At 65.4% G+C, this 461373-nt stretch carries 403 protein-coding genes and 21 pseudogenes (2 of these 424 running past the window's edge); 244 read left to right on the top strand and 180 right to left on the bottom strand.

Annotated elements, in window-relative coordinates:
• A pseudogene (locus JYG32_RS33275) lies at window positions 1–309 on the top strand (LysR substrate-binding domain-containing protein) (it extends 570 nt beyond the left edge of the window).
• 886 nt (window positions 310–1195) lie between these two features.
• Here JYG32_RS33275 and JYG32_RS33280 read toward each other — a convergent pair.
• Window positions 1196–2005 (bottom strand): hypothetical protein, encoded by an 810-nt coding sequence (locus JYG32_RS33280; protein ID WP_213267935.1) that lies wholly within the window; start codon window positions 2003–2005, stop codon window positions 1196–1198.
• Between the two features lie 499 nt (window positions 2006–2504).
• Between JYG32_RS33280 and JYG32_RS33285 the strand changes: the two genes are divergently transcribed.
• From JYG32_RS33285 to JYG32_RS39260, 7 genes and pseudogenes are all read left to right on the top strand, one after another.
• Window positions 2505–4409 (top strand): ShlB/FhaC/HecB family hemolysin secretion/activation protein, encoded by a 1905-nt coding sequence (locus tag JYG32_RS33285; RefSeq protein ID WP_213267936.1) that lies wholly within the window; start codon window positions 2505–2507, stop codon window positions 4407–4409.
• A gap of 35 nt (window positions 4410–4444) precedes the next feature.
• Window positions 4445–5260 (top strand): SapC family protein, encoded by an 816-nt coding sequence (locus JYG32_RS33290; RefSeq protein WP_213267937.1) that lies wholly within the window; start codon window positions 4445–4447, stop codon window positions 5258–5260.
• Between the two features lie 55 nt (window positions 5261–5315).
• Window positions 5316–17888: a filamentous hemagglutinin N-terminal domain-containing protein gene (locus JYG32_RS33295; RefSeq protein ID WP_213267938.1), complete on the top strand. Its 12573-nt coding sequence runs from the start codon at window positions 5316–5318 to the stop codon at window positions 17886–17888.
• Window positions 17889–18312: 424 nt separating this feature from the next.
• Window positions 18313–18711: pseudogene (locus tag JYG32_RS33300) on the top strand (IS6 family transposase); the annotation flags it as partial.
• Between the two features lie 1238 nt (window positions 18712–19949).
• Window positions 19950–26078: an ESPR-type extended signal peptide-containing protein gene (locus JYG32_RS33305; protein ID WP_213267939.1), complete on the top strand. Its 6129-nt coding sequence runs from the start codon at window positions 19950–19952 to the stop codon at window positions 26076–26078.
• A 98-nt stretch (window positions 26079–26176) separates the two neighbouring features.
• A complete protein-coding gene (locus JYG32_RS33310) occupies window positions 26177–27022 on the top strand; it encodes a peptidylprolyl isomerase (RefSeq protein WP_174379029.1) in 846 nt (281 codons plus the stop codon).
• Between the two features lie 189 nt (window positions 27023–27211).
• Window positions 27212–27412, top strand: a pseudogene (locus JYG32_RS39260) (ShlB/FhaC/HecB family hemolysin secretion/activation protein); the annotation flags it as partial.
• Between the two features lie 75 nt (window positions 27413–27487).
• Here the strand turns inward: JYG32_RS39260 and JYG32_RS33315 are convergent.
• Window positions 27488–29317, bottom strand: a complete 1830-nt coding sequence (locus JYG32_RS33315) for a tetratricopeptide repeat protein (RefSeq protein WP_213267940.1) — start codon at window positions 29315–29317, stop codon at window positions 27488–27490.
• Between the two features lie 562 nt (window positions 29318–29879).
• Here JYG32_RS33315 and JYG32_RS33320 point away from each other — a divergent pair.
• On the top strand, window positions 29880–30671 hold the full coding sequence (locus JYG32_RS33320) for an OmpA family protein (RefSeq protein WP_213267941.1): 792 nt from the start codon (window positions 29880–29882) through the stop codon (window positions 30669–30671).
• A gap of 247 nt (window positions 30672–30918) precedes the next feature.
• Window positions 30919–31560, top strand: a complete 642-nt coding sequence (gene ompA / locus JYG32_RS33325; protein ID WP_213267942.1) for an outer membrane protein OmpA — start codon at window positions 30919–30921, stop codon at window positions 31558–31560.
• A 226-nt stretch (window positions 31561–31786) separates the two neighbouring features.
• On the opposite strand, the gene JYG32_RS39780 is transcribed toward ompA, so the two are convergent.
• Window positions 31787–32545: a transposase gene (locus tag JYG32_RS39780; protein ID WP_213267943.1), complete on the bottom strand. Its 759-nt coding sequence runs from the start codon at window positions 32543–32545 to the stop codon at window positions 31787–31789.
• On the opposite strand from JYG32_RS39780, the gene JYG32_RS33335 reads away from it, so the two are divergent.
• From JYG32_RS33335 to JYG32_RS33380, 10 genes are all read left to right on the top strand, one after another.
• Window positions 32538–33302, top strand: a complete 765-nt coding sequence (locus JYG32_RS33335) for a response regulator transcription factor (RefSeq protein ID WP_213267944.1) — start codon at window positions 32538–32540, stop codon at window positions 33300–33302. The genes JYG32_RS39780 and JYG32_RS33335 overlap by 8 nt on opposite strands.
• A 214-nt stretch (window positions 33303–33516) precedes the next feature.
• A complete protein-coding gene (locus JYG32_RS33340) occupies window positions 33517–33975 on the top strand; it encodes a hypothetical protein (protein ID WP_249744948.1) in 459 nt (152 codons plus the stop codon).
• Window positions 33976–34107: 132 nt separating this feature from the next.
• Window positions 34108–34446: a hypothetical protein gene (locus JYG32_RS33345; protein ID WP_213267945.1), complete on the top strand. Its 339-nt coding sequence runs from the start codon at window positions 34108–34110 to the stop codon at window positions 34444–34446.
• Between the two features lie 241 nt (window positions 34447–34687).
• Window positions 34688–36781: a hypothetical protein gene (locus tag JYG32_RS33350; RefSeq protein WP_213268276.1), complete on the top strand. Its 2094-nt coding sequence runs from the start codon at window positions 34688–34690 to the stop codon at window positions 36779–36781.
• Window positions 36782–36788: 7 nt separating this feature from the next.
• Entirely contained in the window at window positions 36789–37496 is a 708-nt protein-coding gene (locus JYG32_RS33355; protein WP_213267946.1) for a DUF3142 domain-containing protein, read from the top strand.
• Window positions 37497–37565: 69 nt separating this feature from the next.
• Entirely contained in the window at window positions 37566–38219 is a 654-nt protein-coding gene (locus JYG32_RS33360; protein WP_213267947.1) for a hypothetical protein, read from the top strand.
• Window positions 38220–38478: 259 nt separating this feature from the next.
• Complete coding sequence (locus tag JYG32_RS33365) at window positions 38479–40842, top strand: LamG-like jellyroll fold domain-containing protein (protein ID WP_213267948.1); 2364 nt, start codon at window positions 38479–38481, stop codon at window positions 40840–40842.
• Window positions 40843–41150: 308 nt separating this feature from the next.
• Entirely contained in the window at window positions 41151–41729 is a 579-nt protein-coding gene (locus tag JYG32_RS33370; RefSeq protein ID WP_174379022.1) for a hypothetical protein, read from the top strand.
• A gap of 1 nt (window position 41730) precedes the next feature.
• Window positions 41731–43047, top strand: a complete 1317-nt coding sequence (locus JYG32_RS33375) for a TPM domain-containing protein (protein WP_249744985.1) — start codon at window positions 41731–41733, stop codon at window positions 43045–43047.
• 7 nt (window positions 43048–43054) lie between these two features.
• Window positions 43055–43735, top strand: a complete 681-nt coding sequence (locus JYG32_RS33380; RefSeq protein WP_433960882.1) for a LemA family protein — start codon at window positions 43055–43057, stop codon at window positions 43733–43735.
• 261 nt (window positions 43736–43996) lie between these two features.
• Here JYG32_RS33380 and JYG32_RS33385 read toward each other — a convergent pair whose 3' ends face one another.
• Window positions 43997–44629: a hypothetical protein gene (locus JYG32_RS33385; RefSeq protein WP_213267950.1), complete on the bottom strand. Its 633-nt coding sequence runs from the start codon at window positions 44627–44629 to the stop codon at window positions 43997–43999.
• A gap of 628 nt (window positions 44630–45257) precedes the next feature.
• Between JYG32_RS33385 and JYG32_RS33390 the strand changes: the two genes are divergently transcribed.
• Both JYG32_RS33390 and JYG32_RS33395 read left to right on the top strand, forming a co-directional pair.
• Window positions 45258–46118 (top strand): OmpA family protein, encoded by an 861-nt coding sequence (locus JYG32_RS33390; protein WP_433960883.1) that lies wholly within the window; start codon window positions 45258–45260, stop codon window positions 46116–46118.
• Between the two features lie 44 nt (window positions 46119–46162).
• Window positions 46163–47092, top strand: a complete 930-nt coding sequence (locus JYG32_RS33395; RefSeq protein ID WP_213267952.1) for a response regulator transcription factor — start codon at window positions 46163–46165, stop codon at window positions 47090–47092.
• Window positions 47093–47148: 56 nt separating this feature from the next.
• Here the strand turns inward: JYG32_RS33395 and JYG32_RS33400 are convergent, their stop codons facing one another.
• From JYG32_RS33400 to JYG32_RS33410, 3 genes are read right to left on the bottom strand one after another with little or no spacing between them, the layout of a single operon-like run.
• The gene (locus JYG32_RS33400) at window positions 47149–49569 is read right to left on the bottom strand and encodes a CHASE2 domain-containing protein (RefSeq protein WP_213267953.1); all 2421 of its coding nucleotides are present in this window, start codon (window positions 49567–49569) and stop codon (window positions 47149–47151) included.
• A 29-nt stretch (window positions 49570–49598) separates the two neighbouring features.
• A complete protein-coding gene (locus tag JYG32_RS33405) occupies window positions 49599–50957 on the bottom strand; it encodes a FecR domain-containing protein (protein ID WP_213267954.1) in 1359 nt (452 codons plus the stop codon).
• Window positions 50954–51652: a response regulator transcription factor gene (locus tag JYG32_RS33410; protein ID WP_213268278.1), complete on the bottom strand. Its 699-nt coding sequence runs from the start codon at window positions 51650–51652 to the stop codon at window positions 50954–50956. The genes JYG32_RS33405 and JYG32_RS33410 overlap by 4 nt, the downstream gene beginning before the upstream one ends.
• A 615-nt stretch (window positions 51653–52267) precedes the next feature.
• On the opposite strand from JYG32_RS33410, the gene JYG32_RS33415 reads away from it, so the two are divergent.
• Window positions 52268–54940 (top strand): putative bifunctional diguanylate cyclase/phosphodiesterase, encoded by a 2673-nt coding sequence (locus tag JYG32_RS33415; protein ID WP_213267955.1) that lies wholly within the window; start codon window positions 52268–52270, stop codon window positions 54938–54940.
• Window positions 54941–55047: 107 nt separating this feature from the next.
• Window positions 55048–55914, top strand: a complete 867-nt coding sequence (locus JYG32_RS33420) for a proteasome-type protease (protein ID WP_174379014.1) — start codon at window positions 55048–55050, stop codon at window positions 55912–55914.
• A 124-nt stretch (window positions 55915–56038) separates the two neighbouring features.
• Here the strand turns inward: JYG32_RS33420 and JYG32_RS33425 are convergent, their stop codons facing one another.
• A complete protein-coding gene (locus tag JYG32_RS33425) occupies window positions 56039–56278 on the bottom strand; it encodes a hypothetical protein (RefSeq protein ID WP_213267956.1) in 240 nt (79 codons plus the stop codon).
• A gap of 136 nt (window positions 56279–56414) precedes the next feature.
• On the opposite strand from JYG32_RS33425, the gene JYG32_RS33430 reads away from it, so the two are divergent.
• Window positions 56415–56699, top strand: a complete 285-nt coding sequence (locus tag JYG32_RS33430) for a hypothetical protein (RefSeq protein WP_213267957.1) — start codon at window positions 56415–56417, stop codon at window positions 56697–56699.
• A gap of 289 nt (window positions 56700–56988) precedes the next feature.
• On the opposite strand, the pseudogene JYG32_RS33435 reads toward JYG32_RS33430, so the two are convergent.
• A pseudogene (locus JYG32_RS33435) lies at window positions 56989–57201 on the bottom strand (transposase); the annotation flags it as partial.
• Here JYG32_RS33435 and JYG32_RS33440 point away from each other — a divergent pair.
• Window positions 57155–58177 carry a hypothetical protein gene (locus JYG32_RS33440; protein ID WP_249744949.1) on the top strand — a complete coding sequence of 341 codons (1023 nt, stop codon included), beginning with the start codon at window positions 57155–57157 and terminating at the stop codon, window positions 58175–58177. The pseudogene JYG32_RS33435 and the gene JYG32_RS33440 overlap by 47 nt on opposite strands.
• A 548-nt stretch (window positions 58178–58725) precedes the next feature.
• Here JYG32_RS33440 and JYG32_RS33445 read toward each other — a convergent pair.
• From JYG32_RS33445 to JYG32_RS33455, 3 genes and pseudogenes are all read right to left on the bottom strand, one after another.
• Window positions 58726–58884 (bottom strand): annotated as a pseudogene (locus JYG32_RS33445) (integrase core domain-containing protein); the annotation flags it as partial.
• Window positions 58885–58991: 107 nt separating this feature from the next.
• On the bottom strand, window positions 58992–59246 hold the full coding sequence (locus JYG32_RS33450; protein WP_174379012.1) for a hypothetical protein: 255 nt from the start codon (window positions 59244–59246) through the stop codon (window positions 58992–58994).
• 17 nt (window positions 59247–59263) lie between these two features.
• Window positions 59264–59527, bottom strand: a complete 264-nt coding sequence (locus tag JYG32_RS33455) for a hypothetical protein (RefSeq protein WP_213267958.1) — start codon at window positions 59525–59527, stop codon at window positions 59264–59266.
• Window positions 59528–59778: 251 nt separating this feature from the next.
• Between JYG32_RS33455 and JYG32_RS33460 the strand changes: the two genes are divergently transcribed.
• The 3 genes from JYG32_RS33460 (at window position 59779) to JYG32_RS33470 (ending at window position 62034) form a co-directional block, all read left to right on the top strand.
• Window positions 59779–60045 carry a hypothetical protein gene (locus JYG32_RS33460; RefSeq protein ID WP_174379010.1) on the top strand — a complete coding sequence of 89 codons (267 nt, stop codon included), beginning with the start codon at window positions 59779–59781 and terminating at the stop codon, window positions 60043–60045.
• Window positions 60046–60284: 239 nt separating this feature from the next.
• Window positions 60285–60872, top strand: a complete 588-nt coding sequence (locus JYG32_RS33465; RefSeq protein WP_174379009.1) for a phosphatase PAP2 family protein — start codon at window positions 60285–60287, stop codon at window positions 60870–60872.
• Window positions 60873–61515: 643 nt separating this feature from the next.
• The gene (locus tag JYG32_RS33470) at window positions 61516–62034 is read left to right on the top strand and encodes a M23 family metallopeptidase (protein ID WP_174379008.1); all 519 of its coding nucleotides are present in this window, start codon (window positions 61516–61518) and stop codon (window positions 62032–62034) included.
• Window positions 62035–62399: 365 nt separating this feature from the next.
• Here JYG32_RS33470 and JYG32_RS33475 read toward each other — a convergent pair whose 3' ends face one another.
• Window positions 62400–63299, bottom strand: coding sequence for a hypothetical protein (locus tag JYG32_RS33475; protein WP_213267959.1), 900 nt, complete (start codon window positions 63297–63299; stop codon window positions 62400–62402).
• A 245-nt stretch (window positions 63300–63544) separates the two neighbouring features.
• A complete protein-coding gene (locus JYG32_RS33480; RefSeq protein WP_213267960.1) occupies window positions 63545–63844 on the bottom strand; it encodes a hypothetical protein in 300 nt (99 codons plus the stop codon).
• An 883-nt stretch (window positions 63845–64727) separates the two neighbouring features.
• Here JYG32_RS33480 and JYG32_RS33485 point away from each other — a divergent pair.
• The 10 genes from JYG32_RS33485 to JYG32_RS33530 all read left to right on the top strand — a co-directional run bounded on the left by JYG32_RS33485 (window position 64728) and on the right by JYG32_RS33530 (window position 72791).
• Complete coding sequence (locus JYG32_RS33485; protein WP_249744986.1) at window positions 64728–65393, top strand: N-acetylmuramoyl-L-alanine amidase family protein; 666 nt, start codon at window positions 64728–64730, stop codon at window positions 65391–65393.
• A gap of 72 nt (window positions 65394–65465) precedes the next feature.
• Window positions 65466–66098 (top strand): CDP-alcohol phosphatidyltransferase family protein, encoded by a 633-nt coding sequence (locus tag JYG32_RS33490; RefSeq protein WP_213267961.1) that lies wholly within the window; start codon window positions 65466–65468, stop codon window positions 66096–66098.
• A 6-nt stretch (window positions 66099–66104) separates the two neighbouring features.
• A complete protein-coding gene (locus JYG32_RS33495; protein ID WP_213267962.1) occupies window positions 66105–67883 on the top strand; it encodes a bifunctional alpha/beta hydrolase/class I SAM-dependent methyltransferase in 1779 nt (592 codons plus the stop codon).
• 41 nt (window positions 67884–67924) lie between these two features.
• Window positions 67925–68239, top strand: a complete 315-nt coding sequence (locus JYG32_RS33500; protein WP_213267963.1) for a hypothetical protein — start codon at window positions 67925–67927, stop codon at window positions 68237–68239.
• The gene (locus JYG32_RS33505) at window positions 68229–68699 is read left to right on the top strand and encodes a hypothetical protein (RefSeq protein WP_174379002.1); all 471 of its coding nucleotides are present in this window, start codon (window positions 68229–68231) and stop codon (window positions 68697–68699) included. The genes JYG32_RS33500 and JYG32_RS33505 overlap by 11 nt, the downstream gene beginning before the upstream one ends.
• A gap of 2 nt (window positions 68700–68701) precedes the next feature.
• Window positions 68702–69349, top strand: coding sequence for a lysophospholipid acyltransferase family protein (locus tag JYG32_RS33510; RefSeq protein ID WP_213267964.1), 648 nt, complete (start codon window positions 68702–68704; stop codon window positions 69347–69349).
• Entirely contained in the window at window positions 69346–70302 is a 957-nt protein-coding gene (locus JYG32_RS33515) for a phosphatidate cytidylyltransferase (RefSeq protein WP_213268281.1), read from the top strand. Before JYG32_RS33510 ends, JYG32_RS33515 begins: the two co-directional genes overlap by 4 nt.
• 144 nt (window positions 70303–70446) lie before the next feature.
• On the top strand, window positions 70447–70983 hold the full coding sequence (locus JYG32_RS33520; RefSeq protein WP_174379000.1) for a hypothetical protein: 537 nt from the start codon (window positions 70447–70449) through the stop codon (window positions 70981–70983).
• 497 nt (window positions 70984–71480) lie between these two features.
• The gene (locus JYG32_RS33525) at window positions 71481–72503 is read left to right on the top strand and encodes a hypothetical protein (RefSeq protein WP_213267965.1); all 1023 of its coding nucleotides are present in this window, start codon (window positions 71481–71483) and stop codon (window positions 72501–72503) included.
• A 42-nt stretch (window positions 72504–72545) separates the two neighbouring features.
• Window positions 72546–72791 (top strand): PAAR domain-containing protein, encoded by a 246-nt coding sequence (locus JYG32_RS33530; protein ID WP_249744950.1) that lies wholly within the window; start codon window positions 72546–72548, stop codon window positions 72789–72791.
• 172 nt (window positions 72792–72963) lie between these two features.
• Here the strand turns inward: JYG32_RS33530 and JYG32_RS33535 are convergent, their stop codons facing one another.
• The 8 genes from JYG32_RS33535 to JYG32_RS33570 form a co-directional block, all read right to left on the bottom strand.
• Window positions 72964–73209, bottom strand: a complete 246-nt coding sequence (locus JYG32_RS33535) for a hypothetical protein (RefSeq protein ID WP_174378998.1) — start codon at window positions 73207–73209, stop codon at window positions 72964–72966.
• Between the two features lie 55 nt (window positions 73210–73264).
• Entirely contained in the window at window positions 73265–73546 is a 282-nt protein-coding gene (locus JYG32_RS33540; RefSeq protein WP_174378997.1) for an H-NS histone family protein, read from the bottom strand.
• 44 nt (window positions 73547–73590) lie between these two features.
• Window positions 73591–74685, bottom strand: a complete 1095-nt coding sequence (gene tssA, locus JYG32_RS33545) for a type VI secretion system protein TssA (protein WP_213268283.1) — start codon at window positions 74683–74685, stop codon at window positions 73591–73593.
• A 5-nt stretch (window positions 74686–74690) separates the two neighbouring features.
• Entirely contained in the window at window positions 74691–75662 is a 972-nt protein-coding gene (gene tssG / locus JYG32_RS33550; protein ID WP_213268284.1) for a type VI secretion system baseplate subunit TssG, read from the bottom strand.
• 83 nt (window positions 75663–75745) lie between these two features.
• The gene (tssF, locus tag JYG32_RS33555; RefSeq protein ID WP_174378996.1) at window positions 75746–77626 is read right to left on the bottom strand and encodes a type VI secretion system baseplate subunit TssF; all 1881 of its coding nucleotides are present in this window, start codon (window positions 77624–77626) and stop codon (window positions 75746–75748) included.
• A 5-nt stretch (window positions 77627–77631) separates the two neighbouring features.
• A complete protein-coding gene (tssE, locus tag JYG32_RS33560) occupies window positions 77632–78186 on the bottom strand; it encodes a type VI secretion system baseplate subunit TssE (RefSeq protein WP_213267966.1) in 555 nt (184 codons plus the stop codon).
• Complete coding sequence (locus tag JYG32_RS33565) at window positions 78146–79015, bottom strand: type VI secretion system accessory protein TagJ (RefSeq protein WP_249744951.1); 870 nt, start codon at window positions 79013–79015, stop codon at window positions 78146–78148. Before JYG32_RS33565 ends, tssE begins: the two co-directional genes overlap by 41 nt.
• The gene (locus tag JYG32_RS33570; RefSeq protein WP_213267967.1) at window positions 79012–80001 is read right to left on the bottom strand and encodes a TagK domain-containing protein; all 990 of its coding nucleotides are present in this window, start codon (window positions 79999–80001) and stop codon (window positions 79012–79014) included. Before JYG32_RS33570 ends, JYG32_RS33565 begins: the two co-directional genes overlap by 4 nt.
• Before the next feature lie 187 nt (window positions 80002–80188).
• Here JYG32_RS33570 and tssH point away from each other — a divergent pair, with 187 nt between their 5' ends.
• From tssH to JYG32_RS33625, 11 genes are all read left to right on the top strand, one after another.
• Window positions 80189–82861: a type VI secretion system ATPase TssH gene (tssH, locus tag JYG32_RS33575; protein ID WP_213267968.1), complete on the top strand. Its 2673-nt coding sequence runs from the start codon at window positions 80189–80191 to the stop codon at window positions 82859–82861.
• 86 nt (window positions 82862–82947) lie between these two features.
• Window positions 82948–83490, top strand: coding sequence for a type VI secretion system contractile sheath small subunit (tssB, locus tag JYG32_RS33580; protein ID WP_174378992.1), 543 nt, complete (start codon window positions 82948–82950; stop codon window positions 83488–83490).
• A gap of 60 nt (window positions 83491–83550) precedes the next feature.
• Window positions 83551–85044, top strand: coding sequence for a type VI secretion system contractile sheath large subunit (gene tssC, locus JYG32_RS33585; RefSeq protein ID WP_213267969.1), 1494 nt, complete (start codon window positions 83551–83553; stop codon window positions 85042–85044).
• Between the two features lie 121 nt (window positions 85045–85165).
• The gene (locus JYG32_RS33590; protein ID WP_174378990.1) at window positions 85166–85651 is read left to right on the top strand and encodes an Hcp family type VI secretion system effector; all 486 of its coding nucleotides are present in this window, start codon (window positions 85166–85168) and stop codon (window positions 85649–85651) included.
• Between the two features lie 114 nt (window positions 85652–85765).
• Window positions 85766–86293: a type VI secretion system lipoprotein TssJ gene (tssJ, locus tag JYG32_RS33595; RefSeq protein WP_249744987.1), complete on the top strand. Its 528-nt coding sequence runs from the start codon at window positions 85766–85768 to the stop codon at window positions 86291–86293.
• Between the two features lies 1 nt (window position 86294).
• Window positions 86295–87641, top strand: a complete 1347-nt coding sequence (gene tssK / locus JYG32_RS33600; protein ID WP_174378988.1) for a type VI secretion system baseplate subunit TssK — start codon at window positions 86295–86297, stop codon at window positions 87639–87641.
• Window positions 87642–87727: 86 nt separating this feature from the next.
• A complete protein-coding gene (gene tssL / locus JYG32_RS33605) occupies window positions 87728–88900 on the top strand; it encodes a type VI secretion system protein TssL, long form (protein ID WP_249744952.1) in 1173 nt (390 codons plus the stop codon).
• A 37-nt stretch (window positions 88901–88937) separates the two neighbouring features.
• A complete protein-coding gene (tssM, locus tag JYG32_RS33610; protein WP_249744953.1) occupies window positions 88938–92777 on the top strand; it encodes a type VI secretion system membrane subunit TssM in 3840 nt (1279 codons plus the stop codon).
• On the top strand, window positions 92774–93529 hold the full coding sequence (locus JYG32_RS33615) for a TagF domain-containing protein (RefSeq protein WP_174378986.1): 756 nt from the start codon (window positions 92774–92776) through the stop codon (window positions 93527–93529). The genes tssM and JYG32_RS33615 overlap by 4 nt, the downstream gene beginning before the upstream one ends.
• A gap of 185 nt (window positions 93530–93714) precedes the next feature.
• Window positions 93715–94059: a hypothetical protein gene (locus JYG32_RS33620; protein ID WP_174378985.1), complete on the top strand. Its 345-nt coding sequence runs from the start codon at window positions 93715–93717 to the stop codon at window positions 94057–94059.
• Window positions 94060–94178: 119 nt separating this feature from the next.
• The gene (locus tag JYG32_RS33625; protein WP_174379044.1) at window positions 94179–94811 is read left to right on the top strand and encodes a response regulator; all 633 of its coding nucleotides are present in this window, start codon (window positions 94179–94181) and stop codon (window positions 94809–94811) included.
• Window positions 94812–95182: 371 nt separating this feature from the next.
• Here JYG32_RS33625 and JYG32_RS33630 read toward each other — a convergent pair whose 3' ends face one another.
• Window positions 95183–95431 (bottom strand): hypothetical protein, encoded by a 249-nt coding sequence (locus JYG32_RS33630; protein ID WP_213267971.1) that lies wholly within the window; start codon window positions 95429–95431, stop codon window positions 95183–95185.
• 241 nt (window positions 95432–95672) lie between these two features.
• Here JYG32_RS33630 and JYG32_RS33635 point away from each other — a divergent pair, with 241 nt between their 5' ends.
• From JYG32_RS33635 to JYG32_RS33650, 4 genes are read left to right on the top strand one after another with little or no spacing between them, the layout of a single operon-like run.
• Window positions 95673–95924, top strand: coding sequence for a PAAR domain-containing protein (locus JYG32_RS33635; RefSeq protein WP_174378983.1), 252 nt, complete (start codon window positions 95673–95675; stop codon window positions 95922–95924).
• A gap of 11 nt (window positions 95925–95935) precedes the next feature.
• A complete protein-coding gene (locus JYG32_RS33640) occupies window positions 95936–98710 on the top strand; it encodes a type VI secretion system Vgr family protein (RefSeq protein ID WP_213267972.1) in 2775 nt (924 codons plus the stop codon).
• Window positions 98711–98730: 20 nt separating this feature from the next.
• On the top strand, window positions 98731–103326 hold the full coding sequence (locus JYG32_RS33645; RefSeq protein ID WP_213267973.1) for an RHS repeat-associated core domain-containing protein: 4596 nt from the start codon (window positions 98731–98733) through the stop codon (window positions 103324–103326).
• The gene (locus tag JYG32_RS33650) at window positions 103323–103820 is read left to right on the top strand and encodes an Imm21 family immunity protein (RefSeq protein WP_213267974.1); all 498 of its coding nucleotides are present in this window, start codon (window positions 103323–103325) and stop codon (window positions 103818–103820) included. Before JYG32_RS33645 ends, JYG32_RS33650 begins: the two co-directional genes overlap by 4 nt.
• Before the next feature lie 210 nt (window positions 103821–104030).
• On the opposite strand, the gene JYG32_RS33655 is transcribed toward JYG32_RS33650, so the two are convergent.
• The 6 genes from JYG32_RS33655 to JYG32_RS33680 form a co-directional block, all read right to left on the bottom strand.
• Entirely contained in the window at window positions 104031–104570 is a 540-nt protein-coding gene (locus JYG32_RS33655) for a ParB-like protein (protein ID WP_249744954.1), read from the bottom strand.
• Window positions 104571–104701: 131 nt separating this feature from the next.
• The gene (locus tag JYG32_RS33660; RefSeq protein WP_213267976.1) at window positions 104702–105262 is read right to left on the bottom strand and encodes an MgtC/SapB family protein; all 561 of its coding nucleotides are present in this window, start codon (window positions 105260–105262) and stop codon (window positions 104702–104704) included.
• 295 nt (window positions 105263–105557) lie between these two features.
• On the bottom strand, window positions 105558–106397 hold the full coding sequence (locus tag JYG32_RS33665; protein WP_213267977.1) for a heavy metal-binding domain-containing protein: 840 nt from the start codon (window positions 106395–106397) through the stop codon (window positions 105558–105560).
• Window positions 106398–106421: 24 nt separating this feature from the next.
• A complete protein-coding gene (locus tag JYG32_RS33670; RefSeq protein ID WP_213267978.1) occupies window positions 106422–107306 on the bottom strand; it encodes a heavy metal-binding domain-containing protein in 885 nt (294 codons plus the stop codon).
• Between the two features lie 29 nt (window positions 107307–107335).
• On the bottom strand, window positions 107336–107758 hold the full coding sequence (locus JYG32_RS33675) for a hypothetical protein (RefSeq protein WP_213267979.1): 423 nt from the start codon (window positions 107756–107758) through the stop codon (window positions 107336–107338).
• Window position 107759: 1 nt separating this feature from the next.
• Window positions 107760–108995 carry a toxic anion resistance protein gene (locus JYG32_RS33680; RefSeq protein ID WP_213267980.1) on the bottom strand — a complete coding sequence of 412 codons (1236 nt, stop codon included), beginning with the start codon at window positions 108993–108995 and terminating at the stop codon, window positions 107760–107762.
• A 660-nt stretch (window positions 108996–109655) separates the two neighbouring features.
• Between JYG32_RS33680 and JYG32_RS33685 the strand changes: the two genes are divergently transcribed.
• Window positions 109656–110471, top strand: coding sequence for a GNAT family N-acetyltransferase (locus JYG32_RS33685; RefSeq protein ID WP_213267981.1), 816 nt, complete (start codon window positions 109656–109658; stop codon window positions 110469–110471).
• 323 nt (window positions 110472–110794) lie between these two features.
• Here the strand turns inward: JYG32_RS33685 and JYG32_RS33690 are convergent.
• Window positions 110795–110899: pseudogene (locus tag JYG32_RS33690) on the bottom strand (3-oxoacyl-ACP reductase); the annotation flags it as partial.
• A 304-nt stretch (window positions 110900–111203) separates the two neighbouring features.
• Between JYG32_RS33690 and JYG32_RS33695 the strand changes: the two are divergent.
• Entirely contained in the window at window positions 111204–111584 is a 381-nt protein-coding gene (locus JYG32_RS33695; RefSeq protein WP_213267982.1) for a hypothetical protein, read from the top strand.
• Between the two features lie 137 nt (window positions 111585–111721).
• Here the strand turns inward: JYG32_RS33695 and deoC are convergent, their stop codons facing one another.
• Window positions 111722–112402 carry a deoxyribose-phosphate aldolase gene (gene deoC / locus JYG32_RS33700; protein ID WP_213267983.1) on the bottom strand — a complete coding sequence of 227 codons (681 nt, stop codon included), beginning with the start codon at window positions 112400–112402 and terminating at the stop codon, window positions 111722–111724.
• 146 nt (window positions 112403–112548) lie between these two features.
• Here deoC and deoR point away from each other — a divergent pair, with 146 nt between their 5' ends.
• A complete protein-coding gene (gene deoR, locus JYG32_RS33705; protein WP_213267984.1) occupies window positions 112549–113319 on the top strand; it encodes a DNA-binding transcriptional repressor DeoR in 771 nt (256 codons plus the stop codon).
• A 22-nt stretch (window positions 113320–113341) separates the two neighbouring features.
• Here the strand turns inward: deoR and JYG32_RS33710 are convergent, their stop codons facing one another.
• From JYG32_RS33710 to JYG32_RS33735, 6 genes are all read right to left on the bottom strand, one after another.
• Window positions 113342–114394 carry an aldose 1-epimerase family protein gene (locus JYG32_RS33710; RefSeq protein ID WP_213267985.1) on the bottom strand — a complete coding sequence of 351 codons (1053 nt, stop codon included), beginning with the start codon at window positions 114392–114394 and terminating at the stop codon, window positions 113342–113344.
• 2 nt (window positions 114395–114396) lie between these two features.
• Window positions 114397–115770 carry an L-fucose:H+ symporter permease gene (fucP, locus tag JYG32_RS33715; protein WP_213267986.1) on the bottom strand — a complete coding sequence of 458 codons (1374 nt, stop codon included), beginning with the start codon at window positions 115768–115770 and terminating at the stop codon, window positions 114397–114399.
• Window positions 115771–115812: 42 nt separating this feature from the next.
• Complete coding sequence (gene rbsK / locus JYG32_RS33720; RefSeq protein WP_213267987.1) at window positions 115813–116739, bottom strand: ribokinase; 927 nt, start codon at window positions 116737–116739, stop codon at window positions 115813–115815.
• A gap of 340 nt (window positions 116740–117079) precedes the next feature.
• Window positions 117080–117757, bottom strand: coding sequence for a hypothetical protein (locus JYG32_RS33725; protein ID WP_213267988.1), 678 nt, complete (start codon window positions 117755–117757; stop codon window positions 117080–117082).
• Between the two features lie 63 nt (window positions 117758–117820).
• On the bottom strand, window positions 117821–118681 hold the full coding sequence (locus JYG32_RS33730; RefSeq protein ID WP_213267989.1) for a PhzF family phenazine biosynthesis protein: 861 nt from the start codon (window positions 118679–118681) through the stop codon (window positions 117821–117823).
• A 123-nt stretch (window positions 118682–118804) separates the two neighbouring features.
• On the bottom strand, window positions 118805–119623 hold the full coding sequence (locus JYG32_RS33735) for a TrmB family transcriptional regulator (RefSeq protein ID WP_213267990.1): 819 nt from the start codon (window positions 119621–119623) through the stop codon (window positions 118805–118807).
• A 133-nt stretch (window positions 119624–119756) separates the two neighbouring features.
• Here JYG32_RS33735 and JYG32_RS33740 point away from each other — a divergent pair, with 133 nt between their 5' ends.
• From JYG32_RS33740 to JYG32_RS33750, 3 genes are all read left to right on the top strand, one after another.
• A complete protein-coding gene (locus tag JYG32_RS33740) occupies window positions 119757–120122 on the top strand; it encodes a RidA family protein (RefSeq protein WP_174379043.1) in 366 nt (121 codons plus the stop codon).
• Window positions 120119–121324, top strand: coding sequence for an MFS transporter (locus tag JYG32_RS33745; RefSeq protein WP_213267991.1), 1206 nt, complete (start codon window positions 120119–120121; stop codon window positions 121322–121324). The genes JYG32_RS33740 and JYG32_RS33745 overlap by 4 nt, the downstream gene beginning before the upstream one ends.
• 284 nt (window positions 121325–121608) lie before the next feature.
• Window positions 121609–122274 (top strand): NUDIX hydrolase, encoded by a 666-nt coding sequence (locus JYG32_RS33750; protein ID WP_213267992.1) that lies wholly within the window; start codon window positions 121609–121611, stop codon window positions 122272–122274.
• Between the two features lie 35 nt (window positions 122275–122309).
• On the opposite strand, the gene JYG32_RS33755 is transcribed toward JYG32_RS33750, so the two are convergent.
• Window positions 122310–123281 (bottom strand): AraC family transcriptional regulator, encoded by a 972-nt coding sequence (locus tag JYG32_RS33755; protein WP_213267993.1) that lies wholly within the window; start codon window positions 123279–123281, stop codon window positions 122310–122312.
• A gap of 94 nt (window positions 123282–123375) precedes the next feature.
• Between JYG32_RS33755 and JYG32_RS33760 the strand changes: the two genes are divergently transcribed.
• Together JYG32_RS33760 and JYG32_RS33765 are read left to right on the top strand one after the other, a co-directional pair.
• Complete coding sequence (locus tag JYG32_RS33760; protein WP_213267994.1) at window positions 123376–124209, top strand: oxidoreductase; 834 nt, start codon at window positions 123376–123378, stop codon at window positions 124207–124209.
• A gap of 160 nt (window positions 124210–124369) precedes the next feature.
• Window positions 124370–125206, top strand: a complete 837-nt coding sequence (locus JYG32_RS33765; RefSeq protein ID WP_213267995.1) for an alpha/beta fold hydrolase — start codon at window positions 124370–124372, stop codon at window positions 125204–125206.
• Between the two features lie 477 nt (window positions 125207–125683).
• Here JYG32_RS33765 and JYG32_RS33770 read toward each other — a convergent pair whose 3' ends face one another.
• Window positions 125684–125956, bottom strand: coding sequence for a hypothetical protein (locus JYG32_RS33770; protein WP_174378959.1), 273 nt, complete (start codon window positions 125954–125956; stop codon window positions 125684–125686).
• Between the two features lie 369 nt (window positions 125957–126325).
• On the opposite strand from JYG32_RS33770, the gene JYG32_RS33775 reads away from it, so the two are divergent.
• Entirely contained in the window at window positions 126326–126853 is a 528-nt protein-coding gene (locus tag JYG32_RS33775) for a hypothetical protein (RefSeq protein ID WP_213267996.1), read from the top strand.
• An 86-nt stretch (window positions 126854–126939) separates the two neighbouring features.
• Here JYG32_RS33775 and JYG32_RS33780 read toward each other — a convergent pair whose 3' ends face one another.
• The 11 genes from JYG32_RS33780 to JYG32_RS33830 form a co-directional block, all read right to left on the bottom strand.
• Window positions 126940–127647: a YitT family protein gene (locus JYG32_RS33780; RefSeq protein ID WP_249744955.1), complete on the bottom strand. Its 708-nt coding sequence runs from the start codon at window positions 127645–127647 to the stop codon at window positions 126940–126942.
• 289 nt (window positions 127648–127936) lie between these two features.
• On the bottom strand, window positions 127937–128941 hold the full coding sequence (gene rfbB, locus JYG32_RS33785) for a dTDP-glucose 4,6-dehydratase (protein ID WP_213267997.1): 1005 nt from the start codon (window positions 128939–128941) through the stop codon (window positions 127937–127939).
• Window positions 128938–129822 (bottom strand): dTDP-4-dehydrorhamnose reductase, encoded by an 885-nt coding sequence (gene rfbD, locus JYG32_RS33790; RefSeq protein WP_213267998.1) that lies wholly within the window; start codon window positions 129820–129822, stop codon window positions 128938–128940. The genes rfbB and rfbD overlap by 4 nt, the downstream gene beginning before the upstream one ends.
• Window positions 129819–130391 (bottom strand): dTDP-4-dehydrorhamnose 3,5-epimerase, encoded by a 573-nt coding sequence (rfbC, locus tag JYG32_RS33795; protein ID WP_213267999.1) that lies wholly within the window; start codon window positions 130389–130391, stop codon window positions 129819–129821. Before rfbC ends, rfbD begins: the two co-directional genes overlap by 4 nt.
• The gene (gene rfbA, locus JYG32_RS33800) at window positions 130388–131284 is read right to left on the bottom strand and encodes a glucose-1-phosphate thymidylyltransferase RfbA (RefSeq protein WP_213268000.1); all 897 of its coding nucleotides are present in this window, start codon (window positions 131282–131284) and stop codon (window positions 130388–130390) included. Before rfbA ends, rfbC begins: the two co-directional genes overlap by 4 nt.
• A 41-nt stretch (window positions 131285–131325) precedes the next feature.
• The gene (locus tag JYG32_RS33805; protein WP_249744956.1) at window positions 131326–132705 is read right to left on the bottom strand and encodes an MFS transporter; all 1380 of its coding nucleotides are present in this window, start codon (window positions 132703–132705) and stop codon (window positions 131326–131328) included.
• Complete coding sequence (locus tag JYG32_RS33810; RefSeq protein ID WP_213268001.1) at window positions 132702–133421, bottom strand: ABC transporter ATP-binding protein; 720 nt, start codon at window positions 133419–133421, stop codon at window positions 132702–132704. The genes JYG32_RS33805 and JYG32_RS33810 overlap by 4 nt, the downstream gene beginning before the upstream one ends.
• Entirely contained in the window at window positions 133418–134200 is a 783-nt protein-coding gene (locus JYG32_RS33815) for an ABC transporter ATP-binding protein (protein WP_174378953.1), read from the bottom strand. The genes JYG32_RS33810 and JYG32_RS33815 overlap by 4 nt, the downstream gene beginning before the upstream one ends.
• Window positions 134197–135084: a branched-chain amino acid ABC transporter permease gene (locus JYG32_RS33820; RefSeq protein ID WP_174378952.1), complete on the bottom strand. Its 888-nt coding sequence runs from the start codon at window positions 135082–135084 to the stop codon at window positions 134197–134199. Before JYG32_RS33820 ends, JYG32_RS33815 begins: the two co-directional genes overlap by 4 nt.
• Entirely contained in the window at window positions 135077–135970 is an 894-nt protein-coding gene (locus JYG32_RS33825; RefSeq protein ID WP_213268002.1) for a branched-chain amino acid ABC transporter permease, read from the bottom strand. Before JYG32_RS33825 ends, JYG32_RS33820 begins: the two co-directional genes overlap by 8 nt.
• A 17-nt stretch (window positions 135971–135987) precedes the next feature.
• Window positions 135988–137082 carry an ABC transporter substrate-binding protein gene (locus JYG32_RS33830; RefSeq protein ID WP_213268003.1) on the bottom strand — a complete coding sequence of 365 codons (1095 nt, stop codon included), beginning with the start codon at window positions 137080–137082 and terminating at the stop codon, window positions 135988–135990.
• Window positions 137083–137389: 307 nt separating this feature from the next.
• On the opposite strand from JYG32_RS33830, the gene JYG32_RS33835 reads away from it, so the two are divergent.
• The 10 genes from JYG32_RS33835 (at window position 137390) to JYG32_RS33880 (ending at window position 145830) form a co-directional block, all read left to right on the top strand.
• Window positions 137390–137737: a RidA family protein gene (locus JYG32_RS33835; RefSeq protein WP_174378949.1), complete on the top strand. Its 348-nt coding sequence runs from the start codon at window positions 137390–137392 to the stop codon at window positions 137735–137737.
• A gap of 12 nt (window positions 137738–137749) precedes the next feature.
• The gene (locus tag JYG32_RS33840; RefSeq protein ID WP_213268004.1) at window positions 137750–138994 is read left to right on the top strand and encodes a D-amino acid dehydrogenase; all 1245 of its coding nucleotides are present in this window, start codon (window positions 137750–137752) and stop codon (window positions 138992–138994) included.
• Window positions 138991–139782 (top strand): maleate cis-trans isomerase family protein, encoded by a 792-nt coding sequence (locus tag JYG32_RS33845; protein ID WP_213268005.1) that lies wholly within the window; start codon window positions 138991–138993, stop codon window positions 139780–139782. The genes JYG32_RS33840 and JYG32_RS33845 overlap by 4 nt, the downstream gene beginning before the upstream one ends.
• Before the next feature lie 80 nt (window positions 139783–139862).
• Window positions 139863–140567, top strand: a complete 705-nt coding sequence (locus JYG32_RS33850; RefSeq protein ID WP_174383135.1) for a GntR family transcriptional regulator — start codon at window positions 139863–139865, stop codon at window positions 140565–140567.
• A gap of 122 nt (window positions 140568–140689) precedes the next feature.
• Entirely contained in the window at window positions 140690–141574 is an 885-nt protein-coding gene (locus tag JYG32_RS33855) for a glycosyltransferase family 2 protein (protein WP_213268006.1), read from the top strand.
• A 70-nt stretch (window positions 141575–141644) separates the two neighbouring features.
• Window positions 141645–142580, top strand: a complete 936-nt coding sequence (locus JYG32_RS33860; RefSeq protein ID WP_213268007.1) for a dihydrodipicolinate synthase family protein — start codon at window positions 141645–141647, stop codon at window positions 142578–142580.
• 41 nt (window positions 142581–142621) lie between these two features.
• Window positions 142622–143800 carry an L-rhamnonate dehydratase gene (rhmD, locus tag JYG32_RS33865; RefSeq protein ID WP_213268008.1) on the top strand — a complete coding sequence of 393 codons (1179 nt, stop codon included), beginning with the start codon at window positions 142622–142624 and terminating at the stop codon, window positions 143798–143800.
• 9 nt (window positions 143801–143809) lie between these two features.
• Entirely contained in the window at window positions 143810–144595 is a 786-nt protein-coding gene (locus JYG32_RS33870) for an SDR family NAD(P)-dependent oxidoreductase (protein ID WP_174383138.1), read from the top strand.
• Window positions 144596–144606: 11 nt separating this feature from the next.
• Window positions 144607–144921, top strand: coding sequence for an L-rhamnose mutarotase (gene rhaM, locus JYG32_RS33875; protein ID WP_174383139.1), 315 nt, complete (start codon window positions 144607–144609; stop codon window positions 144919–144921).
• A gap of 15 nt (window positions 144922–144936) precedes the next feature.
• Window positions 144937–145830, top strand: coding sequence for an amidohydrolase family protein (locus tag JYG32_RS33880; RefSeq protein WP_174383140.1), 894 nt, complete (start codon window positions 144937–144939; stop codon window positions 145828–145830).
• Window positions 145831–145989: 159 nt separating this feature from the next.
• On the opposite strand, the gene JYG32_RS33885 is transcribed toward JYG32_RS33880, so the two are convergent.
• Both JYG32_RS33885 and JYG32_RS33890 read right to left on the bottom strand, forming a co-directional pair.
• The gene (locus JYG32_RS33885; protein ID WP_213268009.1) at window positions 145990–146697 is read right to left on the bottom strand and encodes a DUF3142 domain-containing protein; all 708 of its coding nucleotides are present in this window, start codon (window positions 146695–146697) and stop codon (window positions 145990–145992) included.
• Window positions 146698–146704: 7 nt separating this feature from the next.
• Window positions 146705–148873, bottom strand: coding sequence for a hypothetical protein (locus JYG32_RS33890; RefSeq protein WP_213268010.1), 2169 nt, complete (start codon window positions 148871–148873; stop codon window positions 146705–146707).
• 452 nt (window positions 148874–149325) lie between these two features.
• Between JYG32_RS33890 and JYG32_RS33895 the strand changes: the two genes are divergently transcribed.
• The 3 genes from JYG32_RS33895 to JYG32_RS33905 all read left to right on the top strand — a co-directional run bounded on the left by JYG32_RS33895 (window position 149326) and on the right by JYG32_RS33905 (window position 152382).
• Window positions 149326–150831 carry a hypothetical protein gene (locus tag JYG32_RS33895; RefSeq protein WP_213268011.1) on the top strand — a complete coding sequence of 502 codons (1506 nt, stop codon included), beginning with the start codon at window positions 149326–149328 and terminating at the stop codon, window positions 150829–150831.
• 32 nt (window positions 150832–150863) lie between these two features.
• Window positions 150864–151190 (top strand): hypothetical protein, encoded by a 327-nt coding sequence (locus JYG32_RS33900; protein WP_213268012.1) that lies wholly within the window; start codon window positions 150864–150866, stop codon window positions 151188–151190.
• 139 nt (window positions 151191–151329) lie between these two features.
• Entirely contained in the window at window positions 151330–152382 is a 1053-nt protein-coding gene (locus JYG32_RS33905; RefSeq protein ID WP_213268013.1) for a helix-turn-helix domain-containing protein, read from the top strand.
• Between the two features lie 42 nt (window positions 152383–152424).
• Here JYG32_RS33905 and JYG32_RS33910 read toward each other — a convergent pair whose 3' ends face one another.
• Window positions 152425–153837, bottom strand: a complete 1413-nt coding sequence (locus JYG32_RS33910) for a 3-deoxy-D-arabino-heptulosonate 7-phosphate synthase (RefSeq protein ID WP_213268014.1) — start codon at window positions 153835–153837, stop codon at window positions 152425–152427.
• Between the two features lie 67 nt (window positions 153838–153904).
• The gene (locus tag JYG32_RS33915; protein ID WP_213268015.1) at window positions 153905–154666 is read right to left on the bottom strand and encodes a 2-keto-4-pentenoate hydratase; all 762 of its coding nucleotides are present in this window, start codon (window positions 154664–154666) and stop codon (window positions 153905–153907) included.
• Between the two features lie 380 nt (window positions 154667–155046).
• Here JYG32_RS33915 and JYG32_RS33920 point away from each other — a divergent pair, with 380 nt between their 5' ends.
• Window positions 155047–155523 carry a universal stress protein gene (locus JYG32_RS33920; RefSeq protein WP_174383145.1) on the top strand — a complete coding sequence of 159 codons (477 nt, stop codon included), beginning with the start codon at window positions 155047–155049 and terminating at the stop codon, window positions 155521–155523.
• Window positions 155524–155536: 13 nt separating this feature from the next.
• Complete coding sequence (locus JYG32_RS33925; RefSeq protein WP_213268016.1) at window positions 155537–155728, top strand: DUF2964 family protein; 192 nt, start codon at window positions 155537–155539, stop codon at window positions 155726–155728.
• A 126-nt stretch (window positions 155729–155854) separates the two neighbouring features.
• Here JYG32_RS33925 and JYG32_RS33930 read toward each other — a convergent pair whose 3' ends face one another.
• Window positions 155855–157048 (bottom strand): tetratricopeptide repeat protein, encoded by a 1194-nt coding sequence (locus JYG32_RS33930; RefSeq protein WP_213268017.1) that lies wholly within the window; start codon window positions 157046–157048, stop codon window positions 155855–155857.
• Between the two features lie 305 nt (window positions 157049–157353).
• On the opposite strand from JYG32_RS33930, the gene JYG32_RS33935 reads away from it, so the two are divergent.
• The 3 genes from JYG32_RS33935 (at window position 157354) to JYG32_RS33945 (ending at window position 160662) form a co-directional block, all read left to right on the top strand.
• Window positions 157354–159075 carry a site-specific integrase gene (locus tag JYG32_RS33935; protein ID WP_213268018.1) on the top strand — a complete coding sequence of 574 codons (1722 nt, stop codon included), beginning with the start codon at window positions 157354–157356 and terminating at the stop codon, window positions 159073–159075.
• A 241-nt stretch (window positions 159076–159316) separates the two neighbouring features.
• Window positions 159317–159640 (top strand): TfoX/Sxy family protein, encoded by a 324-nt coding sequence (locus tag JYG32_RS33940; protein ID WP_174383149.1) that lies wholly within the window; start codon window positions 159317–159319, stop codon window positions 159638–159640.
• A gap of 101 nt (window positions 159641–159741) precedes the next feature.
• The gene (locus tag JYG32_RS33945) at window positions 159742–160662 is read left to right on the top strand and encodes a hypothetical protein (RefSeq protein ID WP_213268019.1); all 921 of its coding nucleotides are present in this window, start codon (window positions 159742–159744) and stop codon (window positions 160660–160662) included.
• Window positions 160663–160687: 25 nt separating this feature from the next.
• Here the strand turns inward: JYG32_RS33945 and JYG32_RS33950 are convergent, their stop codons facing one another.
• Complete coding sequence (locus JYG32_RS33950; RefSeq protein WP_174383151.1) at window positions 160688–161839, bottom strand: branched-chain amino acid ABC transporter substrate-binding protein; 1152 nt, start codon at window positions 161837–161839, stop codon at window positions 160688–160690.
• Complete coding sequence (locus JYG32_RS33955; protein ID WP_213268020.1) at window positions 161836–163107, bottom strand: NAD(P)/FAD-dependent oxidoreductase; 1272 nt, start codon at window positions 163105–163107, stop codon at window positions 161836–161838. The genes JYG32_RS33950 and JYG32_RS33955 overlap by 4 nt, the downstream gene beginning before the upstream one ends.
• Before the next feature lie 231 nt (window positions 163108–163338).
• Here JYG32_RS33955 and JYG32_RS33960 point away from each other — a divergent pair, with 231 nt between their 5' ends.
• On the top strand, window positions 163339–164751 hold the full coding sequence (locus tag JYG32_RS33960; RefSeq protein WP_174380842.1) for a PLP-dependent aminotransferase family protein: 1413 nt from the start codon (window positions 163339–163341) through the stop codon (window positions 164749–164751).
• A gap of 10 nt (window positions 164752–164761) precedes the next feature.
• Here the strand turns inward: JYG32_RS33960 and JYG32_RS33965 are convergent, their stop codons facing one another.
• Complete coding sequence (locus tag JYG32_RS33965) at window positions 164762–166936, bottom strand: DUF4132 domain-containing protein (RefSeq protein WP_213268021.1); 2175 nt, start codon at window positions 166934–166936, stop codon at window positions 164762–164764.
• Window positions 166929–167243, bottom strand: a complete 315-nt coding sequence (locus JYG32_RS33970) for a helix-turn-helix domain-containing protein (RefSeq protein WP_213268022.1) — start codon at window positions 167241–167243, stop codon at window positions 166929–166931. Before JYG32_RS33970 ends, JYG32_RS33965 begins: the two co-directional genes overlap by 8 nt.
• Before the next feature lie 446 nt (window positions 167244–167689).
• Between JYG32_RS33970 and JYG32_RS33975 the strand changes: the two genes are divergently transcribed.
• Together JYG32_RS33975 and JYG32_RS33980 are read left to right on the top strand one after the other, a co-directional pair.
• Entirely contained in the window at window positions 167690–169114 is a 1425-nt protein-coding gene (locus tag JYG32_RS33975) for a PLP-dependent aminotransferase family protein (protein ID WP_213268023.1), read from the top strand.
• A gap of 219 nt (window positions 169115–169333) precedes the next feature.
• The gene (locus JYG32_RS33980) at window positions 169334–170737 is read left to right on the top strand and encodes a hypothetical protein (protein ID WP_213268024.1); all 1404 of its coding nucleotides are present in this window, start codon (window positions 169334–169336) and stop codon (window positions 170735–170737) included.
• Window positions 170738–170941: 204 nt separating this feature from the next.
• On the opposite strand, the gene JYG32_RS33985 is transcribed toward JYG32_RS33980, so the two are convergent.
• Entirely contained in the window at window positions 170942–171955 is a 1014-nt protein-coding gene (locus tag JYG32_RS33985) for a LysR family transcriptional regulator (protein ID WP_213268025.1), read from the bottom strand.
• A gap of 105 nt (window positions 171956–172060) precedes the next feature.
• Between JYG32_RS33985 and JYG32_RS33990 the strand changes: the two genes are divergently transcribed.
• Genes JYG32_RS33990 through JYG32_RS34000 form a run of 3 tightly spaced genes read left to right on the top strand, consistent with a single transcriptional unit; the run spans window position 172061 to window position 174199 of the window.
• Window positions 172061–172795, top strand: a complete 735-nt coding sequence (locus JYG32_RS33990) for an SDR family NAD(P)-dependent oxidoreductase (protein WP_213268026.1) — start codon at window positions 172061–172063, stop codon at window positions 172793–172795.
• Window positions 172796–172807: 12 nt separating this feature from the next.
• Window positions 172808–173575, top strand: coding sequence for an SDR family NAD(P)-dependent oxidoreductase (locus tag JYG32_RS33995; protein WP_072437794.1), 768 nt, complete (start codon window positions 172808–172810; stop codon window positions 173573–173575).
• 27 nt (window positions 173576–173602) lie between these two features.
• Window positions 173603–174199 (top strand): NADPH-dependent F420 reductase, encoded by a 597-nt coding sequence (locus JYG32_RS34000; RefSeq protein ID WP_213268027.1) that lies wholly within the window; start codon window positions 173603–173605, stop codon window positions 174197–174199.
• 251 nt (window positions 174200–174450) lie between these two features.
• Here the strand turns inward: JYG32_RS34000 and moaD are convergent, their stop codons facing one another.
• The 5 genes from moaD to fdhD form a co-directional block, all read right to left on the bottom strand.
• A complete protein-coding gene (moaD, locus tag JYG32_RS34005; protein ID WP_131947243.1) occupies window positions 174451–174708 on the bottom strand; it encodes a molybdopterin converting factor subunit 1 in 258 nt (85 codons plus the stop codon).
• 50 nt (window positions 174709–174758) lie between these two features.
• Window positions 174759–175331 carry a molybdenum cofactor biosynthesis protein MoaE gene (locus JYG32_RS34010; RefSeq protein ID WP_213268028.1) on the bottom strand — a complete coding sequence of 191 codons (573 nt, stop codon included), beginning with the start codon at window positions 175329–175331 and terminating at the stop codon, window positions 174759–174761.
• 46 nt (window positions 175332–175377) lie between these two features.
• Window positions 175378–176502: a GTP 3',8-cyclase MoaA gene (gene moaA / locus JYG32_RS34015; RefSeq protein WP_213268029.1), complete on the bottom strand. Its 1125-nt coding sequence runs from the start codon at window positions 176500–176502 to the stop codon at window positions 175378–175380.
• Between the two features lie 199 nt (window positions 176503–176701).
• A complete protein-coding gene (locus JYG32_RS34020) occupies window positions 176702–177916 on the bottom strand; it encodes a molybdopterin molybdotransferase MoeA (RefSeq protein ID WP_213268030.1) in 1215 nt (404 codons plus the stop codon).
• A complete protein-coding gene (gene fdhD, locus JYG32_RS34025) occupies window positions 177913–178785 on the bottom strand; it encodes a formate dehydrogenase accessory sulfurtransferase FdhD (protein WP_213268031.1) in 873 nt (290 codons plus the stop codon). Before fdhD ends, JYG32_RS34020 begins: the two co-directional genes overlap by 4 nt.
• Window positions 178786–179189: 404 nt before the next feature.
• On the opposite strand from fdhD, the gene JYG32_RS34030 reads away from it, so the two are divergent.
• The 5 genes from JYG32_RS34030 (at window position 179190) to JYG32_RS34050 (ending at window position 183850) form a co-directional block, all read left to right on the top strand.
• Window positions 179190–180590, top strand: coding sequence for a cytochrome ubiquinol oxidase subunit I (locus JYG32_RS34030; protein ID WP_213268032.1), 1401 nt, complete (start codon window positions 179190–179192; stop codon window positions 180588–180590).
• A 2-nt stretch (window positions 180591–180592) separates the two neighbouring features.
• Window positions 180593–181600 carry a cytochrome d ubiquinol oxidase subunit II gene (gene cydB / locus JYG32_RS34035; RefSeq protein ID WP_213268033.1) on the top strand — a complete coding sequence of 336 codons (1008 nt, stop codon included), beginning with the start codon at window positions 180593–180595 and terminating at the stop codon, window positions 181598–181600.
• Window positions 181601–181765: 165 nt separating this feature from the next.
• Window positions 181766–182686, top strand: a complete 921-nt coding sequence (locus tag JYG32_RS34040; protein WP_213268034.1) for a bestrophin family protein — start codon at window positions 181766–181768, stop codon at window positions 182684–182686.
• Between the two features lie 102 nt (window positions 182687–182788).
• The gene (locus JYG32_RS34045) at window positions 182789–183382 is read left to right on the top strand and encodes an SMI1/KNR4 family protein (protein WP_213268035.1); all 594 of its coding nucleotides are present in this window, start codon (window positions 182789–182791) and stop codon (window positions 183380–183382) included.
• A gap of 81 nt (window positions 183383–183463) precedes the next feature.
• Window positions 183464–183850: a VOC family protein gene (locus tag JYG32_RS34050; RefSeq protein WP_213268036.1), complete on the top strand. Its 387-nt coding sequence runs from the start codon at window positions 183464–183466 to the stop codon at window positions 183848–183850.
• A 17-nt stretch (window positions 183851–183867) separates the two neighbouring features.
• On the opposite strand, the gene JYG32_RS34055 is transcribed toward JYG32_RS34050, so the two are convergent.
• The gene (locus JYG32_RS34055; RefSeq protein ID WP_213268037.1) at window positions 183868–184308 is read right to left on the bottom strand and encodes a nuclear transport factor 2 family protein; all 441 of its coding nucleotides are present in this window, start codon (window positions 184306–184308) and stop codon (window positions 183868–183870) included.
• Window positions 184309–184491: 183 nt separating this feature from the next.
• On the opposite strand from JYG32_RS34055, the gene JYG32_RS34060 reads away from it, so the two are divergent.
• On the top strand, window positions 184492–184905 hold the full coding sequence (locus tag JYG32_RS34060; protein WP_213268038.1) for a VOC family protein: 414 nt from the start codon (window positions 184492–184494) through the stop codon (window positions 184903–184905).
• 115 nt (window positions 184906–185020) lie between these two features.
• On the opposite strand, the gene trpS is transcribed toward JYG32_RS34060, so the two are convergent.
• From trpS to JYG32_RS39785, 3 genes and pseudogenes are all read right to left on the bottom strand, one after another.
• Window positions 185021–186034, bottom strand: a complete 1014-nt coding sequence (gene trpS / locus JYG32_RS34065) for a tryptophan--tRNA ligase (RefSeq protein WP_213268039.1) — start codon at window positions 186032–186034, stop codon at window positions 185021–185023.
• 216 nt (window positions 186035–186250) lie between these two features.
• Window positions 186251–186406: a hypothetical protein gene (locus JYG32_RS34070; RefSeq protein WP_174380821.1), complete on the bottom strand. Its 156-nt coding sequence runs from the start codon at window positions 186404–186406 to the stop codon at window positions 186251–186253.
• A 281-nt stretch (window positions 186407–186687) separates the two neighbouring features.
• Window positions 186688–186828 (bottom strand): annotated as a pseudogene (locus JYG32_RS39785) (HipA domain-containing protein); the annotation flags it as partial.
• Between the two features lie 218 nt (window positions 186829–187046).
• Between JYG32_RS39785 and JYG32_RS34080 the strand changes: the two are divergent.
• The 4 genes from JYG32_RS34080 (at window position 187047) to JYG32_RS34095 (ending at window position 189209) form a co-directional block, all read left to right on the top strand.
• Window positions 187047–187697, top strand: coding sequence for a hypothetical protein (locus JYG32_RS34080; RefSeq protein WP_213268040.1), 651 nt, complete (start codon window positions 187047–187049; stop codon window positions 187695–187697).
• 94 nt (window positions 187698–187791) lie between these two features.
• Window positions 187792–188124, top strand: coding sequence for a RebB family R body protein (locus JYG32_RS34085; protein WP_174380819.1), 333 nt, complete (start codon window positions 187792–187794; stop codon window positions 188122–188124).
• A 185-nt stretch (window positions 188125–188309) separates the two neighbouring features.
• A complete protein-coding gene (locus tag JYG32_RS34090) occupies window positions 188310–188696 on the top strand; it encodes a RebB family R body protein (protein WP_249744957.1) in 387 nt (128 codons plus the stop codon).
• 189 nt (window positions 188697–188885) lie between these two features.
• A complete protein-coding gene (locus tag JYG32_RS34095) occupies window positions 188886–189209 on the top strand; it encodes a RebB family R body protein (RefSeq protein WP_072437809.1) in 324 nt (107 codons plus the stop codon).
• A gap of 79 nt (window positions 189210–189288) precedes the next feature.
• On the opposite strand, the gene JYG32_RS34100 is transcribed toward JYG32_RS34095, so the two are convergent.
• Complete coding sequence (locus tag JYG32_RS34100) at window positions 189289–190149, bottom strand: Crp/Fnr family transcriptional regulator (RefSeq protein WP_249744958.1); 861 nt, start codon at window positions 190147–190149, stop codon at window positions 189289–189291.
• A 221-nt stretch (window positions 190150–190370) separates the two neighbouring features.
• On the opposite strand from JYG32_RS34100, the gene JYG32_RS34105 reads away from it, so the two are divergent.
• From JYG32_RS34105 to argE, 8 genes are all read left to right on the top strand, one after another.
• A complete protein-coding gene (locus JYG32_RS34105) occupies window positions 190371–190928 on the top strand; it encodes an RNA polymerase sigma factor (RefSeq protein ID WP_174380817.1) in 558 nt (185 codons plus the stop codon).
• A 113-nt stretch (window positions 190929–191041) separates the two neighbouring features.
• The gene (locus JYG32_RS34110; RefSeq protein WP_174380816.1) at window positions 191042–191335 is read left to right on the top strand and encodes a RebB family R body protein; all 294 of its coding nucleotides are present in this window, start codon (window positions 191042–191044) and stop codon (window positions 191333–191335) included.
• Between the two features lie 29 nt (window positions 191336–191364).
• On the top strand, window positions 191365–191985 hold the full coding sequence (locus tag JYG32_RS34115) for a hypothetical protein (RefSeq protein WP_213268041.1): 621 nt from the start codon (window positions 191365–191367) through the stop codon (window positions 191983–191985).
• A gap of 411 nt (window positions 191986–192396) precedes the next feature.
• The gene (locus JYG32_RS34120; RefSeq protein ID WP_174380814.1) at window positions 192397–192843 is read left to right on the top strand and encodes a hypothetical protein; all 447 of its coding nucleotides are present in this window, start codon (window positions 192397–192399) and stop codon (window positions 192841–192843) included.
• Between the two features lie 338 nt (window positions 192844–193181).
• Window positions 193182–194504, top strand: a complete 1323-nt coding sequence (locus JYG32_RS34125; RefSeq protein WP_213268042.1) for a flavin-containing monooxygenase — start codon at window positions 193182–193184, stop codon at window positions 194502–194504.
• Window positions 194505–194580: 76 nt separating this feature from the next.
• Window positions 194581–195030 carry a RidA family protein gene (locus tag JYG32_RS34130; RefSeq protein WP_213268043.1) on the top strand — a complete coding sequence of 150 codons (450 nt, stop codon included), beginning with the start codon at window positions 194581–194583 and terminating at the stop codon, window positions 195028–195030.
• Window positions 195027–195704: a DUF1028 domain-containing protein gene (locus JYG32_RS34135; RefSeq protein ID WP_213268044.1), complete on the top strand. Its 678-nt coding sequence runs from the start codon at window positions 195027–195029 to the stop codon at window positions 195702–195704. The genes JYG32_RS34130 and JYG32_RS34135 overlap by 4 nt, the downstream gene beginning before the upstream one ends.
• Window positions 195697–196860, top strand: a complete 1164-nt coding sequence (gene argE / locus JYG32_RS34140; RefSeq protein WP_213268045.1) for an acetylornithine deacetylase — start codon at window positions 195697–195699, stop codon at window positions 196858–196860. Before JYG32_RS34135 ends, argE begins: the two co-directional genes overlap by 8 nt.
• 61 nt (window positions 196861–196921) lie before the next feature.
• Here the strand turns inward: argE and JYG32_RS34145 are convergent, their stop codons facing one another.
• Complete coding sequence (locus JYG32_RS34145; protein WP_174380809.1) at window positions 196922–197845, bottom strand: LysR substrate-binding domain-containing protein; 924 nt, start codon at window positions 197843–197845, stop codon at window positions 196922–196924.
• A 389-nt stretch (window positions 197846–198234) separates the two neighbouring features.
• On the opposite strand from JYG32_RS34145, the gene JYG32_RS34150 reads away from it, so the two are divergent.
• On the top strand, window positions 198235–199656 hold the full coding sequence (locus tag JYG32_RS34150; RefSeq protein ID WP_213268046.1) for a purine-cytosine permease family protein: 1422 nt from the start codon (window positions 198235–198237) through the stop codon (window positions 199654–199656).
• Window positions 199657–199786: 130 nt separating this feature from the next.
• Here the strand turns inward: JYG32_RS34150 and JYG32_RS34155 are convergent, their stop codons facing one another.
• The 5 genes from JYG32_RS34155 to JYG32_RS34175 all read right to left on the bottom strand — a co-directional run bounded on the left by JYG32_RS34155 (window position 199787) and on the right by JYG32_RS34175 (window position 207884).
• Complete coding sequence (locus JYG32_RS34155; protein WP_213268047.1) at window positions 199787–202066, bottom strand: FdhF/YdeP family oxidoreductase; 2280 nt, start codon at window positions 202064–202066, stop codon at window positions 199787–199789.
• A 124-nt stretch (window positions 202067–202190) separates the two neighbouring features.
• Window positions 202191–205025: an ATP-dependent Clp protease ATP-binding subunit gene (locus tag JYG32_RS34160; protein ID WP_213268048.1), complete on the bottom strand. Its 2835-nt coding sequence runs from the start codon at window positions 205023–205025 to the stop codon at window positions 202191–202193.
• A gap of 621 nt (window positions 205026–205646) precedes the next feature.
• Complete coding sequence (locus JYG32_RS34165) at window positions 205647–205916, bottom strand: hypothetical protein (RefSeq protein WP_213268049.1); 270 nt, start codon at window positions 205914–205916, stop codon at window positions 205647–205649.
• A 92-nt stretch (window positions 205917–206008) separates the two neighbouring features.
• Window positions 206009–206824, bottom strand: coding sequence for a family 1 encapsulin nanocompartment shell protein (locus JYG32_RS34170; RefSeq protein ID WP_174380804.1), 816 nt, complete (start codon window positions 206822–206824; stop codon window positions 206009–206011).
• Window positions 206817–207884, bottom strand: coding sequence for a Dyp-type peroxidase (locus JYG32_RS34175; protein ID WP_213268050.1), 1068 nt, complete (start codon window positions 207882–207884; stop codon window positions 206817–206819). The genes JYG32_RS34170 and JYG32_RS34175 overlap by 8 nt, the downstream gene beginning before the upstream one ends.
• A gap of 471 nt (window positions 207885–208355) precedes the next feature.
• On the opposite strand from JYG32_RS34175, the gene JYG32_RS34185 reads away from it, so the two are divergent.
• The 5 genes from JYG32_RS34185 (at window position 208356) to JYG32_RS34205 (ending at window position 211690) form a co-directional block, all read left to right on the top strand.
• A complete protein-coding gene (locus JYG32_RS34185) occupies window positions 208356–208805 on the top strand; it encodes a phosphate-starvation-inducible protein PsiE (RefSeq protein ID WP_174380802.1) in 450 nt (149 codons plus the stop codon).
• 53 nt (window positions 208806–208858) lie between these two features.
• Complete coding sequence (locus JYG32_RS34190; protein WP_174380801.1) at window positions 208859–209056, top strand: hypothetical protein; 198 nt, start codon at window positions 208859–208861, stop codon at window positions 209054–209056.
• Window positions 209057–209161: 105 nt separating this feature from the next.
• Entirely contained in the window at window positions 209162–209617 is a 456-nt protein-coding gene (locus JYG32_RS34195; RefSeq protein ID WP_213268051.1) for a DUF1269 domain-containing protein, read from the top strand.
• Window positions 209618–209651: 34 nt separating this feature from the next.
• Entirely contained in the window at window positions 209652–209900 is a 249-nt protein-coding gene (locus JYG32_RS34200) for a hypothetical protein (RefSeq protein ID WP_213268052.1), read from the top strand.
• Window positions 209901–210265: 365 nt separating this feature from the next.
• The gene (locus tag JYG32_RS34205; protein WP_213268053.1) at window positions 210266–211690 is read left to right on the top strand and encodes a PLP-dependent aminotransferase family protein; all 1425 of its coding nucleotides are present in this window, start codon (window positions 210266–210268) and stop codon (window positions 211688–211690) included.
• A 17-nt stretch (window positions 211691–211707) separates the two neighbouring features.
• Here JYG32_RS34205 and JYG32_RS34210 read toward each other — a convergent pair whose 3' ends face one another.
• Window positions 211708–212868, bottom strand: coding sequence for an NAD-dependent formate dehydrogenase (locus JYG32_RS34210; protein WP_213268054.1), 1161 nt, complete (start codon window positions 212866–212868; stop codon window positions 211708–211710).
• Between the two features lie 252 nt (window positions 212869–213120).
• On the opposite strand from JYG32_RS34210, the gene JYG32_RS34215 reads away from it, so the two are divergent.
• Window positions 213121–214653: an FAD-dependent oxidoreductase gene (locus tag JYG32_RS34215; protein WP_213268055.1), complete on the top strand. Its 1533-nt coding sequence runs from the start codon at window positions 213121–213123 to the stop codon at window positions 214651–214653.
• Window positions 214654–214690: 37 nt separating this feature from the next.
• On the top strand, window positions 214691–215068 hold the full coding sequence (locus JYG32_RS34220) for a DUF5594 family protein (protein WP_213268056.1): 378 nt from the start codon (window positions 214691–214693) through the stop codon (window positions 215066–215068).
• Window positions 215069–215182: 114 nt separating this feature from the next.
• Here the strand turns inward: JYG32_RS34220 and JYG32_RS34225 are convergent, their stop codons facing one another.
• Window positions 215183–216250: a sigma-54 interaction domain-containing protein gene (locus JYG32_RS34225; protein ID WP_174380794.1), complete on the bottom strand. Its 1068-nt coding sequence runs from the start codon at window positions 216248–216250 to the stop codon at window positions 215183–215185.
• Between the two features lie 347 nt (window positions 216251–216597).
• Here JYG32_RS34225 and JYG32_RS34230 point away from each other — a divergent pair, with 347 nt between their 5' ends.
• Both JYG32_RS34230 and JYG32_RS34235 read left to right on the top strand, forming a co-directional pair.
• The gene (locus JYG32_RS34230) at window positions 216598–217965 is read left to right on the top strand and encodes a sigma-54-dependent transcriptional regulator (protein ID WP_174380793.1); all 1368 of its coding nucleotides are present in this window, start codon (window positions 216598–216600) and stop codon (window positions 217963–217965) included.
• 238 nt (window positions 217966–218203) lie between these two features.
• A complete protein-coding gene (locus JYG32_RS34235; RefSeq protein ID WP_213268057.1) occupies window positions 218204–220513 on the top strand; it encodes an ATP-binding protein in 2310 nt (769 codons plus the stop codon).
• Between the two features lie 22 nt (window positions 220514–220535).
• Here the strand turns inward: JYG32_RS34235 and JYG32_RS39790 are convergent, their stop codons facing one another.
• The 3 genes and pseudogenes from JYG32_RS39790 to JYG32_RS39520 form a co-directional block, all read right to left on the bottom strand.
• Window positions 220536–220796, bottom strand: a complete 261-nt coding sequence (locus tag JYG32_RS39790; RefSeq protein WP_249744996.1) for a hypothetical protein — start codon at window positions 220794–220796, stop codon at window positions 220536–220538.
• Window positions 220797–220942: 146 nt separating this feature from the next.
• Window positions 220943–221167, bottom strand: a pseudogene (locus tag JYG32_RS34245) (uracil-DNA glycosylase family protein); the annotation flags it as partial.
• Window positions 221098–221307 (bottom strand): hypothetical protein, encoded by a 210-nt coding sequence (locus JYG32_RS39520; protein ID WP_213268358.1) that lies wholly within the window; start codon window positions 221305–221307, stop codon window positions 221098–221100. The pseudogene JYG32_RS34245 and the gene JYG32_RS39520, both read right to left, overlap by 70 nt.
• On the opposite strand from JYG32_RS39520, the pseudogene JYG32_RS34255 reads away from it, so the two are divergent.
• The 3 genes and pseudogenes from JYG32_RS34255 to dctA all read left to right on the top strand — a co-directional run.
• Window positions 221269–221631: pseudogene (locus JYG32_RS34255) on the top strand (LysR substrate-binding domain-containing protein); the annotation flags it as partial. The gene JYG32_RS39520 and the pseudogene JYG32_RS34255 sit on opposite strands and share 39 nt — an antisense overlap.
• A gap of 89 nt (window positions 221632–221720) precedes the next feature.
• Window positions 221721–222644, top strand: a complete 924-nt coding sequence (locus JYG32_RS34260) for a LysR family transcriptional regulator (RefSeq protein WP_213268058.1) — start codon at window positions 221721–221723, stop codon at window positions 222642–222644.
• 43 nt (window positions 222645–222687) lie between these two features.
• Complete coding sequence (gene dctA, locus JYG32_RS34265; protein ID WP_213268059.1) at window positions 222688–224010, top strand: C4-dicarboxylate transporter DctA; 1323 nt, start codon at window positions 222688–222690, stop codon at window positions 224008–224010.
• Window positions 224011–224034: 24 nt separating this feature from the next.
• Here the strand turns inward: dctA and JYG32_RS34270 are convergent, their stop codons facing one another.
• The 5 genes and pseudogenes from JYG32_RS34270 to JYG32_RS39635 form a co-directional block, all read right to left on the bottom strand.
• Complete coding sequence (locus JYG32_RS34270; protein WP_213268060.1) at window positions 224035–224817, bottom strand: substrate-binding domain-containing protein; 783 nt, start codon at window positions 224815–224817, stop codon at window positions 224035–224037.
• Window positions 224818–224862: 45 nt separating this feature from the next.
• The gene (locus JYG32_RS34275; RefSeq protein WP_174384128.1) at window positions 224863–226158 is read right to left on the bottom strand and encodes an MFS transporter; all 1296 of its coding nucleotides are present in this window, start codon (window positions 226156–226158) and stop codon (window positions 224863–224865) included.
• Between the two features lie 204 nt (window positions 226159–226362).
• Window positions 226363–226845: a PRC-barrel domain-containing protein gene (locus tag JYG32_RS34280; RefSeq protein WP_213268061.1), complete on the bottom strand. Its 483-nt coding sequence runs from the start codon at window positions 226843–226845 to the stop codon at window positions 226363–226365.
• Window positions 226846–226934: 89 nt separating this feature from the next.
• Window positions 226935–227366 (bottom strand): CBS domain-containing protein, encoded by a 432-nt coding sequence (locus tag JYG32_RS34285; RefSeq protein ID WP_174384131.1) that lies wholly within the window; start codon window positions 227364–227366, stop codon window positions 226935–226937.
• A gap of 69 nt (window positions 227367–227435) precedes the next feature.
• Window positions 227436–227681: pseudogene (locus JYG32_RS39635) on the bottom strand (hypothetical protein); the annotation flags it as partial.
• Between the two features lie 139 nt (window positions 227682–227820).
• Here JYG32_RS39635 and JYG32_RS34295 point away from each other — a divergent pair.
• The 8 genes and pseudogenes from JYG32_RS34295 to JYG32_RS34330 form a co-directional block, all read left to right on the top strand.
• Window positions 227821–228120: pseudogene (locus JYG32_RS34295) on the top strand (hypothetical protein); the annotation flags it as partial.
• A 152-nt stretch (window positions 228121–228272) separates the two neighbouring features.
• Complete coding sequence (locus tag JYG32_RS34300; protein WP_213268062.1) at window positions 228273–228509, top strand: hypothetical protein; 237 nt, start codon at window positions 228273–228275, stop codon at window positions 228507–228509.
• Window positions 228506–228817, top strand: a complete 312-nt coding sequence (locus JYG32_RS34305; protein WP_213268063.1) for a hypothetical protein — start codon at window positions 228506–228508, stop codon at window positions 228815–228817. The genes JYG32_RS34300 and JYG32_RS34305 overlap by 4 nt, the downstream gene beginning before the upstream one ends.
• Before the next feature lie 49 nt (window positions 228818–228866).
• The gene (locus tag JYG32_RS34310) at window positions 228867–229055 is read left to right on the top strand and encodes a hypothetical protein (protein ID WP_213268064.1); all 189 of its coding nucleotides are present in this window, start codon (window positions 228867–228869) and stop codon (window positions 229053–229055) included.
• A gap of 293 nt (window positions 229056–229348) precedes the next feature.
• On the top strand, window positions 229349–230779 hold the full coding sequence (locus tag JYG32_RS34315) for an RNA polymerase factor sigma-54 (protein WP_213268065.1): 1431 nt from the start codon (window positions 229349–229351) through the stop codon (window positions 230777–230779).
• A gap of 64 nt (window positions 230780–230843) precedes the next feature.
• Window positions 230844–231032, top strand: coding sequence for a DUF3008 family protein (locus tag JYG32_RS34320; RefSeq protein WP_174384183.1), 189 nt, complete (start codon window positions 230844–230846; stop codon window positions 231030–231032).
• A gap of 49 nt (window positions 231033–231081) precedes the next feature.
• Window positions 231082–231243, top strand: coding sequence for a DUF1328 family protein (locus tag JYG32_RS34325; protein WP_174384184.1), 162 nt, complete (start codon window positions 231082–231084; stop codon window positions 231241–231243).
• Window positions 231240–231626 (top strand): DUF3022 domain-containing protein, encoded by a 387-nt coding sequence (locus JYG32_RS34330; RefSeq protein WP_213268292.1) that lies wholly within the window; start codon window positions 231240–231242, stop codon window positions 231624–231626. Before JYG32_RS34325 ends, JYG32_RS34330 begins: the two co-directional genes overlap by 4 nt.
• 120 nt (window positions 231627–231746) lie before the next feature.
• Here JYG32_RS34330 and JYG32_RS34335 read toward each other — a convergent pair.
• The 3 genes and pseudogenes from JYG32_RS34335 to JYG32_RS34345 form a co-directional block, all read right to left on the bottom strand.
• Window positions 231747–232772, bottom strand: a pseudogene (locus tag JYG32_RS34335) (VTT domain-containing protein); the annotation flags it as partial.
• Window positions 232769–233107, bottom strand: a complete 339-nt coding sequence (locus tag JYG32_RS34340; protein WP_213268066.1) for a hypothetical protein — start codon at window positions 233105–233107, stop codon at window positions 232769–232771. The gene JYG32_RS34340 and the pseudogene JYG32_RS34335, both read right to left, overlap by 4 nt.
• Window positions 233104–233365 (bottom strand): annotated as a pseudogene (locus JYG32_RS34345) (MgtC/SapB family protein); the annotation flags it as partial. The gene JYG32_RS34340 and the pseudogene JYG32_RS34345, both read right to left, overlap by 4 nt.
• Window positions 233366–233628: 263 nt before the next feature.
• Between JYG32_RS34345 and JYG32_RS34350 the strand changes: the two are divergent.
• Window positions 233629–233871: a DUF6566 family protein gene (locus JYG32_RS34350; RefSeq protein ID WP_174382503.1), complete on the top strand. Its 243-nt coding sequence runs from the start codon at window positions 233629–233631 to the stop codon at window positions 233869–233871.
• Between the two features lie 220 nt (window positions 233872–234091).
• Here JYG32_RS34350 and JYG32_RS34355 read toward each other — a convergent pair whose 3' ends face one another.
• Window positions 234092–234766, bottom strand: a complete 675-nt coding sequence (locus JYG32_RS34355; RefSeq protein WP_213268067.1) for an HAD family hydrolase — start codon at window positions 234764–234766, stop codon at window positions 234092–234094.
• Between the two features lie 209 nt (window positions 234767–234975).
• On the opposite strand from JYG32_RS34355, the gene JYG32_RS34360 reads away from it, so the two are divergent.
• A complete protein-coding gene (locus tag JYG32_RS34360; protein WP_213268068.1) occupies window positions 234976–236187 on the top strand; it encodes a sugar transporter in 1212 nt (403 codons plus the stop codon).
• 122 nt (window positions 236188–236309) lie between these two features.
• Here the strand turns inward: JYG32_RS34360 and JYG32_RS34365 are convergent, their stop codons facing one another.
• On the bottom strand, window positions 236310–237086 hold the full coding sequence (locus tag JYG32_RS34365) for an SDR family NAD(P)-dependent oxidoreductase (protein ID WP_213268069.1): 777 nt from the start codon (window positions 237084–237086) through the stop codon (window positions 236310–236312).
• Between the two features lie 182 nt (window positions 237087–237268).
• Between JYG32_RS34365 and JYG32_RS34370 the strand changes: the two genes are divergently transcribed.
• From JYG32_RS34370 to JYG32_RS34410, 9 genes are all read left to right on the top strand, one after another.
• A complete protein-coding gene (locus JYG32_RS34370) occupies window positions 237269–238171 on the top strand; it encodes a LysR family transcriptional regulator (protein ID WP_213268070.1) in 903 nt (300 codons plus the stop codon).
• Window positions 238172–238287: 116 nt separating this feature from the next.
• Window positions 238288–238797 (top strand): hypothetical protein, encoded by a 510-nt coding sequence (locus JYG32_RS34375; protein ID WP_213268071.1) that lies wholly within the window; start codon window positions 238288–238290, stop codon window positions 238795–238797.
• Window positions 238798–239164: 367 nt separating this feature from the next.
• A complete protein-coding gene (locus JYG32_RS34380; RefSeq protein ID WP_213268072.1) occupies window positions 239165–240301 on the top strand; it encodes a muconate/chloromuconate family cycloisomerase in 1137 nt (378 codons plus the stop codon).
• Between the two features lie 51 nt (window positions 240302–240352).
• A complete protein-coding gene (gene catA / locus JYG32_RS34385) occupies window positions 240353–241288 on the top strand; it encodes a catechol 1,2-dioxygenase (protein ID WP_213268073.1) in 936 nt (311 codons plus the stop codon).
• A gap of 114 nt (window positions 241289–241402) precedes the next feature.
• A complete protein-coding gene (locus JYG32_RS34390) occupies window positions 241403–242761 on the top strand; it encodes a Rieske 2Fe-2S domain-containing protein (RefSeq protein ID WP_213268074.1) in 1359 nt (452 codons plus the stop codon).
• A complete protein-coding gene (gene benB / locus JYG32_RS34395) occupies window positions 242758–243246 on the top strand; it encodes a benzoate 1,2-dioxygenase small subunit (protein ID WP_174382512.1) in 489 nt (162 codons plus the stop codon). The genes JYG32_RS34390 and benB overlap by 4 nt, the downstream gene beginning before the upstream one ends.
• Window positions 243247–243285: 39 nt before the next feature.
• A complete protein-coding gene (gene benC, locus JYG32_RS34400) occupies window positions 243286–244308 on the top strand; it encodes a benzoate 1,2-dioxygenase electron transfer component BenC (RefSeq protein WP_213268075.1) in 1023 nt (340 codons plus the stop codon).
• Window positions 244305–245081, top strand: coding sequence for a benzoate diol dehydrogenase BenD (gene benD, locus JYG32_RS34405; protein WP_174382514.1), 777 nt, complete (start codon window positions 244305–244307; stop codon window positions 245079–245081). The genes benC and benD overlap by 4 nt, the downstream gene beginning before the upstream one ends.
• Window positions 245082–245153: 72 nt before the next feature.
• Entirely contained in the window at window positions 245154–245552 is a 399-nt protein-coding gene (locus JYG32_RS34410; protein WP_174382515.1) for a RidA family protein, read from the top strand.
• A 23-nt stretch (window positions 245553–245575) separates the two neighbouring features.
• On the opposite strand, the gene JYG32_RS34415 is transcribed toward JYG32_RS34410, so the two are convergent.
• Window positions 245576–246322: a hypothetical protein gene (locus JYG32_RS34415; RefSeq protein WP_213268076.1), complete on the bottom strand. Its 747-nt coding sequence runs from the start codon at window positions 246320–246322 to the stop codon at window positions 245576–245578.
• A gap of 5 nt (window positions 246323–246327) precedes the next feature.
• On the opposite strand from JYG32_RS34415, the gene JYG32_RS34420 reads away from it, so the two are divergent.
• The gene (locus JYG32_RS34420) at window positions 246328–246684 is read left to right on the top strand and encodes a hypothetical protein (protein ID WP_213268077.1); all 357 of its coding nucleotides are present in this window, start codon (window positions 246328–246330) and stop codon (window positions 246682–246684) included.
• Here JYG32_RS34420 and JYG32_RS34425 read toward each other — a convergent pair.
• Window positions 246662–247372: a response regulator gene (locus JYG32_RS34425; protein ID WP_213268293.1), complete on the bottom strand. Its 711-nt coding sequence runs from the start codon at window positions 247370–247372 to the stop codon at window positions 246662–246664. The genes JYG32_RS34420 and JYG32_RS34425 overlap by 23 nt on opposite strands.
• A 624-nt stretch (window positions 247373–247996) precedes the next feature.
• On the opposite strand from JYG32_RS34425, the gene JYG32_RS34430 reads away from it, so the two are divergent.
• The 3 genes from JYG32_RS34430 (at window position 247997) to JYG32_RS34440 (ending at window position 251530) form a co-directional block, all read left to right on the top strand.
• On the top strand, window positions 247997–248344 hold the full coding sequence (locus JYG32_RS34430) for a hypothetical protein (RefSeq protein ID WP_213268078.1): 348 nt from the start codon (window positions 247997–247999) through the stop codon (window positions 248342–248344).
• Between the two features lie 596 nt (window positions 248345–248940).
• Entirely contained in the window at window positions 248941–249702 is a 762-nt protein-coding gene (locus JYG32_RS34435) for a polysaccharide deacetylase family protein (protein WP_213268079.1), read from the top strand.
• Between the two features lie 115 nt (window positions 249703–249817).
• Window positions 249818–251530, top strand: a complete 1713-nt coding sequence (locus JYG32_RS34440) for a methyl-accepting chemotaxis protein (protein WP_213268080.1) — start codon at window positions 249818–249820, stop codon at window positions 251528–251530.
• Between the two features lie 297 nt (window positions 251531–251827).
• On the opposite strand, the gene JYG32_RS34445 is transcribed toward JYG32_RS34440, so the two are convergent.
• Complete coding sequence (locus JYG32_RS34445; protein WP_213268081.1) at window positions 251828–253036, bottom strand: ROK family transcriptional regulator; 1209 nt, start codon at window positions 253034–253036, stop codon at window positions 251828–251830.
• Window positions 253037–253277: 241 nt separating this feature from the next.
• On the opposite strand from JYG32_RS34445, the gene JYG32_RS34450 reads away from it, so the two are divergent.
• Entirely contained in the window at window positions 253278–254723 is a 1446-nt protein-coding gene (locus JYG32_RS34450; RefSeq protein ID WP_213268082.1) for an APC family permease, read from the top strand.
• A 42-nt stretch (window positions 254724–254765) separates the two neighbouring features.
• Complete coding sequence (locus JYG32_RS34455; RefSeq protein ID WP_213268083.1) at window positions 254766–255743, top strand: ROK family protein; 978 nt, start codon at window positions 254766–254768, stop codon at window positions 255741–255743.
• Window positions 255744–255910: 167 nt separating this feature from the next.
• On the opposite strand, the gene JYG32_RS34460 is transcribed toward JYG32_RS34455, so the two are convergent.
• Window positions 255911–257059 (bottom strand): porin, encoded by a 1149-nt coding sequence (locus JYG32_RS34460; RefSeq protein WP_213268084.1) that lies wholly within the window; start codon window positions 257057–257059, stop codon window positions 255911–255913.
• Between the two features lie 756 nt (window positions 257060–257815).
• Between JYG32_RS34460 and JYG32_RS34465 the strand changes: the two genes are divergently transcribed.
• The 8 genes from JYG32_RS34465 (at window position 257816) to JYG32_RS34500 (ending at window position 266140) form a co-directional block, all read left to right on the top strand.
• Entirely contained in the window at window positions 257816–259081 is a 1266-nt protein-coding gene (locus JYG32_RS34465) for an extracellular solute-binding protein (RefSeq protein ID WP_213268085.1), read from the top strand.
• A gap of 23 nt (window positions 259082–259104) precedes the next feature.
• A complete protein-coding gene (locus JYG32_RS34470; protein ID WP_213268086.1) occupies window positions 259105–260034 on the top strand; it encodes a carbohydrate ABC transporter permease in 930 nt (309 codons plus the stop codon).
• On the top strand, window positions 260034–260900 hold the full coding sequence (locus JYG32_RS34475) for a carbohydrate ABC transporter permease (RefSeq protein WP_213268087.1): 867 nt from the start codon (window positions 260034–260036) through the stop codon (window positions 260898–260900). The genes JYG32_RS34470 and JYG32_RS34475 overlap by 1 nt, the downstream gene beginning before the upstream one ends.
• Before the next feature lie 27 nt (window positions 260901–260927).
• Complete coding sequence (locus JYG32_RS34480) at window positions 260928–261878, top strand: SIS domain-containing protein (RefSeq protein ID WP_213268088.1); 951 nt, start codon at window positions 260928–260930, stop codon at window positions 261876–261878.
• Window positions 261879–261947: 69 nt separating this feature from the next.
• Window positions 261948–263042 carry an ABC transporter ATP-binding protein gene (locus tag JYG32_RS34485; protein WP_213268089.1) on the top strand — a complete coding sequence of 365 codons (1095 nt, stop codon included), beginning with the start codon at window positions 261948–261950 and terminating at the stop codon, window positions 263040–263042.
• Complete coding sequence (locus tag JYG32_RS34490; RefSeq protein ID WP_249744960.1) at window positions 263039–264316, top strand: D-tagatose-bisphosphate aldolase, class II, non-catalytic subunit; 1278 nt, start codon at window positions 263039–263041, stop codon at window positions 264314–264316. Before JYG32_RS34485 ends, JYG32_RS34490 begins: the two co-directional genes overlap by 4 nt.
• Before the next feature lie 79 nt (window positions 264317–264395).
• Window positions 264396–265199 carry a DeoR/GlpR family DNA-binding transcription regulator gene (locus JYG32_RS34495; protein ID WP_213268090.1) on the top strand — a complete coding sequence of 268 codons (804 nt, stop codon included), beginning with the start codon at window positions 264396–264398 and terminating at the stop codon, window positions 265197–265199.
• Window positions 265196–266140, top strand: a complete 945-nt coding sequence (locus JYG32_RS34500; protein ID WP_213268091.1) for an N-acetylglucosamine kinase — start codon at window positions 265196–265198, stop codon at window positions 266138–266140. Before JYG32_RS34495 ends, JYG32_RS34500 begins: the two co-directional genes overlap by 4 nt.
• Before the next feature lie 75 nt (window positions 266141–266215).
• Here the strand turns inward: JYG32_RS34500 and JYG32_RS34505 are convergent.
• Window positions 266216–266642, bottom strand: a pseudogene (locus JYG32_RS34505) (IS110 family transposase); the annotation flags it as partial.
• Here JYG32_RS34505 and JYG32_RS39285 point away from each other — a divergent pair.
• From JYG32_RS39285 to JYG32_RS34530, 5 genes are all read left to right on the top strand, one after another.
• The gene (locus JYG32_RS39285) at window positions 266589–267005 is read left to right on the top strand and encodes a transposase (protein WP_249744961.1); all 417 of its coding nucleotides are present in this window, start codon (window positions 266589–266591) and stop codon (window positions 267003–267005) included. The pseudogene JYG32_RS34505 and the gene JYG32_RS39285 overlap by 54 nt on opposite strands.
• Window positions 267006–267439: 434 nt before the next feature.
• Window positions 267440–268744: an RICIN domain-containing protein gene (locus JYG32_RS34515; RefSeq protein ID WP_213268092.1), complete on the top strand. Its 1305-nt coding sequence runs from the start codon at window positions 267440–267442 to the stop codon at window positions 268742–268744.
• 355 nt (window positions 268745–269099) lie between these two features.
• Complete coding sequence (locus tag JYG32_RS34520; RefSeq protein WP_213268093.1) at window positions 269100–269693, top strand: hypothetical protein; 594 nt, start codon at window positions 269100–269102, stop codon at window positions 269691–269693.
• A gap of 8 nt (window positions 269694–269701) precedes the next feature.
• Window positions 269702–271525 carry a M66 family metalloprotease gene (locus tag JYG32_RS34525; RefSeq protein WP_213268094.1) on the top strand — a complete coding sequence of 608 codons (1824 nt, stop codon included), beginning with the start codon at window positions 269702–269704 and terminating at the stop codon, window positions 271523–271525.
• A gap of 373 nt (window positions 271526–271898) precedes the next feature.
• Window positions 271899–273992, top strand: coding sequence for a glycoside hydrolase family 35 protein (locus JYG32_RS34530; RefSeq protein ID WP_213268095.1), 2094 nt, complete (start codon window positions 271899–271901; stop codon window positions 273990–273992).
• A gap of 39 nt (window positions 273993–274031) precedes the next feature.
• Here the strand turns inward: JYG32_RS34530 and JYG32_RS39795 are convergent.
• Window positions 274032–274291 (bottom strand): annotated as a pseudogene (locus tag JYG32_RS39795) (carboxymuconolactone decarboxylase family protein); the annotation flags it as partial.
• A 140-nt stretch (window positions 274292–274431) separates the two neighbouring features.
• Window positions 274432–274761: a hypothetical protein gene (locus JYG32_RS34535; RefSeq protein ID WP_213268096.1), complete on the bottom strand. Its 330-nt coding sequence runs from the start codon at window positions 274759–274761 to the stop codon at window positions 274432–274434.
• 299 nt (window positions 274762–275060) lie between these two features.
• Here JYG32_RS34535 and JYG32_RS34540 point away from each other — a divergent pair, with 299 nt between their 5' ends.
• Together JYG32_RS34540 and JYG32_RS34545 are read left to right on the top strand one after the other, a co-directional pair.
• Complete coding sequence (locus tag JYG32_RS34540) at window positions 275061–275408, top strand: hypothetical protein (protein ID WP_249744962.1); 348 nt, start codon at window positions 275061–275063, stop codon at window positions 275406–275408.
• An 86-nt stretch (window positions 275409–275494) separates the two neighbouring features.
• Entirely contained in the window at window positions 275495–275716 is a 222-nt protein-coding gene (locus tag JYG32_RS34545) for a hypothetical protein (RefSeq protein WP_213268097.1), read from the top strand.
• Window positions 275717–275783: 67 nt separating this feature from the next.
• Here JYG32_RS34545 and JYG32_RS34550 read toward each other — a convergent pair whose 3' ends face one another.
• From JYG32_RS34550 to JYG32_RS34560, 3 genes are all read right to left on the bottom strand, one after another.
• Window positions 275784–276323, bottom strand: coding sequence for a GNAT family N-acetyltransferase (locus tag JYG32_RS34550; RefSeq protein ID WP_213268098.1), 540 nt, complete (start codon window positions 276321–276323; stop codon window positions 275784–275786).
• Window positions 276324–276358: 35 nt separating this feature from the next.
• On the bottom strand, window positions 276359–276676 hold the full coding sequence (locus JYG32_RS39290; RefSeq protein ID WP_249744963.1) for a hypothetical protein: 318 nt from the start codon (window positions 276674–276676) through the stop codon (window positions 276359–276361).
• Between the two features lie 84 nt (window positions 276677–276760).
• The gene (locus tag JYG32_RS34560; protein WP_213268099.1) at window positions 276761–277879 is read right to left on the bottom strand and encodes an alkene reductase; all 1119 of its coding nucleotides are present in this window, start codon (window positions 277877–277879) and stop codon (window positions 276761–276763) included.
• A gap of 226 nt (window positions 277880–278105) precedes the next feature.
• Here JYG32_RS34560 and JYG32_RS34565 point away from each other — a divergent pair, with 226 nt between their 5' ends.
• A complete protein-coding gene (locus tag JYG32_RS34565; protein WP_213268100.1) occupies window positions 278106–279107 on the top strand; it encodes a cupin domain-containing protein in 1002 nt (333 codons plus the stop codon).
• 36 nt (window positions 279108–279143) lie between these two features.
• Here the strand turns inward: JYG32_RS34565 and JYG32_RS34570 are convergent, their stop codons facing one another.
• A complete protein-coding gene (locus JYG32_RS34570; protein WP_213268101.1) occupies window positions 279144–279893 on the bottom strand; it encodes an SDR family NAD(P)-dependent oxidoreductase in 750 nt (249 codons plus the stop codon).
• Between the two features lie 254 nt (window positions 279894–280147).
• On the opposite strand from JYG32_RS34570, the gene JYG32_RS34575 reads away from it, so the two are divergent.
• The gene (locus JYG32_RS34575; protein WP_213268102.1) at window positions 280148–281053 is read left to right on the top strand and encodes a LysR family transcriptional regulator; all 906 of its coding nucleotides are present in this window, start codon (window positions 280148–280150) and stop codon (window positions 281051–281053) included.
• Between the two features lie 46 nt (window positions 281054–281099).
• Here the strand turns inward: JYG32_RS34575 and JYG32_RS34580 are convergent, their stop codons facing one another.
• The 5 genes from JYG32_RS34580 to JYG32_RS34600 form a co-directional block, all read right to left on the bottom strand.
• Complete coding sequence (locus JYG32_RS34580; RefSeq protein ID WP_213268103.1) at window positions 281100–281816, bottom strand: SDR family oxidoreductase; 717 nt, start codon at window positions 281814–281816, stop codon at window positions 281100–281102.
• Between the two features lie 71 nt (window positions 281817–281887).
• Window positions 281888–282556 (bottom strand): peroxiredoxin-like family protein, encoded by a 669-nt coding sequence (locus JYG32_RS34585; RefSeq protein WP_213268104.1) that lies wholly within the window; start codon window positions 282554–282556, stop codon window positions 281888–281890.
• A 269-nt stretch (window positions 282557–282825) separates the two neighbouring features.
• Window positions 282826–283368, bottom strand: a complete 543-nt coding sequence (locus JYG32_RS34590; RefSeq protein WP_213268105.1) for a carboxymuconolactone decarboxylase family protein — start codon at window positions 283366–283368, stop codon at window positions 282826–282828.
• Window positions 283369–283571: 203 nt separating this feature from the next.
• On the bottom strand, window positions 283572–283793 hold the full coding sequence (locus JYG32_RS34595) for a hypothetical protein (protein WP_213268106.1): 222 nt from the start codon (window positions 283791–283793) through the stop codon (window positions 283572–283574).
• A gap of 65 nt (window positions 283794–283858) precedes the next feature.
• Window positions 283859–284122: an HPr family phosphocarrier protein gene (locus JYG32_RS34600; RefSeq protein WP_249744964.1), complete on the bottom strand. Its 264-nt coding sequence runs from the start codon at window positions 284120–284122 to the stop codon at window positions 283859–283861.
• Between the two features lie 416 nt (window positions 284123–284538).
• On the opposite strand from JYG32_RS34600, the gene JYG32_RS34605 reads away from it, so the two are divergent.
• Window positions 284539–284883, top strand: coding sequence for a zinc ribbon domain-containing protein YjdM (locus tag JYG32_RS34605; protein WP_031401187.1), 345 nt, complete (start codon window positions 284539–284541; stop codon window positions 284881–284883).
• A gap of 41 nt (window positions 284884–284924) precedes the next feature.
• The gene (locus JYG32_RS34610) at window positions 284925–285761 is read left to right on the top strand and encodes a spermidine synthase (RefSeq protein ID WP_213268107.1); all 837 of its coding nucleotides are present in this window, start codon (window positions 284925–284927) and stop codon (window positions 285759–285761) included.
• A 44-nt stretch (window positions 285762–285805) separates the two neighbouring features.
• On the opposite strand, the gene JYG32_RS34615 is transcribed toward JYG32_RS34610, so the two are convergent.
• Both JYG32_RS34615 and JYG32_RS34620 read right to left on the bottom strand, forming a co-directional pair.
• Window positions 285806–285991, bottom strand: coding sequence for a ribbon-helix-helix protein, CopG family (locus JYG32_RS34615; protein ID WP_021158209.1), 186 nt, complete (start codon window positions 285989–285991; stop codon window positions 285806–285808).
• An 87-nt stretch (window positions 285992–286078) separates the two neighbouring features.
• Window positions 286079–286840, bottom strand: coding sequence for a YoaK family protein (locus JYG32_RS34620; RefSeq protein ID WP_213268108.1), 762 nt, complete (start codon window positions 286838–286840; stop codon window positions 286079–286081).
• Window positions 286841–287082: 242 nt separating this feature from the next.
• On the opposite strand from JYG32_RS34620, the gene JYG32_RS34625 reads away from it, so the two are divergent.
• On the top strand, window positions 287083–287433 hold the full coding sequence (locus JYG32_RS34625) for a hypothetical protein (RefSeq protein WP_174382297.1): 351 nt from the start codon (window positions 287083–287085) through the stop codon (window positions 287431–287433).
• Window positions 287430–287642 (top strand): twin transmembrane helix small protein, encoded by a 213-nt coding sequence (locus tag JYG32_RS34630; RefSeq protein WP_174382277.1) that lies wholly within the window; start codon window positions 287430–287432, stop codon window positions 287640–287642. The genes JYG32_RS34625 and JYG32_RS34630 overlap by 4 nt, the downstream gene beginning before the upstream one ends.
• A 245-nt stretch (window positions 287643–287887) precedes the next feature.
• On the opposite strand, the gene JYG32_RS34635 is transcribed toward JYG32_RS34630, so the two are convergent.
• On the bottom strand, window positions 287888–288547 hold the full coding sequence (locus JYG32_RS34635) for a response regulator (RefSeq protein ID WP_213268109.1): 660 nt from the start codon (window positions 288545–288547) through the stop codon (window positions 287888–287890).
• Between JYG32_RS34635 and JYG32_RS34640 the strand changes: the two genes are divergently transcribed.
• The 6 genes from JYG32_RS34640 to JYG32_RS34665 all read left to right on the top strand — a co-directional run bounded on the left by JYG32_RS34640 (window position 288518) and on the right by JYG32_RS34665 (window position 296032).
• Window positions 288518–290458 (top strand): ATP-binding response regulator, encoded by a 1941-nt coding sequence (locus JYG32_RS34640; protein ID WP_249744965.1) that lies wholly within the window; start codon window positions 288518–288520, stop codon window positions 290456–290458. The two genes, JYG32_RS34635 and JYG32_RS34640, sit on opposite strands and share 30 nt — an antisense overlap.
• 480 nt (window positions 290459–290938) lie before the next feature.
• Window positions 290939–291820 (top strand): sterol desaturase family protein, encoded by an 882-nt coding sequence (locus JYG32_RS34645; protein ID WP_174382279.1) that lies wholly within the window; start codon window positions 290939–290941, stop codon window positions 291818–291820.
• Window positions 291821–291943: 123 nt separating this feature from the next.
• On the top strand, window positions 291944–293863 hold the full coding sequence (locus JYG32_RS34650; protein ID WP_213268110.1) for a serine hydrolase domain-containing protein: 1920 nt from the start codon (window positions 291944–291946) through the stop codon (window positions 293861–293863).
• Between the two features lie 309 nt (window positions 293864–294172).
• Window positions 294173–294724 carry a hypothetical protein gene (locus JYG32_RS34655; RefSeq protein WP_213268111.1) on the top strand — a complete coding sequence of 184 codons (552 nt, stop codon included), beginning with the start codon at window positions 294173–294175 and terminating at the stop codon, window positions 294722–294724.
• Window positions 294607–295209 carry a hypothetical protein gene (locus JYG32_RS34660; protein ID WP_213268112.1) on the top strand — a complete coding sequence of 201 codons (603 nt, stop codon included), beginning with the start codon at window positions 294607–294609 and terminating at the stop codon, window positions 295207–295209. The genes JYG32_RS34655 and JYG32_RS34660 overlap by 118 nt, the downstream gene beginning before the upstream one ends.
• Before the next feature lie 349 nt (window positions 295210–295558).
• Window positions 295559–296032: an AraC family transcriptional regulator gene (locus JYG32_RS34665; protein ID WP_213268113.1), complete on the top strand. Its 474-nt coding sequence runs from the start codon at window positions 295559–295561 to the stop codon at window positions 296030–296032.
• 184 nt (window positions 296033–296216) lie between these two features.
• On the opposite strand, the gene JYG32_RS34670 is transcribed toward JYG32_RS34665, so the two are convergent.
• Together JYG32_RS34670 and JYG32_RS34675 are read right to left on the bottom strand one after the other, a co-directional pair.
• The gene (locus tag JYG32_RS34670; protein WP_213268114.1) at window positions 296217–297521 is read right to left on the bottom strand and encodes a HipA domain-containing protein; all 1305 of its coding nucleotides are present in this window, start codon (window positions 297519–297521) and stop codon (window positions 296217–296219) included.
• The gene (locus JYG32_RS34675) at window positions 297511–297795 is read right to left on the bottom strand and encodes a helix-turn-helix domain-containing protein (RefSeq protein WP_213268115.1); all 285 of its coding nucleotides are present in this window, start codon (window positions 297793–297795) and stop codon (window positions 297511–297513) included. The genes JYG32_RS34670 and JYG32_RS34675 overlap by 11 nt, the downstream gene beginning before the upstream one ends.
• Window positions 297796–298118: 323 nt before the next feature.
• On the opposite strand from JYG32_RS34675, the gene JYG32_RS34680 reads away from it, so the two are divergent.
• From JYG32_RS34680 to JYG32_RS34710, 7 genes and pseudogenes are all read left to right on the top strand, one after another.
• Window positions 298119–299354 (top strand): DKNYY domain-containing protein, encoded by a 1236-nt coding sequence (locus JYG32_RS34680; RefSeq protein WP_213268116.1) that lies wholly within the window; start codon window positions 298119–298121, stop codon window positions 299352–299354.
• Between the two features lie 167 nt (window positions 299355–299521).
• Window positions 299522–300451, top strand: a complete 930-nt coding sequence (locus tag JYG32_RS34685; protein WP_213268117.1) for a TauD/TfdA dioxygenase family protein — start codon at window positions 299522–299524, stop codon at window positions 300449–300451.
• A 46-nt stretch (window positions 300452–300497) separates the two neighbouring features.
• On the top strand, window positions 300498–301529 hold the full coding sequence (locus JYG32_RS34690; RefSeq protein WP_213268118.1) for an ABC transporter substrate-binding protein: 1032 nt from the start codon (window positions 300498–300500) through the stop codon (window positions 301527–301529).
• Window positions 301530–301596: 67 nt separating this feature from the next.
• Window positions 301597–302574 carry an ABC transporter ATP-binding protein gene (locus JYG32_RS34695; protein WP_174382290.1) on the top strand — a complete coding sequence of 326 codons (978 nt, stop codon included), beginning with the start codon at window positions 301597–301599 and terminating at the stop codon, window positions 302572–302574.
• The gene (locus JYG32_RS34700; RefSeq protein WP_213268119.1) at window positions 302571–303458 is read left to right on the top strand and encodes an ABC transporter permease; all 888 of its coding nucleotides are present in this window, start codon (window positions 302571–302573) and stop codon (window positions 303456–303458) included. Before JYG32_RS34695 ends, JYG32_RS34700 begins: the two co-directional genes overlap by 4 nt.
• A gap of 172 nt (window positions 303459–303630) precedes the next feature.
• A complete protein-coding gene (locus JYG32_RS34705; protein WP_213268120.1) occupies window positions 303631–304848 on the top strand; it encodes an acyl-CoA dehydrogenase family protein in 1218 nt (405 codons plus the stop codon).
• Window positions 304849–304886: 38 nt separating this feature from the next.
• Window positions 304887–305012: pseudogene (locus JYG32_RS34710) on the top strand (xenobiotic (desulfurization)monooxygenase subunit A, NtaA/SnaA/SoxA/DszA family protein); the annotation flags it as partial.
• 2 nt (window positions 305013–305014) lie between these two features.
• On the opposite strand, the gene JYG32_RS34715 reads toward JYG32_RS34710, so the two are convergent.
• The 4 genes from JYG32_RS34715 to JYG32_RS34730 all read right to left on the bottom strand — a co-directional run bounded on the left by JYG32_RS34715 (window position 305015) and on the right by JYG32_RS34730 (window position 309411).
• Window positions 305015–306202, bottom strand: coding sequence for an LLM class flavin-dependent oxidoreductase (locus tag JYG32_RS34715; protein WP_174382293.1), 1188 nt, complete (start codon window positions 306200–306202; stop codon window positions 305015–305017).
• 109 nt (window positions 306203–306311) lie between these two features.
• On the bottom strand, window positions 306312–306836 hold the full coding sequence (locus tag JYG32_RS34720; protein ID WP_213268121.1) for a c-type cytochrome: 525 nt from the start codon (window positions 306834–306836) through the stop codon (window positions 306312–306314).
• Window positions 306829–308094: a sulfite dehydrogenase gene (gene soxC, locus JYG32_RS34725; RefSeq protein WP_213268122.1), complete on the bottom strand. Its 1266-nt coding sequence runs from the start codon at window positions 308092–308094 to the stop codon at window positions 306829–306831. The genes JYG32_RS34720 and soxC overlap by 8 nt, the downstream gene beginning before the upstream one ends.
• A gap of 132 nt (window positions 308095–308226) precedes the next feature.
• The gene (locus JYG32_RS34730; RefSeq protein ID WP_213268123.1) at window positions 308227–309411 is read right to left on the bottom strand and encodes a porin; all 1185 of its coding nucleotides are present in this window, start codon (window positions 309409–309411) and stop codon (window positions 308227–308229) included.
• 487 nt (window positions 309412–309898) lie between these two features.
• Between JYG32_RS34730 and JYG32_RS34735 the strand changes: the two genes are divergently transcribed.
• Together JYG32_RS34735 and JYG32_RS34740 are read left to right on the top strand one after the other, a co-directional pair.
• A complete protein-coding gene (locus tag JYG32_RS34735) occupies window positions 309899–310243 on the top strand; it encodes a DUF3088 domain-containing protein (protein WP_174379248.1) in 345 nt (114 codons plus the stop codon).
• Between the two features lie 42 nt (window positions 310244–310285).
• Entirely contained in the window at window positions 310286–311284 is a 999-nt protein-coding gene (locus JYG32_RS34740; RefSeq protein ID WP_213268124.1) for an ABC transporter substrate-binding protein, read from the top strand.
• A gap of 83 nt (window positions 311285–311367) precedes the next feature.
• Here the strand turns inward: JYG32_RS34740 and JYG32_RS34745 are convergent, their stop codons facing one another.
• Both JYG32_RS34745 and JYG32_RS34750 read right to left on the bottom strand, forming a co-directional pair.
• A complete protein-coding gene (locus JYG32_RS34745; protein ID WP_249744966.1) occupies window positions 311368–311751 on the bottom strand; it encodes a hypothetical protein in 384 nt (127 codons plus the stop codon).
• A gap of 705 nt (window positions 311752–312456) precedes the next feature.
• The gene (locus JYG32_RS34750) at window positions 312457–313299 is read right to left on the bottom strand and encodes a hypothetical protein (RefSeq protein WP_174379246.1); all 843 of its coding nucleotides are present in this window, start codon (window positions 313297–313299) and stop codon (window positions 312457–312459) included.
• Between the two features lie 589 nt (window positions 313300–313888).
• On the opposite strand from JYG32_RS34750, the pseudogene JYG32_RS39300 reads away from it, so the two are divergent.
• The 10 genes and pseudogenes from JYG32_RS39300 to JYG32_RS34795 form a co-directional block, all read left to right on the top strand.
• A pseudogene (locus tag JYG32_RS39300) lies at window positions 313889–314704 on the top strand (tetratricopeptide repeat protein); the annotation flags it as partial.
• Window positions 314705–314719: 15 nt separating this feature from the next.
• Window positions 314720–315811: a glycosyltransferase family 9 protein gene (locus JYG32_RS39305; RefSeq protein ID WP_249744989.1), complete on the top strand. Its 1092-nt coding sequence runs from the start codon at window positions 314720–314722 to the stop codon at window positions 315809–315811.
• A 766-nt stretch (window positions 315812–316577) separates the two neighbouring features.
• Entirely contained in the window at window positions 316578–317042 is a 465-nt protein-coding gene (locus JYG32_RS34760; protein ID WP_174379244.1) for a DUF2846 domain-containing protein, read from the top strand.
• A gap of 392 nt (window positions 317043–317434) precedes the next feature.
• Window positions 317435–319024: a tetratricopeptide repeat protein gene (locus JYG32_RS34765; protein WP_213268126.1), complete on the top strand. Its 1590-nt coding sequence runs from the start codon at window positions 317435–317437 to the stop codon at window positions 319022–319024.
• Between the two features lie 277 nt (window positions 319025–319301).
• Window positions 319302–320576, top strand: coding sequence for a hypothetical protein (locus tag JYG32_RS34770; RefSeq protein ID WP_174379242.1), 1275 nt, complete (start codon window positions 319302–319304; stop codon window positions 320574–320576).
• 379 nt (window positions 320577–320955) lie between these two features.
• Window positions 320956–335580: a LysM peptidoglycan-binding domain-containing protein gene (locus JYG32_RS34775; protein WP_213268127.1), complete on the top strand. Its 14625-nt coding sequence runs from the start codon at window positions 320956–320958 to the stop codon at window positions 335578–335580.
• Between the two features lie 9 nt (window positions 335581–335589).
• Window positions 335590–335892 carry a hypothetical protein gene (locus JYG32_RS34780; RefSeq protein WP_213268128.1) on the top strand — a complete coding sequence of 101 codons (303 nt, stop codon included), beginning with the start codon at window positions 335590–335592 and terminating at the stop codon, window positions 335890–335892.
• Between the two features lie 12 nt (window positions 335893–335904).
• Window positions 335905–336369 (top strand): DUF2846 domain-containing protein, encoded by a 465-nt coding sequence (locus JYG32_RS34785; RefSeq protein WP_213268129.1) that lies wholly within the window; start codon window positions 335905–335907, stop codon window positions 336367–336369.
• Window positions 336370–336483: 114 nt separating this feature from the next.
• Window positions 336484–336600, top strand: coding sequence for a type II toxin-antitoxin system RelE/ParE family toxin (locus JYG32_RS39310; protein WP_249744967.1), 117 nt, complete (start codon window positions 336484–336486; stop codon window positions 336598–336600).
• A gap of 224 nt (window positions 336601–336824) precedes the next feature.
• The gene (locus JYG32_RS34795) at window positions 336825–337325 is read left to right on the top strand and encodes a hypothetical protein (RefSeq protein ID WP_213268130.1); all 501 of its coding nucleotides are present in this window, start codon (window positions 336825–336827) and stop codon (window positions 337323–337325) included.
• Window positions 337326–337842: 517 nt separating this feature from the next.
• On the opposite strand, the gene JYG32_RS34800 is transcribed toward JYG32_RS34795, so the two are convergent.
• The 12 genes from JYG32_RS34800 to JYG32_RS34855 form a co-directional block, all read right to left on the bottom strand.
• Window positions 337843–337983: a hypothetical protein gene (locus JYG32_RS34800; RefSeq protein WP_174379237.1), complete on the bottom strand. Its 141-nt coding sequence runs from the start codon at window positions 337981–337983 to the stop codon at window positions 337843–337845.
• A 181-nt stretch (window positions 337984–338164) separates the two neighbouring features.
• On the bottom strand, window positions 338165–339553 hold the full coding sequence (locus JYG32_RS34805) for a tetratricopeptide repeat protein (protein ID WP_213268131.1): 1389 nt from the start codon (window positions 339551–339553) through the stop codon (window positions 338165–338167).
• A gap of 39 nt (window positions 339554–339592) precedes the next feature.
• Window positions 339593–339955: a hypothetical protein gene (locus JYG32_RS34810; protein WP_213268132.1), complete on the bottom strand. Its 363-nt coding sequence runs from the start codon at window positions 339953–339955 to the stop codon at window positions 339593–339595.
• A gap of 17 nt (window positions 339956–339972) precedes the next feature.
• The gene (locus JYG32_RS34815) at window positions 339973–340545 is read right to left on the bottom strand and encodes a tetratricopeptide repeat protein (protein ID WP_213268133.1); all 573 of its coding nucleotides are present in this window, start codon (window positions 340543–340545) and stop codon (window positions 339973–339975) included.
• 6 nt (window positions 340546–340551) lie between these two features.
• Window positions 340552–341316: a sigma-70 family RNA polymerase sigma factor gene (locus JYG32_RS34820; protein WP_249744968.1), complete on the bottom strand. Its 765-nt coding sequence runs from the start codon at window positions 341314–341316 to the stop codon at window positions 340552–340554.
• Window positions 341313–342086: a flagellar type III secretion system pore protein FliP gene (gene fliP / locus JYG32_RS34825; RefSeq protein WP_213268134.1), complete on the bottom strand. Its 774-nt coding sequence runs from the start codon at window positions 342084–342086 to the stop codon at window positions 341313–341315. The genes JYG32_RS34820 and fliP overlap by 4 nt, the downstream gene beginning before the upstream one ends.
• Window position 342087: 1 nt before the next feature.
• Window positions 342088–342435, bottom strand: a complete 348-nt coding sequence (locus JYG32_RS34830; RefSeq protein ID WP_213268135.1) for a flagellar biosynthetic protein FliO — start codon at window positions 342433–342435, stop codon at window positions 342088–342090.
• Window positions 342432–342764, bottom strand: coding sequence for a flagellar motor switch protein FliN (fliN, locus tag JYG32_RS34835; protein WP_065504295.1), 333 nt, complete (start codon window positions 342762–342764; stop codon window positions 342432–342434). Before fliN ends, JYG32_RS34830 begins: the two co-directional genes overlap by 4 nt.
• Window positions 342761–343585 (bottom strand): FliM/FliN family flagellar motor C-terminal domain-containing protein, encoded by an 825-nt coding sequence (locus tag JYG32_RS34840; protein WP_213268136.1) that lies wholly within the window; start codon window positions 343583–343585, stop codon window positions 342761–342763. Before JYG32_RS34840 ends, fliN begins: the two co-directional genes overlap by 4 nt.
• Window positions 343582–344775 (bottom strand): flagellar hook protein FlgE, encoded by a 1194-nt coding sequence (locus JYG32_RS34845; protein WP_213268137.1) that lies wholly within the window; start codon window positions 344773–344775, stop codon window positions 343582–343584. Before JYG32_RS34845 ends, JYG32_RS34840 begins: the two co-directional genes overlap by 4 nt.
• 22 nt (window positions 344776–344797) lie before the next feature.
• Window positions 344798–345205: a flagellar hook capping FlgD N-terminal domain-containing protein gene (locus tag JYG32_RS34850; RefSeq protein ID WP_249744969.1), complete on the bottom strand. Its 408-nt coding sequence runs from the start codon at window positions 345203–345205 to the stop codon at window positions 344798–344800.
• Window positions 345195–345908 carry a hypothetical protein gene (locus tag JYG32_RS34855; RefSeq protein ID WP_213268359.1) on the bottom strand — a complete coding sequence of 238 codons (714 nt, stop codon included), beginning with the start codon at window positions 345906–345908 and terminating at the stop codon, window positions 345195–345197. Before JYG32_RS34855 ends, JYG32_RS34850 begins: the two co-directional genes overlap by 11 nt.
• A gap of 68 nt (window positions 345909–345976) precedes the next feature.
• Between JYG32_RS34855 and JYG32_RS34860 the strand changes: the two genes are divergently transcribed.
• Window positions 345977–346342 carry a hypothetical protein gene (locus tag JYG32_RS34860; RefSeq protein ID WP_213268139.1) on the top strand — a complete coding sequence of 122 codons (366 nt, stop codon included), beginning with the start codon at window positions 345977–345979 and terminating at the stop codon, window positions 346340–346342.
• Between the two features lie 8 nt (window positions 346343–346350).
• Here the strand turns inward: JYG32_RS34860 and JYG32_RS34865 are convergent, their stop codons facing one another.
• The 21 genes and pseudogenes from JYG32_RS34865 to JYG32_RS34965 form a co-directional block, all read right to left on the bottom strand.
• A complete protein-coding gene (locus JYG32_RS34865; RefSeq protein ID WP_213268140.1) occupies window positions 346351–347673 on the bottom strand; it encodes a FliI/YscN family ATPase in 1323 nt (440 codons plus the stop codon).
• The gene (locus tag JYG32_RS34870) at window positions 347666–348376 is read right to left on the bottom strand and encodes a hypothetical protein (RefSeq protein ID WP_213268141.1); all 711 of its coding nucleotides are present in this window, start codon (window positions 348374–348376) and stop codon (window positions 347666–347668) included. Before JYG32_RS34870 ends, JYG32_RS34865 begins: the two co-directional genes overlap by 8 nt.
• Complete coding sequence (locus JYG32_RS34875; protein WP_213268142.1) at window positions 348373–348903, bottom strand: hypothetical protein; 531 nt, start codon at window positions 348901–348903, stop codon at window positions 348373–348375. Before JYG32_RS34875 ends, JYG32_RS34870 begins: the two co-directional genes overlap by 4 nt.
• Window positions 348893–350371 (bottom strand): flagellar basal-body MS-ring/collar protein FliF, encoded by a 1479-nt coding sequence (gene fliF / locus JYG32_RS34880; RefSeq protein WP_213268143.1) that lies wholly within the window; start codon window positions 350369–350371, stop codon window positions 348893–348895. Before fliF ends, JYG32_RS34875 begins: the two co-directional genes overlap by 11 nt.
• Window positions 350372–350374: 3 nt before the next feature.
• A complete protein-coding gene (gene fliE, locus JYG32_RS34885) occupies window positions 350375–350680 on the bottom strand; it encodes a flagellar hook-basal body complex protein FliE (RefSeq protein ID WP_213268144.1) in 306 nt (101 codons plus the stop codon).
• On the bottom strand, window positions 350677–351123 hold the full coding sequence (flgC, locus tag JYG32_RS34890) for a flagellar basal body rod protein FlgC (protein WP_174379223.1): 447 nt from the start codon (window positions 351121–351123) through the stop codon (window positions 350677–350679). The genes fliE and flgC overlap by 4 nt, the downstream gene beginning before the upstream one ends.
• A gap of 3 nt (window positions 351124–351126) precedes the next feature.
• A complete protein-coding gene (locus JYG32_RS34895; protein WP_213268145.1) occupies window positions 351127–351492 on the bottom strand; it encodes a flagellar basal body rod protein FlgB in 366 nt (121 codons plus the stop codon).
• A gap of 12 nt (window positions 351493–351504) precedes the next feature.
• Window positions 351505–352626, bottom strand: coding sequence for a flagellar basal body P-ring protein FlgI (locus JYG32_RS34900; protein ID WP_213268146.1), 1122 nt, complete (start codon window positions 352624–352626; stop codon window positions 351505–351507).
• Window positions 352620–353210: a flagellar basal body L-ring protein FlgH gene (locus tag JYG32_RS34905; protein ID WP_213268147.1), complete on the bottom strand. Its 591-nt coding sequence runs from the start codon at window positions 353208–353210 to the stop codon at window positions 352620–352622. Before JYG32_RS34905 ends, JYG32_RS34900 begins: the two co-directional genes overlap by 7 nt.
• 1 nt (window position 353211) lies before the next feature.
• A complete protein-coding gene (locus JYG32_RS34910) occupies window positions 353212–353970 on the bottom strand; it encodes a hypothetical protein (RefSeq protein WP_213268148.1) in 759 nt (252 codons plus the stop codon).
• Window positions 353967–354740: a flagellar hook-basal body protein gene (locus JYG32_RS34915; RefSeq protein WP_213268149.1), complete on the bottom strand. Its 774-nt coding sequence runs from the start codon at window positions 354738–354740 to the stop codon at window positions 353967–353969. The genes JYG32_RS34910 and JYG32_RS34915 overlap by 4 nt, the downstream gene beginning before the upstream one ends.
• Before the next feature lie 2 nt (window positions 354741–354742).
• The gene (locus JYG32_RS34920; protein ID WP_249744970.1) at window positions 354743–355447 is read right to left on the bottom strand and encodes a flagellar hook-basal body protein; all 705 of its coding nucleotides are present in this window, start codon (window positions 355445–355447) and stop codon (window positions 354743–354745) included.
• A 47-nt stretch (window positions 355448–355494) separates the two neighbouring features.
• Entirely contained in the window at window positions 355495–357558 is a 2064-nt protein-coding gene (locus tag JYG32_RS34925; RefSeq protein ID WP_213268151.1) for a flagellar biosynthesis protein FlhA, read from the bottom strand.
• Window positions 357555–358622 (bottom strand): EscU/YscU/HrcU family type III secretion system export apparatus switch protein, encoded by a 1068-nt coding sequence (locus JYG32_RS34930; protein ID WP_213268152.1) that lies wholly within the window; start codon window positions 358620–358622, stop codon window positions 357555–357557. Before JYG32_RS34930 ends, JYG32_RS34925 begins: the two co-directional genes overlap by 4 nt.
• Window positions 358615–359376, bottom strand: coding sequence for a flagellar biosynthetic protein FliR (locus JYG32_RS34935; protein WP_213268153.1), 762 nt, complete (start codon window positions 359374–359376; stop codon window positions 358615–358617). The genes JYG32_RS34930 and JYG32_RS34935 overlap by 8 nt, the downstream gene beginning before the upstream one ends.
• 2 nt (window positions 359377–359378) lie before the next feature.
• Window positions 359379–359645 carry a flagellar biosynthesis protein FliQ gene (gene fliQ / locus JYG32_RS34940; protein WP_174379214.1) on the bottom strand — a complete coding sequence of 89 codons (267 nt, stop codon included), beginning with the start codon at window positions 359643–359645 and terminating at the stop codon, window positions 359379–359381.
• Between the two features lie 369 nt (window positions 359646–360014).
• Window positions 360015–361160: a tetratricopeptide repeat protein gene (locus JYG32_RS34945; protein WP_213268154.1), complete on the bottom strand. Its 1146-nt coding sequence runs from the start codon at window positions 361158–361160 to the stop codon at window positions 360015–360017.
• A gap of 44 nt (window positions 361161–361204) precedes the next feature.
• Window positions 361205–361381, bottom strand: a complete 177-nt coding sequence (locus JYG32_RS34950; RefSeq protein ID WP_174379212.1) for a hypothetical protein — start codon at window positions 361379–361381, stop codon at window positions 361205–361207.
• Between the two features lie 170 nt (window positions 361382–361551).
• On the bottom strand, window positions 361552–362694 hold the full coding sequence (locus JYG32_RS34955; protein ID WP_213268155.1) for an FAD binding domain-containing protein: 1143 nt from the start codon (window positions 362692–362694) through the stop codon (window positions 361552–361554).
• A 37-nt stretch (window positions 362695–362731) separates the two neighbouring features.
• A pseudogene (locus tag JYG32_RS34960) lies at window positions 362732–362854 on the bottom strand (alpha/beta fold hydrolase); the annotation flags it as partial.
• 374 nt (window positions 362855–363228) lie between these two features.
• Window positions 363229–363948, bottom strand: a complete 720-nt coding sequence (locus tag JYG32_RS34965) for a TetR/AcrR family transcriptional regulator (RefSeq protein ID WP_213268156.1) — start codon at window positions 363946–363948, stop codon at window positions 363229–363231.
• Window positions 363949–364309: 361 nt separating this feature from the next.
• Here JYG32_RS34965 and JYG32_RS34970 point away from each other — a divergent pair, with 361 nt between their 5' ends.
• Genes JYG32_RS34970 through JYG32_RS34980 form a run of 3 tightly spaced genes read left to right on the top strand, consistent with a single transcriptional unit; the run spans window position 364310 to window position 367500 of the window.
• Window positions 364310–365047 carry a YoaK family protein gene (locus JYG32_RS34970; RefSeq protein ID WP_213268157.1) on the top strand — a complete coding sequence of 246 codons (738 nt, stop codon included), beginning with the start codon at window positions 364310–364312 and terminating at the stop codon, window positions 365045–365047.
• A 48-nt stretch (window positions 365048–365095) separates the two neighbouring features.
• Window positions 365096–366037: a glyoxalase gene (locus JYG32_RS34975; RefSeq protein ID WP_213268158.1), complete on the top strand. Its 942-nt coding sequence runs from the start codon at window positions 365096–365098 to the stop codon at window positions 366035–366037.
• Window positions 366037–367500, top strand: coding sequence for an alginate export family protein (locus JYG32_RS34980; RefSeq protein WP_213268159.1), 1464 nt, complete (start codon window positions 366037–366039; stop codon window positions 367498–367500). Before JYG32_RS34975 ends, JYG32_RS34980 begins: the two co-directional genes overlap by 1 nt.
• Window positions 367501–367518: 18 nt before the next feature.
• Here the strand turns inward: JYG32_RS34980 and JYG32_RS34985 are convergent, their stop codons facing one another.
• On the bottom strand, window positions 367519–368424 hold the full coding sequence (locus JYG32_RS34985; protein WP_213268160.1) for a LysR family transcriptional regulator: 906 nt from the start codon (window positions 368422–368424) through the stop codon (window positions 367519–367521).
• 125 nt (window positions 368425–368549) lie between these two features.
• On the opposite strand from JYG32_RS34985, the gene JYG32_RS34990 reads away from it, so the two are divergent.
• Entirely contained in the window at window positions 368550–369200 is a 651-nt protein-coding gene (locus JYG32_RS34990; RefSeq protein WP_213268161.1) for a DsbA family oxidoreductase, read from the top strand.
• Between the two features lie 243 nt (window positions 369201–369443).
• On the opposite strand, the gene JYG32_RS34995 is transcribed toward JYG32_RS34990, so the two are convergent.
• Complete coding sequence (locus JYG32_RS34995; RefSeq protein ID WP_174379204.1) at window positions 369444–370349, bottom strand: helix-turn-helix domain-containing protein; 906 nt, start codon at window positions 370347–370349, stop codon at window positions 369444–369446.
• Window positions 370350–370749: 400 nt separating this feature from the next.
• Between JYG32_RS34995 and JYG32_RS35000 the strand changes: the two genes are divergently transcribed.
• From JYG32_RS35000 to JYG32_RS35010, 3 genes are all read left to right on the top strand, one after another.
• Entirely contained in the window at window positions 370750–373641 is a 2892-nt protein-coding gene (locus JYG32_RS35000) for an ATP-binding protein (protein WP_213268162.1), read from the top strand.
• A gap of 150 nt (window positions 373642–373791) precedes the next feature.
• The gene (locus JYG32_RS35005) at window positions 373792–375678 is read left to right on the top strand and encodes an amidohydrolase (protein WP_213268163.1); all 1887 of its coding nucleotides are present in this window, start codon (window positions 373792–373794) and stop codon (window positions 375676–375678) included.
• Between the two features lie 98 nt (window positions 375679–375776).
• Window positions 375777–376448 carry a phosphohydrolase gene (locus tag JYG32_RS35010; protein ID WP_213268164.1) on the top strand — a complete coding sequence of 224 codons (672 nt, stop codon included), beginning with the start codon at window positions 375777–375779 and terminating at the stop codon, window positions 376446–376448.
• 87 nt (window positions 376449–376535) lie between these two features.
• Here JYG32_RS35010 and JYG32_RS35015 read toward each other — a convergent pair whose 3' ends face one another.
• From JYG32_RS35015 to JYG32_RS35080, 14 genes are all read right to left on the bottom strand, one after another.
• A complete protein-coding gene (locus JYG32_RS35015) occupies window positions 376536–377648 on the bottom strand; it encodes an alkene reductase (protein ID WP_213268165.1) in 1113 nt (370 codons plus the stop codon).
• A gap of 153 nt (window positions 377649–377801) precedes the next feature.
• Window positions 377802–379019 (bottom strand): MFS transporter, encoded by a 1218-nt coding sequence (locus JYG32_RS35020; RefSeq protein WP_174379199.1) that lies wholly within the window; start codon window positions 379017–379019, stop codon window positions 377802–377804.
• Window positions 379020–379203: 184 nt separating this feature from the next.
• A complete protein-coding gene (locus JYG32_RS35025; protein ID WP_213268166.1) occupies window positions 379204–379506 on the bottom strand; it encodes a hypothetical protein in 303 nt (100 codons plus the stop codon).
• Window positions 379507–379670: 164 nt separating this feature from the next.
• The gene (locus JYG32_RS35030; protein WP_174379197.1) at window positions 379671–380588 is read right to left on the bottom strand and encodes a LysR family transcriptional regulator; all 918 of its coding nucleotides are present in this window, start codon (window positions 380586–380588) and stop codon (window positions 379671–379673) included.
• A gap of 76 nt (window positions 380589–380664) precedes the next feature.
• The gene (locus tag JYG32_RS35035; RefSeq protein WP_213268167.1) at window positions 380665–382926 is read right to left on the bottom strand and encodes a xanthine dehydrogenase family protein molybdopterin-binding subunit; all 2262 of its coding nucleotides are present in this window, start codon (window positions 382924–382926) and stop codon (window positions 380665–380667) included.
• Entirely contained in the window at window positions 382926–383426 is a 501-nt protein-coding gene (locus JYG32_RS35040; RefSeq protein ID WP_174379195.1) for a (2Fe-2S)-binding protein, read from the bottom strand. The genes JYG32_RS35035 and JYG32_RS35040 overlap by 1 nt, the downstream gene beginning before the upstream one ends.
• Entirely contained in the window at window positions 383423–384703 is a 1281-nt protein-coding gene (locus JYG32_RS35045) for a c-type cytochrome (RefSeq protein ID WP_213268168.1), read from the bottom strand. The genes JYG32_RS35040 and JYG32_RS35045 overlap by 4 nt, the downstream gene beginning before the upstream one ends.
• 415 nt (window positions 384704–385118) lie before the next feature.
• Window positions 385119–386243 (bottom strand): FAD binding domain-containing protein, encoded by a 1125-nt coding sequence (locus JYG32_RS35050; protein WP_213268169.1) that lies wholly within the window; start codon window positions 386241–386243, stop codon window positions 385119–385121.
• A 170-nt stretch (window positions 386244–386413) separates the two neighbouring features.
• Window positions 386414–387547 (bottom strand): amidohydrolase family protein, encoded by a 1134-nt coding sequence (locus JYG32_RS35055; protein WP_213268170.1) that lies wholly within the window; start codon window positions 387545–387547, stop codon window positions 386414–386416.
• A 40-nt stretch (window positions 387548–387587) separates the two neighbouring features.
• Window positions 387588–389240 carry a cation acetate symporter gene (locus tag JYG32_RS35060; protein ID WP_213268171.1) on the bottom strand — a complete coding sequence of 551 codons (1653 nt, stop codon included), beginning with the start codon at window positions 389238–389240 and terminating at the stop codon, window positions 387588–387590.
• Window positions 389237–389596, bottom strand: a complete 360-nt coding sequence (locus JYG32_RS35065; RefSeq protein WP_213268172.1) for a DUF485 domain-containing protein — start codon at window positions 389594–389596, stop codon at window positions 389237–389239. The genes JYG32_RS35060 and JYG32_RS35065 overlap by 4 nt, the downstream gene beginning before the upstream one ends.
• Window positions 389597–389672: 76 nt before the next feature.
• The gene (locus JYG32_RS35070) at window positions 389673–390899 is read right to left on the bottom strand and encodes an FAD binding domain-containing protein (protein ID WP_213268173.1); all 1227 of its coding nucleotides are present in this window, start codon (window positions 390897–390899) and stop codon (window positions 389673–389675) included.
• A gap of 1 nt (window position 390900) precedes the next feature.
• On the bottom strand, window positions 390901–391380 hold the full coding sequence (locus tag JYG32_RS35075) for a VOC family protein (RefSeq protein ID WP_213268174.1): 480 nt from the start codon (window positions 391378–391380) through the stop codon (window positions 390901–390903).
• 133 nt (window positions 391381–391513) lie between these two features.
• On the bottom strand, window positions 391514–391786 hold the full coding sequence (locus JYG32_RS35080; protein WP_047904224.1) for a ubiquitin carboxyl-terminal hydrolase 14: 273 nt from the start codon (window positions 391784–391786) through the stop codon (window positions 391514–391516).
• 218 nt (window positions 391787–392004) lie between these two features.
• Here JYG32_RS35080 and JYG32_RS35085 point away from each other — a divergent pair, with 218 nt between their 5' ends.
• Window positions 392005–393276, top strand: coding sequence for an NAD(P)/FAD-dependent oxidoreductase (locus JYG32_RS35085; protein WP_213268175.1), 1272 nt, complete (start codon window positions 392005–392007; stop codon window positions 393274–393276).
• Window positions 393277–393319: 43 nt separating this feature from the next.
• On the opposite strand, the gene JYG32_RS35090 is transcribed toward JYG32_RS35085, so the two are convergent.
• Window positions 393320–398443: a trifunctional serine/threonine-protein kinase/ATP-binding protein/sensor histidine kinase gene (locus JYG32_RS35090; RefSeq protein WP_213268176.1), complete on the bottom strand. Its 5124-nt coding sequence runs from the start codon at window positions 398441–398443 to the stop codon at window positions 393320–393322.
• A gap of 320 nt (window positions 398444–398763) precedes the next feature.
• Here JYG32_RS35090 and JYG32_RS35095 point away from each other — a divergent pair, with 320 nt between their 5' ends.
• From JYG32_RS35095 to JYG32_RS35105, 3 genes are all read left to right on the top strand, one after another.
• Complete coding sequence (locus JYG32_RS35095; protein WP_213268177.1) at window positions 398764–400248, top strand: winged helix-turn-helix domain-containing protein; 1485 nt, start codon at window positions 398764–398766, stop codon at window positions 400246–400248.
• Between the two features lie 103 nt (window positions 400249–400351).
• Window positions 400352–400723, top strand: a complete 372-nt coding sequence (locus tag JYG32_RS35100) for a response regulator transcription factor (RefSeq protein WP_213268178.1) — start codon at window positions 400352–400354, stop codon at window positions 400721–400723.
• Between the two features lie 106 nt (window positions 400724–400829).
• Window positions 400830–401504, top strand: a complete 675-nt coding sequence (locus JYG32_RS35105; protein ID WP_213268179.1) for a response regulator transcription factor — start codon at window positions 400830–400832, stop codon at window positions 401502–401504.
• Window positions 401505–401660: 156 nt separating this feature from the next.
• On the opposite strand, the gene JYG32_RS35110 is transcribed toward JYG32_RS35105, so the two are convergent.
• The 4 genes from JYG32_RS35110 to JYG32_RS35125 form a co-directional block, all read right to left on the bottom strand.
• Window positions 401661–402398 carry a hypothetical protein gene (locus tag JYG32_RS35110; protein ID WP_249744972.1) on the bottom strand — a complete coding sequence of 246 codons (738 nt, stop codon included), beginning with the start codon at window positions 402396–402398 and terminating at the stop codon, window positions 401661–401663.
• Between the two features lie 37 nt (window positions 402399–402435).
• Window positions 402436–402717, bottom strand: coding sequence for a DUF3303 domain-containing protein (locus JYG32_RS35115; protein WP_174379181.1), 282 nt, complete (start codon window positions 402715–402717; stop codon window positions 402436–402438).
• Window positions 402718–403183: 466 nt separating this feature from the next.
• The gene (locus JYG32_RS35120; protein WP_213268180.1) at window positions 403184–404596 is read right to left on the bottom strand and encodes an efflux transporter outer membrane subunit; all 1413 of its coding nucleotides are present in this window, start codon (window positions 404594–404596) and stop codon (window positions 403184–403186) included.
• Entirely contained in the window at window positions 404593–405621 is a 1029-nt protein-coding gene (locus JYG32_RS35125) for an HlyD family secretion protein (protein WP_213268181.1), read from the bottom strand. The genes JYG32_RS35120 and JYG32_RS35125 overlap by 4 nt, the downstream gene beginning before the upstream one ends.
• 83 nt (window positions 405622–405704) lie before the next feature.
• Here JYG32_RS35125 and JYG32_RS35130 point away from each other — a divergent pair, with 83 nt between their 5' ends.
• The gene (locus tag JYG32_RS35130) at window positions 405705–407285 is read left to right on the top strand and encodes an MFS transporter (RefSeq protein ID WP_213268182.1); all 1581 of its coding nucleotides are present in this window, start codon (window positions 405705–405707) and stop codon (window positions 407283–407285) included.
• A gap of 145 nt (window positions 407286–407430) precedes the next feature.
• Here JYG32_RS35130 and JYG32_RS35135 read toward each other — a convergent pair whose 3' ends face one another.
• Window positions 407431–408252, bottom strand: a complete 822-nt coding sequence (locus JYG32_RS35135; protein ID WP_174379177.1) for an alpha/beta fold hydrolase — start codon at window positions 408250–408252, stop codon at window positions 407431–407433.
• Between the two features lie 553 nt (window positions 408253–408805).
• On the opposite strand from JYG32_RS35135, the gene JYG32_RS35140 reads away from it, so the two are divergent.
• Both JYG32_RS35140 and JYG32_RS35145 read left to right on the top strand, forming a co-directional pair.
• Window positions 408806–409231 (top strand): DUF3331 domain-containing protein, encoded by a 426-nt coding sequence (locus tag JYG32_RS35140; RefSeq protein ID WP_213268183.1) that lies wholly within the window; start codon window positions 408806–408808, stop codon window positions 409229–409231.
• 70 nt (window positions 409232–409301) lie between these two features.
• Window positions 409302–410123, top strand: coding sequence for an alpha/beta fold hydrolase (locus tag JYG32_RS35145; RefSeq protein WP_213268184.1), 822 nt, complete (start codon window positions 409302–409304; stop codon window positions 410121–410123).
• 52 nt (window positions 410124–410175) lie between these two features.
• On the opposite strand, the gene JYG32_RS35150 is transcribed toward JYG32_RS35145, so the two are convergent.
• On the bottom strand, window positions 410176–410817 hold the full coding sequence (locus tag JYG32_RS35150; RefSeq protein WP_213268185.1) for an HD domain-containing protein: 642 nt from the start codon (window positions 410815–410817) through the stop codon (window positions 410176–410178).
• A gap of 508 nt (window positions 410818–411325) precedes the next feature.
• Here JYG32_RS35150 and JYG32_RS35155 point away from each other — a divergent pair.
• Entirely contained in the window at window positions 411326–413119 is a 1794-nt protein-coding gene (locus JYG32_RS35155) for a winged helix-turn-helix domain-containing protein (RefSeq protein ID WP_213268186.1), read from the top strand.
• A gap of 365 nt (window positions 413120–413484) precedes the next feature.
• Complete coding sequence (locus JYG32_RS35160) at window positions 413485–414948, top strand: mechanosensitive ion channel family protein (protein WP_213268187.1); 1464 nt, start codon at window positions 413485–413487, stop codon at window positions 414946–414948.
• Between the two features lie 72 nt (window positions 414949–415020).
• Here the strand turns inward: JYG32_RS35160 and JYG32_RS35165 are convergent, their stop codons facing one another.
• Together JYG32_RS35165 and JYG32_RS35170 are read right to left on the bottom strand one after the other, a co-directional pair.
• Window positions 415021–415929, bottom strand: a complete 909-nt coding sequence (locus tag JYG32_RS35165) for a LysR family transcriptional regulator (RefSeq protein WP_174379171.1) — start codon at window positions 415927–415929, stop codon at window positions 415021–415023.
• 314 nt (window positions 415930–416243) lie between these two features.
• Complete coding sequence (locus JYG32_RS35170; RefSeq protein ID WP_174379170.1) at window positions 416244–416525, bottom strand: XapX domain-containing protein; 282 nt, start codon at window positions 416523–416525, stop codon at window positions 416244–416246.
• Between the two features lie 309 nt (window positions 416526–416834).
• Here JYG32_RS35170 and JYG32_RS35175 point away from each other — a divergent pair, with 309 nt between their 5' ends.
• The 11 genes and pseudogenes from JYG32_RS35175 to hutC all read left to right on the top strand — a co-directional run bounded on the left by JYG32_RS35175 (window position 416835) and on the right by hutC (window position 426589).
• Window positions 416835–417521 (top strand): hydrolase, encoded by a 687-nt coding sequence (locus JYG32_RS35175; protein WP_174379169.1) that lies wholly within the window; start codon window positions 416835–416837, stop codon window positions 417519–417521.
• Between the two features lie 170 nt (window positions 417522–417691).
• Window positions 417692–417859, top strand: a complete 168-nt coding sequence (locus tag JYG32_RS35180) for a DUF1427 family protein (protein WP_009692709.1) — start codon at window positions 417692–417694, stop codon at window positions 417857–417859.
• A 19-nt stretch (window positions 417860–417878) separates the two neighbouring features.
• Window positions 417879–419768, top strand: coding sequence for an amidohydrolase (locus tag JYG32_RS35185; RefSeq protein ID WP_213268188.1), 1890 nt, complete (start codon window positions 417879–417881; stop codon window positions 419766–419768).
• 1 nt (window position 419769) lies between these two features.
• Entirely contained in the window at window positions 419770–420216 is a 447-nt protein-coding gene (locus tag JYG32_RS35190; protein WP_213268189.1) for a DoxX family protein, read from the top strand.
• A 26-nt stretch (window positions 420217–420242) separates the two neighbouring features.
• Window positions 420243–420613, top strand: a pseudogene (locus JYG32_RS39315) (glyoxalase); the annotation flags it as partial.
• Between the two features lie 350 nt (window positions 420614–420963).
• Window positions 420964–421854, top strand: coding sequence for a transporter substrate-binding domain-containing protein (locus JYG32_RS35195; protein ID WP_433960889.1), 891 nt, complete (start codon window positions 420964–420966; stop codon window positions 421852–421854).
• 107 nt (window positions 421855–421961) lie between these two features.
• Window positions 421962–422684, top strand: a complete 723-nt coding sequence (locus tag JYG32_RS35200; protein ID WP_174379165.1) for an ABC transporter permease — start codon at window positions 421962–421964, stop codon at window positions 422682–422684.
• A 12-nt stretch (window positions 422685–422696) separates the two neighbouring features.
• Window positions 422697–423443, top strand: coding sequence for an ABC transporter permease (locus JYG32_RS35205; protein ID WP_174379164.1), 747 nt, complete (start codon window positions 422697–422699; stop codon window positions 423441–423443).
• A gap of 27 nt (window positions 423444–423470) precedes the next feature.
• Window positions 423471–424262: an ABC transporter ATP-binding protein gene (locus tag JYG32_RS35210; RefSeq protein WP_213268190.1), complete on the top strand. Its 792-nt coding sequence runs from the start codon at window positions 423471–423473 to the stop codon at window positions 424260–424262.
• Window positions 424263–424269: 7 nt separating this feature from the next.
• Entirely contained in the window at window positions 424270–425763 is a 1494-nt protein-coding gene (locus JYG32_RS35215) for an HAL/PAL/TAL family ammonia-lyase (protein ID WP_213268191.1), read from the top strand.
• A gap of 70 nt (window positions 425764–425833) precedes the next feature.
• Complete coding sequence (gene hutC, locus JYG32_RS35220; RefSeq protein ID WP_174379161.1) at window positions 425834–426589, top strand: histidine utilization repressor; 756 nt, start codon at window positions 425834–425836, stop codon at window positions 426587–426589.
• Between the two features lie 129 nt (window positions 426590–426718).
• Here the strand turns inward: hutC and JYG32_RS39325 are convergent.
• A pseudogene (locus tag JYG32_RS39325) lies at window positions 426719–426814 on the bottom strand (transposase); the annotation flags it as partial.
• Window positions 426815–427206: 392 nt separating this feature from the next.
• On the opposite strand from JYG32_RS39325, the gene JYG32_RS35230 reads away from it, so the two are divergent.
• The 10 genes from JYG32_RS35230 (at window position 427207) to JYG32_RS35275 (ending at window position 439159) form a co-directional block, all read left to right on the top strand.
• Window positions 427207–428298, top strand: a complete 1092-nt coding sequence (locus tag JYG32_RS35230) for a triacylglycerol lipase (RefSeq protein WP_213268193.1) — start codon at window positions 427207–427209, stop codon at window positions 428296–428298.
• A gap of 3 nt (window positions 428299–428301) precedes the next feature.
• On the top strand, window positions 428302–429345 hold the full coding sequence (locus tag JYG32_RS35235) for a lipase secretion chaperone (RefSeq protein ID WP_174379159.1): 1044 nt from the start codon (window positions 428302–428304) through the stop codon (window positions 429343–429345).
• Between the two features lie 574 nt (window positions 429346–429919).
• Window positions 429920–431422 carry an MFS transporter gene (locus JYG32_RS35240; protein WP_213268194.1) on the top strand — a complete coding sequence of 501 codons (1503 nt, stop codon included), beginning with the start codon at window positions 429920–429922 and terminating at the stop codon, window positions 431420–431422.
• Window positions 431423–431431: 9 nt separating this feature from the next.
• Window positions 431432–432019: a hydrolase gene (locus JYG32_RS35245; RefSeq protein ID WP_047904249.1), complete on the top strand. Its 588-nt coding sequence runs from the start codon at window positions 431432–431434 to the stop codon at window positions 432017–432019.
• Between the two features lie 58 nt (window positions 432020–432077).
• A complete protein-coding gene (locus JYG32_RS35250) occupies window positions 432078–433241 on the top strand; it encodes a quinone oxidoreductase family protein (protein ID WP_174379156.1) in 1164 nt (387 codons plus the stop codon).
• A 102-nt stretch (window positions 433242–433343) separates the two neighbouring features.
• Window positions 433344–434582, top strand: a complete 1239-nt coding sequence (locus JYG32_RS35255; RefSeq protein ID WP_213268195.1) for a CaiB/BaiF CoA transferase family protein — start codon at window positions 433344–433346, stop codon at window positions 434580–434582.
• Window positions 434579–435451: an HpcH/HpaI aldolase/citrate lyase family protein gene (locus JYG32_RS35260; RefSeq protein WP_174379154.1), complete on the top strand. Its 873-nt coding sequence runs from the start codon at window positions 434579–434581 to the stop codon at window positions 435449–435451. The genes JYG32_RS35255 and JYG32_RS35260 overlap by 4 nt, the downstream gene beginning before the upstream one ends.
• The gene (locus JYG32_RS35265) at window positions 435448–436929 is read left to right on the top strand and encodes an MmgE/PrpD family protein (RefSeq protein WP_213268196.1); all 1482 of its coding nucleotides are present in this window, start codon (window positions 435448–435450) and stop codon (window positions 436927–436929) included. The genes JYG32_RS35260 and JYG32_RS35265 overlap by 4 nt, the downstream gene beginning before the upstream one ends.
• Window positions 436926–437945, top strand: coding sequence for a cyclase family protein (locus JYG32_RS35270; protein ID WP_174384395.1), 1020 nt, complete (start codon window positions 436926–436928; stop codon window positions 437943–437945). Before JYG32_RS35265 ends, JYG32_RS35270 begins: the two co-directional genes overlap by 4 nt.
• Before the next feature lie 284 nt (window positions 437946–438229).
• On the top strand, window positions 438230–439159 hold the full coding sequence (locus JYG32_RS35275) for a LysR family transcriptional regulator (RefSeq protein WP_213268197.1): 930 nt from the start codon (window positions 438230–438232) through the stop codon (window positions 439157–439159).
• Window positions 439160–439173: 14 nt separating this feature from the next.
• Here the strand turns inward: JYG32_RS35275 and JYG32_RS35280 are convergent, their stop codons facing one another.
• From JYG32_RS35280 to JYG32_RS35290, 3 genes are all read right to left on the bottom strand, one after another.
• Window positions 439174–440637: an MmgE/PrpD family protein gene (locus JYG32_RS35280; protein ID WP_213268198.1), complete on the bottom strand. Its 1464-nt coding sequence runs from the start codon at window positions 440635–440637 to the stop codon at window positions 439174–439176.
• 46 nt (window positions 440638–440683) lie between these two features.
• A complete protein-coding gene (locus JYG32_RS35285; protein ID WP_213268199.1) occupies window positions 440684–441766 on the bottom strand; it encodes a porin in 1083 nt (360 codons plus the stop codon).
• A 193-nt stretch (window positions 441767–441959) separates the two neighbouring features.
• Window positions 441960–442862 (bottom strand): HpcH/HpaI aldolase/citrate lyase family protein, encoded by a 903-nt coding sequence (locus JYG32_RS35290; protein ID WP_213268200.1) that lies wholly within the window; start codon window positions 442860–442862, stop codon window positions 441960–441962.
• 231 nt (window positions 442863–443093) lie between these two features.
• Between JYG32_RS35290 and JYG32_RS35295 the strand changes: the two genes are divergently transcribed.
• From JYG32_RS35295 to JYG32_RS35375, 17 genes and pseudogenes are all read left to right on the top strand, one after another.
• On the top strand, window positions 443094–443858 hold the full coding sequence (locus JYG32_RS35295; RefSeq protein ID WP_174379059.1) for an IclR family transcriptional regulator: 765 nt from the start codon (window positions 443094–443096) through the stop codon (window positions 443856–443858).
• Window positions 443859–443928: 70 nt separating this feature from the next.
• The gene (locus JYG32_RS35300; protein WP_213268201.1) at window positions 443929–445209 is read left to right on the top strand and encodes a CaiB/BaiF CoA transferase family protein; all 1281 of its coding nucleotides are present in this window, start codon (window positions 443929–443931) and stop codon (window positions 445207–445209) included.
• Between the two features lie 86 nt (window positions 445210–445295).
• Window positions 445296–446315 carry a cyclase family protein gene (locus JYG32_RS35305; protein WP_174379061.1) on the top strand — a complete coding sequence of 340 codons (1020 nt, stop codon included), beginning with the start codon at window positions 445296–445298 and terminating at the stop codon, window positions 446313–446315.
• An 83-nt stretch (window positions 446316–446398) separates the two neighbouring features.
• On the top strand, window positions 446399–447886 hold the full coding sequence (locus JYG32_RS35310) for an MFS transporter (protein ID WP_213268202.1): 1488 nt from the start codon (window positions 446399–446401) through the stop codon (window positions 447884–447886).
• 882 nt (window positions 447887–448768) lie between these two features.
• A pseudogene (locus JYG32_RS35315) lies at window positions 448769–448867 on the top strand (IS5/IS1182 family transposase); the annotation flags it as partial.
• Window positions 448868–449256: 389 nt separating this feature from the next.
• Window positions 449257–450519 carry an MFS transporter gene (locus JYG32_RS35320; RefSeq protein ID WP_174379063.1) on the top strand — a complete coding sequence of 421 codons (1263 nt, stop codon included), beginning with the start codon at window positions 449257–449259 and terminating at the stop codon, window positions 450517–450519.
• Window positions 450520–450658: 139 nt separating this feature from the next.
• Window positions 450659–452338 (top strand): flavin-containing monooxygenase, encoded by a 1680-nt coding sequence (locus tag JYG32_RS35325; protein WP_174379064.1) that lies wholly within the window; start codon window positions 450659–450661, stop codon window positions 452336–452338.
• Between the two features lie 82 nt (window positions 452339–452420).
• Entirely contained in the window at window positions 452421–453125 is a 705-nt protein-coding gene (locus tag JYG32_RS35330; RefSeq protein ID WP_213268203.1) for a CoA transferase subunit A, read from the top strand.
• 1 nt (window position 453126) lies between these two features.
• Window positions 453127–453768 carry a CoA transferase subunit B gene (locus JYG32_RS35335; RefSeq protein WP_213268204.1) on the top strand — a complete coding sequence of 214 codons (642 nt, stop codon included), beginning with the start codon at window positions 453127–453129 and terminating at the stop codon, window positions 453766–453768.
• 151 nt (window positions 453769–453919) lie between these two features.
• Window positions 453920–455317, top strand: a complete 1398-nt coding sequence (locus JYG32_RS35340) for a KamA family radical SAM protein (RefSeq protein ID WP_213268205.1) — start codon at window positions 453920–453922, stop codon at window positions 455315–455317.
• Window positions 455314–456222, top strand: a complete 909-nt coding sequence (locus JYG32_RS35345; RefSeq protein WP_174379068.1) for an N-acyl homoserine lactonase family protein — start codon at window positions 455314–455316, stop codon at window positions 456220–456222. Before JYG32_RS35340 ends, JYG32_RS35345 begins: the two co-directional genes overlap by 4 nt.
• Complete coding sequence (locus JYG32_RS35350) at window positions 456219–458156, top strand: FAD/NAD(P)-binding protein (RefSeq protein WP_213268206.1); 1938 nt, start codon at window positions 456219–456221, stop codon at window positions 458154–458156. The genes JYG32_RS35345 and JYG32_RS35350 overlap by 4 nt, the downstream gene beginning before the upstream one ends.
• Window positions 458157–458161: 5 nt before the next feature.
• Window positions 458162–458815, top strand: a complete 654-nt coding sequence (gene maiA / locus JYG32_RS35355; protein ID WP_213268300.1) for a maleylacetoacetate isomerase — start codon at window positions 458162–458164, stop codon at window positions 458813–458815.
• 2 nt (window positions 458816–458817) lie between these two features.
• A complete protein-coding gene (locus JYG32_RS35360; protein ID WP_174379071.1) occupies window positions 458818–459336 on the top strand; it encodes a cupin domain-containing protein in 519 nt (172 codons plus the stop codon).
• Between the two features lie 61 nt (window positions 459337–459397).
• Window positions 459398–460219: an acetoacetate decarboxylase family protein gene (locus JYG32_RS35365; RefSeq protein ID WP_213268207.1), complete on the top strand. Its 822-nt coding sequence runs from the start codon at window positions 459398–459400 to the stop codon at window positions 460217–460219.
• Between the two features lie 136 nt (window positions 460220–460355).
• Window positions 460356–460793 (top strand): acyl-CoA thioesterase, encoded by a 438-nt coding sequence (locus JYG32_RS35370; protein WP_174379073.1) that lies wholly within the window; start codon window positions 460356–460358, stop codon window positions 460791–460793.
• Between the two features lie 400 nt (window positions 460794–461193).
• Window positions 461194–461373, top strand: partial view of an MFS transporter gene (locus tag JYG32_RS35375; RefSeq protein WP_213268208.1) — the 5' portion only. Its footprint extends 1125 nt past the window's final position; the window shows 180 of its 1305 coding nt (coding positions 1–180); its start codon is at window positions 461194–461196; its stop codon lies beyond the right edge, outside the window.

The following is a 461373-nucleotide window of genomic DNA, read 5'->3' on the forward strand; positions in this document are numbered from 1 at the left end:
GGCTTTCCCAAAGCGGGAAAGTGGACGCTCCAGCGAGGTGAGGAAACCGTTGAGGTCGAGGTCGGAGGGAGGTTTCAGGTAAACAGCGTTGGCATGTTTCGACGATTGGCGACGCTGGACCTGGGCGTGGCCCTGCTGCCGGTGGAGATGGCCGAGGAAGATTTGGCAGCCGGCCGCCTGCGGAGAATTTTGCCCGAATGGCAGGCGAGAGCGACCCCGGTCTATGCGCTGACCGAAACCCGTTTGCTACCTGCGAAAACCCAGCGGTTTATCGAGTTTCTGCGAGAGCGGCTAGGTAAGGGAAATTGAGCATTGGTGTGTTTTGGACGCATTCGCCTCGAGGACACGGATAGGGTACAAGCCGTGCAAATTATCGGGTTTCGGCTGGCATGGAGAAAATCGCGTGGATCAAGGTCCGTTGTCATGCGGATGGCGGACATTACCGCCGGTCCCCTAGAGGACCGCTTCGGGTCGGTTTGAGCCGGTCGCGGGCCGCCGGGATCGCAGCTGGCCGAGTCCGGCTGTAAGTCGGTCAATCAAGATGAACGTATAGAGATAATGGCCTGTTCCTACGATGCTCCTTGGGTCAACCCGCTGTCCTCAATATGGCGAGAGTGCGTAATCATCGTCAGGATAGCGTGTCTCCTCAGCCGGAGTCGGCGCCATGTCGGAGGGACCGGGCATGTCTGCGATGACATGCGCGCCTGTTAGCTCAGCCTGTTGGCTCAAGTTCGTGACGTGCGGAGAGGGTACCGCGCAGCCGAACAGTGCAAGCGATGTAGCTGCGATCACTACCAGTCGGAACCGGCTGTAGCATTTTTCGTCTTTCATATCGAAAGCTATCGGTTTTTGGTGGGGCCTTAATGTATGACATCAACCAATATTTTTCGATCGATTCCTGGCTGATTACGCCTGTGGCGGAGAGTTTGTCAGAGTACTCGCGATAGACCAGCTCCGATGTCAGAAAATGCAAAAAACTGTTCCCTCGGCATTTTCTTTCCTCGGATCGATTGTTGACGTTCTAGGCACGGAGATCGAGTGTCCCTTACTGGCCGAGCCCGGTCGGCGGCCATTGGGGGAGGCGGCCGACCGGCGGAAGCAACCCGTTTCGGCCAGTGAGTTTTCTCAGAAGCGGCCGTTCATATACCAAAATCGTTGGCCACCACCCTGCGATGACTGTTGTTGTGCCAACTCGTTAGAACGGAGTTAAAAAATCATCTTTGCACACGTTATTTGCGTCTGTTTGAAGATTTTCTACGGCAGAGCCTTTTTCATATCTTTTGATTATCTCCTGTTGCCTGTCTTCTGGTAGGTTGACTCCGGGGACGTCCCGAGCCCCCTTGCGCGCGAGCCTAAAGAAGAGAAGATCCGTTGCCTCAAAGTCCCCCCCTTCCGATGCATCAAGAAGCAGTTGAGTGGTTGTGGGGTTCAGCATCGTCTGATCCTTGGGGGACGCGTTCCAGTAATCGTACTCTGCCAGCAAATACTGGGCGTGCGGCTCACCCAGTGCGGCCGCCTGTTTCAGCGCGGCCAGATCAGCCGCTGTCTTGGGTTGCCCCCGGTTGCTCTCCAGCGCGCCCCCGCGACAAACTGAGTAAGTCAGGGCGGGCGGATAGCCAGCAGCAATGGCCTTGTTCAAATATTCATTCGATTTATCCAGAACCGGCCGCGCGTTTGCCTGTACTTCCTCGTCGTAATTTGGCCTGAAGGGCGGTTCCTTGAAGGCATTGTCATTGATATGGAGTTCGTATTGTTGATGCCAAACACGCGCCATATTAAGCTGGGTGGAAGGATCGCCCGCCAAAGCTTGGGGGTCATATCTCTCAATCATCCGGCGCAGGAGCACAGCATTGCGTTCTCTTTCGGCTTTCCAGGCTAATTTTTCTTCCTTTGTGGCGTGAGGTGGCCCCCCGGCCATCAGCATCGACGGCGAGCAGCCATTCAAAAACAGAACAGAAATCACTAAAGAGAAAGTGATCGCAGAACTTAATAAAAAAGCACGCATCCGGATTCCACCGCTAAAAAATTTAAAGACACCAATACGCCTCGTCAGGTTAAGTAAACGATAGATTGTCAGCTATCTAGTTCACGATTTCGAATGTCCGCAACTGGCCGAGGCTGTGTGAAAACGCATGCTGAATGCGACGTTATAAAAAATCAACCTGTCAGATCGCCTCCATCGCTGCATCGCCTGCGCGGCGGACGCATTGATTGGTGTTCCTCACATTCCAAGGTGTTCCGGATTCAGGCGAGCGTGCATTTTCACACATTCATCTGATGTTTAATCGATACCCAGACTTTCAGAACGGACCTGACATGTCCTGACAATTTTTTGAGGGTTATTCCGCTACCTTCCGGTTTTGTACACGCAACGAATACGCGACCCCACGAGAGGACTTCGCCGTTGCACGTGACAAGGGGAGGTCGGCAAGGTGTGATCCGGTCGGCATGAGTAAATAACAGTCGCATCAGGCTTTCGCCTGCATGTGAGGGGAAGGTACGTCATGAAGAATCGTTGGAATCTGATCGAGCCGAACAGGCAGTTTCCGGCCGCGCGTACGCGGGACGCCGTGGAGAAGGATCGGCGCAGCGCGGGATCGGCCGCGCCGTTCACGCTGCTCGCCATGGCGGTCGCCGTCGCGTTGACCGCCCGCCCGCATGTCGCGCACGCGGCGGAACCGGGCGAGTGGCCGGTCCAGGAGGCCAGGGCGCCGGCGCTGAAGGGGCTCATCGTCGTGTCCCGCGATCTCACGAAGGCCACGTCAGCCGCTGCCGATATGCCGCCGCCCGCAAGCGCCACCGGCGATGCTTGCGCGGGTGCGAGCGCATCGCCGGCGCCTGCCGCAGACCCGGCCCAGCCGAAGGAGCTCGATGGCGCCACGCTGCGCGAGGACCTGAAGCGCACCGGGCCGATCTCGATCGGCCCCGGCGTGCCGGTCGACGATCAGGCGGAACTCAAGGCGTTGCTCGAGCCGACCCTCGGCACGACGATCGGCCCGGACCTCGTGAAGTCGATCACGCAGAAGACCGTGGCCTACCTGAACCAGCATTCCGGCACGCTGGTCGACGTGTATTTCCCGCCGCAGAACTCGCCCGACGGCTACCTCGTGCTGGTCGTCGCGCCGGCGCGGCTGGGAAAGGTGGTCGCGAAGGGGCAGCAGCACACCGACGGCCAGGATCTTGCGTGCCACATCCAGCTGCGGCGCGGCGACCTCGTCAATACGAAGGTCATCGCGGACGATCTCGCATTCCTGAACCGTAATCCGTGGCGCCGCACCGATGTGGCGTTCGCGCCGGGCAGCGCCCCGGGCGAGACGGACGTCGTGCTGACCACGGCGGACCAGCGTCCGGTACGTGTCTACGCGGGGCTGAGCAATGCCGGCACGCGGCTGACCGGGCTCGGCCGCTATACGGTCGGTTTCAACTGGGGCAGCCCGTTCGGCCTGTTCGACCACCAGTTCGACTTCAGCTATACGCAGGCAGATAGCGCGCGTCGTTTCAATCAGGAGTCCGTCGGTTATACGTTGCCACTGGCCAATCACGACACGATCGCGTTGCGCGGCAGCCTGTCGCACACCGACGTGCCGCTCGAGGATGGGCAGTTCGAATCGCGCGGCCGCAACGCGATCCTGAGTGTGGAATGGTCTCATCCGCTCGGGATCAACCCGCTCGATCCGTTCGGCACGTATCCGGAGCTCTATGCGGGCCTCGAGTACAAGCGCATCGGCAACACGCTGGCGTTCGGCGAGGTGCCGATCTCGAACGCGGTGCCGGAGGTGTTCCAGGGCTATGTAGGCTATCGCGGCGGCTGGTCGGATCGGTGGGGCCACAACGATATCGACGGGCGCTTCACGTATTCGCCGGGCAATCTGTTCGGCTGGAACAACGACGAGACGTTCGACGCGTCGCGGCCGGGCTCACGCTCGCGCTACGCGCGCGCGAACCTCACCTACGACCGCTACATCGGATTGCCGCGCCAGTGGCAGTTCCATGCGCGCGTGGCCGGCCAGTTCACCAACCAGCCGTTGATCGCGAGCGAACAGTTCGACGTGTCGGGTTCGTCGGCGGTGCGCGGCTATTACGAAGACACGCTGGTGACCGACCGTGGCGTGGTGCTGAACCTCGAGGTGCAGACGCCATACGTTCGCGTGCCGCTCGGCACGACGGAAGGCATCGCGCAGGGCGTGGTGTTCGCCGACCTGGGCCGCGGCTGGCACAAGAGCGAAATGACCGACGCCGATCTGCGCAAGATCGGCACGACCTTCAATCTGGCGAGCGTCGGCGTCGGCGCGCGCTTCAACGTGAACCCGTACGTGACGCTGCGCGCGGACGTCGGCTGGCGGCTGAGCGCGCTGGACGGCTCGCGCGGCGGCGCGATGGCCCATGTGTCGGCCGTCATTGCCTACTGAGGCTACCGAGCCTACCGAGAACAAGGAAATCCATCATGCTGACCATTCAACCCCCGTTCGGGTACCACTCGCTCAAGCCGCTGAATCGTGCGGATCATGTCCGGCTGCTGCAGCCGGGCGAATTGCCGCCGTTCGCGCGCGAGTCGCAGATCGTGCCGCTGAGCTTCAGCGAAGTCGTGGCGGCCGCGTGGCATTACCCGATCGTGTTCCTGCACGATGCGCAGACGGGCGGGCATACGCTGGCTGCGCTGCTGGGGCTCGCGCAGAACCACAACGCGTTCGGCGGCGACGCCGGCTGGGAGGCGGGGGCATACGTGCCGGCCTACGTCCGGCGCTATCCGTTCTGCATGGCGAGCGTGAACGTCGACGGCAAGGCCGATCCCGATCTGCTGGTGTGCGTCGAGGCCGATCGTGCATCGGCCGAGGGGGTCGACGGCGCCGAGCAGTTGTTCGATGCGGAGGGTCAGCCCGGTCCGCGATGGGCGGCGATCGAGGCGTTCCTGAAGGAATACGAAGCGGACCTGGCGGCAAGCCGCGCGTTCACGCAGCGCCTCGCGGAACTCGATCTGCTCGAGCCGTTCACCGCGAATATCGTGCGGCCGGGGGACGCGGGCCAGTGCACCGTCGGCGGTATGGTGCGTGTCAACGAGGCGCGCCTTGCGGCGCTCGACGCGGAGACTGTCGCGTCGCTGCACCGGAGCGGCCATCTGAGCCGCATCTATATCCATCTCTTCTCGCTGCAGCGCTTTTACCGCCTTATCGAGCGTGAGGCCGAACAGGGTATCTACGCGGCCTCGACGCCGGCTGAAGAGGCGAAAGACGTGGAGTCCGCCGCGGCCCCCACCTGCTGAGCACACCGCTTCCACGTCACAGCAGCAACGCCAGAAAAAAACCAAGGAATACGCCATGAACAACCGTCAGAGCAGCCGTGATACCGCACGCCCCCCTCAGGCCGAGTCGAGCCGTCGCGGCGCCACATCGCCGCGCTATGGGCGCCGGACCATTCGCAGTGGCTTCACGCCGCTCGTGCGTGAGCTGTCCGTCGCATTCGTGCTGACGTTCGGCGTGGGCGCGCCGTTCGCGTGGGCGGCGCCGCAGGGCGGGCAGGTGGTGGCGGGGGCGGCGGGCATCGCGCGCAACGGCCCGCTGACGACGATCCAGCAGCAGTCGCAGCGGGCGATCGTGAACTGGCAGTCGTTCGGCGTGAACGCGGGCGAGACGGTGCGCTTCGCGCAGCCGGCGACGAACGCGGCGATCCTGAACCGCGTGACAGGTGCGTTGCCGTCGAACATCAACGGGCTGGTTCAAGGCAACGGCAAGGTATTCCTGGTGAACCCGAACGGCATCGTGGTCGGCGCCAATGGCGTGATCAACGTGCAGGGCGGATTCGTTGCGTCGACGCAGAATCTGTCGGACACGGCGTTCATGCAGGGCGGGGCGCTGACGCTGTCGGGCGGCACCGACGGATCGATCCAGATTCTCGGCAAGATCAGCGCACCGGACGGCGACATCACGATCGTCGCGCCGAAGGTGGCGGTAGGCAGCGGCGCGGCACTGGAAGCGGGGCGCGCGGTGCAACTGATCGCGGCGAGCACGGTGACGCTGAGCAATGGCCAGTTCACGGTGATCCCGCAGGCGGGGGACGCGGGCGAGCTGACGGTGGACGGGGTGGTGAGCGCGGCCAATGCGCAACTGGCGGCGGCGAACAACAACCTCGGGGCGCTGGCGATCAACACGAGCGGCACGGTCCGCGCGACGGGCACCCAGACGAACCCGGACGGCAGCGTGAGCATCGTCGCGCAGGGCGCGGGCGGCAACGTGAAGGTGGGCGGCACGGTCGCGGCGCGCCATGCGGACGGGACGGGCGGGAGCATTGTGGTGAGCGGTGCGAACGTCAGCGCGACGGGCGCGACGCTCGACGCCAGCGGTACGCAGGGCGGAACGGTCTCGATCGCGGCCGACACAGCACAGGGCACGGCGCTGGTCACGGACAGCCGTATCAGCGCGACGGGCGACAGCGCGGCAGGCGGCCTGATCGGCATCACCGGCTGGCACACGGGCCTGATGGGCCAGACGACGGTCGACGCGAGCGGCGCAAGCGCCGGCGGGACGGTGCTCGTCGGCGGCGGGATGCATGGTCAGGACAGCCGTATCGCGAACGCGACGGCAACGACGATCGGCAGCAACGTCGTGCTGCGCGCGGACGGCACGCAGGGCAATGCGTCGGGCGGCGAAGTGGTCGCGTGGTCCAACGACACGACGCGATTTGCCGGAACCATCGGTGCGACGGGCAGCGGTACGGGCCATGGCGGCAATGCGGAAGTGTCGGGCGCGGGCACGCTCGACTATCGCGGCTTCGCGGATCTTGCCGGCGGTGCGCTGGGCGGTGCGTTCGGCACGCTGCTGCTCGATCCGACCGATGTCACGATTCAGGCTGCGGGGCCGGATAGCGGCGCGACGTGGAGCAGCGGGACGGCGGACTTCTCGTCGTCTGGTGGAACGTCAGTGATCACGACGGCGACCTTGCAGTCGCAACTCGCAGCGGCGAGCGTCACGATCGACAGCCACAGTGGCACGGGCGGGAACGGCGACATCACGGTCAATGACGCGATCGTGATTCCGAATGCGCGCAGCCTGACGCTGAACGCAGCGCGCGACATCAACCTGAATGCGGACGTCACGACGAACAGCACGGGCTCGCTGTCGGCCTTCGCGGCCTATGCGGCGCGCGACATCAACGTCAATACGGCGAACATCGGCGGCACGTCCGGCGTGTCGAACGTCGTGCTGATGAGCGGACAGACGAGCGCGCCGACGACGGCGACGCCGACGGTTGCGTTCGGTACCGTCGCGCCGGGCGCCGGGCAGGTCAATTTCAATTTCGCGGGCGGGACCAACCTGCAAGCGACACAAAACGTGATCGTCGTGACCGGCTGCTCGACGGCGTGCTCGCTGTCGAGCACTGACACGGCGCTCACGACATCCGGCACGTCGACATATCTGTCGAGTGCACCGGATCTGTCGATCAACGGCGGCGCCGGCGCGAATCACGTGAACGTGAGCGGCGGCGGGGCGATGTATTTCGGCGGCTTCCGCGACATCAGCGTGGATGGCGCAGTGTCGGGTTTCGTTGCCAGCGGGAATGCAGGGGGTATCACCGGCGGCACGTCCATGGCGTCCAGTCTGGTACCTGGCGCCCTCTTTTGGGACGGCATCGGGCTTTACGCGCTGCGCGACCTGACCGTCAATGCACCGATCACGCCGGGCGATTTTTTCGAATCGGTGCAACTCAAGAGTGAGCGCGATATCAACCTCAACGCCGATATCACGTCGACCTATGTGCTTGCTGCCAATGCGGCACGCAACATCAACGTGACCGCGAGCACACTTGAAGGCGGCGCGGGCTATACGCTCGGGAAAACGTTGCCGGCGGGCGTCTACCTGCTTGCAGGACAGCGGGCCTTGACCTCGACTGACAATGCGCTTGCCGCCACCGTGAACGATGGCTATGGCGGCTACTCGAGTAATATCGGCTCAATCTACTTCAACCGGACAAGCAGCCCTACGCTCCTCAAGAGCGATACCGACCTGGTCGCAATCTCGGGCTGCACGACGACCACGAATTGCGTGCCTTCACAGCGGACCGACTTTCTGCCGGCCAATGTGTTGCTGGAATCCAGTGCGGGAACGAGCGGGCCAGTCGCCGGAAGCATTTATGTCGGCGGATTTCATAACATGACGCCGGAACGATGGGATCCGGTTGCTGGCGCCATCGCCGGCACGCTTTCGGCAAGCGGCGATATTTCATTTAATGCGTTCGGCAATCTGACGCTTAACGAAACGACGCTGACGGCGGGCAACTCGCTGCAGTTGCTGGCTGCAGGCGGGAATTATGACGACCCGACACCGATCTCCGGCTCGACGCTGGCCGATTACGCCGGCATTGTCTACTTTACGCAGCCGAACATCCTGCTCACCGCGACGGACTACGTCGACATCCGGTCGGGAACGGATGGAACCGGCACGTCGCTCGGTGCGACCGGCGGCACGATGCCGGGTGGCGGCGCGTACACGACCGGGCGAACGAACCAGGCGCGACCGTATTTCAACTCCGTATCGAATCCCAATCAGGTTGTGATTCGTTACGGCTCGTCGGCAAATGCGCTGAACGGCGCTTTGACTATCGATGGCTTCCTGAATACCGTTCTTACGCTGCAGAACAATGACGGTTCGGCTGCGACGAACCTGACCACCAACGGGATCAACATCGTTTCCTACGGTGACGTCGTCATCCCGCAGCACTATATTCGCGCGTTGAATGGAGCGTGGGTGGACATTGAGGCGGGCGGCAATGGCGCCAATGGCAACTTTAGCCGCGGGCTCGTCGGTCAGGTGAAACTGACTGATGCAAGCCCGGTTGTGCAGGGCGGTGCAGTTTTTCTGGAATCCAGTTCTGATGCGACGGGGCGGCATCTCGATTTTGCAGGCGGAACGGGATCGCTAACGAGCGGGTATGGTACCGGTGGCCCGATCCTTCTCCAATACGACCCGGGTTTGACGAGCTTTGCGCTTTTGGAGGTTACTGGTTTCAAGAATACGCCGATCTACGTGTTCAGCGGTTCAGCAACCCCCACATTAGCCGGTTTCGATCCGAATGTGTCGTTGTCGTTCGACAGCGGGCGAGGTAATTTTTGGTCGAACGTCACGGCTTTCGGGAACGTGACCTTCGAAAATAACAAGCTCACCGGTATGGGTAACGGCACCGGCGGGGTATTTGACTACGTGAGCCTGAACGTTGTGGCCGGCCAGGGTGGCGCCGCCGATTCTGGCGGCGTGTTGCAATTTGCCCAGCCGACCACGATTTCTGGAGGCTTCAATCGCCTGATATTGAGCAATAATGCCGCCGGACTGTCGACCGTCGCCGGCCAGGACCTCACGAATGTGACGTTCGGACCGATCGGCATTATCCCGACGTCGCCGTTGACCGCCTCGATCGACGGGACGACCACGACGCTTGGCGTGCCGGTCACCGACACGGTCGACGGAATCAATGTATTCGGCCAAGGGTTTGCCTTGCTCGGCTTCCGCAACGTCGACCTGAACTCGACGGGCAACGCACCGCTCAGTTTCCGGAACTTGACCATCGCTCCGAACGGCAACTCGCAACAGGGCGACATCAACATCAATGAGGACATCTACGTCAGGGGGGCGCTGACCCTGTACGGAAGCAGCATCAATACCGGAAGCAACATCATCGGCAGTCTTGCGCCGGCTGGGGAGAGCTATTCGCCGAGCTTCACCGCGACCGGTCTCGCGACCGCGTGGGGCGGTACCGCGAAAAACAGCACCATCAATACGTCGAGCAAGGACAATGTCTTTTCGACCGGGATGCAACTGAGCAACGTCGCCGCCGGCACCACGATGACGATCAATGATCGCGACACCGTCATCATCAGCAGCTTCGGCGCGTCGACCGATCAGGGCAACATCGTCGTCAACGCGCAGGGCGACATCGGCATCAACGGCAGCATCGCCCGTACCGGCGCAACCAATCCGGCCAGTTTTACGTTCAACGCCGGCAAGGATTTGAGCAGCATCTTCAGCGGTTATGACGCGTACAACCAGGGCACGGTGAGCTCGCTGGTTCAGGAGGAGAATCTCGACGGCGGCAAAGGCGCCGGAGTGACGTTCTTCCTCGCGCCGGTCGAGCGCGTGGTGCCGATCTATACGCCGGTCGGCGTGTTGAGCCTCCAATCGACCAACCCGGGCGGCACCGACTATGTCGCACCGAGCGATCCCGGCTGGAACGCAACGCATACGCAGTACACGATCAGCAGCAGTTCGCCATCCGATCTGCTCAAGTTCTTCGCTGTCGGGACGGTCGTCACGCCGGGGCAGGTCGTGGTCAGCAATGCGGTCTGGTTTTTCGACCAGGCGTACGTCAAATCCACGCTGAACAACGGTGCACAGGTCTACGTTGTGACGGGCTACACAACGTCGACGGCTCCGCAGACGCAGTTCACGTCGCTCGGCTTTGGCGTCAATACGCTGTCGAACACTGTAAACAACGGTGGGACCGGTGGCACGGTCACGACGACGCTCAATCGCACGTCGTTTGCGGTATCCGGCGACAACCCGGTCGTCGATGCATTGGTGACGCCCGCCGGCGATCCGGTGGCGGGCACCTATGCGCTCGGTCTGGGCCAGCAGTTCTACGTCGCGGCAGGCGGCAACGCGACCTATCCGGATGCGTCATGGGACGTGCGCGTGACAGGTCCTGTCACCGTGCAGACGCAGCTCGGCAACATCATCATCAAGTCCGGTTCGACTTATGCGGATACCTATCAGGGTTTCCACACCATGGGCGACACGGCGGACGTGCATTTGTCGTCCAATGTGCCGCCAGCGGGCCAGGGCCTCGGCCATCCGGCGAACCTGCAAGAAAACCTGGTCACGCAAACCGTCAACGGCAACATCCTGATCGGCGGCTATCGCGACATCGTGGTGCAGAACGCGGGCACCGTGCAGCCCACCGGCACCGGCTCGATCAGCCTGATCGCGGGTCGCGACCTGCTGCTCAATGACAATATCGGCGCGACTGGCGCGACCGGCACGCTGACGCTGGGCGCCGGCAACATGATCGAGCAGGCGGCTGGCAAGACCATCACCGCCAACAACCTGGTGCTGGTGACCGGCCGCGGCACCGACAACCTGAACACCGACGTCAACAACCTGGCCGGCTATCTGCAGATGCCGAGCGCGGCGTATACCGGCGCGTTGGCGGGCGGCACGACGGCGACCGGCACGATCGAGGTGACCAACGACAAGGCGCTCAACATCGTGTCGAACATTCCGGTCAATCCGGTGACCGGCGCGGTGACGTTTACGACCAACGGGCCGGTGTTCGCCGATCCGACGGTGACGCCGCTTCAACCGGTCGGCTTGACCACGTCGACGCTCGGCGGACCGATTGCGGGTTCGGTCGAGCTGACCACGACGTCGGGCGACATCAACGTCGCGGCGCCGGTGACGACCACCAACACCGGCGGCGAAATCAACATCCGCTCCGATGCGGGCAACGTCGCGCTCGGCGCGAATGTCACGACCACCGGCAATGCGTTCATCGAGGCCAACCAGGCGATCACCGATACCGCCGGCACGCTGACAGCAAACGCGGCCGTGCTGACAGCGGGGACGACGATCGGCACTGCGGCGAACCCGGTCAATACCGCGGTGAACACGCTGGCGCTGGTTGCCGGGGGCAACGTCTACGACACCAATGCCGGGGCGCTGACGGTGGCCGGACAGACGACGAACAACGGCAGCCTCAACGTGCAGAGCACGGGCGGCACGATGACGGTCGGCTCGGTGTCGCTCGCGCCGACGATTCTGAACAACGCGCCCGGCGCGACGATCACCGGCATCAACGCCAGCGGCAGCGGCGCGGTGAACCTGACGGCTACCGGTACGACGAGCGATATCGTGTTCGACGCAACCGCACGCAGCGGCACGGGCACGGTTACGGCCACGGCGGGCGAGAACATCGTCAACGGGATGGCGGCGCTCGTGCCTGGCGCCAATGGCAGCGGCAGTTCGAACCTCGATGTGGCGACGGCGGGCAACGTCGTGCTGAACGCCGGCAACACGATCGGCGGCGACGGGGCATCGACGATCGATCCGGTCTCGGTGTGGAGCGGCGGCAATATCAGCGCGACATCGGCAGGGACAACGGGCGCGGCCGGCACCTATCTCGCGGTCCTCGATACGACCGGTGCGGTTAACGTCGGCGGCTCTTCGGTCAGCATCAATTCCGGCAAGAACATCGACGTGACCGCGGTGACGAGCACGACGGCAGGGACCGGCAACCTGGCCGTTACCGGGCCGGTCGCCGCGCAGAACGCGGGCTACGTACGACTGGCGGCGGACCGGAACGTCGCGGTGCAGAGCGCGGTGTCGACTACGGGCACCGGCGACGTGGTGGTCACGGCCGGTCTGGGCGGCACCGGCAGCGTCACGCAGACGGCCGGCGGCACGCTGTCGACCGGCACGGGCGAGATCAACGTGAAGGCCGCGAACGGCATTACGTTCGGCGCGAACGCGACGACGGGCGGCAACATTGTGGTGCAGGCGGGCGATGCGATCGCGCAGGCGGGCGGCACGCTGGCGGCGAGCGGCGTCGCGCTGGAGGCCGGCACGACGATCGGCATGGCGGCCAACCGGATCAACACGGCCACCAACACGCTGGCGATGACGTCGACGGGCAGCGAATACGTATCGAACACGGGCGACCTGACATTGGGCGCGAAGACGACCGGCAACGGGACGATCGATGTCACCAACGCGGGTGTGCTCACGGTCGGCTCGGCGTCGGTGCTGACCGGCATCGCGGTGCCGGGCCTGACCGGCGGCATCACGACGGTCGCACCGGGCGTCGCCGTCACCGGCGTGACAGCCAACGGCAGCGGCAACGTGAACCTGGCGGCGACCGGCGCGACGGGCGACATCGTCACGACGCAACCGGTTAGCTCGGGCACGGGCAACATCGCGATGACGGCCGCGCGCAACGTGACCGACACCGCAACGGGCTCGGTGTCGACGGGCGGCAGCGGCACGATCGGCGTGACCGCTCAGACAGGCAGCATCACGATGGCCGATGGCGCGTCGTACACGACGGCAGGCGGCAACATCACGGCCACCGCGGCGACCAACATCGCGCTTGCGCAAGCGACGACCGGCAGCAACACGGTCGGCACCGTGACGCTGACGGCGGCCAATGGCGCGATCAGCAATAACCGTACGGCGGGCGCGAACAACGTGACGACCGGCACGCTGAACGCGACGGCAGCGACCGGCATTGGCTCGGGCACGCTGGACAGTTCGACGGCGCTGACGACCGACATCGCGACGCTGGGCACCAAGGTGACGGGCGCCGGCGACGTGGTGATCGACAACACCAATGCATCGCTGCTGACGCTGGGTAACGGCACGCTGACCAACAGCGCGGCCAACGGCAATGTGCGCGTGGCGACGGCGGGCGCGGTCACGACGGGCAACAGCGTGTCGGCGAGCAACACGGTGCAACTGGTCGCGGGCGACGTGAAGGGTACGCTCGCGAACGACGTCGGCGCGGTGACGCTCGCCAACAACGTGACGGCGAACACGCTCGACGTCAATGCGGGCGGGCTGGTGCAGCAGACTGGCGGCACGCTGAACGCGGCCACGACGCTGGTCGACGCGACGCGCTATACCAGCGGGTCGGACGCGACGCTTACCAACGGCAGCGGCACGCTGACGGAGAACGGCTCGTCGGTGACCGGCAACTACACGATCACCACCGCCGGCACGCTGAACCAGACGGGCAACACGACGGTCGGCGGCAACCTGACCGAGAGCGGCTATACCGGCGGCACGGTGTCGGGCACGGTGACGGTGGGCGGCAACTACAACGGCGTCAACACGTTCTCGGGCAGCGGCAGCGTGACGACGGGCGGCAGCAACAGCACGATCAACGCGAACAGTGCGACGACGGGCGTGGTGGTGGCGAGCGGTGCGGGTCCGAACTTCGACCTGTCGAGCGCGAACCTGGGCAACAGCACGAACATCACGGTGGACCTGCGCGGCCAGAGCGCGACGGTGACGGGCAACACGCCGTCGATCCTGCTGAACGGCGCGACGGGCGGCAGCAACAGCCTGGGCACGGTGACGGTCAAGACCGCGAAGCCGGTGACGGTGGCGGTGACGCAGCAGGACTACAACCTGACGCAAAGCGCGGCGATCGACATCGGCGCGCACACGCTGACGGTCAATGCGGTGGCGGGCAGCGCGAGCAGCGCATCGCTGCAGGCGAGCCCGGGCACGCTGACGCTGCCGGGCCAGTCGACGCCGATCGACTACAACGCGGCGAACAACACGCTCAACGGCGGCAACGGCAGCCGGATCGTGCTGAACAACACGGGCAATGCGATCGGCGGCCTGACGATCCTGAACGGCGAATCGGCGAACGTCGTGACGAGCGGCAATCTTGCGCTCGGCAACGTGACGGTGAACAACGGGCTGTCGGCGACGTCGACGACGGGCGCGATCACGCAGACGGCGGGGACGTCGGTGGTGGCACGCACGCTGGCGCTCAATGCCGTGAATGGCATCGGCACGGCGGCGACGCCGATCGCGTTCAACACGGTCGCCGCGACGGCGGCGGGTGTGACGCCGGTGCTGGCGACTAGCGATGGCTCGGGCAGCACGTCGGTCGCGACCACCGGCCAGGTGCAGCTGGGTGGTCAGGTGTACCAACCGACCGATACGTCGAGCACGACGGCCGCGACGCTGACGAGCGCAGCCAACGGCACCACCGGCGGCGATCTGACGGTGCTGGCGGCAGGGCCGGTCACCACCGGTGCGACGGTGACCACCGGCGGCAACGGTGCCATCGACGTCGGCACGACTGCCGGCTCCATCACGCTGTCGAACATGGTGACGGCGGGGGGCAGTGGTTCGATCGAGCTGACGGCGGCGACCGGCATCGCGGTGAATGCGGCGGTGAGTTCGACGAGCGGCGAGATCAATGCGCTCGCGCAAGGTGGCGACGTGGCGCTGGGCGCCAATGTGAGCACGACCGGCAACGCATTCGTGCAGGCAAGCGGCGCGATCACGCAGAGCGCGGGGACGTTAACGGCCGACGGCGCGGTGCTGGCCGCGGGCACGACGATCGGCTCGAGCGCGAACGCGATCGACACCAGCGTGAACACGCTGGCGCTGGTGAGCGCGGGCGATGCATACGCCAGCAACGACAAGGCGTTGACGGCGGCCGCACAGACGAGCGCCAACGGTAACGTTGGCATCACGACGACGAGTGGCGACCTGACGGCGGGCAGCGTGAGCCTGACGCCGGGTGTCGTCAACAACGCGGTGGGGGCGAACCTGTCGGGCGTGTCGGCGAACGGCACGGGCAACGTGACGCTGACGGCGGCCGGCACGGGCAGCAACGTGGTGCTGGACCAGAGCGTGACGAGCGGCAGCGGCACGGTAACGGCGAGCGCGACGCAGGACATCGTGTTCGAGAACGCCGCGCAGATCGTAACGACGGGCGCGGCAGTCCTGGCCGCGGGCGACAACATCACGAACGCGACCGACAACACGGCGGTGCAGATCCAGGCGGCGAGCGCGACGCTGACGGCCGGCACGAACATCGGCAGCGGCGTGATCGACAACGGCATCACCGGCTCGACCAACGCGAGCGAACTGCATCTGAACGTGGCGAGCCTGCAGGCGAACGCAGGCGGCGACGCGACGTTGTGGAACCAGGGCGCGACGCTGCTGCAGACGTCCGGCGCGGGCGGTTACTTCGGACTGAACGGCGGCGGCCCGATCGCGCAGGCGAGCGGCGCGACGCTGTCGGCGGGCTCGGCGGAGTTCGATACGACGCGCGATACGTCGGTCGGTCAGGTGTCGCTGCAGAACCAGGGCGATCTGTCGATTGCCGCCGCCAACTATGTAGGCGGCGACTACACGGCGACGTCGCAGAGCGGCAACGTCACCCTCGCGAGCGGCGCCGCACTGAACGTGAACGGCAACGTGACGCTGTCGAGCGGGGCGGGCAAGACGGTGAGCGCCGATCCGACGCACATCGCGAGTTCGGGCAACGTGGTGCAGAACGGCACGACGACGAACGTCGGCGGGGCGATGACGCCGCTGGTGACGATCGACCCGGTGACGAAGACGGCGCTGGTCAGCGCGCAGGGCGCGGGGGCGGACTTCGTGCTGACGCCGGCGCTGGTCGCACAGCTGAACGCGGCGGGCGTGACGACGGTGACGGTCGACCTGGGCAACACGGTGACGAGCTACTCGGTGGCGTCGTTGGCGGGGGGGGCGATCACGGTGGCGAACGCGAACAACGCGGTGACGGGCGGCTGGACGGTGCGCACGGGCCCGTCGGCGATCGCGACGCCGACGCAGCAGCAGCGGGACTACAACCTGACGGACACGGCGGGCCCGGTGGATTTGGGCACGGCGAATCTGATCGTGAACGCGGCGCGCGGCACGGACTTCGCGTCGGGGAGCACGCCGAGCACCGTGGCAGCGGTGAACGACGCGGCGAATACGGCGGCGGGGTTCAACGCGGCGCAGGGCAGCAATGTGACGCTGACGCAGACCCGTACGGCGAGCGTGGACGTGCGCGATGCGTACAACGTGTCGGTGACGTCGCCGGGGAACCTGAACGTGTCGTACGTGAAGGCGAACAACAATGCATCCCTACTCGCCGGGACGGCCAGCAGCGGCAACCTGAATATCAACGGCCCGGTCAACGTAGGCGCCGACCTGATCGGTGTGGGCGGCAAGGACGTGACGATCGCGAGTGGCGCGGCGGTCGCGGCGAACGGCAAGGTGACGCTGGTAGCGGACGAGACGGCGGGGACGTCGAGCGGGCCGGGGTGGTTCATCAACCGCGGGAGCATCGCGTCGGGCTCGCGTCAGGTAGCGATCTATGGGGTGTCTGGAGTGGCGCCGGACGGTTATACGGCGCCGGCAAGCCAGGTGATTCTCGGGAACATCGATGGCCTGTCGGCGGGCACGTCCGTGGACAACTGGGCCACGGCGTACGACAACACCAGCAACGGCGCGCTGTATGCGGCGGGCACGGGCAAGTTCAACGGCGTGCAGGTTTGGTACAAGGCGCCGCTGACAAAGGTGGCTGCGGCCAAGCCTGACGCGGGGCCGGCGGTGCCGCAGACGACGGATACCGTCTCGAACACGGAGCGCGACTGGCATGTGCGCGACGCGGAGCCGCCGATCATCTCGGCGGGCTTCTCGGCGCGAGCCGATTGCGGTCGCGGGACCTATGCGGGGGGCGGCAAGTTCACGCAGGCGGGCGGCGTGGAATACGACATCGGCGTGCCGACCTTCATGAACACGGCGACGCGTCAGTTCGGCGTGGTGCGCGGCGCGCGCCGGAGCGAAGCGGCGGCTGGCGCGATGAACGGCGATTGCGCGGAAGGGATGGTGACGGCGGCGCTGCACCCGGAGCGCTTCACGATCAGTGCGGATGCGCTGTTCGCGTTCGACAAGTCGTCGACATCCGACATGCTGGCGGCCGGGCGTGCGGCACTCGAACGGTTCGCGGCGGGGCTGCGCGATGCGTACGAGAGCGTGACGTCGATCACGGTCACCGGCTACACCGACCGTCTGGGTTCGGATAGCTACAACCAGCGGCTGTCGGAAGCGCGGGCGGAGACGGTGCGCGCGTATCTGGCGGCACATGGCGTGCAGGCGGGCAAGATGAAGGTGCTGGGTCTCGGCAGGCGGGAACCGGTGACGCACGACTGCCCGGCGGGCCACACGCCGGAGGTGATCGCCTGTCTGCAGCCGGATCGCCGCGTGACGATCGACGTGGTGGGGCAGAAGCGCGGCGCGGGGCAGGCGCCCGTGCTCAAGGCATCCGAGCCGGCCGGCGGGCGCGATCTCGAACTGAGTTCGCTCGACTGAGCGCGAGCGCATCGTCGAGGCGGCCTCGCGGCCGCCTCGGTGAGCCGGAGATGCTTCAGGAGGGCACAAGAATCGGCGTAAGCGTTTCGCGGGAGGACTGCCTGTGAAGCCTGGAGCGAAGCGGGGATTGTGGATGGTTGATAAACGGATCGCATAACAGGGAACATTGCATACCCGCGGTCGTGGAAACCGTAGAAGACGCCCACGCGAAAGGGCAACGCCAGGTGATGGCGAAAAAGTTGCGCGGGAGACGATTGGTTGGCGATTCGCGCGTTGAAGATGAACTCCACAAACCGCTTCCTCCTTGAAACACACGCTGGGCCATACGAGTCCTGGCCGTGCCGCTCCCGAGTCGGTTCTGTTGCAATAAGGTGGTCAGCTATGAGGTGCGGAACAAGATGAACGACTGAAAGCTTGATGAAGAATCAAGGTCAATGGCCAATGGAAATACCGGTATCGCGCCGTCGACAAGGCCGGCAACACCATCGACTTTCTGTTGCGAGCCCATCGGGATAAGACTGCGGCGCGGCGGTATTTCAAAAAATGGATCGCCCGGAATGGCGAACCCGCGACCGTGACGATCGACAAAAGCGGTGACAATATGGCTGCGCTGGAAGCCATCAACGCCGAGCGCGAAACGCCCATCAAGATCCTGCAGACGAAGTACTTGAACAATATCGTCGAACAAGACCACCGCGCGATCGAGCGGCGTACCCGCCCCATGCTCGGGTTCAAGAATTTCCGGTGCGCACGCATTCCACTCGGTGGCATCGAGGTGGCTCACATGTTCGCCGCGGGGCAGATGAAAGACCACGGCGCCTGACAAGCTTTCGCCGACCAATTCTATTCGTCCACTGCATAAGTAGTCCTAGTCATATCAGGCTTTGCTCAACTTGAAATCGTTATCACGATAAAACCGCATCGGGCGCGGAACGGCAGATCACCAACGCGGCAGCCGGCGTGAACGATACCGAGAACAGCCGCTGGTCGGCGCGGGTTTCCGGTTCTGCCGATACACGCGGCAGTTATGGCGTTGGTGTCTCCGTCGGACATGCATGGAACCAGGCAAGGTTGTCCTCCAGTGGCCATTGCGCCGCTGCGGATCGCTGCGCGGTTTGTGGCGGGCGGGTCGAACCCAGGCGCGAGCGCATCGGGTTCCCGGTTTCGCACGCATGGCCCGGATTCGAAGCGTCGGCCAGGACAGCAGGGCTCGGGATACCAGCGCCCGGGACTGCATCGCTCCGCTGCCGTTGCCGTGTCGTCAAAGCCGATGCGTAAGGGCTCGAAGCACACGGGAAGTCCCCTGACGCCACGGCCACCATTTCCAGCAGTCGCGCGTGCACCCGGCAGAACTGACAAATTGCCTGGCGCAGAAGCGGCATCACCGAAGTGCGATCGCGTTGGCAAGGCTTCGCCGCATACGCTAGCCGCCTCGCCAAGACCCCATGAGTTTCCACGCGGTTGCCCTGAACCTTGCGGCGGCAACACAGCTCACCCGAACTTGATTCTTGCGCGCACGAAAGGGCCAGAACGGTGCCTCAGCTGGAATTTACGCAGTAGGACGAGCGCGCGTCGTCAGGGCACCCGGAGTCCGTTCATTCGATTGCTTCTGCTGCATTGATAAGACGTTTGCTGTGAGCATTTCATTGATCTGATGGCGGAGCGCAGTCGCGTTGTGGCGTCGATCCAGAGACGGGAATTCACGCCCTCGGTGATTTGGGAATCACGGAAAACAAACGACGGCGTTCGGATCCTGACGTGCATCGGCGAAACCACAACATTGTCAGAGAGTGTCGGGTCAGCGGTTGCATCGTTCGCGGTGGTTCGAGCCCTTGGGTGACGAACCACCCACGCTTGCGCGGTGGACCCGGCGTGCCTGGTCTATGAACTGACGTAGCTCGTGCATTCACTTTGGGACGAGTCCTGACATGCTCTGACAGTTCCTCCCAAGCCAATTGGATACCCTTTTGCCTCAAGCGTGAATGGCTGTGCGTTGGCGCGATGCGAACGCGGCCGGTCGTCGAGGTTTCCCGAAGTCTGGGCAATGGATCGAGGTGGAAAATGAACAGAATTTACCGCACCGTGTGGAACGACGCATCGGGCTGCTGGAACGTGGCCGCGGAAAATGCACGAGGACGTCGCAAGGGGACTTTGAGCACACGCTCCACACGCTTTGTCGCGGGTCCGATTGCTGCATCAATCTTCGCGCTCGGTGCAACCGTCATGGTCCCGGACGTTTACGCCCAATCATACTGTGTCAGCTCGTCTGGCTCTGCGCAGATTCCAAGCGGGACGCAGGGTGCCGGTTCCATTAACTGCGGCACGACGGCGGAGGCTTACGGAAATAACGCGATTGCGATCGGCGCATATGCTGTCGCAGGTGTTTCGGGCACAGCAACGATTCAGAACGGCGTCGCAATTGGGGACGGGGCGACGGCGTCCGGGCAAGCCAGCATGGCGCTGGGTTACACGTCAACCGCGTCAGGAGACTACTCCATGGCGCTGGGTTATGGGGCCCTTGCAACCAACGGCGAGGCTGTTTCTTTCGGTTATTTCGCGACCGCGTCGGGTAGTTCTGCGACGGCAGTCGGCGCGGTGGCGACGGCGAGCGGAAAAGCCAGTTCCGCGTTCGGCAACGCCGCGCGCGCCATTGCCGATCAAACCACGGCGATCGGTTATACCGCGATGGCATCGGGCGGAAGTGCCACCGCAGTGGGCACGGCAGCGCTTGCCAGTGGTGTCAGCAGTACGGCGCTTGGGGAGGGGGCGACGGCATCTGGCGATGAAGGAAACGCGCTGGGCTACCATTCGATCGCTTCCGGCGGCGCCTCGACTGCTATTGGCGTCATTGCCACTGCAAGTTCATCACGAGCCACGGCCATCGGCTTTGGCGCAGTGGCAGCAGGTGCCCAGAGCACCGCAGTGGGAAACTTTGCCAACGCTACCAGCAGTACTGATGTTGCCATCGGATATGGAGCGACGGCATCCGGGGGAGCAACACTGGCGGCAGGGTATTTGGCGGTGGCATCCGCCGGTTACACGACGGCCCTCGGCCGTCAGAGTACCGCTTCGGCCGGTGGTGCAACTGCGGTAGGTGCGGTCGACACGGCCTCTGGCGTGAACGCGGCTGCATTCGGGACAGTATCCACCGCGTCAGGCACGGCTTCGCTTGCTATGGGATACGGAGCTCAAGCGTATGGCAATAGCAGCATTGCGGAGGGTATCAGTGCAGTAGCTGGTGTGTCGGGTTCTGCATCATCGGTGATTGGCGATGTGGCAATTGGTGCTTCGGCCACTGCGTCCGGCGGTTCATCAACCGCAGTCGGCAGAATCAGCAAGGCGTCAGGCGCGCTGAGCTCCACGTACGGCGTGGCCAGTACCGCCACGGGGACCGCAAGTACCGCGGTTGGTTACACGTCGAAAGCGCTAGCAGACAATACTGTCGCAGTGGGAGAGAATGCGGTCGCCTATGGTACTTCCAGCGTTGCTCTCGGCCAGAATTCAATTTCGGGTGTTTCCGGTTCGAGCTCGAGCGTCCAGAACACGATTGCCATTGGCAATTTTGCACATGCGACGGGGAACATCTCGACGTCGATCGGCAATGGCTCGACGGCGAGCGCGACCGATTCAATCGCAATGGGCAACACGTCCGTGGCCACTGCGACGGACGCCGTGGCATTGGGCAGTACCAGCCTGGCATCAGGAACCGACAGCACTGCGACGGGCTTTGCAAGCACGGCGTCAGGGGCGTCGAGTGCGGCCTACGGGACGAACAGCAAGGCGTACGGAAACAGCAGCATCGCCGAGGGCAACGGTGCGGTTGCGGGTGTTTCGGGCTCTCCTTCCAGCGTCGTGAGTGATATTGCCATCGGCACCGGCGCAAGTGCCACGGGCGGCACCTCGATTGCCATGGGCACCACCGCGACTGCCAATTCGGCCAATGCGGTAGCCATCGGCACGAGTGCTTATGCGACTGGCGGCAACGCTGTGTCGATCGGCGATGCGAACACCGCGTCGGGCAACGGCGCAGTGGCCATCGGCGATCCGAACGTCGCGAGCGGAACCGGCGCGGTCGCCCTCGGTGCGAACAATACGGCGAGCGCCCAAGGCGCCGTGGCGATCGGTAACCTCAACAGCGCCACGGGACAAGGTGCGGTAGCGCTGGGAAATTCCTCCAGCGCAACAGCAGCAAGCGCGCTCGCGTTCGGCGATTCGGCCATCGCAAACCAGTCGCAGTCGATCGCATTGGGCGCCAGCGCGACCGCGGGCGCACAGGCGGGGGATGTGGCCCTGGGGAGCGGGTCGGTTACCTCGACAGTGGTCAACACCACCAGCGCGACGCTTAACGGGGTGACGTACTCCGGCTTCGCCGGTACGAATGCGGCCAGCACGGTGAGCGTGGGGGCGTCGGGCAGCCCGCGCACCGTCACCAACGTGGCGGCTGGCCGGATCAGCTCGACCAGCACGGATGCGGTGAACGGCAGCGAGCTGTATGCCGTGGCCCTGGCTGACCAGACGCACGACTACAGCGTGAACAGCACGTCGACCGGAACGGATACGAACTACAACAACGCCGGTGCGACGGGTTCGAACGCGCTGGCATCGGGTGTCAGTGCGACCGCCGCGGGCGCGGCTGCGACGGCGGTAGGCAATGGCAGCAATGCCAGCGGTGCGGACAGTGTGGCACTGGGCAACGCGAGCACGGCCAGCATCGGATCGGGCGTGGCAATCGGCAGCGGTGCCATTGCCAGTGCGAACACGGGCGACGTGGCGCTGGGGGCGGGCTCGACGACATCGACGGTGGTGAACACCACGAGCGCGACGATTAACGGGGTGACGTACTCCGGCTTCGCCGGCACGAATGCGACCAGCACGGTGAGCGTGGGTGCGTCGGGCAGCCCGCGCACGGTCACCAACGTGGCGGCCGGCCAGATCAGCTCGACCAGCACGGATGCGGTGAATGGTTCCGAGTTGTACAGCGTGGCTAACACGCTGACCAGCGATATCGCAGCGGCGCAGACGCACGATTACAGCGTGAACAGCACGTCGACCGGAACGGACACGAACTACAACAACGCCGGTGCGACGGGTTCCAATGCGCTGGCATCGGGTGTCAGTGCGACCGCCGCGGGCGCGGCTGCGACGGCGGTAGGCAATGGCAGCAATGCCAGCGGTGCGGACAGTGTGGCACTGGGCAACGCGAGCACGGCCAGCATCGGATCGGGCGTGGCAATCGGCAGCGGTGCCATTGCCAGTGCGAACACGGGCGACGTGGCGCTGGGGGCGGGCTCGACGACATCGACGGTGGTGAACACCACGAGCGCGACGATTAACGGGGTGACGTACTCCGGCTTCGCCGGCACGAATGCGACCAGCACGGTGAGCGTGGGTGCGTCGGGCAGCCCGCGCACGGTCACCAACGTGGCGGCCGGCCAGATCAGCTCGACCAGCACGGATGCGGTGAATGGTTCCGAGTTGTACAGCGTGGCTAACACGCTGACCAGCGATATCGCAGCGGCGCAGACGCACGATTACAGCGTGAACAGCACGTCGACCGGAACGGACACGAACTACAACAACGCCGGTGCGACGGGTTCGAACGCGCTGGCATCGGGTGTCAGTGCGACCGCCGCGGGCGCGGCTGCGACGGCGGTAGGCAATGGCAGCAATGCCAGCGGTGCGAGCAGTGTGGCACTGGGCAACGCGAGCACGGCCAGTATCGGATCGGGCGTGGCAATCGGCAGCGGTGCCATTGCCAGTGCGAACACGGGCGACGTGGCGCTGGGGGCGGGCTCGACGACATCGACGGTGGTGAACACCACGAGCGCGACGATTAACGGCGTGACGTACTCCGGCTTCGCCGGCACGAATGCGACCAGCACGGTGAGCGTGGGGGCATCGGGCAGCCCGCGCACGGTCACCAACGTGGCGGCCGGCCAGATCAGCTCGACCAGCACGGATGCGGTGAATGGTTCCGAGTTGTACAGCGTGGCTAACACGCTGACCAGCGATATCGCAGCGGCCCAGACGCACGATTACAGCGTGAACAGCACGTCGACCGGAACGGACACGAACTACAACAACGCCGGCGCGACGGGTTCCAATGCGCTGGCATCGGGTGTCAGTGCGACCGCCGCGGGCGCAGCTGCGACGGCGGTAGGCAATGGCAGCAATGCCAGCGGTGCGGGCAGTGTGGCACTGGGCAACGCGAGCACGGCCAGTATCGGATCGGGTGTGGCAATCGGCAGCGGTGCCATTGCCAGTGCGAACACGGGCGACGTGGCGCTGGGGGCGGGCTCGACGACATCGACGGTGGTGAACACCACGAGCGCGACGATTAACGGCGTGACGTACTCCGGCTTCGCCGGCACGAATGCGACCAGCACGGTGAGCGTGGGGGCATCGGGCAGCCCGCGCACGGTCACCAACGTGGCGGCCGGCCAGATCAGCTCGACCAGCACGGATGCGGTGAATGGTTCCGAGTTGTACAGCGTGGCTAACACGCTGACCAGCGATATCGCAGCGGCGCAGACGCACGATTACAGCGTGAACAGCACGTCGACCGGAACGGACACGAACTACAACAACGCCGGCGCGACGGGTTCCAATGCGCTGGCATCGGGTGTCAGTGCGACCGCCGCGGGCGCAGCTGCGACGGCGGTAGGCAATGGCAGCAATGCCAGCGGTGCGGGCAGTGTGGCACTGGGCAACGCGAGCACGGCCAGTATCGGATCGGGTGTGGCAATCGGCAGCGGCGCCATTGCCAGTGCGAACACGGGCGACGTGGCGCTGGGGGCGGGCTCTACCACGTCTGCGGTGGTGAATACCACGAGCGCGACGATTAACGGCGTGACGTACTCCGGCTTCGCCGGCACGAATGCGACCAGCACGGTGAGCGTGGGGGCATCGGGCAGCCCGCGCACGGTCACCAACGTGGCGGCCGGCCAGATCAGCTCGACCAGCACGGATGCGGTGAATGGTTCCGAGTTGTACAGCGTGGCTAACACGCTGACCAGCGATATCGCAGCGGCCCAGACGCACGACTACAGCGTGAACAGCACGTCGACCGGAACGGACACGAACTACAACAACGCCGGTGCGACGGGTTCCAATGCGCTGGCATCGGGTGTCAGTGCGACCGCCGCGGGCGTGGCTGCGACGGCGGTAGGCAATGGCAGCAATGCCAGCGGTGCGGACAGTGTGGCACTGGGCAGTGCCGCATCCGCAACGACAAGCGGCGGCGTTGCACTCGGTGCGGGGTCGGTGGCCGATCGCGCGGCTGGCACGTACACGGATCCGATTACGCACAACAGTTTCACGACCGCTATGGGAGCGGTGTCGGTAGGCGCTTCGGGATCGTTGCGGCAGATCACCAACGTGGCGCCGGGCACGCAGTCTACGGATGCGGTGAACCTGAGCCAGCTGGAGGCGGCAGTGAGCTCGCTCACGGGCTCGATCGAGTCGGTGGCGTCCACGGCGTCGGGTAGTTCCAGCTCTGGCAGTACGAGCTCGGGCAGTACGAGTTCGACGAGCACGGATCCGTACGTGACGGCGAACGTCTCGAGCTACACGGCACCAAGCTCGACGGGTTCCGATGCGCTTGCGGTGGGCAATAGCGCGGTGGCCTCGGGCAGCAGCAGCACGGCAGTGGGTAACGGCAGTTCGGCGACGGGCAGCAGCAGTACGGCAGTGGGCAACGGCAGTTCGGCGACGGGCAGCAGCAGCACGGCACTGGGCAACGGCGCGGTGGCGACGGCCGCGAATTCGGTGGCGCTGGGCGCCGGCTCGGTGGCGAGCGAAGCGAACACGGTGTCCGTGGGCTCGGTGGGCGATGAGCGACGCATTACCAACGTGGCCCCTGGCATTAACGGCACAGATGCGGTCAACGTCAACCAGCTCAAGGCCGGTTTGGGCAATCTGGAAAACCAGATCTCGGGCAACCTGAACAAGGCCTATGCGGGAACGGCAGCGGCGATGGCTGCGGCAGGACTGCGCTTTGACGATCGCCCCGGAAAATACTCTGCCGCGGCAGCCACGGGCTATTACCACGGACAGATGGGCGTGGCCGTCGGGATGGGTGGCACGTCCGAGAATGGTCGCTGGCGCGTGAACGGGGGCATCTCGATTTCACCGACGCTCAGCAAGCCAGACTTTGGTGCGGTCGTGGGCGTTTCGCACACCTTCAATTGAACGCACGGCGGCGTCAGATGAAACATTGCATGGCAGCATTCGCGATGCTCGGTCTCGCGACCGCCTCGATACATGAACGAGTCTGAAAGGAGAATCACATGGAAAACCGGATGTCGAAAAAATGGAGCGGGGTACTGGCGGCGCTGCTGGTGGCTGGCGTACCTGTCGCGGGATCGTGCGCGGAAGCGAATGCGGGCGGGCAGGCGGTGATTGCGCGGGTGAACGGCGCGCCGCTGACGAAAGCGCAACTCGATCTCGCGATGCGGCTCTCCGGCCTGCCGGACAACGATGCGGCTCGCGCGGCGCTGAAGAAGGATCTGATCGCCGGTGAAGTGGTTCGGCAGGTGGCCGACAAGGCGCAATACGGCAAGCGCGCCGAAGTCGTCGAGGCGGCGAAGAGTGCGACGGCGCGCGCGGAAAGCGAGCTGTATCTGCGCGACAACGTGCATCCGGCGGCGGTGACCGATGCGCAGGTCAAGGCGCGCTACGACGCGATCGTCGCGAGCCTGGGCGAGAAGGAGTTCAAGACGCGCATCATCAGCGTGAAGGACGATGCGACGGCCAGTGTCGTGCTGGACAAGCTCAAGAGTGGTGCAGGGTTCGAGAACCTGGCGCGGCAATACAGCGAGGCGTCCAACAAAAACGCGGGCGGCGACCTCGGTTGGGTCAGCTTCAAGACGCCGGTGCAGGAGGGCAAGACGGCCGGGTTGCCGCTGGATCTCGCGCGTGCGATCGCCGATCTGCCGGCCGGCGGGACGACCAAGGCGCCGGTGATCGTCGACGGTAGCCGGATCATCGTGCGAGTCGAGGAAGCGCGTCCGACGCAGGTGCCGGCGTATGAACAGGCCAAGGGCCCGATCCGGCAACAGCTCGAGGCGGTGGAGCGGAAGCAGGCGACCGACGCGCTGGTTTCGAAACTGGTGGGGCAGGCCAACGTTCAGTAACCCCGCAAATTGCCCGCGCGACGCCTTCCAGAATCGCGGTCGATTACCGCGCTGCACGAGCATCTCCTGCGACCGATTCAAGTTGTCGGAGCATTGGTCATTCTGGTCGGGGTCTGGCTGGTCACCCGTTCCGCATAAACAAAGCGAAAAACGTGCTTCCGCATCGATGGATTCGTGCTCACGCCAGCCCCCGGCGTGGTCCGTCTCATTCGTTTCTCCTACGAGAAGCTTCGCGGTATCCGGAAGGCCGCATTCCCGACACACGACGGTGAATGAACAAGGCCACGAGCAAATGGAGCATGTCACGAGCCAGGACGTATCGATGCAGATCGTCCCGGCCGACGTCCCGGCGAAAGCGACGTCGTGCTCGACATCAAGCGCGACAAGCCGATCGGCGGCCGCTACACGGTACGCGGGTTCGACCGCGAGAGGATGCGTGCAGCGGCGCGCGATTTCTACCGGATGCTACATGTGGCCAGACGGATGCGTATCGATGAGCGCCCGGCCGCGCTTGCTCAACACGGTGAGATCGGCACGCAGCCGGTCGAGCACCGATCGCCACTCTCCGTAGCGGGCCTGGCGATAGAGCCGCGTGGTTGGATACCACGGGCTGTCGTTGCGTTCGAGCATCCAGACCCAGTGCGGATTCACGTCCAGCAACAACCACGTCGGTATGCCGAGTGCGCCGGATAGGTGCGCGACAGATGTACATACCGTGATCACGAGATCGAGATTGCACACGAGCGCAGCCGTGTCGTCGAACGTTTGCAGCGCGTCTGCGTGATCGACGAGCGCGAGTCCCGCTTCGCGCGCTTGCATGACTTCGGCGTGAGCGTCCAGTTGCAGGTTGTGGAACTCGATGTTCGGCAGTGCGGCGAAGGCATCCGCGTACGCGACGCTGCTCACCGAGCGCAGCGGGTTTCGCTGATGCGTGCGGTTGCCGGTCCAGACCAGGCCGACCTTGAGCGTGCCGGTGTGTGACAGGCGCTCGCGCCAGTGCGCGACGCGTTCCGTGTCTGCCGTCAGATACGGAACGCGCCGAGGCAGCGTTTCCAGCGTGATCCCGAGCATGAGCGGCAGGCTGCACAGCGGCAGGTGATAGTCGAACGGCGGCAGTGGGCGCATGTCGTGCGGAACGATGTGATCTGCACAGGCGGCGAGGCTGCGCGAGAACAGCGGCAGCAGGTCGGCGAAGCAGCAGTAGACGAGCCGGCCGCCTTCCCGCCTGACGCGTTCGGCGATCATCGGCACGAACCGGACGAACTGCAGCGCGTCGCCGAAGCCCTGTTCACCCCAGACGAACAGCGTCTTGCCGGCGAGAGGCTGGCCTTGCCACTGCGGCCGGTCGATGCGGTGATGCCTGCCGCGCAACTCGGGCGCTCCGGCCCATCTAGCCTCGTGATTGATCCAGCCGTTGTGGTAGTCGCCGTGGACGAGCTGCATCATCGCCAGCGACCAGGCGGTGCCGGGCCGGTCCGGCGCACCGCGCGCCGCGTGTTCAGTCACTGCTCGCGCCTCGTTCCAGCACTGCAGTTCCTTCAATGCGTTCGCCCGTGCTTGCAGGGCGTTCGAAAAATCAGGTGCGAGCGCGCACGCGCGTTCGGCCGCGATCAGGCTGGCCTCGGGGGCGCGGCATTTCAGATGCAGGTTGGCCAGGTTCGTCCACGCGAATGCATGATTCGGCTCTCGCGAGATCACGTCCTCGAGCATCGGCCTGGCCGTGTCGTACCCGCCGAGATCGACGTGGGCGGCCGCCAGATTGTTTGCCAGCATGGGCAGCAGGGGATCGAGCGCCATCGCGCGGCGATACGCTTCGACTGCCGCGGCGTGCGCGCCTTGCTGCTGATGTGCGAGCCCGAGCTTGAACCAGTTGTCGGCGCGATCGGGGGCGCACTCGCACAAGCGTGCGGCAACGAAGGATGCCTGCCCGATATGCCCGCATCGAAGGAGCACATCGAACCATTCGTCGAGCCAGTCGATCGCGTTGGGACGTGCTTGCCAAGCCCGGTTGTACCAGGGCAGAGCGGCGGGCGCGCCCGCCGTCGCATTCGCGAGCCGCGCCATTTCCACGAGCGGGAGTTCGGCTTCCGGCGACGCATCGAGCGCCCGGTCGAGCGCTTCGCGCGCATCGGCGTGGCGACCCCGCAGACGCAGCAGATGCGCGAGGCACGCGAGCGCGTCGTGATCGTCGGGCATCGCGGCGCGCCATGCGTCGATTGCGCATGCCGCGGCGATCAGATCGCAACGGCGGAAAAGGGACTGCACGTGCAACAGAGTGAGGAGGTTTTCCGTCATGAGTGCTTCGCGGGACTAGGGGCGACGTCAGATCGATCGGGCGCGAGCCTGGTATGACGAATCGTGCTCGACGAGCGGCCGCGTGAAATTCGGCCGTGAGTCTTGCCGATGATATGCGCGGATGTCGACCGTGTTCACCGTAAGAATGTCAGGCGTTGTCAGGCCGGCTCCATACGTTCGAACTTTTTCCTTAGACTCTGCCGACGCGCTCATGCGGGGTGCAGCAGTCGGCGAGCGAGAATCTGGCGAGATGGCCATCGACTGAACTGCCTGAGTCGCCAGACGGCGCATGCGGAACGATATGCGATAGCCAGCGGAATGCCTGACACGTCCTGACAGTTGTTCAGGCTGGCGTGGCGCTCGGGCTCGGAGGAGCGTCGGAAAACGGCCGGCGCGTCAACGGCGGCGTTACCGTCTCGCCGACACTCGGCAAGCCGGATTTTGGCGCCGCGGTGGGTGTATCTCATACGTTCAACTGACTATGCAGAGGCTGCAAATGACAGATCCGATCCGATTTCTGACCGGTGTGCCGATTGCGAAAGTCGGCCGCGCGAGACGGGCCATGCAGGTGCTCGCCGTGACGATTGCAGCGCTGGCCGGCTCGGTGTCCGCGCATGCGGACGACGCTGGCGTGACGTTTCCGGAGCGCGACGAAGCGTGGCTGAAGGAAGGGACGTTTCCGAACGTCGACAATCTGCGGCAGATGATGCCCGGGCTGTCAAAGGACCAGGTCTATGCGCTGCTGCAGGAGCCGCACTTCTCGGAAGGCTTCTTCGGCGTGCGCAAGTGGAACTACATTTTCAACTTCCGAACGGGTAAGGGCAACGAGTACATCACGTGCCAGTACCAGATCGTCTACGACGGCAACGCTCAGGTGAAGAGCACGCACTGGAAGGAGCACGAGTGTGATGCGTTGGTGGCTCAGGCATCGGCGGCGCCGGCGGCTGCCGCGCCCACGGTGTCGGAGCATTTCGCGGTGAACGACGACGTGCTGTTCGCGTTCGACCGTTCGTCGCTGAATGATTTGCTGCCTGGCGGACAAACGGCGCTGGACGATATCGCGGAACGGCTGAACGGCGGCTATCGGAACCTGAAGTCGGTGACGATCATCGGGCATGCGGACCGGATCGGGCCGGATGCGCATAACCAGGAACTGTCGCTGGCGCGGGCGCAGACGGTGCGCGATTACCTCGTGGCGAAGGGCTTGCCGCGCAATCCGGTGGTGGTAGCGGGGGCGGGCAGCACGACCCCGGTGACGAACGGGTGCCCGGCGGGCAAGACGGTCGAGGCGATTCGGTGCTTGCAGCCGGACCGTCGGGTGACGATCGATGTCGCCGGGGAAAAGCGCGATTGACACCGATACCAATGCGGGGACGTCGGGGCGCGATCGCTGCTGCCTCCGCTATTGCTGCCCGATCATCCTCAGACATCCCATGCCTCGGGCTCCAGGATCGGCAGCCTTGCGTTCCACGGTTGTTCACTGATGCCTGGCGAGGCCGCCCGCCAAGTACTGGCAGTCGACTGGCGGGATGCCAAGTGCAGCGCCGCAATAGAAGCGCGAGAAGTCAAAGCCGTCGCAATCTTTTTTGAACCGCCCTCTTATGAACAGATTGACGAGATTGACTCTTGTTGCATCGGTTGCTGCTCTGACTACAGCCGCGCAGGCGCAACCCGCATCATCAACCCGGCAGCCAACTCCCGATAACTGGGCAGATGGCACTGGCACAGGTGTCTGGATGAACGGGACAAATGAGCTGTGCTGGCGCGATGCATCATGGACCCCCGCAACTGCGGACGCGCGGTGCGATGGAGCGCTGGATGCGCCACAGCGGCGCTCGGAAGGCCCGCCGCCTATGACGACGGATGCTGACCATCCATCGATTCAGGCCGACGCACTGTTCGACTTCGATAAATCCGCGCTGAAGCCCCATGGGAAGGAAAAGCTGGACGAGCTGGCTGGCAGGCTCTCAACGGTGAATCTGGAGGTCGTTGTTGTAACTGGCTACACCGACCGCACGGGCGCAGTAGCATACAACGACGGCTTGTCGTTACGTCGCGCGCTGGCCGTCAAGGCGTACCTGGTGAGCAAGGGGGTACCTGCGGGACGAATTTATGCGGAGGGAAAAGGTTCGCGAAATCCGATTACGGCGGGCTGCAACGACAAGAGCCACATGAAGCTTATTGCGTGCCTTGCCCCGGATCGTCGGGTGGAAGTCGAAGTCGTTGGCACGATCAGGCGGTAGGCGCAACTGCGCTGATCACGCTCGGTCGCGCAGGAGTGTTTGCGACGAATGCTAGTGGTTAGCGGTTCTCTTCACCAACAAGACCATGCGTCGCATCAGCTTCCGTCGGATCCGATCGCGGCATTTGCCAACAGTGACCGTGGCGTGCGTGAGCAGCAACAATATCAAACAGCTTCAAGCCGCCCCCGTAAGGCGAAGGTCGTTCGGCAGAAAGTGAAAGGCCAGTTCAAAAAGGCCGCTCAGTCCGGCTGAAGCTGTTCCAGCAGACGAGTGAACAGGCTAGTTTTAGGAATGCTTCGTGAATGTCGGATCGGCGTTCGAAGCGAATGCGAAGCCGGCGGAAGCCATGGAGCCACGAGTGAGTCCGTTCGACGCCCCGCGGAATTTGCCCAGGCCGCTGTCGTGTTCGGTGCGGTGCCTGGCGATGACCGGTCCGATGTCGCGCTCGCGAAGTCGGCCGCGATGCGAGTCGGAATCGTAGCCACGATCGGCGTAGATGACCTTGGGCTCGCGAAGCGGTCGGCACGCGCGTGCCGCGAATCGACGGAATCGCGTCGACCAGCGACAGCAGTTGCGCGACATCGTTGCGGTTCGCGCCGGTCAGGATCGCGCTGACAGGAACGCCGTTCACCTCTACGAGGACGTGGTGTTTGGACCCTGGCCGTGCGCGATCGGTGGGGTTCGTTGGAAAGTAAACAGCCCTTCCGGGCTCTTTTTTGAACTGACCTTTTAGGAGAAGACGGCAGCGATCGAACGCGACGCTTGTGCGATTCGTGTCGCCGATCGGCACCGAATCGCGGGACGGGATAGTGCATCGGATTCCGAGCATCGGCGCGGCATCGCGACCTGACACGTTCTGACAGACATTCGTCGCTGCCAGTCCTAGACTGGGCACTTCATCATCGACTGCTTTCCCGATTGGGCATGCTCTTTCGTGCACCCGATTCCGGGGGCGCAGCCGGATACCCTCGTTTGCCATGAACATTGCAATCCTCGAGACCGAGGTCGGCGTGCTCGATCGCGCGCTGGCCGACCTGTCGTTCGCCGGGCACTTCTGTCTGGGCGTGTCAGACGATCATGGCCTCAAATTCCTGCTCGACGACGTATCTATCGACGTTGTGATCCTGAACTGGGAGGCGCCGGATATCGTCCGATACGACACGTTGCGTTGGTTGTCTCGTGCGTATCCGGCGATCCGCGTCGTGCTGTGCGTCACGCAACAGACGGCCGAGTGCGACATCGTGCGCGGCCTCGATAGCGGTGCCGACGTCTACATCGAAAAGCCGCCAGGCAACGCGGAATCGCTGGCACGGATCACTGCTTTGGGCCGTCACATCAAGCCGTATCCGGACGGCGACACGGAGCAGGTCGTCTTCGGCGAGTACCGCTTCGACAAGCATAACCGCAGCGTGCAGGTGCGCGGTCGGCCGGTGACATTGACGCCGAAGGAGTTCGACCTCGCGCTCCTGCTCTTCAGGAACCTCTCCGAGACAATCAGCCGGCATCGCATTGCGACAGCCGTCTGGCATAACGACGCCATGACGAAATCGCGATCCGTCGGCACGCATGTTTGCGCGCTTCGCAAGAAGCTCGGCTTGCATCCGGAGAACGGCTATCGCGTGACATCGCTCCCTCGTTGGGGCTATCGGCTGGATCCCGTCGACCGGAAGCAAGGTCGCCCAGCCTGCTGGAGCCTCGAAGCGATGACCCGGACTACCGTCGACATCGCGGACAGCCGATGACCTCGACCCGGAATGGCCTCCGAGCCCCGCTATCTTCAAGTCTTCGGGGCATTTTTGCGCGGCGGCGTATGCAGCCGTGCCTTTTTTCCATTTCCCGACGCGACCATGCAAGCGACCCTCACTCGAATGCTCGACGCTACCGTGGCATGGCAATGAGCAAGACCGGGAGTCCGGCGTGCAGACCGGGCACGAAACAGATGCGAGTCGACTCGAAATGACCCGGAAGAACAAACCCCGCGCGCCGCGCACCCGGGAAATGCTGTTGCCGTTGGCGGCGATCGTCGTGCGCGATGTCTCCCTGGAGAACCATCTGTCGCTGGCGGCCATGCGGGCCGGGCACGGCACGCTCGAGACAGTGATCGCGCTGCTGCGCATCATTTACATGACGTATTTCCTGCTCGAGAACGCACGCACCGAGAACGACCTTGCGTTGTTTATCGAGGTCGAGGCAGCGCTCGAACGCAGCATCCGGGCGGCGGAGCAGGGGCAGGAATGGCAATTGTCTGCCGAGGGGCTGTCGGGACTCGAGCGAATTCTTTTGAGTTGCGACGAAATGATCGGCAGCCTGCCGAAATATCGCTACGTCGATGCATGGAACAAGCTACAACGGTTTGTTCAATCGCCACGTCGATCGCCGTTGCCGGGCAGCCTGCTCGAAGAAGTATGGGTGTGATCGAAGTCCGTCGGCGGGAGCGCGTTGCCGACGACATCGGGACGCAATTTGGAAGCGTATTGGCGGCTGAAAGAATGGAAGAAGAGGTAACACGCGCGCTCATCACGTGGTTGCCTATCGAAATCAGGATTGGTGCAAAAACATATCGTCAGCTATAGCCATATTACTGATCCGGATGCGACGACCTGCAATCTTTTCGACGGCAAGCCTTCGGAATTCAACGATCAGGAAAATCGCCTGTTCGAGCATGTAGGCGACGCCTTGGACGACACTGGTATCGATGTGAAAATTGCCAATGTCGAATACGATAAACATGGCGATGTAGCTGCTGCGGAGTTTTCATTGGCGACATGTTTTTGGTGTCGGGATAGCTACTATTGTGCGAAAAACCGATCGAATATTCCGGATCGGAGTGAGGTGGAAGGGATTTCAGGTGATTGGTATTACGCCGAGGAGAAGGGCGGGTTTTGAATGTCTGGCCGCTCCGTCATGCTATCGGGTAAATCGTAAAACCATTGGAGAAGTGTTTGAGCAGGTCAATGGATTATAAAACCGCGGTCGTGACGGTTTATCGATTGGTTTGGTATCCCCATTCCAGCTGATGCAAGCCTGGAGCAGGCTGACTACCTGACCCCGGACGCCACCTGAACTACTAAAACCGGCCTACCCCACAACACGGAGAATCATATTGCTGCACAAATCCCTGACCGCCATGCTCGTGGCGAGCCTGCTCCCCGTTTCGGCCGCCTACGCGAGTTCGGACGGGGCGTGCGAACCGACTGCCACGCTCAGGCCGAGCGGTTTTTCATGCGGGGGCATCCCGATTCTGAGTCCCGGCAACGACAGTCGGATCAACGCGATGCTGCTGATGGCCGATGGCGGAAGGCTCGCGCAGGTTTTCCCGGACCCTGGAACCATTCCGCCCGCGGTCAGAACGAGCCGGCTCGTCGTACCGTTTTCGTACGACTTCTCCGGATGGATCGATATCGGTCAGAAGCAGCCTGACACGGCGGACGGTGCTCGAGCGGAGGCCTACGCCGACGGCGAAGGCAACATCTGCCGGAGCATGGCGTCCGGCAACAAGGCGTTCGACGACGCGCTGACCGCGGCGAAGGATCTTCCCGGCGGCGACGCCGCGCGGCTGCGCACGGCGCGCGCGGACATCGCAAAGACCTGCGCGGCAGGCGGAGCCGGCACCACGTGGGCGAAGCCGGCGGGCATCAAGTCTGCGCTTGGCCAGCAGTTCGCGACGTACCTCGACGGCGCACATGCGTTCTACCGGAACGACTTCGTGTCCGCCACGAAGTCGTTTGCCAGCGCGTCGTCCAGCACCGATCCGTGGCTGAAGGACGCCGGGCTCTACATGACCGGCCGCGCGCAGTTGAACGTCGCGCAGGCCGGGGCGTTTAATACGGACGGCTCGGGCGCGATGAATCCTGCCAACGTAAACAAGATCGCGCTCGGCGCCGCCGATACGGTCTTCCGTGTCTATTTGAACGCCTATCCGCACGGCCGCTACGCGACATCCGCAGTTGGCTTGCAACGGCGCATCGCATGGCTTGGCGGCAATGCCGCGCGCCAGGCCGAGCTCTATGACAGGGCATTCACGGACTGGTCGGAGCAAACGTCGAATGTGCAACTCGGGCAACTGGCGAACGAACTCGACAGCAAACTGCTGCAGACACCGGGCCTCGACTCGGGTCAGCTCCGATCGCCATCGCTGCTCGCAATCGTCGACCTGATGCGGATGAGCACGCCTGACGTCGATGGTCCGACGGGGCGAAAGCCGATGTCGCTGAACGAGTTACTTGCGCAGAAGCCGCGTTTTGCCGGCGCGCCGGCACTGCACGACTATTTGGTCGCGACCTATCACGTGTTCGTCGACCATAAACCCGACGACGCACTTGCATTGCTGCCGCAGGCTCCCGGCGTATCGCTCGACTACCTGGGCCTGAGCCAGCAGATGTTGCGCGGGTTCGCGCTCGAGGACAGCGGCCGGGCGAACAAGGCCCGGCAACTCTGGGCGCAATTGATCCCGCTCGCGAAGTATCGATTGCAGCGCGAGGCGCTGGAGCTTGCGCTCGCGATCAACCTCGAGCAGGCCGGCCTGGTGGATCGGGTGTTCGCGGACGATTCGCCGATTCAGAATGCCGGCATCCGCGCGGCCCTGCTGCAACACACGGCCGGTGCGGACCTGTTGCGAGCACAGGCGCAGAACGAGGCAACTGGCGGTGCGCTGCGTGACATCGCACTGTACTCGCTGCTGTACAAGGAACTGACGCGCGCGCAGTATCCGGCCTTCATCGCGGACCTTGCGCTGATTTCGGGCAAGCCGTCCGATCCGCTCAAGCCGTTTGCGCTGGCCGGGATCGACGGCGACGCCGGCTACGCGTGCCCGTCGCCGCGCGATGTCGCGGCCGCGCTTCAGCAGAACCCGGCCGACCCGAAGGGGCTGAACTGCCTGGCCGAATTCGTCCGGCGCAATCCGCCTGCGTATCCACTGGTCGGCGAGCCGGCTACGACCAGGCCCATGCGCCCGGCGACCCTCGGCAGCATGCCATCGCAATTCCCGGGCAAGGTTTTCGAGCGAATCGGCAATTATCTGACGGTGATCGGCAACGCGCAGGCGCCGGCGGACGACCGCGCCTATGCGCTATATCGCGCGATCCACTGCTTCGCGCCAGCGGGCTACAGCGACTGCGGCGGCAACGACATTCCGCGCGGCACGCGCAAGAAGTGGTTTGACATGCTGAAGTCCGCCTACCCGCGCAGCAAGTGGGCGCAGTCGCAGAAGTATTACTGGTGACCGCCTGATGAAGCGACTCATCTGCGTCGGCTTGCTGCTGTGTGCGCGAATCGCACTGGCCGGCACAGTCGACGCAGCCCGGTACGACGCCTTCTGGTTGTGGGCCGGGGTGAAGCCGCAGCCGGTATTGCACGACGCACGCGCCGTCTACGTGCTGCAAGGGCAGATCGAAGCGTCGCCACAGGACGACGCACAGGTGCGTTTCATCGCGCAGCGCGCGTCGCTGCCGCCGTTGCCGCGCGCGGACGTCTGGCTGGTATATCGCGCGCACACGCTGCGTTGGACGCCGCGCGTCGAGCGCATCATGCTGGCCCAACTCTCGCGCTGGCGTGCGTCGGGTCGTGCGATCGCGGGAATCCAGATCGATTTCGATGCGCGCACACGTCATCTTCAGGACTATCTCGAGTTTCTGCGGAACCTGCGCGAGCGGTTGCCCGGCGATTGCCGCTTGAGCATCACCGGGCTCCTCGACTGGAGCAGCCGCATCGACGCCGACCAGGTCAACCAACTGAAGCGGATCATCGATGAAGTCGTCGTGCAGACCTATCAGGGCCGCCGCACGATTGCCGATTACGACACGTATCTACCACGCGTCGGGCGGTTGCAATTGCCGTTCCGGATCGGGCTGATCCAGGGCGGAGAGTGGGACCCGCCCCGGTATCTCGCCGGGAATCCGTGGTTCCGGGGCTATGTCGTGTTTCTGCGCAATGAATGACGCGATAGCGCGATGTCCACATCGACCGCAGAGTGTCGGATGCCCGCCCAATGAGGGGGGTGTTCTGCTGTGCACCATCAAATCGAACGGTACGCCAACATGATGCGCTGTGTCGATATGTCTGGAATTCAATATGCACCGTTGCTGATGTCTGTTCTTCTGGCGGTGTCGGCCCCGGACGCCGATGCCAGGCAAGTGCTCGAACTATTTCGCGCATCCACGGGCGGGGACGTGAACAATGCGTGGAATTTTCCCGAGCTGCGCCGCGACTCGGCTCATCCAGACGCTCGAGATCCTTGCAAGCGCAGCCGCATCGATCGAGTGAGTGAATTGGAGTCGCCATGGCGTTCCGTCGTCAAACGGATCACATGGCGCTGCACAATTGAGCCGGGTACGGGTGTCAATGGGGACGCCCTCGCGTCGTTCACGGAAATACACGCCGTGCTGCGACCTGGAATGGTCACCTTTGGCGGTGTTCCAGTCGCCGAGGTGGTGAGGTTCGACAGTGAGTCGGGGGCCGACTACGAGTATGTTCTGCAGCAATCGTACGCAACATCCAGCAAGTCACTTCGCGCGATGATCGAGAAGCGGGTGGGGGCTTCCATGGATCTGTCGGCGCAGGAAGGGGGCAAGAATGAAGGTCTGGTAGTGAACGATATATGGCTGCATCCCGACGCCAAGAACGTCCGTCGTACCGTATTTTCAGTGTCATGGTCGGAGTAGTCTCGGCCCACCAGCCGATGTTGCAGAACTGCCCGACTTGACTGGAAAGAGAAGCATCACATGCTTGAATCGATGAGTGGGATGAATTCATCGCCCGTACTTCGATCGGCAATGGTGCGGTCAGCTTCGCGACGAACCTGACACTGTCTGACGTTGTTTTCCCGGGGTGACTGTTATCTTCGTCGGCAGCGCTGAGCAATTCCCGTCGATAAGGCGCTTGACGTGGAGTGTGGCGGGCGCAGAAATTTTCGGAACGGTCATGGACACTACGAACAAGAGCGGAGACGGCCCCGCAATCTCACGCCGTAGCTTTTTGTTCAGCTTGAGCGCGCTTGCGCTGTCGGCTTGCGGCGGCGGGGGAAGCGCATCCGCTGCATCGCAGGATGGTGCTGCGGCGAGCCCGGTCGTCGGGGCGGGAGCGGCGGGAGGCGCGGCCCCCGCTTCGACGCCGGTGGGTGCGAGTCTGGCCGATGGCATTGTGCCGGCGTCCGCGTCTGCCGTGGCGACCACCGTCGATGGCGGCACATCGGACGCGGCCGCGACGCCATCGAGCGATGTCTCGAATCCGGCCGCGACCAGCAACGCTCCGGCGACAACGACAGGCACATTCATTCACCCGGGCCTGCTTCATACGCAAGCCGATTTCGATCGCATCGCTCTGAAAGTGGCGACTCGGCAGCAGCCGTGGCAGTCCGCCTGGAGCGTGCTGATCGCCAACCACCATGCGAGCCTGTCGTGGACGCCGCGACCGCAAGCGGAGGTGGACCGTGGCGGCACGGGCCCCCAGAACTACACGCTGCTGTACAACGATATCGCCGCCGCCTACGCGTGCGCATTGCGCTGGAAAGTCACCGGCGAAACCGCGTACGCGGACAAGTCGGTCCAGATCATGAACGCATGGTCGTCCACGCTGAAGCGCCTCGGCGGCGACACGAACGTCGACCTCGCGGCCGGCATCTACGGCTACGAGTTCGCGAATGCCGGCGAGATCATTCGCACCTATTCCGGCTGGGCGGCGGCCGACTTCGCCGCGTTCCAGTCGATGATGCGCAACGTGTTCTATCCGATCAATCACGATTTCCTGAATCGCCATAACAACACGGACATCACGCATTACTGGGCGAACTGGGACCTGTGCAACATCGCGTCCGTGATGGCGATCGGCGTGCTGTGCGACGATCGCGCGTTGTTCGACGAGGCAGTGAACTATTTCCGGAGCGGCGCCGGCAACGGAGCGATCGCGCAAGCCGTCTATTACCTGCATCCGGGCCATCTCGGGCAATGGCAGGAGACCGGGCGCGACCAGGGGCACAACACGCTCGGCATCGCGCTCGGCGGCGCGATCTGCGAGATGGCGTGGAACCAGGGCATCGACCTGTACGGCCACGACAACAACCGTTTCCTCGCCGGCGCCGAATACGTGGCGAAGGCGAACCTGCTGCAACCCGATGGGGCGATCTATTACACGGTTCCCTATGTCACCTACTCCAATGTGGACGTCACGCAGACGCAGTTCTCGACGTCCGCGCGAGGCTTGATCCGGCCATGCTGGGCGCTCGTCTACAACCACTACGTCAATCGCAAGGGGCTGGCAGCGCCGTGGTCGAAGCAATTCGCGCTGAAGATCCAGCCGGAGGGCGGCGGCGGCAACTACGGCCCGAACAGCGGCGGCTATGACCAGCTCGGCTACGGCACGCTGACCTGCACGCGCGATGCGTTCACGGGAACCCGCGCGCCGAGCGGGCTCGCGGCATGGGTCAGCGCGTCGCTTGTCGTGCTGTCGTGGTGGGGCGTCGCGAGCGGCACGAGCTATACGGTCAAGCGCGCGTCGCGCCCGGGCGGACCGTACACGATCGTCGCGACCGGCATCGCGGATCCGCTCACGTACACCGACAGCCCGGCTGCCGGAACATGGTATTACGTGGTCAGTGCGCGCACGCCGACAGGCGAAACGGGCGACTCGAACGAGGCGGTCGCGGTGACCGAGATGCGCTTGCATACCAGATTGCCGTTCGATGAGACCAGCGGATCCGCTGTGGCCGATGCGAGCGGCAACGGTCATGGGGGCACGCTGATGGGCGGGGCCACGCGCGCGGCCGGGAGGACCGGTAAAGCGCTGTCGCTGGACGGCGTGGGTAGCTATGTGAGCTTGCCGGACAATCTGGTAGCCGACTTATCGGACTTCACGATCGCGGCCTGGGTGAACTGGAACGGCAACGGCGGCAAACGGTGGGCGCGCGTATTCGACTTCGGTTCGGGCACTGCCCGCTACATGATGCTGACGCCGATGGGGGGAACGGGCGTCGTGCGTTTCGCGATCAGCACCAACGGCTCGCATGGCGAGCGCCGTGTCGACGGCAAGGCGTCGCTGCCCACCGGGCAGTGGGCGCACGTCGCGGTCACGCTGTCCGGCACGACGGCGACGCTGTACGTGAACGGCAGCGTCGTGGGCAGTGCCGACGACGTGATCTTCGCGCCGTTCCGGCTCGGGCCAACCGCACGGAACTGGATCGGCCGCTCTCAGTTCGCGGCCGATCCGTACTTCGGCGGGCTGATCGACGAGTTTCGGCTGTATCGCAACGCGCTCGACGCCGAGCAGATCGCCGCGTTGGCACAGGGCTGACGCAGGCCAGGGCCGTCGCCATTGCGGCGCGCCGATGCGAGGCGCCGTCGCGGGATGTCGCGCCGTGCTCGATCAGTTTGGCTCGCTGCGCAAGGACATGTACGGCGGGACCTCAGCAGCGATGGCGATCCGCAATCGTACAAAGCCGGGCAGTCGGGCTGGGCGGTGGCCGGAGGCGTGTACCGCGATGCCAGCGAGCTGGGCGTCGGTATGTCGGCCATTTCGGAGAGCGGTCGATGAGTCACGAAAATATCGGGCTCCGCTGACAGCCGCGGCGGCTTCGGCTTATCGGCAGGGGGCTTTCATCCGTGGAACTGAAGACAGCGGCTCACGCGGAACCGGCATATTGCCGTGACCGCCGAAAAGACATTATCGATTTCATGCAACCCAAAAAAACACTGATCACATCCATCGTCGTTCTGGCTGCGTCTCTTGCCTTTTCCTGTTCGATCGCCCGAGCCGCCGGCCCGGATACGTATACGCTGAATCCGGTTGCGGGCAAGGCCATTTGTGCGAGCGCCAACATTTCCGCCCGCATCGGGCGGTCCGCCGCGCTATGCGTGACGAAGGGAGCCTATTCGCATGATCTGTACGAGGTCCGGATCGACGGCGTCACAGTGGTAAAGGGTACCGACGACGAAACGACCGGCGGAATCGCCGCAACATACCGCGGCCGGCTTTTCGACCTCGTCTGTACCTCGGTCCTGTCGGCGTCCCACAACGTCACCGACGCGCAGGTCGAATCGATTCGCGCCATGGCGCCCGATACGCCCCGGGAACAGTTGAAACAGCTGTCCACCCTGTTCAATATGGTCGAGACGGGGCGTCGTTGCGTGGTCGGCGCGCAATCGGCACAGTTGTTCATGGTCGAAGTTCGCTTTGAATGACGTGTCGCCGATGCATCACACATTGACTCCCGGCGAAGGCGCATCGCGGCCCACCCGGCTGCGCGTGAGGCTTTCGCGAGGCTGGTCTCTGCTGGCGGGGCTGCTGATTTGCGGTGCGGTTCATGCCGTCGAGGCCCCTGTCGCTTCGGCATCCGATGCGGCAGCCGATACCGGGGCGCCGAATATCGCCGCATGCACGCATGGCGCGCCGGTCACGACGTTTCCCGAGCCGAAAGACACGAATGCCGTTCCGCGGCTGCAAGGTCGCATCACCGACACCACGGGTGCGCTGACGGATGCATGTCGAACGGATCTGAACGCTCGGCTGGCTGAGCTCGAACGGCGTACGGGTGTTCAACTCGCCGTGCTGCTCGTTGCGACGAGCGGGCAGGCAACGATCGAGCAGTTCGCCACTGCCGTCTTCGAGAAATGGAAGCTCGGGCATGCAAAGACCGACAACGGTCTTCTTCTGGTGGCGGCGCTGAACGATCATCATGTGCGCATCGAAGTCGGCTACGGGCTGGAAGGCGCCGTGCCGGATATCGCCGCTGCCGAGATCATCCGGCAGCAGATCGTGCCGGCGTTCCGTGCCCGCAATTTCGAAGCCGGCCTGAGCGGAGCAGTCGACGCGCTGGTCGAGCGATTGCAGCCGCGTGCGCTGGAAACGGCCGCCAGCGAAGCGAAACCGGCCGTTACCGCAAGCGAGTCGGAGCGCCCGCGCGATGTCGCTCGCGCGCCGGAGCAGAAGATCGATGTCGGCATGTGGGTGCTGCTCGTACTGGCGAACGTCGTGTTCGGCATCGCAGCCATGTGGCGAAAAGCCCGATGGTACGTCTATGTCGGAGGCAGCTATATCGGGACGGCTGTCGCACTCATCGCGAGGTTGCCTGCCGGATTGATCGATACGGGCGTCCCGGCGATCAATCTGCTGGGCGCGCTTGTACTTCCCGCATTCCTCGGCTTGCCGGCATGCCTGCTCGGCATGGGCCTGTTTCGCTCCGCTTCCGTGCGCAAATTTATGGCGATCGTTGTCGGCGTCCTGCTGGCATTGATCGCGGCCGGGCACGCGATGGGGTTTTCGGCCGGACAGGTCCTGATGACAGTCGGGCTCGCTCTGCTCGTGGTGCTGGGTGTGGCCGCCACGCTGGCGGATTTCTTCAACGACTGGGAAAGCAGTCCTTCGTCGGGCAGCAGCGCTTGGGGATCGTCAGGGAACTCCGATTCAGGCTCATCATGGAGCGCCGATTCGAGCTCGTCGGATTCGTTTTCAGGGGACGGCGGTTCGAGCGGGGGAGGCGGCGCGTCGGACAGCTGGTGATACACGCATGTGTCGATACCGTTCGGTATTCACGGTTCGCGATCGACGGAAATCTTCAATTGGAACAATCAAGATGAAATGGCTTCGCCTGTTTTTTGCGCTTTGTATCGTGCTTCCGTTTGCCGGTTGCGGATATAACGCGATCCAGACATCGGACGAGGATGTCAATGCCGCGTGGTCCGAGGTGCTGAACCAGTATCAGCGTCGCGCCGATCTGGTGCCCAATCTCGTCGCGGCGGTCAAGGGATATGCGTCCCACGAAGAGCGCGTGCTCACGGAGGTGTCCGAAGCGCGCGCACGCGTCGGCAGCATTCAACTGACGCCTGAACTGGCGAAAGACTCCGGCGCGCTCGCGGCGTTCGACAAGCAGCAGGGCGGTCTGTCGAATGCGCTGAGCCGCCTGATGGTCGTCGCCGAGAAGTATCCGGATCTGAAGGCCAGCACGCAGTTTCGCGATCTCTCGGTTGAACTCGAAGGTACCGAGAACCGCATCGCGGTCGCGCGCGGGCGCTACATCAGGACCGTGCAGAACTACAACCTGACGGTCCGGCGCTTCCCTGGCGTGATCGTGGCGAAGATCTTCGGTTACGAGACACGGCCGAATTTCAGCGTGGCGAATGAATCGTCGATATCGGCTGCGCCGAAAGTCGACTTTTCGGCGCCGAAGGCTGCTAGTGGGGTGCAGTAATCGTGCTTGTCCGGAGGGTTTTTTCCACGCAGGCGCGGTCTGTCGACGCCTGTCACGCTCGCTGCGGACGGTATGCTCGTTATCGGTGCAATCGTGCTGGCGCCATTTCTCATTCCGATCTTTATCGGCGGAACGGGCATAGGCGTGGGGCCTTGAGCGAATCGACGATCTCACGCACGGGTGAGGGCGTGGGGGCCCGACGCGGGTTTTCCTGGTCGTCCCCGTGACGACGAAGGGGCGGGATCGAGCGTACGACCCGATTCAATCAACAATGACACGCGGATCGGTCGAATCGAGGCAGATCGTCAATTGGTTGCCCTCCTTGTCGAACGCGCAATACGGCAGCGGTTTGTGCAGCATCGCAACCAAAGGAAAGCCGACGCAGACCCAGGCGAGCAGCACGGCCAGCGGTAGCCGGGCCACGAGCCCAATACGCGAGACCGACTCGGGACCGGCGAGGCGCGCGCCCCTGACACGCGCGAATATGCCGACGATCAGGAAGATCGTGCCTGCCAGCATGGCCTCGGCGATCTCCTGTCGTTGCGGGCAATAGATCAATTCGACGTTGGACTCGTCCGGATAGTGGACTAGCCACCACGCGCCGATGCACTCGATCAGGCATCCGACCAGGAACCAGGCCACGTGATATCCCGGCAGGCGCAGCAGCAGTGCGACGAGCAGCACGGCTGTGGCCACGAGCAGGCTGAGGGTGTAGGCGACAAGACCCATTCCGCCGCCGAACAAAGTGCCGCTCGTTTCGACCGGCCTGAGTATCTCCATGATGAAATAGCCGGCATATACGACGGTTCCCAGCAACGCGATCCAGCTGACCGCACGATACAGCCACAACCATCCCCGGCCAACTGGCCGATTCATGACGACACTGCGAGACATGACGAAACCTTATGTTGATGCGGAGTGGCAAATCCGCCTGTGATCGATTGCCCGAGCATGGGAGGCTAGCAGCGGGTGGCCGGCGGTTGTGTCAGAGACCGTCAGGCGTATTGTCAGTTGCCCGCGGCAAACCCGACCCGGGGTGTACGCAGCGCAGGTCGATCGCATCGATCTTTCGCTGCGTAAGAATGCCAGGATTGGTCGGACCGACTTTTGACGCACGGAATTTCTCCTTGGACTTGGCTCCTGCTGCGTTGGCGGTAAAGCGGACGCTGACCGGAGCGTTCCGCATCTCGTCGGTGTACGTTTCGTCTGCGCCGTCGCGCGTCGCTGGTCGAAGATGCGCTACACCACTGCGCCGACAATCCATATCGAGCCTGACAAGTCCTGACAGTCACCCGCGACGGGCTGCCATAGACTCCGTTTTGAGGGCAGACGGACGTGAGCGGAGTGCCGCCGAGATGGGTGCCGGACGGCATCGCCTCGATCACGCGTGAGAGTCCGTTTTCATCTTCATGCCATCTTTCCATGAGACGAACAGCATTGATTCAATCAGGTATACGAATCGAATTTTCGTCAAGCGGTGCTGGCGCGACCGCATCTCAACTGACTGATTGCAGGGGTTCAGATGAAAGAAACGACCGTTTCCGCGGCGTATGTGCCGATTGCGAAAGTCGGCCGCGCGAGACGGGCCGTGCAAGTGCTCGCCGTGACGATTGCAGCGCTGGCCGGCCCGGTGTCCGCGCATGCGGACGACGCTGGCGTGACGTTTCCGGAGCGCGACGAAGCGTGGCTGAAGGAAGGGACGTTTCCGAACGTCGACAATCTGCGGCAGATGATGCCCGGGCTGTCAAAGGACCAGGTCTACGCGCTGCTGCAGGAGCCGCACTTCTCGGAAGGCTTCTTCGGCGTGCGCAAGTGGAACTACATTTTCAACTTCCGAACGGGCAAGGGCAACGAGTACGTCACGTGCCAGTACCAGATCGTCTACGACGGCAACGCTCAGGTGAAGAGCACGCACTGGAAGGAGCACGAGTGTGATGCGTTGGTGGCTCAGGCATCGGCGGCGCCGGCGGCTGCCGCGCCCACGGTGTCGGAGCATTTCGCGGTGAACGACGACGTGCTGTTCGCGTTCGACCGTTCGTCGCTGAATGATTTGCTGCCTGGCGGACGAACGGCGCTGGACGATATCGCAGAACGGCTGAACGGCGGCTATCGGAACCTGAAGTCGGTGACGATCATCGGGCATGCGGACCGGATCGGGCCGGATGCGCATAACCAGGAACTGTCGCTGGCGCGGGCGCAGACGGTGCGCGACTACCTCGTGGCGAAGGGCTTGCCGCGCAATCCGGTGGTGGTAGCGGGGGCGGGCAGCACGACCCCGGTAACGAACGGGTGCCCGGCGGGCAAGACGGTCGAGGCGATTCGGTGCTTGCAGCCGGACCGTCGGGTGACGATCGATGTCGCCGGGGAAAAGCGCGGGCAATAGCAGGCCGACGCTCGCGAGCATTGCCGACAGCCACGAGTACTGACATGAAAACAACCATTCCTGAACCTGAGATCCCTCAACCCGAAAACGAAGCATCAGGCGCCGACGCCGGCGCGCCGGGAGGCCGCCGCGGGCAGAGGCGGCGCCTGCACGCTACCGCCTCCGCACCGAAGAAGCCGCGCTTCATGTCATTCCAGCTGAATCGCGTCGTTCGCGATCGCTCTTACGATACGGTACGTATGTCCACGCAATCTTGCGCTCTGAACATCGCCTTTCTCGAGCCCGTGCAGGGCTCGCTCGACGAAATTGCCGGCGTGCTGGCGTCACGAGGGTACGTCTGTCACCGAGTACCGACTTGTTCCGCATTCGAATATCTGCTGGAAGACGTACCGATCCGGCTGGCAATCCTCGACTGGGAGGCGCCCGATATTGGCCGGTACGAACTGCTGGCATCGAGCCGTCGTCGCTATCCGACATTGCCGTTCGTCCTCGGCGCGACGCAGGAAGCGCGAGAGGAGGATCTGGTATCCGGACTCGAAGCCGGCGCCGATGCCTACGTCGACCGGCAGCTCGGCAGCGTCGAGTTGCTCGCGCGCATCGACGCATTGATGCGGCGAGTCTATCCGCATCTGTTCGTGAGCGACGAAATACTGGCGTTCGGCGCCTATCGCTTCAATCCGCGAACGCTGTCCGTCGAATTCCGCACGCGCCAAGCGATGCTGACGCGCAAGGAGTTCGATGTCGCGCTCCTGTTGTTCAGAAACATGTGTCGCCCGGTGACGCGGCGCGAGATCGCTGCGGCGATGTGGGGGCAGTTCTCGAAAGAGCGATCGCGCAGCATTGACACGCACGTGTCGTCGATTCGCAAGAAGCTTATGCTGAACGCGCGAAACGGCTATCGACTGACGTCGATTCACCGGTTCGGATATCAGCTCGACAACATGCGCTCGCACGAGCCGGTGTCGGTCGGTTGAACGTTTGCGGCCGCTTCGCCGCTCTGGATCCGGGGGCACGCGGGGCGGCTGCGCCGTCACACGGCCTCGTCGATCCGGGCGGCCGCTGCCAGCGCAACGACCGGAAGATGGAGCGTCATCGTGGTGCCGTGCCCCGGCGCGCTGTCGCAATCGATCGTTCCGCCGTGTCGCGTAATGACCGTCCGGACGAATGCCAATCCGAGTCCGACGCCTTCGCTGTCAGGCTGACCGGGAACCCGAAAGCGCTGGAATCGTTTGAACAGACGCAGCCTCTGCTCGTGCGAGATGCCATACCCCTGATCGCGGATCACGCAGCGCAATCGTGCCGGCGTTTCACCGGTGAGAGATAGCGCGCAGTCGATGCGCGTATGCGGCGGACTGTACTTGACCGCATTGTTCAGCAGATTCACGAGCCCGCGGGCGATCATCGAGCGATCCGTACGTACCGGAAATTCGCCGTCCGGCGTGTCGTATGCGAGCGTAATGTGCTTCGCATTGGCGAGTGGCCAGACCTCGTCGACCGCGCTGTTCAGCAGATCGGAGAAGTTGGCGACCTCGAGCGCGTAGTCGCAGGTCTCGGCAGCGGCGAGCTGCACGAAGCTGTCCGCCAGCGCCAGGGTGCGGCGCGCGTATCGCTCGATGCGATCGTAGGTGAGCCGCTGGCCGGTTACGACCGCCTTCGGACGCTCGATGTCGATCAATGCGATGATCGACGATTGCGGCGAGCGCATGTCGTGGGACAGCAGATGCAGCATCTCGTCGCGCTGGCTCTGCGCGGCATGGAGTGCCGTCACGTCGTTGAGACTCGCGATCCAGCCGATCAGCTCGCCGGCCGAACTCGTACAGCGCGCGTATCGCAGCACGAAATGGTGTCCGCTGGCATCGGCGACCTCTACGCCGCGTTCCAGCGCATCGAGGTTGCCGGCGTGGGTCGGAGAGAGCAGCGCGGGCCACGGGCGGCCGCGCGCCGCTGATGGCGCGCCATCGATCAGCCGCACGAACGAAAGCGTGCTCAGGATTTCCTGCAGCGTGCAGCCTTCGAGTGCTTTTCCCACGGGCGGCGTGAGGCATGCCCGGGCCGGATCGTTGGCGAGCCGGATATAGCCCGCGCTGTCCGATACCAGCACCGGGTCGGGCAAGCTGTTCAGGCTGTCCCACACGAAGCGTTTCAGGTCGCGCACCTGTCGCGCGGCCTGACGCATCAGCGCGATGTTGTGTTCCAGTGCATGCCCGACGAAGGCGAAGGTCGCGATGCGCTGATCCTGAACGAGCTGCGGCTCGTTCGCCAGCTGCTCGAGCTCGGCGCTGATGAATGACATCGCCACTTCGAGCCGCCGCCAGCTCCACGTCGGATAGACGACGAGCAGTGCGAGCGCGGCGGGCACTGGACTGATCCAGACCGACGCCTTCAGAAGCAGCGTGCCGCTGCCGAATACCGCGGCACCGATCAGCGTCGGCAGCAGCACAATGGTCTGCCGTGGCGTCAGGTACAGGAATGCGAGCAGCAGCAGCGCGAGCGGCGACGCGGAATAGAGGACAACCTCCCAGATGTCGGCCGTGGCGATGTATCGTCCGGATAGCAGCGCATCCAGAATGTTGGCGTGGATCTCGACGCCGCTCATCGAGCCGTTTTGCCCGGACACGGGCGTCGTCAGATGTTCGAGCAGACCGTCGGCCGTTGCGCCAACGAGCACGAACTTGTCGCGAAACATCGCCGGATTTACGTTGCCGTCCAGCACGTCGACGAACGCCACCTGAGCGTAGCGTATGCCGTCGCCCGAGAACGGAATCAGCATCTTCCCGGAGCGGAACACGGGATCGACAATCGGTTTCGAATCCGAAACCCTTGAGGCAGGCGGGCCGGGCAGCGGCGCGTTGCGGCCGCGTGCCCCGCGGTAGGCCGGAATCACGAACTGCGGCCACAGCTGACTGCGGTTCCCTTCGAACAGAGAGACATTGCGGACGATGCCGTCCTGTTCGGTTTCGAGATTGATATGTCCGATTCCGGCCGCGGCCGCGCGCAGCGGCTCGACGGGCAGCAATGCGTTCCCGGCTTCGGGATTGGTCGGGCCGCTTTCGATGACGAGCGGCAGATAGACTGGCGCATGCGACATCGCGTCGGCGAGCGCGACATCCTGCGCGCCGGGCTCCGTGAACAGCACGTCGTACAGGACGGCTCGCGGCGAGCCCGCTGCGATGCGCAGCAGCGCATCGGCATGGACCTGACGGGACCACGGCCACCGGCCGAGCTTGTTGATGCTGCGGTCGTCGATAGCGACGATCACGACGTCCGTGCTGGCCGGCACCGACCGGTGCCGGAACCACCAGTCGTAGAGGATGCGATCGGCCGGGCGGGTCAGATGACACGCAACCAGCAATACGATGAAGGTGACGCCGACGGCGCCGAGCAGCAGCCATTCGCGCAGAAAACGCTTCTCTTCGGCGCGAAGGAATGAAGGGGGAAGCCTGATGAACATGAGAACCGCCGCGCGATGCGCGCAAACACCTATCGACCTACCGTAAACGACTGCACCGGCGTCGACTGCTCGTCGATCCCGCCGTCGGCGGCGCGCCGTGCAGCCGCCACGCGCCAGAAATACTTGCCCGGCTTCAGATCCGACAGTATGAGCCGGGTGCCGGTCAGGCCCGCCTGATCGACGAGGGGATCGTGCAGCTGTGGATCTGCCGCGAGCACGAAGTGCGACGTGTGCAACGGACCGGCGTCCATGTCGTCCGTCCAGCGGAATTCGTAATGCGTGGCTGCCTGTCGCGGGGCGACATCCGTCGCAGCGGTTCGGGTGCGGCGAAAACTGTAGATGCGCGTCAGTCCTTCCAGCCCGTGCGCATCGACGGCAGACAACCGGACGAAATAGTTGCCGTCCGGCAAATCTGCGAACACGGCGCGCGGACCGTCCGCACGCACGCTGTCCAGCATGTCCAGAAAACCTGCATCGCTGGCGATCGTCACGCGATACGCGCGTGCGTTCGTCACCGGCACGATGTCGAATGCGATTGGCGAGCCGGCCTGCACATCGTCCGGATGCGCCAGCGCGGGCGCGGCCGGCAACTGGACCGGTGCGTCGACGTGACCGGCCGGATCGGCAACGACGCCGAACTGCATCGGCACGAGCGCCTGTGACGCGTCCTTGCCATCGACGGCGACCTTGCCCGCCAGCACTTCGACGATGCTCTCGCCGTCGTCGTACCCGACGCCGAATTCCGTGCCGCGCACGCCGGCGATGACCGACGGCGTGCTGATGTTGAACTGGTCCCTCGGTTTCAGCGGCGTCACGGTGGCGCGCACCTCGCCTTTTTCGAGGCCGAATTTGCGGTCGGCACCGCCCGTCGTCGGCGATGTGCGAAGCCGCCGGATGTCGACCGAGGTGTTGGGCATCAACGTCACGTGCGATCCGTCCGACAGCTCGATTGTCGCGAACGATCGGGCTTGCGTGCGGACGACATCGCCTTCGGCGAGCGTGGTGTCGACCGTCAGCGGCCCGTACGGACCGCGATAGGACGCACGCTCGGCGAGGCCGCGCACGGCAATCGTCTTCGCCCCCGGTTGCGACCGCTTGAGCAGCGTCGCCGGAATGTGCAGCGTCGAGCCAGGCTGCAGGCGTTTCGGGTCGGCGACGCGGTTGATGCGCTGAAGCACCGTCCAGTTTTGCGGATCAGCCAGATAAGTCGCGGCGAGGTCGTACAGCGTGTCGTTCTGGCGCACCGAATACGCGATGGTGTCCTGCGTCTCGCCGAACGGCATCTGTGCTTGCGCGCACGGCACTCCGCTGGCGAGGAACGCCAGTACGCCGGCCGCGATCGCCGCGCGTATCGAAACGTCAGTCGACGGACGCTTGCACCTGTTCACGAGCCGTTCGCTCCGAGCTTCTCGAGCCGGTAGCCGTAGCCGTAGATCGGAACGATGCAGTAGCCGTTCTGTGGCTTCAGGTCGAGCTTGACCCGAACCGCCGACACATGCGTATCGAGCGTGCGGGTAGGGATGTCGGGCGAGTGTTTCCATACCGTTTCGATGATGTGTGCGCGCGACAGCGGTCTGGCCAGGTTGCGGAAGAACAGCAGCGCGACCTGGAATTCCTTCTGCGATAGCGCGACCGGTGTGCCACGGTAGAGAACCCGGCCTTCCTGCAGGTCGAACGTGTAGTCGTCGAACTGCTGGCTGGTCGCCACGGAATCCTGCCGGTAGGTCCGGCGCAGCAGCGTCGTCACGCGCGCCAGCAGCACCGGAGCGGCGACCGGTTTGATCACGTAGTCGTCGGCGCCGGCATTCAGCGCCGAGACGATGTCGGCTTCGTGCGCGCGGCTCGTCATGAACAGCACCGGCAGGTTCGCGTCGCAGTTCTGCCGGATCCATGCGAGCACCGCGTCGCCTTGCATGTCGACGACGTTCCAGTCGAGGCTGACCAGATCGAACGTCTCACGCTGCAATCGGTGGATGAGTGCGCGTCCCTCGGTGAAGACATAGCAACTGTGACCGGCCGGCGTGAGTGCCTCCGTGATGAATTGCAATTGGCTGGGATCGTCGTCGAGAATGGCGATGCGCATGTGATTCCGTGTTGCTCGGGCTGATTCGATAAAGGCAACGGAATCGCACGATCGAGCGCTCCAGATGGCGCGCTCGGGTGCGGATGTCACGTTGCGGCGGTTTTCAGTTGGGTGTTCACTGTCCAGTCCAATTTACATCGCCTCCGGATTACAAACGTCAGAGAATGACAGGTCGCGCTTTCGTCCGGTCAGGCGGAGAAAGCGGATGCAATCGATAGTCGGGGCGCATTGTTCACCGGGTATCCCTGGATGGCTGTGCCGTGCCGACGGCGAGCAACGTGCCATCGATGGCGAGCGGGATACGGGAAAGATTGGACCGTGCCGGCACTGGCACGCCGTGCTCGAGATGGCGCGGTGGGTCTCTCAGGACGGTCGAATCTTCTCGCAAAGCCGCGACCCAGGCAATCAGGCAAAGCTGATCGGCTTGTAGTCAAATCCTTACAATCCGGTCGCGAACCACGTTGGGCAACGCGTCGCGTCCCGAGCGCGGGCGTATGCATGTGCATCGGGGCTCGCCGGCCATGCTCCCGAATCGTCCTGACCTTGTCTGACAGTGGCTGTACCGACGATCGACTAGTCTTGTGACTGAAAGCAACGTAGTGTGAGGATGTCACGATGACGTGGATTACCTGGGCCGTGCCGACGGCCTTGGTCGTGGCCGGGATGATGGCGGCCGGTTTGGTCGGCTACCTGCTTACGGGCAGAAGGGCGTCTGATCCGGGCACGGTATCGCGGGAAGAGCTGAACGCCGAAGCGCCCGATGCGGGCGCTTCGCCTCACCCAAGCGGCTTCGATCGCGCGTGTCTTGCGGATGCGGGCCCGAAACACGCAACCCCCGACCATGCAAGCGAACATTGGATGGATCTGGCGTCGTCCAATGAAGCAGACGTCGAAAGCATCTGCATCGTCGACATCCACGAGTCTGGCGCCTTCGACATCGTGCATCCGTCGCCAGCCGATGATGGATCGAACGATTCGCGCGCACCGCATCTGGTGCGCGGTCTTCTTGGCGCGTTGCTGGTACCTGCATTCGTTCAACGGCTGGTGGCCGGACGATACGCGAGTGCAGCGGCACACAGGTCGGGAAACTGGTACGGAATGGTGGAAACCGCGTCCGGTCCGCACTGTATCCGGGCGGCATGGTCGTCTTTGCCCGTTACCCAGTCGGCCGCAGCCAGAGTGATCATGGCCCTGCGGGATACCACGGAAGCGATGCGTGTTCATCAGTTTGGCCGCGATCGCGAGCGCGATCTCCGCACCCTGGTCGAGAATTGTCCGGATCCGATCGTCCGTTACGATCGACAAGGAAAGCGCATTTTCACGAATCCCGCCCATGCGCGCGTAACCGGCATCCCGTTGATGGCCGGCCTCGGCAAAACGCCACGCGAGCTCGGCGTATTCGACGAGCCGTCGGCAGACGCGTACGAACAAGTGCTTCACCGCGTGCTGCGCACGGGGCAGGCCGAAGACACCGTCGTGCAGGTCGGTGCACATGCGTTTTCCGTTCGGATCGTCCCTGAGCGGGACGCGAACGGCAGTACGGCGACTGCGCTTGCGATCGCCAGCGAAATTGCCGACCCGGAGCGCACGCAACAGCGGCTGAGCCGGCTGGAACAGCGCTATCGCATGATGATCGACCATTCGTCGGACGCCATCGCGCGTCACGATGCCAGTTTCGACTGCGTGTACGCGAATCCCGTGTTGCTGCGCCGCTTCGGTCATGCAATGGCGGCCCGGCGAGACGGAATGGTATGGCACGACGCATTCGTCGATCCGACGGTCATTCTCGACGGCATCGCCCGGGCGTTCGGGCAGGACGCGCGCGTCGAAATCGACGCGATGTATCGAACCGTCGAAGGAAGTGTGCGGCGCGCACTCGTCAAGTTCGAACCCGATTGCGATGCCGGTGGAAAGACGACTCACGTACTGGTCATCGTGCGGGAATCAGCTGATGCCGGCGAATCTCACGGCCCGGCGCGTCAGTCGCCGGCTTTTGACCCGATGGCGAACGACGAGGGCGGTTCTTCGTTCGATGCGCGGATCGGGCAAGCTATCGATGTAGCGCGTCGTGAGGGTTCTGGCGTCGGCCTCGTGCTGCTTTCGGTCGAGCCGTTCGCCGAAGCGCATGCGTCGTCGGACAAGATAGCGCGCGACAGGCTTCGACGCGCCATCCTGGCGCATCTCGGCACGCTCGTCGCGCCCGACTGCACAGCCGAGCATCTCGGTGGCGACACATTCGCGATCCTGATTCACGACATGCATTCGCGGAGCGATGTCTATGCGCTGGCTTCGCACGTACAGGACGAGCTATGCGCGCCGCTGCATGTCGACGGAACCGTGATTGACCTGTCGACAAGCGCCGGATTTGCCAGCTATCCGTGGGATGCGGACCGCGTGTCGGGTCTGTTCGCATCTGCACATGCGGCGCTATGCGCGGCGATTCGCCGCGATACCGACGCGCGGCGTACCAGCAACGAATGGGGTAACGCGCAAGGCGACCGCCGATACGCATTGGCCCGCGAACTGCGCGGCGCACGCGAGCGCGGCGAATTCGAGCTGTACTACCAGCCCGTCGTAATGCTCGCCACCGAGCAGACGGTGGGCGCGGAGGCGCTGCTGCGCTGGAATCATCCGGAGTTCGGCATGGTCATGCCGGACGAATTCATCGCGATCGCGGAGCGGCAGGGGCATCTCGACATGCTCGGCGACTGGATTCTGGAGACAGCCTGTTCTGCGGTGGCCGAATGGAACCGCGCCCGCGAGAGCTCGCTGCGCATGTCCGTGAATCTGTCGTGCCGGCAGTTCTCTGCGCGGGATCTGGCGGCTTCGGTCGAGCGCGTGCTTGCCTCGACTGGCTGCAGGGCAGAGTGGTTGATGCTCGAAATGACGGAAAGCACGCTGCTCGACGATGTCGCGCAGGTACATGCGACGCTTGCCCGATTGCGCGCCCTCGGCGTTGCGATCGCGATCGACGACTTCGGAACGGGCTACTCCGCGATGAACTACCTGCATCGATTTTCGGTCGACGTCGTGAAGATCGATCGCTCGTTCGTCCGCGACTTTCAGACTGAGCGGCCGCTATTGTCGATGGTGAGGGCCATTGCGACGCTGGCTGACGCGCTCGGGTTGAGCGTCGTCGTGGAGGGCGTCGAGACGGCCCGGCAGGCGGATCGCCTGATTGAAATCGGCTGCCGGACCGCGCAGGGCTATCTGTTCGGCAGACCCATGAGCAAAAGCCGGTTCGAAGCCTATCTCGAGCGCCGGCAGGTTGTTAGCCGATTCCGCTGATAGGTGCGCCGCGCTCCTGGATCGGGATCACCGCCGCGAAATCGCGGCGAAAGAAGCAATTGATAGGTGCGCCGTGCGGACAGGCGCCAATCGGGGAGAATCAGAAAGTGACCTACTGTATCGCGATGCGGGTGAACGAGGGCATGGTCTTTCTGTCGGACACGCGAACCAATGCGGGCGTCGACCAGATCAGCACCCACCGGAAAATGACGGTCTTCGAACAGCCCGGCGAACGCATGCTCGTGTTGCTTTGCGCCGGCAATCTGGCCATCACACAGGCGGTGACCCATTTGTTGACCGAACTCGCGCCCGCCGACGGCGCGACGTTATGGAACGCGGCGAACATGGTCGAAGCCGCCCGCACGGTCGGTCTGGCGGTCCGCGAAGTTCACCGGACGTATGCGAAATCGCTGCAGGATTTCAACGTCGATTTCAATTGCAGCTTCATTCTCGGCGGGCAGATTCAGGGGCAGCCGATGCGCCTGTTCCAGATCTATGCCGCCGGCAATTTCATCGAGGCATCGTCCGTCAACCCATACCTGCAGATCGGCGAATCGAAGTACGGCAAACCGATCGTTGACCGTGTACTGCGCGCGCATACGTCGCTCGACGAGGCGGCAAAGTGCGCACTGATTTCGATGGACTCGACATTGCGATCGAACATATCGGTCGGGCTTCCGCTCGACCTGCTCGTCTACGAGAAGGACAGTCTGTGCCTGACCCGTTTCGCCGCGCTCGATCAGGACAGCGAGTATTACCGGATGCTTCACGCCACGTGGGGTGCCCGGCTGCGCCAGATTTTCAGCGAGATACCGGATCCGCAATGGACCGCACCCGACACGAGCCACCGGGCCACCGAAGCAGGCACAGGGCACCCACAACGCGCGCGACCGGGCTTCGTCCAGCACGCCGACGAGCGGGCGACGCCGACGCAGGTACTCGCCTACGCATTGGCATCCGGAGCACCCGAGTAACGAAGACGCCCTATATCGGGTTCGATACTCGGGCGCGGAATTTTGCGCGTCCGCAGTACTGCGATGCAATGTCAGGGAATGTCAGGACACGGATGTCGGCGATTTTTCCGGTCAACGCTGCCAGTCACGCATTCGTTATCCAGTACCGAGTAATCGGATCGAATGAATTTGCGATTCTTATCAGATAAACGAGATGAAAAAAATCGTTGCTGCCGCAACCCTGGTTAGCCTTTTTTCGATCGGCGCGTTTGCGCGGACGCCGGCATTCTGTCAGGTACGAGGGGGCCGGCCGGTCGCGGAATCGGCGAAGGCCGGTCATGCGGTTCGCCATCACCACCAGCGGCATCTGAAGCATCGCAACCATCACGAGCTCGAACCCCGCATCGTGACGTATACGCCGAATGTGACGTGAGTCGCGATCGAGCGGCCGAGGAGGCCGCGTCGAAAACGGGTGACCTCATGCCATGCGTTGGCGTCGCCCAAAACCAGGAGAGAGGAAGATGAAGCAACTCGCGAAATATCTCGTGGCAGCTGGTCTTGCGGCCAGCCTGTCGACCGTGGCGCTTGCCGCTGGCATCGATGTGAATATCGGAGCGCCGGCGCTCGTTACGCCCGCGCCGGTGGTCGTTACGTCCGCGACCGGTTGGCATGGTGATCGCTATTGGGACGGTCACCGGTACTGGGAGCGCACCGAATGGGAGCGGCACGAACATCGCGGCGATGGGCGCCACCATGGCGAACGCGGGCACTGCCCGCCCGGTCTCGCGAAGAAGGGGGCTTGCTGACGATGTCTCGATGTGGCGGTAGCTCAGTTAGTGTATGAAGCGGCTTTCGAACTGCTTTGGACCGAGCACCGCGAACACCTGTATCGATGCTGCGAGCGTTCCGTACTTGCTGCCGCCACATCCCGAAGCCAACCCATGGCAATGGACTGCTTCGGCGTTAATCCATGCAAGGTTCGCGAGAGCCTTCAAATAGTGAATTGCTTGCGAAGGTCAGGGCGCGCAATCAGGCCAACGCGGCGCTCGAGTTGATGCGTAACGATCCCGGGGCGATCCGCGGCGGACTGCGGATTCAACCAGTCGATGCAACGGCTTGATGGAATCGTTCAGCCGGGGTATCGAAGTTTGGTGTGTTTCGCGGGCGTTCGTTGAGCCGCCCAGCGATGGCGTTGAGCTTGGCTTGCGAATAGGCGGAGAGATTGGTTCCTTTCGGGAGGTACTGTCGCAAGAGCCCGTTCGTGTTTTCGTTCGTGCCACGCATTGCCGGTCGGCACGGCGTGTCACAATTGCGCCACTTCCAATCCCGACTGCTCTCCATGCTCTGTCCTGCACTGCGGCTCGCGGCCCTGCTTCTGTCCTGGATGACAGCTGCCACGGCGCTGGCTGACCCTCAGTACTTCCACAAGACCTTTGCGGGTCGCATCGGCAGTCGCTATGCGTTCACGATGGATATCAAGAATGTCGACGGAAGACTGACGGGAAGCTATCGCTACGCCGGCAAGCGCAATGATATCTACCTCGGCGGCAAGATCGACCCATCAGGTACCTTTACGATGGACGAGATCGAGGGCACGGGCAAACACACCGGCACCTTCATCGGCAAGGTGGCCGGCAACACGCTCGATGGCACTTGGGTATCGGCCTTTGGCGACCAGCGCTTGCCTGTTGACGCGCATCAGACCTCGGAAATTATCATCGGCTCGAAGCGAACGATTCTCACGCAGGCGATCGGCACTTATGCGCTCGATAGCATCAGCGGCACCGGGGGCGCCAACGGCATGTGGGAATCGTGGCGGGAAAAAGGCCGGTGGAAATCGAATGTCTCGTCCATCGAGATGGGGCACCGCGAGTTCTCGGACGTGAGTCTGACACGTGAGGACCGGCACCGGCTCGACAGCATGACGGTTACAGTGGATCCCTCGCTCACCACGCGCCTGGGCGTCGATGGCAAGGTGCTGCTGTCAATCCCGTACCGTGACGCGGGCATGCAGTACGAGATCCGCCAGTCCCACGACAGCGTAGTGGAGGATGACCTGAAGACGCTATCGCCCGCCACTACCGTTCGTGACGAGCATCTGTACCTGCTCGCCCGTGATGCAATCGATTTCGTGCCGGAGATGTCGGGCAACTATCTGCCCAACGACGGCGTGGATATCGTGACGGTCACCTACGCCGTCGTCGACAAGACCTTCGAAGTCTACCTGCGGGACGGCAACTGTTGCGGCGGCACCGTGTTCAGCTTCAGGCGCAAGACCCGCTGATCCAACGTTGATTACCTCCGACGCGGCACGGTGCCGAAGATCGTGGAATCGGACTTCAGGATGGCGGGCTTTGGTGCGCGCCTTGTTCCATTCGTCCGTCAATTTCCACGACGGGATGGTGAACGTCACGCGGCACGCGATCACGGTGATTCGAGGGTGGATCGGAATGAGTGGGCGGCGCCCGTTTTTCGTGCGGCCAGGCGAGAACCCGCCCGTGGTCGGGACGGCGCGCAAAATCTCGCCCATGCGCATGCCCGAATAGTATGCAGTGCAGATTGCGGCCGGGCTTGTTGGTTCGTGGACTGTTCGCGATTTCCAGCAACGTCGCGCACGATCTGTGGCTTGATTTCGCTGATATATCCGCACGAAAAAAAAGCGCGCCGTACGAGGAGCACGGCGCGCGAAATAAGCTGGATGAGAGACCAGCCTACAGGCGTGACCGACCGAGGGGGTCGGTCGCCGTCGATAATAAGCGCGCGCCGCATGAAACATTGTCAGGGTTTGTCAGGGGTAATTCCCCCGGTTCCCACAGGGTTCGGAAGTAGAAACTAAGCGGCCATGGTCAATCGCTGTTTTGGCGTAAATCCGCCCAAGGCCATGTTCGGGCGGTCGTGATTGTAAGTCCACATCCCGTCGGTCGCGAAACGCTGCACGTGGTCCAGGTCCTCTCAGCGGTACTGCGACAGCCATTCTTGGTTGAAAGCGCGCTCCGAGGCGTAAGCAGAGACGACGCAGCGAGTTTGCTTGGCCCTTTTCTCCGGCGTTGTTCGTTTGGACACGCCGGATTTTTGTTCGGTCGAAACGGAACCGAATATCACGCGCCGCTGCCGAGGCGCAGCCGACCCAGCAGTGCGTTTGCTTCGGTGGCCGACGAAGCTTCGTTTTCGGCGTTGAGCCGCAGCAAAAGTACGGCGACGTTGAGCAGGGCGCCGTAATGGCGTTGATCGAGCGTTCCCCAGATTTCGGACAAGACTTCAGTCATTCTCGACAGCAGATCGCCGATCGTTAGCCGGGCACCGTATTCGCTGTTGAGAACGTGCAAGACTGCGATGATTTCCTTGGGTTCCATGAAATTTTATCGTTGCTTTACGCGGAGGCCCGATGCTTGCCGGCCTGGCAAGCCTGGCCGGGTTCGGTACACGGCTCGTAGAGATTGACGAATACGAAGTTGTTCATCGGATACGAAATCCCCTCTGCGTCTGTCAGGATCCAGTCGCCGGTGCTTACGCTGCGCCATCCGTCCGGTGTCATGATGCCCTGGCCGGTTTCGCCGGACTCGACCGCAGGATGATCCCCGGCGGCGAACCATTGAATCGCGTCGACCAGGAAGTTTCGCTTCTGGTACAGCATGGCCGGTCCTCCTATCGAATGAAATGTCGGGTGCGTAGTGCGCACACAGACTAGGGCAACGCCGAACGGCTTAGTGTCAGAGATGGTCAGGCCACGCGGTCGCTGCGTTGATTGCGCAAGATGGCGTGATAGCCTCGCCGTGAACGACTTGAATTCCTTGCGGATTCAACCCGCGCTTGCGACCTTGGTCATTCCTGCACGGCGAAAGCTTCCGCATGCCCGGCCGAGACTGAGCCATTTCGAAAAATATAGTGAACATCATGCCTGGGAAACGTGTTCGACCGCATTGGTGGGGCGGTCAGATGCCGGCGCGAGCCGGGTCGTTCTGGCTGGACAGCCGTCAACGCGCGTGGCTACAGCAGTTGCGCGAAATATGGGACGACGACGTGGTGATCCAGATCTACGGCGGCGCGGTGCGGTTGCGAGGCGGCGACGTGGACCGGTGGTTTGCCAGCAAGGCCGAACTGCGATTGGAAACACTGCGTCGCCAGCGCAAAAGTCATTCGGCAACGTATTGAGAACGGATTGCAATCCGCAACGGAATCTGAATTTGCTATCCGGCGTGGCAGCAACACTCACGGCCGCGCCTTCGTGCCCAGGTTATTCCGGGGATGGTGCTGACATGTTCTGACGTTCGAGCGAACGGGTCTTGGATACGATCCGGGACGCGATACTTTGAATCGATGCCGCAACCGGTATCAGCAAGCGTCGATCGGGGAGTACCCGGTACTCGAACAAAATCCTCAGCACGGCAACCATGCGCCCATTCGACTATTTCATCAATCTGACTTTAAGTGCCATTCTGATCGTCGGCGCATATCAATTCTACTTTTGGTGCCAACGCAACCCGCTGCGTCCTGTCCGGAGCTTCCAGTGGAAAATCGACGAAGCGATTCCATACGTTCCGCATTGGGCCTGGATCTACAGCTTTCTCTACTATCCTGCGATTCTGTACCTGAATCTGCTGGTACCCAACACGGCGGCGTTCACGCACATCGCGTTCAGCTTCATCGTGCTGCTGCTGATGCAGATGGGCTTCTTCGTATTTTTCCCGGTCGAGACGCCCCCGCACTGGCGAGCGCTGACCGACGGCTCGAGCGCCAGCGAAAGATTCCTGCTGTATGTCAGAAAATTCGACGCCGCGTCGAATTGTTTTCCCAGTATGCATACGTCTGTCGCGATGCTCACCGCGATGCATGCGCTTCCGACCGTCGGTCCGATCGCGTTCCTGTTTCCGGTCCTGATCGGACTGAGCTGCTTGTTTACCAAACAACACTACCTGCTCGACCTGCCGTCCGGCGCACTTTTGGGCTGGCTCGCGTTCAAAGTGTTCGTCTGGTTGTGACGACGTCCGCTCGTGCGGATCCGAACCTCATCGGTCTCCGGTCTCGCGTTTGTCGACGACGATTCCCCCGCACGACGGATTTCGATCGTTGACCGGTACGCCTGGAAATCCGATATTGCATTGCATCGGGAGAGGCGCCGGCGTGCATGTGAAACAGCTCGTGCGCGTATCGCAACAAGCAGGCGGTTCATCTGGATCCAGGCATTTCTTCCCGATATGTCGCCGTCAGTCGTGTCGCAACGATTTCGGGATACGGTACACGGTACCGCTGTAGTTGAGCGTGAAGGTCGTGCGCTTCGGCGCGTATCTTTAGCTACGCAATCGTCGTTCACCTGCTTGTTAACGGTATCGATCATCGTTGTGGCGATGCGCAGTGTCGCATAAGCCGATGCATTCGGTGCACCGACTGCGATCGTGCGGGCCTATTCGAGAAACTGCCTGTCAAGGTCAGGGAACGTCAGGCCGACGCAACGGGGCGGGAAAGTCGCGCGACACATATTCCAGTCGTGGCAGAATCCCGGCTCGCGGTTTGCGCTTGTCTTCGACGTCCGCGCGGCCATTCCGAATCGAACCGTTTTTCCGGTATATCACGCCCGCCGATACAGCATCTCCCGCGCGGCAGAAGCCGGATTGGTACGTCTCCATGCAATCTCTGAAGAAGCTCCTCGGTCTGCTGTCCATGCTGCTCGTCGCTGGATTTCTTGTGCCCGAGCATCCTCGTATTCCGGTCCAGGGTGCTTCGTCACGGGACTGGAATCCGCATTCATTCTGGGCCGAGCCCTGGGGCAAATCCGGTGTGCACAAGGGAATCGATATATTCGCTCGCAAAGGCACGCCCGTACGCGCTTCGGTGCCCGGTGTGGTCCTGTACCGTGGGCAATTCGGGATAGGGGGCAACGTCATCGCGATTCTCGGCCCGAAATGGCGAATTCATTACTATGCGCACCTCGAGGAATCGCACGCGGGAATGCTGGTCGCGAAAGGGCAGGCCATTGGCGCCGTGGGTACGACAGGCGATGCATTGGGGAAACCTCCCCATCTGCACTACTCGGTCATTTCCCTGATTCCGTTGCCCTGGCGTATGACGGGCGGGCCCCAAGGCTGGAAGAAGATGTTCTTTCTCGATCCGGGAGACTTGCTGGAGCCCGCGGGCAAGACCTAAGGCGACACGAAACACCTGCCGATGCCCGACTCCGGGCCGAAATGATTTTCGACATTCGGCGGTTGCAAGGCGGCTGGGACGGCCCCGGAAATTTTCATCGACGCATTCTTTCCATGGCTGGGTGATGCACTGGGTCATCGCCCGGCGATCGTTTACGGATTTATCCGAAGCGATATCCTGCCGGATTCCGCGTACTCCGCAATCACGAGACGATAGACGAAGGCATCTCCGCATATCCGAAGCAGCCTGCATGAACAGAGGCGAACATGAGTCCGTCGCGCCCTTTTTCATGCAGGCTCACTACGCGTCAGCGAGTCCCGAGAGATCGCTCCACGCCCAGGCAGTTGGTAGCGGCGCAGGCGGCGTCAACGGGCGGCGTCGTCATTCAGCACCGCGAACAATGCGTCGTACTCGGTGGGCGAAATCAGCAGGCGCTCGACCATGACCTTGGATGTTGACTTGCGCTTTCCCTTCGAGCTCCAGCGATTGTTCATTTCCACGACGGAGAGAACGCGCATTTCAGGATCGTCGGGTTCGGCAAGCAGTTCGATCTCGAGGCTCTTCCATTCCGATTCGGAGCGGTGGTCAGCCTCGTCGACACGGGCAAGCTGCTTGAGCGCGGAGAAATCGCCGCGCTCAAGTGCCGCACGCAGCGCGTCGGATGCGATACGAGGGTCCGCGCGTTCTGTCTTGAGCGTGGTCTCTGCCCACTTCTGCGTCAATTCGGAGAAGGGGCGTGACCCGCTGGAGAGCCGCGCGGCGACAAGCGCGAGGCCGACGATCGCGATCGCTTCCAGTGCCCAAATCAGAGATATTTCATTGGTCGACGCCTCGGCCTTTTGCGCACCAAGCCAGCGGCTGACGGAGAGGTGATAGTGCTCGACCAGCCATCCCAGAAAATTCCGCCATCCTTCGAGACCCGATGTGGCAAGTTGCCCGGCGATCGTGACACCGCTATCGAGTTCCAACATCACCCAAATGAGCCAATGCAGCCATAAGGCGAACGACGCAAGTGCCAGCGCCGCCAGCAAATTGAAGGATCTGGACCGTGAGCGGCCCGATTCTGCTGTCATAACGGCAAGCGTGCCGACTGCCATACCAAAGAAAACAGTGGCAATGAACGAGACGTAAACAAACGGATTGTAGCGAATCACGACGGCGTATATCGCTGCGAGCAAGGCCGCCCCGAAGCCACCAAACAGAAATACGCGCAGAGGAGCCTCGGAGCCGACTCGTCCAGAGAAAACATAATAGCGGGGAATCATCTTCGTCCTGTAATCAAATCGACTGAATGGTGGCCGCACCGACTTCGCGCATCCTGCTCGACAAAGGGCGGATATACCAGGATGCGTGGGCCGAGCGCATCACGGTTCGTCAACCGTTGTGGTCGGGCGGTACGGCCGATGAATTCGGGAAAGGGGCAGGAGGCAAAGGCGGCAGTCGGTCCTCGCTGCGATCATGCATTCGGGTACGGCGAGTTGACGGCGTCGTGACGCACTTCCCGGGTGAGTCACAGGGCGTCGGATCCGTAACCCGGCATACGGTGGCCGCAGGAGGCGTTTCCGTCGAGCAGTTTTCTGGATGCAACTGTCAGAAATATAATTGCCGACGAGATCAAAAATAATATCGGAATTTGAATGTAAATGGCGAACCCTAAATCCTCAATGAATAGCGGGTTGTTGACGCCGGAGCTGCCGGAATTTCTGTAGCATTCGAGAAGCTCCGAAAAAATGTGATAGAGAAAAATTATGGGAAACGAGATGCCAATCGCTAGCGTCCCCCAATGGATGGCTGAGATGAACCATTTCATTCGGAATGCTCCATCGCGAGTACGTCTCGCGCGTCAGGTTCTATCGGATCCATGCGAGATTATCTATTCAACGTGCCCCGTGAATTGTCAGGCGTTGTCAGGGTGATGCGATGCTCCCGGGGCCATCGCACGAAACGTCAGGACTGTTAAGCGCAGCCGGTGCGTCTCACGGAGGCCTTTACCAGCCAAGGAGTTGAGCGCGATTGCCGTGGCTGTTTTACACGCTATGTGCGTGAGCAGCGGCTGTCGCGGGTGATGTTGATTAGCCGGTCCTATTGTCTCGCCCGAGCACGGCTCGCTTTCGGCTGAACGGGTGCCACTGCCATCTACGGCGCGTTTCCGCGATCGTTTCACGTTCATGACGTGTATTTGAGCCTGAGAGAAGTGCCCGCTACGCTGTGTACTACTACGTCCGGCTCTCGCTCGATCCCGAAGCGACGCCGATCTCGTTACGGCCGATCGGGTATTTGTCGAATCGGCTTTCAGCATTTCTCCGACGCGGTGCTGCAGGTGAGCAGGTCCCGCCGGCGCGTTTCCGATAACGCTACAGCCTGCAACGGTGCAGGCGACAGACCTGACATTCTCTGACACGCGGGATCGCTCACGCGATTTAGACTCGTCGTTCAATAAATCTCGTCGTCGGCTCACATGGCACGTGGCGGCAAATCCCGAACGGCAACCAGGCAATCCGCAGACTACCGCGCACATCTCCGTTGATCCAGCCGGGTCACTGCAAGGCAGCGATCTGCCGACGAAAATGGATTGCCGTTCGTACGGCAGTTCCAGGAAGCTGAATTTGACGCCCCATTCACCGATACAAACCTTGATCGATTCGATACTCCTGCTCGACCGTGTACGCAGGTATCGCCACGCGTCTCCGTGCATTGTCGCGGCGCTCGCGTTTTGCGTGGCGTTGCCGTGCCAATCCGCCTACATCGTCGTGGACACCGGGCATACGCCGCAGCATCCCGGAGCGACGTCGGCGACGAGCCGCACCGAATATTCGTACAACCTCGAGCTGAGCACCGCAATCGTCCGGGATCTGCAGGCCGGTGGCGACAAGGTGCTGCGCACCTCGGCCGACGGCAGGGAGATCGAACTGACAGCCCGTTCGAACGTTGCGCCGGAGGCCGATCTTTTCGTCTCGATTCACCACGACTCGATACAGCAGGAATGGATCGACGCGGGGCGCCGGCGGGAATTTCGCGGTTATTCGATCTTCGTGTCCGCGCGTAATCCGCAGTACCAACGGAGCCTGCGGTGCGCGGAGGCGATCGGTGAGCGGCTGAAGGAGGCGGGGGAGCAGCCATCTCTGTATCACGCGACGCCGATTCGCGGCGAGAATCGGCCGCTCATCGACGCGCGGCTCGGCATTCATCGCTTCGATGATCTTGTCGTGCTGAAAACCGCAACGATTCCGGCCGTGCTGGTCGAGGCTGGTGTTATCGCCAATCCGGACGAAGAAGTGCGTCTCGAGAATCGGGAGACGGTCGCCCGGATATCGAAAGCCATCGCAGACGGCATCGACGCGTGTCAGCCGAAGCAGTGAGTTGCTATATGTCACTCCATGCTCGGTTCTGAGCGCCCGAATAGAAAATTTCATGAAAAAAGCGGGGAAGCGATGACGCTATACCAGATCAAACCCAGATTTCAGGCGCTGCTCAGGCCCTTCGTGCACCTGCTTGCCGACGTGGGGGGCAGCGCGAATCAGGTGACCCTGACGGCGGCAGTCGGATCGATCGGCATCGGTGCGTTCACGGCCGCGTTCGGCCCGTTGATACATGCGGTGTTCCTGCTGATGCCCGTCTGGCTCTTCGTACGCATGGCGCTGAATGCCATCGACGGCATGCTCGCTCGAGAGCATGGCCAGCAGAGCACGTTCGGCGCATACCTGAACGAATTGGGCGACATCGTTTCCGATCTGGCGTTGCTGCTCCCGTTCGCTTGCGTGGCGTCATGCGGCAGTGGCGAAGTCGTCGCTTGCGCCGCGTTTGCGGTCATCAGCGAATGCGCGGGGTTGATCGGCCCGCTCGTCGGCGCGACTCGTCGCTACGACGGACCGTTCGGCAAGAGCGACCGCGCATTGGCGCTCGGCGCGCTCGCGCTATGGATTGGCGCCGGCCTGCCCACGAGCCGGCACGGTCACTTGCTGTGGGTGGTGTTCTCGATTGCGTCGATCGCAACGACCGTCAATCGTGTACGGCGCGGTGTGGCGGAAGCACGAGCGGCGGGCGCTTTGACAACCCAAATATAACGAGATATGCAACGCATTCCATTCGAGTCGCGGTTCAACACGCATGACGGTCAGGCGCTCTTCTATCGTCACTGGCCCGCGATCGACGCTCACCCGCAGGGTGCCGTGCTGCTGTTTCACCGCGGTCACGAGCATTCGGGACGCGTCTCGCACCTTGTCGACGAACTGAATCTGCCGGGCTTTGCATTCTTTGCGTGGGACGCACGCGGCCACGGGCGTTCGGATGGCGAGCGCGGCTATAGTCCGAATGTCGCGACGTCGGTGCGCGACATTCAGACATTCGTCGATCACATCGCCGCCAACCACGGCATTCCGGTCGACCGTATCGCGGTGATCGCGCAGAGTGTCGGTGCGGTGCTTGCAACCACATGGGTACACGATTACGCGCCGCCGATTCGCTGTCTCGTGGCGGCGTCTCCGGCGTTCAAGGTCAAGCTCTATGTGCCGTTTGCCCGTCAGGGCCTGAAATGGTTGCACAAGCTGCGGGGCAAGTTCTTCGTCGACAGCTATGTGAAGGCCAGGTTTCTGACGCGCGATCCGCAGCGCATCGAGAGCTACAACCGCGACCCGTTTATCACGCGACCGATCGCAGCCAACATGCTGCTCGATCTCCACGATACCGCCAAACGGATCGTGGCCGACGCGGCCGCCATCACCGTGCCGACGCAATTGCTGATCTCGGGCGCCGATTGGGTCGTGCACCGGGCGCCGCAGCACACGTTTTTTGAGCGTCTTGGCTCGACGACGAAAGAGCGGATCGTTCTCGACGACTTTTATCACGACACGCTGGGCGAGCGCGATCGCGCGGCTGCCGTGGCTGCCGTGCGGCGCTTTGTCGTCCGTGAATTTGTCGCGCCTTCTCCGTCGGCCTCGCTGGTACAAGCCGATCGGGTGGGGCCGTTCAAGGAGGAAGCCGACCGGTTGGCACGTCCGTTGCGGGTGGTCAGCGCCGCTCGCCTGTACTGGATGTTGACTCGGGCTGGCCTGAAGATCGGCGGAGTGTTTTCGAACGGTATCCGGCTTGGCCACGATACTGGCTTCGATTCCGGGTCGACGCTCGACTACGTGTATCGGAACGTCGCGGGGGGGCGTCTCGGCATCGGAAAACTGCTCGATCGTCGGTATCTGAACGCAATCGGCTGGCGCGGTATTCGGGCACGCAAACGTCACATCGAAGAGTTGATCGGCGACGCAAGCACCCGGTTGCGCGCGAACGGAACGGCGGTGCGCATCGTCGACATCGCGGCGGGCCATGGACGCTATGTGCTCGATGCGCTGGCCAGACTGCGTGAGCGAACCGCGCCGAACGGCGCGCAGGCGCCGATCGAAAGCATCTTGATGCGCGATTACAGCGACCTCAACGTGAAACTCGGAAGCCTTCTGATCAAGGCGAAGGGGCTCTCCGACATCGCCCGGTTCGAGGCGGGCGACGCATTCGACGCCGAAAGCCTCGCGGATCTTCGTCCGTTTTCGACGCTGGCGATTGTTTCGGGCCTATACGAGCTCTTCGGGGACAACGCGATGGTTGAGCGGTCGCTCGCGGGACTGGCGCAGGCCGTGCCTGAAAACGGTTACCTCATCTATACCGGCCAGCCGTGGCATCCGCAGCTCGAGTTCATCGCGCGCGCGCTGACCAGCCATCGCGCCGGCGCGGCGTGGGTCATGCGGCGGCGCTCGCAGGCCGAGCTGGACGAACTCGTCCGCCGTGCCGGGTTCGAGAAGGTCGCGCAGCGAATCGATCCCTGGGGGATCTTTACGGTCAGCATGGCACGCCGGGTCCACTGATGTCGAGCCGGATTCTTGCCGCGGCGCACGAGGTGTCGCCCATGGCCGGCGAAGCCCGCCGGCCATGGGCGCTGGCTGATCTGACTGCCGAGATGCCCGCAGGTCGGACAGGCTCCGCGCGATATTGCTGCGTGCCCATGCTCGATTCGGTCGCTCCGACTGTTGTCGCGTGGCTATCCGATCACTTCTCGTTGCAGCCGGACGATGCGCTGGCGATGCTTCGCATGCAGCGGCCCGCCGTGATCGCAGGCGCGCACGAGGCGGTGATGCTTGCGGCTTACGCCGAGCGGCACCGGGAAGGCCGGATAGCCGCGCACCGTGCGCAACGCGCCGAAGGAACTGTCGATGCACATTGATCCCGTTGACGATACGCTCTTGAGCGACAGTGATCGATGGGTCGCGACGACCGTTGCTGGAGCGATGGACGCCGCCCGTCATCTGGGGCAGGCCGGTCTCGGACTTGGACTGGTCAATCTGCTGCTTGTCGCCACGGCTGCGGCATCTGCGGGACCGGCGGCTGCCGGTGCCGGTCTGATCGTGAGCGCGGTGTTGATGTCGCAGCTGTGGCTGGGCGTGCGAATCGCAATCGACCGCCGATTGTTCGACGGACTGGCGTTGTCTTGCTGCATGCGCGATCTGAAGGCGCTCGACGCGGCGCTTGCCCGACTCGGCTGGCTCCGTTCGGAACACGGCGATCGACCGCTTGTGCCGCGCGCGAGAAGTGCGATGCGCTTTCTGACATGGGCGGGCGGGTTGACGATCCTGCAGTTGGCCGCGACGGTGCTGTTCTTGCTGTATCCCCTCACGCAATGGTGACAATGAGATTGCCGATCCGGGCCGTGGCAGCGGCCATCGTTGCATTCGCCCGCTTGCTTACGGGCGTGCAGGCTCGCTGGACCGGCTGCGCGCCAACGGACGTTCCGCGAATCTATTTCGCCAACCACGGCAGTCATGGTGATTTCGTGCTGATCTGGGGCTGCCTTCCCGCGAGACTGCGCGCCATCACGCGGTCGGTAGCAGGTGCCGATTACTGGAACCGTTCGCCGGTGCGCCGCTTCATTGGCGGCGAGGTATTTCGGGCACTGCTGATCGACCGCCAGGGCGGCGACGCGGTCGCGCCGGCTGAAAATCCCGTCTCCCGAATGTCGGCCTCGGTGCAGAACGGTGATTCGTTGATCGTGTTCCCCGAGGGCACTCGTAATACGAGCGACCAACGGCTGTTGCCATTCAAGAGCGGCATCTATCGGCTCGCATGCTCCAGTCCCGCCCTCGAATTCGTGCCGACCTGGATCGAGAATCTCAATCGGGTCTTGCCGAAAGGCAAGTTCGTGCCGGTGCCGCTTCTGTGCACGGTCACGTTTGGCGAACCTGTTCGCCTCGCGCCGGACGAGAGCAAGGAAGCGTTTCTCGAGCGGTGCCGGCAGCGTTTGCTTTCGCTGGCACCCGACGTGGAGGCGTCCCGATGACCCATTCGACGGTAAGGCATGAAACGTGGTTGCTGTTTGGTGCGGTGATCGCGGTACTGGTCCTGGCATCGGTCGTCACGATGGTCCTGCGCTGGCGGGTAGCCGGCGGACGCCCGCATGCGGTCATCGACAATCTCGCCGCGCGCGTGTCGGCGTGGTGGTGGATGGTCGGGGTGCTGGGCGTTGCGTTTGCGGCGGGACAGGCCGCCGTCGTCGCGCTGTTCTGCCTGTTGTCGTTGTTCGCGCTGCGCGAATTCATCACGATCACGACGACCCGGCGCGGGGACCACCGGGCGATCGTCGCGGCGTTCTTCGTCTTTCTCCCGCTGCAGTATGCGTTGGTTTACATCGAGTGGTACGGGCTTTTCGCGATCTGTATTCCCGTCTATGCATTTCTGATACTTCCGATTCTATCGGCCTTGTCGTCCGAGACCACGCGTTTCCTCGAACGCTGCGCGGAAACGCAATGGGCGGTCATGGTCTGCGTATTCTGCATTTCGCACGTCCCCGCCCTGATGATTCTGCCGATTCCCGGATTCGAAGGCCGGAACCTGCTTCTCATCGCGTTTCTCGTGATCGTCGTGCAGGGCAGCGACGTGCTGCAGTATGTGTGGGGCAAGCTCGTCGGGAAGAGAAAAATCGCACCGCTGCTGTCGCCGTCGAAGACGATCGAAGGTTTCGTCGGCGGCGTCGCCAGCGCGAGTCTGCTGGGTGCGTCGCTGTGGCGTATCACGCCATACGGGTCGCCCTGGAAGGCGGGCGTCGTCGCGCTCGTGATCGCGTTGATGGGTTTTCTCGGCGGGCTCGTGATGTCGGCGATCAAACGCGATCGGGGAATCAAGGACTGGGGGCACATGATTCAGGGGCACGGCGGCATTCTCGACCGACTCGACTCGATCGTCTTCGCGGCGCCGATCTTCTTTCACATCACCCGGTATTGGTGGGTGCCGTGAGGGATCGGACGCAGACATTCAGCATGGTCTTTTCTCGCGTCGTGCGCAACATGGCGCGACGACACGCGGTTTCGTTCGCGGTGAAGGCGGATGAAATCGCATTGATTTTCCTTGGATCCAGTTTGTAACTTGGGGAGCAGATAGATGAACGATATTAATGAATTGATCGATGTGCTTGCGCTTTGCGTCCCGCAACTCGACCCTGCGCCTCTGCGCGCCGAGCTGCCGGCAAGCACGGAGCAGGACGACGTGTTGGACTGGTTCGCCGATCATCTGGAAGCGCAACAGCTCCTCGTGTATGAGGAGTGGAAGGAATACTTCGGCCACGTCCCCGAGCTTCGCCCTCTGTCCGGCATTGATCTTTCGCAATTCGACGACGGCTTCGTGGTCGGTCTTGTTAGCGATATCGATTGGGAAAGCGTAGACCCCATGGTCGTGGATTCGGTGCCGTACGAACTGCCCTATCTGGAGTACATTAATTCGGCCCTTCATCCTCATGGCTTGCGTTTGGTCGATTTGCTTCCGTTCGAGAATGCATACATCTTTTGCGTCAAAGACGACGATGCGCAGTTGGATCGGCTTAGAGAATGCCTGAAGAAATTCGACATGGATATCGTTGACCGGCGTGCACTCGACCGGGAAGGGGCGAAGGCGCGTCTTGACGCAATTCTGGCGGCTTGACGAAGGTCCGGGGCAGGTCACGCCAGCATGGCACGGAGTTGATGGGCTACGAACAGGGGCCGGACTTCGGGAACATGGGCGGCAGCAACTACGGCGGCTCGGGTTGCGAAAGGCCGGGCGAACCTGATTTGATGCAGATTCCACCCACGCCGGCCGCACGCGCAGGCGCAGCGCTATCAGGCCGATATGTGACGCCGGACGAAAGGCGCCGGCGAGAGCGTTCCCCTGCGTGCAGGCATGGAGGCACGTAACGCGCAGTGTGCGCGAACACAGGCGGCGTGTGTTCGCGATCGCCGCGGTTGCGGCTGCTGCTGCCGTGAGCATGGGTGTTTGGTGGTTGCGCAGACGTCGGTTGTATCGTGCAGGGCAGGCTGGTGACGCTCGATATGATGAAACGTGGGAATAGTCGGGCACGGAATGCCTGACATTCCCTGACAGCGAACATGATGGACCCTGGATAACCTTGCAGCGCTTTGGTGATCTGAGGAAACAGACTGATGCAGTCCGATAGCAACTTGCCACCCCTTCCCGATAGCGCCGTAAGCGAGCCACAGCTCGAGACGGCTAACAACGCGCGTCGATCGCGGTGGCGTTATGCACTTTACCTGCTGGCACTGTTGGGAGGGCTTGCCCTGACGCTCGTTGGCTGGGGCGTTGTCGAGCACGTTCATGCGAAGCGGAAGACGATCGACGAAGACGCTACGATTAGCCAGGTCATGACGCAACAATACGGGAAGTATTCCGAGGAGCGCAAAGGTTGGTTCTATGTCGACGAGGAAGGTCAAACGTATCTGATGCGCGTCATTCAACATGCGAATGTGGACGAGGGGCTCTATTTCGTTGCGGCTGGCGTACCGATCAATAGCGAACAGGGGAATTCCCGATATGGCGTGTTCAGGGCCGCATATAAGCCGGACGCCAAAGACGATAGTCTCTTTCTCACATCCTCTCAGTTCGTCGAGCCTGGCTTTATTCCGTTGACACCGGAAAGGGTACGCTTCGAAGCGTTGAGCGAGCATGTATGGGGCTGGGTCGTGAAGGAGCAGTTCGGTATTGATCCCGGACACGGAAGCGGTCCGGTGACCGCCCGGAACGTTGTGATCGCGCCTCATGGCGATGACATGGCTGTGCTCGCCGAGTTCATGGCATCCGAACAGAACGATCCCGGCATGGATTGCGATGAGGCGAACCGGCGTTATGACGCGTTCGTTCGTTCGCAATCGGCGCCCGACGCTCAGGCAAGTTCCGCCGATGCATCGGCAAACACGGTCGACACTGGTGCGACAAATTCCAACGTCGATCCGGGTGATGCGCCGGGACGCTGCAGCGATGCACATTGGACATATCAGGTCTCGCCGGCTGGCGGCGATGTTCCGGCGCCAATCTATGTTTCCGGCAAGGGAATGCGCAACGGCAAGAAACTGGACGGTAGCACGCGAAAGCTCATGTTCGACAGCAAGAGCTATTCGTATATCGTTCCGGAGGAACTGGATGCAAGCTCGGTTGGAGCTTATGACTAGCGCTGCTGGAGGATTGCGCGCTTACGGCATCGGTGCATCGACGTGCGTTTGCACGTCGACAACACACATGGCGGCAAAGTGATCCATGTTTCATGTGCCTATGAAATCATGAGCAGACAAGTCGCCCGAAAGGGCGATCGCGTATCGCGTCCTGAGCATGGCGAGAACGAAATCATCGAAGGCGATGACATGCTCGTGATCGATGGCATTTCGGTCGCCTTGCACGGCCACCGGTGCGCGTGTGGCTGTACGCTTATATCGAGTCTTCCCGACTACGGCAAGGACTGAACGAAGCGCGAACGTCTGTCGGATCGTTGTTGACGCCGAACCGGCGGGCATTCATTCCATTAGTTGCGGCGGGGAACGGTATCGCCCCAATCGCGGGTCGATGTTGTAGTCCCGCAAATTCCGGCGGTATACAGGGACCGCTACGTTGCCCGTATGACCGCCGCCCCCACCGTCACCTCCCGCCCTTCAACGCCACCAACGCGCCCTGAATCTCATCCCGCCGCAGCGGCGGCTCGCCTTCACGCTCGAGCCGCGAAACGAACCGCCCATAAACCCCGTCATCCCCTATGACGGCCGAAAGCCGCTGGTCGCCGAAGCGGAGCTTGACATACATCCATGCCGGCACCACCCGTGCACGGGAAATAGTGCTCAGCGGGCGGGCGGCGCGCTGCCGATACGACGTTCGCAGTGCGAGCATTCCTGCTCCTTCTGTTTTCGGTTTCGCCACGAATGAACTCATCTGCCGGGACTCATCAAGCGATCTTGTATAACGTCCAATCCTGACCGACGATCCAGCCCGGCGGCCGTCCTCGGCCGCTCCAGGTGGCGCCGGTCGCCGGATTGCGATACTTCGGTTGAGGGGCCGGGCGATGCTTGCGGCCGCGTTGCGGATCGATATCGCGAAACGTAATGCCGTAATCGACCATCTTTTGCCTGATGTCGTCGATCACGGTGCCAAGTTCTTCGGCCCGCGCGGCTTCGATTCGCGCAGCCAGTCGCTCGCGTTCGTCGAGCAGTTCCTTGTAGGTCATCATGCTGGTTTCCTCTTGCTGAAAATGATCGGGTAGGGCGGCTACGCTCACGCTTGCTCGGCCCATTTCTGCAACAGGTCGATCGGAACCGACTGTGCGACTTCGCTGAATCGTTTGCCGACGAGCTTTTCCGCCTGCCGCAACAGGTCCGCGACCGGGCTGCTGGGTTCGTGCGTTTCGAACCAGTTGCGCGTCTGCCGGATCGTGTCGAGGGCATCCGCCCGGTCTCGTATGCGGCCGCCCGGGCCAGCGGAAAACGACGCGCCGGCATCGGCAATGCTGTTTGCCGGCGTGTCTCCTGAACACGATTCGCTGCCGTCGACGGATTCCGGATTCGCGAAATCTGCCGCAGTGCCGGTGGGTGCCGGCTCCAGCGTTGGCGCCCGATGCAACGCCTCGCCCACCACAGCAAAGTGCGCGACGAGTCGCACGAGCGCTCCGATATCCGGCGCGTCATGGCCGAGCGATGCGTCGCTCAATACGCGGATGTGTTCGACGCGCGGCCTGACGGCAGCCAGAGCGAGCAACTCGGGCGAGCGTTGCATGCGCAGGTCCTCGAGCTGTCGCCTGACGGATTCGGGCGACAGCGCATCGGCCGGGGTGGGTATCGAGAATGCCCGCTCGACGTCGCGCACCTGCAGGCGGCGAGCAGTTGCACCGCCCAGACTGATCTCTCGGATGTCGCCAAGCAGCCCCTCCGGATCGGCAAGCGCCGCAAGCGCATTCGCGCGCACACCGGGATCTCGCTCCCCGTCGACGACAAGTTGCGGATGAACATGATCGGGATACCGATCGAGCAAAGCGGTCAAACCGGTCAGATTCTCGAGTAGCGCTTGCGCGGCGCCAAGCCGAACGCGCGCGCGCAGCAGCAGGATCGCGATGCGCAAATCACGCGTGCGCGTCAGCAGTTGCCTGCACTCCCGTTCGACGTCGGTCCAGTTGATCGCCTCGGGTGTGCCGATGAAATCGCCGTATTGCGCTTCCGTGCGCGGCGCGGTCTTGGCCATCAGCACGACGAACTCGGGATCGTATTCGAGGTCGGGCCCGCACGGGGCGTCGTCCGAAAGCGGCGCGAGCCATTCGGCAAACCATTCGTCGCGAGACTCGGGCGAGTCGGCGGAGCGGTTTTTTTTCGATGTCATGGGTCTCAATGATTCAGATACTGCTCGGGTTCGAATACCATGCCGGTCACCGGCGCGTCGTGCTGTGCGTCGCCGAGCCAGGTCGACCAGCCGAGGCGCTCGGGGGCGCCAATACGGGCAGGCGGCGCTGAACGCGGCTGCACCTGCAGTTCCAGTTCCCACACGAACTCGTGGCCGACGAACGCGCGCACCCAATCCACCAGCACTGGCAGATCCTTGCCGCCGGGCGTCAGGCGGATGTACTGATCGAGGCTGAGCGGCCCTACCCGGAGCCTGAACTTGTGCTGGCGATCGGGGACCATCTCGCCGAGCAGCGCGCCTTCGCCCATGACCGACGGCATGCCGGCCACGCCCAGGCGGCTGTGTTCGTCCGGCGTGACCGCAATCCAGTGCAGCACGTATTCGTCGACGTGCACCGGCACGCCGAAAAACTGTGACAACGTAGCCGCAAGACCCGCCGGATTTCTGGCCTCGCGAACGAGATGCGCCGACGCGGCAAGGCGCGCATGCGATGGCAGCGCGCCGTGCAATGCTTCGTCCGGGTCGTTGCCGGCGAGACTCGCGACATACAGGGAGAACGTTTCATCCGCGGCCCGGTCGAGGCCGGCCGCCGCCTGAGCCTGCGCCCACGCCCGGTAGAACAACGTCAGGTAACGGTGGTGAAAGAGATCCAGAAAATCCACCAGTGTGGAGTCCTGCCGTCCGTCCTTGCGATCGCGCGCGATCTCGGTGACATGGATCGGCATCGGGCCGTTCGGCCCGAGCATGCCGAGGCCGAACAGGCGAATGCGCAGCTTGTCGTCGTGCCGCGCGATTTCCGCGATCTCGCGCGGCGCGAATGCAAGCGACGGCTGCTGGCCGAGCCGGTACGGTTCGGCCTGCGGCCGGGACGCCGTCCCGACGCGTGGCGACGCTGGCTCGCGCGCGGCTATCCGGCGCAGCAGCGACAGAAAGCCGAAATTCCAGGGGGCCGCCATCGCGGCGCGAAAGGGCTCCGTCGTGTATCCGTCCGGAGATCCCGACGGCCCGGTGCCCTCGTCAAAGGCTTGCGACATGATCGTTACACCGTATTGCGTTTGCCGATGCGGACCGGCCAGCGCTTGATGAGCCCGCGCTGCATCGACAGCAGCTCAGTCTCCGTAAACGAATTGATCGACACGTGGCGTGCGAGGTAGTGTTCGAGGATCACGCCGAACAGATAGGGACTGATGCCCGAGAATCCCGCTTCGTCGACCGTGAGTTGACATCGCACGCCGCGGCCGTAAACGAGTGGACCGTCGCCTGGCAAGCGTCGCGTGACGGGCTCGACGCGCGAGCCGACGAGGCCCTGAATCTGGCGCGCCTGCTCGGCGTCGTCGGTCGTTACAAAGAGGCGCAGCAGATCGCGCAGCCCCTGGCCGCCGGCACGGTGATCCAGATCCACCAGCGGCATGTAGTTGAAGCCGAGCTGGCGGATCAGCCGCCACGCCAGTTCGCGCTCGGCGAACGGCGGCCGGGGTGCCGTCGGCGGCCGGATCAGGCCGACGCTCGCGGCGGGAATCGAATCGTGCACGATCAGATCGTCGACGCCGTCGCGCGGTACGAGGGTCGCCAGATCGCGATTCGTGACCCACGCCTTCACGGACAGGTAGCGGAGGTCCTCTGTATAGGGTGCTTCCTGCTGATCGACGAGCGACAGGAATACCTCGGTGCCGATGTACTGCGTGCGCGTACCGTACTTGCGCATGCTGTCGGAAATCAGCCGCTTTTCGCGGCGCATCGAGAAATAGCGGCCGTAGTTGCCTTCATCATTGTTCAACGTCTGGTAGAGCGGCCGGAACACGAGCTCCGGCGACATCGAACTGAGCTGCCCGATGACTTCGTCGACCGCGAACACCTCGTAGTCCAGCGGGCGCGTGCGATCGGCGACGAGATGGAACTCGGTGAGCCGCGAATTGATTTCGACGCGCTCGGTCCGGCGCGGAAACAGGTTGACGACCGGCGTGCAGAAGAGCGCGAGCTGCCGCCCGTCGACCTGGTTCGCGAGCGCGCCGGGGGCGCGGTCGAGTAGCACGACAATTTCGGCTTCGTGTCCGTCGATACGCGACAGGCCAGGCGCCAGTCCGTCGAGCGCAAAGAAATAGAAGCGGCTCGGACAGGCGAAGTACTCGTGTAGCAGGTTGTGCCCATGAAACGTATTCCACGGAAGCGGCAACAGGCTTTGTTCGGGCGCGAGACCTTCGTGTGCGACCGCGCCCCGCGTGACGACATGTGGACGCTGCGCGAGCTCTCCGGGCGTGCCGGTCAGTGTCGCGACGCCGCTCGCATGCACCAGTTCGAACAGGTGCGACGCGATCAGCTCGTCACCGCACAGGTAGAACGGCAGCCGGTCCAGGCCCTTGATCGCGGAAAACGGATGCTCGCTGCGCATCCGAAGACGAATCCGCAGCGCGCCATGCACCTGGACATGAGGCGGCAGGTAGCGATCGAGCGCGGGGATGTCCGGCGGCACGCCGGTCAGACGCACGTCCGCCAGTTCGATCGGCCATAGCGTCACGTCCTGGCTACTGCGAAACTCGCAGCTCGTGGTTTCACCCGCCGGCGGCCGCGCGTTGAACGCGGTATCGCGCGGTACCACGAAGCCACGTTCGAGCGAGCCCTTCGTCATCGTCGGTGTCAGTTGCGCGACGGCCATCGACGGCGTCGGCGCGACATAGTTCGGATAGACAACCTCGAGCAGGCGCTGCGTGAAGCGCGGGAATTCGGCGTCGAGCTTGATCTGTATCCGCGCGGACTGAAAGCAGAACGCTTCGATCAAACGTTCGACATACGGATCAGCCACCTCGATGCCATGCATGCCGAGGCGCCTCGCGATCTTCGGGTGTTGGCGCGCGAACTCGCCGGCCATCTCCCGCATGTACACGAGTTCCTTGTTGTAATAGTCGAGCAGCTGCGGATCCATCGGGCTTAACGGGGAGAGAGGGACGAGAGGCTCATCCGGTTGGTTTCGAGATCGATCGAACTCTGTACGAGGAATTCGAGCGGGTAGGGTGTCATGTGCACGCGCCCGCGAATTTCGAACGACAGTACGTTGTATGGACGATCGCCGCCGTCGGGAATTAACGGCTCGACCTGCAGCGAGCCGGGCAGGATCCGCGGCTCGAAATCGAGAATCGCCTGCCGGATCACGGCCTGGATATCGGGCCACTTGTGCCCCGACAGGTAGCTGCCTGCGATTGCCGGCACACCGAAATTCACCACCGACGAGGCTGCAGCCGGATGCGTGGCGCGATCGATCTCGCTCGCCTGATTGGTGGTGTTCAGCAGGTACGCGAGATCGCGCTGGATGATGTCGCGCATTTGCGCGCGCGTCAGCGTATGATCCTGCGCCGCTTCGGCCTGACGAAACGGCGCGTCGTCCTTCAGGCGATCGAGCAACGTCGGGAGCAGCGTATTGTTCGCGCGACGCGGCGCGGCTCGGTCACGCGTCGTCACGATTCGGGCTCCCGTTCCCGCCGGCATTGCCGAACCGGTATGTGCGCGCATCGAGCAAGCCGATGTCGCACTGGTCGGTTCCCCAGGTCTTTTGCCCGTGCCCGATCACGCCCGTTCGTCCGGCTTCGGTCCAGCGAGTCGTGCGCGCAAGGCGTTCGGCGTCGCTGCCGTGCTCGGCACCCGGGTAGCGCGCCATCAGATAGGCGCGCAATTCGGTACCGTCGCAAAGCGTCATGTGTGCCGGACACCAGACCAGATCGACGAGCCGCTCCGGCCCGCTGATGTCGAGCGACGCGATCTGGCAGAACGGAAGCCATCGATAGTGACCGGCCGCGACCATCTCGCAGACCGGCCCGAGCCGGGTGTCGGAATCGCTGATCCATTGGAATGAAGCGCGGTCGTTCGTGCCGGCGCTCAGCGGTGCGTCGTTCAAACTCGCTTCGCGCGCGGCGTCGGCCTCGGTGGGCTTGCCGTCCTGCTCGAGCGCGAGCGCGGCGACGAGGCCAGCCGTCCAGAGCGGGGGCTCGACGATGAATCCGGGGCGACGCTTGCCGGCGAATACATCGGCGCGAAAGCACTCTGCCCGGATCAGATCGCGATAGACGTGCGCTGTCGGCACCATGCTGTCGTCCAGCGTCGCACAGACCTGCAACTGCTTGAGTGCGCGGGGCCAGTCGCCAAGCACGCACAGCAGCTCGAATAACAGCCAGCGGTGAGTCGGGGTTCGCGGCGCGCGCTTGATGTCGGCTTCGACGCGCGACAGCGCCTCGGCGAGCGTGAGGCCGGCGAACAGCCGGCCGAAAGTTGACGGCGTCTGCGTGGGAGGCGGCGCCATCTCGGGAAGGGGACGCGTCATGATGGGTCCGATGGAGAAAGAGGTTCTGCGGCAGTCATCCTGTAGTGACTGTCCGCCCTGACCGAATGGTGATCCCGCCGCACCAGCGCGGGCGTCGGTCGGCGCACCGGCCGTGCGCCTGCGGGAACGAAGGCGCGCAGCACTTCCGGGGTTTCGTCGGAGAAAAAAAGCGCGGTCTCACCGAGGTCGTCGAGTTGCGCGATCACGTCGTCGATCCGCAGCGGCCCGAGCACCACGTCGTGTAGAGATGCGTGGGCGTCGCCTGCGCCAACTTCGTGCGACGCGGCATCACGCTCGCTGGCGCGGTCGGGAATCGCAGCGAAACCCGACCAGTTCATTGTCGACAGCGGTTCGTCCAGCGCCCGGTCGCATTCGGCTCGCAACTGGTCGATGATGTCGACGGCCGGCGCGTGCTCGTGCGATTCCGCTGCGTCGCTCGTTGCTTGCCGGCCAGGCGCGGGCTCGACCAATGCGAACGGGTCGTCGTCGTGCCCGAACGGGACGCCGAAATGCCCGGTGCCGCCCAGTTCGCGGAGCGCCAGTGCGGATGCCTGTGCGGACACCGCGTCATCGGGAATCGACAGCTCGCCGACCGGTTCGATGCGGGCCGCAGGCGCGACCGGAACGTCGGCACGATCCGACAGGTCTGCATGGTCCGCGCGCCCCGCGCCGGCGGTTTCCACCGCAAAGCGCGACAACCCGGCTTCCAATACGTCGCCGACCGTCGCGCGAAGCCGGTCACCGGGGCCGATTTTCATCCGGTTGAGTGAACAGACGAGCGAGTGCGAACGATTGACGATCCACCAGCCGCCGCCGTGCCGCTCGAGCGAAAAATCCTTCAGTTCGCGAGACGGCGTCGCTTCGTCGGCGTGCGCGTCCTCGCACAAAAGATCGGCGAGGCAGGCACCGTTACCGGATACGGGCAACACGCCGTCTGTCGCCAGTCCACGCTGACGCAAAAGGCGAAGCTGGATGGAGTCGTCCATTGAGATCGATTGTCTTTTCGAGGAAGCCGAGATGCAAGCCCGGATTAGGTGAGCGCATGATACGGTCACTCGCGGGATTCATTGCACGCCCAACCGTCAGAGACTGTCAGGCCTTGCGGCGATTGACGATTTCCGGTGATAGCCTAAAAAAACAGAAAAACATGCAGGCATATTCGGGGATTTTCGGATGGGTGTTTCAAGGCAGGCTTTATTCGGCAAGCTCAACGTGACGCTATTCAAGGGAATTGAAAGCGCCACCGCTTTTTGCAAGTTGCGCGGCAATCCGTATGTGGAAGTTGTGCACTGGCTTCATCAGATCCTGCAGCTGACCGACAGCGATTTGCATCGCGTGATCCGTCATTGCGATATCGATCCGGCCGTGGTTGAACGCGACGTCGAGCGCGCACTGGCATCGCTGCCTTCCGGCGCAAGCTCGATCAGCGATTTTTCGCACCACATCGAAAACTCGATCGAACGCGCGTGGCTCTACGCGACGCTCGTATTCGGCGAGCAGCGCGTGCGCGGCGCATGGTGGCTCGCGGCGCTCGTGACGACGCCCGAACTCCGCCGCATCCTGATCGACATCTCGCCGCAGTTCCAGAAGATTCGCCCGGACGGCCTGTTCGACATGCTGCCGGCGATCATCGCCGATTCGCCCGAAAAAAATGCCGCGGTGTACGACGGCAGCGATCTCGCGCCGGCAACGCCCGGCGAAGCGAGCGGCGCGCTGGTCGGCACGTCGGCTGGCGGATCCGCGCTCGGCCGCTATTGCGCGGACCTGACGCAGCAGGCGCGGGACGGCCGCATCGATCCGGTCGTCGGTCGCGAACATGAAATCCGGACGATGATCGACATCCTGTTGCGGCGCCGGCAGAACAATCCGTTGCTGACCGGCGAGGCGGGTGTCGGCAAGACTGCCGTCGTCGAAGGGCTTGCCGTTGCGATCGCGAACGGCAATGTGCCACCGAGCCTGAGCGGCGTTCGGCTGTTGAGCCTCGACGTCGGCGCGCTGCTCGCCGGCGCCAGCATGAAGGGCGAGTTCGAGTCGCGCCTGAAGGCGGTGCTCGAAGAGGCGACGCAGTCGCCGCAGCCGGTCATTCTGTTCGTCGACGAGGTCCACACGCTCGTCGGCGCCGGCGGTCAGGCCGGAACGGGCGATGCGGCCAACCTGCTGAAGCCGGCGCTCGCGCGCGGCACGTTGCGCACGATCGGCGCGACCACCTGGAGCGAGTACAAGCGCCATATCGAAAAGGATCCGGCGCTCACGCGACGCTTCCAGGTGCTGCAGGTCATGGAGCCGGAGGAGGCCGCGGCGGTCGACATGGTGCGCGGATTGGTGGAGACATTCGGCGCGCACCATGACGTGACGATTCTCGACGAGGCCGTGCGTGCCGCGGTCCGGCTGTCGCACCGCTACATTCCGGCGCGCCAGTTGCCCGACAAGGCGATCAGCTTGCTCGACACGGCCTGTGCGCGGGTCGCGCTGTCCCAGCACGCGCCACCCGGACGCGTCGCGCATCTGCGCGAGCGCCTTGCGTGCCTGCAGACCGAGCGCGCGCTGCTCGTAAAGGAGGCGGCTATCGGCGAGGACCGCCGTGCACGTCTCGGCGAAGTCGATGTGCAGCTTGCCCGCTGCTCGGACGAACTGCTGTCGGCCGAGAACCGCTGGCAGGACGAGCGGCGCTTGACCGATCATCTGCTGGCGCTGCGCCTCGCGATGGTCGACCGGGAAGCGAAGACGGAAGTGGGCGAGCCGGTCAGCGATGCGGCAAGCACGCTCGATGAAATTCGCGCGCTGGAGATCGAGCTGCGCGAGCTCCAGCAGGATGCACCGCTCGTGCGGGCGCAGGTGGACGAGGCGGCGGTTGCCGGCATCGTTTCCGACTGGACCGGTATTCCGGTCGGGAGAATGGTCGGAGACGAGATCGGCGCGGTACTGGGGCTCGCTGACCAGCTCGCGGCGCGCGTGATCGGCCAGCAGCATGCGCTCGTGCAGATCGCCGACCGTATTCATACCGCGCGGGCGCAGTTGACGGACCCGAACAAGCCGATCGGCGTGTTCATGCTGGTCGGCCCGTCGGGCGTCGGCAAGACCGAAACGGCGCTGTCGCTGGCGGACGCGCTGTACGGCGGCGAGCACAACCTGATCACGATCAACATGAGCGAGTATCAGGAAGCCCATACGGTGTCGTCGCTCAAGGGCGCGCCGCCCGGTTATGTCGGCTACGGCGAAGGCGGCGTGCTGACCGAGGCGGTGCGTCGTCGCCCTTACAGCGTGGTGCTGCTCGACGAAATCGAGAAGGCGCATCCGGACGTGCATGAAGTCTTCTATCAGGTGTTCGACAAGGGCTGGATGGAAGACGGAGAAGGGCGTCAGATCGACTTCAGGAACACGACGTTGCTGCTCACGAGCAACGTCGGCTCCGAGCTGATCGCGCAACTTTGCGACGACCCGGCCCTGGCGCCCGAGCCTGCCGTTCTGCGCGACGCGCTGCTGCCTGAGCTGCGCAAGGTGTTTCCGGCTGCGTTCGTCGGCCGTCTGGCGATCGTGCCGTACCTGCCGCTGGGCCCCGACATCCTGCGCTCGCTCGTCGGAATGCAGTTCGAACGGGTGCGCGAACGGATGCGCGAACAGCACGGCATCGCGTTGCACTACGAGGACGCGGTCGTTTCTCACGTGATCGAGCGTTGCCCTGTCGCGGAAACGGGCGCCCGCCTGTTGATCGCGTTCATCGAACAGCACGTGCTGCCGGTGTTGAGCCGCCTGTGGCTCGCAGCGCTCGCGGACAAGAAAAAGCTCGACAGCATCAGGCTCGAGCTGGAGAACGGCGAGATCGCCTACCGCGCGCACTACGCATAACGATTCTTCGCAGTCTTTCTTCTTCTGGCCCGCGGCTCGCGCCACGGGCCGGGGGCGAACTCAACCCTCGATTAACGGGAGCAGGCATGGCATCCGCCAACAATTCGCAGAAATTCATCGGGCGCAATCGCGGCCCACGTGTGCAAATCGAATACGACGTCGAAGTCTACGGCTCGGAAAAGAAGGTCGAACTGCCGTTCGTGATGGGCGTGCTGGCCGATTTGTCCGGCAAGCCGGTCGAGCCGCTGCCGCCGGTCGGCGACCGCAAGTTCCTCGATATCGATATCGACAATTTCGACGAGCGGATGAAGGCGATGAAGCCGCGCGTCGCGTTCGCGGTGCCGAACACGCTGACGGGCCAAGGCCAGATGCTGGTGGACATCACGTTCGAGAGCATGGACGACTTCTCGCCGGCGGCGATCGCGCGCAACGTCGAGCCGCTGAGGCAACTGCTCGATGCTCGCACGCAGCTCGCGAACCTGCAGACGTACATGGATGGCAAGTCCGGCGCGGAAGGGCTGATCAACCAACTGCTGCAGGATCCCGCGCTTCTGAAGGCACTCGCCAAGGCGCCGCGGCCGCAGGTTGCGCCGCAGGACGACGCTGGCGACGCAAAAGCGGCGAAATGAGCGACGACCTGACGCCGGCCGATTTCCGACATTAACCGAATGAACCTGAACGAGGGATTCATGGCACAAGCCCAAGCCCAAGCTCGCCGCTCGAACGACGAGGCGACCCATTCCGAATTCGCCGGTCTGCTGACGCGCGAATTCAAACCGAAAACCGAACAGGCGCGCGAAGCCGTCGAGCTCGCCGTCAAGACGCTGGCCGAGCAGGCGCTCGTGTCGTCGCTCACCGTCAGCGACGACGCCTATCGGAGCATCGAAGCGATCGTCGCGGAGATCGACCGCAAGCTGTCCGAGCAGATCAACCACATCCTTCACCACGAGGAGCTGCAGAAGCTCGAATCCGCGTGGCGCGGCCTGCATCATCTGGTGTCGAACTCGGAAACCGACGAGAAGCTGAAGATCCGCTTCATGGACGTGTCGAAGGACGAGCTGCGCCGCACGCTCAAGCGCTACAAGGGCGTCGGCTGGGACCAGAGTCCGCTCTTCAAGCGCGTCTACGAGGAAGAGTACGGCCAGCTGGGCGGCGAGCCGTACGGCTGTCTCGTCGCCGACTATTACTTCGATCACACGGCGCCCGACGTCGAGCTGCTGAGCGCGATCGCGAAGATCTCGGCTGCATCGCACGCGCCGTTCATCACCGGCGCGTCGCCGTCCGTGATGCAGATGGACTCCTGGCAGGAGCTCGCGAATCCGCGCGATCTGTCGAAGATCTTCCAGAACCTCGAATATGCCCCGTGGAACACGCTGCGCCAGTCGGAAGACGCGCGCTATATCGGCCTCGCGATGCCGCGCTTCCTGTCGCGGCTGCCGTACGGCGTCAACACGAACCCGGTCGACGAATTCAACTTCGAGGAAGACACGGGCGGCGCGGACCACCAGAAATACGGCTGGTCGAATGCCGCGTATGCGATGGCGGCCAACATCAATCGCTCGTTCAAGGAGTATGGCTGGTGCACGCTGATTCGCGGCGTGGAGAGCGGCGGCGTGGTCGAGAACCTGCCGTGCCACACGTTCCCGACCGACGACGGCGGCGTGGACATGAAGTGTCCGACCGAGATCGCGATCTCGGACCGCCGGGAAGCGGAGCTGTCGAAGAACGGCTTCATTCCGCTCGTACACCGCAAGAACACCGACTACGCGGCATTCATCGGAGCGCAGTCGCTGCAGCGGCCGGCCGAATACCACGATCCGGATGCCACCGCGAACGCCAATCTGTCGGCACGCCTGCCGTATCTGTTCGCGTGCTCGCGGTTCGCGCACTACCTGAAGTGCATCGTGCGCGACAAGATCGGTGCGTTCAAGGAGCGCGAGGACATGCAGCGCTGGCTCAACGAATGGATCATGCATTACGTCGATGCCGACCCGGGCAACTCGTCGCAGGATACCAAGGCGACGCGACCGCTCGCGGCCGCCGAGGTGGTCGTCGAGGACGTCGAGGGCAATCCGGGCTACTACAGCGCGAAGTTCTTCCTGCGCCCGCACTTCCAGCTCGAAGGACTGACCGTGTCGCTGCGCCTCGTCGCGAAGCTGCCGTCGATCAAGGAAGCCTCGTAACCGGGTGCGCGCGTATTGGTCTTGCGCCGGCGCACGTGCGCGAGACCGTAGCAGACGGGGCGCCGTGGCCGGTCCGGTTCGGCAACCCACTTTCAACCCTCGTTAACCAAGGAAACGAGACATGTCGCAGGATATCTTTCTGAAAATCAACGCAATCGACGGCGAATCGCTCGATTCGGCGCACAAGAACGAAATCGAAGTGCTGAGTTGGGGCTGGAAGATCTCGCAAGAATCGTCGATGCACGCGGGCAGCGGCGGCGGTGCCGGCAAGGCGACGGTGGACGATCTGGAGTTCGAACATTTCGTCGACCGTTCGAGCCCGAACCTGATGAAGTACTGCCTGACCGGCAAGCATATCGACCAGGCGGTTCTCGTCGTGCGCAAGGCCGGCGGCAATCCGCTCGAATACCTGAAGCTCACGATGAGCGACGTGATCGTCACGACCGTGCAGCCGTTCGGCAACAACACCGACGAAATCCGCATGCGCGAGAAGGTGCGCCTGTCGTTCTCGAAGGTCAAGCAGGAGTACACCGTGCAGAACGCGCAAGGCGGTAGCGGCGGCGCGGTGACGGCCGGCTACGACATCAAGGGCAACAAGGAAGCGTAAGGCCCGCTGCGGCGGCGACGTTCGACAGGGCGTCGCCGCTGCCCATGCCCGCACACTATGACTCACACCGTCAACCTCCGACCGCCTGCCCGGGGCCGCGCTTGCCGTTCGAGGCTGCGCCCGATCCGGGCCGTATCGATCGCCGCGTGCGCCGCCGCGCTGCTCGCCGGCCTGCTGACCGGATGCGCGACGTCGTCCAGCGATCCGTTGAAAGAGCCGACCCGCGTCGATCTCGTGATCCATGCCCAGTCGGCGGTCAATCCGAACGAGGAAGGGCGCGCGGCGCCGATCGTGGTGCGGGTCTACGAACTGAAATCCGACACGGCATTCAATGCGGCGGACTTCTTCGGCCTGCAAGGCAACGAGAAGATCGTGCTCGCAGACGATCTCGTCAAGCGCGACGAGTTCCTGATGCGTCCGGGCGACACACAGAAAATCAAGCGGCTGGCGAAGCCGGATACCGTCGCGATCGGCGTGCTCGCCGCGTATCGCGATCTGGGGAAATCCGTGTGGCGCACCGTCTACAAGTTGCCGACCGCGCCCGATGCGGCGTGGTACCGGAGCGTCATGCCGTCGAACAAGGTCAAGCTGCAAATCGAACTCGAGGAGCATGCGATCAAGATGACCGAACGGGAAAAATAAAATGGGTTGGTACAGTAAAGTCGTCTGGAGCGAAGGGCTGTTCCTGCGCCCGCAGCTTTTTCAGCAGCAGGAGCGCTATCTCGAACACTATGCACACAAGCGCTGTGCGGCGCTGACGCCGTTCTTCTGGGGGTTCAGCCACTTCGAGATCGACGCCGAAGCGCAATCGCTCGGCAAGCTCGTCGTCAAGAGCGCGGCAGGTGTGTTCGCCGACGGCACGCCGTTCGATGCGCCCGGTCACACGCCATCGCCGGCGCCGTTGACGATCCGGAGCGAGCATCTCGAACAGACGATCTATCTGGCCGCGCCGATCCGCGTGCCCAACGGCGAGGAGACAGTGTTCGCGGACAGCGCGGATTCGCTCGCACGCTACCAGGCATTCGATCACGAACTGCGTGACGCAAACTCGATAGGCCAGGGGCCAAAGCTCGTGCAGCTGTCGGGCCTGCGCATGCGTCTGCTGCCGGAAAAGGAACTGACGCAATCGTGGATCGGCCTCGCTGTCGCGCGCGTGACCGAGATCCGCGGCGACGGCAGCATCCGCATCGATCCGAACCATACGCCACCCGTCACCGGCTACGGCGCTTCGGACCTGTTGCGCAACTGGCTGACGCAGATTCATGGCCTCACGCATCTGCGCGCCGACGCGCTCGCGCAGCGGCTGTCGGGAAGCGACGGCCGGGGCGGCGAGGCCGCCGACGTATCGGACTATCTGCTGCTGCAACTGCTCAATCGCTACGAACCGCTGCTGCAGCATCGCCTGCGCGTGAGCGAGACTTCTCCGGAAACCGTCTACGCGGAACTGACGAGTTTCGCGGGCGAGCTGTCGACCTTCGTGCGCAGCAAGACGCGCCGCCCGCTCGACTATCCCGCGTACCGCCATGAAAACCCGTACGGCTGCATCAAGCCGGTCGTCGACGATCTTCAGCTGTTGCTCAACGAGGTGCTGATCCGCAGCGCTCAGCGCATCGAGCTTGAGGAGCGCGCGCATGGTATTCGTCTTGCCGTCGTCAATCCGAGCGAGCTTGAGCGCTTCGCGTCGGTGGTGCTGGGTGTCTCGGCGCAGTTGCCGGCCGACGTGCTGCAGCAGCAATTCGCCGCGCAAACCAAGGTCGGGCCGTCCGAGCGGCTGCCGGAACTGCTGCGCTCGCACCTGCCGGGCGTCGTGCTGCAGGCGCTGCCGGTGCCGCCGCGGCAGATCCCGTTCAACGCGGGATACGTGTACTACGAGTTGACGAAAACGGGGCCGCTGTGGGAGCAGGTCGCGAAGCACGGCGGTCTCGCGATGCATATCGCCGGCGAGTTCCCGGGGCTGCGCATGGAACTGTGGGGAGTACGTGACAAATGACAACGAGCGCTTCACTCACGCAGGATTTCGGTATCCAGCCTGAGCCTTTTGGAGCGGGCGGCAGTCCGGGCACGCTTTCCGATGACATGTCCGAGCCGGTCGACCAGACGCAGCTGCGCCTCGCGCGCATTCAGGGAGCCGCCAATCCACTGCTCGAAGCGGCGCGGCCGCAGCTGCGCGCGCTTGCCGAGATGCCGCAGTCAGTCGGCTCGCTGGAGGAAGTCGGGCACTGGCGGGAACTGCTCGTGCGTGAAGTCCGGCAGTTCCAGTCCCTGTGCGACCAGGCGAATCTGCGGCGCGAGCATGTGCTGGCGGTGCGCTACTGCCTGTGCACCGCGCTCGACGAGGCGGCGAACAAGGCGGAATGGGGCGGCAACGGCGTCTGGGCGCAACACAGCCTGCTGGTCACGTTTCACAACGAGGCTTACGGCGGCGAAAAGTTCTTCCTGCTGATCGGACGTCTCGCGTCGAATCCACAGGAGCACCTCGACGTGCTCGAAGTGATGTATCGGATCCTCGGGCTCGGTTTCGAGGGGCGCTACAGCGTGGCCGCCGACGGCAGGCGTCAGCTCGAAACCATCCGTCACCGGCTGCTCACGCTGATCACCGGCAATCACGAGGCGGTGCCGCGCGAATTGTCTCCGCACTGGCATGGCGAGGCGGCCGGCCGGCTGCGCCTGTTGAGGAGCGTCCCGGTCTGGGTGACGGCGAGCGTGCTGGGCCTGGCGATCTTCGGCATCTTCGCGTGGGACAAATACCAATTGCTGACCGAAAGCCGCGATGTCGAGCGCAGGATCGTCGCGATCGGCCGCCTCACGCCGCCGTCGGTATCGCCGCTGCGGCTCGCGCAACTGCTCAAGGACGAGATCGCGCGCGGCGTGGTCAGTGTCAGCGAGGATTCGGCGAAAAGCACGGTGACGTTCAGGGGCGACGCGATGTTCACCGCGGGGCAGCCGACGGTCAATGCGGCGATGACACCGGTACTCGACAAGGTCGCGAGCGAGATCAACAAGGTGAGCGGTCATGTGACCGTGATCGGACACTCGGACAATCAACCGATTCATTCGGCGCGGTTCGCGTCGAATCAGGCGCTCTCCGAAGCGCGGGCGACCGTCGTTTCGCAATACCTGCAAGCGAAAGGCGTCAGCGCCGGTCGCATCGCAGCCGTCGGAAAGGGCGACAGTCAGCCGATGACGAGCAATGCGACGTCGGCAGGGCGGGCGCAGAACCGGCGCGTCGAAATTGTCGTCGCCAATTGAAAGAGCCGACCGCACGGACCACAGAGTCATCCAACCTATGAAACGCTTTCTTTCCGCTTTCTTTTCGTGGCAGACGCTGGCCTTCGCCGGACTGCTGCTGCTTGCCGCGGCGGTCTGGTTCGTCGGGCCGCTCGTCGCGTTCGGCGGCGCGCGGCCGCTCGAACCGGCCGGCGCGCGCGTCACGATTATCGTGCTGTTGCTCGTATCGCTGCTGTTCGTGCTGCTGCGCTGGCCGGTCAGCGTGATCGGCGTCACGGCGCTATGCCTGTTGATCTGGCATGCAGGCCCGCTCGTCGAGATCGGCAGCACGGCACCGCTCGGCCCGGCATGGGTTCGCGCGCTGGCGATTGCCGTCATCGTGCTCGGCTACGGCATCTACGGTCTCTATCGCCTGTGGCAGGCGCTGCGCGCCGACGAGCATTTGCTGAAGAAGATTCTTCATCCGTCCCGCGGCAGCGCGAAGGTGGTCGCCAAGGACGAGATTCACGCGCTGGGCAACGTCGTCCAGCGTGCGATGCGGCAGTTGAAGCAGATGCGCACGGGCGCGACGGGCTTCTCGAAACTGTTCGAGGGCAAGCGCTATATCTACGAACTGCCCTGGTACATGATCGTCGGCATGCCGGGTGCTGGCAAGACGACCGCGCTGCTGAATTCCGGGCTGAAGTTTCCGCTCGCCGAGCAGATGGGTGCCGCGTCGCTCAGGGGGGCGGCAGGCACCGCGAATTGCGACTGGTGGTTTACGAACGATGCGGTCCTGATCGACACCGCGGGCCGCTACACGACGCAAGACGAACAGCAGGACGCCGACAAGGCGGCCGTCAATGCCGCCGAATGGAAGGGCTTTCTCGGGCTGCTGCGCAAGCACCGTCCGCGCGCGCCGATCAACGGGGCCTTGCTGACCATCAGCGTCGCGGATCTGCTCGGGCAATCGGAACAGGCGCGAATCGCCACGGCCGCCGCGTATCGCGCGCGTCTCGCCGAGCTCCGCAGCGAGTTGGGAATTCGTTTTCCGGTCTACGTGATGGTCACGAAGATGGATCTGCTGGGCGGCTTCGAAGCGTATTTTCAGTCGCTGACGGGAGAAGGCCGCCTGCAGGTGTGGGGCTTCACGTTGCCGTACGCGAACGAAACCGCCGCCTTGCACCGCGACGGTATCCGCAATACTTGCGCGAACGAGCTCAGATTGCTTGGCGATCGGCTCGAAGCCGGGCTGACGAACCGGTTGCATGAAGAGTACGACGGCGAGCGTCGCCGCAAGCTGTATGTGTTGCCGCAGGAATTTGGCGGCCTGGCCGCCATGCTTGCACAATTCATCGAGCAGGTATTCCTCGATTCAAAATTCGACGACACGCAGCTGTTTACGACGCTGCGCGGCGTGTACTTCACCAGTGCGGCGCAAGCCAATGCAAACGTCGTTGCCGATTCGGGCACGCTGCTGCAGCGGCTGCGCGGCAAGTTCGCGCCGGCTGTCGGCATGCCGGGTGCCAATGCCGCCGCCGCAAAGGTGCTGCCGAGCGGTAACCGCAGCTATTTCGTGCACGACATGCTGCACCGGCTTGTGATTCCCGAATCGCATCTCGTGCGCCCGAACCTGCGGTGGGAAACCCGCTTCCGGCTGCTGCGCGCGATCGGCCACGTACTCGCGGTCACGCTGTTCGTGTGGCTCGCCTGGTCGTTGCGCACCAGCTTCGAGAACAACGGCGACTACCTCGCGGCGGTTCGCAGGAAAGCCGACGATCTGACGGCCCGCGTCACCCAACTGTACAAGGAACCGAAGCCGGAAGTGGTCCCGGATGTTCTCACCGATGCACGCTATCTGCCGACGTTCCCTGGCCTGAATCTCAACGATCCGGCGGCGGGATTCCTGTACGGGCTGTACACCGCGCCGCGCGTCGTCGACGCGTCGGGTCAGACGTATCGGCTGCTGCAGGATCATCTGCTGCTGCCGCACGTCGTGCGGCGCATCGAAACCGTGCTGACGGACGCCGTCGCAGCAAAGGACGAAAAGGCCGCATACGAGGCGCTGCGCGTCTACCTGCAACTGCATGACCCGGACCGGTTCAACGCGGGCGACGTCAAGGCGTGGGTCCTGAGGGACTGGGAGCGAGCAGACAGCGCGGCGGCGTTTGGTGGACGCGCGTCGATGATCAGTCACGTCGAGCAACTGTTCTCGGGCAATCGCGTCGTGCAATCGCCGTTCGTCAAGAACGAGGATTTGATCCGCACGGCCCGTGCGTTCCTCGATGGACGCACGTCGACCGACCGTCTGTACGAGCGGGCGAAGGCGGCGATGCAGCAGCAGGCGCCCGAGGAATTCACGCTGACGCGGGCGGTCGGTCCGGACGTCGGCACGACGTTCACGCGCGCGAGCGGGCAGCCGGTCGATCGCGGGATTCCAGGGTTGTTCACGTATGCGGGCTATCACGAAGTCTTCAACAAGCATCTGGCGGAATTCGTCGCCGAAGCGCAGGGCGACGACGCGTGGGTAATGGGCCGCAATGTGTCGACGGCTCAAAAAAAAACACTTGATGCCATCGCGAATCGCGGCGACGACCCGCTTACGCGGGCGATCCGCCAGCTTTACCTGAACGAGTACGCACAGCGCTGGGACGCGTTTCTCGGCGATATTCGCGTCGTGATCGGTCCGAACCTGACGTTCAACCTTCAGGTACTGCGTGCGCTGGCGGCGCCGGATTCGCCGCTGGCCCGGCTCGCGAAGGCCGCAGCCACGGAAACCACGCTGTCGCATACCGTGGACGTAGGCGAGAAGTCGCTCGCGAAGAAGGCGCTGTCGGCCGTCAACGGCAACGCCGCGGACGCGATCGAAAGCGGCATCGGCATCCGGCCGGAGGAGCGTTATGAGCGGCAGTTCGTCGACAACCGTTTTGCCGCGTTGCGCGAGATCGTGACAGGCAGTGCGGATCCTGCCGGCGGAACCGGGGGAGCGACCGCCGACGGCGCCCAGTTGGCCGGCCTGAGCGCGCTCATCAACGAGTACTATACGGCGCTCACCATCGCCGACACGGCACTTGCCAGCAACAGCGCACCGCCGGCCGGTACCGTCGGCGACAAGCTGAAGCTGACGGCGGCAACGCTGCCGGCGCCGTTCAAGCAGTTGCTGACCGATCTCGTGATCCAGAACACGCGCACGCTGAACCAGGGCGTCGGCGAATTGCTCGCGCGGCAGATGAATGCCGCGATCGGCAATGAATGCAGGCGCGCGATCGAAGGGAAGTATCCGTTCGCGTCCAGCAGCCAGGAAGTGGATCCCGAGGATTTCGCCCGCGTATTCGCGTCGGGCGGCCTGCTGGACGAGTTCTTCCAGAAGACGCTGGCGCCGTACGTCGACACCGCGGCCAACCCGTGGCGATACAAGCTCGATTCCCCCGATACGCCGCCGGTTGCAGGCCCCAGCCTCGAGCCGTTCCAGCGAGCCGCGGCGATTCGTGAAGTCTTCTTCCGGGAGCCGGGCGCGAAGAAGCTCGCGTGGAAAATGCAGGCGAAAGTCGTGACGCTGGATCCCGAGATTACGCAGCTCACCATCGATATCGACGGGCAGAACCAGCTCTATTCGCACGGCCCAGTGACGCCGCTCGCGGTGACATGGCCGGGCCCGCGCGGCGGCTCGATGGCGCAACTGACCGCGGAGCCGCGCGTGCGTCCCGATACGTCGACGCTGGAGGTAACTGGGCCGTGGGCGCTGTTTCACCTGCTCGAACGAGGCAAGACGATCGGCACGGTGAGCGCCGACCGGCTGGACGAGGAGTTCCGCTTCGACGGCCGCAAGGCCGTGCTCCAACTGTCGACGGGCAGCTTGCCGAATCCGCTGACGACCCATCTGCTGAAGGACTTCAAGTGTCCGGGAGGTGCGGGATGATCACGGCGCCGTCGGTCTGGGGGAAATTGCCGGCGTTCGGCGATTTCGTCAGACATCGCGCGACGAGTGACGGAATCGACGCGTGGCAGGCATGGTTCGGGCAGCTCGTGCCGCGCATGCCCGCGGCGGCACCGCGTGAGCAGGTCGCCGGGGAGCGGGGCTGGGTACATCTGGCACCGCCGACGCTCGCAATCGACCCGCCGTTTCATCCGCTGCCGTGGAGTTTCGTGCTCGCTCCCGGCACCGTGCGAATCGGCGGCGCGCACTATGTTGTCGGTTCGCTGGGTAGCTCGACCGACAAGGTCGGGCGCAGGCATCCGTTCGTCGTGTATCAGGTGGCGAGCCGGCGCTGGCTCGAACGGCACCTCGAGGATCCTCGTGGCTGGCTGTTCTGGCTGGCCCGTTTGTCGGCACGGCACATCCACGATTCGGCGCCGGCCGTCGGGTTCACCGAGCAGCTCGAACAGCTCTGGCTGCTGCATCGGCCGGACTGGCGCGAGCGGCTCGGTTTTTCGGCGAGAACGCCGGACGCGCGGGCCTGTCGCGCCATCGTGGAATCGGCGGACGGCTATGATCCGTCTGCGGGGCTCGACGGGGTCGCCCATCTGCCCTGGAATCGCTGGCCGCGGTGCGTCGGGAATGGCGAACTCCGCATGGCCTTCTGGAAGCAGGATGCCGCGGGCCGATATGTCGATGCGACGGCGCAGCTGCCGCGGGAATTTCAAGGCGTGCAGCATTTCGAATTCGTCTGACCGTTACCCGCCGGACATATGAATGGGCAGCAGCGCCTGCGTTGCAATGGCCGGGCGCGCTTGCCGGCTCGCGCGGAGGGTTTCGCGCGGTACGCGCGTATCAGGATTTGCTGACACGCCGTGTGGGGCAAGCCTTACCGTAAATCCGGTTCCACCGACGGACAACGCATCCCGGCGCGTTTACCATGGACGGGTTCAAGTACATTGATGGCCCGGTCGCTTTCATGATTCCCCCTTTACCCGCGCATGAAGCCGCAGTGGAGTCCGTCAACGACATCTGCATGCGCCTGTTCGAATCGTGGTGCGAAACCAGAGCCATCGTCCCGCTTGCCTATCTGATGCATTGCTGGCCGTTGCTCGACATCTGCGAGGCATCGATTCGGCGACTGGCCGAGACGCTCGAGGAACTGGAGAAATTCCACCCGGAAACGTTGGGAGAAGGCGAGGTTCAACTTCTCCGACGGCTGGGTTCGCACGCCGGCGGCATCGCTTTTCATCCGGCCGGGGACGCCGTCGCGCCGCTCGGGTAAGCGATCGCGGGTTGTGTCAGACGGAGGAGGGCGCCGCCCAGGCTTCTTTGTATAATCGCGGCAAAGATCAGCTCCAACGTATCGACTCCTGATGCCGCCCGTCGAGGGTGGCTCCACCCATGATCCAAACACTGATTGCCGATGATCACGCGATCGTCCGCAGCGGCCTGAAGCAGATCATTGCGACGACCACCGACATCGTCGTCGTCGACGAGGCTGCGCGCGGCACCGAAGTGATCGACAAGCTGCGCGCCCGCCGCGTCGATCTGCTGCTGCTCGACATGACGATGCCGGGCATCAACGGTGTCGCGTTGATTCGCCGGGTGCGTATCGAGTATCCCGCGTTGCCGATCCTCGTGCTGAGCATCCACAACGAGGCTCAGGTCGTGTCGCGCGCGTTGCGCGCCGGCGCGACGGGCTACGTGACCAAGGACAGCGATCCCGACATCCTGCTCGCAGCCATGCGCAAGCTTGCTGCTGGCGGCCGATTCATCGATCCGACGCTCGTGGATGCCGTCGTTTTCGAGACACACGCCGAAGGCGCCCCGCCGCATGAAATCCTGTCAAACCGGGAGTTTCAGGTCTTGCAGATGCTTGCGGCGGGGCAGAGCATCAACGAGATCGCGGAATCGTTCTCGCTCAGCGCGAAAACCATCAGCACGCACAAGATGCGACTGATGCAGAAGCTCAATCTGAACAACAACGCGGAATTGATCCGCTATGCGATCAAGCACGGGATTGTCGGGGAGTGAATGGGTATGTCGGCATGCCTTGCCGTCGATCCTTTCCGACGACTCGATTCTTCCGGTTGCTGCACGCAATCGTCATGATGGCTGGTGTGAGGCCATGCTCTCTCCGAGATCTGCCGCCGCATAACCGTCGTGGCAGCCTGCTCGCGATGAAAGGTTAATTGCGCACGCAACGACTTCGAACGAACCGTTGACGGCTCGCACGCAGTTGGAGCATTCGTCGAGCCGACTCGGTGCGAAATTGGCCCGCACCCTGATGCAGGGCGATTGCATGAAACGTCGGGAATTATGAAGGACTGCTCACGCATCGTTTGGGGGCCCTTGCCGGCGCGTCCCGATGCGGTCGTGCTCTTTTTCGACTTCGCGATGGTCGATCATGTAGTCGTAGCCCCTGAAGCCTGCGGATCACGTGCAAAGCCATCGAGTGACTGTCGCAGGTGTGCGAGCAGTGTGGGCTGATTTTCCTTGACCGCGAGAACATCGTTCGCCCCGGCCGCCACGATGCGTCTGGCGATCTCGTCCGGCACCATCGGCATTTCGGTCAGATCGTGCGCTGGCGCGCGGCTGTGTGGGTCTTTCAAATCACCGAAGGCTTCTTCAATACTCGGGACGTCGTCGCGCATCGTTTCGCCGTGCAAAAGACGATAGTTAACGAGCTTCCGCGCTTGGTTACAAGCCTCTCCTGCAAGTGCTTGATTGTTATCCCCGCTTCATGCAATCGCCCTGCTCGTGCCGCAAAGGGCCTGACACTCTCTGACAACTCATCAGGCAAATACCGGTTAGTTTCCCACGCAACGATTGATGAACGAAGCGGCATCGATCCCGAGAATTCGTTCGGATCGAACCGCCTGTGGGAGCGCACGCATGAGAGACGAGCAGGGCCGCGACATGGCCCGTCTGGGTGATACGACCGATCACGGCGGCAAGGTGATCGAAGCGGCAACGGATCTGACCCACATGGGTATCCGCGTCGCGTTGGACGGCCACCTCGTCGAGTGCCCGAAGTGCGGCGGAGTCTATCCGATCCTCGCCACCGGCAAGTTCACCCATCGTGACACACGGGTCGCCTATCACGGCGACAAGACCACCTGCGGCGCGACGCTGCTGCCTGCCTGACCGGTTCCACTATGTTCAATCCCTTGCAAGCGCGCACGCTTGCCGTGTCGGGCGCGGCGCTGCCCGCCTATGGCGTCGACGGCACGCCAATCCTGCAGCCGGTGCGCCTGTCCGGCACTGAGGCGATCGGCGAACTGTTCGAGTACACGGTCGAACTCAAGACCCCCGACGCCCTCGCATTCGCCCCAAGCGTGGCCGCCAATGTCGACCTCGACCGCATCGTCGGCACCGAGGTAACCGTCTCGATCGAACTGGAAGGGATCGGCCGACCTGTTCCGGGGCTGCCGGGGGCGGCCAACATTGGCGCCGGCACGCGCGAGATCACCGGGCTCGTGACCGCCGCGCGGATCGTGCGCGAGGATGGCCGCTCGATCGTCTACGCGCTTACGCTGCGTCCGTGGCTGTGGCTCGCGACGAAGAACCAGGACTGCCGCGTGTTCCAGAACATGACCGTGGTGGAGATCACCGACGCGGTGCTGTCGGCGTACACGTTCCCGGTCGAGAAGCGTCTGTATGGGCCCGCGCCGCAGACGCCGTATCCGGCCCGCGACACCCAGCGACAGCACTGGCAGAGCGACTTCGAGTTCATCGCGATGCTGTGGCAGGAGTGGGGCCTCTACTGGTGGTTCGAGCACTCGGACGGCAAGCAGCGGCTGGTGCTGACCGATGCGATGGCCGCGCACCAGCCGCACGGCGACGCGTATCGGACGATCCGCTACGAAGCGCCGACGGGTAAGCGCATGGATGAAGAGCATATCCACGCGCTGTCGCTCACGAGCGAACTGACGACCGGTGCGGTGACGGTGGTCGACTACGACTACCTGCAGCCCGGCGCTCGTCTGACCGCGCGGCAGCAGGATCCGCGCGACACCGGACATGCTGAGCAGGAAGAATACGCGTGGGGCGATTATGCGCAGCCGCAGGCCGGCACGGCCGCGGCCAACCGGCCGCGGGACGAAGCGGCGCATCTGGCCCGCGTGCGGCTGGAAGCGTTGCGCTGCCAGGGCAAGCGCGCCCGCGGCGCGGGCAAGTTGCGCGGCCTGCAGGCGGGACGCACGTTCACCCTTACGCACTACCCGCAGCAGGCCGGCAACCGCGAATACCTCGTTGTCTCGAGCCGGCTCGTGATCGAGGAAGTGGGCGAGGCCAGCGGCGCCGGCCAGCAGTACCACTGCGAAGCCAACTTCGAACTGCAGCCGACCAACGAACCGTTCCGCCTGCTGCGCACGATTGCGCGGCCGCGCGTGCATGGGCCGGAATACGCGATCGTCACCGGCCCGAAGGATCAGGAGATCTGGACCGACGCCCAGGGCCGCATCAAGCTCCAGTTCCTCTGGGATCGCCTGGGCAAGAAGGACGAGCGCTCCAGCTGCTGGGTGCGGGTGTCGTCGCCATGGCAGGGCAACCAGTTCGGCGCGATGCACCTGCCGCGCATCGGCCAGGAGGTGATTGTCGATTTCATCAACGGCGATCCGGATCTGCCGATCGTGATGGGCCGGGTCGTCAATGCGCACAACGAAGCCGGCTGGAAGCTGCCCGACAATCACGCGCTGTCCGGATTCCGCAGCCGCGAAATCGGCGGCGCACGCGCCAACCATTTCCTGCAGGACGACACGAAAGGGCAGATCCAGACGCAGCTCGCGAGCGACCATGGTGCGTCACAACTGAGCCTGGGCCACATCACGCGGGTGGAAGGCAACACCGGCCGCCGCGAGGCGCGTGGCGAAGGCCTCGAGCTGCGCACCGACCGCGATGGCGTGGTGCGTGCCGCGCGCGGCCTGCTGGTGACGACCGAAGCCCGGCCTAACGCGCGATCGCACGCGAAGGACATGGGCGAGACCGTGGCACGCCTCACGCAAGCGCGCGAGCTGCAGGAAAGCATGGCGGGGCTCGCGCAGCAACACGAGGCCCAAGGCTCGAACGACAGCCAACGCGAAATCGCGAAGGCGATCAAGGCGCAGAACGACGCGATCCGCGGCGGCACGAAGACCGGCGACAACCCGTTCCCCGAGTTCGCCGAGCCGCACCTGACGCTGTCGAGCCCCGCCGGCATCCAGTTGACGACGGCCGGCAGCACGCATCTGGCGAGCGACGAGCACTTGGCGGTCAGCACGGGTGGAGATGTCGGTTTCGCGACCGGCAAATCGTTTTTCGCGAGTATCGCGAATGCGTTCTCGCTGTTCGTGCACAAGCTCGGCATTCGTCTCGTGGCGGCTTCGGGCAAGGTGCGCATCCAGGCGCAGCAGGACGAGGTCGAGATCATCGCGAAGAAGGTCGTCGAGCTGATGAGCACGACTGACTGGATCAACGTGACCGGCAAGCAGGGCATCCGTCTGAGCGGCGGGGGGAGCGCACTGGAAATCAGCGCGGCGGGCATTGTGGGGTTCACGCATGGCAAGTTCCTCGTGCACGCGGGAAGCCACGGGACGGACGGTCCGCAGGGCAAGGGCGCGGGCTTCCCGCCGTCGCCGCAGTCCGGCCCGGGGCAACTGGAATTGCTGCGTCACTACGCGGGCGGCCAGCCGGTCAAGCACAGCGAGTGGACGGTGACGGACAGCCTGGGCGCCGTGCATCGCGGCACGCTGGATGCGGCCGGCCGTGCGATCGCGAGCGGTCTGGCGCCCGGTGCCGTGCGTGTGCATTTCGGCCGGGACCCGCACGATCCGTGGGCGGCCGACAGCTATCTGAAGCCGCCGAGCTGGCGGCCGTCCGATGCGGCCGGCACGACCCCAACGGGTGCCACAGCCTCGAACGACGCGCTGCCCGCCGTCGTGCCTTTCGTCTAAGAACCCGATTCCTCACGTAGATGGCAACCCACTCCCAGTCTGTCCAATCCGCGGTCGACACCGCGGTCGTTCCGCTCGATCAGGTGCTGGTCGCCGATGTGGCGACCGGCGCCCACCGCTTCGATGCGTGGCTGCAATCCTTCAGCCACGGCTATGTGACGCTGCACGGCGTCAAGGAAGTTGCGGAGGCCCTGCCGGTGCTTGGCAACATCCTGGCGGCGGTCGACGTATGCGGCGATATCGCGACGCTGATCGAGGCCCACCGCAAGGGGCCCGGCAAGGAGCCGGGCACGATCGAGGAATTGCTGCAGTGGGCGAGCCTGGCGATCAACCTGATCGGCGTGCTGCCGGTGCCGCCGGGCACCGCGGCGGCCCGCATGTCGCTGCGCCCGACGCTGGGCATCGTGCGGCAGCAGGTCAAGGCCGGCGTCAAGGACCTGGGCATGGCGATCGTCGGGGTGATCGAAGGGCACTTCACGGCCACGCTGATGGGGGAGCTGGAGCCCTTCGTCACCAAAGCCCAGGCGCACCTGCCGGAACTGCTGAAGGACTGCGGCAACGAGGCCGGGAAGTTCCTCAACACGCTCGCCCAGGCGCTGGATCAGCTGGCGGCCGGGCACCTGACCGACCCCAACGCGGACCTGCAGGCCGCGAGCCGGCGACTGTCCAAGGTCTCCGCCCATGCTGTGGTGCACGATCCGCTCAAGACGCTGGACAACGTGTTCGGGGCGGTCTGGGAGGTCGGCAAGGCGGGCGTCAAGGTCGAGGCCAACGCTACCGGCGCGGTGGTGGCGGCCGTCGTGCCCACGGCGGCGATCCACCAGATGGCCGCCGAGCTGCGCGCCTTCATTCCGGTGGTGAAGCGTCAGCTGGCGCGTCTGTCCAGCCAGGACGTCGGCACGGTCATGCACCTGCTCACCGTGCTGGCGAGCGCGATCCAGATGTACAAACAGAAGCGGCCGCCTGTCGTCGGCGCCGTCAAGCCGCACGAGCCCACCCAGGCGAAGAAGCAGCACGCGGGCGACCAGGTGCAGCCGCGCCATGACGAAGTGCCCCCGCGCAAACCCGGCGTCGGGGCCTGTAAGGCCTGCCAACTGGGCCAGCCGGCCGCGGGCACCGTGGACTCGATCGGCTTCGCGCTGGGCGAGGAATCGATCAGCCACGCCGATTTCGAACTGCCGGGGGTGTTGCCGCTCGACTGGACCCGCACCTACCGCTCGAACTTCGGTGGACACGAGACGGACGGCCCGCTGGGCCCGCGCTGGACCACGCCGTTCCACGCCAGCTTCGAAGTGCGCGGCGAGACGCTGGTCTACCACGATGCGTCGGGGCGCAGTCTCGACTACCCGTTGTTCGCGCTCGGCCACGCCCATTACGACGCGATCGAGCAGCACACGGTCACGCGCGAATCCGAATCAAGCATTCGTATTGCGCGCGGTGCCGACCTCACCGAGCGTTACGAGCGTCAGGGCAGCCGCTTCCGGCTGACGGCGATCGCGGATCGCCAGGGCAACGCAATCTCGCTCGCCTACGCCGACGGGCGGCTGGCGACCCTCACCAGCAGCGCCGGCGCGGTGGCGGCCGTCACCCACGACGCGCAGGGGCGCGTTGAACACATCGAACTGCTGGACGAAGCCGGCCAGCCCATCCGCACGCTGGCCCGCTACCGCTACGACGACGCGGGCGACCTGGTCGCCGCCGCCGACGAGCATGGCGCGGCGCGTAGTTATGCGTATGCGCACCACCTGCTCACCCGCTACACGGACCGCACCGGGCGCGGCATGAACCTGCAGTGGGACGGCACGCACCTGGACGCCAAGGCGATCCGCGAGTGGGCCGACGACGGCACCTTCGATACGCGCCTCGAATGGCACGAGCGGCTGCGCCTGACCTTCGTCACCGACGCGTATGGCCAGGTGACGCAGCACTACTACGACGTCGACGGTTACCCGTACCGGGTCGTGCATCCGGACCGCACCGAGGAGTGGTTCTTCCGCGACGCGGCCAAGAACGTGACGCGTCGCGTGCATGCCGACGGCGCCGAGGAGCACTTCACGTGGGATGCGCGCGGCAACCTGACTGCGCACACCGCGCGCGATGGCCGCACCGGGTACTTCGTGCATGACGACCAGGACAACCTGACCGGCATCCAGGACCCCGAAGGCTATCGCTGGGAACGCTACTACGACAGCAAGGGGCGGGTGACCGAAGCGATCGATCCGCTCGGGCGCGTGACGCAGTATGCGTACAACGGTGCCGGCATGCCGGTGGCGATCACCGATCCGAAGGGCGGCGTCAAGTCGCTGCAGTGGGGCGCGGACGGACAGCTTGCGAGCTACACCGACTGCTCGGGCAAGACCGCGACGTGGCAGTACGACGAACGCGGCCAGCTGGTGGCCGCGAAGAACGCCGCGGGCGAGACGACCCGATACGAATACGCGGCCGGGCAGCTTGCGGCGGTGATTCGGCCGGACGGCAGCCGCGAGAGCTTCGAGCGCGATGCCGAGGGGCGGCTGCTCGCGCATACCGACGCGCTGCGGCGCCAGACACGCTACCGCTATACGCCCGCCGGGCTGATCGCGGGGCGCGCCGACGCGCGTGGCGGCGAACTGGCCTACCTGTGGGATCGGCTCGGCCGGCTCACCGGGCTGCGCAACGAGAACGGCCGGGAATACCGTTTCGACTACGATGCGGCGGGCCGACCGGTTGCCGAGACGGACTTCGATGGCAAGGTGACGCAGTATGTGCGCGACCCGGCCAGCGGGCGGGTCACGCACCAGCTTGCCGGCGACGGGGTGCAGGCCTTCGAGTTCGACGCGATGGGACGCCTGGCGCGGCGTCGCGGCTGGCAGACACCGTACGCCAGCCAGGGACGTGAGCGCCTGGTGCCGCCAGCAGGCGCGCAGGTCGACGAGGAAGCGTTCGCCTACGACGGCCTGGGCCGGCTGCTGCAGGCGGCCAACGGCGCGAGCCGGGTGCAGCGCGTCTACGACGCGGTGGGCAACCTGCAGCGCGAGCAACTGGCGATGCGGGTGGGCGCTGATGAGCATCATGCCGTGTGGCGGCACGAATACAACGAGCTGGACGTGCGCACGGCCACGGTCCGCCCGGACGGCCACCGGCTGGACTGGCTGACCTATGGGTCGGGCCACGTGCATGGGCTGCTGCTCGACGGGCAAGGTGTGGTCGACTTCGAGCGCGACGACGGGCACCGGGAGACGAGCCGCGCGCTCGGCAACGGGCTGAAGCAAGCGAGCGCCTACGATGCGGCGGGGCGCCTGGCGCACCAGTTGCTGCAGGGCACGGGCGGGCGGCTGGCCGAGCGGCGCTACGGCTACGACGCGGCCGGGCAGCTGGAGCGGATCGCCGACCTGCGGCGCGGCACGCTCAGCTATGCGTACGATCCGGTGGGGCGGCTCACACGCGCGCAGTCGTCGCTGGGCGTCGAGACGTTTGCGTTCGACCCGGCCGGCAACCTGCTGAAGACCACCGAGCGGGACGACCATGGCCTGGATGCGGGCAACCGGCAGCCGGCGCTGCTCGACAACCTGCTGAAGGACTACGCGGGCACGCATTACGCGTACGACGAGCAAGGTAACCTGCGCGAGCGCACCACCCACGGCACGAAGACGGTGTTCGGTTGGGACAGCTTCAACCGGATGGTGTCGGCGCGTACTCAGGAGATGGACGCGCGGTACGTGTACGACGCGCTGGGGCGGCGGATCGCGAAGGTGACCGAGCCGCAGCTGCACGCGCATCCGATGGCGGGCAGCAGCTATGCGCAGATGGAGCGCCAGCGGCTGAAGCAGGCGCACGGCTATGGGCTGACGCTGTACGGGTGGGACGGCGACACGCTGGCGTACGAGACGGCGTGGGAACAGCGCACGACCACGCACTACGTGTACGAGCCGGGCAGCTTTACGCCGCTGCTGCAGGCGAGCGGGCCGATGGCGGACGGAGATAACGGGCCACCGCGGCTGGCCTCGGTGGCGTACTATCATTGCGATCAGATCGGCACGCCGCAGGAACTGAGCGACGGCACGGGCGCGCTGGCGTGGAGCGCGCATTACCGGGCGTGGGGCGAGGCGAAGGAGGCGATCAGCGAGGCGGCGAGGAAGGCGGGGATTCGGAATCCGATCCGCTTCGCGGGCCAGTACTTCGATGCCGAGACGGGGCTGCACTATAACCGGCATCGGTACTACGATCCGACGTCGGGACGGTTCATTAGCAAGGACCCGATCGGGCTGGCCGGGGGCATCAACGTTTATGCGTATGCGCCTAATCCCATAGCTTGGACTGACCCATTAGGTCTCGCAGGCGACGAAACGTTGATGCCAGGCCCCTTTGCCAAGGAATCCATACCAGCACGCGGGCCGGAACGTGACTTTACTTTAGAGGAAAGGCAGAAAATCAACACGATCGGGTATCAGGATGGTTGCCATACGTGTGGCTCGACAGACCCCGGAACCAAGAGCGGCGATTTTATTCCCGACCACCAAACGCCGAACGCGCTGAACGAGCAAGGGAAGCCCCAACGCCTTTATCCTCATTGCAGGCGGTGTAGTCTCAAACAGGGTGGCCAGGTCACGCAAGCAAAGAGAAGGAATGGCCAATGAATAGGTATGCAATTTCAGACTGGATCAACAGCTCCGGCGGACCATTTGTAGCGGTCGAGGAAACAACGGCACCGTTATGGACCGGCACAAGCGGGAGCCCTTCTGATTACGATTTGGCCTGCCAATCCGTCGACTATGCCAGCAAGTTGAAACTGCATGGTGCCGATGTACTTGTCTTGGGCGACGAGCCGTTGCAAACAGCGGTCGCTATATCCGACAGCCGGCAGCTAATTGTTCGCTGGAAATGGGCAGATAGCGACGCGGACGTACGTGACGCAATCGAAAAAATCGACTTCGACATGATAGACGTCATCGAGAGATTGACCGTCAATTGGGTAAATCAGCCGCTGGTTGTGTTCGATGCTGCTGATGTATTTGACCCTACCCAATGTCTGAGACTCGCAACACGTCATGGTACCAACGAAGTGACAACGTTTATTTATCAACCTACGCCACGGACATCCCTGCTAGTGCATTCTATCGTCGCCGTATAGAAGTAGACGTGACCCTGACCCAAGAAATAGTCCGATTCAAAAGTAAAGAAATTCTGCAGTGCAGAACAGCTCCCATGATGAGCAAGCTGGATCCTGGGAACTCCGAACCCTGCCATAACACGTGCAGTCGGACACCCGAACAGCCTGTTCTTAACCAACCAACATGACCAGAGATGTGGCTTACACCGGCCATACCCCGGGCGGCTGCCATTACGCGTTGCCGATAAAGCCGGGCAGATGTGCGGCTTCGCCGGTCTGCGCGAGTCGAACCGCTTCCTTAACTGCCTGACCAAACCCGTGATGATTGGTCAGGCGAAGGATGCGCTCACGAAAGAAATCGGCCCACAGAAACTCCGAGAACGGCTGCGTATTCTTGTGATACCCGCCCTGGTTGCGAACGTAGGCGGCAAGGCTACGGTAAGGATCATCGACCAGATGATCCACGTGATGCGGCAACTGGTCGACCGGGCGGCGTACGCCACTTTCGTCAAACGGATGTACCCATCGTGATGCGTCCATCTCCGCCCAGAAGTCGCTGGGGGAGAGATCCGAGAGATCCTCGATCACCTCCAGAAGCACGTCTGCGATCTTCGATTCGGACAGCGCACGGCCGAGATGGTGGTGGTCGATCAGGTAATGCCTGGCGTCCGGTCCGAGCACTGCAGGGATTGGATGAGTCTCAATGAACTCGCGCCGCGCCTGTTCTGACAGCGACTCGATGTGCTTGCGCTTGTCATGCACCTCGCGCATACCGACTGTCATTTGCGTCGGCCGAAGTTTATGTACGTGGATGAAATGGTGGTGTTTTGCCATTGCCGTCGGAAACAGGAAGGTCGCTGTATGTCGCACCTCGGATCACGATTACCGCTACCGGGGTGGCTTCAGGAGAGATTTCTGGTGACTACCGGGACAGGCCGGTCCAGCCGCGTGGTCGCGGATGGAATCGGGTTATGTGGGGGGGCATCGGACGGAATCGAACCGTGAGGATCCTCGTCACCGCCGCGAGACCACGGAAGCGCGTGATCAGCCCAATGTAGTACAACGTTAGCGAACACAATCAGCAGCGTGCTAAAGGCCGCCACAGCGGTCATGCCCGTAGCGGAGAGCGCCCCGACCGCTGCGGCCGCCCAGACTGTCGCTGCTGTGTTCAGTCCGCGCAGCCGGAATCCATCCCGCAGGATCAGCCCGCCGCCGAGAAAGCCGATCCCGGACGCGATCTGCCCAACGATACGCAGCGTGTCTGCAGCGGAGTTTGCCGAGCAACCGGCGGCGACGAAGACAGCCGAGCCGAGACACACGAGCGCATTGGTATGCAGGCCTGCCGCATGTCCGCGCCAGCGACGCTCAAGCCCGATGAGCGACCCGAACACGAATGCGGTCGCAAGGTTCAGCAGCAAGGCGTGGGGCAATTGTCCCAGCGCACCGTTAGAGGATGGTCCCATTTACTTTTTTGCCTTCGGTTCACAGCTATCCTTGACGGCATCGAGCTGTTGCGTCCGGAAACGCTGCCGTCCATGCCCTTGTGGCGTCGATTAGCGCCGCGGTTGCGTCGATCGGTTCGGGCTCGCACTTGGTGAACCGATTCATCCTGGTAGCGCTGCGCGTTAGCGCAGATACAGCGACGCACGATGCATTTCTCAACAACACCAATCAAGCAACCCCGATATCCCCATCTGATGTCGTAAGCGGGCCATCGTGCTGGCCGCTGAAGTCCACCTGGTATAGCCAGTCGCTGGATCAGTCGTTTACTGACAACACCAGCGTCGGTGCCGGAATATCCTTGGCCGCGATTTCGACATTCAGCGGTGCCACCGCCGTGCCGATCGCGAAGAATTCAATCACGTGGCTTTCCCAGCGGTACGACTTTTCGTGGATCATCGTGCCGATCACGCCTTCGGCCTTGGCGGTCTGCGCTTCGACCTGCATACGCTCGATGGCTAGTTCGCGCGCGCTGTAAATCGCCTGGGTGAACTGCTCCAGTTCGACGTTGCGGCCCGCCTGACTGAAGGCCTTCAACATGCCGCGGTGCGCGACGTGGTATACGCAACTGCCCATTACCAGTTCGATGGGCCGGTAGCCCGAATTCAGCAGCGTGTAGAAATCCTGGCCCGACAAGTCCGAGGTGAAAGGGCCGCCGTCGTGCGCCCTGAAGCCCTTGGTGTCGTGGTTATGGACCACCCCCGTGCCGATGGCAACGAACTCGAGAATGTCCGCATCCCATTCGACATGCTTGATCTCGAGGCGCACGCCCACAATGCCGTCCGCACCCATGCCGCGCGCTTCCTCGCGCATGCGAGACATCGCCAGTTCGCGGGCGTGATACATCGCCTGAGACAGCACGTCGAGTTCCTGGTTCTTGTTCCAGGAGCCGTACTGAATGCCGACGTGGTAGATACTGCTGCCCACGCACAGGCCGATTGGTTCAAAGCCGGCCTTGCGGACCAGCAGGAACTCGTTGACCGACAGGTCGGAGGTGAACACCGAGGTCGGGTGAGCTGCGCTGCGCAGCCCCTGAAGACGCGCTTTGGCGTTCGCGGGGAGCTGGGCGGTGACGTCTTGCATGGTGGTTTCAGCCATATTTGTCCCTGGGTAGAAGACGGTTCAGATACCGTCGCTGTATGCGTTGTGATGTTCGGAGGTAGCGCGCAGGTTGTCCGGCTTGTCGCTCAGATCGAGCACGAACTCGACGTTGTGAGGCACCGCGACGCCGCGCGGGCAATCGACCACCGTGCCCATGACGATGTGCCGCCCAAGCAGCTGCGAGTCGTCGTTCTCCCCTCCGCTGCGGATCAGTTGGCTGAATTGCAACTGAGCGAGCACGCCCGAACCCTGACGGGCCGCATCGGCGCGCAGGTCGGCGTGGGCCCGCCGGCGGATCCGTTCCCAAAACGCCGTACTCTGCGGTAAAGCCTGGTTGCCGCGCCAACCCAAGCCGATATCGAGCGGGCCTTTGCTCCACTCGAATCGCGCGCCGATCGCCAGTCCCACCGGAATGATCCTGGCCTCCAGCAACTGAATGAACTCCAGCGCCGGCACGGTCGAGATGATTGGCGCCGGGGACGGCGGCAAGCCTTCGATGCGCACCGCCGTGCCGACCAGCGAGTAGTCCATGCTGTCTTCGAGGTAGAGGTCGACGGTCACCATCCTGACGTCGATCACGGCATTTGCGCCTAAGGCGATCGCCTCAGCTTCGAGGCGCTTCAGGGCCGTGCGCCAACCCTGCGCATGCCCTTCAGTCCACGAAAAGCCATAGTGCATCCAGCAGGTTGCCGCGATCGGCGCGATCATCTTCAGACCGTGACTGCGCGCCAGAGCCATCTCCGGTGCGGTGAGCGTGGAGACCCACGGCAGCGTGCCGCTCTTCGAATCCGCGAGGCGTTGATGCACCATATTCGGCACGCCTCGCGCGTCGAAGAACTCCGGCACAGGGCCACTCGGCGTATTCGGCCCATTTTTGCTTTTAAACAGCGAACTCAACCATCCCATCGGCATCTCCTGCGAAATTGTTGTGTTGGTTACAGCCCGGCCAGCAACTCGGCCATCGCGCGCGCCTTCTGGGTTCGTTCGTGGACATGCGTCATCAGGCCGACCATCCAGGTGTGGGGGTCGACTTCACGAGTTGACAGGACCACCCCTTTCACCTTTTTTTCGACTTCGGTGGCAAGGTGCCGTCCGTCTTTGAGGCGCATCGCGTAGGTCTCGTTGTCGAAAGCAACGCAGACGCCGACAATTTCATCTGTCTTCCGAAACAAGCCGCGCCGTACCCGTTGAATCTGGGCGTGATTCGGCAAGGCTTCCGCCGCGATCAACGCGAAGCGTGAGAGAAAGGCAGCACGATCGCCTTCGGCATGGCGCAACCATGCGGCGGCAAGGTCGAAGCTCAACGGTGCGGCAGCCCCAGCGAGGCCGCCATCAGGGTCATGTGTGGGTTCGGACACGTCACGCTCCCGGCGGTGCGGCGAGTGCCTGGGCCTGGACCCCGCGCATGCCTTCCACCAGCTTGTTGCGGACTTCGATCAGCTTTTGCTCGCGCTCGCGATCCTGCGCGAGAACCTGCTGTTCGATGGCGAGCACTTCTTTCATCGTTTCGATCGACTGGGTCGCCGCTGCCGCCAACGCTTCCAGATTGCGCGGATCGCCGCCCAGGCTGTGCGCCGCGTCGACAGCTGCGTCATGGGCACCCTGCACGGCCAGCGCGGTGATGCGGCGGGCCGCCTCGTCGAGCTTTTCGCTCTCTTCGCCGGCGCGGCGCGTATCGGCTTGCACCACGGCCTGTGCCGCCACGGCCATCAGGCGCGGAATCGTCACCATGATGCCGGTCGTGAGCTTGCTCACACGCGTCTCGGCCGCCTTGCGATTGGACGCAATCAGCGGGATCAGTGTCGCGGCGGAAATCATCGCTTCCCGAAGATCCGCGATCCTGCCGCGGAAATTCCCAAGCGTGTTGCGGTAGTCCATCGCAATGGCCGCGTCGCCCGCGGTGTTGGTGCGAATGGCCACCTGACGCAACAGTTCTGCTTCGCCAACGCCACGCTCGAGCGCCAATTGCATCGCGGCGATGCCGATCGACAAGCCGCTCACGCCTTCACGCACAGCCTTCGACTGCTCGTCGAGCTGCTGGATGGTGATCATCAGATCGGCCTTGGTGCGCCGTGCCCGCGCCTCCTCGGCGTCCATCAGGCCAAGAAAGGCCTTGCGATTCTCCTGGAACGACTTGGCCGCGCCATGTGCGACCTTACCAAGACGGCTCAGCTTGCTGAGAAAGCCGGTGACCTTCGGCGCGGCTTCACGGGCTTGTTCCTGAAGCTCTTCGATCCGCAGAATCTTGATGCCATCGATCACGGCCGCAGCAATGCGCCCGATCTCGCCCGCTTCACCCACGGTAGTGTCGGCGAGCAGCCGGCGGGACGCGAACGCGAGCGGCTGCAGCGCGTTGTCGACGAAGTTCAGCGTGGTGGTGACGTCGTCGAAGCGGATGCTGTCCGCCAGCTTCTGCGCCACTGCACGCTGTTCTGGCGCAAGCGAACCGAGATCGACCAGCCGCTCCGCAGGCGGCATTGGTGTCAACACCTCGGCGGGCAGGTTCGAAACAGCCACGGCCGACTCGGGCGCGACCTGCAGCGCTTCGGTTTCAGCAGGTTCGCTAGCGGCATTCAGGAAGGCCGCCAGATCCAACGGCGACTCGGCATCAGTGGAAGATTTTTCTGAGAGGGGGGGGCTCATGGGAGGCTAGGAGGCAGTCTGGAGGAATCGTCAAAGGGCAAGCTCATCTCACACCCTGAACAGACCCTGGGCCCACGTCGGTAATACGGGAATGCTTGAAGCGACGTTCGAATCATTCCATACGTCCCAAATTGGTGGGTCGAATCGATGCATCACCGGACAGCCGTCCATGACCGGTGGGTGTACGTAAGCCTGGGCGAAGCACCATTCTTGAAACCAGTGAGCTTTCGCCGCGTACGTCGGGTGCATATCAAAGTGCAGAGATTCTAGATGCGGCACGCCCATGGGTCTGTCAGAGAGTGTCAGGCTCCAGCGTACTAACCAGGGCCATCGCATGAAGCGTCAGGACCGGTTTGTAGTGGCCTGATGAACCCGGACACCGGATCTTCAAAGGCCGGAAACGGAGACCTGCCGATCCGGCCATTCGTAAAATTTCCGGCTGTCATTTTCTGCATGCTTGGACTCATCGGCAGCTTGCTGCTCGGATGGATGATGCAAAACGCCTGCCTTTGAGAAGCATCGTCAATAATGGGGCTGACCTGTCCTGACAATCCAATCGTCCGCCTTCCGTTATGTTTTAGCGATTCTTAGCGCTACACAAGGAAGGTGCCGATGCGGGACGATCCGACGTCCAATACTGCCATGCCCAACGATGCGCTCGAGAGCGGGCGCGGTCAGCGCATGGCGCCGAGCAATCGGAGACGTGTTCTCAGCGTCGCATGGGCGCGCCATCAAGACGAAGTCGAACAGGCCCAGCGCTTGCGATACAGGGTCTTTGCAGAAGAGATGGGCGCGAGCCTTACGTCCGGTACGCCAGGAATCGACGCCGACCGGTTCGATCCTTACTGCGATCACCTGATCGTACGCGACGAGGACAGTCAAGAAATCGTCGGAACCTACCGCGTGTTGCTGCCGCATCGCGCAAGGGAGATTGGTGCGCTGTATGCGGAGTCCGAGTTCGATCTGCGCCGGCTCGCGCACCTCAAGCCGCGCATGCTGGAACTGGGACGCTCGTGCGTGCACCGGAATTACCGGTCCGGCAGCACGATCATGGCGCTGTGGAGCGGCCTGGGCGACTACAGCCACCGGTGGGGCATCGAAACCATGCTGGGATGCGCGAGCGTGCCCATGAAAGACGGCGGGCATTACGCGGCGAGCCTATATCGGGAATTCACACGGTATGCCGAAGCGAGGGGCGGATATGAGGCATCTCCGATTCTGCCTCTGCAAGTCGGGAAACTCGATCAGTGCCGGCCAGCCGACCCGCCGGCACTTCTGAAGGGCTACCTTCGGCTGGGGGCACGCGTCTGCAGTGCCCCGGCATGGGATCCGGCGTTCAACGTGGCGGACTTCCTGACACTGCTGCACATGTCCGAGATGAGCCCGCGCTATGCACGGCATTTTCTCGGACCGAAATCAGGCAACTGATGCGCGGCGCGGCTTGTCTGGCGGTTCACTGCGGCCGCCCCCGGTTGAATCCGCAGTCCTTGTGGAGCACTTGTCACGCCCCGACGCGTTTGCGCAACTGTTCGACGTCCACTTGCTCGAGGTAGGGAGACGAACACGGCAAGCGTAAATTTCTTTCATAAACCTTTTGATTATAAGAAGGACCTGGCTTATTACTATTTGAAACGGTAACGTCTGATTTTTCTTGCGCTAACCTGTGCGGCCCGCTGCGATCCTGAGGATTCGCATGGCTAGCATCGAACGCACTGCCAATCCGCTCTTTCCCGAGGTCTTGGCGCCCCGGGGATGCGGCCGCCTTGCGGGGTTTGGCGCTTCATTTGGCGCCAAGCTGCGCGTGAGCAAAGGAATACGCCTGTCAGATTGGTCGCGACCGCATCGTTCCAGAATTCGATTGTGTATTGCCGTTTCGGCACTGACCTTTCTGACATGCAAACCTCGGTACCAGCAGGAAATTAACAAAATTCCTGCTGTACGCGAATTCGAGGCACAGTCACGTGCTTCGTGCTTCGTGCTTCGTGCTTCGGACATCGACATCGACATCGACATCGACATCGACATCGAAGGGCCGCGGATCGCGACACGCATTCAACGATAAATACTTTTCGACGCAGGGAGGCGAACATGAACGATTTGACGCAGCAATCCGGGCCCGAGTTGATCGTGCGCGGCAGCCGTTTTGCGTTGCCGACGCTGGTGTTCGCGCTGGTCGCGATCGGCGGCGGTTTGGTCTGGGCCGCCAACTCGGATCCGTTTTTCAGCTTCACGTCGTTCATCATGCCGTTCATCGGGGCGCTGGGCGGCCTCGGTCACATGTTCATCATGACGCGCGCCGTGTTCTTCGACGACACCTTCAAGGTGCAACGGATCTTCGTGCCTTATCGCGACGTTGTCGAAGTGACGCGCGGCACTTTCTCGCTGGTCGTGCGTTATCGCGTCGCGACGCGGTCGGGCGACACCAGGATGCGCAAGGTCAGGCTGCCGTTTGTCGAAATGCGCATCGACGACCGGAAAAAATGCCTCGAGATTTTGCGCAGGCACGCGCCTGACGCGTTCAAGACGGATATCGCCGCCTGAACGGCGCGCCGGGGCCGGGCGCGTATTGCGACGCCCGATCCACGGTGCATGTTCCGCCGGCGGTGCGTTGTTGTCCGAGCGCTGGTTCGCACAACCGGCCTTCGCTTGCCGCGCGCGCGAAAGCCGGCCTTCGCGCGTCAGTACCCCGCGTCGCTGCCGCCCTGATCGGTGACGATCGCCACCCCCGAGCTCGTGCCGAGCCGCGTCGCGCCGGCGTCGAGCATCGCGAGCGCGGCCGCACGGTCGCGCACGCCGCCTGACGCCTTCACGCCGAGATCCGGGCCGACCGTGCGGCGCATCAGCGCGACATCCGCGAGCGTCGCGCCGCCGTGGCCGAACCCCGTCGACGTCTTCACGAATGCGACGCGGAGATCGCGGCACATCTCGCACACGCGCATCTTCTCGTCGTCGCTCAGCAGCCCGGTTTCGAGGATCACCTTCAGCGGCACCGCGCCGCACGCGTGGTGCACGGCTTCGACGTCGGCCTTCACGTCGTCGGCGCGGCCGCTCTTCAGCGCGCCGAGGTTGATCACCATGTCGATCTCGCCGGCGCCCGCCGCGATCGCGGCCGACGCCTCGAATGCCTTCGCGGCCGACAGCCCCGCGCCGAGCGGAAAGCCGACCACCGCGCACACGAGCACGCCGGTATCGGCCAGCTCGCGTGCGGCGAGCGGCACGTTCGCCGAATTCACGCAGACCGAGTAAAAGCGATGCTCGGCCGCCTGGCGGCAGAGTTCGCGGATCTGCGCGTCGTTCGCGTCAGGCGCGAGCAGCGTGTGATCGATGGTTCGAGCGAGTTGGGCGTTGGAAAGCGGCATGTGTCAGGGCTCCACGGAGCGTGTGCCGAAAGGGCACACGGAAAGTTGATGTTTTCACATCGGTTTGTTACAAATACGACATTCCGGCCGGGCCTGCGCGCCCGGCACGACACGCGACGAGCGCGAATGGCAGGCAGGATACAGGCATGGAAACGAAGAAGGGCGAACGGATCAAGACGCTGATGAACGTGCTGCAAGGGCAGAACGCGATTCATCTGAGGGAAGTCGCCGAGCTGTTCGGCGTGTCCGAGATGACGATCCGCCGCGATCTGGCGGACAACCCGCACGGCCTCAGCCTGATCGGCGGTTATGTGACGCGCCATTTCGCCGCGCAGCGCAGCGATATCGGCGAATACCTGATCAGCGCCGAGAACAACCGGCAGACCGAGGAAAAGCGCCGCATCGGCAAGCTGGCCGCGCAGTTCGTGACGACCGGCGACACGATCTTCGTCGACTGCGGTTCGACCACGCCGTTCATCGTCGACTTCATTCCGGACGACCTCGAATTCACGGCCGTCTGCAATTCGCTGAACGTATTCGCGAAGCTGCAGCAAAAGCCGCACTGCAGCGTGATCCTGTGCGGCGGCGCGTACCACCGCAAGAACATGGTGTTCGAGTCGGTCGCCGAAACCGGCATCCTCGACACGGTGCGCGTGTCGAAGGCGTTCATCTCGGCGGCCGGCGTGAGCGACCGCTGCGGCGTCACGTGCTTCAACTTCCACGAAGTCGACGTGAAGAAGAAGGTGATGGAGCGCGCGCAGAACCGTTTCCTGCTGGTCGACCACACGAAGTTCGACGAAGTGCGCGCGGCCTATTTCGCCGAACTGACCGACTTCAACTACGTGATCTCCGACGGGCAACTGAGCCGCCGCTACGAAACGACGATCCGCGAACACGGAATCGCGCTCGTGACCTGATGCAACGCGGCTGCGCATCGCGTTATGCATCGCGCGCTTCCTCCGCGCTCAGGTAGCCGGTGACCACGTCGAAGCGGCGCGTCGCGCCCGGCGCGAGTGCCGCGACATGGCCCTTGCGGCGCTCGGCTTCATAACCCTCCGGCTCGCAGGTCGACGGCAGCGCGAACGCGGCCACCTGCTGGTCCGCGTTGTGCAGGATCCAGCGCGTCGCATGCGGGAACTGTTCGGGGCGGAACGCGGTGTGGAATGCGCCGCCGTCCGGATGCGCGAGCAGGAAATGCGCGACGCCGTCTGCGTCCGTTTCCGCACCGTTCATGAAGAACACGATCTCGGGGTCGTACAGCGCGGGTGCATCGAGCGTCGCGAGCCGTTCCGGCTCGCGTGCGAGCGTGGCCGAGTAGTCGCGCCACGCGGCGGTCGGCTTCACGTGCGCGGGCACGCTGTCGCGCAACCGCAATCCGCCGCGTGATAACGACTGCACGAAGCGGCCGCCCGGCACGTACGCATAGTTCAGGTGCGCCATGTACATCAGGTCCATCGGCGCGCCGCCGAGGTTCGTCACGTCCATCGCGATCGTCATCTGCGCATCGTGCTCCGCGACGCGTACCGACGGACGCGCGACATAGTGGCTGCCGAAGCCCTGCACGTATTCGTATTCGCCGGTCACTTCGACCGTTGCGCCGTGCGCATCCGAGCCGACGACCAGGCTCGCGCGATCCATCGGCGCGCACGGCATCTCGCCGTGCAGCGCATGCGTGTCGTCCGGCCCCGGGCAGCCGTTGCGCAGCAGCCCGCTGTGGAACATGAAGCAGCCGTAGGTATCGATGATCGACGCCGCGCGCTTCGGTTGCCGGAACATGTGCTTCATCGTCAGGTCATGGCCGTCGAACGCGGCGGCCCAGATCATCTGGCCGAGATACGGCAGCACGACGACGTGGCCGCGGCGGTTCGCGAGCTTCAGCGCCTCGACGCCGGACGGATACGCGAACGCGGTGACGGTGATGCCGTCGGTGCGGTACAGCGTGCGCGGCGTGTCGCGGAAGTCGTTGCGCCGCAGTTCGAACTCGCCTCGCATGGTCACGCTCCCGACGGGTTGCGCGTGTCGGCGTAGCGCGCTGGCGTGCCGGCGCCAGCCGCCGCATCGGGCGTCGCGGCCGGCAGGTGGCGCAGGCAGTAGAAGCCGTAGTAGACGATCACGACGAAGCACGCGAGCGGCACGACGAACGCGAGCTGCATGTTGCCGCCGGTGCGATCGGAGATCAGCCCCTGGATCAGCGGCACGACCGCGCCGCCGACGATGCTCATCACGAGGATCGAGCCGCCGTATTCGGTGTCCTTGCCGAGGCCGTCGATCGTGAGGCCGTAGATCGTCGGCCAGCACGGGCCGAGGAACACGCTCACGCACACGGCCGCATAGACGGCGGTGATGTTGTGTACGCCGATCGTGTACGCGAGCAGCGCGATGCACAGGATGCCGTAGACGATCAGCACCTTGGCCGGGCCGACGCGCTTCATCACGAGCGTCGCGACCAGCTTGCCGACGAAGAACGCGAAGAACGTCGCGAGCAGGTAGCGCGATGCGCCGCGCTCGGTGAGGCCGCCGATCTGCATCGCGAGCCGGATCGTGAAGCTCCACACGCCGACCTGCGCGCCGACATACAGGAACTGCGCGACGACGCCCGCGACGAAGCGCCGGTTGCCGAACAGCCGCGCGAGCGTGCCGCGCGCGTCGATCCTGTGCGTGGTCGCGCCCGGGCCGTTGCCCTTGCAGGCCGGGTACGGTGTGAGCGCAAACACGATGAACACGGCGACGAGCACGACGATCAGCCACTTGTACGGTTCGAGTGTGGCCTGGATCATCGCGAGCTGATGCACGTGCGCGTCGGCGGCCGACATCGCCGCGAGCTGCGCATGCGACGCGTCGCCTTCCTTGAAGATCAGGAAGCTGCCCATGTAGACGCCGGCCATCGCGCCGAACGGATAGAACGTCTGCGAGATGTTCAGCCGCCGCGTGCTGGTGTCGCGCGGGCCCATCAGCGTCGAATACGAGTTCGACGCCGTCTCGAGGAACGACAGGCCCGCGGCGATCACGAACAGCGCGACGAGGAACATCCCGTACTTCGCCATCGACGCGGCCGGGAAGAACAGCAGGCAGCCGGTCGTGTAGAGCAGCAGGCCGACGAGGATCGTCGTCTTGTAGCTGAACTTCTTCACGACGGTCGCGGCCGGAATCGCGAGGAAGAAGTAGCCGAGATAGAACGCGGACTGTACGAACGCCGATTCGAAATCGGACAGGAAGAACGATTTCTTGAACTGCGCGATCAGCACGTCGTTCAGGTTCGCGGCGGTGCCCCACAGCGCGAACAGGCAGCACAGCAGCGTGAATGCGAAAAGCGGCGTGCGGTTCAGGTAATAGCCGTCGGGTGTGTGTTCGATTCTGGCTCGGCTCACGGGTGTCTCCTTCCCAGGTTGTCTCGTCGATGAAGGCGCCGTTCAGAGGCCGGCGTCGCGGAGGAAGCGTTCGAACGTCGCGGCGTCGGCGTACGACTTCTGCGTGCCGAGGCCCGTGACCGAATGCGCGGCGTACGCGGATGCGTAGCGCATCGCGTCGATCGCGTCGCGTGACGCGGCGTAGCAGCGCGCGAAGCAGCCGATATACGCGTCGCCGGCGCCTGTCGTATCGCGCGCGTCGACGGGTACGCCCGGCACGTGCTGCACGCCGTCGCGCGACACGAGCAGCGAACCCTTGTCGCCGAGCGTGACGAGCACGTGTTTCAGCCCGCGCGCGACCAGCGCTTCGGCGGCGCGCGCCGCGGTGTCGCGCGAATCGACTGGCATGCCCGACACGATCGCGAGCTCGGTTTCGTTCGGCACGAAGAATTCGACGGAGCGGATTCGCTCGAAATCGAGATCGGCCACCGCGGGCGCGGGGTTCAGCAAAACCGGGATGCCGTGCCGCGCGCCGAACGCGATCGCGTGATAGACGGTGTCGAGTTCGATCTCGAGCTGCAGCACGATCAGCGCGCATTCGACGAGTGTCGGCGCGGCCGCGTCGATGTCGGCCGGCTTCAGGTGGCGGTTCGCGCCCTTGACGATCAGGATGCTGTTGCTCGAATCGGGTTCGACGAAGATCGGCGCGACGCCGCTCGGCACGCCGGCGACCTTGCGCACGTGCGTGATGTCGATCCCCTCGCGCTCGAAGTTGCGGATCGTGTTGTCGGCGAACACGTCGTCGCCGACCTTCGTCACCATCACGACGCGCGCGCCGAGGCGTGCGGCCGCGACCGCCTGGTTCGCGCCCTTGCCGCCGCAGCCGAGCTCGAAGTTCGGTGCTTCGAGCGTTTCGCCCCGGGCGGGCATGCGCGCGACATAGGTCACGAGGTCGACCATGTTGCTGCCGATCACGGCGATTGTCTCCATCTGCGTCTCTTCCTTGGTATGGGTGCGCCGCGTGCGTGGTCGGCGGCGGCCTGCAACAGATGATAATAAAATCACATTAAATGTGAGAATGCAATCTTGTTATGTTGCTTTGGTCACGATTTGAAGGAGGGATTTGTGGGCGGATCTGGCATGGGCAGGCGGCGGCGGGGCTGCGGGACGGCCGGGGCAGGGGCGCGACCGGGCAGCGTGCCGGACGCGGAATCGGCGGGCGAACGGCCGGTCTTCTATCGCTGAAGTAGCGGCGTATTTCGGCGGCCGGGTGGCCGGGACGGATCGATGTCGCCAGGTCGGGCGCCCGTTACGGCGGCGTCCGTGCGTATCACGCGTATTGGAGAGTCAGTGCATCGAGGTTGCGATACGCGGCGGGCGTCAGGTGGGCGAACGCATCGGACCGGAACAGCGGATGCTGCGCGCGCAGATGTTCGAGTGCCTGCTTTCGGCCGGCACGGAAGGCCGTCGACGGCGCGTCCGGATCCTGCGCCCACTCCCGCGCGATCGCGCGGTCGTATTCGCGCAGCCGGTCGGGCGCGGCGGCAAGGATCGCGAGATCGGCGTCGAGAAAAATCCACCCGGCGCGCTGCAGGTCCGGATCGGACGCGAACGTATCGGGCAGCCGGTGCGACTTTGTCGCGAGCACGAGATCGTGTGCAACGGACACATGCGATGCGTGCGCATGCAACCAGGATTCGGTGCAGCGTTCGTTCGTGACTTGCACGAGCCATTGCGCGCTGCGCGCTTCGTTGTCCGCATAGTCCGGCAACGTCGTCGCGTAGACGAAGTCGTGCGCCCATACGGCGAGCTCGATAATTGGCCACCGCGGTTCCGCGCGGTACGGCGCGAGGTGTGCAAACAGTTCCGCTAGGTGCGCGAGCGTGTGGTAGAAGCGCTGCGGCTCGCTGTAGGCACGCTCGACCAGCGGCCAGACAGCGGCCGTGCCGAAGCAGGCGTCGCAGGATGCGCGCAGCGTGCGGGCGAGGTCGGGGGCGAGGTCGTTCATGTCGGCGATCGGGTCGGACAGGCGATGCGCGCAGCATAGCAAACGCGGCGGCGTGCGCTGCTTCTACACGTTGATGACGCCGCGCCCGAGTTCCATCACGCGGCCCCCGACGCCGATTTCGCCGTTTGCGCTGACCGACAGCCGCAGCAGACAAGGCCGGCCAACGGCTTCGCCCTGTTCGACCCGAAAGGCGACAGGCAGGGCATGGTTGCCCGCAAGCAGCCAGCCGCCCAGATTCGCACAGGCCGACCCGGTGCCCGGGTCCTCCGAAATGCCGCCGCCGTGCTTGACGAAGAAGTAGCGGGAGACCACCGTCCCCGGGCGGTCGGCGTCGAACGCGAACACATAGGCGGTCTTGCGGCCGAGACTGCTTTTCGGCCAGATGTCGAGACACGCGCTGTCGGGCTGCGCGCGGCGCACGGCTGCGGTGTCCTTGAGTGCGACCAGTAGTTGGTCGGCACCGGTATCGACCCAGATCGGCGGCGCGAGCAGATCGTCCGGTGTGAGCCCGAGCAGCGCCGCCGTTTGGGCATCGGACAACTCGCACGCTGCCGTCTTCGGCATGCCCGCGTGCGGCGCGACGAACGTCCACACGTCGTCGCGTGCATTGACGTTGACCACCCCGGCCTTGAATTCGAGTGCGAGAGCGTCGCCAGCCTCGAGCAGGTCGCGCACGACATGTGCGGTGCCGAGCGTGGGATGGCCCGCAAAGGCCATCTCATAGCCCGGCGTGAAGATGCGGACCCGCGCATGCGCGCGCTCCGATGGCAACACGAAGGTCGTTTCGGACAGGTTGAACTGCACGGCCAGTGCCTGCATGGTCGCGTCGTCCATGCCGCGCGCATCTTCGAACACGCAAAGCGGGTTGCCGCCAAACGTCGATTCGGCGAATACATTCAGCAGGCGGAAGGCATACGTGGTCATTTGAATCTCGCGCGGGTGTGGCGATAACCGTACCTGGGTGGCATGGATGCGGACTGTACGCGTCGGCGAGCAGCCTATCGCGCGCTCCGTTCAGCGCGTCGGCGCCACGCGGAGTCGCGTCGGTCAGCCCAGCTTGTCGAGCGGTGCAAGCATCGCCAGCATGTCGGGATGCTTCAGGACTTTCTTGTACTCCGCCGGACTCATTGCGTCGATCAATACGCGGCCGCTCACGTCCGCCTTGATGTACTCGACCGCGAGCAGCGCAATGACGGGATTGGTCGTCAGCGTCGCCTGGTCGGGCGAATGATCGCCGAACTCTGCCGCCACCGCCTCGGTGTTGTCCGCGACCGCGACGGCGAGCCGGCGTCCGGAAAGCCTGAGCCGCGCGCTGGCGCCGCATTTGGCCATATCGTAATGGCGCGGCCCGTTGAGCGTGCGATTGCCGTATATCGCCACATGCGTATCGACGCCCCGAGCCGCGGCGGCTTCGAGCAGCGGCCCCAGTTCGTCGATTTCCTCGTCCCAGACGCCCGCAAATATCTGCGTCTTCGCATTGACGATGACGCGTGCGAACGCGCTGGCGATCGCTTCCCGCCCGCTCAACGACCAGACCAGCCCCGGCTCCTGCTGCACCGGCAGCCGATCGAGCGCGCCCGCGGCCAGTTCAAGATCGGCATTGAAGCGCGTGCGCAATTCTTCGAGCAACGACCGGTGCGGCACGGCCGCATAGCGGACGGGTTCGGACCGGTTGACGAGCACCGCCCCGCGCGCTTCCAGACGCGTCAAGGTTTCATAGATCTTGGAGGGCGGCATGCCGGCGCGCCGGCCGACTTCCGCACCCGTCAGCGCCGCTTGCCCGACGAGGGCCGCGTATGCCTGCGCCTCGTATTGGGTAAATCCAAGCCGGATCAACGACGTGATCAGCTCCGTGTTCTCGCTCATGTGTATTCGCTCCGGCACCCACGACGATCTTCATGGGATTCCTTGATTAACTACCAGAGTAGTATACAATCGCTTTCACTTACTACCCAAGTAGTAGGTGACATTCCTGAACCTTATCGGAGGGATCTTCAAGATGCGTCAACGGATCAGCACCGGCTCCCCGTGGGAGCCCAAGGTTGGTTACTCGCGTGCAGTGGTCGTCGACAACACCATCTACATTTCGGGGACGGCCGGCAAAGGAGCAGACGTGTACGCGCAGACACGCGACGCGCTGGCGACGATCGAAAAAGTGCTGGCGGACAGCGGGTTCTCGTTGTCGGACGTCGTCCAGAGCCGCCTGGTGGTCGCCGACTTCGACAATTGGGAAGCCGCGGCACGCGCGCATGGCGAGATCTACGGTGATATCCGGCCGGCGTTTTCGCTCGTGCATTCGCTTCCGTTCGTCGATCCGGAGATTCGGGTCGAGGTCGAGGCGATTGCGGTCAGGACCGGCGCATGACCGTCGCGGGCGAGCGCGTGGCGCTGTCGCGCGCCGCGACTGCGGCGCTTGCACTGGCGGCGGGCGTGGCGATCGCCAACGGCTATGCGTTGCAGCCGTCGCTGTCCGTCATCGCGAGCGGGTTCGGTGTACCCGCGTCGCGAATGGCGGCCCTCGCCTCTGTGACGATGCTCGGTTATCTGGTCGGCCTGGCGTTGCTGGTTCCGCTGGTCGACCGGCTCAGTCCGCGCACGCTCATTCCGGCGCAAATGGGCGCACTCGCGTTGTTGCTTGCATGCGCGTCGTGGTCGTCCGGGCCGCTCGTGCTCGACGCCGGCTTCTTTCTGGTGGGGGCGGCCACGACGGTCGCGGCGCAATGCAGCGCCGTCGCCGGAAAACATGCGGATCCGCACCGGCGCGGCGGGGCCATGGGCGTCGTGTCCGCGGGGATTTCCGCCGGTATCCTGCTGAGTCGCTTCGTGGGCGGCCTGTTGTCGCAATGGTGCGGGTGGCGCGGCGCATTGCTCGCGCTGGCCGGATGCGTTGTGCTGGCTGCCATCTGCAGCGGCGTGCTGTTGCCCGGCGGCCGACCGGAACGGCGACCCGGCCATGCGACCACGATCGGCGCCATTCCGCGGTTGTTGCGCGGCAGCGTGCAACTGAGGCGCCGTACCTGCGCCGGCATGCTGTGGTTCTTCGCGTTCAATCTGGTCTGGGTCGGGCTCGCGCTGCGTCTGGCCGGGCCGCCCTACGGCATGAGTGCCGCGGCGATCGGTGCGTACAGTCTCGCGGGCGTGCTCGGCCTTGGCGTGACGCGCGTTGCCGGAAAATTCACCGATCGATTCGGCGATCGTGCCGTCATCCGCTGCGGGCTCGTTGTGGCGGCCCTGTCGGCCTTGCTGCTGGGCGTTGCGCTCGGTCGTCCCGGCTGGCTGGGCGTCGGGCTGGCCCTGTTCGATGCCGGTTGTTTTGCTGCACAGGTTGCGAACCAGGCGCGTGTCGTCGCGATTCAGCCGGCTCGGGCCGGCGTATTGAGTGCCGCGTACCTGACGCTTTACTACGCGGCCGGCGCCGGCGGTGCCGTGGCGGCGGGGGTGCTCAACGAACGGGTCGGGTGGGGCGCGATGATGCTCGTCGCGGCTGCGGCAATCATGGCGGCCGGGTGGGTCGGCACCGTACCCGCGACGACCGATGCGCGAGGCGAGCCGACGTCCGCCGGTTGAGTGCGAAAGGGGCGTGCTCTCGCGGTCGAACGGAATTTCGTTTTTCATGCATGATCGGGGTTCTCCGATGGGTCGACTGCGATCTGCTCCGGGCACTCAAATTCCCGCAACACCGGCGGATATTTTTACGCCGGAGCAGACAGTCGCGCGTGAGCGCGCGCCATTTGCGATCGCAGGCGAACACGGGTTCACCCGGGGGCACGACAACGACGCCGTGCCCATGCAACACGTGTCGGGTTCAGTGTCGCTCAGCGCGTGCAGATTGACGCATGCAGGAGGAAGACATGGAATCCGACAGAAGCGCCCCGAATACCGACGGCGGGCTTGCCAACACATCCGCGAATGCCGACTCGCCGCAGGCCGTCCTGGAAACGATCGTACGCGGCGTGGAAGGCTTCCGGATTCCTGCCGAAACGGATTGGTCCACGGCGAAGCAATACCTCGCGGACAACGACGGACAGTGGAAATTCTCGGCTGTCCTGGTCGCGATCGTCGCGCGGCGCGAGCCGACGATCCTGCTGACCAAGCGTTCGTCGGGGCTCAGCGAATACTCGTCGCACGTGAGTTTCCCCGGCGGACGTCCGGCCGAGTCCGACAGCAATATCGGCGCGACTGCACTGCGCGAAGCGTTCGAGGAAATCCGCCTCGAGTCCGGTGCGATCCGGGTGGTCGGGTGCTTGCCGATTCATAAAACCAGAAAGCGCCATCACGCGATCTTTCCCGTGATTGGCATCGTGCCGGAAACGGCCGAATGGGAAGCGGCGCCGGCCGAAGTCGAGGCGATCTTCGAGTTTCCGTTCTCCGCGCTGCTGAATCCGGATCTGCCGCGGCAATACAGCGACGGCGAACGCGCGGGCGCGTGGTACTGGGCGGACCAGACGCAGGACATCTGGGGGGTGACCGCGTTCATCCTGAAGTCGCTTGCAAGTCTGGTTCTCGACGCTGCGTGACGAAAGCGTGCGCTGCGGTCAGGCTCTGACGCACTTCAATGCGAGGACACATAAATCGCATCGTCGAATGCGTCCGGAATCGCGAAGCTCTCGCGCATGCGTTGCGTTTCCTTCGCCGGCGTCAGGCCGAACAGACGCTTGAATTCCCGGCTGAACTGCGACGGGCTCGTATAACCCACCGCGTAGCCGGCCGCCTCGGCCGTCAGGTCCTGGCGCACCATCAGCAGCCGCGCCTGATGCAGGCGCGTCGACTTCAGGTACTGCATCGGCGACACCTGCGTGATCGCCTTGAAGTGGCTGTGAAAGCTCGGCACGCTCATGCCGGCTTCGTCGGCCAGTTGCGACACGTCGAGCGGCTGCGCGTAATCGGCATGGATCACGCGCAGCGATCGGCCGATCCGGCCGAACTGTCCGCGCATCGCCAGCGCGCTTCTCATCGCGCTTCCCTGCGCGCCGGTGAGCACGCGGAAATACAGCTCGCGAAGCAGCGCCGGGCCGAGCACCGCGGCTTCGAGCGGCCGCTGCATCGCCTCGACGAAACGCAGCACCGACGCGTGCATCGCTTCATCCATCGGCGTCGACATCATGCTCCTGGGCGCCTGCACGTGTTCCGCCACGCCTGCACGGTCGATCTGTGCCGCGAGCTCGGCGGCCATCGTGAAATCGAGGTGCAGATACAGCGCGAGCAGCGGGCGCTCGGGGGTCGCGTCGGTTTCCATGCTGAACGGCACGGGCACCGACACAGCCAGGTAGTGGTGCTCGTCGTACAGATAGCGCTCGCCGCCGAAGTAGCCGCGCTTGCACCCCTGGCACACGATCACGATGCCGGGGTCGTACAGCACCGGCGTGCGCGACAGCGCGCGGTTCGAACGCAGGATGCGCACGCTCGGCAGCGCCGTCAGGTTGTAGCCTTCGTCGGGCGCCAGTGCGCGCAGCAGCGTAACGAGGCGCTTCCGGTCGCGCGGCGACAGCGATGGCGATCGGGCGGAGGTGGGTGCGGCGCTCATAGTTTTGTGCAAGAAAATCAGCGAAATCTGGCTTATTCGACGTGGTTCGTCAGACTAGTATGCACGCTTCAATCGACATTCGGGAGAAGCGAAAATGGCATCCGGCAACATCATGCTCATCACCGGCGTCAGCAGCGGCCTCGGCCGCGCGCTCGCACAGGAGGCGCTCGCGGCGGGCCACACGGTGATCGGTACCGTGAGAAGCGCGCAGGCGGCGCGGGAATTCGAAGCGCTGTCCGCGCATGCGGCTTTCGCGCGTGTGCTCGACGTGACCGACTTCGATTGCATCGACGGCGTGGTCGCGGAAATCGAGGCGAACGTCGGGCCCGTCGACGTGCTGGTGAACAACGCCGGCTACGGGCACGAAGGCATCATGGAAGAAGCGCCGCTTGCGGAGATGCGTCGGCAGTTCGACGTGAACGTATTTGGCGCGGTCGCGATGATGAAGGCCGTCGTGCCGTTCATGCGCGCGCGCCGGCGCGGCCGCATCCTGAACATCACGTCGATGGGCGGTCACATCACGATGCCGGGAATTGCTTACTACTGCGGCAGCAAATTCGCGCTGGAAGGCGTTTCCGAAACCCTCGGCAAGGAGCTCGAGCCTTTCGGCATTGCCGTAACGGCCGTGGCGCCGGGCTCGTTCCGCACCGACTGGGCCGGTCGCTCGATGGCACGCACGCCGCGCTCGATCGCGGACTACGACGCGATCTTCGACCCGATCCGCAACGCGCGCGAGGAGAAGAGCGGCAAGCAGTTGGGGGATCCAGCGAAAGCTGCGCGGGCGATGCTCGCCGTCATCGCGGCGGAACATCCGCCCGCGCACCTGTTGCTCGGCAGCGATGCGCTGCGGCTGGTGCGGACCAAATTGTCGGCGCTGGAAGCAGAAATCCGTGCGTGGGAGGCCGTGACGGTGTCGACGGACGGTTGACGATCGGCGCACCAGCATCGCTCGCATCCCAGGCGTTTATTTCCCGTCAGTAGATGATCGGCAGTCGCGGCGCACCGTGGCATCACGGTTTCACAATAAAGGCAGATAATGGCTGCCGGCCGGTACGCCGAGTTCGTCCACCTCACAGGAGTCAATCGCGATGCCATACGTCACAACGAAGGATAACGTCGAGATCTTCTACAAGGACTGGGGCCCGAAGGACGCACAGCCCATCGTCTTCCATCATGGCTGGCCGTTGTCTTCCGACGACTGGGACGCGCAGATGCTCTTCTTCGTTCAGAAGGGCTATCGCGTGATTGCGCACGACCGGCGCGGCCACGGCCGGTCGGCGCAGGTGTCCGACGGCCATGACATGGATCACTACGCAGCGGACGCGTTCGCGGTCGTCGAAGCGCTCGACCTGCGCAATGCAGTGCATATCGGTCATTCGACCGGCGGCGGCGAAGTGGCCCGCTACGTTGCGAAGCACGGCCAGCCGGCCGGTCGCGTCGCGAAGGCGGTGCTGGTCAGCGCGGTGCCGCCGCTGATGCTGAAAACCGAATCGAACCCCGAAGGCTTGCCGATCGAGGTGTTCGACGGCTTCCGGAAAGCGCTCGCCGACAATCGCGCGCAGTTCTTCCTCGACGTGCCGAGCGGCCCGTTCTACGGTTTCAACCGGGCCGGCGCGACGGTGCATCAGGGCGTCATCCGGAACTGGTGGCGGCAGGGGATGGAAGGCAGCGCGAAGGCGCACTACGAAGGCATCAAGGCGTTTTCGGAAACGGATCAGACCGAGGACCTGAAGTCGATTACCGTCCCGACGCTCGTGCTGCATGGCGAAGACGATCAGATCGTGCCGATCGCGGATGCCGCGCTGAAGTCGATCAAGCTGCTGCAGAACGGCACGCTCAAAACGTATCCGGGTTATTCGCACGGCATGCTGACGGTCAATGCGGACGTGCTCAACGCCGACCTGCTGGCGTTCGTGCAGGCGTAACGGTGTCGGCAGGCGATCCGGCAGCGCCGTTGGAAACGGCTGCCGGGTCGCCTGCCGCATCTACCCGTGCTAACCGCGTTGAAGCGGATGCCCGGATACGTGACCTGAGACGGAATTTTGTGACCGATCAGGCAGTGAGTCTCGCGTCGATATTGTCGGAATCCGGCCAGGCCCGACGGGCCGTGGCCGGAGGTTGACATGCCGTTGAAGCGCTCGACGGCCCCGTTTTGCCGCGGACTGCCGGGCGCATTGCGATAGTCCCCGTGGAGTCCGTTCTCCGATTCCAGCTCCCTGAGCCGGCGGGCGTCGGCCACATCAATGCCGCCGACCTTGTCAATCGAAAGAAGCGCCGCGTTGCGGGCGTGAGCGTGTCATGCGTCACCGTTTTTGGAACTGCAATAAACGATGGGGCTGGATTGAAAAATTGAAATCCAGCCCCCCGGCGCCGCATGTCGGTAGTTTCCGGATGTTTAAAGTTTATCGAATGGCAAATCGGGTAGCCGGTGAGCCATTCGCGCAATTATTGCCGTAGATAAACAGATTTCTATTTTCGGAATATGCCGAGTAAATCAGGGGGTAAACTTCCTTGGCGCTGAAAGAATAGGCGCCATCGCCAATGGTCACCAGCAGGTTGCCGGTCGTGTCGGTTTCGATCTTGTCGATCTTGCCGGCCTTGCAAAGTGCCTGTGCGGAGGCGTACGAGGAGGCGAACATCAGGGCTGAGAAAAGCACGGTCGCAATCTTGTTCATGTTTTTTCCTAGGGTAGTAATGAGTGGAGTAACGCGGTTTGGTGTCGCATGGCCATGCCCGGAACTACATGCCTGTTTTTCCGGGTCGCTGATTCTCGAATGTCGAGAAGTCCGCGATGGCCTGGTCAAGCAAAAAACTCGTGAGAATTGGTGTTAAAAATAATATCTCGGCACCTCCGTTATCTCGTTGATTTGGAATCACGATGTTGCGGTGCGGAACACAGGCTATTGATTTGATTCGATGGATTCCAATCGAATTAACTTATCGGATTCCTGGCTCGATAATTTTTAGAATTAACTCTGTTTTCGTAAATTTTCGGTGAGGCTGTTTTTGTTTATTGATTGCTGTTGGAATTTGAATAATCGGCGATGAATATTGATTCGATGGTTGATGGTGTCGTGAGCGGGCAGGCGAGGCGCACGGGATCGACGCCGGAAATGTCGACGATCAAGTGGAGCGGTGCGGGCCGGACTTCATGTCTTGCCGTGCACCGGGGAGTCCTCGACGACATTCGGCGTCGTCTTTTCGGTCGCGAACTTCGAGCGCGATCTTCGGAGCTACGGGTGAATTGCACGGTAAACGGCCGCCGGATCGCCGGCCACGCGTTTCAGGGCAATCCGTTGGAGCGCATGCCCGGATACGTCAGCCGCGGCATCCGGCTTTCGAGGAATGCGTGCAGTTCGCGCACCTGCGATCAGCTATTCGTCGAACAGCTTCACGCAGTGCGTGTTCTCGCCGAACTTGCTTGCGCCGAGCAGGATCGCGCAATCGCAGGATTCGCTGAAAAGTCGACGGTATCGACATCCATCCACGTGCTCGCGATCTGCGCCTCGAAGGCGGGCCGCGTCTCGCGAAACGCGGCGAGCGCATCAACTGCACCGGGGACTTGCGTTTGATATGTTCAATGGCTTTCCCTTGCTTCCGTCAGCATGAGGCTGCCAATGCCGGCTGGACGCGATGTGCCGGTATGTCGACCGGGCGCTCAGGGCGCGGTACCGGTATAGCGGCCCGGGCGATGCCATGCGACGACCATCGCGCTCATGGCGACGGCGCTGATCGCCGACCAGCCGACGCGATCGGCCTGAATGACCAGCGTGGACGTCAGCAGGATCATCGCGTCGATACACACTTGCGTAATGCCGGCGTTTATGCCTCGCACGCGCTGCAGCCACAATGTGACGACACCGGTACCGCCGACGCCCGCGCCATGCCGCGCGAGCGCAAGAATGCCCATGCCGCACAGCGTGCCGCCCACCAATGCCGCGAACAGCGGGTTCACGAAGGCAATTTTCAGCGTCCGGGGCATCGCCGCGAGGGCGAATGTGATGCCGCAGCTCGCGATCGTCGATTTGATTGCGAAACGTGGTCCCATCACGAAGTGCGCGAAGATGAAGAATGGCAGGTTGACCAGCGTGAAGATCGTACCCACCGATAATGGACAGACGTACGAGACGAGCAGCGCAATTCCGGCGATCCCGCCGGTGACAAGTCCGGCCGACTTGAGTAGGACGAGCCCAATAACCACAAAGGCCATGCCGACTATCATCCCGTAGATGTCTTCGAGCACGGAGTGCGGCGTTGCGCTTGTGTCGCGTGTCGGAATGGCGCCGGATACGGCGCTTGATTCGTGCTTCATGATGTCTGCAGCCACATCGGGACGGCGGATCGAATCCTCCCAGGTCGATCGCACCGCGGGTTCCTGGTACGTGCCGGTGTCTCCTGGCGGCGCGCGTCAGGCAGCTTACTCAGGCAATATTATTTGGGCAAATAGCTCAAGCGACGTCATGGACCCGCGGCAACCTTGCCGCGCCGTATGCTGGCCGAGACCGCCTTCTGCGGCGCGCGCCTATGCGCACGCCGACACGCCGGAGTGCATCGCGACAAAGGCATGCCTGGAGGCGCCGATTCCCCCGATACCGTGCGACGGCACCCGATCCGCATGACGGACGCGATGGGCATGTCGACGGACGTCGGGATGCCTACAGGTACCAGTCGAGCGTCTTCAGGATGCCCGTCTCGAAGGTTTCCGTCGGCTTCCATCGCAATTCGCGCTCGAGCTTGCCTGCGTCGATCGCATAGCGTCGATCGTGACCGGGGCGATCGGCGACGAAGTGCTTGAGGTGCGCGTGCGGCGCGCCCTGCGGCCGGCGCACGTCCAGCAGCGAGCAGATCAGGTCGACGATGTCGGCGTTGCGCCACTCGTTGCATCCTCCGACGTTGTACGTCTCGCCGACCGTGCCGCGCCGGATCACGGCATCGATCGCCCGGCAATGATCGTCGACGTATAACCAGTCGCGGACGTTCGCGCCGTCGCCGTAGAGCGGGATGGGTACGCCGTTGACGCAACTGCGGATCACCGTCGGGATGAACTTCTCGTCGTGCTGGCGCGGGCCGTAGTTGTTCGAGCAGTGGGTCGTCGTGACCGGTAGCCCGTACGTGTGGAAGTACGCGCGCACGAGATGGTCGGAGCCGGCTTTGCTGGCGGAGTACGGCGAATTCGGCGCGTACGGCGTGGTCTCCGAGAACGGTGGATCGTCCGGGGCGAGCGATCCGTACACCTCGTCGGTGCCGATGTGATGGAAGCGGCGCTGCGCGCGCACGTCGGCGCCCCGCCCCGTCATCCAGACCGTGCGCGCCGCGTCGAGGAGGGTCCAGGTGCCGACGACGTTCGCGCGGACGAATTCGCCCGGGCCGGTGATCGAGCGGTCGACGTGGCTCTCGGCGGCAAAGTGGACGATCGTGTCGATCGCGTGGTCGTGCAGCAGGCTTTCGACGAGCGGACGGTCGCAGATGTCGCCGAGCACGAACCGGTGGCGGCCGGTGCCTTCCGAGCCCGCGAGATGGTCGAGGCTGCCGGCATACGTGAGCAGGTCGAGATTGATGATCCGGACCTGCGGATCCGTCGCGAGCAGGTAATGGACAAAGTTGGCGCCGATAAACCCGGCACCGCCGGTGACGAGGACATGCTTCGGTCGATGGCTCATGAGGTTCGTTTCCAGGTATCGAGCACGTCGGCGAGCGCCGGGATCCAGCACGGCGCCTCGATGCCGAAATGCTCGCGAATGCGGCTGCAGTCGAGTGCGGAATTCACCGGCCGTGGCGCCGGCAGCGGATAAGCGGCCGTGCGGATCGGGCGCACGAGCGGGATGCGATCGATGAGGCCGGCGCGCCGTGCCTGGCCGAAGATCGTCTCGGCGAAACCGTGCCAGGTCGTGACGGGCGTGCCGCACAGGTGGTAGGTGCCCCAGCGCGTCTTGGCACCCGTGCGGTGGCGATCCGCGATCGCAAGCAGCGCGTCGGCGACCGCGCCGGCGTGCGTCGGGCCTCCGTACTGGTCGGCGACGACCGCGAGTTCGTCGCGCTCGCGGCCGACCCGCAGCATCGTGCGCACGAAATTGCCGCCGTGCGTGCCGAACACCCACGCGATCCGGAGGATCAGGTGCGCGTCCGGCAGCCGCTGGCGGACCGCTTCCTCGCCTGCCCATTTGGTGTGTCCGTAGACACCGAGCGGCGCGACGCCCGCCGCTTCGTCGTACGCGCCTTGCGCGCGGCCGTCGAACACGTAGTCGGTCGACAGGTGCAGCAACGGAATGCCGGCCGCGGCGCATGCGTCGGCGAGCGTCGCCGGGCCGGCGCAATTGGCGCGCCATGCGGCGTCGGGTTCGGTTTCCGCGCGATCGACGGCCGTCCACGCGGCCGCATTGATCACGAGCGTCGCGCGGTGCGTGGCGAGCGCATCGCGGACGGCCCGCGGATCGGCGATGTCGAGCTGCGCGCGGGATAGCCCGATCGCCGGGCGCGTACCCGCGCGCAGCAGGAGTTCACGACCGACCTGGCCGAGCGCGCCGGTCACGACGAGCGTCATCGCCGGGCTCCGTGAAGGCCGGGCGACGCCTGCGCCCGGTCGCGCAGGCGCGGCTGTCGGCGATCCTTGTCGGACAGCTCGAACGGCACGTCGAGCGCGGGCCATTCGATGCCGATGTCGGGGTCGTTCCAGAGCACGCCCGCGTCCGACGACGGGTCGTAGTACGCGGTGCACTTGTACGCGAAGTCGGCCTCGTCGGACAGCACGCAGAAGCCGTGCGCGAAGCCCGGCGGAATCCACAGCTGGCGATGCGACACATCGTCGAGCACAGTGCCGAACCAGCGCCCGAGATGCGGCGAACCGGGCCGGATGTCGACCGCGACGTCGTACACGGCGCCGCGCGACACACGCACGAGCTTGCCCTGCGGATGCTGGAACTGGTAGTGCAGGCCGCGCAGTACGCCGCGCCGGGAGCGCGAGTGGTTGTCCTGCACGAAGCCCGCGTCGACGCCCGCGTCGCGCAGCCAGGACTCGCGATAGCTTTCGACGAAGAAGCCGCGCGCGTCGCCGAAGCTCGCCGGTTCGATCAGCAGCACACCCGGCAGCGTCGTCTCGATGACGGACGTCATGCGGCGACCTCCTTGTTCAGGACGTCGAGCAGGTAACGGCCATAACCGCTTTTCGACAGGGCGTGCGCGAGCGCTTCGAGCCGTTGCGAGTCGATCCAGCCGAGCCGGTACGCGATCTCCTCGGGGCAGGCGATCTGCAGCCCCTGGCGTGCCTGCATTACCTGGATGAAATTCGCAGCATCGAGCAGCGACTCGTGCGTGCCGGTGTCGAGCCACGCGTAGCCGCGGCCGAGGATCTCGACGTTCAGCTTGCCGTTCTCCAGATATGCGCGGTTCAGGTCCGTGATCTCCAGCTCGCCGCGCGCGGACGGGCGCACCTCCTTCGCGAGCGAGACGACGTCGTTGTCGTAGAAGTAGAGACCCGTCACCGCGTAGTGCGATTTCGGTTCGCGAGGCTTCTCTTCGAGATCGATCGCCCGCCCGTGCTCGTCGAACGATACGACGCCGTAGCGCTCCGGGTCGCGCACGTAATAGCCGAACACCGTTGCGCCCGTCGTGCGCGCGGCGACGCGCTGCAGCAGCGGCGACAGTGCCGGACCGTGATAGATGTTGTCGCCGAGCACGAGCGTCGCCGCGTCGTGTCCGATGAACGACGCGCCGATCACGAACGCCTGCGCGAGTCCGTCCGGGCTCGGCTGCACCGCGTACGAGAAATTCATGCCCCACTGTTCGCCGTCGCCGAGCAGTTGCCGGAACGCATCGAGATCGCGCGGCGTCGAGATGATCAGGACGTCGCGGATGCCGGCCAGCATGATCGTGCTAAGCGGGTAGTAGATCATCGGCTTGTCGTACACCGGCATCAGCTGCTTCGATACCGAATGCGTGAGCGGATGGAGCCGGGTGCCGGATCCGCCCGCCAGAATCAGTCCCTTACGGCCAGTCGCTGTGTGCATGATGTCCTCGCTGTGATGAAGAAGGGCGGGCCGCGTGCGCGTCAGCCCGGGTCGATGCGTCGGAACACGATCGCGAAGCCGGCCAGATAGACGGCCGCGATCACCGCGAAACCGGCGGCGGTCGCGCGGTCCGGGTCGGCGATCGCGTGCAGCACGACCGACGCGATCGCGACGCCGACCAGCGAGCCGATCTGCCGGCTCGCGTTCAGCGATGCGGCGGCGAGATTCGCGTCCGCGGGGCCGGCCGACTGCATGACGACGAGATTCATCGCGGGGATCGCCTGGCCCGCGCCGAAGTTCGCGATGCCGACCGCGATCGCGAGCGCCGTGTAGGGCAGCGCCTCGATGCCGATCAGCGCGGCGCTGCCGAGCGTGGCGAGCGCGAGGCCCGCGAGCAGCGTGCCGCGCGGGCCGAGCCGTGCGCTCACGCGGGCGGACGCGAGATTGCCGATGCCGAACATCGCCATCAGCGGAAACAGTTCGAAGCCGGTGCGCAGCGCGCTCGCGCCGCGCGTCTGCTGCAGGTAAAGGCTCAGCAGGAAGATTTCCGCGAGGATGCCGAAATTGATCGCGAGCCCGAGCAGGCCACCCGCGACGAAGCGCGGGTTGCGCAGCAGCGCGGGCGACAGGATCCGGTGGCGGGCACGGCGTTCGCGCCACACGAATGCGGCGCCGGCAGCGAGCGTCGCGGCTGCGCCGGCGACGATGGCGGGCGAGCGCCAGCCGGCGCCCGGCCCCTCGATCAGCGTATAGCTGAGCGCCGCGAGCGCGAGCACGCCGAGCAGATGGCCGAACGTGTTCAGCGGGCCGGGATGGCGCGGCGAATGCCCGACGTGGCGGCGCGTGAGCCATAGTCCGGCGAGACCGACGGGCAGGTTGACCCAGAAGATCCCGCGCCAGCCGATCGCGTCGACGAGCACGCCGCCGACGCACGGCCCGATCGCCATCGCCGCCGATACCAGTGCGCCCCAGATGCCGATCATCCGCGTGCGCAGCGGCCCGGCCGGAAACGCCAGCGTGAGCAGGCTGAGCGAGCTCGGCATGAAGAGCGCGGCACCGACGCCCTGCAGCAGCCGCGCGGCGACGAGCATGCCGCTCGTCGGCGCGGCCGCGCACAGCACCGACGCGGCGACGAACAGCGCGAGCCCGACGACATAAATCGTACGCGGCCCGTAACGGTTCGCGAGCGCGCCGCCGAACAGCAGCAGCGCGGCGAAGCTGAGCGTATAGGCATCGACCACCCAGACGAGTGCCGTCAGCGACATGTCGAGACTCGCCTGCATCGCCTTCAGCGCGACATTCACGATGGTCACGTCGAGCATCGCCATCACGAAGCCGCAGGCAAGCGCGATCATCACGCGCGCGGGTTGTTTGGCGGTCGCGCCGGTCGCGCCGGCAGCGGGGGCGGCGTTCGTGCTCATGCGGCGCGTCCGCCGAGATACAGGCGCCGCATCTCGTCGCTGTCGAGCAGTTCGGCCGAGGTGCCCGTCAGTGCAACGCGGCCCATCGTCAGCACCACGCCGCGATCGGCGATGCGCAGCGCCTCGAGCGCATTCTGTTCGACCATCAGCACTGCGATGTGTTCGGTGTCGCGCATCCTGACGATCGCGTCGAACACCTCGTCGACCATCTTCGGCGACAGGCCGGCCGACGGCTCGTCGAGCAGCAGCAGCACGGGGCGGGGCATCAGCGCGCGTGCGAGCGACACGATCTGCCGCTCGCCGCCCGACAGTGCGCCCGCGGGCGACCGGTAGCGGCGCCGCAGCACCGGGTATTGCTCGCACAGCTCCTCGATCCGTGCTTCGCGCGGGAACGCGGACATCGCGTGGCCGCCGAGCATCAGGTTCTCGCGAACCGTCAGCGCGCCGAACACGTTGTCGGTCTGCGGAACGAAGCCGATGTCGTGCTCGCGGATCTTGCGGTGTACCGGCACGCGCGAGATGTCACGGCCGTGCATCGTGACCGCGCCGGCGCGCGGCAGCACGAAGCCGGCGATGGCCTTGAGGAGCGTCGACTTTCCGCAGCCGTTCGGGCCGAGGATCGTGACGATGTCGACCGGCCCGACGGATAGCGATACCCCGTGGAGGATGTCGATGTCGGGTGTGTAGCCGGCGATCAGATCGCGGACGTCGATCATGACACCCCCAGCGGACGGCGCGCATGCGCGCGGCCCAGGTAGGCATCGAGCACGCGCCGGTTGCTTTCGAGTTCGGCGGGACGGCAGTCGGCGATCGCGGCGCCGCGATCGAGCACGATGCAGCGGTCGCACAGCTCGCGGATGAAGTGCATGTCGTGCTCGATCACGACGAGCGTGACGCCCTGTCCGCAAATGCGGCGCAGTTCGGCGACCAGCTCGCCGCGCAGATTGGGGTGAACGCCCGCGGTCGGTTCGTCGAGCAGCAGCAGCTTCGGCTCGGTCATCATCGCGCACGCGATGCCGAGCAGTTTCTTCTGGCCGCCCGAGATCGCCGCGGCGCTGAGCTGTGCGACGTGCGCGAGCTTCAGCTCCTCGAGCAGCGCGGCGGCGCGTGCGCGCGTTCCGGCTTCCAGCGTGCGCGTTGCACGACTGCGCAGCAACGCCGCGACAGGGCCGTGACGGGCCGACGACGCGGCCATCGCCAGCTCCAGCACCGACATGCGCGCGGGCATCGACGGCAACTGGAACGTCCGGCGGATGCCGAGCCGCGCGATCCGGTGCGGCGCAAGCGTGTCGATGCGGCGCCCGGCGAAGCGGATCGCGCCTGCCGCGACGGGAGCGAAGCCGGTGATCGCGTTGAGCGCCGTACTCTTGCCCGAACCGTTCGGACCGAGCAGCCCGACGATCTCGCCGTCGCCGACGGACAGCGTGAGGCCGGACAGCACCGTGTTGTCGCCGTAGCGTATCGTGACGCCTTCAAGGTCGAGCAGGGCGCTCATGGGTGAACCTCCAGTCGTTCCGGCACAAGGCCGCGCGGGCGCCACAGCACGCACGCGAGCAGCATCAGGCCGACGAGGCCGAGGCGCACCGCGCCCGCAAGGTCGCTGCCGACGCCGAGCCAGTCCTTCAGAAACGGTGCGACCGCGTAGATCGCCTGCACGATGAGCGCGCCGGCCAGCACGCCCGCGTGGCTGCCGAGCCCGCCGACCATGACGATGGTCCACAGCGCGAAGGTTTCGGATGCCACCATCGTGTCCGGGCCGACGTAGCTGATGTACCAGGTGAGGAGCGCGCCCGCGAACGCCGCGGGCAGCGCCCCCGCGACGCTCGCCCAGGTCTTCAGCGCGACCGGGTCGTAGCCGAAGCAGACGGCGAGCGCGGGCTCCTCGCGCATCACCTTCAGCGCGCGGCCGAAGCGGCCGGTGGTGAGCAGCCGGCATGCGGCGTATGCGACGGCGAGGCCGCCGGCCGCGACCGCGAGGAACGCGAGGTCGGCCCGCGGCGCACGCAGCCCGGGAAAGAGCGGCGCGATGCCGCCGATGCCTTGGGCGCCGCCCGTCAGCCAGCCTTCGTTCAACGCGAACGTGCGCAGGATCTCGGCGATCGCGAGCGTCGCGATGCCCCAGTAATCGGCCGACAGATGGCGGCCGAGCCGCGCGATCGCGACGGCCAGCACGCTCGCCGCGCCGGCCGCGAGCGCGAGCGCGGCCGGCAGCGGCCAGCCGAGCTGCGACGCGATGCCGGCGGCGTAGGCGCCGAGCCCGGCGAACGCGACGAAGCCGAAATTGACAAGTCCTGCGTAGCCGGCCTGCAGGTTCAGGCCGAGCGCCATCGTCGCGTACAGGCACGCGACGGTCAGCAGATGGACGATGAAACTAGACACGACGCACCTCCCTGTCGAAGATCCCGTATGGCCGGAACACGAGTGCGACGAGCAGGATCGCGAACGACACCGCGCCGACGTATTCGACCGGAAAGAACACGAGCGGCCGGCCGACCAGCCCGCCGACGTCGACGTCGAGCGCGGTCGTTTCGGCGAACGCGATCAGGAGCGCGCCGGCCGCCGCGCCGAGCGGATTGCCGAGGCCGCCGAGGATGGCGGCGGAAAACACCGGGATCAGCAGCCCGTAGCCGAGGTTGACGTGCACGCTTTCGGTCGCGCCGAGCATCGTGCCGCCGAGCGCCGCGAGCACGCCGCTTGCGAACGTGATCACGTTGGTCACGCGCTGCGCGTCGATGCCCGTCGCGAGCGCGAGCGCGCGATTCGACGCGAGCGCGCGCATCGCGCGGCCGAGGCGGGTGCGGTACAGCAGCAGTGCGAACACGGCGAGCGCGACGGCGCCGCACGCGATCGAACCCGCCTGCGCGGACGACATCGCGACGCCGCCGACCATCAGCGGCGGACGCACCGCCTGCGCATACTGCAGCGGCCGCGAGCCGGCGGCGCCGAGCATCAGCGCGACGGCGAGCAGCGACACGGCGAGCGAACCGATCATCGCGACCGCGCTGCCCGAGCGCAGCAGCCGCGTGAACACGAACAGGTTGAGCAGCGTCGCGGCAAGGCCGACCAGCATGCACGACACGGCGGTCGCGAGCGCGAACGGCAGGCCGGCGCGCTCGAACCCGAGGGTCGCGAACGCACCGATCATCGCGTACTGGACGTGCGCGATGTTCGGGAAGCGAATCAGAGAATACAGCGTCGACAGGCCGACCGACACGAGCAGCAGGTCGGACGTGCGCATCAGGACATCGATCAGGAATTGCAGCATCGCGTTGCTCCCGGTGGCTACCGCGCGACGACGGATTGCCGGTACGCGACCTTCTCGTACGGCTGCACCGTACGCTGGCCGTCGGCGTCGAAGGCGATCGTGCCGGTCACGCCCGTATACGGCTGGCTGGCCGCGAGCGCCGCGCGCACCTTCGCCGGATCGGCCGATTGGGCACGATTGATCGCGGCGGCGGACAGCATCGTCGCGTCGTACGCGTAGCTGCCGAACGCCGAGCGCGGCGCCTCGTGGTAGGCGGCGCGATAGTCGGCCGCGTACGCGGCGGCACTTCCGCCGAGCGCCGCGACCTCCAGGCCGATCTGCCCCTGCGCGATCCGGGCGGGCGTGTCGCTCGTGCACATCGTCAGGTAGATCCCGTACCACGGCCGCTGGTTGAGGCGCATCTCGAACGCCTGCCGGTTCAGCGTCGCGGCTTCCTGTCCGTACGCGCTGTACACGTAGCCGTCGGGTTGCGCGCGCGATGCCTGTTCCAGCTCGCGCCGGTAGGTCGACTGGCCCTCGGTGTAGAGCACCGTCGAGACGATCGTGCCGCCGAGCGCCTCGAAGCGCTTCCTGAACTCGGCCGCGATGCCCTGGCCATAGCCGTTGTTCGGCGCGATCAGCGCGACGCGCCGCAGTTTGCGGTCGTACACATCCTGCGCGGCGAAGCGTGCGGACAGGTCGTCGAGCCCGATTGCGCTGAACGAGCCCGCGCCGATCTTGCGGACCTGCTGGCTCGATGAACCGATGTTGATGTGCACGTCGCCCTGACGCACGAGGAACTGCCCGACCGGAATCGTCACCGACGAAGAGAATTCGCCGAGCACGAGCGGCACGCGCTCGACCGTCGTCAGCTTGCGCGCGGCGTCGAGCGCCGTGTTCGCCGTGCCGCCCGAATCCTCGATTCGCACCTGCAGCTTCTGCCCGAGCACGCCGCCTTGCGCGTTGATCTTCGCGACCGCCAGCTCGATCCCGCGCCGCTGGTCCTCGCCGATCGACGCGCTTGCGCCTGTCAGCGGCAACACGGCGCCGACGCTGACGTCGGCGCGCGCAGGGAATGTCGCCCACGCGCCGAGCGCGACGCAGATCCCGAGACTCCAGCAACCCAGCTTCATTTTTGTTCTCCTGAATGCGTGTTGAATTGCGTTTGAAATACAGAAGTGTCGACAGAATCACAGAACAAAAATCGCTGGCAAACATTTTTTGAAGGGATGTTGCGACGTCCGTAAAATGCACCGATTTGTGCAAGGAAATGCCTTGTTTTAAAGCGTTAAATGCACAAACTCCGCGACGGTAAACACCAGCGTCGGGCATATGCGCCAGATTGGCGCGGCATCGAATATTTTTGAAAAAAGTGTATACAGTTATGAATATGGATGCTTAGAATTCAACCCACTCGATACGGAAAACGGAGGCGGTGCGATGGAGATCAAGCGATATGGCGCAGGCGAACGGATGAGCCAGCTCGTGGTCGCTGGCGGCTTCGCGTTCATTGCCGGACAGGTTGCCGACGACACCGCACTCGACGTCGCCGGCCAGACCCGCGAGATCCTCGACAAGATCGACCGGCTGCTCGACGGCGCGGGGCTCGACAAGCGCCGGATCGTGTCCGCGAACATCTGGCTTGCCGATCACCGGAGCTTTGCCGACATGAACCGGGTCTGGGACGCATGGGTGCCGCAGGGCGACGCGCCGGCGCGCGCATGCGTGGAGTCGGCGCTCGCGTTTCCCGAGTACACGGTTGAAATCGCGGCGATCGCCGCGTTCTAGCGGAGGCGAGCGATGAGGACGGTCGTGCTCGGAGGCGGCATCGTCGGTGTGACGACCGCATACTTTCTCGCGAAGGCGGGCGACGAGGTGGTAGTAGTCGACCGGCGCGACGGCGTCGCGCTCGAGACGAGCTTCGCGAACGCGGGGCTGATCGCGCCGGGGCATTCCTATACGTGGGCGTCGCCGCGCGCGCCGAAGATCCTGCTCAAGTCGCTGTTCTCGGACGGGCAGGCGCTGCGCCTCAAGTGGTCGCCGGACTGGCGGATGTGGGCGTGGTGCCGGCAGTTCCTGCAGAACTGCACGGCGGAGCGGTCGCGCCGGAACACGTCGATCAAGGTGCGGCTGTGCCGCTACGCGCAGCAGCAGCTTCAGTTCGCGACCCGCGACGAGGGGCTCGCGTACGACCGGATCAGCGGCGGGCTGCTGTACCTGTACCGGGATTCCGCGTCGTTCGAGCGCGGCATCGCGAACATGCGGATCCTGTCCGACAACGGCTTGCCGCTCGAGACGCTTGATCCGCGCGCGGTGATCGAGCGCGAGCCCGCGCTCGCCGGCGCGGCGGGCGAGATCGCGGGCGCGATCTACTGCCCGTCCGACGAGAGCGGCGACGCGCATCTGTTTACCCGCGCGCTCGCCGAGCGCTGCCGCGCGCTCGGCGTCGAGTTCCGCTTCGGCGCGACGATCGACGGCGTGCGCGCGGACGCGGACGCGGTGGACTACGTGCAGACGTCGCAGGGCCGCGTGAGCGGCGACCGCTACGTGCTCGCGCTCGGCGCGTACTCGCCGTTCGTCGCGCGCCGGCTCGGCTACCGGTTGCCGATCTATCCGGTGAAAGGCTACTCGGTCACGCTGCCGATCGACACGCGCCACGAGCCGCCGACGCTCGGCGGCGTCGAGGAAAACCAACTCGTCGCGTGGGCACGGTTCGGCGAGCGGCTGCGCCTGACCGCGACGGCCGAATTCGGCGGCTACGACACGACCCACACGCCCGCGGACTTCGCGCACATGCTGGCGACCGCGAAGGCGCTGTTTCCGAACGGCGCCGACTATACGAAACCGTCGTACTGGGCCGGGTTGCGGCCGATGACGCCGGAAGGCACGCCGATCATCGGCGCGACCCGGCATCGCAACCTGTTTCTCAATACCGGGCACGGCCACATGGGCTGGACGATGTCGTGCGGTACCGCGAAGATCGTCGCCGACCTGATCCACGGCCGGCACCCCGACATCGACATTACCGGGATGACACTCCAGTGAGCGAACTTCTTTCGACCCCCGTGCAGCACGGTGCCGGTTCGTACGCGCGCTTCGGCTTTTCGCTCGATGCGGGCATCGCGCGCCGCGCGGCGATCGGGCTCGTCGTGCTCGCGACCGACCATACGATCGAATACGAATGGCGGCGCGTGCTCGCGCTCGACGGCGTCGCGTTCTACGAGAGCCGGATCGCGAACTCCGCCGACATCACCGCGGAGACGCTCGCGCAGATGGACGGCGGGATCGCGGCGGCCGTCGAGCTGATCCGCCCCGGCGAGCGGCTCGACGTGGTTGCGTTCGGCTGCACGTCCGCGTCGATGGTGCTCGGCGAGGAGCGCGTGTTCGAGCGGATCCGCGAGGCGCGGCCGGGCGTCGCGTGCACGACGCCGATCACCGCGGCGCGGGTCGCGCTCGGCGCGCTGGGCGCGCGCGGCGTCGCGCTTCTCACGCCGTACCAGCGCTCGATCAACGAAGCGATGGCGGCCTACCTGCGCGCGCGCGGCGTCGACGTCGTGCGCGCGGGCTCGTTCGAGCACCGCGACGACAACGAGGTGGCGCGGATCGACCGCGCATCGATCGAGCGCGCGGTGCTCGCGCTGGCCGCCGATCCGGCGGTGGACGCGGTGTTCGTGTCGTGCACGAGCCTTCGGCTCGTCGACGCGCTCACGGAGATCGAGGCGCGCGCCGGCAAGCCGGTGTTGTCGAGCAATCACGCGCTCGCGTGGCATGCGCTGCGGCTCGCCGGCGTCGACGATCCGGTGCCGGGCTTCGGGCGCCTGCTGATGCGATGACCGATAGCCGCACGAGAGGCGTCCGCAGGCCGGTCCATGGCCGATAATGACGGTCGCCGACAGACGAAGGAGGAGGCGAGATGGTAGCGAATTCCGTGCTTGGCGGCCGCGACGCGCTGGCGCCCAGGCGCGCGGGCCTCACGGTCAACGAGATTTACGAGCAACTGAAGCAGATGGCCGTGCTGTATACGATCCGGCCGGGCGAGCGGGTCAACGAGCTTGAACTGGCGGAACGGTTCGACGTCAGCCGCACGCCGATCCGGGAGGCGCTGAACCGTCTCGTCGCAGAGAACCTGCTGGTCTTCGTGCCGAATCGCGGATTCTTCATCCGCCAACTGGAAGGGAAAGACGTGTTCGATCTCTTTGAGCTGAGGCGTTCGATCGAGTCGACCGCGGTGATGCTCGCGTGCGAGCGGGCGTCCGACAACGATATCAAGACACTGCGCCGCTTCTGGCGGCAGGTGATGAAGAGCGCGCCGCGGATGCCGTCGTCGGAGCTCGTCCTGAAGGACGAACTGTTTCACCTGGAGCTTGCCGCGCTGTCGGGCAATGCGGAGATCGGGCGCGTACTGCAGGGAATCAACGCGCGGATTCACTACGTGCGATGGGTCGACGTCGACCAGCGGCGCGACGCGGCCTTCACCGAGCATCTGGAGATCCTCGACGCGCTCGCCGCGCGGGACACCGAACGATGCGTCGCGTTGACCGACACGCACATCCGCTGGCGGATGGAGGAAATCACGCGCGTCGTGGCGGCGAGCGTCGTCAAGCTGTACGCGAAATAACGGGCGGTCCGCGGCGCACGCGCGCCCGGCGAGACCGCGCCGACGAGACGCAAGGCAAAGGAGGACGGGCCGCCCGCCTGCCGGTGCGGCACATCGCCACGCTTTCGTTACGAGGTGCCGTCATGAAACATGGCACGCTGGTCACGCTGTACAAGCCGTCCGCGGCGCAGATCGAACATCTGCTGGGCCTGCCCGCGCACAGTCCGGCCGTCGTCGCGGTCGATAACTCGCCCGTCGTCGATCGCGAGCTGCACGCGCGGCTCGCCGCGCACGGCGTCGACGTGGTCGCGAACCACAACCGCGGCGGGATCGCAGGCGCGTTCAACGCCGGTATGGAGTTTCTCATTCGCCGCGGCTGCGACGTGTTCTTCATCTTCGACCAGGATTCGACCGTGCCCGCCGATTACTTCGAGCGGATGCTCACGGGATGCGCGACGGTCGGGGATACGCGCTTCCTGGTCGGGCCGCGCATCTTCAACCGCAACTTCCGGCGCAACCTGCCGCTCTTCACCGTGCGCCGCTGGTCTGCGCGGATCACGCCGATCGGCGACGGCGCGCGCGGCTTGCTGCCGTGCTCGGTGATCATCTCGTCCGGCACCGCGATCTCGCTCGGCGCGTATCGCGCGCTCGGCCGGTTTCGCGAGGATTTCTTCATCGATCATGTCGACGCCGAGTACTGCATGCGCGCGCAGGCGAACGGCGTGCCGGTGTGCGTGAATGCGGACGTGTCGCTGCCGCACGAACTCGGCAGTCCGTCGGCCCGGCAGCACTGGCCGCGCGTCGAGATCTTCGATCAGAGCGCGCTGCGCCATTACTACGCAGCCCGCAACTGCATCCTGGTCGCACGCGACTACTGGCGCCGCTATCCGGCCATGCTGCTGATCAACCTGATCACGCTGAAGCACGTCGCGTTCATCCTGCTGCATGCGCGCGACAAGCGAACCAAGCTGCACGCGATTCTGTGCGGCGTGACGGACGGGCTGCGCGGCCGGTACGGCCGGGTCTGACCGACTCGCGACGACGTGCGGAATCGCGTTTCATCATTTTTGCACTCCTAAATGAAGTGAGGCCGACAAGATGATTCATGACACGCAGGCAGCTCGCCGCTATACGGGCGCGTTTTCCGTCGCGCCGACCATTTTCACCGAATCGGGCGAACTGGACCTGGAAGGACAGATGCGTTGCGTCGACTTCATCATCGACGCGGGCGCAGACGGGATGTGCATCCTCGCGAACTACTCGGAGCAGTTCTCGCTGTCCGACGACGAGCGCGAGCGGCTCACCGGGATGATCCTCGAGCACGTCGCGGGCCGGGTGCCCGTGATCGTGACGACGACCCATTTCAATCCGGTGATCTGCGCGGCACGCAGCCGGGCCGCACAGGCAGCCGGCGCGGCGATGGTGATGATCATGCCGCCGTATCACGGCGCGACGATACGCTGCGGCGAGGCGGCGATCGGCGCGTTCTTCTCGGAGGTCTCCGATGCGATCGACATCCCGATCATGTACCAGGACGCGCCGATGAGCGGCACACAGGTATCGGCGGCGTTCCTCGCGCGGCTCGCGCGCACGATTCCGAACCTGCGCTATTTCAAGATCGAGGTGCCGCAGTCGGCGGCGAAGCTGCGCGAGCTGATCGCGCTCGGTGGCGACGCGATCGAGGGGCCGTGGGACGGCGAGGAAGCGATCACGCTGCTCGCCGATCTCGACGCGGGCGCAACGGGCAGCATCCTCGGCGGCGGCTACCCGGACGGGCTGCAGCCGATTCTGGCCGCCTATCGAGCGGGCCGGCGCGACGAGGCGATGGCCCGCTACGAGAAGTGGCTGCCGCTCATCAACTTCGAAAACCGGCAGGCCGGATTGCTCGCCTGCAAGGCGCTGATGAAGGAGGGCGGCGTGATCGCGTCGGACGCGCCACGGCGCCCGCTGATGCCGCTGCACCCGGAGACGCGCGCGGGCCTCGTCGAGATCGCGCGGCGGCTCGACGCGCTCGTGCTGCGCTGGGCGCGCTGACACGCGCGTATTTTTCTTCTTTCCGATCGAGGAACGTCCCGATGAGCATGCCCACGATACGACACATCCGCGCACTGACGGTGCGCGGCGGCGGCGCCGACTACCACGACCAGGGCGCGGATCACTGGATCGACGATCACATCGCGACGCCGATGGCGCGTTACCCGGAATACCGGCAGAGCCGGCAGTCGTTCGGCATCAACGTGCTCGGCACACTCGTGATCGAGATCGAGGCGAGCGACGGCACGGTCGGTTTCGCGGTGACGACGGGCGGCGAGATCGGCGCGTTCGTCGTCGAGCGTCATCTGGCGCGCTTCATCGAAGGGCAGCGCGTGACCGACATCGAGAAGATGTGGGATCAGATGTTCTACGCAACGCTCTATTACGGGCGCAAGGGCGTGGTGCTGAACGCGATCTCCGGCGTCGATCTCGCGTTGTGGGACCTGCTCGGCAAGGTGCGCGGCGAGCCGGTACACCAGTTGCTCGGCGGCAAGGTGCGCGACGAACTGCAGTTCTATGCGACGGGGGCGCGGCCGGATCTCGCGAAGGAAATGGGGTTCATCGGCGGCAAGCTGCCGCTGCATCATGGCCCGGCGGAGGGCGACGACGGCTTGCGCCGCAACCTCGACGCGCTGGCGACGATGCGCGATCGCGTCGGCGCGGATTTCTGGCTGATGCTCGACTGCTGGATGAGCCTCGACGTGCGCTATGCAACCCGGCTCGCGCACGAGGCGCGCGCTTACGGGCTCAAGTGGATCGAGGAGTGCCTGCCGCCCGACGACTACTGGGGCTACGCGCAGTTGCGCCGCGCGGCGCCGCCCGATCTGCTCGTGACGACGGGCGAGCACGAGGCGACCCGCTGGGGCTTCCGGATGCTGCTCGAGATGGGCTGCTGCGACATCATCCAGCCCGACGTCGGCTGGTGCGGCGGCCTGACCGAACTCGTCCGCATTTCGGCGCTCGCCGACGCGTACGGCGTGCTCGTCGTGCCGCACGGCTCGTCGGTCTACAGCTATCACTTCGTGACGACGCGGCACAACAGCCCGTTCGCGGAATTCCTGATGATGGCGCCGCAGGCGGATCGCGTCGTGCCGATGTTCGATCCGCTGCTGCTCGACGAACCGGTGCCGACGGGCGGACGGATGAAGGTGCCGGATACGCCCGGCTTCGGCGTGCGGCTCAATCCGGCCGTGCGCACCGAACGGCCCTACACGCACTGAGCCGCCGCGATGAAACTGCTCGAGAACAAGGTCGTCGTCGTCACCGGCGGCTCGCGCGGCATCGGCCGGGCGATCGCGCTCGCGTGTGCGCGGCATGGCGCCGACGTCGTCGTCAATTACTGGGCCAACCCGTTGCTGCCGGCGCAGTCGGATCACGCGCTCGACGCGCTGATCGACGACATCAGCGCGACCGGCCGGCGCGCGCTCGCCGTGCCGGGCGACATCGCGCGGCCGGACACCGCAGACGAGCTGGTCGCGCGGGCCGTCGATGTGTTCGGCCGGATCGACGTGCTGGCGAGCAATGCGGGGATCTGTCCGTTCCATGCATTCCTCGATCTGCCCGCCGACCTGCTGCGACGCACGATGGAGGTCAACCTGCACGGCGCGTTTCACGTGACCCAGGCGGTCGCGCGCCGAATGGCCGCGCAGGGCGACGGCGGCGCGATCGTCGCGACGAGTTCGATCAGCGCGCTCGTCGGTGGCGGCATGCAGACGCACTACACGCCGACGAAGGCCGGCGTGCACGCGCTGATGCAGTCGTGCGCGGTCGCGCTCGGCCCGCACCGGATCCGCTGCAATTCCGTGCTGCCGGGCACGATCCGCACCGAGATCAACGAAGCGGATCTCGCGGCGCCCGGCAAGGCCGAGTACTTCGAGCAGCGAATTCCGCTCGGCCGCCTCGGCGAGCCTGACGACGTCGCGGACTGCGTGGTGTTCCTCGCGTCGGACCTGGCGCGCTACGTCAACGGCGCGGCACTTCTCGTCGACGGCGGCCTCTACGTGAACCTGCAATGACGGGGACGGACATGGAAACGATCGCTTTCCGGATGCGGCTGCATCCCGGGCAGAAGGACGAGTACCGGCGGCGCCACGATGCGATATGGCCGGAGCTGGCCGACGCGCTGCGCGCGGCCGGCATGGCCGATTACTGGATCTTTCTCGACGACGAAACGGATTGCCTGTTCGCCGTCTTGAAACGCCCGGCCGGGCACCGGATGGCCGAACTCGCGCGGGCCGACGTGATGCGCCGGTGGTGGGCGTACATGGCCGACCTGATGGCAACGGACGGGGACGGGCGGCCGCTCGAAAAACATCTGGAACCGATGTTCCATCTGGCGTGATCGCAGGGAGGCGCAATGCAGGTCGTCGATCCACATGTGCATTTCTGGGATGCCGATGCGTTGAGCTACGGCTGGCTCGACCGCGCGCAACCGGCGTTTTCCGGGCCGGTGGCGGCGCTGCCGCGCGCATACGGTCCGGCCGACCTGCGCGCGGACGCTGGCGGGATCGACATCCTGAAAGTCGTGCACGTCGAAGCGATCCATGACGCGTGGACAACGCCGAGCGAGGTCGAATGGCTGCAGGCGCTAGCCGACACGCCGGCGAGCGACGGCATGCCCGAGGGCATTGTCGCGGGCGTCGACCTGTCGCGTGCCGACGCGCCTGCGAGGCTCGAGGCGGCCGCCGCCTGCGCGAACGTGCGCGGCATTCGCCAGGTACTGAATCGCCACGCGAACCCCTGGTACAACTATGTCGATCGCGACTATCTCGACGATCCGGGCTGGCGCGACCATTTCGGGTGGCTCGCACGGCTCGGGCTGTCGTTCGACCTCCAGCTCTATCCGTCCCAGGTCGGGGCCGCGCTGGCGCTGGTCGACGCGCATCCGGACACGGTCTTCATCGTCAATCACGCGGGCATGTTCGTCGACCGCGACAGCGTGCACGGCTACCGCGCGTGGCGCGCCGGGCTGCACGGGCTCGCCACGCGCGAGAACGTCGTGCTCAAGCTGAGCGGGCTTGCGATGTTCGATCACCGGTGGACGGTCGAGAGCTTTCGGCCATATGTGCTCGAGGGAATCGACGCGTTCGGCGCCGCGCGATGCATGTTCGCGTCGAATTTTCCGATCGACCGGCTGCATGCCGGGTATCCGGCGCTCTGGCGAGCGTATTCGGAAATCATCGCAGGGGCGAGCGATGTGGAGAGGCAGGCGCTGTTTGTTGGCAATGCAGAGCGGATTTATCGCATCTGATACGCCTGCACGCGGACGACTACGAAGTCGACGCGTATCGCCGCGATCGCGTCGTACTCGAGTCAGGTGTCGCGGCGTGGGTTTGCGTAGACGCCGGTTCGCTGCGCCCGGGCTGAATCCGGTGCGCGGGCGGGATCCACGATGCCGCGTTTGCGCCCGCTAGTCGTTGCGCAGGAACACGACGTAGCCGCGGAACCACGGATTCGCCGCGAGGTAGGGCGGTGCATCCCACTCGCCGCCCTGGATCACGCCGATGCGAAACGGCAGTTGCAGCCGCGCGACGCGCGGCAGGTAGGCCGCGTAGTCTGGGATCGTGTTGCGTCCCTGGTAGGTCTGCACGACCACTTCGTCGACGATGCCCCTGAGCTGGTTGACCTGGTCGGTATCGATGCGGCTGCTCCAGTCGAGCAGCCCCGTGATGCTCAGCCGGCAATCGGCGGGCAGGGTTTCGCGCAGCGTGCGCAGGAATTCGAGGTAATCCTGCAGATGGCGCGTCCGCGCATCGAAGTCGATCTGGATGCCCGTGATCGCTCGGCCCGACGCGCGCCAGCGCTGGAGCTGCGCCAGCATGATCTGCGTGACGCGCGGCGTCCAGCGCAGCGTATGCGCACGATAGACGAGCCAGACGCGTGCGTCGGGCGCGGGCGGCAGCGCGACACCCTGCGCGATGACGCGTACCTGTGATTCGTCGCGCGGCGACGCTTCGATCTGCCCTTGCAGCACGTAGACGGCGCGCGCGCCGCGTACGACCGCCTGCGGCTTCACGCCGGCCCACAGCCAGAACGCGTCGTACTGCGCGGCATCGACGGTGCCGGCCAGCGCGACGCGTCCGGCCAGCAGCAGCGCGATACACGCGATACGCCTCATTCGGCGCTTACCAGTAGTAGCGGAGTTTCTGCGCCCACGGGCTGCCCGGATAGGTGGCCTTCAGCGTGTCGAACCAGCGCTTGCGCGTGTTCTTCGGCACGTCCTTGCCGCCGCATTCGTTATAGCCGCCCGGCGCATAGCACTTGATCGCGCGGTAGAACGCGTATGCGCGGTCGTTCGGGTTTGCTTGCGCATCGGCCATCACGGTCACGTAGCTCGACATCCGCTCGTACGGCTTGCCCGCGAACTGCGATGGCGAGGCGCCGAGCGTCGGCGGTATGCGCGTTGCGCTTGCCGCCGACGCGTTGCGCATCCACGGCGGCGCCGGATCGCCTTCGAGCCCGAGCGCGGGCGGATGCAGGCGCACGAAATCGGCGAGGCAGTTCAGCCCTTTCGCATCGCCGGGATTCTGCTGGAGCGCCGCGGCGATGTCGCGCGCGGACAGGCATGCATAGCCTTCTTCGTTCTTCGCACCGGCCGCGGTGAACGGCTTCAACGGATCGGCAGGCGTGCCGGACACCAGCGCGGCGTCGGCGATGAAGTCCGCGTAGTGCGAGCGCGTGAGCTCCTTGTACAGCAGCGTGTACAGCGCGGTGTCGCGCAGCGCGCTGCCGGTCGCCTGGTTCTGCGCCTGCGCGCGCAGCAGGTCGGCATTGGCCGTGCGCTGCAGCAAGATCGCCCGGATCGCGGCGTTCTGCACGGGCGAATCGTCGGCGAACACGTCGTTGACGAGCCCGGCCTGTTCCAGGTTGATCGCGAGCGCGAGTTCCAGCGCCTCGCGCTGGAAGCGGAGCTTCGCGAGCGGGATCAGGTCGCGCCACAGCTGGCGGGCCTTGTCGGTCTGGCCGCTGTCCTCCAGCGCGAACGCGCGCAGCGCCTGCTGGCTCAGGCCGAAGTAGTCGAGCGGCACGGCGGGCGTCTGCGGCAGCAATTCGAGGGCGGCATCCGGCTTGTGCCCGATCTGGACATACCAGGTCGCGAGCAGGTAGTCGTAGAGCGCGGGCGCGTTCGCGAAGCGCGGCTTCTGCGCCTGCAGGTCGTCCAGCGTCAGCGGCTTGCCGCGGCTCGAATTGCTGCTGTCCGACGTACGCATGCGCAGCAGGTCGACGGTTGCGAGCACGGTCGGCGACTGGATCTGGCGCGCGTCGAGTTCCGACCCGAACAGCAGCTTGCTGTCGAGTTCGTTCGCCAGTTGCATCAGCGGCACGTTCGACGCCTTCGGCGACCAGCGCGCGAGCGCGTTGCCGTACAGGTCGGCCTGCTGCGTGACGTTCCCGCCGAGCCACGCAACCCGCCGCAACAGCCCGGACGCGGACACCGCGTAGCGTCCCTGCGGATACACCTTCAGGTAGGTGCGGAACACCGTATTCGCGGCGTCGAGCGAGACCTTCGTCACGCGTGCGCGCGACGGGGTCGGGCTGTCGTTGTCGAACACGTTGGCCTGCGCGGCGTTCAGCTGCGCGCGCCCGACCATGTAGAGCCCGGTCTCCTTCAGCCACGGGTTCGCGCTGTGCGATGCGTTCGCGAACGCCTTGGTCGCGGTGAGGAAGTCGGCGCGGTAGAACGCGTTCGTGCCGTCGAGGTAGGCCGCGAGCTGCTGGCCGAGCGGCGATTTGACCGGCGGCTTCGTCCACGCGGCGTTCGCGCCGCCCGCGGCACAGGTATTCTGCGCGATGTCGGTGCGCGCTGCGCGCAGGCGTGCGGCTTCGTCGGCGGGGACGCCCGCGCCGTTCAGTGCGTCGTTGAACGCATCGGCGCCGGCGTTCATGCTGCGGCAGATGCTGCCTTCGCCGTCGGCATACCGATTCGACGGCGCATCGGCATCCGCCGCGCCGCCGGTCTTGTCGGGCTGCTTCTGGCCGATGTCGATCCACCCGGAAAAGTCGAGCGGGAACGGCACGATGATCTGGTTGATCCGGTCCTTCGCCGGGATGGTCTTCGGGTCCGGAAACACCTGCGCGACCTTGGCGCTGTCGACCATCATCAGCATCGCGTTGATGCGCGTGTCGTTGGCGGGGCTCAGCATCGGCACGTTGCTGCACGAGTACGTATTCTGCCGGAGCGTGGCCGGCGCGTAGCAAGTGTCGTCCGAGCTGGCATGAGCGCCGGGGATCCAGAGCAGGCTGGCCGCCAGCGCGGCGAACAGGTTTCGTTGCAGCAATGGGTTTCTTGGCATTTTTCTTGTGCTGGGGTGGGGCCGCGACGGCCGGGTCTCTCAGGGGGCGTCGTGCCCCGGCGCGTATCGTACCTCATGGGCGGGACGGATGGCGCCGCCGCACGCGTGCCGGCCAGTCGCGGCGATTGCCGGGCCGGCGAAATGGAAGTCCACTCAGTGTAGACGCAACGCCACCTTGAATCCGGATCGTCTGAATTAAGATTCAGCCGGCAGTGACGGACATCCGGCGATAGACGGTGCATCGTCGTCATCGCTGTCCGATGGGGCGGTCTGCCGAAAGCGGCGTTCGCGTCGACCCGCACGCCGGAATCGAGCATGACGGAGAGGCGAACCGGTGCCGCTTTTCATGCCTGTTAAATAGTATTGCTTATCAATAACAACGCCGATGCGAAGCGTCGTTCCGGCGAACGGCAGACGAGCATGCGCCGGCAAACGAAAACAAGAGGATTCCGATGAAACCCATTACATGGATGGTCATGGCAGCCGTTCTCGCGCTGACCGCGTGCGGCGGCGACGACGTCGCCACGAACGGCGGCGCGTCGTTGTCGACGCCGAACAATCCCGGTTCGCCTTCCGGTCCGACCTCGCCCGGCGGCGGTTCGAATGGCGGCCCGACGGGGGGCGGGACCGCGCAGCCGCAGGCCGGCTGGTCGCCGGCCGCTGCGGTGGACGGCAAGGGGCCGGAGGGCGAGCCCAGCGTGACGATCGACGCGAGCGGCAACGCGCTTGCCACCTGGATGACCAATGGCCCGGCCGGCGCGAACGGCAACGAGATGTGGGGCGCGCGCTATGTCCCGGGTTCGGGCTGGGCAAGTGCGACGCGGCTCGACACGGGCGACGGTTCGCATTCGATGAACGGGCTGAGCGGGGTTCAGCCGCAACTGGTCGGTAACGCGAGCGGACAGGCGGTCGCGTTCTGGACCGAATGGATGCCGGGCCCCAACACGTACGCGCTGTGGGCGCGCCCGTACAGCCCGAGTACCGGATGGGGCGCGGCGTTCGAACTGGCGCCGGATATGGCGGGCTCGTCCTATACGGCCGGGATCGACAGCCAGGGCAACGCGCTCGTCGCATGGACGCAGTCGATCAGCGTGCTCGATACGCGTATCGCGTGGACGCGCTATACGCAGGCCGGACAGTGGTCGCCGACGGCGCTGATTCAGATGCCGGTGCAGACTGGCCCGGGCGCCGTGACCGGCGATACCGACAACGTGCGGCCGATGATTTCGGTCCTGTCGTCCGGCCGGGCGGTGCTGGCGTGGAGGCAGACCAACCATACGAAGTCGGCGCTCTGGACCGCGACATACGACGCAGCCAACGGCTGGGCCGACGTCAATCAGGCCGTGTCGAACACGAGCCTGTTCACGACGATCATTTCGCCGGTGGCCGGCATGGACGCGAAGGGCAACATCACGCTGGTCTGGGGGCAAATCGACGTGACGGGCGGCAAGATCTTCACCGCCACGATGGCGCAACGCTATGTGCCCGGAACCGGGTGGCAGCCCGCGCAGCCCGTGGCGCCCGCGCTTGCGGAGCCGACGGGTTTCGTCGCGACGCCGATGCTGACCGTCAACGAAAACGGCGTGGCTGCCGCGATGTGGGCGGAAGGGGGCGCGGTCCTGCAGGCGAGCGTGTCCGATGCCGGCGGAAACTGGGGGCCGCTGCAGCGACTGACGGAACACCTGAACGGGGCGGCAGCGCAGTACCCGCCGCTGGTGATCGACGCGGCCGGCAACGTGACGGCCGCGTGGCAGGACACGGGCATGCCGGGCGCGTCGGCAGTCGTTGCGGCCAGCTACCGGAACGGCGCGTGGAGTGCGTCGACGCTGGCGGCGCAGAGTGCGTCGTGGCCGGCGCTCGCCGTCAACGCGACGGGGGCGATGGCGCTCGTCTGGCAATCGTATGTCGCGAGTGTCGGCAGCCAGCTGCAGGCCAGTTTTTATACCCCGGGCTCGTAACCGTTTCGCGTCGGGAAATCGAAGGAGAAGTCATGAAGAAGACCTTGCATTGCACCGTCAGGACCACGCTGGGCATCGCGGTCGCCGGCCTCGTGTTGGCCGCGTGCGGCACGACGCAGATGAACATGATCGACGTCCAGACGTCGACCGCGAAGACGCTGGGGCTGGCGTCGTCGGACGAGATCGCCGTCGCCAACGTGCAGTACGGGAAGAAGGACGGGCTGGGCGGCCAGAAGGTGAGTTACGACGCGACGACCGGCAAGGGGCGGCGTTTCGGCTGTACGGTGTTCAGGATTCCGGGGCTCACGCCGATCGATCGGCCGACGTACAACAACTGGGAATGCCATCCGCAGCGCTGATGGCCGCGACGACGACGCCCGACGCCGGGCGTCCGCTTGGATGGACGGTATGCCGCGTCGGCCTTGCGCTGGCGCAATTTGGTCCGAATAATCGACGAACCGATTCATCCTTTCCCGTCGGCTCGATAAAAAAACTGTCATGGATCAAGCGGCATTCGTCCCTGTTTTCAAGTTTCGCACGATCGACTACCCCGAACCGGACCGGTTCCACGTCTGGGTCAAGGACATGCTGTGCGACTACCGGCTCGATGACGACGGCGGCCACGGCGCGTTCGACGCGGAAGCGAGCGGCGCGGCGCTCGGCCCGTTGATCCTGTCGGGGCGGCACTGGCGCTCGCGCGCGCCGATCTATACGGTCCACCGCACCACGCGGCGGATCCGGCTCGACGGACAGGATTCGATCCGCTTCACGCTGCTGCTCGGCGGACGAGTCGCGAGCCGCATCGGCGGGCCCGAACTGGTCAAGGGCGCCGGCGACCTGTTCGTCTACGACGTCGCACAGATCAACGATTGCAAGGTCGACGCCGGCGACGTGATCAGCCTGGTCGTACCGAGATACCTGCTGCCGAGTCACGCGGCGCAGTGGCACGGCCAGACGCTGACGAGCGGCGTGGGCCGCCTGCTCGGCGACCAGATGCTGTCGCTGTTCCGGAACTTGCCGAACCTGCGCCTCCACGAGGTGCCGAGCATCGTGCAGTCGATGTTGCTGCTGCTGGCCGCGGCGGTGTCGCCGACCGCGCAGGCGCTGCACGACGCGCGCGGCCCGATCGACACCGCGCTGGTCGAGCGGGTCCGGCGCTATATCGACACGCATCTGCTGGAGCCCGACCTCACGCCCGACCGGATTTGCCGCGACATCGGCGTGTCGCGAGCGCGGCTTTATCAGTTGTTCAAGGAAGAGGGCGGCGTGATGCGGCAGATCACGCGCAGGCGGCTGCGTCACGCGTACCACGTGCTGGGCGATCCGCAGCGCAGGCATCAGCGCATCGCGGAAATTGCGTGGGCGCACGGCTTTCCCGACGAGAAATATTTCCACCGGCTGTTCAAGGCGGAGTTCGGCCATACGCCGAAGGAAACGCTCGAGTGTTCGGCCGCGCCGGTTCTGCTGCCTTGCGACGCGGCCGACGGTCGATGGGCCGACGGCAGCCGGCTGGCGGGGTGGACGCTACCGTTCGGCGTGCTCACCAACTGAGCGGGCGATGCAGTGCCGTTGCGCGATGGCCCGGCTCGCGCATCACGCGTATACGCTGCTTGCGACGCCATCGCCGGCGACATCGTCGATCGCGGCCCGCAAGTCGTCGATCGCGACCATCAGTTCGCGGACCTGCCGCAACGACGGGTATTGATTCAACACGGCATGCCATTGCGGCAGTGTCAGCAGCGCGTGCCAGATGACGCCGAGACCGCCCCGATCGGCATCCGGCTGCCGCGCGAGCACGCTGGCGTATTCGAGGCTCGCCTGCGCCGACAGCAGCTGCATCCGGCTCGCCGCGCCCAGCAGGCGCGGTGTCGCGTCCGCGGACGCATCGCAGCAATAGAGCACTTCCGTTTGCAGCGCTGCCGCGTCGGTCGTCAACGCGCGGAGCGACGCGCCGTGCACGCGCACCGTGCCCTGGTGCGTCTCGAACGCGTAGATCGTGTCGGGGTCGGCCTGCGCGAGCAGGTTCAGGCCGCGCAGCAGCCGCGGCAAATCGGTTGTCGCCGCATCGGCCGATGCCTTCGCTTCGACGAGGAAGCGAACGTTCCATGCCGGCGCCGATTCATCGCTGCGCGTGCGTTCGAGCAGGATCGCATCCCATTCGGTTTTCGCGCGGTCGTGCCGGCCCGGTATCGATGACGGCACGCGCATCGATGTGACCACACGATATGTGCGCCGCTCGTCCACGGCTTCGAGCCTGCCGGCCAATGTGTCGAGCACTTGTGCTGCCAGCGCCTCGACGGCCGCGCCGCGCTGCTGCGACGCGGCGCCCTGTGCAACCGCGATCGAGCTGCCTTCGAGCGGGCCCTGGCGCACCCACAGCGCGCGGTATCGACGCACATGCTCATCCGACGCCAGCGCATCGAGACGCAGCAGGCGTTCGAGCGCCGCACCCTCCTTCAGCTTGACGATGTCCTGTTCGAAAACGGCGTCGGTCGCCATGTCGGGTAGTGCGAGCAGATGCTGCAGCGTGGCATGGAGATCGGCCCACGACGCGGACGTTGCGGCCGCGTGCAGCCGCGCGAGCCCGTCGCGTTGCCACGCCTGTGCGCTGCGCTCGAGCTTGGCCGGGTGCGCGATCGCGTTGACGGCCGAATGCAGCGCGCGCCGGTCCTGCTCGGCATGCGCGTGCAACGACGCATATTCGCGCACGCTCGGCGCATCGTGCCGCAGCACCGCGGCCTGAAAGGCCGGGTCGCCGGATTGCGTATCCATCGCGTCGCGGATCATCCGTGCGAGCGCATCGACGAAGCGCTGCTGCAGTTCCGCGCCGGGAGCGCGTCCGTCGCTCCGCAACCGGCGCGCTTCCTCGATCGCGATTGCAAGGGTGGCGGCCGGGTTCGCGGCTTCGGCCGGTGACGATGCGCTGTCGAGCGGCGGCAGCCGGTAACGGCGAGCGACGGTACGCAGGACTTCGTCGAGCAGGGCGGGAAGCGGTGTCAGCGACATGGCAGGTATCGGGGTGGAAGCGGTTCGCGTGACCGGGGTTCGGGCCTGCCCGCACGCCGTGTGCAGATCACGCCGTCAACGTCACCGACAAACTGCCGAGCTCGCCGAAGCGGACCGTCAGCGCATCGCCGAGCGGCACGTCGATCGCGCCCGCGTACGAGCCGGTCGTCACGATCTGGCCGGCACGCACCGCATCGCCGCGCGATGCGAGGAAATTGACGAGCCACACCAGCGGCTTCAGCGGATCGCCGTCCGGATGGCGGCCGTCGATCGTGCGGTTCAGCGCACCTTCGAACGACAGCGCCAGCGTCGCGAGCGGCACGCTCAGCCCGTCGTGCACGACGGGGCCGACGCACAGCCCCTGGTTGAATTGCCCGTCGGCCAGCAGCTCGAACTTCGACGCGCGCGCCGGCTCCGCATAGCGGCAGCCGAGCACCTCGAGCACGATGCGCACTTCGCGGATCGCGTTGCGCACGTCGTTCTCGTCGTACGGCTCGCCGCGCGCGGGCAGGTCGCGATCGAGCACGAACGCGATTTCCGGTTCGATCCGCACGATCGGCCCGCCGACGACGCGGTACGGCGCATCGGCTTCGCGGATCGTCGACGCGAAGATCGGCGCGAGGATCACGCGGTCGGGCGGCGGCAGCGCGCATTTCCATCCGCCGACGGGTTCGCCGAGCAGGTCGGCGACGCGCTGCTGGATCGCCAGCGCGGTGTCGACATCCTCGGGACGCAGCGCATCGGGCAGCAGCGGGCCGGGCGAGCCGGCATGGCGGGCGGCGACGAGATGCTGGGCGGCGCCGTCCACGCGTTCGGTAGTCGTTGTCATGTCGGTTGAGCGAGTTGAAAGTGAACCGGCAAAAAGGGCCGGACGAAGGTCGAAGCCTTGATGATAGCGCCTTCGGCGCGATGATCGCTCGATCCAGCCGCGTATTGGCGGCCCTCGGGATATCCGCCGGCGGCTCGACTCATTCCGGCGCGTGCGAGTCGGGCACGTTGTGCGACGCAATAGGGCAAGCGCTTTCCCGCGTGAATCGAACGACGGGAACCGAGCGGGGCTTTCCCGGGCGGCGGCGCCCGCGTCGCCGGGTCGCAGGTCGGATGCCGCGCGGCTTGATCGCCGTCAACGACCGAACCTGTCGTCGGCCGATGATGGCGACATGGCCGCGTGCGATACGGTGCGCGGCAGTTCACCCCAGCGAGGTTCGCATGTACGAGAAGATCATGGTGGCCGTCGACGGCAGCGCTTCGTCGAAACAGGCGCTTGCCGAGGCAGTGAAGATGGCACTGGCGGGCGACGCGCACGTCAGCGTCGTGTATGTGGTCGACAAGTCGGTGCTGTTCACTTACGCGGGACGCTTCGACCCGCATGCGCTCGTCGAGGAAATCCGCGACGACGGGCGCAAGGTGCTGCGCGAAGCCGAACAGATCGTCGCGCTCGCCGGTGCGAAGGGCGAGGCCGAACTGGTCGAGACCGAAAGCATCGGCGAGGACATCGCGGAACGCCTGCAGCGTTACGTGAAGGAGCGCGGCATCGATCTCGCGGTGGTCGGTACGCACGGGCGGCGCGGCATTCGGCGCGTGCTGCTCGGCAGCGTCGCCGAGCGCTTCGTGCGCGGCTCGAAATGCCCGGTGCTGCTGATTCGCGGCGACGATGCCGACGTGTCGGCCGCCGCTGCGGCGTAACGCGGCGCGCGCGATGATACGCCGCCAGTACCGGATCGTCGTCGCGGCGATTGCCGTGTTCGTATCGCTCGCGGGGATGATGGCGGTCGTGACCGGGCTGCTGTTCGACGAAGCGATGGCGTTGCGCGGCGGCGCCATCGCGTTGATTGTCGGCGTGGCCGGCTTCGTCGTGATGCTCAATCCGGGCGCGAAAGGCGAGGAGTGACGCGGGCGTGCCTGGCCGGCTTCTTCCGGTCGACAGCGCCGGACAAATCCGGCAACCGTTTCACGAAAGACCGGCGATAGCGGCTGCCGCGCCGGCCTCGTTGCTTCGCGCCGCCGTACCGCGCCGTTACTCGGTTGACTCCTTTGCGGTAACCGGCGCCTTCGTGCCGTCCTGCCCGACCTGGATCTCCAGCCGCTTCAGCGTTTCCGCCAGCTCCGCGTTCTTCGGCTGAATCTTCCGCGCCTGCGCGAACGCATCGCGCGCGTCATCCTGGCGGCCCAGTTTCCAGAGCACTTCGCCCTTGTGCGTCAGGCCGGTCGCATAGGCTTCGCGCGCGTCGCTGTCGTCGCCGCCGTCCTTCGCGAAGATCGCGATCGACCGGTCGAACCACGTGAGCGCTTCGTCGTTGCGGTCGAGGCGATACAGCGCCCAGCCCTTGCTGTCGAGCGCATACGCGTCGTCCGGTGACTTCGCGAGATGCGCGTCGATCATCGCGAGCCCGCGATCGACTGCGATGCCCGCGTCGGCGAGCCGATAGCCGATGTCGTTCAGGCGGTCGTCGGGGATATCGCCGAGATCGAGCACGGCGGCGACGCGGCCCGCGTCGTGCCCGGCGATCGCGAGCGACAGCAGCTTGGTGACGATCTGTTGCCGCAATTCGGTGCCGATCCGGCTGCCGTTGGCCACCAGGCTGCCGAGGTATTGCGTGTACAGGTCCGGTGTGCCGGGGGCGTTCGCGCTGTTCGCGATGGCCGCGCCCGGGCCCGCGCACCAGTCGGTGTCGGCGGATCCGGCCAGCATCCCGGTGTAGAGATTGATGGTCCGCGGCGTGCGCGATTGCGCGTAGTAGGTATAGCCGTTCGCATCCGAATAGCCGCACGCCAGATATTCGTTTTCCACGTCCAGTACATACGGGAAGTGGCCGAGCGGCTCCTTGCCGGATGGATCGACCAGCCGGAACGATTCGCCCATGTCGCCTTCGCCGACGATCGCGTTGAACACCCACTGCTTCTGCGGATGAGACTTCGGCAGCCGGATCCTGACGGTGTGCCCGGCAGCGTCGGTCGTGCCGAAGATCACGCTGTCGTGCTGGTCCGGCTTGGCGGGCAGGCCCGCGATGACCTGGCCGGGCAGGAACAGCCGGTACCGTGCATTCGGCAGCGGCTGGTGCGTGACGGGGTCGCGCAACACGAACTGGTGGACATAAGCCCCTTTCCCCAACGACGCCGTCGGCGCGATGTAGGTGCGCGCGTGGGCGGCGGGCAGGGCGGTGCAGCTCAAGGCCGCGGCAACGAGCGCGGCGAGAAGGCGTGATGTCATGAATGTGCGGTTCTTGTATGTAAGGTTGTTGTTGACCGACGGCCGGACAGGCACTGAACAACCTGCGCAAGCTTCGATAAACAACGGGCCGCGGCCCGCGAATCCCGATGCCGATTGCCGGATCGTCCAGCGCAATTCAATGCGGATTCCGCCCGCCGCGACGTGACGCGTGGAAGCGGCGGACGGGTGACACGCGAATGCAGCGAGCAGCATAACAGGCGCGTGCCGCGCACTCGTGCCGATCGACACGCCGGACGCCGCGCGCCGCATATCCGGCCGCGCGTGCTTCTGTCAAACTGGCGCCCATGAAACCGCGCCTCGCTTTACCGCCTTCCTCCGATTCCGCGCCTGCGCCCGCAGGCTTTCCCGACGCCGACGAACTGGCCGCGCTGCGTGCGTGGTACGCGGGCATGACCGTGCGCCAGGCCGTCGAGCGCTACCTGCCCGATCGTCTCGGCGATGGGCGGTCGGCGCGCGGCGTGATCGGCGGCATTCGCCGTCGCCTCGTGCGCGTCGCGCGGCAGGCCGGCCGGCCCGATCTCGCTGAACGGCTCGGTCATCCCGACGGTGAGCGTGTGCGGGAGGCGAAGGCCGCAACCGAAGCGATCGGCCTGCTGCGCCATGCGCGCGTGCCGGTCCCGCAGATCAGCGACGACGTCGGCCTGTGGCTGCCCGCACGCGCGGTCGCTGCGCTGCGCGCGCGCGGGATCGCGACGCTGGCCGATCTGACCGTGCGGATTCCGCGCCGGCGCCAGTGGTGGAGCGCGATTCCGGGCCTCGGCGTGGCCGGCGCGCGGCGCATCGAGGCGTTCTTCGCCGCGCATCCGGACCTGACCGAACGGGCGCGCGCGCTGATCGCCGCGACGCCGCGCGGCAGCATCGTGCCGTGGGAGCAGTTGAAGCTGCCGCACGAGGTCGACGGCTCGGCCGGCACGTTCCGCGCGCCGCGCGCGACCAGCACGCTCGACGCGGACAACGATTACGCGGCCGTGCACGCATGGCTGTCGCTGCACGAATCGGCCGCGACGCGGCGCGCGTACCGCAAGGAGGCCGAGCGGCTGATCCTGTGGGCGATCGTCGAGCGCGGCCGCGCGCTGTCGTCGCTGACGACCGAGGATGCGGTCGCGTATCGCGCGTTCGTGCGGCGCCCGACGCCGCACGAACGCTGGGTCGGGCCCGTACGGCCACGCGGCGCGCCCGACTGGCGGCCGTTCTCGGGCGGGCTGTCCGCGCGCTCGGCGGCGTACACGCTGTCGGTGCTCGGCGCGCTGTTCCGCTGGCTGATCGAGCAGCGCTACCTGCTCGCGAATCCGTTCGCGGGCGTCAAGGTGCGCGACACGCGCGGCGTGAACGCACTCGACACGTCGCATGCGTTCACCGAAGGCGAGTGGCTGCTGGTCCGCACGATCGCCGACGGGCTCGAGTTCCGCAAGGAGGCGTCGTCCGGCTGGACGCCGGCCGCCGCGCAACGGCTGCGCTTCATCCTCGATTTCGGCTATGCGACCGGGCTGCGCGCGAGCGAACTGGTCGGCGCGACGCTCGGCGACATCGAAACGGATGCGCACGGCGACGCGTGGCTGAAGGTGATCGGCAAGGGGCGCAAGGCCGCGCGCGTCGCACTGCCGCCGCTGGCGCGCACGGCGCTCGATCGCCACCTGGTCGCGCGCCGGTTGCCGGTTACGCCGATGCGCTGGCGGCCCGATACACCGCTGATTCCGAGCCTCGCGGAAGACGACGGGGCCGCGATCACGAGCGTGCGGCTGTGGAAGGTGATGCAGCGCTTCTTCGCGCAGACGGCCGATGTCGTCGACGCCGATAACCCGGCGCTCGCGCAGAAGCTGCGGCAGGCGAGCCCGCACTGGATGCGTCACACGCATGCGACGCACGCGCTGGCGCGCGGGGCGGAGTTGACGACGGTGCGCGACAACCTGCGGCATGCGTCGATCTCGACGACGTCGATTTATCTGCATGGCGACGATGTGAAGCGGGCGCGGCAGATGTCGAGTGCGTTTGCAGCCGACAAGTAGGCGGAATGCGTGGGGGCGTCGCGTTTGCGCCAGTTTTTTGTGAAGCGCTAATGGACGATTCACCGGGCCGCAACGTAACTGTCAGGTGTGTCAGGAGATTGTTGGCCGGGAAGGCACGCCCGCCCGTGCGCGAATGCGCGATCGGTCGACGGATGGATGACGCGCCGCAGCGTATCTGCGGACAAGACGGAACGGTCCGTCGCAAACGACGGTCATAAACTTTTTCACCGGGAGCAGCGAGATGGCATCGAGCCAGGGTACGGTCGATTTCATCGTCGAGCAGATGGCGGCGGCCGGCACGGTATCGGCCCGCAAGATGTTCGGCGAATACGGCGTCTATTGCGACGGCAAGATGGTCGCGCTGGTTTGCGACGACCGGCTGTTCGTCAAGCCGACCCCCGAAGGCCGCGCGTATCTCGGCACCTGCGACGAAGGCCCGCCGTATCCGGGCGCGAAGCCGCACCTCGTCATCGCCGGCGATCGCTGGGACGACCGCGAATGGCTGTCGGCGCTGATCCGGATCACCGCCGCGCAATTGCCGGTGCCGGTGAAGCGAAGCCGATAGCGGCGGTGCGCCACGCGTAACCACGCGTAACGCCGTGCAGCGCGCAGGCGTATTCTGTGACACATGCGTGCGACCAGCGCGCGCCCGGCGGGAGCACAAGAATGGAGACATCCAAACATCCGCGCGGCACGTGGCTTGCCCGTCGCGCCTGGCACGCGCTCGTCGCGGTCCTTTGTGTCGGCTGGAGCGCGCTGTCGTTCGGCGCGGAAGGTCTAGGCGGCGCGGCGGCGCTGCTCGACCGATACCACAGCCTCGGCGCGCAACTGAAGGACAACGCGTTTCACCGGCCGCTGACCCTCGAATCGTCGGAGGCGTCGTCGTCGCTGAAGGGCGACATCTACGCGGTGGTCGACTATCCGTTCGCGGTCGTGAACGGCCAGCTCAACGATTCCGCGCAAGGCCCGGCGAACTGGTGTGCGGTGCTGATCCTGCACCTGAACACGAAGTACTGTCGCGCATCGAGCGACGGCAACGGCCCGGTGCTCGACGTCAACGTCGGCCGCAAGATCCAGCAGAAGCTGTCGGATACCTATCGCTTGCAGTTCCGCTATCGCGTGGCGGCCGCGACACCCGACTATTTCCAGGTCGACCTGACCGCGGACAGCGGCCCGATGGGCACGAAGGATTACCGGATTGCGCTGGAGGCCGTGCCGGTCGGCGCGTCGCGCACGTTCCTGCACCTCACGTATTCGTACGGCTTTGGCACGGTCGGCCGGATGGCGATGAAGACCTACCTCGCGACGGTCGGCAGCGACAAGGTCGGGTTCACGGCCGTCGGCGACGCATCGGCCGCGCGGCCGCAATACATCGGCGGCGTGCGCGGGCTGCTGGAGCGCAATACGATGCGCTACTACCTCGCGATCGACACCTATCTCGCGACGCTCGACAAGCCGCTCGACCAGCGCCTCGCGCGCTGGTTCGACGCGACCGAGCAGTATCCGCAGCAACTGCACGAAGTGGAGAAGAGCGCGTATCTGCAGATGAAAGCGCAGGAGGTGCAGCGGCAGCAGGCGGCGCGGTAGGCGGCGCCTGCTGCCGGGTTGCCGCTCAGTTCGACGCGCCGCCGACCGTGCGGATGCTGTGCCACTGCCCCTGTTCGACGCGGAACAGCGTGTAGGGCGGCTTGATCAGGTCGCCGCGCTCGTCGAACGAGATCTTCCCGGTCACGCCGGTGACCGACACGCCCGGCAGGCTCGCGACGATCTTGCCGCGATCGACCGAATCGGCCTTGCGGATCGCCGCGATCATCGCGAGCGCCGCGTCGTACGCGAACGGCGCATACAGCTCGACGTCCTGGTTGAAGCGCGCCTTGTAGCGCTGCGCGAACGCGACGGCGGACGGCAGCTTGTCGAGTGCGGGGCCCGGTTCGAGATCCTGCGTGCCTTCGCCCGAGTTGCCGGCGATCTTCAGGAATGCGTTGCTTTTCAGCGCGCCGGCGCCGAACAGCTGCGCGCGGATGCCGAGCGAGCGCATCTGCTTGACGAGCATCGCACCCTGTTCGTCGAGCCCGCCGAAGAACAGCAGGTCGACGTTATTGCTCTTCATCGTCGTCAGGATGCCGCGGAAATCGACAGCCTTGTCGTTCGTGTATTCGCGGTCGACGACGCTGCCGTGCGCGTCCTTCACGCCTTTCTCGAACGCGTCGGCAAGCCCCTGGCCGAACGCGGTGCGATCGTCGATGATGCCGATCCGCTTCGCCTTCAACTGCTCGACCGCGAAGCGTCCGGCCACCACGCCGCCGACACCGTCGTGCCCCATCGTGCGGAACACGTTCTTGAAGCCCTGCATCGTCAGTTGCGGATTGGTCGAGCCGGGCGTGATCATTGCAACGTTCGCCTGCCGGTAGACGGCCGACGCGGGAATGCTGCAGCCCGAGTTGTAGTGGCCGATCACGCCGACCACGCCGTCGTCGACGAGCTTCTGCGCGACCTGGATCGCAATGCGCGGATCGGCCTGGTCGTCCTGCACGTCGAGCGCGAAGCGCACCGGCTTGCCGCCGATGGTCGGATGCTTCGCGTTCTCCTCGTCGAGCGCGAGCTGCGCACCGTATTGCAGATCCTTGCCGACGCGCGCGACGGGCCCCGTCAGCGGGCCGGCGAAGCCGATCTTGATGGTTTCCGGGTCCGCGGCCTGCGCGGACGCCGTGACCGTGCCGATCGAGCAGACGGCCAGCCAAACCAGCCAGTTACGACGATTCATGATGCCTCTCCTTGCAGTGGTTGAAGTCGCGGCGCGCGTCGGAATCGCGCGGCCCGGTATGGCGTGAGGTCCAGCGGCGGTGCGCGCTGGGCGACGAGGTCGGCGACGATCCGCCCGGTGATGCCGGCGAGTGTCACGCCGAGATGCTGATGACCGAACGCGTGGATCACGCGCGCGCTGGCGCGCGCGCGGCCGATGACGGGCACGCCGTCCGGCAGCGTCGGCCGGAAGCCGAGCCAGCTGTGCGTCGGCGCGCCGAGCGACGGCACGGCTTCGCGTGCGGAACGCGTGAGCAGCGCGACGAGCGAGCGGTTCATCGGGGCGTCGAAGCCGCCGAGTTCGACGGTGCCGGCCGCGCGCAACCCTTCGTCGAGCGGCGTCATGTAGAAGCCGCGCTCGGCCCAGCCGACCGGCCGCGTGACGATCCGCTCATGCGCGGCGAACTGCACGTGATAGCCGCGCTCGGTATCGAGCGGCACCGCGTCGCCGCACGCGGCGGCGAATTCACGCGAGCGGGCGCCCGCGGCAATGACGACGTGATCGAAGGCGCGCACCAGGCCGCCTGCATGCACGTTCACGCCGTCGCCGACGGGCTCGATCCGCTCGACGCGCGCGTGTTCGAGCGTCGCGCCGCCGGTGGCCAGATGCGCGAACAGTTCGCCGAGAAACCCGTGCGGATCGGAGAAAAACCAGCTTCCGACGAACAGCACGCCGCGCGCGAAGATCGGCGCGAGCGCGGGCTCGAGCCGGCGGATCGCGTTCGCGTCGAGTAGCTCGAACGGCACACCGAGCCGGTGCCGCAGCGCGAGCGACGGCTGCGCGGCGTCGAACGACGCCTGCCGCGCGTACAGGTACAGGCATTCGCGCGGCCGCACGAACGCCGCGAGCCGCGGCGGGGCGAGCAGCGGCGCATAGCCGTCGGCGGCGCGCGACAGCAGCGCGGCCAGCGCGCTCGCGCTGCGTGCGTGGCGCGCGGGCGTCGAGGCGAGCAGGAACCGCGCGAGCCACGGCGCGCCGTGCAGCAGGTACGGCCAGCGGATGCGCAGCGGGCTGTCGGCGGAAAACAGGAAGTGCGGGATGTTGCGGAACACGGACGGGCCGTTCACCGGCACGCAGCCGTACGGCGCGAACGTCGCGGCGTTGCCGAACGACGCGCCGTGGCCGACGCCGGCCGGATCGAACAGCGTCACGCGATGCCCGTCGCGTTGCAGCCATGCCGCGGCGCCGAGCCCGATGAAGCCTGCACCCACGATGGCGACGTTCGCCATGACGCATTCCCTCCGGCACACATGGTTCACACAAAGTTGCGATTAAGAATCACACAGTAATTTTTTGTGTGCAATCAAAATGCGATTGTGTGGCGCCAGTGTTTACCCGATTCCAACTGGCTGATTCGACAGACTTTTCCGATGAAGTTTGACGGAGAGGGGATGTCATATACAATCGCTGGGCAGGTCAAAATGACAGACAAACGCTTTTTGTGTGGTCACGGGCGATAAATGGCATCAGACAAACTTTCCGGCGAGCGCGACGGCGGCGCGCCGGTGCAGGCGAAGCGGCCGACTTATGTCGAGGTATCGAGCTCGATCGAGGAGGAAATCCGCAACGGCACGTATCCGCCGGGCAGCCGCCTGCCGCCGCAGCGCCAGCTCGCGACCGAACTCGGCATCAACGTGTCGACCGTGTCCCGTGCCTATAAGGAACTGCAACTGCGCGGGCTCGTGATCGGCAGCAAGCGCCGCGGTTCGCTCGTCACCGGCGGCGCGATGCCGAGCATCGCGCCGGCCCGTGCGTCGCTCGCGGCGGGCAACGGCGTGATCGACCTGACCGTGAACCGCCCGGCGACCGGCGAATTTCTCGCGAGCCTCGCGCAGACGTTCGGCACGCTGCCGAACGACCCGCGTTTCGCCGCGTTGCAGGAATACCAGCCGCCGCAGGGGCCCGACTGGGCACGCGCGGCCGGCGCGCGGTGGCTTGCCGCGCCCGGCTTCGCGCCGTCGCGCGACCAGGTGGTCGTCACGAGCGGCGCGCAGCACGGGCTGTATGCGGTGCTGAACAGCCTGATCGGCACCGACGGCGTGATCGTGGCCGATCGCCTCACGTATTACGGGCTCAAGGCGCTCGCGCCGGTGTTCCAGTTCGAGATCGTCAGCGCGCCGGCCGACGACGACGGCCTGCTGCCCGACGAGATCGAACGGATCTGCCAGCGCATGCCGGTCAAGGCGATCTTCGTCGTGCCGAACCTGCAGAACCCGACCGTGACGACGATGAGCCTCGCGCGCCGGATGGCGCTCGTCGACATCGCGCGGCGCCATCACGTGACGATCATCGAGGACGATGTATACGGCCCGCTCGTGCGTGACCGGCTGCCGGCGATCGCGGGGCTGTGCCCCGAGCTGACGTTCCATATCGGCGCGACGTCGAAGATCCTCGCGCCGGGGCTGCGCCTCGGCTACCTGAGCTGCCCGCGCGACAGCGTCGCGCTGTGCGCGGAAGCGGTGCGCACGACCGCGTGGATGCCCGCGCCGATCTCGATGCTGATCGCGACGGTATGGATCGAGGACGGCACCGCCGAGCGGATCATGGCCGCGCAACTCGCGGAGATTCGCGCGCGCGTCGATCTCGCGCGGGAACTGCTGCCGGCCGGGCAGTTGAAGTCCGACCCTGCGTGCATGTTCGTATGGCTGCGGCTGCCGCCGCCATGGCGTGCCGACGACTTCGCCGCGAACGCGAAGGCGCGCGGCGTGATCGTGATGCCGTCGTCGACGTTCGCGGTCGATCGCGCGGAAATCGAGCACGGCGTGCGCATCAACCTCGCGTGCCCGGCCACGCGCGACGAGCTCGTCAACGGGCTGCGGATTCTGTCCGGCACGCTGAAGGACCGGCCGCGCGCGCTGTTCGGCTCGATCTGACGGCGGAGGCTCAGTCGAGCAAGCCCGCGACGACGTCGACGATCCGCTGCAGCAGCGCTTCGTCGTAAGGCAGCCACGGCACCGCGCGCAGCGGCGACGGCGGCGGCTCGGTCGCGGTATCGACGGGTTCGCCGTCGCGCGTCACGCGCCCGGTCGCGCAATGCACCGACCACGCGCCGACGCGCACATGGCGTTCGTCGATCGTCATCCTTCCTTGCGCAATCGCGTCGGCGAACACGAGCGACAGCACGTGCTTGCGATGGCGCGCCATCACGCCCAGCGGCAAATCCGACAACCGGTTCAGGCGCTGCCGGCGTTCCGCGTCGAGGTCGCGCTGGCGAACCGGGTCGACCGCGAGCGCGGCGGCCGCTGCGCGCGTCGCGTCGTCGTCGAGCGCGAACGCGGACACGCTGACGAGCAGGTCGACCGCGCGCGCCACTTCCGAGAACACGACGCGATCGATCTCGCCGATCGGCAGCGGCACCCAGCGCCGTTCGTGCCGGCGTTCGAAGTGCAGCCGGCGCGACGTGCCGTGGCTTTCCGAGCCGGGATAGAGCCGCGCATCGACGAGGAAGGTTGCGCGCACGTCGCCGAATTCGCGGACGAGCCCGTCGTCGTACGCGCGGATCGACCAGCCTTCGCGGCGCGCGACGCCGAGCAGCGGCCGGCTCGACAGCACGTGACCTTCGAACATCGCGGAATCGCTGGCCGCGGCATCGCCGTCGGCCGGCACGTAGTACTCGCGGAATGCCTGCCTGACCGGCTGCCGCAGCGCCCGGCCGACGATGGCTTGCTGCCACGCGAGCCGCTCGTCCGCATCGGCCAGCAGCGGGTGCCATAACCGGATGTCGCTGTCTTCGGCGATGTCGCACGCGTGCCCGGCCGCGTCGCGCAGCACAACCTTGCCCTTCGCGATGTCAGGCATGAACGACTGTATCGATCCATCGCTGCCGCGCGCTTGCCAGATCATGCGCACCGAGAACGCGGCGCCGGCCGGCGCATCGACGAGCCGCTCGCGCCATTCGGCATGGCCGAGCGTCATCGGCTGCCAGAAGCCCGCTTCCATGCACGCGGCGAGCATCGCGAGCTGCTTCTTGTCGGGCTTCGCGTCGAGCGTCATGCGCAGCGCGGTATGCGGCCGTTCGCCGAGCGCGCGTTCGGCCGGCTTCAGGTTGCGCGTGAGCTTCTTGTGCACGCCGGCATGACGCACGGCGGCCAGCGCGTCGCGCAGCGCGCGCACGCTCTCGGGTGTCGGGATCGTCTCGACCGCGTGACCGAGCGCGATCGCGAGCGACTGCGACGGCGCCGTCTTCGCGGCGGTCGGCGCGACGCACACGCCGGTCAGCAGCGGCCCGATCAGCGGGCGCAGCCACGCTTCGTCGCGATAGGCGGCCACGCGGGCCGCGCGTGCGACGACCTGCGCGTCGTCGGTCGTGAACGCGCGATCGGCCTCGTACGGAACGGTGCCGGCATGCAGCGCCGCGACCTGTCGCGCGGCCTCGGTCAGCGCGTCGCGCGCGAATTCGACGTATGCGGCGTCTTCCGCGAGCGTGACGGCCGGATCGCTGAAGTCGAGCCACAGCCGCTTCGGCGCGAAATAGCCGTCGTTCGTCGCGGCCAGCGCGAGCAGCGCGGCCGGCCCGAGTTCGGGCAGCACGTCGAGTTCGCGCACGCGAAACGGCGAATCCGCCAGCACTTGCGCATACGCGTCGCGTCGCGCCGAGAAGTCACGGCGGCCGGCGAACCAGTCGAGCGCATACGCGCCATACGCGGACGCGGCCCGCAGGCCGCCTTCCTCCGGTTCGCCCGCGATGCGCGCAAGCTCGGCCTGCAGCGCGGGCGACGGCAGCGTGTCGAGGCAGGGCAACTCCTCCAGCGCGCGCTGCCACGCGCCGGGCGGGATCTCGCGGAACAGTTCGAGCGCGGCACCGGCGTCGACGAGCGGCACGACACCGAGCGCATCGATCTGCCCGCGCAGCCAGCGCGCGAATTCGGCGCGCGGATCGTCGTACGCGAAGTCGCGCTGCATGATCTCGCGCTCGGCACGACGCAGCGCCGGCCAGACCGTGCCGAGCGTGTGCGGGTCGAGCGTCGACAGGTCGATCGGCGTGTTGGACGACGGCGCATGGCCGGCGGTGCCGGTCAGCCGCGCGACGAGCAGCGCGGCGAGGGCGCGGTCAGTCATGCGTGGCCTCCTTGCCGGCGGCGCGCGATGCGCGGACATCGGCGCGGTGGCTCGCGCGTGCCGATTCACGTTCGAGCAGTTCGCCGCTCGCATCGGGGAAGTCGACGACGATCCGCACGCCGAGCCCCTGCAGGATCCGGAACACCTTGCCCCACTGGACGGTGTCCGCGCCGCGCTCGGCCTTGACCATGAACGACTCGCTGACGCCGAGGCGGCCGGCCGCGTCGTTCTGGCGCCATTTCTGTACTTTCCGGGCCGCGCGGATCACGCCGCCGAGGTCGGATGCCTGTTCGATCGTGTGCTGCATGGTCTGACTCCGCCAATGAAAACCGTGCGATCGCACAGTATCGCACCCCAATTGCGACAGTCGGACGAAAGGCCGTGCGGCCGGCGCTTCGGGCCGGCCCGGCGGCGCCGCGCAAGGCTTCCGGCCGCCCGGCCATTTCATAAGACGTACAGTTATCCGGTCATACGCGATTCGTGCCGAACTGTACTCTTGTTCGCACGATCGATGTGTGTACTCGTCGCCGACTGTTCTGCTTTTAAGATTCCATCATCAAGTGCACAGTGCCGCGGATCCAGTCGTACCGGAACCCTGCCGGCGCATCTTCAAGAGAGAGCCAGTGCGATGGAAAAGGCAAAACCGGAGGGAAAGATCAGGAATCACGACGGCCCGGTCGGCGGGCGGAACACGCGCGTGTCGGACGCGCACGGCAAGGCGGCGCGCCGGCGCATGCCGGCGGGGGGCGCGCGATGAAACTCTATGAAAAACTCGCGGACGATATCGAGCGCCTGATCCGCCAGGGCGTGTACCGGCACGGCGACCGGATTCCGTCGGTGCGGCAGGCGAGCCAGCAGCACCGGATCAGCATCACGACCGTGCTGCATGCGTACCTGCTGCTCGAAAGCCGCGGGCTGCTGGAAAGCCGGCCGCAGTCGGGCTATTTCGTGAACCTGCGCCGCGACGACAGTCATGCGCCGGTGCGCGAGTTGCGGCCGTCGAAGCCGATCGCGATCTCGTCGTCGGTCGATGTGAGCCGGCTCGTGCTGTCGACGTTGCGCTCGATCGGCACCGACGACGCGGTGCCGCTCGGCTCGCCGTACCCGGACCCGAGCCTGTTTCCGTTCGAGAAGCTGAACCGCTACGCGTATGCGGCCGGCCGCGACAAGTCGCTGTCGGGCGTGACGGATGGGCTGCCGCCCGGCCATCCGCGGCTGATCCGGCAGATTGCGCGCCGCTACCTGGAAAACGGGATGTCGGTGGACCCGAACGAGATCATCGTGACGGTCGGCGCGACGGAGGCGATCAACCTGTGCCTGCAGGCGGTCGCGAAGCCGGGCGACACGATCGCGGTGGAATCGCCGACGTTCTACGCGATGCTGCACGCGATCGAGCGGATGGGGATGAAGGCGATCGAGGTCGCGACGCATCCGGAATACGGGATCGACATCGCCGCACTGGCGGCGATTGCGAAGTCGCAGCCGATCGCCGCGTGCATGGTGATGCCGAACTTCCAGAACCCGCTCGGCTTTCAGATGCCCGACGAGCGCAAGCGGGAACTGGTTGAGTTTGCAACGAAAGCGGACATGCCGATTATCGAGAACGGCGTGTATAACGAACTGTATTTCGGCGATACGCATCCGAGCTCGCTGAAGTCCTATGACCGCAGCGGCATCGTGCTGCATTGCTCGTCGTTCTCGAAGAGCCTGACGGCCGCGTACCGGATCGGCTGGGCGTTGCCGGGCCGCTATCGCGATCAGGTCGAGAAGCTGAAATTCCTGAACACGCTTGCGACGCCGTCGTTGCCGCAGCTCGCGATCGCGGAGTTTCTGGAACGCGACGGCTACGAGCATCACCTGCGGCGCTTGCGCAAGGCGTATGCGCAGCAGGCGAACCTGATGCGCGCGATGGTGTCGCGGTTCTTTCCGGAGGGTACGCGCATTTCGAGCCCGGCGGGCGGGTACGTGCTGTGGGTCGAACTGCCCGCGCAGGTCGATGCGATGCGGCTGTATCAGCTTGCGCTGGAGCAGGGGATCACGATCGGGCCCGGCTACATGTTTTCGATCACGGACAGCTACCGGAACTTCATCCGGCTGAACTACAGCAGCCCGTGGTCGCCGGAGATCGAGCAGGCGGTGATCGCGGTCGGGAAGCTGGCCGCGGCGTGCATGCGGTGAAGGGGCGTGTGTTGTCTCTTGTGCTTCGACGACGAAGCCGGCCTGGTGCCGGCTTTTTCTTGGGTCTTCGTGGATTCCCGTGGATGTCGCTTGCCGACCCGAAGCGGACAGACAGGTTTCTCCAAAGCGGTCGTTCAAAATCGGGCATCATTCACATTCAATTTCTTCAAAACCAGCAGAAGCCGCGATCCTCAACCGAGCCAGACTAGATAACGATCAATGAACCTCGTCGCAAAGATTTTCGGGACCCGCTCACGTCTGACAGTGCCTGCGCAGACGGTCTATCTATCGCCCGGTGAATCGATGTCCCTTGGTGCCGCGCTTGAGCTCATCGCCTCCAGCACCGACCACGATTTCGTTACGCGGTGTATGTCACACTATTCTGGCTATGTCAGGGAGACGGCTATTGGTCGGGCGGTCGAGCTTGGCGGCAGTTCGTCACTGGAGTCGATAACCGAACGCGTGAACGATTGGGTACCCGAAGTGCGGCGGGCCGCGACGAACGCGCTGCTTACGCTTCTCGCAACCGTTCCCGCGGAGCACTTCGTGACGCTTATTCCACGACTGCGCGGTCTCATGTTGGCCACGCGCACGGACCACAGGTCTTGGTTGTTCGAGTTTGAGCGGCGTCTGGTGGAAGCTGGTGGAACTGAAGCGATAGTCGCGGCATTGACTGGCACAGACTTTCGGCTAAGGCGCGCCGCATTCCTCGTGGCGGTCGAGCATCAACTTCTATCGCTTACAGAAACGATAGAGCTTGGTCTGAACTCGGGCGACATAGTGCTTGCGCGATCCGCGGTTACCCTGCTTGACGGCGTACCGGTCTCAGATAGAGCCAAATACATCGCTTCTGCCACCGCATCTCCGTTCGCGCCCGTACGCCTTGCGGCGTTCAAGCTTATTTCAAGCGACAAGAGCAGTTCCGATTACGAACCCCTTCTGTGGCGTGCGACACTGGACTTACAGAGCAGCCTGCGGTCGGCGGCGGTTCGATTGCTCATCGAGCGCGGTCGGGATGTGATTGGGCACTGCAGCGCACAACTAGACGCGGGTGAATTGACAGCCAGACAGGTCCGTGCAGGTTTATCCCTTCTCGCGGAACTGCATGCACCGGATATTGTCTCCACACTTGCGAGGTATGCCAGCGACGCACGGGCAGAAATTCGAGCCCACACCGTCACCCTACAGGCCAAGCTCTTTCCGTCGCTCAAGGACGAGATTGCGTCGCGTGCGCTTCTCGATCCATCTAGGCAGGTCCGGAAAGTCGGGGTCCGCCTGTGCACTTGCGGAGCGTTTGTCCCGCTAGGTCTAATCAAAGCGATGCTACTTCAACATGGAGACCGTCGCGCAGCATTAGCAGTTTGCGCAAGAGACAAGTGGGATAGCCTCGTATGCATAGCGCTCATCTCAGAATTCGATGCACCGACCGAAAATGATCCCCTGGACATAAAGGCGGCGTTGAGACGTTGGATCGAAGACCCGACTTCGTCGTGGACGAAGCCGAGTGGAGCGCACCGCCTGCTTTTGTCAAATCCTGAAGCCGGATCACGTCTCTTCGATCTAGCCGACGACCGGCAGCCGCAATTGTGTGCACGGCTGCGGGAAGGAGGTATAGAACTTTAGGTCTGTTCGAGCGCCCCCTGCTGGGTAGGGCCAGATTGTCAACGATTCCGAGACGAAGTCGAATGACCGTCCCTGGCCGACCGCCGCCCGATGCAGTCGGCCGAAGCCGACGGCGGATTCAACCGGTTGATTCTCAAGGATCCGGCTGGATCGATTCCGAGCATTGCTGCCATCGAAGATTCCAGAAAGCGGACCTCCGGCCATCTACTTTGCGGACGTCCGCCGAGGAGCGACAGGCCGTACAGGTTGCTCCTCAGGCTTGGCGGGCTTTCTGGCTTTTTCAGTTTTGTGTAAGACCGAGCTCTGGATAGCATCCTTCGGGCAGCTCTGGCGATCGCCTAGACGCTCAACGAGTCGTGCCTCGCATTCGGAAATGGAGTACCCGCGCCGCAGCGAGATCATGAAGGTGAGAGGACGCATGTGCCATGCGCGCCGCTGGAGTTCGACAAGTATTCCCTTCGCGAGGTCTTCATCGACCATATGGCGCGGCATGTGGCCCCAGCACAAGCCTCCCCTGAGCAGATCGTGCTTCGCGCCGAGGTCATTCACCCACCACTGGCGTTCACTGGCGACCCCCTGTTGTGTCTTTTCCGCATCGGGCTGATTGTCCGTTACAACAAGCTGGATGTGCCGGCCAAATTCCTCCCGCGGAATTGGCCCCGCGATTGCGGCCAGCGGATGCGATGGCGCACAGACGGTCACCATTTGCGTGTCACATAGATGCTGCCTTTCTATGGTGCCGGGGCTCAGCTCCGGTACGTCCGTGATCGTCACCGCCAATGCGCACGTGCCTTCGAGAACCAAACGCTCGCCGCCCTGCATGGTTGTCATGCGCAGATTGATTGCAACCGTCGGAAAGTCCGCCTGCAAGGTGCGCAGGCATTCGATCAGGTGCGCACGTGGGAAATAGGTATCCACGGCAACCGAGACCTGTGGGACTCCGGCTTCGGCAATCGCAACCGCACGCATCTTCATTTCCTCGGTGCGTGAGATTACCCCACGCGCGTCAGGCAGGAGGCTGCGGCCTGCAGCCGTCAGCGTCGCTTTGCGAGTGTTGCGCTCGAACAGCACCACATCAAAGGCGCTCTCGAGTGCGCTGATCGCATGACTGATCGCGGACTGTGCACGCCTGAGCTGCCGTGCCGCTCCGGAAAAGCTTCCCTGGTCACACACGGCGACGAATGCCCGAAGTTGATTGATGGTGACGTTGTCCAACATATTTATCTAGAAAGTAGATGGTATTTATAGATATTCAGTCAATTGGCTTTATGAATCAAGGGCCCCAGAATCGGTTTGTCGCTTTTGTTTCGAAGGATGCAGGACATGAACAGACTGAATGGAAAGACCGCGGTGATCACCGGTGGCGCTACCGGCATCGGCCGCGCCGCGGCAAAGCGTTTCATAGAGGAGGGCGCCTTCGTCTTCATCTTCGGCCGCCGGCAGGAAGCACTCGACGCCGCCGTGGCCGACCTCGGGCCCAATGCCCGCGCAGTGAATGGCTCGGTCTCCGACCTGGCCGACCTCGACCGGCTCTACGCGGCGGTGAAGGCCGAGCGCGGAACCGTTGACGTCGTCTTCGCCAATGCCGGGGCGGGAAGCCAGCTGCCACTCGGCCGGATTACCGCCGGGCACATCGACGAAATCTTCGACACCAACGTGAAGGGTTCGATCTTCACGGTCCAGAAGGCGCTACCTCTGATGGGCCAGGGCGGTTCGATCATCCTGACCGGATCGAGCGCCGGCACCACGGGCGCCCCGGCATTCAGCGCCTACAGCGCGAGCAAGGCGGCCGTGCGCAACCTCGCACGGACCTGGGCAGAGGACCTGAAGGGCACCGGTATCCGGGTGAACGTGCTGTCCCCTGGGCCGACTGCGACCGAACTCGCGAAGGAAGCGCTAGGCGAGGAAGGCATGAAGGTCTTCGCTTCGCTCAATCCGCTCCAGCGTATGGCCGATCCGGCGGAGATCGGGGCGGTGGCCGCCTTTCTTGCGTCGTCGGACAGCAGCTTCATGACCGCCAGCGAGATCGCCGTTGACGGTGGCCTCGCACAACTCTGAGGAAAAAGACAAATGACACAATCTCTAAAGGGCAAAACAGCTCTCGTTACCGGGGCATCGCGGGGCATTGGCCGCGCCATCGCCGAACGTCTTGCAAAGGACGGTGCGATGGTCGCGCTAACCTACAATGCCAGCAAATCCGGCGCAGACGAGGCGGTCGCGGCCATCGAGAAAGCGGGCGGCACCGCGTTCGCGATCCATGCGGATCTCGTCGACCCGGCGACCGTCCCGGCCTTGTTCGAGAGACTCGACGACGAGTTCACCAGGCGGAACGGAAGCAAGGCCCTCGACATTCTGGTCAACAACGCTGGCAATTCCGGCTGGGTTGGCTTCAAGGACGCGACGCCGGAGAGTTGGGACACCCTGATGGCGGTCTATGCCCGCGCGCCCTTCTTCATCATTCAGGCCGCTCTCGATCGTCTCGCCGATGGTGGACGCATCATCAACATTTCTTCCGCTGCCGCAACGAAGCCCGTGACGGCTGCGCCCGTCTACTCGATGGCGAAAGCGGCCATCAACACCCTGACCCATACGCTCGCAATCGAGCTGGGGCCGCGTGGCATCACCGCGAACGCCGTCGCGCCGGGCTACACGCGAACGGATGCGAACGCAGCCTTGCGGGAGAACCCCGAACTCGTCAAGGCGCTCGAGGCCCAAATCGCGCTGGGACGCTGTGGCGAGCCTTCGGAAATCGCCGCCGTCGTGGCGTTCCTGGCCTCCGATGATGGCCATTGGGTGACCGGCCAAACGATTGAAGCGAGCGGCGGTTACAAGCTCTGACCGCGCCGGGAACCGAAGGAGAAACATGTGAGTTACGCAATCATTGGCTTCGGCAAGATTGGCCACGCACTTGCCAAGGCGTTCGCCCGCAACGGTATCGAAGTGGCCGTTGCAACCACGCGCGACCCGAAAAGCTTTGCAGCCGAGGCGGCCGCGATCGGACCCACGATTATTCCCAAAACCCTGACTGAAGCCGTCAAGGCGGACATCATCTTTCTGGCAGTTCGTTTCGAGTCGCACCCGGAGGTCGCAAAAGCACTGCCCGACTGGACGGGGAAGACCATCGTCGACGCGATGAACACGCAGGCCCCGCTTGAGGAACTGAGCGGTCTCCCGTCCTCTGCCTTCGTCGCGAAGGTGTTCACCGGAGCGAGGCTGGTGAAAGGCTTCAACCATCTGGTCGCGGCCGTCCTTGATCGGGATCCGGCCGTCCTCGGCGGCAGGAGAGTCGTGTTCCTCGCGAGCGACGATGACGGCGCCGCAGCGAAGATTGGCGAGCTTGCGGAAAATCTCGGTTTCGCGCCAATCGAACTTGGCGGGCTTTCGGAAGGTGGACTGCTTGTGCATGCGCGCGGGAAAAGCTGGGGTCAGCTGATCTTCAAGGACTTGATCAAGTTCGACTGATGACAACGGCTTCCGGCCATTTCGCTGAGTCGAATGGCCGATTACCGGTGCGGACTCAACCCGTCGATGCAACGGCCCCGTGATCACGGCCACCAGGAGCATGAACACCGTGATCCCGGTGAACACGCCGGGCACGCCGAAATCCTTCAGCAGCGCGGCGACGCCGACCGCCCGGCGGCAATTCTCGAAACCCGCGGGCGTGTGCTGCACGGGTCCGTCGACGTCATGACGGATTGCGGTCCATCGTCATGTCACCCGCCCGTCACCGGTGGGAAAAACGCGACCTCGCTGTCCTCACGCACGACGAATCCGCCCGTCACCATCTCGAGATTGACGGCCGCCCGCACCGGTCGGTCCATCCGCAGCGCTTCGGCGCTGCGTGCGTCGCGCGCGGCCAGCGTGCTGCGCAGCGCATCGACGGTAAGTTCGCGCGCATCGATCTCGACGATTTCCTCGTCGGTTTCGAGTTGCTCGCGAATGCTTGCAAAGTATTTGATTGTCAGTTTCATCGCGATGTCTCGAACGGAATCTGCGGAATCGGAAAACGCGCAGCGCGCGGTCAGCCCCAGCGCCGCATTGCCTGGTCGTCGTGCGCCTTCGCCTCGACCCAGCCGGATTCGCCGTCGTGGCGGATCTCCTTCTTCCAGAACGGCGCGTGGGTCTTCAGGAAATCCATCAGGAATTCGCACGCATCGAACGCGGACCCGCGATGCGCGGCGGCCACCACGACCAGCACGACCGCCTGGCCGAGCGGGATGCGCCCGACGCGGTGCACGATCTTGACCGCTTCGAGCCGCCAGCGCGCGCAGGCTTCCTCGACGATGCTCCACAGGGCCTGTTCGGTCATCGTCGGATAGTGCTCGACCTCGAGCGCGACGACGTCGTCGACGTCGCCTTCCTTGCGCACGACGCCGAGGAAATTCACGACCGCACCGACATTCGGATTGCGAACGATCGGCGCAAGCTCGGCACCCGCGTCGATCGGCGCGTACTGCACGCGCACTTCGAAGCCGGCGGCAATCGCCGGCGGCGGCTCGGTGTGCGGGTCGGTGGCGTCGGCGGAATGGGAATGACTGCCGGCGCGCAACGGATCGTCCGGCAGCCCGGCGCGGGATTCGGTGAAGGTCGTCATGACGGTTCTCCTGTAGGCGGTGCGTCCTGTGTCGCGCGGCGGCCCGTCAGCCGCCGACGAGCGACATGCGCACGGTCGGATAGGTCTTGCCCGGCGCGCGGGCCGGCCGGGCGGCCCGGCGCTCGGAATAGCGGTCGTCGCGCCGCGTCCAGCGATCGCGCACGGCGGCGGCAAGCGCGTCGACCGGCGCCGCGTCGTCGAGCCACGGCCGCAGGTCGGTGCCTTGTGTTGCGAACAGGCACGTATAGAGTTTGCCGTCGGCCGACACGCGTGCGCGCGAGCAGGTGCCGCAGAACGGATGCGACACGCTCGCGATGAAGCCGACCTCGCCCGCGCCGTCGATGTGCGCGCAACGGATCGCGGTCGCGTCGTGCCCCGGTTCGCCGACGAGCACGAGCGGATAGTGCTCGTCGATCAGCTCGCGCATCCGCGCGGCCGGCACGACCTTGTCGCCGGACCAGAAGCTCGCGCCGCCGACGTCCATGTATTCGATGAAGCGCACGGCCACGCCGCTATGCCGGAAGTGACGCACGAGCGGCAGGATCTGGTCGTCGTTCGCGCCGCGTTCGATCACCGCGTTGACCTTGACCGGCGCGAGCCCGGCCGCATGCGCGGCTTCGATGCCGGCCAGCACGCGCGACACGGGCACGTCGGCGTCGCTCATGCGGCGGAACACCGCGTCGTCGAGCGCATCGAGGCTGACGGTCACGCGCGACAGCCCCGCGTCGTGCAGCGAGCGTGCTTTCGCGGCGAGCAGCGAGCCGTTGGTCGTCAGCGCGATTTCGACGGGCTTGCCGTCGACGGTCGTCAGTGCGGCGAGCCGTTCGATCAGCGCTTCGAGATTGCGGCGCAACAGCGGCTCGCCGCCGGTGATGCGGATCTTTTCGACCCCGAGCGACGTGAACGCGCGTGCGATCTTTTCCAGCTGCGCGAACGACAGCCGCTCGGACGACGGCATGAATGCATAGCCGGCGCCGAAGCTTTCGCGCGGCATGCAGTAGCCGCAGCGGAAATTGCACTGGTCGATGACGGACAGGCGCAGGTCGCGCAGCGGGCGGCCGAGCGTGTCGGTCGTGCGGGGGAAGGCGCCGGGCGATGCGCCGCCGGAGGAAGCGGCGGCGGCCGGCGTGGCGGAAACGATGGCATTCACGATCGGTTCGTCGGCCTGCATGAAGTAAGCGGAGGGGCGTCGCCGATCGGCCGCGTGCGTGCCGACGTGTCGGCGCACAGGTCGTGGCGAGCCTCATCGTGAGCATAGTCCGCCGGACTTTTCCGGCAGGGACACAATCGCGCCCGAATTGCAGGAATACAGTTCGCCGCGCGGCATGCGCGGCGAATGTGCTGCGTCGGGCGGCTATCCGGCGTCGCGATCATGCGAGCCAGTGCGCGAATTCGTAATACGGGACCGCGTCGCCGCGCGCGATGTGCCGCCCGGCCGGCAGCCTTGCGAGCCCGCTTGCCTGCACGAGCGACTGCAGCGTGCCGGCGCCTTGCTGCCGCAGCGTGTCGAGCACGGCCGTGCCGTCGGCGCCGATGGTGCGGCGCACGCGCACGAAGCGCTCGCGCTGCGCATCCGGCTCGAAGTCCATGTCGATCGGCAGCGACGGCACGATCGGCACGCACGCGTCGCGCCCCTGCAGGCAGCGGATCAGCGGCGCGACGAACAGCGCGAATGCCGTCATCGCGGCGCCCGGATTGCCGGGCAACAGCACCACGGGTCGCGCGTCGAGCCGCGCGAGCGCGACCGGCTTGCCGGGTTTCATGCGCACGCCGGCGACGACGAACGACGCGCCGAGCGCGGCCAGCGCAGGGCGCAGCAGATCCTTGTCGCCGACCGACGCGCCGCCGACGCAGATCACCAGGTCGCAACACGCGTGCAGCTCGCGCAGCGCGCGATCGACGGCGGGCGCCGTATCGGCCGCATGCAGGCTCATCCGCACGCTGGCACCGGTTCCCGATACCAGCGCGGCGAGCATCGGCGCATTGCTGTTGAAGATCTGCTGCGGCGCGCGCGGCTGGCCGCACGCGACGAGTTCGTCGCCGGTCGTCAGGATGCCGACGCGCAGTGCCGGGCGCACGTCGATGCGCGCGAGACCCTGCGCGGCGGCCACGCCGACGTGCATCGCACCCATTCGCACGCCGGCCGGCACGAGCAGGTCGCCGGCACGCACTTCCTCGCCCCGGCGGCGGATGTGCGAGCCGCTGCGCTGCGGCGCGTCGAACGCGACCCAGCCGCCTTGCTCGTGCGCGTGCTCCTGCATCACGACGGTGTCGGCGCCGGCCGGAATCAGGCTGCCAGTGAAGATGCGTGCGGCCGTGCGCGCGGCCAGCGGCACCGGCGTGTCGCCCGCATAGCAGCGCTGCGCGACGCGCAGCGGCTCGCCATGCGCGAGGTCCGCATGACGTACGGCGTAGCCGTCCATCGCGCTCTGGTCGGCCGGCGGCTGGTCGAGCACGGCGGCGAGCGGCGCGGCCAGCACGTGACCGGCCGCGTCTGTCACCGGAATGGAGGCGGCCGCAGCAAGCGGCGCGAATGCGCCGGCGAATTGCTGCTGCGCGGTATCGAAATCGATCAGTTGTTTCATGACGGGCGGGCCGGATGCGCTTGCGCAAGCGCCGGTTGGTCGGGGTGGGCGGTGTCGGGCGACACGTATTCGACGAAGCCGTCGTTGCGGCAGAAGCCGACGAGCCGTACGCCGGCTTCGCGGGCGACGTCGATCGCAAGCGACGTCGGCGCCGAGATCGTCGCGATCATCGGGATGCCGACCCGCGCGGCCTTGCGCACCAGCTCGTAGCTCGCGCGGCTCGACAGGAACACGAAACCCGCGCGCAGGTCGGCGGGGCGCCGCGCGAGCCGGCCGATCAGCTTGTCGAGCGCGTTGTGGCGGCCGACGTCCTCGAACACGTCGAGCACGGCGCCGTCGCGGTCGCACCATGCGGCCGCGTGGATGCCGCCCGTCTCGCGCATCAGCGTCTGGTGGGCCGGCAACGCGCGCGCGGCGCGTGCAATCGCGTCGGCGCCGATGCCGGCGGCCGCACCGGCGGCATCGATGCGCGGCGGGTGCAGGTCGAGCTGCGCGATGCTTTCGATCCCGCATACGCCGCAACCCGTGCGGCCGGCCAGCGCGCGGCGGTGCGCCTTCAGCGCCATGAACGCCTGCTGCGACACGGTGAGCCGCACTTCGGCGCTGCCGGGCCGGGTTTCGCTCTCGATGTCGAATACGTCGGACGCGCGCTCGACGATGCCTTCGCTCAGCGCGAAGCCGAGCCCGAATGCGTCGAGGTCGATCGGTGTCGCCATCATGACCGTATGCGAGATGCCGTTGAACACGAGTGCCACCGGCGTTTCGTCGACGACGCGATCGATTGTGTCGCGCGCTTCGCCGGCACGATGACGCGTCACATGACACGCGGTGCTGCCGGTTGGATCGTCGCGGCGGGTGCAGGACTCCATGGGTTTTTCTCCAGGCGGATCGGCCGGCGCGTACGCCGAACGACGGGAATCGATGCTGCCGGGCGGGCGCCGAGGGGCGCGCCGTCGCCGCGGGCAGGCGTTGCATCACATGTTAACGGCGGTGAACAGCGCCCCGGAGGCACAGCGCCGCAACGCGGAAAGCAGTACAGCTCGCGGCGCCCGGCGCCGGTTGTGTCTTTTCCGTATACACATCTTTGCCAGGACGGAAAGCACAGTTTCAGGACGCGTTCGCGCGATTGCGAGTATCGTGGCAAACGCGATATCGTCATTCACGCTTCGATGCCATGCGAGTGACCGTTGGTGTTCGCATGTGTTGTCGCCAAGCCGTCGCGCGATTTCCTGCTTCGGGCGGACGTTCTCACAACCACGAGCAAATTACGGTCATGGAAATCTTCGATGCGTTCCATCTCGCACGATTGCAATTCGCATTCACGGTGTCGTTCCACATCGTGTTTCCCGCGATCAGCATCGGCATGGCGAGCTTCCTGGCGGTGCTGGAATGGCGTTATCTCGTCACCGGCGATGCCGCCTACAAATCCATGTTCCAGTTCTGGTCGAAGATCTTCGCGATCGGCTTCGGGATGGGCGTGGTCTCCGGCGTCGTGATGGCGTACGAGTTCGGCACGAACTGGGCCGGCTTCTCGCGCGTCGCCGGCAACATCACGGGCCCGCTGCTCACGTATGAGGTGCTGACGGCGTTCTTCCTCGAAGCCGGCTTCCTCGGCGTGATGCTGTTCGGCTGGCAGCGCGTGAGCCCGCGCGCGCACTTCTTCGCAACGCTGATGGTCGCGGTCGGCACGCTGATCTCGACGTTCTGGATCCTCGCGTCGAACAGCTTCATGCAGACGCCGCAGGGCTACAGGATCGAGAACGGCCTCGTCGTGCCGGTCGACTGGTTCAAGATCATCTTCAATCCGTCGTTCCCGTACCGTCTCGTGCACATGACGATCGCGGCGTTCATCGTCGCGGGCTTCATCGTGGCCGCGTGCGGCGCGTGGCACCTGCTGAAGGGGCGCCGCGACGAGCCGGTGAAGCGCAGCTTCTCGATGGCGCTGTGGATGCTGCTGTTGCTCGCACCGATCCAGATCGTCGTCGGCGACGCGCACGGGCTGAATACGCGCGAATACCAGCCGGCGAAGATCGCGGCGATCGAGGGGCTGTGGGAAACCGAGAAGGGCGGCACCTCGCTGAACCTCGTCGGGCTGCCCGACATGCAGGCCGAAACCACGCGCTATGCGATCCAGGTGCCGCATCTCGGCAGCCTGATCCTCACGCACAGCTGGGACGGCGAGATCCGCGGGCTGAAGGAATTCCCGCCGCAGGACCGCCCGTATTCGCCGATCGTGTTCTGGACGTTCCGGATCATGGCGGGCCTCGGGATGCTGATGCTGCTGACCGCGCTGCTCGGGCTGCTGCTGAGAAAGGGCGGGCGACTGTATGAAACGCGCTGGTTCCAGTGGTTCGTAGTGGGCATGGGGCCGTCGGGCATCGTCGCGCTGCTGGCCGGCTGGATCACGACCGAGGTCGGGCGGCAGCCGTGGACCGTGTACGGCGTGCTGCGCACCGTCGATTCGGTTGCGCCGCTCAGCGCGCAGCAGGTCGGCGTGTCGCTGCTGATCTTCGTGGTCGTGTACTTCCTGGTATTCGGATCGGGTATCTACTACATGATGAAACTGATGAAGCGCGGGCCGGCTGCCCAGGCCGGGTACATCGAGCTGCACCGGCATCCGGGGCTGCGCAAGAGCGCGCTGTCCACGCCGCTGAACGTCACCGAAGCGGAGTAACCATGCAAATCGATCTTCCTGTCGTCTGGGCCGCGATCATCGGCCTCGGCGTGTTCATCTACGTGATGCTGGACGGCTTCGATCTCGGCATCGGCCTGCTGTTTCCGTTCTTCGACGCGAAGGCCGAGCGGCAAGTGATGCTCGACACCGTCGCGCCGGTGTGGGACGGCAACGAGACGTTCCTCGTGCTCGGCGGTGCGGGTCTCTATGGCGCGTTCCCGGTCGTGTATTCGACGCTGCTGCCCGCGAATTACCTGCCGCTGGTGCTGATGCTGGTCGGGCTGATCTTCCGCGGCGCGGCATTCGAACTGTGCGCGAAGGCGACCCGTACGCAACACCTGTGGGATCTCGCGTTCATCGGCGGCTCCGCGCTCGCGGCGTTCTGCCAGGGGATCGTGCTCGGTTCGCTGCTGCAGGGCATCCGGATCGAGAACAACCAGTTCGCGGGCGGGCCGTTCGACTGGCTGTCGCCGTTCAGCCTGCTCTGCGGGATCGGCGTGCTCGTCACGTATGCGACGCTCGGCTGCGGCTGGTTGATCCTGAAGGTCGACGGCGAGCTGCAGCGCAAGATGCGGCTGTTGATGAAACCGCTCACGGGAGTGCTGCTCGGCGTGATGGCCGTCGTCAGCCTGTGGACCGTGATCGGGCTGCCGGCCGTCGCGCACCGCTGGTTCGGCAGCGGCAACCTCGGCTGGTTCCTGCCGGTGCCGATCCTCGTCGTCGCGTGCGTGTGGGGCATCTTTCACACGGTGAAGCGCGAGCACGAGGCCACGCCGTTCCTGCTGACGCTCGCGCTCGTGTTCCTCGGCTACACCGGGCTCGTGATCAGCATCTGGCCGAACATCGTGCCGCCGTCGCTGACGATCTGGGACGCGTCGTCGAGCCATTCGAGCCAGTTGTTCGCGCTCGTCGGCACGGTGATCGTGCTGCCGATCATCCTCGTGTACAACGCGATGCAGTACCGCGTGTTCCGCGGCAAGGTGCGCGAGGGCGACGTCGGCTATCACTGAGCGGCGCGCGATGTGACGGGCGCGGCGCGCGCGGGCGTATCATCTCGCGCAGCGCGGCCCCGGCACGGCGGCACCCATCCGAAAGCGGCCCGCCACGCGCGGGCCGTTGCGCATCGGGCGCGGGCGGGCCGTGCTGCGTATTCCCTTGGCAGTCGAGAAAACATCATGATCGTCAGACCACGACAAAATTGGCTCAGGATGCTGTTCGTGTGGAACGGCTCCGTGCTGCAATCGATCATTCCGCAACTCGTGTTCATGGCGATCGTCAGCACGCTGGCGGTCTTCACGAACGGGCGCATCTTCGGCGAGAAGATTCCGCTCAACACCGCACCGTTCACGCTGTTCGGGCTCGCGCTCGCGATCTTCCTCGCGTTTCGCAACAACGCGAGCTTCGAGCGTTTCAAGGAGGCGCGGCATCTGTGGGGCAACCTGCTGATCGCGGCGCGCACCGTGACGTCGCAACTGAATCGCTACCTGCCAGACAGCGTCGGCGATGCCGAGCGCAACCGGCTCGCCGATTTGCTGATCGCGTTCACCTATGCGCTGAAGCATCAGCTTCGCCATACCGATCCGACCGAAGACCTGCAGCGGATCCTCGGCGCGGAGCGTGCCGGCGAGTTCGCGCGCAAATGCTTCAAGCCCGTCGCGATCCTCGACGAGCTGCGCGGCGGCATCGTCCGCGCGCTGGGCCGCACGCCCGGCAGCGACGCGACGTGCTGGATGTTCGACGCGCAGCTCGACGAACTGGGCAAGTCGGTGGGCGGCTGCGAACGCATCCTGTCGACGCCGATCCCGTTCTCGTACAGCGTGCTGTTGCACCGTACCGTGTATGCGTACTGCGTGCTGCTGCCGTTCGGTCTCGTCGATTCGACGGAGTTCTTCACGCCGCTGATCTGCGTATTCATTTCGTACACGCTGATCGCGCTCGAAGCGATCGCGAACGAAGTCGCCGAACCGTTCGGCCTCGCACCGAATGCGCTGGCGCTCGATGCGATGGCGCGCACGATCGAGCGGTCGGTGCTCGAGCTGGGCGATCGCGAGATGCCGGAGGAATTCGTGCCGGCGTCGACGTACCAGATCACGTAGCGGGCGGGCGTAACGGGCAGGAAAACGGGCAGGCAAACGGGCAAGCAAACGGGCCGCGTCGGGCGCTAGAATGGCGCTTTCCTGTTCTCCGGACCTGACGCGATGACCCTTGTCGACACCTATCTCGCGGGCCTGCGCGCCGCGCTGCCCGACGCCGACAACGTGGCGCTCGCCGCCGCCACGGGCGCGACGCCCGCACAGCTCGACGCGCTGTGCGCGGCCTATCCGCAGTGCCCGGCCAGCCTGCTCGAACTGCTCGGCAAGCTCGACGGCACCTATTGGCGCGACTACGGCGGCACGACGATCAACGTGCTCGTGCTGGGGTCGGATGTCTACGAATATCCGTACTACCTGCTGTCGGCCGCGCAAATACTCGAGGAAGGCGAGAAGTACCGCGACAGCATCGCGGACATCTACGGCGACGACGCGAACGACGACGGCGAACTCGTCGATCCGCGCATCGACATCGCGCTGCCGATGAACCGGCGCCTGTGTTTCTCGCATTGCATGAACAACGGCGGCACGTCGCAGCTCTACATCGACTTCGATCCGGCGCCCGACGGCAAGGCCGGGCAGGTCGTGCGCTTCCTGCACGATCCCGACAGCTACGCGGTGATCGCCGACGACTTCGACGGCTACCTGCGCAAGCTGATCGACGGCGGTTACGCGTTTGTCATCGATTTCGACGAAGAATAGCGAAGGGCGTTGCCTGTTATCGACGACGCGGCGTGACCGGCTCAATGGCGGCCGCCGGTTGCCGCTTCAGGAGGGATTGAAATGCGAATCTACGTGACGAGTATTTTTGTCGACGACCAGGACAAGGCGTTGACGTTCTATACCGACAAGCTCGGGTTCCAGCTGAAGAACAACATTCCGGTGGGCGAGTTTCGCTGGCTGACCGTGGTGTCGAAGGACCAGCCGGACGGCACGGAGCTGCTGCTCGAACCGAGCAGCCATCGTGCGGTGGGGCCGTACAAGCAGGCGCTGTACGAGGACGGCATCCCGGCGGCATCGTTCCAGGTCGACGATCTCGACGGCGAGTTCGCACGACTCACGGCGCAGGGCGTGCGGTTCACGCTGGAGCCGATGGACGCGGGGCCCGTTCGCGTCGCGGTCGTCGACGATACGTGCGGGAACCTGATTCAGCTGATGCAGATGAAGTAACGCGTCGGGCGGGTCGTTCAGCGTGCCGCAACCGGCGGTGCATCGTGCATCCAGCTGCGCTCCTGCATGCGGCTCTGGATGCGCCACCCGCATTCGGTCCGCACCAGCAGGTCGAGATACCACAGCCCGACGAAGCACACGCGATCGTCGCCGGTTTCATCGGCCGAGACCATCATCACCTGGCCGGCCGTTCGCGCGGTCGCGGCGTCGCCGTCGACGATCAGCAGCGACGTCGAGATCGTGTGCTGCGTGCCGCGCATCGCCGATGTCGCGTGCTTCAGATAGGCCGCGATTTCCGCGCGGCTGCCGACCGGGCCGCCGAACGCCGCGTAATCGAGCATCGCGTTGCTCGCGAAGAGCCGCTCGAATTCGCGCCAGTCCTGGCGGTCGACGGCGTGGCAGTAGCGCGTCAGCAGGTCCTGGATTTCCAGCCGGTCGATCGTTTCCTGCGGCGTCATGGTGTCGTGAGCTGTGTGGATGACGGGGAAACGATAGCGGGCGAGCGCGGGCGCGGCATCGGCGGAGTGGACTAAGGCGGTAAGAGATTCACGACTGGTCGATCGATCGCCGGTAAGGAGGGGCGGTCGGTTTGAGTGGGCCACGCTTGTGTAGACTCGTGCCCGTTCAACGGAGCAAACACCATGCAACTTCTCGATCACGTGTCCATCGGCGTTCCTGATATCGAGCAGGCACGCCCCTTCTACGATGCCGTCATGGCCGCGCTCGGTGCATGCAAGGTCTATGACCGGCCCACCGCACTCGGCTATGGCGAACGTTGCAATGCCAACGACATCGCATCGACCTGTTTGGCGGTTTATCTGGATCCCGCCGAAGTCGGGACGAGCAAGCGACACTGGTGCTTCAAGGCCGCTTCCCGCGAGCACGTGCACGCATTTTTCGAGGCCGGCCTGTCTGCGGGCGGCCAGTCCGACGGCGACCCGGGATTGAGGCCGCACTACCATGACTACTACTACGCGGCCTTTCTCGTCGACCCCGCTGGAAACCGGATCGAGGCCGTGTGTCACGCCGCTCCGTCGGAGCGCGAGCGGTCATGACGGCACCGATCGGTGACTGACCGCTTGCGGGATGGCCTTGTGCCGTGCGGCGCCTGACAAGCCGCTCTGCATTTGCCGTGCATCGTCACCGGGCTGCGTTTGCCGCCTGCGCCGCTCAATCGAAATACGTGAGCCCCAGCGCACCCTTCACATCCGCGAGCGTCGCACCCGCGACGTCCCGCGCGTGTATCGTGCCACGCTTCAGGATCGCCATCACCTCGGCCTTGTCGGCCTCGAATTCGCGGCGGCGCGTGCGGATCGGCTCGATCAGCGCCTGCAGCCGCTCGTTCAGCACGCGCTTGACGACGCTGTCGCCGAGGCCGCCGCGCCGATAGTGCGCCTTCAGTTCGTCGACCGTCTGCACGTCCGGCTCGAACGCATCGAGGAACGTGAACACGACATTGCCCTCGACCTGGCCGGGGTCGCTCACGCGCAGGTGGTTCGGGTCCGTGTACATGTCCTTCACGGCCTGCGCGATCTCGTCCGGCGTCGCGCCGAGCGTGATCGCGTTGCCGAGCGACTTGCTCATCTTCGCCTTGCCGTCGATGCCGGGCAGCCGCGTGACCGACGACAGCACGGCCTCGCATTCGACCAGCACCGGCTGGTCGACGGTCGCGTTGAAGCGGCGCACGAGTTCGTTGGTCTGCTCGATCATCGGCAACTGGTCGTCGCCGACGGGCACGTGGGTCGCCTTGAACGCGGTGATGTCGGCCGCCTGGCTCACCGGGTAGGTCAGGAAGCCGGCCGGAATGTCGCGCTCGAATCCGCGCAGGCGGATCTCTTCCTTGATGGTCGGATTGCGTTCGAGGCGCGCGACCGTGACGAGGTTGAGCAGGTATTGCGACAGCTCGGCGAGCTCGGGCACCTGCGATTGCACGACGATCGTCGAGATCGCCGGATCGATGCCGACGGCGAGATAGTCGAGCGCGACCTCGATCACGTTCTCGGTGACGCGCTGACGGCGGCCCATGTTGTCGGTCAGCGCCTGCGTATCGGCGAGCAGCAGGAATTGCCGTGCCTCGTGCTGCATCTGCACGCGCGCCCGCAGCGAGCCGATGTAGTGGCCGAGATGCAGCGGGCCGGTGGTGCGGTCGCCGGTGAGGATGGTCGGTCGGTTCGGATGGGTCATGGTGGTCGTGGGCTCCGGGTTGTCGAAGCCGCCAGCCATGATGTCAGCGCAGAAACGCAAATGCCGCCATGGCTGGCGGCATCACGTTTGGGACATGCAAAAGGAAACGGGCCGCCTGGGTCAGGCGCGCCACCAGCAATGCAGGTTCGGCGAGGCAGGTCGGGTTTCCATTGCGTGAGTATAGCGTATGGCGCGGCGTCGGGCTGGCCGCGCGCGTCAGCGCACCACCGACTCCATCGCGAGGTAGGCGGTTTCGGCGGACGGCCACAGCAGGTACAGCAGGCCGGCCATCAGCAGCAGCGCGCCCGCGCGCACCAGCGGCGTGCGGTCTTTGTCGCGCGAGGGCGGGATGGGCTGATTGGGTTTTTTCATGCTTGCAGGCGCGCGATGCGCCACTCCAACGGTTACTGCAACGGGTCGAGCGGGGCGACGCCGGGGTGTTGCGGGGTTCAACGGGGGCTGGGGCGCGGTTGGCGCACCGTGTCGCCTGGGCGCGACGGCAGGGTTGGCCGGTCGCGGGACATAAAAAGGGGACGGTTGAACGTCCTGTGGCTGCCGTCTATACCGAGGCGACGGGCATCCTACCAGTTCGGCAGTCCGGACACCGTCAAGAATTGTCGGGATGGGCGGCCGTGGGCGCGCTGCCCATCCGCTCGCGCGAGCGACATGCGCATCCCTTCCTCGGGCCGCAGATGGTCGAAGAACCGCTTGACCGGGCGATCGGTCGACGTATCGATGAACGCTTCCACACGCAGCGTGAACGTCGGTGACATCGGATACCCGACACACGCAGCCGGCGCGCGGCGACGACCGACTTCACAGACCCGTCGCACGGTTCGTCCCTGCAGCGGTCCTGCCGAAATTTCCGGCAAGGCCGTCGCGCATCCATTTCTCGGAGAACACCATGCGATATCCATTGCAGCACGCCGACCAAGGCGCCTCGGCGCTGCGTCCATCCGCACCCGAACCGCACATACCGGCGCCGCGGGCAGACATCGAGGAGGTGTGAGCCATGAGCAACGAAGCACTCGACCCGCTGCTGCGGCAGTTCGCAGAGAAGCGATTGGGACGGCCCCTCGAGCCGGGCGAAGAACAGGCGCTGCTGGAGCGGCTGCCGGGCAGGCACGGGAACCCGCCGGCGCCGGGCGCCGGCACGGCCACGCAGGCGAGCGCCGCGAACCCGCCATTGCCGCGGTTGAAAACCCGGCAGGAGGCGCGCGAGCAGGTCAAGCATTTTTTGCAGCTCAACCAGCAGAAGGCGTACGAGAAGATGCGCGGCATCCTGCAGACGATCGACACGCAGAACGAGACGACCCTCGGCATGTTGGCGTCGGAACAGCAGAAAGTGTCCGGCGTGCTCGACGCGCACGAGCCGCCGGGCGACGCGCAGGCATCCGGCGTGGCCGACATCCAGGACAGCACCCGCCAGGCGCTGGCGCTGATCGGCGAACAGCTGACGGGCCTCATCCGGCAGGAAATCGAAGCATGCTTCCGGCAATACGTCGATTCGCTCGCCGATCGGCTCGCCGTACGGCTCGACGCGATGGACGACCGGCTGCAAAGCGTCGGCGCCGGTCCGACCGAACGGTCCGAACCGACCGCGCCGGGTGCTGCCGCCACCGCCGCCGTTCACGATACCGCCGGCCCAGCGTCCATGGAGTAGCACGCGGGGCATGCGGCTGAAGTCAAGCAGCTGAACGCGAAACCGGCGAGCCCCGATGTGCGATCTCTCAACTACGTGAATCAAGGAGCAAAAAATGGGTGATAAGTGCCAAGTGTGCCAGGTCAATCCTGCGATTACCGATGCCGTCACGCAGGTCAACGTCAAGGTGGTCGCCGAGGCGCCGGCAATGGCGATGGGCTCGCTGTACCAGGCCCAGAGCCATTCGCTCAGCATCCTGTTCGAGAACGCGGTGCAGCAGCAGTCGCAGGCCGCGATCCAGTCGCAGACGTCGACGAACGTGGGGACGATGCAGCTCTACACGATCGGGCCGGAAAGCGCGGGTGCGGCCGCCACGGAAATCGGCTCGAACGGGATCATCTCCCTGCTGGCCGACGTGATCGCGATCGGCAAGGCGGTGACCCACTAAGGGGTCAACGCCGTGGTCGAGCGGCGGCGCAAGCGGCACGAGCCGCCCATGCCGCCGCCGTGCCGCGAATCCGCAGCACGGCCGCCGGCGCCTGAACAGCGGTGCCGCGCGGTGTTCCGGAGCAACCGACAGAACGGGCAGAGCCGATTCGATGCGGCGCCCGTTCGCAAACCAGGAGAAATACGATGGCAAATGACGCAAACGCGAACGCCGACGACCTGAGGATCCCGAACGACCCGAAGGACCCCTGCAACTGCAAGACGTGCGCGGTCAATGCCGCGATCACCGACGCGGTCACGCAGACCAACGTCAAGGTGGTGGGCGAAGCGCCCGCAATGGCGACGGGATCGCTGTACCAGGCCCAGAGCCATTCGCTCAGCGTGCTGTTCGAGAACGCCGTGCAGCAGCAGTCGCAGGCCGCGGTCCAGCTGCCGACCTCGACGAACGTGGGCACGATGCAGCTCTACACGCTCGGGCCGGCGAGCGCCGGCGCCGCCGCGACGGAAATCGGCTCGAACGGTGTGCTTTCCGTGCTGGCTGACGTGCTCGCGCTCGGCAAGGCGCTCGTCTGACGCGTAACCCGGCGTCGACGCCGGGCGGTGGCCTCGATCCAGGTGGCTTCCGCCCGGCGCCCGACGTCGTGTCGACGCCCGCGACGGCGAGCGAGCGCGCCGCATCGACGGCGCCGCGTGTCGCCGACCGATCCACTCATGCTTTCGCCGTGACTGCGCCGCAGCGGCGAGCAAACCAGGAGTAACGACATGACGGAACAGGTTTCCGCCGCGATTACCGATGCAGTCACGCAAGCCAACGTCAAGGTGGTGGGCGAAGCGCCCGCCGTGGCCTTGGGCACGCTCATGCAGTCGAACAGCCATGCGTCCGCGATCCTGCTTCACAACGCGGTGCAAATGCAGGCGAACCAGGCGGCGTCCAACCTCGCCGCCACGACCGTCGGCATCATGCAGCTCTATGCCGGCTCGCCGGTGGCGGCGGCCGCCGCGGCGCGGTCGGCAAACGACAACTTTGCGTCGCAACTGGCCGCCATCGCGCAGTTGATGAACGCCATCAGCCACTGGCGCGGCTGACCTTCACCGCGCGCCGCGCAACCCGGCGCGCGCAACCTTCCCACGCCGCGGCGGCACGGCGCACGTGCTTGCCGGGGCGTCAATTGGCGTCGGCGATGTACCGGAGCTGCTCCGGTTTTTCGATCGTCACGGCGTGCTCGTGAAGCCGGATCAGGCCGTCGCGCTGCATCCTCTGCAGGCTGCTGTTCAGTCGCGGCCGGCTGACGTTGAGCATCGCGGCGAGGATGCTCTGGTTCTCCGGCAACTGCACCTCGAGATCGTTCCCTTGCATGCGGTTCAGCAGATGGCGCGCGAGCCTTGCCTCGAGCCGGTACAGGCACGCCGACTCGACGAAGTCACTCAGCTGGTGGATGTGACGGCACAGCTGCTCGTGGACGCGCTCCATGAAATCCGCGTTGGCCAGCAGCGGCGCGAAATACTGGCGATGCAGCAGCGAAATGCGGCAGTCGGGGCTCAACTGGGCGGTGAAGCTGCGCCGGTGCGCGCGAATCAGCGTGCTTTCGTCGATGAGTTCGCCCGGCATCGAGTGGCCGAGAATGATTTCGCGTCCGCCGGGTTCGTGCAGCGTCATGTAGACGCGGCCGCGGTGCACGAAGGCGACGAAATCTCCCGGATCGCCCTTGAAGAACAACAGGCGATTGCCGTGTTCGGGCCAGGGCGTGACATGCCGCTCGATATGAGCCAGCAGGCTTTCCGGGAGATCGGTGAGTATCGGTATGTTGCGCAGCGTTTGAACGTTAGCAAGGGCAGGCATGTTTTCCGTGCGAGGTTGTTTGACGATGCGACCACCTAGCGAAAAACGCTGCCTTTGGCACTGCGTGAAAAATGAACAATGAAGATAGCCAGATAATCGGCAAGCAGTCCGGATATGGCGGCACTTCGGCGGCAAGGACGCTTGGTCGATCGACGCGGATAGCAGCGTGCCGGCGCGCGAACGCATCGCGGCGGCAGTCGTTCTTTTCCATCGCAATGCCGTTATTCACGCCCGGCGGCGCGCCTGAAACGACGAATAGGGCTATTCCGGGGGATTAAAATTTCCGTTCATAATAATCAAGAAAATTTACCGAAACCGATTATCTTGATAACGGTGTTACGCGGGTAACAGCGCCGTTCGCGGCATCGAATCGATTCTGTGTTTTCCATAAAAAAGGAAGGCACGGGATGACAACCTCGAACCAGCACGCTGCCCCGACGCCTGAGTCACCGGCGCAGCAGCTCGATCGCACGTGGCGGGAAATGCAGGGGAAGTTACGGCGCCGCGCGCGCCTGTTGTGCAAGGGCGATCTTTACCGTGCCGACGAACTGCTCTCCGATACCGCACTCAAGGTCCACATTTACCTGCAGCGCTCGCCCGAGCGCGTGCAGAACCTGGCCGGCTTTCTCTTTCTGGCGCTGAACCACGCGTTCCTCGATGGCGCGCGCCGCCGTCTCCGCGAAAGCGGCAAGCTCGAATTCGACCCGGACTGGGACGACGATCACACCGTCGAGCTGGCTGGCCACGCGCCGTCGGTGGAGCAGCAACTGCTGCTCCGGCAGTTGCTGCTGCGTCTCGAGCAGGCGCTGTCCACGCTCCCGCCGCAGCAGCAGATGCTGTTCACGCTGAAGTTCGAGGAGGACCGGCCCTATCTGCACATCGCGGCGACGCTCGGGATCAACGAGCCGCTTGCCAGAAAGCGCGTCGAGCTGCTGCGCAAGAAGTTGCGCGAGGAACTCGCCTGAGCGCGTTCACGAACGCGGGCACGCAGCGTTCCTAACGGCATGCGCGGCGTCGATGGCCTGCCGGCCCGCCGTTCCTTCAATCGCATGCCGGAGCCGAGATCCGAGGAGGCCTCGTGGCAGACAAAGTCAATGAGCAGGTTACCGACGCGCTGACGCAGACCAATGTCAACGTCGTCGCGGGATCCCCGGCCCAGGCGCTGGGCACGCTTTACCAGATGTTCAGCCAGGCCGTCGGCATCTCGGCGCAGAACATGACGCAGCAGCAGGCGGCGCTGAACCAGATTTCGAACGCCGTCGTGTCGAAGGCGGTGGCCATGATCCTGTCCGTCGAAGCGTCGCCGAAGGGGGCATCGGGCGGCGCGGCGCATGCCCCGACGGCCGGGCCGCAGACGGGTTCCACGCATTAGGACGAGCTGACTCTCGGGATACCTGAACCATGAACATGAAAGGCCTTTTGGGCGGACGCGGCGACGGCGCGCCGCAGACGCCGCGCGATGCCGCAGACGCCGCAGACGCCGCAGCCGAAGCAACGACACCGGCCGCTGTCGCGCCGCACACCGCGGCGCCGAAGGCCGGCGCGCGCGCGTGGCCGGTCAACCGGCTGCGCAGGCTCACCGATGCGCTGAAGGCACCGGACCAGATCGCGGGTGCGGCCGGGCCCGGCGGCTCGGCGCTGCAGACCGTGCAGGCGATCAACGCGGAAGCCGCGTCCTATGCGACGACGCAGATCGCCGTCGGCCCGAACATGATGATCACGCAGGCGGGCGGCCTGGTCGCGCAGGCGGCGGCCAACTACTTCGAGGCGTCGACGTCGCTGGCGATCGCGGGCAAGAGCGTGCTGATGAAGGATCTGGCGCAGAAGACCATCGACGAGAACGTGCCCGGGATGGCGATGGATGCGATGGGCCTGCTGTTGACGGACCTGTTCGTCGCGACCGCGGCGATCGTCGCGGGTGCCGCGGAGGCGATCGAAGGGGAGGCCGCGAGCATCGCGCTCGACAAGATCGACGAGAGCTTGCAGAAGTATCAGGCGCTGCTGGACAAGAAGGGCGCGTAGCGCGCGCCGGTGGCGCCGCGGCGCATCGCCGCTTCAGGTCCGGTGGCGGCGGACGTCCTTGAGGCAGCAAGACGAAGGCGTGCCGGCGGCGCACGACGATGCAGCCGCCGGCAGGGCGGACGACGTCGATGACGGCTCGGAGCGAAACGACCTGCATTGAATCGATGCACGCGCAATCGTTCGTACGGCGGCGGTGAGTGCGTCGACGACGAACGTCGCGGGCAATCATGCCCGTGAACGCAGGTCGTTTGACTTCCGCACGCGCAGCGACCAAGAATCAATCGACACGACCCGCCGGGCTATCAGGCCCGATGCGGGATGTGAGCGGCGGGACCGACGCACGTCCGTTTTCTCGAACGCGTCGCGGCCCTGCCAGTCACCAGCAGTCCCATCGAGTCATGCGAGGAACCCATGCCCTACATCATTCAGAACGTACAAGGTGACGCGCCGCTGGCAGTTGGCGAGCGCATCTGGGGAGATGCGACCGAAATCGATTTCGGCGCGATGACGAGCTGCATCGCGCTCGTCGAGCAGACGCCGGGCCAGCCGACGTTGGTGCGCGGGATCCATCTGTCGATTTTCGGCGACCTCGACACGCCGGTCTACGATCCGGCGGCGAACGTAGCCGGGCAGGTCGAGGCGATCATGCAACAGAACGGCGACCTGCGTGCGTGCCTCGGGCGCATCGACTTCTGGCAGGCCAGTCCGTCGCAACAGGTGCGGGATTTCTTCATCGGGCTGATGCAGAGCCTCGACATGACGACCTGGGTGCAGTTGCCGGACGGCAACCTGCGGGTGCGGATCAACGGCGGCGTGATCCAGTATCAGCAGGGCACCGGCGCGTGGACCGACGTGTAGCCGGCACGACCCGTTGAAGCCGGTGCCCGCCACGCGAGCGGGCGCCGGTGCAATGCCGGTAGATGGTTTCGAATATCCGCTCAATCGCATCGAAAAATCCATTCTTCGAAACTGAAGCGCATGTGTCGAACCGTTCTCGGCCACCGCTCCGCCAAGGCAATTCGAAGCGGCGCGCCGTCTTACGCAGCGCGCCAACCACGCCACGCCCAGCTTTTTGTTCGTCAACACCAACAAAAAACATCATTTCGCGCAAGCCTGAGCGTCAGCAGAATGTCTCCATTCCAACTCACGCGACAGCACGAGCGTCGCAGCGAGCCGCACTTCAGAAGGAGACAGCCGTGGCAGTCGAAACAACCTCAATCGATACGCTCGTCGTCGGCGCCGGGCAGGCCGGCGTGGCCATGAGCGAGCACCTGGGCAAGCTGGGCGTGCCCCATCTCGTGCTGGAGCGCAGCCGCATCGCCGAACGCTGGCGCACCGGGCGCTGGGATTCGCTGGTCGCGAACGGCCCCGCGTGGCACGACCGCTTCCCGGGGCTCGAATTCGACGGCCTCGATCCCGATGCGTTCGCATCGAAGGACCAGGTCGCGGACTACTTCGAAGCGTATGCGCGGAAATTCAACGCACCGATCCGCACGGGCGTCGACGTGAAGAACGTCGTGCGCAACACGGGCAAGCCGGGCTTCGTCGTCGAAACGTCCGACGGCACGATCGAGGCGAACCGCGTGGTCGTCGCGACCGGGCCGTTCCAGCGCCCGGTGATCCCGCCGATCGCGCCGGACGACGCGCGTCTCGTGCAGATCCATTCCGCCGACTATCGCAATCCGGGCCAGCTCCCGGAAGGTGCGGTGCTGATGGTCGGCGCGGGTTCGTCGGGCGTGCAGATCGCCGACGAGCTGCAGCGCGCGGGCCGGCAGGTCTACCTGTCGGTCGGGCCGCACGATCGCCCGCCACGCGCGTATCGCGGCCGCGACTTTTGCTGGTGGCTCGGCGTGCTCGGCGAATGGGACAAGGAAGTGGCCACGCCCGGCCGCGAACACGTGACGATCGCGGTGAGCGGTGCGCGCGGCGGCCATACGGTCGATTTCCGCGCGCTGGCGAACCAGGGCGTGACGCTCGTCGGGCTGACGAAGTCGTTCGACGGCGGCGTGGCCGTGTTCGAACGCGATCTCGCGATCAATCTGGCACGCGGCGACGAGAACTACCTGTCGCTGCTCGACGCAGCCGACGCGTATGCGGTGCGCAACGGTCTCGATCTGCCGGAAGAACCGGAAGCACGCCGCATCCTGCCGAACCCCGCCTGCGTCGCGCAGCCGATCCTCGCGCTCGACCTCGCCGGCGCCGGCGTCACGTCGATCGTCTGGGCGACCGGCTATGCGGTCGACTACAGCTGGCTGGACGTCGATGCGTTCGCGGAGAACGGCAAGCCGCAGCACCAGCGCGGCGTGTCGAAGGAGCCCGGCATCTATTTCCTCGGGCTGCCGTGGCTGTCGCGGCGCGGTTCCAGCTTCATCTGGGGCGTGTGGCACGACGCGAAGCACATCGCCGATCACATCGTGACGCAGCGCAAGTACCTCGCGTACCACGACGCATCGCAGCACCGCGCGGCCGCGCAATCGACGCAGGCCGACGCGCGCCCGCTCGCCGAAGCGACGAACTGACGAACCGACACGAACCCGCCGCGTCGCGTCCGCTTCCGGCGCGGCGGGTGTTTCCACCGACGATCGAAGGACCTCGATGAGCCAGCCTACCCATACGCGTATCCGCATGTTCAACACGAAGGATACCTACCCGAACCAGACGCTCGACAACGACCTGTGCCAGGCCGTGCGGGCCGGCAACACCGTCTACGTGCGCGGCCAGGTCGGCACCGATTTCGACGGCAACCTGATCGGCCTCGGCGACGTGCGCGCGCAGGCCGGGCAGGCGATGAAGAACGTCAGGCAGTTGCTGGAGGAAGCCGGCAGCGACATCACGCATATCGTGAAGACGACGACCTACCTGATCGACCCGCGTTATCGCGAACCGGTGTACCAGGAAGTCGGCAGGTGGCTGAAGGGCGTCTATCCGATCTCGACGGGGCTCGTCGTGTCCGCGCTCGGCCAGCCGCAATGGCTGATGGAGATCGACGTGATCGCGGTGATCCCGGACCACTGGCAGCCAAACCGCGCCCAGGAGGCGACATGACTTTCTCCATCGTCGGGCGCTGCCCGGAGACGGGCCAGCTCGGGATCGCGATCAGCTCGTCGAGCATCGCCGTCGGTGCACGCTGCCCGTGGGTGCGCGCGGGCGTGGGTGCCGTCTCGACGCAGAACATCACGCTGCCGGCGCTCGGCCCGCAGATCCTCGACCTGATCGAGCACGAACAGCTTGCGCCCGCCGCGGCGCTCGACCGTGCGCTCAGCGCGAACGGCTGGAGCCAGTACCGGCAGGTCACGGTGATCGACGGGCAGGGGCAGACGGCGTGCTTCACCGGCAAGGAAGCGCTCGGCACGCATCATGCGGTGCGCGGCGAGCAATGCGTGGCGGCCGGCAACCTGCTGGCCGCGCGGGCCGTGATCGACGCGATGGTCAGTGCATTCGAGCAGGTGCCCGGCCTGCTCGCCGATCGCCTGCTGGCCGCGATGCATGCGGCCATGGCGGCCGGCGGCGAGGCGGGGCCGGTTCATTCGGCCGCGCTGAAGGTGGCCGGCGACCTGACCTGGCCGGTGGTCGACCTGCGCGTCGACTGGGCCGATGCCGACCCGATCGGGCAGCTCGACGCGCTGTGGCGCGCGTATCGCCCGCAGATGCAGGATTACCAGACCCGCGCGCTGAACCCGACCGTCGCGCCGAGCTACGGAGTGCCGGGCGATGAGTGACACATCGAGCCGTGCGCTGCTCGAACGGCTGATCGGCTTCGCGACGGTCAGCCGCGATTCGAATCTTGAGATGATCGGCTTCATCCGCGACTATCTCGCGAACGTCGGCGTAGAGAGCGAACTGTTCTACAACGCGGAACGCACGAAGGCGAGCCTGTACGCGACGATCGGGCCGCGCGATCGCGGCGGCATCGCGCTGTCGGGCCATACGGACGTGGTGCCGGTGGACGGGCAGGCGTGGACGGTCGAGCCGTTCCGGCTGACCGAACGCGACGGCCGCCTGTACGGCCGCGGCACCGCCGACATGAAGGGCTTCATCGCTTCGGTGCTTGCGGCCGTGCCCAGGTTCGTCGCGCGTCCGCTGAACGTGCCCGTGCATCTGGCGTTCTCGTACGACGAGGAAGTCGGCTGTCTCGGCGTGCGGCCGATGCTTGCGGAACTGGCCGCGCGCGAGCACCGGCCGCGCCTGTGCCTGATCGGCGAGCCGACCGAACTGAAGCCGGTGCTGGGGCACAAGGGCAAGCTCGCGATGCGCTGCCATGTGAAGGGCGCCGCGTGCCACTCGGCGTACGCGCCGTCGGGCGTCAATGCGATCGACTACGCGGCGAAGCTGATCGGCCGGCTCGGCGAGATCGGCGCGTCGCTTGCACGGCCCGAACGGCATGACAGCCGCTTCGATCCGCCGTTCTCGACCGTGCAGACGGGGGTGATCAAGGGCGGCCGCGCGCTGAACATCGTGCCGGCGGAATGCGAGTTCGATTTCGAGGTGCGCGCGCTGCCGGATTTCGATGCGCACGACGTGCCGAGGAAGCTGCAGGACTATGCGGAATCCGAATTGTTGCCGAGGATGCGCGCGGTGCAACCCGATACCGACATCCAACTGGAGCCGCTGGGCGCGTACCCGGGGCTCGCGACTGCGCCCGACAGCGAGGCCGCGCGCCTGCTCGCGATGCTGAGCGGGTCCGATGCGTTCGGCACGGTCGCATTCGGCACCGAGGGCGGGCTGTTCGGGCAGGCCGGCATTCCGACCGTGGTGTGCGGGCCCGGCAGCATGGACCAGGGGCACAAGCCCGACGAGTTCGTCACGCTCGACCAGCTGCACGGATGCGACGCGATGCTGGGCCGTCTCGTCGCGCATCTTTCCGCGGCCGCCTGAACGGGCTGCCGGCACGCATGCGCCCGTCCTGCGGCGCGTGCGTTTTCTTCAGTGTTCAGTGTTATCGCGCCGATTCCGCGACGATCTGCGCGAGCCGCTCGCGACAGAAATCGACGAACGACTGCGCCTGCTTGGTGAGCTGCCCGCGTTTCAGGCGCGCGCTTACGAGCCCGGACGGGCTCACCGTTTCGCTGAGGCCGATCGTCACGACGCGCTGGCCGTCGTACGTGTATTCGGAATGCGGGCGCGTGACGAGCAGCGAGAACCCGAATCCCTGGCCGACCATCCCGCGCACCATCTCGATCGACGGCGAGCCGAACACGATGTTCGGCGTCAGCCCGAGCTCATGAAACAGGCTGACGAAATACGTGCGGCTCGGCTGCACGTCGAGCAGGATCATCGGCTCGACGCAGAGGTCGCGCAGCGACACGTTCGGCTGGCCCGCGAACCGGTGGTTCTGCGGCAGCAGCACGTACGGCTGTTGCGGCGGCATCAGCGGCTCGGTTTCGATCGTGCCGTCGAGATCGTGGTCGTACATGAGCGCGAGATCGAAGGTGCCGGCCGTCAGGCCCTGCACGAGTTCCTGCTGGTCGCCGTCGCGCAGCCGGATGTTGACGCCCGGGTAGCGCTCGCGAAATCCGGCAATGAGCTGCGGAAGATAGAGCGGCGCGACCGTCTCGAAGCAGCCGATGTCGATCTGCCCGGTGATCACGTCGTTGTCGGCGAGCGCGTTCTGTTCGAATTCGTGCGCGATGCGCAGCAGCTCCTGTGCTTTCCGGTAGAAGCGCGTGCCGCTCGGCGTCAGCGACACGCCCTGCGCGTGATGACGGATGAACAGCTTCACGCCGAAGCTTTCCTCGAGCCCCTTGATCGCGCTGGAGATCGACGGCTGCGCGATGAAAAGCTGGCGCGACGCCTCGGCGACGCTGCCGGATTCGACCGTCGTCACGAAATACTTCAGTTGCCGCAAAGTGTAGTGAGCCACAAGCACCTCTGATGCCCGGCCCCCGGCGTGCCGCCGCGGGCGCAATCTGTCCATGGTTTCGCGTAGCACCTTACCTGAAGAAGCCGGAGGCCGAAATTTCCGCTGAAGAGCTTTTTCGTATGTCCCGGAAATATTTTTAGTATTTCTCCGTCGCGGTATCCGTGGCGCACCATCGTCTCCAATCTGGATCGCGACGAGGCCGCGGCTGCGCCGGCGGGACATGTCATCCGTCCCCGCCTGCCGCGCATTCCCCGCTTCGGTCGACACCGCCGCGCATGCACGCGGTGCGTCGTCGCTCGCGTATCCGGATCCGATTGCAGGCGCGCACCCCATCGCGCGCCGGTTGAAACGGCAAGCGCGCATCGCCGCGCAGGACAGGAGACTTCGCCATGACGAACGTGGACCGCAACGCGTCCCCGATGATAGAGAAGCACACGATCGGCTATGTGCCGCCCACGGATCGCCACGGCAAGGTGCGCGACCTGTTCACGCTCTGGTTCGGCGGCAACATCGCGCCGTTGCCGATCGTGACGGGTGCGCTCGGCGTGCAGATGTTCCACCTGAACCTGATGTGGGGCATCGTCGCGATCGTCGTCGGCCAGGCCGTCGGCGGCGTGCTGATGGCGCTGCATTCCGCTCAGGGGCCGCAGATGGGCATCCCGCAGATGATCCAGAGCCGCGCGCAGTTCGGCTCGTGGGGCGCGCTGCTCGTCACCGTGATCGCGGCCGTGATGTACGTCGGCTTCTTCGCGTCGAACATCGTGCTTGCCGGCAAGTCGGTGCACGGCATCGCGTCGTCGGTGCCGGTACCCGTCGGCATCGTGATCGGCGCGGTGGGATCGGGGCTGATCGGCATCGTCGGCTACCGCTTCATCCACATCCTGAACCGCATCGGTACATGGGTGCTCGGTATCGGGATCATGGTCGGCTTCTGGATGATCCTCACGCATGTGACGACCGACGATTTCCTGACGCGCGGCGGCTTCGACTTCGCGGGCTGGCTCGCGACGGTGTCGCTGTCGGCGTTGTGGCAGATCGCGTTCGCGCCGTACGTGTCGGACTATTCGCGCTATCTGCCGGAGGATGTCGGCGTCGCGTCGACGTTCTGGGCGACCTACCTCGGCTGCACGATCGGCTCGACGCTCGCGTTCATCTTCGGCGCGGTCGCGGTGCTTGCGGTGCCGGCCGGCGCGGACACGATGGATGCGGTCAAGCAGGCGACCGGCCCGCTCGGCCCGCTGATGCTCGTGCTGTTCCTGCTGAGCGTGATCAGCCACAACGCGCTGAACCTGTACGGCGCGGTGCTCGCGGTGATCACGTCGGTGCAGACGTTCGCGTACAAGTGGATTCCGACTGCGAAGACGCGCGCGGTGGTGTCGGTCGTGATCTTCGTTGCGTGCTGCTACGCGGCGATCGGCGCGTCGACCAACTTCGTCGGCAACCTCGTCGATCTCGTGCTCGCGCTGCTGGTCGTGCTGGTGCCGTGGACGGCGATCAACCTGATCGACTTCTACGTGATCCACAAGGGCAAGTACGACATCAAGTCGATCTTCATGGTGGACGGCGGGATCTACGGCCGTTTCAATCCGCAGGCGCTGCTCGCGTATGCGATCGGCATCCTCGTGCAGATTCCGTTCATGAACACGCCGATGTATGCGGGCCCGATTCCCGCGCATCTCGGCGGCGCGGACTTGTCGTGGGTGGTCGGGCTGGTGCTGACGTCGCCGCTGTACTACTGGCTCGCGAAGCGCGACAGCGCGTATCGGCGCCGGCAGGGCGGTGCGCATCTGCCGCCGACGGCGGCGCGGTAAGCGGGGCGCTTGTCGACGCGACCAAAGAGTGCGGCCGCCGCATCGGTTGCGATGCGGCAGCCCGGGGCCGCGTTGCGGCAGGAAGAGGGCAGGCTCGCGGCCGGCGACGCGCCGCGAGCCTGCCCGCGCATCAGACGACCGCCGAGCGCTCGACGCGCACCGGCACCGACTTGTACGACGGCGTGCCGCTTTCCTTGTCGATGTAGTCGAGCGGCACGAGCACGTTCGCTTCCGGATAGTACGCACCGACCGAACCCGGTGCGATGTCGTACTCGATCGCGGTGATCTTCTCGAGACGCAGCGTGCGGCCCGACGCGGTGATCGTCTCGATGTCGACGAGGTCGCCGTGTTCGAGCCCGTACTTCGCGAGATCCGCCGGGTTCATGAACAGCACGTCGCGCCGCCCGAACACGCCGCGATAGCGGTCGTCGAGCCCGTAGATCGTCGTGTTGTACTGGTCGTGGCTGCGCAGCGTGATCAGCCGCAGCACCTGCTCGCCGCCGAGCACTTCCGCGTCTTCCGCGACGCCCTTGTACACCGAGAACATCGCCTTGCCGGTCGCCGTGGGCCACACGCGCTCGGTGGGCGGCAGCGGCAGCCGGAAGCCGCCCGGCGTGCGGATGCGCTCGTTGAATGCCTCGAAGCCGGACACCGTGCGGTCGATCAGGTCGCGGATGCGGTCGTAGTCGGCGATCAGGTCGAGCCATGCGACCTTGCTGTTCGGCAACGTCGCATGCGCGATCCCCGCGACGATCGCGGGCTCCGAGCGCAACTGGTCGGACGCGGGCTTGAGCTTGCCGGCCGACGCGTGGACCATCGACATCGAATCCTCGACGGTGATCGATTGCCGGCCGCTCGCCTGCATGTCGAGCTCGGTGCGGCCGAGCACCGGCAGGATGAAGGTTTCCTTCCCGACCAGCAGGTGCGAGCGGTTCAGCTTCGTGCCGAGATGCACGCTCAGGTCGAGCTTCGCCATCGCCGGGAACGACAGATCGGGATCGGGCAGCGCGACCGCGAAGTTGCCGCCGAGGCACAGCAGCGCCTTCGCGCTGCCGTCGATCATCGCCTGCATCGCCTGCACGGCGTCGTGCCCGTGATGCGCGGGCGGCGTGAACCCGCACACGTCCTCGAGCTTCTTCAGGAACTCGGCCGACGGCTTCTCGGTGATGCCGACCGTGCGGTTGCCCTGCACGTTCGAATGGCCGCGCAGCGGGCAGACGCCGGCGCCGGGCTTGCCGATGTTGCCGCGCATCAGCAGCAGGTCGGCGATCAGGCGCACGGTCGCCGTGCCCTTGTTGTGCTGCGTGACGCCCATCCCGTACGTGATGATCGTCGCATTCGACTTCGCGTACGCGAGCGCGACCTGTTCGAGCTGCGCCTGGCTGAGCCCGCCCGCGCGTTCGATGTCGTTCCACGACGTGGCCTGCAGGTCGGTCGAGAACGCGTCGAAACCATTGGTGTGCTGCGCGATGAAGTCGCGGTCGAGCACGTCGCCGCGCTCGGCTTCGAGCTGCAGCAGCGCCTTCATGATGCCCTTCAGCGCGGCCGCGTCGCCGCCCGCGTCGACCTGGTAGTACGTGGACGCGATCCGCGTCGAGCCGAACGACGCCATCTCGATCATGTCCTGCGGATCCGCGAAGCGTTCGAGCGCGCGCTCGCGCAGCGGATTGAACACGATGATCGGCACGTTGCGCCGCGAGCATTCATGCAGCGTGCCCATCATCCGCGGGTGGTTCGTGCCGGGGTTGTGGCCGATCGAGATGATCAGCTCGCAGTGGTCGAAATCCTCCAGCGATACGGTGCCCTTGCCGATGCCGATCGACTGCGGCAGGCCGACGCTGGTCGGCTCGTGACACATGTTCGAGCAGTCGGGGAAGTTGTTGGTGCCGAGCTCGCGCGCGAACAACTGGTACAGGTACGCGGCTTCGTTCGACGCGCGGCCCGACGTATAGAACTCGACCTGCTCGGGCGGCAGCGCACGCAGCACTTCGCCGATGCGCGCGAACGCGTCGTCCCATTCGATCGCGCGGAACGTGTCGGTCGCGCGATCGTAGACGAGCGGATGCGTGAGCCGGCCCATGTTCTCCAGTTCGTAGTCCGACATGCGCAGCAGCGACGACACGGTGTTCGCCGCGAAGAACTCGGGCGTCACGCGCTTGGTCGTCGCTTCCCAGGTAACGGCCTTCGCGCCGTTCTCGCAGAACTGGAACGTCGACTTGTGTTCCTTGTCGGGCCAGGCGCAGCCGGGGCAGTCGAAGCCGTCGGGCTGGTTGGTCCGCATCAGCACGATCGGCGCCTCGATGGTTTCCATCTGCGTGCGCACGGCCTCGGCTGTCGCGCGAAGCGCGCCCCAACCGCCGGCGGGCCCATCGTACTTCCTGATGCCTGGCACTTCGCGTCGATTTGTCATGTGAATCTCCATGAGCCGGGCCCGGTGCGGGCGGCTCGGGTTGCGCCGCGTCGCGGCGTGGTGCGGCTCCGTCCGTCGGACGGAGCCGGTCATGCGTGCCCCGGGCTGCAGGGCAGGCGGGGTTTCAGTGCGCGTCCTTCTTCGCGCCGGACGACTTCCTGGCCGGGGCCTTTGCGGTGGGCGGCGGCACGTCGGCGGGCGCATCGCCGGCCTTCGCATCGCCGGCTGCCTTGCCGTTCCCCTTCGCCTTACCGTCGGCGTCCTGCTTCGTGTCCTTCGCATCCTTCGCTTCAGGCGCGGCGAGCTTGTTGAACTTCACTTCGTCGCTGTCCTTGTCGTAGTCGACCTCGACACGGTCGCCCGATTTCAGCCGGTCGGCGAGGATCTCCTTCGCGAGCCGGGTCTCGATGGTCTGGCGGATCTGGCGCTTCAGCTCGCGCGCGCCGAACTCGGGCTGGTAGCCGGCTTCGGTCAGGTGGTCGACGAGCGCATCGCCCATCACGAGCGTGATGTCTTGTGCCGCGGCCGTGCGCACCACACGGTCGAGCTGGATCTGCACGATCGCGCGGATGTTCTCCTTCGACAGCGCGTGGAAGACGATCACCTCGTCGATCCGGTTCAGGAACTCGGGGCGGAAATGGCCCTTCAGCACCTGCATCAGTTCGTCGCGGATCGCCTTGTCGGTCTTGCGCGCGGCTTCCGGCTGCGTCAGGTTGTCCATGATGATCGCGGCGCCGAGGTTGCTCGTCGCGATGATGATCGTGTTGCTGAAGTCGACCACGCGGCCCTTGCCGTCGGTCAGGCGGCCGTCGTCGAACACCTGCAGCAGCACGTTGTAGACGTCCGGGTGCGCCTTCTCGATCTCGTCGAGCAGGATCACGCTGTACGGGCGGCGCCGCACGCGCTCGGTCAGCTGGCCGCCTTCGTCGTAGCCGACATAGCCGGGCGGCGCGCCGATCAGCCGCGCGACCGCATGCCGTTCCATGTACTCGGACATGTCGATGCGGATGATCGCCTGCTCGTCGCCGAACACGGTCTCGGCCAGCGCCTTCGCGAGCTCGGTCTTGCCGACGCCCGTCGGCCCGAGGAACAGGAACGTCGCGATCGGCCGGTGCGTCTGGCCGAGCCCCGCGCGCGACAGCCGCACGGCATCGCTGACGGCCACCACCGCGTCGCTCTGGCCGACCACGCGCTCGCGCAACTGCTCCTCCATCTTCAGCAGCTTCTGGCGCTCTTCCTGCGTGAGTTCGGACACCGGGATGCCGGTCAGGCGCGACACGACCTCGGCCACCGCTTCGACGGTCACCTCGAGCGTTTCGGAGCCGGTCTTGCGCTGCCACGCCTCCATCTTTTCATCGACCGTCTTCTGCTTCGCGTTGATCTGCTCCTCGAACTGCTTCGCCTCGTCGAAGCGTTTGCGCGACGTCGCGTAGTCCTGCTCGCGCTTCAGTTGCGCGATCTGCGCTTCGCCTTCCTGGATGTCGACCGGGCGCGACGTTGCGCCGATCCGCACGCGCGCGGCGGCCTGGTCGATCAGGTCGATCGCCTTGTCGGGCAGGAAGCGCGAGGTGATGTAGCGATCGGCGAACTCGGCGGCCGCGACGAACGCGTCGTCGGCGAACGTCACCTGGTGGTGCGCCTCGAGGCTGTCGCGCAACCCGCGCAGGATCACGATCGTCTGCTCGACGCTCGGCTCCGGCACGAACACCGGCTGGAAGCGCCGTTCGAGCGCGGCGTCCTTCTCGATGTACTTCTGGTATTCGTTGAGCGTCGTCGCGCCGATCAGGCTCAGCTCGCCGCGCGCGAGCGCGGGCTTCAGCACGTTCGCGATGTCGAGGCCGCCTTCGCCGCCGCCCTGGCCCGCGCCGACGATCGTGTGCAGCTCGTCGATGAACAGGATCAGTTCGTCCTGTTTCGCGGTCACTTCGTCGATCAACTGCTTCGCGCGCTCCTCGAATTCGCCGCGATACTTGGCTCCCGCCACCATCGAGTTGATGTTGACTTCGACGAGCCGCTTGCCGCGCAGCACCTCGGGCACGTCGCCGTTGACGATCCGCTGCGCGAGCCCTTCGACGATCGCGGTCTTGCCGACGCCCGGCTCGCCGATCAGCACCGGGTTGTTCTTCTTGCGGCGCGCGAGCACCTCGATCGTGCTTTCGATTTCCTGTGCGCGGCCGAGTACCGGGTCGAGCTTGCCCTGGCGCGCGATCGCGGTGAGGTCGCGGCCGAACTTGTCGAGGTTCGGCGTGCCGGTCGGTGCATCGACGCGGCCGTCCTCGGCGCCCTTGCCGACCACCTTCACGACCTTCTGGCGCAGCGCCTCGGGCGTCACGCCGTATTTCTTCAGCAGCGTGCCGGCGATGCTGTCCGGCACCGACGCGAGCCCGATCAGCAGGTGCTCGGGGCCGATATACGAGTGGCCGAGATCGCGCGACGCCTGGAACGCGTATTGCACGGCCTTCTTCACGCGCGGCGAGATCGACAGCTTGTCGAGCGGCGCGTCGGGGGCGGCCGTGCCGGTGTGCGCGTGTTCGTCGATATACGACTTGATGTCCTGCGGCGACAGCTTCAGTTCCTTCAGCAGCGCGGCGCACACATCGGTGTCCGCGAGCGCGTAGAGCAGGTGTTCGGTGTCGAGCTCGCTGCGGCGCAGTTCGTGCGCCTTCTCGGCCGCGCGCTGCAGCAGTTCGAGCGTCTGTTCGCTGAACGCGTCGGTCGGGTCGACCGATTCGCGTGGCACCTCGGCGGAGAGCGGCGATTCGTCGCCGAGCTCGCCGAACAGCGACGACGAGCCGCCGCCGCCCAGCAGCGAATCGAACGGGTTCAGCATGCTTTGATGCCGCATCAGCTGACGGAAGTGGTAATCGCAGATCGAGATCGTCTTGCGCTCGCCGTCCTGCATCACGGTTGCGCGCGCGACGGCCGGCCGGGCGTGGCAGATATCGCAAAGTGCGGGCATGGTGGTCTGGCTCCTGTCGGTGAAGGTGGGTCGAAGGGTGAAGTCCCGATGCGGTGCGGCGCTCGTGCGTCCCGACCGCGAACACGCGACGCGCGGCGCGGCGGTGCGCGTGCTGCGCCCACGCTGTCGCGCAGCGCGCGCCGGCGTGGCGTGCGGTCGCGGTCGGGGCGGGGAGCGCGAGTGCTGCGAGGAGCCCACGGCATCGCTTCGACTGCGTTCAAAATAGCGAATCGGCGGGAGCGATCCAAGACACAGTTCCATGCCGGACCGGCTGCGAATTGCACCCTCACATGCGCGCACGCACGGGGGGCAAGGAGTACAGACGGGCGCGCAGGCGGCGGCACGGGCGTGCGCGGCATGCGCAGCGTGCGGTGGCCGGAAGCGAGGAGGAACGGAACGCGAGCGGATCGCGGTGCGGCATCGGCGCGCAGGGCGCCGGTTGCCGGCAAACGGATGGCGATGCGGGTGGACAGGCGCGGCGGACGTGCCGCGGCGTGAGCGCGCGCGAACCGGTCATGGCCGGCCGCGCGCGCACCGCAGCCGATGCGTGCGTGGCGGCCGAAGGAGAAGTCGGGTTGCACGGTACGGGCCGGACCTGGCGCCAACCGTGGCGAACCGCGATCAGTCGGACAGTTTCATCGCAAGCCGCTGTCGCGCGATCTGCTTCACGTCGGCAGACAGTGCCGCATTCGGCAGACCATTGGCCCAGACGGAGAACGAATCCTCGATCAGGTTGCGCGTGTCGGGCGGCAACTCGGCCAGCATCAGCGACACGACGGTAAACAGCACGGCGGTATCGCCGGCCTCGCTTCCCGCGTTCGCATCGACGGTCTTCTTCAGGCTGTCGACCGACGCTTGCAGTGACTGCAGTGCATCATTCGTATCGCTCATGACATCCTCCATGCAAGATGGGCTCGATCGGCGACGAACATGCGGCCGGCGCGCGCGACGCCCGGGCGGGCATCGCGTGCAGGCAACCGGGATCAGGCCGCCGTGTTGGCCTGCGGCGCCACGGCCACCGATGCTTCGCTCGTCAGCATCAGGAACGTGAACGTTTCGCGCAGGTACAGGCGGACGGCCTTGTCGGTATGGCTCGTGTAGCCGATCGATACGTCTTCCCCGAGGTGCAGCTCGTAATCGCCGCCGCGCATCGACAGCACGCAGCCGCCGCTGAGCGCCGGCGCCCAGATGATCTCGCCGCTGACGATCCGCTTGATGTGGCCGAGGACCGGATAACCCTGGTCGCGCGCCTCGCTGAGCGCGGTATACGCGTCCGAGCCGAGCACCACCGAGTACGGGCCGTCGACGCCGGCGAGCCGCAGCGCTTCAAGCGCGTCGCTGATCGCATCCGGGTACGCGCCGACGTCCGCCGGCAGCGTGAGCCTGCGGTTCGACGTGCCTTCGCGGATCCCGAAGATGCCGGCGGCCGGGTAGCCGTCGAAAATCGCGTTGTCCTCGGCGAATGCGAGCCGCTGCGCGGCTTCCTTGGCCGGTTGCCAGTCGGCGTCGCGCGCGCCGCGCTCCACGCTGTCGATCGCATCGCGGCTCAGCTCGAACGGCACCGTCAGCTCGACGATCGTGCGGACTTCGCGCAGCCGCGCGTTCACGTGCTCGCGCGGCGCGGTGACCTCCACCAGATGCCCGGTGCCGACGGCCGACAGCTCGGGGCCCTCGGGGCCGTCGACGTCGACGACGCGGCGGCCGGCCACCGATCGTTTGAAGGTGCGCGCCACTTCCTCCTCGATTTGTTCCCAGGCGGACGACGAGATCGGGGCGAGTTCGCGGTGCAGGTTATTCATAGGCTTGGGTTCCTTTCAGCGAGCCGATTTTCAGCGAGCCGTCGCGATGCGGCGCGGACGACGAGGATTCCGGTTGCGCGGCGTCGGCGGCGGGCGCCGCGCGATCGGCGAGCGCTTCGAGCAGGTCGGCCGACGGCACGAAGAACAGCGAGCCGGTGACCGCACGGCTGTAGTCGAGCAGGCGGTCGTAGTTGCCGGGCGGGCGGCCGACGAACATGTTCTCGAGCATCTGCTCGATCGGCGCCGGCGAACGCGCATAGCCGATGAAATAGGTGCCGAATTCGCCGGCGCCCGGGCGCCCGAACGGCATGTTGTCGCGCAGGATCTTCACTTCCTGGCCGTTCTCGTCGAGCGTGGTCAGCGAGCTGTGCGACGACGACGGCTTCACGTCCGGCGCGAGCTCGATGTCGGACAGCTTGGTGCGGCCGATGATGCGCTCCTGCGTCTCGACCGCGAGCGCGTTCCAGCCGGCCATGTCGTGCAGGTACTTCTGCACGATCACGTAGCTGCCGCCCGCGAATGCCGCGTCTTCAGCGCCGATCACCGTGAAGTCGACCGCCTCGCGGCCTTCCGGGTTCTCGGTGCCGTCGACGAAGCCGATCATTGCGCGCTGGTCGAAATTGCGGAAGCCGTGCACCTCGTCGACGACCGTGACGGCGTCGCCGAGCGCGCCGAGCAGTTGCGTCGCGAGTTCGAAGCACAAATCCATCGCTTCGGCGCGGATATGCAGCAGGATGTCGCCGGGCGTCGCGACCGCGACGCGCTGCCCGGCGCCGAATTCGCGGAACGGATGCAGCGACGCGGGGCGCGGATCGCCGAACAGCGTATCCCACGCGTCGGCGCCGAAGCCGCACACGCATGTCAGGTTGCCGCCCGGCACGCGTTTGCCGACCGAGCGCACGAGCGCGGCGATGTCGCCGCACCATGAACGGATCGTGTCGGCGTGCTCGGCGCCGGGATTGATCGTCGCCACGAGGAAGATCGCGCTGCGCGTAATCGTGCTGTGAACGGCCTGGGAGAGTGGGGGAGGTGTCTGCATCGCGGCCTGCCGGTCAGTCATGTCGGGACGGACGAACCGCGGCTGCCGCGGCGCGCGAAGGCGAACGGTTGAACTGTGTCATGCGACTGTTCTCTTTGTGACATGCGGATGAAGGACGTTGCGCGGGCATCGCGCAACGGGCCGCAGCGGCGGCGGCCGGCCGCCCGGCGCGTGACCTGCGCGCAACGCGTAACGTCGTCGAGCATGCAATCTAGCAGCTTCGGCGGGCCTTTGGAACACGTATCGCCAATCTGTCATTCGAATGCGTCAAACGGGGCCGGATTTTGTGCAGTGCCCGCGCAGCTGTACTCCTGGCGTGCGCGGCGCTGTGCTCTTGAGCGTGCGTGCCGCGTGCAGTAGATTAGGTCCCGCTGCGCCGTTGACGAGGAGCGTCACCATGAACCTGCTGGAAGCGATGCGTGTTTATGTCGCGGTGGTCGAGCATGGCGGCCTGTCCGGCGCCGCTCACGCATCTTCACACCGACTGTCACCTTGAATACGTCTATCGTTTCCTGTTCGCCGTCCGAGCGCATCCGTCGCCGTTTCGGTTATTTCCTTCACGCGGCCGAACTGGCCGGGCTGATCGTGATCGGGCTCGCGACCGCGTTCGCGATGACGCAGGAAGCGTGGAAGGTCGTGCTCGCGGGCGAGGTGTCGCTGACCGACCTGCTGCTGATGTTCCTGTATCTGGAAGTGCTCGCGATGAACGTGCGCTACCTGCGGCTCGGTCGGCTGCCGGTGCGGTTTCCCCTGTTCATCGCGATGACGTCGCTCGCGCGCGACCTGATCCTGCGCGGCGCGACCGACAGCCCCGAGCGGATGCTGATGACGACGTTCGGGATCGTGCTGCTCGCGGTAGGCGTGCTGATCCTGAGTTTCGGTCAGCATCGATTTCCGGCCGATGTCGACGATGTCGAGGAGGATGCGCATACGCGCAGGTGATGGGCCAACGGCATGCCACCCACATATGCCACGTCGCTACAGGAGGGTGCAGGATGAGCACGCATTCCGTCGAAACGAAGCAGGCGATCGAATTGCAGCACGCGTCGTCGGATGCCTACCGGCTGGCGCGCGACGTGCGTGACGCCGATACGGCGCGCATACGTTCGCCGTCCGTCGTCGCGATGCAGCAGGCGGCTGCGCACGCGTATGTCGATGCGGCCCGCGCACGTGTCGCGGCGACAGGCATCTGAACCGAATACCGGGTTGCCGGCGCACCGCGCGTGCCCGGCCCCGAACCGGCGCGCCGCGCGCGGTGCGGCGGTCGCGCATGTCCATCTACACGGGAGAGGTGTCGAATGACCAAGCAGCTGATCGTCGCCGTGTTCGGCAGCGTCGACACGGCCCATCAGGCCGTGAACGATTTCGAGGCGCTGTCGGAGAAGAATGAAGGATTCCACATCGAGAACGGCGTCGTCGTCGAAAAGGATGCGGCCGGCAAGCTCGCGGTGCTCGCCGCCGAATCGCGGCCGTTCAAGGGCGGCGTGATTGGCGCGATCGCGGGCGGCCTGCTCGGGATCCTCGCCGGGCCGCTCGGCGTGGTCACCGGCATGGCGGCCGGCGCGGGCGCCGGCATCCTCGCGGACGCGGCCGGCAACGCGCTGCTCGACGGCACGTTCGTCGAGGCGGTGGCCGCACGGCTCGCGCCCGGCAGCGTCGCTGTCATCGTCGAGGCGAAGGAGGCCACGCCGTTCTCGGTCGACAACGTCGTGACGGGATTCGGCGGCAAGGTCTTCCGTCAGGCGCTCGACTGAGCGCGCCATTTTCGAACCGCTTCGGGAGAACCGCATGCGCATCGATCAATCGTACCGGCGCTTCGACATCGCGGCGACGCTGTCGCCGCTGCCCGGCAACCGCGCGATCGCGACCGTCGACGTGACGACCGCCGATCCGGGCCGCATCGCCGATCTCGGCACCGGCTATTTCCTGCAGATCCGCAAGTGGGTCGAGTCGAACGACGTCGAGCAGCTGACGGTGGTGTTCGACGAGTGCAAGGTCGCGGTCGACCACTACGCGGACAACGTCGACGACGCTTGAGCCCACGCGGGCCCGCGCATCGCCGGGCCATCCAGGCGCTGTGTCGTCGCCGGCTGACGGCAATCGGAAAACCACAATACCGCGCGATCGCGCGGTGCCGCGCCGTGGCGTTTGAATCTGTTCACCATGCCAACCGGATTTGGCGTTTCACCACCAAACTGTCACTTACATTCGTCGAAATGACGCAGTAGGATGCCGATCCTTGTCTTGATGGGATCCGCATTGCTACTCGCCTTCAATTTCGGTAACGGACCAGGCTCGAACCGGGACGCCCACGGCCGGCCACGGCTATCCGGCTTCGTGCCTCGGCGCGGCCGGGACGCGCACGCGTCGCAGGTCGGTTCACCGCCGGCGGGGCGAGGCGGATGAAGCTCTACGAGAAATTTGCAAACGACATAGAGAGACTCATCCGGCAACGCGTGTATCGACACGGCGATCGTGTCCCGTCGGTGCGGCAGGCCAGCCAGCAGCACCGGATCAGCATCACGACCGTGCTGCATGCGTACCTGCTGCTCGAAAGCCGCGGGCTGCTGGAAAGCCGACCGCAGTCGGGTTATTTCGTGAACCTGCGCCGCGACGACAGTCATGCGCCGGTGCGCGAGTTGCGGCCGTCGAAGCCGATCGCGATCTCGTCGTCGGTCGACGTGAGCCGGCTCGTGCTGTCGACGTTGCGCTCGATCGGCACCGACGACGCGGTGCCGCTCGGCTCGCCGTACCCGGACCCGAGCCTGTTCCCGTTCGAGAAGCTGAACCGCTACGCGTATGCGGCCGGCCGCGACAAGTCGCTGTCGGGCGTGACGGACGGGCTGCCGCCCGGCCATCCGCGGCTGATCCGGCAGATCGCGCGCCGCTACCTGGAAAACGGGATGTCGGTGGACCCGAACGAGATCATCGTGACGGTCGGCGCGACGGAGGCGATCAACCTGTGCCTGCAGGCGGTCGCGAAGCCGGGCGACACGATCGCGGTGGAATCGCCGACGTTCTACGCGATGCTGCACGCGATCGAGCGGATGGGGATGAAGGCGATCGAGGTCGCGACGCATCCGGAATACGGGATCGATATCGCCGCATTGGCCGCGATTGCAAAGTCGCAGTCGATCGCAGCATGCATGGTGATGCCGAACTTCCAGAACCCGCTCGGCTTTCAGATGCCCGACGAGCGCAAGCGCGAACTGGTTGAGTTCGCAACGAAGGCCGATATGCCGATCATCGAGAACGGCGTGTACAACGAACTGTATTTCGGCAACATGCATCCGAGCACGCTGAAGTCGTTCGACCGCAACGACATCGTGCTGCATTGCTCGTCGTTCTCGAAGAGCCTGACGGCCGCGTACCGGATTGGCTGGGCATTGCCGGGCCGCTATCGCGAACAGGTCGAGAAGCTGAAATTCCTGAACACGCTCGCGACGCCGTCGTTGCCGCAGCTCGCGATCGCGGAGTTTCTCGAGCGGGACGGCTACGAGCATCACCTGCGGCGGGTTCGCAAGGCGTATGCGCAGCAGGCGAACCTGATGCGCGCGATGGTGTCGCGGTTCTTTCCGGAGGGCACGCGCATCTCGAGCCCGGCCGGCGGGTACGTGCTGTGGGTCGAACTGCCCGCGCAGGTCGACGCGATGCGGCTGTACCAGCTCGCGCTGGAGCAGGGGATCACGATCGGGCCCGGCTACATGTTCTCGATCGCGGACAGCTACCGGAACTTCATCCGGCTGAACTACAGCAGCCCGTGGTCGCCGGAGATCGAGCAGGCGGTCGTCGCCGTCGGCAAGCTCGCCGCGTCCTGTATCGGCTGACCGCGCATCGTGTTACGTCAGGTCAGACGGTACGATTGCGCGCCCGTTCCCGCGAGCGTGCCGCCGTCGACGATCAGGTATTCATTCCGGATCGGTCTTCCGTCGAACCAGCATTGCAGGATTTCCAGCGTGCCGGCCGCATAACGCGCCTGCGCGGACAGCGACGTGCCCGAGATGTGCGGCGTCATCCCGTTGAACGGCATCGTCCGCCACGGATGGTCAGCCGGCGCCGGTTGCGGAAACCATACGTCGCCGCCATAGCCGGCAAGGTGCCCTGACGTGACGGCGCGCACGACTGCGTCGCGGTCGACCAGTTTCGCGCGCGCGGTGTTGATCAGGTACGCGCCGCGTTTCATCCGCGCGATCATCGCCGCGTCGAACAGGTGTTCGGTCGACGGGTACAGCGGAATCTGCAGGTTGACGATATCGACGGCGCCCGCGAGCGACGCCGCATCGGCGTGATACGTGAGCGCGAGTTCCTGCTCGATCGCGGCGGCGAGCCGGTGCCGCTGCGTGTAGTGCAGATGCAGGCCGAACGGCTTCAGCCGGCGCAGCACCGCGAGGCCGATGCGCCCCGCGCCGACCGTGCCGAAATGCATGTCTTCGACGTCGTAGCTGCGCGACACGCAATCGGCGATGTTCCAGCCGCCTTGCTGCGCGATCGCATGCGACGGCAGGTAGTTGCGCACCAGCGCGAGCGTCGTCATCACCACGTGTTCGGCCACGCTGATGCTGTTCGAGCCGGTGACTTCGGCGACGGTGATGTGCGCGCGCGCCGCGGCGTCGAGATCGACGTGATCGGAACCGATGCCGGCCGTCAGTGCAAGCTTCAGCTTTGGCGCGCGGGCGATCCGGTCGGCCGTCAGGTACGCGGGCCAGAACGGCTGCGAAATCACCACGTCCGCTTCGGGCAGCCGGCGCTCGAATTCGGAGTCGGGGCCGTCCTTGTCGCTCGTCACGATCAGCGTGTGACCGTGCGCTTCGAGGTAGCCGCGCAACCCGAGCGCGCCGGATACCGAGCCGACGAGTTCGCCGGGCCGGAAGCCGAGGGGGCCTGCCGGCGTCGGCGCGGTTTGTCCGTCCGCGTAGTGCGTGATGACCGGAATCGCGTCGCGCACGTAGCGCGGCGGATAGCCGTCGACGGGATCGGGGTAGAGCACGCACAGGACGGTGGCCATCGGGAGCGCTCCTCGTGACGGAATGAGGACGGAATGAGGGCAGGCGCGGCACGCGGATCGCGCGGGCCGCGTGGAAGTCCGGGCACGCGGCGGCCGCGTGTTGCGCCGCAACGTTGATGACGTTCTACGCCGGTCAAGGATCGCGTACAAGCTACAGTCGGTGTTTGCGTGCGCTGCGGGGCGTCTGTACCTGTTCTTTTCATGAAGGACGCCGATAATGGGATCGTTACCTGACTCTGCGGGAGCGATGTCATGTCCGGAAGCGACGCCTCGTCTTCACGCCCCGATCTCGCGCAAGGCATCGCGCTCGACGATCTCGCCGACGGCGCGATGATCGAGGGCCATGTCGGCGACGCAGCGGTGCTGCTCGTGCGCCGCGCCGACGAACTGTTTGCCGTGGGCGCACAATGCCCGCACTACGGCGCGCCGCTGGCCGACGGCCTGCTGGTCGGCGACACGCTCCGCTGCCCGTGGCACCACGCGGCGTTCTGCCTGCGCACCGGCACGCTGCTGCGCGCGCCGGCGCTCGACGGGCTGCCGTGCTGGCGCGCCGAGCGCCGCGACGGTCGCGCCGTCGTGCTCGATGCACGGCCGGCCGCCGTGCCGCCCGCGCTGCAGGCGGCCGGGTTGCCCGCATCGGTGGTGATCGTCGGCGGCGGCGCCGCTGCGATCGCGGCTGCCGTGACGCTGCGGCAGGAAGGCTATCCGCATCCCGTCACGTTGCTGAGCGCCGACCGCGATCCGCCGTACGACCGGCCGAATTTGTCGAAGGACTATCTCGCGGGCACGGCCGACGCCGACTGGCTGCCGCTGCGCGCGCCGTCGTTCTACACCGACCAGCGCATCGACGTGCGGTGCGGCACGCGGGTCGCACGGCTCGATCCCGCGCAGCATGCGGTCGAGCTGGCCGACGGCAGCCGCGTCGGATACGGCGCGCTGCTGCTGGCGACGGGCGCCGAACCGAACCGGCTGACCGTGCCCGGTGCCGACCTGCCGCACGTGTGCGTGCTCCGCTCGCGCGCCGACAGCGATGCGCTGATCGACAAGCTGAAAACGGCGCGCCGTTGCGTCGTGATCGGCGCGAGCTTCATCGGGCTCGAAGTGGCCGCCGCGTTGCGCACGCGCGGGCTCGACGTGCAGGTCGTCGAGCCCGATGCGCAACCGATGGCGCGCGTGCTCGGCGAAGCGCTCGGCGACACGATCAAGGCGCTGCACGAAGCGCACGGCGTCGTGTTCCATCTCGGCGCGACGCCCGCACAGATCACGCCGGACAGCGTAACGCTGTCGACCGGCGACGTGCTGCCGGCCGATGTCGTGGTGGTTGGCATCGGCGTCCGTCCGAACGTCGCGCTCGCGCAGGACGCCGGTCTGGCCGTCGAGCGCGGCGTGACGGTCGACCGCTTCCTGCAGACAAGTGCGCCCGACATCTACGCGGCCGGCGACATCGCGCGCTGGCCCGATCCGCTGACGGGCGAGCGCATTCGCGTCGAGCACTGGGTCGTCGCCGAGCGGCAGGGCATCGTCGCGGCGCGCAACATGCTCGGGCAGCAGCGGCCGTTCGACGCGGTGCCGTTCTTCTGGAGCCAGCATTACGACATGACGGTCAACTATGTCGGGCATGCGGAGCGATGGGATCGCGTCGAGATCGACGGCGACCTCGGCGCGCACGACTGCTCGATCGCGTACTGGCGCGGCGACACGCGGCTGGCGGTCGCGACGGTCGGCCGCGATCTCGACAGCCTGAAGGCGGAAGCAGCATTCGAGGGGCAGATTGCCGCCGCGTGACAGCGGCCCGGCTACATGATTCGAACCAGGAGGAGCAATGAATCCCGAAGTTCGCGCACGTTTCGAAACCGAATTCGCGCCGCGCATCGCCGCGCGCCTGCTCGGCCTGTACCGGCCCGGCGAAGTGAAGGTCGATGTCGTGCCGCAGGTCGGGCAGGGCAGCCCGACCTGCGTCGACGTGATCGGCCTCACGTCGACCGTCGGCTTGCCGAACCGGCTGAATGCGCGGCTCGCGTGGCGCGACGATGCAATCGACGATCTGCTGGCCGAGCCCGACCGCGGCCGCTTCGATCGTTATCTCGCGGCGCTGCCCGTCACGATCGAACGATGGCAGATGGAATTGCCGGTCGACTTCGGCACGCGGACCCAGCGCGACCGCGAGATCCTGATCGGCGATCTGGATTTCGATGCGTGATCGCGTCGTGCGATGCACGCGCGACGGACGGACGAGTGATTGGCTGCTGGCGCGATGCCCGCGATGAACCTGTCGCCGTTACCGGTCGTGAACGGCACCGCCCGCGCGGCGCGCTCATTGATGCGGCGGAGGCGGCGAGGGCGGCTTGCCGGCGGGAGGGGCAGGAAGGGGAGGGCCGGCGGCAGGCATCGCGTTCGAGCTCGGCGCGGCGGCCGTGCCCGCCGCGACGTTGCGCTCGTGCTCGGGCAGCAGCGCAAGACGGTTGTACAGCGTTTTCAGGCTGATGCCGAGCGCCTTCGCGGTGCGCGGCTTGTCGCCGTTGAAGTGCCGCAGCGACGCGGCGATGAAACGCTGCTGCGTGTGCGCGAGCGTCGTGCCGATATGCAGCGTCATCGCGTTGTGGCGCACTTCCTCGCGCGGCGGCTGGCCGCGCGGCAACTGCAGCTCGATCTGCTCGTCGGCGAGGATGAACGCGCGCTCGAGCGCGTTGCGCAGCTCGCGCACGTTGCCGGGCCACGTATAGGCGCGCAGCGCCTTCATCGCCTGCATCGACAGCCGCTTGCGCGTGCGATGCCGCGCATTCAGCCGCTCGACGATCTGCAGCGCGATGTCGCCGACGTCGTCCTCGCGCTGCCGGAGCGCGGGCACGTGCAGCGCGACCGTCGCGATCCGGAAGAACAGGTCTTCGCGCAGGCGGCCGCTGCGCACGGCCTCGACGGGATCGTGATGGGTGGCGGCGACGATCCGCACGTCGAGCGGAATCGATTCATGACCGCCGACGCGCATGATCGTGTTCGATTCGAGCGTGCGCAGCAGCTTGACCTGCAGCTCGAGCGGCATCTCGGCGATCTCGTCGAGAAACAGCGTGCCGCCGCGCGCGGCCTCGAACATGCCGACATGCTGGGCCACGGCGCCCGTGAAACTGCCTTTCTCGTGACCGAACAGTTGCGATTCCGCGATGTCGGGCGGAATCGCGCCGCAGTTGACCGGGACGAACGGCCCGCGCCGCCGCGGGCTCAGGTCGTGCAGCAGCCGCGCGACGAGATCCTTGCCCGCGCCGCTTTCGCCGAAGATCAGCACCCCGACGTGGGTCGCGGCCACGCGCGACACCCGCAGCAACAAGGTCTGGATCGAACGCGAGCGGCCGGACAGCCGCGTACCGTTATCGGCGGATTTCGACATGGCGCGAGATCGGACGGGGAAATTTGACCGAATGCGTTCAGACAAAAGGAAAAACGACGTGGCGCGCGCCGCATTTCCTGCATGAAGATTACCTTTTATGCCGATGGCGAGACATTGAATCTTGCAATGCAGGCGGCGAGAGCGGATAGATTTATTCGATGGTCGGAGAATGCCCGGCACGGGTCTTCTATACTGCTAAGCACTCGTTTTTCATCGCAGGACAGCTTGTCTGCACATTGGTGTGCAGCGCAAAATGCGTTGCCGCGCGCCGGGTGACGCGGCACGCGCTGCACGCCCGTCGCGGTTTCGGCCGACGCGTGCGCCGGGCCGCTTCACCAGGAGCTTCGATGCCTTATGTCCTGATCGTCGAAGACGACGCCGATACGCGCACGATGCTCGCGACGCTCGCGCGCACGCAGCAGCTCGCGTGCGATACGGCCGCGACGCTCGAAGAAGCGCGCACGCTCGTCTCGACGCATACACCCGATCTCGTGCTGTGCGATCTCGTGCTGCCGGACGGCAATGGCATGGACCTGTTCGACGCATTGCCCAAGCACTCGCACTGCGAAATGGTATTGACCACGGGTCACGCGAGCCTCGAGACCGCGATCGATGCGTTGCGTCGCGGCGCGACCGACTATCTGGTGAAACCGCTGAACATGCAGCGGCTGAACAGCATCTTCGCGCGCGTGCCGCGCACGACCGCACTGCACGAGGAAATCGCCGAGCTGCGCTCGGAGTTGCAGCGCCTCGGCCGCTTCGGCCGCATGCTCGGCAGCTCGCCCGCGATGCAGGCCGTCTACGACGCGATCGGCCGGGTCGCGCGCACCGAGGCGTCGGTGCTGCTGACGGGCGAATCGGGCACCGGCAAGGAACTCGCCGCGCAGACCGTGCACGACCTGAGCCTGCGCCGCCGCGGCGTGTTCCTCGCGGTGAACTGCGGCGCGATCGCCGCGAACCTCGTCGAAAGCGAGATGTTCGGCCACGACCGCGGCAGCTTCACCGGCGCCGAGCGCCAGCACAAGGGCTTCTTCGAACGCGCCGACGGCGGTACGCTGTTTCTCGACGAAATCACCGAGATGCCGCTCGAATCGCAGGTCAAGCTGCTGCGCGTGCTCGAAACCGGGCGGCTCACGCGGCTCGGCTCGACGCGCGAGATCGATGTCGACGTGCGCATCGTCGCCGCGACGAACCGCGACCCGGAAGCCGCGATGGCGGACGGCAAGCTGCGGCCCGACCTGTTTCACCGGATCAACGTGTTCCCGATTCCGCTGCCGTCGCTGCGCGAGCGCGGCGACGACATCCCGATGCTCGCCGACGCGTTCCTGCAGCGCTTCAACGAAGAAAACGGTCGGAACCTGCGCTTCGCGCCGGCCGCGCGCGAAGCATTGAAGACCTACGCGTGGCCCGGCAATGTGCGCGAGCTGCGCAACTTCGTGCAGCGCGCGAGCATCTTCAGCGACACCGACGTCATCGAAACGCTGCCGCCGCCGATCATGGACGAGCTGTCGAACATGGTCGATTCGCACGAGGACCGCGTGACCGTGCCGTTCGGCACGCCGCTCGAGGAAGTCGACCGGAAGCTGATCCTCGGTACGATCGCGCAGTGCGGCGGCGTGAAGGCGCAGGCAGCGGAGGTGCTCGACGTCAGCCTGAAAACGATCTACAACCGGCTCGCGCAACTGGAAGACGAAGCGGAAAAACCGGATTCCTGATTGGATGCCGCCGCGATCGCGCTCATGCCGCCGTTTCCGTACGCCGATGCGCGTCGCCCTCGAGCCGGCCGCGCATGCGCCCGACGTGCGGCGCAATCGCGCGCCGCTCGCGCGGGTCATGGCATGAAGATCTCCGGGGGGCGCGGCCGGGCTGCCGGTTTTACCCGGCGAACATGCGCGGTGCCCACCTGTCGCACGCCGGTGGACGGCCACCGCCCATCCGGCAGGAGCGTGTCCGATGATTGAAATTGCACGACCGCAGGCCGGAAGTTACGTAACGGCCGTGATGCTGGTCGCGATCGCGACCGTGCTGCAGGCGCTCGCGATCCGCTTCGGCGGCGTGAACCTGCCATTGGTCCTGTACTACCCGCTGCTCGCGGGCGCCGCATGGGCGACGTCGTTCCTGTTCGGGGCGATCTCGACCGTGATCAGCGGGATGCTCGTGTGGACGCTGTTCCTGTCCGATCCGGCCGCCTACACGGAGCCGCTGCCCGACCGGCTCGTGCGGCTCGGCACGTTCATGCTGGTCGGCGCGCTGGTGTGCGCGATCGCGACGATGCTGCGTCACACGCGGCTCACGAACAACCAGGCGCACCGGCGCGAAATGGCCGCGCGACAGCAGCTCGAGGCCGTGCTGCAGGCGCTGCCGTACGGCGTGATCGCGGCCGATACGAAAGGGCGGCTGACCTACATGAACGCGGCCGCGGCCGAGCTTGCCGGTTGCGAGCCGGAAGACGCGACGGGGCAGCTCGTGCGCGACGTGCTGCGGATCGTCGACCGCGACGGCCGTCGCGTGCAGACGACGCCGCTCGAGCGCGCGCTCGACGGTGCGAAGACGGTGTCCGACCGGCACTGGCTGCATGCGCCCGGCGACGGCGATCCGGTGTCGATCGTCGAGCTCGCCGCGCCGATCGGCGACACGCACGGCAACGTCGACGGCGCCGTGCTGCTGCTGCGCGACGGCGGCGCGAACCGCTCGCGCGCCGACGCGTCGCGCCTGCAGCGCGCCGTCGTCGACGCGGCGCCGGACGCGATCGTCGGCGTCGACGGCCGCGGCCGCATCGTGAGCTGGAACCCCGCCGCGCAGCGGATGTTCGGCTACGACGCCGCCGATGCGCACGGTCGCGGCTTCAATACGCTGATCGCGACGCGCTGGTTGAAGCGCCATCCGCTGCCGGACACGTTCGACGGCATCCGCGAAGCGATCGGCCCGCTCGACCTGCTGTGCGTGCGGCGCGATGGCCGGCGCTTTCGCGCGACCCTGGCGGCGTGCCCGGTGCGCGGCGATGCGCGCGCCTGCGTCGCGCTGTCGGTGATGCTGCGCGAGGTCGGTGCGCAGCGCCGGCGCGACCTGCGTGCGCGGCGCTTGCTGCAGCGGGCGCGCGATGCGCGCGACCAGGCCGATACGTCGAGCCGCCTGAAGGACGAACTGCTCGCGACCGTGTCGCATGAACTGCGCACGCCGCTGAACGTGATCTACGGCTGGATCGAGGTATTGCGCAACGCGGGCGACAACGCGCTGCAGCAGCAGGCGATCGATGCGATCGACCGCAGCGCCCGCTCGCTCACGCGGATGGTCGGCGACATTCTCGATGCGTCGTCGCTCGCGACCGGCAAGCTGCGGCTCGATGCGATGCCGGTCGACATCGTGCGGCTGTTCTCCGACTCGGTCGGCGCGTTCCAGACCGCGGCGGCGTCCGCCGGCATCGTGCTCGAGTTCGATTGCGCGGCGACCACCTGCATCGTGTCAGGCGATGCCGAGCGGTTGCGGCAGATGCTGTCGAACCTCGTGTCGAACGCGCTCAAGTTCACGCCGGCCGGTGGCGCCGTGACGGTCGGGCTGGTGCACGACGCCGCGCACGCGAGGCTGACCGTGTCGGACACGGGGCAGGGCGTCGCGCCGGAATTCGTGCCCTACGTGTTCGACATGTTTCGCCGCGCGGACGATTCGCCCGCGTCGTCGCGGCGCGGGCTCGGCCTCGGCCTGTCGATCGTGCGGCATATCGTCGAGCTGCACGGCGGCCGCGTGAGCGTCGAGAGCGCCGGGCGCAATCGCGGCACGACGTTTACGGTGATGTTGCCGGCCGGCTGGCAGCCGATGGGCGCGATGGCCTGGGGGGGCGCGCAGGCGCACGGCCGTTACGAGCCGCTCGTGCTGAATGCGCAACGCATCCTGATCGTCGACGACGATGCGACGACGCGCGCGAGCCTCACCGCTGCGCTGACCATGTTCGGCGCGGCCGTCGCGATCGCGTCGTCGGGCCGGGAAGCGCTCGCGGTGGCCGCCGACATGCGGCCGACCGTCGTGCTGTCCGATCTCGCGATGCCGGACGGCGACGGCTTCTGGCTGCTCGACGCGTTGCGGCGCGGCGCGCCGGACGGCGCCGGCGGGCCGCCCGACGTGCGCGTGCTGGCCGTCACGGCGCACGCGGGTATTGCCGACGAACGCCGCGCGCTCGAGGCCGGGTTCGACGGTTATCTGTGCAAGCCGGTCGACGTGCGCGAACTGGCGCACAAGATCGCCGACGTGACGAAGCTCGACGGCTGACGCGCGGCGTGACCCGTGCGGGTCATGACGCGGGCGCGGGCCGGCTTTGCGTGCCGATGTGCGCGAGTCCGCTTGCGCGCGGCGTCGGGATTCGGCCGCCGCGGGCGCGGATTGTCCGACGGCAGCGGCCGGATAGTAGCGGCCGGAACGTGATCGCGACCGTCGCGCCGACGATCCGCACGACCTCGCGCACGACGTCGATCATCGCGATCTCGCTGTCGCTGCCAATTCTGGCCGCCGGCGTCGCCGCCGCCGATTCCCCCCAGCGGCGATGCGTGCTCACTGATCAACGCGATTTTTTGCATGGTGTCGCTCCCCGTATCGAGGGCCGCGCCGATGGGCCCCGTCGCCTGGCCATCGGCATGCCCGGTGAATCGCGGGCGGGATCGCCCGTCGTCGCGTCACAAAATTTCAACGCGTTGGATGAAACGCGGTGCCGCCGAGCGCGGCGATCACGCGCGGCCGCACCGCGTCGAGTTCGCGCTCGAGCCAGTAGCGGCATGCTGCCACCTCGCGTTGCGCGGGTGTCTTGTGCAGCCGCCGCTTGCCGCGCGGCTCCCACTTGAAGTGCTTGACGGCGTTCGTCAGGTAGACGTGCGAGCGCTCGATTCCGGCTTCTTAGAGCGCACGGTCGAGCATGCGGCCGCGAACGCCAGCACGCCGGCGAAGACGAGCAGTGCCGCGCTCATCGCGAACGTCGCGCGATAGCCGTGCGCGTCGTACAGCAGGCCGCCCGTCGTCGCGCCGAGCGCGATCGCAAGCCGCCTAAAACGCCGCAGGACCTGCTCGATCACGACTGCGTGACGCTGCGGCTCGCGACCGCGAAGGGCAATTATGCGTGGGAGCTGAAGAAGGGCAGGAACGAGATCCAGGCGCGCGTGAAGGGGCGGATCACCTGCAATACGCAGCCGCACCTGGTGCAGGCGGCGCTCGACGGGTTCGGGATCGCGTTCGTCACCGAAGACATCGTGCTCGAACACGTGCGCAGCGGGAAGCTGCGCATCGTGATGCCGGACTGGTGCCCGGTCTTTCCCGGCTATCACGCGTACTACCCGAGCCGCCGCCAGGCATCGCGCGCGTTCTCCATCGTGATCGATGCGCTGCGGCATCGCGCGTAGCGGGCGTCCGAGTCGGGCATCTCCCGGCTGGGTGCGCCTGCCCGAATCATGCAAAATACCCGCCATCTGAAATGGCGGAGGCGTGGCCCGTGGGAATCAACTTCGATTTGACCGACTTGCAGGCGTTTCGCGCGGTGGTGGAGCTGGGAAGCTTCCGAAAGGCCGCCGACGCGATCAGCATTTCGCAGCCCGCTTTGAGTCGCCGGATCGACAAACTCGAGGAAGCGCTCGGCGTGCGGTTGTTCGAGCGCACCACCCGCAGCGTCACGCTGACCACCGTCGGGCGCGTGTTCGCGCCGAGCGCCGAGCAACTGCTGGACGATCTCGACGTCGCGCTGCTCGGCATCCGCGACGTTTCATCGAGCCGCCTCGGTCATGTGACGATCGCATGCGTGCCGTCGGTGGCCTACTACTTCTTGCCGAACGTGATCGCGAGCTATCATCGCCGCTTTCCGCGCATCAGGGTCAAGCTGCTGGATGCGAGCGCGAACGACGTGCTGGGCGCGGTCATCAGCGGCGAGGCCGATTTCGGCGTGAGTTTCATGGGCAGTCAGGAGCCCGAGATCGAGTTCAAGCTGCTGCTGCAGGAACGGTTTGTCGCCGCGTGCCGGCGCGATCATCCGCTCGCGGGCAAGAAGCGCGTGACCTGGAACGAGCTTTACGAGTACGAGTATGTGTCGGTGGACAAGACTTCCGGCAACCGCCTGTTGCTCGACCAGGCGCTGACGAGCGTCGCGCCGCGTGCGCCGAGCGTGTGCGAGACGCGCCACGTGACGACCCTGCTCGGGTTGATCGAAGCGGGGCTCGGCGTCGCCGCGGTACCGTCGATGGCGATGCCCGGACATGACCATCCCGTACTCACGAGCGTGCCCCTCGTCGAACCGGTGGTCAAGCGCCGGGTGGGCATCGTGAAACGGCGCGGACGCGCGCTGACGCCGGCCGCGGAGGCGTTTCACCAGGCGATTGTCGACGCGAAACGCGGCGGCGCCGCAAGCAGCGATGCATCGAAGTGACGAAGATGAAGCGTACGACCGGAACATCGAGGAAGATCGCATCGTGAGGCTGGCAAGACCGCTTCGTTCGCTTTACGTGCAGGTCCTGCTGGCGATGGTGTTCGGCATGAGCGTCGGCCACTTCTGGCCGTCGGCGGGCGCGATGCTCAAGCCGCTCAGCGATGCATTCGTCGGCCTCGTGCGGATGATGATCGCGCCGATCGTGTTTTGCACGATCGTCTCCGGCATCACGTCGCTGGCGAACGGAAAAGCCATCGGGCGCACGATCGTGCGCGCGCTGGCGCTTTTTTATCTGCTGACCGCCGTCGCCCTCGCATTCGGGCTCGTCACCGCGTTCGTGCTGCGGCCCGGCGCCGGCATGCACGTCGACGTGCACCATCTCGATTCGAGCATCCTTGCGCAATATGCGCAGCATGCGCAACCGCACGGGCTCGTCGAGTTCGCGCTGAGCGTGATCCCGGACACGATGCTCGGCGCGTTCCGGACGGGCGAGGTGCTGCCGGTGCTGCTGCTGTCGCTGCTGTCCGGTTTTTCGCTGAATGCGTATCCGCAGGCCGGGCGGCCCGTGCTGGCGCTGATCGACGGCGTCGCGCAGGTTGTCTTTCGCGTGCTCGCGATGATCATGCGGCTCGCCCCGCTCGGCGCATTCGGCGCGATGGCCTTCACGGTGGGCCGCTTCGGCATCGGCTCGGTCGGCTCGCTCGCGAGGCTGATGGTGGCGTTCTACGTGGCCTGCGCGCTGTTCGTCGCGCTGGTGCTTGCGCCGCTCGCACGACTGCACGGTTTCGCGTTGTGGCGGCTGTTGCGCTACCTGCGCGAGGAATTGCTCATCGTCCTCGCGACCTCGTCCACGGAGCCGGTGTTGCCGCGGCTGATCGTCAAGCTGGAGTCGCTGGGTTGCGACAAGGGCGTCGTGGGGCTCGTGCTGCCGGCCGGCTACTCGTTCAACCTGGACGGCACCGCGATCTACCTGACGCTCGCGGCATTGTTCATCGCGCAGGCGTGCGACGTGCCGCTTTCCGCGCCGCAAATCGCGGCGATGCTCGCCGTCATGCTGCTGACGTCGAAGGGCGCGGCCGGCGTGTCCGGCAGCGGGCTCGTCGCGCTCGTCGCGACGCTCGCCGTGATGCCCGACCTGCCGGTTGCCGGGGTCGCGCTTCTGGTCGGCATCGATCGCTTCATGTCCGAGGCGCGTGCGCTGACGAGCGTGATCAGCAATGCGTGTGCGGTGATCTTCGTTTCGTCGTGGGAAGGGGCGTGCGATCGTGCGCGTCTCGCACGGATGCTGAGCGCGGCCGGGCCGGCGTGCCCGAACGGCGCCGATGAAGCCGGGCCCGGCGCCGGGCGCGACGGGAAGGCTGTCTGACGCACGCCTTCCCGTGGTTCGTGCTCACTGTGCGGACGCGGAATCCAGTCCGGTCGATTTCACTTCCGCCTGCACGCCGGGCGACGCGAGATAGTCGAGGAGTGCCTTCGCTTCCTTCGGATGTTGCGCGCCGACGGGGATGCCGGCGGCGAAGCGTGTGACGGACTGCAGCGATTCGGGAATCTTGCCGACGAAGGTCGCGCCCTGGATGGGCAGCAGTTCGCTCACCTGCTGGAAGCCGATTTCGTAGTCGCCGTTCGCGACCACGGACGCGACCGGGATCCGCGGGATCATCTTCGCCTTCGATTTCACCTGGTCCTCGATGCCGAGCTTCCTGAACAACTCCCGCTCGATGTAGACGCCGCTCGCGCTGTCCGAATAGGCGATCGATTTTGCATGCAGCAGAACCTGCTTGAGGCCTTCGGCCGAGCTGATGTCGGGTTTCGTCGCGCCGTCGCGCACGACCATGCCGATGCGCGAATCGGCCAGCTCGACGCGCGATCCGGGGATCACCTTGCCTTGCTTGATCAGATCGTCGAGCGCGTAGCCGACCATGATCACCGCGTCGGCAGGCTCGCCGCGCGCGAGCCGGTTCGGGATCGCTTCGGGCGACTTGCCCATCGACGGGCCGAGCGCGGTGTCCAGCGTGTTGCCCGACTGCGCCGCGAAGCGCGGGCCGAGCAGCTTGTACGCGGCGGTGAAACCGCCCGAGCTCATCACGTGCAGCTCGGCGGCCTGCACGTTCGCGGTGACTGCGGAGGTGGCGACGAGCGCGGTCGCGCACAGTTTCAGGAGCAGGTTTTTCATGGTGGTGGTCGTGCGGAGTCGGGGCAGGTTGCCCGGCATGGGGTGTCAGTGCGCGGGCGTCAGCGTCGCCGTCCGGCGGCGATAGAGTGCGAACGTCGCAAGGAGCGCGCACACCGCGGCGAGGCTCATCCAGTAGCCCGGTGCGGCCTTGTCGCCGGTCATGTGAATGAGCGCCGTCGAGATGGCGGGCGTGAAGCCGCCGAACACGGCCGTCGCGAGGCTGTAGGCCAGCGAGAAGCCTGCCACGCGCACTTCCACCGGCATCACTTCCGTCAGCGCGACGATCATTGCGCCGTTATAGATCCCGTACATGAACGAGAGCCACAGGAGCACGAGCAGCATGTTGACGAACGACGGCGCATGAGCGAGCAGCGACAGCGCAGGATAGGCGGTCGCGATCGCGAGCACCGTCATGCCGACGAGCAGCGGCCGGCGGCCGATGCGATCGGACAGCGCACCGCCCAGCGGCAGCCATACGAAGTTCGACACGCCGACGCACAGCGTCACGAGCAGGCTGTCGGCGGTGCTCAGGTGCAGGACGGTCTTGCCGAAGGTCGGCGCGTAGACCGTGATCAGATAGAAGCTCGTCGTGGTCATCGCGACCAGCATCATGCCGGCGACCACGACGCCCCAGTTCTGGACCAGCGTACCGAATACTTCCCTCATGCCCGGACGATGCCGGCGCGCCTTGAACTCCTGCGTTTCCTCCAGGTTGCGGCGCAGCATGAAGATGAACGGCACGATCATGCATCCGACGAAGAACGGCACGCGCCATCCCCACGCGGCGATGGCCGATGCGCTCAGCCATTGATTGAGGGCGAAGCCGAGGCCGGCCGCGATGACGATCGCGACCTGCTGACTGGCGGATTGCCAGCTCGTGAAGAAGCCCTTGCGGCCGGGCGTGGCCATCTCGGCGAGATAGACCGACACGCCGCCCAGCTCGGCGCCTGCCGAAAAGCCCTGCAGCAGCCGCCCGATCAGCACGAGCACGGGCGCGAGCAGGCCGATGGTCGCGTAGCCCGGTACGAACGCGATCAGGATGGTGCCGCTTGCCATGATGGCCAGCGTGACGATGAGGCCCTTGCGGCGGCCGACGTCGTCGATGTACGCGCCGAGCACGATCGCGCCCAGCGGCCGCATCAGGAAACCGGCGCCGAACACGGCGAACGTCATCATCAGCGAAGCGAACTCGCTCGCGGCGGGAAAGAACACGGCGGCGATCTGGGTCGCATAGAAGCCGAACAGGAAAAAGTCGAACTGCTCGAGGAAGTTGCCGGCCGTTACGCGGAATACCGCGGCGGCCTTCGAACGTCCGGTCGGAAGGCTGGGCGAGGGGTGCATCAGGGTGTCTCCAGAAAATCCAGAAAATGCGCGGAAGGCGATCGATTGTCGTTTTGGCAATGTTCGCCCGGAGACGTGGGAACGATAAGTGCAATTTTTGGAATGATTGATGTTGTCCGGTTATCAATAGGAGCTGCCGGGAGACGAAAAGAAGCCCCGCATGCGCGGGGCGTGTCGGCTAACGCACCGGAAAATCGCGAACGATCAATGATGGCCGCGCGTGCGCGGATCGTTCAGTTCCTCGGTCGGGTCGGTCAGCCCGAGTTCGTCGCCGGCGCTCCAGTACGGCACGCTGCCGTAGAACTCGTGCAGCGGCTCGGCCCATTGCGGGTCGGCCATTGCCGGCCAGCGGTCCTTGTCGAAGCCGGGCGCGTTCCTGATTCGCTCCGACGACACCGACAGCAGGAAGCACTTGCGTTCGGTGTCGAGCGTCAGCGCGCTCCACGGGATCGCGAGCAGCTTGTCGCCGATGCCGAGCAGGCCGCCGCTCGACAGCACCGCGTACGCGATGCGGCCCGAGCGTACGTCGAGCATGATTTCCTTGATCTTGCCGACATCGTCGCCGTCGGTCGTGAAGACCTTGTCGCCTTCCAGCGTGCTGGCCGCCATCACGTCGGGGCCGGGGCCGGCTGCCGTCGCGGCGCCCTTGCCGACGATACGGGTCCGACCTTGATCGGGAGTCTGCATGGTTGTCCTCCAGGCTGCGTGGGGCGCGACCGTGCCCGGGTCGGGCCGCGGGTCGCGCGGTGGGGCGGGACGGAGCGGCGAGCGCCCCGTCACGTCTGCTTCGGTTGCGACACGCCTTCGAGCGTGTTCGCGATGTCGTCGTGCGCCGGGCCGGCCGTGCGCGTCGCGATGTCCGCGAGCGACAGCATGCCGACCAGCCGCTTGTCGTGATCGACGACCGGCAGGCGGCGCAACTGCGCGTCGGCCATGTAGCGCTGGATCTCGTCCAGCGGATCGTCGTCGAAGCACCATTCGATCGGACCCGACGCGACTTCCTGGATCCGCGTTTCCGGCGGCTTGCCGGCCGAGATCGCGCGCACCGTGAGGTCGCGGTCCGTCACCATCCCGACCAGCCGGTTGTTGTCGCACACGGGCAGTGCGCCGATGTCGTAGCGCTCCATCAACTGCGCGGCATGACGGATCGAATCGGTCGGCGCGATGTGCACGACGTCCTGCGACATGATTTCGTTGACGCGATGCATGACGTTCTCCTTGAAGGGGGACGGGCGGGTCGTCGGTTCAGCAAGCGGCATGCCGTTCGCCTGTCGCGCGTCGCGGTCCCGCCGGTCCTGCCACGGGCCTTCGTCGTGCGTGCCGGGCGGCGGGTCCGGCTCGATGCGCGTGACGCCGCCGGTCGCGGGCGGGTCGCTCGCCGGAAACGTGTCCTCGAGCTGCTGGTCGATATGCCGTTCCGAGTGATGCGTGCGTGCGCGGTCCGGGTCCTTCAACGGTGCGGATGCGTCGGGTCGCCGCTCACGCGCCGGCGTGCCGCGGCCGGACCGGGTCGAATCCTTCATGGCAGGGCTCCGTGTCGGTGCCGATGACTCCGGCGGGCGCGCAACGGCCGTTCCCGCGTGGCGCGCGGCACGCGATTTGCCACGTCGACGGCGGCGACCGGCGCCAGCCGTGCGCACTCTTCAAGCGGGAGACACGACGATGATTCCGAAACGACGACAGGGCGTGCGTTACGAGGTCAACGTATGCGGCGGCGGGTTCGATTCGGTGAAGAGCCACTTCAATGCGTGGAAGCAGGAGCCGCTGATCTACCGGCCGGAGCGCCGGATGTTCGAGGGCAAGGCGAATGGGCGGCCGCTCGGCGACGAGACGTTCGGCTCGACCGAGCCCGCGCGCTTCGCGCTGCAGCACGCATGCGATCCGTCCGATCCGTATGCGCTCGCAGCGCGCGTGCGGGACGACGGCCGCGAGCTGTGGCTCGTGATGGCCGCGTACGACGCCTGGCGGCACGCGCTTGCAAGATTTTCAGTGAACGGTGTAGCGAAGGCATGGCGCGCCGCACGGCAGGGTCGGCCTTCGCGCGTGCCGGCGGCGCGCATGGACGGCACGCGGATTGCGGACCCTTCCGCGACCACCGCAACGATGGAACGCCCATGAAACAGGACCCCGCGCCGTCGCGGCATCGGCCCGATCCGCCGATGCCCGACGTCGAGCCGGACCCCGGGACGCCCGAGCCCGACCGCGACGTGCCGCCCGGCACGCCGGAGCCGTACTGCCATCCCGAAGGCGACCCGCCCGGGGCCGAGCCGCCGGAGCGCGAGCCGCCGCCGCGCGCGCTGCCGGTGCGGGCGCCGCCGTCGGGCGCGGCGCGCCAGGAGGGCAGGCCATGAGCGTTCGCGTGAGACCCGGCATGCTGCGCGAGCTTGCCGAGACGCTCGGCCGCCATTTCGAAGCGCGCGCGATGCCGTTCCATGTCGAGGAGCAGCCGGCCGGCGCGTTGCATTTCGGATTTCGCGTCGACGGCCATCCGGCGTCGCTGACCGTGACCTTCGACGCCGCTGCGTTCGCCGCGCTCGAACGGGCCGACGTCGAGCGGCAACGCGCGTCGGTCGCCCGCGTCGCGGCCGAATTCGACGTGATGATGGCGCGCCGCGCACCGACCGCGTATGCGGGGAATGTCCATTTCAACCGGCTCTGAGCGGCGCGCTGACGGCCGCCCGGAACTGTCGATCGCACGGAGGATTCCGATGAAACCGATCCGGACGATTCGCGTGGCCGCATGCGCGCTTGCCGCCGCGTGCGCGCTGGGCGCCTGCACGCAGACCACCGCCTACGGCACGCGGGCGGCGAGCCGGCCGACGTGCCGCCGCCGGGCCCCGAACGGCGCGCAGGGCGACCCGCCGCTGCCGGGCACGCCGCCGCCGATGCAGTACTGAGCGCCGAGCCAGGTCCGACGAACGGGCCGGGTGGGGCGGGACGGTACAAGCGCCGCGCATGGCATGTCCCGCACCGCGATGCTGTCGGCCGACGAAATCGCGAAACGCGCACCGGCCGCCGCGCGAAAGGCGTGCCCCAAACTTGCCGCCGGCTTGTAAAAAAGCGGTTTCGCGCGGGGAGCCCGTCGGGGTACGAACCTGCAAGAACCGCGACACACCGCGATCGGCAGAACTGGCATGAAAGCTGCGTGAATGGCGCATACGAAACTCGCACACGGCCAGGAGGACCTTCGATGCCCGTCACGCTTGCGCTCCAGATGCGGCAGCATCTGGCACTTACGCCGAGGCTTCAACAGTCGCTGCGGCTGCTGCAGTTGTCTACGCTCGAATTCCAGCAGGAATTGCGGCAGGCGCTCGACATGAATCCGTTTCTCGAGGATGGCCAGGGCGACGACGAACCGGCCGCCGACATGCCCGAGCACGCCGCCGAAGCGGCCGAGGCCGCCGCGCCCGAACCCGACGAGGCGCGCCCGCCGGATGGAGACGTGTCGTATACGGCCGCGCCCGCGCCGCGCGGCACGGGCCGCCAGGACGGCGACGCGGACGACCTGTCGCCCGGCGAATGGATGGCGGCCGAGCCGTCGCTGCATCAGCAACTGCACGATGCGTTGCGCCTCTATCCGCTGAACAAACGCGATCGCGAAGCCGCGCGCATCGTGATCGACGCGCTCGACGACGATGGTTATCTGCGCCAGGAACTGCCCGATCTGCTGGTCGCGGCCGATCCCGCGCTGCTGCTGTCCGGGCAGGATCTCGCGGTCGCGCTGCGGCTCGTGCAGATGCTCGATCGCCCGGGCATCGCCGCGCGCTCGCTGTCCGAATGCCTCGTGCTGCAGCTCGACGCGATTCCGGCCGGCACGCCGGCGCTCGCGGAAGCGAAAGCGATCGCGCGCGAGCATCTCGAACGGCTCGCGCGCCGCGAGACGGCCGAAATCCAGCGGCGCATCGGCTGCAATCCGCAGACGCTGCACGCGGCGTGCGCGCTCGTGCGCGGGCTCGATCCGCGCCCCGGCAATCACTACGGCAGCACGCGCGGCGACTACGTGGTGCCCGACGTGATCGTGCGCCAGGTGCGCGACGAATGGATCGTGACGATCAACCCGGCCGTGCTGCCGCGCGCGCGCCTGCACGAGCGTTATGCGACGCTGTTCGCGCAGTCGAGCGGCGAGCGCGATTCGCCGCTCGGCCAGCAGCTGCAGGAGGCGCGCTGGCTGATCCGCAACGTGCAGAAGCGTTTCGACACGATCCGGCGGGTCGGCGAGTGCATCGTCGCGCGGCAGCGCGATTTCTTCCGCTACGGCGAGATCGCGATGAAGCCGCTCGTGCTGCGCGACATCGCGGAAGAGCTCGACCTGCACGAATCGACCGTATCGCGGGCAACGGGCAACAAGTACATGGCCACGCCGCACGGCACGTTCGAGTTCAAGCACTTCTTCCCGCGCAAGCTCGAGGCGGCGGGCAAGGGCGTGTGCTCGGCGGCGGCCGCGAAGGTGCTGATCCGCGACATGATCGCGGCCGAGCGGCACACCGAACCGCTGTCCGACGTCGCGCTCGCGCAGCGCCTCGAGGGCCGCGGCATCCTGCTTGCGCGGCGCACGGTGACGAAGTACCGCCAGGCGATGAAGATTCCGCCGGCCGAACTGCGGCGGCGCGACGCCGCATGACGATTTTTGCCGACCGAACCGTGCGCCGCGCAGCGCGGCGCGCGCCAACGAGAGGAGCGCAACCATGCCAGCGAAATCCCAGGCCCAGCAGCGTGCGGCAGGGGCAGCCCTGTCGGCCAGGCGCGGCCGGACGAAAATGAAGGATCTCAAACCGCCGGCGAAGTCGATGGCCGAATCGATGAGCGAGAAGGAACTCGAGAACATGGCTTCCACGCCGGTACACGGCAAACCCGGGCACAAGCACGATGCGTGATCGACGACGACGACGTGCGGTGACGAGCGCTGTCATCCAGGAGGTATCCATGCTGCGATACGCCATCATCTTCTTCATCATCGCGATCGTCGCGGCCGTGCTCGGCTTCGGCGGCATCGCGGCCGGCGCGGCCGAGATCGCGAAGATCCTGTTCTACATCTTCGTCGTGATCTTCCTGGTCACGCTGTTGCTGGGCGTCGTGCGTCGATGAGCCGCGCGCCCGACCGGTCGCAGCGCATCGCGGAGCTCGAGCACGCGCTCGCGAACGGCTTTCCGTCGGAGTCGACCGTCGCCGTGCATGCGGACGACGCGTCCGGGCGGTTGACGATCCAGGTGTCGTGGGTGCGTGTGCCCGCCGACGAAAGCGCGCGCGAATGGCGTTGCGCGGTCGACCTGCGATTCGACGCGGACGCGATCGCACGCTATGCATCGCTCGATGCAGCCGACCGGCTGCGCGTGCGCACGTATCTGTGCGACAGCTCGCGGCGCGCGGTGGACGAACGCAAGCCGCGCGTCGAGGACACCGCGATCGAATGCTGCGTGGCGCTCGACGTGACACGCGCCGAACTCGACGCTGCGCTGCGCGCGCCCTGACGCCGAACTCGACGCCGGGTTCGATTCGCGCATCATCGAGCGGCTCGCCGCGATTCTGCACAAGCATGAGCGCGCCACGACGCCGTTCGACCCGCCGCCGCGCGAACGGTCACGCACCTGCACGCCCATCGTCGCTTCCTGCAGCCAGCCGCTCTGCATGCGCGGCGCGACGACCGTCACGTCCGGTCCGTACGCATCGGCGAGGCGCATGGACAGCGTCTCGCGCACCACCGCCGCGGTGAAATACTGGTATTTCGATATACAGGTGCCGGCGCGCGGCACGGATTGCGTCGCTGACCAGCGCGCGCACCTGCCGTACCGGCTCGCGGCCGCGGTGGCGCGGCGCCGTATACGCGATGCCGATCCGCACGTCGCGCACGTCGACGCGCGCGTCGGGCGGCCACGGATCGTCGTCGTCCGGCCGCTCGAGGTGCCGGTGCGCGCCGATCGCGATCGGGCGTCCGCATGCATGCAGCCAGCGCGAGCGGGCCTGCTCGCCGATCGCGGCGGCCGCATCGCCGTCGAACATCGCCTGCACGTCGCGGAACGGCCCGTACGGCATCCCGTGCTCGTCGTGTCGGCGCGGGTCGTCGGCCGCGTGCGCGGGCGTGTCCCAGCGTGCGCGCGCGAGGTCGAGTCCGCCACGAACGCGAGGCGGTCGTCGATCGCGACGAGCTTCTGGTGATGTGACGCGCCGCGCGGATGCGTATCGTCGAGCCGGAACACGATGCCGCGATGCGCGTGCCAGCCGGCGCGATACACGGGCGGCCAGTCGCGCTCCAGTGCGTAGATCATCGCGAAGTCCCACGCGAGCACGTAGATGCGCAGGTTGTGCCGCGCGGCGGCGAGTGCGTGCAGAAAGGCCGCGAGCGTGTCGGGAAAGCCGTCGCCGGCGCCGACGGGCGCGAGCCGCATCCGGCTGTCGACGTCCCAGCCGACGATGAACACCGTATGACGTGCGCGCAGCAACGCGGCGCGCAGCGTCGCGAAGTATGCATCGCCGTCGACCAGCGTCGTGAAGCGATCCGCATGGCAAATCGCGTCGCAGTTGCGCCCGCGTTCGAGCAGGCCGTGGCGCATCGCGTCGCCTGCGTGCGTTGCGCCGGCGGTCGTATCGTCGTGCACCGCGCGATCCGGCATGATCATCGCAGGTCGATGTTCCGATTGCCGTCGATGCGCTGCAGCAGCGCATCGCACCGCGCGCGCAGCGCCCGCAGTTCCGGCCCGTCCGCGTCGAGCCGCACGCGTTTGCGGCAGTCCGGGTTGCCGTGCGTGACCGCGATGTCGTAGATCCCTTGCGCGATCGTCGCGGACGCGTGCGCGATCCGGATCCGGTCGAGCCAGCCGCATTCGGCGTGATGGCACGCGAGCCATGCGCGCAGCACGCCGACTAGCTGGCTGGTCGCCGGCCACGCGCCGGAACGCATGCGCGCGGTCAACTGGCTCGTCACGAGATAGGAGAGCAGGTCAGTCTGGTTCACACGAGACTCCTTGACGAAGTGTCGGGACGGCAGTTCCGCACGCCGGCGACGCGTCGCAGCGTTTGGCAGATCGCTGCGAATTCCGGCCCGCTCGTGTATGAGAACGAAACCGGGATGTCGTCGGTGTCCGGATCGTCGTCCGACTGCTGGACGATGAACTGCTTCACGCGCACGCGGCCGTTGCCGAGCGCGTCGTGCAGCGCGCTGCGGCCGCTGCGCGATGAAGCGGCGTTCGAGCCCGATCACGCTGCCGACCAGCGCGGCTGGCAGCAGGCGCCCGAGAAGTTCGAAGTGGGCGATCATGGCGTGCATGCCTTGCGTGCCGTCACGCGCTTACCGGTACGCGGTTCGATGCGCGAAGGGGACGCAAGGCACGTGCCGGCAAGCGGTTCGATGCGCAAGGGGACGCAAGGTGCGTGCCGGCCGGGCACGCACCTTGCGCGTGAGGGGCGCGGCGCGCGCGGCGATCATGAGGCGCGCATTTTTTGCATCGTCATCGCAGATAAGCACAGGAGGCCACCGTGCCACATCAACAGGACGCACAGGTTCGCGACCCGTATCGCGGCCACGAGATCCACGTATGGGCGCGGCGCAACGACCGCGGCGCGTGGTGCGACGAGGTGCAGGTGGTTGTCGACGGCGCGCGCGTCGAGCCGGATGTGCCGGAGCCGGCCGGCACCGAATGGCCGACCGAGGACGAGGCGCTGCGCGCGGGCATTGAGCGCGGGCGCTACCTCGTCGACAAGCGCGTCGACGACGACTGACCGGCCTGGCGCCGGGGAGGAAAGCCGAAAACGATCCGCGCACGCTTTGCCTCTGGCGCTACGACGTGAGCGCGACGGTCGAGCGGCCCGACATCCTCCAGGATCCTGGCTGGCTGTTTCGGTGCCGGACGATCATGAACCGCGCGGACGTGTGCCCCGAAAGGAGCCGTCCGGCGAAAGCGATTTCGGTGATCCGGACGATGTCGGTCAGGCGGATGGCTCAGGGCCGCGCCGCGATTTCGTCGAGGTGCCACAGCAGGTCGGCAGGATCGTCGTACACGCGCAGCGCGCCCGCGCGCTCCAGTTCGTCGCTGCCGTATCCGCCCGACAGCAGCCCGACGCCGAGCGCGCGACAGCGGGCGGCCGCGAGCATGTCCCAGATGCTGTCGCCGACGACGACCGTGTGTTCGATCGGCACGTTCAGTTGCGCGGCCGCGGTCAGGAACAGGTCGGGGTCCGGCTTCGCGTATTTCACCTGGTCGCGCGTGACGACGACGTTCTTCGCCGGATCGACGCCGAGCGCCTCGAGATTGATGGCGGCCGTTTCCATCCGCCCGCTGGTGGCGATCGCCCAGCGGATGCCCGCGCTCGACAGCGCGGCCAGCAGCTCGCGCGCGCCCGGCAGCGGCCGCACCTGCGCGCGCAGCCGCTGGTACGCGGCCGCATGCAGCCGGGCGAGCCGTTCAACGCGCTCGGCGTCGATGTCGCCGGCCGTCTCGCGCAGCAACTGGTTCAGGAACAGGCCGCCGCTCATCCCGATCTTGCGGTGGATCCGCCACACCGACAGTTCGATGCCCTCGGCGTCGAGCGCTTCCTTCCACGCGAGCACGTGCTGATAGACGCTGTCGACGAGCGTGCCGTCGAGATCGAACAGAAAAGAGGTTTCAATGCGCATGTGAATCTCCTGGCTCGATAGGGTTCGAGCGAATCGTCCGTGAAAATTCCGTCGACATATTATCGGCGCGCGGCCATGTCATGGCGATGTCCCGTGGCACGCAACGTGCCGTGACGAGTCAAGCGCCGCTGGTACAATCGCGGGCGATGCGTCGGGCCGGGCTTTCCGCGCCGTGCGCGCCCCCAACCCTCGTCTCGTCGATTCCAGGTATGGCCACACCGGACGCCCTCAGTTCCAAGCACGCGTGGTGGGGCGTAGTGGCCCTGGCACTCACCGCTTTCATCTTCAATACCACCGAGTTCGTGCCCGTCGCGCTGCTCAGCGCGATCGGCGACAGCTTGCACATGCAGCCGACCGACGTCGGCCTGATGCTGACGATCTATGCGTGGGCCGTTGCCGTGGTGTCGTTGCCGCTGACGCTGGTCACGCGTCATGTCGAGCGTCGCAAGCTGCTGGTCTGGGCATTGCTGGTGTTCATCGCCAGCCACATCGTCACCGGTGTCGCGTGGAATTTCGCGGTGCTGATGGTCGGGCGGCTGGGCATCGCATGCGCGCATGCGGTGTTCTGGTCGATTTCCGTCCCGCTGGCCGTGCGGCTCGCGCCGAGCGACCGGAAAAGCCGCGCGCTGAGCATGCTGGCGATGGGTACGTCGATCGCGATGGTCGCCGGCATTCCGCTCGGGCGCGTGATCGGCGAGGCGTTCGGCTGGCGCGTCACGTTCCTGATCATCGCGGGCGCGGCGGGCGTTGCACTGCTGTTGCTGCGCGCGACGTTGCCGGAACTCCCGAGCCAGGGCGCCGGATCGCTCGGCAGCATCGGCGTCTTTCTGCGCAAGCCGGCGCTGGTGGCGCTGTACGCGATCACCGTGCTCGTCGTGTCCGCGCATTTCACGTCGTACACGTACATCGAACCGTTCGTCCAGAGCGTGAACCACGCGAGCAGCAGCCGGATCACGTACGTGCTGATCCTGTTCGGCATCGCCGGCATGCCGGCCGCGATCTGCTTCAATCGCGTCTATCCGGACCAGCCGGACAAGTTCCTGCTGGCGTCGATCGTCGCGTTGTCGGGCTGCCTGCTGATCCTGTTCCCGTGCGCGCTGAACATCGTCACGCTGTCCGTGCATACGCTGGTCTGGGGCGGGGCGATCGTCTGTTTCGGCCTCGCGATGCAGGCGTGGGTGCTGAAACTGGCGCCGGAGGGGACCGACCTGGCCGTGTCGATCTTCTCGGGCCTGTACAACGTCGGCATCGGCGCCGGCGCGCTGCTCGGCAACCATATCGCGGGCGATTTCGGGCTGCCGTGGGTCGGCACCTTCGGCGGCGTGGTCGGCGCGTTCGCGGTCGGGATCGCGTGGCTCGCGTTGCGCCTTCACGCGCGGCGGGCGGTGGCGCAACCGACGCCGGGTTCCGGCGTGCAGTGAAGTCGGCAGTGGCCCGATGCGTTCACCTCCCTTGCAAACCGGGATGCGTGACCCGACGGCGTGCAGTCAGTCCAGTTACACAACGCTGAACGACCGCGGCATGCCGGATCGCGCTTCACCTGTCATGCAATCGAATAGCCGCCGTCGGCCACCAGTGCATGCCCCGACACATAGCTGGCATCGTCCGATGCGAGGAACGCGACGATCGTCGCCATCTCCTCGGCGGATCCCCACCGTCCCGCCGGTGTCGCTGCGGCAAAGCTCTGTCGGGCATCGTCCGACGGCCAGATGCCGCGATGATGGAACGGCGTTTCGATCAGCCCGGGGCACAGTGCGTTGACGCGGACGCCTCGCCTGAACCACTCGATCGAAGCGGTTTTCGTCATCCCGATCACCGCGTGCTTGCTCGCGATATAGACCGACGCATTCTCGAAGCCGATGAGCCCGCCCATCGACGCATTGTTGATGATGCTGCCCGAGCCCTGGCGCAGCATGATTTCGGCCGCGTACTTCATCGAATTGAACACGCCGCGCACGTTCGGCTCGAACACCATGTCGAACCGTTCGGCATCTTGCTCGAGCAGGGGCGCGAACACCCCTTCCGTGCCGGCGTTGTTGAACGCGATGTCGAGGCGTCGGTAGGTCGATACCGTGAAATCGAAGAGCTTGCGCAGATCGTCTTCGTTCGCGACGTCCGCGACGAAGGCCTTTGCTTCGCCGCCGGCGGCCACGATTTCTTCGACCAGTCGATCGAGTTCGGTCTTGCGCCGCGCGGAGACGACGACCTTCGCGCCGCGACGTGCGAGTTCGATCGCGGATGCGCGGCCAATGCCGGAACTGGCACCCGTCACCAGTGCGATGCGGCCCTCGAGTTGAGCCGGTTTGGTGCTTGCGTTCATGATGAGATTCTCCAGAGTTGAGGATCAAGGCGACGCATGTTGCAGAGTCGAATCGATTGCGATTCACGCCTGAAGCTCATTGTGGTCGTTCGGCGGTCGCAAAAAAATGGAACAATGGCGCATTCAGAATTCCTGTTTCAGGAATTAAAATCGCTTCTTCGCGAGCGTCAGAAGGATTCCTCATGCTCAACCGACTCGACATCCTGAAGATCTTTTCCGCGGCAGCCACGGCACCCACGTTCCGCGAGGCGGCGGCGCGTCTCGGGGTGTCGCCGCAGGTCGTGACGCGCGCGGTGCGCGAACTGGAGGAGATGCTGGGCGAAACCCTGTTCCATCGGACGACCCGCAGTATCCGGATTACCGCCTTCGGGCAGGCGTTTGCACATGAAGCGCAGGCGGCGCTTGCTGCCGTCGACGGGCTGTTCGGGCCCGCGAACGGTCAGGTCGACGAACCGGTCGGCGTCGTCAGGATTACCGCTCCATCCGGCATGGGGCGTCATTACGTTCAGCCGATCCTGGCCGACCTCATGCAGCGGTATCCGGGGCTCGTGCCCGATCTGCGGCTGTCGGACGTGCCTTCGCCGGTGGTCGACGAACAGATCGACATCGGCGTGCGGGTAGGGGCGATCGGAGACAACCGCTTTGTCGCGCGACTGGTCGGGCCGTTGCCGATGTGGGTCGTCGGCGCACCGTCGCTGATCAAACGGCTGGGCGAGCCGAAGAACCTCAAGGCACTCGAATCGATGCCGGTGACGTGCCTGATCGACCGCGCGAGCGGCCGGGCATGGCCGTGGATTTTTCGCGGGGAGCAGCAGTTCAAACCCGCGTCGCCGGCCTATCTGACGGACGACACCGAGGCGGAGATCGAGGCCGTGTGCGCAGGGTTGGGATTGGGTCAGTGCTCGGAATATCTCGCCCGGCCATACATCAAAAAGGGGCGCCTGGTGCGGCTGTTGTCCAGCCTCGAACCCGAACCGTGGAAACTGCACGTCTATCGGCCGCGGCGTGGCCCGATACCCCGGCGCATCCGGGTGGCGTACGACGAACTGGTGGCGAAGCTGGCGCAGGCAACGTGGCGGGGATAGTCGGTGCACCGACCGGGTAGTCAAGGCGGTCGCGCCATGCTCTGGATGCGAACCTGACGAGGTTCGTCGCTGCTCGTCAGAAGACACGTGGAAAGCCGACATATTGCGGCATCATCATGGGGCCGACGCACCCGCACCCGCACCCGGTGCCCGGTGCCCGGTGCCCGATAATCGACTGGAGCCCCTGCATGCCGATACCCCGGATTGCAACGCGCGACGCGATGGGCGATCCCGATGTCGTCTATGTGAACCCGGATCACGTGCTCTGGATGTCGCTGCCGGGCGCCGCGCACCGGCGACCGGACAGCATGGCCATTCGCGTGGACGACCGCGTCAAGGGCGGCACACTGCTGATGGCCGACCATCCGCCGGCCGCCCGACTTTTGCAGGATCTCGGCCCGTTCGTGACAGTGACGCTGGCGCATCCGTCGTCCGATTATCCGAACGGCCTTGTGCATATCCGTGCGCATGCGATCGTCAAGATCGCGACGGACGAGCACGACAAGCCGCTGGCCGACCGGACGCTGGGCTGGGTCCATGTCCAGGACGGCTCGGCTTTCAAGGTCAGGGATTACGCCGGCGCAGCCGCGCAATGGCAAGCGTCGGTCGCAGCGGCTGGCCGCTGACCGGCCATTCACGCATGCCGGATGAAGCGGTGGCCTGTCATGCCGCTGCCGTCCGGCCCGCTTTTCCCTCAGGAAAACCCTTACCTTCCCGCGCCGACCGCTGATTTTCGCGGTCGCTACCGGCCTGCAAGCGGCCGCAGCGCAACGCTCGAACCGCCGCATCCCGCACCCGTTCTCGCCCCGCTCCAGCAAGGCGTCGCGCACCGATAACCAGCTAAAACAGGTATGGTGCGCTGCAGTAGTACGCGTATATCTCCGAATTTCAATACCTCCAAGGTATTAAAATCCGCGCCCAAAAGTATTGGACGCTGGTTTTGCCCGACGCGTATAAATCCGTCCCATGAACTCCCCACATGCAGCGCGCCCCATGTCCTCCGTCACCATCGAACGCATCGAAACCCGCCTCGTCGACCTGCCGACGATCCGCCCGCACAAGCTGTCGGTCGCGACGATGCACGGCCAGACGCTGATGCTCGTGAAGGTGTTCTGCAGCGACGGCGTGACGGGCATCGGCGAAGGCACCACGATCGCCGGCATGGCCTACGGCCCGGAAAGCCCCGAGGCGATGAAGCTCGCGATCGACGCATACCTTGCGCCGGCGATCGTCGGCAAGGACGCGACGCGCATCCAGACGCTGATGGCGTTCGTCGGCAAGCTCGCGAAGGTCAACCACTTCGCGAAGAGCGCGCTCGAAACCGCGCTGCTCGACGCGCACGGCAAGCGGTTCGGCGTGCCGGTCAGCGAACTGCTCGGCGGCCGCCGGCGCGACCGCCTGCCGGTTGCGTGGACGCTCGCTTCGGGCGACACGGCCACCGACATCGCCGAAGCCGAACGGATGCTCGACCTGCGCCGCCACAACGTGTTCAAGCTGAAGATCGGCGCGAAGTCGCCGGACGCGGATATCCGGCATGTGGCCGAGATCAAGCGGGCCGTCGGCGATCGCGCGTCGGTGCGCGTCGACGTGAACATGGCGTGGAGCGAAACGCAGGCCGTGCGCGCGATTCCGGCACTGGCCGATGCCGGCTGCGAGCTGGTCGAGCAGCCGGTCGCGTCTGCCGCGGCGCTCGCACGCCTGACGCGCCGCTTCCCGGTCGCGTTGATGGCCGATGAAATCCTGCAGGGCCCCGACAGCGCGTTCGATATCGCGAAGCATCACGGCGCGGACGTGTTCGCGATCAAGATCGAACAGAGCGGCGGGCTGTTCGCGGCGCAACGCGTGGCCGCGATCGCGGACGCGGCCGGCATCGAGCTGTACGGCGGCACGATGCTCGAAGGCGCGTTCAGCACGGTCGCCTCCGCGCACCTGTTCGCGAGTTTCGCGAACCTGCAGTGGGGCACCGAACTGTTCGGGCCGCTGCTGATCACCGAAGAGATCCTGACGCAGCCGCTGGATTACAGCGATTTCGAACTGACGGTGCCGAACGGCCCCGGTCTGGGCATCGAACTCGACGAGGACAAGGTCAGGCGCTTCACCCGCGACGGGCTGACGAAAGTCGCGCGGTAACCCGAGTCACGCAAAGCCGTCATTCCCCTAAATACACGTGGAGACACCATCATGAGCGTCAAAGTTTTCGATACCAACGAAGTGCAGGATCTGCTGAAGGCCGCATCGAACGCGGGCGGGAACGGCGGCAACGCGCGTGTGCAGCAGATCGTCCAGCGACTGCTCGGTGACCTGTTCAAGGCGATCGACGATCTCGACATCACGCCCGACGAAGTGTGGGCCGGCGTCAACTACCTGAACAAGCTCGGCCAGGATGGCGAAGCAGCGCTGCTCGCGGCCGGCCTCGGCCTCGAGAAGTATCTCGACATCCGGATGGACGCCGAGGACAAGGCGGTCGGCCTCGACGGCGGCACGCCGCGCACGATCGAAGGGCCGCTGTATGTGGCGGGCGCGCCGGTGCGCGACGGCGTATCGAAGATCGACCTCGACGCGGACGAAGGCGCGGGCCCGCTCGTGATCCACGGCACGGTGACCGGGCTCGACGGCAAGCCGGTCGCGGGCGCGGTGGTCGAATGCTGGCACGCGAACTCGAAAGGCTTCTATTCGCACTTCGACCCGACCGGCGCACAGACCGATTTCAACCTGCGCGGCGCGGTGAAGACGGGCGCGGACGGCAAGTACGAATTCCGCACGCTGATGCCGGTCGGTTATGGCTGCCCGCCGCAGGGCGCGACCCAGCAGTTGCTGAACGGCCTCGGCCGCCACGGCAACCGTCCGGCGCACGTGCACTTCTTCGTCGACAGCCACGACCACCGCAAGCTGACGACGCAGTTCAACATCGCTGGCGATCCGCTGATCTGGGATGACTTCGCGTACGCGACGCGCGAGGAACTGATCCCGCCGGTGGTCGCCAGGACCGGCGGCACGGCGCTCGGCATGAAGGCCGATGCGTACCAGGACATCGAGTTCAACTTCGTGCTGACGCCGCTGGTACAGGGCAAGGACAACCAGATCGTCCACCGCCTGCGCGCAGCCGCGACGGCCTAACCGCCCGCCGGCGTGGCGCGCATGCGCCGCCGCCGGCCGGGTCCCCGCGAGATTCAACCGATACCGATGCGAGCGTGCGTTGCAGGACGCGGCACGCGCATGGGAGGAGCCAACATGTCCGCCATGAACGACCAAGCCAACGAACTGGATCACCTGCTCGCCACCGCCGTGCAGGATGACAAAGCAGCCGGCGTATTCCGCTGCCGCCGCGACATCTTCACCAACGCGGAACTGTACGAGCTCGAGATGAAGCACATCTTCGAGAGCAACTGGGTGTATCTGGCGCACGAAAGCCAGATCCCGGACAACAACGACTACTACACGACGTGGATCGGCCGCCAGCCGGTGGTCATCACGCGCGACAAGACTGGCGAGCTGCACGCGGTCATCAATGCGTGCGCACACAAGGGCGCGATGCTGTGCCGCCGCAAGCACGGCAACAAGGGCAGCTTCACGTGCCCGTTCCACGGCTGGACGTTCTCGAACACCGGCAAGCTGCTGAAGGTGAAGGACGAGAAGACGACCGAGTATCCGGTGCAGTTCAACACGAACGGGTCGCACGACCTGAAGAAGGTCGCGCGCTTCGCGAACTATCGCGGCTTCCTGTTCGGCAGCCTTGGCGCCGACGTGCTGCCGCTCGAGGACTACCTCGGCGAAGCGCGCGTGATCATCGACCAGATCGTCGACCAGGCGCCGAACGGGCTCGAAGTGCTGCGCGGCAACTCGTCCTACATCTACGAAGGCAACTGGAAGATGCAGATGGAGAACGGTTGCGACGGCTACCACGTCAGCACCGTGCACTGGAACTACGCGGCGACGATGGGCCGCCGCAAGGAAGACGGCACCAAGGCGGTCGACGCGAACAGCTGGAGCAAGTCGGTCGCGGGCGTGTACGGGTTCGACCACGGCCACATCCTGCTGTGGACGCAGACGATGAATCCGGAAGTGCGGCCGGTGTACCAGCATCGCGACGAGATCAGGGCGCGCGTCGGCGACGTGCAGGCCGACTTCATCGTCAACCAGACGCGCAACCTGTGCGTGTACCCGAACGTGTTCCTGATGGACCAGTTCAGCACGCAGATTCGCGTCGTGCGGCCGCTCGGCGTCGACAAGACCGAAGTCACGATCTTCTGTTTCGCGCCGAAGGGCGAAAGCGAAGCCGACCGCACGGTCCGCATCCGCCAGTACGAGGACTTCTTCAACGTGACGGGCATGGGCACCGCCGACGATCTCGAGGAGTTCCGCGCGTGCCAGGCCGGTTATGCGGGCATCACGGCGATGTGGAACGACCTGTCGCGCGGCGCGCCGCTGTGGGTCGACGGGCCCGACGAGAACGCGAAGAAGATGGGGCTGAACCCGCGCATTTCGGGCGAGCGCAGCGAGGACGAAGGGCTGTTCGTGTGCCAGCACGAACACTGGGTGGGTGTGATGCGCGATGCGCTGAAGAAGGAACGCGGGGAGGTGGCGGCATGAACTTCGATTACCGGACTGTCTGCGCGGCGCTGTATCGCGAAGCGCGCCTGCTCGACGATCGCCAGTGGGACGAGTGGCTGACCTGCTACGCGGAAGACGTCACGTACTGGATGCCCGCATGGGACGACGACGATCGGCCGACCGACGACCACCAGAGCGAGATCTCGCTGATGTATTACCCGGACCGCGGCGGCCTCGAGGATCGCGTGTTCCGGATCAAGACCGAGCGCAGCGGCGCGTCGACGCCCGAGCCGCGTACCAGTCACAACGTGACGAACGTCGAGGTGCTGGCCGAACGCGGCGACGAGGTGGACGTGCGCTACAACTTTCACACGTTGAACCACCGCTACCGCGTGACCGACCACTTCTTCGGCACGATGTTCGTCACGTTGCGCAAGGCGGGCGACGGGCTGCTGATCTCGTACAAGAAGATCGTGCTGAAGAACGACTACATCCGGCAGGTGCTCGACGTCTATCACGTCTGATGCCGTTGCTTTGTCATGAAAGGAAGTGGAGGTGATGCCATGTCCAGCTACAAGATTGCACTGAATTTCGAGGACGGGGTGACCCGCTTCATCGACTGCAAGGCCGGCGAGAAAGTCCTCGACGCGGCTTTCCGCGCGAAGATCAACCTGCCGATGGACTGTTCCGACGGCGTATGCGGCACCTGCAAGTGCCGCGCCGAAAGCGGCAGCTACGACCTCGGCGACGACTACATCGACGACGCGCTCACCGAAGACGAAAAGGACGGCGGCCTCGTGCTGACCTGCCAGATGGTGCCGCAAAGCGATTGCGTGATTGCGGTGCCGACGTCGTCGGTCGCATGCAAGACCGGGCAAAGCGGCTTTGCCGCGACGGTCACGAAGGTGGAACAGCACAACGATGCGGCCGTCGTGCTCGAACTCGACGTCGGCGCGGCCGCACCCGTGTTCCTGCCGGGCCAGTACGTGAACATCGACGTGCCCGCGAGCGGCCAGCACCGTTCCTATTCGTTCTCGTCGGCACCGGCCGACGTGAAGGTCAGCTTCCTGATCAAGAAGATTCCCGGCGGCGTGATGAGCACGTGGCTCGAATCGGCGCAGCCCGGCGACAAGCTGGAGCTGCACGGGCCGCTCGGCAGCTTCTACCTGCGCGACGTGCAGCGTCCGCTGCTGCTCCTCGCGGGCGGCACGGGCCTCGCGCCGTTCCTGTCGATGCTCGAGGTGCTGGCGCGTACCGGTTCGCAGCAGAAGGTGCACCTGATCTACGGCGTGACGCGCGATCTCGACCTGGTGCTGGTCGACGCGATCGAAGCGTATGCGGCGAAACTGCCGAACTTCAGCTTTGCGACCGTCGTCGCGGACGCCGGGTCGGGCCATCCGCGCAAGGGCTGGGTCACGCAGCACATTCCGGCCGATGCGCTGAACGACGGCGACGTCGACGTGTATCTGTGCGGGCCGCCGCCGATGGTTGACGCGGTGCGCAAGTACTTCGACGACGAAGGCGTGAAGCCCAACAGCTTCCACTACGAGAAGTTCACCCCCAACGTCACGGCAAAGGCGGCATGACCATGCAACGATTCTCCGGCAAGGTCGTCGTCGTCACCGGCGCGGCGCAGGGCATCGGCCGCGGCGTCGCGCTGCGCGCGGCGGCCGAGGGCGGCAAGGTGCTGTTCGTCGATCGCGCGGATTTCGTCGCCGAGGTGGCCGCCGAGGCGCCGCAGGGCGAGACGGCCGGATTCGTCGCGGATCTCGAAACCTACGACGGCGCGCACGCGGCGATCGCGTGTGCGGTGCGGACGTTCGGCGGCATCGACATCCTGATCAACGGCGTCGGCGGCGCGATTCGCATGCGTCCGTTCGCCGAATTCGAGCCGGCGCAGATCGATGCGGAAATCCGCCGTTCGCTGATGCCGACGCTCTATACCTGTCACGCGGTGCTGCCGCACCTGCTCGCGCGCGGCGGCGGCACGATCGTCAACATCTCGTCGAATGCGACCCGCGGCATCCGCCGCGTGCCGTATTCGGCGGCGAAGGGCGGCGTCAATGCGCTGACGGCGGCGCTCGCGATGGAATACGCGGAGCACAACATTCGTGTCGTCGCGACCGCGCCGGGCGGCACCAGCGCGCCGCCGCGCCGCGTGCCGCGCAATGCGGCCGGCGACAGCGAGCAGGAACAGGCGTGGATGGGCGAAGCGGTGCGGCAGGTGACCGATTCGACGTTCTTCAAGCGCTACGGCAGCCTCGACGAGCAGATCGCGCCGATCCTGTTCCTCGCGTCCGACGAAGCGAGCTACATCACCGGCACGGTGCTGCCGGTCGCGGGCGGCGATACGGGTTGAGCGGCGCGCCGCTTGCCTTTATTCATCGACAATCAACCGGCCGGCGGGAAGACGCCGGCCACGGAGACATCCATGCGTGATCGCAAAGCCATCGTTCCGGCGGGAATGGAAGCGGTGTACGAAAAAATCGGCTACGCGCCGGGCCTGAAGGTCGGCGATACGCTGTACGTATCCGGCCAGATCGGCCGCGACGCGGCGATGCAACTCGTCGAAGGCCGCGAAGCGCAGATCGTGCAGGCGTTCGAGAACCTCAGGCTCGTGCTGGAGGCCGCCGGCGCATCGTTCGACGACGTGGTCGACCTGACGACGTTCCATACCGACATGCGCGACCTGCCGCTGTTCATGCAGGTTCGCGACCGCTACCTCGATGCGCACCCGAAGCCGGCGTGGACGGCGGTCGGTGCGCACATGCTCGGCGGCGCGCCCGGTTATATCGTCGAGATCAAGGCGGTGGCGGTGTTGCCGGAATGACGCATTGCCGGCGTCATTGAAATCTATTTCGTATCCTGCGCAATCGGCGGTGTGGTGAGGTCGACATAAGACCCGGCGGGCCACTGCTTCCCGTGCCGCGTGAGCGGCGCGGCCAGAAAGCACGACCTCAACGCGGGGCCTGCCGGCGTGAGGTCGAACATCGCATCGCCGCAAGGCCAGCCGTTGACGATCGTACCTGCGCTGACCTCGGCCCTGGCTCGGTCACAACAGTTCTCGGGGATGAAAATCAGGCCGTCGATCGGAACGTTGCCCAGCAGGACGGGGCGGGGGCCATGAATCGATTCCAGCGTGCGTTTTGCGCCCCAGCCGAACAAACCGCCGGCTCCGTTGTAGTTGGCCTGGCTCCCGGGCGGGAAGGTGACGCCGAGCACCACCAGCGGTTTGGCCGTGACCTCGGGCCTGTCGGTGTATCCGTCGAGTGCGTATTCCGCGAGGCCCATGCCGCCGATAAGCAGTGCGGGCAGGCAGAAAAACAGCACGGTACACGCGAGCCGTTTCAGCAGCGGCAACCGGCGAAAGAACCACACGAATACCGCCAGCGTCAGCACGACCCAGACCGCCGATGAGAAGGTGACCGCGGCCATCGCGATGCTGCCCAGTTCGCCGGCTTCGGCATGGCTTGTCGACGGAAACGGCGCCAACAGCAGGGCCGGCAGGGCAAGCTTCGCGAAACGGGATCGGATGTGTCGGAGTCGCATCGGTCGTTTCTTCAATGAACGCTGATTGATATTCGGAGCGGGGAAAGACATCTTTCATGAATGCGCGCGCCATGGATTTGAACCGGACGCTTGTCATCGGGAACCCGGGTTCCGGGAAGCGCTGGCTGGCGAATCGTATCGCCGCGCACATCAGCGCCGCCTGCGTCGACCTCGATCTGATTCATTGGGTTCCCGGCGGGTACAACGCTGCCCGCGAGCGGGCGGACGCGATTCGGCTCGTTCGACAGGCTGCCGGCACCGATCGCTGGGTCATCGAAGGTATTTACGGCTGGCTCGTCGACGAAGTCAAGCGCGATGCAAGCGTGCTGATCCGGCGGTGCATCGACGAAGCCGAATGCGTGGCCAACAATCGTCGGCACGCATTCGGTGCTATTCCCAAGCGTGCTTGCTGAACTGATAACCCTTGCTGCGGATCGTTTTGATTCGCTTCGGTTCGAGCGCGTCGTCACGCAGTTTGCGGCGCAGCTTCGAGATGTGACAGTCGATCGAGCGATCGAGGCCGTCGAACTCGATGCGGCGTAACAGCCGCGTCAGGTCTTCCCGGCTGACCACCTCGCCGGCGCGGCTGACAAGGGCCCACAGCAGGTCGAATTCGGTCGAGGTAAGGCGAGGCGCGCTACCGTCAGGAAGATGAACCTTGCGATCCGCCCGGTCGATCGAGAACTTGCCGAACGCGAATCGCTGGGGCGATTCCGGCGCGCAGTCGGCCGACCGCATGCGTAGCCGTCGCAACTGCGCGTTGATCCGCGCGAGCAGAATGCGTGGCTCGATCGGCTTGTGGAGAAAGTCGTCCGCGCCGAGTTCCAGGCCGAGCAACTCGTCGAACTTTTCGTCGCGGGCTGTCACCATGATGATGATGCCGTCATATTGCGTGCGTGCCTCGCGGCAAATCTCGAAGCCGTCCTTGCCCGGCAGGTTGATGTCGAGCAGCACGAGGTCGGGGCAACTCGCGACGATCGTGGATACGGCGTCGGTGCCGTCGAACAGCGTGTTCACCTCGTACTGATGCTTGCGCAGATAGTCTGCGATCAGCGCGGACAAATGGACGTCGTCTTCGACGAGCAGGATTCGGATGGGCATCGGTAAACGAGGAGGCAATACGGGAAAATGGCGAGCGGTTAGTGCCAGTCCGAACGCGTGGTAACCGAAGCGAGGTGCATGATACTGCGCAAAATTCCGATGGAATGTGACGAAATCTGCGTCGTTCGTTGAACATATCTGAACGGAAATCATCACGGCCTTGCGGAAAAGCGAATGGATGACGGTGTGGAATCGTGTCGTCGGCGAACGGCTCGATATACGAGTGAAAAGATTCAGAGCGATATCCGGCGCGCAGCCGGCAGGGAACCCTGACGAGGCGTCGTTCGGGCGAAAACGTTTGCGGGAAACCGCTTGTGCGAACGTCGCTTGCGCTGGCCAATCCGAAGCCCGGTAAAGTTACTCGACATATCATTACAAAATATTACGTACGCTGCGGCGTATGGCTCCCTACAATCCTCGCAACTGACGGACGTGCATGCTGCATTGCGGTTTCCGCTCTGTCGTCAAAGGGCTTGCAGCGACGAAGGCGGTGACCGATAACACGCAGTTGCCCGCATTCGCGCGTCACTGCCGGCATTGAGCGCATGTGGATCGGTGTTCACGTCGCTCGGGCCTTCGAGGGGAAAGCATCCGGACCGTACGATGTATTGACAGGAGTACGAAATGACACCGCTGCAAGTCATCCAGAGTCTCGATGTGCTCACGAACGCGATCGAAGTCGCGGTCGCCCGGGCCGACTGGAGCGAGGCCGTGCGGGCCGCGGAAGCACGTTCAAGGTTCGTGATTGCGCTTGCGCCCGATCAACCGGACGAGGTTCGCGCGGCGATCGGGAGAATGCAGGAGATCGATGTCCGGATCTCCACCGTCGCCCGGGAAACGTTCGAGGCACTCATCGCCGAGGGCTGGATTGCGTTGCACGAAGCCCGGCCGGCGACGCAGGCGTTGGCGGCGAAGCCGCTGTCGCCCGGGGCGGATGCCATGGCATCCCGAAACCCTTCTTTTCCCGCATGAGCGTTACTGCCCGGGCGATGCACATGCTCAATACGCGGGCAGGTCTTTGGACATGCCTGTCGCGGGTCAATGTTTCGGTGGCGGTATGCGATTGCGAAAACGCATCAACTCTGTCGATCGACGCGGTGGTTCGTCGACGGCGACCATGAACGAGTGGAGAGCCGCCAACGCATGTGGGCGGTCGCCACGCCGAAAGCTTGGCGTTCGGTGAAGCCTGGCGGCCGGATATTGACGGACGAAACGGGAATCCCGTGACCGATGGCGATCAGGATGCCGTTATCGCCATGAGCCTGCCGAGGGCCTGTCATGTAGCCCGTACCTGGCTAGTTGCCTGACGATGATCTGATCTTCGATCAGAGCGGGTTGCCCTGGTTCCGGCACTCACCCTGGAATTGCCCGGAACCCCTTTCGCCGGCCCCGAAACGGGCCGGCTTTTTTTCAGAGGTTCGATTCACGATAAAAATATGATCATGCAGGATGCCAAACAATATGGCGAGTGCATCTGAATTGTCTGCGGCAAGCGGTGATGACTGTTTTGATATTCAAGGTAAGTAAGGCTATCTATGGAATCGTACGCACGATCGGTACCAGTGGTGATGTACCGCCACGTTTCACCATCGCCCGGGGAGTTCAGCATAACCCCGGAGCACTTCGAATCGCAGATGCACTGGCTGGCGCGTAACGGATACGTCACGTTGACGGCGGACGAATTCGCGTGCTTTCTGCACGGCGCGGCCATGCCCGAGAAGTCGATCCTGCTGACGTTCGACGGCGGTTATCTGGACAACTATGTCCATGCTCATCCGTGCCTTGTTCGCTATGGCCTTAACGCGATCATGTTTCTTGTCACCGGTCGCGTCCAGGACGGACCCGCTAGATCCTTTCGCAGTCGTGCTTCCGGTGAGGAACGTTCTCATGCGGAATGCGAACGCCTCGTTCTGATCGGGCAAGCCGACGATGTAACAGTCCGCTGGAGTGAGATCGACATCATGCGCGCGGCTGGCACTTTCGAATTTCACAGTCACACGCACAGTCACCTGCGCTGGGGCCAGTTGTGTACCGATCCGGACGACAAAATTGATCGCATCCGCACGGACATCGAGACGTCGAAGCGGATTCTGACCGAGAAAACGGGCATGGCATCAGCGCATTTGTGCTGGCCGGAAGGCTGCTGCGACAGTGACTGTATCGACGCTGCCCGAGCGGCCGGGTTCGAGTACCTCTACACAACGGACAACACTCGACGCAACGTTCCGGGTAGCGCCCCGTACCAGATTCATCGCATGGCCGACAGCGGCAGGAATGGAGAGTGGCTGGCGCGAAAGGTGCAGCAATACCAGCACGAGCGGTGGGGGTGATTGTCGAAAACCCTGACGCAAACGATTGGCGGCCGTCACGTCATTCAAGCAGCACGGCGCGGGGACGATAAAGAAGGAAGCCTAACTTTATTCCGTTTTCACGGGGAGAAAAAGCATGAATGTCAGACCGATGACGGTACGGTCAAAACTCGCGGTTGCCTTTGGTCTGCTCGCCGGGCTGGTGGTGCTGGTATCGGGACTGGCTTTGCACGCGTTAAGCGACGCAAATGACAAGTTCGCCCTGTATGTGCATGGCGTGACCGCGCGCGCGAATACCGTGGGACGGGTGCGCAGTGCGGTCGACCGGCGCGCGATCGCCGCGCGTAATCTGGTTCTGGTTACCAAACCCGCCGATCTGGAAATGGAACATGCTGCCGTGACGCAGGCGCATGAGGACGTGCGGGTGCGTTTGAAGCAACTGAACGATCTGATGGCTGGCGCAACAGACACGACGGACCAGGCTCGTAGCCTGGTGGCCGAAATCAACCGCGTGGAGAGCGAGTACGGTCCGGTGGCGGCCGACATCGTCAGACTTGCGCTCGACAACAAACGCGACGAAGCGATCACGAAGATGAACGACCAGTGCCGTCCGCTGCTCGCGGCACTGGCCAAGGCGACCAGAGCGTACGCGGAATACACGAACGGGCGCGCCGAGCACCGGGTTCAGGAGGCGGCAGACCAGTATGCCGCGCAGCGCGCGCTGCTCGTCGGCATCTGTCTGGCCGCGCTCGCCGCTGCTGCCGTCGCGGCGCTGCTGATCACCCGCAGCGTGACGCGGGCACTCGGCGCGGAGCCGGCCGAGCTGGGCGGCGTCACGCGGCGCGTGGCGGGCGGAGATCTGAGCCCGGTGCCGGGTGCGCGGGCCGCGCCACGTGGGAGCGTGCTCGCGTCGATGGGCGAGATGCAGACGAGCCTCGTGCGCCTGATCGGTCAGGTCAGAACCTCGGCGGACAATATTGCCACCGGCACGAGCCAGATCGCTTCGGGTAACCAGGACCTGTCGTCGCGCACCGAGCAGCAAGCGTCTTCGCTGCAGGAGACCGCCTCGAGCATGGAGGAACTGACCTCTACGGTGAAACAGAACGCGGAAAACGCGCAGCAGGCAAGCGCGCTGGCTGCGAATGCATCCGCGGTCGCGCACAAGGGCAGCGCCGTGGTCGGACAGGTCGTGGAGACCATGACCGACCTCAGTCATAGTTCGACGAAGGTCGCGGAGATCACCGGAATCATCGAGGGCATCGCGTTCCAGACCAACATCCTGGCCCTGAACGCCGCGGTGGAAGCCGCGCGCGCGGGCGAGCAGGGGCGCGGCTTCGCGGTTGTGGCGAGCGAGGTTCGAAGCCTCGCGCAGCGCTCGTCGAGCGCCGCGAAGGAGATCAAGGACCTGATCAATGCCTCGGTGCAGAAGATCCACGACGGCTCGACGCTCGCGGGTGAGGCCGGCAAAACGATGGCCGAAGTCACGCAGGCGGTGGCCCGCGTGACCGATATCATGGGCGAGATCGCAGCGGCCTCGAGCGAACAGAGCCGGGGTATCGAGCAGGTCAACCAGGCGATCACTCAGATGGATGAAGTCACGCAGCAGAACGCCGCGCTCGTGGAGGAGGCGGCGGCGGCCTCGAAGTCGCTGGAGGACCAGGGCCGTCAGTTGACCGAGGCGGTGGCGTTTTTCCGTGTCGATGGCGCGCCTGCCGGCATGCCGGTGCGATCGCAGCCGGAGCCGGTGCGGCCTGCACCTCCCCGGGCCCTGGCCGGCAGGAGGATCTCTGCGTCGGTCGTGCGGACGTCCGTGCCGGCAATGGCCGCTGCCGGCGCGGCTGATGCGTGACATGCCTTCCAGGCGGCCCTGCCGCCGACAACCGGGGAAAGACCGATGGATGGAGCTCGTGTGATGCACTGCGCGTGCGGCAGCCCGGTCACGTCGTCGGCAGTGCGGCTGGCCGGTGTCGCGTCGACCGGATCCGCCGGCGATTGTCCGGGGTCGGCTGCGAATGGCGCCGCGAGCGTCTTCGTGCTCGCATCCGGTTGCCGCCACGGATGCTCATACGCGCAGATCTCGGCGTGCGACATCGGGGCATCGTTCACAACAGGAATCGCCGACGGAATCATGCCCCGTGCTCCGAGATCAGGCGTCGTAGCCGACACGCTCGAAGGCCTTCACGCGCGCCCGATCGATGCCCTGCACGATCGCGCCAAGCAGCACCGCGTCCGTTCCCGTCGCGGAGATCGCGAAGTCGGGTACCGGGATCGGCAGCGACGCCGACAGGTGTGCGCGGATCGCTGGAACAAGCAGCGCACCGCTGCGACCAATACCGCCCGCCAGCACGACGAGCGCGGGATCGAGTACGGGAATGATCGACGCGAGTCCCCATGCGAGCTGACGCGCTTCTTCCGCCACGCATCGTTGTGCGCGCTCATCTCCGGCATTGGCCGCGGCAAAGACCTCCTCGGCACTCGACACCACGAGTCCGCATCGCCGCGCATAGGTGACGATGCCCTTTGCCGCCGCGAATGATTCGAAGCCGTGCTGTGGACCGTCGCCAGTGCGCTTGCCGACCGAGGGTGCGGGGGGAAGCACCGCGATCTCGCCCGCGAACCCGTGCGCGCCTCGATGCAGCCTGCCCCCGGCCACGATGCCGATACGGATACCGGTGCCGATCGACATGAACACGAAATTCTCGACGTCGCGCCCGAGCCCGTGCCGCTGCTCGCCCAGTGTCGCCAGGTTGATGTCGTTCTCGATCACGATACCGGCGCCGAGCGCCTCGCGCAGTGACGGGATCAGCCCCGGGCGCTCCCAGTCCGGCAGGTTCGGCGCAAGGCGCAACCGGTCGCTGGCCCCGTCGAGCACACCGGGTGAACCGATTACGGTCGCCAGTACGTCGTCGCGCGGCACCTTCTGTTCGTCGAGCATGGCGTCCACGATCTCGACGATGCGCGCGACCAGTTGCGTCACGCGCGAGGGCGTGCGCTTTTCCAGCCGTGCGATGACGGTACCCGTCAGATCGGCGACCGCGCCGCGAATCCATTTTGCGCCGACGTCGATGGCGACCACGAACCCGGCCCGCGCGCGCGGCGCGTACAGCCGCGGCGAACGCCCTGCGTTGCCGGCGCGCACGCCGGTTTGCTCGACCAGCCCCAGCCGTTCGAGATTGCCGAGCGCAGCCGATACCGTCACCTTCGATAGGCCGGTGCTCGCGGCCAACTGCGGACTGGATGCGGGGGCGAGCGACAGCAGATGCTGGTAGATCGCCCATTCATTACCCTGACGGACGAATGCCGGCCCCCGGGTAACAGGGACGGTCTGGATAGCTTTCGGGGTGTGGTGGTTCATGCGGGGCGTGATTTGCGGGATGGCCGATCCTATCAACGACCCGTCTCGCGGGGCAAGCCAATCCCGTGATCAGGGGGGCGTGAGCGAACGCGGCGGGCGGAGGACAACCGGGTTATTTTGGCGCATTTGAATTCGTAAAGAATCTTTCCTATCATTCGCAACGTGACACCGACAGCGGGAAACGGTGCCGACCGGAGCAGTTCCGAACGATGAGACGCGGTACAAGCCACATGGAGACACGATGAGCGATTCAACCTGGCAGGACCCCGCCGGCACGCCTGCAAACCCCGCGCAGGCACCCGGAAACGACGGGCCGCAGTTTCGACGGTCGGTCGGACTGTTTCCGGCGATTGCCGTCAACATGATCCAGATTTGCGGCGTGGGTCCGTTTCTGACCATCCCGGCGATCGTCGCGGTGATGAATGGACCGCTCGCCGTGATCGGCTGGATTTTCGGTGCGCTGCTCGCGATGAGCGATGGACTGGTATGGGCGGAACTCGGCGCAGCGATGCCCGGGGCAGGGGGCACGTACCTGTACGTGCGCGAGGCGTTCCAGTACCGCACCGGCAAACTGATGCCGTTCCTGTTCGTCTGGACCGCGATGCTGTCGATCCCGCTGATCATGAGTACGGGCGTCATCGGCTTTGTCCAGTATCTCGGATTTTTCCTGCCGAACCTCGCGCCCTGGCAGACGCATGCCATCAGTATCGCCGTCGTCGCGGTCGTGGTTCTGGCGCTGTATCGCCGTATCGAATCGATCCGCGCGCTGAGCGCGGTGCTGTGGATCATCATGGTCCTCGCCGTCGGCCTGACGACCGCCGCCGCCTATTCCGATTTCCACCTGAGCCTCGCCATGTCGCTGCCGCCGGATGCGGGCGATATCGGCAAGTTCTTTACCGGTCTAGGCGCGGGCCTGATCATCGCCATCTACGACTATGCGGGCTATAACACCACCGCGTACATGGGCGACGAGCTGAAGAACCCGGGCCGCGTGATGCCGCGCTCGATCATCGTCTCGATCGTCGCCATGATGGTGTTCTATCTCGCGATGAACATCGGCGTCATCGGCACGGTGCCGTGGCAGGACGTTGCGAAGTCGACCTCCGTTGCATCGCTCGTGGTGTCGCGCAATTGGGGGCATGCGGCTGCGGCGTTCGTCACGGTCCTGATCCTGATCGCGGCGTTCGCGTCGGTGTTCGCCGGCTTGCTCGGAGGTTCGCGAGTGCCGTTCCATGCAGCGCGCGACGGCGTGTTTCTCTCCGCATTCGGCCGGCTGCATCCGAAACACAACTTCCCCCATGTGGCGTTGCTGGTCATGGGCGTGGTGACGGCGGCCGGAACGTTCTTCGACCTGACGACGGTGATCAATATGCTGGTCGCCGTGGCGGTGTTGCTCCAGTCGGTCGCCCAGATTGCGGCGCTGACCGTGCTGCGCAGGCGTCAGCCGGCCCTGAACCGCCCGTACCGACAGTGGCTGTATCCGGTACCGAGTCTCGTGGCGCTGGTTGGATGGCTGTACGTCTTCTACGCGACCGATCACCAGTCGCAGCTCATGTCGACAATCTGGATTGCACTGGGCCTGCTCGCGTTCGTGATCTGGGCGCGCATCGCACGGCAGTGGCCGTTCGGCCCGAAGCATATTCGCGAAACCTTCCTCGAGCAACAGAAGTCCGCCGCCAGCCACTGAGTCCCCCCGATGAACGCAAACAACCTTCCGGCAGACCGGCCTATGAATACCAGCGACGACGGCTTCGCACTGGCTATCGATTTCGGCGGCACAAAGATCGCGATGGCCACGACCACGCAGTCGGGACACCGTCTGCACGAGACCGAAATCCCGACCCTGGCGCAACAGGGTGCGGATGCGGTGATGCGGCGGATGTTCGAAGCCGCGTGGGGACTGATCTCCCGGACCGTCGTCACGCTCGGTGTGCCGCTTCGTGCGGTCACCGCCGTGACGCCCGGCATCGTCGAGCGGGACGGCATCCGCCTTGCACCGAACAACCCCGGCTGGGAGCGGCTCGTGCTCGCGGACCAGCTGCGCGAAGGCTTCGAGGTCGAATGCGTGGGCGTCGAAACTGATGTCAAGGCTGCGGCGCTCGCCGAGGCACGATGTGGTGCACTCGTCGGTATCGATTGTGGCTTGTATCTGAACCTGGGAACCGGACTGGCAGCCGCTGCGGTCATCGGCGGAAAGGTGCTGCGCGGGTCGCACGGTGCCGCCGGCGAGATCGGATATCAGTTGCGCGGAGTGCCGGGGGAAGCGCCATTTGCGGAAGGGGGCGCTCCGCTCGAAGATTTCGTGTCGGGTCGGGCGATCAGCGACCGGGCCAGCAGGATGCTCGGTTGTCCGGTAACGACGCGTGACGTGTTCGACCTGAGCCTTACGGATCCGCAGATGGCACGCCTGCTCGACGATACGCTCACGGGCCTGAGCGCACATGTGGCGAATATGGTGCTTCTTCTCGATCCATCGCGGGTCGTTATCGGCGGCGGTATGTCACGGATGCCGCGGGTCGCGGATGAAATCCGGACTTGCCTCGCGCGCGCCGTTCCCTACCCGCCCGAGGTGACGGTTTCGGCCTTCGGGCATGGCGCGGCGCTGCGAGGCGCGATCGCGCTCGCACGGGACATCTGGAACTCCCGTCATCCGTCATTGCCGCTGCCTGCTCAACGCGAAGGCCGGTTTCAAGTACTCCTCTCTTAGAGAGGGGCCCGACAAGAGCCAATGGGTTGTTGGCTTTTTCAGCATCCTGTTCACCTTGGTCATCGTGACAGACGGGCAGGGGAGATGTGCTGACCAGTCTGCTTCGACGTCGCCGCTGCGGCCGTTGGCGTGGTGCGGGCGGCCGCGGCGGCGACGCGTGCCGGTCCTCAGAACTTCTGGACGAGCGCGACGCGACCGACGAACTGGTTCTTGCTCGTTGACGGGCCGTTCGAACCGACGATGGCCGGCTGATCGAGACCGGTGCCGGTGTTCGAGTTCGCGTGCTGCCACGCGCCCTGGACGTAGACGGACGTGCGCTTGCTGAGGCTGTAGTTCGCCATCAGGGCAAGTTGAATCCAGTTGGCGGTGGAGTCCCCGCCGGCGCCGTTGAAATGAGCGTTCGTGTACGCGGCCGAACCGGCCAGGTAAAATTCCGGACGCACGAAATACTGCCCGTTTACCTCGAAGTTGTTGAACTTCCACGAATTCCAGCCGGTGCCGATGCTGGATACGTACGCGTTTGCGACCGGGTTGTATACGTCGGTGTGCGAATACGCGAACGCGACGTTCGCGTTGTTCGCGAACGTCCACTTGACGCCAGCGTCGATGTTCTGCTGCGACGGTGCGGTGAAGACGGCGTCGCTGGTCAGCGCGCCGCTCTGGTTCGGGGCCTGCGCGCCGCCGTTGTTCGTTTTCATGTATGCGGCGGCAGCCGAGAAGGCACCCATCGTATAGCTCAGCGCGGTGCTGTAGTTGCGGTTGTTCGCGGAGCCTGGCGTGTTGCTGAAACTGTACGTCGCTTCGGCCTGCAGGCCGGCGAACACGGGCGACACGTACTTGATCGTGTTGTTCGGACGAAAGCTGGTGTCGGCGTTGTCGTTGTCGAACGGATGCGCAGCGAAGTCGCCGATCGCGCCACCGGCTCCGGTGAACGGGGCCCACAAATCGACAGTCGCGTCGTTCTGGCGACCCAGCGTCAGCGTGCCCGCCTGCGTCGACGCCAGACCTACGTATGCATTGCGGCCGAACAGGCGGCCACCTTCGTTCGACTGGCCGTTACTACCGTTGAACCCGCTTTCCAACGTGAACAGTGCGCTCAGGCCGCCGCCGAGATCCTCGGTGCCCTTCATCCCGAACATCGATTCCTGCGTGTTGCCGCTGACCATCGCGAATGCGTGACTCCCCTGGGCGTTCGACGTGAAGTTCACGCCCATGTCCATTGCGCCGTATAACGTCACGCTACTCTGCGCATGCGCCGTACCGGCCGCGAGCGATGCCGCCAAGGCGACTTCCGCCGTGAGATATACCTTCTTCATGCTTTACTCCTCCTGTTTGACTGACCCCGTTGACGTCCACGGTGGCAACACCGGGAGATCGACTGCTTTGTTTGAAGCGTCACTGCAAACTTGTTGCCGGATACTTCGGCATCGACGCGCCAGGCCCTCTGCGGGTGAAGCAGAGAGATCGCGGCGGCAACCGGCCATGGTCGTGCGCCGTCGTTGACTTACAACCCGCCCTAAAAGGCAGAAGCGAGGAACGCTCGTTCTCCGCGGGCAATTTAGTTGAACGAAGTTATTGGCATCGACGTACTCCAGTTGGTCGAGGCGGGCCTCAACAATCGAACCCGGGGATACGGAGCGACCTTTTCGAGCCGGCCACCAGGCAAGATCAATAGGCGCCACGCTATCAGTCAAAAAAATCCAATGCAATCACAATCGTGATGTTTTTTGAAGTGATTGTGGTTGAAAGGTGAGTGGTGCCTGCGCTTCGTGCTCGAAAGGCCTCGGTTCCACGGCGAAGTCGGTCGTCGAAACGCGAAAAACAGCGTCACAAGATCGGTCGATACGTCAGACGTTTCCCGGGCGTCTTTCTCATTGAGGAGCCTGCCAACCGGCGCTCTCGCATGGGCCCGCGGCCACCTGCGCCGCTTGGCCTCGAGCCTTGCGCGACGAAGCAACCTCTCCGCCGGCTTCATGAATCAAAATAAGTCAAAATAGTGATTGAGTTTGATTTTTCTGGGGTGTATCTTTCCGTTCCATCACCCCCCCACAACCAGTACAGGAGGCAGCAAGATGAAAAGAAAAATGCATATGGCGGCCATCGCGACCATCGTGCTTTGCGCCGCTCTGCCGGTCGGCGCTCAAGCGGCGGTGCCGCTCACGGGAGAGACGGTTACCGTTTTGCTGCCGCCGTGGGCGACGTTACCGAAGGGCATGACAGACCGATTTACTGCGCAGACCGGCATCAGGCTGAGTCTGCAAACGCTGGGCTGGGACGAGATCAGAACGAAAATCATCACGGCATCGATCGCAGGCAGCCCGCCTGCCGATGTCACGGAAATCGACTGGTCGTGGGTGGGGCAATTCGGTTCGTCGGGTTGGTATGCCCCCTTGAATGCTTCTGTCGATGCGGCAACGGCCAAGGACTTGCCTGCAACCTCGATCTTTACCTATGACAAGAAACTGATCGGCGTTCCTTATAACAACGATTTTCGCCTTCTCATCTTCAATCGCGAGCAGTTGAGCGCGGCCGGTATCGCCCAGCCGCCGAAGACGCTGGCCGAATTGCTTGCCGACGCCAAGACCATCAAGGAAAAAGGGATAGCGAAGTTTCCGATTGCTCTACCACTCTCGGCTACGGAAGGCACCGCGACGGCCTGGTACCTGCTGACCAAGGCCTTTGGCGGGGACCTCTTCGATAACGATCTGAAGCCGTCATTCACGTCGCCGGACTCTGCCGGCTACAAAGCCCTGGCATGGGAAATCGGCGCGCTCAAGGCAGGGCTTGTCGATCCCGCGTCGACCGGCCTGAAGGACGTCGAGGTTCAGGAGCTCTTCAAAAACGGGCAGGCGAGCTTTGACGTTGCGGGTTGGGCCGGAAATCTCTCCGTCTACACGGATCCGTCGAAGTCGAAGGTGGCGAAAGCAGCCGAAGGCGCGCTTATGCCGACGGTGTCCGGAAAGACGCGAACGTTCGGGTTGCCGGAGGCTGTCGGCATTCCTGCGGCATCTACGCACAAGAAAGCGGCTGAAGTCTTCATTCGCTGGTTCGTCGCGCCCGAGAACCAGATGGAAAGCTATACGGCTCTCGGAAACTTGCCGACCCGGACCAGTGTACTGAAATCGCTCCAGGAAAGCGGCAAGCTCGCCAGCGGAAAGGCACTTCTTGCCCAGGCCGCCGTCGTCGAACCGCTTTTCAAACAGGGAACGCCCGGATGGTATCCGCAGTTCAGCAGCGCGGTTTCCACCGCGATCAATCAAGCCGCGAAAGGGCAGCTCACTATCGATGCCGCCATCAAGCAAATTGCTGCTCAAACGACTGAAGCCCAAAAGCAGTGAGCTGATCGCTTAGGAAAAGAGCCATGACCTCCGAAGTCGCAACCTCCGAGACCGTCCCATTTCAGGTTGACAAGCGTTCGACCTTCAACGGCGAATGCTGGTTGGGTTTAGCCTTCGCGGCGCCCATCGTCCTCATCATGGGATTACTGGTCTTCGGTCCCGTTTTAGTCACTCTGTGGGATAGCTTGCACAGGGTCGACCCCATGCGGCCTGGAACGCCGTTCATCGGCTTCGCGAATTACTGGGCATTGATGAGCGATCCCCGCGTGCAGCATGCGTGGGTAAATACGATGGAATATGTCGTATTTGCGGTCGTTCTGGAAACGGTCGGAGGTCTGGCTGCAGCTTTATTGCTGAACAGGATTACCTGGGGCCGACGTTGGCTGCTGGCCGCCGTGGTTCTGCCGTGGGCGTTGCCGCCGGTTGTCAACGCGATCGTGTGGGCGTGGATCTACAACCCGAGCTATGGCCTCCTCAACGGTGCCCTGCAATCCGCCGGACTGATCGGTTCGTATCACGTCTGGTTCAACGACCGCACTACAGCATTGCTGCTTGTGGCACTGGTCCACGTCTGGCGCATGCTGCCGCTGACAGCGGTCATCTTGCTCGCGGCATTGCAGAGTATCCCCGCGGAACTTTATCAGGCGGCTCGTCTCGATGGCGCAGGTCCGATTCGCATGTTTTCCAAAGTGACCCTGCCGCTGATTTCGGGTGGACTCGCTATCGCGCTGAGTCAATCGACGGTTTTCGCATTCAATCTGTTCGACGAGGCATGGATCCTGAATGGATCAAGCCTGGACACTCGCCCGGTGCTTGTTCAGGTCTACATGTCCGCTTTTCAGGACCTTCGATTTTCATACGGTATGGCGCTGTCGGTTCTCGTCATGTTTGCCTCCCTGTTGATCTCGCTTGTCTATGTTTTACGCGTCTATCGCGAAACGAGGTACGACTGATGCGCGGCTCATTCCTTTCCCGCGTCGGCTTGCTGATTTGCGCGACTGCTTTGTTGATATGGTCGCTGGGGCCGGTGTATTGGGCGCTTGTCACAAGCTTTACGGCGCCGACGGACCTGATATCGGCGTCGCCGCACTTCTTTCCGCCGCATGTGACGTTCGAGCACTATCGCGAACTTCTTGGAGCAACCAGTTCGTTTCAGGGAAGCGCGGTGCAATCCGTATGGCCGCAGTTCAGTCGGGCGCTTGTCAATAGTCTGGTTACGTCCCTCCTGGCAACGGTCGTAACCGTCGCGCTTGCTGCGATTGGGGCTTACGCGTTTGTTCGTCTCAAGTTCCCTGGCCGGAATGTCATTTTCGTCATGGTGGTCGCGTCTCTGGCTATTCCGGCCTATACGGTCATGATTCCGCTTTACAGGCTCATGGTGTCGTTGAAGCTTATCGATACCTACTTCGGCGTCACGATGATTTATGTGTCAGCGTTTCTGCCGCTTGCGCTATGGCTGATGCGAAGCGTGTACCAGTCGCTGCCGTTGTCGTTGGAGGAGGCAGCGTGGATGGACGGCGCAGGTCGTACCTACACGCTGTTCAAGATCGTCCTTCCGCTGGCTGCGCCGGGATTGATAGCCAGTGCGATTCTCACGTTCCTGAGTGCCTGGGGGCAGTTCATGATTCCGCTGGTTTTTTCGCCGACCCTGGCGACCAAGCCCCTGACCGTCCTCATTCCGGAATTTGTCAGTCGCAACTATGTCGACTACGGGCTGATGAATGCGGCCGGCATGCTCGCCATCATTCCCCCGATCATCGTTGTGCTTTTTTTGAACCGCTTCCTTGTTCAGGGCCTCATGGCCGGATCAGGCAAGTAGCGTCTCTTTGCAAAAAGGAATTAACCAATGAATGTGACCGAACGCGTTATCCAGGAGCAATTTCAGTTCTGGCCGGCGGCACTCGCCACGCCGTCTCTTGAACCGACCGCTTGCAAGTACGTGATCGTCGGCTGCGGCACTTCGTATCATCTCGCTCAAAGTATCGCCGCCTCGCTCAGTCTTCGCGGGTCGAGTGCGATCGCCGTGCCCGGAGGGGAGTGGGCGCGGCGCCGGCGCGCCTATGTTGCGAGCGATGCGAATGTTCACGTCATTGCGTTGTCGCGAAGTGGCGAGTCGACCGAGACGGTACAGGCGCTTGAAGTCAGCCGGGCCGCTGGTCTCGAGACGACCGCGATCACGTGCGAAGCCGACAGCAGCATTACCCGTCATGCAGACTCGGTCGTCTTTGCAAAGACCCATCCGGGCGAAGGCATCGTGATGACGTCATCGGCGAGCCTGATGTTGATAATGGGCTTGCGTCTGGCGGGCGTGGCGCTCGAAGGCAGCGTCGTGAACGATGCCGTGGCGACGATGGGAAAACTTGACAAGGCTCTTCCCGGTGCCTTGGCGGGACGATCCCACTTCGTCTATCTGGGTGCGGGCCCGATGTATGGAATTGCAGGTGAAGGCGGCATCAAAATACAAGAGATGAGTCTGAGCTATGCCCATACCTATCACACGATGGAGTACCGGCACGGGCCTGTCAGCCTTGTGGACGAGAAAACGCTGGCCGTTCTGCTTTACAGCCCGGACACTCGTGACGAGGAAGCGAAGCTGGCAGCGGAGTTGATTGAGAAAGGGGCGATGGTCCTGGGTTTCGGCGGACCGGGAAGTGTAGAAATCGAACTCCCGGGGGCGGACGAAAGCCGGGCAATCATGGTGCTTCCCGCCCTGCAGATTCTGGGTGAGCGAGTCGCCGAACTGCGCGGCCTCGACACAACCGCTCCGCGTCATTTGAACAAGGTCGTCACGCTATAACGCCTGACAAGGGTCGTGTGCTGGTGCGCATCCAAGTCGCCATCGCAAAATTTTCAAAGGAGGTGTCTCGTGGCCAATGTCGAGATCACCAATGTCAGAAAGAGTTATGGAAGCCAGTCGGTCATCGAAAGTGCCAACATTTCGATTCGGGACGGCGAATTTGTGGCGCTTGTCGGCGCATCCGGCAGCGGGAAATCGACGCTGTTGCGCATGATTGCCGGCCTGGAAAGCATCACGGATGGAAAGATCTTCATTGGAGAACGGTTGATCAACAATCTTCCGGCCAAAGATCGGGACATCGCCATGGTTTTTCAGAACTACGCGCTCTATCCTCATCTGAGCGTAGCGGAAAACATGGGGTTCAGCCTTCAAATTCGCGGAACGGCGAAGGACGAAATTAAAAAGGCAATCGGTGAAGCCGCGGAAATACTGGGGCTTACCCCATATCTGCATCGGCTTCCAAAACAATTGTCGGGCGGCCAACGTCAGCGCGTGGCGATGGGGCGTGCGATCGTCCGCAAACCCCAGGTGTTCCTGTTCGACGAGCCTCTATCGAACCTGGACGCGCAGCTACGGGTGCAAATGCGCCGGGAAGTCAAATCCCTCCAGCAGCGGCTCGGGACAACCTCGATCTATGTCACGCACGATCAGATTGAAGCGATGACGATGGCCGACCGGATCGTCCTGTTGAACCACGGTCATATTGAACAGGTGGGCGCCCCGCTCGACCTTTACGATCGCCCGGCGAATCTGTTTGTTGCCCGATTCATCGGCTCTCCCGCAATGAACCTGATGGAAGGATCGATCGTGCAACAGCAGGGGCAAACGTATGTCGACATTGATGATGGAATCGTCATCGCGCTCGGAAAGGACGTGCCGGTTGAATCCGGTACGAAAGTCGTTTGCGGCATCAGACCCGAGCATTTCAATATCGCCGAAGGAAAGAGTGCGCTAGGCATCGACGTTTCCACCGTTGAGGCAACCGGGGCAGAGTCGCATCTGCACGGGACAATCGGCCGGCACCCGGCCACCCTGATTCTTGGGGGGCGGAATCGTATCACGCATGGCGGCTCGATCCCGTTGACTGTCGCCGCCGAGGACATTCACGTTTTTGATCTGAAAACAGGTCGACGCTTCGATTTCGCACCGGGATGCAGAACATGAACAGTACTCTGGTGCAATCCATGACCGGGCGAGCCGGCAACGTCGGGCGCCTGGGTTTTTTCTCCGTCTGTACGGCTCATCCGGTAGTGATCGAGGCGGCGCTTCGGCACGCACTCGTTCACGACGTCGATGTGCTGATCGAGGCGACTTGCAATCAGGTAAACCAGGAGGGCGGTTATACGGGAATGACCCCCGCCGACTTCCGGCGGTTTGTCGCGCAAATCGCGGTAAGGGTCGGCTTCAATACGGAACGCCTGATCCTGGGCGGCGACCATTTGGGACCGACCCCGTGGAAGAAACTTTCGTCTGATGATGCGATGGCACGCGCCGAGTCGATGATTGCCGATTATGTGCACGCGGGGTTCCGCAAGTTACACATCGACGCCAGCATGGGCTGTCACGGAGAGCCTGAGATGCTATCGGACGAGGTCGTTGCTCAGCGTGCAGTGCGGCTTGTTCGCTCCGCAGAAGCCGCCGCTTCTCGGGAGACCCCGCCGCTATACGTGATTGGTACGGAGGTTCCGGTACCAGGCGGGGCGCTTGAGGTAATCGATCATCTTGAAGTAACGCGACCGTCCGCTGCGCAGCGGACGATCGACGTCCATCGTGCAGCATTTGAACAAGCGGGGCTCTCCGCGGCTTTCGATCGGGTAATCGGCGTAGTCGTCCAGCCCGGCGTCGAATTTGGCCACCAGAACGTCATCGTGTATCGCCCGGAGCGAGCACGTGATCTTGGCGCGTTGCTTTCAACGGGACACGGGTACGTCTTCGAGGCGCATTCGACAGATTATCAGCCGGCCGGCGCATTGGCCGAACTGGTTCGAGATGGATTCGCCATCCTGAAGGTCGGGCCGGGTCTTACCTTTGCCTACCGCGAAGCGCTCTATGGGCTCGACGCGATTGCGCAAGTGCTCGCTCCGGTGCCGGAATCGGAAACTTTGGCGGCGTCGATGGAACGCGTCATGGTAGCCAGGCCGGAACACTGGGAGAAGTACTATCACGGTACCGAGGATGAAATTCGCGTACAGCGCCACTTCAGTTACAGCGACCGTATCCGTTACTATTGGGCATTGCCGGAAGCGCAGGCGGCGGTGAACGCGCTGCTGGAACGTCTTGACGGCATGACGGTACCCGAGACGCTGGTCAGCCAATACCTGAGTGCGCTATATCCGGCCGTCCGGTCAGGTGCTATCCAGGCGACGCCCACGGTTTTGCTGGAATATGCGGTCAGCCAGGTATTCGAAACCTACCACAAAGCGGTGACTGGTCCCTAACGCGCGCCGGCATCGAATAGCGTGGTGAAGCCAGGGCTTGAAGCTTGCTATTGATGCTGTCTGTATATCGCGATGAGATATGAAAACGAACCGATTAGAGGCCATTAGGCACCATTTGTATTCGAACGGCGAAACCTCGATTCAGGCTCTTGCCGAAGGGGTTGGCGCATCCTTGGCGACTATCCGACGGGATCTTCAGATTCTTGAGGAGCAAGGCGTCATCGAACGTAGCCATGGAGGCGCGCGTATCTCGAAGGGAGTGGATACCGAGGTCGCATTCGAAGTCCGCGAAAATCAGCATCTGCGCGAAAAAAGGGCAATCGCGGCGGCGGCATATGACCTCTTGACGCCGAACAGCGCAGTGTTCCTCGATGCCGGAACGACTGTCCTGCAACTGGCTCACCTGCTACGGGTCAATCCAATCCCGTTGACCGTCGTGACAAACGGTCTGGTCGTTGCACACCGCTTGATGAATGTGCCGAAGGTGCGCGTCTCGCTCATAGGTGGACAACTGCGTAACGAGAATGCGTCGATGGTTGGTCCGGCGGCCGAGTTGGCGCTTGATCGACTGTGGCTGGATCAGTTGTTCCTGGGAGCCGGTGCAATTGGCGACGATCACAAAATCTACAGCATGGATTCCGCCGAAGCCAGCATCAACGAACATATGATCGAAAGAGCGGCGAGTACGATCGTTCTTGCCGATGCGAGCAAATTCAGTCGGCGCTCCACATTCCTGGTCGCAGAGCTGAATAGTCGAATGCGCGTGATTTCGGATTCGTCCTTGCCCGCGGAGGAACAGTCGAGGCTGAGGAAGGCGGGCATCAATTTAATCACCGTCGAGAGCACGGGAACAGATTCCGGCCATCGGGCGAGTGGTTCATGATGTCGGCCCCGGAGTTCGTGTTGGGGATTGATGCCGGGGGCACAAAGACGTTGCTGGCGATTGCCGACCGTTCAGGTGTAGTCCCTTTTGTTACCCAAGGGTCTACGCTTGATCCGAACGGCGGCCCTGTTTGGACCCGGGAAATCGCGCGTCTCGTCGATTCTGCTGCCCGTTATATGCCCCACGTATGCGCCGCGGCGGTGGGGCTCCCGTTCTTCGGGGAGGTGGAAACAATTTCTCAGGCACAACGCGACATGTGTGCCTGCCTGTTTCCCATGAACCACGAGGTCGTCAACGATGTTCAGGTGGCCTTCGACGGGGCCTTTGCGGGCCGGGGCGGGGTTTTGCTTTTGGCTGGCACAGGCTCGATGGCGTGGGCCGGTGACGGCAGCGGTGCAGACATAAGGATTGGCGGTTGGGGGGACGCATTTGGCGACGAAGGAAGCGCGTATTGGATTGGTCGCGAGGCGCTGTCGGAAGCCACACGCGCTTTGGATGGGCGTGGACTTGATGTCGACTTTGCGCACTTGCTGCTTGACGGGCTGCGGCTTGCCGAAGCGGATCTGATTGGCTGGTCGTATGCCGAGGCGGCGCGGAGATCGCGGATTGCAGGCGTGGCAAAACTCGTCAGCGAGATTGCGCTGGTCAACGAGACAGCGCGCTCAATCCTGGAACGTGCAGGTGATCAGCTTTACGAGCATGCGAAAGCGGGCTTCGAGCGAAGCGGTTTGCCGAAGTCTGCCGACTGGAGTTACGCCGGAGGTGTGTTCGCCAGTGAAGCAGTGTTAGGTCGCCTGATTTCCCGGATTGGCCGCGCGCCTACGCCACCATCGTTGCCGCCAATCGGGGGCGCACTGTTGAGAGCTGCGCGTCTTTGCAAATGGGGCGCGGATGCTGCATGGGTTGACAGTTTGGCGAACTCGCTTGCGAGCGCGTATTAGATTCCGCGTCCAGTTTCCCTACTCTTACTGTGTCGATAAATCCGCATTGGATGCGGAACAGAACGGATATCGCCAGAGGCAGTCGTCGAAGCCGCACAACATGGCGAGTTCGGCAAACTGCTCGTCGGCCAATCGAAGCGAGCGCAGCGTATGCGGGATCGAGCAGACCGCTTCGGCAATGATCGCGGCATCGCGGGCGTCGGTCTTGGCTTCACCTGCATGCAGATCGGCGATGCGGCGCATGGCCAGTCCCGGCAGATAGGCGACGAGCATGCCTTCGGCGCGGGCACGGCCACTGGAAGCGCGCCGATGGGGAAGGCTGGTCGACGACGAACAGGAGTCGGCCATGAGTCTTGAGTGCGGCGATGAGCGCGCGCAGCTTGGCCTCGTCGTTGGGTAGCGCCTTGTTGTACAGACGCTTGCTGTTTCGATCGAGTGCGACGGCGTGATGCTGGCCTTTACCGACATCGACGCCGACGAAGACAGCGAAGCCGAGCAGCAACTGTGGAACGAGTGTGCCCACCCGATCGCCAACGGCATCATCCACTACAACACGGCCTTGCTCTCGCGTGTCCACGAGCAGAAGCACGCCACGGGCGACGAGGTCGCGATGGCGTTTATCGCCACCATGTCGCCGGTTGCCTGGCGGCACGTCAACCTGTTCGGCGCGATGGATATCGGCGCCGCGACCATGCCCGTCGACATCGACGCGCTCGCTTCGTATTACGCTGACCAGGAGTACTGGGCCGCTTGCCCCAGGCAGCAGCCGAAGAGAGCGACGAGGAAATCCGAGATCCCGCTCACAAGACGTCCGGTTCGCCACTCATTGGACTCGGGAAGCCTTGCCAGGCAAGAGCTTGGGTGAGATTTTCAGTTCGCGGAGGATGGGAAAAAATAGCCAACGTCGCTTACGCCGGCCTATCCGAAGCCCGGTAAAGTTGCTCGACATATCATCACAAAATATTACGTACGCGGTGGTATATGGCTTCCTACAATCCTTGCAACTGACGGGCGGGCATGCGGCACTGCGGTTTCCGCTCTGTCGTTAAAGGGCTCGCAGCGACGAAGGTGGTCCCCGATAACGCGTAGTTGCCCGCTTCAGCGTGCCACTGCCGGCATTGAACGCATGTGGTCGGTATTGACGTCGCACGGGCCTTCGAGGGGCAGCATTCGAACGGTACGATGTACTAATAGGAGTACGAAGTAACGTCGCTGCAAATTACGCGGAGTCTCGATGTGCTCACGAACGCGATCGAAGTCGCGGTCGCCCGGGCCGCGAAAACACGTAAAAGGATACCTATGAGAACCCATGCACTGTTACTTAGCGTGTTTATGTTGTCTGCCTGTGGTATGGATTCCCCCGAGGATGTGAAACCTCTCACGACAAATTATACTAATGCGGTACATGCCGACAAGGCAGTAGATACTGACTGGCAGCTTATTTTTTCTGAAGACTTCAAAGATAACAAATATGACGGGGGGTTCAATCCCAACAAATGGTCGTATTGCAAACGCAACACCAAAAAGCCCGGCTCGGACTGGGACACAACTATCACCAACACTCCTGCCTACGCCTCCCAAACTGGTGGGCGCCTCGTACTCCGGTTGGACGATGCAGTGATCGCCGACGATCCCATTGCTTACCACTCCGGATGCGTTACAACTGCCGATAAACTCGAATTTACTTACGGCAAAGTGGAAGTAAGAGCGAAATTCAATCAGGGCGATGGTTCCTGGCCGGCCATCTGGATGCTGCCGGAAGATGGCGATTGGCCAGATGACGGTGAGATCGACATCATGGAACACTTAAAATTCAACCCCGTGGTATACGGGAATGCCATCATGTCCCCGACAGAAAAAGATAAAGAAAATGGAGATGAAAGCTACACCAGCAGCGGAAACGGACTCTATGATGTCGACGATTTTAATACCTATGGATTGGAATGGAGTCCCACCGAACTAAAATTCTATGTTAACGGTTCGTTGTACCATACCTATTCTAAGCCAGCCAATGCTACTCGGCGCGAATGGCCATTCGACAAGCCTTTCTATATCATCCTCAACCAGTCGGGCGGGAGTGAGGGTGATGGATATGCGGAGAAGATCAATAATTCCCACTTGCCTTTCCAGATGGAAGTGGATTCTGTAAAGGTATATCAGCGACCCGAATTCGAGTCTGGCGCCACTTACAAAATCCTCTCTGCGCTGGACAATACCAGCGTACTCGGCGTGAATGGCGCCGGCAACGACACCTCAGTCGTCCTCCGGCCCGACAACACACCATCCGTCCTCGACCAGCAATGGAGGCTGACGAGCACCGGCGACGGATATTACCTGCTCCAGCCGATGCACGCCTTATCCAAATCATTCAATGTCACCGGAATTGGTAACGAGTCCAAGGTCCAGATTCAAGATGACAATGGTGGTAAGGCACAGCGCTGGCAAATTAAAAATATTGGCAACGGCTACTACGTGCTCGCACCCGCCAGCGATCCATCCAAACGACTGGAGGTTGCCGGAGGAAGTACGGTGGACGGTACAAGCATTCAGATTAACGACCACACGGCGGGCAACGCTCAAAAATTCAGGATTGTTAAACAATAAATTACGCTGCACCCGAAATTCTGAATTTTCTTAAAAAGATATGGCACTCGTGAAGGATCAGACTTTCGGATCCTTTCGACGGGGCTGGCTACAATATTGCTTATTTTTCTCTGGCCCGGGATGGCTTAATAGCGCCATTCCATGTATCCCGGCAGTGAACGAGTTTGGCTACTCGGTCGGTACAATTGCCTGAATGACATATTTGAATTCCTTAAATACTTCCAAACTCATCCCGTTTCGTATTGCTCAACGGAGGAACGCCAGCACGAGTTAAACGGTGTAGAGAGCTTGCGGGAGATTCTGGGCGAACCGGAAGGCAAGGCGCGGTATCGACGAACTCACTGGAGAATTTGACGTGAAATCTTTCACGAAGGCGACGGCCGTACGGCGGTGCACGGGGATCTTTTTGCTCGGCATTTCAGCGGCTGTCCTGACTGCGTGTGGTGGCGGAGACGACGCAGCGGTAGGCAGCCCCGCAGCCAAGGGGAGCATCGGCGGCGCAGCGACGGGGGACAGCGGCGTCGGGGCCGGCGAGCCAAAAGCCGATCCGACTGCGAGCCTGCCGCTATTTCCGAACTTCGCATCAGCGCTTGGTTTCTTTGATGTGACCCGGGCCAATCAGCCCCGGCCGATGCGGAATGATCTGGCGGGCGCACTGCCTGGCATGGTGCAGTTCGTCCAGAGCCACTCGATCAATCCCCAAGGCAATACCGAGAATAACCTGCCGACGCTGGTCACTTCTCGCAACGCGTTGCTGCTGTTCACGCCGCAGCGCAGCCCCGCGGGCAGGGTCCGTGTCGAGGTGCAAGTGGACGGCGTAACGCAGCACACCGTCGTGATGGCTGCCCCGAATCAACTGCCCGCGACCGATGTTACCGGCACCGATGGCCGTCCTGACGTTGCGTATACGAAGCGTGCCTGGAGCACCGTTTGCCCTGGACTGTCGTGAAGCCCGGCATGACGCTTGTGTTTCGCGACGAATCCGGGCAGTCCGGTACGTTGGTCGCAAGCCAGATCGAGATGGCCGCTCCGGCAAAGATGTATATCTGGGGTATCCGTCTCGGCATGCTTACTTCGCCACCGGTCGACAACGATGGCCAACCCATGCTCACCAAGCCTGCGCTTGCGGCAACAGACTACTTCCAGATACTCCCGGTATCCCAGTTGACCGTGGCAAGTTATGAGGATGTGAAGCTGGACAAGGTCATGCTCGCGGATGGCACCATTCTGACCGGCGCCAGCAAGTCCAACGGTGACTATCATGGCGGCGACATGCGCGAACAGGTGGGCAAGTCGCAGTTCAGCATTGGCATCAATCTAGCCAATTACGGCGTCAGCAGTTCGATCAACGGCGATCAGGGTATTGGCGAAACCACGCCGCAGATTGTCTATCACCACTTCGCAGGCAACTACGCCAACGGTGTTCAAGTGCATGGCGGTTCCGGCGGCGGCGCCATGGCCACGCTCAGCACGAGCTACGGAAATGAATTCAGCCATGAGTTGGGTCACCACTACGGGATGGGCCACTTTCCCGGTCAGGTCGGCAATGACGGCTTCTGGGCAAACCACCATGCCGACAGCGGATGGGGCTACATCGACCACCGCAAGCGGATGCGAAGCAACCTGATGTGGTCGGCCAAAGAACGGGATCCCGGTTCCGGCACCGTGAATCCGCAATCCTTCGCCCACCAGTACATCTATCAGAAAGACCCCATGTCCGGCGCCTGGCTGGAGCCGGATTCGATGCTCTCCAGGTACACGTACTACACCGGTTACACCGCAACGCGCATTCAAAAGTTCATGGACAAGGCCTGGTTCGACCAGGGCTCGGCCACGGGCTACAGCCGGTGGGATGCCGCGCGCCAGAAAGTGGTACCCGCGACCCCAGGGGACGACAGGGCGCCGCCAACCCGCTTCGGCGTACCGGTCTTCACGCTCTTGGGTGCTTACGACCGAAGCAACAACACTGCTGTGATGTACCCGCCCGCCAGAGCCAACTACGGCATGGTGTTCGATAAGCTGCCCGCACCCGATGCCGCGGCAAGTGCAGCATGCTGGATTGACGTGCGCGTTGCCAACGGGAGCAAATCCATCAATCTGCATGCCGACCGGATCAGGAAGGACAACGCCAACAAGTTCCACGTCAACATCGCCGAGGCAGATCAGCCACAGAGCGCCTCGCTGTCGTGCCGCAAGGGCGATCGGATCACACGGCTGGCCGAAGTCGTGTTTCCCCAAAATCTGCCGGCCATGGAGGCCGCGGTGGTGGTGGGCGAGTCGGCCGGCTATGACGCACTGGCTGCGCGGGAGATGCCGCAAATCGAAGCCGCGTTGAAAGCCATCGGCAACGACAAGCCCCCGTTCCCCGACAGCAATCTTCGACTCTTGTTGGACAGCTGGCGTGACCGGCTCCAACAGTTGAGTGGCCCCGCTGCAGAAACCTGGAAACGGATTGAGCGTACACGTATCAGCGCCGACGCACTGAATGATTGGATGACAAACAACGCCGCAGGCCTGGACGCCAAGGCACCGGAAACAGTCAAAGCCTGGCGCGCTCGGCTCGTCAACTCGGGTCTGGTTTCCGGTACGGGAGGATATGCCGATGCCTTCAGCCAGGTTGTGATGGGCCGGTCAGAGGGTTGCATGGCGGTGTCGAGCGGCGATCCACTCACCGCGAAAGCAGTGGTGACCCCTTGTGTGCGCAAGCCGGAGCAACTTTGGGTGCAGGACGCGCGCGGGGCGCTGCGCAGCGCTGCCGGATTACTGCATACGGATCGTTGACGACTGGAATGCCGGGCTCGCCAAGTGCAACCGAGATTCCGCAGCGCAGATCTTCACGGTCAAGGACGGCAGGATCGTTCCGATCACCCGGCCCTGGATTGGCTTGAAGAAAGGAGTAGGACCAGACGATGGCAGCCGGCTTGGCCAGCTTGGGGCCTACAACACGAGCTGGGGCGTCCCGCAGTGGCATGGCCTGAAGCAGGATCCCAATATGCTTCTGGCGCTTCTAAGCGATGAAAACGCTCGGCGCCTGTTGCAACTCGATCCCGTGAAGTAGTTCTTGCCGGAGCGAGATAACGATCATGGACAGACAAAATTTTCTTGCGTTTTCAGTTTCCCGTGAAGTAGTCCTTACCAAAGTGAGATAACGATCATGGACAGACGAAATTTTCTTGCGTTCTCAGTGGTGACCCCGCTGGTCGTCGCCTGCGGCGGTGGAGATGACAATCCGCTGGGCACCGGAATATCCGCCGGACAAAATCGAGCGAACGCAATGACGGCTGCCGGCACGAATCCCTCGTTCGAGTCCGGCCGCAAGCGCGTGCTGTCCTGGAACAGTGCGGGCAATTGGATGATGGATGGCGCCAGCTTCCAGTTTTTTGGCGCGGAGATCCACCCTTCGCGGGTTCCGTCTCAGTATTGGGATCACCGCATCAAAATGATCAAGGCGCTCGGATGCAATACGATTTCCCTCTACGTGATGTGGAATTTCCACGAGCTGTCGGACGGGACGTTCGATTTCTCGTCGCCCGATAAGGATATCGGCCACTTCATCGACCTTTGCGCAGCCAACAATATGTGGGTGTTGTTGCGCCCCGGACCGTACGTTAACGCGGAGTGGGATTTCGGCGGACTGCCGCCTCGCATGTTGGCCGATCCGCAGTTCCGCGATTCGGGTGACCTGCAGGGTGACCTGCAGATTCGCGGCAATTTCCCGGCCTACATGGCGGCCGTGCAGAAATGGAACGCGGCCCTTTACGCCAACGTCATCGAAGGACGGACCCTGGCCTCGGGTGGTCCGATTATGCTGGTCGCGATGGAAGACGAATATTCAGACTTCTGGGATCCGGTGGACCCCAACCACCCGACTGCCCTGGCCTCGCAGTGGACCAGTCTTGGCTACGCGGAAAAATTTTGCGTGTGCGAAGGCACGGCGAACGGCTTCAAGGATCAAAACATCCGGCTACCGGCCAATACCGCATATGGGATCAGTTTGCAAGGGAAATACGAGTCGAGCCACGTCGAGGCCACGAAGAATTACGGCGTGGCAAGTTTCGGCGCGGAAATCTATCCAGGCTGGCTATGTAATTGGGGCGACCCTGCCCAGGATATCCGCGACGACAATTTTGCGAGTAGTGTGGTCGGGGCCCTGACAAAAGCCGGTCGTTCAATTGTCATTTACGTCGGGCACGGCGGCACCAGCTTCGGTTTCACGGCGGGTTGCGATGGCGAAGCCGCGAAGGAATGTCAGCCGTTGATGACGTCTTATGACTATGGTGCGCCGGTAGCGGAAAACGGCCTGCCGAACAAGAATTTTCAGCCGATCCAGGCCGCTTATGCTGCAAATACGTCATTCGGCGTTTCAGCCGGCCCGGTCCCCGCACCACCTATCGACAGCATTGCCGACGGTGAGGTTGCATCGATTTCGAGCAACCAGTTCGCTTTCAGCGATTTTCTGTCCAATGTCCCTCCGACGATCGAGAATAGTCAACCACAGACGATCGAATGGATCGCGCTGACGCTCAACAAGGGACAACCCGCCAACGCAGGCATTTATCCCGCCGGCGTCGCGGTTTACCAGACGACACTCCCGTCGGGAGGCAACTTTTCCGTGGAGTTCAGCCGGCCGCCTGATTTCGCGCTGGCCTTCATCAACGGCACCCGCGTGACGAGCAACGTGCTGACGACCGTCAAGAAAGAGGCAGAGAACAAGGAAAGCAAGCTACCATCCTCCTCCGTGACTACGTTCGATATCGACAACGCGCAGCCAGGCGCCATGTTGCAGATCGTCTGCATGCCATTCGGCCGAGCCAATGTCAATAGCAGCGCAATGAAGAAGGACGGGCGCGGCCTTTCCGGAAACGTAACGTTGAGCGGCGGTGCCTTGACGGACTGGAAGATGGCGCTTTCCCCGTTGTCCGCGGCACAACTTGCCGCGCTGCCATTCGACGCGAGCGCGCCCACGAGCGCGCGTCCCTTCTTTGCGAAAGCGACCTTCGCTATCGAAACGCAGAAGGACATGTATATCGACATGTCGTCATGGGGGACCGGCTATGTTTTCGTGAACGGACGCAACCTCGGTCGCTATTGGCCATCGGTAGGCCCCCAGACTCGCCTGTATTGCCCTGGCGTGTGGTTGAACAGTGGCAGCAATACGATTGTCGTTTTCGAATTCACGCAGGCAAGCGCCGGTTCGCTGAGTTTCTTCGGTTCGAGCAATCTGCCTTACAACATCAAGTCGGATTAATGGGAGAGGTGATGGATTCACGAATCTCGGCCATACCTCCTTCACGGGCGGGAAATCGACGACCGTGTCGTTGATGCGGTTGAACGTGTTGGTGAAGATCAGCAGCGCGATCGCGAGCGAGATTTCAGCGAGTTGCGCGTCCGTGTAGCCGGCTTCGCGGATCGACGCGCATTCGTTGTCGGTGATCGTGCCGCTGGTCCGTTCCGTTGCAGGTTCAACATGAAGCGGATCAGCGCGTCGCGCTTCGCGTCGCCGCTGTTCGGCTGGCCCGAGCGGATCGCGCGCAGCGCGCCGACCGACGCCGTCGCCACCTGGTCAACGAGATTTCTTCTGTGAAACCGACGAGCTCGCGCAGCCTGCCGATCAATGAATGGCCCTTGGCATCAGGCCTTGCCGCGTCTCAAGCTCCGGCCAGTATCTCGTGTCGGCTTTTCCGCTGCTATTCGCAGCACTTGATAAAACGATCGAAGACGGCGGGGCGGTTCAGGACTCTGGCGGATTCGTTCTCCAGTTCCTCGGTCTCGTTGTCGTCACTAATCGTGACGAACAGCGCGATCTTCTCGCGCTCGGCACTGCGTTGGCGCGACTTTCCTAGTGGGTCGATCGTCTCGACCGCCATGCCCTCGCTGTCGTAGCGTATATGGGTCTTCGTGCCGTCCGCTCGTGTGAAAAGATTCAGCGCGATATCCGGCGAGTAGTCGGCCGGGCACCCTGACGAGGCGTCGTTCGGGCGAAAACGCTTGCGGAAAACCGCTTGTGCGAACGTCACTTGCGCTGGCCAACCCGAAGCCCGGTAAAGATTGCTCGACATATCATTACAAAATATTACATACGCTGCGGCGCATGGATCCCTACAATCCTCGCAACTGACGGGCGTGCATGCCGCACTGCGGTTTCCGCTCTGTCGTCAAAGGGCTTGCAGCGACGAAGGCGGTGACCGATAACACGCAGTTGCCCGCATTCGGCGCGTCACTGCCGGCATCGAGCGCGTGTGGATCGGTGTTGACATCGCATGGGCCTTCGAGGGGAAAGCATCCGGACGGTACGATGTACTGATAGGAATACGAAATGACGCCGCTGCAAGTCATCCGGAGTCTCGATCTGCTCACGAACGCGATCGAAGTCGCGGTCGCCGGGGCCGACTGGAGCGAGGCCGTGCGGGCCGCCGAAACACGTTCAAGGTTCGTGATTGCGCTTGCGCCCGATCAACCGGACGAGGTTCGCGCGGCGATCGGGAGAATGCAGGAGACCGATATCCGGATCTTGACCATCGCGCGGGAAACGTTGGCGGCACTCATCGCCGAGGGCTGGATTGCGTTGCACGAAGCCCGGCTGGCGACGCAGGCGTTGGCGGCGAAGCCGCTGTCGCCAGGGGCGGATGCCACGGCATCCCGATTCCCTTCATTTCCCGCATGAGCTTCACTACCCGGGCGATGCACATGCTCAATACGCGAACAGATCTTTGGAATTGCCTGTCGCGGGTTTAACGTTTCGGTGGCGGTATGCGATTTCGAAAACGCATCAGTTATGTCGATGCAACACGGTGGTTCGTTGACGGCGACCATGATCGAGTGGAGAACCGTCAAGGCATGTGGGCGGTCGCCACGCCGGAAGGTTGGCGTTCGGTGAAGTCTGGCGACTGGATATTGCTCGATGAGCGGGGCAACTGCTGGCCGATGGACGACAGGCTTTTCGCGAGTTTCTACGAACCGGTTGCGGAGTGAGCGCGGCTGAAACACACGCGCCGCGAGCGGATACGGCACGCCCGCGATAGCGGGTGCGCCATCATGCCTACGGGCTCGCGCGAGAAAACAGCAACGAATCGGCGTCGTTGAACCGAATACGCACCGGCTCGCCATACCCGGCTTTCTCCGCCACGCGGATTGACGCGACGTTGGTCGGCGCGATCAAACACACGCTGCGCTCGAACCGTTGCTGCGCATCGAGCCACGCAAGCGCGGCCGCGAGCGCCTCGGTCGCGTAGCCCTTGCCGTGCGCCCATGTCGCGAGCGCCCAGCCGGCTTCCGGCACGCCGCGAATCGGCGGCTCGATGATTCGGTGGAAATCCGCGAAGCCGAGATCGCCGACATAACGGCCGGACGCTTTCTCGCGAATCGCCCAGTAGCCATAGCCGAGCAGCGGCCACAGCCCGCGATACGCGAGCATGCGCATCCACGAGTCGCGCGGCGCGGACGGCTCGCCGTTGAAGATGTGCGCGACGACGTCCGGCTCGGCCCACATCGCGGCAAGGGCGCCGAAGTCGCCGAGCGGATGGCCTTCGAGGACGAGGCGCGGCGTGTCGAGAACGGGCGGGGAAGAGACGGGCGGCATCGTGATTTCCGGAAAGGGGGAGAAGACAGGGCCAGCTAGACCGTCAGCACGTCGATGCCGCGTTGCCGAAGGTCGTCGACCCAAACCGGATCGGCGCCCGTATCGATGATCGGCATGTCGAGCTGCCCGGCGCTCGCGATCACGGACAGGTCAGGCTTCGTCAGTTTAGACGAATCGGCCACCGCGATCACCTGGCCGGCACGGTCGAGCGATGGAATGATATCAAAGCCCCTCGCCGGAGTGGGCGCGCGCAACGCCGATGGTTCGCGCGGCATGCTCGCCAGCCAATCGGGCCGTACAACATCGACGCCGGCACGAATTCGCAACTGCTCGCGATCGTCGGCATTCGACACCGGTTCTCAGCCCTCTGCCGGCCTGCGCGACGGCGAGCGTGCGGATTTCCCGCACGTTCGCCCGCGCAAGCGGCAGCCCCGGCATCACGCGGCCGACGCTTCCCGATGAAACGGATAGTCCGTGTACCCGTGCGCACCGCCGCCGTAGAACGTCGTGCGGTCGTAGCGCGTCAGCGGCGCGCCGGTCCGGAGCCGTTCCGGCAGATCGGGGTTCGAGACGAACATGCGGCCGAACGCGACGAGGTCCGCGTGACCGTCCGCGAGGATCTGTTCCGCGTTGTCGCGCGTGAAGCCGCCGGCCGCGACGATCGTGCCGTGGAACACCTGGCGCAGGTCCTTCGCCGACACGTCGTGTTCGCTCGCGTCCGCGTTTTCCTCATTGCCGCGAATCCGCGGCTCGATCACGTGCAGATACGCGAGGCCGTAGTCGTTCAGGCGCCGCGCGACATAACCGAACGTCGCGTGCGGATCGCTGTCGGATACCGTGCCGTACGAGCCGCTCGGCGACAGCCGCACCGCGACGCGGCCGGCGCCCCAGACGGACACCGTCGCGTCGACGACTTCGAACAGGAAGCGCGCGCGATTCTCGATCGGGCCGCCATATGCATCGGTGCGGTCGTTCGCGCCGTCGAGCAGGAACTGGTCGAGCAGATAGCCGTTCGCGGCATGCAGTTCGACCCCGTCGAAACCGGCCGCTTTCGCGCGTTGCGCGCCGGCGCGAAACTGCTCGACGATGCCCGGGATCTCGTGCAGCGCGAGCGGACGAGGCTCGACGAGCTCGGCTTCGGCGATGGCGCCGTGCGCGTCGCGGATCGCCGCGTGCTCGAGCGAGCGCCGCGCGGACGGCGCAATGGGCGTCACGCCGCCCGTGTTGGCCGGATGCGCCTGACGGCCCGCATGCCAGAGCTGCAGGAAGATGCGCGCGCCTTTCGCATGCACGGCGTCGACCACACGCTTCCAGCCGGCGACCTGGGCATCGGTGTAGATTCCCGGCGCGTCCACGTACGCAATCGCGAGCGGCGAGATCGCGGTGGCGTCCGTGATCAGCAGGCCGCCATCGGTCGCGCGCTGCGTGTAGTACTCGATCATCAGGTCGCCAGGCACGTTGCCCGGTTCGGTGCGCATCCGGGTCACCGGCGCATGCACGACACGGTGGTTGAGCGTGACGGGACCGAGCTTCAGCGGGTTGAACAGCTTGTTCATCATGTTCTCCTTCGAACGGGTGTTGGACGGCTTGATGTTCGTCCCGAACGCCGCGCGCCAGAAGACCGGCCGCGGCGATAAAACCCATTCCGCGGCGGAATGGCCGGCGCAGCCGCTGCCCGCAACGCGGCCGCGCGCGACGACGTCGGCTTCCCGCGCGATAATCGGAATTTCACGCGGCGCCCGTCGTGCGCGCCGCATTTCCGCTCCGCCTCCACCACTCGACATGACGCTCGAATCCGACTGGCTCAGCCGCTTCATCGCGCTCGTCACGATCACGGGGAAGCTCGAAATCCGTTGCGCGTTCGGCGCGCCGTGGGCGGTCACGTATGAGCGCTCGCCCGCGCGCGAGATCCCGTATCACGTCGTGCTGCGCGGCCGCGCGATCCTCGAGAATCCCGACGACGGCACGGTGCGCGAACTCGGCGGCGGCGATCTCGTGCTGTTGCCGCACGGCTCCCCGCACGTGCTGCACGACGGCAGCGGGCTGCCGCCGGTGGCGGCGACCAAGCGGCCCGGCGGTCATGTTTTCATCGGCGAGAACGCGGGTACCGGCGAGCGGCTGGACATGCTGTGCGGGCGCTTCGTGGTTGCGCCGCCGCACGACCGGCTGATCCGGCGCCACCTGCCGCCGGATCTCGTCTTGCGCGCGGCGACGGACAGCCGGGCGCCCGATGCGCTGGCCGCCACCGCGCGGCTGACCGCCCTCGTGGAACTGATGCGCGCGGAATCGCTCGAGCAGCAACTCGGCGGCCTCGCGATCCTGAATGCGCTGTCGGCGGCGCTGTTCGCGCTCGCGCTGCGCGCGATCAGCGAATCGGGGCAGGCGCCGACCGGCCTGCTGGCGCTGGCCGGCCATCCGCGTCTCGCGCCCGCGATCGTCGCGATGCTCGACGATCCGGCGCGGCCGTGGACGCTGCGCGAGCTGGCCGCGCTGTGCAGCATGTCGCGCGCGACCTTCATGCGCCACTTCCAGTCGAAGCTCGGGCACTCGGCCGCCGAGTTGCTGACGGACATCCGGATGAGCGTCGCCGCGAATGCGCTGCGCCAGCCGTCGGCCAGCGCCGAGGCCGTGTCGGCCGACGTCGGCTACCAGTCGGTGGCCGCGTTTCGGCGCGTGTTCACGCGCTGGGCGGGGATGACGCCCGGCGAGTGGCGGCGCCAGTCGCTCGGCGACCGGCGCGATGCAGCGGCACCGGACGACGGCGCCGCCGGCGACGCGGAGTAGGCCCGCAGCGGGCGGCGCGCGCTCCGGTTGCGGTCGTCACACCTGGGCCAGCCCGCCGTCGACGAACAGCTCGATGCCGGCCACGTAGCTGCTGTCGTCCGACGCGAGGAACAGCGCGGCGGCGGCCAGCTCCTCGGGCCGCCCGACCCGGCCGAGCGGCGTCGCGGCCGCGAACCTGTCGCGCAGCGCGGCGGCTTCCTCGGGCGTCGTCACCTGGCTTTCGATGATCGGCGTATCGATTGCCCCCGGGCTGATCGCATTGACGCGAATCCCGCGCCCCTTCAGCTCGACGGTCCAGGTTCGCGCGAGCGAGCGGACGGCCGCTTTCGCGGCGCTGTACGTGTCGTGCGCGGGCAGGCCCATCACGCCCGCGACCGAGCTCGTAAGAATGACGCTGCTGCCGTCGCGCAACAGCGGCAGCGCCTTCTGCACCGTGAAGATCAGCCCGCGCACGTTGACGTCGAAGGTCTTGTCGTAATGCTCGGGCGTGATTTGCTCGAGCGTGCGGTGCTCGATCGCGCCCGAGTTCGCGAACAGCACGTCGATCTGCCCGCGCGTGTCGCGGACGAGCGAATACAGGCGGTCGAGGTCGTCCGGTTGCGTGACGTCCACGCGAACGGCCGTCACGTTGCGGCCGATGTCGGCCGCCGCGCGGTCGAGCTCGGCCTGGCGCCGGCCGACGATGAACACGTGTGCGCCTTCGGCGACGAAGCGCCGCGCGGTGGCGAGGCCGATGCCGCTGTTGCCGCCGGTGATGACGGCGGTCCTGTCGAGCAGTCTGTCCATGATGAAGTCCTCGAAGAGAAGCGGATTGAAGGTGGCACGGCCGCCGCGTTTGCCGCCGCGGCGCGTGACGCCTTCAATGTGCGTGCAGGCGGCGCGATGCAGAAGCCGGCTCGTGGCGATAGGTGCTATTCCGGCGCGGCATGCGGGCGGAGCGCGAGCGTCGTACTACAATTTGCGCGGATGGCATGCCGACTGCCGGAAGAGTCATGCAGGACGGCGATGCCGCACGGAACCAGGACACGGAGAAGCAGCGCATGGATCGACTCGCGGCAATGGAGACCTACGTCAGCGTCGTGGAAGCGGGTTCGTTCTCGGCGGCCGCGAAGCGGATGAACCTCGGCCAGCCGGCGATCTCGAAGTCGATCGCGCAGCTCGAGGAGCGGCTCGGCGTGCGTCTGCTGCTGCGCTCGACGCGCGGGCTGACGACGACCGACGCCGGGCAGCGTTTCTACGAACACGCGAAGCTGGCGATCCGCGAGGCCGATCAGGCCGAGCATGTCGTGCGCGATGCGTCCGCGAGCCTGTCGGGCAAGCTGCGCGTGAGCGCCGCCGTGAGCTTCACGTGCCTGCATGTGCTGCCGCTGCTCGACACGTTCCTGAGCCGTCATCCCGATCTGGAGATCGACCTCGCACTCGACGACCGCAACATCGATCTGCTGGAAGAGGGTACCGACGTCGCGCTGCGGATGGGCGAGCTGATCGACTCGTCGATGATCGCGCGCCGCATTGCGCGCAGCCCGCGGCTCGTCGTCGGCACGCCTGCATATTTCGCGCGGGCGGGCATTCCGAAATCGCCGGCCGATCTCGCCCGTCACCAGGCGATCGTGTATTCGCGGCGGGGCGGCGGCGAATCCTGGTCGTTCAGCCGCAACGGTGCCGAAGTCGCGGTGGCGGTGTCCGGGCGCCTGCGCGTGAGCGCGGCCGAAGGGATGCGGGCCGCCGTGATCGCTGGTATGGGGCTGGCGGTCGCGTCGCGCTGGATGTTCTCGCCCGAGCTCGCGTCCGGCGCGGTGCAGGCGGTGCTGACCGACTGGGAACTGCCGCCGATCGACCTGTGGGCCGTGTTTCCGGCCGGCCGGCTCGTGACGGCCCGCGCCCGCGCGTTCGTCGAATTCGTCGAACAGGCGCTGGCGGAAGGCGAACCCGCGCCGGCGCGATGAAGGCGGCCGGGCGGGGCCGCCGGTTACCCCGCGCCGCGGCCGCCGCTCAGAACGGTGCCTTGCCGATCGACGCGCCGCCGTCGACGTAGAGCGTCTGCCCTGTCATGAAGCCGGCGTCGTCCGACAGCAGGAATGCGATCGTCGCCGCGATTTCGTCGGGCTTGCCGAAGCGCCCCATCGGCACGGCGGCGAGATAGCGCCGCTCGCCTTCGCTGCCCGGCGCATTGTTCGCGCGGAACAGTTCCGTTTCGGTCGGCCCGGGCGCCACCGCGTTGACCGTGACGCCCGTGCCCGCGAGTTCCAGTGCCCACGATCGCGAAAAGCTCACGAGCGCGGCTTTCGCCGCCGCATACGCGGTGCGCTGCACGATGCCGAGCACGGTCAGGCTGGAAAGGTTGACGACGCGCCCCCAGCCGCGCTCGCGCATGCCGGGCAGCAGTGCCTGCACGGTCTGGATGGCCGGATGCAGGTTCAGCGCGAGTACGTCGTCGAGATCGCCGAGCGTCACGTCGCCGACGGACTGCGGGCGCACGAGGCCGACATTGTTCACGACGCCGTCGATCGCGTGCCGCTGCACGAGTGTTTGCAGCACGGCGGCGGTCGCCCGGCTGTCGGCGAGATCGACGCGAACGAGTTCGCCCGGGAAATCCGCGTCGTCGCGCGCGAGGCCGATGACGCGATGCCCGGTGCGCACGAGCCGTTCGGCAAGCGCGCGTCCGATTCCCTTGGTGGCGCCGGTGACGAGAAAAGTGCGTGCAGTCATGAAGGACTCCAGATTAAATGGGAAAACAGGAAGAACCGCCGCGCCACGTGCAGTGGCGCGGCGGCACACGCTCACGCGTGCACGGCCTTTTCGATGACCGGGAACATGTCCGACGGATCGGGGCGATGCGTATAGTCGGGATTGACTTCCGAATACAGCACGATGCCGTCCTGGCCGATCACGTAGCGTGCCGGCATCGGCAGCGTCCAGCCCGGATCGTTGTTGATTGCGGGCAGGTCGTTCTTCAGCATCTTGTACAGGTCGACCAGATAGTCGGGCAGGGTGAAGCGCAGGCCGAACGCCGCGCCCGTCTCGCCGTTCACGTCGCCGAGCACCGGGAAATCGAGGTGGTTCGTGCGGACCGACTTGCGGCTGTTGACGGCCGTCTGCGGCGAAATCGCGACCATGTTCGCGCCGAGCGCCGTGAGCTGCGGCAGCGCTTCGTTCAGCGCCTGCAGTTCGAGGTTGCAATACGGGCACCAGACACCGCGATAGAACGTGACGACGAGCGGCCCCTTTGCGAGCAGGTCGACCGACGACACGTCGTTGCCGTCCTGGTCTTTCAGGCGGAACGTCGGCGCGCGATCGCCGGCCTTGATCGCGCGGGCGGCCTGGCCGCTCGCGATCAGTTCGGCCGTCGCGCGTTCCATGATCGGATGGATTCCGGGCGGCGCGTTGTACGGCGGCTTGCCGGCCTTGAAGTCGGCCTTGAATGCGTCGAGTTTGTCCTGGAGCGACATGGCGAATCTCCTGTGCGTGGATGGAAGTCGGGTTGCGTGGCGGGCGAGCGTTCGGCTCGTCGTGGAACCCATCTTCGGCGAAGCGCTGTCGTGTCGGTAGCGGGCTCGGGCGCATAACTTCCATTCTCGGCGGGAATGGGCACGGCGTGACGGCGTGACGGCAGTCGTCAACGCAACGCGCCCGTCGCGGCAACAGGGCCGGCGACGGGCGCGGTCGAAACGGACGCGGGCGCCGGCATCGGGACCGCATGCCGGCGATGCCGCCGTGCTTACTTCACGGGCGGAAAATCGACGACCGTGTCGTTGATGCGGTTGAACGTGTTGGTGAAGATCGTCAGCGCGATCGCGAGCGAGATTTCAGCGAGTTGCGCGTCCGTGTAGCCGGCTTCGCGGATCGACGCGAATTCGTCGTCGGTGATCGTGCCGCTGGTCCGTTGCAGGTTCAGCACGAAGCGGATCAGCGCGTCGCGCTTCGCGTCGCCGGTGTTCGGCTGGGCCGAGCGGATCGCGCGCAGCGCGTCGGCCGACAGGCCGGTCATCTTGCCGAGCAGGTTGTGCGCGGCGACGCAGTAGTCGCACCCGGTGTCGGCGCTGACGAGCAGCTTGATCGTTTCGAGATCCTGCTTGCTCAGCGTGCCGCCGGCGAGCGCGCCTTCGGCGTTGAGCACGGCCGCGAGCGCGTTCGGCGCGAGATGGCCGACGGCGGCGAACAGGTTGGGGACGGTGCCGCCGGCGATCTTGCGGACTTGTGCGTACACGTCGGCGGTCGCGCCGGTGGCGGATTCGATGGCGGGGATGGCGATGCGGCTCATGACTGGCTCCTTGATCGGAAAGTTGGCGCCCGTTCGTTCGGGGTGACTCAACTTTAGAAGCGCAGGCCGATCCTCGTAAGACGCAAAATCGCCAAATTGATGCTCAAAAGTATCAAACGGATTAGCGGCGGCTCGCGATCGCCGGTACCTGAAACCGGCTCCGGCTCCGGCTCCGGCTCCGAGCCCGGCGGTTCCCCGGCGCTCTACTTCCGGCTTTTCAGGAAGGTTCGCCCTTCGACCGTGATCGACGCGCCGGAGCGGCCGTGCACGGGATGGCTGACGAAACCCGCGCTGACGAGTTCCCGCGCGATCGACCAGCCGAGCGCCGGCGCATCGCGTCCGTAGCGAACGTCGGCGAGGCGTTCGAGCGCCCAGATTGCGGAGGCTGACAGGTTGGGGGTGTTGGACGTGTCGTTGTCGCTCATCGCTTCCTCGGGGAATGGAGATTCGGGGTGGGCGGCGCAATGCCGCAAGATTGGCGAGGCACGCGTCAGCACGCCTGCAGCAAGGGCAGCAGCGCGTGAAGCGCCGCTTCCTCGTCGGGGCCGGTGGCCAGCACCTGGGCCGACATGCCGCCGTGTACCTGTAGCGACGCGATGGCGACGCCGTCCTTCGCGTTCTCGCTATGCCCGTTCGCGATCAGCAGGATGTCGCTTTCGAAGCGGCGTGCCGCGTCGACGGCCGCGTCTCGCGCGGCACAGCCGCGGTTGCGGTTCCACGCGGGACCGATTTGAACGTACACAACGGTTGCCACGATGCTGGAAAACCTCCGGACGGGTGGTCGGGATCGGTACGCGGCGCCGGGCCGGCAACGCACCGGGGGCGCGCGAAACGCGGTTTCACGACGCGTGTCGCGTACATCGTATGGCCGGCCTTTCACGATTTCCCGCGGGGTCGCGGGGCGTCGATCGGGTGGCCGAGGTGCGCCATCCGGTGCGAACATGCCGGCATCCTCACTGAAGCCGCCTTCAAGTTCGTCGAATGTTGCGAAGTGGGGGATTATAATGCATAGGTCAGATCATGTGTATTGCATTATAATGTCGTGTGCGCCGATACCGGTCCGCCGCTTCGTTGGCGGGCATGTCCCGGCCACACTCGCCCGGGCGCGCGGCCTGCTCGCCCGGCATTTCTTTATCGACCGACCCGAACTCCTCCCGAATGGAAGCTGCAATGAACGCCGCCCCCGCCTGCCCGCAATGCGCGATGGAAAACACCTACCCGGACGGCACGCTGACCGTGTGCGCGGACTGCGGCCATGAATGGTCGGCCGGCGCCGGCGCCGAAGCGGGCGACGAACCGGCAGGCGACGTCGTCAAGGACGCGAACGGCAACGTGTTGTCGGACGGCGATTCGGTCGTGCTGATCAAGGACTTGCGCGTGAAGGGCTCGTCGATCACGCTGAAGATGGGCACCAAGGTGAAGAGCATCCGGCTCGTCGGCGGCGATCACGAAGTCGACTGCAAGACCGACATGGGCGGCTTCATGCTGAAGGCCTGCTATCTGAAGAAGGTCTGAGCGCATACTGCGATCGACCGTTCCCATCCGGCTAGCCGAGTATGATCGAGGATCGCACTTCCTACGAAGCATTTGTCAGATTCCTGGCGACGCCGCTGAACGACGGCCGGCCTTTCGTGCTGGAGACGCGGCACGCGCTCTCGCTGCACTTCGATCATTTCGGCACGCAGAGCTTCATGTCGCTCAGGGATCCGGCCCGGCTCGAGCTCGGCTATACGCGCGTGATGATGGGCTTTCTGCTGCTGCAGCCCGAGCCTGCACATATCTGCATGCTCGGGCTCGGCGGCGGTTCGCTCGCGAAGTACTGCTACCGGCATCTGCCCGGCGCGGCGATCGATGCGGTCGAGATCAACCCGGACGTGATCGCGCTGCGCGACGTGTTCAGGATTCCTGCCGATGACGCGCGGTTCGCGGTGGTGTGCGCCGACGGCGCGGATCACGTGGCGAGGGCGGACATCCGGACGGACGTGATCCTGCACGACGTGTTTGTCGCCGACGGCACGCCGGGCCGGTGTGCCGGCGCCGCATTCCTCGACGCGTGCCGCGCGCGCCTGAGCGAAACGGGTGTGCTGGCGATCAACCTGATGGACGACGATCCGGCGCTGCCGCAGCATCTCGAGCTACTGCGATCGGTGTTCGGGTCGTCGTATGCGCTGGTGCCGTGCGGCGACGACAACAACTTCGTCGTGTTCGCGTGGAAGGACGATCGCCGGCTGCCGTCGCTGCGCATCCTGCTAGAACGCGCGCTCGCGTGTGCGCAGGCGGGCGAGCTCAAGCTGGCGGCCACCGCAAGGCGGATGAAGGCCGGGGAAGGCGTCGATCCGCAGCGGCTGGTCTGGCGTGCGCAATCGCACGGGCGATGGGAAATCGGCGCGTAACCGGTGCGTAACCGGCGCCGCGGGCGCGGCCTGTGCGGCCGCGCTTACTTCACGCGCTTGCCGAGCGCACTCTTGGTCTTGTACGTCACGCCGTGCCGGTCGAGATACTCGCGGATCAACTGCCGTACGACTTGCGACGGCGTGAGATCCTGCTCCGCGCAGAGCATCTCGAAGGCTTCTTTCTTCGCGGGGTCGATCAGGACGGTCAGGCGGGCGGTTTTCGTTTCCATTGCGAGGCGAGGGTGGTCGGTATGTTAATCAAATTATAATCGATCCGCTTTCGGCGCCACCGCCGGAAATAGCATCGTCGCGTCCGATCAGCGCCTGCTGCTGCGGAGCAACGCGAGCAGGTCGTCGATCACGGGCACGATCGCGAGCGTGACGAGCACGGCGGCGAGCGGCACGGTCGACACATAGCCGACATGCTTGAAGCCGATCGCGCCGGCCAGGCCGCCGACGAAGAACGACGCGAGCATCGTCGCGTGAATCCTCAGTTTCGAGCGGTTCGCGATCACCGCATGCGCGTCGACGTCGACGGCCGACCGGTTCCAGTAGAACAGCTTGCCGAGCTCGATGCCGAGGTCGGTCACGATGCCGGTCATGTGCGTCGTGCGGATCTCCGCACCCGACAGCTTCGTGATCGTCGCGTTCTGCAGCCCCATGATGAAACACAGCAGCGTCACGGTCACCGGCACGAAGAACGTTTCCCACAGCGCGAGGTGGCTGCCGAGCAGCCCGAACAGAAGCAGCAGCGCGGCCTCGACGAGCAGCGGCAGCATGAACTGGCTGTGCAGGCCGCGGCGGCGGCCCCAGTTGACGAGGATCGCCGAGCAGCTCGCGCCGACCAGGAACGACCCCAGCGAGCTGATGCCGGCCAGCGCGAGCCGCACGTCGCCGAGCGCCGTCTGGTCGGCGATCGCCGACACGATGCCGCTCATGTGCGACGTGTATTGCTTGACCGCGAGGAAGCCGCCGGCATTGGCCGCGCCGGCGACGAACGCGAGCGAAAACCCGAGCTGACGGTTCGCGGTCGCGCTGCGGTGTTTTCCCGTCAGGTTTCGAAAGTACTGCGCTGGCATAGGGGCTTCGCTCAATCGCCGCGGATCGCGGGCAAGGACGGCAAGACCGGCGCCGGACGGCCGCGCGGGCAGGTCGCCTGCGCCGGGCACCGGGTTTCTCGAATCATGTGATGAACATGATAATGCCATTATCATACTCTGTTAGCCGGATGGCGCTTTCAGTACAATGGTACGAGGCGCAGTCGGCCTGCGGTTTCGCTGCCGCGCGGCCCGCGTTCGCGATCACTTCTGCCCACCGCTTCATGACCCCGACCAAGTTCATTCTTCGCTACACGGCGATCCCCTTCACGGCCATCGTGGCCGTGGTGATCTGGACTGTCATACCATCGTCGAAAGAGATCGATGCGAGACAATATGCGGCGCTGTCGCGTGCGTACACGAGCTTCCCGCTGCCGTTTCGGCACGAGATCTCGGAAGCGATGGAGCAGGGCCGGATCAACGACCGGCGCTACCAGACACTCGTGCGCGATTCGCTGGGCAATGGCGTCGCGCTGGACTGGCCGGCGTCAGGTGTCGGCGACATCGCGGACGAACGACAAAAACTGGCCGAACTGATTCAGGCCGATTCGAATCTTCAAAGGCAACACCCATGAAAACTCTGCTGGTTGCTGTGGCATTCGCGCTGATCATCGCGAGCCTGATCTTCGCGCTGTATTTCATGAATCACGATCGCGGCAAGTCCAAGCGGATGGCGTGGTCGCTCGCGGCACGCGTCGGGCTGTCGGTCACGCTGTTTCTGTCGCTGCTCATTGCGTACAAGCTCGGCTGGATCGAACCGACCGGGTTGCCGATCGGGCGTTGAGCGGGGCACGCCCCGTTGCATGCGGGGCGTTCTTGCAAATGCAAGTTTGATTCTGTAATAGCAGTGTTGTGATAAGAATACTTATCCTGACGGCGCTGGTCCGTAACGGATGAACGTGCTGCGAGTCGGGTAGATCCCCCGTCTATCGGGCGATCGCGTGCCGTCGGATCGCGCTTGAGGACGCTGGGCTTGCATGGCGGTATTCGCGGCCGGCGCGAAGCACGTCACTTTCGGCCGACGGACCTTCAGCGCAGCAATGCTTCGTCGCGAAGGGTGCCGGGCAGCGGCAATTCGGCGAGGCCGTCGCGTATCGCATACGCGGTCACTTCGGCCACGTTATGCAACGACAGTTTCGTCATCAGATTCTGACGATGCTTGCGTACCGTCAGCACGCTCAGATTCAGCCGGGTGGCAATCTCCTTGCTGGAGTGGCCGTTGGCGATCAGCACGAGGATTTCCTTCTCCCGTGCGGTGACCGGCGGCGCGGCATCGCCGCGCGCGTTCTCCAGCACATGGGCGAGCGCGTCGCTGATATAGCGGATACCCGACAGCACCAGGGAAATCGCATGCAGCAGTTCGTCGCCGTCTTCGTGCTTGAGCATGTACCCGTCGACGCCGATCGCCACAGCCGCGCGGACCGTGACGGGGTTCTGATTGCCCGTGACCACCAGGATCCGGGTCTGCGGCGATTGCGTCTTGATTTGCTTCGCCAGTTCGATGCCGGGATAGCCGGGCAGATCCAGATCCAGCAGCAGTAGATCCGCCTGCGTATCGCGCACCAGTCGAGCGGCGATCTGCCCGTCTCCGGTTTCCCCCACGACCTGCCAGTTGGCGCGCGTTTTCAGCAACAACTTCAACCCGTCGCGAATAATGGCGTGGTCTTCGGCAAGCACGATTTTTTTCATTTTTCTTTCGCCTTCTCTTGGATCACCCGGAAGTGCATTCCTTTGCGACAATACGACGCGATCGCCGTTGCTGGCGCGTCTCGCGGCGGACCAGATCGACACCAGACCAGTTTAACGCCGGATCCGCTACGCGACTTTGAAATGGCAAAAAGGATAGCGCAAGAATATCGTGCCAACGTGCGCCTCGAACTGGTCAATACGCTGTACCGCCAGTCGCCGCCCATCCTGTTCGGCAACCTCGCCGTGGTCAGCCTGACGACCTTTCTGCTGTGGAACGAGGTGTCGCGACGCACGCTGCTCGGATGGGCCGCGGCGATCTGCGTGCTGACCGCGATCCGCGCCGTGATGGTATGGCGCGATCGTTGCGCTGGCGAGCATCCCGTCGAGACGGCCACCGGCCGCGCCCGCCGATACGTGTTGTTCGCGGGTTTGTCCGGCTGCCTGTGGGGCGCCATGGGCGTCCTGTTTTTCTCGCCGCACAACACGATCGTGACGGCCTTGATCTGCATCGTGCTGGCCGGCATGACCGGCGGCTCGGTGGCGTCGCTCTCGTCGTGGTGGCCGACCTACGTTGCTTACGCATTGCCGACCGTGCTGCCGTTCGCGATTCGCTCTTTCGAGTATGGCAATGCGCTGTTTTCGGTGCTCGGATTGCTGTCGCTGTTCCTGCTCGCGGTCAATCTCGCGTTTAGCCGGACGCTGCAGCGTACCGTGCGGGACGCGGTCTCGCTGCGCTTCGAGAACGTCGACCTGATCCGCCAGCTGACCGCGGAGAAGGAGCGCGCCGAACTCGCCAATCGAAGCAAGTCGCAATTCCTGGCCGCCGCCAGCCATGACCTGCGTCAGCCGACGCATGCGCTGGGCCTCTACATCGCGACGCTGCGCGCGATGGCCCGGGCGCCGACCGTCGAGGGAAGCGCGCTCGACGATATTGCCGAACGGCTTCGGACCGCGTTGAAAGGCATGTCGCAATTGCTGAACGTATTGCTGGACATTTCCCGGCTCGACGCGGGCGTGATCGATGCCGAGCCGCGCCGCTTTCCGTTGCAGCAGGAACTCGATGCACTGGACAATCAGTTTCGTCAGGCCGCGTTGGCGAAAGGATTGACGCTCAGGATCCGGCCGACCCCGATCTGGCTGGAAACCGACGCGGTGCTGCTGCACACCATCCTGTCGAACGTGTTGTCGAACGCGGTGCGCTATACGTTGAGCGGCGGGATCCTGGTGGCTTGCCGCCCGCGCGGCACCGACGTCGAAATCCAGGTCTTCGACACCGGCATCGGCATCGAAGCCGATCAGTTGCCGAACATTTTTCGGGAGTTCTACCAGATCGGCAATGCGGCGCGCGACCGGGAACAGGGGCTGGGCCTCGGGCTGGCCATCGTGCAGCGCACGGCGGTGCTGATCGGGGCCAGCGTGCAGGTGCGCTCCGTAGCGGGGCGCGGCTCGCTGTTCTCCGTGCGGCTCGCTGCGATCCGGCATGCGCAGTCGCGCGACGCCGCGATGAATCAGCGGAGCAGGGGCCCGGAATCCGGGCACGGGCGAACGCGGAAAACCTTTCTTGTCGTCGACGACGATCGTGACGTGCTGGCCGGCATGCAGACCCTGCTTCAAACCTGGGGGCACACCGTGGTCGCCGCGCAATCGCTGGAGCGCGCAATCGAGCTGGCCGCATCCCGTCGCGCCGAGCTGGACATGATCGTGACCGATTTCAGGCTGGCGGGTCACGTGACCGGCGCGGATGTGGTCCACGCGGTGTTTCGGGTCATCGAACGCGAGATTCCGGCCATCATCATTACCGGCGATACGTCGCCCGAGGGCATCCATGCTGCTTCGGCGAGCGGCTTCAGCGTGATGCACAAGCCGCTCGATCCGCAGGAAATGCAGGCGTTGATCGACGCATCGGCCTGACGGCCTCGTTCCCGCTCGCGCCGGTACATCGGCGTGAAGCATTCGACGCGTCAGCCTGCGCGGCGAATACTGCATATGCGGTATTTACCCAAACGAATCGCGTGCAGTACCTTCGCACCTGCTGGCAATCGTAAAAAAACAGTAGCGCGGGGTATCGAAGAAAGCCTGGATAGCCGGGGAGACCAACCCGTCGTTCGGGCCGGCGTGCAGTTGGCCGGCCCGATCGCGGCGGCGGCAGTGCCGCATGTCCGATCGAATCGGCACGTCGCCGGCGCGGCCCGATGCGGCGGAAGAGCCGGGCAGACCGGACGCGGCCGATTTTTCCAGGCGCCGTACTTTCGGAAAGCATCGCGACAGGGTGCCGTGCCTGCACCCTGGATCGCGTTCACCTTGCGCATGAGCCGACCGGCGGATCGCGGTCGAATCCTTGAACGGCAATGACTTTGGCGTCATCGCCCGCCCGCCTGGAGCGCAACGGTTATGCAAAATCTGCCCAATATCATGGTGGCCGCGTTGCCGGCCTTCGCGGTGCTGATCGCGGTGGAAGTCGTGCTCGCCGCGGTGCTCGGAAGGCGGCTGTACCGGACCCGCGATACGCTGGCGAATATCGCGCTTGCAGCAGGCGCGTTCGTCGCCAGCGTCCTGACCGGCGGGCTGGTGCTGACGGTGCTGAGCTGGGTGTACGCGCACCGGCTTTTCACGATCCCGATGAACGTATGGTGGGCGTGGGTGCTGTGCTTCTTCGCGGACGATTTCAGCTACTACTGGTTCCATCGACTGAGTCACGAGGTGCGCTGGTTCTGGGCGTCGCATTCGGTTCACCATTCGTCGGAACAATACAACCTGTCGGTGTCGCTGCGCCAGACATGGACGGGCACGATCAGCGGATCGTTCCTGTTCTGGGCGTGGATGCCGTTGCTCGGGTTCCATCCGAAGATGATCCTGTTCATGCAGTCGGTGAGCCTGATCTATCAGTTCTGGATTCACACGGAAGCGATCGGCAAGATGCCGCGCTGGTTCGAGGCGCTGCTGAACACGCCGTCGCAGCATCGCGTCCATCACGGCAGCGATTTCGACTATCTGGATACGAACTACGCCGGCACCACGATGATCTGGGACCGGCTGTTCGGGTCGTACACGCCGGAGCGCTTCACGCCGCACTACGGCTTGACGTCGAGCATCGGCACCGACAATCCGTTCAGGATCGCGTTCTACGAGTGGGGCAACATTGCGCGCGATCTCGCGAAGGCCGGGAACCTGCACACCGCGATCCAGTACCTGATCCGGCCGCCGGGCTGGAGCCCGGACGGCAGTTCCCTGACGACGCGTGACGCGCGGCGCGCGACGCAGCAGGTTTCCTGAGCAACGGATACGCCGGCGCACTGCGCTGCGCTGCCCGGCGCCATGTCGTGCTCGCGCGGGAATTGCCGGGAATGGCGGTTCGGGATACCGGATGACATCGGAGTGACAACAAGGAAAACACCTATGGCGAACCCACGCGACCCGCATGATCCGCATTCAGGCGCCGTCCCGGCCAGCGCCGGCCGCCGGCAATTTCTCGGGTATGCCGGTGCGGGATTGTTATCCGCGGTGCTGCCGGGTTGCGGCGGTGCGGACAGCATTCAGCAGCAGCCGACGTATGGCGCAACCATCGCCGCGGGGCGACACACTATTCAGGCCGCGCTCGACGCGGACCGACAGAACCTCGCCAGCATCTCGGTTGCATTGCTGAAGGGCAACCAGGTGGTGTGGGCAGAGGCGTTCGGGAATGCGGTGGTCAGCCCGGCCGCCGCCGCGACGCAGGCGACGCGCTACAACATCGGCTCGGTCACCAAGGTCATCGCGGCACTGGCCGGCGTGATCCTGCAGGATCGCGGGCTGATCGACCTGGACGCGCCGATCGTGCGCTACGTGCCGTCGTTCTCGATGCTGTCGCCGCAGTACGCGCAGATCACCTCGCGTCATCTGCTGTCGCATTCGTCGGGGCTGCCCGGTCAGAATGTCAGCAACATGTTTGCGTATGTCCCGATTCCGGGCTATGCGGAGGTGGCGCAGCAGGTGCTCGCCAACGAACACCTGAATCATCCGCCGGGCCAGTTCGCGGTCTACTGCAACGACGGCTTCACGATATTCGAACGGGTGGTCGCGGCCGTCACCGGTCAAAGCTTTACGGAATTCGTTCAGCGCAATATCCTCGCGCCGCTGAACATGACGAATTCCGGCTTTCTGACCAGCGTGCCGACCCGCGGCGAATTCGCGCTGGCATACGCGAACGGGATCCAGTACGGGCAGGAATTCTCGAATCCTTACGCGACGGGTGGCCTGTCGACGACGCCGCTCGACATGATGAACCTCGCGCAGCTGTTCATCGGCAACGGCATGTTCCAGGGGCAGCGAATTGCGTCGGCGGCGGGGATTGCCGACATGCTGACGGACCAGACCGACCGGTGGCAGATCAAGTCGACCCGGCTCGGCTATTCGTACGCATTCGGTCTCGGCTGGGACGACGTCGACGATCCGGTGCTGCGCGCCGCCGGCGCCGCGGCGGCGTACAAGAGCGGCGGCACGCAGTTCTTTTCCAGCCATTTCTACGTGCTGCCGGCCGCGCGGATGGCGTTGATGATCACGGGCAGCATGGGCTACGACGCGGGCAGCATCGCGCCGTCGATCCTGCTGCAGGCGTTGCAGGAAGACGGCGGCATCGCCGCCGCGCCCGCGCGGGTGAATACCGTTGCGCCGCCGGCGGCGGCGTCGCCGGACGTTTCCGCGGTCAACGGCATTTACGGCAACGAGTCGACGCCGGTGCAAGTCGCCGTGAACGCGGACGGCAGTCTGGCGTTGACGAAATGGAGCGGCACGGCGTGGGCGGCGCTCAGCCCCGGCGGCGCGCCATACCGGTATCGCAGCGACGGCTGGTGGTGGAGCGACGGCGATACCTCGTCGTACCGGTTCGATATCCTGCCGGGTACGGACGACGCGGGCAATGCGGTGAGCAATCGGTATCTGACCAAGCGTGTCGTCGACAGCTCGGGCTACGTGTTCCGCGTCGCGCCGTATGCGCAGCAGTTGCCGGAACGGTCGGCGCTCGATGCCGCGTGGCAGGCGCGCGTGAATTCGTCGTGGAACGTGATCAACGAGTCGGTGCAGTCGGTATCGCCGGCCAGCACGCTGCGCGTCTCGCTGGGCAACCTGGACGCATTGCCGGGCTATGTGCTGTTCGGTTACAGCACCAATGGCGGGGCCCACACGAGCTACCAGTTGTTGAAGCCGCTGGCCGACGATCGCTGCGGCATGTCCGTCACGGTGCCGGTCATGCTTGGTCGCGATCTGTTCGAAATCAGCATGACGACCGTGAACGGCGTCGAGACGATGGCGGCTTCCGGATGGCTGTGCCAGCGGGCGTGAGCATCAAGGCGAAGGGTTCGAGGATTGACAAGCATCGCAGCGTCGGCGATGCGGGGCCGGCGGGGCGCCGGTTCCGCGGCACGCCGACTGGTGCGACCCGAGGCCCGGCAGCTATCGTCGCCGCAGTCCGCGTCTGCAGCCGGACTCGATGCGGTGTGGCGCGCGCGTCTGGGCACGCAATGGGTTGCCACGAGCGAAGCGGCCAATAACGAGTTACTGGTACTCAAGGATGGAATCTTGAAAATGTCATTTGGATAACTGAGTGAACTGCCGGGCTACGTTTTATCCTCCGCCGACGGGGATTTTCAGTTGCTGGTGCCGCTCGCGGACGATCGCGGCGGAATGTCGGTGAAGGTGCCGGTTTTTGCCGGCATGGCTCTCGACCAGACGCAGATCGTCGGCGTGAAGATCAATCCGCCGTCCGACTATACGTGGGGGCGCGGGTGGGATACCGGCGCGGAAAGGGCGCTTCACGGCGTGGGCGTCGCCGCGTGGCAGAAGAACGGCGACACCTCCTCCTCGAGCACGCTGTTCGTATTGCCCGACGCACGGATGGCGCTGATGATCTCGGGCTACGCTGGATTCACGCCGGCGGCGCTCGCCGAGGACATCCTGCTGCGCGCGCTGGTCGAAGACGGCACGATTGCCGCACTGCCCGCGCAGGTCGGCACCACGCAGGCCGTACCGGCCGCGGCGCCTGCAATGGCTGGGGCGGCCGGCTCTACGCCAGTTGCGATACGGTCTTGCAGGTGGGCCTCGACGCGAACACGCTCACGCTGGACGTCTGGACGGACACCGGCCGGGTGCCGCATGCCAACAGCCCGTTCCGGTACGGCAGCGACGGCTGGTGGTGGAGCGTGAGCGGCAGCGGGCCAAACTTCGGTTTCGCCGTCGTGGCTGACCCGGATGTTGCGGGTAACAGCTACCGCTACCTGATGGTGCGTATGACCGAAAATGCCGGTTATGACTATCTGACGGCGCCTGTCTTTCAGCAGCTCGCCACCAACCTGCCCGCACTCGATGCGACCTGGAAGGCGCGCATGAGCAAGCCATGGCAGGTGAGCAACGAGTCGCCCGCCACGATTCGCTATTTGACGCATGCGGGTGTGCTGCAGGCCAGCCTGGGTGAGTTGACGAACGCGTCGGGCTACATCCTGATGCGCAACTGCGACGATAGCGGCAAGCCCACCTGGCAGATGCTGCTGCCGCTGGCCGACGACCGGGCCGGGATGGCCGTCAAGATTCCGGGCGTGAATGGTCGCGATCTGTGGGAGGCCGTCTTTACGACCGTGAACAATACGCCCACGATGACGATCGGCGGCGTGACCTACACGCCGGCAAGTTGATCGACCCGAATGCGAACGCGTGATCGGCGAACAGCGTCGGTGTCGACGCGAAATGTTCGACGAACACGAGCGCGCCCCGGCGAACCGTTGCCGCAGGGATCCCCGCCCCTGAACTACCGCATTCGCAGTATTTTCGCCCCCTGACCCGGCAGGTAAGATAAGACGAAGCGTGCCGGTGTGCCGACCGGTTCGTCAACGATGCGTTCGGCCGGGGAAAGGTATCCGGCATCGTTCCGCGGGAGCCGGGCGTTCGACAACTCGCCAGGTGCCGAACGCCCCGCCGATGACGAGAGTCAGGGATGGCCGTGCCTGTTGCGCGCGACGCAGCCGCAGCATACGGGGTAGTTCGATGGCATCGGAAGCGAAGAAGAACGAGCCTGCAATCGACATGCAATCCACTTTCGCGCGACTTTCGATGGACGACCTGCCTGCATCGCCGCGCAAGGATTGTTCGATGACCCATGCGTTCAAGGCGGTCGACGCGCGCGTCCCGTCGGACGATCGCTACCGGCGCCGCGCCGTCTTCTCCTGTCCGCGGGCCGAGTTCGTGTGTAGCCAGCACGCTGCTGTCGGGGCTGCAACCACGCGGAGCCGTTTGCGCATGGGTCCGCTGACCGATGCGCGGCTCGCCGTCGCCCGGCACTATATCGAGAACAACCTGCACCGGCACGACCTGACGCCCGTCGAGATCGCCAGGGCACTCAACTGCTCGCGCGCGCAGCTCTACCGTCTGTTCGGCGAACACTCGATGAGTGTCGGGGAAACCATCAAGGAAGCGCGGCTCGCGCGAAGCCTGCGATATCTTCAAGCGGGCAATCCGTAGCTCGGCATCGGGGAGATCGCGGACATGTGCGGCTTCTCCGACCAGTGGGCATTCGGCACGCAGTTCAGGCAACGCTTCGCGTTCACACCGAGCGAGGCGCGTCACGCATCGGCCGGCGATGCAGTGGCGGCATAGCGCAAACGACGCGAAACAGGGAGCCTGCGCACTCCCCACCCGCAGCCGCTTATCCGCGCGCCTGGCGAAGCGCGCGGCCCATCTCCGCGATCGGCATCGACGCAATCGAGTTCAGCAGGCGCATTTCCCCGGCATCAGGGCGGGCGATCTCGCGCACTTCATCGAGCGTCTGAACGACGTTGCGATCGAGCGGTTCGAGAAAGCGCCGAAGTTCGTTTTCGGCCGCCTTGTCCTTGAGCCCGAGCGCGTTGCCGAACGCGATCAGCGCGCCCAAGTCGATGTCGGAGAATCGCGTCGCGGTGCCGAGCGGCATCGTCAGTTCGCAGTGCGGCCAGTGATCGCCGCGATGGTCGGGCCGGTGCGTGGGCGTGTGATAGACGACCGTGCTGACGATGTCGTAGAACGGCGCAAGCCGGTAGCCGCGCGCGTCGACGAAGAACGACAGGTTTTTCAGGTGCGCGTCGCCATTGCCGACCACCACGTTGAAGATCGTCCAGCGGAACACCGACAGGCGCGCGAGTGCGCGCGTGCTGGTCTGCCCGATCGCGCGGCCGAGCGCCTCCGCGTTCGCGCGCTGGTACTTGAAGCCGCGATCGTAGTTCAGCAACTGCATCGCATCGATCGTGTGCAGGCGTCCGGCCGGCTCCGACGCGGTGTCGCGGTCGAAGCGGTCGATCACGTAGCATGCGGACGGCGCGCGAAGAAAATGCACATCCGGAACGTCGAGGCCCATCCGCTTCGCGAGCTTCATGCAGAAGAATTCGTTGATCGCCGAATGCGGGTAGCCGGCGGCGCGCATGTCCGGCTTCAGCAGATGCATCGACGGCTCGCTGCCGACCGGTTCGAACAGCGCGTAGTTCGGCGCGTCGCCGCGCAGGATCAGCAGCAGCTTCTGCTGCGCGCCGGCGGCCGACATGCGCTTGGGCGCGGTGGCCGTCAGCGCGCGCTCGGGCATCGCCTGGATGCGGCGCTCGAGTTCGTCGAGCCCAAGCGGCTGCATGCTGCCGGCCGCCTCCTGCTCGCCTTCGGCCAGCAGCGTGAGCGCACCGGCCGATTCGCGCCCGAAGTACGCGAGCAGGCCCCACGCGTCGGCGGCATCGACCTTCGCCTCGCGCGCGAGCGACGTGCGCATGCCTTCTTCGGGCAGCAGGTTGTCGAAGAACCACTGGACCGGGCGATCGGTGGAGCTGTCGGTGAAGGTGTCGGCGCGCAGCGCGAATGCGGGCGACAGCGGGTACGCGCGTGGTGAGGCGAGCCACGCCGCGTCGTACGTGAACGACCAGACGCCTTTGTCGTCGGTCAGCCTGCCCATGCGCAGCCCGTTCGCGGACGCGATCAGCGTTCTAGCGGCCATGGCTGCTCCTGCGGCGTTGAGCGGCCTTGAGCGCGTTTTCCGCCGAAATCTCGATCGACGTCTGCGCGAGCAGGCTCACGCCCAGTTCGCCGAGCAGCAGCAGCACCTTGCCGATTTGCGCGGTCGGCTTCCCGGCTTCCACCTGGCTGATGAATTTCGGCGAGAGCCCCGTGGCGTTCGCGAGTTCGTCCCGCGTGAACCCCTGCTGGAGCCGCGCTGCGCGAATGAGGTTGGCAAGTGCGCCGATCGTGTTGACGGACCGGGTCTCCGGCATGACGTTCTCCGTGCTTCGTATCTGAGCGGGAACAGTATTGCACAATTCGTGGGTTGGGGCACTAGTTCGTATCCGTTCGGAAACGGAAATGCCCCGCAGGTGGTTGGGCAATCGTTTCGTTCCCGATCGGGAACCGGGCGGAATGGGACCGTGGGCAACGGCATTTCCGTATCCGGGCGGATACGTGATCGGTGCACGGGACGAAGCCGGCCGGCCGCGCGTCAACGCCGCTGTGCCGCGGGCGGCGGCGCGCGTCGACATCGTTAGAATGACCGCGGTACATCCGTCCATTCCGTGATCCGTCGCCCGCCCGACATGAACCCATGACCGTACAAGAACTCGAAAAACTGATGCGAAGCCTGTTCGACGACGACAGTCTCGAAATCTTCGTCGACACCGGCTACAGCCTCTCTTTCGTCGTGCCCGGCAAGGTCAGGGACGTCAAGGCCGCGCTGCTGGCCCGCACGGATCCGGCCGGATGGGACGGCGAAGCGGTGCACTGGTTCTACCGGTGCGACGACGAGGATTGGGCGCTGTATCTGCGCTCGATCCCGCATGCGGTGTTGTGCATCGCGATCGTGCAGTCGTTGCATTCGCTCCACATTCAGCAGCATCTGGACGCATCGGCGGTCACGCCGGAGCAGCAGGCGATCTACGACGCCGACGAAGCGCAGCGCCGGCAGGAGGCCGACGCGCGGCAGCGGCGCGACACGCGGACCGAGCCGCTTGCGCCGCTCGGCGGGCCGTTCCATAGCGATGGCGAACGCGTATGGGCCCGCATCGGCAGCGGGCATCGGTATCGTGCGCTCAACAATTTCGATCTCGCCAGCTTTCGGCATCTGGTCGACAACTTTGCCGTCGATGCGTCGGGGCTGCGCTACTACGCGACCGGCGCCGCATTGAGCTACGACTACGAAGGCGAAGGGCTGATCGCCGATGGCGACGCCGCGACGCTGGAAGCCCTCGGCGGCGACTGGTATCGCGATGCGCGGCAGGCCTACTATTTCGGCCCCGATATCTACGACCGCGGCGAATGGCACCTGACCGTGGTCAAGGCCGACGTCGCCAGCCTGACGCATATCGGCGGCGCGTATGCGCGGGATGCGAAGCACCTGTTCTGCGCCGGCGTGCGCAAGCGCGGCATCGACGATCCGGCCGGCGTGGTCAGCCTCGGTTACCGGTATGCGCGGCTCGGCGCGCAGATTCTTCACGACGGCAAGATCGTGACCAAGCCGGGGCGCATCGACGTCGAGACCGCGCGTGCGGTCTTCCACGACGTGCTGGTCGACGGTGACGGCCACGTGCTGTGGGGGCAGAACTACCGCAAGCCGTTGCCGGGGATCGACGCGAAAAGCCTGCGTTTCCTGACGCGCTTTTTTGCGGTCGACGACCATCGCGTCTACTACCGGACCAACACGAACCTGGCTGTTTGCGAAGGCGTCGACCGCGCGAGCGTGGAGGTCGTGTCGTCGATGAGCATTCGCGATCGGGACGGCTTGATCGACATCCGGTATCCGGAAGGCGTCGTGCGCGTACCCGCCCCGTCGACGGCTTCGTGATGGTCACGATCGGCCGGTTTCGCGCGCGACGCAACCGCCCGTTGCCGCGCGTATGCCCGAGCAGCGATCTTTATGACCGCAGCAGATAAACGTATCCGAATCGCTTCGTTGACGCAGTCCGGCACGCACTCGTAGATTCGCGTTTTGACCGAATCAGGGGCCGTGCCGTGACGACTACCGCCATCCGCGACGCTGCATCGCTTTCCGCCGGGCAGCCGCCCGCATCGCGGCCGGGCAGTGCGGTGCAACGCTTCGACATCGTTCCGTTCGACGCACCGCTCGGCGCGGAAGTCGTCGGCATCGACCTGTCGAAACCGCTGGACGCCAGCGACTTCGCGCGCATCCATCGCGCGCATCTCGACCATCACGTGCTGGTGTTTCGCGACCAGCGCATCACGCCGGACGAGCACATCGCATTCAGCCGCCGCTTCGGCCCGCTGCAGATCCACGTGCTGCACCAGTTCGCACTCGCCGGGCATCCGGAGGTGCTGATCGTGTCGAACATCGTCGAGGACGGCAAGCCGATCGGGCTCGGCGACGCGGGCCATTTCTGGCACTCGGACCTGTCGTACAAGGAGAAGCCGAGCCTCGGTTCGCTGCTGCACGCGCAGGAATTGCCGGCGGAGGGCGGCGACACGCTGTTCGCGAACATGCATCTCGCGTGGGACACGCTGCCGGCGCACCTGCGCCGCGCGGTCGACGGGCGGCGCGCCGAGCATACGTATCTCGCGCGCTATGCGGAGCTGCAGGCGCGCAGCCCGTGGCGGCCCAACCTGTCGCCCGAGCAGATCGCGCAGGTCGATGCGGTCGTCCAGCCGGTCGTGCGCACGCATCCGGAGACGGGCCGCAAGGCGCTGTTCGTCAGCGAGCATTTCACGACACGCATCGTCGGCTTGCCCGACGACGAAAGCCGCGCACTGCTCGACGAACTGTTCGCGCACAGCGTGCGCGCCGAACACCTGTACCGGCACGTGTGGCGCGAACACGATCTCGTGTTCTGGGACAACCGTTCGCTGATGCATCTCGCCGCCGGCACGCCCGACCATCTGCGCCGCAAGCTGTACCGCACGACGATCGAGGGCGACGCGCCTTTCTGAGCCGCGTGCCGCGTCATTCTTCCACCCCGTCCTGACCGGAGTTCCGATGTCGTTTTCGTTTTTGCCGGCGCGCCGCGCGCTGGCGGCCACGCTCACCGCCGCGCTCGCGTTCGCGGGCGCGCTCGCACCGCATGCCGCGCACGCGGAAGGCCGCATCCGCATCGCCGAGCAGTTCGGCGTCGTCTACCTGATGCTGAACGTCGCGCGCGACCAGCAACTGATCGAAAAGGAAGGGCGCAAGGCCGGCATCGACATCAAGGTCGACTGGGTGCGGCTGTCGGGCGGCGCGGCCGTGAACGACGCGCTGCTGTCCGGCGCGGTCGATATCGCGGGCGCGGGCGTCGGGCCGCTGCTGACCGTCTGGGACCGCACGCGCGGCCGGCAGAACGTGAAGGGTGTCGCGTCGCTCGGCAATTTCCCGTACTACCTCGTCAGCAGCAATCCGAACGTGAAGACGATCGCCGACCTCGGCGCGAAGGACCGCATCGCGGTGCCGGCGGTCGGCGTGTCGGTGCAGTCGCGCGTGCTGCAGTACGCGGCCGCGAAGCAGTGGGGCGACAAGCAGTTCGACAAGCTCGACGCGCTCACGCAGGCGATTCCGCACCCCGATGCGACGGCCGCGATCCTGGCGAACAGCAGCGTGATCACCGGCCACTTCGGCAATCCGCCGTTCCAGGAGCAGGAACTCGCCGGCAACCCGAACGCGCATATCGTGCTGAATTCGTACGACGTGCTCGGCGGCCCGAGCTCGGCGACCGTGCTGTACGCAACCGAGAAATTCCGCAACGACAACCCGAAGACCTATCGCGCGTTCGTCGCCGCACTGGCCGACGCCGCGCGGCAGATTGCGGCCGACCCCGAGCGCGCGGCCGATACCTATATCCGCGTGAACGCATCGAAGATCGATCGTGCGCTGCTGTTGAAGATCCTCCGCAATCCGCAGGTGCAGTTCAAGACCGCGCCGCAGAACACGCTTCCGCTCGCGCAGTTCATGCACCGCACCGGCGCGATCCGCAACGAGCCGACGTCGTGGCGCGACTACTTCTTCGACGACCCGGCGACCGCCGGCGGCAGTTGAGCAGCGCTGCCGCTTCGACGCCGCGATCGACGCTTATGCGTCGGCGCGGTTTCGATATGCGCAATCGTTGGTTGGTCCGCGCGAGGCCCGGCCGTATGTTGACGCTTTACCCGCAAGAGATTCGATCGTGAACGCCACCTCCCCCCGAACCTGGCTGCCGCCGTTTGCGGCGCGCGGCGATGCGACGCCCGCCGCCCAGGCCGCGCCCGACGCGCGCGCCGCGATCCGGCCCGCGCAGGCCGGCGCGCACAGCGAACGCCTGCTCGCCATCGACCGCGTGAATCTCGAATACCGGAGCGGCGCGCGGATCGTTCGCGCGACGCATCAGGTGAGCTTCGACGTGTACGGCAGCGACCGCTTCGTGCTGCTCGGCCCGTCGGGTTGCGGGAAGTCGACGCTGCTGAAGGCGATTGCCGGCTTCATCGAGCCCGTGTCGGGTTCGATCGCGCTCGACGGCCAGCCCGTGCGCGGGCCGGGGCCCGACCGCATCGTGGTGTTCCAGGAATTCGACCAGTTGCCGCCGTGGCAGACGGTCGTCGAGAACGTCGCGTTTCCATTGCGAGCCGCTGCGAAGCTGTCGCGTGCCGATGCACGCGAACGCGCGCTGCACTATCTCGACAAGGTCGGGCTTGGCGCGTTCGCGGACGCGTATCCGCACACGCTGTCGGGCGGCATGAAGCAGCGCGTCGCGATCGCGCGTGCACTCGCGATGCAGCCGCGCGTGCTGCTGATGGACGAACCGTTCGCCGCGCTCGACGCGCTCACGCGCCGCAAGATGCAGGAGGAACTGCTGCGGCTGTGGGACGAGTTTCGCTTCACGCTGCTGTTCGTCACGCATTCGATCGAGGAAGCGCTCGTCGTCGGCAACCGGATCCTGCTGCTGTCGCCGCATCCGGGCCGCGTGCGCGCGGAACTCAACAGTCACGAGCATTCGCTCGACAGCGTCGACACCGGCGACTTCCGCGACAACGTCGCGCGGATCCATCGCCTGCTGTTCGATACCGATGTCACGAACGCGCCGACGACGGAGGAAGCCGCATCATGAGCACGATCGATCCGGCCCTGCCGCCGCTGCCGCCCGTGCGTGCCGAATACGAACGCGCGCTCGACACGCTGCCCGACGCCGAACGCGCGGCGCCGGTCCCGCTGTTGCGCCGCATCGTCGGCGCCGGCTGGTTTCGTCGCGGCGTCATCGCGCTCGTGCTGATCGCCGCGTGGGAGATCGTCGCGCGCATCGTCGCGAACGACCTGCTCGTGCCGACCTTCGGCGCGACGCTGGCCGCGTTCGTGCAGGGTATCGAATCGGGCGAACTGCTCGTGAAGACGGGCATCTCGATGTCGGTGCTGCTGCGCGGCTACGCGCTGGGCGTGTTCTTCGCGTTCGTGCTGACGTCGCTCGCGGTATCGACGCGCATCGGCCGCGACCTGCTGACGATGCTCACGTCGATGTTCAATCCGCTGCCGTCGATCGCGTTGCTGCCGATTGCGCTGCTGTGGTTCGGGCTCGGCACCGGCAGCCTGCTGTTCGTGCTCGTGCACGCGGTGTTGTGGCCGCTCGCGCTCAGCATGTACACGGGTTTCGCCGGCGTGCCGGCCACGCTGAAGATGGCCGGACGCAACTACGGCCTCACGGGCCTGCGCCAGATCGCGCTGATCCTCGTGCCGGCCGCGCTGCCGTCGATCCTGGCGGGCCTGCGTGTCGGCTGGGCGTTTGCGTGGCGCACGCTGATCGCGGCCGAACTCGTGTTCGGCGCGAGCGCGGGGCAGGGCGGGCTCGGCTGGTACATCTTCCAGAACCGCAACGAGTTGTATACCGACCGCGTGTTCGCGGGCCTCGCGGCCGTCATCGTGATCGGCCTGCTCGTCGAGAACCTCGTATTCGACTCACTCGAACGCGCGACCGTGCGGCGCTGGGGTATCCCGCACTGACGCGATGGCGCGCGGCCATTCCCGGCGCTCGCATAACAAAAGCTGAAATCGGTTTTTCGCGCGCGGCGGGTGCGTCCCTATACTTTGCGGTGCCGTACGTGCGCCGTGTCGCGAATGCCGCGATCGCGCCACGCAGCGACGCTCCCGATCTTCTCGTATAAGGAACCGCCGAATGACCGCCCGTGATGCCGTCGATCCGCGCGACGCGTTGCGCGACGCGCTCGCCGCGCTGCCCGATCTCGCGAACGCGATCGGGCAGGATGCCGCGCAACGCGAGGCGCGTCGCGAGCTGCCGTTCGAGGGCTTCGCGATCTTCCGGCGTTCGGCGCTGGGTGTGCTGCGGATTCCGGTCGCGTGCGGCGGCCTGGGCGGCACGCTGGTCGATCTGTTCGACACGATCGCGACGCTGGCCGCCGCCGATTCGAATCTCGCGCACGCGCTGCGCATCCACTACGACATGACCGAGACGCTGCGGCTGTCGCCGCGCACGCCGTTCAACGACGTGCAGCTCGAACGCGCGCTGGCCGGCGCGATCTTCGGCGGCGCGTCGACCGAGCGCGGCACGTCGCGGCCGGGCGAAAACACGACCGTGTTGCGCCGGGATGGCGATCATCATCGCGTGACGGGCCGCAAATACTATTCGACGGGCACCGCGTTTGCCGATTTCGCGCGCATCAACGTGGAGAACGAGCAGGGCGATGCGCTCGCCGTGATCATTCCGGTCGCACGCGACGGCATGCAGGTGCTCGACGACTGGGACGGGATGGGACAGCGCATGACCGCAAGCGGAAGCCTGCTGCTCGACGACGTGCAGGTGTTCGCGGACGAAGTGGCCGCGCGCGACGGCTCGTCGCTCGTCGGCCGCCATTGCGGCGCGCTGCGGCAGCTGCATCTCGTCGCGACGGGGGCGGGCATCGTGCGCAACGTGGTCGCCGATGCGCGCCGCTACGTGCTCGCGCATAGCCGCCCCGCGCTGCACAGCCCGGCACCGACCGCGCGCGACGATCATTTCATCCAGCAGATCGTCGGCGAACTGTCCGCACACAGTCACGCGATCGACGCGCTCGTGCGCGAAAACGCGCGGGCGCTCGACCGCTCCGCCGACGCGATCGAGACCGGCGACGCCGATGCGCACGCGCTCGTGCTCGACAGCGCGCTCGCGACCGCGCGCACGCAGTTGATCGTCAGCAAGCTCGCGCTGCATGCGGCCGAGCGGCTGTTCGAAGTCGGCGGCGCGTCGGCGACGGCGCGCGAACACAACCTCGACCGGCACTGGCGCAACCTGCGCACGATCTTCAGTCACAACCCGTTGCTGCACAAGACGCGCGTGATCGGCGACTACGAGTTGAACGGCGTGACGACGCACCTGACCGAAGGGCGTGTGTTCTGACTACGGTAGCCAACGACTGCAACGTGACGGCACCGCCGTTGCCCGAGCTGCGCCGCCGCGGGCTGTTTCGCAGCGACTATGCGGGCCGCACGCTGCGCGATCATCTCGGGTTGCAGCGGCCGGTGCGTCGCGCCGCCGCGGCGCATGAGGCATCGGCCGCCTGACGTCAGCGCCGCAAGCCGGCGTCGCGCAGCAGCGGCAGTACGCGCTCGCCGAAGAAGTCGAGGTCGGGCTTGAAATCGTAGAAGCTCAACTGGATGCCGTCGATACCCGCGCGGTGCAGTCGCACGATGGTGTCGGCGACTTCGTCTGGCGAGCCCGTGATCGAGATATTGCCGCCGATCGCGCGCGCTGCGGCCTGCGAACGCTGCTCGAAGCCGCCGCGCCACGCATGGGCGTCGCTGTCGAAGCGGTGGAAGCTGCCTTCGTCCGCGTGTGCGACGATCGCGTCGCGGTAGGCACGCGCTTCTGCGCTGGTCTCACGGCAGATCACGAGCGGATTGAGCAGCGTTCGGATCGTCCGGCCGCGTGCCGCGGCGGCCGCCTTCACGCGTGCGGTATGTGCGGGCAGTGCGTCGAGCGCGAGGTCGACGTCGGGGCCGGCCGGGCTCGTGACGAACACGATGTCCGAATAGCGCGCCGCGAAATCGATGCCCGCGTCGGAGCCGGTCGCATTGATCAGCAGCGGGCGGCCGTAGTGCGGCTTCGGCGTCACGAATGCGCCGCCCAGGCGCCAGCTCGACAGCGCGGGCGCGTAGCTGAAGTTATCCGGTTGCGCCCACAACTGCTGGACCGCATCGAGGAATTCGGCGGCCATCTCGTAGCGCCGGTCGTGTTCGATCCGGTTCCAGCCGAACATCTCGTGCTCGATCGCGCGGTGGCCGGTGACGACGTTGATGCCCCAGCGCCCGCGCGAGATGTGATCGAGCGTCGCGGTGAATTTCGCGAAATGCAGCGGATGCCATGGCCCGTAGAGCACATGGCTCGTCGCGACGAGGATGATTCGCTCGGTGCGCGCGGTCAACGCGGCCAGCGTCATGAACGAGTCGAGCGCCTGGCCGTCGAACACACCGCCGTAGCCGCCCTTCGGCAGCCACTGCGACAGCGCGAACACGAGATCGAAACCGAGCGCTTCGGCGCGCGCGACCAGGTCGGCGTTGTAGTCGAACGTCCAGTCGGTCGAGCGCGGCAGTGTCGACGCGCTCCATCCGCCGGCCTGGATCGGCAGGAACAGCCCGAGCATCAGCGGCTGCGCGAGCGCGCGCGACACGGGGCTGTCGGGGAAATCCGCCGGCGAGCGGACGTCGACGAACGGCGACGGCGCGACCGGGGCGGCGAGGGAAGTGGCGCTCATGACGGGTTCCTTGCGGTGTGTGCGTGAGCCGAACAAAAACGTCGAGCACGCGCTGCGGTAGTTCGCGCGGGAACGATTGCGGATTCTCCGGCGAGCGGATCGCGTCGCGTCATAGCCTGCCCGGCCTCGGATCGGGCACGAAACCGTCGCGGTTCGGCATCTTCACGCGCGGCAGCGTGTGCGCGTCGAGCCGCGCGTCATCGGGCACGATGCCGTTCAGGTGCAGGACGTAGGCCGTGACCGCATAGACATCGTCCGCGCTCAGCGATTGCGGCGCGTTGTAAGGCATCGCACGGCGGATGTAGTCGAACAGCGTCGTCGCGTAGGGCCAATAGCTGCCGACCGTCTTTTTCGGCTTCGCACCCGCGAGCGAGCCGATGCCGCCGACCAGCGGATCGCCGACGCCGCCTTCGCCGCCGGCGCCGTGGCACATCGCGCATTTGTCCGCGAACACATGACTGCCGCGCGCGACCGTGCCCGCACCGGGCGGCAGGCCGCTGCCGTCGGGTGCGACGTCGATATCCCATGCGGCGAGCGCCGCGCGGTCGACCGGCTGCCCGAGGCCGAAGCCAGCGCCGAATGCGCTCGACACGACCGCGGACGTGGCGAGCAGGCAGGCGAGCGGCTTACGCATTGCGCACCTCGCCGTCCGCGCCCACACGCCAGTTCTGGATGCCGTTGTAGTGGTACTGTGAATTGAGCCCGCGCGCGGCGACGAGCGCGGCGCGGGTCGGCTGCACGTAGCCCGTGTCGTCGGTCGCGCGGCTTTGCAGGTCGGCCGGCTCGCCATTCCAGATCCAGTCGGCCTCGAAGCGCGTCAAAGCACGATCGCGCACGTCGCCCGCGAGCCGCGCGGGCCGCCAGGTGCGGCCGCCGTCGGTCGATACGTCGACCGCGCGAATCCGGCCGCGGCCCGACCATGCGTAGCCGCCGATCGGGTGATAACCGTGCGCGGCGAGACGGTGGCCGGCCGACGGCCGCGTGATGACTGATTTCGCGTCCATCTCGAATACGAACTGGCGCGCACAGCCGTCGGGCAGCAGGTTCGTGTATTTCGACGTTTCCTCGCGCGTCATCTCCGGCGCGCGAACCAGTTTCAGCCGCCGCAGCCACTTGATGTTCGTGTTGCCCTCGAAACCCGGCACGATCAGCCGCACCGGGTAGCCGTTCTCGGGACGCAGCCGTTCGCCGTTCTGCGCATAGACGACGAGCGCGCGCTCGAGGATCCGGTCGAGCGGCAGGCTGCGCGTCATCGCCGCGCCATCGGCGCCTTCGGCGAGCAGCCAGCGCGCGGACGGGTCGATGCCGGTTTCGTCGAGCAGCGTCGACAGCCTGACGCCGGTCCATTCGCAGCACGACAGCAGCCCGTGCGTGAACTGGATGGGCAGCCCGCTCGGGCCGTTCCATTCGCTGCCGGTGTTGCCCGAGCATTCGAGGAAGTGGATTCGCGATTCGGACGGGAAGTGCAGCAGGTCGTCGATCGTGAACACGCGCGGCTCGCGCACGAGGCCGTGCACGACGACGCGATGGCGCTCCGCGTCGATGTCGGGCACCCCGGCGTGATGACGCTCGTACACGAGGCCGTTCGGCGTGAGGTCGCCGAACAGGTCGGCGAGCGGCGTCATCGACGAGCCGGAGCCGGGCAGCGCAGGCGTGCGGGCGCCGCGGCGGATGACGTCGCGTTCGTGCGGGCCCGGCACGCCGTACGGCGGCGACAGCAGCGGCGCGCCCGGCGCGCGCGTCCACGGCGGTACATCGAGCGGCGAGAGCGGCTGGCTCGCGAGCGCGCCGCCGGCAGGCAGCAGCGCGGCAGCCCATCCGCCGGCGAGCTGGCGCAGCGCCGCGCGCCGGCCGGTGCGCGGCGGGCGGGAAGGGAAACGGGAGTCGGTCATGGTCGAACGCGTATCGCGTGCGGCGGCCGCACGCGGGGAAACGGACATTCTCGGCAACCGCGCGCGACGCGGCAAACAACGATTCCCGCTTTGCTTATCGTGCTTATCGCGCCGCGTCCGTTGCGCGTGCCGTCAGAACTTCACGCGCAGCCCGCTGACGAGCGCGACCTGACGGTTCGTCGACGACGCGCTGCCGATGTTCGAGATCGCCGCGATCTTGCGATAGCCGCCCGATGTCGCCGTGCTCGGATCGCCGGCCGCGAGCTGGTAGATGCCGGACAGGTAGATATCGGTGCGCTTCGACAACGCGTAGTCGAACCCGAGCGTGAACTGGTGCCAGCGCGGCTTCAGCGTCTGGCCGCCGGTGCCCGGCAGGCCGCTCGCGCGCCCGTCGGTGAACGTATAGACGCCGATCAGCGTGGCCGCCGGCGTGATCTGGTAACGCGCGTTCGCGTCGTAGTTGTTGAACTTGCGCGACGAGCCGTCGACATAGTCGAGCTGCGTGTGGCTCCATGCGAAGCCGAGCGTCGCGCGGCCGAGCGCGTAGTTCGCGCCCACGGCGCCGATCTGCTGCTTGAGCACGCCGCCGTTCAGCCCGTAGAAGAACGCGCCGCTGTAGTCGTTGCCGGTGGTCGAGGTCGCGCCGCCCACCGCGCCGCTCGTGTTCGACGTCGCATTCGGATGATTGAGCCGTACGTAACCGCCGCCGACCGACAGCGGGCCGTTCACGTAGTTCGCCGACACGCCCCATGCGTTGTTGTTCGAGAAGCCGGTGCCCGCGCCGCCGTTCGCCTGGTTGCTGAACGCATAGAGCAGGTCGGCCGTGAAGCCGGCGATCGTGTCGCTGCGGAACTTCACCGCGTTGTTCAGCCGGAAGCTCTGGTTCAGGTTGTCGTTGTCGCCGACGTGCGTGGCCGGCGACCAGAAGCCGGACCCCGAGTATTGCGCGACGAGATCGGTGATCGGCTCGTACTGGCGGCCGAACGTCAGCGTCCCGAGGCCCTTCTTGGCCAGGCCCACGTACGCGGAGCGGCCGAACAGGCGGCCGCCCTGGCCGAGCCCGCCATCGCTTGGCCGGAACCCGCTCTCGAGCGTGAAGACCGCCTGCAGGCCGCCGCCGAGATCCTCCGCGCCTTTCAGGCCCCAGCGGCTGCCGCTCAGCTTGCCGCTCGTCTGCTGGATGTTGCTCCCGCCGCCCTGATTGTTCGTATAGGCGATACCGGCATCGACGACGCCGTACAACGTGACCGAACTCTGCGCTTGCGCGCTGACCGAACCGATCGAAACCAAACCCAGGACTACCGATTTTTTGATCATGACCATCCTCTGTTTTTATGAGTACGTCTGCGAGGATCACGATGCTATTGACGACCGGTGCCGCGATGAACGGTCGATCCGTGGTTTGTAAATCGCTGCGCGGCCGATTTGTAATGTGCATTGCCGCAAGCCCGACATGTGCGTCGCGATCGCGTCCGGTACACATGCTGCGGCGAACGCATCGCACCGACGGCGAACGTCGAGCGCCGGAAACACGCGGCCGTCGTCATATCGATCGATGAAATGGTTCGATGTCCGCAACGCATGCGGCTCGCCTCGCGATGCTTTTATGCAACGGCCCTCTGTGCGGCGAACGGCCGATGCGCTACGCGCGGCCGCATATCGATTTCGCAAAACGTTGGTAGGGCAGTGCGATGCGTGACGGTAGAGTCGGGCATCCGGTCGCAGGCCGGCATGCTCCGGGAGCACGAGGGCGCTGAAGCGCGTATCCGTCCCGGCTGAACCACGAACACGGGAGCCGTTTGAAATGAGTCGCGATGTGCTGTTTTTGCTGGAACCGGGCTTTGCCGATCCGAAGCATCCGGGCCAACGCTTCGTCTGTCCGCACGGACTGTCGATCGAAGGGCTGCTGGCGAGCGCGCCCGACCGCGCCGGTCGCATCGACGTGCAGCGCATCGGTTTCGAGCGGCCGCGGCACGCCGTGATCGATGCGCTGGACGACGCGCACCAGGGCCTGCCGGTGCTCGTGCTCGGTCGCGACCAGCCGGCGCCGGACGATGCGCAGACACTCGGCGACGTGCGATTCGTCACCGACGCGCGCCGCATCCTCGAACTGCTGGCTGAGCGCCACGGGTTTCCGGTACTTCATTGACGCGACGGTTTTCACTTCTTATTCGATTGACAGGAGCATCCGATGTCGTCAATTTCGGCGGCACGCCGCCGCCTGCTGCTCGCCGGTGCCGCGATCGTGTCGGTCCCGCTGGCCGCAAGGGCCGCGTTCGCCGCGCCGGCCATCAACACTGATCTCGCGGGCACGACGTTGCGCGTCGCGACCTACAAGGGCGGCTGGCGCGCGTTGCTGCAGGCGGCCGGCCTTGGCGACACGCCGTACCGGATCGAATGGCGCGAGCTGAACAACGGCGTGCTGCACATCGAGGCGCTCAATGCGGATGCGCTCGATATCGGTTCGGGCAGCGAAATTCCGGCGGTGTTCGCCGCGCGACAGAAGGCCAATGTGCGGTTCATCTCCCGCGCACGCGAAGACCTGAACAACCAGGTCACGCTCGCGCGCAAGGACACGCCGATCCGCAGCATTGCGGACCTGAAGGGCAAGCGCGTCGGCTACGTGCGCGCGACGACGTCGCACTATTTCCTGTATCGCCAGCTTGCCGAGGCCGGCTTGAGCTTCGACGACATCCAGCCGATCAACCTGTCGCCGACCGACGGGTTGTCCGCTTACGATCGCGGCGACATCGACGCGTGGGCGATCTACGGCTACAACGGCCAGCTTGCGCGCAATCGCTACGGCGCGCGCGTGCTGAAGACGGGGAAGGGTTATCTGTCGGGCAATTTTCCGGTCTACGCGAACCCCCGCGCGCTCGACGATGCGCACCGTCGTGCCGCGACGGGCGATCTGCTGCTGCGGTTCCGGCACGCGTATGCGTGGGCGAACGGGCATTTCCGCGACTATGCGCTCGTGCAGAACCGCGAGACGCGTGTGCCGGTTGCCGATCTCGTCGCGATGTTCGAGCAGCGCAGCGACGACTATGCGCTGCTGCCGGTGACGCCCGACGTGGTGGCGCAGCATCAGCAGGTCGCGGATGTGTTCGCGCGTATCGGCGTGCTGGACGGGCCGGCGCATGTCGCGCCGTTCTGGGATACGTCGTTTAATTCGGTGGTTGCGTCGGTTTGAGGCGGTGCGGCGGGAAGACGCCTGTGTGACCTGACGGCTTCAAGCTCGACGTAGACCTCGTCGAGAGGCCCGGCTCGACCGGATCAGGAGAAGGTCGTCGCGACCATGATGCCGAATACCACCCCGAGAGCGATCCCGCAGAGGCGGCCGTAGATCGATGCGCGGACATTGTCGTCGAGCACGAAAGGCGAGCGTTTGTGCTTCCATACCGTGCTGAATGCCACCGGGCGGGTCAGCAGCGCAATGCATGCGATCAGCACCGGCGTGGCGACGAGCATCGCGACGCGCTGCCCATTCCAGTCGACGCCGTGCATGGCCAGCGAAACCAGCGCGGCGAGCGGAACCTCGACGCACAGGCCCAGCAACGAACCGTTGACGAATGAATCTCCCGGGGACTGGAACATGATCGGTCCTGGCGCTCGAATGAAATCGGTGCCCGGTTCGGGCACCTGAAAAATAAAAGCCACGGCCGATGTCCAAGTTCGGTCGACCGGGTTCGACATTAGTCGGAATGACGGCCGGATGGTAAGGCAAATTGCCGGCCCGTTGTCGGTCATTCAAGCTATTTAACAAATGGCCTGAGTCGCGGCGTATTTTTAAGTCGAACCGGAATATCGCGCCGTGGTAATAATCGGGTAATCGGCTTGCGTACGATTCAGCCCCGGTACGCCTAACAGGGATTCTTCGATATTCATTACAATCGAACGTCCCTTTCTCGACGAACGGGTAAGCCCTTGAATGGATGCCGCTTGCTATCGTATGACGATAACGGGTGTTCGACTGCCTCCCGATAATCGGCTCCGCGCGTAAAAACCTGCGGCCGGTCCTATTCGAAACGCGGACTTCGAATTGATCGACACACGCCGGCCAGCCTTCGGCGCCCAGTGCCAACCGGAGCACAACGGCGAAAGGGTGTCGTTGCAGGCGCCTCGGAAACTCGGCCTCGCGACGCAACAGGGCGATCGAGTCGCGCTGCCGGGGCAGGCGTGTCATACCGAGTGGGATATTGTCGTGCGGTACGCGTGACGTCGCGATAAATCCGGTTCGCCGCGGCCCCCGTGCCGGTCGGAACCCGGACAGTGGACGGGCGTCATCGAGCGTGTTGCGTGAGCGCTCGAATGTTGTGCGACGGTCGGGCGCGTAGCCGCCTGCTGCGGGCCGGCGCGGGTTCGTCAGGCGGCGAAGATCCGGCGCTGGTAGTCGAGGATCAGGCGATCGATGTCCTGATCGGAGCGCCGCGGCTGGCTTTTCGGTTCGAGCCAGAGCCATCGCATCATCCGGTAACGGGCCTCGACGCACATCAGCCACGCGTCCCAGTCCGACCAGTGGCGAAGCAGCGGGATGTTGCGAATGTCCCGCAGCCCGTCGCGAATCTCGTACACGTGGAAATGCTTGCCGGCGCGCTGACTCAACTCGTCGAACGCGCGTGCGGCTCGCTCCGGGTCGGACAGCAGAAAATCGTGGATTTCGATGATGACGTGGCTGCCGGAGAGCTGTTCCAGCAGCGCGTCGTCGAACAGGTCGAACTCCGCTCCCTCGATATCGCACAGGACGACCCGCTCGGCCGGATCCCCGCCGTGCTCCGACAGGACTGCCGGCAGGTTGCGATCGGCCTGGCCGTGCACGGCGACCCGGTCCGCCAGCCCCATCTCCGCGGCGCGGTGCTGGATGGCCTGGCGGCGCTGCTCGTCCATTTCGAAACACAGGCTGCGGCCGAAGACGTTGTTACTGACCAGACCGATGCCGAAAATCCCGTCGGCGGCCCCCAGATCGACCAGCACCTTCCGGGGCGACCCGAGTGCTTCGAGAATTGCGCAAACGGCGATCTCGTAGGTGCCGAGCAGGTAGCCGCCGACGGCGACCTCCGCCCAGTGACTGACGCCGATGGGAAACCCGCGAAGGATGCCGTACTGGACGATCGAGCCCGTCTGCTCGCGCAGCAACTGCGACAGATAGTGCAGACGAAGATTCGCGGCCTGAAGCGAGCTTTGGCTGAAATACTGCGCGTGGTCCATTTTTATCGTTCTCTCCGGGTGAAGAAGCGCGTCGGGAAATGCGGCGGCGGGACGTCTTCCGCGAATGCGACGCGCGTTGCGCTGCCTGGGACGAGAATATAACGCCTTGTCGACGTCATGGTGTACGTGGGCCGTGCCGGCATCGATTTCGTGGGCGCCGACCGGGGCAATCGGAGGCGTCAACCGGGCGGTGCACTTCGGCGATGCGCTCGCGGAGCAGGCGCATTTCGGCCTGCACCCGTCTGCGCTCCGGGCTGCACCGGGGTTGATTGCCGCGCTCGTCCTCGTCACCATGCTCGGCGATGTTCAAAGCGGGGAAGCGGACGGCCGTCGGTCATTCAAGCTATTTGACAAATGTTCCGGGTAGCGGCGTACTTTTATGTCGCACCGGAATATCGTGCCGTGGTAATAATCGGGCATCTTGTCGTCGTTACTCGAGGCAGTGTGCCCGACATGGCAGCAGCATTGCTGTTCTGGGACAAAAACACGATCGCAATCGGGGTGCCGTTTATACCGGACTTGTTCCGGAGCGGGTCACCGGGTTGCATGAACCGATGGCGATTGCGAAGCGTCGCCAATCAAGTCGAACATGAGCGAACACAACGTTACGGGCAGTGACGCACAACGCGTCGGCGCGGCACACGCGGAATTTTCAGCCGGTGTCGCCGCGCACCACGCCGGACAGGCGACTGATGCCGCACGGCATTACCGGTCAGCGATTTCGCTGTACCCGGATCACGCAGAGGCGTTGAACAATCTCGGTATCCTTCTCGAAGCCGAAGGTAACGCAGGCGAGGCGGAGCATTGCTACCGACGGGCCGTCGGGATTCACCCCGACTACGTGGACGCCTGGTGCAATCTCGGTCTGTTGCTTCACGATGAAAAACGCTTCGATGAAGCAGAGGCCTGCTACCGCCGCGTATTGGCGTCGAATCCCGGCCATGGTCCGGTACTACGCAGGCTCGGCTTGCTGCTGCAGTTCATGGGCCGTCGCGCCGAAGCCGAACGCACTTTTCGGGACGCCGTCGTCGCTCGACCGTGCGATGCCACCGCTCATGCCGATCTGGCGATGCTGCTTCAAGAGATTGGGCGACTCGACGAAGCGGAGCAGCATTATCGGGAATCGCTCGCGCACGAGCCGAACGATGCAGCGGCGCTCAACAATTTCGGGGCCTTGCTTCACAAGCTCGCGCGGTTGCCGGAGGCCGAGACTTGCTTCCGGCGTGCGCTTTCGCTGAAACCCGACTATCGCGACGCGCGCGGCAATCTCGGTAACGTGCTGTTTGCACAGCAGCGATACGGTGAAGCCGAAGCGTGTTACCGCGATGTGCTCGCGGACGATCCGTCGTTCGCGGAGGGATGGAACAACCTGGGCCGCCTGCTGCATGACGCCGGCCGCCTGGACGAGGCAGCCGATGCGTTGAGGCACGCGCTAACGCTCGATCACGATCGCGTGCCGACCACGTTCAACCTGAGCCTGGTGCTGCTGGCGATGGGGCAGTACGAAGAAGGATGGCGGCTCTACGAAGCGCGCTATCGGCCGTCGTCGTACTGGGGCGACGATGCGCCACATCACGTTTTACCGAAGCTGCCGGCGCCGCTCTGGCAGGGCGAGTCGCTCGACGGAAAATCGCTTGTCGTGTGGCCCGAGCAGGGGCTTGGCGATGTCGTGCAATTCGCGCGCTATTTGCCGCTGCTCAAGCGGAGAGGATTGTCGATGCTGACGGTGGTGTGTCCGGCTGCGTTGACGAACCTGATCGCGACGGTCGACGGCGTGGATCGTTGTGTCGGGCTTGACGACGCGTCGGCGCTTCCGACGCACGATTACGCATGCCCGATCATGAGTCTTCCGTTGCGTTGCGGGACGACGATCGACACGATACCTGCGACGGTTCCCTATCTGCGCGTGCCCGCGCCGCTCGTCGAGCGCTGGCGGAGCAGCGTTCCGGCAGGCGGCTTCAAGGTCGGGCTGGTCTGGGCGGGCGATCCGCGGCCCGATCAGGCGCAGGCACACGCGACGGACCGCCGGCGCTCGCTTTCGGCGAGTGCGTATCTGCCCCTGCTGCAAATTCCGGGCGTGAGTTTCGTGAGCTTGCAGAAGGGCGAAACGACACGCCGGCAGATCGACACGATTCCGTCGTCAATCCGTCCTGTCGATCCGATGGAACATGTGCGCGACTTCGCGGACACGGCGGCGATCATCTCCCATCTGGATCTCGTGATTACGGTCGATACGTCGGTTGCACATGTGGCAGGCGCATTGAACAAGCCGGTATGGATCCTGTCGCGCTTCGACGGCTGCTGGCGCTGGTTCGCGGATCGGGACGATTCGCCGTGGTATCCGGGAGCACGGTTGTTTCGACAATCGGAACCGGGGCAGTGGGCCGATGTGGTCGAGCGGGTTGTGTCTGCGCTCGAGCACCATCGTGTCGAATCGACTTCATTGCCGATATCCGCGGCGCAACAGGAAGAATCGGATCACTTTGGGTTGCCGACGTCGTATTTCGAGTGATTCAAGAAACGGGCAAAAATGGACGATAGGACGGAGTTGCTTCGAATTGAGCACAACAACAGCCTCGATCTGATGCCGTCGAATCCGTGGGTGCGTGATGTCGATCTTGGGCCTGCAGCTCCCATGTCCATGCAACGACTCATGAGGTCATGCATGTCATCGCGGAGCACTCGCCTGAACGCAGGCCATCGGATGACGAGTGGCGAGCAATGCTGCCAACTTGGCTAAAGGGGGAGAACCGCGAGTTGTCGAAGGATGAGACGGGCAGGTTGCTTTCGGTGACACCCAAGGAAAAGCGGGATCGCCTGCCTTGGGAGTTTCTCTCGTGGCTTGACGCAATTCGAGACCGCGGTTGGCACTGGTGGGGATACAAGCGGAAAGGCACGGAGGCGACACTTGTTTTGCATATTGCCATTTTTCCGGAGTGGATTGATGCATTTAGGGAACGAATGCGAGCGGCTGGCATTCGATTAATTCAGGAGCGTTACGCAGCTCTGTAGGTTGGTTATCTGCTTAGCTTCTTCGGGTCATTTGTGCCGGTTGCATCATTCTGATAAGACAGACTACCATGCTGCAATTCGAGAAATTTGATGTGAATATCCATGGCGAGCTCGCCGGTACGTTTTTCGACGGCCCCGTACGTGATGGGGTGCGGTGGAAATCATTTGCAGTGAAGCTGGAAACGTGACGATTAATCAGGCAGGAAGTCGCGCGATGAATTATAAGAAGGGGTTGAAGTTTAGATAAAAATAGAGGAGCCAACTAAATGCTGTCGAGAAAATTGATCCCGCTGAGCGTCTCACTGTCGATCCTGGCCGGCTGTGCCTCGGTGCCGATGGGCGATCCGCAACACGATGCCGAGCTGAAGAGGTTCAGCGCTCCGCAAGAGAAAGCAGCGATTTACGTATATCGGAACGAGAGCATGGGCGCGGGCGTCAAGATGACGGTCATGCTCGACGGGAAGACTTTGGGCGACACCGCCGCGAAGACCTACCTGTATAGCGAAGTCGAGCCCGGCCGCCATCAGTTGGTTTCAAAGGCTGAAAACGATTCGACGCTCGACGTCGATACGGTCGCCGGAAAGATCTACTACGTCTGGCAGGAGGTCAAGATGGGCATCATGTACGCTCGCAATAGGCTGCAACTCGTCGACGACACGACCGGTCAGGACGGAGTAAAGGAATCGAAGCTGGCTGTTCTCAAATCGGAGCCGATCGAGCCCGCAAAGTGACGATCGATTGTTGTTGGGGTTCGCGTTGACGCCCGCATTTGCGGGCATCGATACATTGGTACCCGATGCGTATCGGTCGTCTATCCGACCGGTACAGATCGGCTTGTTGACTGACCGGCAAGGTTCTTCGGAGCGCCGCGCGTCCCGCGCACCAAAACGGCAGCCGTGAAACGCTCACGACAACCTGCCGGTACGACACCAACGCTCGGATATCCACCGGGCATCGACGGCCGTCGCATCCCGCACACCGATTGCCGAACGATGCGTACACCGGGATACCACGACGTCGACGTTGGCGACCATTCGTAGCGCCAGTCCGTGTGGAGCGGCAACAGCAGAATGACAGTCAGGTTGAGGCTGATTTCATGTGTGACTTGCGACCGGAGGATTGGATGTCGTTTGACGAGGATTTCAACAGCGTCGTTGCACAGGTGCGCGATGCGGAGGCTGCCGGACAGTTCGACCGGGCGGCTGATTTTTTCCAGATCCTCTTTGAAAAACATCCTCACAGCGATACCGCGCTGAAATCCTATATGGATGCGCTATTGCGTTTGGGCCAGGCGAACCAGGCTGTGGAGGCCTGTGATCGCGCCATAGCCGCGACACCGCGGTCCACCGTTCCGTGGCGCGACAAGGCTCTTATCTGCTTCAATCACCTGAACGATCGCGCCGCTGCCGTCACCAGTCTAAAAGCGGGATTGGCGGCATTTCCGACCAATGCCGAATTGCATCTCATGCTTGCCGATGCGAGTTTTCAGATGCTCGACTTTGATGCAGCTCGCCGGCACGGCTTGAAAGCGGCCGAATTCGGCGATTTGAGTATCGTGTTGAGGGCGCGCCATCGATTCCTCGACGATCATGAGGGGGCAGTACACACCGCTCGCGCCATCCTGGAACAGCACCCGTCAGATGTCGGCACGCTTATACAGTGCGGCATCTCGCTCTACCTCCTGGGGCGCCTTGAGGAAAGCTCGGGCTATCTGTACCGTGCCGCCGAACATGAACCCTATCGAGGCGATGTCATCTTTCCGCTGGCGAATCTGCTCTTGCTGCTGGGTGACACCAAAGCGGGCTGGCGCCGATACGAAATGCTCGCAGACCTCGCGCCGCTCGCCGGCGGCCCCAATGTATTGACCGCATATCACGACCGCTTGTGGCGCGGACAGCCTCTTAAAGACAAGCGTATTCTGGTGATCAGCCATCTCGGTCTCGGTGATTGCCTGATGTACGCACGTTACGCTCGAGACCTGAAAGCAGCGGGCGCCCATGTCACGTTGTGCGTCAAACCGGAGTTGATGCGGCTTTTGCGCGAACTCGACGGAGTCGACGAGCTGTTGAGCACTTGGCCTGTCGAAAGTTGGGGCAGCTACGACTACTGGATATTCGAAAACTTGCTGCCCGCAAGGTTGGGGGCGAGCGACGGAGAGGTGCCTACCTACCGGGACGGTTATATCAAGCTGACCGATCCGGATACCGCCAATGCACTGGCCAGCCGCCATCGAGCGTCCGATCGACTGAGAATCGGCCTATGCTGGGACACGTCGCCCAATTACTTTGCGGGGCGGTCACGCAGTCTTGCGCCTGAAGATCTCCAACCCTTGGCAGAGATTGCGAACGTCGACTGGTTCGTGCTTCAGAAACATCCTCTTGAGCCGGATTTCGTGGCACGTAGCGGACTGTCGATTTTGAATCACTCCCACGAATGGGACGATTTTTACGACACTGCCGTTTTTGCGACTTCCCTGGATCTGACTATCTCGATCTGCTCGGCGCCCGTGCACCTGGCCGGAGCACTGGGCCTTCCGGCATGGGTGATGATCGGTGCGCCAGAATGGCGCTGGGGCGCGCAAGGAGACGCTGGTCCGTGGTATCCGCATATTCGTATCTTTCGCCAGACGGCACCTGGTAATTGGCGGAGCGTTACCGAGGCTGTTCGTGACGCGTTGGAATCAGAGCGCAGTATCTTGCGCGGAATGGGTTGACGGGTAATGATTGGTATCTGATCCGTATCGATCGTCTATCCGACTGTATCGGATCGGCTTGTATACGGCTCAACTCCAGTCCGCCTGCAGGAATCCCTCGGTATTCACTACAATCGTGCGTCCCTTTGTCAATGAACGGGTAAGCCCTTGAATTGATTCCTGCCGATATCGTATGACGATAACGGATGCTCGACTGTTTCCCGATAATCGGCCTCGCGCGTCAAAACCTGCAGCCGGACCAATTCGAAACGCGGACTTCCAATTCATCACCACACGCATGAACACGCCCGACAACAACGAGACCAACCGCCGTCATCTCGTCGCCTTCGCGATCGACGACAACACGCAGGCCTGGTACGAGATGGTCATCCCCTTCATCGTATCGCTGCGCGCGACGGACTACCGGGGGCGCATCGGCGTCATCGGCTATGGCTTGTCCGAGGCGAAACAGCAGCGGCTGCGTGCCAACGGTATCGAGGTCTACGCCGCGGCAGGCGTCGGCGACCTTGCGTGGGATCGCTACATCTCCGCAGCCGCGGTCTTCGACGCGGATCCGGAACTGCAGACGCTCGCCCTCTACGATGCCGATATCTGGTTCCCAGGGCCGCGGTTCGATATCTTCGACGTCGTGTCGGACGACGATGTCCTCCACGTCGCGCCTGACGCCCATTTCTGTGCATTCGTGATGTCCCCGATTATCGGCGAACGGAGGGACGCGCTGATCCGTCAGTGCGTTCAGAACGTGCTCGATCGGGTGGGGCATCCGCTGCAGGCGGGGCTCGTCGTGGGCGGTCGTGCGCCGTGGGCGCGATTTGCGCAGTATGCCCGCGAGCAGGCCGCAAGGATCGGCCAGGACTTCGCGGCGATTCACGGACTGGACACGACGTTCCTGCATCTGTGGGGCGGCCTTGGGCAGGTTCGACTCGTGGGCTGCGAACAGAATTTCGTCACGAAATGGGGCCTTCACGAGCGGCACGATTTCGATGCGGTCCGGATCGTGCTCGAGCATCAGGGCAAACCGATCCGTGGCCTGCACATGACGGGCGACGTGCGCTTTCTCAACCACTGGCGATATCTGGCTCGCCATGCCGAGCACGCGATCGCTCTCGGGCAGGCGTTCGCACTGGAGCCCGAATCCGGCATGCGGGAACAGCCGGCCGACCTCGACCTGCTTCGGCCCGAACGCTTTGCCGCGAGCGGGTTGTCGCTCGTGGCCGCGCACGAGGACTTGCTGGCGAATGTCCCGCGTCTCGCCGCGGGACCCTCGTTCCGGAACCCGCAGGGCTGTGCGCTCAATGCGTGGGCGTCGCACACCGTCGAATTTGCGGTGACGCGCGAACGGATGGTGCTGGACATCTGCCTGTCGCATCTGAGCGGCCAGCCTTCGGCACCCTGCGTCCAACTGGAGCACAACGGCGGAACGGTGTCGCTGCAGGTGCCTCAGAAGCTCAGCCTTGCGACGCAACCGGGCGATCGAATCGCGCTGCGTGCGCTCACGCTGCCGGGGCAGGCGTGTCATACCGCGTGGGATATTGTCGTGCGGTACGCGTGACGTCGCGATAAATCCGGTTCGCTGCGGCCCCCGTGCCGGTCGGAACCCGGACAGTGGACGGGCGTCATCGAGCGTGTTGCGTGAGCGCTCGAACGTTGTGCGACGGTCGGGCGGGTGGTGGTGTCCTGAGGGGCATGGGGCATGTCCAACGCGCAAGCATGCGGGGATACCCAGCGGCAAAATCGGTTCGCAATGGAAGGTGTGCCGCGTCGGTCAGCAGGAATACGATCTCAATCGCCGATGTATAAATGTAACAAAATGTAACTAAGCGATCGGATCGCTAAACGAATTTCGAAAGCTTCGGATAACTCCCGTACGAAAGCCGTCTCCGGCCCACCCGGTCAGGCGGCAACCACACCGAATACGGGAGAGCAAGCGCATGGTAGCGATCGTTACGGGCCAAGGGCTGGGTCTGCAATCATCTTCGTCCACGGCGTTGGGCAGCAGAGGCGTGTTGGGTAACGCTGCCTTCGGCCAGACAGGCGAGCAGATCTACGTGAATGCCGAGAACGGCAACCTGATGCTGCAGGATCGCGATCAGCTGCTGTTGGGACAGGGAATCAACGGCACGGTTTACCGGGCTTATAACAGCCTGGGGCAGCTCAATTGGCGCGAAGGAGCATCGCGCACGGTAGACGGGCTGACCGGGACGTTGAATGCCGCCGACAGCACGATCACGTTGACCGACTGGGACGGTTCCGTGACGATGTTCGCGTACGACGCGACACGCAAGCTCTACGTATCGAAAGCGGGCGTCGGCGCGAACATCGGCGATGCGAACAAGCCGGGGCCGGTCGCCGTGGCGACGACGGGGCCGCGAGCGACGCTTCAGTTCGATGAACAGACGAACAGCTGGCTCTGGACCGACGGCAATCGGCAGGTGACGGAAACCTACGACGCGTCCCAGGGCGGACGCCTTGTATCAAGTCGTGATGCCGATGGCAATACCGTGAAGTACGGCTATGACGCAGCCGGCCGACTGGCGCAAATCACGACGGCGGGCGGCGATGTCACCTACCTCGACTATGACACCGCCGGACGGCTCTCGGCCCTGCGCTCCGTCTACCAGCAAGCGAGCGGACAGTCCGCGACCGAAACCACGGTGCGCTACACATACGATGCGCAAGGGAGGTTGTCTCAGGTCGTGACCGACCTGTCGCCGGAGGACAACAGCATTGCCGACGGCAATGTGTACACGACGACGTACACGTACGATGGCACGAGCAACCGGATTGCATCGATCAGGCAAACCGATGGCTCCCGGGTGGAGTTCACGTACGCGTTGATCGACGGCGAGTATCGCGTCGCGGAGATCGCCCAGTTTGCAGACAACAGCGCCCCGAGGATCACGAAGCTGCAATACGATCTGGCGAACCGCACGACGACGATAACCGACCCGCTCGGCTTTGCCCAGCAGATGATCTGGAATTCGTCGGGTCAACTCGAGCGAGTCCAGACGATGCCGTCCAACGGGACCTGGGAAATTCTGCAAACTGTCTTCCTCTATGACGACGCGGGAAACGTCAGCCGCCGAAACGACGTCTTGCTCGGAAGCGTGTTTCTCAAGTATGACCAAGCGGGCAATCTGATCCAGCAGGATGGCAGCGTTAGCGGCGGCACGGTAAAGCGGACCTACGGAGCGCGCAATGAAGTGCTGACGGAGACGGTCAATGGTGGTTCGACGACGCGCTATGCATACGATGACCTCGGGCATTTGCGCTACGTGGTGAGCGCCGAAGGGCGTATCACGGAATATCGATATAACAGTGCAGGGCAGCGCATCTCGGAGATCCGCTACGGCGGAGCAACATTCGACGTGACCCGGCTGTCCGAGTCGACGGCGCCGTCGTTCGATGCACTCGACACCTGGATCACGGCGCAGAGCGATCGGCAGAATGCGCTGCGAATCGATTCGACATATGACTGGCGTGGCAATGTTGCGGTCGAAACGCGCTATGAGCGGCTGCTTGCGGATGGGACGGGAGACGAAACTGGCGGCGTTTCGCGCACGCGCTATATCTACGATCCGCACGGACGACTGTTACAGCGCTACGTCGGGGAAGCCGGGAAGGAGCAGGTCGAGCAGTTCGCTTACGACGGTTTGGGCCGGCTGCTCAGCACGATCAGCTTCAATGGCGCGCTGACGACCTATCAGTACGACGATGCGCACCATACCGCGGTGGTGACGTTTGCCAACGGAATGACGCGCACGTCGACATACAACGCGGCGGGCGAACTCGTCGCGACAGCCGATACCGTGCAAGGGCGTCTGCTGTCGCAAACGAAAAACTGGTATGACGCGGACGGCCGGCTGCGCATGACGACCGACGCGAATGGACAGAATACGCACTACCTGTACAACACCCGAAATCAACGGGTTGCCACCATCGCGCCCGACGGTGTATTGACGGAGGCTGTCTTCCACCCGAACTATGGGGTACAGACCCGCACCGTCACGTACGCAACACGTCTGAGCGCCGCGCAACTGGCTACGCTGACCGACGCTACCGGACGACCGGTCGAACGCTTGGCATCCGGCGGCGGCTTGACGCTCGACACGTCGAATCTTCGGCCTGCCGAAACAGCCTCCGATCGATCCGAGTGGCTCATTCGTTACGGCAACTTCTATTCGCTGGATCATACGGTCGACGCAGACGGCACGGTCACCCAATTCAACTATGACAAGGCGGGTCGGTTGATCGGGAAGACGGTGTTTGCGAACCGGCTAGACATCGGGTCCGTGTCGAACACGGCCTTTCCCCGCTCGGACCTTCCGCCAGCGGACTCGGTGCGGGATCGAACGACACGTTATATGTATGATCGTGACGGCCTGCTGCGCGCGGAGCTGGATCCTGAAAGATTCCTGACGGAATACCGCTACAACGCAGCAGGCGAGCGTATAGAGACGGTCCGTTATGCAACGCCAGTAAGCGAGTCGGCTCTCGGCGCATACATTTCTTCCGCCTTTCCGAATTTCGATTCGCTCATTCCGGCCGCGAGCGCACAAGATATCTCGTCGCGCTTCGTGTACGACGCGCGAGGCTGGCTGGCTGCAGAGATCGACGGCGAAGGCTACGTGACGCGCTATCAGCACGATGCGCAGGGCAATGTGGTCGAACGCACGCGAGGACAACGGATCGCACTGGGCGCGTTGAGCCAGCCCCAGCAAGTGCCGATGAGCATCGAGGCGGCTGGCCCGAAGGGCGCGGTGCTCGAGATCTGGCTCGACGGCGTGCTGGCCGGCAAAGTGACACTCACGTCGTCGGACTATACGCGCTATACGCTTTCGGTTTCAAACACGATTCCGCTTGCCAGCCATACGGTCGAATTCCGCGGACCGAGATACGATCCAATTACGGTAAGGGCTGCAACGCTTGGCAATCACGAATTCGTTCGTGTTGTTGCGACGCAACCCGCGATAACCCTGCCCGATGACCCGAACGGCCATGTTCGCTTCACGTTGAACGCGGCGGATCTGGTTGCGTCGGCATCTGCACCCGGCAGCCTCGAACGCACGACCTACGCGTATGACGCGACGGGCCGGCTGCTGGAGCAAGTGACCTATGGCGTGATGGGCGCCAAAACGTCGAGCTTCACGTACGACCAGATGGGCCACGTGCTGACGGAAACACAGGGCAAGCCGCCGTTCAATCGCACGACGACTTATCGCTACGACGAAGAAGGACGTGTGGTCAGGAAGTATTCCGGAGAAGGTAGCCGGATACTCGAGCTGATCGACTTGTACGAAAAGAGTGGCGATGCGGCCATGCTCGCGCAGCTTTGGCGCGACGAGTTCTACGAAACCTACACGTACGATGCGACCGGCCTGCGGACGTCCGCGACCGATGCGGACGGCCGCAAGACGCTCTACTACTACGACGCGAACGGCAATCTCGCGGCGACGATCAACGCGGCCGGTGAAGTCGTCGAGCATCGTCGTGACGCGTTCGGCGACATCGAGCAGACCACCGCTTATGCCGTGCGGCTGTCGGCCGATGTGCTCAAGATGTTGCAGGGTGGCCGTCTCACGGATGACGTGGCGAGCGCCTTGGCCGCGCTCGACAACGCCGACGCCTCCCACACGTACTTCAGCTACAGCGCTGCGGGCCGGTTGACGAAGCGCACCGATGCGATGGGCGCGACCACCGACTATGCGTACAACGCATTCGGCGAAGTGACGTCGCAATCGCAACAGGTGGGTATCAATACGCACCGAATCACGACGTACGACTACGACCGCGTCGGGCATCAGATTCAACAGGCGACGGACCCGGGATACCTGAATCTGATCACGAAGGCCGTCTACGATGCGTTCGGCCGAGTGGTTCAATCCGTCGACGCGAACGGCGTTTCGCGCGTCACGGAATATGATCGCAACGGGCGGGTTGTCGGTACGCGCGATGCGTTCGGGCAGACGAGCACGACGTACGATGCGTTCAACAACTTGTTGACGTATACGGACCGGCTCGGCGGTACGTCGTTGTACACCTATAGCTCGAAAATGCAATCGATGTCCGTCAGGTCGGCCGCGGGTGTTTGGTCGACGACGACATACAACGAGTTCGGTCAGGTGGAGAATGTGACCGATGATCAGGAGAACGTCCTTCAATACCAGTACGACCGAGACGGCCTGCTGAAGTACGTCAGTCATCTCAGTCGGACGCTTCATGGATACGACGACACTCAGACCCATGGATACGACCGCGATCATAGCGGGAATGTGCGGACGGAGTCCGACGGTGGCTACAAATCGGTCGAATATTCGTACGACGCAGTCGGCCGCGTCCTGACGCGAAAGGAAAAGACCAACCAGAGCGCGCCGTGGAGCGGCCCCGATGGCTGGACGCCGGTCGAACTGGTGACCCGCTACGAATACGACGCGAAAGGACAGCAGGTTCGCACGACGGATCCGTCGGGAACGGTGACCGACACGCACTACGACCTGAATGGCCGCAAGCTGACCGTGGTCGTCGACCCGGACGGCCAGAAACTGTCGACGACCTTCACCTACGACGGCACGGGTCAGGTCCTGACGGTGACCGAGGGCGCGGACAGCGCGGCCGCGAAGGTCACGCAGAACACCTACGACGGCGCCGGCCGGCTGATCGAGCAGATCGTGGACCCGGCCGGGTTGAAGCTGACGACGCACTATGCCTACGACCCGGTCGGCAACCTGGTCTCCGAGACCAATGCGGCGGGTGGCGTCACGCATCATGTCTATGACGCCGCCGGCCGGGAGATCGGCTCGGTCGGACCGACGGGCACGGTGATCCGCATCGACCGCGACGCCGAAGGACGGATCGTCAAACGCACCGTATACGCGACGCCGGTGTCGCTGGCCGGCTTGCCGGAGCGGCTGACGGCGGAGCAATTGCGCGACCTGGTGCCGGCGTCGCAACAGGACGAGATCGGGCGGAACGTCTACGACGCGGACGGCAGACTGCGCTTTACCGTCGACGCAGCAGGCGCGGTAACGGAATTGACGTACGACGCCAGCAACAACGTGATTCGCAAGACGGCGTACGCGGGATTCATCAATCCGGCGGAAGGCGAGTCGCAAGACGCCATTCGCACTGCGCTGTCGCGCATCGATGCGCAGACCCGGTCTGGCGACCGCGTCACGCGCATGGTGTACGACGTCAAGCATCGTTTGGTTGCGACGATCAACGCGGCAGGTTTCGTCACGCGCAACACGTACAACCCGAGCGATCAGCTTGTCGACACCAAGTACTACGCGACGCCTTACACCGGCAATGACAATCCGAACTACGCGACCTTTACGGATCTGCTGAATACGTGGGATGCGCAGGGCGCGCAGAACACCGTGCGCGAAACCCGGTGGTTCTACGATGACGCGAACCGGCCGGTGTACGCGGTCGACGCCGAAGGCTACGTCACCGAAAATCAGTACGACAACGCTGGCCGTCTTGCGAAGACGATCCGTTATGCACGTGCTCATCCTGAGGCGACGGGCTACAAGAAGACCTACGACATGTGGCTGGCGTTCAGGTCCGAAACGCTCGACCAGGCTGCGGTCACGGCCTATCGCTACGATGGCGCCGGCCGTCTGATCGAGACGACCAACGCCCTCGGCATCAAGACCAGCTATACGCTCAATGCGCTTGGTCGTGCGATCGACACGACCGTGGCGGCCGGTACGAGCGATGCATCGACGACGCATGCCGTCTACGATCTGGCGGGCAATCTGGTTGCGAAGACGCTGGCGTACGGTACGGCCATCGCGAGTACGACGCGCTATGCATACGACGCGGCAGGCCGGCAAATCGCGGCGACCGACCCGCGCGGCGTCGAACTCGCCGAGCAGGACACGGCCTGGGCGCTGGCGGAGCGCAGTGCGCGAGGCATCGTGGATGGTGCCGGTAATGCGCTGGCTGCGGCGGCGCTGACCGACGACCAGAAGCATGCGTTGCTGCAGGCGTATACGAGCACGCAATCCTACGACGCCGCCGGCCGGGTGATCGAGAAGGCCGATGCGTTGCACAACGTGACGCGCTATCAGTACGACGCGTTCGGCAATCAGGTGATGATGACCGATCCGTTGTCGGCAACCACGGTGTCGTTCTACGACAAGCTCAACCGGGTCGTCGCGCAGGTCAGCCCGGAAAACTGGGTCGTCGGTACGCAATACGATGCGTTCGGCAACGTGACGCAGGTAACCGATTACCGGCTTGCCAGACCTGGCGCGGTCGACGACGCATGGAAGCGCGATGGTTGGAAATCGGATCTGTCGCAGATCCTGCCCGCCGGCGATCCGGCCGATGCCGTCACGCGCATGGAGTATGACAAGCTCGGTCGCGTCATCAAGTCGACCGACGCGGAGGGATATTTCGAAACCTACGGGTATGACAGTCTCGGCAATCGCACCAGCTATACGAACAAGCTGGGTGGCACGTTCATCTATACGTACGACCATCTTGGGCGGATGACATCCGAGACGTTGCCGGTGCGGTCGATTCACAACAACAGCATCGTCGTCAACCGCTTCGAGTACGATTCGCGCGGCAACCGAACCAAGATGATCGAGGCGCAGGGGCTCGACGAAGAGCGAACTACCGAGTATGGGTATGACCTGCTCGATCGGCAGGTCAGAACCTATCAGTCGGTTTATCTGTACGAGTCGGTGGGCGATGCGATCGAAACATCAGTCTACGATGCGCGTGGCAACCTGGTATCAAAGATCGGTGTCAACGGCGGGGTCACGACGTGGTACTACGATGCGGCCGGTCGCAAGACGGGGCAAGTCAGCCCGAGCGGCACGCTCACGTTGTGGGAGTACGACCCAGGTGGCAACGCGACGCGTACGCGGATCTTCGGCGACCCGGTGAAGCCTACGCAAGGTTCGCAGCCGCCGGCGCCGGTCGATGCAACCAGCGTGCGCGAAACACGTATGGTCTATGACGCAGACGGCCGCCTTGTCCAGTCGCGCGTGATGAACGTCGCGACCGGGTATTTCGATCCGAGCGCGGGTGAAGACCAGCGCGGTGAATACTTCATCACGTCCGGGAGCGAGCTCGTCACGCAATGGGAATACGACGGACGGGGTGCCGTCATCGCCAAAACGGATCCGGGCGGCGGTCGTACGCTGTATTTCTACAATGGCAGCGGTAAGAAGACGCTGGAAATCGACGCCAAGGGATACGGGATCGCCTATACGCTGAACGAGCGAGGCGACGTGACACGGGAAATCCGGTTCGCCAAACCGTATCCGGATCCGGTGACGGCGAACCCGTCGCTCGGCACCACGCTGATCAACGCCTGGCCGCGCAGCGAAGACGACCGGATTACCGACTATACGTGGGACCGCAATGGGCGAAAGACGAGCGAAACTCGCGAAAACGTGCAGTTCGCGTCGGTTGACGGCAATGGAAAGCTGACGCAGCAGGTCGGTGCGGCGACGACGCGATATGCATACGATGGCGAAGGCCATCTGCTGCGGCAGGTTGACGCCAACGGCAATCAATACGACTACGAATACGATGTACTCGGCCATCGCACGCTGGAAAGGTTACCCGAATTTACCGATTACCAGGGGCAACAGGTCCGGGCTAGGACCGACTACCAATACGATGGTCTCGGCAATATCACCCGGGAAATTCGGCGAGACGGCAATCAAACTCAAGAGACTGCCTATACGTACAATCGCGGACGAATCAAGGGCAAGTGGTTTGCCGACGGCACCTTGACTATCTACCACTACGATCTGGCAGGAAACGTGGTGGTCACGGGTTTCGGATACAACGATGCCGACGGGAAGGGGACGTTCTATTCCAGCGTGACTCGCTATGACCTGGAAAACCGCGAGATAAAACGATATAACGGGTCGGATTATTGGGGACCGGCCGCGCCGGCTATCCAGACAGAGTTTCGATACAACGCATATGGGGAACTGATTGGCCGCCGCACGAACGGCGGCGGCGCGTACGCCGATCAAAGCGGCGTGTGGCAGGAATACACGGACTACGACAATGCTGGCCGTGTCGTTCGCACGAACTTCAATGACGGCATCTCGCATCTGTACATGTACGATCGCAACGGGAATGCGACGCTGAAGGTCGAGTCGATGCAGACCGACCTGCGCGGGTTCGCGATCAAAACGGGCGAGGATCTCGAGAAACTGCTCCAGAAGGCCGACATGATGCAGACCTTTACGCGCTACGACGCGCGTAACCAGGTCATCCAGATCCGTCAACCGAAGACGTCGGGCAGCGTGCCGCGCATCAGCTTCAGCCCGGTCGACATTCCGATCGACGGCGGGGTGTTTGCGAATACGCAGTTGAGTATCGGCGGGTGGATCGAGAAGCAGAATCGCCCAGTTGCTGGTCCGGTGTACACGGAACCGGCGGAAGTGAGCTTGACTACGTCAGCGGGAGCCGCAGCTACAGCCAGCGTGTCGTGGAATCTGGTGTCGTCTTATATTGAAATATATAGCCTCGACATCAATCTCCCGGACCTGAAAGACGTATACGGAGCGTATCAGTATGAGGTCGTTGCGACGTATCGGGAGCAAGGTGAAAATCTCGGGACATCACGGCCTTCCGGGGTAGACCACGATCCGGTTGACATCACGCAGACCCAAACGATTCAAACAGCGGTCAACCAGTCGGGTAAGGTTACTTTTCCGGTCAATAGCTACGTCCGGATAGGTACGCCTAGCGGCGACTATCCCTTTAAACCGCTCCAATTCGATTACTCCATCGAAGTCTATGTCAAGCCTCAAAATGGCTCCGGCGAACGGCGTTTGCTCGGAAAGGTGGAAAAGGGGGCTGTCCTGTATGAAGCCTGGGTATCCAACGGCAACGTTCAGGCCAAAGTGGCTGATCAGGGCGCCCTCAATTCGTCGCAGGAGCTGCAGTCGGTATCCAATCGATTGAGTCTGGCCAATCACACGTTACCCCAGGGTGCGCGTGCGATGCTGTACTACCGCCCATCTGGGTCGACCGAAGCATTCCGGACGCTCGGCAAGGATCCCAACAGCGAACCCGGTTCATACACGATCGACGTAGGTAATTTGCCCGACGACGATTACGAAATGATCTTCATGGCCATATCGGACGGCAGCGACGGGCGTGAGCCCGGCACGTTGTTGCGTCGTGACGGCTATAACGCACATATCGCGCGAGGCGGCAACTCGACGGTAACGTCGTCGCCGATCCCCGCTTACGAGGAAAGCAGCCGTGCCGGTTTCCTGGCCGATGCATCCGGCAGCTACATTTGGACGTCGCCGCAAACCCTGAACCTCTACTCGGTGCGCGATTCAGCGTTGCATCTGGCCGACCACGTCGTCGTGAAGATCCGCCCGCAGGGTGGCACCACATGGAACGAAGAACGAACGCTCTGGCGCGATCCGGCCACGGGCGCATTCTCGATCGACCTGTCGGGATATGCGCCGGGCAACCTCGACGTGGAGTTCGACCTGTACAACGCGGCGGGCCAAAAGCTCGACGCCGTACTGAGTTCGGTCGGGTTGCCGGGAGGAAACGGCTCGCCGTCGTTCAGCACGAACTATCTCGCCGATCTGAAATCGACGATCGTATTCCATACGCAACCTGCCGACACCGATTACATCATGGTGTCGTGGGTGCAGGACGGCACGACACGCTACTCGCGCGTCACGCGTATGGGTAACGGCGAGTTCACCTGGGACGTTCAGGCGGGTGGCTTGGTCCCGCAGCCCGGCCAGTCGTACGGCTACGCGATCAAATACACCGCCTACGACGCCGCGGGCATACCGCTGGCGATGGGCGCCGGCGACATCACCGTCGGCACGCTGGGCAATTCGCAGGTCACATTGACGGGCAGCGAGCGGCCGAGCATTTTCGAGTTCAAGCCGGTCGGCGCGGATGGTCAGCTACTGACGAACGTCAATACGATCACGCTCTACTACCGTCAATCCACGGTAAAGGACCAGGTGTACGACCGTCCCTTTACCGAAGTGACGCTGACGCGCGACGCTCTCGGACGCTTCCTGTTCGACGCGTCGGCGTTGCCCACACGCGCGGAATTCGAGTATCGCTATCTTGCGAAGGATGCGACCGGCACCGTATTGACCGAGCGTCAAAGCTATTTCCTGACCGGGACGCGTAACAACCCGGTGACGAACGTCGACATCGTCGGCGTGATCGAGGAAACGGCGAAAGACATGACGATCGACCGGCTGCAGCAGCACAACGCATTCGGCGAGGTGTCGGCCGAGCGTGACGGCCGCGGCAACTGGACGACTTCCTCTTACAACACGATGGGGAATCTGACGCTCAAGCACGAGCCGAAGGTCAGCGTGACACTCACGAATGGTGCACAGGTGGAAGTCGAACCGGAGACGCGGTTCTACTACGACCTCACCGGCAACCTGGTCGGATTGAAGGATGCCAACGGCAACTTGACCACGCAGCAGTGGAACTATGGGTTAACCAAGGCCGCAGTGGCCCGGACATGGGACGCACTGGGGTTCAGCAAGACGATGCAGTACGACGCGTATGGCGATCTGCGTACGACGATCGACGAGCTGGGGCGACGCACCGACTATCGCTACGACAAACTAGATCGCCTGATCGAAGTCGATCGGCCGGCGCTGGCCGACGGTCAGCGGAGCATCGACCGCTACGAATATGATTCGCTGGACCGGCGCATCGCGCATACGGATGCACTGGGTAACCGGGAGCGCACCTTCTACGATGTCGATGGTCGGGTCGTTAAAACGATCAGTGCGGCGGGCCGTGAAGTGAAATACGACTACAAGTGGGCCACAAGCATGGGGTCGGCCGGGACGGCGACCGCCGGCGGGTGGATCCGCACGACGACCAATGCAAACGGCATGACGACGGTCGACGAGAACGATCAGTTCGGGCGTCTGATGAAGCACACGGACTTCGGTGGGCACGTGTTCCAGTACACGTACAACTGGGCTGGGCTGCTTGCCAAGCAGTCTGGATCGAGCGGACAGGATGTTGACTATACGTATTACTCGAACGGGCTGGTGCGCTCGATCAAGGATAACGCGACGAAGACACAGTCGTTGTACGAATACGATGGCGACGGCAACCGGACGGCGGAGTACTTCTCGAACTTCGGCGACGTCTACGTGTTCGCGCAGTCGCGAGTCAAGTACGACGCGCTGAACCGGGTGACGGCGATCGAGGACGACGCGTACAAGGTCTATTACGAGTACGACGCAGTAGGTAATCGTCGGCACATGCTCGCGAAGTACACCGATATGGTTGGCTATCACGATCGCGAGCAGGAGTACTGGTACGAATACGACGCGTTGAATCGTTTCACGGTGTCGATGGGTAGTCTGTCGGGTGCGCGTGCGACCGATCCGAACGACACGAGCGTTTCGATCGTGAAGGGAGCACTTGGCGGCGACGGCGTGCAGCTTGGCTACAACGCGGCGGGCGAGCGCGTGCTGGCTGTGTACGCGAAGGACGGCCGGACTGAGCGTTATACGTACGATGCGAACGGTTACCTGACCACGCAGAGCGTCAACGACATCGTCGTGCAGGAGCGCAAGAACGACCTGCTGGGCCGCGTGACGGGATTCATCGAACGCGATGCGAAAACGGGTCAGCAGGTTACCGGGATCGACCGCACCTGGGACGCGGACGGGACGATCACGCAGGAGCGCGACACGCTGCATCGCGCGACGACCGCGTATTCGCGTATGGCGGATGGCACGTTGACGAAGGTCGAGACGACGCCGGACGACTCGAGCGAGACGCGTACGACTTCCACGTATGCATACGAGTGGTGGGACAGCGCGAAGCAATCCCGCGTGACGGTGCAGGCATCCAATCCGAATGCACCGGGCTGGCGGCCAGCGACGTCGTACTTCAACTACGACGAGAACGGCAATCTGAAGAGCACGTACGACGACGGCGGAAACGATCCGGGCAAGGCGCGCGCATTCCAGTACTGGACCGACCTTCGCGGCCAGGTGCAGCGGCGCGACGAGCTTACCGGCGTCACGGTGGACGCAAATGGGCGAATCAACGGGGCGGCAGGCGATCGCAAGCACAACTATTACTACCTGAACGGTAACCGGGTAGGGAATCAGGGCAACGACGGGATCGACCAGATCGACTATATGCAGGAACTTGCCGGCAAGCTTGGCAAGGGCAACGAGAATCAGTATCGGGTCTTCACACCGATCAGTGCCGCCGACTTCGACGAGAACTACATGGCGATCAACGGCACGTATCCGGCAGCAAGCGCGGGCCAGTGGACGGTGCGGGCAGGCGATACGCTGAAGTCGGTTGCGTCGGCGCTGTGGGGCGATTCGAGCCTGTGGTACATCCTGGCGGACGCGAATGGTCTGAAGAGTACGGACGAGCTGCGGGCCGGTCAGTTGCTGACCGTTCCGAACAAGGTGACGAACGTCCACAACACGTCGACGACGTTCAAGCCGTACGATCCGGGCCTCGCGATTGGCAATACGCAGCCAACGCTGCCGGCGCCGCCTCCACCGCCGGGGCCCAGCGGGTGTGGCGGATTCATGCCGATTATTGCGATCGTCGTGGCGGTAGTGGCAACGGTGTTTACGGCGGGGGCGTTGACTGCGCCGGCCGGGGCATCGTTCAGCGCGATTATGTCGGCGGGTGGCACTGCGCTGACGGGGGGAGCGGGTCTGGCAGGTGTGGGTGCGTCGGTCGCGGGTGGCGCAGTGGGTGCAGCCGCCTCTCAGGGTGTCATGATTGCGTCCGGCGAGCAGCACGGCTTGGATTTGAACGGCATCACGCTGGGAGCCATAGCAGCGGGGGTTACGGCTGGTATCGGAGCCGCAGTGAGCGCGCCGGCGAACGCGTTGAGCGCAGCGGCTCAAGGCGCCGTGAGATCGGTGGCAACGCAAGGCATCGGTGTGGTAACGGGGCTGCAGGAACATTTTGACTGGAAGGGTGTGGCGGCCAGCGCGATTGCGTCGGGTGTAGGATACGGCGTGGGCGAGCAGGTCGGGAAGGTGGCGATCGGAGCGGGTGTCGGCGCTGGTATGGGCCGGTTCGTGAGCGGTGTAGCGGGCGGGTTGAGCGCGGGAGTTGCAAGTACACTGGTTCGCGGCGGGAGTCTGGGGCGTAACATCGGGGCAATCGCGGCGGATGCGGTGGCGACCACCGTTGGCAATATGGTGGCCGACCGGATGAAGAGTCAGCCGACATCGACCGCGCTGCGCACCCAGCAGGCGATTGACGCGATGAACGGGCAGATCCTGCCAAGTAGTGTAGGTTCCGCCGGGACGGGTTTCGTACCCGCCAATGCGCCGTATATCCGGTTCGAAAACAGTCCGCAGGCCAGCGCCACAATGGCACTGGCAAACTACGACTCCCCTGCGGGCATTGAACAAGCGAGGGCGCAACGCATCGCCGAGTTGCAATTGCTCGCCGATCAGCCTCTCGACCGTGGATTCTCCGGGGTACAGGTTCTGATCGAAGGTGTTGGTTCGACTGGCGGACCAGCCCCTCATCCGGCCGCTGAGCTGGGCACGATTCGAAATCTAAACTGGTTCGAAAGCCAGTTGGCCTTCAATCCGGTTGCGCAGGCAGCGCAAGGGTTTGTCGACCAAGGGTTAGCGCTCGCGAGCGGCGCTTGGAATGTCGTGTCGCATCCCATGAATACGGTAGCCGCGATCGGCGCGCACTACGCGAACGCGTATGAAGCTGGCAACCTTGGTGGCGCGATTCTGCGCGACGCAAGCGGTATCGCGGCCGGTGCGGTGAAGGGCGCGCTCAGCCCGATTGATGCGCTGTATCGGCAAAACGAGGCGGGTGGAGCTTACCGACTGGGCGGGTCCATGATGGATGCGGCGCTGTCGGCGGCAACCCCCGGTGCCACGAACGCAGCGATTCGTCTAACCGGAGCTGGACTCGAACGTGGCGCTGCAGCGTTTGGACCGGCACTCGACAGGGTGGCAAGCGGCTTCTTGGTGAACAGGGGCATGCTGCTGAACGCTGTACCTGAAAGCGGAGGTTTCGGAGGTGCTGCTGCAACGCTGTCGCGAGTCGAAAGCAGATTCGCCAGCGCATCGCGAGAAGTTGGTTTCATTATCGATAGTAAGTCGGGGGATATTCTTGCCGTGCGAAGAGCAGGGTTGGGTAACGGGACACAGATTAGCCTTAATTCCGCTACGGATTTCCCGTTGATGAGCGGCAATGTTTTTACCCATAACCATCCGTTAGGCGGTAATTTGTCGCCTGGCGACGTATCAACCGCGATTGGCGCAGGTGTGCGGGAGTTCCGAGCAGTTACACCGACACGTACCACTTCTATTGCGTTTGCTAATCCGCCTGATGGGCTGATTGGTGCGCCTGGCCCAGCCGTTCTATTCATGGATGGCGAGAAGTCTGCGATTGCTGCCACATACAGGGCAGGTTTGGCTGATGGAAGTCTGATTCCGCCGACTGATCTGGCCACGAGGAACGTTTGGCTGAGTGACTATTTCATACAGCAGTTGTCAGCACGAAATCCTTGGATTCAGTACACGGTAACTACACAATAAGGCGCGGCGATGAGCAATACGAATACTCTTCAAGCGGTGGTCAATGACTTCGTTGGGTCGCTGAGTACGAGCGATAGGGAAGTTGTTCGTCTACTGATTCTTAATCATCAGATTCGGCAAAGCTTGGCGTGGTACAAAGAGGTGGCCGATCGCTATCTTCGGGGACCGAGGGCGGCTGAGCTGATCAACGAGATAGAGAGGAAATATCCGGATGAGAGCATGTGGAAAAGCCTAGATTCATCTCCCGAGACATTGATGTTTGAAGCGGGAATTATTTTGCGCGAAACACAAGCAGTGCTGAATGCAGATTAAGGAACGAACAAAATGCAGTTGACGAAATTGATCCCGCTGGGCGTTACGCTGTTGATTCTGGCAGGCTGCGCATCAGTACCGATGGGCGATCCCCAGCGAGACGCGGAACTGAAGACGTTCAGCGCACCGCAGGAGAAAGCGGCCATTTACGTGTATCGGAACGAAAGCATGGGCGGTGCCGTCAAGATGCCGGTGACGCTTGATGGTAAGACGTTGGGCGATACGGCCGCGAAGACTTACCTGTATAGCGAGGTTGAGCCTGGCCGTCACCAGTTGGTCTCGAAGGCGGAAAACGATTCGACGCTGGACGTCGATACGGTCGCCGGAAAGATCTATTACGTCTGGCAGGAGGTCAAGATGGGCATCCTGTACGCTCGCAGCAAACTGCAACTCGTCGACGACACGACTGGGCAGGACGGGGTGAAAGCATCGAAGCTGGCGGTCTTGAAACCTGAGCAGGTCGAGGCTGCAAAATGACGATCTGCTGTTGCTAGCGCTTGTACCGACGCCCGAATACGTGGGCGTTGTCGTATCTGCACCCGGAATCTCAGAAGAGCTCTCTCTCGACGCGTTGGTGATCGCGCGTGCTTCGTGTTCGGCTTCGCGAAAAACGAGCGGACCAATGTGAGCGCGAAGGAGTTGCAGGTGCTGAAGCTGTTGGCGGCGCAGTTGCTGGGTTACGACGCGCGGACGTTGGCGAACGCGTAGGCCCCGGGGCGAATTATATGAGGTGGAAAGCGATGAGTGACAAACTGCTGAAGGTACTGCACGAGACGGCGTAGGGCCTGCATGAGGCGGGTGCGATGGACGCGGTGACGCTGCGCGACGACGCGTTGTGCCTGCCGCCAGTGAACGCCGCCGGATCCGGGATCGTTTTCTATCGAGCGACGGAGGTCGCGTGATTTTGCAGCACCGACAATAATGCTCAAAAAATGAAGAAATTTGCCCTTGCCTTCCTAAATTCGATTGCTGTTTGTAACATGATTGTCTTGTCTGGATGTGCAATACGTGGCACACCATACATCACCTACGATGAGAAAAAGCCGCTTGTTGAGACGGCGATTTTCTCCGCTTTCGATAAAACGCAAAAGCTGGCAACTGTTGATGAAGTAGACGGCAGGGTATTGCCGCTATGCTATATCAGCGGTTACTGTCCGTTTTGGGTTCGAGTTCTACCCGGCGAACATACCTTCAAAGTTAGGTATCAGACCGACGTCGTTCTCTTCGGGTCCATGATGACTGCAAAGGTGGCAAATTTCTCTCTCACCGTCCCAGACATGAAGCCGTCACACGTTTACACGGTCGAATATCAGAAAGTTGGAAGTGGCGTATACGCAACCGTGCGTGATTTAGGAGAAAACCCCACGTATGGGGTGAGAGCCGGCTTTTCTGGTGAATACTTCCCGGCGACGTTTTCTGATGTCGAAAACTAAAACTATGGTGTCAGTGATTGCCATTTTTTGGATGCGTCCCGACGATGGCGTGCGAGTAAGGTGAAGCTGAATTTCTGTTGTAAGCTTCGTGGTTATGAAAATCGACTTCATCATAACCAATAGATCCAGTCCCGTGGCTGACTTCTGTTTGACGCGGCACCATACGACGAGGTGATGTTCTCGCATGATCCATGCGGCTGAATCATTTGATGATGCGACTTACGTTCAAGGTCTCCTATTAGACGCGCTGCCCAAGCTCGTGCAGGTTGCACCGAAATGGGCGTCTATCGCGCTTATGCGCGTTCTCAACAATGCGTCCAAAGGCGGAGTTGGTGCAGGCGCTGTTGGGCGCATCACCGGACGCCAAGCACGCGGTAACTTGGTTGTGTGAGAAGCTCAACGAGCGCGGTGCGTCGTTTATAGAGAAGACGCTTGCCGTTTCATTGGCAGCTAAAAATTAGTTCGTGTATGCAATAACGCCCGCGAAAGCGGGCGTTATTGCATCTCCGTTCGAAACTCAGAAGATCTGTTTGGCGATGCGTCGCCGCTCGCCGTCATTGAGGTGCATTGAGCGCATCCCGTCGATCGCACGACGCAGCCAGTGGTCGACGATAACGCGATGTGCGCCGTTCGCTCCGGCCGCCGTCGAGGCCGGCAATTGCCGAATTCCGGCGCTTGTCCGTGCCGATCGAATTTTGACCGGGTGGGGATGCGGACAAATCTTGGACTACTTTGGAGGTAGTCCATGTGTTCATACCAAAAACGCGTTCGGGCGGTCGAGTTGTACCTGAAACTCTGGCCGGTCCACTATTCTCGAAATCACGGTAGGGGCAGACAACCTATGAGTCTGTCAAACCATCAAGCTTTGAAGCAAGCTTCGTTGTCACTTCGTCCCAGTTACCCATCGTGTCGGGCCTTAGTATTTCCAGCGATGTGTACCAAGGTGTCGCGACCGCACTTTGTTCGTAGCGCCAATCTGCGCATCGCGAGTTGAGTAGCAAATAGCCGGGCTTGTTGAGGGCCCCGGCTGCATGAGAGAGCACTCCGTCGTTACCAACGAAGCCATCGAGTCGATCCATTACGCCGATGGCTTGCCTGAGAGTCAGTTGCTCTGGCAAAGGGGTGGAGCGTTGCGAGTCCTTCGAGCGCGGATTGTTGATCCAGCGCGTACGCTCATAACCTCGTTGCATTACGACCCAATGAATGTCGTCTGAAGCCTCGAATAGCGGATCAAGATGTGTGTGACACATACTCTTGCGAGCATAAAGATCGGTTGATTCGCAGGATGACCAAAAAAGCCCGACACATCTTCTCCCCTGTGCACGGCGTCGGATGTTGCTTAGTGCTTGCTCAACCTGCGTGTCAGTGTGGGATTCAATGTAGCGGTCCGTAGTGGCGTAACCGAGAACGGGGAATAGCGACGCAAAAAGTGTGAATGGATCCGTCCACATGCATGTGTCATGACTCGAGCAAAAGAATCCGGCTGCAACCAGTTGTTTCGAGAGATGATGGTTGTATTCGCCGAGCTTATAGTCATCGAGGAGTCCATTGAGTCGGGCATCCCAGACGATCTCCACTCCGAGCGCTTGCAAAGCCTGTGCATAACGAGCCCATTGAACGAAATCTCCATATCCGCTCGAATGCCCGTCGATAGAGAGGCGTTTCGGCAGTTCGAGTTGGCCGTTCCAATAACGATCAGCATTGAGATGTGGCCACAACTCAGTGACGGCCTCTCGGCTACAATACGTCTGATGGAATTCCCGTACGCCTGCGGTGATTCCCTTGCTACGCATCATGCTGCGTCCGCGATAATGCTCTCGTGTATGTGTGAATGGCGTGCTGGCATCGCGCTGCAAAGTCAGAACGGCGTCATCTTCACCAAGATAGTGATAGCTGGCAATTCTCATATGGTAAGCTGAGGGGCCAGAAAACTCGGGTTTGGCAGCCAGGGTATCCAGTGCCGTAAGTCCAATATCTTTGATGCCTAGATGTCCGCATATATCTGCGATACAGTGGAAGTGCATGCCATATCCATGCGCTTCACGGCTTATTTTGAAAAATATATCGAGGGCTTGCAGATGCCGCCCGGACCGATAATACATTTGAGCAAGCCAGTACCAATATTCTACCGTTCCTTTGTCGGAATCGTGGCGCGATGCCAAGAACGCATCGCATTCTTCGATACGACCATTAAGCAACGCAGACTGAATCTGATCATAGCTATTCATACACGTTCTTAGGGTTGCGAGATTCTGGTTCTATCTGTGTTACTTGCGCGGTGTGAGCGCCGCCATCAAGTCGGCTTTGAGCTTGTCGTCCTCCAGGATGGTCTGGGCCACCCGGCCCGTGATCGACTGGAATGACGGATCGTTGACCAGTTCGTCGCCGAACTGCCGATGAAGGACATGCTCGACCGCGGCACGCGTCAACTGGAACTCGTCCGTCACGCCAGCCGCGAGCAACTGGTCGATATGCGCCGGGAGCGTTTCACCCAACGGGCGCGGCCCGCCTTTCGATGTCGTACTGCCGGCCGATGTCGCACCTGCGGCGCCGGGCCGCGCACGGGCCTTCTTGTCGAGCTCGCTGCGCAGTATCTCGGTGAGCTGGTCGAGCGTGGTGCGGGAAATCATGGCGATGTGAAGGCTTGTCAGCGAGACATGGAGGAGGCGGGATCGATTTCCGGAAGCATACCCGCCTTTTCGGATGGCAAGCGGCTGCCCGCCGACGCACGAACGATCGATTCGACATGCTGCAGCACGTCGGAAATATAGCGATTGATCAGCGGGTATTTCGTGTTCGACGCGATGCCCGCGCGCAACTGTTCGACGGCCAGATCGAAGCGATCGTCCGCGAGATTCAGCAATCCGGTTTTCAGCATGCGAAGCGTATCGTCGGCCGGCAGCGTATCGAGCGGCTGCCACGCGTCGACGGCGCGATCGACGTGACCGTGAGTCAGATGGAGAAAACCCAGCATGAAGCCCGCGATCGGGAAATCGGGCGTCAATTGCTGCGATGCGTCGAAATCGCTTCTGGCGGCATCGTAACGCTGCGATCCGGCATGGATTGCGCCGCGCAGGAACCACAGGCGGTAGTCGTCCGGCCAGCGCTCGAGCGCGTTGTTCAACGCGTGGAGCGCGGTTTCGTCGCTTGATCGCATTGTTTCTACCAGCACGGCCATCCGGTCGTCCGGGCACAGGGTCGATGACGGTTTGTTTTCCATGGCGATTCACGCAAGAAGGTAGAAGTCGTCGGTGCCGATCTGGCGACGAAGCTCGTCAAGCGCCGCGCGATGCAACTGCGAAATGCGGCCCTTGGAGAGATTGAGAATGTCGGCGATGTGCTCGAAGCTCAAGCGGTGAAAGTAGTGGTAGCGAATGATCTTTTGCTCGCGCGCCGGCAAGCGGTCGACCGCTTCGTACAGGCGGGAGCGCGTCTGTTGCTGCGCCAGCGTCCGGTACGGATGATCCTGGAACGGCTGCACGGCACCGGGATCGGCGCCGACCATGCCCGTATCGTCGAGCATGAAGCTGATCGCCAGGCCGACCGTGACGCCCGCGAGCACGCGGAACACGTCGCGCGGTTCGTCGCCGGGTGCATCCTTCAGCGATTCCAGCCGTTCCCTGCGAATGCTGGCACGCAGTGCCGTTTGCTCCTGGGCGTCGGTGAGCCGGACAACGCCGTCCAGCACGCTTCCCTTGATTCGCTGCGTGGCGAACGTCGTAAATGCGACGCCGCGGGTCCGGTCGAACCGGTCGATGGATTCGAGCAGGCCGACGCAGGAGAACTGCATGTAGTCCTGGTACTCGACATCGTCGCGGTGTCGCCCACGATACAGCTTGCCTGCGAGTGCGGCCGCGTACGACAGATAGAAATCGAACAACGCCTCTCTTGCATCGGGATCGCGACTGCGCTCGAAGGCGAGCCACAGATCGTGTTCTCGTCCGACGGTCGATATGGCGTCTGCTGCGCCCGGCAGATCCTGCAGCGTCATTTGAAGCTGCCCAGCACGCCACGCAGGATGAGGCCCCAGCCGTCTACCAGCACGAACATCAGGACCTTGAGCGGCAGCGAGATCGTCGCCGGCGGCACCATCAGCATGCCGAGCGACAGCAGTACGCTGGAGACGACGAGGTCGATCAGCAGGAACGGCAGCAGGATGACGAAGCCGATCTGGAACGACACGCGCAGCTCGTTCAGAATGAACGCGGGCGTCAATTGCAGCAGGCTGACGTCGGCGGGTGTCGCGGGAAGCGGCTGGTGCGACATTTCGTACATCCACTTCAGTTCGTCTTCGCGCACCTGGCGCAGCATGAAGTCGCGCAGCGGCCCGCTGCTGCGTTCGAGCGCCTGCGACAACTCGAGGTGGCCGCCGATGAAAGGCTGAAGCGCGTCGTGGTTGATCGTCTGCAGCGTCGGCAGCATTGCGAACACGGTCAGGAACAACGCGAGGCTGATCAGTACCGGCGTCGGCGGCGTTTCAGGCATGCCGAATGCATGGCGGATCATCGACAGCACGATCGCGATCCGGATAAAGGCCGTCATCGAGACGACGAATGCGGGGAGGAGGCTGAGCACCGTCAGCAATACGGCAATGCGTACGGCTTCGGACATGCCGGCCCCGGAACGCGCGAAATCGGCGACACCCAGCGACGACAGCGGCGCCGCGGCCTGCAGCGCAGGCGCCGCATGAGCCCAGCCCGCCGCGCCACTCAGCAGTGCGAACAGCAGGATGGCCAGAACGCGGTGCAACGTTGCGCGCATCTCAGGACTCCGACGGCGACTGGTCGCGTGCATCGACGACGCGGCTGCCGTTCGCATCGGACATGAGAAGAACAACGCGCTGGTCATATTGGATCAAATGCAGGGTGGTCCGGGGGGAAAGACGGGCATGTTCGATCACGCGAATGCGCGGAGCATTCGCCGGATCGCGAGGCGTGCCGCGCACGGTGCGCGCCCGAATGACGAGCGCGGCGACGACGCCGATCGCGAGACACAACAGCAACGCCAGCACGACGCGAACCCAGTCCACGCCGAGGTGCGAGAACAGGCCGGCGGCCGGCGCGGTATCGGTCGCGCGTTCGAGCCACGACGTTTGCACCGGCGCGGTCATCGATCGGCGGTTCCGACGCTGACGATGCGCACGCCGAAGCGGCCGTCGACGGCCACGATTTCTCCGGTCGCGATCGTCTTGCCGTTCAACGCGATCTCGACCGGATCGCCGATCGATCGGTCGAGTTCGAGAACGCCGCCCGATTGCAGCGTCATCATGTCCTTGATGTTCATCGTGGTGCGACCGAGCAGCACGTCGACGGTGACCTTGACGCCGTCGAGCAACTCGAGCATCGGGCGCGGCGATTCTTCCGCGTTCGCATCGGCGTGCTGTTCGGGCAGATCGACGCGGGCCGCGACGGCCTGTTTGGGAAACGTATGGGTAGTCATGGCGAATCGGGCGTCGCGAGCGACGTCAGTTTGAAGGAAAGCGAGGTGCCGGTACGGCCGGGTGTGCCGAATGCGACGGCGCACGCGGTTTCGTCGACGACCAGCGCGGCAGGCGCGTCGATAGCGCGATCGAGGACGACGACGTCGCCCGGCGACAAGGTCGTCAACTGGGCCGCGGACAGTTCGCATCGGCCGAGCAGCACGGACAGCGCGACCGGACACGCATCGAGGGCGGCACGGCGGGGTGTCAGGTCGCCGTCGGTGTGTCGACCTGACGCGAAAGACGCTTCGGCGGCGGCTTCGTTCCAGATGTGGCGGACGTCACAGAACAGCATGCCAAGCGTGTCGTCATTCGATGCGGCGATCGCCAGCCGGATGACGCCGTATCCGCTGAACGACGCGGCGGCAGCGCCGCGTGCTTCATTCGAAGTGTGCGCTGAACCGATCTGCGTGGAAGAGGGCGACACGCGAAGCGACGCGATCAGGTCGTCGCGGATTTCAGTCGCGATCGACGCAAGGAAGTCGTGGCACGCACGGCTGTCGAAAGCGTGCCCGCCCGCTGCGAATGCGGCATCGACCAGACGCCGGTCGCTGCGCTCGAACATGTCCAGGCGGATGCCCGGTGCGCACACGTGACAGGTCTGCCCCGACCCGTCGGTTTCGGGCGGGTTGCCGGGCAAGCGGACGATCTCACCGAAGGAAAAGCACGGCCGGACGAACCAGCGCGATTGCCAGTCGGCGAGTGCGGTCTCGAACAGCGCCCGCGCGATGTCCGGATCGCGGTCGCTGGCCGGGCGCCAGGTGACGGGGCCGATGCTCATCCCTGACTCCGCATCTGAAGCAACTGCATCATCATCTCGTTCGCCGCGCTCACGACCTGCGACGAGGCCTGGAAGCCGCGCTGGATCAGGATGAGCTGACCGAACTCGTTCGACAGGTCGACATTCGATGCCTCGGTCGCGCCGGAAAGCAGCTTGCCGACGCCCGCACCATTGCTGGAGCGATACGCGGGCGGCGCGGCGTGGCTCGCATCGAACAGCCCCTTGCCGGTCTGGATCAGTTGCTGCGGATTGGTGAAGCTGGCGAGGGCGATCGCGCCGAGTTTGCCGTTCTGGCCGTTGGAATAGCCGATGACGAGCTGGCCGTCCTGATCGACGCTCAGCGACGACAGCGTCCCGGTCGCATAACCGTCCTTGGACGACACGCGAAGCGTCGACGTGGTCCCTGCCGAATAGCTCGTCACGCCGCTCGAGAAGTCGAGCGACACGGTGAGCAGCGGGGCGTTGGCCGGGCGCAGCGTGACGTCGATCTTGTTGCGCCCCGGGTCGGGAATGCCGCCGGTGAACTGCAGCATGCTTTCCTGGACGGGCAGGCCGTTCTCGTCGCTGACGGACACTTTCCAGCGTCCCGGAAGCGGGCCGGAATCGGGCTTGAAATCGAGTTTGAGCGTATGTTTCCCGCCGCTGGCGTCATACACGTCGACGTTCGGGATCGAGAAGCTGGTCGAGCCGGTCGACAGGTTGTCGGTGAACTTGACGACGGTCGTCGCCTGCGGTGGATTCAACTGCTTGCCGGCAACCGACAGCCCGGAGAGATCGCCCGATCCGGTGAGCGCCGCCAGTTGCAGGCCGCTGGTCTTGTCGCGGATCGAGCCGTCGCCGTCGACGATGAACTGGCCCGTTCTCGTGTAGCGGGCATCCTTCCCGTCGAGCAGCGTCAGGAATCCGTTGCCCTGGATCGCGAGGTCGAGCTGGCCGTCGCTCGGCCGCGTATCGCCTTGCTTGAAATTCAGCGATGCGTAGCCGTATTCGACGCCGCTGCCCGAATACGTGACGTTCGGATTGCCGCTGGAGCCGGGCGCGAATTGCTGCCCGTAGTACAGGTCGGCGAACTGCGGCGTCGACGTCTTGAAGCCGGCGGTATTGAGGTTGGCCACGTTGTTGCTGATGGTCTGCAAACCGCGCGAATAGGCGGTCAAGCCGCTCATACCGATATAGATGCTTTCAAGCATGGGTTTCTCCCGGACAGGTCGACTATCGAACGGAGACGATCTGCGCGACCGTCGCGTTGGTCAGGAACTGGCCGTCGGCGGTCTCGATCGTCAACTGCGGTTGTCCGTCCTTGAACGACACGCTTTTGACGACACCGCTTATCTGGGCCGTGTCGGTCTGCACATCCACGTTGCGGCCGAGCAGGCCGACCGTTCTCGTCGCCGATTGCACCGTCAGCAGGCTGTCGATCTTGTCCGTCATCTGGCGGCTCTGTTCGAGCGACGTGAACTGCGCGAGCTGCGAAACGAACTCGAAGTTGTCGACGGGCTTCAGCGGATCCTGGTAGGTGAGCTGGGTCAGGATGATCTGAAGCAGCGACTGCATGTTCAGGCCGAGCGAATCTGCCCGGGTGCCGAGATTGGTGGACGAGGCAATGGGATCAATCGCCATGAGGGGTTTCTCCGGGAGCGTTGCGGTCGATGCCGTTGACGACGAGCTTCGACGCGCGGAAACCGCTCTGCTGCAGAGCGGCGCGAACATGTGAATCGAGTGTTTCGAGATCCTCCGCATCGGCCTGTGCGACGCGGAGCGACACGAACGGCGCGCCGTCGCCGGGCAGAACCGTCACGCGGAACGGTGCGGTGGTTGGTGGCGGCGACACATAGGCGGCCGGTACGTTGCGGCTGCGAGCGGCGTCGGCCGCGCGTTCGGTCGATCCGGTCGCGTTCGCGGCCGGTTGCCCGGGCCGCCCGGGCTGAGGGACCGGACAAGGAGCCTGGTATGCATTCGCCGGCCGTGCCGCGTACTCGCGTTGCCCCTGCACTGTCGGTACGCCCGTTTGCGTGACCGTTACTGCGAGGCGATCGCTGGCCGCAGCCGTTTCCGAGGCTTTCGCCTGGCGCTCGGCCGCAGTCGATGCGGCGGATTGCTCGACGCCGCACGGTGCGCCAGCCCTTGATTCGACGGCAACCGCCCTGCCGGGCGCGGGCCGGGCGGAGCGGCCGGCCGGGAGCGCAGACGCCGCGTTGCGCCACATGTCCTGCTCCATCGAACGCAGCAATTGGTCAAATGCGTTGTCGGTGCCGCCTGTCGACACACGCGACCGGTCGGCCGACACGTCGGCGGGGCGAAGCAGATGAATGCCCGTCGTCATCGATTCCCCCCGGAAAGTGCCACGCGGATTTCAAGCTCGGTCATCCGGCGTTCGTCGAGTGCCGCACGATGTCGCTTCTCCGCATGCAATACGTGACGATCGGCGGATTCGGCGAGACGGTCGCGTTGCTGGAGGGTTGCGCGGACGGCTTCCAGTTCCGCGGTTCGCAGGTCGACGCGGCGCGACGCGGCATCCCGTTGCACGGAAACGGACAGGAGCGCGGCCGAGCAGTTGGCAAGCAGCGCGGGCGACAGCCGGTCGCCCATGGCCGCGTCGCGCCACGCCGCAAGATGAGCGTCATGCACGGCTTCGACGCGCCGCTGCCGGTCGCGTTCGACATCGAGCGCGGCGCGTGCCTGCGCGGCACGCGAGATCGCCTGCTGCAGTTGAAGCTGACGGACGAGCGCGATGTCGAGCGCCCCGTCCCGTTGTGATCGACGGGTCATGTTGTCGCCCCTAGCAAGGTCTTCAGCAATGCGATAGCGCGATCGCGATCCGTCGCCTGTCCGACGTCCTGCCGAAGAAAATCGATGAGGTCGGTGCGTACGCGTAGTGCGTCGTCGAGCACGGGATTGCTGCCGGCGACGTAGAGGCCGGCTTCGATGAGCGTACGCGACCGCTCGTACAGCGACAGCCCGGCGAGCGCGCGTGCAGCCTGATGGCGTGCGTCGTCGCTTGCGACGTGCTGCATCACGCGGCTGACGCTACGCGTGACGTCGATGGCCGGGAAGTGCCCCTGTTCGGCCAGCGTCCGCGTCAGCACAAGATGACCGTCCAGCAGCGCGCGCATGGTTTCGGCCATCGGATCGTCGATTTCGTCGGTTTCGGCCAGCACCGTCATCAGCGCGGTAATGGCGCCGCCACCTCGCACTGCGCCGCACCGTTCGACGATCTTCGGCAATGCGGCGAAGACGCTCGGCGTATAGGCGCGAAGGGTCGGCGGCTCTCCCGCCGCGAGGCCGATCTCGCGCAGCGCGAGCGCATAGCGCGTGATCGAGTCGAGCAGCAGCAAGACATGCTTGCCCTGCGAGCGGAAATATTCCGCATGAGCGAGTGCCGCCGATACGCTGCGTGCGCGCAGGATGGCGGGCTGGTCGGATGTGGCGATCACCATCACGGAGCGCGCGCGCGATTCATCCTGAAGCGACCGGTGCCAGAAATCCTCGGCTTCGCGCCCGCGTTCGCCGACGAGGCACATCACGCAGACATCCGCATCGACGTGGCGGGCCAATGCGGACAGCAACGTCGTTTTGCCGACGCCGCTTCCGGCAAAGATGCCGATGCGCTGACCGACGCCGAGCGTCAGCAGCGTGTCGATCGCCCGTATCCCCGTTTCGAGCGCGCGGTCAGGGGTCGTACGATCGAGCGGCGACGTGTGCAGGCCCGCGAGCGGCCACGGATATCGGGAGGCAATCGCGGCCCCGCCGTCGAGCGGCTGACCGAGCGGATCGACGATCCGCCCCAGGTAGGCATCGCCGACCGGCAGCGTCGCGTCCGAGCCGATCGCGCGCACCGTATCCCCGATGCAGAGCGACGAGGTTGCCCGGTAGGGCGCAAGGGTAATCCGGCCGACCTCCGCACGCGTCACTTCGGCATAGAGCGGCGGCGACTGTTCTCCCAATACGCACAGCGAACCGACCGACACGCCCGGGCCGTCGGCGTCGACGAAGGTCGGCATGATGCGGGTCACGTTGCCGACGCGCTCGACGGGGTCGAGGCGGCGCAGCGCGTCGACATACGGGTGTGGAGTTCGCCGCTCATGCATTGCCGATCGCCTCCCGGATCGTCGCGGCGACGCCGGCCAACTGGCGCGGGATGCCGGCGTCGAGCTTGCCGAGCGTCAGGTCGATGACGCATGCGCCGGCGGGCAGCTGCGGATCGGCGACGAGCGACACCGACGGCGCGGTGTCGAGCGCGCGCCGGACGGTATCGAGCAGCGCCGGATCGCGGAAATCGTCCGCGGACACCCGGATCCCGACGAGCGATCCCTGTGCGATCGACGTCAGGCGATGGCGTACGGTTTCGACGACGAGTTCCGCATGGCGGGTCGGGTCGCCCAGGACGCGCTCCAGCCCGACGAGCGCCACCTCTGCCGCGAGCGCGTCCAGCGACGCGATGCGTGCAATGAATGCGTCGCGCGCGGTATCGATACCGCTTTTCAGTAGTGCAATCCGCTCGGCTTCGGCGCGTGTCGCCCGCTGGATGCCATCTTCGATGCCGCGTTCGAACGCCGCTCGCGCCCGTTGCTCGAGTTCATCCTCGTGCCCCGATGCTACTGCCTCGAGCTCGGCAATCCGTGCGAGCAGGCGATCGCGCTCCGGCGCAAATGCGTCGCCACGGTCGTGCGAAGGCGTGATGGGCGTGTGCTCGAGCGGCAGTGCACGACGCTCGTCAGCGGCGGGCTGCGCACCGAGCGGCACGCGCTCGACGCTCAGCACGACCTGTCCGGCCTTGATGATCGCGGTCACGTGCGTCCTCTGCGAAGGCCGTCGAGCAGGCGTCGCCGCCAGGAATGGGGCGGGCGCGGCGATGCTTCATCGATGTCGACGATCGGAGGAAGCGCACGGATCGCTTCGTCCGCCGCTTTCAGCAGTGCATCGCGTGCACGCGGGGCGAGCGGCGACACGGGATGGCGTCGCCATGCGGGATGGCCTGCGAACAGGCGCGTGCGCTGTGCGTCGTCGACGCAACCGGCCAGTTGCGCGAGCAGCGCATCGGGCCAGTGGCCGGCCAGGCGCTCGATCGCCGGGTAAGCGTGATCGGGCGATGCGTGGCCGACGGCTGCCGACGGCGCGGCAGACAGTACCGATGCGAATCCCTTCTGGTCGCCGGACCCGAGCGACGCCGCGTCTTCGAGAAGCGGGCGCAACTGTTTTCGTTCGGCGTCCGACAGCGCATGCCAGACCGCTTCGATGTCGTTGGCCGACCGATCGGCAAGATCGGCAACCAGGCCGCGCAGGCGGCGGTCGGTACGCGAGCGGTCGTTAACCTTCATGATGCTGGCGGCTCTCGGAAAGAAGGACGCGCAGGCGCGTGACGTACTCGGCGCGTTCCGTCGAGGTCATGGCGTGCGCGCCGACAGGCCGTCGTCTACCGGCCAGCGGGCGCCACAGCAGGACGCTTCCGGCCAGCAGCACGAGCACCGTTGCGTATGCAATGAACGGCCCAGGCAACCCGAGCCGTGTCCAGATGCGCCGAACGTCGTCCGGCTGCACAGGCGTCCGGTCGGCGTGCGAATCGCCGGTGTTGTTCGATGCAGTGACGGTGGGGCCTGCGCCTTCGACGGGCAGCGGCGAGGCGATTCCGGTTGCCGATCCGTCGGCCGGTTGCGAGCGCGCGAAGATGACGACCGTGTCGCCGCGTGACGTGTCCGCGCCGACCGCCGCGGCCGCGACGGACTTCAACTGGGCCAGCATGTCGTCCGGCACGGTGCCGTCGATCACGACGCCGACGCTCAGATGCTTCAGCGAACCCGGGGCCGACACGATCTGCTCGAGCTTGCGCTCCGTCCGCGTGCCGTCTGACGACGGCGCGGCCGGCAACGGCGGAAGCCCCGGCGGCGATCCGAAGCCTTTCGCCGTCGTCGACGAAGGCGGCAGCGGGATGCCGGTCCCGCCGGCGCCGGCGATCGGCCGGTTCAGATCGGATTCGTTGGTGACGCGAATCTGATCGAAGTTCAGCGTCGCGTCGACGCTCACGGTCGCATGACGCGATCCGAGCAGCGGCGCGATCTGCACGCCGATCTTGCGCTCGTACTCGCGTTCGAGGGCATGCTTGAGCGCGTAGTGCGGATCGTCGACGGGCACGTCGCGTCCGGCTGCCGGTTCCCCGCGCTGATCGACCACCGTCACGTCGGTCGCGGACAACTGCGGAACCGCCGCGGCGACCAGGCGCTGGATGCCGCGGACCGTATCGGGGCCGAGCGTATGCCCGCTGCGCATGAACAGCGCGACGGACGCCTTGGGGCGATCGTCCGCGCGCCGGAAGATCGACGAATCGGGAAACGCCAGATGGACGCGCGCGAGTTCGATCTCGTCGAGCGACATGATGGTCCGGGCGAGTTCGCCCTGCAGCGCCCGCTGGTAATTGACCTTCTGCGCGAAATCGGTGATGCCGAGGTCCGAGTTGTTGAACAGCTCGAAGCCGACGGCGCCCTGCAGCCTCATGTCGCTGCTCATCAGCTTGAGGCGCATGACCTGGGCATCCGCGGCCGGGACGAGCACGGCCGACGACGATTCGTCGACCCGGAACGGGACTTTCTGTCGTTCGAGTTCGGCGACGATGGTTGCCGCGTCCTGCGGTTTCAGGTCCCGGAACAGCACCTGATAGCGCGGACGCAGCGCGACATAGCCGACCGCGATCAGCGACGCGATGATCGCGACGAGCACGGCAACACCGGCCAGCTGGCGACGCGGCGAAGCGTCGGCGAACGATGCGCGAATACGGGAAAGCAGGGATTCCATGGTCTACATCTGCATCCGCATCAGTTCCTGGTAACCCTCGACGATGCGAGAGCGCACTTGCAACGCAAACTGCAACGACATGCGCGCTTCTTCCAGCGCGATCATGACCTGGTGCGGCGGTACCGCGCCGTCGAGCGCAAACCGGGTTACCGCGTCGTCGGCGAGCCTGGCGGTCTGGTCGACGCGGGTCGCGCCCGCGACGAGCCAGTCCGAGAAGCTGGATTGCTGCGCCAAAGGCGACATTGCGGCCGTCTCCGAAAGCGGCGCGCCCTGGAGCATCGAGATCGATTCGATCGGATTGGCACTCATGAGCGCGCTCCCAGTTCGAGCGCGCGCATGTACATCGATCGCGCGGCGTTGAAGATCACGGTGTCTGCTTCGTAGCTGCGCAGTGTCTGCACCATCAGCGCCATTTCGCCGGCGTGGTCGATACCCGGATAGGCGACCATGCCGTTGGCGTCGGCATGCGGATGGGCGGGATCGTGGACGAGTCGTGGCGGCGTATCCATGCGCTCGACGCCGTAGCTCTGGACGCCGGTCATGCCGAAGGTCGGCGACGTAGCGCCGTTGCGCAGGTGCTCCTCGAACGTTGCGCCGATCCTCGGGCCCGAGACGAGCCGCAGCGGGTGGTACGGCTGCCCGTCCGCCGTGCGGGTCGTGCCGGCATTGGCGAGATTCTGGGCGATGACTTCCATGCGCTGGCGCTCGACGTCGAGCCCCGAGCGCGCGATCGCGAAAAGGCTGTTTTCCATCGCTTACATTCCCTTGATGGCCAGTTGGCGGATCTGCAGCGTCCGGTCGAGCATGCCGATCAGCATCGCGTAGCGCGCGGCGGTTTCGGAGGCGGACGCGATTTCGTCGTCGAGGCGGACCGTGTTGACGTCGATCGGCAGCGGCGTGCCGATCGACGGCTCGACCGACCGGATACGCGCGAGGCGGGCATCGACGGTGTCGCCGGGACGCGCTTCGGCGGCGTCGCGCAACACGTCCTCGAACGTCACGCGGACCGGCACGTAGCCGACGGAATTGGCGTTCGCGATGTTCTGCGCGGTGGCGGCCTGTCGGGCGAACAGCCCGTCGAGGGCCTTGGTTGCGATCGACGCCACGAGATCGATGGACATGAATCCCTCTCCTTATTGAACGATGATGTCGGCATGCAGCGCGCCGGCGGCCTTGATCGCTTCCAGGATCGCGATCACGTCGCGCGTGCTGATCCTGCTGGCCTTGAGCGCCTGGACGAGATCGCCGACGCTGCCCTGCGGGAACGACGCGGCGACCGTCTGGCCGGGTTCGTCGACATAGAGCTCGCTGTTGCCGACGACGAGGCTTCGAACGTTCGGGCCCGTGATCCCGATGAGGCCCGGCTGCGACGCGTTGTATTGCGTTGCGACGGTCACCTTGATGTCGCCGTGCGAGATCGTGACCGGTGCGATGTGCGTGTCGCCACCAGCGACGACCGTGCCGGAGCGCTCGTTGATCACGACGCGCGAGCGCTGGTCGGGCGCGACGGCGAGCGATTCGATGCGGGCGACGTAGCTGTTCAGGCCGCCGCCGTCCAGCGGCGCACGGATTCGCACGGTGCGCGCGTCGAGCGAGCGTGCGGTACCGCCGCCAAACGAACGGTTGATCTGCGACGCGATGCGCTCGGCCGTGATCGCGTCGGCATCCTTCAGCACGAAGCTGAGGTAGCCGTCGCGATTCACGAGTTCGGCCGTGACCGGCACTTCGACGGTCGCGCCTTCGGGAATGGTGCCCGCGGTGGGGTGATTCTTCATCCGCAGGTTGCCGTTGGCGTCGTAGCGATAACCGCCGACGGATACCGGCCCCTGGGCGAGCGCATAGACCCTGCGGTCCGGCCCGCGCAGCGGCGTCATGATCAGCGTGCCGCCGGACAGGCTGCGCGCATCGCCCATCGACGTCACGTTGACGTCGATCTTGTCGCCGACGTCCGAGGTCGGCGGCAGCGACGCCGCGATCATCACCATTGCGACGTTACGGCTCTGCAGTTGATCCTGCGTCAGATTCAGATCGAACTGCGACAGCATGTTCGTCATCGCCTGGCGTGTTGCCTGATTGCGCGGCGAGTCGCCCGAGCCCGACAGGCCGGTCACGATCCCGTATCCGACGAGCATGTTGTCGCGCCAGCCGAGGAAACGGCCGAGATCCTTGAGGCGAACGTCGGCCGTGGCCGCACCGGCCCCGGTCGAGAGCACGCAGAGCAGCCATGCGGCATGGATGAGGAGGCGCTTTACCATAGGCCGAGCCATGCGAAGAAGCGGGGAATGAGGCCGGGCCGCGAACGATCGGTGATGAAGCCTTCGCCGGTGTAGTCGATCTTTGCATCGGCCAGCCGCGTCGACAGCACCGTGTTGTTCGCGGCAATATCGATCGGCCGGATGCGGCCTTCAAGGCGAATGCGGGTCTTTTCGCCGTTGACGTCGATGTCCTGCGTGCCGGCGACGACGAGGTCACCGCTTGGCGTCACGCCCGTGACGCTGGCGCTCAGCTGGGCAAGCAGCCGGCCCGTGCGCTGTATCTGGCCTTTGCCGCCGTAGTTGTCGCCGAGGCCGACTTGCGCGGAATTCTTGCCCGCATACAGCGTCGACACGTTGCCCTGCACGCCGAAGCCGGTTTTCGTCGACGTGTCCGCGGTGTTGCTCGCGCTCGAATTTTCGTAAATGAGGATCGTGACGATGTCGCCCGGCCGCGACGCGCGCCGGTCTGCCGTCAGCGATTCATAGGTCGATCCTTGATAGAGATCGGCCGCCGGCGCGGGGATCGCCCCGAGCAGGGTCGACGCAAGGACGGCCACGTGCGCGAAAGAACAGAGACGGCGCATGTCACAGTCCCCGCTCGGCGGACGGCGCCCGCCAGATCTGGATCTCCGCATGGCCCGTCAGCACGGGCGCGGCATGCCGTGACCCGGCGTCGGTCAGCGCCGTACCGGATCGCGTCACGGTAATGGCGCCGACCCGGACGGTATCGAACACGCGGCCGCCGCGATGGACGGCGGCCAGACGCGACGTGGCCGGCCATGGCACGATCTCGCCGACTGCGATATCCCGGGCCGAGCGAACCACATGCGAGTCCGCGTCGTAGCGCCAGGCCCGCGCGGCGCCGTCGCCCGTGCAGTGCACCGGCCGGATCTGGTCGGCCGACGGGCTGGTGTCGACCGGAAGATCCGTGAGCAGGGTCGCGCAAGCGGGCGCGGCCGTGCGACTGACGTTATCGGCCTGGCCAAGCTTGATGTCGACGTTGGCGGTCGGCACGTTCGTGAGCCATGGGGCGAGCATCGGCATTCCGCGCCGTGCTGATTCGGCGAGCCGTCGAGCATCCACGCGAACCGCTGTTGCCGATCGGGCGAGCGAGATCACGGGAACGGTTGCCGCGCGTTGCGCGACGGGTTCCGGCAGGGCGGTCAGATCGGCGACATCTGTCAGCATGACCGTCGGACGATCGACAACCACGGTGGGCCGAAACCGGATCGCGGGATCCGGCGACGGGGCGCCGAGCACCGACGCGGGAACGAGCGCGCCGATGCAAAGCAGCCGGACACGCGTTCCGAATGTTGCGTGCGGTCGGAACAGGCTGTGTGTCATCGCTTGAGCCCGTTGGCGATGGACATCAGCTCGTCCCCGACCTGGACCAGTCGCGCGTTGGCCGCATAGGTGCGCTGATAGAGCATCAGGCCGACGAGTTCGTCGGACATCGACACGTTCGACGCCTCGCTGAACCCCTGGACCAGCACACCGGCGTTATCCTCTCCCGGGCGAACGCGCGTCAGTGATGACGCATCGTCCCGCGCGCGATAGACGCCGCCGCCGACCGATTCGAGCGCGCGCACGTCGGAGGGCACCAGCACCTCGAGTTCGCCGATATCGAGCGGATCGGCCTGGCCGGGCACGGTCGCCTGGACCTGGCCGGTCTGCGAGATCGTGATCGCCGATGCGTCGCGCGGCACCGAAATCATCGCTCTCAGGCGCTGGCCGTCCGCCGTGGCGAGATAGCCGTCCGATCCAACCCGTAGCGTGCCGCCACGCCAGAGGAGCGTCTGCCCGGAATCGGACGCGAGTTCGATGAAGCCGTTGCCGCGAATCGCCAGATCCAGCGCATTGTTGGTCGGCCGCAATTCGCCCTGCGTATGGACATGCAGCGACGGATCCGCGCTGACGCCCGCCGCGACGCTCGACGTTTCGTTCGCGTAGTCGCGCACGAGCGGCGCCGGAACGGTCGTGAGCAGTTCGGAGAATGTGACGGTGCCGCGCTTGAACGCGGGCGTGGTCATGTTGGCGACGTTGTTCGCCGTCACGTCGATGGCGGTTTGCTGTGCGTTGAGGCCCGTCGCGCCGATGTAGAACACGTTGTTCACGATTACATGTCTCCCAGACGTTGCAGGACGGTGCCCATCATGTCGTCGTACGCATGGACGAGCTTCTGTCCGGACTCGACGCGTCGCATCGCGGCCATCATCCGGATCATCTCGTCGGCGTTCGATACGTTCGACGCTTCCAGATAGCCTTGCATGACACGCGGATCCGCGAGTTCGAGCGGTTGAGCGCCGTTGGCGCGATACAGGCCGTCGCCGATGCGTGCGAGTCGATTCGGATTGGCGAACGAGGCCGTCCCGATCACGGCGACAGGCTGACCGTCGTCGAGCACGGTTCCGTCGGCGAGGACTCGCCAGTTCTGCGAGCGCACGACGACGTCGCCCCCACCGCTGCTTTGCAGCGCCCATCCTTGCCGCGTGACCAGCCGGCCGTCGGCATCGAGCCGGAACGCGCCGCCTCGCAGATAGGCGGTGCCATCGGGGGTGGAAACCGCGAAAAACCCGCCGCTCGACAGCGCAAGGTCCAGCGGGTTGCCCGTATGCATCATTCGGCCCGCCGTGAAGTCGGTTGCGGCGTCGCGAGCGGATGTCGGAGGCGCCGCCATTCGCGAGGAGGACTCGGCCTGCGAAAACGCGTCGGCGAACGTGATCAGCCGCTTGTAGCCCGGCGTGGCGAGATTCGCGACGTTTTGCGCGGCGGTTTCGACCTGGCGCGTCTCGGACGAGATCAGGCCGACGGCGGTGGTCATCAGGTTATCCATGGGCGAGGCGGGTATCGTTCATGAGACAGGGGCGGTCATGCCGCGGGAGCGGTGCGGTCGATGCCGACCATCCCGAACGAACGCAGATTGATCGCGTGCGGGATTTCGTTCATCGACAGGACCGCGAGGCGAGGGGCGATACGGCGTGAAAAAATCTTCAGGTGCCGGCGAAGCTCGGGCCGGCAGAGCAGTGCGGGGGACAGATTCTGTCGAAGCATCGCGTCGACCTGTTCGGCGAGCCGCGTGAGGAACGATTCGGCCAGGCCCGGATCGAGCACGAACGCGCTGCTGCCGTCGGCGCCCTGCAAATTGTGCGCAATCGTGTTTTCGAGCATCGGCTCGAGCGTCAGCACCGCGAGCGCCTCCTTTTCGCCGATCAGGCGCTGGCAGATGCTGTGTCCGAGCTTCTGGCGTACGCGTTCGCCGAGCAACGCCGGATCCTTCTCGTGCCGCCCCGCGTCCGCCAGCACTTCGACGATCTGGTCGATGTTACGGATCGGCACATGCTCGGACAGCAGGCCCTGCAACACGGCCTGCACGTCGCCGATCGACAGGATGTTGGGCACCAGTTCCTCGACGAGGCCGGGCGAGCGTGTGCGAACGCCTTCGAGCAAGGTCACGACATCGGTGCGGGACAGGAGCGTCGAGATGTTGGCGCGGACGACTTCGGTGACGTGCGTGACGAGTACCGTCATCGGGTCGACGGCCGTATAGCCCAGCGACGATGCACGAGAAAGCTGCGGTTCGTCGATCCACAATGCCGGCAGGCCGAATGCCGGATCGCGCGTCGCGATGCCCGCGAGGTCGCCGGGTTTGCCGCCGGGGTGGATCGCCAGCGTCTTGTCGGCATGCAGCGCAGCCTGGCCGAAGCGATTGCCGTACAGCGAGATGCGGTAGTCGTTCGAGCCGAGTTGCGCGGCGTCGCGGAACGTCACCGGCGGAATCGTGACGCCCATCTCTTCGGCATACTGCTTTCGGAATGCGGAAACGCGCTCCGCCAGAACGCCTTGCAGCGGAATCCAGGCGCGCGCGAGTTCCGCGCCGAAGCCGACTTCGACAGGCGCAACGGGCATCGCTTGCGAGTCGGGCGCGGTACCGGACGCAGCGGGCGCATCGTCGCCGGCCATTGCAGCGGTTGCCACGGCCGAGCGGCCGCGCGCGATCCACCAGGCGAAGAAGACCACCGGCGCGAGAATCAGGATCGGCCACTTCGGCATGCCCGGCAGGATCAGCAGGCCGATCAGCGCGCCCGTCACGAGGAACCGGATCTTGGGGAACTGCGCGAGCTGGCGGAATACTTCGTTGCTCAGTTCGCCGTCGGACGCCGAGCGCGTGACGATGATCCCGGTCGCGACCGAGATCACGAGCGCGGGTACCTGCGTGACGATGCCGTCGCCGATCGTCAGCAGCGTGAACTTCTGCAGCGCATGCCCGAGCGACATGCCCATCTGCGCGACGCCGACGGCCCAGCCGCCGAGGATATCGATGAGCATGATGATGATGCCGGCGATCGCGTCGCCCTTGACGAACTTGCTCGCGCCGTCCATCGAGCCGTAGAACGCGGCTTCCTTCTCCAGCGCCTTTCTGCGGGCCCGTGCTTCATCCTGGTCGATCAGGCCCATGTTCAGGTCGGCATCGATACTCATCTGCTGACCGGGCATCGCGTCGAGCACGAAGCGGGCAGCAACCTCGGACACGCGCTGCGCGCCGTTCGTCACGACCACGTACTGGACGACGATCAGGATGAAAAAGATGATCAGGCCGATGACGAAATTGCCCTGTACGACGAATTCGCCGATTGCGCCGATCACCTGACCGGCTTCCGCCCCGGACAGGATGAGTCTCGTCGCCGCGATGTTCAACGACAGCCGGAAGAGCGTCGCGATCAGCAGCAGCGACGGGAAGGTCGAGAAGTCGACGGGCCGGACAACGTAGATCGTCAGCAGCAGGATCGTGAATGCGAACGCGAAGTTCGTGATGATCAGCAGATCGAGCGCGGCGGACGGAATCGGTGCAAAGAGGATCAGCAGGATCGCCATGACGGCGAGCACGAGCGCGAGATCCTGTTGCCGGCCCAGGCGGGACATGAGCGCGTTCATGCGTTGACCTCGGCGGCGCGGCGGCGAATGCGCAGGTAGACCGATGCGGCGTCGCGATACGAGTCGGCGGAAATCTCCTGGTCGACCCGCGTTTCACGAAAGATCCGCCGGGCCAGCGCCGGCGATTCGACGACGGGAACGCCGTACACGAATGCGACCTTCTTGAGCCGTTGCGCGAAATCGCCGGCACCTCGTGCGATCACCTTGGGCGCTGCCATTTGCGACGGCACGTACTTCAGGCCGATCGCGTAGTGCGTCGGATTCGTGATGAGGACGTCGGCGTTCCGGACGCTGCGGAGGCTGCGCGTGTTCTGGACCAGCTCGCGACGAATCTTCCGCCGCTGGTTCTTGATCCGCGGGTCGCCTTCGCGCTGTTTGTACTCCTGCTTGATTTCGTGGCGGCTCATGCGCATCTTCTTCGCGAAGACGCGATGGACGACCACGAGATCGAGTGCCGCGAACACGGCGGCTGCAATCAGCAGTTTCGCGAAGAAGCTCAGGCCGGACGTCTGCATCAACTCGCCCAGGCGATGCGGGGCGAGCGGCGTATGTGCGACGCTTTCGATCACGGACAGGATGCAGAACCATGCGATCAGGCTGTACACGACCATCTTGACGAGTGTGCGACCCGAGTCGAAGAGCGTCTGCAACGAAAAGACGCGGCGAAACCCCTGAACGGGGTTGAGACGCGACATGTCCGCCTTGACGGCCGCCGGCGCAAAGAGGAAGCGGGTTTGCAGCACGGCGACCAGCAGCCCGGTGCCCATCGACAGCAATGCCATCGGCGCGATCAGGCGAAAGGCGTCCAGCACGGCGGTCATCAGCCACGTCGACATTGCACCGGGTGTATGCGCGGCGGCAGGAATCTCCGCAAGCAAGCGAACGCCGCGGGTTGCGATGGCGGCGGCGAGGTGCGCGCCGTCGGTCCACAGATAGGCCGCACAGGCGGCAAGACTGGCCAGCATGCCGAGCTCCTGGCTCTTGGGCGTCATGCCCTTCTTGCGCGCCTGCTCGAGACGATAGGCAGTGGCGGCTTCGGACCGGTTCTCGTCTTGTTCAGCCATAGTGTCGGAACGTGGTCGGAACAAAGTCGAGCGCCAGCCGCACGAGCCGCAATGCGACCGGCCCGAGCGTGCCGGCTGCCAGCGCCATCGCGGCGAGCGTGACGAACGCCTTGACCTGGAAGCCGAGCATCAGCGCATTCATTTGAGGCAGGGCGCGGGCCAGGAATGCAATCGCGAGATCGGTCAGGAACAGCGTCAGCATGACGGCGGCGGTCGCGCCCAGCGCGACGGCTGTCAGCGAGCCGAAATACGACGTGAACGACGCGGGGTCGCCGATGATGTGGACGGACGCAGGCGGAAACGACTGCGTGAGCTCGAACAGCAGACGGAGGAGGTCGCGATGCCCGTTGGACGCGAAGAAGATGACGCCCGCGGTCATGGTCAGGATGGAGCCGAGCAGCGGCGCCTGGCCGCGCGAACCCGGATCGATGACCATCGCCAGGCCATAGCCGGCCTGAACGTCCAGCACGCGACCGACGAACGAGAGGGCCGCGAAACTGGCCTGGAACGCAAAGGCGATCGAGACCCCGAGCAGGCATTCCCATGCTGCAACGGGAATCATGCCCGCGTCGATCGGCCCCCGATAAGCGACCGAGGTGGCGAGACACGCGGACAACGCGAGTGTCATGGCGACCTTGACTCGCATGGGCGTGACCATTTGCGAGAAGGGCGGGGCGAGCGCAAACACCGGGCCAATGCGCAACGACAGCAACAGCGTCGCAGCAGCCCATCCGATACTCGGATTGGCGGCCATGGTTAACCCAGCGTTGGAATGAGATTAAAGAGGGATTGGGTAAAGCCGGTCAATCGGGCCAACATCCAGGAGCCGAGCAAAACAATGACGAAACCGACGACAACCAGCTTCGGCACGTAAGAAAGACTCATTTCCTGAAGTTGCGTGACGACTTGAAACAGGCTGATGACCAGGCCCGTTACCAGTGCGGCGAGAAGAATGGGACCCGCGACAAGCAAGCCTGTCCACATTAACTGAGCCATGAGGCTCAGTGCGCTGTCGCTCGACATTCTCTCATTCCCCCGCGGGTGTTACTGTTTATTACGATTATTTCGTTATGTTGAAGTGCAATCGTAATGATGTCAACGAGACTGAAAGGATTTAATCGATGCCGAGAATCAACCGGGAGTTGTCAATCCCGGCGTTGGCGATGCTTCTAATTAGTTAATTGAATATTGTGAAATATTGTTTTTGGGAAACATTATCTCCGCCTGATGTTTAATCCGATGCCGGAGCGACGACGGCCGGGACGACACGACGGAATGATTGCGCGATGAGGGGACTCGGCTGCGCCGCGTATCGCGCAATCGAGCAAGTGCCCCCGTCCCGCCTCTTGTCGGGGCGGCCGGGGGCAAGCGGACGGCCGCGCGATGCGCGCCTTACGCCGGATTTTGCGTACGCTTCAGGCCGAATGCCGTCAGTGACTGAGCAAGCGTACGGCCGGTCGGCCCCAGGGGACGATTCAGCGCGGCATCCCTGAGGGTGTTGGCAGACTCGATGTTGTTCGCCGCTTCAAGTTCCAGCGTCTTTGCAAGTGTGGCGGACAAGGACGCCGGATCGAGGCGCAGTGCAACTTCGGCGTGGTGTCGAGCATCGTCTTGACGCCCCTGAAGACGCAACGCAACGGCAAGTGACCCGTGAGCCTCGGCAAACCCCCGATCGAGGGTTGCCGCGTGCTGAAAGCGTTCGCCTGCCGCGACCGGATTCCCGTCGAAGAGCCAGGCCCAGCCGGCCGCAAGCCAGGAGCCTGCATGGCTGGCAAGCCGTTCCGCAGCTTGATCGAGCGTTGCTGCCGCGTCCGGGTATCGTTCCTGCGCGAGCAGGCAAAGGCCACGCCCCAGCGTGGCGCGTGCTTCCAGCGGGTTGCTGTCGGCCGCCCGTCCAAGCAGTTCGGCAGCACGCTCGATGTTGCCCGCTTCGAGTTCGGCCAATCCGGTTATTACGAGGCTGTCGGCAGATTCCGGCGCACGCGCCGCGTAGCGGCGAGCATTCGCCAGATCCCCCAGATCAAACAACAGCGCCGCGTAGGCGCCCGCAAACCCGGGAGGCGGGGCGGCCTGATCCGCCAGCGGGGCGCCCATCCGAACGGCTTCGTCGAAACGACCCAAGTGATGAAGGGCCCGCAACTTCAGGAGGGCGGCCCCTGGAACCGCTTCGAGACAGGCCGGCTCCATGTCGGCAGCAGGTTCGAACGAGCCGCACATGGCGCTCGCATAGGCCAGGTTGTAGTAAAGAGCAGGATTCGCGTCATGTTCGGCGAGTGCGCGGAAATCGGCCAGGGCGGCTTCAAACCGACCTTCCGACATGGCGGACAAGCCCCTTGTATTCACGAGCGATGGCGTGAGCGGCTGAATCGTTTCGTGGCGCGTCAGCAATTCATTGCAGAGGCGATACTGACCGGCGTCAAATGCGGCAATCGCGGTGTCGGCCAGCAGATTGAGATTGTTTGAATCCTCGTTCAGGAAGCTCAAAAGACGATCGAGATGCGCTTGGGAGGATTGGGGCGCCTGCAGATCGGCTGCCATAAATTGGGAATCCTTTGGCATGAGCGAATAACGCGTTATTGAATTCAAAAGCGTAAATATCCTGAATCAATCCATTCCAATCCGATCGATTCCAGATTATCGGGAATTAATTCCTGATGAGGATGGTGGATGTCAGGCAGTGTAACAAAGCCGTCAGGTATTCGAGCGGGTTTTGACGGGCGCACACCGCGCGCGCTTGCCGGTGCCGTCACGTTGTTCAAGGACGTTTCAGGCGGGCCGCGGCACCGGTGCGGCTGACATCGGATCGTACGTGTCGGCGGACCGCGCGCGCATGCGGCTGCCGACCGTTGTCGACACGGACCAGCGTCACGTCATGCATATCGATCATTCCGGCAAGTTTGCCGTCGTCAGCGGCGCGGCCGCTGGCCGGTCACGCGCGCCCCATGATCCGCGTGCCGAGCGAGATGCCGAGTTCGGACAGCGACGCATTGGTCGCGAGTTGAAGGGCTTCCCAGCGCGACAGCGCGGCGTCGAACGCGGGGCCGCGCCCGACGCCGCGCAGCGCCTCGGCGAGACCGACCGCATTCTCCGCCGCTTTCGCGACGCCGGCGGCCGTGTGCGGCCGGACGAGGCAGGCCGCGTCGCCGAGCAACACCGTGCGGCCGAACGCCATGCGCTCGACCGAGAGATCCAGGATCGCCTGCGCAAACGGCGCGTGCGTCGCGTCGACGAGCGCGGCGAGCGTCGGCGCGAGCATCCGGCGGCCGGCCTCCACGAGTTCGAGCCGGTTGTCGTCCCGCATCGCGCCGGGCGGCAGCGAACCGTCGCGCTGCGTGCCGTCCTGCGCCAGGAACAGCGACGGCACGCGATCCTGCGCGAGCCGCCGGTACCAGACCCAGTTCACGCGCCGTTTGCCCGGTTCGATCGCGCCGTCGCGGCCGGGTACCAGATAGGTCAGGAACAGATGCGCGTCGCCTTGCTGAAACGTGAAGCGGTCGCGCAGTACCCGCAGCACCGTATCGGGAAGCAGGTGCTCGTCGACGAGCCCGCGCCACGCGACATAACCCGCATACGCGGGCCGCGCATCGGGAAGCAGTTGCGCGCGGACGTTCGAGCGGCCGCCGTCGGCGCCGACCAGCAGGTCGGCCTGCTCGACGCGGCCGTCCGCGAAATGCGCGATCACGCTGCCGCCCTCCTGCGCGAACCGCTCGAACGATACGCCGGCGTGCACGATGCCGGCGGGCAGCGCGCGCCTCAGCGCCGTGTAGATCACGTTCCACGCGGTCTGCGTTTGCGGCATGTAAAGGCGTTGGACGATCCGGTCGTGTTCGTCGAGATAGATCCGGTCGACCGAATCGACGCCCGCATCGCGCGGCACGGGCACGCCGCCGAACGTGAATGCGCGTTCGATCGGCGCTTGCAGCACGATGCCGCCGCCGCGGCTGTCGAGGTCGTTCGGCGATTGCTCGAACACCTTGACGCGCCATCCGGCCGCACGCAGCGCGGTCGCGGTGAAAAGCCCGCCCACCGATCCGCCGATGACGACCGCCAGCGGGCTCGAAACGTCGCTCATGATTGCTTCCTCCGGATGATTCGTCGCGCGCGGCGATTCAGCCTTCCCATTGCTTCAGGAAGTCGAGCAGCAGCGCGTTCACGCGCTCCGGCTGCTCCTCCTGCGGCAGGTGCCCGCATTGCGCGATCGGCTCGGCACGCAGGTTCGTCGCCATGCTTTGATGGGTGATCGAAGGCGCGAGGGTCATGCGACGGTCCCGGTTCGGTTCGGCCTGCGCGCAGCAGGCGCGGCCGCGAATGCCTATCGAGGATAGGTGAAGCGCGCGGCGCGCCGGATAAATTGTTCTGAATTCGTCTGGTTGCGCGCGCGGCCGGCATCGACCGCTTCATCACGCTCAAGTTGTGGCCGGGTGGCCGGCGTCTTCTGATCCTCGCGTGAATCGTGGATCGTGAATCGCGCCGCAAGCGGCGGTCCGGCGATCTGCCCGACCGACGCAGGCGCCCGAGCGCGAAATGCCGGATGTCGATTCGACCGTCGTCGAGCGTCGCGCGACGATTGCACGCGATCTGCGCGCGCCTGCCGGCCGCCGCCGCGTCAGGTGCGCCGGCGGCGCCGGGCGGTCGCGCCCGACGCGAGCTGCTTCAGCGCGGCGGGCGTGCCGTTCAGGAATGCGTCGATCAGCCGTTCGATTTCGGTGTCGAGATCGTCGGGCACCGGCAGGCCGTAGACCCACTTGCGGACGCCGAGATAGAAGATGCTCGCGTGCAGGCTCCAGACCAGTTCGATTTCCGCATTGCGCTGGGCTTCCGTCGCCGGCGTGGCGATGTCGTATTCGTGCCGCAGCTCGCGCAGCACCGGCAGGAAGACGCGTTCGCGCAGCCGCGACAGGTAGCGCGTGTTGAACCCCTCGCGGCTGAGCCCCGCGAAGATGAAGGTGCGGATCCATTCGCGCCGCAGGATGGTTTGCGCGTACGCGCGGTAGAACGCGACGAGCCGATCCTGCAGCGACAGCGTGCGATCGGCGATCAGTTTTTCCCAGTCGGGATTCCACGTGTAGATCTCGTCGTACACGCGATCGATCAGCGCCTCCTTGCTCGGGAAGTATCGGTACAGCAGCGGCTGGGTGACGCCGATCTGCCGCGCGAGCTCGCGCGTGCTGCCGGAAAAGCCGTGCGTCGCGAAGTGCTCGATCGCCTTCTCGACGATCTGCCGCTCGCGCGCTTCCGGCGCGAGCCGGCGGCCCGGCGTGACGGCGTTGCCGTCGGCGTCCGTCCCGCGCTCGCGGGCCGGCGTGCTGCGTTTTCTTTCGGTCATGCATCGGCTCCTGATGACGCGCATTCTTAACTATCGATCGAAAAATAACACGATCGGGGCGTCGAATACGGCTCGCGACGCGGTTTTGTGGCGGCGCGGGATCCGTTGCGGGATCGTCCCGCGTCGAACCTGGCCGGCGGCCCGGTCCGCCGCGCGCGGCGGATTCAGAAAAATTCAGGCCGCCGCCATGACATTAAGGTTGCCCTTCACTAGTCTTGCTCCCGAACCGCCGGATGGGCCGGATGCCAGTCGGCAAGCCGGGCCGGTCGGTGAAACCGGAGCGGAACATGCGTTATCTGATCTGGCCGGACGCTGGCATGGCGGGCGCCGGCGCCGTCGACACCTTCCACGGAGCCGGGCCATGCCGTCGCAGCCGGTAACCGCGGGCACCGCCCCAGCGCCCGATCATGTGCGCGGCGAGGACGTGTTTCTCGCGTCGATCGCGGGTTATGTCGACACGCTCGGCTTCGTCGCGCTGTTCGGCCTGTTCACCGCGCACGTCACCGGCAACTTCATCCTGATCGGTTCGGGGCTGGCCGGCGTCGGGCAAGGGCTCGCGATCAAGTGGCTCGCGTTTCCGGCCTTCATCGCCGGCATCGTCGGCGCGCGCGTGCTCGACCACCGGATGCGTTCGCTGGGCCACGGCGTGCGCGCGCGTTCGCTGTATGCGCTGCAGGCCGTGCTGCTGGCCGGGTTCATGCTGGCCGGCGTGATGGCGTCGCCGATCGCCGATGCCGATGCGCCGAGGACGATCCTGTGCGGCCTGCTCGGCGCCGCGGCGATGGGCGTCCAGAACGCACACGGCCGGCTGACGGCCCGCTCGGTCGTCGCCAATACGGTGATGACGGGCAATGTCACGCAGGCGGTGATCGATGCATTCGACTGGCTCGTGCCGCTCGCGGCGCCGGCCGAACGGGAAGCCGCGCGCGTGCGGCTGCGGCGCACGCTGCCGCCGGTCGCGAGCTTTGCGATCGGTGCCGGCGCGGGGGCGGCGGCCTATGTGTTCGCCGCCTTCTGGGCGCTGGCGTTGCCGCTTGCGGCGCTGTGCTTCCTCGCCTATCAATCCGGTCGGCCCGACGAGCGGCCGACGTCACGCTGAATGCGCGCGCAGCGTGCGGCTGCGCTTGCCATTTTCAAGGAGAACTCGATGATTGCACTGAAGTTGCGACAGGTATTGCGGATGACGGCCGCGTCGACGGCCGTGCTCGGTGTTTTGCTGGCGACCGCGCCGGCCCATGCCGACGAGACGCGCCTGCTCCAGTCCTCGTCCGCGCGTGTGCCGGCCGTCGCGGTCGGCCCGCAATACGACACGACGCACGTGTGCGTCGCGCCGGAAGATTTCGACCGCTTCACCGACAGCTTCGTCGCGACGTTCGGCGGCAAGAAGTCGCAGCAGGGCGTGTTCCAGGTCACGCCGACGCCGAGCCAGACGATGTCGCAGCTCGTGTTCACGCCGTCCGGCACGATCTCGGTGTTCGGCTTCAAGACGCCGATCCCGTATCCGTTCTGCGCGGAGCGCACCGGCTATCTCGTCACCGACATGGACGTCGCGATGAAGTCGGCGCGCGCGCACGGCGCGGACGTGATCGTCGACACGTTCCCCGACCCGATCGGCCGCGACGCGATCATCCGCTGGCCGGGCGGCGTGAACATGCAGCTTTACTGGCACACCCAGGCGCCGCACTACGACCCGCTGCAGACGGTGCCGGAAAACCGCGTGTACGTGTCGCCGGAAAGCGCGAGCAAGCTGGTGCACGACTTCGTCGCGTTCTCGCGCGGCAAGGTCGTGTCCGACGTGCGCAAGGCGCCGGGCATCGAGATCGGCCGGCCGAACGATACGTATCGCCGCATCCGCATCGAGTCGGGTTTCGGCAAGATGACCGTGCTGGCGACGGACGGCCATCTTCCTTATCCGTTCGGCCGCGAGATGACGGGCTACGAAGTGCCGGACCTGGCCGCGACGCTGAAGCAGGCGCAGGCCGCGGGCGTGACCGTGCTGGTGCCGGCGTTCACGTCGGACGGGCGCGATGCCGCGCTCGTGCAGTTCCCGGGCGGCTACGTCGCCGAGATCCACGCGCGGTCGAAATAATGGCTCGCCGGTCGATGGGGCGGGCATGGCGGCGCGTGCTGCCGGCCGCCGTGCTGGCGGGCGGCGTCGCGACGTACGCCGGGACGGCGGCCGGTGCCGAGGAAGCCGCGGCACCGGCTTCGACCACGACCGCCGGCACGTCGTGCACGGCCAAGCGGCCGACCGTGTTGTTCAACCGCTGGCAGGAAGACTGGTCGGTGCTTGCGAATCCGTGCGTGCCGCGCCAGCCGCTCGATTCGCTGAAGTACATCCCGCTGGGCGGCGACCCGTCGACCTACCTGTCGCTCGGCGCGAACCTGCGCGAGCGCTTCGAGCTGAACAACGCGCCGCTGTTCGGGCTCGGCGCCGCGCATGACGACAATTACGTGATCCAGCGCGCGACGGTGCATGCGGATCTGCGTTATGCCGGGCATTTTCAGGCGTTCGTCCAGTTCGTCGATGCGCGGCCGTTCGGCAAGGATACGGTCGGGTCCGTCGACAAGGATCAGCTCGATATCGAGCAGGCATTCGTCGCGTATGTCGACCAGGTGGGCGGCGGCACGTTCAAGACCCGTATCGGCCGGCAGGAGATGGCCTTCGACTTGCAGCGGTTCGTGTCGGTGCGGGACGGGCCGAACGTGCGTCAGGCGTTCGACGCGCTGTGGGCGGATTACGAAATCGGCAAATGGCGGCTGATCGGCTATGTGACGCGCCCGGTGCAGTACCGCAACGACGCGGTGTTCGACGACGTGTCGAACCGGCACCTGCGATTCGACGGCGTGCGTATCGAGCGCAACGGCACGGGCCCCGGCGACCTGTCGGGCTACTGGTCGCGCTATACGCGCGACAACGCGCGCTATCTGGCCGGGGCCGGGAACGAGCGGCGCGACGTATTCGACATGCGCTACGCGGGCAAATCCGGCCGGCTCGACTGGGACGTCGAGGCGATGCTGCAGACGGGGCACATCGGGCAGGACACGATCGGTGCGTGGGCGTTCGGCGCGCTGGGCGGCTACACATTCACGAAGACGCCGGGCACGCCGCGCATCGGCATCCAGGTCGACGGCGCGTCGGGCGACAGGCACCCCGGCGACGGGCGCATGGGCACCTTCAACCCGCTGTTCCCGAACGGCTATTACTTCACGCTCGCCGGCTACACCGGCTACAGCAACCTGATTCACGTGAAGCCGTCGCTGACGTTCAAGCCCGCCGGCAACGTGACGGTGCTGACCGCGGTCGGTTTCCAGTGGCGCGAGACGACGGCCGACGCGATCTACGGGCAAGGGATGCAGGCGGTGCCTGGCACGGCCGGCAAGGGCGGTTCGTGGACGGGCATGTATGCGCAGGCCCGGGTGGACTGGCTCGTCAATGCGAACGTGGCGCTGGCCGTCGAGGCCGTGCACTTCCAGGTCGCCGACTCGATTCGCGCGCTCGGTGCGCGCAATGCCGACTATGTCGGCGTGGAAGCGAAGTTCGGCTGGTAATGCGCCGCGCCGCGCGGCTCAGTGCTGCGCGCGTGCCAGCGACTCGACGAAATCGATGAACGCCGTGACGCGTTTCGAGCCGCGCTGATTCGGCAGGTAGAGTGCGGTGACGACCGAGCGGGCCGCGTCGGGCGTGACGTCGTACTGCTCGAAGAGCCGGCGCAGGCGGCCCGACTGGACATCGGCATCGACCAGCCAGTCGGGCAGCAGCGCGATGCCGGCGCCGTCGAGTACGGCATCGCGCAACACTTCGCTGTGGTTCGATTTCAGGCGCCCGGCGACGAGCACTTTCGTCGTGCCGTGCGCATCGGCAAACGCCCAGGCCTGCTGGTCGCCGCCGAAGTGAAAGCGCAGGCACCCGTGCTCGACCAGCTCGCCCGGCGCGGACGGCGTGCCGTGCGTATCGAGGTAGTCGTGGCTCGCGACGACATAACGATGGAACGTGCCGAGCTGCCGCGCGACGACTTCCGCGGACGGCGCCGCTTCGCCGAGCCGGATCGCGACATCGATCCGGCCGGTGACGAGATCGACGCGTTCGTCGGTGAGCTGCAGGTCGAGGTCGAGCTTCGGATAACGCGCGAGGAAGGCCGCGACGTGCGGCGCGATGCGGCGCACGCCGTACGCGACCGGCACCGACACGCGCAGCGGCCCGGACGGCTCGTCGCCGCGATCGGAGACCAGCGCGTCGGCTTCCGCGAGTTCCTCGAGCAGCTGCTTCGCGCGTGCGTAGTACACGGCGCCCGCATCGGACAGCGTGACCTGTCGCGTCGTGCGGTTCAGCAGCACGGTGCCCAGCGACGCCTCGAGTGCATCCACCGCGCGCACCACCGACGACGCCGCGAGTTCGAGACGCCGCCCCGCGCTCGAGAAGCCGCCGGCTTCCGCTACTTCCACGAACGCGCGCAGCGCGGAGAATTTGTCCATGTCGTCGCCTGTGTGACTTCCTGCCTTTGTGCGTGTCGCAATGATGCGTTGCGTGCCGTTCGCATTCTATCGCCGGCCCGCAAGCGCTATCTTCTGGACTGGCAATGTACAGGAAGGAGCTTGCGATGAAACCCCTCGAAGTGACGGTGACCTACGATCTCATCTGCCCGTGGTGTTGGATTGCGGAGCACCGGCTCGCGGAGGCGATCGACGAAGCCGGCCTGGCCGGCAACGTGAGCGTCCGGTTCGTGCCGTTCGAACTGAACCCGACGATGCCGGCCGGCGGCATCGACCGCAAGGCGTACCGGAGCGCGAAGTTCGGCAGTTGGGCGCGCTCGCAGGCACTCGACGCGCATGTGGCCGAAGCCGGACGGTCGGCGGGCCTCGTATTCGATCATGCGCGGATCGCGCGCACGCCGAACACGCGCCTTGCACACCGGCTCGTCTGGTTCGCGCAGCAACGCGGCAGCGCGGTCGCGCTCGTCGATGCGCTGTTTGCCGCGTATTTCCGCGACGGCCGCGATATCGGCGATGCGGACGTGCTGGTCGAGATTGCGGCCGGCACCGGTTTGCCGGGCGACGCGGTGCGTGCATTCCTGGCGTCCGGCGAAGGGCTCGACGCGGTGGTCGTGCTCGAAGCGGATGCGGTGCGCGAAGGCGTCGCTTCGGTGCCGTCGACGCGCATCGGGCTGTCGGTCGTCAGCGGCGCGCAGCCGGCTGCCGTCTTTCGCGATGCGTTGATTGCCGCGCAGCGTGCGCCTGACCGGGCGGCCTGAATCCGGGCCGGCGCCGCTAAGGCCCGGCCTTCGGAACGATGCATGTCCCGCTCAGGATTATCGCGAATCCGGCCGGTAAGCTGGGTGTCGCGCGCACCTTGCCGGCCGGACCGGCAAGTCGCCGCGCGACGTCGATACGCAACCCGGGGAACGGACATGAAGAACCTGAACTCGCGCACGCGCGCGGCGCCGCCTCAATGACGCGCGTGCCATGCGCGTAACGGCTGCGCGCGGCGGGCGGCGTCAGCGCGACAGTTCGCGCCGCCATGCGCCGGGCGGATGGCCGACGATGCGGGCGAACACGCGGTTCAGGTGGCTCTGGTCCGCGAAGCCGCAGACGGCCGCGATTTCCGCGAGCGTCATGTCGGTCGTCTCGATCAGTTGCCGGGCGCGGATCACGCGCTGTTCGAGCAGCCATTGATGCGGCGTGCGTCCCGTCGTTCGCGAGAACGCGCGGATGAAATAGCCGCGCGACAGATCGCATTCGTTGGCCACTTCCTCGATCGACACGCCGAGGTTCGCCTTTTCCATCAGAAGTTCCTTGGCGAGCGCCGCCTTGGCCGGCGACAGCAGGCCCTTGCGCTGCAGGTCGCGCGCGTGCGCATTGCCGTAGCGGCATGCGAGATGCGTGCCGATCGCGAGCCCCATCTGCTCGACGAACAGCGTGTTCAGCGCGCCCGGCGCGTCGAGGCTGTTGGCGACGGCGTGCGCGAGATGGCCCAGCACCGCGTCCTGCACGTCGGGCGCGCAGGTCAGGCCGCCGATTTCCGTTCCGCCGTGCTCGCGGCCGAGGCGGTCGAGGTAGCTGCGCGACAGCTCGACGAGCAGGAAGTCGAATTTGCCGTACAGGTCGGCGCGGAAATTCCGGGAAAAGTCGCGAATGTAGATCGAGTTGTGCTGAAACCGCCGCTCGGATTTGCCGGCCCCGCCGTAGATCGTGCGCCGGTGCCCGCCATTCAGCGACACGCCGATCAGGAATCCGCGATCGCTGGCCGCCATCTCGATGCGCTCGAATTGCTCGTCGCGCATGCATTTGCGGTGGAGCGTCAGGCCACCGACCGACCTTTCAATATCCTTGGATAGCAGGCTCGAGATGCATCCGAGCGTGTCTTTCGGCGCCGCCGGTGGCGCGACGAGGGGGGCTGGCATGGTGGAACAATCCTTCGATAGGGTACGGCGCGCGAGCATCCTGGTTGCGTGCAGTGTATACGGCGCGCCCGACAGGCCCAAGATAACTTGAATAAATGTTCGCTGGCTGACGAAATGCATCGTGCGGGACGATCCGCGCCGCGCCAGGCCCGACCGGCGCACGAACGCCGCATTCCGATCGATCTTGCCCCGCTTGTATTCGCACCGCCAGGCTTCCGTCGCGCACCTAAGCGCCGGGTGTCAGCGCATTTTCCTTCAAGATTTTTGAATTTGCGGCGTTTACACTCGGGCCACTTTTTGAGACTTTGCGCCCGGCCTGCAGGGCTGGCCGGATGCGGACTCCCGCCCCGGTGAACCGTACGTTCACATGGCGGTCATCGTGGGGAACCTGGAGGCGGCCATGATCCAGATCGGGAATTTGTCGGTGGATTTCGAGCAGCGCGACATTCGCCATCACGGCGCGTCGCTGCGTATCGGCGCACGCGCGCTCGACATCCTTGAAGTACTGCATCGCGCCAACGGGTCCGTCGTGTCGAAGGACGACATCATGGATGCGGTCTGGCCGGGCCTGATCGTCGAGGAGAACCGGCTGCAGGTCCACGTGGCGACGTTGCGCAAGGCGCTGGGCGCGAACCGCGACCTGATCAAGACGGTGCCGGGCCGCGGCTACGTGCTGATCGCGAATCCTGCCGGCGCGCACGCGGTGGCGTCGCGCGCGAGCGCGTTGCCGCCCGGCGCCGTCGCGGCGGCCCGTCCGGTTTCGCTGGTCGGACGTCAGGCCGAAATCGAGCAGATCGTCGACATGATCGAACGCGCGCCGGTCGTCACGCTCGTCGGGGCGGGCGGCATCGGCAAGACGAGCCTGGCCGACCGGGTCGCGCACGAGCTGCGCAGCCGGTCCGGCGAGCGCGTGCTGTTCGTGGCGCTGGCGAGTGCCGCGACGCGCGACGACGTGCTGCTCGCGATTGCCGCGGAACTCGGGCTCGAGACGGACGGCTTGCCGAGCGTCGACCGGATCGCCGATGCGTTCGCCGCGTCACCGGGCCTGATCGTGCTCGACAACGCGGAGCACGTCGTCGATCTGGTGGCCGACCTCGTCGATACGCTGACGTCGCGCGCCGCGTCGTTGCGCGTGCTCGTGACGAGTCGCGAGCCGCTGCATATCTCGGTCGAAGCCGTGTTTCGCGTGAGTCCGCTGGCGGTGCCGGACGGCAGCGCATCCGTCGACGAGATCGTGCGCCATTCGGCCGTCGAGCTGTTTCTGGCGCGGATCCGCGCCGCCACGCCCGACTGCGCGGTCGATACGGCCGGCATCAGGCTGATCGGCGATATCTGCCGGCGTCTCGACGGGCTCCCGCTTGCCATCGAACTGGCGGCCGCGCGCGTCGCGACGCTCGGGCTCGAGGTCGTCGCGGCGCGTCTCGACGACCGGCTGAACCTGCTGACGGGCGGGCTTCGCTCGGCACTGCCGCGCCACCAGACGTTGCGCGCGACGTTCGACTGGAGCTACGTGCTGCTGGATGCCGCCGCGCGGTCGTTGTTTCGTCGGATGGCGTGCTTCATCGGCCCGTTCACGTTCGATGCCGCCCGCGAAGTGGCGATGGATCCCGGCATGTCGGCCGCCGAGATGATCGCGGTGCTCGGCGAACTGGTCGCGAAGTCGCTGGTGACCGTCGAGTTCGACGGCGCGCTGGCGCGCTACCGGTTGACGGAATCGACGCGCGCGTACGCGCTCGAGAAGCTGCACAACGAGGGCGAATTCGACGCCATCGCCGAGCGTCATGCGCGCTACGAACGCGAGCAGGGGGAAGCGCGGATGCAGACGCAGGCACAAGCCGCGGACCTGGCGGGCCTGCGTCTCGCCGCGGGCGCGCCGGCGCCGCGCGAGCCCGCGGCGGCCGAGCCGCAGGCGCTGGAAGCGGACGCGCTGGCACTCGCGTTGCGGGAGCCGGCGCGGATGCGTGACTGTTCGATACCGGCGAAGCGAGCGCTCGACGCCATGGAGGCCGGGGGGGCCGCGGTCGTCGACGCGGCGCGCGAGATGCGCTTGCGCGCGGCCTATGCGTCGGCGCTGCTGCATACCGATGGCGATACGCACACGGCCGCCGCGATGTGGGACCGGACGCTCGCGCTCGCGGGCCGGATCGGCGACGAGGCGTTCGACGCGTGTGCGCTGGTCGGGCTGTGGAACACGATGCTGACGCGCTCCGACATCCACGAATCGTTGCGCTACGCGACGCGCTTCGAGCGCGCCGCCGAGCGGCGTGGCGACCGGTCGCAGCGACTGCTGGGGAACGCGATGGTCGCGACCTCGCTGCATTACTTCGGCGAGCACGCGCAGGCGCGCGAGCGGCTGGAGGCGGCGACGGCCGAGCTGGCCGAGGCCGGCGAACCGTCGTGCGCGGAGGCGGCGCTGGGGATCGACGTCGCGACGCTCGGCCGGACGATGCTGACGCGGCTCGTGTGGATGCAGGGCGATCCGGAATATGCGATGCGACTGGCGGCGCAGGCGGTCGAATGCGCGCGCCGCGCCGGGTCGGGGCTGGCGTTGTGCGTCGTGCTCGGCGCCGCGGCCGTACCGATTGCATTGCGCTATGGCGATCACGACGTGATTTCCGATTATCTCGGCACGCTGCGATCGACCGCCGAGGCGAACGGGTTCGACATCTGGCTCAGTCACGCGGAATGTCTGGCCGGGCAGTTCGACATGCAGACCGGGCACCCCGGTGCCGGTCTCGCGCGGCTCGAGCCCGCGCTGCGGCGCATCGAAACGAGCGAATTCCGGCGCGTGCTCGCGCCGCTGACCGTCGCGTACGCGGAAGGGCTGACGCGCACGGGCCGCGCGGCCGAGGCCTGCACGAAGCTCGACGCGACGCTCGCGCGCTGCCGCGCGCACGGCGAGCATCTGTTCGTGCCTGAACTGCTGCGCGCCAGGGGGCTGGCGATGCTCGAACAGGCCCGCACCGCCGACGCGGACCTCGCGATCGCGTGCGAAGCCGACGGGCACCGTCATCTGCTGATGGGAATCCATACCGCGAACGGGCAAGGGGCCGCGATGTGGGCGCTGCGCGGCACGCTCGATCTCGCCGATCACCTGATCGAGCGCGGGCGGACCGGGCAGGCTTCGTCGCTGGTGGCCAACCTGTCGGGACATTTCGATCTGCATTCGCGTGCGTTCGATGTTCGCCGGCTGGCGCGCGTGCAGAACTTCGTGCGCCCGGAGACGACACCGTCGACGGGCCGTACGCGCATGCGGCACGAGGCGGCGGATGCGATGCAGCCGGTGGCGTAGCGGCGCGCCCGGCCCGCGCAGGACGCCGCCGCGCCATCGCGCGTCGGCCCGATCGTTCAACGTTCAAGGGGGAGTGGATGGTCCGTGTATCGTCAAACCGGAGGCAGGCGGCGTGCGGCCGCATGCCGGCTTGCGGCGCGAGCGGGAGGCATGACGGTGCTTAAGGCGACGGAATCCGCCGAGGCGGCGGACCTCATCGTATGCAACGGCAAGATCGCGACGCAGGACGACCGGCAGTCGTTCGTGACCGCGCTCGCGGTAAAGGACGGCCGGATCCTCGCGGCCGGCAGCGGGCACGAGGTGATGCGCCATGCGCGCGCCGACACGCCGCGCATCGACCTGAACGGCCGCACCGCGATCCCGGGGCTGAACGACTCGCACCTGCACATGATCCGCGGCGGCCTGAATTTCAACCTGGAACTACGCTGGGACGGTGTGCCGACGCTGGCCGATGCGCTCGGCATGCTGCGTCGCCAGGTGCTGCGCACGCCTGCGCAGCAGTGGGTGCGCGTCGTCGGCGGCTGGACCGAATTCCAGTTCGCGGAAAAGCGCGGGCCGACGGTGGCCGAACTCAACGCGATCGCGCCCGACACGCCGGTCTTCATCATGCACCTGGGCGATAGCGCGCTCCTGAACGCGGCCGCGCTGCGCGCGATCGGCTATGGTCGCGACACGTCCGATCCGCCCGGCGGCGAGATCCAGCGCGATCGCCTCGGCAGGCCGACCGGCATGCTGATCGCGCGTCCGGACATGTCCATCCTGCATGCGGCGCTCGAAAAGGCTCCAAAGCTCGGCCACGACGACCAGATGAATTCGATGCGGCACTTCATGCGCGAACTGAACCGCCTCGGCGTGACGAGCGCGATCGACGCAGGCGGCGATTTCCAGGCCTATCCGGACGACTATGGCGCGGTCCTGGCGCTCGCGCAGCGCGGCGAGATGACGGTGCGCATCGCATACAGCCTGTTCGTGCAGCATGCCGGACGGGAACTCGACGACTACGCGCGCTGGGTGACGCTGGCGAAGCCCGGCGACGGCGACGCGTTCCTGCGGATGAACGGCGCCGGCGAACTGCTGGTGTATTCGGCAGCCGATTTCGGGAATTTTCTCGAACCGCGCCCCGATCTGCCCGCAGCGCTCGAGGCCGAACTGGCCGCGGTGGTGCGGCTGCTGGTGCGGCACCGCTGGCCGTTCCGGCTGCATGCCACTTACGACGAATCGATCGGCCGCTTCCTGAACGCGCTCGAAGCCGTGAACCGCGACATGCCGTTCGACGGGCTGCGCTGGTTCTTCGACCACTGCGAGACGATTTCGGATGCGAACATCGCGCGCATCGCCGCGCTCGGCGGCGGCGTGACGGTCCAGCACCGGATGGCGTACCAGGGCGAGTACTTCATTGCGCGCTACGGCGCGGAAGCGGCCACGCGCACGCCGCCGATCCGCGCGATGCTGGCGGCCGGGCTGCCGGTCGGCGCGGGCACCGATGCGACGCGCATCGCGAGCTACAACCCGTTCGTGTCGCTGTACTGGATGGTGTCCGGGCGCACGGTCGGCGGCACGGCGCTCTATCCCGAACGCAACCGGCTCAGCCGGATGGAAGCGCTGCGCCGCTACACGGTCGGCAGCGCCTGGTTCTCGAACGAGGACGACCGCAAGGGCGCGCTGGTGCCCGGCCAGTACGCGGATTTTGCGGTGTTGACGGACGATTACTTCACGATCGACGAAGCGCGGATCAAGTCGCTGTCGTCGGTGCTGACGATCGTCGACGGCAAGATCGTGCATGCGGACGACGAGTTCGCGCCGTTCGCGCCGCCGCCGCTGGCGGTCAGCCCCGCGTGGTCGCCGGTGGCTGAATTCGGCGGCGTCGGCCAGCGTCGTCCGGCCGCGTCGACGCAGCCGCGCGCGGCGGCCGACGCTGGCCCGGATGCCGGTTCCGCGCGCGGTCGCGGCCGTCGTTTCGCGCAGCGCCTTCATGCGGCCGCGACAGAGGCCGTCGAGCAGTGCGAAGCATCGGGTTACCCCGGTTTCGCCTGTTAGGTCGAAGCTGTTTCAGCGGGCATGTCGGCACGCGTCGTGCCGCGCGGCGCGAAGCATGGACAATTTTCCGCCCCCGGCATGGGGCAGAAGGAGACGAGATGAGTTCTGCGCACACCTGCGCACCGGCCGATGACGAAGTCGCCGGCGTCCGCATTCCCCGGACGCCGATGGCGATCGAAGCCGCCGACGCGGCATGCGCGTCGCTGCCGCGGGTGATCACCGACCACGCATGCCGCGTGTTCGTCCTCGCGTCGCTAGCCGCGCGCCGTGCAGGCGAGACCTGCGATGCCGATGCGCTGTACGTGGCCGCGATGTACGCGAACATGGGATTGAGTACCGCGTACGGCCGCTCGACCGAGCGCTACGAGCTCGACAGCGCCGATGCCGCGCAGGCGTTCCTGCTGCGCCATCAGACGTCGCAGCCCATGCGCGACGACGTGTGGCGCGCGATCGCGCTGCATACGACGCCCGGCGTGGCCGCGCGCGTGTCGCCGCTCGCGCGTGCGTTGGCGTCCGCCGTATCGACCGACCTGATGGCAACCGATTTCGACGCGTATTCGGCCGACGAGCGGCGGGCGCTGCTCGCCGCGTACCCGCGCGGCGACGGGTTCAGCGACGCGTTCCTCGATGCGATCGCGCGCGGGGTCGCGCACCGGCCGGCGTCGACGTTCGGCACGTGGAGCGCCGACGTGCTCGAGCGCGCCGATCCGGATTTTCACCGGCCCAATTTCTGCGGACGCGTGCTGGGCGCGCGCTGGAAGGACGCCTGACGGCGTCCGTCCGGAAGAACCCGCCGGCTTCGGCGGCAGTCGGGGCAGCCCGCCGGTTGTCCCGTCGGGCTGCCGCCGGTGCTGCGTTCAGGCGTTCCGGCCCGCCGCGTCGTGACGCGCATAGTCGACGTATCCCGCGCGGTCGCCGCCATACCAGCCGACCGTCTTCGGCGCGGCAAGCGGCGCGTTCGCCGCGAGGCGTTCGACGAGATCGGGGTTGGCGATATACGCGCGCGCGAACGCGACGAGATCGGCGTCGCCCGCATCGATCAGCGCATTCGCGGCATCCGGCGCAATGCCGCCGTTGACGATCAGCGTGCCGCCGAACGTCTTGCGCGTGTTCTCGACGATGCGCGGCAGGTCGGGCTCGCCGCTCCAGCCGTTGGTGTCCGCCGCGTGCAGATAGGCGACGCCGGCTTCGTCGAGCATGCGGCCGACATACGCGTACGTCGCATCCGGATTCGCGTCGCGCACGTTGTTGTACTTCGCGTACGGCGAGATGCGCACGCCCACGCGGGCGAGCGGCATCACGCCGCCGACCGCGTCGACGATTTCCTCGAGGAAGCGCGCGCGGTTCGCGACCGAGCCGCCGTAAAGGTCGTCGCGGCGGTTCAGCGTCGACGACAGGAACTGGTGCGGCAGGTAGCCGTTGGCCGCATGGATCTCGACGCCGTCGAAGCCGGCCGCCATCGCGCGGATGGCCGCCTGGCGGAATTCGTCGACCGTGCCGGCGACTTCGTCCGTCGTCATCGCACGCGACGGCGTCGCGTGAATCTTCGTGTAATAGCCGTTCTGCAACTGTGCCCACACCTGCAACTGCTCGAGATCGTCGTTGACGCCGGACGGCGACAGCGGCGCGTCGCCGCCGAGCAGCGTCAGCGAGCTCACCCGGCCGCCGTGCCACAACTGCGCGAAGATGCGGCCGCCGTTCGCATGGACCGCGTCCGTGATCTGCTTCCAGCCGGCCGCCTGCCGGTCGGTGACGAGCCCCGGCGTCAGCTCGAATGACGCGGAGGCCGGGCTGACGTTGGTCGCTTCGGTCACGATCAGGCCGGCGGACGCGCGCTGCGCGTAGTACTCGGCCATGAGTTCGGTCGGCTGGCCGCGCGACGGCGCGCGCGAACGCGTCATCGGCCCCATCACGACACGGTTGGGAAGCGGCAGGCCGCGCAGATCGTAGTGGCTGAGCAGGGAAGACATGATGGATTCCTTTGGCGTGGAGCAGGGCGGCGCCGCGTATCGTCCGGCGAGCCCTGCGGAAAATTCGGGGATGACGTGGGTGACGTGCCGGCGGCGTTCCGGCGCGCGAACGGCCCGGGCGGGATTCGCGCGTGAACCGGTGCCGGCGCCGGTTCAGGCCCGTGCGTGGCGTTCGGCGTGCGGACGCCCGATCACGAGGTAGTGTGCGAGTGCAACGATCGGGAACGCGCCGGCGACCGCGGCGACGAGCGGCCAGCCGCCATGCTCGTACAGCGGGCTGGCGAGCGCAGAGCCGACGGCGCCGCCGACGAAGATGCTCGTCATGTACAGCGCGTTCAGGCGGTTGCGGCTCGCCGCATGCAGCGCGTAGATCTCGCGCTGGCCGAGCACCATGTTCATCTGCACCGCGAAATCGAGCACGATGCCCGTGACGACGAGGCCGTACAGGCCGGCGCCGTGGATCAGCGCGACCGCATACGACAGGGTGCCGGCGACCAGCGCGATCAGCGTCGCCCGCACGGTATGTCCGGCATCCGCGAGGCGGCCCGCGACCGGTGCCGACGTTGCGCCGATCGCGCCGACGAGCGCGAACAGGCCGATGGCCGATTGCGACAGGCCGTAGTGACGCGTCAGCTCGACCGGCACGGCGGTCCAGAACAGGCTGAACGACGCGAACATCAGGCCCTGGTAGAACGCGCGATGGCGCAGCACCGGCATCGTGCGGACCAGATGCAGCAGCGAGCCGATCAGTTCGAAGTAGGTCGCGCGATGATCGGGCTGGCGCGACGGGATCGTCAGCGCGAGCACGGCCGTCACGAGCGTCATCAGCACGGCGGCGGCCGCGAACACGAAGCGCCAGCCGAACGCGTCGGCCACCACGCTCGACAGCGGGCGCGCGAGCAGGATGCCGAGCAGCAGCCCGCTCATGATCGTGCCGACCACCCGGCCGCGCGAATGATCCGGCGCGAGGTGCGCGGCGAGCGGCACCAGGATCTGCACGGCGACCGAGCTGAAGCCGACCAGCAGCGAGATCGCGAGGAACAGCCCGGGCGTCTGGACGACCGCGGCCGCCGCGAGGCTCGCGATCGACACGACGGCCGTGACGATCATCAGCTTGCGGTTCTCGAGCAGGTCGCCGAGCGGGACGATGAAGAACAGGCCGAGCGCGTAGCCGATCTGCGTCAGCGACACGATGAGGCTCGCGGTTTCGCCGGACATGTGCAGGCTGGGCGCGATGAGTTCGGTGATCGGTTGCGCGTAGTACAGGTTGGCGACGATCGCGCCGCAACTGAACGCGAACAGCAGGATGAGGCCCTGCGTGAGCTTGGCCGCGTGCCCGTGGGCCGCAACCGGGGTGGATTCTGCTGACATGGTCGACTCCTTGGAAAGAGATGTCGGGTGCCCGTTCATCGGGCGGGCGTTGCGGTGATCGTTGCGGCGAAACGGAAGCCGCCGCATTGCCGTCAAGATTATTGATCGATCGATAACAAGGGAATACGTCCGGGGCGCAATCGAGCATTGCGCGTCATGCAAAGGGGGCGGACCGTGTGCGGGTTCATGCGCGGGCGCCGAGGCCGGGATCGGTCGCGAACCGCACGCCGGCGTCGGCGAGGACGGCCGACGCGACACCGCGTGTGGCCGCCCACGACGCGGTTCGCGACGCGACGTCGTGCGCGCCGGACGGCAATGCCTGCGCGAGGGTGGCCGCGTCGGCGAGGGCCTTCGACATGCCGGATGCAGAATGGGGCCGCAGCGTGCAGGCCGCGTAGCCGACGAGCGCGATGCGGCCGTAGGCGAACGCGGGGCTGAGGACATCGAAGACGGCCTGGACGGACGGCGCGGCGATCGCGATCTTCATGATGCGCCTCTCGAAACGGGCCTCCGGCGCGGATGTCGCGGATCGCGAAGCCCCATGAGGCCAGTCTGGATCGAGCTGACTGAATAGTCCTAAACCGCGTCTTAATTCACTTGATTTATGCGGTGCGCGCGATCGGCTTCAACGGCGGGTTTCGACCGCGGGCGTCAACCGCGCTTGCCCTGCAGCGTCGGAATCTGCGCGAACAGCCCCGCGAGCCAGTCGACGAAGATCTTGAGCTTGACGGGTGTATGCCGATTGGGCGGATACAGGATCGAGATCGGCCGGGGCGGCGTATTGAAATCGGTCAGCACCTCGCGCAGGCGCCCCGATTGCAGATACGGCTCGACCAGGTACAGCGAGGTCTTGATCAGGCCGATCCCCGCGACGCCGCACGCGATGTAGGTGTCGGCGTCGTTGACCGCGACCGTACCGCACATCTGGATGATGCGCGTTTCGCCGTCGACGACATAGTCCCAGGGGCGCGGGCGGCCCGTATCGGCCGAGATGTGGCTGACCGCGATGTGCTGCGCGAGATCGTCCACCGTGTCGGGTGCGCCGCACCGTTCGAGATACGCGGGGGCCGCGCACGTGCAGGTGGTCAGGCTGCCGATCCGTTTCGCGACCAGCCCGGAATCGTCGAGCGCGCCGATCCGCACGACGCAATCGACGCCCTCGCCGACAAGATCGATCTGGCGATCGGTCACGCCGAGCTCGACCATGATGCCCGGATGGGCGGCGAGAAATTCGGGCAGGGCGGGCACCATGATCTGCTTGGCCATGGCCGGCGGCAGGTTCACTTTCAGACGGCCGCGCGGCACATTGCGCGCCTGCGAGACGGCCGCTTCCATGTCGTCGATTTCGCGCAGCACGCCGACGCAGCGTTCGTAATAGGCCTGTCCGTCCTCGGTCAGCGAGATCCGGCGGGTGGTCCGGTTCAGCAGCCGGCAGCCGAGATGCTGTTCGAGCGTGCTCAGCAGCGCGGACACGCGCGGCGTCGTGAGTCCGGTCGTGTCCGACGCGCGCGTGAAGCTGCCCGTCTCGACGATGCGCGTAAACACGCGCATCGAAAGCAAGGTATCCATCGTTCAGAAATCTCCAGCCTGTGTGTTGCCCGCGCCGGTTCGTGCCGGCGCGATTTGTTGTGGTCGTGTGATGCCGCTACGCGTCGATGCGTTTCCTGAGCCCTTCACCGGCAAACGGCATTTCGCGCAGGCGCTGGCCGGTCGCGTCGAAGATCGCGTTGGCGAGCGCGCCCGCGGTCGGCCCCATCGACGCCTCGGCCGCACCGAGGAACGGTGCGCCCGGACGATTGATCAGATGCACCTTGATGCTTTGCGGTGCGGCGCCGAAGCGGAGAATCGGATAGCTGCTCCAGTCGAAGCTGCGCACGCGTTGCGTATCGTATTTCAGTGCCTCGTACAGCGTCCAGCTCGCGGACTGGATGATGCCGCCCTCGATCTGGTTGCGAATGCCGTCGGGCGATACGACCTGGCCGGCGTCGACGGCCGCTTCCGCACGTTCGAGCGTCACTTGGCCGGTTTCCGGAACGACCGACACCTCGACCGCGATCGCGACGTAGGCCATCAGGTTCTTGTATTTGCCGAATGCGAAGCCGACGCCGCGGTTGCGTTCGCGCGGCGGCCGGGGCCAGCCGAATTTCGCCGCGGCGAGCTTGATCACCTGGCTCGCGCGGTGATCCTGCATGTGACGCAGCCTGAATTCGACGGGATCGACGCCGGCGGCGTGCGCCAGTTCGTCCATGAAGCTTTCGATGGCCCAGACGTTCGTGTGCGCGCCGAGCGAGCGCATCGCCGACGTCTGCAGCGGCATGGTCGGCGAGAAGTTGTTGACGATGTGCATGTTCGGCAGTGCGTACAGCGGGATCGCGTTGCGATCGCCGCCGCCCTCGGGCTGCAGCATCGGCGTCGACGGCGCGGAGACGAACGGCGGCTCGAGCATCCGCGCGGGCAGCAGCCGGCCGGCATTGACGATGCGCTCGTTGTGCGAGCTGCTCCACAGCGCGTACTGCCAGTCGACGATGCGGCCGCTCGCGTCGAGCGACGCGCTGAGCTCGGTGACCATCGCCGGCGTGAAGTGGTCCCATGTATGTTCCTGTTCGCGCATCCACTGGACGCGGATCGGCTTGCCGGGCATCGCGGCCGCGATCAGCGCCGCATGCGCGGCCGCGTCGTCCGCGCCGTTGTGCCCGTAGCAGCCGGAACCCTCGGTGTGTATGCAACGGACGCTCGCCTTCGGCATCGACAGCATCTCGGCGAGCGCGTCGCGCAGCGGGTACACGCCCTGCGAGTGGGTCCACACGGTCAGCGTGCCATTCTCGAGATGCGCGACCGAGCAGGACGGTCCGATCGAGCCGTGCAGCAGGTAGTTCTTCAGGAACGTGGCGCTCAGCGTCTTCGCGGCCGGCGCGGTTTGCGCATGCGTGTTGGCGATCTCGATGCGCTGCGTCGCGATCCGCTTCAGGTCCTGATGAACCGTCGCGCGATCAGGCAGCGCCCGGCCGGGCGACCAGCGGCAGCCGGCGGACAGTGCGCGCTGCGCGACGACCGCCTGCCATTCGCCCTGCGCGACGACCGCGAGCAGGCTGCCGTTTCGCACGATCCGCACGACACCGGGCATCTTCAGGATCGCGGCTTCGTCGAACGACAGCAGTTTCGCGTCGTACACCGGCGGCATCACGACGCGCGCATGCAGCATCCCGGGCAGTTCCATGTCCTGCACGTAGCTGACGCCGCCCGTGACCTTGTTCGGGATGTCGACGCGCGGCAGCGACGTGCCGATCACGGCGAACGTGGCCGGACTCTTCAACGGCGACGTCGGCGTCGCGTTCCGATGCAGGTCGACGGTCCGGACCGCGTCGCCGTAGCGCATCGTGCGGCCGTCCGGCGCCTTGATGACCGCGTCGGCAACGGTGAGCAGGCGCGGATCGACGCCGAACTGCTTCGCCGCGCCGTCGACCAGCAGCCCGCGCACCTGCGCGGCGGCGTTCAGCAACGCGGAGCCGCTGTCCGCCATCGTGTGGCTGCCGGCCGTCAATCCCTCGTCCGGCGACGCGCCGGTGTCGGCGGTCAGGAACGTGATCAGCGACGGCTTCATGTTCAGCTCTTCGGCCGCCACCTGCAGCAACGCGGTGCGCACGCCGGTGCCGAGCTCGACCTTGCCCGTGAACACGGTGACCTTGCCCTCGGGCGTGATCTTGATCCACGCGTCCAGCAGCGGGTTGGTTTTCAGGCTGCCGGCCAGCGTTTCGGTGGCCTTCGCCACGTGGACGGCGGCGCCTTCGTCCGCGATCACGACCTCCGCGGCGGCGCGCGCGGCCGGCGCGAGGCTGAACGCGACGAAGAGCGCGCCGGAAACCATGAAGTGCCGGCGGCCTTCGTCGATGTCGTCGGGTGGGTTCATCAGAGCCCCTTGCTGATCATGACGGGAGCGGCTGCCGGTTCCGGGTCCGGCAAGCCCGTGACCTGGCGCACGGCCGCCAGGATCCGCATGTGGGTGCCGCAACGGCACAGATTCGGTTCCATGTGCGTGCGCAGCTCGCGTTCGGTGGGTTTCGGGTTGCGTTCGAGCAGCGCCTGCGCGCGCATGATCATGCCCGCGATGCAATAACCGCACTGCGCCGCCTGATGATCGATGAACGCTTGCTGAAGCTTGCCCGGATGCTCGGCCGTGCCGAGGCTCTCGATGGTCCTGACGCGGCGCTCGCCGATCGCGGCGACCGGAATCAGGCACGAGAACATCGGCTTGTCGTCGACGATCACGGTGCACGCGCCGCATTGTCCGAGGCCGCAGCCGAACTTCGCGCCGTGCAGGTGCAGGTCGTTGCGCAGCGCGTAAAGGAGCGGCGTGGACGGATCGATGTCGAGCGTGTGCCGCACGCCATTCACGGTGAGGGTGATCATCGCGCGTCGTCCTCCTTTCTGAGCTTCGCGGCCAGGGTGTCGATGCCGCCCCACGCGGGGCGATCGGAGTACGTTTCGCGGAGGTATGCGGCGAGGTCCGCGATCTGCGCGTCGTCGTACTGGTCGAGGTAGGACGGCATGTAGTTCAGCGTGTCCTCGCCATGCCAGCCGATCCCGTTGAACATCATCTGGATCGCGTTGCGCGGCGTGTCGGCGGCGACCGCCGTGCTGAACGCGAGCGTCGGCCGCTCGCCGATCGACTGCATCGGCGAGGCAGGCCCGTGGCACTGCGCGCACGACGCCTGGAACAGCACGGCACCGCGTTGGCCGGCAGGCGTCGTCGCTTTGCGTTCGGCGACGATCGTCGCGGGCCGTGCGCCGGCCGGCTTCTGGATCGACAGGATGTAGGCCGCGATGGCCTCGGCATCCTCGACCGGCACGGTCGCGAGATCGCGTGTGACGGGCAGCATCGGCCCGGCGGCCGCGCCGTGCTCGCTCGCGCGGCCGGTGCGCAGGTACGTGACCAGTTGCGCTTGCGTCCACGGGTGGACCGCGTTGCCGAGCGTATTGAGCGGCGGGGCTTCCCAGCCGTCGACGATGCCGCCGTCGAACGCCTTGCCCGTCTCTTCGCCGCCGATCGCATTCAGCGGCGAATGGCAGGACGCGCAGTGTCCGAGGCCGTCGACGAGCGCCTTGCCGCGATTCCATTGCGCGGATTGCGACGGGTCCGGCCGGTAGGCGCCCTCGCGCAGGAACAGCACGTTCCAGAATGCGACCAGCGGCCGGAAGTTGAGCGGGAAGATCAGGTCGTTTGCCGGCGTCTTCGTTTGGACCGGTTCGCGGGTCATCAGGTACGCGTACGCGGCCGCGATGTCGTCGTCGGACATCCGCGTGAAGTGAATGTACGGAAAGGCCGGGTAGAGCGGATGGCCGTCGCGGGCGATGCCGCTGCGCAGCGCGCGCGCGAAGGCGTCGCGCGACCAGCGGCCGATGCCGGTGTCGGCGTCCGGCGTGATGTTGGTCGCGTAGATCGTGCCGAACGGCGTCGCGAGCGGCAACCCGCCGGCGAACGGCTTGCCGTCCTTCGCGGTGTGGCAGACGATGCAATCGCCGAGCGCGACCACGCGCGCGCCAGCCTGAATCAGTTTCGGATCGAACGACGCGCGTGCAGGCGGATCGATCGGCGCGATCGACGGCCGAACCATGATGCCGATCGCGACCGCCAGGCCGACGATCGCGATGGCTGCCGCGCCGAACCAGAGTCGCTTGTGCTTCATGCGCGCTCCACGCGAACCGGTTCGTCGGGCGTCGTTCGACAGGCGGGGCAATAGACCGCGCGTCGGCCGCGTGTGTCCGCGTGACGATCGCACGCGTCACCACGAATCCGGTTGCCGCGACAGGCGGGCCAGCGTGTGTGGCCTGACTTGCGCGTGCTCGCGACGTACATTCCGGTCTGCGCCTCCGTATGGCGGCGCTGTATCGCCGATCGATTCGGCCATGACAAGCCTGCCCGGCGGCAGCGATTCGCGGCGGAGATCATGTCGTTGCTCCAGGGGTAGGGGCCGCGCGCGGGCAGCGTTCAGCGCGGCGCTTGATGGAGGCAGTCTACGCGGGCGCCGACGCTAATTCCTGAAGCTGCGCTGAAACGTTCTGAACGCGCACACGACCCGTCCCGACGGCTGCGGTCATGGGTCAGCGCGGCGTGCCGAGGCCGAACGACGCGGCAAGTTGCGGACCCTTGTCGAGCAGCGAGGTCACTTCCTCCCGCCGCCGGGCCGACCATTGCGCCAGGCGCCCGACGACATCGGTCGCGTCCGCCGGCAGCGCTTCGGCAAGCGACACGGCATCGCTCGCCGCCTTCGACGTGCCCGATGCCGTATGCGGGCGCACGGTGCAGGCCGCGTCGCCGATCAGCGCGACGCGGCCATCGACGAAAGCGGGGCTCAGCGCATCGAAAATCGCCTGATTGAACGGCATGCGCGTCGTGCGAACCAGTTGCGACAGGGCGGCCGGCAAGCGTTCGTCGGCAAGCTGCCGCAGCGTGGCGGCGGCGTCGTCGGAAAGCTGCCCCGGATGCACGGACGCGTGATGGACGTGGCCGTTACGATCGGTCAGGTGACGGCGCAGCGCGTCCTGATCGGCTTCGTTGCGATACCACAGCCAGTTGAAGCGGCGCATGCCCGGCGCGAGCGAGCCGTCGAGCGCGGGAATCAGGAACGCCATGAACAGCTCGCCAGGCGCCTTGTGCAGCGTCATGTTCTCGACCAGCGATGCGATCGCGGCAGTGTCGAAATCGGCTTCGTCGACGATGCCGCGCCATGCGAGGTAACCGGCAAACGACGGCGTATAGCCGGGGAAGAGGTGCGCGCGCAGGTTCGAGCCGGACCCGTCGGCTGCGATCAGCACATCCGCGCGGATCCGTTCGTCGTCCACGTGGACGTCGACACCGTCCGCGTCCTGGTCGAAACCGGTGACCGTGCGGCCGTAATGGATGCGTCCGCGCGGCAGCGTCTCGCACAGCGAGCGGTAGACGGCGTCCCATGACGAGAACGGCAGCATTTCGGGTTCGTCCCGCGTGACGAGGCCGTCGCGATCGATCCAGCGCCGCCGATGCGTCGGCACGCTGATCATCTGGCGGCAGTGACGGCCATGCTGTTCGAGAAACGACATCATCCGGCGCAACACGGCCACGCCGCCGCCCTGTCCGCGCAGCGGAGACGGCGAGCGCTCGCAGACCGTGACGTCGTGTCCGATGCAATCGAGCGTCAGCGCGGCCGCGAGGCCGGCGATCGATCCGCCTGCAATGACTATCTTCATCGTGCGTGACTCCCGTGTTCGACCGGCGGCGTGCGTTGCCGGCCGTCGTGATGCGTGGCGGCGCACGCCGGTCCTTACCGGTTCGCCGGATGATGCCACGTCCGGCAACGGCCTGCGCCGACGGTGCAGGCGCGGGTCGAAAGCCGCCACATGCCTGCTGGTCCGCTCCGCTAGATCCCGAGCAGCTTGCCCGCATTGCCGCCGAGAATCATCGAACGCTGTTGCGCCGTCAGGTCGAGGCGGTCGAGAAAGCGGACCGGCTGCTCGTAGCCCATGTCGAAACAGTAGTCGCTGCCGAGTACGAGCCGGTCGACCCCGACGTTCTCCATCAGGAAGTTCAGCACGGGCCCCGAATGGGACACCGTGTCGTAGTTGAAGCGCCGCAGATAACTGCTGGGTTTTTGCGCGAGCCGGCGTGTTTCGGGCCGCACGGTCCAGCCCGCGTCCAGGCGCCCGACGAGGATCGGCAGTGCGCCGCCCGCATGCGGCAACGTGACCTGCAGGGTCGGGTAGCGGTCGAGCACGCCGCCCAGGATCAGGTGCGAGCCCGCGATCGCCGTATCGAACGGATTGCCGAGCAGGTTGCTCAGGTAGAAATCGCCGAGCCGCGCGCCGCCGACCGTTTGCTGCGGATGCAGGAACACGGGCAGGCCCAGTTGCTCGATGCGTGCGATCACCGGCGCGAACAGCGGATCGTCGAGATCGCGGTTGTCGATGTTGGTGCCCATGTACACGCCGCGCACGCCCGGCAACTGCGCCGCGCGCTCGAGTTCGTCGATCGCATCGGTCGCGTTCAGCATCGGCAGCGTCGCGAGGACGACGAAGCGCGTCGGGTGCCGCTGGTAGACGCGCGACGCGGCTGAATTCCAGTCGCGCGCGAGCTTCGCGTTGAACGGCCGGTCGCCCCAGTACGCCATCGGCACGCTGAGCGACAGCGCCTGGACGTCGACGCCGGACGCGACCATGTCCTTGAGCCGCGCATCGACGTCGATGAACTTCATCGGCAGCGGCCCGAGGCCGCCGGCGGGCGTCCGGAACGTGAACGATGCTGCGTCGCACGCGAACGAACCGCCGAAGCGCTTGCCTTCGCCGCCGACCAGATCGCAGAAGCTTTCAGGGTAGTAGTGCGCGTGGATGTCGATCGAGCGGGGCCGGTGCGGCGGCACGGCGGCCGATGCGGCCGGTGCGCTCGCGGTGTCGGTCGCCGATGCGGGGCGTCCGGCCATGGTCGTGCCGGCGAGCGCGGCAAACGCGCCGAGCAGGCGGCGTCGTGCCGGCGACATGCAGCAGGTGCAATTCAACATGGTGTCTCTCATGAAGTATCGATGATTCTGGTCGCGCGGCTCAGCCGCGTGGCGTCATGCCCATTTCGCAGGCGACGAGCTGCGTATCGAACTGCTCGCGCTCCCGTTGCGCACGGGCCGAGCGATCGGTGACGGAGAACAGGACGACGCCGGCGAACGCCGCCGCCATCGAGAACAGTGCCGGATATTCGTACGGATAGACCGCGTGCGCATGACCGAGCACCTGCACCCAGACGGTCGGGCTCAGCACGGTGAGCGTCACGGCGGTGGCAAGCCCGAGCAGGCCGCCCAGTACCGCGCCGCGCGTCGTCAGGCCACGCCAGTAGATCGAGAGCAGCAGCACGGGAAAGTTCGAGCTTGCCGCGATCGAAAACGTGAGGCTGACGATGAACGCGATGTTCTGCTTCTCGAACGCGATGCCGAGCAGGATCGCAAGCACACCGAGCACCAGGGTCGTCCCGCGCGCCACGCGCATTTCCTCTTGATCGGAAGCGCGCCCGCGACGCAGCACGTTCGCATAGAGGTCGTGCGAGATCGCCGACGAACCCGCGAGCGTCAGTCCGGCAACCACGGCCAGGATGGTCGAGAACGCGACCGCGCAGATGAAGCCGAGGTACACGTTGCCGCCGACCGCATGCGCGAGGTGGATCGCCACCATGTTCGCGCCGCCGGCGATGGCGCCGGATGCGTCGTGGTATTGCGGGTCCGACGCGACGAGCGCGATGGTGCCGAAGCCGATGATGATGATCAGCACGTAGCCGGCGCCGACGATGCCGGTCGCATAGAGGATGCTCTTGCGGGCCGCCTTGACATCGCCGACCGTGAAGAAGCGCATCAGGATGTGCGGCAGGCCCGCGGTGCCGAAGATCAGCGCGAGGCCGAGCGACACGGCCGAGACCGGATCGGATACCAGGCCGCCGGGGCGCATGATCGCCGCGTGTTTCGGATGGACGAGAATCGCGTGCGCGAACAGCGCATCGAGGCTGAATCCGAAACGGCTCAGCACCATGATCGCCATGAAGGCCGCACCGGCGAGCAACAGCACGGCCTTGACGATCTGGATCCAGGTCGTCGCCAGCATCCCGCCGAAGAACACGTAGACGACCATCAGCACGCCGACGAACAGCACCGCGACCGTGTAGTTCAGGCCGAACAGCAGTTCGACCAGCTTGCCCGCGCCGACCATCTGCGACACGAGATACAGCAGCACGATGACGATCGAGCTCGAGGCCGCGAACGCGCGGATCGGCCGTTGCCGGAGGCGATAGGACACGACGTCGGCGAGCGTGTACTTGCCGAGGTTGCGCAGCGGCTCGGCGATCAGGAACAGGATGATCGGCCAGCTCGCGAGAAAGCCGACCGAATAGATCAGGCCGTCGTAGCCGCTGGTGAACACCAGCGCGGAAATGCCGAGCAGCGACGCCGCCGACATGTAGTCGCCGGCGATCGCCCAGCCGTTCTGGAACGCGGTGATCTTGCCGCCCGCGGCGTAGTGGTCTGCCACGCTGTGGTTCTTGCGCGCGGCCCAGCGCGTGATGACGAGCGTCGACGCGACGAACAGCAGGAACATGCCGATCGCGACCGGATTGTGCCCGTGCGCGAGGGCCGCGGGGCCGGTCGCGAATGCCGGTGCCGAGCCGACGGCGGCGACGGCGGCGACGGCGGCGATCGATGCGAGGAGCAGGCGTTTCATCGATCGCCTCCGTGACGAATGGACGCGACGATCGTGTCGTGCACCGAATTGGCCTGATACACGTAAAGCGCGACCAGCGCGAACGTGACGACAAACATGCCGAACCCGACCGGGATGCCCCACGGGGTCGGCCGGCCCTGCACGATCGGCTGTCCGAGCAGCGTCGGCGAAAACGCCAGCGTGAGGATGAACGCGAAATAGAGGGTGAGCATGACGAGCGTCAGGGACCAGGCGAGGCGCCTTCTGCGCTTGACGAGATCGCGAAAGCGGGCATCGCGCAGCAGCGGATGCGTGGCCTGCGCCGGCGCGTCCAGGTCGGGCGCGGTGCGGGCGGCGGCCGGAATCGGGTGGTTCACGGTGTCTCCTTCGGGTTTGGGGTATCCGGGCCGGGCAGCGGGCGCCGCGCGTCTCGCGCGCCGCGCCCGCCCGTGCTCAGAAATGCGGCGGTACGGCGGTTTCCCGCATCACGACTTCCGGCGTCCGATAGCGCTCGGCCATTGCGCGCTCGGTGTCGTTTTTCAGTTGCGCCTGCATGTACGCGCCGAGATGGCGCGCGTGCTGCACGATCGCGGCACCGAATGCCGTGCGCGTTTCGCTGTATTCGCACAATGCGTCGAGCGTGTCGGTGCGCGTCGCCAGCGCCGTGACGAGCGCGAGCGCATCGCCGGCGGCTTTCGTGACGCCCATCCCGCAATGCGGCCGCGCGACGAACGCGGCGTCGCCGAGCAGCGCGATCCGGCCGAACGCCATGTTCGGTACTTCGAGGTCGTAGATCGGCTGGAACAGCGGTTGCGTCGCGCGCGCCACGACCTCGGCGAACTGCGGCGCAAGCAGCGCGTGGGCCGCGTCTTCCAGCTCGGCGAGGACGTCGCGCCGGATCAGCGTCGGTGGAATGCCGCCCGCCCACAGCTTGCCGGTCTCGTCGGTCAGCAGGTTCGGCAGGTCGGACTCTTCGCGGGTCGCGCGATACCAGACGAAGTTGTAGCGGCGCTCGCCGGGTTTCGTGCGGTTGCCCTGGCCGGCGACCGGATAACCGAGGATCTGCTCGTGCGGCGGCAGGCCGAACGCGAATTTCCCGAACAGCGTCGTGTGGGTCGCGCCCGACAGGCCGGCTTCGTCGACCAGCCCGCGCCACGCGACGTAGCCTGCATATTGAAGCTGCGCGTCCGGCAGGAACCGTTCGCGGATCGCCGAGCGGAATCCGTCGGCCGCGATCACCAAGTCGGCGTGCACGACCGAGCCGTCGGACAGCGTGACCGATGCGCGCTCCGGCCCGTCCGCGACATCGGTGACGACGGCGCCCGAGTGGTAATGCTGGTCGGGCAGAGCCGCGCGCAGCACGTGGTACATCTTGCTCCACGCGGTAAGTGTCTGCGGCAGCCTGCGTTCCGACTCCACGGTGCCGTCCCTGGCCAGCGTGATGCGCGATTCGACCTTCACGCCGATCGATTCGTCGATGCGCACGCCCGCGGCGAGCATCACGTCGAACAGTTCCGGGTGCGTGACGATGCCGGCGCCGCGGCCCGAGAGCGCCTCGGGCACGCGTTCGAACACGTCCACGTCCCAGCCGTTGCGCAGCAGGAGATTCGCGGCGAACAGTCCGCCCAGCGAGCCGCCGACGATGGCGGCCTTGCGGTTCGGCGAAGTGCTGTCGTTCATGTCAGTCTCCGTGGGCGTCGCCGGCCGATGCGGCGGCGGGAAGTTCCAGGCCGGCGACCTCGGCGGCAGGGAAGTTGAGTTCGATCGTCACGCCGGACGGATCCTCGATGAAGACCTGATGCAGCCCGAGGCTCGGCACCGTGCGGTCGCGCCACGCGATGCCTTCCGCGCGCAGCGTGTGCCACATGGCTTCGACGCCGGTCGCGAGGAACGCGATGTGGTCGACGGTTCCGGTGCCCGTTGCGGGCAGGTCCTTGTCGCCGAGATAGGCCGCGAGCCCGTCCGGGTTGGCCGGATCGACACCGATGATGTGAACCGTTCCGTAATCGGCTTCGTCGCCGCCCTTGTAGAGCCACGCGCCGGGAAAGTCGAACGGCGGGCGATAGCCGCGCTTGAAGCCGAGCACACGTTCGTAGAACCGGCACGATTGCTCGAGATCGAGCGTGCGGATCGAGTAGTGTGCGAGTCTGGAGACTGGCATGGGAGACTCCTTGTTTATCGATAGATAAGTTATCGTTCGATAAACTATAGTCGAAAAAACGGCGGGAAAAAGCCGCGATCGAACCGTGTTAACCCGCAGTCGGAAAAGGTGCCGGATGCCGGCGCATGGCGCGTTACGACGCGATCTCGCCGGCCATGACGTCGTCCGCATAGCACCACACCCAGCGCTCGCCGGGCTCGATCGAACGCGCGAGCGGGTGGCGGGTTTCGTGAAAATGCCGGCTGGCGTGGCGATTCGGCGACGAGTCGCAACAGCCGACGTGCCCGCAGGTCAGGCACAGGCGCAAGTGCACCCACCGGCTGCCGGACTTCACGCATTCCTCGCAGTAGTCCTTGTCGGTGGTCAGGATGCGCGCTTCAGCGAGATGGGTGCAGGTCGTGGCCATCGTCCGCTCCGATACCGGCGCCGGAGATCGCTCGCAGCGCGGCCGGCGCGAAGCTGCGAGCGGGGTTGGATACGGTTCATTGTGGACGGTCGTGTCGCGAGCGGACCTTAATTCTTATTAAGCAGGTCGGCCCGGACGGCAGGGAGGACGTACAGTCACGAGTGCGGCCGGCGCGAGATCCGGCCGGGATCCGACATGGCGGTCATCGGGAGGTGCTCATGACTCAGTCGCAGCATGTCAAGGTAATCGGCTTGCCGAACAGCAAGGAGGCCTACGCAATTCGCGACTTCCTGAAGCGCGGCGTGGTCGAGTACGAATGGTGCGAGTTGACGTCCGACAGCGATTGCGCGCGCGAGCTGGGCATCGCGCCGCTGCGCGATATCCGGTTGCCGGTCGTCATCTTTCCGGACGGTTCGCGCATCTACCAGCCGACGCTGCCGGAGATTGCCGCCAAGCTCGGCTGGGTCGCCCGGCCGCGCTTCATCGAGTACGACGTATCGATTTACGGCGCCGGTCCGGCTGGGCTGTCGGCGGCCGTCTACGCGGCGTCGGAAGGGCTGCGGGCCGTCGTGATCGAACGCGATGCGATCGGCGGGCAGGCGGGAACGAGTTCGCTGATCGAGAATTACATGGGGTTCCCGGAGGGCATTCCGGGCGCCGAGCTGGCCGAGCGCGCGCGCCAGCAGGCGGTCAAGTTCGGCGTCGAGCTGCTGATGATGCGCGAGGGCGTGCACGCGACGTTCGTCGACGGAAAGATTCGCGTCGACCTGGCCGACGGCTCGATCCTGACCGCGCGCTCGAACATCTGCGCGACCGGGATCGAATACCGCAGCCTCGGCCTGCCCGACGAACCGAAGTTTCTCAACGCCGGCCTGTTCTACGGCGCGGGGTCGAGCGAAGCGCCGATGTGCGAAGGCAAGCACGTGTTCATCGTCGGCGGCGGCAATTCGGCGGGGCAGGCAGCGATGAACTTCGCACGGCACGCGCGCGAGGTCACGATGATCGTCAGGGGCGCGTCGCTGGCGGCGACGCTGTCGCGCTACCTGATCGACCGGATCGAGCGCATGCCCAACGTGACGGTCCGCTACGGCTCGACCGTCGACGCGCTGCACGGCGACGGCCGGCTCGAAGCGATCGTGCTGCGTTCGGAAGACGGCGCGCGCGAAGTGCTGCCGGCCACGCACCTGTTCGTCTGCATCGGCGGTGCGCCGAACACCGAATGGGCCCGCGATACGAACATCATTCGCAATCCGGGCGGCTATCTGGTGACGGGCAGCGACCTGTACGACTGCCCGGCATTCGAGCGCGTATGGCCGCTCGAGCGCCGGCCGTACTATCTGGAAACGAGCGTGCCCGGTTCGTTCGCGGCGGGGGACGTCCGGTCGGGTTCGGTCAAGCGGGTGGCGTCGGCGGTCGGCGAAGGGGCGATGGCCGTGACGTTCGTGCACCGGTTCCTGGGCGAAGACGCGCATCGGCCGAGCGGCGCCTGAACCGCGGCCACACGCGGGTTGCGCCGCATGCTCGCCTCTTGCGTCAGCCGGTCGTCGACACCGGCAGCCGGAACGTCAGGACGGTCCCGCCCGCTTCGCGCGGCGCCGCCTCCAGCGTGCCGCCATGCGCTTCGACGATCGAGCGGCAGATCGCCAGGCCCATCCCCATGCCGTGCGGTTTCGTCGTGAAGAACGGATCGAAGATCCGGTTCGCGATGTCAGCATCGATGCCGGCGCCGCGGTCGGCAATGGAGACGACCGCGTAGCCGTCGCCGACCTGCGACGCGATCTCGAGTTCGCGCGACGTGGCCAGTCCGTCCATCGCATCGAGCGCGTTGGTGACCAGGTTCAGGATCACCTGCTGGACCTGGGTGCGATCCGCCATCACGTGGATGCCGTGGCAACGCAGATCGACGCGCAGCGCGACGTGCTTCGCGTCGATTTCGGTCGCGGTGAGATGCAGCATGTCGCGAATCAGGTCGTCGATCGCGAGCGGCGCCAGCGCGGGCGGTGCCTGGCGTGCGAGCGATCGCAACGCACGGACGATGTCGGCTGCACGCACGCCGGACGCACGGATGTCTTCGAGGCTCGCGAGCGCTTCGCCGAGATCGGGTTGCGTGCCGCGCAACCAGCGCATGCAGGCGCCGACGCTCGACACGATGCTCGTCAGCGGCTGATTGATCTCGTGCGCGATCGACGCGGCCAGTTCTCCCATCACGGTCATGTGCGCGGTGCGCGCGAGCTCGGTCCGCGCATGCCGCAGCGCGGCCTCGGTCGCGAGCCGGCGCGCGTTCTCGTCGATCAGTTCCGCGTAGAGCCGGGCGGATTCGAGCGCATTGGCCGCTTGCGGCGCGAGCACTTCCAGCATCGCGATGCGCCGCGGCGAAAACACGCCGTTGGTCAATGCGTTCTCGAGATACAGCACGCCGATCAGCGCACCCTGCTTCAACAGCGGCAGGCAGAACAGCGAGCGCGTCGGGTGGGCGCGCAGGCTGTCGACGTGGTCGGGAACGCCTTCGCGCTGCGCGTTCGCGAGCACGACCGGCTTGCGGGTTCGGGCGACGGTGTTCAGGATCGACAGCGGGACATCCTGCTCGGTGGGTTCGCTGCGGGCAATATCGACGATCACGTCGCTGCCGACGGTCCGCGCGGCAGCCTCGATCGTCAGCCGGTCGTGGCGGGCGAGCAGCAGCAGGCCGTAGCCCGCGCCGGCATACACGATCATGTTGCGCATCAGCGTCTGGATCAGGCGCTCCAGCACGATTTCCTCGGACAGCGAGTGGGCCGCGCGCATCGCGAGCGAGAAATCGAGATCTTCGCGCGCGGGCATGGCCGGGCCGCCCGGCGACGGGTCCATCACGAGGAACGGATGCTGCGCTTCCATCGCCTGCGCCTTGCCGGTCGCGCCCCAGCGCCGGTAGCACGCATGGGCGAGCCGCAGTTGGTGGCGCGCGGGGCCGGCGAGCCCGAGCGACGTGGCGTGATGCGCGGCCAGTTCGTGCGCGAGCGCCTGTTCGTGCACGAATCCGCGTTCCGCCGCGAGGCTGGCCGAGGCTTCGTACTGCTGCATCGCGACGACATGTTCGCCGCGTACGCGCGCGAATTCGGCATCGATCAGCGCGAGCTTGTTGCAGAACGTCGCCGGATTGCGTTCGCTCCACGCGGCGAAGCGGGCGCGTGGCGGCGCATATCGTTCGAGCAGCCGCTCGGGCGGCGTGGCGCCGCGGTCGCTCGCGATGCCGGCCAGCACGCGGAACAGGTGGAAGTCGGACAGCATGATGTGCGCGGGCGTCGACCACGCGCTCGATGCGGCTGCATCGAGCGACGCACGCGCCGCGTCCGCGTCGCCGAAGATGAAGGCCGCCTGGCCGGCGAGCACGTCGGTCCAGAACTGCAGGACCGACATCGGCGTCTTCGTCGACGTACGGGCGCGCCAGGTGCCGACCGGCCGGTGGTAGCCGAGCTGCAGCGCGTCGACGAATTCCGACTGGGTGGAAACGAGGTCGACGATGTCGTCGTAACGCGCGCCGCGCGCGATCTGCAGCAGCGGATCGATCTCGTCGCGGATGGCCGGCAGCGCTTCGCCCATCGAGATCAGGTTGCTGACGATATGGTTGCAGCTGTAGCACATCCAGCGCAGCTCGGCGCTCGCATTGCCCGCCGCTTTCGCCTCGCGCGCGCGGTCGAGCGCGTACGACAGCGGCTGGGTCCAGACGCTCACCTGGTCGAGCGCGATCAGCGTCGCGGAGCGGTAGCGCTCGAAGCCGTGGCGATCGACCAGCGCGAGCGCGACCTTCGCGAATTCGAAGCCGTCTTCATACGCGTCGTGATGCTCGGCAATGCTGACGCCGTACCACGCGAGCCCCTGTACCGACGCGGCGGTGATGCCGTGGTGCAGGGTCAGCCGGACCATCGTCGCGAAATGCAGCAACATCAGCCCGCCGCTCGGATAGAACATCGCGGCTTCGAGTGCGGTCAGCAGCGCCATCGTCGCTTCGACGCGCGTGTCGGTCATGACGGGCAGGTCGACGAGTTCGCGGATGGCGCGGCCGGCGAGCGCATCGCGCACGGCGTCGCAGGCCGCCGCGAGATCGGCCTCGACCGGCTCAGCCGGCAGTTCCACGCCGAGCAGCGCGAGCCCGGCCAGCGCGACGTCGACGGCCTGCCGGTAGCGCGACTCCACCGTGAGCTGCGCGGCCTTCAGCCGGTGCGCCTCGGCGCGATCGGCCGGCGTGCGCGTGCGCGCCATGAGTTCGTCGATCGCGTCGGATGCCTGCGCGGTTGCGCCGGTCGCGAGCAGCAGGCCGCTGCGCAGCATGTCGATCCGGCTCGCGAGACCGTAGTGCTGCGACCATGCGTGCGGGCCGAGCAGCGCTTGCGCGGACGCGAGAAACGACAACGCGCGATCGCGCGCGGCGGCCGTGGCCGCCGCCTCCGCGGCCGCGACCAGGGCATCCGCGAACGCGAGCGCGAGCGCGCCGTCGAGCGGCGCGGTTTTCGCCTGCTCGATCTGGGCGGCCAGTTCCAGCAGCGATTCGGTCGACTGCGCGTCCGCGCGCACGAGCATCGCGGCGGCGATCCGGGCGTGGCACTGCGCGCGCTCCGCTCGCCCGGCGAGCGCGTAGACGGCCTCGAGGATGCGGTCGTGAGCGCAGCGCCAGCGGTTGCCGGACAGCGACACGAGGCCCGCCTGGCGAGCGGGATCCAGCCAGAAGCGGAGTTCGGCCCGCGTTTTGCCGGCCGCGGCGCACAACAGCGCGTCGTCCGCATCGGTGCCGATACAGGCCAGCAGCGACAGCAGCGTTCTCGATTCGTGCGGCAGCCGCTGCATCCGGATCGCGAGCAGGCTCACGACATTCTCGGTCAGGTGGCGTGCGTCGATGTCGGCCGAATGCCACTGCCACGTTTGCCGCACCGCGTCGTAGTCGAGGAGCCGCTCGTCGATCAGCGTGCGCAGCAGTTGCTGGATATAGAACGGATTGCCGCCCGTCCTGCGGTGAACGATGTCGCCGAGCCCGGACAGCCGGGCCGGCGGCTCCCCGAGCATGCCGGCCAGCATGCGCGTGACGTCGGGTGCGTCGAGCGGCGCCAGCGTCAGCGCCGACAGGCGCGTGGCGTCGAGCTGCTGCAGGAAGCGGCGGAACGCCGTCGGATGGTCGTGCTGCGGCCCGCTTCGATAACCGGCCACGATGCAGAAACTGGCCGGCGGATCGACCGCGACCGACGCGAGAAACGCGAGCGTCGCGTCGTCGGCCCACTGGATGTCGTCCAGCGCCATGACGAGCGGTTCGGCCGGCGTCGCGAACGCACGGAAGGCATTCACGACGATCTGGCATAGATGAAATTCCGGAATCGCATCGGTACGGTCGAACGCGACGGGCTCGATATCGAGCAGCCACGCAATTTCCGGGAAGATGCCGGACAACAGGTTGGCCTGACGGCCCACGCAGTCGCGCAGCCGCGCGGCGATCGCCGCGATTTCGTCGTCGCGCCTGGCCAGCGCGCTGCCGAACAGCGCGCGCAACGCCTGCAGCACGGGCGCGTAGGGCCGCGCGGGCTGGAACTGATCGACCTTCGCCGACGTGCACCACGCCGTGCTCGACGCCGCTCGCGCATGGCGCATGAAGGCCTCCGCCAGCGCGGTCTTGCCGACGCCGGCCGGCCCGTCGATCAGGACGATGGCCGTCTCGCCGGTTCGCGAGACGGCCGCCAGCACCGCCTCGAGCCGGCGGGATTCGGCTTCACGGCCGACCAGCAGGTCGGGCGCGTGCAGACCGGCGAGCGGATCGCTGCCGCCGAGCGCGAACGGCTCGACGCGGCCTGCCGCGAGCCAGTCGCGCAGGATGCGTTCGAGATCGTGCTGCACCGTCTCGCAGGACGGGTAGCGATCGGCGGGCTCCTTGGCGATCAGTTTCAGGATCAGGTCGTTCAGGACGGCAGGCAGGTCGTCGCGAAAGGTCGTGGCCGGCGCAGGCTGCATCGCGACATGCGCGTGGACCCATTCGGACGTCGACGTGGCCTTGTAAGGCATCGCGCCCGTCAGCAGGCGGAACAGCGTGATGCCGAACGCGTACAGGTCGGAGCGCTCGTCGACGCATGCGCCTTCGGATACTTCGGGCGCCGCGTAGGCAGCGAAATCCGTGCGCGTCGTATGCGCTGCGGCTGGTTCCGTCCGACGGTCCCGCGCATGGGCGAGCGAGCGAAGCATGACCGTGCCGTCCGGTGCGACGACGAAACTGGCCGGCTGCAGGTCGTCATGCAGCCAGCCGCGCCGATGAAGCGCCCCGAGCGTGCGCACCGCCTGGATCGCCGCGTCGAGCAAGACGTCGAGCGGCAGCCGCTCGTCCGCCAGCGTGTCGAACGCACGCACGTCCACGCGAGGATAGACGAGCACCGGGCCGTCCGCGGCGCGGATCAGCGCAACCGGCATGAGCGCCCACGCGGGTTCCAGCACGGCGTTCAATGCGTATTCGTGCTCGAATTGCCGGCAGCGCTGGTCGGATTCCCACCCGGTCTGGCACGCGGACCACACGCGCCCCGTCGCGGCGTCGGTCAGGTCGAACCACAGCACGTCGCCCGAGCGGACCGCATTCGACAGGCGGGCGCGCGCCAGCCAGTCGGCATCCATTCGCTTCGTGTCGTTCGGGTCGCGCAAGGGTTGGTTCACGGTCGGGGCAGGCTGGGTGGAGCAGGGCGAAACCGGCTCGTCAAACGGAATCGGCCGGGCTGGATGGCGCACGTCTGGGCGGCGGCCCGTGCATTGTCCGCCAGCCTGAGGAAATTTTCAGTACCCCCCCGCACACGCCGTTCCCGACGACCGGGCAGGCCGGTACCCGACTAAACCTATGGATAATGGTCGGCGAGCGTGCCGCGCCATACCATGGGTTCAAGCCTTCCGACCCGCATCGATGCGGTCGGGCGGACGAACAGGGGGTGTCGCCTCGCGAGGCGGCGCAAGGTGTGGCGCAGCATAAGCGAGTGCGGATCATGTACACGTTCGGGCGGGTGACGGTTTCCCTTGAGTGCCGCGAAGTCCGCGTCGACGGGCAGCCCCGGTATATCGGCGCCCGGGCATTCGAGATTCTCGAGCTGCTGGTGAAGGCGGCCGGCAGGCTCGTGTCGAAGGACGAGATCATGCAAGCCGTGTGGCCGAACACGATCGTGGTCGAGAACAACATCCAGGTGCACATCTCGACGCTGCGCAAGCTGTTCGGCGGCAAGCACGGCTGGATACGGACCGAATCGGGCCGCGGCTATCGGCTCGCGCCGCCGGCCGACCTGGCCTGCGCCGACCGTCAGCCGGACGTGGGCGAGCCGGCGCGCGGCGCCCGCGCGGGTGCCGTCCCACGCAAGTGTCCGCTGATCGCCCGCGAGCAGGAGGCGGCCGAGCTGCACGCGCTGCTCGAGCGCGAGGCGCTCGTTACGCTGGTCGGCCCCGGCGGCGTCGGCAAGACGCATCTCGCGCTGGAGGTCGCCACGGCCTGGTCGGCGGTGCGCGGCATCGAGATGGTCCGGATCGATCTCGCCGGCTGGCAGGGCGGCGCGACGCTGGCGTCCGCGGTGCTGGACGCGCTCGACCTGCCGGGCGGCCCGGACGCCGGGCCTGCCGATGTCGTGCGCGCGATCGTCGGGCAGCCCGTCATGCTGGTGCTCGATAACGCAGAGCAGCATGTCGACGAGCTGGCGGACCTCTGCGAAGCGATCACGGCGGAGCATGCCGGCGCGATACTCGTCGTGACCAGCCGCGAACCGCTGCGTGTCGCGGGCGAGCGCGTTTATCGCGTCGGGCCGCTGCCCGTGCCGCCGGCCGGCGCGAACGACGGCGAGATCGTCGCGTACGGTGCCGTCCGGATGTTTTTGGCACGGGCGCGCGCGATGGGCACCGACATGCCTGCGGATGCGAAGACGCTGGACGCGATCGCGACCATCTGCCGCCGCCTGAGCGGCCTGCCGCTCGCGCTCGAACTCGGCGCGGCCCGCGTCGCGTTGCTCGGGATCCAGGGGTTGGCAGCCGATCTCGACAAGTCCGTGCTGTCGTTGTCCGGCGGTCTGCGTACGGCCCATCCGCGCCAGCAGACCCTCAGGGCCACCATCGAGTGGAGCTATCGGCTGCTCGACGATGCGGAGCGCACCGTGCTGTGCCGCCTCGCAGTGTTTCCGGATGCGTTCCAGCTCGACGCGGCGTGCGCGCTGGCAGCCTGTGACGAACTGGGGGCCGCCAGGGTGCTCGATTGCCTGGTCAGTCTTGCGTCGAAATCGCTGCTGGTCGTCCATTCGGTCGGACTCTCGAAGCGCTATTCGCTGCTCGAGGTCGTGCGCGCGTATGCGCTCGAGAAGCTGGCGGAGTCGGGCGAAGCCGGTCGCATCCATGCCCGGTGCGTGTCTTTCGTCGGCGACGAACGCGCGGATCCGCTGCCGCCGACGCCGGCAGCGTCCGCGCAACCGCTGCTGGCGGCAGGGCCGTGGGCGTGACGCACCGGTCGTGCGGGCGTGGCGCGCAGCGGCAACGCCGGTCGACGCGGCGCACGCTGTGTCGCGATGTTCTGGATTGACAAAATTTTCAGGTTCTCATTTCATGGCCATTGTTTGCATCATCGATGACGATGCGTCGGTCCGTAAGAGTCTTGCCAGCTTGCTGAAATCGGCTGGCCATACCGCACTGCCGTTTGCGTCGGGCGAGGAATTCCTTGCGGCCGGCCCGCCGGACGACGCGGCTTGCGTGCTGGTCGATCTGAAGATGAAGGGGATGAGCGGGCTCGACGTCCAGCGCCTGCTGGTTCAGCGCAAGGCGACGCTGCCGGTTATCTTCATGTCGGCGCATGGCGACGACGAGTCGGTGCGCCGCGCGCTCGCGCAAGGCGCGGTCGCGTTCCTGCGCAAGCCGTTTCCATCGGACGATATGCTCAACCTGATCGATCACGTCGCATCCGGCGCGCCGCCTGCGTGAGCGGCGGCCCGTCGACCGGCCGCGCCGTGCGCGGCGTGGCGGTTCCGCCCGGCTTTTTCTTAGTTTATCATTCGATAATGAAGCGGATGCCTACACAGGGAATGCAATGGCGAGCACGCCGGATATGACGTCGATCGGCAACCGGGGCGCGGGCGATCCCGCGCCGATCGTCTATGTGGTCGACGACGACGAAACGTTGCGGCGCGCGTTGAGCGCGCTGTTGCGTTCGGCGGGATTTGGCGTCGAGACGTTCGCGTCGTCGCGGGCGTTTCTGGCATTCGAGCGGCCCGACGCGCCGAGTTGCCTGATCCTCGACGTGCGTCTTGCCGACGAGAGCGGGCTGGCCGTTCAGGAGGAAGCGGTGCGTGCGGGCCTGAACGTGCCGATCCTGTTCATGACCGGTTACGGCGACGTGGCCACGACGGTCAAGGCCATGAAGGGCGGCGCGCTCGACTTCCTGACGAAGCCGTTCGACGACGAAACGATGCTCGATGCCGTCGGCCGCGCACTGGCCCGCGACGGCGAGCGACGCGCGCGCGACCGGGCGCTGGACGCGGTGCGCGGCGCCTATGCGTCGTTGACGCCGCGTGAGCGCGAAGTGATGGGCCAGGTGGTCGCGGGCCTGATGAACAAGCAGATCGCAGCGAATCTCGGCCTGCAGGAAATCACGGTGAAGGTGCATCGCGCCCAGGTCATGAAGAAGATGCAGGCCCGCACGCTGCCGGATCTCGTGCGGCAGGCCGAATCGCTGGGCGTGCGCCCGGTCGGCGCGCGCGACTGAGCAGGCGTGCCGGGTCGTTCGACGCAATGGCGCCGGCCTCGACGTGGCGGGCCGGGCCGCGATGACGCGAACGACGGCGTTCATGCGGCCACTTCTGCTTCAACGTGGGTTCGGCGTTCCCGGCGTCGCAGCACGGGCCAGCGAGATGCGCGTCGCTCATCGCGCGCCGGCGACGGCGTTTGTCGATGAAACGGCATGACCAAGCGACAGGTAGCTCCGGTGCAGTAGTGATTCGATGGTTGCCCAATCGGCGTCGGTGACTCTGCCCGCATCTTCACGGGCGTCGCGAAGCAGCATCGCTTGCGCGCGCAACTGGCCGTGTTCGAGTGTCGAGACTGCGGACACCCTATACAGCGATGCGGCGGCTTCAGCGCACGCGCTGCCCAACGTGCCGGGCGGATACCGTCCGCGCTCCCGGTGCACGATCCACCATTCCAGTTCGAGCGCGGTGGTGCGCGAGACATCGAAGTCGCGGTTCCCGGTGTTGCGGATCAGGCTGAAATAGGTTTGCAGCGCCGGCAGCGCTTTTTCGTAATCGCTGCGTTCCTTGCCCTCCTTGAACGTGAAGGCGGCTGATGCGCCGTAGTAAGCGCCGACGTACGACCTTAGCCACGGAAGGTGGTATTGCGTGCGCAGGGTTTGCGCCAATTCAAGAAAGAGCGCTACGTGCCGGCGCTCATAGTAGGAGCGCCATATTTTCGTTTCGAGTGTTCCCGTCGCGACGGGATCGAAGCGGCTCAGGTCACGGTGCAACGGCCAGAAGAGATCGGCGGCGGCATAGCCGATCAGAACGACAAGCAGGACCAGGATCGTCCGTCGCCAGCGTCCTGGTCCAGCGGAAAGGATCGCGCGGTGCCGCGGGGCGTGGCTGCGGGTGCGCCCGGTCGTGTTCATGTCGAATAGCGTCGATAGCGTACGTGCGTCGAACCCTCTATTTCATGACGCGCCCCAGTACCTCGCCCAACTCGGCGTCGTCAAGCACCGGGACGATGTCCAGCTCCATCAGATCGCTCCACTGATAGGCGAATTCGGTGAGTTTCTTCATATCATCTGTTTCGAGCAGATCGAACCCTGCGCCCAGATCGGCTCGCGTCCACCGGCCCACCAACCGGACGCCGTCGGGCGGGAGCCCGCCGGTTCGCTGAAAGCGCTCGATGGCTTCGGCACGCTGCTGGGTATCCGGTGCCCAGTGGAAGGTCATCATGAATTTCATGGCTGTGTCTCCTGACGGTGGCTCGTCCACCTGTTTCAATTTATACGCGCGATGACGGCATACGGGTGCAATTGGGCGTGTGCACTGCAACGCCAGTCGGCACCAGGCGTAGATCGTGATATGTCCTCGCAACGCAATATGCCGATCGTCCTTGCCCGACGCCGGTAGTTGCTTGACCAGTCGTCGACTGGGCAGCCGCGCCCGCGCCGCAGCCGGAATACCGGGCAAGCGCCGTCAATGCCGGGACGGCCGGTGCGAGCGTGATAATTGTCTTTCGGCAACCGTCTTGAGTATCTCGAGTGTTTTCAGGCGGTCCATGACAGGTCTCGCTTCGGTGGATTCGACACGCTCAATTCATGCGGCGCGCCGGCACCGGGCAATACAAAAAAACGTTAGGTAAGCTTAAGATATATATGAAAATACGTGAGGCCGATCGAGCGAAGGCCGAGGTTGCGTTGAGGATTTTTCAGAACCGGTCGACGTTCGCCGGTGTCGCCGCGGGCGGCGTCCACCCGCCGCCCAGCGCGCGCACGAGATTGACCGTCGCGATGGCGAGCGCCTGACGGCTATGAATCAGTTGGCGCTGCGCATTCAGTGCGTCCCGGTCCGCGTCGATGACCTCGAGATAGCTGACGTAGCCGTGCCCGTAACGGCTCAGCGACAAGCGCGCCGCTGCGTCGGTGGCGCGCGCCGCGCTGTCGTAGCGCACGATCCGCTCGTTCTGCGCGGCGATGTCGTTGAGTGCGTCCTGGACTTCGCGCAGCGCGCCCAGCGCGGTCGCGCGATAGTTCGCGTCGGCGAGTTCCGCGCCGGCCGTCGCGGCGTCCACCGCGGCCTCGCGCTTGCCGCCGTCGAACAACGTTTCGGCCACGCTCGCCCCGAGGCCCCACAGCGAACTGTTGCGATCGAGAAACGTGCCGAGGTCGCGGCTGGCGAACCCGCCCTCGGCGGTCAGCGTCAAGGTCGGAAGCCACGCGGTGCGGGCGACGCCGATTTCGAGCGACGCCGCGTCGACGCGGCGCGCCGCCGCATAGACGTCCGGCCGTTGCGCGAGCAGCGCGGACGGCAAGCCGGGCGGCACCTCCGGCACGCGCATGACGGATGCGGTCGGCGCGACCGTGAACGCGGTCGGCGAGACACCGGTCAGCACGGCGAGCGCGTCGACGAGGTTTTCGCGCAGCCGCCGGCTGTCCGCGAGATCGGCGCGAGCCGTATCGAGATCGGCCGCCGCACGCAGCGCGTCGAGATCGCTTGCCGCGCCGGCCCGCACCCGCGCGGCGATCACGTCGAGCGCGGTGCGCCGCAGCTCGATCGCGCGGGCGAGCGTCGCGAGATCCTGCTCGACGAAATGGAGCGTCAGGTAGTCGCTCGCGACGTCGGTCGCGACGCGCAGTCGAACGGCCGAGCGATCCGCGTCCGCCTGCAGCACGTTCTGCCTGCCGATCTCCGCATCGCCGCGCAGGCGCCCCCACAGATCGACTTCATAGCTGGCGTTGAACGGCACCGACCAGTTGTGCATCGTGCGTTTCGGCAACGCGTTGTCGACCGTGCCGGATACGCGCGTGCGGCTGAACGACGGATCGACGCCGACGGTGGGCGACAGTGCGGCTTCGCGCACGCCGAGCAGCGCCTGCGCCTGGTCGACGCGTGCCGCGGCGGCGCGGATGTCGTGGTTGCCGGCGAGCGCGGCATCGACGAGCGCGACGAGTGGCGGATCGCCGAACGACGCGGGCCATTCGGCGAGCGACGGTGCGGGTTCGCTCGCCGCCTCCGCATGGCGGAACCGGTCGGATCCGACCGCGACGGGAGCAAGCGGCTGCGGCGCGATCGTGCACGCGCCCAGCAGGCCGGCGGCGAGCAGCGCGACGATGCGGCTCATGGCTGCTCGCGGCTGCGTGGCAGCGTGACGACGACCGACAGGCCGGGCCGGATGCGCGGTTCGGCCGAGGCCTGGCCGTCGAGCAGGATCTTGACGGGCACCCGCTGCGTGACTTTCGTGAAGTTGCCGGTCGCGTTGTCGGGCGGCAACAGCGCAAACTGCCCGCCGGTTGCGGGCGACAGGCTGTCGACGTGCCCGCTGAAGGTCAGGTCCGGCAGCGCGTCGAAGCGCAGGCGCACGGCGTCGCCGGTGCGGACGTGCCGGAGCTGGGTTTCGCGGAAGTTCGCGACGACCCACGGGTGCGGTTCGACGAGCGTGAGCAGCGCCTGGCCGGGCGCGACATGCTCGCCGGTCTCGACCGTCTTCTTGCCGACGCGGCCGTCCGACGGCGCCACGACGGTCGTGTACTGAAGCTGGAGCGCCGCATCGCGCAACTCGGCGTCATTCTGGTTCGACACCGCATCGGCAGCCTGCCGCGCGGCCTGCGCGCTGCGCTGCTGCGCTTCGGCCGCGTCGATGCGTGCGCGGGCGGACTTGCGTGCCGCGTTGGCGGCATCGAATTCCTGTTGCGACAGCCCGCGCGGGGTTTCGCGGGTCAGCTCGCGTGCCCGTGCGTAGTCGAGTTCGGCCTTCTCGGCGTCGGCATGCGCCGCGACGAGCGTCGCGTCGGCCTGCTCGACCTGCGCCTTCGCGCGGCTCGCATCGGAGTGCGCCTGCGCGACGCGGGCCCGCTGCAGCGCGACGCGCACGTCGAAATCGCGCGGGTCGAGCCGCACGAGCGGGTCGCCCGCGTGCACGAACTGGTTGTCGTTCACCAGCACGCGCTCGACCGTGCCGGCCACGCGTGGCGAGATCACGTGCAGGTGGCCCGTCACGTATGCGTCGTCGGTGCCGCGATCATGCGCATCGAATTCGTAGACCAGCAGCGCGACGAGCAGCAGCGCGGATCCGGCAATCAGTACGATCGGCCACCGGCGCGATCGCGCGGCGGAAGTGGGCGGCGTGTCCGGCGAGTTCGTGGTCACGATCGGGATACTCCATCGAACAGACAGGGTTCGTCACATCGCGCTATGCTTGCGCGAGCTTCATGTGCGGGAGCCGCTCGACGATGAACACCACGTTCGCCCCCGGTGGCGCGACAACGGGGCCGGCCGCAGCGCCGGCCGCCGACATACCGACGTTTCGTTCGATCGCCGCGATCGCGGCCGTGCTGCTCGGCGCGATCATCTCGACCTTGACGTCGCGCATCACGTCGCTCGGGCTCGTCGACGTACGCGGCGCGCTCGGCGTCGGGTTCGACGAGGGCGCGTGGATCAACACCGCGTTCATCGCATCGCAGATGTTCGTCGGGCCGCTCGCGATCGCGGCGGCCTTCGTGTTCGGCACGCGTCGCGTGCTGCTGGCGGGCGCCGCGGTATTCCTGGTCGTCGAAAGCGTGCTGCCGCTGTGCACGAACTTCGGCACGTTCATCGTATTCCAGAGCCTGGCCGGCTTCGCGTCCGGCGTGTTCGTGCCGCTGACCGTCGGGTTCGTCGTCCGTACGCTGCCGCCGCGGCTCATTCCGTTCGGCATCGCCGCGTATGCGATGAATCTCGAGATGTCGCTCAACCTGTCGGCGACGCTCGAAGGGTGGTACAGCGAACACCTGAGCTGGCGCTGGTTGTTCTGGCAGAACGCACTGCTGACCGTGCCGTTCATCGCCTGCCTGATGCTGTCGCTGTCCACCGAACCGATCAAGCGCTTCGCGTCCGGCATCGACACGCGCGGCATGCTGCTCGGCGCCGGCGGGTTCGCGTGCCTGTGCATCGCGCTCGATCAGGGCGAACGGCTGTTCTGGTTCCAGTCGCCGCTGATCGTCGCGCTGCTGTGCATCGGCATCGTGATGGTGGCCGCGTTCCTGATCCACGAACTGGCGTCGCGACGGGCCGGGCTCGATCTCGGCTACCTCGCGCTGCCCAACGTCGCGTTGCTGATCCTGCTCGTCGGCCTCGTGCGCTTTACCGTGCTCAACACGAGCTTCATTCCGTCGGCGTTTCTCGCGAGCACCTACGGGCTGCGCCCGCTGCAGATCGGCGATACGCTGCGCTGGATCGCGATGCCGCAACTGCTGTTCGCGCCGTGCGTGGCGTGGCTGCTGCAACGCGTCGATCCGCGCCGGCTGATCGTGGCCGGCTTCGCGATGGTGGCGGTCGCGTTCGCGCTCGGCGCGCAACTCGCGCCCGTCTGGGCCGAACCCGACTTCATCCCGTCGCAACTGCTCCAGGCGTTGGGTCAGACGATGGCACTCACATCGGTCGTGTTCTTTTTCGGCAAGCACGTGACGGCCGAGCACGCGCTGACGTTCGGCGCCGTCGTGCAGACGACGCGCCTGCTGAGCGGGCAGCTCGGCACGACGTCGATCGCGGTGGTCCAGCGCATCATGGAGGCTACCCATTCGAATCTCGTCGGTCTGCATGTCACGCTGTCGGATCCGCACACGCTGGAGCGCCTGCGGGCCGGTGCGGCATCGCTGGTGTCGCACGGCGCGACCTTCGCGACCGGCGACCAGGCGGCTTATGCGCTGCTCGACCGGGCGGTCCGCGTCCAGGCGACCACGCTCGCGCTGGCCGACAATTTCCGTGTCGCGATGGCTTTCGCGGTCGCGGGGGTGTTGATCGGTTTGCTGCTCAGGCCGGCACGAGTGCAGTGAGTGCCCGACGCCGGATCGGCGGATATTCCGTATCGACGATCTTAGCGATCGCGCACACCGCAACGGAATGGCGACGACCTGAAAAATCCTGAAACGTGCTAAAGGGCGCGCCGACGTGACGGCCGGGCGCGCCGTGCGGCGACGCTTACGCCTTCAGGAACGCAAGCAGTTCGGCATTGATCAGGTCGGCGTTGACGACACACATCCCGTGCGCTCCGCCGGGGATCACCTTGAGTTGCGCGTGCTTCACGATCTTCGCGGACAGGCGGCCCGAATCGTCGATCGGCACGATCTGGTCGTCGTCGCCGTGCAGGATCAGCGTCGGGACGTCGATCTTCTTCAGGTCCTCGGTGTAGTCGACCTCGGAGAATTCCCTGACGCACAGATACTGGCCATAGGCGCCGCCCATCATGCCCTGCGCCCAGAACGCGTCGATCGTGCCCTGCGACACCTTGGCATCCGGACGGTTGAAGCCGAAGAACGGCACGGCGAGATCCTTGTAGAACTGCGAACGGTTCTCGGCGACGTTCTTGCGGATTCCGTCGAATACCTCCATCGGCAGGCCGCCGGGATTGGACGCCGATTTCACCATTTGCGGCGGCACGGCGCCGATCAGCACGGCCTTCGACACGCGCTGCGTGCCGTGGCGCCCGATGTAGTGCGCGACTTCGCCGCCGCCGGTGGAATGGCCGACGAGCGTGGCTTCGCGCAGGTCGAGCGCATTCATCAGCGCCGCGAGATCGTCGGCATACGTGTCCATGTCGTTGCCTTGCGACGGCTGGCTCGAGCGGCCGTGACCGCGGCGGTCGTGCGCGATCACGCGATAGCCGTGCTGCACGAGGAACAGCATCTGCGGGTCCCACGCATCGGCGCACAGCGGCCAGCCGTGCGAGAAGACGACCGGGCGGCCGCTGCCCCAGTCCTTGAAGTAAATCTGCGTACCGTCTTTGGTGGTGATCGTGTTCATCGCATGGGCTCCTTGATGGGCGGAAGCGGCGTGTTTGGGGGCGGCGGCGGCGGCAGCAGCCGGCAGCGCGGCGGCTGCAACGGCGGTCGCGCCGGCAAGCAGCATGTCTCGGCGACGCGCCGAGGGAACGGCGTCGATGTCTGCTGGACGCATTGGAACTCCTTGAACGTGCGGTGGAACGATGCCGCGTTGGATGGATGGTGCGGACCTGCCCGCATGCGGCAATCGCGCCGGCAGCCGGCGTGCGTTCGCGGTCGCGGGCAGGCAGGCGCGCGAAGGCAGCGAACGAACGCCGACAGGAGCCTATCGCGGGGTCATGCGGCCTGTACTGAAATCGCGCTGAATTTTCATGAAGGCGGTCGCGGCGCACGCCGCGCGCCGCACCGGCCAGAAAAATTAAGCCCGGAATCAAGACTCTTCAGCGGCGGCTCGCTATCGTCAGCATCAGGTCATCCCGTCGCGGGTCTTGCCAGTTCGTGCCGGCGGATGACGACCGCAATGCGGGCGGGTGCGATACATCCGCGCCCTTTGCCACTTGCCTGGGTACGCCGCCATGGACGAATTCAATCGCTGGGAACACGTGATGACGCTGCTCGACCCGTCGCCGGCCGCGCGCCGCTGTGCGCCTTCCCATCTTCGCGACCCGGACGCCGCACGCCGTCGCCATCGCGACGATGCGCCGCCCGCGTCGAGCGGTGGCGTGCGCCGCCGGTGCGCGATCGTCGCGGCCGAGCGGCAGACCGATTCGTCGGTCCTGGTGTCGTGGAGCGATCCGACGCGCTGCCGCTACGACGAGCAGCGCTGGATCAGCGCAAAATCCCGCGCCCTCGGCCGCTGCGCGCTGACCGGCATCACGATTCATACCGGCGATGCGATCTACAAGCCGCAATGGCGCGGCTCGAAGCGCCCCGCGAACTACCGGGAGGTGATCCTCGCGTCCGAACTGGACCGGTTCATCGTCAGGCTGTCCCGTTCATGACCCGGAACGGCGCGCCCCATCCGTCCGCCATCGCTGGCGGCCGCTGTTTTTTCACCGCTGAGGAATCTTCATGAGCACGTTCACGACACGCGACGGCGTCTCGATCCACTACAAGGATTGGGGCGCAGGACGCCCGGTCGTGTTCATTCACGGCTGGCCGTTGAATGCGGACATGTGGGACGTCCAGATGCATCATCTCGCGTCGAACGGCTTTCGCTGCATCGCGTACGACCGGCGCGGCTTCGGCCGATCCGGCCAGCCGTGGACGGGATACGACTACGACACGCTGGCGGACGATCTCGCGACGCTGATCGAGACGCTCGGGCTGCGCGACGTGACGCTCGTCGGCTTTTCGATGGGCGGCGGCGAAGTGGCCCGCTACATCGGCCGGCACGGCACGCGACACATCGCGAAGGCCGTTTTGATCGGGTCGGTGACGCCGCTGGTCGCGCGGCGCGACGATCATCCGGACGGTGTCGACGTGGCCGTGTTCGACGGGATTCGCGCGGGCATCGTGGCCGACCGCGCGGTATTCTTCGAGCATTTCTGGCCGCTGTTCACCGGTTCGAACCGGGCCGCTTCGGCGATCTCGCGCGCCGTGCTCGACTGGACGTCCTTCATGGCGCTGCAGGCCGGGTTGAAGGGGACGCTCGATTGCGTCGGCGCGTTTTCCGAAACCGATTTCCGGGCGGATCTCGACAAGTTCGACGTGCCGACGCTCGTGATTCACGGCGACGACGACCAGACGGTGCCGCTCGCGCTCACGGGTGCCGTCGCGGCGAAGCGCGTGCCGCACGCGACGCTGAGCGTCTACGAGGGCGGGCCGCATGCGTTGTATCTGACGCACGCGCAGCGATTGAACGACGAACTGCTGGCATTCGCCCGCGCATGACTCGGCGAAGGCGGCGGTGACGTGGCGGAGCGGGCCCGGCCGACCGGCCGGCTCACTCCGTCCAGGTCGACCCGAGCACCAGGCCGCAGAAATTCGTACGACGATAGTCCGGGTCGCAACGTTCGAGCACGTCGGCGCAGACGTTGCCGAACGCGGTCGCAGGGCGATGGACGGTGCCCGCAGCGAGCGCCTCGAGGAACAGTTCCTTGAAACCCGGGCCGCGCGGCCATGCGTGCACGATCTCGTCGCGTTCGGCGCGGCTCACTTCGTCGAAATGACGCGCAAAGAGATCCGTCTCGATGCCCGCGCCGAGCAACGCCGTCAACGGCGTCATGTACGGGTGAATCCCGAACGTCGCGTGCAGCGCGATCGCGCGCCAGACTTCCGCCGCATCGTCGGCGGCGACGCCGTATCCGCCGAGGAATGCGTGTGCGGCATTCGCGCCGTCGATCTCGAAGCGCCGGCGCGAATGCCGGTAGCGCTCCGTCAGCCCGAAGTCATGGAACAGCGCGGCGACGTACAGCAGCTCGGCGTCGAATGCGATGCCGCGACGCAGCCCGATGATCGACGCGAACGCGAACACGCGCATCGCGTGCCGGAACAGGAGTTCCGGTTCGCCGGCGCGCACGGTCGCGACGGCCTCGCGTGCGATCGGGCCGTCGGGAATCCGGATGCCGGCGATACGGTTGCCCATGGTTGTGTTCCTCACGGCGTGACGCCAGTCGCTCGACGCTGGCGCCATCGAACCATCGTCGCGCGCCGCGCCGCTGAATGTCCTGAGCGGCGCCTGAATCGTTCTGAACGGAAAATCCGACCGGCCATCGCACCCGGAATCGATTCCGCCGCGCCTTGCGCGTCGTTTTTACCCGATTTTCGCCACGAGTCGTCCAAACTGCCATTTCAATTAACGCGACGACGGGATTAATTCCGGAAAATCAACCGTTTTATCCTACGAAACAGGTTCATGGGTGAACGACTGTTTTGCGCATTGAAAATGCAGGATGCCGTGTGCGCCGCGCCGGGCCAGACGCGGCACACACCCGGGAGACGTCGCGGCGATCGTGGTTTTCGTCGATTCAAAAAATTTGCTCGTTAGGTTCTGATTATTTGAATCATCTTGCGACGCAAATGCCGTAGCATTGCCGTCAAACCGGTGTCATTTCTGACAGGGCATCGATGAATGCAATCGATTAAAAATTCCCATGATCCGGATTGGAACACTTCACGTTTTTCTCGACAGACGTGAAATTCGCTCGAACGGCAAACTGCTGCGCATCGGCAGTCGCGCATTCGAAATTCTCGAACTCCTGATTCGGGCGAACGGCGCATTGGTATCGAAAGACGAAATCATGCAGCGCGTGTGGCCGCACACGATCGTGGAGGAAAACAACCTGCAGGTGCATATCGCCGCGTTGCGCAAGGCGCTGGCCGACGACCGGAACCTGATCGTCACGGTGCCGGGGCGCGGCTATCGGCTGGTCGGCAGCCAGATCGAAGGTGGCGCGCCCGCGCGTCCCGCGACGTCGCGGCTGACGGCCGCGCCGACCGCGCTCGTCGGCCGCGAGCAGACCGTCGCCGACGTCCTTGCGGCGCTCGACACCGCGCGCGTCGTGACGCTGGTCGGTGCGGGCGGCATCGGCAAGACGCGGGTCGCACTCGAAGCGGCGATGCGCGCCGAGGCGAGCTTTCCGGATGGCGCCGCGTTCGTGCCGCTGGCCACGGTTGCGTGTCCTCGATTCGTGCCCGACGCGCTGGCGGGTGCGTTCGGCATCGTGCAGCCGGCCGGATCGCTGACGCTCGAAGCAGTGCTGGCCAGCGTGGCGAACCGCCGGATGTTGCTGGTGCTCGACAATTGCGAGCATCTGCTCGACGCCGCCGCGCAGATCGCGACGGCACTGACCGAGTCCGACACCGGATTGTGCGTCCTCGCGACCAGCCGCGAGGCGCTGCGTATCCAGGGCGAGCGGCTGTGTCCGATTCCGCCGCTCGATGTGCCCGGCGAAGGCGCCGACGATGCCGAAACCCTGAGCGCCAGCGCGGTGCAACTGTTCTCGGCGCGCGCGCGTGCCGCCGACCCTCGCTTTCCGCTCGACGAACGCAGTGTAGCGTTGATGGCGTCGGTGTGCCGGCGTCTCGACGGTCTCCCGCTCGCCATCGAACTGGCCGCGGCCCGGGCCGCCGTGCTCGGCATCGACGTGCTGGCTGCGCATCTCGACGACCACTTCAGGTTGCTGACCGGCGGTTTTCGCACGGCCTTGCCGCGTCATCAGACGCTGCAGGCGATGTACGACTGGAGCTACCGCTTGCTCGGGGACGCGGAGCGCCTGCTGTTGCGGTGGCTCGGCGTGTTCCGCGACAGCTTCTCGATCGACGCGGTGCGGGATATCGTCGGAACGAAGGGGCTGGCCGATGCGGACCTGCTCGATACGATCGCCGGCCTCGTGTCGAAGTCGCTCCTGAGCCTCGAGAGCGCGCATGGCGCACCGCGCTACCGGCTGCTGACCACGACGCGCGCCTATGCGCTGCAGCAGCTCGAGAACAACGGCGAATGCGCGGCCGCGGCACGCGCGCATGCGAACTACTTCCATGCGTTGTTCAGGCTTGCGCCCGGTGGCAACGACGGGCCGCGGGCCGAATCGCGGCTCGACGTGATCCGGCGCGAACTCGGCAATCTGCGCACTGCGCTCGACTGGGCGTTTTCGCCGAACGGCGATGCGGAGGTCGGCATTGCGCTGGCGGCGGTCGCGGTCCCGTGCCTGTTCGACCTGTCGCTGGTGGACGAATGTCGCGAACGGGCACGCGCAGCGCTCGATGCAATGCGGAATATGGACGACACGCGGGCGCGCGAGGATGCGCGCGTGCGCCTGCTGGCCGCGTATGCCGCCGCGCTCGCCCATACCTCGGGGCCGACGCAGGTCGTGCACGACGCGTGGTCCGAAGTGCACGCGCTCGGGTTCGAGGCGGGCGAGGCCGAGTTGCCGCCGCGCGAATCGTAACGGCGCGCGCCGCCGGCGAATTCAGAACGTTTCAGCCTGAACACAGGACCGGGCCGGTCGGTGCGTCTACATTGCAGGCACGGAGACCGTCGGCGATTCGCCGGCGTGCGGGCAGGAGACCGGCTCGCACCGCCGCGCATCGATGTCGCGACGCCAGTGAATACCCGCGTGGGGCGGCGGCGGGCACATGCGTTACCGCCGGCGACCTCGCGCGTCATCGAACGACTACCGCATGAAACCTGTCCAGTCCGACCTTTCTCGCCACGATTCGCTGCCGGCGGCCGCTCGCCGGATCGGGTAGCGCGCGCCATGCGATCGCACGGGCTCCCCGCCAGTCGCGCAGCGCGCACGCGCCCCGTTTCGGCATGCTGAACCTGTCCGTCACGGTCGCTTACGGCGCACCGATCGTCGTTGCCGACCTCGTTGCATGGCGGTTGCTCGGGCCTGGCCGCTCGACGGCGAAAGCGGTCTGGCGCTGTGCGTCGTTTGCCGCGCTGACCTATGGGCTGTTCGCCACCGGCGTGAGCCCGCTCGCGGTTCCGCCGTCGCCCGACCGGTTCGATCGGCTGGCCATCCAGGCGATCGGTGTCGCGTGGTGGCTGCAGTGCGCGCTGGTGTTCAGCCTGATGCTCGACCATCTGCTGCTGCCGCGCGCGTGGCGCAACCAGCGGCTGTTTCACGACATCGCCGCAGGCGCCGTGTTCGGTGCAGCCGCGGTGGCCGCGCTGGGCTACGTACTGGGCCTGCCGCTGAGCGGCCTGGTCGCGACCTCGGGCGCGGTGGCCGTGATCCTGGGCCTGGCCGTCCAGAACACGCTGAACGACGTGTTCTCGGGCCTCGTCCTGAATACCACCCAGCCGTTTCGCCTGGGCGATACGGTGGCGATCGGCGAGCTGGAAGGGCGGATTGTCGAAAGCAACTGGCGCGCGACCAAGATGATCAACAGCCTCGGCAACCTGGTCGTGGTGCCGAACAGCACGGCGGCGAAGGCGACGATCGTCAACCTGAGCGAACCCGCGAACGTGCACGGTGTGACCCTGACGATCGAGATCGATCCGGAAGTGCGGCCGGCCATCGTCGTCGATGCGCTCGACCGGGCTGCCGCCAGTTCGCTGGACGTGCTGACCAGTCCCGCGCCGGTCTCGGTCGTCAAGGCGTTCAGGACCAACTCTGTCGAATACGAACTCGTCTGTTACGTCGACGCGCTGCAAAAGAAGGTGGCGGTGCGTAACCGGCTCTACGACCTGGCCCATCGGCATCTGGCCTCCGCGGATATCGCGTTGCGCCCGCTTGGCGGGACGGCCGCGGCACACCGACCGGTGTCGCGCGGTCAACGACTGCTGCGCGCGGTCGAACTCTTCAGGCAACTCGGCGACGAGGATCTGGCCGTGCTGGCCGATGCGCTGGCGTCACGCGTATTCCACCAAGGGGAGGTGATCTACGCGTCGAATTCCGATACGCGCCTGCTGACGATCGTCGGATCCGGTGTCGCGTCGGTGTTCGTGCCGGGTGCGGCCGGCGACATGGAGGTCAGGCGGATGGCGCCTGGCGATGCGATCGGCCAGTCCGTCGTGCTGGCCGGCACGCAGCTTCATGCGAGTGTCTACGCCGTGACCGCCGTGACGGCCTATCAGTTGAGCAGCCGCGACCTGACGCCGCTGATCGCGAGGAAACCCGAACTCGGACGGTTGATGTGCGAATCCCTGACCGAACACATCGCGACCGAGGAGAAGATGATGATTCCGCCGGCCGCGAACGCGCATGCGTCGTTCAACCTGATCGAGTGGCTCGAGAAGGAGATGAAGCGCCTTCACGATTCGTTCGGCTGACGCGGCGGGCGGGTGCCGGAACACCGCGGGTCGAGCGGTGCGGCCGACATGCGGCGACCGCGTGCGGCGGCATCACGCGAGCGCGGTGAACCGGTCGACGAGATCGGGGCGGGCGAGCTGATCGACCCACCAGTGCAGCGCGCGTCCGGCCTCGTCGCCGCGCCACGCGATATAGCATTGCGTCGTGTCGCGCATGCCGGTTACCTGGCGGGCGACGAGCTTGCCCTGCGCGATCGCGCGTGCCGCGATGCAATCCGGCAGCGTGCCCACGGCGAGTCCTTCGCATTGCGCGGCCAGTTTTGCGGCGAGGGTGGGGACCGCGAGATACGGCTGCCCGGCGTCGACGGCGACCGAGCGCGGCTGCAGTTCGCGAGAGGTATCGCTGATGACGGCGCCGCGATACTCGACGACCGACGCCATCGACAGCGGTTCGGGCAACGACGCGAGCGGATGGGTGGGGGCGACGGCGAACACATGCTTGAGCGTGCCGATCGGCCGCGCGATGATGTCCGGCAGTTCCGGCGGCTCGCCCGCCGCGCCGACGACGAGATCCGCGCGGCGCGAAATCAGCGCATCCCAGGTGCCGCCGAGCACTTCGGTGGACAGGCGCAGCCGCGTATTCATCTCGAGTCCGTAGAACGTATGCACGTACGGCCATAACGCCTCGAACGGCAGGATCTCGTCGATACAGATGCGAACCTCGGTTTCCCAGCCTTGCTGGGCACGCTGCGCCTTGATTTCGAGCTGTTCCGCGGCATACAGAAGCCGACGGCCCTCTTCGACGACCACGCGACCCGCGTGCGTGAGCTTCGCACGGCGCCCGCTCCGGTCGAACAGTGCGACGTCGAGGTCGCTTTCGAGCTTTTGTACGAGATAAGTCAGCGCGGACGGTACGCGGTGCAGGAGTTCCGCGGCTTCGGCGAACGTGCCGGTGCGGTCGATCGCGTCCAGTGCCTCGAGCGCTTCGAATGACAGCTTCATAGTGAATTCCACGGGCGTCGGGCTGTCATGTTATCGCCAAGCACCGCCGAGTCCAATACGATTCAGAACAATTCATCCGGGGGCCGGAGCCGGGGCGCTATCCTGTTCAGGGCAGGATTGCCTGGCGCGATTTCAGCGTTCGATCGGGTTTGGCGATGTGCGCTATTTCCGGCGCGTCAGCGCGCGGGGAAGCCGTGGCGGCGGTGCCGGGGTTTCGCGGATGCTTCGCGTTCCGGCTTGCCCGGGTGCCGTCGGCGTCGGGAGATTGGCCGGTCCGCCGGTCGGCCTCCGCGAATCCGGTCAATCGACGCGGGTCACGTCGGCGTCGACGGACGTTTCTTCGCGGCGGCATCGGATGCCTGCGCACCGGGCAGGGGGCCGAACATGTGCTGGCTGCACTTCGCGTCGCTCCACGCGGTCCCCAAGCGGATCCCCGAGAGCATCCGGCGTGCGATCGGCAGGATCTGCTCGCCGGCAAGGATGCCCAGCAGGCCGGCAAGCGCGATCGTGGGCGGAGCGGGCGACGGCACGCCGATCAGGTAGTAGACAACGCCGGCGAGAATTCCGGCCAATAGCGACGAAATATACGGTTTCATAATTCAGATATAAATGAATGACAACCGTGTGAAAAATACGGACAACTACCGATCTACCGAAGATCATGAAGCCTGTCGCTAGCGTAGCAGGTCTTTTTTGATGCGGTCATTCAATTCAATGGTTTTAAGATCTTTTAAGGCTTTGCTTTAGGGATTTTATTAATCGATTTGATTAAGTGGCGTTACCATGATTTGGCGTGTTGAATGACAACGGCTGGTAGGCGAACCTTCCGGCACAGCGCATTGGGCACCTCCCGGCTTGCCGGCGAGGCAGGCTCTCTTTTTCCCGCGTCAAAGGACATGACCGCCATGAGCAATCCGAAGCTTGAAGTACTCACCCCCCATAACAGCCAGTTGATCTTCATCGACCAGCAGCCGCAGATGGCGTTCGGCGTGCAGTCGATCGATCGCCAGGCGTTGAAGAACAACGTCGTCGGGCTCGCGAAGGCCGCGAAGGTATTCAACATTCCGACCACGATCACGACGGTCGAAAGCGAAAGCTTCTCGGGCCACACCTATCCCGAACTGCTCGACGTGTTCCCGAACCAGAAGACGCTCGAACGCACGTCGATGAACTCGTGGGACGACCAGAAGGTTCGCGACGCGCTGGCCGCGAACGGTCGCAAGAAGGTAGTCGTCTCCGGCCTGTGGACGGAGGTCTGCAATACGACGTTCGCGCTGTGCGCGATGCTCGAAGGCGACTACGAAATCTACATGGTCGCCGACGCATCGGGCGGCACGTCGAAGGATGCGCACGACTTCGCGATGCAGCGGATGGTGCAGGCCGGCGTGGTGCCCGTCACGTGGCAGCAGGTGCTGCTCGAGTGGCAGCGCGACTGGGCGCACCGCGAGAGTTACGACGCCGTGATGGCGATCGCGAAGGAGCACTCGGGCGCATACGGGATGGGGGTCGATTACGCGTACACGATGGTCCACAAGGCCGCGCAGCGCACCGCGACGCCGCACGAGTCGATCCCGCCCGTGCCGGCGAAGTAACCGCAGGCCGTTGCGACTGTCGATGCCGATGCCACGTGTTCCACGCGAACACGTGGCATCGGCAAGACGAAATCGCGGGCGGCGGTACGTAGTCGATTCACGGATGCCGCCCGCCGCATGTTTGCCAGGACGTATGACCTGCCTTCCAACCTGTCCGAGAAATTGATCGTATGGAACCCTATCTGGTTTCCCTTGGTGCGGGCTTGCTGATCGGTGTGATTTACAGCGCGATCAAGGTGCGTTCTCCGGCACCGCCGCTGATTGCGCTGGTCGGGCTGCTCGGCATGGTGATCGGCGTGCAGGCCATCCCCGCCGTCAAACAGCTCTTTGGCTTCTGATCGAAACGAGGTGACGTATATGACCGCAACCGAGTCCCAACCGGATCTGATCCTTCACAACGGAAGGTTCACGACCCTCGACCGCGCGAACCCGACCGCGACAGCGGTGGCGATAGCCGCCGGCCGCTTCGTTGCGGTCGGCCACGACGCGGACGTCATGCCGCTTGCCGGGCGCGCGACGAAGGTCGTCGATCTCGGGGGCCGCGCCGTGCTGCCGGGCCTGATCGACAACCACTGCCACGTGATTCGCGGTGGCCTGAACTACAACATGGAGCTGCGCTGGGATGGCGTGCCATCGCTCGCGGTCGCGATGGACATGCTCCGGCGGCAGGTCGCGATCACACCCGCGCCGCAGTGGGTGCGCGTGGTCGGCGGCTTCACCGAACACCAGTTCGCCGAGAAGCGCCTGCCGACGATCGAAGAACTCAACGCGGCCGCGCCCGATACGCCGGTGTTCATCCTGCACCTGTACGACCGCGCGCTGCTGAACGCGGCGGCGCTGCGGGTGGTCGGCTACACGAAGGACACGCCGGAGCCGCCGGGCGGCACGATCCTGCGCGACGCCGCGGGCAACCCGACCGGGCTGCTGCTCGCGAACCCGAACGCGACGATCCTTTACGCGACGCTCGCGAAGGGGCCGAAGCTGCCGTTCGAATACCAGTACAACTCGACGCGCCACTTCATGCGCGAACTGAACCGTCTCGGCGTGACCGGCGTGATCGATGCGGGCGGCGGTTCGCAAAATTATCCCGACGATTACGAAGTGATCCGCAAGCTGCACGACGCGGGCGAGATGACGATCCGGATCGCGTACAACCTGTTCACGCAGAAGCCGAATGCCGAGAAGGAAGACTTCGTGAACTGGACGAAGAGCGTCAAGTATCACGACGGCACCGACTATTTTCGCAACAACGGCGCGGGCGAAATGCTGGTGTTCTCGGCGGCCGATTTCGAGGACTTCCGCGTCGCGCGTCCCGATCTGCCGGCGCAGATGGAAGACGATCTCGAAGGCGTCGTGCGTGTGCTCGCGCAGAACCGCTGGCCGTGGCGCATGCATGCGACCTACGATGAAACGATCAGCCGTGCGCTCGACGTGTTCGAAAAGGTCAACAAGGACATTCCGCTTGCCGGCCTGAACTGGTTCTTCGATCACGCGGAAACCGTTACCGAAAAATCGATGGATCGTATTGCGGCGCTGGGCGGCGGTATCGCGGTGCAGCACCGGATGGCGTACCAGGGTGAGTACTTCGTGGAGCGCTATGGCGCACAGGCGGCCGAAGCGACGCCGCCCGTCGCGAAGATGCTTTCGAAGGGCATCAAGGTCTCGGCCGGCACCGACGCGACGCGCGTCGCGTCGTACAACCCGTGGGTGTCGCTCGCATGGCTCGTGACGGGCAAGACGGTCGGCGGGCTGCGGATGTATCCGCAACGCAACCTGCTCGATCGCGAGACTGCGCTGCGCATGTGGACCGAGTACGTGACCTGGTTCTCGAACGAGGAAGGGAAGAAAGGGCGTGTAGCGGTCGGGCAGCTCGCCGACCTGGTGGTCCCGGATCGCGATTTCTTCGCGTGCGCGGAGGACGATATCGCGGACACGACCGCCTTGCTGACGGTCGTCGGCGGAAAGATCGTCTGGGGCGCGGGGCCGTTCGCGTCGCACGACGCGCCGATTCCGCCCGCGATGCCGGACTGGTCGCCTGTGCGCGAGTACGGCGGCTATGGCGGCTGGGGCGCGACGCAGCGCAACGGCGCACCGCTGCAGCGCGCGGCGGCCGCTGCGATGTGCGGCTGCGCGAGCGCCTGCAATGTGCACGCGCATGCGCATGCGAGCGCGTGGGGTAGCGCATTGCCGACGTCGGACGCGAAGGGCTTCTGGGGCGCGTTCGGTTGTTCCTGCTGGGCGATCTGACATGTCGACGACAACCGGCCGGTACAGCCCCGGGTGGATTCGTGTCCTGCTGGCGCAGCCGTGGGTCGGCGCGCTGGTACGACTTGCGCTGGTGTCCGCCTTTCTGATCGGCGGGGTCAACAAGGCGCTGCACTTCGGCGAGGCGATCGCGGAGCAGGCGCATTTCGGCCTGCACCCGCCCGCGTTCTGGGCTGCACTGGCGGTTGTCGTCGAGATTGGCGGTTCGCTGTGCGTGGTATTTCGCCGGTTCACCTGGATCGGCGCGGGTGGACTCGGCGTGCTGACCGTCGTCGCGATGGGGGTGGCGAACGACTTCTGGAACCAGATGGGCGTGGCGCGCTTCATGGCGCTCAACAGCTTTTTCGAGCACCTGGGCCTGATTGCCGCGCTCGTCCTCGTCACCATGCTCGGCGACGTTCAAGGCGGGGAAGGGGACGGTCGGGCCTGATCGTTTGTCCGGCAGGTTGAAGCATCATGACGAACGTTCGTGCTGCACGGCTTGCGCCGATGCTGGCGGGCGGGCTTCGTCGCCGCTCCCGCTTCGTTCGCGACGCTTCCCAAGCCCGCCGCTACGCTTGCGCCTGCGTTCGCGGCAGGTCTGCAATACGACACCGCGCACGTGTACGTCGCCCCGAGGATTTCGACCGCTTCGCCGACAATGTCGTCGCGACATTTGGGGGGCAGCAGGTCGAAGCAGGGTGTCTTCCAGGTGACGCCCACGTCGAGCCAGGCCCTGTCTCGGCTCGTCTTTACGCCGTCCGGCACGATTTCCGTGTTCGTCTTCAAGACCCCGATCCGGACCGGCGCGCGCGGGCTACCTCGTGACCGGCATGGACACGGCCATACCGGGACTCGCGTGATGTCGAAGCGCGGCCCGGAATACTCGATCGAGCATGGACCGGAGATCCAATCCGCAGACCTTATGTTGGTCAGTCCGACACGCCTGTCTCCTCGCGCCGATTCGCAAGCACCCAGGCGATCGAATTCGAAATTTGTCTAGTCATCCTTGCGATTCGTCCACGTCTCCTACACCAAATCCGTGCCCGGATTCCCCGCAACGAGGCGCACTGGAGCCCCGTATTTAGGGGATTTCCCGCGTTTACGCCGTTTTTTTTTGATCAGCGCTTGTCCCGCTGTTTTTCTTCTTGCATGCTTGTATAGACAAATTCCTGAGGCGGCTTGCATGACCGAGGGGATGACGAACTTCAACGCAAGGAGAAATCTCGTGAACGGCAAGCGCATCAAGTGGGCAATCATGACGATCGGCGCCATCGCGGCCGCGGCGGCGACGCTCGCCGCACCGGTGCAGGCGAAGGAATGGAAGACGGTGACGGTGGCGCTCGAAGGCGGCTACGCGCCGTGGAACCTCACGCTGCCGGGCGGCAAGCTCGGCGGCTTCGAGCCGGAACTGCTCGCGAACGTCTGCGGCCGGATCAAGGTCCAGTGCAACATGGTCGCGCAGGACTGGGACGGGATGATTCCCGGCCTGCAGGCCGGCAAGTTCGATGTCCTGATGGATGCGATCTCGATCACGCCGGAGCGCGAGAAGATCCTGCTGTTCTCGCGCCCCTATGCGGCCACGCCGGCGACATTCGCCGTCACCGACACGAAGATCATCCCGAAGGCCGCGCCCGGCGCGCCGGCCGTCAGGCTGACCGGCGACGCGAACGCCGACAAGCCGACCGTCGACGCGCTGCGCAAGCAGTTGAAGGGCAAGACGATCGGCATCCAGTCGGGCACCGTCTATACGAAATTCATCAACGACAGCTTCAAGGACATCGCGTCGATCCGCGTGTACAAGACCTCGCCCGAGCGCGATCTCGACCTCGTCGCCGGGCGCATCGACGCGTCGTTCGACGACGTCACGTACTACGCGGCGAACATCGAGAAGAAGGAAAACGCGTCGATCGTGCTCGCGGGCCCGAAGCTCGGCGGGCCGATCTGGGGGCCGGGCGAAGGTCTTGCGTTCCGCAAGCAGGATGCCGACCTGAAGACGAAATTCGATGCGGCGATCGGCGCGGCGCTCGCGGACGGCACCGTGAAGAAACTCGCCGACAAGTGGTTCAAGACCGACGTCACGCCGTAAGCGCACGTCCGGCGGCCGTCGCGTAGTCGACGTCACGACACAACGACACGGCGACGCGCGGCGGCGCGCATCCCGCCGATCCATTCAACGCTTGCCGGGAGGCACGCATGGCGATCCTTGAAATGCTGGGCTTCGGAACCGAAGGCTGGGGCGGCGTGCTGCTGCTCGCCGCACTGATGACGGTCGCGCTGACGCTCTCCGCGCTCGCGGTCGGCGCGGTGATCGGCGCCGCGATCGCGGCCGCGAAACTGTCGAGCCACCGCAGCGCCCGCCTGCTCGGCGATCTCTACACGACGGTGTTTCGCGGCGTGCCCGAACTGCTCGTCATCTACCTGTTCTATTTCGGCGGCTCGACGCTCGTCACGACCATCGGCCAGTGGTTCGGCGCGGAGGGCTTCATCGGCGTGCCGCCGTTCGTGATCGGCGCGCTGGCGGTCGGGATGATCTCGGGCGCGTATCAGGCGGAGGTCTACCGCGCGGCCGTGCTGGCCGTGTCGAAGGGCGAGCTCGAAGCGGCGCGCTCGATCGGCATGCCGCGCAGCATGGTGCTGCGCCGCATCCTGATTCCGCAGGTGCTGCGCTTCGCGCTGCCCGGCATCGGCAACGTGTGGCAACTGAGCCTCAAGGATTCGGCGCTGATCTCGGTCACCGGGCTCGCCGAGCTGCTGCGCACGAGCCAGATCGCCGCGAACTCGACGCACCAGTACTTCGTGTTCTTCGTCGCGGGCGGCGCGCTCTACCTCGTGATGACGGGCTTGTCGAACCGAGTGTTCAACCGGGCGGAAGCGATCGTCGGCCGCTCGTTCCGCCGCAATTTCGCGCGCAACTGACGGAGAGCACGCATGTCCATCGATTTCGACTTCCTCCTCGACACGCTGCGCCAGTTGCTCGCGGCCGTGCCGACCACGCTCGGCCTGTTCTTCGCGTCGCTCGTGCTCGGCGGCCTGCTGTCGCTCGTGATCGTCACGATGCGCGTGTCGCCGCACTGGTTGCCGAACCGCTTCGCGCGTGCATACATCCTCGTGTTTCGCGGGTCGCCGCTGCTGATCCAGATGTTCCTCGTGTACTACGGGCTCGGCCAGTTCGGCGTGATTCGCGAGAGCTTCATGTGGCCGCTGCTGCGCGAACCGTATGTGTGCGCGGTGCTGTCGCTGGCGTTGTGCACGGCCGGTTATACGGCCGAGATCGTGCGCGGCGGGCTGATGGCCGTGCCGGTCGGGCAGATCGAGGCCGGCTATTCGATCGGCCTGTCGGGCTTCGCGCTGCTGCGGCGCGTGATCGGCCCGATCGCGTTGCGCCAGTGCCTGCCCGCGTACTCGACCGAAGCCGTGCTGCTCGTCAAGTCGACCGCGCTGGCCAGCCTCGTCACGGTGTGGGAAGTGACGGGCGTCGCGCAGCAGATCATCCAGCAGACCTACCGCACGACCGAGGTGTTCGTGTGCGCGGCCCTCATCTACCTCGGCCTGAACTTCATCGTCGTGCGCGTGCTCGGCGCGCTCGAATGGCGGCTGTCGGGCCACCTGCGCGCGCCGAAGCCGGCCGGCGCGTCCGCCGCGGCGACGCGCAATGCCCGGCGCGTCGCGTCCTGAGCGCATCCATCCTTCCCGGAGAATCCGATGAACACCGCTGCTCCCGTTGCCCTGTCGGTCAGGAACATCCACAAGTCGTTCGGCGATCACCATGTGCTGAAGGGCATTTCGCTCGATGCGCACGAGGGCGACGTCATCTCGATCCTCGGCGCGAGCGGCTCGGGCAAGAGTACCTTCCTGCGCTGCCTGAACCTGCTCGAGACGCCCGACGACGGCACCGTCGCGCTCGCCGGCGAGGAGCTGAAGATGAAGCGCGCGCGCGACGGCAAGCTGCATCCCGACGACCGGCGTCAGGTCGACCGGATCCGTTCGCAGCTCGGGATGGTGTTCCAGAACTTCAACCTGTGGTCGCACATGACGGTGCTCGACAACCTCGTCGAAGGCCCGCTGCGCGTGCAGAAGCGCAGCCGCGCAGAAGCGGTCGAGGAGGCCGAGGCGCTGCTCGCGCGCGTTGGCCTCGCGGACAAGCGCGGCTACTATCCGGCGCACCTGTCGGGCGGCCAGCAGCAGCGCGTCGCGATCGCCCGTGCGCTCGCGATGCATCCGAAGGTGATGCTGTTCGACGAACCGACGTCGGCGCTCGATCCGGAACTGGTCGGCGAGGTGCTGCGCGTGATGCGCTCGCTCGCGGAGGAAGGGCGCACGATGCTGGTCGTCACGCACGAGATGGGTTTTGCGCGGCACGTATCGAACCGCGTGATGTTCCTGCATCAGGGCGAGGTCGATGCGGACGGCACGCCCGGCGACCTGTTCGGCGGCCAATGCTCGGAGCGCTTCCGGCAGTTCGTGTCGAGCCACCACGACCGCACCACGAACTGAGGCCCCCATGACCGTATTCCGTTCGGCAAAGCCGCTCGACTGGCGGCAGATCGCGGCGGTGGCCGCAGGCGAACCGCTTGCGCTGGCCGACGAAGCGCGCGTGCGCGTCGTCGCGGCGCGCGAGCTCGTCGACGAAATCGTCGCGCGCGGCATCCGCGCGTATGGCGTCAACACGGGCGTCGGCGCACTGTGCAACGTGATCGTATCGCCGGCGCAGCAGAGCACGCTGTCCCGCAACATCCTGATGAGCCACGCGGTCGGCGTGGGCGCACCGCTCGGCGCGGCGGAAACCCGCGCGATCATGGCCGCGGCGATCAACAACTACGCGCACGGGCATTCGGGCGTGCGCGCCGACGTCGTCGACCAGCTCGTCGCGTTGCTGGAACACGATTGCCTGCCGGAGGTGCCGGCGCACGGCTCGGTCGGCTATCTGACTCACATGGCGCATGTCGCGCTCGTCTGCATCGGCCATGGCCATGCGCGCCACCGCGGCGAGCGGATTCGCGGCGACGAGGCATTGCGCCGCATCGGCCGCGAACCGCTCGTGCTCGGCGCGAAGGAAGGGCTGAGTCTCGTCAATGGCACACCGTGCGTGACGGGGCTGGCCGCGCTCGCGCTCGCTCGCGCGGAGCGGCTGCTCGACTGGGCCGACTGGGTGGCGGCGACGAGTTTCGAGAACCTCGGCGGGCAGCTCGCCGCATTCGATCCGGCGTCGCTTGCGTTGCGCATCTCGCCCGGCATCGGGCACGTCGGCACGCGGCTGCGTGCGCTGCTCGCCGACAGCGGAATGCTCGCGGCGGCAAGCGGCCGGCATACGCAGGATCCGCTCAGCCTGCGCACGATTCCGCACGTGCACGGCGCGGCGCGCGACGTGTTCGATGTGACGGCAGAGGTGGTCGATCGCGAACTGGCGTCGGTGACCGACAATCCGATCGTGGCCGGTACGCGCGACGCACCGACCGTCCATTCGCAAGCGCATGCGGTCGGCGCGGGCATCGCGCTCGCGATGGACAGTCTCGCGGCGGCGATGGCGCAGGTCGCGGCGATCGCCGAGCGGCGTCTCGACCGGCTCGTCAATCCGCTCGTGAGCGGGCTGCCGGCGTTCCTCGCGACGCCGGGCGGTACCTGTTCGGGCTTCATGATCGCGCAGTACACGGCGGTCGCGCTCGTCGCGCAGAACCAGCGGCTCGCGGCGCCGGCGAGCCTCGACGGCGGCATCACGTCGGGCCTACAGGAGGATCACCTGTGCCATGCGACGCCGGCGGCGCTGAAGGCGCTCGACATCATCGAGAACACGACGCGCGTGCTGGCGATCGAGCTGCTGGCCGCCGCGCAGGCCTACGATCTGCAGGCGGGCAGCGCGTCGCGGGCCGCACCCACCGACACGCTGTGGCGGCACGTGCGCGAACGCGTGCCGGCGTACCAGGACGACCGGCCGCTCGCGGACGACATCGCGATCGCCGCCGGCATCGTCGCGGGTGTGCCGCCGCCCGTGATGTAACGGCGGGACACCGGCCGCCGAGCGACGCGGCGGCCAGCGGGCGATCCATCATTCATTCGGTCGAGGGCGCATGAACGAAGCGGAACGATACACTCCAGCCCGGCCGGCGGGCGCACCGGGCGACGATGTGCCGGCGCGCGCGCTGCCGGCCTACCAGCAGATCAAGCGCTACGTCGTCGAGCGGATCGCGAGCGGCGACTGGAAGCCCGGCGGCGCGATTCCGACCGAGGCCGAACTGGTCAAGGAGTTCGGCGTCGCGCGGATGACGGTATCGCGCGCGCTGCGCGAGCTGACCGCCGAGCGCGTGCTGACCCGGATCCAGGGCGCCGGCACGTTCGTCGAACGGCGGCATTACGAATCGACAGTGCTGGAAATCCGCAACATCGCGGACGAGATCGCGGAGCGCGGCCATCGGCACAGCGCGCGCGTATTGCTGATCGAACGCAGCGACGATCAGGAGGCAATCGAAGCGCTCGGGCTGCGTTCGGGGCCCGTGTTCCATTCGCGCATCGTGCATTACGAGGAAGAGGAGCCGATCCAGTTCGAGGATCGCTACGTCAATCCGGCGTTGTTTCCCGCGTATCTGGAACAGGACTTCACGGTCGAGACGCCGAATCACTACATGGTGCGGCTTGCGCCGATCCAGCGCGCGGAGTTCCGGATCTACGCGCAGAAGCCCGACGCGCAGGTGCGCCGGCACCTCGTGATGGAAATCGGCGAGCCGTGCCTGTTGCTCAGGCGCCGCACGTGGGTCGGCGAGCACGTCGCGACGTCGGTGCGGTTGTGGCATCCGGCGTCGCGGTTTCATCTGGCGGGGAAGGTGTAGGGGGTCTTGATTCATCCCGGAACTTGCCGTTGAAACTTTCGTCCACGCCGGCGCCGTTCAGCCAGGGCTCGCCGGGCTCGTCGAGTGCCGTCTCCATGCCGTTGTGCGCGGCCAACGTCAGCGCACCCCCGCCGGCATCTTCTTCAGCCGCGCGTTCTTCCGCTCGAGTTGCTTGAGCCGCTTGACGTCGTCCGCCGCCAGGCCGCCGAAATGCCGCCGCCAGTTCCGAAAATTCCAGGGCAGGTCACCCGGGCGCGATTGATCCGTTTGATGCGCGTCGGCGCATAGCCGCAACAGCGGGGATCGCAAGACATCGAGGAAGAGCGATGGATTTAGCGGTTGATGCGCCCGTTGTCAACTGACTGGAGGGCCCTGTCTAACCGTCTGCGCAGTCTTGTTTAACGTGATTCACTTCGCCTGCTGGTGCGAAAACGTTCGTTTGTGTTCGTTTTTATTCGTTTTCGGGCATCGGTGTGTGTCGCGCCAAGCCGTCGAGGCCGGTATGGCCGACATCCCGCGCTCGGGCAACGCTTCAGTGCCGGAAGCGTCGCTGCACCGGCGATTCTCGCGTCCTCATCCTCAAGCAACTGACATGCACGTAAAAAATGGAGAGCAAGATGAGCAGATCGATACGAGCGAAGACAGCGGCGGCCGTGGTCGCATTCGCAATGAACGCGGCTCCCGCCGCGAGTGTTGGAACCATTCTGTCGCTGGCCGGCGCGCAGGCCGCTTCCGCCGCGACGACCGCCGTCGACGATTATGCGGCGACCAGGTACCCGATCATTCTCGTGCACGGGCTGACCGGCACCGACAAGTATGGCGGCGTCGTCGAGTACTGGTATCACATTCCGGCGGATCTGCAGGCGCACGGCGCGAAGGTATACGTTGCCAATCTGTCCGGCTATCAGAGCGACGATGGCCCGAACGGGCGCGGCGAGCAATTGCTTGCATACGTGAAGCAGGTACTCGCGGCGACGGGCGCACAGAAAGTGAATCTGATCGGCCATAGCCAGGGCGGCCTGACATCGCGTTATGTTGCATCCGTTGCGCCGGAACTGGTCGCATCGGTGACGACGATCAGCACGCCGCACTGGGGCTCGCAATTCGCCGACTTCGTCCAGCAACTATTGCAGGCGGATCCGACCGGCCTGTCGTCGGTCGTGCTCGGCGCGTTCGCGAATGCGCTCGGCACGTTGACGAGCAGCAGCTTCAATACGAACCAGAATGCGATTCAGGCGTTGTCGGTGCTGACGACGGCGAAGGCCGCCGCATACAACCAGAAATTTCCGAGCGCGGGTCTCGGTGCGCCGGGCTCGTGCCGGACGGGCGCGTCGACCGAGACGGTCAACGGCAATACGCACCTGCTTTACTCGTGGGGCGGCACGGCGATCCAGCCGACAGCGACGGTGGCCGGCGTGACGGGTGCCGTCGATACGAGCGTAAGCGGGCCTGCCGATCCGGCGAACGTGCTGAATCCGGCAACGCTGGCGCTGCTCGGCAGCGGTACGGTGATGATCAATCGCGGCTCCGGTCCGAACGACGGCGTCGTGTCGCAATGCAGCGCGCTGTTTGGCCAGGTGCTTGGCACGTATCACTGGAATCACACCGATGCGATCAACCAGATTCTCGGCGTGCTTGGCGCGAATGTGGAGGATCCGGTTGCGGCGATCCGCACGCACGCGAACCGGCTGAAAACTCAAGGCGTGTAATCGATGGCCGGTCGCAAGAGCGGCATCGCGCGACGCGTCGCGATTTACGGGGTAGCGGGCGTCGTTGCTGCTGGCGCAGTCTGGTATGGGATCAGCGCTCGGAAGACGCGCGACGCCGGCATGTCCGGCGTCGCGCCCGCCGGGGCCGTGTCGTCCGCATCGGCGGGCGGCACGGCGGCGAGCACCGTGCCCGGTTTCGGCGCAAGCGGGCTGCCCCCGGCACTCGCCGGCTCGACTGCGCCGCGCCTGCCGCTCGATGCGCACGGCCATCTCGCAAAGGTCGTGGCCGTGCGCGGCTTCTTCGACTATTTCCTGACCGCGCAAAACCAGTTGCGCCCCGCGGAACTCGATGCACTCGTCGTGCGCGCGATTGCCGCGCAGCTCGACGGTACGGTTGCGCAACGCGAGGCGCTCGATGTCTGGCAGCGCTACCGCGCGTATTTCGCCGAACTTGCGAAGCTGCCGGGCGGCGGCGCCGTGGACAACCAGCTTGACCTCCCGGCATTGCAGCTCGCGCTCGACCAGCGCGCGACGATCGCGAGCCGCACGCTTGGCGACTGGAGCGAGCCGTTCGTCGGCGCCGAGCAGACGCTGCAGCGTTACGATCTCGCGCGATTGAAGATCATCCGCGATCCGTCGCTGACGGAAGACCAGAAGGCGGCAGGTCTCGCCGCGCTCGAGCAGCAACTGCCGGCCGGTCAGCGCGTCGGGCTGGAGCACCAAAAGGAGCAGGACAACGCGATCGCGCAGATCGACCGAGCGCGGCAATCGAACGCGACGCCCGATGAAATGCGCGCGCAGCTCGCGCAAACGCTCGGGCCGGAGGCTGCCGAGCGAGTCGTGAAGATGCAGCAGGCGGACAACGCGTGGCGTGCGAAGTACAACGAATATGCGGCGCAGCGCGCGCAGATCGATGCGCAGAACTTGTCGACACAGGATCGCGATGCGCAGATCGCGCAGTTGCGGCAGCGCTACTTTACGGAGCCGGGCGAGGCGCTGCGTGCGGCGTCGCTCGATCACGGCAGCGCGTCGACGCCCACGCAATAGATCCGGGCGTGTCGAGCGGATCGTCGTGCATCGAGCGATTTCCGCAACGCGTCGTCGATAACGGCCACCAGGGCGTGGTTTATCGGTGCGTCAGCGCGGTCGATACGCGCTTCATTGCGGAACTGTTCCCGACGCGTACGCAGGCTATCGTGACGGCAAGCGTGCATACGGCCGCATAAGCCGCGAACGCGTGCGAGCGCAGGCTGGCACCGACCTCGATCGCCACGCACTCGCGGGTGTCATGCCGGTCTAGAGCCATTGCTCTGAATCCCCGCTGCATCGCCGCATAAAACAGTCGCCATCCGGTGGAAACACACGGGGCAAATAATTTCGTACGCACTCGGCAAGATCCGTCGCGCTCCCGGGATATGCCCGTCGGGCAAGGGACACGGTTTGTTTGCCGATGTTTTTCCCGGCTTGCCGGGGCCGCTTTCGAGCATCCGGCTCGCGATCCGCATTCAAGCGACGAATGTGTGCATCGCAACAATCCATTTCATTCACGGCAATCGTAACGGTAAGGTGAACGCACGTTCGAATTTGATCGAGCAATGCGAATCCACCACGTGACGATGCCATGAAAACGAACCCCGATCGACCTGCGCAAGCGCCACCCTCGTCCTCAGGCGGCACGCCGGAACGCGGCGGCAATGCGCGCGCGGCGGGCCTGCGCCTGCCGACCCGGTTGGTGGGCCCGATCGTGCTCGGCACGCTGCTCAACGCGCTGAACTCGTCGATGATCGCGGTCGCGCTCGTCAGCATCCAGCAAGCGTTCAACCCGCAGGGTGCGGCGCATGAACGCATCGACACGATGTGGCTCGTGTCGGGCCTCTATCTCGCGACGGCCGTCGGCCAGCCGACGATGGGGCGGCTCGCCGATCGGTTCGGCGCGAAGCGGATCTTCTGCATCGGCCTCGCGATCGTATTGATCGCGTCCGCGCTCGCGCCGTTCGCGCCGTCGCTCGGGTGGCTGATCGCGTCGCGCGTCGCGCTCGGCATCGGCACGTCCGCCGCGTATCCGGCCGGCATGGCGATGATCCGCACGTGGTCGCTGCGGCACGCGAACGGCGCGACGCCGACGGGCGGCCTCGGCGCGATCTCCGTCGCGGCGCAGGTGGCCGTCGCGTTCGGGCCGCCGCTCGGCGGCGCGCTCGTGCAGTTCGCCGGCTGGCGCGCGATCTTCTGGATCAACGTGCCGATCGTGCTGCTGGCCTTCGTGCTGGCGTGGCTATGGATTCCGGCCGACGTCGCCCAGCGCGGCGCACCGGAACGCCGCACGCTGCGTGGCGCGCTGAAGGAGCTGGACCTGCCGGGCGTCGCGCTGTTCATCCTGACGCTCACGAGCCTGCTGCTGTTCCTGCAATCGGTGTCGCGCGAGCCCGACTGGCTGCTGCTCGTCGCGACGCTGGTCCTGTGCCCGGTGCTGGTCCGGCGCGAGCGGCTGGCCGCGACGCCGCTGATCGACATCCGCATGCTGAGCGACAACCGTGCGCTCACGAGCACCTACCTGCGCTGCGTCGGCACCTACGCGGTGTTCTACGCGATCTTCTATGCGCTGCCGATGTGGCTGCAGGAGGCCAAGCGCCTGTCTGCTGCCGACGCGGGCCTCGTGATGCTGCCGATTGCCGGGGTCGGCACGGTGGCGACGATGCTCGCGACCCGCCTAGCGCACCGTCACGGCTCGCGGCCGGTGCTGATCATCGGCTCCGCGATGCTGTGCGTCGGCAGCGTCGTGATGAGTCTCCTCACCAGCGCGATGCCGGTCTGGTCGATCGTGCTGCTGTCGATCGTGTTCGGCGTGCCGAACGGCTTCAACAATCTCGGCAACCAGGCGGCGCTCTACCAGAGCGCGCCGCACGACCGGATCGGCACGGCCTCGGGGCTGTACCGCACCGCGCAGTATGTCGGCGGCAGCCTGTCGTTTGCGCTCGTCGGGCTGGCGCTCGGCCATCCGGCGAGCGATCGCGGCCTGCGCGAGCTGGCCGTCGTCCTGGCGGTCATCAGCGTGCTGCTGCTGCTCAACGCGGCATCGAGCCGGCACCTGGATGCCGCCGCTTCTTCCATCTCCCAACAGAAGTGAGGTTTTTACATGTCCATTCCGACGCTCAATCGCACGGTCGCGCTGGTCGCAATCGATCTGCAGAACGGCATCGTGTCGCTGCCGGTCGTGCCCTACACCGGCGCGCAGGTCGTGGCGAAGACGGTCGAGCTCGCGACCGCGTTCCGCGCGCTGCAGCTTCCCGTCATCTACGTGCACACGAGCTACCAGCCGGACGGCGGCGTGGCGCTGAAGGTCAGGACGGATGCGCCGTCGGCGCCGCCGAATCTCGATCCCGAATGGAGCGCGTTCGCGCCGGCGCTCGGCGTGGCGCCGTCCGACATCGTCGTGACGAAGCACCAGTGGGGCGCGTTCACCGGCACCGACCTTGACGTGCAGCTGCGCCGGCGCGGCATCACGGACATCGTGCTGACCGGGATCGCGACCAACATCGGCGTCGAATCGACGGCGCGCCAGGCATACGAGAACAACTACAACGTCGTCGTCGTCAGCGACGCGGTCAGCACGTCGTCCACCGACGCGCAGACCTTCGCGCTGACGCAGATCTTTCCGAAGCTCGGGCAGGTCGCCGCGACGGCCGACGTGGAGGCGGCACTGGAGCAGGCGTATTCGCGTTGAACGAAGCGGTGTGTTCGGCGTGCACCATTCATACAGAGTCATTTACCGAGGCATGACGATGATCAAGACCGATGCATGGGTTCTCTACGCAGGACCGGAACCGAGCAGGAAGCAGGCGCCCGTGGCGGGCGAGCTGCGTCGCGAGACCTTCGAATTCTCCGATCTGGAAGCCGACGAGGTGCTGGTCGAGCCGCTGTACGGATCGTGGGAAGCGAACCTCGACCACGCGCTGTCGCGCAATCCGGTCGACATCTGCCGGCAGCGCCGCGAGGACAAGATCGTGCTCGGCAACGGTGCGCTGGTGCGCATCGTTGAGCGCGGCAGCGGCGTGAAGACGCTGAAGGAAGGCGAGATCTGCATGGTGATGCCGTTTGGCAAGCGCGACGAATACGGGTTCGCCGAGCTCGTCTACGCGTACGACGCGCCGGGCACGATCGGCGTGATGGCGCAGCGGACCAAGATGCGCGCCGACAACCTCGTGGCCGTGCCGACGGACAGCCGGCATTCGCTGCTGCAATGGGCGACGTACGGCCGCTACTTCACCGCGTGGGACAACTGGAAGGTGGCGTCGGCGTGCTGGCGCTCGCAGTTGCCGGACGTCGATCCGGCCGACTACCTGGTGTTCGGCTGGGGCGGCGGCACGACGCTCGCCGAGCTGCAGCTCGCGAAGCGCGAGGGCTTTCGCGTCGCGATGACGGCGAGCAACGACCGGCGCCTCGAGGCGCTCGCGAAGCTCGGCATCACGCCGGTCGATCGCCGCAAGTTCCCGAATCTCGCGTATGACGACGAGCGCTACAAGGCCGATCCCGAGTACCAGGCGAGCTATCGCGAGTCGGAGCGCGTGTTCGCGGAGACGATCGCGGAACTGAGCGGCGGCCGCGGCGTCGCGATCTTCCTCGACAACCTCGGCGGCGCGCTGTATCGCGCGACGATGCGCGTGGTCGGCCGCACCGGCATCGTCACGACGGTCGGCTGGAAGACCGGGATGCGCCTGTGGAACCTGCGCGCGACGGAATGCATCAACCGCCGCCTGCACATCCACACGCATGCGTGGCGCTACGACGACAGCATCACGATCCGCGACTTCCAGGAAACGAGCGGCTGGATCGGCCAGGAGCCGACCGAGATCTTCGATTTCGACGAGGTGCCGAAGCTCGCGTCCGACTACCTGAACGGGAAGATCCAGACGTATTTCCCGATCTACCGGATCAACGCCGTCTGAGCGGCAGGTCGCGCGCCGCGCCCGCATCGCCGCACGACGCTTAGTCATGCAGACGATGTCGGCGCGCGGCGCGCCGTGCAATCCATCTGATTGGAGAACGGCATGGCCACTGTGGAAATCGGGGACGTCGACGCCGGCGCGGCGTCGGACGCCGCCAAACCGGCGCCGCTCGACGGCATTCGCGTGATCGACGCCGCGACGTTGTTCGCGGGCCCGCTCGCGGCGACGATGCTTGCGGACTACGGCGCCGACGTGATCAAGGTCGAGCATCCGGACGGCGATCCGGCGCGCAAGTACGGCGCGCGTCGCGACGACGTGCCGTTGTGGTGGAAGGTGCTCGCGCGCAACAAGCGGGCGGTCACGCTGAATCTCGGCACGGCCGACGGCCAGCGGATCTTCCGCGAACTGGCCGCGCAGGCGGACGTGGTGGTCGAGAATTTCCGGCCCGGCACGCTCGAACGCTGGGGGCTCGGCTACGACGTGCTGTCCGCGATCAACCCGCGGCTCGTGCTGGTGCGGGTGACGGGCTTCGGTCAGTTCGGCCCGTATGCGAGTCGCCCGGGCTTCGGCACGCTGGCCGAGGCGATGAGCGGGCTCGCGTCGATCACCGGCGAGGCGGACGGGCCGCCGCTCCTGCCATCGTTTCCGCTCGCCGACACGGTCGCGGGGCTGACCGCCGCGTTCGCGATCATGACCGCGCTGAAGGCGCGCGAGCGCACCGGGCGCGGCCAGGTCGTCGATCTCGCGATCATCGAGACGATGCTCGCCGCGATGGGCGCGCAGGTCGCGAGCTACGACCAGACGGGCCGGGTGCCCGAGCGCACCGGCAATCGTTCGCCGAACAATTCGCCGCGCGGTGTCTACCGCACGTCGGACGGCAAGTGGGTCGCGCTGTCGACGTCGGCGCACAGCATCGCCGAGCGCGTGATGCGCCTCGTCGGCCGCGCGGACCTGATCGACGAACCCTGGTTCGCGAACGGCGCCGAGCGCGCGAAGCATGCGGACGAACTGGATGCGGCGGTCGGCGGCTGGATCGGGCAGCGCACGCGGGACGAGGTGATCGCCGAGTTCGAGCGCGCGCAGGCGGCGGTCGCGCCGATCTACGACGTCGCCGACGTGCTGCGCGATCCGCAGTACGCGGCGCTCGGCTCGGTCGTGTCGGTGCCCGACGCGGAGCTCGGCGCGTTCCGCACGCACAACGTGCCGTTCCGGCTGTCCGACACGCCCGGCGCGATCCGCTGGGGAGGGCCTGCGCGCGGCACGCACAACGACGAAGTATTCGGTGCATTGGGACTGGAGCGGCGCGAGATCGCCGATTTGACCGAACGAGGCGTGATATGAAAACCAGCGCAACTTACCGCAGCTACCTTTACGTGCCCGCGCACAAGGCGCAGGTGGTGGAGAAGGCGTATGCAAGCGAAGCCGATGCCATCGTGCTCGACCTCGAGGATGCCGTGCCGGCCAGCCACAAGGCCGAGGCACGCCAGGCGGCCGCCGCGATTCTCGCGGAAGGTCCGCCGAAGCCGACGTACGTGCGGATCAATCCGATCGGCAGCCCGTGGTGCCGCGACGACGTCGAGGCAATCGCGCAGCCGGCGCTGCAGGCGTTGCGCCTGCCGAAGTGCGACCTGCCGCAGCATATCCAGGAAGTGGCCGGCTGGCTCGACGCGCTCGGCTGCGATGCGGGCATCCAGATCCTGATCGAGTCGGCGTACGGTGTCGAGACGGCTTACCAGCTCGCGACCGCGTCGCCGCGGCTCGAACGGATCGGGCTCGGCGAGAGCGACCTGCGTGCGGACCTGCAGATCGGCGTCGACAACTTCACGCTCGAGGTGTGCCGCGCGCGCTGCGTGGTCGTGTCGCGTGCGGCGGGGCTGAACGGGCCGATCCAGACCGTCTATCACACGCTGCCCGATCTCGACGGGCTGAAGGAATCGACGCTGCGCGCGAAATCGATGGGGTTCGTCGGCCGCTTCGCGATCCATCCGTCGCAGCTCCCGGTGATCAACGAGGTGTTCACGCCGTCGGAGGACGAGATCCGCGCGGCCGAGCGCGTGCTCGAGGCAGTCGATGCGGCGGCGGGCAAGGCCTCGGCGTCGTCGGTGTTCGTGCTGCCGGATGGCCGCGTGGTCGCGCCGCCGCTGATCGCCAACGCGCGCGTGACGCTCGCGCTCGCGAACAATCTTCGACTCAGTGGAGCACTGGCATGAGCACACCCGAGACGCTTTCTGCTCCGGCGGCGGCCGCGACCAACCGGCCCGTGCCGCCCGACGGCATCGTCGGCGCGCTCGGCCGCTTCGCGGCGGCGGTACGCGCCGAAGGGCTGGATCGCCGGCTGCGCGTCGAGGCCGCCGCGCGCGTGCTCGACGTGGTCGGCAACAGCCTGATCGCGCACGACGAACCGGTCGTGCAGTCGGTGCTGCAGGTCGCGCGGCGCTGGGCCGGCACCGGCCCGGCGAGCGTGATCGGCGCGCCCGACCGTCTGCCGGCCGCGAGCGCCGCGCTCGTCAACGGCACGCTCGCGCATGCGATGGACTTCGACGATTCGCACATGCTGTCGGTGCTGCATCCGAGCGCGTCCGTGATTCCTGCGGCGCTCGCCGCCGCGCAGGCGAGCGGCGCGTCGGGCGCGGCGCTGCTCGATGCGATCACGGTCGGCACCGAGGTGTGCATCCGGCTCGGCGTCGCCGCTTACAACGAGCAGCTCGGCAATTCGGTGTTCTTCGAGCGCGGCCAGCACGCGACGTCGATCTGCGGCACGGTCGGCGCGGCGGCGGCCGCGGCAATGCTGCTCGGGCTCGACGCCGCGCAGATCGCGGCGGCGCTCGGCATTGCCGCGAGCATGGGCGCGGGCTTGCTCGAAGCGAACCGCACCGGCGGCTCGGTGAAGCGGATCCACTGCGGCTGGGCGGCACACGCGGGCGTGAGCGCGGCGGAACTGGCGGGCGCGGGCGTCACCGCGCCGCCGACCGCGCTCGAAGGCCGCTTCGGCTTCTTCCACGCGTGGTGCGGCGACCTCGCCGATGTCGACGCGGTGCTGCGCGACCTGGGCGACGAATGGGAGACGAGCCGGATCATCTTCAAGCCGTATCCGTGCAACCACTTCACGCATCCGGGCATCGACGCGGCGCTGCAACTGAAGGCGCAAGGCGTGACGGCGGACGACGTGGTGTCGGCCGAGCTGCGGGTCGCGACGTCGACGCTGCGCACGATCGGCGAGCCGGCGGAGCTGAAGGCGAATCCGCCGAACGGCTATGCGGCCGCGTTCTCGGGGCCGTACACGGTCGCGGCGGCGCTGCTCGGCGGCGGCGGGCTCGGCGTCTGGTTCGACGATTTCGGCGATGCGCTTGCGCAGGACCCCGCACGGCGCGCGCTGGCCGCGAAGGTGCGCTGCGTGGCCGATCCGTGGTGCGACGCGCGCTTCCCGACGTTCCTGCCGGCCGTGCTGCGCGTCGAGCTGCGCGACGGCCAGGTGCGCGAGGCGCGGATCGAGTCGAGCAAGGGCACGAATTCGCGGCCGCTGACCGAACAGGAGCTCACCGCGAAATTCGTGCTGGCGGCGAGTTCGGCGCTCGGCACGGCGCGCGCGCTCGCGTTGCGCGACGCGGTGCGGGCGCTCGCCGACGACGCGCCGCTCGACGCGCTCGCGGCGCTGACGTCAGGCACTGAAGGAGGAGACCGATCTTGAATGCACCGCGCTGGAAAAAACGGCCGCCCGGCTCGAACTGGGGCGATTTCGGTCCCGACGATCAGAAGGGGCGGCTGAACTGGCTGACGCCGGACAAGGTGCGGCAGGGCGCAGCCGAGGTCCGGGAAGGGCTGTCGTTCTCGCTGAGCCTGCCGCTCGACGTGCCGCGCGGCGGCGGGCTGAACGCGCGGCGCCGGCCGCCGGCGATCATGCCGGCGTTGCTCGGCGACAAACCGTACTTCGGCTATCGCGCGGACGAACAGGTTGCGAACGCAACCGATGTGGTCTGCGACGATTGGTTCTGCATGCACTCGCAGTTCTCGACGCAATGGGACGGCCTGTCGCACGTGGGCGGCCTGTTCGACGCGGACGACGACGGCGTGCCTGAAATCGTGTTCTACAACGGTTTCCGGATGGGCGAGCATCTGCGGGTGCCGCAGGAAGGCGACGCGACGGGCGGCGCGCGCGCGCTCGGCATCGAGGTGATGGCGCGGACGGGCGTGCAGGGGCGCGGCGTGCTGATCGACCTGCGGCGTCATTTCGGCGATGCACGCACGAAGGTCGGCTTCGCGCAGCTGATGCAGGTGATGGACGCGGATCGCGTGCAGGTCGAGCGCGGCGACATCGTCTGCATTCACACCGGCTTCGCGGATCTGCTGCTGAACGACGACGGCGGATCGCCGGCGACGGTCGCGAGCGCGTGCGTGCTGGACAGCAGCGATGCGCGGCTGCTGCAATGGATCGACGAATCGGGGCTGGCCGCGCTCGTGGCCGACAACCATGCGATCGAGGAACGTCCGCAGCATGCGCAGCCGCTCGCGCAACCGGGCGCACTGATGCCGTTGCACGAACTGTGCCTGTTCAAGCTCGGCATTCACCTCGGCGAGCTGTGGCACCTGACGCCGCTCGCGGACTGGCTGCATGCGCACCGCCGGAACCGGTTTCTGTTGACCGCGCCGCCGTTGCACATCCGCGGCCTGGTCGGCGCGCCGGCAAATCCTGTCGCGACCGTTTGAGCGTGCGGGCGGCCGTGGCGGCGGCCGCCCGCACTTTTTTGCGGCGCGTCCGGCTTGCGCAAAATGCGAATTAAATTGCCGATTGACAAGGTATTCAGAAGAATCGACGCGAAACGGGCAATTTAATTTAAAACCATAAATAATATCGCCCGCTATCCAAAAAATATCGATACGTCAAGATTGGACTATTCTTGTGCATTGCACTAAATATCAGGGGATTGCTCCGATTGCGGAATATCGCAATCGGAGGCGGTGATTAACCTGTTTAGTGGATGGTCGCAAACATGAATCTACGTTCGATCGATTTGAACCTGCTGGTCATACTCGATGCGCTGCTGACGGAGAAGCAGGTTACGCGGGCAGGCCAGAAGGTCGGCCTCACGCAGCCGGCCGTCAGCAACGCGCTGGCGCGCCTGCGATTCGTGTTCAAGGACGAGATCCTGGCGCGCACCGCGGTCGGCATGGAATTGACGCCGCGCGCACAGGCGCTGGCCATGCCGATTCGACAGATCATGCAACAAATCGAGGAATTATTTGAATCGGATTATCAATTCAATCCTTTTACGTCCGAGCGCCATTTTACGGTGCGCATGTCGGATCTCACCGAATTGCTTTTGCTGCCGGCCCTGCTGCGCTGCATGCGATTGACCAGCCCGAATATCGGCATGGACGTCGTGCACGTAAGCGCCGCCAAGACCGCCGACGCGCTCGAATCGGGGCTGCTCGACATGGCGGTCAGCGCGGGCCTCGAACATTCGGGCACGCTGTCGTCGCAAACCGTGTTTCATGACCGGATGGTCTGCATGATGAGTCGCAGTCATCCTGACGCGGGCAAGCCGCTGACGCTCGAACGGTTCCTCGCGCTCGATTTCCTCAACGTGACGATCAACCCGGTCGACCACAGCCTGATCGACAACCTGCTCGCGAACATGAACTGCAAGCGGCGCATCGCGCTCAACGTGCCGCACTGGCTCGTCGTGCCGAACATGCTGGATGCGTTGCCGTACGCGGTGATCATGTCGGAGCGGCATGCGGTGAGTCTCGACGATGCGCGGCTCGTGATCCGCGAACTGCCGCTCGCGATGGAGCCCGTCACGTGGTCGCTGTACTGGCACCGCCGCTACGACGGCAGCAACGCGCACGCGTGGCTGCGCGGCCGTATCGTCGAGGTTGCGGAAGCGCTCGAGCGGCACGGCGTCGCGGCGGAGGCCTAGGCCGGGCACGCGGGTCAGCCGACGACGAGCAGCGGCGGCAGCGTCGCGACGTCGGGCTGTTCGTCGAGCCGCCACAGGTAATCGAGCGCCGCGCGGATCTGCGCCGGGCTCCAGTGCCGCCGGCAGTTCTTCGTGAACTTCGCGTCGTAGTCGTCGCGCCGCATCGGCCGCGTCGGCGAGCCGGGCAGATCGTCCACCTGCTTCGTGCAGATCGTGCCGTCTTCGCACACGGCCGTCACCCGGTTCGGCGCCTGCGCCGGATAGCGGGCAGTCAGCGCCGGGTCCTCGCGCACCGTGATCCGCTCGATCAGCGCGCGCAACGCCGGATCGCGCAGCGCGTCGTGCCGGTAGCTCTCGGTCGTGATGTCGCCGTCGAGCATCGCACGCGCAACGATGTACGGCAGGCTGTGATCGGCGGTCTCGTGGGTCGACGGCGCCCATTTTTCGCGATCGCGGCCGGCCGTTACGTAGCCGACCGCGGTCGTGTCGATCTCGATGCGCCGGATGCGGCGGAGGTCGCCGACCTGCGCGGCGACGTCGAGCGCGGCCGGAATCGCGGTTTGCGTGAGCCCTTGCGCGGGATAGAACTTCACGAAGCACTTGCCGATCCGGAACGCGCCGCCGCGCCCGCCGAATTCGCGCGTGTCGACGGCGAACGGCCCGGACACCTGCGGAAAGAATCCCGCCATGCCTTCGAAGATCGGCGCGGGGCCGGTCAGCCCGGCGCGCGCGAGCTGTGTCGAGAACACCGCGTTGCGCGCCGCGTCCGCATCGGCGAGCGCCTTCCAGTTCGACAACTGCTGGACGCGCGTCTGGTTCAGCGCGAGATGGCCGTTGATCGACAGGTTCACCGCCTGCACCAGTTGCGGCGCGGGCATGCGCATCAGCTTGCCCGCGGCGAGCGCGACGGCGGGCAGGCTGTAGCACGTGTGGTCCCAGCCGCGCGGGCTGATCGCGGCGGCGTCCATCAGCCGGCACGCGATCTCGTACGCGATCGCGATCGACAGGACCAGGTCGCGGCCGTTCGCATGCTGCGCTTCGGCGACGGCGAGGCACGCGGACATGTTGTCGCTCGGATGGCCGGTCTCCTTGCCGGCGTACGCGTCGTTGAAATCGTAGTAGCGCAGCGCGGTGCCGGTCGCGAACGCGGCGAGATCGGGGCTCGTGCGCTGGTTCGTGCCGACGATCGTCGACACGCCGCCCGGCGACGCGAGCGCCGCGTCGCGCGCGATTCGCACCGGGCGTTCGTCGTGCGCGGCGATCGCGCAGCCGAGCGCGTCGATCAGGTGCGCCTTGATCGTCTCGATCGTCGCGTCGTCGAGGTCGCGATACTGCAGCCCGGCCGCGTAGTCGGCGAGCTGTTGCGCGAGATCCGGGCGGCCGGTGGCGACGGCGGCGGCCGGCAGCGCGCCGGCGCGGGCGAGCGGCAGCGCGAGCGCCGCGCCGGTCAGGGTGGAAAGGAAGTGGCGGCGGTTCATGGTGCGATGACTCCGAAGGTTCCTGAAACTGGGGGGAAAGGCGAGCTCAGAACAGCTTGCGCAGGCCGAGTGCTGCGCCCGCGCTGCTGGCGCGGTCGGCGGCCAGCGTGTAGTGGAGGAAGTTGTAGTTGTAGTTGTCGAAATCGAGCGCGGCGCGGCGCGCATAGCCGCCCGCCAGGTACAGCGTGACGGCTTTCGACAGGAAGTAGTTCAACTGCAGCGTGACCTGCTGCGGGTTGGCCGGGTGCGGCGCGGGCGTCTGCGCGTTCGGCGGATTCTGCGCGCGGATGTCCTCGTAATAGAACGCGCCGATCGCCTGCAGGTAAGGGGTGATTGCGTAGCGCACACCGGCCCACCAGAACGTGTAGTGCGTCACGACCGACGGCGTGGCGACGCCGCTCTGGCCGTGCGTGACGCCGGCCAGCAGCTGCGCGCGGTCGACGGACACGATCGCGGCAGCGGCGTAGCGGCGGAAATGCGCGAAGCCGCCCGGCTGCGGCGTGTTGACGTTGTCGAACGCGGCGGCGAGCGAGAAGGCGCCGCCGGCATAGTCGAAGCCGGCGCCGTAGGCGGCGTTCGACTGGAACGCGCCGGGCGTGCCGCCGAACGAATAGTGTGTTTCGAGCGTCAGCGAGCCGATCTTCGCCAGGTATTTGGCGACGTTGTTCTCGCGGAAGTTGACGCCGACGATCGCGCCGGCCGGCTCGTACAGCGTCGAGTACGCGCCCGTCGGCGAATAGCGTTCCATGACGTCGAACAGCGTCGAGTACTGGTGGCCGAGCCGTAACGCGCCCCAGCGCTCGTGCTGCAGCCCGACCCACGCGGAGCGGTCGAAGCCGCCCGCGCCGGTGCCGGTACCGTTGTTCAGGTTGATGCCGCTTTCGAGCCGGAACGCGGCCTGCCAGCCGCCGCCGAGTTCCTCGACGCCCTTCAGGCCCCAGCGCGAGCCGCTCTTGCCGCCCGACGCCATGCGCACGAGCGATGCCGACGACTTGTCGCCGGGCGCGGCCTGGTGGGTGAGGAATTCCGTATAGATGTCGGCCACGCCATACAGCGTGATCGTGCTCTGCGCGCAGGCGCCGGCCGATACGAGGCCCAGTCCGCACAGTGCGGACATCCGCTTGCCCATGTCTTGTCTCCTTCGTGGGTTCGTTATTTATTTGATTGCGGCGCCGCGCCGGTCGAGCGGCGCTGCGGTGCTGCGGTGCGACGCTATCCGGGCCGGGCGGCGAACGGGGGGCGTCGTGGCGGGACGCACGCGCGCACAGCGCGACGTGCGCATGCGCAGGTACGACGCGCAGCGATGAAGGACGGCGCTCGCATCACCGGGGCGCGCCGTCGGCACGTGCGTGCACGGCCGCGTGACGCGCGAGCACGCGCTTCGCGCGGGCGACGCCGGGCGCGTCGACCATCCTGCCGTCGACGCGCAGCGCGCCGCGCCCGTTCGCGCGCGCGTCGTCGTAGGCGGCCAGCACCGCGTGCGCGTCGCGCACCGCGTCGTCGTCGGGCCGGAACGCGCGGTTGAGCGCGCCGACCTGCAGCGGATGGATGCAGGTCGCGCCTGCATAGCCGAGCTCCGCGGACGCGCGCGCGATGCGCTCGAATGCGTCGAGATCGCGCAGCTCGTCGAGGCCGCCGATGAGGCCGAGCGGCAGGATGCCGGCGGCGCGCGCGGCGATGATCAGCAGCTGCTTCGGCACGCGCAGCACGTCGGCACCCGCGCCGCTTTCGCAGTTCAGCGCGAAGTCGCCGCCGCCCAGCATCATCGCGACGACGCGCGGCGACGCCCGCGCGATCCGGTCCATTGCCTGGAACGCGCGCGGCGTTTCGACGATCGCGACGATCCGCGTGCCGCCGGGCGGTGCGCCGGCTTCCTCCTCGAGCGCAGCCAGCAGCTCGTCGATCGCCTCGACGTGCGAGCCGCCGCGCACCTTCGGCAGCACGACGCCGTCCACGCCGGCCCGGACGGCCGCGCGCAGGTCGGGCACCAGCAGGTCGAGCGGGCCGTTGGCGCGCACCAGCACGTCGCGGCCCGGCGCGCGCAACGTCGGCACGGCGTCGGCCAGCCCGTCGCGGGCAGCCTCCTTGCATGCAAGTGGGACGCTGTCCTCGAGATCGAGGATCAGCGCGTCGGCGTCGCTCGCGGCGGCCGATGCGACGAAACGGGGGACGTGGGCGGGGACGTACAGCAGCGAGCGCCAGACGGGTTGAAGCGAAGAATTCATCATCGATCTCGAAAAATAAAAGTCACTTTCATTTTTGTGATGGATGATGGCATTCGTCAAGATTATCGTTAACGCCTACTTTCAAAGGAGATTGCACGACGATGAGCGAGCGAAGCCGCGTGGATTCATGTTGATGTCATCGATGATCTGCGTATAATGAAAGTGACTTTCATTTTTTGATGCCGGCGCGCTACGACGCGGCACGTGTGCCCGGCATCGCACGAGGTGGACATGAGCAAGGTGGAGACAAGCAATCCGGCAGAGGGCGGCGTGGCCGCGGTCAACCGCGCGCTGACCGCGCTGCTGGCGTTCGGCAACGCGCCCGGGGGGCTGATGCTCGCGCAGGTCAGCGAGGAGACGGGGCTCAACATGAGCACGTTGTTGCGGATGTTCGAGTCGCTCGAGCAGTTCCGCTTCATCAAGCGCCTGCCGGACGGGCGCTACGTGCTGGGGCCCGCCGTGTTCCAGCTCGGGATGATGTATCGCGAGTCGTTCCAGCTGCGCGAGTACGTGATGCCGATCCTGTCGACGCTGTCGGCGGAAACCGGCGAGACGGCCGCGTTCTACGTGCGCGAAGGCGACCAGCGCGTGTGCCTGTTCCGCATCCAGGCGCAGCGCTCGGTGCGCACGCATCTGCGCGAGGGCGACCGCTTCCCGCTCGACGTCGGCGCGGCCGGGCGCGTGCTGCTCGCGTTCAGCGGCACGCGCGGCGGCGACTACGAGAAGACGGCCGGGCAGGGCTACGCGGTGTCGATCGCCGAGCGCGACCCGGAAAGCGCGGCGATCGCGTGCCCGGCGTTCGGCGTCGGCCGCGTGCTGAGCGGCGCGATCTCGCTCGGCGTGCCGCGCTATCGCTTCAACAAGAAGGTGCTGGCCGACTACCTGCCGCGCGTGCAGGCGGCGGCCGCCGAGCTGACGCATGCGCTGGGCGGCGATCTGCCCGCCGCGGGCGCGGCGTTCCGCGCGGCCGACCAGCTCGGCGCGCTGCTCGAGTAGCGCCGTGCGCGACCGAGCGCGCGCACTTCGAAGTCCGCATCGAACGACACACACCAACCAGGAGACAAGCATGTTCGTTCCCGACCCGCAGGCCGCTCACGCGGCCGGCGCGCGCCGTCGCGCGTCCACCGGCCCGATCCATCCGAAACCGTTCGACGCCGGCGCGCAGGGGCCGCTCGCGGGCGTGCGCGTCGTCGACCTGTCGCGCCTGATGGCAGGCAACATGCTGAGCGTGCAGCTCGCCGATTTCGGCGCGGACGTCGTGAAGGTCGAGAGCGAGCGCGGCGATACGCTGCGCGCGGTCGGCGCGGGCGGGATCAGCACGAACTGGAAGGTGTACGGGCGCAACAAGCGCAGCGTATGCGTCGACCTGCGCGCCCCCGAGGGGATCGACATCGTTCGCCGGCTGGTGCGCGACGCGGACGTGTTCGTCGAGAGCTTCAAGCCCGGCGTCGCCGAGAAGATGGGGCTCGGCCCGGACGACCTGCTCGCGATCCGTCCCGAGCTGGTGATCGCGCGGATCTCCGGCTGGGGGCAGACGGGGCCGTACCGCCACAAGCCGGGTTTCGGCACGCTCGCGGAAGGGTACGCGGGGTTCGCGGCGATCAACGGCTTCGCCGATCGTGAGCCGGTGCTGCCGCCGATGTTCCTCGGCGACATGACGGCCGGGCTGTCCGGCGCGATCGCCGTGCTGGTCGCGCTGCATGCGCGCGACGCGCACGGCGCGGCGGGGCAGGTGATCGACGTGTCGCTGTTCGAACCGCTGCTGTCGATCCTCGGGCCGGCCGCCGCAAACTACGTGATGACCGGCGAGATCAAGGCACGCACCGGCAGCCGCTCGTCGAACACCGCGCCGCGCAACGCGTACCGCACCCGCGACGGCAAGTGGCTGTGCCTGTCGAGCTCGACGCAGGCGATGGCCGAGCGGTTGTTCCGCGCGATCGGCCGCGCGGAGCTGATCGACGATCCGCGCTACGCGACCAACGTGCAGCGCGTGCAGCACGCGGAGGCGCTCGATGCGATCGTCGGCGAGTTCATCGCCGCGCGCGATCTCGACGCCAATCTCGCGTTCTTCGAGGAAGCGGGCGTGACGGTCGGGCCGATCCAGGACATCGCGCAGATCGTTCAGGATCGCTACGTGATCGAGCGCGAGGCGCTCGTCGAGCTGCCGGACGACGACGTCGGCAGCTTGCCGATGCACAACATCACGCCGCGCCTGTCGGCCACGCCCGGCACGTTCCGCCGGCCGGCGCCCGCGCTCGGCGAAAACAACCGCGAGATCCTGCTGCCGCTGCTCGGCGAACGCGAATACGAGCGGCTCGCCGCGCTGGGCGTGATCCGCACGCGCTAGGCGCGCAACCTTGGGCGCGACGCGGCCGCGAAGGACGGTCGCGCGCGCCGGCCGCCGCACCCTGGACATTGCATGGAGGAGACACCATGAAGCCACGCTGGACCCATCGGCCGCCCGGCTCGAACTGGGGGGATTTCGGCCCGGACGATCAGAAAGGGCGCTTGAACTGGCTGACGGCCGACGCGGTGCTGCGCGGCGTCGCGGAGGTGCGCGAAGGCCGCGTGTTTTCGCTGAGCCTGCCGCTCGACGTGCCGCGCGGCGGCGGGCTGAACGCGCGGCGCCGGCCGCCGGCGATCATGCCGGCGCTGCTCGGCGACAAGCCGTACTTCGGCTATCGGGCGGACGAACAGGTTGCCAACGCAACCGATGTGGTCTGCGACGATTCGTTCTGCATGCACTCGCAGTTCTCGACGCAGTGGGATGCGCTGTCGCACGTCGGCTCGCTGTTCGATCCGGCGGGCGACGGCGAGCGAGCCCGCGTGTTCTACAACGGCTACCGGATGGACGAGCACATCCACGTGCCCGAAGCCGGCGCGCCGCGCGGCGGCGCGCGCGCGCTCGGCATCGAGGTGATGGCGCAAACCGGCGTGCAGGGGCGCGGCGTGCTGGTCGACCTGCGCCGCCACTTCGGCGACGAGCGGCGCAAGATCGGCTACGCGGAATGGATGGCGGTGCTGCGCGCGGACGACGTGGTCGTCGAGCGCGGCGACATCGTGTGCGTGCATACGGGCTTCGCCGATCGCCTGCTCGACGCCGACGCGCGCGGCGAACCCGGCGCGCCGGACGTGTGCTGCGTGCTCGACGGCAACGACCCGCGTCTGCTCGAATGGATCGACGCATCGGGGCTCGCGGCACTCGCGGCGGACAACCACGCGGTCGAGGAGCGCCCGCGCCATGCGTCGCCGCGCGAGCGGCCCGGCGCGCTGATGCCGCTGCACGAGCTGTGCCTGTTCAAGCTCGGCATTCATCTCGGCGAGCTGTGGCACCTGACGCCGCTTGCCGACTGGTTGCACGCGCACCGGCGCAGCCGCTTCCTGCTGACCGCGCCGCCGCTGCACCTGCGCGGGCTCGTCGGGTCGCCGGTCAATCCGGTCGCCACCGTATGAACGCCGGCGCCGCGCGCACGCCGCGCCGGCGCCTTGTCCGCCGCTTCGCGCAGGCCGCGCGGGCGGATCATCGAGGAGTCGCCATGTCACATTCCCATGCGGCGTCGATCGCCGCGCGCATCGACCGCCTGCCCGCGACGGCCAGCATCTGGACGCTCGTGCTGTTCCTGAGCGTCGGCGGGTTTTTCGAGGTCTACGACCTGTTCCAGATGACCTACCTGCCGCCGGGGCTGATCCGCGACGGCATCTTTCACGCGGGCTCGCACGGCGTGCTCGGCATGTCGGACCAGGGCGCGCTCGGCGCGGCGACGTTCGCCGGGCTGTTCGTCGGCGAGATGTTCGTGTCGCGCCTCGCGGACCGCTTCGGGCGGCGCGCGCTGTTCACCGGCGCGCTGCTGCTCTACACGGCGGCGAGCCTTGCGATGTGCGTGCAGACGCATGCGCTCGGCATTCTCGTGTGCCGCTTCATCGCGGGCTGCGGCATCGGCGCGGAGCTGATCACGATCGGCGCGTTCCTGACCGAGCTGGTGCCGAAGGCGGTGCGCGGCCGCGCGTTCGCGCTGTGCTTCGCGGTCGGCTACCTCGCGATGCCCGTGCTCGCGCTGGTGTCGTGGCTATGGGTGCCGCGCGATCCGCTTGGGATGTCCGGGTGGCGCTGGGTCGTGCTGCTCGGCGGCAGCGGCGCGGTCGTCGTCTGGTGGCTGCAGTCGCGGTTGCCGGAGTCGCCGCGCTGGCTCGCCCGCACCGGCCGCGAGGCCGAGGCCGAAGCCGTGCTGCAGCGCCTCGAGCAGGCGGTCGAGCGGGAATCCGGCCGGCCGCTGCCCGCAGTCCGGATGCCGGCCGCAGTTGCCCCGGCCGCACAGCGCGCGCCGTCGATGTGGGATGCGCGGCATCGCGGCCGCACGGCGATGCTGATCGCGTTCAATGCATTCCTGAGCATCGGCTTCTTCGGCTTCAGCCAGTGGCTGCCGACGCTGCTCGCCGCGCAGGGCGCGACCGTCACGAAGAGCCTCTGGTATGCGTTCGTGATCGCGTTCGCGTATCCGGTGTCGCCGTTCGTCGCCGGCCTGCTCGCCGACCGGATCGAGCGCAAGTGGCTGATCGTCGCGTCGGCGTTCGGCGTCGCGCTGTTCGGCACCGCGTTCGCGATGTCGGCGCAGGCGCCGTTCGTGATCGCGTTCGGCCTGCTCGTCACGCTGTCCAATACGGTGCTCGCGAGCAACGGCACTGCGTACCAGTCGGAATTGTTTCCGACCGAGATCCGCGGGCGCGCGCTCGGCTTTGTGCATTCGATCGGCCGCCTGACGGGAATCGCGAGCAGTTTCATCGTTGCGCTGCTGCTCGAACGCGCCGGGGTGTCCGCGGTGTTCGTGCTGATCGGCGGCAGCATGCTGATCGTGATGGTGTCGATCGGTGTGTTCGGGCCGTACACCAACAACCGGGCGCTGGACGAGATCACGGACCGCAGCGAGGATGGCGCCGAGAACGCGGCGGCGGTGCGCGGGCTCGCCGTATTGCCGACTCGGCGTGTCAATGGGCGGCGTAAAGGAGCCCGGGATGGGGCGGTGTAATGGCGCCGGCAGCAACGGGGCAAGACGCGGATTCGAACGGCTTCAAGACGGCAGGCACCGTCGCGTAGTCGATCGAGCGTCGTCGCGTCGCGTCGCGTCACGTCGCGTCGCGTCGCGTCGCGTCGCGTCGCGTCGCGACAAGATTGTCCGGTTTAAAAACTCATCGAAAGCCAATGCCATTGATTTTTTTGATTGGTGAAAATTTGCGAGGTAATTCATGAGAAAAGAAATCCGCATCGGTCAATTCGGGTAACCTTCTGTAAGGTGGATGGCAGACGATCGCCGTCGTCAGAATACTTAGCCAACCTGATTTAATGACCATGAATCTAAACAATTATCGGGCGATAGGTGCCACATGTTTATCACCAGGAAAGCATCGATGTAGGTGTTCGCAAGTGCCGCGATCGTTGCTTTGACTCAAGCGTCTGCTCACGCCCAGGGCATTGTCGGGTCGGCACTCGGCGGAGCGGCGGACATCACCGGTGCGGCGTTGGGAGGAGCAGCCAATGTCACCGGTGCAGCGCTTGGCGGTGCGGCAAACATTACAGGAACCGCACTCGGTGGCGCTGCGAATGTGACTGGTGCCACACTCGGTGCTCCCAGGTATGGCTACGATGACGACGACGCTCCGCCTCCGCGACCGCAGCGTCGTTACAAGCGCCGACACTATCGTTCCGACGACTATTGACAGTGCAGGCGCGCGATCGAGGCAGCTCGATGCAGCGCTTTTTGAATCTCCGGCTCGGCGGTGCTTTCCGTCGGTCGCATGGGGTTTTCATTTTTTCATTGAAACCGCATCGGCTGAACCAAAATGCGGCTAGTCGCTCCGGGAACGGCATGGATGCTGGCGCATACATAAGCGCGCGACCAATCCTGTAGCGCAGACGCATCGACTCGCAGGCCACTGAAGTCCCGATTCGTGTGGGTGTGCTCAACCGCATGACTGAGCTCGCACGCCCGCAGTCCGTCCGCATCGCCTGAGATCATGAACAAGGGCATCACTTCGTCCCTGTGCCTGATTTATGCAACAACGCCGTGTTGTACTTCAGATTCGAGGGCGCCCAGCTTGATTCAAGATCATGCATTTCTAATCCATAAGCTTCCCAACACCCCACATCGCCGACCGTCCCTATTGCGACAGAACCCCGGAAAGTCTTCGTCGATCTGTCTGTCTATTACGTCCTCCTAATTCCCATCCGTGCACCAACGCCCGGCCGGGCCGCAAACCCGCTACCATCAGCCCTTCCTTACATTTCCGAAAGGATATCGTTGGTTATCGGTAACTACGATAATTTCTATTGCAGATACGTCTCTACTCGCAAAACCGGCCTTCGACTACTGTAGCTGTCACGTTACTACCGAGGCCATACATGTCCAAACTCAATATCAAACTGCTGGGTCCATGCCTGCTCGCCATTGCGATCGACGCGATGGGGTTCGGGCTCGTGTACCCGATCATGGCGGCGATCTTCTCCGACCCCCAATCCGGCATCATCGGGGCCGATACGAGTCCGCAACTCCGCAATTTCTACCTGGGGCTCGGGTACGGCGTCTATCCGTTCTGCATGTTCTTCGGCTCCTCGCTGATGGGTGAGCTGTCCGACGGCTACGGCCGGCGGAAGATCATGCTGCTGTGCGTGTTCGGCCTGGCTCTCAGCTACTTACTGATGGCGCTCGGCGCGCTACTGCCGAGTATCACGCTGTTGCTGATCGGACGCGGCCTGAGCGGCCTGATGGCCGGTTGCCAAGGGATCGCGCAGGCTGCGATCACGGACATGAGCACGCCGGAAACCAAGGCGTACAACATGAGCATCATGTCGATCGCGTTCAGCGCGGGCGTCATCGTCGGCCCCGTGCTCGGCGGCGTCACGTCGGACCGCACGATCGCACCGTTCTTCAACTACGGCACGCCGTTCCTGCTGGTCGCCGTGCTGTCGGTCGTCTGCGGGCTCTGGACGTTCTGGTCATATCGCAACGCGGTCGCGCCGACCGGCAACACGCGTGTGGACCTGCTGATGCCGCTGCGGATCATCTACCAGGCCGGCACGCACCGCCGCATCGCGTTCCTGTCGATCGTGTTCTTCCTGATGCAGGTCGGCTACGGGCTGTATCTGCAGACGATCATGCTGGTGCTGCAGACGAAATTCCAGTACACGAGCTCGCAGCTCGGCCTGTTCAGCGGCCTGATCGGCATGTCCTTCGTGTTCGGGCTGATGGTGATCGTGCGGCTGATGCTGAAAATCTGGAGCGTGGTCGACATCGCGAAGACGGGCCTGCTGATCGCGGGCGTCGGGCAAGTGCTGTCGGCGCTGTTTCCGCACGAAAACACGCTCTGGGTTCTCGGCATGGTGGTCGGCTGCTTCGACATGGTTGCATACACCACCATGTACACCGCGTATTCGGACGCGGTGACCGAGGACCGCCAGGGCTGGGCGCTCGGCGTCGCCGGCTCAGTGATGGCGATCGCCTGGGTCGTGACGGGCTTCCTCACCAACCTGTTGCCCGTGCTCGGCGAGCTCGGCCTGCTGATGGTCGGCGGCCTGAGTTTCGTTCTCAGCTTCGTGATGATGCTGGCGTATGGCCGAAAGTGGTCCGTGGCGACCGTGTCTGTCGGCTCCCGCGCCTACGACTGATGTGTCTTCTCCCGGCGCGCGCATCGCTGCCGCGATGCCGCCCGGGCGCCAACCGGATTCCAGGCCGGCGCATGCTCTCCCTGTATCGAAACGGAAGTACCCGATCAATCCAGCAACACGTTCATATTGAAGGACTGACATGGTGAATATCGCATCAAGAGACGAGGACGCCGCATTCGATATGGTCATCGTCGGCGCCGGCGTAGCCGGCCTGTACATGCTGCATCGGGCCAAGGAAGCCGGTCTGTCCGTACGGCTCGTCGACGCGGCGGACGGCATCGGCGGCACCTGGTTCTGGAATCGCTATCCCGGCGCACGCGTCGACATCGAGAGCTTCGAGTATTCGTACTCGTTCTCGCGCGAACTCGAACAGGAATGGCGCTGGACGGAACGCTATGCATCGCAGCCCGAACTGCTGCGCTATTTCGATCACGTCGCGCACCGCTTCGGGCTCTATGAACACATCCGACTCGGCACGCGGATCGACGCCGTGACGTTCGACGAATCGTGCGCCCGCTGGACGCTCGTCACTCACGCCGGCGAACGACTGCACGCCCGCTACTGCGTGATGGCGACCGGCTGCCTGTCTGCGCCGAAGGTGCCGGACGTCCCCGGATACGGCAGCTTCGCCGGCGAAACCTACTTCACGTCGCGCTGGCCGGCCGGCACGGTCGACCTTGCCGGCAAGCGCATCGGCGTGATCGGCACTGGCTCGTCGGCGATTCAGTTCATCCCGGTCGCCGCGCAATCGGCCGCGCACGTCACCGTGTTCCAGCGCACGCCGAACTACAGCATCCCGCTGCGCAACCGTCCAATGGACGCGGAATACGAGCAGCAAATGAAGGCGAACTACGCGGAACTGCGCCGCATGGAATGGCAATCGCCCGGTGGCTTCGTCTGTGTCGGCGGCGAACCGCGTCAACCGCTGCGGATTTCCGCGCTGTCCGTCACGCCGGAAGAACGCTTGCGCGAATACGAAGCGCGCTGGGCCGCGGGCGGGCTGTGCTTCTACACGTCGTACAACGATCTGCTGACGAACAAGGAGGCGAACGACACGCTCACGGCATTCGTCCGCGCGAAGATCCGGGAGAAGATCGACGATCCCGTGCTGGCCGACAAGCTCACGCCGAGCGGCCATCCGATCCTGACGAAGCGCCTGTGCGCCGACAGCGGCTATTTCGAAACCTTCAATCGCGACAACGTGTCGCTGATCGACCTGAAGGAAACGCCGATCGAGTCGATCACCCGCAACGGCATCGTCGCGGACGGCCGCGAGATCGAACTCGACATGATCGTATTCGCAACCGGCTTCGATGCGGTGACGGGCGCGCTGCTGAACGTGGACATTCGCGGGCGTCACGGCGAATCGCTGCGCACCGCGTGGAAGAACGGTCCGCAGACGTATCTGGGGCTCATGAGCGCGGCGTTCCCCAACCTCTTCAACATCGCGGGTCCCGGGAGCACCGCCTCGCTGAGCAGCGCGGTGCCGTGCGACGAGCACCAGGTCGAACTCGTGATGAAGCTGATCAAGCGCGCCGAGCACCACGATGCGGCTACCGTCGAGCCGACTCGCGCGGCGCAGGAAGCGTGGACGGCACGCATCCAGGCGATCGCGGAGAAGACGCTGATCCATCAGAGCAACTCCTGGTACGTCGGCGCAAACGTGCCCGGCAAGCCGCGTGCCGTCCTGCTCGATCTCGAAGGATTCGATTCCTACATCGCCGTATGCGACGGCATCATCGAACGCGATTACGAAGGCTTCCGGTTCAACAGCGCAACTGCAGATCATTCCCTTCCCGAAAGTGTGGCCGAAGTCTGACCCCGCGACATTCTCCCGCTGAATCGGTTTCCTCCACCGGCGATTCGCGTCCAACGGGCGTGAATCTCAATAAGGATTACGTATGAGCAAACTTCATTCGAGCGCTGCTTCAGCGCTCCGGGACATCGTGCGCGACGGCCAGTCATTCGCGATCGGCGGCTTCGGCCTGTGCGGGATTCCCGAGGCGCTGATCGCGGCGTTGCGCGATTCGGCCGTCAAGGGCATCACGTGCATCAGCAACAACGCGGGCGTCGATGGCTTCGGTCTCGGCCTGCTGCTGGAAACGCGCCAGATCAAGAAGATGATCTCGTCGTACGTCGGCGAGAACAAGGAGTTCGAGCGCCAGTACCTGGCCGGCGAACTCGAGCTCGAATTCACGCCGCAAGGCACACTCGCCGAGAAGCTGCGTGCCGGCGGCGCGGGCATTCCGGCGTTCTTCACGAATACCGGCTACGGCACCGTGATCGCGGAAGGCAAGGAAACGCGCCAGTTCGGCGATCGCCACTACGTGCTCGAGCCGTCGCTGACGGCCGACGTCGCGCTCGTGAAGGCCTGGAAGGCGGACAAGTCCGGCAACCTGATCTACCGCCGCACCGCGCGCAACTTCAACCCGATGTGCGCGATGGCCGGCAAGATCACCGTGGCGGAGGTCGAGGAGATCGTCGAGAACGGCACGCTCGATCCGGACCAGGTCCATACGCCGGGGATTTTCGTGCAGCGCATCGTGCTGAACGCGACGCCCGAAAAACGCATCGAACAACGCGTCGTACGCGCGAAAGGAGACTGACATGGCCTGGAATCGTGACCAGATGGCCGCGCGCGCGGCGAAGGAACTGCAGGACGGCTTCTACGTGAACCTCGGCATCGGCCTGCCGACGCTCGTCGCGAACCACGTGCCGGAAGGCGTCGAGGTGTGGCTGCAGTCGGAGAACGGCCTGCTCGGCATCGGCCCGTCGCCGACCGAAGACGAAGTCGACGCCGATCTCATCAACGCCGGCAAGCAGACCGTCACGACGCTGCCGGGCTCGTCGATCTTCTCGTCGGCCGACTCGTTCGCGATGATCCGCGGCGGCCACATCAACCTCGCGATCCTCGGCGCGATGCAGGTCAGCAAGCAGGGCGACCTCGCGAACTGGATGATCCCCGGCAAGATGATCAAGGGGATGGGCGGCGCGATGGACCTCGTCGCGGGCGTGAAGCGCGTCGTCGTGCTGATGGAGCACGTCGCGAAGGGCGACCAGCACAAGATCCTCGACGAGTGCAACCTGCCGTTGACGGGTGTCGGCGTGGTCGACCTGATCATCACCGATCTCGGCGTGATCGAAGTGACGCCGACCGGCCTGAAGGTCCTCGAACTCGCCGACGGCGTGAGCGCCGGCGAGATCAAGGCGAAGACCAGCGCGCCGCTCGATGTAAGCGCCGTGTCCTGAGCACCGGCGGCGAACGGCAATGCATCACGCCGTTCCATCGCTTTCGATTTGCATTCGTCATTTCGTTGTACTTAACGCATCACCTTTATCACCAGGAAATTGATTCCGATGTCGTCGCATTCATAAATCTACTTTGCTTGAGAGGGCCGTCATGAGTCAGGATCAGATGTGGAAGTTCAAGCCGTATACGAGGCACACTGTTTCCCAATCGCCGCAATGGCAGCTGTTGCCGGGCGAGCTTCAGGAAGCCGTCGACGTCGTCTCGCGCGTACTGCCGTTTCGAGTCAATCCCTATGTGCTGAACGAGCTGATCGACTGGGACAAGGTTCCCGACGACCCGATCTACCGGCTCACGTTCCCGCATCGCGACATGCTGAAGGACGACGAGTATGCGGCGATCCGCGATCTCGTCCGGGAAGGTGCCGACGAAGCGCGCATCGAAGCCGTCGTCCGCCAGATCCGCCTGCGGATGAACCCGCACCCCGCCGGTCAGCTGACCCACAACGTGCCCTATCTCGACGGCGTGCCGTTAAGCGGCCTGCAGCACAAGTATCGCGAGACGGTGCTGTTCTTTCCGAGTGCGGGGCAATCCTGCCACGCGTATTGCACGTTCTGCTTCCGCTGGCCGCAGTTCGTCGGCATGGACGAGCTCAAGTTCGACGCTCGTTCGTCGCAGGAGCTCACCGCCTATCTGCGGCGTCATCCGGAAGTCACCGACATTCTCGTGACGGGCGGCGATCCGCTCGTGATGAGTGCCCGCGCGCTCGGCGAATACCTCGAGCCGCTGCTCGCGCCGGAGTTCGACCATCTGCAGAACATCCGGATCGGCACGAAGTCGGTCGCCTATTGGCCGCAGCGCTTCGTGAGCGACAAGGACTCGGACGACCTGCTGCGCGTGTTCGAAAAGGTGGTGGCGTCCGGGCGCAATCTCGCGATCATGGGCCATTACAACCATCCGCGCGAACTGCAGCATCCGATCGCGCAGCGGGCCATGCGGCGCATCATCGGCACCGGCGCGAGCGTGCGCATCCAAGCACCGCTGATCCGGCACATCAACGAGGATCCGGCCGCCTGGGCCGAGCTGTGGACGACGGGCGTGCGGCTCGGAGCGATCCCGTACTACATGTTCGTCGAACGCGACACCGGGCCGAGCGACTATTTCAAGCTGCCGCTCGCACGCGCCTACGAGATTTTCCAGTCCGCCTACCGCTCGATATCGGGCCTCGCCCGCACCGTGCGCGGCCCGTCGATGAGCGCGTTCCCGGGCAAGGTGATGGTCGACGGCATCGTCGAGCTCGCCGGCGAGAAGGTGTTCGCGCTGCAACTGCTGCAGGCCCGCAACCCCGAATGGGTACGCCGGCCGTTCTATGCGAAGTTCGATCCGAAAGCGACCTGGTTCGACGAGCTCGTCCCCGCATTCGGCGAAAAAACCTTCTTCTTCCAGGACGAACTGGCGGCGATGGAGCATGGCGCTGGCAGATCGGGCCGGACCATCGCCGTGGCCCATCACGACGCCGTGCGCCCCGATTTGCTGGAGGTCGTGGAATGAGCGGCCTTCTCGATCAGGAAAGCGCGGAGTACGAAGTCTTTGCGCTGCGTTACGCGACGCACGACGATCGGCGCAGCGGCGAGAACTATCTCGGCGACGATCCGCACGACGACATCTCCATGCCGCTCGACTTCTATGTCTGGGTGATTCGCGGCATGGGCCGCACGGTGCTGGTCGACACAGGGTTCGACGCGCCGACGGCCGCCCGGCGCAAGCGCCGCTATCTGCATTCGCCGGTGGCGCTGCTGGGCGAGCTCGGCATCGACGCGGCCGACGTGGACGACGTGATCATCACGCACATGCACTACGACCACGCGGGGAACATTCGCGCGTTTCCCGGGGCGACGCTGCATATCCAGGATGCGGAGATGGCGTACTGCACCGGGCGCTGCATGTGTCACGAAGCGATTCGCAAGCCGTTCGAGGCGCATGACGTGTGCGCGGCGATCGAACGGCTGCACGCGGGCCGCGTGCGATTCGCCGACGGCGATCACGCGGTGGCATCCGGCATCCACACGCACCTGATCGGCGGCCACACGGCCGGCCTGCAGGTGGTGCGGGTGCGCACGGCGCGAGGCCATGTCGTGCTGGCCAGCGACGCCGCGCACTACTGGGACCACATCCGCTCGAAGCGCCCGTTCCCGATCGTCTTCAACGTCGCGCGCATGCTCGACGGGCATGCGGCGATCGAAGCGCTGGCGGACGGCCCCGACCACATCATTCCCGGCCACGATCCGGCGGTGCGCCAGCGCTTCCCGCGCTGGAACGGGCATCCGGACATCGTGGCGCTGCACGCGCCGCCCTTGAGCGATGCGCACCTCGCCGCCGACGCGTCACGCGCGGCGGTATTGAACCCGGCGACAGCATTGGCCGACGTTCAACTCGAAACGGGAGAAACGCAATGACGAACACGATTTCGATTGCGATCATTGGCTTGGGGCCGCGCGGCGTCACCGTGCTCGAGCGCCTCGTCGAGCACGCGCGCAGTATTCCGGCCGGCGTCGCGCTGGACATCACGGTGTTCGACGCCGGCGAGTGCGGGCAGGGCGCTCATCCGTCGAGCCAGCCGGATCACTTGATGATCAACACCGTCGCGTCGCAAGTGACGATGTTCGCGCCGTCGAGCGAGCTGGGCCGGCACGGCGCGCCGTCGCTCGTCGAATGGGCGCATGACAGCGGATATCGCTACGTCGACGGCGCGTTCCGGAAGGCGTCGGTCGATGCGGGCCGCCCGCTCAACGATGCCGACCATCTGCCGCGCAGCCTGCTCGGCGAATACCTGTCCTGGGTTTATGCACGGATCGTCGCCGCGCTGCCGCGCAGCGTCGCGGTGACGCATCGCCGCGCCCGCGTGGTCGATCTCGTGCCGGCCAAGCGCGGCTACGAGCTGCAAGTCGACGACAGCGCGCCGGCCTTTGCGCACTACGTGTTCCTGACGACGGGCCACGGCACGCGCCGGCCCACCGAGAGCGACCAGCGCCTCGCGCAGTTCGCGGAGCGGCATCAGGTCAACAACGGGCAGCTCGCATACGTGCCGTCGCCATACCCGATCGAGACGCTGAACGATATCGCCCCCACCGCGACCGTCGCCGTACAGGGGTTCGGCCTGACCGCACACGATGTCGTGTCCGCGCTGACGATCGGCCGTGGCGGACGCTACGTCGAACGCGACGGCGAACTCGAATACCAGAAGTCCGGGCTCGAACCGCAGATCCTGCTGTTCTCCCGCAACTGCCTGCCGTTCGCCGCGCGCGGGATCAACCAGAAGGGGCTGACGGGGCGCCACCGCCCGCGCTTCTTCACGCCGGACGCGGTGGCGGCATTGCGTGCGGCCGCGCTGGACACGACGGGCAACAGCCGGATCGATTTCCGCGCTGACGTGCTGCCGCTGATTATCAAGGAAATGGCTTACGCGTACCGGCTCGCGCTGCAAGGCGGCAACGTCGATGCCGACGGGTTCGAGCCGCGCCCGGATGAGCTGCACGCGATCGGCCGGATTCTGTGGCCGCTCGAGGGCAGGGCGTTCGAATCCTTCGACGCGTTCCGCACGTTCTTTTTCGAGCTCATGCGCGACGACCTGCATCACGCGCTGCTCGGCAACCTGACGAGCCCGGTCAAGGCGGCGACCGACGTGCTGCGCGATACGCGCGACGCGCTGCGCGCGGCCGTCGAATACGGCGGGCTGACGCCCGATTCGCATCGCTACTTCGTCGACGAATTCAACGCCATCACCAACCGCGTGTCGTTCGGCCCGCCGCTGCGGCGCAATCGCGAGCACCTCGCGCTGCACCGCGCCGGCTTGCTCGACATCGCCGGCGGCCCCGGCGCGCGGCTTGTCGCCGACGAGACGTGCGCGCATTTCCGCATCGAGGCGCAATACGGCGAGCGGGTGGAGCGCCGCTACGCGGACGTGCTCGTCGTCGCGCGGCTCGATCCGTATTCGCCGGCCACCGACGGTTCGCCGCTCTCGACCGCGCTGCTCAGCCGCGGCATCGTCCGCCCGTACCGGAACGGCAACTACCACCCGGGCGGACTCGACGTCGATACGGGTATGCATCCGCTCGGCCGCGACGGCGAAGCGCAGTCGCGCCTCTGGGCCATCGGCTTTCCCATCGAAGGCGCGCACTTCTACACGCATGCACTGCCACGTCCGGGCATCGCGTCGCGGCAGACGCGCGACGCCGAGCGCTGCGTGCTCGAGCTGCTCGACGTGATCGCGGCCGAACAGGCCACCGGCCCGGCCCGCATCGGCGTGCCGGGCGACGACACCACCGCGGCGCGCGATTCGCTCGCAGCCGCGCCTGAAGCCGCCTTGACAGCGGCGCTGGAGGGTAACTAAACATGCTGACCCTGCACGATTTCCACCGCTCGTCCGCATCGTTCCGGGTGCGTATCGCGCTCAATCTGAAGGGCATCGCCTACACGGCGGTCGTTCAGGATCTCGATGCGCGCGCCCACCGCGCCGATCCGTATCTGTCGATCAATCCGCAAGGCCTGCTGCCCGCGCTGCGGATCGGCGACCGCGTGCTGACCCAGTCGTCGGCGATCATCGAGTATCTCGACGACGAATATCCGGACCCGCCGCTGCTGCCTGCCGGCACGCAGGAACGCGCGCGCGTGCGCGCGCTGTTCCAGACGGTCGCGGCGGACACCCACCCGATCACGGCCATGCGTGTCGCCCAGTACCTGAAAGAGGCGACCGGCTGCGACGACGACGTGGTGCTCCGCTGGAAGCAGCACTGGATCACCACGAGCCTGGGCGCACTCGAGACGATGCTCGCCGGCAGCGCCGAGACAGGCCGGTTCTGTCACGGCGATCGCCCGTCTCTCGCGGACCTCGCGCTGGTGCCGCAAATCGTCTCGGCCCGCAACGTCAACATCGATATCGCGCCGTATCCGACCGTATCGCGCATTCATGACGCATGCATGCAGCTCGCGGCGTTCCGCGATGCCCATCCGGATACCTGTTCATCCCACCCTGCGTACAACAAGGAGTAACCATGCAGACGATCGAAGGCGACATTCTCTCGTTCTCGGAATATCTCGAACTGACGTCGAAACCCCCGGCCGACCCGGTGGTCTGGAATTGGCAATCGATCGAGTCAATGATGCGCAGCCGCCCGCATAACCCGCAGGGCACGCTTGCGCTGTCCGGCGGCAGAGTCGATGAGCACGGGACAGTCGCCCCCGATCTGTCGCTCGTCATCCAGGTACTGAAGCCCGGCGAGATGACGGAGCGGCATCGCCATTCATTCTGGCATCTGTACATCGTTCAATCGGGCTCCGGAGAAATGGCGTTCGGCGAAGACCAGACGCGCGAGCGACTCGTGCCGGGCGACACGGTGTTCGTGCCCGCCTGGGGTTATCACGCCATCGGCAACCCGTCGGGCACCGAGCCGTTCGTGCTGTTCCGCCTGCAGAACCTTCCGCAGAACGCGAGTTCGGGCAATCTCATGCGAGAAATCCAGGGGGAGCTGCAAATCATCTATGCCGGCGCGGGTCTGGCATCCCATCGGTAAAACGACGCGCGGGCCGGCCGAACACGGCGGCCGGCCCGCGTACAGACGAAGGAGGTGTTCGTTGGCTTACACGTTCGAGAAGGGGCGCATCTATCGAATGCCCACTCACTTCGGACCGGCACCGGGCCCCCGGCAGGTGCCGAACGCGCTCGCAGTCGACCCGCACCGCAATCCGACGCGCATGACGGTATCCGCGTCGTTTCTCACCGATGCCGCCCGGCTGGAACGGCATCTTCCGGAACGTTTCACGCTCGCCGGCGAGCCCGTCGTGACCGTCGAGTTCCACTACCTGACCGGTATCGACTGGCTCGCCGGACGCGGCTACACGATGGTTCACGTGAGCTGGCCCGCGATCTTTGCGGGGACGCGCGACCGCGCTGCCGGAAAGTTTCTCGCGGCGGTATGGGAAAACCTCGCGGATCCGATCATCACCGGCCGCGACGAGATCGGTCATCCGAAGCTCTATGCGGACGTCGCGGCGCCGCGGCAGTTCAACGGCGAACAGCATTGCGAAGCGAGCTGGATGGGCTTTCGCTTTATCGAGCTCGGCGTGACGGGATTGCGGGAACCGGTCGCCGACACACCGCCGACCCGGTCCGACGGCACCTTGATGCTGAAGTACACGCCGCGCACCGGCGACTGGGGCGAGACCGAGCTGTGCCAGGTCACGCTGACGCCGGTTCACGACCCGTACGTCACGGTCGACCGGCGGCACGTCGGAGATGCGCGCGTGCGCTTCAACGTCGCGAGCTGGTCGGACCTGCCGACGATGGCGCACGTCGTCAATGCCCTCGCCGAGTTGCCGATCGTCGAGATGCGCGGCGGCTCGATCGTGCACGCGCATGGCGGGAAGCCATACCTCGACCAGTGCGTGCTGTCGTAGCGCGCATGCCCCGGCCCGTCCGGCATCGCGCCGCAAGCTTTCGCGCGATGCGCGGATGCCATCGGGCATTCAACGTTTGCTTGACCCGACCCGCCGGGCAGTCCGGCGGGCACAACCTCAACCCACAGGTGCCAAGATGACCCGAGCCTTCACACAGAAATTCGACGTCACGTATCGCGACCAGGATCCCGCCGGCCACGTCAGCGCGACGATGTATTACGTGTACATGCTGAATGCATACATGGCTTACGCGCATGAACTGCTGGAGGTGCCGCTCGATCAGGGCATTCCGCAGATCATGCTGAAGACGTCGTGCGAATACGTCCGTTCCGCGAAATGGGGGGAATCGCTCGAATTGAGCGCGCGAATCACGCGCCTCGGCACGAAGAGCTTCGACCTCGAATACCTGATCACGCTCGCGGGCGACGCCGACACCGTGATCGCGCGAGGCGCGTCGACGCACGTCGCTTACGACTACGTGACGGAATCGACGGTGCCGCTTTCGGACACGTTCCGCGCGCGAGTCAGGCAATACCAGGAGGAGGAGGAGCCCGAATTGTCCGAAGTCGCCTGACAAACCGCGCCCTCGCTGCGCCCGGTCCGATGCCGGGCGCAGCGCCACGGTCGGCCGGGGAAAGCGGATTGCCGGGATCGAATGCCGGATTCACAGCGCGCGAGCGGTGTTGACTCATGCGGAGGCGCCCGGCTCACGACAGGTTGTACCGAAAAGGCTACGTTAGCGTGAAACCGGCCGGAACGGCCCACGCGAGCGAGAAGATCAACGTTCAATACAGGGTGAACGTCGAAAGGTTGCGCAGTAATCGAGTGTGGTGACAAGCGAGGCAGGACCGGGGTTCGCCAAACCTGAATGCCTGCACCAGGAGAACAACGGGCGATATGGAGCGCTGCAACCCGTCCTGCCTGTCGAAACACATGAAAACTGCTGCAAACGGGACGCGTTCATATGGACTGGCATGTCCACTGTCGTCTCGATCCAGAATGGCGATCGCACGTCGGCGCTCTATCGCCGGCTCGACCGCCGCCTGCTTTCCTTTTTGCTCATCTGTTATTTGTTTGCATGCCTTGACCGGCTCAATGTTGGTTTCGCCCGGCTGCACATGCAGTCCGACATCGGCTTGACCGATGCGCAATAC

Origin of the sequence: Burkholderia pyrrocinia (genome assembly GCF_018417535.1) — a bacterium.
Classification (GTDB): Bacteria; Pseudomonadota; Gammaproteobacteria; order Burkholderiales; family Burkholderiaceae; genus Burkholderia; species Burkholderia pyrrocinia_E.

What these genes read in the sequence shown, in the direction of transcription:
- JYG32_RS33280 (WP_213267935.1), bottom strand. Translation starts at nt 2,005, where the DNA reads ATGCGTGCTTTTTTATTAAGTTCTGCGATCACTTTCTCTTTAGTGATT.
- JYG32_RS33285 (WP_213267936.1), top strand. Translation starts at nt 2,505, where the DNA reads ATGAAGAATCGTTGGAATCTGATCGAGCCGAACAGGCAGTTTCCGGCC.
- JYG32_RS33290 (WP_213267937.1), top strand. Translation starts at nt 4,445, where the DNA reads ATGCTGACCATTCAACCCCCGTTCGGGTACCACTCGCTCAAGCCGCTG.
- JYG32_RS33295 (WP_213267938.1), top strand. Translation starts at nt 5,316, where the DNA reads ATGAACAACCGTCAGAGCAGCCGTGATACCGCACGCCCCCCTCAGGCC.
- JYG32_RS33305 (WP_213267939.1), top strand. Translation starts at nt 19,950, where the DNA reads ATGAACAGAATTTACCGCACCGTGTGGAACGACGCATCGGGCTGCTGG.
- JYG32_RS33310 (WP_174379029.1), top strand. Translation starts at nt 26,177, where the DNA reads ATGGAAAACCGGATGTCGAAAAAATGGAGCGGGGTACTGGCGGCGCTG.
- JYG32_RS33315 (WP_213267940.1), bottom strand. Translation starts at nt 29,317, where the DNA reads ATGACGGAAAACCTCCTCACTCTGTTGCACGTGCAGTCCCTTTTCCGC.
- JYG32_RS33320 (WP_213267941.1), top strand. Translation starts at nt 29,880, where the DNA reads ATGCAGGTGCTCGCCGTGACGATTGCAGCGCTGGCCGGCTCGGTGTCC.
- ompA (WP_213267942.1), top strand. Translation starts at nt 30,919, where the DNA reads ATGAACAGATTGACGAGATTGACTCTTGTTGCATCGGTTGCTGCTCTG.
- JYG32_RS33335 (WP_213267944.1), top strand. Translation starts at nt 32,538, where the DNA reads ATGAACATTGCAATCCTCGAGACCGAGGTCGGCGTGCTCGATCGCGCG.
- JYG32_RS39780 (WP_213267943.1), bottom strand. Translation starts at nt 32,545, where the DNA reads ATGTTCATGGCAAACGAGGGTATCCGGCTGCGCCCCCGGAATCGGGTG.
- JYG32_RS33340 (WP_249744948.1), top strand. Translation starts at nt 33,517, where the DNA reads ATGACCCGGAAGAACAAACCCCGCGCGCCGCGCACCCGGGAAATGCTG.
- JYG32_RS33350 (WP_213268276.1), top strand. Translation starts at nt 34,688, where the DNA reads ATGCTCGTGGCGAGCCTGCTCCCCGTTTCGGCCGCCTACGCGAGTTCG.
- JYG32_RS33355 (WP_213267946.1), top strand. Translation starts at nt 36,789, where the DNA reads ATGAAGCGACTCATCTGCGTCGGCTTGCTGCTGTGTGCGCGAATCGCA.
- JYG32_RS33365 (WP_213267948.1), top strand. Translation starts at nt 38,479, where the DNA reads ATGGACACTACGAACAAGAGCGGAGACGGCCCCGCAATCTCACGCCGT.
- JYG32_RS33380 (WP_433960882.1), top strand. Translation starts at nt 43,055, where the DNA reads ATGTGTCGATACCGTTCGGTATTCACGGTTCGCGATCGACGGAAATCT.
- JYG32_RS33385 (WP_213267950.1), bottom strand. Translation starts at nt 44,629, where the DNA reads ATGTCTCGCAGTGTCGTCATGAATCGGCCAGTTGGCCGGGGATGGTTG.
- JYG32_RS33390 (WP_433960883.1), top strand. Translation starts at nt 45,258, where the DNA reads ATGAAAGAAACGACCGTTTCCGCGGCGTATGTGCCGATTGCGAAAGTC.
- JYG32_RS33395 (WP_213267952.1), top strand. Translation starts at nt 46,163, where the DNA reads ATGAAAACAACCATTCCTGAACCTGAGATCCCTCAACCCGAAAACGAA.
- JYG32_RS33400 (WP_213267953.1), bottom strand. Translation starts at nt 49,569, where the DNA reads ATGTTCATCAGGCTTCCCCCTTCATTCCTTCGCGCCGAAGAGAAGCGT.
- JYG32_RS33410 (WP_213268278.1), bottom strand. Translation starts at nt 51,652, where the DNA reads ATGCGCATCGCCATTCTCGACGACGATCCCAGCCAATTGCAATTCATC.
- JYG32_RS33415 (WP_213267955.1), top strand. Translation starts at nt 52,268, where the DNA reads ATGACGTGGATTACCTGGGCCGTGCCGACGGCCTTGGTCGTGGCCGGG.
- JYG32_RS33425 (WP_213267956.1), bottom strand. Translation starts at nt 56,278, where the DNA reads ATGGTTGCGATGCTTCAGATGCCGCTGGTGGTGATGGCGAACCGCATG.
- JYG32_RS33430 (WP_213267957.1), top strand. Translation starts at nt 56,415, where the DNA reads ATGAAGCAACTCGCGAAATATCTCGTGGCAGCTGGTCTTGCGGCCAGC.
- JYG32_RS33450 (WP_174379012.1), bottom strand. Translation starts at nt 59,246, where the DNA reads ATGGAACCCAAGGAAATCATCGCAGTCTTGCACGTTCTCAACAGCGAA.
- JYG32_RS33455 (WP_213267958.1), bottom strand. Translation starts at nt 59,527, where the DNA reads ATGCTGTACCAGAAGCGAAACTTCCTGGTCGACGCGATTCAATGGTTC.
- JYG32_RS33465 (WP_174379009.1), top strand. Translation starts at nt 60,285, where the DNA reads ATGCGCCCATTCGACTATTTCATCAATCTGACTTTAAGTGCCATTCTG.
- JYG32_RS33470 (WP_174379008.1), top strand. Translation starts at nt 61,516, where the DNA reads ATGCAATCTCTGAAGAAGCTCCTCGGTCTGCTGTCCATGCTGCTCGTC.
- JYG32_RS33475 (WP_213267959.1), bottom strand. Translation starts at nt 63,299, where the DNA reads ATGATTCCCCGCTATTATGTTTTCTCTGGACGAGTCGGCTCCGAGGCT.
- JYG32_RS33480 (WP_213267960.1), bottom strand. Translation starts at nt 63,844, where the DNA reads ATGAAATGGTTCATCTCAGCCATCCATTGGGGGACGCTAGCGATTGGC.
- JYG32_RS33490 (WP_213267961.1), top strand. Translation starts at nt 65,466, where the DNA reads ATGACGCTATACCAGATCAAACCCAGATTTCAGGCGCTGCTCAGGCCC.
- JYG32_RS33495 (WP_213267962.1), top strand. Translation starts at nt 66,105, where the DNA reads ATGCAACGCATTCCATTCGAGTCGCGGTTCAACACGCATGACGGTCAG.
- JYG32_RS33500 (WP_213267963.1), top strand. Translation starts at nt 67,925, where the DNA reads ATGGCCGGCGAAGCCCGCCGGCCATGGGCGCTGGCTGATCTGACTGCC.
- JYG32_RS33505 (WP_174379002.1), top strand. Translation starts at nt 68,229, where the DNA reads ATGCACATTGATCCCGTTGACGATACGCTCTTGAGCGACAGTGATCGA.
- JYG32_RS33510 (WP_213267964.1), top strand. Translation starts at nt 68,702, where the DNA reads ATGAGATTGCCGATCCGGGCCGTGGCAGCGGCCATCGTTGCATTCGCC.
- JYG32_RS33515 (WP_213268281.1), top strand. Translation starts at nt 69,346, where the DNA reads ATGACCCATTCGACGGTAAGGCATGAAACGTGGTTGCTGTTTGGTGCG.
- JYG32_RS33520 (WP_174379000.1), top strand. Translation starts at nt 70,447, where the DNA reads ATGAACGATATTAATGAATTGATCGATGTGCTTGCGCTTTGCGTCCCG.
- JYG32_RS33525 (WP_213267965.1), top strand. Translation starts at nt 71,481, where the DNA reads ATGCAGTCCGATAGCAACTTGCCACCCCTTCCCGATAGCGCCGTAAGC.
- JYG32_RS33535 (WP_174378998.1), bottom strand. Translation starts at nt 73,209, where the DNA reads ATGCTCGCACTGCGAACGTCGTATCGGCAGCGCGCCGCCCGCCCGCTG.
- JYG32_RS33540 (WP_174378997.1), bottom strand. Translation starts at nt 73,546, where the DNA reads ATGATGACCTACAAGGAACTGCTCGACGAACGCGAGCGACTGGCTGCG.
- tssA (WP_213268283.1), bottom strand. Translation starts at nt 74,685, where the DNA reads ATGACATCGAAAAAAAACCGCTCCGCCGACTCGCCCGAGTCTCGCGAC.
- tssG (WP_213268284.1), bottom strand. Translation starts at nt 75,662, where the DNA reads ATGGCGGCCCCCTGGAATTTCGGCTTTCTGTCGCTGCTGCGCCGGATA.
- tssF (WP_174378996.1), bottom strand. Translation starts at nt 77,626, where the DNA reads ATGGATCCGCAGCTGCTCGACTATTACAACAAGGAACTCGTGTACATG.
- tssE (WP_213267966.1), bottom strand. Translation starts at nt 78,186, where the DNA reads ATGCCGGCGGGAACGGGAGCCCGAATCGTGACGACGCGTGACCGAGCC.
- JYG32_RS33565 (WP_249744951.1), bottom strand. Translation starts at nt 79,015, where the DNA reads ATGACGCGTCCCCTTCCCGAGATGGCGCCGCCTCCCACGCAGACGCCG.
- JYG32_RS33570 (WP_213267967.1), bottom strand. Translation starts at nt 80,001, where the DNA reads ATGGACGACTCCATCCAGCTTCGCCTTTTGCGTCAGCGTGGACTGGCG.
- tssH (WP_213267968.1), top strand. Translation starts at nt 80,189, where the DNA reads ATGGGTGTTTCAAGGCAGGCTTTATTCGGCAAGCTCAACGTGACGCTA.
- tssB (WP_174378992.1), top strand. Translation starts at nt 82,948, where the DNA reads ATGGCATCCGCCAACAATTCGCAGAAATTCATCGGGCGCAATCGCGGC.
- tssC (WP_213267969.1), top strand. Translation starts at nt 83,551, where the DNA reads ATGGCACAAGCCCAAGCCCAAGCTCGCCGCTCGAACGACGAGGCGACC.
- JYG32_RS33590 (WP_174378990.1), top strand. Translation starts at nt 85,166, where the DNA reads ATGTCGCAGGATATCTTTCTGAAAATCAACGCAATCGACGGCGAATCG.
- tssK (WP_174378988.1), top strand. Translation starts at nt 86,295, where the DNA reads ATGGGTTGGTACAGTAAAGTCGTCTGGAGCGAAGGGCTGTTCCTGCGC.
- tssL (WP_249744952.1), top strand. Translation starts at nt 87,728, where the DNA reads ATGTCCGAGCCGGTCGACCAGACGCAGCTGCGCCTCGCGCGCATTCAG.
- tssM (WP_249744953.1), top strand. Translation starts at nt 88,938, where the DNA reads ATGAAACGCTTTCTTTCCGCTTTCTTTTCGTGGCAGACGCTGGCCTTC.
- JYG32_RS33615 (WP_174378986.1), top strand. Translation starts at nt 92,774, where the DNA reads ATGATCACGGCGCCGTCGGTCTGGGGGAAATTGCCGGCGTTCGGCGAT.
- JYG32_RS33620 (WP_174378985.1), top strand. Translation starts at nt 93,715, where the DNA reads ATGGACGGGTTCAAGTACATTGATGGCCCGGTCGCTTTCATGATTCCC.
- JYG32_RS33625 (WP_174379044.1), top strand. Translation starts at nt 94,179, where the DNA reads ATGATCCAAACACTGATTGCCGATGATCACGCGATCGTCCGCAGCGGC.
- JYG32_RS33630 (WP_213267971.1), bottom strand. Translation starts at nt 95,431, where the DNA reads ATGCGCGACGACGTCCCGAGTATTGAAGAAGCCTTCGGTGATTTGAAA.
- JYG32_RS33635 (WP_174378983.1), top strand. Translation starts at nt 95,673, where the DNA reads ATGAGAGACGAGCAGGGCCGCGACATGGCCCGTCTGGGTGATACGACC.
- JYG32_RS33640 (WP_213267972.1), top strand. Translation starts at nt 95,936, where the DNA reads ATGTTCAATCCCTTGCAAGCGCGCACGCTTGCCGTGTCGGGCGCGGCG.
- JYG32_RS33645 (WP_213267973.1), top strand. Translation starts at nt 98,731, where the DNA reads ATGGCAACCCACTCCCAGTCTGTCCAATCCGCGGTCGACACCGCGGTC.
- JYG32_RS33650 (WP_213267974.1), top strand. Translation starts at nt 103,323, where the DNA reads ATGAATAGGTATGCAATTTCAGACTGGATCAACAGCTCCGGCGGACCA.
- JYG32_RS33655 (WP_249744954.1), bottom strand. Translation starts at nt 104,570, where the DNA reads ATGCGCGAGGTGCATGACAAGCGCAAGCACATCGAGTCGCTGTCAGAA.
- JYG32_RS33660 (WP_213267976.1), bottom strand. Translation starts at nt 105,262, where the DNA reads ATGGGACCATCCTCTAACGGTGCGCTGGGACAATTGCCCCACGCCTTG.
- JYG32_RS33665 (WP_213267977.1), bottom strand. Translation starts at nt 106,397, where the DNA reads ATGGCTGAAACCACCATGCAAGACGTCACCGCCCAGCTCCCCGCGAAC.
- JYG32_RS33670 (WP_213267978.1), bottom strand. Translation starts at nt 107,306, where the DNA reads ATGGGATGGTTGAGTTCGCTGTTTAAAAGCAAAAATGGGCCGAATACG.
- JYG32_RS33685 (WP_213267981.1), top strand. Translation starts at nt 109,656, where the DNA reads ATGCGGGACGATCCGACGTCCAATACTGCCATGCCCAACGATGCGCTC.
- deoC (WP_213267983.1), bottom strand. Translation starts at nt 112,402, where the DNA reads ATGCCGCTTTCCAACGCCCAACTCGCTCGAACCATCGATCACACGCTG.
- deoR (WP_213267984.1), top strand. Translation starts at nt 112,549, where the DNA reads ATGGAAACGAAGAAGGGCGAACGGATCAAGACGCTGATGAACGTGCTG.
- JYG32_RS33710 (WP_213267985.1), bottom strand. Translation starts at nt 114,394, where the DNA reads ATGCGAGGCGAGTTCGAACTGCGGCGCAACGACTTCCGCGACACGCCG.
- rbsK (WP_213267987.1), bottom strand. Translation starts at nt 116,739, where the DNA reads ATGGAGACAATCGCCGTGATCGGCAGCAACATGGTCGACCTCGTGACC.
- JYG32_RS33725 (WP_213267988.1), bottom strand. Translation starts at nt 117,757, where the DNA reads ATGAACGACCTCGCCCCCGACCTCGCCCGCACGCTGCGCGCATCCTGC.
- JYG32_RS33730 (WP_213267989.1), bottom strand. Translation starts at nt 118,681, where the DNA reads ATGACCACGTATGCCTTCCGCCTGCTGAATGTATTCGCCGAATCGACG.
- JYG32_RS33735 (WP_213267990.1), bottom strand. Translation starts at nt 119,623, where the DNA reads ATGAGCGAGAACACGGAGCTGATCACGTCGTTGATCCGGCTTGGATTT.
- JYG32_RS33740 (WP_174379043.1), top strand. Translation starts at nt 119,757, where the DNA reads ATGCGTCAACGGATCAGCACCGGCTCCCCGTGGGAGCCCAAGGTTGGT.
- JYG32_RS33745 (WP_213267991.1), top strand. Translation starts at nt 120,119, where the DNA reads ATGACCGTCGCGGGCGAGCGCGTGGCGCTGTCGCGCGCCGCGACTGCG.
- JYG32_RS33750 (WP_213267992.1), top strand. Translation starts at nt 121,609, where the DNA reads ATGGAATCCGACAGAAGCGCCCCGAATACCGACGGCGGGCTTGCCAAC.
- JYG32_RS33755 (WP_213267993.1), bottom strand. Translation starts at nt 123,281, where the DNA reads ATGAGCGCCGCACCCACCTCCGCCCGATCGCCATCGCTGTCGCCGCGC.
- JYG32_RS33760 (WP_213267994.1), top strand. Translation starts at nt 123,376, where the DNA reads ATGGCATCCGGCAACATCATGCTCATCACCGGCGTCAGCAGCGGCCTC.
- JYG32_RS33765 (WP_213267995.1), top strand. Translation starts at nt 124,370, where the DNA reads ATGCCATACGTCACAACGAAGGATAACGTCGAGATCTTCTACAAGGAC.
- JYG32_RS33770 (WP_174378959.1), bottom strand. Translation starts at nt 125,956, where the DNA reads ATGAACAAGATTGCGACCGTGCTTTTCTCAGCCCTGATGTTCGCCTCC.
- JYG32_RS33775 (WP_213267996.1), top strand. Translation starts at nt 126,326, where the DNA reads ATGAATATTGATTCGATGGTTGATGGTGTCGTGAGCGGGCAGGCGAGG.
- rfbB (WP_213267997.1), bottom strand. Translation starts at nt 128,941, where the DNA reads ATGAGCCATCGACCGAAGCATGTCCTCGTCACCGGCGGTGCCGGGTTT.
- rfbD (WP_213267998.1), bottom strand. Translation starts at nt 129,822, where the DNA reads ATGACGCTCGTCGTGACCGGCGCGCTCGGCCAGGTCGGTCGTGAACTC.
- rfbC (WP_213267999.1), bottom strand. Translation starts at nt 130,391, where the DNA reads ATGACGTCCGTCATCGAGACGACGCTGCCGGGTGTGCTGCTGATCGAA.
- rfbA (WP_213268000.1), bottom strand. Translation starts at nt 131,284, where the DNA reads ATGCACACAGCGACTGGCCGTAAGGGACTGATTCTGGCGGGCGGATCC.
- JYG32_RS33805 (WP_249744956.1), bottom strand. Translation starts at nt 132,705, where the DNA reads ATGAGCACGAACGCCGCCCCCGCTGCCGGCGCGACCGGCGCGACCGCC.
- JYG32_RS33810 (WP_213268001.1), bottom strand. Translation starts at nt 133,421, where the DNA reads ATGATCGACGTCCGCGATCTGATCGCCGGCTACACACCCGACATCGAC.
- JYG32_RS33815 (WP_174378953.1), bottom strand. Translation starts at nt 134,200, where the DNA reads ATGAGCGCCCTGCTCGACCTTGAAGGCGTCACGATACGCTACGGCGAC.
- JYG32_RS33825 (WP_213268002.1), bottom strand. Translation starts at nt 135,970, where the DNA reads ATGCTGCAATTCCTGATCGATGTCCTGATGCGCACGTCCGACCTGCTG.
- JYG32_RS33830 (WP_213268003.1), bottom strand. Translation starts at nt 137,082, where the DNA reads ATGAAGCTGGGTTGCTGGAGTCTCGGGATCTGCGTCGCGCTCGGCGCG.
- JYG32_RS33835 (WP_174378949.1), top strand. Translation starts at nt 137,390, where the DNA reads ATGGAGATCAAGCGATATGGCGCAGGCGAACGGATGAGCCAGCTCGTG.
- JYG32_RS33840 (WP_213268004.1), top strand. Translation starts at nt 137,750, where the DNA reads ATGAGGACGGTCGTGCTCGGAGGCGGCATCGTCGGTGTGACGACCGCA.
- JYG32_RS33850 (WP_174383135.1), top strand. Translation starts at nt 139,863, where the DNA reads ATGGTAGCGAATTCCGTGCTTGGCGGCCGCGACGCGCTGGCGCCCAGG.
- JYG32_RS33855 (WP_213268006.1), top strand. Translation starts at nt 140,690, where the DNA reads ATGAAACATGGCACGCTGGTCACGCTGTACAAGCCGTCCGCGGCGCAG.
- JYG32_RS33860 (WP_213268007.1), top strand. Translation starts at nt 141,645, where the DNA reads ATGATTCATGACACGCAGGCAGCTCGCCGCTATACGGGCGCGTTTTCC.
- rhmD (WP_213268008.1), top strand. Translation starts at nt 142,622, where the DNA reads ATGAGCATGCCCACGATACGACACATCCGCGCACTGACGGTGCGCGGC.
- JYG32_RS33870 (WP_174383138.1), top strand. Translation starts at nt 143,810, where the DNA reads ATGAAACTGCTCGAGAACAAGGTCGTCGTCGTCACCGGCGGCTCGCGC.
- rhaM (WP_174383139.1), top strand. Translation starts at nt 144,607, where the DNA reads ATGGAAACGATCGCTTTCCGGATGCGGCTGCATCCCGGGCAGAAGGAC.
- JYG32_RS33880 (WP_174383140.1), top strand. Translation starts at nt 144,937, where the DNA reads ATGCAGGTCGTCGATCCACATGTGCATTTCTGGGATGCCGATGCGTTG.
- JYG32_RS33885 (WP_213268009.1), bottom strand. Translation starts at nt 146,697, where the DNA reads ATGAGGCGTATCGCGTGTATCGCGCTGCTGCTGGCCGGACGCGTCGCG.
- JYG32_RS33890 (WP_213268010.1), bottom strand. Translation starts at nt 148,873, where the DNA reads ATGCCAAGAAACCCATTGCTGCAACGAAACCTGTTCGCCGCGCTGGCG.
- JYG32_RS33895 (WP_213268011.1), top strand. Translation starts at nt 149,326, where the DNA reads ATGAAACCCATTACATGGATGGTCATGGCAGCCGTTCTCGCGCTGACC.
- JYG32_RS33900 (WP_213268012.1), top strand. Translation starts at nt 150,864, where the DNA reads ATGAAGAAGACCTTGCATTGCACCGTCAGGACCACGCTGGGCATCGCG.
- JYG32_RS33905 (WP_213268013.1), top strand. Translation starts at nt 151,330, where the DNA reads ATGGATCAAGCGGCATTCGTCCCTGTTTTCAAGTTTCGCACGATCGAC.
- JYG32_RS33910 (WP_213268014.1), bottom strand. Translation starts at nt 153,837, where the DNA reads ATGTCGCTGACACCGCTTCCCGCCCTGCTCGACGAAGTCCTGCGTACC.
- JYG32_RS33915 (WP_213268015.1), bottom strand. Translation starts at nt 154,666, where the DNA reads ATGACAACGACTACCGAACGCGTGGACGGCGCCGCCCAGCATCTCGTC.
- JYG32_RS33920 (WP_174383145.1), top strand. Translation starts at nt 155,047, where the DNA reads ATGTACGAGAAGATCATGGTGGCCGTCGACGGCAGCGCTTCGTCGAAA.
- JYG32_RS33925 (WP_213268016.1), top strand. Translation starts at nt 155,537, where the DNA reads ATGATACGCCGCCAGTACCGGATCGTCGTCGCGGCGATTGCCGTGTTC.
- JYG32_RS33930 (WP_213268017.1), bottom strand. Translation starts at nt 157,048, where the DNA reads ATGACATCACGCCTTCTCGCCGCGCTCGTTGCCGCGGCCTTGAGCTGC.
- JYG32_RS33935 (WP_213268018.1), top strand. Translation starts at nt 157,354, where the DNA reads ATGAAACCGCGCCTCGCTTTACCGCCTTCCTCCGATTCCGCGCCTGCG.
- JYG32_RS33940 (WP_174383149.1), top strand. Translation starts at nt 159,317, where the DNA reads ATGGCATCGAGCCAGGGTACGGTCGATTTCATCGTCGAGCAGATGGCG.
- JYG32_RS33945 (WP_213268019.1), top strand. Translation starts at nt 159,742, where the DNA reads ATGGAGACATCCAAACATCCGCGCGGCACGTGGCTTGCCCGTCGCGCC.
- JYG32_RS33950 (WP_174383151.1), bottom strand. Translation starts at nt 161,839, where the DNA reads ATGAATCGTCGTAACTGGCTGGTTTGGCTGGCCGTCTGCTCGATCGGC.
- JYG32_RS33955 (WP_213268020.1), bottom strand. Translation starts at nt 163,107, where the DNA reads ATGGCGAACGTCGCCATCGTGGGTGCAGGCTTCATCGGGCTCGGCGCC.
- JYG32_RS33960 (WP_174380842.1), top strand. Translation starts at nt 163,339, where the DNA reads ATGGCATCAGACAAACTTTCCGGCGAGCGCGACGGCGGCGCGCCGGTG.
- JYG32_RS33965 (WP_213268021.1), bottom strand. Translation starts at nt 166,936, where the DNA reads ATGACTGACCGCGCCCTCGCCGCGCTGCTCGTCGCGCGGCTGACCGGC.
- JYG32_RS33970 (WP_213268022.1), bottom strand. Translation starts at nt 167,243, where the DNA reads ATGCAGCACACGATCGAACAGGCATCCGACCTCGGCGGCGTGATCCGC.
- JYG32_RS33975 (WP_213268023.1), top strand. Translation starts at nt 167,690, where the DNA reads ATGAAACTCTATGAAAAACTCGCGGACGATATCGAGCGCCTGATCCGC.
- JYG32_RS33980 (WP_213268024.1), top strand. Translation starts at nt 169,334, where the DNA reads ATGAACCTCGTCGCAAAGATTTTCGGGACCCGCTCACGTCTGACAGTG.
- JYG32_RS33985 (WP_213268025.1), bottom strand. Translation starts at nt 171,955, where the DNA reads ATGTTGGACAACGTCACCATCAATCAACTTCGGGCATTCGTCGCCGTG.
- JYG32_RS33990 (WP_213268026.1), top strand. Translation starts at nt 172,061, where the DNA reads ATGAACAGACTGAATGGAAAGACCGCGGTGATCACCGGTGGCGCTACC.
- JYG32_RS33995 (WP_072437794.1), top strand. Translation starts at nt 172,808, where the DNA reads ATGACACAATCTCTAAAGGGCAAAACAGCTCTCGTTACCGGGGCATCG.
- moaD (WP_131947243.1), bottom strand. Translation starts at nt 174,708, where the DNA reads ATGAAACTGACAATCAAATACTTTGCAAGCATTCGCGAGCAACTCGAA.
- JYG32_RS34010 (WP_213268028.1), bottom strand. Translation starts at nt 175,331, where the DNA reads ATGACGACCTTCACCGAATCCCGCGCCGGGCTGCCGGACGATCCGTTG.
- moaA (WP_213268029.1), bottom strand. Translation starts at nt 176,502, where the DNA reads ATGCAGGCCGACGAACCGATCGTGAATGCCATCGTTTCCGCCACGCCG.
- JYG32_RS34020 (WP_213268030.1), bottom strand. Translation starts at nt 177,916, where the DNA reads ATGAAACAACTGATCGATTTCGATACCGCGCAGCAGCAATTCGCCGGC.
- fdhD (WP_213268031.1), bottom strand. Translation starts at nt 178,785, where the DNA reads ATGGAGTCCTGCACCCGCCGCGACGATCCAACCGGCAGCACCGCGTGT.
- JYG32_RS34030 (WP_213268032.1), top strand. Translation starts at nt 179,190, where the DNA reads ATGGAAATCTTCGATGCGTTCCATCTCGCACGATTGCAATTCGCATTC.
- cydB (WP_213268033.1), top strand. Translation starts at nt 180,593, where the DNA reads ATGCAAATCGATCTTCCTGTCGTCTGGGCCGCGATCATCGGCCTCGGC.
- JYG32_RS34040 (WP_213268034.1), top strand. Translation starts at nt 181,766, where the DNA reads ATGATCGTCAGACCACGACAAAATTGGCTCAGGATGCTGTTCGTGTGG.
- JYG32_RS34045 (WP_213268035.1), top strand. Translation starts at nt 182,789, where the DNA reads ATGACCCTTGTCGACACCTATCTCGCGGGCCTGCGCGCCGCGCTGCCC.
- JYG32_RS34050 (WP_213268036.1), top strand. Translation starts at nt 183,464, where the DNA reads ATGCGAATCTACGTGACGAGTATTTTTGTCGACGACCAGGACAAGGCG.
- JYG32_RS34055 (WP_213268037.1), bottom strand. Translation starts at nt 184,308, where the DNA reads ATGACGCCGCAGGAAACGATCGACCGGCTGGAAATCCAGGACCTGCTG.
- JYG32_RS34060 (WP_213268038.1), top strand. Translation starts at nt 184,492, where the DNA reads ATGCAACTTCTCGATCACGTGTCCATCGGCGTTCCTGATATCGAGCAG.
- trpS (WP_213268039.1), bottom strand. Translation starts at nt 186,034, where the DNA reads ATGACCCATCCGAACCGACCGACCATCCTCACCGGCGACCGCACCACC.
- JYG32_RS34070 (WP_174380821.1), bottom strand. Translation starts at nt 186,406, where the DNA reads ATGAAAAAACCCAATCAGCCCATCCCGCCCTCGCGCGACAAAGACCGC.
- JYG32_RS34080 (WP_213268040.1), top strand. Translation starts at nt 187,047, where the DNA reads ATGAGCAACGAAGCACTCGACCCGCTGCTGCGGCAGTTCGCAGAGAAG.
- JYG32_RS34085 (WP_174380819.1), top strand. Translation starts at nt 187,792, where the DNA reads ATGGGTGATAAGTGCCAAGTGTGCCAGGTCAATCCTGCGATTACCGAT.
- JYG32_RS34090 (WP_249744957.1), top strand. Translation starts at nt 188,310, where the DNA reads ATGGCAAATGACGCAAACGCGAACGCCGACGACCTGAGGATCCCGAAC.
- JYG32_RS34095 (WP_072437809.1), top strand. Translation starts at nt 188,886, where the DNA reads ATGACGGAACAGGTTTCCGCCGCGATTACCGATGCAGTCACGCAAGCC.
- JYG32_RS34100 (WP_249744958.1), bottom strand. Translation starts at nt 190,149, where the DNA reads ATGCGTTCGCGCGCCGGCACGCTGCTATCCGCGTCGATCGACCAAGCG.
- JYG32_RS34105 (WP_174380817.1), top strand. Translation starts at nt 190,371, where the DNA reads ATGACAACCTCGAACCAGCACGCTGCCCCGACGCCTGAGTCACCGGCG.
- JYG32_RS34115 (WP_213268041.1), top strand. Translation starts at nt 191,365, where the DNA reads ATGAACATGAAAGGCCTTTTGGGCGGACGCGGCGACGGCGCGCCGCAG.
- JYG32_RS34120 (WP_174380814.1), top strand. Translation starts at nt 192,397, where the DNA reads ATGCCCTACATCATTCAGAACGTACAAGGTGACGCGCCGCTGGCAGTT.
- JYG32_RS34130 (WP_213268043.1), top strand. Translation starts at nt 194,581, where the DNA reads ATGAGCCAGCCTACCCATACGCGTATCCGCATGTTCAACACGAAGGAT.
- JYG32_RS34135 (WP_213268044.1), top strand. Translation starts at nt 195,027, where the DNA reads ATGACTTTCTCCATCGTCGGGCGCTGCCCGGAGACGGGCCAGCTCGGG.
- argE (WP_213268045.1), top strand. Translation starts at nt 195,697, where the DNA reads ATGAGTGACACATCGAGCCGTGCGCTGCTCGAACGGCTGATCGGCTTC.
- JYG32_RS34150 (WP_213268046.1), top strand. Translation starts at nt 198,235, where the DNA reads ATGACGAACGTGGACCGCAACGCGTCCCCGATGATAGAGAAGCACACG.
- JYG32_RS34155 (WP_213268047.1), bottom strand. Translation starts at nt 202,066, where the DNA reads ATGACAAATCGACGCGAAGTGCCAGGCATCAGGAAGTACGATGGGCCC.
- JYG32_RS34160 (WP_213268048.1), bottom strand. Translation starts at nt 205,025, where the DNA reads ATGCCCGCACTTTGCGATATCTGCCACGCCCGGCCGGCCGTCGCGCGC.
- JYG32_RS34165 (WP_213268049.1), bottom strand. Translation starts at nt 205,916, where the DNA reads ATGAGCGATACGAATGATGCACTGCAGTCACTGCAAGCGTCGGTCGAC.
- JYG32_RS34170 (WP_174380804.1), bottom strand. Translation starts at nt 206,824, where the DNA reads ATGAATAACCTGCACCGCGAACTCGCCCCGATCTCGTCGTCCGCCTGG.
- JYG32_RS34175 (WP_213268050.1), bottom strand. Translation starts at nt 207,884, where the DNA reads ATGACTGACCGGCAGGCCGCGATGCAGACACCTCCCCCACTCTCCCAG.
- JYG32_RS34190 (WP_174380801.1), top strand. Translation starts at nt 208,859, where the DNA reads ATGAGCACGCATTCCGTCGAAACGAAGCAGGCGATCGAATTGCAGCAC.
- JYG32_RS34195 (WP_213268051.1), top strand. Translation starts at nt 209,162, where the DNA reads ATGACCAAGCAGCTGATCGTCGCCGTGTTCGGCAGCGTCGACACGGCC.
- JYG32_RS34200 (WP_213268052.1), top strand. Translation starts at nt 209,652, where the DNA reads ATGCGCATCGATCAATCGTACCGGCGCTTCGACATCGCGGCGACGCTG.
- JYG32_RS34205 (WP_213268053.1), top strand. Translation starts at nt 210,266, where the DNA reads ATGAAGCTCTACGAGAAATTTGCAAACGACATAGAGAGACTCATCCGG.
- JYG32_RS34210 (WP_213268054.1), bottom strand. Translation starts at nt 212,868, where the DNA reads ATGGCCACCGTCCTGTGCGTGCTCTACCCCGATCCCGTCGACGGCTAT.
- JYG32_RS34215 (WP_213268055.1), top strand. Translation starts at nt 213,121, where the DNA reads ATGTCCGGAAGCGACGCCTCGTCTTCACGCCCCGATCTCGCGCAAGGC.
- JYG32_RS34220 (WP_213268056.1), top strand. Translation starts at nt 214,691, where the DNA reads ATGAATCCCGAAGTTCGCGCACGTTTCGAAACCGAATTCGCGCCGCGC.
- JYG32_RS34225 (WP_174380794.1), bottom strand. Translation starts at nt 216,250, where the DNA reads ATGTCGAAATCCGCCGATAACGGTACGCGGCTGTCCGGCCGCTCGCGT.
- JYG32_RS34230 (WP_174380793.1), top strand. Translation starts at nt 216,598, where the DNA reads ATGCCTTATGTCCTGATCGTCGAAGACGACGCCGATACGCGCACGATG.
- JYG32_RS34235 (WP_213268057.1), top strand. Translation starts at nt 218,204, where the DNA reads ATGATTGAAATTGCACGACCGCAGGCCGGAAGTTACGTAACGGCCGTG.
- JYG32_RS34270 (WP_213268060.1), bottom strand. Translation starts at nt 224,817, where the DNA reads ATGAAAAACCTGCTCCTGAAACTGTGCGCGACCGCGCTCGTCGCCACC.
- JYG32_RS34275 (WP_174384128.1), bottom strand. Translation starts at nt 226,158, where the DNA reads ATGCACCCCTCGCCCAGCCTTCCGACCGGACGTTCGAAGGCCGCCGCG.
- JYG32_RS34280 (WP_213268061.1), bottom strand. Translation starts at nt 226,845, where the DNA reads ATGCAGACTCCCGATCAAGGTCGGACCCGTATCGTCGGCAAGGGCGCC.
- JYG32_RS34285 (WP_174384131.1), bottom strand. Translation starts at nt 227,366, where the DNA reads ATGCATCGCGTCAACGAAATCATGTCGCAGGACGTCGTGCACATCGCG.
- JYG32_RS34300 (WP_213268062.1), top strand. Translation starts at nt 228,273, where the DNA reads ATGAAACAGGACCCCGCGCCGTCGCGGCATCGGCCCGATCCGCCGATG.
- JYG32_RS34305 (WP_213268063.1), top strand. Translation starts at nt 228,506, where the DNA reads ATGAGCGTTCGCGTGAGACCCGGCATGCTGCGCGAGCTTGCCGAGACG.
- JYG32_RS34310 (WP_213268064.1), top strand. Translation starts at nt 228,867, where the DNA reads ATGAAACCGATCCGGACGATTCGCGTGGCCGCATGCGCGCTTGCCGCC.
- JYG32_RS34315 (WP_213268065.1), top strand. Translation starts at nt 229,349, where the DNA reads ATGCCCGTCACGCTTGCGCTCCAGATGCGGCAGCATCTGGCACTTACG.
- JYG32_RS34320 (WP_174384183.1), top strand. Translation starts at nt 230,844, where the DNA reads ATGCCAGCGAAATCCCAGGCCCAGCAGCGTGCGGCAGGGGCAGCCCTG.
- JYG32_RS34325 (WP_174384184.1), top strand. Translation starts at nt 231,082, where the DNA reads ATGCTGCGATACGCCATCATCTTCTTCATCATCGCGATCGTCGCGGCC.
- JYG32_RS34330 (WP_213268292.1), top strand. Translation starts at nt 231,240, where the DNA reads ATGAGCCGCGCGCCCGACCGGTCGCAGCGCATCGCGGAGCTCGAGCAC.
- JYG32_RS34355 (WP_213268067.1), bottom strand. Translation starts at nt 234,766, where the DNA reads ATGCGCATTGAAACCTCTTTTCTGTTCGATCTCGACGGCACGCTCGTC.
- JYG32_RS34360 (WP_213268068.1), top strand. Translation starts at nt 234,976, where the DNA reads ATGGCCACACCGGACGCCCTCAGTTCCAAGCACGCGTGGTGGGGCGTA.
- JYG32_RS34365 (WP_213268069.1), bottom strand. Translation starts at nt 237,086, where the DNA reads ATGAACGCAAGCACCAAACCGGCTCAACTCGAGGGCCGCATCGCACTG.
- JYG32_RS34370 (WP_213268070.1), top strand. Translation starts at nt 237,269, where the DNA reads ATGCTCAACCGACTCGACATCCTGAAGATCTTTTCCGCGGCAGCCACG.
- JYG32_RS34375 (WP_213268071.1), top strand. Translation starts at nt 238,288, where the DNA reads ATGGGGCCGACGCACCCGCACCCGCACCCGGTGCCCGGTGCCCGGTGC.
- JYG32_RS34380 (WP_213268072.1), top strand. Translation starts at nt 239,165, where the DNA reads ATGTCCTCCGTCACCATCGAACGCATCGAAACCCGCCTCGTCGACCTG.
- catA (WP_213268073.1), top strand. Translation starts at nt 240,353, where the DNA reads ATGAGCGTCAAAGTTTTCGATACCAACGAAGTGCAGGATCTGCTGAAG.
- JYG32_RS34390 (WP_213268074.1), top strand. Translation starts at nt 241,403, where the DNA reads ATGTCCGCCATGAACGACCAAGCCAACGAACTGGATCACCTGCTCGCC.
- benB (WP_174382512.1), top strand. Translation starts at nt 242,758, where the DNA reads ATGAACTTCGATTACCGGACTGTCTGCGCGGCGCTGTATCGCGAAGCG.
- benC (WP_213268075.1), top strand. Translation starts at nt 243,286, where the DNA reads ATGTCCAGCTACAAGATTGCACTGAATTTCGAGGACGGGGTGACCCGC.
- benD (WP_174382514.1), top strand. Translation starts at nt 244,305, where the DNA reads ATGACCATGCAACGATTCTCCGGCAAGGTCGTCGTCGTCACCGGCGCG.
- JYG32_RS34410 (WP_174382515.1), top strand. Translation starts at nt 245,154, where the DNA reads ATGCGTGATCGCAAAGCCATCGTTCCGGCGGGAATGGAAGCGGTGTAC.
- JYG32_RS34415 (WP_213268076.1), bottom strand. Translation starts at nt 246,322, where the DNA reads ATGTCTTTCCCCGCTCCGAATATCAATCAGCGTTCATTGAAGAAACGA.
- JYG32_RS34420 (WP_213268077.1), top strand. Translation starts at nt 246,328, where the DNA reads ATGAATGCGCGCGCCATGGATTTGAACCGGACGCTTGTCATCGGGAAC.
- JYG32_RS34425 (WP_213268293.1), bottom strand. Translation starts at nt 247,372, where the DNA reads ATGCCCATCCGAATCCTGCTCGTCGAAGACGACGTCCATTTGTCCGCG.
- JYG32_RS34430 (WP_213268078.1), top strand. Translation starts at nt 247,997, where the DNA reads ATGACACCGCTGCAAGTCATCCAGAGTCTCGATGTGCTCACGAACGCG.
- JYG32_RS34435 (WP_213268079.1), top strand. Translation starts at nt 248,941, where the DNA reads ATGTACCGCCACGTTTCACCATCGCCCGGGGAGTTCAGCATAACCCCG.
- JYG32_RS34440 (WP_213268080.1), top strand. Translation starts at nt 249,818, where the DNA reads ATGAATGTCAGACCGATGACGGTACGGTCAAAACTCGCGGTTGCCTTT.
- JYG32_RS34445 (WP_213268081.1), bottom strand. Translation starts at nt 253,036, where the DNA reads ATGAACCACCACACCCCGAAAGCTATCCAGACCGTCCCTGTTACCCGG.
- JYG32_RS34450 (WP_213268082.1), top strand. Translation starts at nt 253,278, where the DNA reads ATGAGCGATTCAACCTGGCAGGACCCCGCCGGCACGCCTGCAAACCCC.
- JYG32_RS34455 (WP_213268083.1), top strand. Translation starts at nt 254,766, where the DNA reads ATGAATACCAGCGACGACGGCTTCGCACTGGCTATCGATTTCGGCGGC.
- JYG32_RS34460 (WP_213268084.1), bottom strand. Translation starts at nt 257,059, where the DNA reads ATGAAGAAGGTATATCTCACGGCGGAAGTCGCCTTGGCGGCATCGCTC.
- JYG32_RS34465 (WP_213268085.1), top strand. Translation starts at nt 257,816, where the DNA reads ATGAAAAGAAAAATGCATATGGCGGCCATCGCGACCATCGTGCTTTGC.
- JYG32_RS34470 (WP_213268086.1), top strand. Translation starts at nt 259,105, where the DNA reads ATGACCTCCGAAGTCGCAACCTCCGAGACCGTCCCATTTCAGGTTGAC.
- JYG32_RS34475 (WP_213268087.1), top strand. Translation starts at nt 260,034, where the DNA reads ATGCGCGGCTCATTCCTTTCCCGCGTCGGCTTGCTGATTTGCGCGACT.
- JYG32_RS34480 (WP_213268088.1), top strand. Translation starts at nt 260,928, where the DNA reads ATGAATGTGACCGAACGCGTTATCCAGGAGCAATTTCAGTTCTGGCCG.
- JYG32_RS34490 (WP_249744960.1), top strand. Translation starts at nt 263,039, where the DNA reads ATGAACAGTACTCTGGTGCAATCCATGACCGGGCGAGCCGGCAACGTC.
- JYG32_RS34495 (WP_213268090.1), top strand. Translation starts at nt 264,396, where the DNA reads ATGAAAACGAACCGATTAGAGGCCATTAGGCACCATTTGTATTCGAAC.
- JYG32_RS34500 (WP_213268091.1), top strand. Translation starts at nt 265,196, where the DNA reads ATGATGTCGGCCCCGGAGTTCGTGTTGGGGATTGATGCCGGGGGCACA.
- JYG32_RS39285 (WP_249744961.1), top strand. Translation starts at nt 266,589, where the DNA reads ATGCTGGCCTTTACCGACATCGACGCCGACGAAGACAGCGAAGCCGAG.
- JYG32_RS34515 (WP_213268092.1), top strand. Translation starts at nt 267,440, where the DNA reads ATGAGAACCCATGCACTGTTACTTAGCGTGTTTATGTTGTCTGCCTGT.
- JYG32_RS34525 (WP_213268094.1), top strand. Translation starts at nt 269,702, where the DNA reads ATGACGCTTGTGTTTCGCGACGAATCCGGGCAGTCCGGTACGTTGGTC.
- JYG32_RS34530 (WP_213268095.1), top strand. Translation starts at nt 271,899, where the DNA reads ATGGACAGACGAAATTTTCTTGCGTTCTCAGTGGTGACCCCGCTGGTC.
- JYG32_RS34540 (WP_249744962.1), top strand. Translation starts at nt 275,061, where the DNA reads ATGACGCCGCTGCAAGTCATCCGGAGTCTCGATCTGCTCACGAACGCG.
- JYG32_RS34545 (WP_213268097.1), top strand. Translation starts at nt 275,495, where the DNA reads ATGCGATTTCGAAAACGCATCAGTTATGTCGATGCAACACGGTGGTTC.
- JYG32_RS34550 (WP_213268098.1), bottom strand. Translation starts at nt 276,323, where the DNA reads ATGCCGCCCGTCTCTTCCCCGCCCGTTCTCGACACGCCGCGCCTCGTC.
- JYG32_RS34560 (WP_213268099.1), bottom strand. Translation starts at nt 277,879, where the DNA reads ATGAACAAGCTGTTCAACCCGCTGAAGCTCGGTCCCGTCACGCTCAAC.
- JYG32_RS34565 (WP_213268100.1), top strand. Translation starts at nt 278,106, where the DNA reads ATGACGCTCGAATCCGACTGGCTCAGCCGCTTCATCGCGCTCGTCACG.
- JYG32_RS34570 (WP_213268101.1), bottom strand. Translation starts at nt 279,893, where the DNA reads ATGGACAGACTGCTCGACAGGACCGCCGTCATCACCGGCGGCAACAGC.
- JYG32_RS34575 (WP_213268102.1), top strand. Translation starts at nt 280,148, where the DNA reads ATGGATCGACTCGCGGCAATGGAGACCTACGTCAGCGTCGTGGAAGCG.
- JYG32_RS34580 (WP_213268103.1), bottom strand. Translation starts at nt 281,816, where the DNA reads ATGACTGCACGCACTTTTCTCGTCACCGGCGCCACCAAGGGAATCGGA.
- JYG32_RS34585 (WP_213268104.1), bottom strand. Translation starts at nt 282,556, where the DNA reads ATGTCGCTCCAGGACAAACTCGACGCATTCAAGGCCGACTTCAAGGCC.
- JYG32_RS34590 (WP_213268105.1), bottom strand. Translation starts at nt 283,368, where the DNA reads ATGAGCCGCATCGCCATCCCCGCCATCGAATCCGCCACCGGCGCGACC.
- JYG32_RS34595 (WP_213268106.1), bottom strand. Translation starts at nt 283,793, where the DNA reads ATGAGCGACAACGACACGTCCAACACCCCCAACCTGTCAGCCTCCGCA.
- JYG32_RS34605 (WP_031401187.1), top strand. Translation starts at nt 284,539, where the DNA reads ATGAACGCCGCCCCCGCCTGCCCGCAATGCGCGATGGAAAACACCTAC.
- JYG32_RS34610 (WP_213268107.1), top strand. Translation starts at nt 284,925, where the DNA reads ATGATCGAGGATCGCACTTCCTACGAAGCATTTGTCAGATTCCTGGCG.
- JYG32_RS34615 (WP_021158209.1), bottom strand. Translation starts at nt 285,991, where the DNA reads ATGGAAACGAAAACCGCCCGCCTGACCGTCCTGATCGACCCCGCGAAG.
- JYG32_RS34620 (WP_213268108.1), bottom strand. Translation starts at nt 286,840, where the DNA reads ATGCCAGCGCAGTACTTTCGAAACCTGACGGGAAAACACCGCAGCGCG.
- JYG32_RS34625 (WP_174382297.1), top strand. Translation starts at nt 287,083, where the DNA reads ATGACCCCGACCAAGTTCATTCTTCGCTACACGGCGATCCCCTTCACG.
- JYG32_RS34630 (WP_174382277.1), top strand. Translation starts at nt 287,430, where the DNA reads ATGAAAACTCTGCTGGTTGCTGTGGCATTCGCGCTGATCATCGCGAGC.
- JYG32_RS34635 (WP_213268109.1), bottom strand. Translation starts at nt 288,547, where the DNA reads ATGAAAAAAATCGTGCTTGCCGAAGACCACGCCATTATTCGCGACGGG.
- JYG32_RS34645 (WP_174382279.1), top strand. Translation starts at nt 290,939, where the DNA reads ATGCAAAATCTGCCCAATATCATGGTGGCCGCGTTGCCGGCCTTCGCG.
- JYG32_RS34650 (WP_213268110.1), top strand. Translation starts at nt 291,944, where the DNA reads ATGGCGAACCCACGCGACCCGCATGATCCGCATTCAGGCGCCGTCCCG.
- JYG32_RS34665 (WP_213268113.1), top strand. Translation starts at nt 295,559, where the DNA reads ATGGCATCGGAAGCGAAGAAGAACGAGCCTGCAATCGACATGCAATCC.
- JYG32_RS34670 (WP_213268114.1), bottom strand. Translation starts at nt 297,521, where the DNA reads ATGGCCGCTAGAACGCTGATCGCGTCCGCGAACGGGCTGCGCATGGGC.
- JYG32_RS34675 (WP_213268115.1), bottom strand. Translation starts at nt 297,795, where the DNA reads ATGCCGGAGACCCGGTCCGTCAACACGATCGGCGCACTTGCCAACCTC.
- JYG32_RS34680 (WP_213268116.1), top strand. Translation starts at nt 298,119, where the DNA reads ATGACCGTACAAGAACTCGAAAAACTGATGCGAAGCCTGTTCGACGAC.
- JYG32_RS34690 (WP_213268118.1), top strand. Translation starts at nt 300,498, where the DNA reads ATGTCGTTTTCGTTTTTGCCGGCGCGCCGCGCGCTGGCGGCCACGCTC.
- JYG32_RS34700 (WP_213268119.1), top strand. Translation starts at nt 302,571, where the DNA reads ATGAGCACGATCGATCCGGCCCTGCCGCCGCTGCCGCCCGTGCGTGCC.
- JYG32_RS34705 (WP_213268120.1), top strand. Translation starts at nt 303,631, where the DNA reads ATGACCGCCCGTGATGCCGTCGATCCGCGCGACGCGTTGCGCGACGCG.
- JYG32_RS34715 (WP_174382293.1), bottom strand. Translation starts at nt 306,202, where the DNA reads ATGAGCGCCACTTCCCTCGCCGCCCCGGTCGCGCCGTCGCCGTTCGTC.
- JYG32_RS34720 (WP_213268121.1), bottom strand. Translation starts at nt 306,836, where the DNA reads ATGCGTAAGCCGCTCGCCTGCCTGCTCGCCACGTCCGCGGTCGTGTCG.
- soxC (WP_213268122.1), bottom strand. Translation starts at nt 308,094, where the DNA reads ATGACCGACTCCCGTTTCCCTTCCCGCCCGCCGCGCACCGGCCGGCGC.
- JYG32_RS34730 (WP_213268123.1), bottom strand. Translation starts at nt 309,411, where the DNA reads ATGATCAAAAAATCGGTAGTCCTGGGTTTGGTTTCGATCGGTTCGGTC.
- JYG32_RS34735 (WP_174379248.1), top strand. Translation starts at nt 309,899, where the DNA reads ATGAGTCGCGATGTGCTGTTTTTGCTGGAACCGGGCTTTGCCGATCCG.
- JYG32_RS34740 (WP_213268124.1), top strand. Translation starts at nt 310,286, where the DNA reads ATGTCGTCAATTTCGGCGGCACGCCGCCGCCTGCTGCTCGCCGGTGCC.
- JYG32_RS34750 (WP_174379246.1), bottom strand. Translation starts at nt 313,299, where the DNA reads ATGGACCACGCGCAGTATTTCAGCCAAAGCTCGCTTCAGGCCGCGAAT.
- JYG32_RS34760 (WP_174379244.1), top strand. Translation starts at nt 316,578, where the DNA reads ATGCTGTCGAGAAAATTGATCCCGCTGAGCGTCTCACTGTCGATCCTG.
- JYG32_RS34765 (WP_213268126.1), top strand. Translation starts at nt 317,435, where the DNA reads ATGTCGTTTGACGAGGATTTCAACAGCGTCGTTGCACAGGTGCGCGAT.
- JYG32_RS34770 (WP_174379242.1), top strand. Translation starts at nt 319,302, where the DNA reads ATGAACACGCCCGACAACAACGAGACCAACCGCCGTCATCTCGTCGCC.
- JYG32_RS34775 (WP_213268127.1), top strand. Translation starts at nt 320,956, where the DNA reads ATGGTAGCGATCGTTACGGGCCAAGGGCTGGGTCTGCAATCATCTTCG.
- JYG32_RS34780 (WP_213268128.1), top strand. Translation starts at nt 335,590, where the DNA reads ATGAGCAATACGAATACTCTTCAAGCGGTGGTCAATGACTTCGTTGGG.
- JYG32_RS34785 (WP_213268129.1), top strand. Translation starts at nt 335,905, where the DNA reads ATGCAGTTGACGAAATTGATCCCGCTGGGCGTTACGCTGTTGATTCTG.
- JYG32_RS34795 (WP_213268130.1), top strand. Translation starts at nt 336,825, where the DNA reads ATGAAGAAATTTGCCCTTGCCTTCCTAAATTCGATTGCTGTTTGTAAC.
- JYG32_RS34805 (WP_213268131.1), bottom strand. Translation starts at nt 339,553, where the DNA reads ATGAATAGCTATGATCAGATTCAGTCTGCGTTGCTTAATGGTCGTATC.
- JYG32_RS34810 (WP_213268132.1), bottom strand. Translation starts at nt 339,955, where the DNA reads ATGATTTCCCGCACCACGCTCGACCAGCTCACCGAGATACTGCGCAGC.
- JYG32_RS34815 (WP_213268133.1), bottom strand. Translation starts at nt 340,545, where the DNA reads ATGGAAAACAAACCGTCATCGACCCTGTGCCCGGACGACCGGATGGCC.
- JYG32_RS34820 (WP_249744968.1), bottom strand. Translation starts at nt 341,316, where the DNA reads ATGACGCTGCAGGATCTGCCGGGCGCAGCAGACGCCATATCGACCGTC.
- fliP (WP_213268134.1), bottom strand. Translation starts at nt 342,086, where the DNA reads ATGCGCGCAACGTTGCACCGCGTTCTGGCCATCCTGCTGTTCGCACTG.
- JYG32_RS34830 (WP_213268135.1), bottom strand. Translation starts at nt 342,435, where the DNA reads ATGACCGCGCCGGTGCAAACGTCGTGGCTCGAACGCGCGACCGATACC.
- fliN (WP_065504295.1), bottom strand. Translation starts at nt 342,764, where the DNA reads ATGACTACCCATACGTTTCCCAAACAGGCCGTCGCGGCCCGCGTCGAT.
- JYG32_RS34840 (WP_213268136.1), bottom strand. Translation starts at nt 343,585, where the DNA reads ATGAGCATCGGCCCCGTCACCTGGCGCCCGGCCAGCGACCGCGATCCG.
- JYG32_RS34845 (WP_213268137.1), bottom strand. Translation starts at nt 344,775, where the DNA reads ATGCTTGAAAGCATCTATATCGGTATGAGCGGCTTGACCGCCTATTCG.
- JYG32_RS34850 (WP_249744969.1), bottom strand. Translation starts at nt 345,205, where the DNA reads ATGGCGATTGATCCCATTGCCTCGTCCACCAATCTCGGCACCCGGGCA.
- JYG32_RS34855 (WP_213268359.1), bottom strand. Translation starts at nt 345,908, where the DNA reads ATGACGACGGGCATTCATCTGCTTCGCCCCGCCGACGTGTCGGCCGAC.
- JYG32_RS34860 (WP_213268139.1), top strand. Translation starts at nt 345,977, where the DNA reads ATGTCGCTTCTCCGCATGCAATACGTGACGATCGGCGGATTCGGCGAG.
- JYG32_RS34865 (WP_213268140.1), bottom strand. Translation starts at nt 347,673, where the DNA reads ATGCATGAGCGGCGAACTCCACACCCGTATGTCGACGCGCTGCGCCGC.
- JYG32_RS34875 (WP_213268142.1), bottom strand. Translation starts at nt 348,903, where the DNA reads ATGAAGGTTAACGACCGCTCGCGTACCGACCGCCGCCTGCGCGGCCTG.
- fliF (WP_213268143.1), bottom strand. Translation starts at nt 350,371, where the DNA reads ATGGAATCCCTGCTTTCCCGTATTCGCGCATCGTTCGCCGACGCTTCG.
- fliE (WP_213268144.1), bottom strand. Translation starts at nt 350,680, where the DNA reads ATGAGTGCCAATCCGATCGAATCGATCTCGATGCTCCAGGGCGCGCCG.
- flgC (WP_174379223.1), bottom strand. Translation starts at nt 351,123, where the DNA reads ATGGAAAACAGCCTTTTCGCGATCGCGCGCTCGGGGCTCGACGTCGAG.
- JYG32_RS34895 (WP_213268145.1), bottom strand. Translation starts at nt 351,492, where the DNA reads ATGTCCATCGATCTCGTGGCGTCGATCGCAACCAAGGCCCTCGACGGG.
- JYG32_RS34900 (WP_213268146.1), bottom strand. Translation starts at nt 352,626, where the DNA reads ATGGTAAAGCGCCTCCTCATCCATGCCGCATGGCTGCTCTGCGTGCTC.
- JYG32_RS34905 (WP_213268147.1), bottom strand. Translation starts at nt 353,210, where the DNA reads ATGCGCCGTCTCTGTTCTTTCGCGCACGTGGCCGTCCTTGCGTCGACC.
- JYG32_RS34910 (WP_213268148.1), bottom strand. Translation starts at nt 353,970, where the DNA reads ATGACACACAGCCTGTTCCGACCGCACGCAACATTCGGAACGCGTGTC.
- JYG32_RS34920 (WP_249744970.1), bottom strand. Translation starts at nt 355,447, where the DNA reads ATGACCACCGCCGTCGGCCTGATCTCGTCCGAGACGCGCCAGGTCGAA.
- JYG32_RS34925 (WP_213268151.1), bottom strand. Translation starts at nt 357,558, where the DNA reads ATGAACGCGCTCATGTCCCGCCTGGGCCGGCAACAGGATCTCGCGCTC.
- JYG32_RS34930 (WP_213268152.1), bottom strand. Translation starts at nt 358,622, where the DNA reads ATGGCTGAACAAGACGAGAACCGGTCCGAAGCCGCCACTGCCTATCGT.
- JYG32_RS34935 (WP_213268153.1), bottom strand. Translation starts at nt 359,376, where the DNA reads ATGGCCGCCAATCCGAGTATCGGATGGGCTGCTGCGACGCTGTTGCTG.
- fliQ (WP_174379214.1), bottom strand. Translation starts at nt 359,645, where the DNA reads ATGTCGAGCGACAGCGCACTGAGCCTCATGGCTCAGTTAATGTGGACA.
- JYG32_RS34945 (WP_213268154.1), bottom strand. Translation starts at nt 361,160, where the DNA reads ATGGCAGCCGATCTGCAGGCGCCCCAATCCTCCCAAGCGCATCTCGAT.
- JYG32_RS34955 (WP_213268155.1), bottom strand. Translation starts at nt 362,694, where the DNA reads ATGAGCGACGTTTCGAGCCCGCTGGCGGTCGTCATCGGCGGATCGGTG.
- JYG32_RS34965 (WP_213268156.1), bottom strand. Translation starts at nt 363,948, where the DNA reads ATGACCGAAAGAAAACGCAGCACGCCGGCCCGCGAGCGCGGGACGGAC.
- JYG32_RS34970 (WP_213268157.1), top strand. Translation starts at nt 364,310, where the DNA reads ATGCCGTCGCAGCCGGTAACCGCGGGCACCGCCCCAGCGCCCGATCAT.
- JYG32_RS34975 (WP_213268158.1), top strand. Translation starts at nt 365,096, where the DNA reads ATGATTGCACTGAAGTTGCGACAGGTATTGCGGATGACGGCCGCGTCG.
- JYG32_RS34980 (WP_213268159.1), top strand. Translation starts at nt 366,037, where the DNA reads ATGGCTCGCCGGTCGATGGGGCGGGCATGGCGGCGCGTGCTGCCGGCC.
- JYG32_RS34985 (WP_213268160.1), bottom strand. Translation starts at nt 368,424, where the DNA reads ATGGACAAATTCTCCGCGCTGCGCGCGTTCGTGGAAGTAGCGGAAGCC.
- JYG32_RS34990 (WP_213268161.1), top strand. Translation starts at nt 368,550, where the DNA reads ATGAAACCCCTCGAAGTGACGGTGACCTACGATCTCATCTGCCCGTGG.
- JYG32_RS34995 (WP_174379204.1), bottom strand. Translation starts at nt 370,349, where the DNA reads ATGCCAGCCCCCCTCGTCGCGCCACCGGCGGCGCCGAAAGACACGCTC.
- JYG32_RS35000 (WP_213268162.1), top strand. Translation starts at nt 370,750, where the DNA reads ATGATCCAGATCGGGAATTTGTCGGTGGATTTCGAGCAGCGCGACATT.
- JYG32_RS35005 (WP_213268163.1), top strand. Translation starts at nt 373,792, where the DNA reads ATGACGGTGCTTAAGGCGACGGAATCCGCCGAGGCGGCGGACCTCATC.
- JYG32_RS35010 (WP_213268164.1), top strand. Translation starts at nt 375,777, where the DNA reads ATGAGTTCTGCGCACACCTGCGCACCGGCCGATGACGAAGTCGCCGGC.
- JYG32_RS35015 (WP_213268165.1), bottom strand. Translation starts at nt 377,648, where the DNA reads ATGTCTTCCCTGCTCAGCCACTACGATCTGCGCGGCCTGCCGCTTCCC.
- JYG32_RS35020 (WP_174379199.1), bottom strand. Translation starts at nt 379,019, where the DNA reads ATGTCAGCAGAATCCACCCCGGTTGCGGCCCACGGGCACGCGGCCAAG.
- JYG32_RS35025 (WP_213268166.1), bottom strand. Translation starts at nt 379,506, where the DNA reads ATGAAGATCGCGATCGCCGCGCCGTCCGTCCAGGCCGTCTTCGATGTC.
- JYG32_RS35030 (WP_174379197.1), bottom strand. Translation starts at nt 380,588, where the DNA reads ATGGATACCTTGCTTTCGATGCGCGTGTTTACGCGCATCGTCGAGACG.
- JYG32_RS35035 (WP_213268167.1), bottom strand. Translation starts at nt 382,926, where the DNA reads ATGAACCCACCCGACGACATCGACGAAGGCCGCCGGCACTTCATGGTT.
- JYG32_RS35040 (WP_174379195.1), bottom strand. Translation starts at nt 383,426, where the DNA reads ATGATCACCCTCACCGTGAATGGCGTGCGGCACACGCTCGACATCGAT.
- JYG32_RS35045 (WP_213268168.1), bottom strand. Translation starts at nt 384,703, where the DNA reads ATGAAGCACAAGCGACTCTGGTTCGGCGCGGCAGCCATCGCGATCGTC.
- JYG32_RS35050 (WP_213268169.1), bottom strand. Translation starts at nt 386,243, where the DNA reads ATGAAGATAGTCATTGCAGGCGGATCGATCGCCGGCCTCGCGGCCGCG.
- JYG32_RS35055 (WP_213268170.1), bottom strand. Translation starts at nt 387,547, where the DNA reads ATGTTGAATTGCACCTGCTGCATGTCGCCGGCACGACGCCGCCTGCTC.
- JYG32_RS35060 (WP_213268171.1), bottom strand. Translation starts at nt 389,240, where the DNA reads ATGAAACGCCTGCTCCTCGCATCGATCGCCGCCGTCGCCGCCGTCGCC.
- JYG32_RS35070 (WP_213268173.1), bottom strand. Translation starts at nt 390,899, where the DNA reads ATGAACGACAGCACTTCGCCGAACCGCAAGGCCGCCATCGTCGGCGGC.
- JYG32_RS35075 (WP_213268174.1), bottom strand. Translation starts at nt 391,380, where the DNA reads ATGCCAGTCTCCAGACTCGCACACTACTCGATCCGCACGCTCGATCTC.
- JYG32_RS35080 (WP_047904224.1), bottom strand. Translation starts at nt 391,786, where the DNA reads ATGGCCACGACCTGCACCCATCTCGCTGAAGCGCGCATCCTGACCACC.
- JYG32_RS35085 (WP_213268175.1), top strand. Translation starts at nt 392,005, where the DNA reads ATGACTCAGTCGCAGCATGTCAAGGTAATCGGCTTGCCGAACAGCAAG.
- JYG32_RS35095 (WP_213268177.1), top strand. Translation starts at nt 398,764, where the DNA reads ATGTACACGTTCGGGCGGGTGACGGTTTCCCTTGAGTGCCGCGAAGTC.
- JYG32_RS35100 (WP_213268178.1), top strand. Translation starts at nt 400,352, where the DNA reads ATGGCCATTGTTTGCATCATCGATGACGATGCGTCGGTCCGTAAGAGT.
- JYG32_RS35105 (WP_213268179.1), top strand. Translation starts at nt 400,830, where the DNA reads ATGGCGAGCACGCCGGATATGACGTCGATCGGCAACCGGGGCGCGGGC.
- JYG32_RS35110 (WP_249744972.1), bottom strand. Translation starts at nt 402,398, where the DNA reads ATGAACACGACCGGGCGCACCCGCAGCCACGCCCCGCGGCACCGCGCG.
- JYG32_RS35115 (WP_174379181.1), bottom strand. Translation starts at nt 402,717, where the DNA reads ATGAAATTCATGATGACCTTCCACTGGGCACCGGATACCCAGCAGCGT.
- JYG32_RS35120 (WP_213268180.1), bottom strand. Translation starts at nt 404,596, where the DNA reads ATGAGCCGCATCGTCGCGCTGCTCGCCGCCGGCCTGCTGGGCGCGTGC.
- JYG32_RS35130 (WP_213268182.1), top strand. Translation starts at nt 405,705, where the DNA reads ATGAACACCACGTTCGCCCCCGGTGGCGCGACAACGGGGCCGGCCGCA.
- JYG32_RS35135 (WP_174379177.1), bottom strand. Translation starts at nt 408,252, where the DNA reads ATGAACACGATCACCACCAAAGACGGTACGCAGATTTACTTCAAGGAC.
- JYG32_RS35140 (WP_213268183.1), top strand. Translation starts at nt 408,806, where the DNA reads ATGGACGAATTCAATCGCTGGGAACACGTGATGACGCTGCTCGACCCG.
- JYG32_RS35145 (WP_213268184.1), top strand. Translation starts at nt 409,302, where the DNA reads ATGAGCACGTTCACGACACGCGACGGCGTCTCGATCCACTACAAGGAT.
- JYG32_RS35150 (WP_213268185.1), bottom strand. Translation starts at nt 410,817, where the DNA reads ATGGGCAACCGTATCGCCGGCATCCGGATTCCCGACGGCCCGATCGCA.
- JYG32_RS35155 (WP_213268186.1), top strand. Translation starts at nt 411,326, where the DNA reads ATGATCCGGATTGGAACACTTCACGTTTTTCTCGACAGACGTGAAATT.
- JYG32_RS35160 (WP_213268187.1), top strand. Translation starts at nt 413,485, where the DNA reads ATGCTGAACCTGTCCGTCACGGTCGCTTACGGCGCACCGATCGTCGTT.
- JYG32_RS35165 (WP_174379171.1), bottom strand. Translation starts at nt 415,929, where the DNA reads ATGAAGCTGTCATTCGAAGCGCTCGAGGCACTGGACGCGATCGACCGC.
- JYG32_RS35170 (WP_174379170.1), bottom strand. Translation starts at nt 416,525, where the DNA reads ATGAAACCGTATATTTCGTCGCTATTGGCCGGAATTCTCGCCGGCGTT.
- JYG32_RS35175 (WP_174379169.1), top strand. Translation starts at nt 416,835, where the DNA reads ATGAGCAATCCGAAGCTTGAAGTACTCACCCCCCATAACAGCCAGTTG.
- JYG32_RS35180 (WP_009692709.1), top strand. Translation starts at nt 417,692, where the DNA reads ATGGAACCCTATCTGGTTTCCCTTGGTGCGGGCTTGCTGATCGGTGTG.
- JYG32_RS35185 (WP_213268188.1), top strand. Translation starts at nt 417,879, where the DNA reads ATGACCGCAACCGAGTCCCAACCGGATCTGATCCTTCACAACGGAAGG.
- JYG32_RS35190 (WP_213268189.1), top strand. Translation starts at nt 419,770, where the DNA reads ATGTCGACGACAACCGGCCGGTACAGCCCCGGGTGGATTCGTGTCCTG.
- JYG32_RS35195 (WP_433960889.1), top strand. Translation starts at nt 420,964, where the DNA reads ATGACGAACTTCAACGCAAGGAGAAATCTCGTGAACGGCAAGCGCATC.
- JYG32_RS35200 (WP_174379165.1), top strand. Translation starts at nt 421,962, where the DNA reads ATGGCGATCCTTGAAATGCTGGGCTTCGGAACCGAAGGCTGGGGCGGC.
- JYG32_RS35205 (WP_174379164.1), top strand. Translation starts at nt 422,697, where the DNA reads ATGTCCATCGATTTCGACTTCCTCCTCGACACGCTGCGCCAGTTGCTC.
- JYG32_RS35210 (WP_213268190.1), top strand. Translation starts at nt 423,471, where the DNA reads ATGAACACCGCTGCTCCCGTTGCCCTGTCGGTCAGGAACATCCACAAG.
- JYG32_RS35215 (WP_213268191.1), top strand. Translation starts at nt 424,270, where the DNA reads ATGACCGTATTCCGTTCGGCAAAGCCGCTCGACTGGCGGCAGATCGCG.
- hutC (WP_174379161.1), top strand. Translation starts at nt 425,834, where the DNA reads ATGAACGAAGCGGAACGATACACTCCAGCCCGGCCGGCGGGCGCACCG.
- JYG32_RS35230 (WP_213268193.1), top strand. Translation starts at nt 427,207, where the DNA reads ATGAGCAGATCGATACGAGCGAAGACAGCGGCGGCCGTGGTCGCATTC.
- JYG32_RS35235 (WP_174379159.1), top strand. Translation starts at nt 428,302, where the DNA reads ATGGCCGGTCGCAAGAGCGGCATCGCGCGACGCGTCGCGATTTACGGG.
- JYG32_RS35240 (WP_213268194.1), top strand. Translation starts at nt 429,920, where the DNA reads ATGAAAACGAACCCCGATCGACCTGCGCAAGCGCCACCCTCGTCCTCA.
- JYG32_RS35245 (WP_047904249.1), top strand. Translation starts at nt 431,432, where the DNA reads ATGTCCATTCCGACGCTCAATCGCACGGTCGCGCTGGTCGCAATCGAT.
- JYG32_RS35250 (WP_174379156.1), top strand. Translation starts at nt 432,078, where the DNA reads ATGATCAAGACCGATGCATGGGTTCTCTACGCAGGACCGGAACCGAGC.
- JYG32_RS35255 (WP_213268195.1), top strand. Translation starts at nt 433,344, where the DNA reads ATGGCCACTGTGGAAATCGGGGACGTCGACGCCGGCGCGGCGTCGGAC.
- JYG32_RS35260 (WP_174379154.1), top strand. Translation starts at nt 434,579, where the DNA reads ATGAAAACCAGCGCAACTTACCGCAGCTACCTTTACGTGCCCGCGCAC.
- JYG32_RS35265 (WP_213268196.1), top strand. Translation starts at nt 435,448, where the DNA reads ATGAGCACACCCGAGACGCTTTCTGCTCCGGCGGCGGCCGCGACCAAC.
- JYG32_RS35275 (WP_213268197.1), top strand. Translation starts at nt 438,230, where the DNA reads ATGAATCTACGTTCGATCGATTTGAACCTGCTGGTCATACTCGATGCG.
- JYG32_RS35280 (WP_213268198.1), bottom strand. Translation starts at nt 440,637, where the DNA reads ATGAACCGCCGCCACTTCCTTTCCACCCTGACCGGCGCGGCGCTCGCG.
- JYG32_RS35285 (WP_213268199.1), bottom strand. Translation starts at nt 441,766, where the DNA reads ATGGGCAAGCGGATGTCCGCACTGTGCGGACTGGGCCTCGTATCGGCC.
- JYG32_RS35290 (WP_213268200.1), bottom strand. Translation starts at nt 442,862, where the DNA reads ATGAATTCTTCGCTTCAACCCGTCTGGCGCTCGCTGCTGTACGTCCCC.
- JYG32_RS35295 (WP_174379059.1), top strand. Translation starts at nt 443,094, where the DNA reads ATGAGCAAGGTGGAGACAAGCAATCCGGCAGAGGGCGGCGTGGCCGCG.
- JYG32_RS35300 (WP_213268201.1), top strand. Translation starts at nt 443,929, where the DNA reads ATGTTCGTTCCCGACCCGCAGGCCGCTCACGCGGCCGGCGCGCGCCGT.
- JYG32_RS35305 (WP_174379061.1), top strand. Translation starts at nt 445,296, where the DNA reads ATGAAGCCACGCTGGACCCATCGGCCGCCCGGCTCGAACTGGGGGGAT.
- JYG32_RS35310 (WP_213268202.1), top strand. Translation starts at nt 446,399, where the DNA reads ATGTCACATTCCCATGCGGCGTCGATCGCCGCGCGCATCGACCGCCTG.
- JYG32_RS35320 (WP_174379063.1), top strand. Translation starts at nt 449,257, where the DNA reads ATGTCCAAACTCAATATCAAACTGCTGGGTCCATGCCTGCTCGCCATT.
- JYG32_RS35325 (WP_174379064.1), top strand. Translation starts at nt 450,659, where the DNA reads ATGGTGAATATCGCATCAAGAGACGAGGACGCCGCATTCGATATGGTC.
- JYG32_RS35330 (WP_213268203.1), top strand. Translation starts at nt 452,421, where the DNA reads ATGAGCAAACTTCATTCGAGCGCTGCTTCAGCGCTCCGGGACATCGTG.
- JYG32_RS35335 (WP_213268204.1), top strand. Translation starts at nt 453,127, where the DNA reads ATGGCCTGGAATCGTGACCAGATGGCCGCGCGCGCGGCGAAGGAACTG.
- JYG32_RS35340 (WP_213268205.1), top strand. Translation starts at nt 453,920, where the DNA reads ATGAGTCAGGATCAGATGTGGAAGTTCAAGCCGTATACGAGGCACACT.
- JYG32_RS35345 (WP_174379068.1), top strand. Translation starts at nt 455,314, where the DNA reads ATGAGCGGCCTTCTCGATCAGGAAAGCGCGGAGTACGAAGTCTTTGCG.
- JYG32_RS35350 (WP_213268206.1), top strand. Translation starts at nt 456,219, where the DNA reads ATGACGAACACGATTTCGATTGCGATCATTGGCTTGGGGCCGCGCGGC.
- JYG32_RS35360 (WP_174379071.1), top strand. Translation starts at nt 458,818, where the DNA reads ATGCAGACGATCGAAGGCGACATTCTCTCGTTCTCGGAATATCTCGAA.
- JYG32_RS35370 (WP_174379073.1), top strand. Translation starts at nt 460,356, where the DNA reads ATGACCCGAGCCTTCACACAGAAATTCGACGTCACGTATCGCGACCAG.